Annotated in this window: 445 protein-coding genes, 1 tRNA gene and 2 pseudogenes (1 of these 448 cut by a window edge); 225 read left to right on the top strand and 223 right to left on the bottom strand. The window is 66.9% G+C overall.

The features are described from left to right. Together B5X90_RS00005 and B5X90_RS00010 are read left to right on the top strand one after the other, a co-directional pair. A partial coding sequence (locus B5X90_RS00005) for an aa3-type cytochrome oxidase subunit I (RefSeq protein WP_079549495.1) occupies positions 1 to 1,566 on the top strand: 1,566 nt, incomplete at its 5' end. Further along, positions 1,563 to 1,964, top strand: a complete 402-nt coding sequence (locus tag B5X90_RS00010) for a cytochrome c oxidase subunit 4 (protein WP_018773077.1) — start codon at positions 1,563 to 1,565, stop codon at positions 1,962 to 1,964. The genes B5X90_RS00005 and B5X90_RS00010, both read left to right, overlap by 4 nt. Positions 1,965 to 2,159: 195 nt before the next feature. On the opposite strand, the gene B5X90_RS00015 is transcribed toward B5X90_RS00010, so the two are convergent. Further along, positions 2,160 to 2,453: an HPr family phosphocarrier protein gene (locus B5X90_RS00015; protein WP_028276727.1), complete on the bottom strand. Its 294-nt coding sequence runs from the start codon at positions 2,451 to 2,453 to the stop codon at positions 2,160 to 2,162. Between the two features lie 296 nt (positions 2,454 to 2,749). Between B5X90_RS00015 and B5X90_RS00020 the strand changes: the two genes are divergently transcribed. Beyond that, positions 2,750 to 3,517 carry a GntR family transcriptional regulator gene (locus B5X90_RS00020; protein WP_079549496.1) on the top strand — a complete coding sequence of 256 codons (768 nt, stop codon included), beginning with the start codon at positions 2,750 to 2,752 and terminating at the stop codon, positions 3,515 to 3,517. A gap of 151 nt (positions 3,518 to 3,668) precedes the next feature. Here B5X90_RS00020 and B5X90_RS00025 read toward each other — a convergent pair whose 3' ends face one another. The 4 genes from B5X90_RS00025 to B5X90_RS00040 form a co-directional block, all read right to left on the bottom strand. Further along, positions 3,669 to 5,345, bottom strand: coding sequence for a cytochrome bc1 complex cytochrome b subunit (locus B5X90_RS00025; RefSeq protein WP_079549497.1), 1,677 nt, complete (start codon positions 5,343 to 5,345; stop codon positions 3,669 to 3,671). Further along, entirely contained in the window at positions 5,323 to 6,393 is a 1,071-nt protein-coding gene (locus B5X90_RS00030; protein ID WP_079549498.1) for a cytochrome bc1 complex Rieske iron-sulfur subunit, read from the bottom strand. Before B5X90_RS00030 ends, B5X90_RS00025 begins: the two co-directional genes overlap by 23 nt. A gap of 100 nt (positions 6,394 to 6,493) precedes the next feature. Then, entirely contained in the window at positions 6,494 to 7,282 is a 789-nt protein-coding gene (locus tag B5X90_RS00035) for a cytochrome bc1 complex diheme cytochrome c subunit (protein ID WP_079549499.1), read from the bottom strand. Between the two features lie 86 nt (positions 7,283 to 7,368). Then, entirely contained in the window at positions 7,369 to 8,043 is a 675-nt protein-coding gene (locus B5X90_RS00040; protein WP_256859971.1) for an aa3-type cytochrome oxidase subunit III, read from the bottom strand. A 112-nt stretch (positions 8,044 to 8,155) separates the two neighbouring features. Between B5X90_RS00040 and trpD the strand changes: the two genes are divergently transcribed. Continuing rightward, positions 8,156 to 9,217 (top strand): anthranilate phosphoribosyltransferase, encoded by a 1,062-nt coding sequence (gene trpD, locus B5X90_RS00045; protein ID WP_079549501.1) that lies wholly within the window; start codon positions 8,156 to 8,158, stop codon positions 9,215 to 9,217. Between the two features lie 72 nt (positions 9,218 to 9,289). Here trpD and B5X90_RS00050 read toward each other — a convergent pair whose 3' ends face one another. Beyond that, the gene (locus B5X90_RS00050) at positions 9,290 to 9,571 is read right to left on the bottom strand and encodes an Lrp/AsnC family transcriptional regulator (RefSeq protein WP_018773069.1); all 282 of its coding nucleotides are present in this window, start codon (positions 9,569 to 9,571) and stop codon (positions 9,290 to 9,292) included. Between the two features lie 88 nt (positions 9,572 to 9,659). Next, positions 9,660 to 10,103: a DUF3054 domain-containing protein gene (locus B5X90_RS00055; protein ID WP_079549502.1), complete on the bottom strand. Its 444-nt coding sequence runs from the start codon at positions 10,101 to 10,103 to the stop codon at positions 9,660 to 9,662. Positions 10,104 to 10,242: 139 nt separating this feature from the next. Between B5X90_RS00055 and B5X90_RS00060 the strand changes: the two genes are divergently transcribed. The 3 genes from B5X90_RS00060 to B5X90_RS00065 all read left to right on the top strand — a co-directional run bounded on the left by B5X90_RS00060 (position 10,243) and on the right by B5X90_RS00065 (position 11,530). Continuing rightward, entirely contained in the window at positions 10,243 to 10,719 is a 477-nt protein-coding gene (locus B5X90_RS00060) for a VOC family protein (RefSeq protein ID WP_143264602.1), read from the top strand. A 93-nt stretch (positions 10,720 to 10,812) separates the two neighbouring features. Beyond that, the gene (locus tag B5X90_RS21135; protein WP_179128987.1) at positions 10,813 to 10,968 is read left to right on the top strand and encodes a hypothetical protein; all 156 of its coding nucleotides are present in this window, start codon (positions 10,813 to 10,815) and stop codon (positions 10,966 to 10,968) included. Positions 10,969 to 11,137: 169 nt separating this feature from the next. After that, the gene (locus B5X90_RS00065; protein ID WP_079549504.1) at positions 11,138 to 11,530 is read left to right on the top strand and encodes an SHOCT domain-containing protein; all 393 of its coding nucleotides are present in this window, start codon (positions 11,138 to 11,140) and stop codon (positions 11,528 to 11,530) included. Positions 11,531 to 11,982: 452 nt separating this feature from the next. Here B5X90_RS00065 and B5X90_RS00070 read toward each other — a convergent pair whose 3' ends face one another. Both B5X90_RS00070 and B5X90_RS00075 read right to left on the bottom strand, forming a co-directional pair. Next, entirely contained in the window at positions 11,983 to 12,444 is a 462-nt protein-coding gene (locus tag B5X90_RS00070) for a hypothetical protein (RefSeq protein ID WP_256859972.1), read from the bottom strand. Positions 12,445 to 12,550: 106 nt separating this feature from the next. After that, positions 12,551 to 13,852, bottom strand: a complete 1,302-nt coding sequence (locus B5X90_RS00075; protein ID WP_079549505.1) for a DJ-1/PfpI family protein — start codon at positions 13,850 to 13,852, stop codon at positions 12,551 to 12,553. A gap of 110 nt (positions 13,853 to 13,962) precedes the next feature. Here B5X90_RS00075 and B5X90_RS00080 point away from each other — a divergent pair, with 110 nt between their 5' ends. The 5 genes from B5X90_RS00080 to B5X90_RS00100 all read left to right on the top strand — a co-directional run bounded on the left by B5X90_RS00080 (position 13,963) and on the right by B5X90_RS00100 (position 18,515). After that, on the top strand, positions 13,963 to 14,352 hold the full coding sequence (locus B5X90_RS00080; RefSeq protein ID WP_079549506.1) for a VOC family protein: 390 nt from the start codon (positions 13,963 to 13,965) through the stop codon (positions 14,350 to 14,352). 122 nt (positions 14,353 to 14,474) lie between these two features. Then, positions 14,475 to 15,665, top strand: coding sequence for a Fic family protein (locus B5X90_RS00085; protein WP_079549507.1), 1,191 nt, complete (start codon positions 14,475 to 14,477; stop codon positions 15,663 to 15,665). Positions 15,666 to 15,757: 92 nt separating this feature from the next. Then, entirely contained in the window at positions 15,758 to 16,519 is a 762-nt protein-coding gene (locus tag B5X90_RS00090) for a MerR family transcriptional regulator (RefSeq protein WP_079549508.1), read from the top strand. 115 nt (positions 16,520 to 16,634) lie between these two features. Then, positions 16,635 to 17,081: a cupredoxin domain-containing protein gene (locus B5X90_RS00095; RefSeq protein ID WP_079549509.1), complete on the top strand. Its 447-nt coding sequence runs from the start codon at positions 16,635 to 16,637 to the stop codon at positions 17,079 to 17,081. 60 nt (positions 17,082 to 17,141) lie between these two features. Continuing rightward, positions 17,142 to 18,515, top strand: coding sequence for an FAD-binding oxidoreductase (locus B5X90_RS00100; protein ID WP_079549510.1), 1,374 nt, complete (start codon positions 17,142 to 17,144; stop codon positions 18,513 to 18,515). A gap of 48 nt (positions 18,516 to 18,563) precedes the next feature. Here B5X90_RS00100 and B5X90_RS00105 read toward each other — a convergent pair whose 3' ends face one another. The 3 genes from B5X90_RS00105 to B5X90_RS00115 form a co-directional block, all read right to left on the bottom strand. Continuing rightward, a complete protein-coding gene (locus B5X90_RS00105) occupies positions 18,564 to 19,454 on the bottom strand; it encodes an aminoglycoside phosphotransferase family protein (RefSeq protein ID WP_079549511.1) in 891 nt (296 codons plus the stop codon). 75 nt (positions 19,455 to 19,529) lie between these two features. Then, positions 19,530 to 19,913: a hypothetical protein gene (locus B5X90_RS00110; protein ID WP_256859973.1), complete on the bottom strand. Its 384-nt coding sequence runs from the start codon at positions 19,911 to 19,913 to the stop codon at positions 19,530 to 19,532. Positions 19,914 to 19,957: 44 nt separating this feature from the next. Further along, positions 19,958 to 20,359, bottom strand: a complete 402-nt coding sequence (locus B5X90_RS00115; RefSeq protein ID WP_079549513.1) for a cupredoxin domain-containing protein — start codon at positions 20,357 to 20,359, stop codon at positions 19,958 to 19,960. Between the two features lie 170 nt (positions 20,360 to 20,529). Here B5X90_RS00115 and B5X90_RS00120 point away from each other — a divergent pair, with 170 nt between their 5' ends. Beyond that, positions 20,530 to 21,477: a cation diffusion facilitator family transporter gene (locus B5X90_RS00120; protein ID WP_079549514.1), complete on the top strand. Its 948-nt coding sequence runs from the start codon at positions 20,530 to 20,532 to the stop codon at positions 21,475 to 21,477. A 37-nt stretch (positions 21,478 to 21,514) separates the two neighbouring features. Here B5X90_RS00120 and B5X90_RS00125 read toward each other — a convergent pair whose 3' ends face one another. Together B5X90_RS00125 and B5X90_RS00130 are read right to left on the bottom strand one after the other, a co-directional pair. After that, a complete protein-coding gene (locus tag B5X90_RS00125; protein ID WP_256859974.1) occupies positions 21,515 to 23,707 on the bottom strand; it encodes a putative bifunctional diguanylate cyclase/phosphodiesterase in 2,193 nt (730 codons plus the stop codon). Positions 23,708 to 24,029: 322 nt separating this feature from the next. Continuing rightward, positions 24,030 to 24,332, bottom strand: coding sequence for a DUF4193 domain-containing protein (locus B5X90_RS00130; RefSeq protein WP_028276793.1), 303 nt, complete (start codon positions 24,330 to 24,332; stop codon positions 24,030 to 24,032). Positions 24,333 to 24,655: 323 nt separating this feature from the next. On the opposite strand from B5X90_RS00130, the gene B5X90_RS00135 reads away from it, so the two are divergent. Together B5X90_RS00135 and B5X90_RS00140 are read left to right on the top strand one after the other, a co-directional pair. Next, entirely contained in the window at positions 24,656 to 24,901 is a 246-nt protein-coding gene (locus B5X90_RS00135; protein WP_079549515.1) for a hypothetical protein, read from the top strand. A 96-nt stretch (positions 24,902 to 24,997) separates the two neighbouring features. Continuing rightward, complete coding sequence (locus B5X90_RS00140) at positions 24,998 to 25,708, top strand: response regulator transcription factor (RefSeq protein WP_079549516.1); 711 nt, start codon at positions 24,998 to 25,000, stop codon at positions 25,706 to 25,708. Here the strand turns inward: B5X90_RS00140 and B5X90_RS00145 are convergent. Both B5X90_RS00145 and B5X90_RS00150 read right to left on the bottom strand, forming a co-directional pair. Next, the gene (locus tag B5X90_RS00145; protein WP_256859975.1) at positions 25,656 to 27,128 is read right to left on the bottom strand and encodes a sensor histidine kinase; all 1,473 of its coding nucleotides are present in this window, start codon (positions 27,126 to 27,128) and stop codon (positions 25,656 to 25,658) included. The genes B5X90_RS00140 and B5X90_RS00145 overlap by 53 nt on opposite strands. Before the next feature lie 334 nt (positions 27,129 to 27,462). Then, the gene (locus B5X90_RS00150; protein ID WP_079549517.1) at positions 27,463 to 29,388 is read right to left on the bottom strand and encodes an alpha-amylase family protein; all 1,926 of its coding nucleotides are present in this window, start codon (positions 29,386 to 29,388) and stop codon (positions 27,463 to 27,465) included. A 164-nt stretch (positions 29,389 to 29,552) separates the two neighbouring features. Between B5X90_RS00150 and B5X90_RS00155 the strand changes: the two genes are divergently transcribed. After that, positions 29,553 to 30,302 carry an ABC transporter permease gene (locus tag B5X90_RS00155; RefSeq protein WP_079549518.1) on the top strand — a complete coding sequence of 250 codons (750 nt, stop codon included), beginning with the start codon at positions 29,553 to 29,555 and terminating at the stop codon, positions 30,300 to 30,302. Positions 30,303 to 30,326: 24 nt separating this feature from the next. Here B5X90_RS00155 and B5X90_RS00160 read toward each other — a convergent pair whose 3' ends face one another. After that, a complete protein-coding gene (locus B5X90_RS00160; protein WP_179128989.1) occupies positions 30,327 to 30,830 on the bottom strand; it encodes an HtaA domain-containing protein in 504 nt (167 codons plus the stop codon). A 184-nt stretch (positions 30,831 to 31,014) separates the two neighbouring features. Here B5X90_RS00160 and B5X90_RS00165 point away from each other — a divergent pair, with 184 nt between their 5' ends. The 3 genes from B5X90_RS00165 (at position 31,015) to B5X90_RS00175 (ending at position 33,737) form a co-directional block, all read left to right on the top strand. Beyond that, entirely contained in the window at positions 31,015 to 31,998 is a 984-nt protein-coding gene (locus B5X90_RS00165; RefSeq protein ID WP_079549520.1) for a S1C family serine protease, read from the top strand. A gap of 355 nt (positions 31,999 to 32,353) precedes the next feature. Further along, complete coding sequence (locus B5X90_RS00170) at positions 32,354 to 33,292, top strand: AfsR/SARP family transcriptional regulator (protein ID WP_256859976.1); 939 nt, start codon at positions 32,354 to 32,356, stop codon at positions 33,290 to 33,292. Positions 33,293 to 33,473: 181 nt separating this feature from the next. Next, positions 33,474 to 33,737 carry a hypothetical protein gene (locus tag B5X90_RS00175; protein ID WP_079549521.1) on the top strand — a complete coding sequence of 88 codons (264 nt, stop codon included), beginning with the start codon at positions 33,474 to 33,476 and terminating at the stop codon, positions 33,735 to 33,737. Positions 33,738 to 33,816: 79 nt separating this feature from the next. Here B5X90_RS00175 and B5X90_RS00180 read toward each other — a convergent pair whose 3' ends face one another. Then, positions 33,817 to 34,437 (bottom strand): L-threonylcarbamoyladenylate synthase, encoded by a 621-nt coding sequence (locus B5X90_RS00180; RefSeq protein ID WP_079549522.1) that lies wholly within the window; start codon positions 34,435 to 34,437, stop codon positions 33,817 to 33,819. Between the two features lie 208 nt (positions 34,438 to 34,645). On the opposite strand from B5X90_RS00180, the gene B5X90_RS00185 reads away from it, so the two are divergent. After that, entirely contained in the window at positions 34,646 to 35,482 is an 837-nt protein-coding gene (locus B5X90_RS00185; protein ID WP_256859977.1) for an SDR family NAD(P)-dependent oxidoreductase, read from the top strand. Positions 35,483 to 35,511: 29 nt separating this feature from the next. Beyond that, positions 35,512 to 36,057: an NAD(P)H-dependent oxidoreductase gene (locus tag B5X90_RS00190; RefSeq protein ID WP_079549524.1), complete on the top strand. Its 546-nt coding sequence runs from the start codon at positions 35,512 to 35,514 to the stop codon at positions 36,055 to 36,057. A gap of 131 nt (positions 36,058 to 36,188) precedes the next feature. Here B5X90_RS00190 and B5X90_RS21455 read toward each other — a convergent pair whose 3' ends face one another. From B5X90_RS21455 to B5X90_RS00235, 10 genes are read right to left on the bottom strand one after another with little or no spacing between them, the layout of a single operon-like run. Further along, positions 36,189 to 36,317 (bottom strand): hypothetical protein, encoded by a 129-nt coding sequence (locus B5X90_RS21455; RefSeq protein WP_256859978.1) that lies wholly within the window; start codon positions 36,315 to 36,317, stop codon positions 36,189 to 36,191. A 10-nt stretch (positions 36,318 to 36,327) separates the two neighbouring features. Further along, positions 36,328 to 37,455: an XdhC family protein gene (locus tag B5X90_RS00195; RefSeq protein WP_079549525.1), complete on the bottom strand. Its 1,128-nt coding sequence runs from the start codon at positions 37,453 to 37,455 to the stop codon at positions 36,328 to 36,330. A 9-nt stretch (positions 37,456 to 37,464) separates the two neighbouring features. Continuing rightward, positions 37,465 to 38,223 carry an SRPBCC domain-containing protein gene (locus B5X90_RS00200; protein WP_079549526.1) on the bottom strand — a complete coding sequence of 253 codons (759 nt, stop codon included), beginning with the start codon at positions 38,221 to 38,223 and terminating at the stop codon, positions 37,465 to 37,467. Further along, positions 38,213 to 39,496 carry a vWA domain-containing protein gene (locus tag B5X90_RS00205; protein ID WP_079549527.1) on the bottom strand — a complete coding sequence of 428 codons (1,284 nt, stop codon included), beginning with the start codon at positions 39,494 to 39,496 and terminating at the stop codon, positions 38,213 to 38,215. The genes B5X90_RS00200 and B5X90_RS00205 overlap by 11 nt, the downstream gene beginning before the upstream one ends. Beyond that, the gene (locus B5X90_RS00210; protein WP_079549528.1) at positions 39,489 to 40,412 is read right to left on the bottom strand and encodes an AAA family ATPase; all 924 of its coding nucleotides are present in this window, start codon (positions 40,410 to 40,412) and stop codon (positions 39,489 to 39,491) included. The genes B5X90_RS00205 and B5X90_RS00210 overlap by 8 nt, the downstream gene beginning before the upstream one ends. Then, positions 40,409 to 41,059, bottom strand: coding sequence for a nucleotidyltransferase family protein (locus tag B5X90_RS00215; RefSeq protein ID WP_079549529.1), 651 nt, complete (start codon positions 41,057 to 41,059; stop codon positions 40,409 to 40,411). Before B5X90_RS00215 ends, B5X90_RS00210 begins: the two co-directional genes overlap by 4 nt. Next, positions 41,043 to 41,996 (bottom strand): XdhC family protein, encoded by a 954-nt coding sequence (locus B5X90_RS00220; RefSeq protein WP_079549530.1) that lies wholly within the window; start codon positions 41,994 to 41,996, stop codon positions 41,043 to 41,045. The genes B5X90_RS00215 and B5X90_RS00220 overlap by 17 nt, the downstream gene beginning before the upstream one ends. After that, positions 41,996 to 44,389, bottom strand: coding sequence for an aerobic carbon-monoxide dehydrogenase large subunit (locus tag B5X90_RS00225; protein ID WP_079549531.1), 2,394 nt, complete (start codon positions 44,387 to 44,389; stop codon positions 41,996 to 41,998). The genes B5X90_RS00220 and B5X90_RS00225 overlap by 1 nt, the downstream gene beginning before the upstream one ends. Beyond that, positions 44,386 to 44,922, bottom strand: coding sequence for a (2Fe-2S)-binding protein (locus B5X90_RS00230; protein WP_079549532.1), 537 nt, complete (start codon positions 44,920 to 44,922; stop codon positions 44,386 to 44,388). Before B5X90_RS00230 ends, B5X90_RS00225 begins: the two co-directional genes overlap by 4 nt. Before the next feature lie 5 nt (positions 44,923 to 44,927). Further along, positions 44,928 to 45,911 carry an FAD binding domain-containing protein gene (locus B5X90_RS00235; protein ID WP_256859979.1) on the bottom strand — a complete coding sequence of 328 codons (984 nt, stop codon included), beginning with the start codon at positions 45,909 to 45,911 and terminating at the stop codon, positions 44,928 to 44,930. A 26-nt stretch (positions 45,912 to 45,937) separates the two neighbouring features. Here B5X90_RS00235 and B5X90_RS00240 point away from each other — a divergent pair, with 26 nt between their 5' ends. Next, positions 45,938 to 46,927 carry a LysR family transcriptional regulator gene (locus B5X90_RS00240; RefSeq protein WP_079549534.1) on the top strand — a complete coding sequence of 330 codons (990 nt, stop codon included), beginning with the start codon at positions 45,938 to 45,940 and terminating at the stop codon, positions 46,925 to 46,927. A 125-nt stretch (positions 46,928 to 47,052) separates the two neighbouring features. Continuing rightward, positions 47,053 to 47,370, top strand: coding sequence for a DUF6457 domain-containing protein (locus tag B5X90_RS00245; protein ID WP_079549535.1), 318 nt, complete (start codon positions 47,053 to 47,055; stop codon positions 47,368 to 47,370). Positions 47,371 to 47,590: 220 nt separating this feature from the next. Here the strand turns inward: B5X90_RS00245 and B5X90_RS00250 are convergent, their stop codons facing one another. Next, on the bottom strand, positions 47,591 to 49,939 hold the full coding sequence (locus tag B5X90_RS00250; RefSeq protein ID WP_079549536.1) for an FdhF/YdeP family oxidoreductase: 2,349 nt from the start codon (positions 49,937 to 49,939) through the stop codon (positions 47,591 to 47,593). A 570-nt stretch (positions 49,940 to 50,509) separates the two neighbouring features. Between B5X90_RS00250 and B5X90_RS00255 the strand changes: the two genes are divergently transcribed. From B5X90_RS00255 to B5X90_RS00265, 3 genes are all read left to right on the top strand, one after another. Continuing rightward, the gene (locus B5X90_RS00255; RefSeq protein ID WP_079549537.1) at positions 50,510 to 55,888 is read left to right on the top strand and encodes a peroxidase family protein; all 5,379 of its coding nucleotides are present in this window, start codon (positions 50,510 to 50,512) and stop codon (positions 55,886 to 55,888) included. A gap of 117 nt (positions 55,889 to 56,005) precedes the next feature. Next, a complete protein-coding gene (locus B5X90_RS00260) occupies positions 56,006 to 57,706 on the top strand; it encodes a multicopper oxidase family protein (protein ID WP_256859980.1) in 1,701 nt (566 codons plus the stop codon). Between the two features lies 1 nt (position 57,707). Next, positions 57,708 to 58,571, top strand: a complete 864-nt coding sequence (locus tag B5X90_RS00265; protein WP_079549539.1) for a hypothetical protein — start codon at positions 57,708 to 57,710, stop codon at positions 58,569 to 58,571. 26 nt (positions 58,572 to 58,597) lie between these two features. Here the strand turns inward: B5X90_RS00265 and B5X90_RS00270 are convergent, their stop codons facing one another. After that, entirely contained in the window at positions 58,598 to 60,337 is a 1,740-nt protein-coding gene (locus B5X90_RS00270; RefSeq protein WP_079549540.1) for a long-chain-fatty-acid--CoA ligase, read from the bottom strand. Positions 60,338 to 60,716: 379 nt separating this feature from the next. On the opposite strand from B5X90_RS00270, the gene B5X90_RS00275 reads away from it, so the two are divergent. The 6 genes from B5X90_RS00275 (at position 60,717) to B5X90_RS00300 (ending at position 66,062) form a co-directional block, all read left to right on the top strand. Continuing rightward, positions 60,717 to 62,033 carry an erythromycin esterase family protein gene (locus B5X90_RS00275; RefSeq protein ID WP_079549541.1) on the top strand — a complete coding sequence of 439 codons (1,317 nt, stop codon included), beginning with the start codon at positions 60,717 to 60,719 and terminating at the stop codon, positions 62,031 to 62,033. Positions 62,034 to 62,066: 33 nt separating this feature from the next. Then, positions 62,067 to 62,936, top strand: a complete 870-nt coding sequence (locus B5X90_RS00280; RefSeq protein ID WP_079549542.1) for a universal stress protein — start codon at positions 62,067 to 62,069, stop codon at positions 62,934 to 62,936. 104 nt (positions 62,937 to 63,040) lie between these two features. Then, complete coding sequence (locus tag B5X90_RS00285; RefSeq protein WP_079549967.1) at positions 63,041 to 63,727, top strand: hypothetical protein; 687 nt, start codon at positions 63,041 to 63,043, stop codon at positions 63,725 to 63,727. Between the two features lie 265 nt (positions 63,728 to 63,992). Continuing rightward, positions 63,993 to 65,198, top strand: coding sequence for an inorganic phosphate transporter (locus tag B5X90_RS00290; RefSeq protein WP_079549543.1), 1,206 nt, complete (start codon positions 63,993 to 63,995; stop codon positions 65,196 to 65,198). Next, on the top strand, positions 65,195 to 65,416 hold the full coding sequence (locus B5X90_RS00295) for a hypothetical protein (RefSeq protein ID WP_079549544.1): 222 nt from the start codon (positions 65,195 to 65,197) through the stop codon (positions 65,414 to 65,416). Before B5X90_RS00290 ends, B5X90_RS00295 begins: the two co-directional genes overlap by 4 nt. A gap of 97 nt (positions 65,417 to 65,513) precedes the next feature. Beyond that, positions 65,514 to 66,062: a dihydrofolate reductase family protein gene (locus B5X90_RS00300; protein ID WP_079549545.1), complete on the top strand. Its 549-nt coding sequence runs from the start codon at positions 65,514 to 65,516 to the stop codon at positions 66,060 to 66,062. A 47-nt stretch (positions 66,063 to 66,109) separates the two neighbouring features. Here the strand turns inward: B5X90_RS00300 and B5X90_RS00305 are convergent, their stop codons facing one another. Further along, positions 66,110 to 66,574, bottom strand: coding sequence for a hotdog fold thioesterase (locus B5X90_RS00305; protein ID WP_079549546.1), 465 nt, complete (start codon positions 66,572 to 66,574; stop codon positions 66,110 to 66,112). A 220-nt stretch (positions 66,575 to 66,794) separates the two neighbouring features. On the opposite strand from B5X90_RS00305, the gene polA reads away from it, so the two are divergent. The 3 genes from polA (at position 66,795) to rpsA (ending at position 72,550) form a co-directional block, all read left to right on the top strand. Continuing rightward, the gene (gene polA, locus B5X90_RS00310; protein ID WP_256859981.1) at positions 66,795 to 69,485 is read left to right on the top strand and encodes a DNA polymerase I; all 2,691 of its coding nucleotides are present in this window, start codon (positions 66,795 to 66,797) and stop codon (positions 69,483 to 69,485) included. Positions 69,486 to 69,549: 64 nt separating this feature from the next. Further along, positions 69,550 to 70,836, top strand: coding sequence for a GNAT family N-acetyltransferase (locus B5X90_RS00315; RefSeq protein ID WP_079549548.1), 1,287 nt, complete (start codon positions 69,550 to 69,552; stop codon positions 70,834 to 70,836). A 238-nt stretch (positions 70,837 to 71,074) separates the two neighbouring features. Beyond that, positions 71,075 to 72,550, top strand: a complete 1,476-nt coding sequence (rpsA, locus tag B5X90_RS00320; RefSeq protein ID WP_018773018.1) for a 30S ribosomal protein S1 — start codon at positions 71,075 to 71,077, stop codon at positions 72,548 to 72,550. Positions 72,551 to 73,247: 697 nt separating this feature from the next. On the opposite strand, the gene B5X90_RS00325 is transcribed toward rpsA, so the two are convergent. Beyond that, the gene (locus tag B5X90_RS00325) at positions 73,248 to 73,949 is read right to left on the bottom strand and encodes a GNAT family N-acetyltransferase (protein ID WP_079549549.1); all 702 of its coding nucleotides are present in this window, start codon (positions 73,947 to 73,949) and stop codon (positions 73,248 to 73,250) included. Continuing rightward, positions 73,933 to 74,634: an IMPACT family protein gene (locus B5X90_RS00330; protein WP_079549550.1), complete on the bottom strand. Its 702-nt coding sequence runs from the start codon at positions 74,632 to 74,634 to the stop codon at positions 73,933 to 73,935. Before B5X90_RS00330 ends, B5X90_RS00325 begins: the two co-directional genes overlap by 17 nt. A 22-nt stretch (positions 74,635 to 74,656) precedes the next feature. Here B5X90_RS00330 and coaE point away from each other — a divergent pair, with 22 nt between their 5' ends. From coaE to B5X90_RS00345, 3 genes are all read left to right on the top strand, one after another. Beyond that, complete coding sequence (coaE, locus tag B5X90_RS00335; RefSeq protein ID WP_179128990.1) at positions 74,657 to 75,943, top strand: dephospho-CoA kinase; 1,287 nt, start codon at positions 74,657 to 74,659, stop codon at positions 75,941 to 75,943. A gap of 40 nt (positions 75,944 to 75,983) precedes the next feature. After that, positions 75,984 to 78,065 (top strand): excinuclease ABC subunit UvrB, encoded by a 2,082-nt coding sequence (uvrB, locus tag B5X90_RS00340; RefSeq protein WP_079549552.1) that lies wholly within the window; start codon positions 75,984 to 75,986, stop codon positions 78,063 to 78,065. 163 nt (positions 78,066 to 78,228) lie between these two features. Next, positions 78,229 to 79,257 carry a TerC family protein gene (locus B5X90_RS00345; protein ID WP_028276830.1) on the top strand — a complete coding sequence of 343 codons (1,029 nt, stop codon included), beginning with the start codon at positions 78,229 to 78,231 and terminating at the stop codon, positions 79,255 to 79,257. 175 nt (positions 79,258 to 79,432) lie between these two features. On the opposite strand, the gene B5X90_RS00350 is transcribed toward B5X90_RS00345, so the two are convergent. From B5X90_RS00350 to B5X90_RS00360, 3 genes are all read right to left on the bottom strand, one after another. Further along, entirely contained in the window at positions 79,433 to 80,791 is a 1,359-nt protein-coding gene (locus tag B5X90_RS00350; protein ID WP_079549553.1) for an alpha/beta fold hydrolase, read from the bottom strand. A gap of 19 nt (positions 80,792 to 80,810) precedes the next feature. Next, positions 80,811 to 81,347: a GNAT family N-acetyltransferase gene (locus B5X90_RS00355; protein WP_079549554.1), complete on the bottom strand. Its 537-nt coding sequence runs from the start codon at positions 81,345 to 81,347 to the stop codon at positions 80,811 to 80,813. 127 nt (positions 81,348 to 81,474) lie between these two features. After that, positions 81,475 to 84,021 (bottom strand): DEAD/DEAH box helicase, encoded by a 2,547-nt coding sequence (locus B5X90_RS00360; protein WP_079549555.1) that lies wholly within the window; start codon positions 84,019 to 84,021, stop codon positions 81,475 to 81,477. Between the two features lie 133 nt (positions 84,022 to 84,154). On the opposite strand from B5X90_RS00360, the gene B5X90_RS00365 reads away from it, so the two are divergent. From B5X90_RS00365 to B5X90_RS00445, 17 genes are all read left to right on the top strand, one after another. Next, a complete protein-coding gene (locus tag B5X90_RS00365; RefSeq protein WP_079549556.1) occupies positions 84,155 to 84,934 on the top strand; it encodes a trans-aconitate 2-methyltransferase in 780 nt (259 codons plus the stop codon). Positions 84,935 to 85,068: 134 nt separating this feature from the next. After that, the gene (locus B5X90_RS00370; RefSeq protein ID WP_179129020.1) at positions 85,069 to 86,814 is read left to right on the top strand and encodes an ABC transporter ATP-binding protein; all 1,746 of its coding nucleotides are present in this window, start codon (positions 85,069 to 85,071) and stop codon (positions 86,812 to 86,814) included. A 113-nt stretch (positions 86,815 to 86,927) separates the two neighbouring features. Then, complete coding sequence (locus B5X90_RS00375) at positions 86,928 to 88,769, top strand: ABC transporter ATP-binding protein (RefSeq protein WP_306292811.1); 1,842 nt, start codon at positions 86,928 to 86,930, stop codon at positions 88,767 to 88,769. Beyond that, positions 88,766 to 89,158, top strand: a complete 393-nt coding sequence (locus B5X90_RS00380; RefSeq protein ID WP_079549558.1) for a GntR family transcriptional regulator — start codon at positions 88,766 to 88,768, stop codon at positions 89,156 to 89,158. The genes B5X90_RS00375 and B5X90_RS00380 overlap by 4 nt, the downstream gene beginning before the upstream one ends. A 67-nt stretch (positions 89,159 to 89,225) precedes the next feature. Further along, positions 89,226 to 92,174: an excinuclease ABC subunit UvrA gene (gene uvrA / locus B5X90_RS00385; RefSeq protein ID WP_079549559.1), complete on the top strand. Its 2,949-nt coding sequence runs from the start codon at positions 89,226 to 89,228 to the stop codon at positions 92,172 to 92,174. Between the two features lie 213 nt (positions 92,175 to 92,387). Then, positions 92,388 to 93,179, top strand: coding sequence for an HAD hydrolase-like protein (locus tag B5X90_RS00390; RefSeq protein ID WP_256859983.1), 792 nt, complete (start codon positions 92,388 to 92,390; stop codon positions 93,177 to 93,179). Beyond that, on the top strand, positions 93,166 to 93,834 hold the full coding sequence (locus B5X90_RS00395) for a lysophospholipid acyltransferase family protein (protein ID WP_026266350.1): 669 nt from the start codon (positions 93,166 to 93,168) through the stop codon (positions 93,832 to 93,834). Before B5X90_RS00390 ends, B5X90_RS00395 begins: the two co-directional genes overlap by 14 nt. Before the next feature lie 86 nt (positions 93,835 to 93,920). After that, positions 93,921 to 95,927 (top strand): excinuclease ABC subunit UvrC, encoded by a 2,007-nt coding sequence (uvrC, locus tag B5X90_RS00400; protein ID WP_079549561.1) that lies wholly within the window; start codon positions 93,921 to 93,923, stop codon positions 95,925 to 95,927. 118 nt (positions 95,928 to 96,045) lie between these two features. Next, positions 96,046 to 96,969 carry an RNase adapter RapZ gene (gene rapZ, locus B5X90_RS00405; protein ID WP_018773001.1) on the top strand — a complete coding sequence of 308 codons (924 nt, stop codon included), beginning with the start codon at positions 96,046 to 96,048 and terminating at the stop codon, positions 96,967 to 96,969. After that, positions 96,969 to 97,988: a gluconeogenesis factor YvcK family protein gene (gene yvcK, locus B5X90_RS00410; RefSeq protein ID WP_079549562.1), complete on the top strand. Its 1,020-nt coding sequence runs from the start codon at positions 96,969 to 96,971 to the stop codon at positions 97,986 to 97,988. The genes rapZ and yvcK overlap by 1 nt, the downstream gene beginning before the upstream one ends. Before the next feature lie 10 nt (positions 97,989 to 97,998). Further along, positions 97,999 to 98,979 carry a DNA-binding protein WhiA gene (whiA, locus tag B5X90_RS00415; protein ID WP_079549563.1) on the top strand — a complete coding sequence of 327 codons (981 nt, stop codon included), beginning with the start codon at positions 97,999 to 98,001 and terminating at the stop codon, positions 98,977 to 98,979. A gap of 168 nt (positions 98,980 to 99,147) precedes the next feature. Beyond that, complete coding sequence (locus B5X90_RS00420; RefSeq protein WP_079549969.1) at positions 99,148 to 99,771, top strand: superoxide dismutase; 624 nt, start codon at positions 99,148 to 99,150, stop codon at positions 99,769 to 99,771. Positions 99,772 to 100,058: 287 nt separating this feature from the next. Beyond that, complete coding sequence (gene gap / locus B5X90_RS00425; protein WP_079549564.1) at positions 100,059 to 101,069, top strand: type I glyceraldehyde-3-phosphate dehydrogenase; 1,011 nt, start codon at positions 100,059 to 100,061, stop codon at positions 101,067 to 101,069. A 10-nt stretch (positions 101,070 to 101,079) separates the two neighbouring features. After that, positions 101,080 to 102,306 carry a phosphoglycerate kinase gene (gene pgk, locus B5X90_RS00430; RefSeq protein ID WP_079549565.1) on the top strand — a complete coding sequence of 409 codons (1,227 nt, stop codon included), beginning with the start codon at positions 101,080 to 101,082 and terminating at the stop codon, positions 102,304 to 102,306. A 108-nt stretch (positions 102,307 to 102,414) separates the two neighbouring features. After that, positions 102,415 to 103,230, top strand: a complete 816-nt coding sequence (tpiA, locus tag B5X90_RS00435) for a triose-phosphate isomerase (protein ID WP_079549566.1) — start codon at positions 102,415 to 102,417, stop codon at positions 103,228 to 103,230. Between the two features lie 48 nt (positions 103,231 to 103,278). Continuing rightward, positions 103,279 to 103,536 carry a preprotein translocase subunit SecG gene (gene secG, locus B5X90_RS00440; protein WP_018772994.1) on the top strand — a complete coding sequence of 86 codons (258 nt, stop codon included), beginning with the start codon at positions 103,279 to 103,281 and terminating at the stop codon, positions 103,534 to 103,536. A gap of 118 nt (positions 103,537 to 103,654) precedes the next feature. Continuing rightward, a complete protein-coding gene (locus B5X90_RS00445) occupies positions 103,655 to 104,050 on the top strand; it encodes an RNA polymerase-binding protein RbpA (protein ID WP_079549567.1) in 396 nt (131 codons plus the stop codon). Here the strand turns inward: B5X90_RS00445 and pgl are convergent. The 6 genes from pgl to tkt all read right to left on the bottom strand — a co-directional run bounded on the left by pgl (position 104,003) and on the right by tkt (position 112,264). After that, positions 104,003 to 104,821, bottom strand: coding sequence for a 6-phosphogluconolactonase (pgl, locus tag B5X90_RS00450; RefSeq protein WP_079549568.1), 819 nt, complete (start codon positions 104,819 to 104,821; stop codon positions 104,003 to 104,005). The genes B5X90_RS00445 and pgl overlap by 48 nt on opposite strands. Continuing rightward, positions 104,811 to 105,752: a glucose-6-phosphate dehydrogenase assembly protein OpcA gene (locus tag B5X90_RS00455; RefSeq protein ID WP_018772991.1), complete on the bottom strand. Its 942-nt coding sequence runs from the start codon at positions 105,750 to 105,752 to the stop codon at positions 104,811 to 104,813. The genes pgl and B5X90_RS00455 overlap by 11 nt, the downstream gene beginning before the upstream one ends. Then, positions 105,749 to 107,311: a glucose-6-phosphate dehydrogenase gene (zwf, locus tag B5X90_RS00460; protein ID WP_079549569.1), complete on the bottom strand. Its 1,563-nt coding sequence runs from the start codon at positions 107,309 to 107,311 to the stop codon at positions 105,749 to 105,751. Before zwf ends, B5X90_RS00455 begins: the two co-directional genes overlap by 4 nt. Positions 107,312 to 107,326: 15 nt before the next feature. Next, positions 107,327 to 108,961: a glucose-6-phosphate isomerase gene (locus B5X90_RS00465; protein ID WP_079549570.1), complete on the bottom strand. Its 1,635-nt coding sequence runs from the start codon at positions 108,959 to 108,961 to the stop codon at positions 107,327 to 107,329. A 6-nt stretch (positions 108,962 to 108,967) separates the two neighbouring features. Beyond that, positions 108,968 to 110,083, bottom strand: coding sequence for a transaldolase (tal, locus tag B5X90_RS00470; RefSeq protein ID WP_079549571.1), 1,116 nt, complete (start codon positions 110,081 to 110,083; stop codon positions 108,968 to 108,970). A gap of 63 nt (positions 110,084 to 110,146) precedes the next feature. Beyond that, positions 110,147 to 112,264, bottom strand: coding sequence for a transketolase (tkt, locus tag B5X90_RS00475; protein WP_079549572.1), 2,118 nt, complete (start codon positions 112,262 to 112,264; stop codon positions 110,147 to 110,149). A 497-nt stretch (positions 112,265 to 112,761) separates the two neighbouring features. Between tkt and B5X90_RS00480 the strand changes: the two genes are divergently transcribed. Both B5X90_RS00480 and B5X90_RS00485 read left to right on the top strand, forming a co-directional pair. Then, positions 112,762 to 113,724, top strand: a complete 963-nt coding sequence (locus tag B5X90_RS00480; RefSeq protein ID WP_079549573.1) for a heme o synthase — start codon at positions 112,762 to 112,764, stop codon at positions 113,722 to 113,724. A 132-nt stretch (positions 113,725 to 113,856) separates the two neighbouring features. Continuing rightward, positions 113,857 to 114,804: a threonine/serine dehydratase gene (locus B5X90_RS00485; protein ID WP_079549574.1), complete on the top strand. Its 948-nt coding sequence runs from the start codon at positions 113,857 to 113,859 to the stop codon at positions 114,802 to 114,804. A gap of 94 nt (positions 114,805 to 114,898) precedes the next feature. On the opposite strand, the gene B5X90_RS00490 is transcribed toward B5X90_RS00485, so the two are convergent. The 5 genes from B5X90_RS00490 to B5X90_RS00510 all read right to left on the bottom strand — a co-directional run bounded on the left by B5X90_RS00490 (position 114,899) and on the right by B5X90_RS00510 (position 119,854). Next, positions 114,899 to 116,059 (bottom strand): acyltransferase family protein, encoded by a 1,161-nt coding sequence (locus B5X90_RS00490; protein ID WP_256859984.1) that lies wholly within the window; start codon positions 116,057 to 116,059, stop codon positions 114,899 to 114,901. A 280-nt stretch (positions 116,060 to 116,339) separates the two neighbouring features. Beyond that, positions 116,340 to 116,843, bottom strand: a complete 504-nt coding sequence (locus B5X90_RS00495; protein WP_256859985.1) for a hypothetical protein — start codon at positions 116,841 to 116,843, stop codon at positions 116,340 to 116,342. Positions 116,844 to 117,124: 281 nt separating this feature from the next. Then, complete coding sequence (locus B5X90_RS00500) at positions 117,125 to 118,069, bottom strand: COX15/CtaA family protein (protein ID WP_079549576.1); 945 nt, start codon at positions 118,067 to 118,069, stop codon at positions 117,125 to 117,127. A gap of 7 nt (positions 118,070 to 118,076) precedes the next feature. Beyond that, the gene (locus tag B5X90_RS00505) at positions 118,077 to 118,889 is read right to left on the bottom strand and encodes an ABC transporter permease (protein WP_256859986.1); all 813 of its coding nucleotides are present in this window, start codon (positions 118,887 to 118,889) and stop codon (positions 118,077 to 118,079) included. Next, positions 118,886 to 119,854, bottom strand: a complete 969-nt coding sequence (locus B5X90_RS00510) for an ABC transporter ATP-binding protein (protein WP_079549577.1) — start codon at positions 119,852 to 119,854, stop codon at positions 118,886 to 118,888. The genes B5X90_RS00505 and B5X90_RS00510 overlap by 4 nt, the downstream gene beginning before the upstream one ends. A 105-nt stretch (positions 119,855 to 119,959) precedes the next feature. Here B5X90_RS00510 and B5X90_RS00515 point away from each other — a divergent pair, with 105 nt between their 5' ends. The 7 genes from B5X90_RS00515 (at position 119,960) to B5X90_RS00545 (ending at position 126,045) form a co-directional block, all read left to right on the top strand. Further along, positions 119,960 to 120,844 (top strand): helix-turn-helix transcriptional regulator, encoded by an 885-nt coding sequence (locus B5X90_RS00515; protein ID WP_256859987.1) that lies wholly within the window; start codon positions 119,960 to 119,962, stop codon positions 120,842 to 120,844. Beyond that, positions 120,844 to 122,307 (top strand): Fe-S cluster assembly protein SufB, encoded by a 1,464-nt coding sequence (gene sufB, locus B5X90_RS00520; protein ID WP_026537378.1) that lies wholly within the window; start codon positions 120,844 to 120,846, stop codon positions 122,305 to 122,307. The genes B5X90_RS00515 and sufB overlap by 1 nt, the downstream gene beginning before the upstream one ends. Then, positions 122,307 to 123,593 (top strand): Fe-S cluster assembly protein SufD, encoded by a 1,287-nt coding sequence (gene sufD / locus B5X90_RS00525; RefSeq protein WP_079549579.1) that lies wholly within the window; start codon positions 122,307 to 122,309, stop codon positions 123,591 to 123,593. The genes sufB and sufD overlap by 1 nt, the downstream gene beginning before the upstream one ends. Before the next feature lie 31 nt (positions 123,594 to 123,624). Then, on the top strand, positions 123,625 to 123,984 hold the full coding sequence (locus B5X90_RS00530) for a non-heme iron oxygenase ferredoxin subunit (RefSeq protein ID WP_028275514.1): 360 nt from the start codon (positions 123,625 to 123,627) through the stop codon (positions 123,982 to 123,984). Positions 123,985 to 124,072: 88 nt separating this feature from the next. Beyond that, positions 124,073 to 124,870: a Fe-S cluster assembly ATPase SufC gene (gene sufC / locus B5X90_RS00535; protein ID WP_079549580.1), complete on the top strand. Its 798-nt coding sequence runs from the start codon at positions 124,073 to 124,075 to the stop codon at positions 124,868 to 124,870. 13 nt (positions 124,871 to 124,883) lie between these two features. Continuing rightward, positions 124,884 to 125,216, top strand: coding sequence for a metal-sulfur cluster assembly factor (locus tag B5X90_RS00540; protein ID WP_018772973.1), 333 nt, complete (start codon positions 124,884 to 124,886; stop codon positions 125,214 to 125,216). A gap of 232 nt (positions 125,217 to 125,448) precedes the next feature. Beyond that, positions 125,449 to 126,045 carry a hypothetical protein gene (locus B5X90_RS00545; protein ID WP_079549581.1) on the top strand — a complete coding sequence of 199 codons (597 nt, stop codon included), beginning with the start codon at positions 125,449 to 125,451 and terminating at the stop codon, positions 126,043 to 126,045. A gap of 67 nt (positions 126,046 to 126,112) precedes the next feature. Here the strand turns inward: B5X90_RS00545 and B5X90_RS00550 are convergent, their stop codons facing one another. Next, a complete protein-coding gene (locus tag B5X90_RS00550) occupies positions 126,113 to 127,000 on the bottom strand; it encodes a KPN_02809 family neutral zinc metallopeptidase (RefSeq protein ID WP_079549582.1) in 888 nt (295 codons plus the stop codon). A gap of 58 nt (positions 127,001 to 127,058) precedes the next feature. Here B5X90_RS00550 and B5X90_RS00555 point away from each other — a divergent pair, with 58 nt between their 5' ends. Both B5X90_RS00555 and B5X90_RS00560 read left to right on the top strand, forming a co-directional pair. Further along, entirely contained in the window at positions 127,059 to 128,471 is a 1,413-nt protein-coding gene (locus tag B5X90_RS00555; protein WP_079549583.1) for an AMP-binding protein, read from the top strand. Positions 128,472 to 128,520: 49 nt separating this feature from the next. Next, complete coding sequence (locus tag B5X90_RS00560) at positions 128,521 to 129,729, top strand: thiolase family protein (RefSeq protein WP_079549972.1); 1,209 nt, start codon at positions 128,521 to 128,523, stop codon at positions 129,727 to 129,729. Between the two features lie 196 nt (positions 129,730 to 129,925). Here the strand turns inward: B5X90_RS00560 and B5X90_RS00565 are convergent, their stop codons facing one another. Further along, entirely contained in the window at positions 129,926 to 130,729 is an 804-nt protein-coding gene (locus B5X90_RS00565) for an IclR family transcriptional regulator (RefSeq protein WP_079549584.1), read from the bottom strand. A gap of 134 nt (positions 130,730 to 130,863) precedes the next feature. On the opposite strand from B5X90_RS00565, the gene B5X90_RS00570 reads away from it, so the two are divergent. From B5X90_RS00570 to B5X90_RS00605, 8 genes are all read left to right on the top strand, one after another. Next, positions 130,864 to 131,367, top strand: a complete 504-nt coding sequence (locus tag B5X90_RS00570; RefSeq protein WP_079549585.1) for a tripartite tricarboxylate transporter TctB family protein — start codon at positions 130,864 to 130,866, stop codon at positions 131,365 to 131,367. Between the two features lie 2 nt (positions 131,368 to 131,369). Next, a complete protein-coding gene (locus B5X90_RS00575; RefSeq protein ID WP_079549586.1) occupies positions 131,370 to 132,872 on the top strand; it encodes a tripartite tricarboxylate transporter permease in 1,503 nt (500 codons plus the stop codon). 63 nt (positions 132,873 to 132,935) lie between these two features. Next, complete coding sequence (locus tag B5X90_RS00580; protein ID WP_079549587.1) at positions 132,936 to 133,940, top strand: tripartite tricarboxylate transporter substrate binding protein; 1,005 nt, start codon at positions 132,936 to 132,938, stop codon at positions 133,938 to 133,940. 37 nt (positions 133,941 to 133,977) lie between these two features. Then, positions 133,978 to 134,607: an RraA family protein gene (locus tag B5X90_RS00585; RefSeq protein WP_079549588.1), complete on the top strand. Its 630-nt coding sequence runs from the start codon at positions 133,978 to 133,980 to the stop codon at positions 134,605 to 134,607. Positions 134,608 to 134,626: 19 nt separating this feature from the next. After that, positions 134,627 to 135,415: an NAD(P)-dependent oxidoreductase gene (locus B5X90_RS00590; RefSeq protein WP_079549589.1), complete on the top strand. Its 789-nt coding sequence runs from the start codon at positions 134,627 to 134,629 to the stop codon at positions 135,413 to 135,415. A 75-nt stretch (positions 135,416 to 135,490) separates the two neighbouring features. Further along, positions 135,491 to 136,828 carry a TRAP transporter large permease subunit gene (locus tag B5X90_RS00595; protein WP_079549590.1) on the top strand — a complete coding sequence of 446 codons (1,338 nt, stop codon included), beginning with the start codon at positions 135,491 to 135,493 and terminating at the stop codon, positions 136,826 to 136,828. An 11-nt stretch (positions 136,829 to 136,839) separates the two neighbouring features. Further along, entirely contained in the window at positions 136,840 to 137,097 is a 258-nt protein-coding gene (locus B5X90_RS00600; RefSeq protein WP_079549591.1) for a hypothetical protein, read from the top strand. Next, a complete protein-coding gene (locus B5X90_RS00605; RefSeq protein WP_079549592.1) occupies positions 137,094 to 138,083 on the top strand; it encodes a cyclase family protein in 990 nt (329 codons plus the stop codon). The genes B5X90_RS00600 and B5X90_RS00605 overlap by 4 nt, the downstream gene beginning before the upstream one ends. Before the next feature lie 228 nt (positions 138,084 to 138,311). On the opposite strand, the gene B5X90_RS00610 is transcribed toward B5X90_RS00605, so the two are convergent. Genes B5X90_RS00610 through B5X90_RS00620 form a run of 3 tightly spaced genes read right to left on the bottom strand, consistent with a single transcriptional unit; the run spans position 138,312 to position 140,331 of the window. Further along, positions 138,312 to 138,944, bottom strand: coding sequence for an energy-coupling factor transporter transmembrane component T family protein (locus B5X90_RS00610; RefSeq protein WP_079549593.1), 633 nt, complete (start codon positions 138,942 to 138,944; stop codon positions 138,312 to 138,314). Next, positions 138,941 to 139,687, bottom strand: coding sequence for an energy-coupling factor ABC transporter ATP-binding protein (locus B5X90_RS00615; RefSeq protein ID WP_079549594.1), 747 nt, complete (start codon positions 139,685 to 139,687; stop codon positions 138,941 to 138,943). The genes B5X90_RS00610 and B5X90_RS00615 overlap by 4 nt, the downstream gene beginning before the upstream one ends. After that, positions 139,684 to 140,331 carry a biotin transporter BioY gene (locus tag B5X90_RS00620; protein WP_079549595.1) on the bottom strand — a complete coding sequence of 216 codons (648 nt, stop codon included), beginning with the start codon at positions 140,329 to 140,331 and terminating at the stop codon, positions 139,684 to 139,686. The genes B5X90_RS00615 and B5X90_RS00620 overlap by 4 nt, the downstream gene beginning before the upstream one ends. Before the next feature lie 315 nt (positions 140,332 to 140,646). On the opposite strand from B5X90_RS00620, the gene B5X90_RS00625 reads away from it, so the two are divergent. Further along, complete coding sequence (locus B5X90_RS00625; protein WP_079549596.1) at positions 140,647 to 142,245, top strand: ABC-F family ATP-binding cassette domain-containing protein; 1,599 nt, start codon at positions 140,647 to 140,649, stop codon at positions 142,243 to 142,245. Positions 142,246 to 142,316: 71 nt separating this feature from the next. Here B5X90_RS00625 and B5X90_RS00630 read toward each other — a convergent pair whose 3' ends face one another. Genes B5X90_RS00630 through B5X90_RS00645 form a run of 4 tightly spaced genes read right to left on the bottom strand, consistent with a single transcriptional unit; the run spans position 142,317 to position 144,436 of the window. After that, positions 142,317 to 142,796, bottom strand: a complete 480-nt coding sequence (locus B5X90_RS00630) for a YbaK/EbsC family protein (protein ID WP_079549597.1) — start codon at positions 142,794 to 142,796, stop codon at positions 142,317 to 142,319. Positions 142,797 to 142,799: 3 nt separating this feature from the next. After that, a complete protein-coding gene (locus B5X90_RS00635) occupies positions 142,800 to 143,678 on the bottom strand; it encodes an SURF1 family cytochrome oxidase biogenesis protein (RefSeq protein WP_079549598.1) in 879 nt (292 codons plus the stop codon). Continuing rightward, positions 143,679 to 143,972 carry a hypothetical protein gene (locus B5X90_RS00640; RefSeq protein ID WP_079549599.1) on the bottom strand — a complete coding sequence of 98 codons (294 nt, stop codon included), beginning with the start codon at positions 143,970 to 143,972 and terminating at the stop codon, positions 143,679 to 143,681. It abuts the gene before it with no gap. Beyond that, positions 143,969 to 144,436, bottom strand: a complete 468-nt coding sequence (locus tag B5X90_RS00645; protein ID WP_079549600.1) for a DUF3099 domain-containing protein — start codon at positions 144,434 to 144,436, stop codon at positions 143,969 to 143,971. Before B5X90_RS00645 ends, B5X90_RS00640 begins: the two co-directional genes overlap by 4 nt. A gap of 150 nt (positions 144,437 to 144,586) precedes the next feature. On the opposite strand from B5X90_RS00645, the gene B5X90_RS00650 reads away from it, so the two are divergent. The 3 genes from B5X90_RS00650 to B5X90_RS00660 all read left to right on the top strand — a co-directional run bounded on the left by B5X90_RS00650 (position 144,587) and on the right by B5X90_RS00660 (position 146,867). Then, on the top strand, positions 144,587 to 145,312 hold the full coding sequence (locus tag B5X90_RS00650; RefSeq protein WP_079549601.1) for a beta-ketoacyl-ACP reductase: 726 nt from the start codon (positions 144,587 to 144,589) through the stop codon (positions 145,310 to 145,312). A gap of 210 nt (positions 145,313 to 145,522) precedes the next feature. Beyond that, a complete protein-coding gene (locus B5X90_RS00655) occupies positions 145,523 to 145,942 on the top strand; it encodes an Hsp20/alpha crystallin family protein (protein ID WP_079549602.1) in 420 nt (139 codons plus the stop codon). A 148-nt stretch (positions 145,943 to 146,090) separates the two neighbouring features. Further along, positions 146,091 to 146,867 (top strand): SDR family oxidoreductase, encoded by a 777-nt coding sequence (locus B5X90_RS00660; RefSeq protein ID WP_079549603.1) that lies wholly within the window; start codon positions 146,091 to 146,093, stop codon positions 146,865 to 146,867. 99 nt (positions 146,868 to 146,966) lie between these two features. On the opposite strand, the gene serB is transcribed toward B5X90_RS00660, so the two are convergent. After that, positions 146,967 to 147,899 carry a phosphoserine phosphatase SerB gene (gene serB, locus B5X90_RS00665; protein ID WP_079549604.1) on the bottom strand — a complete coding sequence of 311 codons (933 nt, stop codon included), beginning with the start codon at positions 147,897 to 147,899 and terminating at the stop codon, positions 146,967 to 146,969. 132 nt (positions 147,900 to 148,031) lie between these two features. On the opposite strand from serB, the gene B5X90_RS00670 reads away from it, so the two are divergent. The 5 genes from B5X90_RS00670 (at position 148,032) to B5X90_RS00690 (ending at position 152,130) form a co-directional block, all read left to right on the top strand. Continuing rightward, positions 148,032 to 148,817, top strand: a complete 786-nt coding sequence (locus tag B5X90_RS00670) for an ABC transporter ATP-binding protein (protein WP_026266341.1) — start codon at positions 148,032 to 148,034, stop codon at positions 148,815 to 148,817. 18 nt (positions 148,818 to 148,835) lie between these two features. Beyond that, positions 148,836 to 149,621: a sulfite exporter TauE/SafE family protein gene (locus tag B5X90_RS00675; RefSeq protein WP_028275541.1), complete on the top strand. Its 786-nt coding sequence runs from the start codon at positions 148,836 to 148,838 to the stop codon at positions 149,619 to 149,621. Between the two features lie 34 nt (positions 149,622 to 149,655). Then, the gene (locus tag B5X90_RS00680; protein WP_079549605.1) at positions 149,656 to 150,465 is read left to right on the top strand and encodes a TrmH family RNA methyltransferase; all 810 of its coding nucleotides are present in this window, start codon (positions 149,656 to 149,658) and stop codon (positions 150,463 to 150,465) included. 169 nt (positions 150,466 to 150,634) lie between these two features. Beyond that, positions 150,635 to 150,892 (top strand): type B 50S ribosomal protein L31, encoded by a 258-nt coding sequence (locus B5X90_RS00685; protein ID WP_018772953.1) that lies wholly within the window; start codon positions 150,635 to 150,637, stop codon positions 150,890 to 150,892. A 131-nt stretch (positions 150,893 to 151,023) separates the two neighbouring features. Continuing rightward, positions 151,024 to 152,130 (top strand): lipoate--protein ligase family protein, encoded by a 1,107-nt coding sequence (locus B5X90_RS00690; RefSeq protein WP_079549606.1) that lies wholly within the window; start codon positions 151,024 to 151,026, stop codon positions 152,128 to 152,130. Between the two features lie 113 nt (positions 152,131 to 152,243). Here B5X90_RS00690 and pepN read toward each other — a convergent pair whose 3' ends face one another. Both pepN and B5X90_RS00700 read right to left on the bottom strand, forming a co-directional pair. Then, positions 152,244 to 154,883 carry an aminopeptidase N gene (pepN, locus tag B5X90_RS00695; RefSeq protein ID WP_079549607.1) on the bottom strand — a complete coding sequence of 880 codons (2,640 nt, stop codon included), beginning with the start codon at positions 154,881 to 154,883 and terminating at the stop codon, positions 152,244 to 152,246. 34 nt (positions 154,884 to 154,917) lie between these two features. After that, positions 154,918 to 155,943: a YeiH family protein gene (locus tag B5X90_RS00700; RefSeq protein WP_079549608.1), complete on the bottom strand. Its 1,026-nt coding sequence runs from the start codon at positions 155,941 to 155,943 to the stop codon at positions 154,918 to 154,920. Between the two features lie 142 nt (positions 155,944 to 156,085). On the opposite strand from B5X90_RS00700, the gene B5X90_RS00705 reads away from it, so the two are divergent. From B5X90_RS00705 to B5X90_RS00715, 3 genes are read left to right on the top strand one after another with little or no spacing between them, the layout of a single operon-like run. Beyond that, the gene (locus B5X90_RS00705) at positions 156,086 to 157,684 is read left to right on the top strand and encodes a circularly permuted type 2 ATP-grasp protein (RefSeq protein ID WP_079549609.1); all 1,599 of its coding nucleotides are present in this window, start codon (positions 156,086 to 156,088) and stop codon (positions 157,682 to 157,684) included. Then, complete coding sequence (locus tag B5X90_RS00710) at positions 157,677 to 158,603, top strand: alpha-E domain-containing protein (protein WP_026266338.1); 927 nt, start codon at positions 157,677 to 157,679, stop codon at positions 158,601 to 158,603. Before B5X90_RS00705 ends, B5X90_RS00710 begins: the two co-directional genes overlap by 8 nt. Continuing rightward, positions 158,600 to 159,451 carry a transglutaminase family protein gene (locus B5X90_RS00715; RefSeq protein ID WP_079549610.1) on the top strand — a complete coding sequence of 284 codons (852 nt, stop codon included), beginning with the start codon at positions 158,600 to 158,602 and terminating at the stop codon, positions 159,449 to 159,451. Before B5X90_RS00710 ends, B5X90_RS00715 begins: the two co-directional genes overlap by 4 nt. An 85-nt stretch (positions 159,452 to 159,536) precedes the next feature. Here B5X90_RS00715 and B5X90_RS00720 read toward each other — a convergent pair whose 3' ends face one another. Next, positions 159,537 to 160,034, bottom strand: a complete 498-nt coding sequence (locus B5X90_RS00720) for a pyridoxamine 5'-phosphate oxidase family protein (RefSeq protein ID WP_079549611.1) — start codon at positions 160,032 to 160,034, stop codon at positions 159,537 to 159,539. A 157-nt stretch (positions 160,035 to 160,191) separates the two neighbouring features. On the opposite strand from B5X90_RS00720, the gene B5X90_RS00725 reads away from it, so the two are divergent. Then, entirely contained in the window at positions 160,192 to 161,892 is a 1,701-nt protein-coding gene (locus B5X90_RS00725; RefSeq protein ID WP_256859988.1) for a GAF domain-containing sensor histidine kinase, read from the top strand. 24 nt (positions 161,893 to 161,916) lie between these two features. Here B5X90_RS00725 and B5X90_RS00730 read toward each other — a convergent pair whose 3' ends face one another. Then, positions 161,917 to 162,648, bottom strand: a complete 732-nt coding sequence (locus tag B5X90_RS00730; protein ID WP_079549612.1) for a response regulator — start codon at positions 162,646 to 162,648, stop codon at positions 161,917 to 161,919. 308 nt (positions 162,649 to 162,956) lie between these two features. On the opposite strand from B5X90_RS00730, the gene B5X90_RS00735 reads away from it, so the two are divergent. Further along, a complete protein-coding gene (locus tag B5X90_RS00735; protein WP_079549613.1) occupies positions 162,957 to 163,400 on the top strand; it encodes a universal stress protein in 444 nt (147 codons plus the stop codon). A gap of 91 nt (positions 163,401 to 163,491) precedes the next feature. Here B5X90_RS00735 and B5X90_RS00740 read toward each other — a convergent pair whose 3' ends face one another. The 3 genes from B5X90_RS00740 to glgC form a co-directional block, all read right to left on the bottom strand. After that, a complete protein-coding gene (locus tag B5X90_RS00740; RefSeq protein WP_079549614.1) occupies positions 163,492 to 163,959 on the bottom strand; it encodes a pyridoxamine 5'-phosphate oxidase family protein in 468 nt (155 codons plus the stop codon). Between the two features lie 96 nt (positions 163,960 to 164,055). Beyond that, positions 164,056 to 165,564, bottom strand: a complete 1,509-nt coding sequence (locus B5X90_RS00745) for an SDR family NAD(P)-dependent oxidoreductase (RefSeq protein WP_256859989.1) — start codon at positions 165,562 to 165,564, stop codon at positions 164,056 to 164,058. Between the two features lie 61 nt (positions 165,565 to 165,625). Beyond that, positions 165,626 to 167,041 (bottom strand): glucose-1-phosphate adenylyltransferase, encoded by a 1,416-nt coding sequence (gene glgC / locus B5X90_RS00750; protein ID WP_079549615.1) that lies wholly within the window; start codon positions 167,039 to 167,041, stop codon positions 165,626 to 165,628. A 102-nt stretch (positions 167,042 to 167,143) separates the two neighbouring features. Between glgC and glgA the strand changes: the two genes are divergently transcribed. Then, positions 167,144 to 168,349, top strand: coding sequence for a glycogen synthase (glgA, locus tag B5X90_RS00755; protein ID WP_079549616.1), 1,206 nt, complete (start codon positions 167,144 to 167,146; stop codon positions 168,347 to 168,349). 93 nt (positions 168,350 to 168,442) lie between these two features. On the opposite strand, the gene B5X90_RS00760 is transcribed toward glgA, so the two are convergent. Together B5X90_RS00760 and B5X90_RS00765 are read right to left on the bottom strand one after the other, a co-directional pair. Then, entirely contained in the window at positions 168,443 to 170,623 is a 2,181-nt protein-coding gene (locus tag B5X90_RS00760) for an acyl-CoA dehydrogenase family protein (protein WP_079549617.1), read from the bottom strand. Positions 170,624 to 170,698: 75 nt separating this feature from the next. Then, the gene (locus B5X90_RS00765; RefSeq protein WP_079549618.1) at positions 170,699 to 171,439 is read right to left on the bottom strand and encodes a TetR/AcrR family transcriptional regulator; all 741 of its coding nucleotides are present in this window, start codon (positions 171,437 to 171,439) and stop codon (positions 170,699 to 170,701) included. 61 nt (positions 171,440 to 171,500) lie between these two features. On the opposite strand from B5X90_RS00765, the gene B5X90_RS00770 reads away from it, so the two are divergent. The 3 genes from B5X90_RS00770 to B5X90_RS00780 are packed head-to-tail and all read left to right on the top strand — an operon-like array spanning position 171,501 to position 175,178. Continuing rightward, positions 171,501 to 172,916, top strand: coding sequence for an acetyl-CoA C-acetyltransferase (locus B5X90_RS00770; RefSeq protein ID WP_079549619.1), 1,416 nt, complete (start codon positions 171,501 to 171,503; stop codon positions 172,914 to 172,916). Positions 172,917 to 172,926: 10 nt separating this feature from the next. Then, positions 172,927 to 174,267, top strand: coding sequence for a 3-oxoacyl-ACP reductase (locus B5X90_RS00775; protein WP_079549620.1), 1,341 nt, complete (start codon positions 172,927 to 172,929; stop codon positions 174,265 to 174,267). Beyond that, on the top strand, positions 174,264 to 175,178 hold the full coding sequence (locus B5X90_RS00780; protein ID WP_079549621.1) for a MaoC/PaaZ C-terminal domain-containing protein: 915 nt from the start codon (positions 174,264 to 174,266) through the stop codon (positions 175,176 to 175,178). The genes B5X90_RS00775 and B5X90_RS00780 overlap by 4 nt, the downstream gene beginning before the upstream one ends. A gap of 91 nt (positions 175,179 to 175,269) precedes the next feature. Here the strand turns inward: B5X90_RS00780 and B5X90_RS00785 are convergent, their stop codons facing one another. From B5X90_RS00785 to B5X90_RS00805, 5 genes are all read right to left on the bottom strand, one after another. After that, entirely contained in the window at positions 175,270 to 176,430 is a 1,161-nt protein-coding gene (locus tag B5X90_RS00785) for an FUSC family protein (protein ID WP_372702861.1), read from the bottom strand. 72 nt (positions 176,431 to 176,502) lie between these two features. Then, positions 176,503 to 177,621 carry a serine hydrolase domain-containing protein gene (locus B5X90_RS00790; protein ID WP_079549622.1) on the bottom strand — a complete coding sequence of 373 codons (1,119 nt, stop codon included), beginning with the start codon at positions 177,619 to 177,621 and terminating at the stop codon, positions 176,503 to 176,505. Next, a complete protein-coding gene (locus tag B5X90_RS00795; RefSeq protein ID WP_079549623.1) occupies positions 177,621 to 178,688 on the bottom strand; it encodes a glutathione S-transferase family protein in 1,068 nt (355 codons plus the stop codon). Before B5X90_RS00795 ends, B5X90_RS00790 begins: the two co-directional genes overlap by 1 nt. Before the next feature lie 9 nt (positions 178,689 to 178,697). After that, positions 178,698 to 179,486: a M50 family metallopeptidase gene (locus B5X90_RS00800; RefSeq protein WP_079549624.1), complete on the bottom strand. Its 789-nt coding sequence runs from the start codon at positions 179,484 to 179,486 to the stop codon at positions 178,698 to 178,700. Then, positions 179,483 to 179,836 (bottom strand): TraR/DksA family transcriptional regulator, encoded by a 354-nt coding sequence (locus B5X90_RS00805; protein ID WP_079549625.1) that lies wholly within the window; start codon positions 179,834 to 179,836, stop codon positions 179,483 to 179,485. Before B5X90_RS00805 ends, B5X90_RS00800 begins: the two co-directional genes overlap by 4 nt. Positions 179,837 to 179,991: 155 nt before the next feature. On the opposite strand from B5X90_RS00805, the gene malQ reads away from it, so the two are divergent. The 5 genes from malQ (at position 179,992) to B5X90_RS00830 (ending at position 188,444) form a co-directional block, all read left to right on the top strand. Continuing rightward, positions 179,992 to 182,232, top strand: a complete 2,241-nt coding sequence (gene malQ / locus B5X90_RS00810; RefSeq protein WP_079549626.1) for a 4-alpha-glucanotransferase — start codon at positions 179,992 to 179,994, stop codon at positions 182,230 to 182,232. A gap of 127 nt (positions 182,233 to 182,359) precedes the next feature. After that, the gene (locus B5X90_RS00815) at positions 182,360 to 183,418 is read left to right on the top strand and encodes an alkaline phosphatase family protein (protein ID WP_079549627.1); all 1,059 of its coding nucleotides are present in this window, start codon (positions 182,360 to 182,362) and stop codon (positions 183,416 to 183,418) included. Positions 183,419 to 183,673: 255 nt separating this feature from the next. After that, positions 183,674 to 185,188 (top strand): CYTH and CHAD domain-containing protein, encoded by a 1,515-nt coding sequence (locus B5X90_RS00820; protein WP_079549628.1) that lies wholly within the window; start codon positions 183,674 to 183,676, stop codon positions 185,186 to 185,188. A 30-nt stretch (positions 185,189 to 185,218) separates the two neighbouring features. Beyond that, entirely contained in the window at positions 185,219 to 186,343 is a 1,125-nt protein-coding gene (locus B5X90_RS00825; protein WP_179128993.1) for an AI-2E family transporter, read from the top strand. A gap of 121 nt (positions 186,344 to 186,464) precedes the next feature. Further along, complete coding sequence (locus B5X90_RS00830; protein WP_079549629.1) at positions 186,465 to 188,444, top strand: APC family permease; 1,980 nt, start codon at positions 186,465 to 186,467, stop codon at positions 188,442 to 188,444. Positions 188,445 to 188,618: 174 nt separating this feature from the next. Here the strand turns inward: B5X90_RS00830 and B5X90_RS00835 are convergent, their stop codons facing one another. From B5X90_RS00835 to B5X90_RS00875, 9 genes are all read right to left on the bottom strand, one after another. Then, positions 188,619 to 189,476, bottom strand: coding sequence for an oxygenase MpaB family protein (locus tag B5X90_RS00835; protein ID WP_079549630.1), 858 nt, complete (start codon positions 189,474 to 189,476; stop codon positions 188,619 to 188,621). 28 nt (positions 189,477 to 189,504) lie between these two features. After that, positions 189,505 to 190,470, bottom strand: a complete 966-nt coding sequence (locus B5X90_RS00840) for a hypothetical protein (protein ID WP_143264604.1) — start codon at positions 190,468 to 190,470, stop codon at positions 189,505 to 189,507. Next, positions 190,467 to 190,952: a hypothetical protein gene (locus B5X90_RS00845; protein ID WP_079549632.1), complete on the bottom strand. Its 486-nt coding sequence runs from the start codon at positions 190,950 to 190,952 to the stop codon at positions 190,467 to 190,469. Before B5X90_RS00845 ends, B5X90_RS00840 begins: the two co-directional genes overlap by 4 nt. A gap of 65 nt (positions 190,953 to 191,017) precedes the next feature. Continuing rightward, on the bottom strand, positions 191,018 to 191,491 hold the full coding sequence (locus B5X90_RS00850) for a hypothetical protein (RefSeq protein ID WP_179128994.1): 474 nt from the start codon (positions 191,489 to 191,491) through the stop codon (positions 191,018 to 191,020). Positions 191,492 to 192,280: 789 nt separating this feature from the next. Next, the gene (locus tag B5X90_RS00855; RefSeq protein WP_306292810.1) at positions 192,281 to 192,577 is read right to left on the bottom strand and encodes an SRPBCC family protein; all 297 of its coding nucleotides are present in this window, start codon (positions 192,575 to 192,577) and stop codon (positions 192,281 to 192,283) included. 262 nt (positions 192,578 to 192,839) lie between these two features. After that, positions 192,840 to 193,157: a hypothetical protein gene (locus B5X90_RS00860; RefSeq protein WP_079549634.1), complete on the bottom strand. Its 318-nt coding sequence runs from the start codon at positions 193,155 to 193,157 to the stop codon at positions 192,840 to 192,842. Next, positions 193,157 to 193,717 (bottom strand): hypothetical protein, encoded by a 561-nt coding sequence (locus B5X90_RS00865; protein WP_079549635.1) that lies wholly within the window; start codon positions 193,715 to 193,717, stop codon positions 193,157 to 193,159. The genes B5X90_RS00860 and B5X90_RS00865 overlap by 1 nt, the downstream gene beginning before the upstream one ends. After that, a complete protein-coding gene (locus B5X90_RS00870) occupies positions 193,714 to 193,956 on the bottom strand; it encodes a hypothetical protein (protein ID WP_079549636.1) in 243 nt (80 codons plus the stop codon). The genes B5X90_RS00865 and B5X90_RS00870 overlap by 4 nt, the downstream gene beginning before the upstream one ends. Next, complete coding sequence (locus B5X90_RS00875; protein WP_256859991.1) at positions 193,953 to 194,243, bottom strand: hypothetical protein; 291 nt, start codon at positions 194,241 to 194,243, stop codon at positions 193,953 to 193,955. Before B5X90_RS00875 ends, B5X90_RS00870 begins: the two co-directional genes overlap by 4 nt. A gap of 187 nt (positions 194,244 to 194,430) precedes the next feature. On the opposite strand from B5X90_RS00875, the gene B5X90_RS00880 reads away from it, so the two are divergent. Beyond that, a complete protein-coding gene (locus B5X90_RS00880) occupies positions 194,431 to 194,931 on the top strand; it encodes a hypothetical protein (RefSeq protein ID WP_079549638.1) in 501 nt (166 codons plus the stop codon). Between the two features lie 341 nt (positions 194,932 to 195,272). On the opposite strand, the gene B5X90_RS21140 is transcribed toward B5X90_RS00880, so the two are convergent. Continuing rightward, positions 195,273 to 195,791: a hypothetical protein gene (locus B5X90_RS21140; protein WP_079549639.1), complete on the bottom strand. Its 519-nt coding sequence runs from the start codon at positions 195,789 to 195,791 to the stop codon at positions 195,273 to 195,275. 70 nt (positions 195,792 to 195,861) lie between these two features. After that, the gene (locus tag B5X90_RS00890; RefSeq protein WP_079549640.1) at positions 195,862 to 196,068 is read right to left on the bottom strand and encodes a hypothetical protein; all 207 of its coding nucleotides are present in this window, start codon (positions 196,066 to 196,068) and stop codon (positions 195,862 to 195,864) included. 793 nt (positions 196,069 to 196,861) lie between these two features. Between B5X90_RS00890 and B5X90_RS00895 the strand changes: the two genes are divergently transcribed. Continuing rightward, positions 196,862 to 197,428, top strand: a complete 567-nt coding sequence (locus B5X90_RS00895) for a DUF805 domain-containing protein (RefSeq protein ID WP_079549641.1) — start codon at positions 196,862 to 196,864, stop codon at positions 197,426 to 197,428. A 67-nt stretch (positions 197,429 to 197,495) separates the two neighbouring features. On the opposite strand, the gene B5X90_RS00900 is transcribed toward B5X90_RS00895, so the two are convergent. The 3 genes from B5X90_RS00900 to B5X90_RS00910 all read right to left on the bottom strand — a co-directional run bounded on the left by B5X90_RS00900 (position 197,496) and on the right by B5X90_RS00910 (position 199,453). Continuing rightward, the gene (locus tag B5X90_RS00900) at positions 197,496 to 198,464 is read right to left on the bottom strand and encodes a neutral zinc metallopeptidase (RefSeq protein WP_079549642.1); all 969 of its coding nucleotides are present in this window, start codon (positions 198,462 to 198,464) and stop codon (positions 197,496 to 197,498) included. 517 nt (positions 198,465 to 198,981) lie between these two features. Next, complete coding sequence (locus B5X90_RS00905) at positions 198,982 to 199,191, bottom strand: hypothetical protein (protein WP_079549643.1); 210 nt, start codon at positions 199,189 to 199,191, stop codon at positions 198,982 to 198,984. 31 nt (positions 199,192 to 199,222) lie between these two features. Further along, the gene (locus tag B5X90_RS00910) at positions 199,223 to 199,453 is read right to left on the bottom strand and encodes a hypothetical protein (protein WP_079549644.1); all 231 of its coding nucleotides are present in this window, start codon (positions 199,451 to 199,453) and stop codon (positions 199,223 to 199,225) included. Between the two features lie 649 nt (positions 199,454 to 200,102). On the opposite strand from B5X90_RS00910, the gene B5X90_RS00915 reads away from it, so the two are divergent. After that, a complete protein-coding gene (locus B5X90_RS00915; protein ID WP_179128995.1) occupies positions 200,103 to 200,966 on the top strand; it encodes a LysM peptidoglycan-binding domain-containing protein in 864 nt (287 codons plus the stop codon). 528 nt (positions 200,967 to 201,494) lie between these two features. Here the strand turns inward: B5X90_RS00915 and B5X90_RS00925 are convergent. After that, complete coding sequence (locus B5X90_RS00925) at positions 201,495 to 201,779, bottom strand: hypothetical protein (RefSeq protein ID WP_256859992.1); 285 nt, start codon at positions 201,777 to 201,779, stop codon at positions 201,495 to 201,497. 662 nt (positions 201,780 to 202,441) lie between these two features. On the opposite strand from B5X90_RS00925, the gene B5X90_RS00930 reads away from it, so the two are divergent. The 4 genes from B5X90_RS00930 to B5X90_RS00945 all read left to right on the top strand — a co-directional run bounded on the left by B5X90_RS00930 (position 202,442) and on the right by B5X90_RS00945 (position 204,106). Continuing rightward, positions 202,442 to 202,846, top strand: a complete 405-nt coding sequence (locus tag B5X90_RS00930; protein WP_143264605.1) for a hypothetical protein — start codon at positions 202,442 to 202,444, stop codon at positions 202,844 to 202,846. A gap of 84 nt (positions 202,847 to 202,930) precedes the next feature. Further along, positions 202,931 to 203,479, top strand: coding sequence for a hypothetical protein (locus B5X90_RS00935; protein WP_079549648.1), 549 nt, complete (start codon positions 202,931 to 202,933; stop codon positions 203,477 to 203,479). A gap of 115 nt (positions 203,480 to 203,594) precedes the next feature. After that, entirely contained in the window at positions 203,595 to 203,810 is a 216-nt protein-coding gene (locus tag B5X90_RS00940) for a hypothetical protein (protein WP_079549649.1), read from the top strand. Between the two features lie 41 nt (positions 203,811 to 203,851). Beyond that, positions 203,852 to 204,106: a hypothetical protein gene (locus B5X90_RS00945; protein WP_256859993.1), complete on the top strand. Its 255-nt coding sequence runs from the start codon at positions 203,852 to 203,854 to the stop codon at positions 204,104 to 204,106. Positions 204,107 to 204,137: 31 nt separating this feature from the next. Here B5X90_RS00945 and B5X90_RS00950 read toward each other — a convergent pair whose 3' ends face one another. From B5X90_RS00950 to B5X90_RS00970, 6 genes are all read right to left on the bottom strand, one after another. After that, the gene (locus tag B5X90_RS00950) at positions 204,138 to 204,593 is read right to left on the bottom strand and encodes a hypothetical protein (protein WP_143264606.1); all 456 of its coding nucleotides are present in this window, start codon (positions 204,591 to 204,593) and stop codon (positions 204,138 to 204,140) included. A gap of 106 nt (positions 204,594 to 204,699) precedes the next feature. Then, positions 204,700 to 204,825: a hypothetical protein gene (locus B5X90_RS21460; protein ID WP_256859994.1), complete on the bottom strand. Its 126-nt coding sequence runs from the start codon at positions 204,823 to 204,825 to the stop codon at positions 204,700 to 204,702. A 16-nt stretch (positions 204,826 to 204,841) separates the two neighbouring features. After that, positions 204,842 to 205,048 carry a hypothetical protein gene (locus B5X90_RS00955; RefSeq protein ID WP_143264607.1) on the bottom strand — a complete coding sequence of 69 codons (207 nt, stop codon included), beginning with the start codon at positions 205,046 to 205,048 and terminating at the stop codon, positions 204,842 to 204,844. Between the two features lie 113 nt (positions 205,049 to 205,161). Then, positions 205,162 to 205,533, bottom strand: coding sequence for a hypothetical protein (locus tag B5X90_RS00960; protein WP_256859995.1), 372 nt, complete (start codon positions 205,531 to 205,533; stop codon positions 205,162 to 205,164). 315 nt (positions 205,534 to 205,848) lie between these two features. Then, positions 205,849 to 206,232, bottom strand: a complete 384-nt coding sequence (locus tag B5X90_RS00965; RefSeq protein WP_079549654.1) for a hypothetical protein — start codon at positions 206,230 to 206,232, stop codon at positions 205,849 to 205,851. A gap of 129 nt (positions 206,233 to 206,361) precedes the next feature. After that, positions 206,362 to 206,444, bottom strand: a tRNA-Leu gene (locus B5X90_RS00970). Positions 206,445 to 206,608: 164 nt separating this feature from the next. Between B5X90_RS00970 and B5X90_RS00975 the strand changes: the two genes are divergently transcribed. Then, positions 206,609 to 207,925: a M20/M25/M40 family metallo-hydrolase gene (locus B5X90_RS00975; protein ID WP_079549655.1), complete on the top strand. Its 1,317-nt coding sequence runs from the start codon at positions 206,609 to 206,611 to the stop codon at positions 207,923 to 207,925. Between the two features lie 16 nt (positions 207,926 to 207,941). After that, on the top strand, positions 207,942 to 209,105 hold the full coding sequence (locus B5X90_RS00980) for an acyl-CoA dehydrogenase family protein (protein ID WP_079549656.1): 1,164 nt from the start codon (positions 207,942 to 207,944) through the stop codon (positions 209,103 to 209,105). A gap of 72 nt (positions 209,106 to 209,177) precedes the next feature. Here the strand turns inward: B5X90_RS00980 and B5X90_RS00985 are convergent, their stop codons facing one another. Further along, positions 209,178 to 209,411, bottom strand: coding sequence for a DUF5703 family protein (locus B5X90_RS00985; protein WP_018772920.1), 234 nt, complete (start codon positions 209,409 to 209,411; stop codon positions 209,178 to 209,180). A gap of 39 nt (positions 209,412 to 209,450) precedes the next feature. Here B5X90_RS00985 and B5X90_RS00990 point away from each other — a divergent pair, with 39 nt between their 5' ends. Beyond that, on the top strand, positions 209,451 to 209,723 hold the full coding sequence (locus tag B5X90_RS00990; protein WP_079549657.1) for a hypothetical protein: 273 nt from the start codon (positions 209,451 to 209,453) through the stop codon (positions 209,721 to 209,723). A gap of 29 nt (positions 209,724 to 209,752) precedes the next feature. Here the strand turns inward: B5X90_RS00990 and B5X90_RS00995 are convergent, their stop codons facing one another. Then, a complete protein-coding gene (locus B5X90_RS00995; protein ID WP_079549658.1) occupies positions 209,753 to 210,688 on the bottom strand; it encodes an aldo/keto reductase in 936 nt (311 codons plus the stop codon). A gap of 50 nt (positions 210,689 to 210,738) precedes the next feature. Here B5X90_RS00995 and B5X90_RS01000 point away from each other — a divergent pair, with 50 nt between their 5' ends. Continuing rightward, a complete protein-coding gene (locus B5X90_RS01000) occupies positions 210,739 to 211,572 on the top strand; it encodes an undecaprenyl-diphosphate phosphatase (RefSeq protein WP_079549659.1) in 834 nt (277 codons plus the stop codon). A gap of 15 nt (positions 211,573 to 211,587) precedes the next feature. Then, a complete protein-coding gene (gene mshC, locus B5X90_RS01005) occupies positions 211,588 to 212,868 on the top strand; it encodes a cysteine--1-D-myo-inosityl 2-amino-2-deoxy-alpha-D-glucopyranoside ligase (RefSeq protein WP_079549660.1) in 1,281 nt (426 codons plus the stop codon). 75 nt (positions 212,869 to 212,943) lie between these two features. On the opposite strand, the gene B5X90_RS01010 is transcribed toward mshC, so the two are convergent. After that, positions 212,944 to 213,462 carry a DUF1269 domain-containing protein gene (locus tag B5X90_RS01010; RefSeq protein ID WP_079549661.1) on the bottom strand — a complete coding sequence of 173 codons (519 nt, stop codon included), beginning with the start codon at positions 213,460 to 213,462 and terminating at the stop codon, positions 212,944 to 212,946. A gap of 148 nt (positions 213,463 to 213,610) precedes the next feature. Next, on the bottom strand, positions 213,611 to 214,516 hold the full coding sequence (locus B5X90_RS01015) for a PAC2 family protein (RefSeq protein WP_018772914.1): 906 nt from the start codon (positions 214,514 to 214,516) through the stop codon (positions 213,611 to 213,613). 153 nt (positions 214,517 to 214,669) lie between these two features. On the opposite strand from B5X90_RS01015, the gene B5X90_RS01020 reads away from it, so the two are divergent. The 19 genes from B5X90_RS01020 (at position 214,670) to B5X90_RS01110 (ending at position 236,723) form a co-directional block, all read left to right on the top strand. After that, a complete protein-coding gene (locus B5X90_RS01020) occupies positions 214,670 to 215,431 on the top strand; it encodes an HAD family hydrolase (RefSeq protein ID WP_079549662.1) in 762 nt (253 codons plus the stop codon). Next, on the top strand, positions 215,424 to 216,611 hold the full coding sequence (locus B5X90_RS01025; protein WP_079549663.1) for a site-2 protease family protein: 1,188 nt from the start codon (positions 215,424 to 215,426) through the stop codon (positions 216,609 to 216,611). Before B5X90_RS01020 ends, B5X90_RS01025 begins: the two co-directional genes overlap by 8 nt. 101 nt (positions 216,612 to 216,712) lie before the next feature. Further along, positions 216,713 to 217,831: a tRNA (adenine-N1)-methyltransferase gene (locus tag B5X90_RS01030; RefSeq protein WP_079549664.1), complete on the top strand. Its 1,119-nt coding sequence runs from the start codon at positions 216,713 to 216,715 to the stop codon at positions 217,829 to 217,831. Positions 217,832 to 217,915: 84 nt separating this feature from the next. After that, a complete protein-coding gene (gene arc, locus B5X90_RS01035; RefSeq protein ID WP_079549665.1) occupies positions 217,916 to 219,727 on the top strand; it encodes a proteasome ATPase in 1,812 nt (603 codons plus the stop codon). Next, positions 219,724 to 221,397, top strand: a complete 1,674-nt coding sequence (gene dop / locus B5X90_RS01040; protein ID WP_372702862.1) for a depupylase/deamidase Dop — start codon at positions 219,724 to 219,726, stop codon at positions 221,395 to 221,397. The genes arc and dop overlap by 4 nt, the downstream gene beginning before the upstream one ends. Positions 221,398 to 221,487: 90 nt before the next feature. Then, entirely contained in the window at positions 221,488 to 221,691 is a 204-nt protein-coding gene (locus tag B5X90_RS01045) for a ubiquitin-like protein Pup (protein ID WP_026266331.1), read from the top strand. 86 nt (positions 221,692 to 221,777) lie between these two features. Continuing rightward, on the top strand, positions 221,778 to 222,620 hold the full coding sequence (prcB, locus tag B5X90_RS01050) for a proteasome subunit beta (RefSeq protein WP_079549666.1): 843 nt from the start codon (positions 221,778 to 221,780) through the stop codon (positions 222,618 to 222,620). A 1-nt stretch (position 222,621) separates the two neighbouring features. Then, positions 222,622 to 223,329, top strand: a complete 708-nt coding sequence (prcA, locus tag B5X90_RS01055) for a proteasome subunit alpha (protein ID WP_028275580.1) — start codon at positions 222,622 to 222,624, stop codon at positions 223,327 to 223,329. A gap of 1 nt (position 223,330) precedes the next feature. Beyond that, complete coding sequence (gene pafA / locus B5X90_RS01060; protein ID WP_079549667.1) at positions 223,331 to 224,695, top strand: Pup--protein ligase; 1,365 nt, start codon at positions 223,331 to 223,333, stop codon at positions 224,693 to 224,695. A gap of 111 nt (positions 224,696 to 224,806) precedes the next feature. Next, positions 224,807 to 225,742 (top strand): FKBP-type peptidyl-prolyl cis-trans isomerase, encoded by a 936-nt coding sequence (locus tag B5X90_RS01065; protein WP_079549668.1) that lies wholly within the window; start codon positions 224,807 to 224,809, stop codon positions 225,740 to 225,742. Between the two features lie 57 nt (positions 225,743 to 225,799). Continuing rightward, a complete protein-coding gene (locus tag B5X90_RS01070) occupies positions 225,800 to 226,195 on the top strand; it encodes an FKBP-type peptidyl-prolyl cis-trans isomerase (protein ID WP_079549669.1) in 396 nt (131 codons plus the stop codon). A gap of 208 nt (positions 226,196 to 226,403) precedes the next feature. Beyond that, on the top strand, positions 226,404 to 228,422 hold the full coding sequence (locus B5X90_RS01075; RefSeq protein WP_079549670.1) for a helix-turn-helix transcriptional regulator: 2,019 nt from the start codon (positions 226,404 to 226,406) through the stop codon (positions 228,420 to 228,422). 5 nt (positions 228,423 to 228,427) lie between these two features. Beyond that, entirely contained in the window at positions 228,428 to 228,829 is a 402-nt protein-coding gene (locus tag B5X90_RS01080) for a hypothetical protein (protein ID WP_079549671.1), read from the top strand. A gap of 29 nt (positions 228,830 to 228,858) precedes the next feature. Then, positions 228,859 to 229,128 (top strand): Sec-independent protein translocase subunit TatA, encoded by a 270-nt coding sequence (gene tatA, locus B5X90_RS01085; RefSeq protein ID WP_079549672.1) that lies wholly within the window; start codon positions 228,859 to 228,861, stop codon positions 229,126 to 229,128. Positions 229,129 to 229,176: 48 nt separating this feature from the next. Then, complete coding sequence (gene tatC / locus B5X90_RS01090) at positions 229,177 to 229,971, top strand: twin-arginine translocase subunit TatC (RefSeq protein WP_028275586.1); 795 nt, start codon at positions 229,177 to 229,179, stop codon at positions 229,969 to 229,971. Between the two features lie 24 nt (positions 229,972 to 229,995). Beyond that, a complete protein-coding gene (locus tag B5X90_RS01095; RefSeq protein ID WP_079549673.1) occupies positions 229,996 to 232,926 on the top strand; it encodes a DEAD/DEAH box helicase in 2,931 nt (976 codons plus the stop codon). A 117-nt stretch (positions 232,927 to 233,043) separates the two neighbouring features. Beyond that, positions 233,044 to 234,726, top strand: coding sequence for an amidohydrolase (locus tag B5X90_RS01100; protein ID WP_079549674.1), 1,683 nt, complete (start codon positions 233,044 to 233,046; stop codon positions 234,724 to 234,726). Between the two features lie 465 nt (positions 234,727 to 235,191). Then, on the top strand, positions 235,192 to 235,938 hold the full coding sequence (locus tag B5X90_RS01105) for a polyprenol monophosphomannose synthase (protein ID WP_079549675.1): 747 nt from the start codon (positions 235,192 to 235,194) through the stop codon (positions 235,936 to 235,938). Between the two features lie 47 nt (positions 235,939 to 235,985). After that, a complete protein-coding gene (locus B5X90_RS01110) occupies positions 235,986 to 236,723 on the top strand; it encodes a VOC family protein (protein ID WP_079549676.1) in 738 nt (245 codons plus the stop codon). A gap of 103 nt (positions 236,724 to 236,826) precedes the next feature. On the opposite strand, the gene B5X90_RS01115 is transcribed toward B5X90_RS01110, so the two are convergent. The 4 genes from B5X90_RS01115 to B5X90_RS01130 all read right to left on the bottom strand — a co-directional run bounded on the left by B5X90_RS01115 (position 236,827) and on the right by B5X90_RS01130 (position 240,172). Next, positions 236,827 to 237,174 carry an RNA polymerase-binding protein RbpA gene (locus tag B5X90_RS01115; RefSeq protein ID WP_026266329.1) on the bottom strand — a complete coding sequence of 116 codons (348 nt, stop codon included), beginning with the start codon at positions 237,172 to 237,174 and terminating at the stop codon, positions 236,827 to 236,829. A gap of 397 nt (positions 237,175 to 237,571) precedes the next feature. Further along, positions 237,572 to 238,528: an SPFH domain-containing protein gene (locus tag B5X90_RS01120; RefSeq protein WP_079549677.1), complete on the bottom strand. Its 957-nt coding sequence runs from the start codon at positions 238,526 to 238,528 to the stop codon at positions 237,572 to 237,574. A gap of 88 nt (positions 238,529 to 238,616) precedes the next feature. Next, positions 238,617 to 239,078, bottom strand: a complete 462-nt coding sequence (locus tag B5X90_RS01125) for an NfeD family protein (protein ID WP_079549678.1) — start codon at positions 239,076 to 239,078, stop codon at positions 238,617 to 238,619. Between the two features lie 230 nt (positions 239,079 to 239,308). Next, positions 239,309 to 240,172 (bottom strand): methyltransferase domain-containing protein, encoded by an 864-nt coding sequence (locus B5X90_RS01130; RefSeq protein WP_079549679.1) that lies wholly within the window; start codon positions 240,170 to 240,172, stop codon positions 239,309 to 239,311. A gap of 154 nt (positions 240,173 to 240,326) precedes the next feature. Between B5X90_RS01130 and B5X90_RS01135 the strand changes: the two genes are divergently transcribed. After that, on the top strand, positions 240,327 to 242,396 hold the full coding sequence (locus B5X90_RS01135; RefSeq protein ID WP_079549680.1) for a S9 family peptidase: 2,070 nt from the start codon (positions 240,327 to 240,329) through the stop codon (positions 242,394 to 242,396). 9 nt (positions 242,397 to 242,405) lie between these two features. On the opposite strand, the gene B5X90_RS01140 is transcribed toward B5X90_RS01135, so the two are convergent. The 5 genes from B5X90_RS01140 to B5X90_RS01160 are packed head-to-tail and all read right to left on the bottom strand — an operon-like array spanning position 242,406 to position 247,283. Beyond that, positions 242,406 to 243,077 carry a peptide deformylase gene (locus B5X90_RS01140; protein ID WP_079549681.1) on the bottom strand — a complete coding sequence of 224 codons (672 nt, stop codon included), beginning with the start codon at positions 243,075 to 243,077 and terminating at the stop codon, positions 242,406 to 242,408. Positions 243,078 to 243,086: 9 nt separating this feature from the next. Then, positions 243,087 to 244,046 carry a hypothetical protein gene (locus B5X90_RS01145; RefSeq protein WP_079549979.1) on the bottom strand — a complete coding sequence of 320 codons (960 nt, stop codon included), beginning with the start codon at positions 244,044 to 244,046 and terminating at the stop codon, positions 243,087 to 243,089. A gap of 42 nt (positions 244,047 to 244,088) precedes the next feature. Further along, positions 244,089 to 245,267, bottom strand: coding sequence for an FAD-dependent oxidoreductase (locus tag B5X90_RS01150; protein WP_079549682.1), 1,179 nt, complete (start codon positions 245,265 to 245,267; stop codon positions 244,089 to 244,091). Beyond that, positions 245,260 to 246,003 carry a class I SAM-dependent methyltransferase gene (locus B5X90_RS01155; protein ID WP_079549683.1) on the bottom strand — a complete coding sequence of 248 codons (744 nt, stop codon included), beginning with the start codon at positions 246,001 to 246,003 and terminating at the stop codon, positions 245,260 to 245,262. The genes B5X90_RS01150 and B5X90_RS01155 overlap by 8 nt, the downstream gene beginning before the upstream one ends. 29 nt (positions 246,004 to 246,032) lie before the next feature. Further along, on the bottom strand, positions 246,033 to 247,283 hold the full coding sequence (locus tag B5X90_RS01160; protein WP_079549684.1) for a type III polyketide synthase: 1,251 nt from the start codon (positions 247,281 to 247,283) through the stop codon (positions 246,033 to 246,035). 104 nt (positions 247,284 to 247,387) lie between these two features. Here B5X90_RS01160 and B5X90_RS01165 point away from each other — a divergent pair, with 104 nt between their 5' ends. The 7 genes from B5X90_RS01165 (at position 247,388) to B5X90_RS01195 (ending at position 253,512) form a co-directional block, all read left to right on the top strand. Continuing rightward, on the top strand, positions 247,388 to 247,837 hold the full coding sequence (locus tag B5X90_RS01165; RefSeq protein ID WP_079549685.1) for a helix-turn-helix transcriptional regulator: 450 nt from the start codon (positions 247,388 to 247,390) through the stop codon (positions 247,835 to 247,837). Next, positions 247,834 to 248,253, top strand: coding sequence for a VOC family protein (locus tag B5X90_RS01170; protein ID WP_079549686.1), 420 nt, complete (start codon positions 247,834 to 247,836; stop codon positions 248,251 to 248,253). Before B5X90_RS01165 ends, B5X90_RS01170 begins: the two co-directional genes overlap by 4 nt. A gap of 104 nt (positions 248,254 to 248,357) precedes the next feature. After that, a complete protein-coding gene (locus tag B5X90_RS01175; protein WP_079549687.1) occupies positions 248,358 to 250,772 on the top strand; it encodes an ATP-binding cassette domain-containing protein in 2,415 nt (804 codons plus the stop codon). A 35-nt stretch (positions 250,773 to 250,807) separates the two neighbouring features. Next, positions 250,808 to 251,395, top strand: coding sequence for a TetR/AcrR family transcriptional regulator (locus B5X90_RS01180; protein WP_079549688.1), 588 nt, complete (start codon positions 250,808 to 250,810; stop codon positions 251,393 to 251,395). Next, a complete protein-coding gene (locus B5X90_RS21465; protein WP_256859996.1) occupies positions 251,392 to 251,625 on the top strand; it encodes a ferredoxin in 234 nt (77 codons plus the stop codon). The genes B5X90_RS01180 and B5X90_RS21465 overlap by 4 nt, the downstream gene beginning before the upstream one ends. Beyond that, positions 251,622 to 252,869, top strand: coding sequence for an NAD(P)/FAD-dependent oxidoreductase (locus B5X90_RS01190; RefSeq protein WP_079549689.1), 1,248 nt, complete (start codon positions 251,622 to 251,624; stop codon positions 252,867 to 252,869). The genes B5X90_RS21465 and B5X90_RS01190 overlap by 4 nt, the downstream gene beginning before the upstream one ends. Before the next feature lie 28 nt (positions 252,870 to 252,897). Then, positions 252,898 to 253,512 carry a TetR/AcrR family transcriptional regulator gene (locus tag B5X90_RS01195; protein ID WP_079549690.1) on the top strand — a complete coding sequence of 205 codons (615 nt, stop codon included), beginning with the start codon at positions 252,898 to 252,900 and terminating at the stop codon, positions 253,510 to 253,512. Positions 253,513 to 253,744: 232 nt separating this feature from the next. Here the strand turns inward: B5X90_RS01195 and B5X90_RS01200 are convergent, their stop codons facing one another. The 4 genes from B5X90_RS01200 to B5X90_RS01215 form a co-directional block, all read right to left on the bottom strand. Then, complete coding sequence (locus B5X90_RS01200) at positions 253,745 to 254,503, bottom strand: maleylpyruvate isomerase family mycothiol-dependent enzyme (RefSeq protein WP_079549691.1); 759 nt, start codon at positions 254,501 to 254,503, stop codon at positions 253,745 to 253,747. After that, on the bottom strand, positions 254,503 to 255,336 hold the full coding sequence (locus tag B5X90_RS01205; protein WP_079549692.1) for a fumarylacetoacetate hydrolase family protein: 834 nt from the start codon (positions 255,334 to 255,336) through the stop codon (positions 254,503 to 254,505). The genes B5X90_RS01200 and B5X90_RS01205 overlap by 1 nt, the downstream gene beginning before the upstream one ends. Next, positions 255,336 to 256,466: a cupin domain-containing protein gene (locus B5X90_RS01210; RefSeq protein WP_079549693.1), complete on the bottom strand. Its 1,131-nt coding sequence runs from the start codon at positions 256,464 to 256,466 to the stop codon at positions 255,336 to 255,338. The genes B5X90_RS01205 and B5X90_RS01210 overlap by 1 nt, the downstream gene beginning before the upstream one ends. 118 nt (positions 256,467 to 256,584) lie before the next feature. After that, positions 256,585 to 257,406, bottom strand: coding sequence for an IclR family transcriptional regulator (locus B5X90_RS01215; protein ID WP_079549694.1), 822 nt, complete (start codon positions 257,404 to 257,406; stop codon positions 256,585 to 256,587). A gap of 48 nt (positions 257,407 to 257,454) precedes the next feature. Here B5X90_RS01215 and B5X90_RS01220 point away from each other — a divergent pair, with 48 nt between their 5' ends. Beyond that, complete coding sequence (locus tag B5X90_RS01220; RefSeq protein WP_079549695.1) at positions 257,455 to 258,780, top strand: MFS transporter; 1,326 nt, start codon at positions 257,455 to 257,457, stop codon at positions 258,778 to 258,780. Continuing rightward, positions 258,773 to 260,059 (top strand): FAD-dependent oxidoreductase, encoded by a 1,287-nt coding sequence (locus tag B5X90_RS01225; RefSeq protein ID WP_079549696.1) that lies wholly within the window; start codon positions 258,773 to 258,775, stop codon positions 260,057 to 260,059. The genes B5X90_RS01220 and B5X90_RS01225 overlap by 8 nt, the downstream gene beginning before the upstream one ends. Positions 260,060 to 260,156: 97 nt before the next feature. Here B5X90_RS01225 and B5X90_RS01230 read toward each other — a convergent pair whose 3' ends face one another. After that, on the bottom strand, positions 260,157 to 261,254 hold the full coding sequence (locus B5X90_RS01230) for an ATP-binding protein (protein ID WP_079549697.1): 1,098 nt from the start codon (positions 261,252 to 261,254) through the stop codon (positions 260,157 to 260,159). 223 nt (positions 261,255 to 261,477) lie between these two features. On the opposite strand from B5X90_RS01230, the gene B5X90_RS01235 reads away from it, so the two are divergent. Further along, positions 261,478 to 261,876, top strand: coding sequence for a hypothetical protein (locus tag B5X90_RS01235; protein ID WP_079549698.1), 399 nt, complete (start codon positions 261,478 to 261,480; stop codon positions 261,874 to 261,876). Between the two features lie 560 nt (positions 261,877 to 262,436). On the opposite strand, the gene B5X90_RS01240 is transcribed toward B5X90_RS01235, so the two are convergent. Both B5X90_RS01240 and B5X90_RS01245 read right to left on the bottom strand, forming a co-directional pair. Then, positions 262,437 to 262,874, bottom strand: a complete 438-nt coding sequence (locus B5X90_RS01240; RefSeq protein WP_079549699.1) for a DUF5956 family protein — start codon at positions 262,872 to 262,874, stop codon at positions 262,437 to 262,439. Positions 262,875 to 263,179: 305 nt separating this feature from the next. Further along, entirely contained in the window at positions 263,180 to 265,114 is a 1,935-nt protein-coding gene (locus B5X90_RS01245) for a glycoside hydrolase family 15 protein (RefSeq protein ID WP_079549700.1), read from the bottom strand. Positions 265,115 to 265,462: 348 nt separating this feature from the next. Here B5X90_RS01245 and B5X90_RS01250 point away from each other — a divergent pair, with 348 nt between their 5' ends. Continuing rightward, entirely contained in the window at positions 265,463 to 266,053 is a 591-nt protein-coding gene (locus B5X90_RS01250) for a dihydrofolate reductase family protein (RefSeq protein WP_079549701.1), read from the top strand. Between the two features lie 11 nt (positions 266,054 to 266,064). Here the strand turns inward: B5X90_RS01250 and B5X90_RS01255 are convergent, their stop codons facing one another. Further along, on the bottom strand, positions 266,065 to 266,484 hold the full coding sequence (locus B5X90_RS01255; protein ID WP_079549702.1) for a hypothetical protein: 420 nt from the start codon (positions 266,482 to 266,484) through the stop codon (positions 266,065 to 266,067). Positions 266,485 to 266,613: 129 nt separating this feature from the next. On the opposite strand from B5X90_RS01255, the gene B5X90_RS01260 reads away from it, so the two are divergent. From B5X90_RS01260 to B5X90_RS01285, 6 genes are all read left to right on the top strand, one after another. Continuing rightward, on the top strand, positions 266,614 to 267,045 hold the full coding sequence (locus B5X90_RS01260) for a LexA family protein (protein ID WP_079549703.1): 432 nt from the start codon (positions 266,614 to 266,616) through the stop codon (positions 267,043 to 267,045). Positions 267,046 to 267,071: 26 nt separating this feature from the next. Next, positions 267,072 to 268,352: a Y-family DNA polymerase gene (locus B5X90_RS01265; RefSeq protein WP_179128996.1), complete on the top strand. Its 1,281-nt coding sequence runs from the start codon at positions 267,072 to 267,074 to the stop codon at positions 268,350 to 268,352. A gap of 41 nt (positions 268,353 to 268,393) precedes the next feature. Further along, complete coding sequence (locus tag B5X90_RS01270) at positions 268,394 to 268,711, top strand: hypothetical protein (protein WP_079549705.1); 318 nt, start codon at positions 268,394 to 268,396, stop codon at positions 268,709 to 268,711. 6 nt (positions 268,712 to 268,717) lie between these two features. Next, a complete protein-coding gene (locus tag B5X90_RS01275) occupies positions 268,718 to 269,098 on the top strand; it encodes a hypothetical protein (protein WP_079549706.1) in 381 nt (126 codons plus the stop codon). A 145-nt stretch (positions 269,099 to 269,243) separates the two neighbouring features. Next, complete coding sequence (locus B5X90_RS01280) at positions 269,244 to 270,182, top strand: NmrA family NAD(P)-binding protein (RefSeq protein WP_079549707.1); 939 nt, start codon at positions 269,244 to 269,246, stop codon at positions 270,180 to 270,182. A 464-nt stretch (positions 270,183 to 270,646) separates the two neighbouring features. Next, positions 270,647 to 270,892, top strand: a complete 246-nt coding sequence (locus B5X90_RS01285; protein WP_079549708.1) for a hypothetical protein — start codon at positions 270,647 to 270,649, stop codon at positions 270,890 to 270,892. A gap of 174 nt (positions 270,893 to 271,066) precedes the next feature. On the opposite strand, the gene B5X90_RS01290 is transcribed toward B5X90_RS01285, so the two are convergent. The 5 genes from B5X90_RS01290 to B5X90_RS01310 all read right to left on the bottom strand — a co-directional run bounded on the left by B5X90_RS01290 (position 271,067) and on the right by B5X90_RS01310 (position 275,056). Further along, positions 271,067 to 271,903, bottom strand: coding sequence for an ABC transporter permease (locus tag B5X90_RS01290; protein ID WP_079549709.1), 837 nt, complete (start codon positions 271,901 to 271,903; stop codon positions 271,067 to 271,069). After that, entirely contained in the window at positions 271,900 to 272,844 is a 945-nt protein-coding gene (locus tag B5X90_RS01295; protein WP_079549710.1) for an ATP-binding cassette domain-containing protein, read from the bottom strand. The genes B5X90_RS01290 and B5X90_RS01295 overlap by 4 nt, the downstream gene beginning before the upstream one ends. Positions 272,845 to 272,876: 32 nt before the next feature. Further along, positions 272,877 to 273,722 (bottom strand): DUF4097 family beta strand repeat-containing protein, encoded by an 846-nt coding sequence (locus B5X90_RS01300; RefSeq protein ID WP_079549711.1) that lies wholly within the window; start codon positions 273,720 to 273,722, stop codon positions 272,877 to 272,879. 79 nt (positions 273,723 to 273,801) lie between these two features. Beyond that, positions 273,802 to 274,290, bottom strand: coding sequence for a histidine kinase (locus B5X90_RS01305; RefSeq protein ID WP_079549712.1), 489 nt, complete (start codon positions 274,288 to 274,290; stop codon positions 273,802 to 273,804). 121 nt (positions 274,291 to 274,411) lie between these two features. Beyond that, entirely contained in the window at positions 274,412 to 275,056 is a 645-nt protein-coding gene (locus B5X90_RS01310; RefSeq protein ID WP_256860023.1) for a DNA alkylation repair protein, read from the bottom strand. A gap of 351 nt (positions 275,057 to 275,407) precedes the next feature. On the opposite strand from B5X90_RS01310, the gene B5X90_RS01315 reads away from it, so the two are divergent. Further along, on the top strand, positions 275,408 to 276,310 hold the full coding sequence (locus B5X90_RS01315) for a C2 family cysteine protease (RefSeq protein ID WP_079549714.1): 903 nt from the start codon (positions 275,408 to 275,410) through the stop codon (positions 276,308 to 276,310). Positions 276,311 to 276,319: 9 nt separating this feature from the next. Here the strand turns inward: B5X90_RS01315 and B5X90_RS01320 are convergent, their stop codons facing one another. The 14 genes from B5X90_RS01320 to B5X90_RS21470 all read right to left on the bottom strand — a co-directional run bounded on the left by B5X90_RS01320 (position 276,320) and on the right by B5X90_RS21470 (position 288,671). Next, the gene (locus B5X90_RS01320; RefSeq protein WP_079549715.1) at positions 276,320 to 276,898 is read right to left on the bottom strand and encodes a histidine phosphatase family protein; all 579 of its coding nucleotides are present in this window, start codon (positions 276,896 to 276,898) and stop codon (positions 276,320 to 276,322) included. A 145-nt stretch (positions 276,899 to 277,043) separates the two neighbouring features. Next, positions 277,044 to 277,898, bottom strand: a complete 855-nt coding sequence (locus B5X90_RS01325; RefSeq protein ID WP_079549716.1) for a Rieske 2Fe-2S domain-containing protein — start codon at positions 277,896 to 277,898, stop codon at positions 277,044 to 277,046. Between the two features lie 203 nt (positions 277,899 to 278,101). Then, positions 278,102 to 278,854, bottom strand: coding sequence for a lytic transglycosylase domain-containing protein (locus tag B5X90_RS01330; protein ID WP_079549717.1), 753 nt, complete (start codon positions 278,852 to 278,854; stop codon positions 278,102 to 278,104). Positions 278,855 to 278,947: 93 nt separating this feature from the next. Next, on the bottom strand, positions 278,948 to 279,250 hold the full coding sequence (locus tag B5X90_RS01335; protein ID WP_018772836.1) for a DUF4193 domain-containing protein: 303 nt from the start codon (positions 279,248 to 279,250) through the stop codon (positions 278,948 to 278,950). An 88-nt stretch (positions 279,251 to 279,338) separates the two neighbouring features. Next, positions 279,339 to 280,757, bottom strand: a complete 1,419-nt coding sequence (locus tag B5X90_RS01340; protein WP_256859998.1) for an LLM class flavin-dependent oxidoreductase — start codon at positions 280,755 to 280,757, stop codon at positions 279,339 to 279,341. Beyond that, positions 280,754 to 281,701: a TauD/TfdA dioxygenase family protein gene (locus tag B5X90_RS01345; RefSeq protein WP_079549718.1), complete on the bottom strand. Its 948-nt coding sequence runs from the start codon at positions 281,699 to 281,701 to the stop codon at positions 280,754 to 280,756. The genes B5X90_RS01340 and B5X90_RS01345 overlap by 4 nt, the downstream gene beginning before the upstream one ends. Before the next feature lie 25 nt (positions 281,702 to 281,726). Next, on the bottom strand, positions 281,727 to 282,617 hold the full coding sequence (locus B5X90_RS01350; RefSeq protein WP_079549719.1) for an ABC transporter permease: 891 nt from the start codon (positions 282,615 to 282,617) through the stop codon (positions 281,727 to 281,729). Continuing rightward, positions 282,617 to 283,540, bottom strand: a complete 924-nt coding sequence (locus tag B5X90_RS01355) for an ABC transporter ATP-binding protein (protein WP_079549720.1) — start codon at positions 283,538 to 283,540, stop codon at positions 282,617 to 282,619. The genes B5X90_RS01350 and B5X90_RS01355 overlap by 1 nt, the downstream gene beginning before the upstream one ends. Beyond that, positions 283,537 to 284,592, bottom strand: a complete 1,056-nt coding sequence (locus B5X90_RS01360) for an ABC transporter substrate-binding protein (protein ID WP_079549721.1) — start codon at positions 284,590 to 284,592, stop codon at positions 283,537 to 283,539. The genes B5X90_RS01355 and B5X90_RS01360 overlap by 4 nt, the downstream gene beginning before the upstream one ends. Before the next feature lie 562 nt (positions 284,593 to 285,154). Continuing rightward, positions 285,155 to 286,135 (bottom strand): TIGR03086 family metal-binding protein, encoded by a 981-nt coding sequence (locus B5X90_RS01365; protein WP_079549722.1) that lies wholly within the window; start codon positions 286,133 to 286,135, stop codon positions 285,155 to 285,157. After that, positions 286,132 to 286,524, bottom strand: coding sequence for an ArsR/SmtB family transcription factor (locus B5X90_RS01370; RefSeq protein WP_256859999.1), 393 nt, complete (start codon positions 286,522 to 286,524; stop codon positions 286,132 to 286,134). Before B5X90_RS01370 ends, B5X90_RS01365 begins: the two co-directional genes overlap by 4 nt. A gap of 187 nt (positions 286,525 to 286,711) precedes the next feature. Continuing rightward, positions 286,712 to 287,329: a TetR/AcrR family transcriptional regulator gene (locus tag B5X90_RS01375; RefSeq protein ID WP_256860000.1), complete on the bottom strand. Its 618-nt coding sequence runs from the start codon at positions 287,327 to 287,329 to the stop codon at positions 286,712 to 286,714. 147 nt (positions 287,330 to 287,476) lie between these two features. Further along, on the bottom strand, positions 287,477 to 288,154 hold the full coding sequence (locus B5X90_RS01380) for a PAS and ANTAR domain-containing protein (RefSeq protein ID WP_079549723.1): 678 nt from the start codon (positions 288,152 to 288,154) through the stop codon (positions 287,477 to 287,479). A 52-nt stretch (positions 288,155 to 288,206) separates the two neighbouring features. After that, positions 288,207 to 288,671: a YegP family protein gene (locus B5X90_RS21470; RefSeq protein ID WP_079549724.1), complete on the bottom strand. Its 465-nt coding sequence runs from the start codon at positions 288,669 to 288,671 to the stop codon at positions 288,207 to 288,209. Positions 288,672 to 289,013: 342 nt separating this feature from the next. Between B5X90_RS21470 and B5X90_RS01390 the strand changes: the two genes are divergently transcribed. The 6 genes and pseudogenes from B5X90_RS01390 to B5X90_RS01415 all read left to right on the top strand — a co-directional run bounded on the left by B5X90_RS01390 (position 289,014) and on the right by B5X90_RS01415 (position 293,675). Then, positions 289,014 to 289,376 (top strand): ArsR/SmtB family transcription factor, encoded by a 363-nt coding sequence (locus B5X90_RS01390; protein ID WP_079549725.1) that lies wholly within the window; start codon positions 289,014 to 289,016, stop codon positions 289,374 to 289,376. Positions 289,377 to 289,457: 81 nt separating this feature from the next. Continuing rightward, complete coding sequence (locus tag B5X90_RS01395; RefSeq protein ID WP_079549726.1) at positions 289,458 to 289,892, top strand: SRPBCC family protein; 435 nt, start codon at positions 289,458 to 289,460, stop codon at positions 289,890 to 289,892. A 121-nt stretch (positions 289,893 to 290,013) separates the two neighbouring features. After that, a complete protein-coding gene (locus B5X90_RS01400; protein WP_079549727.1) occupies positions 290,014 to 290,781 on the top strand; it encodes an SDR family NAD(P)-dependent oxidoreductase in 768 nt (255 codons plus the stop codon). 211 nt (positions 290,782 to 290,992) lie between these two features. Further along, the gene (gene ppk2, locus B5X90_RS01405) at positions 290,993 to 291,928 is read left to right on the top strand and encodes a polyphosphate kinase 2 (protein ID WP_028276283.1); all 936 of its coding nucleotides are present in this window, start codon (positions 290,993 to 290,995) and stop codon (positions 291,926 to 291,928) included. A 127-nt stretch (positions 291,929 to 292,055) separates the two neighbouring features. After that, positions 292,056 to 292,582 (top strand): annotated as a pseudogene (locus B5X90_RS01410) (DUF427 domain-containing protein). Positions 292,583 to 292,772: 190 nt separating this feature from the next. Continuing rightward, a complete protein-coding gene (locus B5X90_RS01415) occupies positions 292,773 to 293,675 on the top strand; it encodes a patatin-like phospholipase family protein (protein WP_079549728.1) in 903 nt (300 codons plus the stop codon). 27 nt (positions 293,676 to 293,702) lie between these two features. Here B5X90_RS01415 and B5X90_RS01420 read toward each other — a convergent pair whose 3' ends face one another. Beyond that, positions 293,703 to 294,770: a hypothetical protein gene (locus B5X90_RS01420; RefSeq protein ID WP_079549729.1), complete on the bottom strand. Its 1,068-nt coding sequence runs from the start codon at positions 294,768 to 294,770 to the stop codon at positions 293,703 to 293,705. A 97-nt stretch (positions 294,771 to 294,867) separates the two neighbouring features. Between B5X90_RS01420 and B5X90_RS01425 the strand changes: the two genes are divergently transcribed. Together B5X90_RS01425 and B5X90_RS01430 are read left to right on the top strand one after the other, a co-directional pair. Then, positions 294,868 to 295,686, top strand: a complete 819-nt coding sequence (locus B5X90_RS01425) for an alpha/beta fold hydrolase (protein ID WP_179128997.1) — start codon at positions 294,868 to 294,870, stop codon at positions 295,684 to 295,686. A gap of 173 nt (positions 295,687 to 295,859) precedes the next feature. Continuing rightward, positions 295,860 to 296,495 (top strand): LysE family translocator, encoded by a 636-nt coding sequence (locus tag B5X90_RS01430; RefSeq protein WP_079549730.1) that lies wholly within the window; start codon positions 295,860 to 295,862, stop codon positions 296,493 to 296,495. A 59-nt stretch (positions 296,496 to 296,554) separates the two neighbouring features. Here the strand turns inward: B5X90_RS01430 and B5X90_RS01435 are convergent, their stop codons facing one another. The 8 genes from B5X90_RS01435 to B5X90_RS01465 form a co-directional block, all read right to left on the bottom strand. After that, the gene (locus B5X90_RS01435; RefSeq protein WP_079549731.1) at positions 296,555 to 298,411 is read right to left on the bottom strand and encodes a glycoside hydrolase family 15 protein; all 1,857 of its coding nucleotides are present in this window, start codon (positions 298,409 to 298,411) and stop codon (positions 296,555 to 296,557) included. Between the two features lie 165 nt (positions 298,412 to 298,576). Then, entirely contained in the window at positions 298,577 to 298,729 is a 153-nt protein-coding gene (locus tag B5X90_RS20910) for an LPXTG cell wall anchor domain-containing protein (protein WP_028276278.1), read from the bottom strand. A 40-nt stretch (positions 298,730 to 298,769) separates the two neighbouring features. After that, a complete protein-coding gene (locus B5X90_RS01440) occupies positions 298,770 to 299,375 on the bottom strand; it encodes a cation transporter (RefSeq protein WP_079549732.1) in 606 nt (201 codons plus the stop codon). Further along, complete coding sequence (locus tag B5X90_RS01445) at positions 299,365 to 299,829, bottom strand: DUF1232 domain-containing protein (protein ID WP_079549733.1); 465 nt, start codon at positions 299,827 to 299,829, stop codon at positions 299,365 to 299,367. Before B5X90_RS01445 ends, B5X90_RS01440 begins: the two co-directional genes overlap by 11 nt. Positions 299,830 to 299,834: 5 nt before the next feature. Beyond that, entirely contained in the window at positions 299,835 to 300,395 is a 561-nt protein-coding gene (locus B5X90_RS01450; protein WP_079549734.1) for a Chromate resistance protein ChrB, read from the bottom strand. 118 nt (positions 300,396 to 300,513) lie between these two features. Further along, the gene (locus tag B5X90_RS01455) at positions 300,514 to 301,914 is read right to left on the bottom strand and encodes an MFS transporter (protein WP_079549735.1); all 1,401 of its coding nucleotides are present in this window, start codon (positions 301,912 to 301,914) and stop codon (positions 300,514 to 300,516) included. Positions 301,915 to 302,023: 109 nt separating this feature from the next. Further along, on the bottom strand, positions 302,024 to 302,371 hold the full coding sequence (locus tag B5X90_RS01460) for a UBP-type zinc finger domain-containing protein (protein WP_079549985.1): 348 nt from the start codon (positions 302,369 to 302,371) through the stop codon (positions 302,024 to 302,026). 118 nt (positions 302,372 to 302,489) lie between these two features. Beyond that, positions 302,490 to 303,431: a DUF5996 family protein gene (locus tag B5X90_RS01465; RefSeq protein ID WP_079549736.1), complete on the bottom strand. Its 942-nt coding sequence runs from the start codon at positions 303,429 to 303,431 to the stop codon at positions 302,490 to 302,492. A gap of 417 nt (positions 303,432 to 303,848) precedes the next feature. Here B5X90_RS01465 and B5X90_RS01470 point away from each other — a divergent pair, with 417 nt between their 5' ends. Continuing rightward, entirely contained in the window at positions 303,849 to 304,481 is a 633-nt protein-coding gene (locus B5X90_RS01470; protein ID WP_079549737.1) for a CG0192-related protein, read from the top strand. Between the two features lie 12 nt (positions 304,482 to 304,493). Here the strand turns inward: B5X90_RS01470 and B5X90_RS01475 are convergent, their stop codons facing one another. From B5X90_RS01475 to B5X90_RS01490, 4 genes are all read right to left on the bottom strand, one after another. Further along, positions 304,494 to 305,651, bottom strand: coding sequence for a YihY/virulence factor BrkB family protein (locus B5X90_RS01475; protein ID WP_143264609.1), 1,158 nt, complete (start codon positions 305,649 to 305,651; stop codon positions 304,494 to 304,496). An 82-nt stretch (positions 305,652 to 305,733) separates the two neighbouring features. After that, entirely contained in the window at positions 305,734 to 306,342 is a 609-nt protein-coding gene (locus B5X90_RS01480; protein WP_079549738.1) for a DUF3618 domain-containing protein, read from the bottom strand. A gap of 18 nt (positions 306,343 to 306,360) precedes the next feature. Beyond that, positions 306,361 to 306,762 (bottom strand): phage holin family protein, encoded by a 402-nt coding sequence (locus B5X90_RS01485; protein WP_079549987.1) that lies wholly within the window; start codon positions 306,760 to 306,762, stop codon positions 306,361 to 306,363. Positions 306,763 to 306,770: 8 nt separating this feature from the next. Next, positions 306,771 to 307,610, bottom strand: a complete 840-nt coding sequence (locus B5X90_RS01490) for a hypothetical protein (RefSeq protein ID WP_079549739.1) — start codon at positions 307,608 to 307,610, stop codon at positions 306,771 to 306,773. A 315-nt stretch (positions 307,611 to 307,925) separates the two neighbouring features. On the opposite strand from B5X90_RS01490, the gene B5X90_RS01495 reads away from it, so the two are divergent. The 3 genes from B5X90_RS01495 (at position 307,926) to B5X90_RS01505 (ending at position 309,665) form a co-directional block, all read left to right on the top strand. Continuing rightward, positions 307,926 to 308,408, top strand: coding sequence for a MarR family winged helix-turn-helix transcriptional regulator (locus B5X90_RS01495; RefSeq protein WP_079549740.1), 483 nt, complete (start codon positions 307,926 to 307,928; stop codon positions 308,406 to 308,408). 201 nt (positions 308,409 to 308,609) lie between these two features. Beyond that, on the top strand, positions 308,610 to 308,876 hold the full coding sequence (locus B5X90_RS01500; RefSeq protein ID WP_079549741.1) for a GlsB/YeaQ/YmgE family stress response membrane protein: 267 nt from the start codon (positions 308,610 to 308,612) through the stop codon (positions 308,874 to 308,876). 342 nt (positions 308,877 to 309,218) lie between these two features. Continuing rightward, positions 309,219 to 309,665, top strand: coding sequence for an Hsp20/alpha crystallin family protein (locus B5X90_RS01505; protein WP_079549742.1), 447 nt, complete (start codon positions 309,219 to 309,221; stop codon positions 309,663 to 309,665). A 159-nt stretch (positions 309,666 to 309,824) separates the two neighbouring features. Here B5X90_RS01505 and B5X90_RS21145 read toward each other — a convergent pair whose 3' ends face one another. Next, positions 309,825 to 310,181 (bottom strand): hypothetical protein, encoded by a 357-nt coding sequence (locus B5X90_RS21145; protein ID WP_179128999.1) that lies wholly within the window; start codon positions 310,179 to 310,181, stop codon positions 309,825 to 309,827. A 576-nt stretch (positions 310,182 to 310,757) separates the two neighbouring features. Between B5X90_RS21145 and B5X90_RS01515 the strand changes: the two genes are divergently transcribed. The 6 genes from B5X90_RS01515 to B5X90_RS01545 all read left to right on the top strand — a co-directional run bounded on the left by B5X90_RS01515 (position 310,758) and on the right by B5X90_RS01545 (position 316,965). Next, positions 310,758 to 311,987 (top strand): PRC and DUF2382 domain-containing protein, encoded by a 1,230-nt coding sequence (locus B5X90_RS01515; RefSeq protein WP_079549743.1) that lies wholly within the window; start codon positions 310,758 to 310,760, stop codon positions 311,985 to 311,987. Between the two features lie 248 nt (positions 311,988 to 312,235). After that, positions 312,236 to 314,881, top strand: coding sequence for a PEP/pyruvate-binding domain-containing protein (locus tag B5X90_RS01520; RefSeq protein WP_079549744.1), 2,646 nt, complete (start codon positions 312,236 to 312,238; stop codon positions 314,879 to 314,881). A gap of 324 nt (positions 314,882 to 315,205) precedes the next feature. Continuing rightward, positions 315,206 to 315,499 (top strand): hypothetical protein, encoded by a 294-nt coding sequence (locus B5X90_RS01530; protein ID WP_179129000.1) that lies wholly within the window; start codon positions 315,206 to 315,208, stop codon positions 315,497 to 315,499. Between the two features lie 92 nt (positions 315,500 to 315,591). Further along, positions 315,592 to 316,098 (top strand): hypothetical protein, encoded by a 507-nt coding sequence (locus B5X90_RS01535; protein ID WP_143264610.1) that lies wholly within the window; start codon positions 315,592 to 315,594, stop codon positions 316,096 to 316,098. A gap of 33 nt (positions 316,099 to 316,131) precedes the next feature. Beyond that, positions 316,132 to 316,671 carry a dihydrofolate reductase family protein gene (locus tag B5X90_RS01540; protein WP_079549746.1) on the top strand — a complete coding sequence of 180 codons (540 nt, stop codon included), beginning with the start codon at positions 316,132 to 316,134 and terminating at the stop codon, positions 316,669 to 316,671. A 36-nt stretch (positions 316,672 to 316,707) separates the two neighbouring features. After that, the gene (locus B5X90_RS01545) at positions 316,708 to 316,965 is read left to right on the top strand and encodes a hypothetical protein (protein ID WP_179129001.1); all 258 of its coding nucleotides are present in this window, start codon (positions 316,708 to 316,710) and stop codon (positions 316,963 to 316,965) included. Between the two features lie 37 nt (positions 316,966 to 317,002). Here the strand turns inward: B5X90_RS01545 and B5X90_RS01550 are convergent, their stop codons facing one another. Genes B5X90_RS01550 through B5X90_RS01560 form a run of 3 tightly spaced genes read right to left on the bottom strand, consistent with a single transcriptional unit; the run spans position 317,003 to position 319,356 of the window. Further along, complete coding sequence (locus tag B5X90_RS01550; protein ID WP_079549747.1) at positions 317,003 to 317,332, bottom strand: hypothetical protein; 330 nt, start codon at positions 317,330 to 317,332, stop codon at positions 317,003 to 317,005. 51 nt (positions 317,333 to 317,383) lie between these two features. Continuing rightward, positions 317,384 to 319,078 carry a monocarboxylate uptake permease MctP gene (mctP, locus tag B5X90_RS01555; RefSeq protein WP_079549748.1) on the bottom strand — a complete coding sequence of 565 codons (1,695 nt, stop codon included), beginning with the start codon at positions 319,076 to 319,078 and terminating at the stop codon, positions 317,384 to 317,386. Continuing rightward, positions 319,075 to 319,356: a DUF3311 domain-containing protein gene (locus B5X90_RS01560; RefSeq protein WP_079549749.1), complete on the bottom strand. Its 282-nt coding sequence runs from the start codon at positions 319,354 to 319,356 to the stop codon at positions 319,075 to 319,077. Before B5X90_RS01560 ends, mctP begins: the two co-directional genes overlap by 4 nt. A gap of 248 nt (positions 319,357 to 319,604) precedes the next feature. On the opposite strand from B5X90_RS01560, the gene B5X90_RS01565 reads away from it, so the two are divergent. From B5X90_RS01565 to B5X90_RS01575, 3 genes are all read left to right on the top strand, one after another. Further along, positions 319,605 to 320,429, top strand: a complete 825-nt coding sequence (locus B5X90_RS01565) for an SDR family NAD(P)-dependent oxidoreductase (protein ID WP_079549750.1) — start codon at positions 319,605 to 319,607, stop codon at positions 320,427 to 320,429. Between the two features lie 89 nt (positions 320,430 to 320,518). Then, the gene (locus B5X90_RS21150) at positions 320,519 to 320,815 is read left to right on the top strand and encodes a hypothetical protein (protein ID WP_179129002.1); all 297 of its coding nucleotides are present in this window, start codon (positions 320,519 to 320,521) and stop codon (positions 320,813 to 320,815) included. Between the two features lie 286 nt (positions 320,816 to 321,101). Next, entirely contained in the window at positions 321,102 to 322,034 is a 933-nt protein-coding gene (locus B5X90_RS01575) for a CDP-alcohol phosphatidyltransferase family protein (protein WP_179129003.1), read from the top strand. Here the strand turns inward: B5X90_RS01575 and B5X90_RS01580 are convergent. Together B5X90_RS01580 and B5X90_RS01585 are read right to left on the bottom strand one after the other, a co-directional pair. Next, the gene (locus B5X90_RS01580) at positions 322,031 to 323,524 is read right to left on the bottom strand and encodes an FAD-dependent oxidoreductase (RefSeq protein ID WP_079549751.1); all 1,494 of its coding nucleotides are present in this window, start codon (positions 323,522 to 323,524) and stop codon (positions 322,031 to 322,033) included. The two genes, B5X90_RS01575 and B5X90_RS01580, sit on opposite strands and share 4 nt — an antisense overlap. 6 nt (positions 323,525 to 323,530) lie before the next feature. Beyond that, on the bottom strand, positions 323,531 to 324,967 hold the full coding sequence (locus B5X90_RS01585) for a DUF2252 domain-containing protein (protein WP_079549752.1): 1,437 nt from the start codon (positions 324,965 to 324,967) through the stop codon (positions 323,531 to 323,533). 324 nt (positions 324,968 to 325,291) lie between these two features. Between B5X90_RS01585 and B5X90_RS01590 the strand changes: the two genes are divergently transcribed. Both B5X90_RS01590 and B5X90_RS01595 read left to right on the top strand, forming a co-directional pair. After that, positions 325,292 to 325,627 (top strand): carboxymuconolactone decarboxylase family protein, encoded by a 336-nt coding sequence (locus tag B5X90_RS01590; protein ID WP_256860002.1) that lies wholly within the window; start codon positions 325,292 to 325,294, stop codon positions 325,625 to 325,627. 81 nt (positions 325,628 to 325,708) lie between these two features. Further along, entirely contained in the window at positions 325,709 to 326,287 is a 579-nt protein-coding gene (locus B5X90_RS01595; protein ID WP_028276784.1) for a TMEM175 family protein, read from the top strand. 30 nt (positions 326,288 to 326,317) lie between these two features. Here B5X90_RS01595 and B5X90_RS01600 read toward each other — a convergent pair whose 3' ends face one another. The 3 genes from B5X90_RS01600 to B5X90_RS01610 all read right to left on the bottom strand — a co-directional run bounded on the left by B5X90_RS01600 (position 326,318) and on the right by B5X90_RS01610 (position 329,198). After that, complete coding sequence (locus B5X90_RS01600; RefSeq protein WP_079549753.1) at positions 326,318 to 326,665, bottom strand: GNAT family N-acetyltransferase; 348 nt, start codon at positions 326,663 to 326,665, stop codon at positions 326,318 to 326,320. A 92-nt stretch (positions 326,666 to 326,757) separates the two neighbouring features. Then, positions 326,758 to 327,843 (bottom strand): pirin family protein, encoded by a 1,086-nt coding sequence (locus B5X90_RS01605; RefSeq protein ID WP_079549754.1) that lies wholly within the window; start codon positions 327,841 to 327,843, stop codon positions 326,758 to 326,760. Between the two features lie 71 nt (positions 327,844 to 327,914). Then, on the bottom strand, positions 327,915 to 329,198 hold the full coding sequence (locus tag B5X90_RS01610; RefSeq protein ID WP_079549755.1) for an SAM-dependent methyltransferase: 1,284 nt from the start codon (positions 329,196 to 329,198) through the stop codon (positions 327,915 to 327,917). 211 nt (positions 329,199 to 329,409) lie between these two features. Between B5X90_RS01610 and B5X90_RS01615 the strand changes: the two genes are divergently transcribed. Then, complete coding sequence (locus tag B5X90_RS01615; RefSeq protein ID WP_079549756.1) at positions 329,410 to 329,757, top strand: hypothetical protein; 348 nt, start codon at positions 329,410 to 329,412, stop codon at positions 329,755 to 329,757. A gap of 210 nt (positions 329,758 to 329,967) precedes the next feature. Beyond that, positions 329,968 to 330,234: a hypothetical protein gene (locus B5X90_RS01620; RefSeq protein WP_079549757.1), complete on the top strand. Its 267-nt coding sequence runs from the start codon at positions 329,968 to 329,970 to the stop codon at positions 330,232 to 330,234. Here the strand turns inward: B5X90_RS01620 and B5X90_RS21155 are convergent. Then, complete coding sequence (locus B5X90_RS21155) at positions 330,224 to 330,361, bottom strand: hypothetical protein (RefSeq protein WP_176803199.1); 138 nt, start codon at positions 330,359 to 330,361, stop codon at positions 330,224 to 330,226. The genes B5X90_RS01620 and B5X90_RS21155 overlap by 11 nt on opposite strands. A gap of 67 nt (positions 330,362 to 330,428) precedes the next feature. Beyond that, on the bottom strand, positions 330,429 to 331,454 hold the full coding sequence (ligD, locus tag B5X90_RS01625) for a non-homologous end-joining DNA ligase (protein WP_079549758.1): 1,026 nt from the start codon (positions 331,452 to 331,454) through the stop codon (positions 330,429 to 330,431). 104 nt (positions 331,455 to 331,558) lie between these two features. On the opposite strand from ligD (B5X90_RS01625), the gene B5X90_RS01630 reads away from it, so the two are divergent. Then, positions 331,559 to 332,248, top strand: a complete 690-nt coding sequence (locus B5X90_RS01630) for an alpha/beta hydrolase family protein (protein ID WP_079549759.1) — start codon at positions 331,559 to 331,561, stop codon at positions 332,246 to 332,248. A 23-nt stretch (positions 332,249 to 332,271) separates the two neighbouring features. Here the strand turns inward: B5X90_RS01630 and B5X90_RS01635 are convergent, their stop codons facing one another. The 4 genes from B5X90_RS01635 to B5X90_RS01650 all read right to left on the bottom strand — a co-directional run bounded on the left by B5X90_RS01635 (position 332,272) and on the right by B5X90_RS01650 (position 337,667). Beyond that, the gene (locus tag B5X90_RS01635) at positions 332,272 to 333,495 is read right to left on the bottom strand and encodes a macrolide family glycosyltransferase (RefSeq protein WP_218670156.1); all 1,224 of its coding nucleotides are present in this window, start codon (positions 333,493 to 333,495) and stop codon (positions 332,272 to 332,274) included. 140 nt (positions 333,496 to 333,635) lie between these two features. Beyond that, positions 333,636 to 336,305, bottom strand: a complete 2,670-nt coding sequence (gene hrpB, locus B5X90_RS01640; protein WP_079549761.1) for an ATP-dependent helicase HrpB — start codon at positions 336,303 to 336,305, stop codon at positions 333,636 to 333,638. A gap of 142 nt (positions 336,306 to 336,447) precedes the next feature. Further along, positions 336,448 to 337,164: an anti-sigma factor family protein gene (locus B5X90_RS01645; RefSeq protein WP_079549762.1), complete on the bottom strand. Its 717-nt coding sequence runs from the start codon at positions 337,162 to 337,164 to the stop codon at positions 336,448 to 336,450. Then, positions 337,161 to 337,667, bottom strand: a complete 507-nt coding sequence (locus B5X90_RS01650; RefSeq protein ID WP_143264611.1) for a sigma-70 family RNA polymerase sigma factor — start codon at positions 337,665 to 337,667, stop codon at positions 337,161 to 337,163. Before B5X90_RS01650 ends, B5X90_RS01645 begins: the two co-directional genes overlap by 4 nt. A gap of 611 nt (positions 337,668 to 338,278) precedes the next feature. Between B5X90_RS01650 and B5X90_RS01660 the strand changes: the two genes are divergently transcribed. From B5X90_RS01660 to B5X90_RS01665, 3 genes are all read left to right on the top strand, one after another. Next, complete coding sequence (locus B5X90_RS01660; RefSeq protein ID WP_143264612.1) at positions 338,279 to 338,677, top strand: hypothetical protein; 399 nt, start codon at positions 338,279 to 338,281, stop codon at positions 338,675 to 338,677. Between the two features lie 102 nt (positions 338,678 to 338,779). Then, positions 338,780 to 338,950, top strand: coding sequence for a hypothetical protein (locus B5X90_RS21160; RefSeq protein ID WP_179129004.1), 171 nt, complete (start codon positions 338,780 to 338,782; stop codon positions 338,948 to 338,950). A 157-nt stretch (positions 338,951 to 339,107) separates the two neighbouring features. Continuing rightward, entirely contained in the window at positions 339,108 to 339,374 is a 267-nt protein-coding gene (locus B5X90_RS01665; RefSeq protein ID WP_079549765.1) for a hypothetical protein, read from the top strand. 72 nt (positions 339,375 to 339,446) lie between these two features. On the opposite strand, the gene B5X90_RS01670 is transcribed toward B5X90_RS01665, so the two are convergent. Together B5X90_RS01670 and B5X90_RS21165 are read right to left on the bottom strand one after the other, a co-directional pair. Further along, positions 339,447 to 339,779, bottom strand: a complete 333-nt coding sequence (locus tag B5X90_RS01670) for a YegP family protein (RefSeq protein ID WP_079549766.1) — start codon at positions 339,777 to 339,779, stop codon at positions 339,447 to 339,449. A gap of 262 nt (positions 339,780 to 340,041) precedes the next feature. Next, complete coding sequence (locus B5X90_RS21165; RefSeq protein ID WP_179129005.1) at positions 340,042 to 340,197, bottom strand: hypothetical protein; 156 nt, start codon at positions 340,195 to 340,197, stop codon at positions 340,042 to 340,044. A 317-nt stretch (positions 340,198 to 340,514) separates the two neighbouring features. Here B5X90_RS21165 and B5X90_RS21475 point away from each other — a divergent pair, with 317 nt between their 5' ends. Together B5X90_RS21475 and B5X90_RS01680 are read left to right on the top strand one after the other, a co-directional pair. Next, positions 340,515 to 340,808 carry a hypothetical protein gene (locus B5X90_RS21475; protein WP_256860003.1) on the top strand — a complete coding sequence of 98 codons (294 nt, stop codon included), beginning with the start codon at positions 340,515 to 340,517 and terminating at the stop codon, positions 340,806 to 340,808. A gap of 375 nt (positions 340,809 to 341,183) precedes the next feature. Next, positions 341,184 to 341,480, top strand: coding sequence for a hypothetical protein (locus tag B5X90_RS01680; protein WP_079549767.1), 297 nt, complete (start codon positions 341,184 to 341,186; stop codon positions 341,478 to 341,480). A 24-nt stretch (positions 341,481 to 341,504) separates the two neighbouring features. Here B5X90_RS01680 and B5X90_RS01685 read toward each other — a convergent pair. The 3 genes and pseudogenes from B5X90_RS01685 to B5X90_RS01695 form a co-directional block, all read right to left on the bottom strand. Further along, positions 341,505 to 342,532 (bottom strand): annotated as a pseudogene (locus B5X90_RS01685) (hypothetical protein). Positions 342,533 to 342,631: 99 nt separating this feature from the next. Next, positions 342,632 to 343,084 carry a universal stress protein gene (locus tag B5X90_RS01690; protein ID WP_079549768.1) on the bottom strand — a complete coding sequence of 151 codons (453 nt, stop codon included), beginning with the start codon at positions 343,082 to 343,084 and terminating at the stop codon, positions 342,632 to 342,634. Between the two features lie 99 nt (positions 343,085 to 343,183). Beyond that, on the bottom strand, positions 343,184 to 345,826 hold the full coding sequence (locus B5X90_RS01695) for a helix-turn-helix transcriptional regulator (RefSeq protein WP_179129006.1): 2,643 nt from the start codon (positions 345,824 to 345,826) through the stop codon (positions 343,184 to 343,186). 149 nt (positions 345,827 to 345,975) lie between these two features. On the opposite strand from B5X90_RS01695, the gene B5X90_RS01700 reads away from it, so the two are divergent. Next, complete coding sequence (locus B5X90_RS01700) at positions 345,976 to 346,536, top strand: potassium channel family protein (protein WP_079549770.1); 561 nt, start codon at positions 345,976 to 345,978, stop codon at positions 346,534 to 346,536. Between the two features lie 286 nt (positions 346,537 to 346,822). Continuing rightward, positions 346,823 to 348,328, top strand: a complete 1,506-nt coding sequence (locus B5X90_RS01705) for a hypothetical protein (protein ID WP_079549771.1) — start codon at positions 346,823 to 346,825, stop codon at positions 348,326 to 348,328. A 131-nt stretch (positions 348,329 to 348,459) separates the two neighbouring features. Here B5X90_RS01705 and B5X90_RS01710 read toward each other — a convergent pair whose 3' ends face one another. Then, on the bottom strand, positions 348,460 to 349,290 hold the full coding sequence (locus B5X90_RS01710; protein WP_079549772.1) for a class II glutamine amidotransferase: 831 nt from the start codon (positions 349,288 to 349,290) through the stop codon (positions 348,460 to 348,462). 282 nt (positions 349,291 to 349,572) lie between these two features. Here B5X90_RS01710 and B5X90_RS01715 point away from each other — a divergent pair, with 282 nt between their 5' ends. The 4 genes from B5X90_RS01715 (at position 349,573) to B5X90_RS01730 (ending at position 352,456) form a co-directional block, all read left to right on the top strand. Then, positions 349,573 to 350,016: a hypothetical protein gene (locus B5X90_RS01715; protein ID WP_256860004.1), complete on the top strand. Its 444-nt coding sequence runs from the start codon at positions 349,573 to 349,575 to the stop codon at positions 350,014 to 350,016. A 94-nt stretch (positions 350,017 to 350,110) separates the two neighbouring features. After that, on the top strand, positions 350,111 to 350,497 hold the full coding sequence (locus B5X90_RS01720) for an SHOCT domain-containing protein (RefSeq protein ID WP_079549774.1): 387 nt from the start codon (positions 350,111 to 350,113) through the stop codon (positions 350,495 to 350,497). A gap of 96 nt (positions 350,498 to 350,593) precedes the next feature. Further along, positions 350,594 to 351,748, top strand: coding sequence for an AI-2E family transporter (locus B5X90_RS01725; protein WP_079549775.1), 1,155 nt, complete (start codon positions 350,594 to 350,596; stop codon positions 351,746 to 351,748). A 39-nt stretch (positions 351,749 to 351,787) separates the two neighbouring features. Further along, the gene (locus tag B5X90_RS01730) at positions 351,788 to 352,456 is read left to right on the top strand and encodes a GAP family protein (protein ID WP_143264613.1); all 669 of its coding nucleotides are present in this window, start codon (positions 351,788 to 351,790) and stop codon (positions 352,454 to 352,456) included. 37 nt (positions 352,457 to 352,493) lie between these two features. Here the strand turns inward: B5X90_RS01730 and B5X90_RS01735 are convergent, their stop codons facing one another. Then, positions 352,494 to 354,089, bottom strand: a complete 1,596-nt coding sequence (locus B5X90_RS01735; protein WP_079549777.1) for an MFS transporter — start codon at positions 354,087 to 354,089, stop codon at positions 352,494 to 352,496. Positions 354,090 to 354,429: 340 nt separating this feature from the next. On the opposite strand from B5X90_RS01735, the gene B5X90_RS01740 reads away from it, so the two are divergent. Together B5X90_RS01740 and trxB are read left to right on the top strand one after the other, a co-directional pair. Continuing rightward, positions 354,430 to 355,068 carry a LysE family translocator gene (locus tag B5X90_RS01740; protein ID WP_079549778.1) on the top strand — a complete coding sequence of 213 codons (639 nt, stop codon included), beginning with the start codon at positions 354,430 to 354,432 and terminating at the stop codon, positions 355,066 to 355,068. Positions 355,069 to 355,200: 132 nt separating this feature from the next. Beyond that, on the top strand, positions 355,201 to 356,193 hold the full coding sequence (gene trxB / locus B5X90_RS01745) for a thioredoxin-disulfide reductase (protein ID WP_372702863.1): 993 nt from the start codon (positions 355,201 to 355,203) through the stop codon (positions 356,191 to 356,193). A 77-nt stretch (positions 356,194 to 356,270) separates the two neighbouring features. Here trxB and B5X90_RS01750 read toward each other — a convergent pair whose 3' ends face one another. From B5X90_RS01750 to ribA, 5 genes are all read right to left on the bottom strand, one after another. After that, positions 356,271 to 357,401: a hypothetical protein gene (locus B5X90_RS01750; protein ID WP_079549780.1), complete on the bottom strand. Its 1,131-nt coding sequence runs from the start codon at positions 357,399 to 357,401 to the stop codon at positions 356,271 to 356,273. Positions 357,402 to 357,676: 275 nt separating this feature from the next. Then, positions 357,677 to 358,183, bottom strand: a complete 507-nt coding sequence (locus tag B5X90_RS01755; RefSeq protein ID WP_079549781.1) for a universal stress protein — start codon at positions 358,181 to 358,183, stop codon at positions 357,677 to 357,679. 122 nt (positions 358,184 to 358,305) lie between these two features. Beyond that, positions 358,306 to 359,163: an SDR family oxidoreductase gene (locus tag B5X90_RS01760; protein ID WP_079549782.1), complete on the bottom strand. Its 858-nt coding sequence runs from the start codon at positions 359,161 to 359,163 to the stop codon at positions 358,306 to 358,308. A gap of 117 nt (positions 359,164 to 359,280) precedes the next feature. Next, positions 359,281 to 360,078, bottom strand: coding sequence for a dioxygenase family protein (locus B5X90_RS01765; RefSeq protein WP_079549783.1), 798 nt, complete (start codon positions 360,076 to 360,078; stop codon positions 359,281 to 359,283). A 43-nt stretch (positions 360,079 to 360,121) separates the two neighbouring features. After that, the gene (gene ribA, locus B5X90_RS21775) at positions 360,122 to 362,101 is read right to left on the bottom strand and encodes a GTP cyclohydrolase II RibA (protein ID WP_079549784.1); all 1,980 of its coding nucleotides are present in this window, start codon (positions 362,099 to 362,101) and stop codon (positions 360,122 to 360,124) included. Positions 362,102 to 362,323: 222 nt separating this feature from the next. Here ribA and B5X90_RS01775 point away from each other — a divergent pair, with 222 nt between their 5' ends. Together B5X90_RS01775 and B5X90_RS01780 are read left to right on the top strand one after the other, a co-directional pair. Next, positions 362,324 to 362,662, top strand: coding sequence for a YnfA family protein (locus B5X90_RS01775; protein ID WP_079549991.1), 339 nt, complete (start codon positions 362,324 to 362,326; stop codon positions 362,660 to 362,662). Between the two features lie 33 nt (positions 362,663 to 362,695). Continuing rightward, the gene (locus B5X90_RS01780) at positions 362,696 to 363,100 is read left to right on the top strand and encodes a type II toxin-antitoxin system VapC family toxin (protein ID WP_079549785.1); all 405 of its coding nucleotides are present in this window, start codon (positions 362,696 to 362,698) and stop codon (positions 363,098 to 363,100) included. 15 nt (positions 363,101 to 363,115) lie between these two features. Here B5X90_RS01780 and B5X90_RS01785 read toward each other — a convergent pair whose 3' ends face one another. Further along, positions 363,116 to 364,531, bottom strand: coding sequence for an aminotransferase-like domain-containing protein (locus B5X90_RS01785; protein ID WP_079549786.1), 1,416 nt, complete (start codon positions 364,529 to 364,531; stop codon positions 363,116 to 363,118). Here B5X90_RS01785 and B5X90_RS01790 point away from each other — a divergent pair. Both B5X90_RS01790 and B5X90_RS01795 read left to right on the top strand, forming a co-directional pair. After that, positions 364,530 to 365,543 carry a DMT family transporter gene (locus tag B5X90_RS01790; RefSeq protein WP_079549787.1) on the top strand — a complete coding sequence of 338 codons (1,014 nt, stop codon included), beginning with the start codon at positions 364,530 to 364,532 and terminating at the stop codon, positions 365,541 to 365,543. The genes B5X90_RS01785 and B5X90_RS01790 overlap by 2 nt on opposite strands. A gap of 61 nt (positions 365,544 to 365,604) precedes the next feature. Then, positions 365,605 to 366,285, top strand: a complete 681-nt coding sequence (locus B5X90_RS01795; protein ID WP_079549788.1) for an FMN-binding negative transcriptional regulator — start codon at positions 365,605 to 365,607, stop codon at positions 366,283 to 366,285. A 186-nt stretch (positions 366,286 to 366,471) separates the two neighbouring features. On the opposite strand, the gene B5X90_RS01800 is transcribed toward B5X90_RS01795, so the two are convergent. The 6 genes from B5X90_RS01800 to B5X90_RS01825 form a co-directional block, all read right to left on the bottom strand. Then, positions 366,472 to 366,813 (bottom strand): hypothetical protein, encoded by a 342-nt coding sequence (locus B5X90_RS01800; RefSeq protein WP_143264614.1) that lies wholly within the window; start codon positions 366,811 to 366,813, stop codon positions 366,472 to 366,474. A 40-nt stretch (positions 366,814 to 366,853) separates the two neighbouring features. Continuing rightward, the gene (locus B5X90_RS01805) at positions 366,854 to 367,576 is read right to left on the bottom strand and encodes an SDR family NAD(P)-dependent oxidoreductase (protein ID WP_079549790.1); all 723 of its coding nucleotides are present in this window, start codon (positions 367,574 to 367,576) and stop codon (positions 366,854 to 366,856) included. A gap of 20 nt (positions 367,577 to 367,596) precedes the next feature. Beyond that, positions 367,597 to 368,364 (bottom strand): SDR family NAD(P)-dependent oxidoreductase, encoded by a 768-nt coding sequence (locus tag B5X90_RS01810; protein WP_079549791.1) that lies wholly within the window; start codon positions 368,362 to 368,364, stop codon positions 367,597 to 367,599. Further along, positions 368,354 to 369,742, bottom strand: coding sequence for an MFS transporter (locus tag B5X90_RS01815; protein WP_079549792.1), 1,389 nt, complete (start codon positions 369,740 to 369,742; stop codon positions 368,354 to 368,356). Before B5X90_RS01815 ends, B5X90_RS01810 begins: the two co-directional genes overlap by 11 nt. Continuing rightward, complete coding sequence (locus B5X90_RS01820; protein ID WP_079549793.1) at positions 369,742 to 370,629, bottom strand: polysaccharide deacetylase family protein; 888 nt, start codon at positions 370,627 to 370,629, stop codon at positions 369,742 to 369,744. The genes B5X90_RS01815 and B5X90_RS01820 overlap by 1 nt, the downstream gene beginning before the upstream one ends. A 74-nt stretch (positions 370,630 to 370,703) precedes the next feature. Continuing rightward, a complete protein-coding gene (locus B5X90_RS01825) occupies positions 370,704 to 371,723 on the bottom strand; it encodes an asparaginase (RefSeq protein WP_179129007.1) in 1,020 nt (339 codons plus the stop codon). 287 nt (positions 371,724 to 372,010) lie between these two features. Between B5X90_RS01825 and B5X90_RS01830 the strand changes: the two genes are divergently transcribed. After that, positions 372,011 to 373,051, top strand: a complete 1,041-nt coding sequence (locus B5X90_RS01830) for a LacI family DNA-binding transcriptional regulator (protein ID WP_079549794.1) — start codon at positions 372,011 to 372,013, stop codon at positions 373,049 to 373,051. 208 nt (positions 373,052 to 373,259) lie between these two features. On the opposite strand, the gene B5X90_RS01835 is transcribed toward B5X90_RS01830, so the two are convergent. After that, positions 373,260 to 374,705, bottom strand: a complete 1,446-nt coding sequence (locus tag B5X90_RS01835) for a PucR family transcriptional regulator (RefSeq protein ID WP_079549795.1) — start codon at positions 374,703 to 374,705, stop codon at positions 373,260 to 373,262. Between the two features lie 120 nt (positions 374,706 to 374,825). Between B5X90_RS01835 and pxpA the strand changes: the two genes are divergently transcribed. The 6 genes from pxpA (at position 374,826) to B5X90_RS01865 (ending at position 379,600) form a co-directional block, all read left to right on the top strand. Then, a complete protein-coding gene (gene pxpA / locus B5X90_RS01840) occupies positions 374,826 to 375,602 on the top strand; it encodes a 5-oxoprolinase subunit PxpA (RefSeq protein WP_079549796.1) in 777 nt (258 codons plus the stop codon). Positions 375,603 to 375,638: 36 nt separating this feature from the next. Beyond that, positions 375,639 to 375,878: an acetyl-CoA carboxylase gene (locus B5X90_RS01845; RefSeq protein ID WP_028276237.1), complete on the top strand. Its 240-nt coding sequence runs from the start codon at positions 375,639 to 375,641 to the stop codon at positions 375,876 to 375,878. Positions 375,879 to 375,880: 2 nt separating this feature from the next. Continuing rightward, entirely contained in the window at positions 375,881 to 377,233 is a 1,353-nt protein-coding gene (locus tag B5X90_RS01850; protein WP_079549797.1) for an acetyl-CoA carboxylase biotin carboxylase subunit, read from the top strand. After that, positions 377,230 to 378,138: a 5-oxoprolinase subunit B family protein gene (locus B5X90_RS01855; RefSeq protein WP_079549798.1), complete on the top strand. Its 909-nt coding sequence runs from the start codon at positions 377,230 to 377,232 to the stop codon at positions 378,136 to 378,138. Before B5X90_RS01850 ends, B5X90_RS01855 begins: the two co-directional genes overlap by 4 nt. Beyond that, positions 378,128 to 379,114, top strand: coding sequence for a 5-oxoprolinase subunit C family protein (locus B5X90_RS01860; protein WP_079549799.1), 987 nt, complete (start codon positions 378,128 to 378,130; stop codon positions 379,112 to 379,114). The genes B5X90_RS01855 and B5X90_RS01860 overlap by 11 nt, the downstream gene beginning before the upstream one ends. A 201-nt stretch (positions 379,115 to 379,315) precedes the next feature. Then, positions 379,316 to 379,600 carry a hypothetical protein gene (locus B5X90_RS01865; protein ID WP_079549800.1) on the top strand — a complete coding sequence of 95 codons (285 nt, stop codon included), beginning with the start codon at positions 379,316 to 379,318 and terminating at the stop codon, positions 379,598 to 379,600. A 3-nt stretch (positions 379,601 to 379,603) separates the two neighbouring features. Here B5X90_RS01865 and B5X90_RS01870 read toward each other — a convergent pair whose 3' ends face one another. The 3 genes from B5X90_RS01870 to B5X90_RS01880 form a co-directional block, all read right to left on the bottom strand. After that, positions 379,604 to 380,815 (bottom strand): alanine racemase, encoded by a 1,212-nt coding sequence (locus B5X90_RS01870; protein WP_079549801.1) that lies wholly within the window; start codon positions 380,813 to 380,815, stop codon positions 379,604 to 379,606. A gap of 98 nt (positions 380,816 to 380,913) precedes the next feature. Then, positions 380,914 to 382,815 (bottom strand): primary-amine oxidase, encoded by a 1,902-nt coding sequence (locus B5X90_RS01875; protein ID WP_079549802.1) that lies wholly within the window; start codon positions 382,813 to 382,815, stop codon positions 380,914 to 380,916. A 35-nt stretch (positions 382,816 to 382,850) separates the two neighbouring features. Continuing rightward, complete coding sequence (locus tag B5X90_RS01880) at positions 382,851 to 383,702, bottom strand: MIP/aquaporin family protein (protein ID WP_079549803.1); 852 nt, start codon at positions 383,700 to 383,702, stop codon at positions 382,851 to 382,853. Between the two features lie 198 nt (positions 383,703 to 383,900). On the opposite strand from B5X90_RS01880, the gene B5X90_RS01885 reads away from it, so the two are divergent. Together B5X90_RS01885 and B5X90_RS01890 are read left to right on the top strand one after the other, a co-directional pair. After that, positions 383,901 to 384,680, top strand: a complete 780-nt coding sequence (locus B5X90_RS01885; RefSeq protein ID WP_079549804.1) for an ion transporter — start codon at positions 383,901 to 383,903, stop codon at positions 384,678 to 384,680. Positions 384,681 to 384,751: 71 nt separating this feature from the next. After that, positions 384,752 to 386,449, top strand: coding sequence for an alkaline phosphatase D family protein (locus B5X90_RS01890; protein WP_079549805.1), 1,698 nt, complete (start codon positions 384,752 to 384,754; stop codon positions 386,447 to 386,449). A 38-nt stretch (positions 386,450 to 386,487) separates the two neighbouring features. Here B5X90_RS01890 and B5X90_RS01895 read toward each other — a convergent pair whose 3' ends face one another. The 4 genes from B5X90_RS01895 to B5X90_RS01910 all read right to left on the bottom strand — a co-directional run bounded on the left by B5X90_RS01895 (position 386,488) and on the right by B5X90_RS01910 (position 389,202). Further along, positions 386,488 to 386,805, bottom strand: coding sequence for a hypothetical protein (locus tag B5X90_RS01895; RefSeq protein ID WP_079549806.1), 318 nt, complete (start codon positions 386,803 to 386,805; stop codon positions 386,488 to 386,490). Between the two features lie 96 nt (positions 386,806 to 386,901). Further along, entirely contained in the window at positions 386,902 to 388,173 is a 1,272-nt protein-coding gene (locus B5X90_RS01900) for an MFS transporter (protein ID WP_179129025.1), read from the bottom strand. 127 nt (positions 388,174 to 388,300) lie between these two features. Then, positions 388,301 to 388,822: a hypothetical protein gene (locus B5X90_RS01905; protein WP_079549808.1), complete on the bottom strand. Its 522-nt coding sequence runs from the start codon at positions 388,820 to 388,822 to the stop codon at positions 388,301 to 388,303. A gap of 71 nt (positions 388,823 to 388,893) precedes the next feature. Continuing rightward, positions 388,894 to 389,202, bottom strand: a complete 309-nt coding sequence (locus tag B5X90_RS01910) for a hypothetical protein (protein ID WP_256860005.1) — start codon at positions 389,200 to 389,202, stop codon at positions 388,894 to 388,896. A gap of 179 nt (positions 389,203 to 389,381) precedes the next feature. On the opposite strand from B5X90_RS01910, the gene B5X90_RS01915 reads away from it, so the two are divergent. Further along, on the top strand, positions 389,382 to 390,233 hold the full coding sequence (locus tag B5X90_RS01915) for an alpha/beta fold hydrolase (RefSeq protein WP_079549993.1): 852 nt from the start codon (positions 389,382 to 389,384) through the stop codon (positions 390,231 to 390,233). Positions 390,234 to 390,267: 34 nt separating this feature from the next. Here the strand turns inward: B5X90_RS01915 and B5X90_RS01920 are convergent, their stop codons facing one another. From B5X90_RS01920 to hxlB, 8 genes are all read right to left on the bottom strand, one after another. After that, the gene (locus B5X90_RS01920; protein ID WP_179129008.1) at positions 390,268 to 391,353 is read right to left on the bottom strand and encodes a DUF3616 domain-containing protein; all 1,086 of its coding nucleotides are present in this window, start codon (positions 391,351 to 391,353) and stop codon (positions 390,268 to 390,270) included. A gap of 37 nt (positions 391,354 to 391,390) precedes the next feature. Further along, positions 391,391 to 393,355, bottom strand: coding sequence for an aconitate hydratase (locus B5X90_RS01925; RefSeq protein WP_079549810.1), 1,965 nt, complete (start codon positions 393,353 to 393,355; stop codon positions 391,391 to 391,393). Between the two features lie 123 nt (positions 393,356 to 393,478). Next, positions 393,479 to 394,540: a hypothetical protein gene (locus B5X90_RS01930; protein WP_256860006.1), complete on the bottom strand. Its 1,062-nt coding sequence runs from the start codon at positions 394,538 to 394,540 to the stop codon at positions 393,479 to 393,481. 159 nt (positions 394,541 to 394,699) lie between these two features. After that, positions 394,700 to 395,362 carry a DUF2182 domain-containing protein gene (locus B5X90_RS01935; RefSeq protein ID WP_256860007.1) on the bottom strand — a complete coding sequence of 221 codons (663 nt, stop codon included), beginning with the start codon at positions 395,360 to 395,362 and terminating at the stop codon, positions 394,700 to 394,702. A gap of 105 nt (positions 395,363 to 395,467) precedes the next feature. Beyond that, positions 395,468 to 396,073: a DUF1326 domain-containing protein gene (locus B5X90_RS01940; RefSeq protein WP_079549812.1), complete on the bottom strand. Its 606-nt coding sequence runs from the start codon at positions 396,071 to 396,073 to the stop codon at positions 395,468 to 395,470. Between the two features lie 126 nt (positions 396,074 to 396,199). Then, positions 396,200 to 396,403 (bottom strand): hypothetical protein, encoded by a 204-nt coding sequence (locus B5X90_RS01945; RefSeq protein ID WP_043435465.1) that lies wholly within the window; start codon positions 396,401 to 396,403, stop codon positions 396,200 to 396,202. Positions 396,404 to 396,593: 190 nt separating this feature from the next. Next, the gene (hxlA, locus tag B5X90_RS01950) at positions 396,594 to 397,217 is read right to left on the bottom strand and encodes a 3-hexulose-6-phosphate synthase (RefSeq protein ID WP_079549813.1); all 624 of its coding nucleotides are present in this window, start codon (positions 397,215 to 397,217) and stop codon (positions 396,594 to 396,596) included. A gap of 59 nt (positions 397,218 to 397,276) precedes the next feature. Next, complete coding sequence (gene hxlB / locus B5X90_RS01955; protein WP_079549814.1) at positions 397,277 to 397,879, bottom strand: 6-phospho-3-hexuloisomerase; 603 nt, start codon at positions 397,877 to 397,879, stop codon at positions 397,277 to 397,279. A gap of 136 nt (positions 397,880 to 398,015) precedes the next feature. Between hxlB and B5X90_RS01960 the strand changes: the two genes are divergently transcribed. Both B5X90_RS01960 and B5X90_RS01965 read left to right on the top strand, forming a co-directional pair. Continuing rightward, positions 398,016 to 399,371: a helix-turn-helix transcriptional regulator gene (locus tag B5X90_RS01960; RefSeq protein ID WP_079549815.1), complete on the top strand. Its 1,356-nt coding sequence runs from the start codon at positions 398,016 to 398,018 to the stop codon at positions 399,369 to 399,371. 179 nt (positions 399,372 to 399,550) lie between these two features. Continuing rightward, entirely contained in the window at positions 399,551 to 400,360 is an 810-nt protein-coding gene (locus B5X90_RS01965; protein WP_079549816.1) for an IclR family transcriptional regulator, read from the top strand. 57 nt (positions 400,361 to 400,417) lie between these two features. Here B5X90_RS01965 and B5X90_RS01970 read toward each other — a convergent pair whose 3' ends face one another. Beyond that, a complete protein-coding gene (locus B5X90_RS01970) occupies positions 400,418 to 401,554 on the bottom strand; it encodes an aromatic ring-hydroxylating oxygenase subunit alpha (RefSeq protein WP_079549817.1) in 1,137 nt (378 codons plus the stop codon). Positions 401,555 to 401,636: 82 nt separating this feature from the next. Beyond that, positions 401,637 to 402,872 carry an NAD(P)/FAD-dependent oxidoreductase gene (locus B5X90_RS01975; protein ID WP_079549818.1) on the bottom strand — a complete coding sequence of 412 codons (1,236 nt, stop codon included), beginning with the start codon at positions 402,870 to 402,872 and terminating at the stop codon, positions 401,637 to 401,639. Between the two features lie 249 nt (positions 402,873 to 403,121). Here B5X90_RS01975 and B5X90_RS01980 point away from each other — a divergent pair, with 249 nt between their 5' ends. The 4 genes from B5X90_RS01980 to B5X90_RS01995 are packed head-to-tail and all read left to right on the top strand — an operon-like array spanning position 403,122 to position 408,993. Next, positions 403,122 to 403,472 (top strand): bifunctional 3-phenylpropionate/cinnamic acid dioxygenase ferredoxin subunit, encoded by a 351-nt coding sequence (locus B5X90_RS01980; protein ID WP_018772696.1) that lies wholly within the window; start codon positions 403,122 to 403,124, stop codon positions 403,470 to 403,472. A 34-nt stretch (positions 403,473 to 403,506) separates the two neighbouring features. Continuing rightward, positions 403,507 to 405,447, top strand: coding sequence for a BCCT family transporter (locus tag B5X90_RS01985; protein WP_079549819.1), 1,941 nt, complete (start codon positions 403,507 to 403,509; stop codon positions 405,445 to 405,447). A 23-nt stretch (positions 405,448 to 405,470) separates the two neighbouring features. Further along, a complete protein-coding gene (purU, locus tag B5X90_RS01990) occupies positions 405,471 to 406,463 on the top strand; it encodes a formyltetrahydrofolate deformylase (RefSeq protein ID WP_372702864.1) in 993 nt (330 codons plus the stop codon). 22 nt (positions 406,464 to 406,485) lie between these two features. Then, the gene (locus B5X90_RS01995; protein ID WP_079549820.1) at positions 406,486 to 408,993 is read left to right on the top strand and encodes a GcvT family protein; all 2,508 of its coding nucleotides are present in this window, start codon (positions 406,486 to 406,488) and stop codon (positions 408,991 to 408,993) included. A 192-nt stretch (positions 408,994 to 409,185) separates the two neighbouring features. Here the strand turns inward: B5X90_RS01995 and B5X90_RS02000 are convergent, their stop codons facing one another. The 3 genes from B5X90_RS02000 to B5X90_RS02010 are packed head-to-tail and all read right to left on the bottom strand — an operon-like array spanning position 409,186 to position 413,272. Continuing rightward, on the bottom strand, positions 409,186 to 411,498 hold the full coding sequence (locus B5X90_RS02000) for an FdhF/YdeP family oxidoreductase (protein ID WP_079549821.1): 2,313 nt from the start codon (positions 411,496 to 411,498) through the stop codon (positions 409,186 to 409,188). 26 nt (positions 411,499 to 411,524) lie between these two features. After that, positions 411,525 to 412,151, bottom strand: a complete 627-nt coding sequence (locus tag B5X90_RS02005; RefSeq protein WP_079549822.1) for an MBL fold metallo-hydrolase — start codon at positions 412,149 to 412,151, stop codon at positions 411,525 to 411,527. Further along, positions 412,148 to 413,272 carry an S-(hydroxymethyl)mycothiol dehydrogenase gene (locus tag B5X90_RS02010; RefSeq protein ID WP_079549823.1) on the bottom strand — a complete coding sequence of 375 codons (1,125 nt, stop codon included), beginning with the start codon at positions 413,270 to 413,272 and terminating at the stop codon, positions 412,148 to 412,150. The genes B5X90_RS02005 and B5X90_RS02010 overlap by 4 nt, the downstream gene beginning before the upstream one ends. A gap of 395 nt (positions 413,273 to 413,667) precedes the next feature. Between B5X90_RS02010 and B5X90_RS02015 the strand changes: the two genes are divergently transcribed. Beyond that, positions 413,668 to 414,447 (top strand): ion transporter, encoded by a 780-nt coding sequence (locus B5X90_RS02015; RefSeq protein WP_079549824.1) that lies wholly within the window; start codon positions 413,668 to 413,670, stop codon positions 414,445 to 414,447. Positions 414,448 to 414,501: 54 nt separating this feature from the next. Here the strand turns inward: B5X90_RS02015 and B5X90_RS02020 are convergent, their stop codons facing one another. After that, the gene (locus B5X90_RS02020) at positions 414,502 to 415,326 is read right to left on the bottom strand and encodes a VOC family protein (RefSeq protein WP_079549825.1); all 825 of its coding nucleotides are present in this window, start codon (positions 415,324 to 415,326) and stop codon (positions 414,502 to 414,504) included. 290 nt (positions 415,327 to 415,616) lie between these two features. Here B5X90_RS02020 and B5X90_RS02025 point away from each other — a divergent pair, with 290 nt between their 5' ends. Beyond that, complete coding sequence (locus tag B5X90_RS02025; protein WP_079549826.1) at positions 415,617 to 416,306, top strand: HAD family hydrolase; 690 nt, start codon at positions 415,617 to 415,619, stop codon at positions 416,304 to 416,306. A 52-nt stretch (positions 416,307 to 416,358) separates the two neighbouring features. Here the strand turns inward: B5X90_RS02025 and B5X90_RS02030 are convergent, their stop codons facing one another. Further along, positions 416,359 to 416,655: a MerR family transcriptional regulator gene (locus tag B5X90_RS02030; RefSeq protein ID WP_079549827.1), complete on the bottom strand. Its 297-nt coding sequence runs from the start codon at positions 416,653 to 416,655 to the stop codon at positions 416,359 to 416,361. A gap of 128 nt (positions 416,656 to 416,783) precedes the next feature. Between B5X90_RS02030 and B5X90_RS02035 the strand changes: the two genes are divergently transcribed. After that, positions 416,784 to 417,209 carry an Hsp20/alpha crystallin family protein gene (locus tag B5X90_RS02035; RefSeq protein ID WP_079549828.1) on the top strand — a complete coding sequence of 142 codons (426 nt, stop codon included), beginning with the start codon at positions 416,784 to 416,786 and terminating at the stop codon, positions 417,207 to 417,209. Between the two features lie 187 nt (positions 417,210 to 417,396). Next, complete coding sequence (locus tag B5X90_RS02040; RefSeq protein WP_079549829.1) at positions 417,397 to 417,654, top strand: hypothetical protein; 258 nt, start codon at positions 417,397 to 417,399, stop codon at positions 417,652 to 417,654. A 104-nt stretch (positions 417,655 to 417,758) separates the two neighbouring features. On the opposite strand, the gene B5X90_RS02045 is transcribed toward B5X90_RS02040, so the two are convergent. The 3 genes from B5X90_RS02045 to rfaE2 form a co-directional block, all read right to left on the bottom strand. After that, positions 417,759 to 417,932: a CsbD family protein gene (locus tag B5X90_RS02045; protein WP_079549830.1), complete on the bottom strand. Its 174-nt coding sequence runs from the start codon at positions 417,930 to 417,932 to the stop codon at positions 417,759 to 417,761. Between the two features lie 152 nt (positions 417,933 to 418,084). Next, positions 418,085 to 418,564: a hypothetical protein gene (locus B5X90_RS02050; protein WP_143264615.1), complete on the bottom strand. Its 480-nt coding sequence runs from the start codon at positions 418,562 to 418,564 to the stop codon at positions 418,085 to 418,087. A 41-nt stretch (positions 418,565 to 418,605) separates the two neighbouring features. Continuing rightward, entirely contained in the window at positions 418,606 to 420,216 is a 1,611-nt protein-coding gene (rfaE2, locus tag B5X90_RS02055) for a D-glycero-beta-D-manno-heptose 1-phosphate adenylyltransferase (RefSeq protein WP_256860008.1), read from the bottom strand. Positions 420,217 to 420,517: 301 nt separating this feature from the next. On the opposite strand from rfaE2, the gene B5X90_RS02060 reads away from it, so the two are divergent. After that, on the top strand, positions 420,518 to 421,675 hold the full coding sequence (locus tag B5X90_RS02060) for a glycosyltransferase family 9 protein (protein WP_143264616.1): 1,158 nt from the start codon (positions 420,518 to 420,520) through the stop codon (positions 421,673 to 421,675). Here the strand turns inward: B5X90_RS02060 and B5X90_RS02065 are convergent. From B5X90_RS02065 to B5X90_RS02095, 7 genes are all read right to left on the bottom strand, one after another. After that, entirely contained in the window at positions 421,641 to 422,354 is a 714-nt protein-coding gene (locus tag B5X90_RS02065; RefSeq protein WP_079549832.1) for an SDR family oxidoreductase, read from the bottom strand. The genes B5X90_RS02060 and B5X90_RS02065 overlap by 35 nt on opposite strands. Positions 422,355 to 422,439: 85 nt before the next feature. Beyond that, positions 422,440 to 423,843 carry a PfkB family carbohydrate kinase gene (locus B5X90_RS02070; RefSeq protein ID WP_079549998.1) on the bottom strand — a complete coding sequence of 468 codons (1,404 nt, stop codon included), beginning with the start codon at positions 423,841 to 423,843 and terminating at the stop codon, positions 422,440 to 422,442. Continuing rightward, a complete protein-coding gene (locus B5X90_RS02075; protein ID WP_256860009.1) occupies positions 423,840 to 424,559 on the bottom strand; it encodes a D-sedoheptulose-7-phosphate isomerase in 720 nt (239 codons plus the stop codon). Before B5X90_RS02075 ends, B5X90_RS02070 begins: the two co-directional genes overlap by 4 nt. Continuing rightward, positions 424,556 to 425,836: a glycosyltransferase gene (locus B5X90_RS02080; protein WP_079549833.1), complete on the bottom strand. Its 1,281-nt coding sequence runs from the start codon at positions 425,834 to 425,836 to the stop codon at positions 424,556 to 424,558. The genes B5X90_RS02075 and B5X90_RS02080 overlap by 4 nt, the downstream gene beginning before the upstream one ends. Beyond that, positions 425,833 to 426,849, bottom strand: a complete 1,017-nt coding sequence (locus B5X90_RS02085; protein ID WP_079549834.1) for a glycosyltransferase — start codon at positions 426,847 to 426,849, stop codon at positions 425,833 to 425,835. The genes B5X90_RS02080 and B5X90_RS02085 overlap by 4 nt, the downstream gene beginning before the upstream one ends. Then, a complete protein-coding gene (locus tag B5X90_RS02090; protein ID WP_079549835.1) occupies positions 426,846 to 427,922 on the bottom strand; it encodes a glycosyltransferase family 9 protein in 1,077 nt (358 codons plus the stop codon). Before B5X90_RS02090 ends, B5X90_RS02085 begins: the two co-directional genes overlap by 4 nt. Continuing rightward, on the bottom strand, positions 427,919 to 428,473 hold the full coding sequence (locus B5X90_RS02095) for a D-glycero-alpha-D-manno-heptose-1,7-bisphosphate 7-phosphatase (RefSeq protein WP_079549836.1): 555 nt from the start codon (positions 428,471 to 428,473) through the stop codon (positions 427,919 to 427,921). The genes B5X90_RS02090 and B5X90_RS02095 overlap by 4 nt, the downstream gene beginning before the upstream one ends. A gap of 97 nt (positions 428,474 to 428,570) precedes the next feature. Here B5X90_RS02095 and B5X90_RS02100 point away from each other — a divergent pair, with 97 nt between their 5' ends. After that, positions 428,571 to 429,518: a glycosyltransferase family 9 protein gene (locus B5X90_RS02100; protein ID WP_079549837.1), complete on the top strand. Its 948-nt coding sequence runs from the start codon at positions 428,571 to 428,573 to the stop codon at positions 429,516 to 429,518. Here B5X90_RS02100 and B5X90_RS02105 read toward each other — a convergent pair. Beyond that, positions 429,476 to 430,246, bottom strand: coding sequence for a sigma-70 family RNA polymerase sigma factor (locus tag B5X90_RS02105; RefSeq protein WP_079550000.1), 771 nt, complete (start codon positions 430,244 to 430,246; stop codon positions 429,476 to 429,478). The genes B5X90_RS02100 and B5X90_RS02105 overlap by 43 nt on opposite strands. Before the next feature lie 330 nt (positions 430,247 to 430,576). Between B5X90_RS02105 and B5X90_RS02110 the strand changes: the two genes are divergently transcribed. Beyond that, complete coding sequence (locus B5X90_RS02110; RefSeq protein WP_256860010.1) at positions 430,577 to 433,084, top strand: molybdopterin oxidoreductase family protein; 2,508 nt, start codon at positions 430,577 to 430,579, stop codon at positions 433,082 to 433,084. Beyond that, positions 433,081 to 433,542 (top strand): hypothetical protein, encoded by a 462-nt coding sequence (locus tag B5X90_RS02115; RefSeq protein ID WP_079549838.1) that lies wholly within the window; start codon positions 433,081 to 433,083, stop codon positions 433,540 to 433,542. Before B5X90_RS02110 ends, B5X90_RS02115 begins: the two co-directional genes overlap by 4 nt. Positions 433,543 to 433,663: 121 nt before the next feature. Here B5X90_RS02115 and ppsA read toward each other — a convergent pair whose 3' ends face one another. Together ppsA and B5X90_RS02125 are read right to left on the bottom strand one after the other, a co-directional pair. Beyond that, positions 433,664 to 436,078, bottom strand: a complete 2,415-nt coding sequence (gene ppsA / locus B5X90_RS02120) for a phosphoenolpyruvate synthase (protein WP_079549839.1) — start codon at positions 436,076 to 436,078, stop codon at positions 433,664 to 433,666. A 151-nt stretch (positions 436,079 to 436,229) separates the two neighbouring features. Continuing rightward, a complete protein-coding gene (locus B5X90_RS02125) occupies positions 436,230 to 437,048 on the bottom strand; it encodes a pyruvate, water dikinase regulatory protein (RefSeq protein ID WP_079549840.1) in 819 nt (272 codons plus the stop codon). 123 nt (positions 437,049 to 437,171) lie between these two features. Here B5X90_RS02125 and B5X90_RS02130 point away from each other — a divergent pair, with 123 nt between their 5' ends. Next, a complete protein-coding gene (locus B5X90_RS02130; RefSeq protein ID WP_079549841.1) occupies positions 437,172 to 437,510 on the top strand; it encodes a hypothetical protein in 339 nt (112 codons plus the stop codon). Positions 437,511 to 437,540: 30 nt separating this feature from the next. On the opposite strand, the gene B5X90_RS02135 is transcribed toward B5X90_RS02130, so the two are convergent. Further along, complete coding sequence (locus B5X90_RS02135; RefSeq protein ID WP_079549842.1) at positions 437,541 to 437,864, bottom strand: hypothetical protein; 324 nt, start codon at positions 437,862 to 437,864, stop codon at positions 437,541 to 437,543. Positions 437,865 to 437,876: 12 nt separating this feature from the next. Beyond that, entirely contained in the window at positions 437,877 to 439,340 is a 1,464-nt protein-coding gene (locus tag B5X90_RS02140; protein ID WP_079549843.1) for a protein adenylyltransferase SelO, read from the bottom strand. A gap of 104 nt (positions 439,341 to 439,444) precedes the next feature. Here B5X90_RS02140 and B5X90_RS02145 point away from each other — a divergent pair, with 104 nt between their 5' ends. The 3 genes from B5X90_RS02145 to B5X90_RS02155 all read left to right on the top strand — a co-directional run bounded on the left by B5X90_RS02145 (position 439,445) and on the right by B5X90_RS02155 (position 442,178). Continuing rightward, positions 439,445 to 440,029 carry an HhH-GPD-type base excision DNA repair protein gene (locus B5X90_RS02145; RefSeq protein WP_079549844.1) on the top strand — a complete coding sequence of 195 codons (585 nt, stop codon included), beginning with the start codon at positions 439,445 to 439,447 and terminating at the stop codon, positions 440,027 to 440,029. 319 nt (positions 440,030 to 440,348) lie between these two features. Further along, a complete protein-coding gene (locus B5X90_RS02150; protein ID WP_079549845.1) occupies positions 440,349 to 441,263 on the top strand; it encodes a LacI family DNA-binding transcriptional regulator in 915 nt (304 codons plus the stop codon). A 90-nt stretch (positions 441,264 to 441,353) separates the two neighbouring features. Next, positions 441,354 to 442,178 (top strand): hypothetical protein, encoded by an 825-nt coding sequence (locus tag B5X90_RS02155; RefSeq protein ID WP_079549846.1) that lies wholly within the window; start codon positions 441,354 to 441,356, stop codon positions 442,176 to 442,178. A 30-nt stretch (positions 442,179 to 442,208) separates the two neighbouring features. Here B5X90_RS02155 and B5X90_RS02160 read toward each other — a convergent pair whose 3' ends face one another. After that, on the bottom strand, positions 442,209 to 442,601 hold the full coding sequence (locus tag B5X90_RS02160) for a VOC family protein (RefSeq protein ID WP_079549847.1): 393 nt from the start codon (positions 442,599 to 442,601) through the stop codon (positions 442,209 to 442,211). 48 nt (positions 442,602 to 442,649) lie between these two features. Here B5X90_RS02160 and ligD (B5X90_RS02165) point away from each other — a divergent pair, with 48 nt between their 5' ends. Further along, the gene (gene ligD / locus B5X90_RS02165) at positions 442,650 to 443,894 is read left to right on the top strand and encodes a non-homologous end-joining DNA ligase (protein ID WP_079549848.1); all 1,245 of its coding nucleotides are present in this window, start codon (positions 442,650 to 442,652) and stop codon (positions 443,892 to 443,894) included. Between the two features lie 29 nt (positions 443,895 to 443,923). Here the strand turns inward: ligD (B5X90_RS02165) and B5X90_RS02170 are convergent, their stop codons facing one another. From B5X90_RS02170 to B5X90_RS02180, 4 genes are all read right to left on the bottom strand, one after another. Further along, positions 443,924 to 444,343, bottom strand: a complete 420-nt coding sequence (locus tag B5X90_RS02170; RefSeq protein ID WP_079549849.1) for a nuclear transport factor 2 family protein — start codon at positions 444,341 to 444,343, stop codon at positions 443,924 to 443,926. A 131-nt stretch (positions 444,344 to 444,474) separates the two neighbouring features. After that, positions 444,475 to 444,633, bottom strand: a complete 159-nt coding sequence (locus tag B5X90_RS21170) for a PDZ domain-containing protein (RefSeq protein ID WP_179129009.1) — start codon at positions 444,631 to 444,633, stop codon at positions 444,475 to 444,477. An 11-nt stretch (positions 444,634 to 444,644) separates the two neighbouring features. Continuing rightward, complete coding sequence (locus tag B5X90_RS21780; protein WP_179129026.1) at positions 444,645 to 445,112, bottom strand: S1C family serine protease; 468 nt, start codon at positions 445,110 to 445,112, stop codon at positions 444,645 to 444,647. After that, on the bottom strand, positions 445,084 to 445,359 hold the full coding sequence (locus tag B5X90_RS02180) for a hypothetical protein (RefSeq protein WP_079549850.1): 276 nt from the start codon (positions 445,357 to 445,359) through the stop codon (positions 445,084 to 445,086). The genes B5X90_RS21780 and B5X90_RS02180 overlap by 29 nt, the downstream gene beginning before the upstream one ends. A 576-nt stretch (positions 445,360 to 445,935) precedes the next feature. Here B5X90_RS02180 and B5X90_RS02185 point away from each other — a divergent pair. Both B5X90_RS02185 and B5X90_RS02190 read left to right on the top strand, forming a co-directional pair. Continuing rightward, the gene (locus B5X90_RS02185) at positions 445,936 to 446,748 is read left to right on the top strand and encodes an MBL fold metallo-hydrolase (RefSeq protein WP_079549851.1); all 813 of its coding nucleotides are present in this window, start codon (positions 445,936 to 445,938) and stop codon (positions 446,746 to 446,748) included. Positions 446,749 to 446,895: 147 nt separating this feature from the next. Next, positions 446,896 to 447,921, top strand: a complete 1,026-nt coding sequence (locus B5X90_RS02190) for an NADPH:quinone reductase (RefSeq protein ID WP_079549852.1) — start codon at positions 446,896 to 446,898, stop codon at positions 447,919 to 447,921. A gap of 51 nt (positions 447,922 to 447,972) precedes the next feature. Here the strand turns inward: B5X90_RS02190 and B5X90_RS02195 are convergent, their stop codons facing one another. Continuing rightward, positions 447,973 to 448,284 (bottom strand): MmcQ/YjbR family DNA-binding protein, encoded by a 312-nt coding sequence (locus B5X90_RS02195; RefSeq protein WP_079549853.1) that lies wholly within the window; start codon positions 448,282 to 448,284, stop codon positions 447,973 to 447,975. Positions 448,285 to 448,340: 56 nt separating this feature from the next. Between B5X90_RS02195 and B5X90_RS02200 the strand changes: the two genes are divergently transcribed. The 4 genes from B5X90_RS02200 to B5X90_RS02215 form a co-directional block, all read left to right on the top strand. Further along, on the top strand, positions 448,341 to 448,895 hold the full coding sequence (locus tag B5X90_RS02200) for a TOPRIM nucleotidyl transferase/hydrolase domain-containing protein (RefSeq protein ID WP_079549854.1): 555 nt from the start codon (positions 448,341 to 448,343) through the stop codon (positions 448,893 to 448,895). A gap of 169 nt (positions 448,896 to 449,064) precedes the next feature. Beyond that, positions 449,065 to 449,538 carry a MarR family winged helix-turn-helix transcriptional regulator gene (locus B5X90_RS02205; RefSeq protein ID WP_079549855.1) on the top strand — a complete coding sequence of 158 codons (474 nt, stop codon included), beginning with the start codon at positions 449,065 to 449,067 and terminating at the stop codon, positions 449,536 to 449,538. Next, positions 449,535 to 450,518, top strand: a complete 984-nt coding sequence (locus B5X90_RS02210) for a zinc-binding alcohol dehydrogenase family protein (protein ID WP_256860011.1) — start codon at positions 449,535 to 449,537, stop codon at positions 450,516 to 450,518. Before B5X90_RS02205 ends, B5X90_RS02210 begins: the two co-directional genes overlap by 4 nt. Positions 450,519 to 450,792: 274 nt before the next feature. Further along, positions 450,793 to 451,924, top strand: partial view of a luciferase domain-containing protein gene (locus B5X90_RS02215; RefSeq protein WP_079549857.1) — the 5' portion only. Its footprint extends 65 nt past the window's final position; the window shows 1,132 of its 1,197 coding nt (coding positions 1-1,132); its start codon is at positions 450,793 to 450,795; its stop codon lies off the right edge, out of view.

Here is a 451,924-nt window from a genome sequence, read left to right on the forward strand (position 1 = left end):
ATCATGGCGCTGCTGATCCGTGCCGAGCTCTTCGAGCCCGGCATGCAGATCCTGCAGACCAAAGAGCAGTACAACCAGCTCTTCACCATGCACGGCACCGTCATGCTGCTGATGTTCGCGACGCCGCTGTTCGCCGGCTTCACCAACGTCATCATGCCGCTGCAGATCGGTGCCCCCGACGTCGCCTTCCCGCGACTGAACGCACTGGCCTTCTGGTTCTTCCTCTTCGGCTCCACGATCGCCGTCTCCGGCTTCATCACCCCGCAGGGTGCCGCGTCGTTCGGCTGGTTCGCGTACGCGCCGCTGTCCAACACCACATTCACCCCCGGACTGGGCGGTGACCTCTGGGTCTTCGGCCTGGCGCTCTCCGGCTTCGGCACCATCCTCGGCGCCGTCAACTTCATCACCACCATCATCTGCATGCGCGCCCCGGGCATGACCATGTGGCGGATGCCGATCTTCACCTGGAACGCCCTCGTGACCTCCATCCTGGTCCTGATGGCCTTCCCGCCGCTGGCCGCGGCGCTGTTTGCCCTCGGCGCCGACCGCAACTTCGGGGCGCACATCTTCGACCCCGACAACGGCGGTGCCATCCTCTGGCAGCACCTGTTCTGGTTCTTCGGCCACCCCGAGGTCTACATCATCGCGCTGCCGTTCTTCGGCATCGTCTCCGAGATCTTCCCGGTCTTCAGCCGCAAGCCGATCTTCGGCTACAGGGGCCTGGTCTACGCGACCATCTCCATCGCCGCCCTGTCCGCGACCGTGTGGGCCCACCACATGTACGTCACCGGCGCGGTCCTGCTGCCGTTCTTCTCCTTCATGACGATGCTCATCGCCGTTCCGACCGGCGTGAAGTTCTTCAACTGGATCGGCACCATGTGGCGCGGTTCCATCACGTTCGAGACCCCCATGCTGTGGAGCATCGGCTTCCTGGCGACGTTCCTCTTCGGCGGCCTCACCGGCATCATCCTGGCCTCGCCGCCGCTGGACTTCCACGTCTCGGACTCCTACTTCGTGGTGGCGCACTTCCACTACGTGGTCTTCGGCACCGTCGTGTTCGCCATGTTCGCCGGGTTCTACTTCTGGTGGCCCAAGTGGACCGGCAAGATGCTCAACGAGCGCCTCGGCAAGATCCACTTCTGGATGCTGTTCCTCGGCTTCCACGGCACCTTCCTGATCCAGCACTGGCTCGGCGTCGAGGGCATGCCCCGCCGCTACGCGGACTACATGCCGCAGGACAACTTCACGTGGATGAACCAGTTCTCCACCATCTCATCGTTCGTCCTTGGCGCCTCGCTGATTCCGTTCTTCTGGAACGTCTATATCACTTGGCGCAGCAACGAGCGTGTGGAAGTTGATGACCCGTGGGGCTTCGGTGCCTCGCTGGAATGGGCCACGTCCTGCCCGCCGCCGCGCCACAACTTCACCTCCCTGCCCCGCATCCGCTCCGAGCGTCCTGCCCTGGACCTGCACCACCCGGAGCTCTCCCAGTCCTACACCGTGGATTCGCCTGCTCCGGCAGCATCGGCTCTCGGTAACGCCGACCAGAAGGACACCGCCAAGTGAAAATCGAATCAAGGATCTTTGGCTTCGGCGTGTTCTTCTTCGTGCCCGTTGCATTCATCTACGGATACCTGACTAACTGGACTGAATGGGTGGGCGCACTGGCCATCCTGCTGGTTGGCGGCCTCGCCGGCATGATCGGCGCCTACCTCGGCTTCACCGGCCGCCGCGTGGGCATGCGCCCCGAGGACCGCAACGACGCCGAGATCCATGAAGGCGCCGGCGAGCAGGGACACTTCAGCCCCTGGAGCTGGTGGCCGCTGATGCTGGGACTGTCCTGCGCCGCCGGGTTCCTCGGCCTGGCCGTGGGCTGGTGGATCGTCTTCATCGCCGGCGGCATGGCAGTGGTCGCACTGGTCGGCTGGGTTTACGAGTACAGCCGCGGTGACCACGCGCACTAGCGCCCACCCGGACTAAAAGTTTAGAACGCACGACGGCGGGCCCCACCATTGGTGGGGCCCGCCGTCGTTGTGTCCTGCTTCTTGCGTTCCTGCCGGCCGGGTGCGGCGCGTCCCCGCACGCCCAGCCCGCCTGCGCAGCGCCCCTCCCGGCGGACGAGACAGCACTGCGGGCCGCCGAATGGGAGCGGGAGGCCCTCAGGCGGCCGCTGCCGATTCCAAGAGGATCCGGAGTTCCTCCAGCGCACCCTCGGCCTCAGCGGGGCTGCAGGAGGCCGGGAGGGCGTCCGCAGCGACGGCCAGCTCCACCTCACAGCCGCACTCGAAGTCCTCGGTCATGACCTCGAGCAACGAGCGGGCGTCGACGCCGGGCCTGCCGTCCTTGCTGATGGTGACCGGGAGGCCGGTCGCCGTGACCGCCCGGACGAATACTGCGGCCGGACGGGCGTGGAGGCCGATGGCGGCGGTGACGATTGCCTTGCGAACTGGCAACGGGACTCCCTCATGCTGGTGTGGTTCTGTACGTGTTGCTGCTGCACGGGCTGGCCCGCGGCCGGCGACCCGGGTGGAGGGCGTCCGGCAGGCAGTCCGTCAGGCCGGGCGGGCGGCATTGCCCCGGCCACGGCCTGCACCTACAAGGGTAGCTGCGGGGGAGTGCCCGGCACGACTTGAGTCGGCGGCGTGGTCTAGACCTGCCAGGTTACGGGCTTACCCTTGAGATATGAGTGTTTTTCCCGCGCCGGGCCGCAACCGGAGGCTGAACCGTGGCGTCCACTAACGCGTCCAAGATGATTGGCGAGATCGACCGTCAGTGCGGGGTGCCGATCTACGTGCAGTTGCGCGAAATCCTCCGGGCGCACATCGCCGCCGCCTGCCCGCCCGGATCTGCGCTGCCCTCCGAACGGGACCTCGCCCAGCGCTTCGGCCTCGCCCGGATGACCGTGCGCCAGGCCATCGATGCCCTCGTGGGTGAGGAAGTGATTGAACGCGTCGTGGGCCTGGGCACGTTTGTGCGCAAACCCAAACTGGATCTCCAGGTAAAGCTGACCTCCTACAGCGAAGAGATGCAGCGCCGCGGCATGGTCCCGGCCGCCAAGGTCCTGAGCTTCGAGCAGATTGGCGCCAGCGCGTTCCTGGCCCGTGAACTGCAGTTGGAGGAGGGGACGCCCCTGGTCCGGTTCCGGCGCCTCCTGCTGGCCGACAACGAACCGATGAGCGTGGACGAAAACTTCATCCCGGCCCACCGGGTCCCCGGCCTGCTGGACGGCGAACCGCCCACATCCCTCTACAACGTGCTGAGCGAACGCTACGGGCTGGTGATGGAATGGGGCGAGGACATGATCGAGGCGACGGCCGCGTCGCCGTCCACGGCCCGTCTCCTGAACGTCGAGGTCGGAACCCCGCTGTTGAAGATCCAGCGCCACGCGTTCGTGGCCCGCGCCATGGTGGACTACTCCGTGTCCTACTACCGGGCTGACCGCTACAAGCTCTGGGTGCCCCTGCAGCGCCCCGGCGTCCGGCCCACCCGGAACTACGCCTCGGGGTACCGCCCGTAGCACCAACAACGCGGGGTCACTTCGCGCCCATCCCGAGGGGGGTTAGGGGCGCGAAGTGACCCCGCGTTGTTGTTGTTTCCGTGTTTCCGGCGAAACAGGAAGGCCCGGTCCCCAAGGGGACCGGGCCTTCCTGTGTGGTGCTTAGTGCCGCCTAGTGGCTCAGCGACTTCGACGCAGCGGTTTCGATCGCTTCGTGGGCGCCGTGGTGGCCGTGTGCGGCCTCCAGCTCTGCCGGAGTGGCCGGGGCAACCCGGTCCTCGAAGAACCAGCGGGACAGCTTCGCGCGGCGCTTTTCCTTGCGGTCAACGACGCCGTGCTCGTTCGGCACCGCGGGCAGCGGGGCAGGTGACTCGAAGCCGACCAGCTTGTAGCGCTTGTATTCATCCAGCGGGGCGTGGACCTCGATGAACTCGCCGTGCGGCAGGCGCACGATGCGGCCGGTTTCACGGCCGTGCAAGGCAATCTCGCGGTCCTTGCGCTGGAGCGCCAGGGCAACTCGCTTGGTGACGATGAACGCGATGACCGGGCCGATGAAGAACAGTGCGCGCAGCCAGTAGGTGACATCGTTCAGGGCCACGTGGAAGTGGGTGGCGATGAGGTCTGAGCCGGCCGCTGCCCACATCACGCAGTACCAGACGAAACCGGCCATGCCGATTGCCGTACGGGTAGGAGCGTTGCGGGGGCGGTCCAGGACGTGGTGCTCGCGGTTGTCCTTGGTGATCCAGCGTTCAATCCACGGGTAGGTGAACATGACCGTGAAGAGGATGCCCGCCGGGACAAGCGCCGGCAGCAGCACGTTGAACGTGAACATGTGGCCGAACCAGATCTGCTCGACCTTCCAGTCACCGACCGTGCCAGGCATCAGGCGCAGGGCGCCGTCAACGAAGCCGATGTACCAGTCAGGCTGGGTACCAGCAGAAACCGGGGAGGGGTCGTACGGGCCGTAGTTCCAGATCGGGTTGATGGTGAAGAACGCCGCCATGACGGCAACGACACCGAACACGATGAAGAAGAAGCCGCCGGCCTTCGCCGCGTATACCGGTCCCAGGGGGTAGCCGACGACGTTGCCGTCGTTCCGGCCGGGGCCGGGGTACTGCGTGTGCTTGTGCACAACCACCATGAAGAGGTGCATGACGATCATCAGCAGGATGAGCGCGGGAACCAGGAGGATGTGGAGCATGTACAGGCGGCTGATGATCATGGTGCCCGGGAACTCGCCGCCGAAGAGGAAGAACGAGGTGTAGGTGCCGATGACCGGGATGGACTTGATGACGCCGTCGATGATGCGCAGGCCGTTGCCGGAGAGCAGGTCATCGGGGAGTGAGTAGCCGGTGAAGCCTGCGGCCATGGAGAGGATGAGCAGCACGCTGCCCACCACCCAGTTCAGTTCGCGGGGCTTGCGGAATGCGCCGGTGAAGAACACGCGGAGCATGTGCACGGACACCGAGGCGACAAACAGCAGGGCTGACCAGTGGTGCACCTGGCGCATGAACAAGCCGCCGCGGACATCGAAGGAGATGTTCAGGGAGGAGCTGTACGCCACGGACATTTCTACGTTCTTCAGCGGCGTGTACGAGCCCGCGTAATGGGTTTCCGCCATGGACGGATCGAAGAAGAACGTCAGGAACGTGCCCGAGAGCAGCAGGATGACGAAGGAGTAGAGCGCCACTTCGCCGAACATGAATGACCAGTGGTCCGGGAAGACCTTCCGGCCGAATTCGCGGAGGATTCCGGATCCGCCAACACGCTGGTCGACGAAGTCGGTGATGCGGCCGCCCTTGGTCTTGGCGACGAAGACGGGGGCATCAGGAGTTAGGGATGAGGACATGCTGCTCACGCTCCCAGTAGCTCGGTCCAACAGGTTCATGGAAGTCGCTCGTGGCGACGAGGTAACCCTCAGAGTCGACGGAAATCGGCAGCTGTGGGAGGGGGCGGCTGGCGGGGCCGAAGATAACCTTGCACTGCTGGGTCAGGTCGAAGGTTGACTGGTGGCACGGGCACAGCAGGTGGTGCGTCTGCTGTTCGTAAAGGGCAACAGGGCAGCCAACGTGGGTGCAGATCTTGGAGTATGCAACGATTCCGTTGTAGGCCCAGTCTTCGCGCCCGGGGGAGGGGTTGAGCAGTGCGGGATCCAGGCGCATGAGCAGAACGACCGACTTGGCCTTCTCGTTCAGCTTGCCTTCGCTCAGTTCGTTCAGGCCTTCGGGGATGGCGTGGAACGCCGAACCCAAAGTGACGTCCGAGGCCTTGATGGGGGTGCCATCGGGGTCGCGGGTGACCCGCTTGAGCTTGCCGTTCTCCGGTGCCCACATGGTGTGGGCCAGCTTGTCGTCCGGCCGGGGACCGAGGTCACCGAAAATGGCCAGAGCAGGCAGGGGGGCGAGGGCGACGGCGCCGAGCAGGGTGTTGCGGATCAGCGGCCGGCGCTTGATGCCGGTTTCCTCGACGATGTCATCGACGATGCGGACGGCAGCCTGGCGGTCTTCCTCGGTGCGGATCGCGTGGCGCTCTTCCGAGACCTCGTGGTCCGGCATGAGGGCCTTGGCCCAGTGGACGATACCGGTGCCGATGCCCAGCATCGCGAATGCGGTGCCGATGCCCAGCAGTGCATTCTGGAGGCGGATCGTCGCGATCGCGGAGTCCTGCCCCAGATCGATCGCAAAGTACGCCACCAGGAATATCAAGGTGCCAACGACCGAGATGCCGAACAGAAGGGCTACCTGCCGTTCTGCCTTTTTTGCGGCCTTCGGGTCCGTGTCAGCCAGGCGCAAACGGTGCGGGGGAATTCCAGGATCCTGGAATTTCTCCACCTCATTCTGACCAGCCGTAGCTACGGTGCCCGAGTCGTTCGGACCGCCGTCACTATGGTTGCCCATAATTCGCCTCATCCTTCTCTCGTCTCGGCGAGTGCCGAGTTAGGTTTCAATTCAAACTGCTGACGGGTCAGCAGAAAATTCTTACAGGTGCAAGGTCCGCTTAGGACGTGCGGGACGTGAGCCAGATGGTGAACGCGATGATGACGCCCAGCCCGGCAATCCAGACAAAGAGACCTTCGGAAACCGGCCCCAACGCCCCAAGATCGGCGCCGCCGGGTGAACCGTTGGCCTCAATCTGCTTCAGGAAGGTGATGATGTCGCGCTTGCCCTCCGGGGAGATGTTCGCGTCACTGAAGACCGGCATGTTCTGCGGGCCGGTGACCATGGCCTCGTAGATGTGCTGACCGGAGACTCCGGCCAGGGCCGGGGCAAACTTGCCCCGGGTCAGTGCGCCGCCGGCAGCGGCAGCGTTGTGGCACATGGCGCAGTTGGTGCGGAACAGCTCTCCACCGTTGGCGGCGTCGCCCTTTTCATCGAGCACACCTGCCTCGGGGATGGCCGGGCCGGGGCCGAGGGAAGCAACATAAGCAGCCAGCTGCTTGGTCTGTTCCTCGTTGAACTGGGCGGGCTTCTTGTAGGCCTGCGGGCCGTTCATCTGCATGGGCATGCGGCCGGTGCCGACCTGGAAGTCAACAGCGGCGGCGCCGACGCCCACGAGGGACGGTCCGGCCTGCGACCCGCTGGCACCCATGCCGTGGCAGGTGGCGCAGTTGGCGGCAAAGAGCTTGCCGCCTTCCTCTACGTCGCTCGCGCTGTAGGTGGTGGTGTCGGCCTTGGCCTGGTTGACGGTGGTGGCAACGGCGTACAGCCCACCCGTGACCAAGAGGCCCATCAGCAGCAGTGCAATTGCTGCCAGTGGGTGACGTCGCTTCTGCGAGAGTGCCTTCACGTGGTGGTTCCTTTATTCGATCCTGCGGTGGCTCCGGGAGCCGCTTCTTGAAATTCTGCCTCTTGTAGAAAAAGAGTCAAGTCTGACTACTTGAGGACGTAGATGACCAGGAAGAGGCCAATCCAGACGACGTCCACGAAGTGCCAGTAGTACGAGGTGACAATCGCCGAAGTTGCTTCAAAGTGTCCGAACTTCTTCGCGGCGAAGGAGCGGCCCATGATGAGCAGGAAGGCAATCAGGCCGCCGATGACGTGCAGGCCGTGGAAGCCCGTCGTGATGTAGAAGGCTGAACCGTAGGCGTTGGTGGCCAGCGTTACATTCTCGGAAACGAGCATGGCGTACTCGGTCGTCTGGCCGGCGACGAAGAAGGCACCCATGAGGAACGTCAGGATGAACCATCCGTTCATCCCCCACTGGGTGAAGCTGAAGCGTCCGCCGGTCCGGCGCGGCTGGAGCCGTTCGGCAGCGAAGACGCCCATCTGGCAAGTAAAGGAACTTGCCACGAGGACGATCGTATTAACGAGCGCAAACGGGAAGTTGAGCTTGGCTGTCTCTTCGGCCCACATCAGTCCGGAAGTCGAACGGAGTGTGAAGTACATGGCGAAGAGACCGGCGAAGAACATCAACTCACTGGACAGCCACACAACGGTTCCTACAGAAACCATGTTCGGGCGGTTCAGCGTCGGGTGCGCCGGGGTACTGGGGGCATGGGTCGCAGATGTCACATAGACATTATGTCTATAAAACTCCGTCCTGCCCAACGCAAACCGCGTTTTCGGAGGACTTTTTCTACAAAGACGCGAATTCGCGCGGAAAAGTTCCCGGCGGGGTTCACATTGGTCTTTGCGGGGCCGACCTCGATAGCATCGGGAGGTGACTTCACAGGCATCTGCACAGGCGGCAGGCAACACCTGGCCGCGGCTCATCAACGCCCTCATCAGCGGCGCCGACCTGACGGCCGGGAGCACTGAGTGGGCCATGAACTCCATCATGTCCGGTGAGGCGACGCCGGCCCAGGTGGCGGGATTCCTGGTGGCGCTGCGATCCAAGGGCGAGACCGTGGATGAGCTTGCCGGCCTGGTGGAGGCGATGATCGCCAACGCCAACCCCATTGACATTGCCGGTGAGAAGCTGGACATCGTCGGCACTGGTGGGGACCAGCAGAACACCGTCAACATCTCCACGATGGCCGCCCTCATCGCCGCCGGAGCGGGGGCCAGGGTGGTCAAGCACGGCAACCGTGCGTCGTCGTCCTCGTCAGGATCGGCCGATGTCCTGGAGGCCCTCGGCGTCCGGCTGGATCTTCCCATTCCCCGCGTGGCACTCAACGCCGAAGAGGCGGGAATCACGTTTTGCTTCGCCCAGGTTTTCCACCCCTCCATGCGGCATGCCGCCGTCGCCCGCCGCGAACTCGGCGTTCCAACGGCCTTTAACTTCCTGGGCCCCATGATCAACCCGGCACATGTCCAGGCGTCGGCGGTGGGAGTCGCCAATGAGCAGATGGCCCCGCTGGTGGCCGGGGTGCTGGCCAAGCGAGGCAGCCGCGGCCTGGTTTTCCGCGGCAATGACGGCCTGGACGAGCTCACCACCACCGGACCGTCGCGGGTGTGGGAGATCCGCAACGGAGAGGTAACTGAAGAGATGTTTGATCCGCGCGATCTCGGCATCCGGACGGCCACGCTGGAGGAACTGCGCGGCGGGGACGCGGTGGCCAATGCCGCCGTCGTCCGGGCCGTCCTCGGCGGGGCGCCGGGGCCGGCCCGCGATGCGGCGCTGCTGAACGCCGCGGCCGGGCTGGTGGCGTTCGACCTCGACGCCGTGGGTCCGCTGGCGGAGCGCATGGCCGCCGCGTTCAACCGCGCCGAGCAGTCCGTTGAATCCGGAGCCGCGGCCGCGGTGCTGGACAAGTGGGTCGCCCTGTCGCAGACCGCCTAAAGAGCAAACAGGACGGGCCCGGCAGATTCTGCCGGGCCCGTCCTGTTTTGCTGCTGGTGCTTCGGTTGTTCGCTACTGCTCGAATCCGAGGGCAAAGGCTGCATCGAGGTCGTGCTGGGAATAGGCGCGGAACGCGATCTGCGTAGTGGTGTGCGCGACGCCGGGAACCTTCGAGAGCTTGTCCGCGATGACGTCCGCCAGGTCCTCGTGCTTGGCGACCCGGGCGATGGCGATCAGGTCCCACTCGCCCGTTACGGAATAGACCTCGCTGATGCCCGGGATGGCGGAGATTTCCTCGGCGGTCTCCGGGATGCGTGAAGCGTTTGTCTTGATCAGGACGAATGCGGTGACCACGTGTGAACCTTTCCGGATCGGTTGCGCCGTTTGCGGGCCTGTCGGCGGCCCTTGCGCGGGCGCTGCCATCTTCGGCAAGCCTAGTGCATTAGGCCTGGCGGCGGCGTGAACGCAGCCGCCGAACGCCTGCGACCACAAGGCGGTAACCCAGGAGGAAAACGGCCAGGCTCAGCAGGGCCACGATGATGAAGGGCAGCACCACCGTCTGCCCGGTGAGGGCCCGCAGGATCATCCCGACGCCGACGGTTCCCAGCCAGACAGCGACGCCGGCGGGCCACACCCGCAACGGGTCATGCCACAGCCGCAGGACCAGCCATGCCAGTGCCGCGCCCACGAGGAACGGCCACGCCGTCGCAAAGACGCCCGTGATGATTTCCCCGCGCTGGTGCGCGTCGCGCCCGATCGCCGCGAAGAGCAGAATCAGGAGTGCATCCGCGCATGCTGCGAGGGCTGCTGTCTGCGCGGGCCGGAGGCCGGAATGGGGAGCGTCCTGGGCGGACGGGCGGGGGAGTCTGGGGGTTGGAGAAGGCATACATCCAAGCCTAGTCCCGTCAGGATGGGCTCCGGGCGGGGACCGTTGTGTCTGAAGTCACCTCCGGGCTAGGCTCGGCCCCATGCCGCTGATCGCCGCCGGAGCCTGCCGGCGGCACGGCAAACGCAAGGGGAGCGCTGTGAGCGAAAAGATCACCACCTGCCTGTGGTTCGACAGCCAGGCCGAGGAAGCCGCCGAGTACTACGTCTCCATCTTCGACGGCGGCAAAATCCTCGATGTTTCGCGGTATGGCGACGGCGGTCCCGGGCCCGCCGGCCAGGCCATCACCGTTCAGTTCCAGCTTGACGGGCGCACCTTCACGGCATTGAACGGGGGTCCGGCCTTCACTTTCAACGAGGCGGTGTCTTTTGTGATCGACTGCGCGTCGCAGGAAGAAGTGGACCGGTACTGGTCGGCCCTGACCGACGGCGGCCAGGAAAGCCAGTGCGGCTGGCTCAAGGACCGGTACGGGGTCTCGTGGCAGGTTGTGCCGGCCATGCTGGGACAACTGATCGCCGGCCCCGACCCCGACGGTGCCCAGCGTGCCATGCAGGCGATGCTCGGTATGCGCAAGCTGGACATCGCCGCCCTCCAGGAGGCCTACGACGGCGCATGACGCACCTGGTCCGCGTGGATCCCGGGGGCCCGTCCCTGACCCCGGTCGGCGTGGCCCCCCGGCCCAGGGACTGTCCGAACATATGATCGTGGCATGAGTAGCGACGCCGTTCCGGAGGCAGGTGTCCCGGTGCAGCTGGAGCCGCAGCTGGACGGCCAGCTGAGCATTAACGACATCCTGCTCGAACTTGGCCAGGCTCCCGTGGTTCACCCCTCGCCGGATGCGGCCAGTGAGCTGCACTTCTTTTAGGTCCGCCGCTTCCAGGCCGCCAGCCCGCATCTGCTCCACAGTCCCTTCTGCTGACCCCGCATAGTGGCGCTCCCGCGCTGAATTTGGGCCCTTTGGTCCTAACGGCGCACGGCCCGGGGGGCTAGTTTGGCGCTTAAGGATGCCAGCAGGGTCTCCTCAGAACGGAAGGATGGCTCCCGTGGAGCAATTCTGGAACTTCATTTGGCTGTTCTTTTGGTCATTCGCGTTCATCGCGTATCTTTTCGCGCTGTTTGCAGTTATCTCGGATATTTTCCGGGACCACGAACTCAGCGGTTGGCTCAAGGCTGTGTGGATCATCTTCCTGGTCTTTGTGCCGTTCCTCACGGTTCTCGTGTACCTGATCGCGCGGGGCCGCAGCATGGCCGAGCGCCAGGCCCGCAGTGCCCAGCAGGCCGAAGCCGCAACAACGGAATACATCCGCTCCGTGGCCAAGGCGTCCCCCTCCCAGGAAATCGCAAAGGCCAAGGAACTCCTCGACGCCGGCACCCTGACCCAGAGCGAATTCGACGCCGTTAAGGCCAAGGCGCTGAGCCAGGCCTGACCGCCCCGCTGCGGCCGTCCTGGATATACAGCCAGCTGGATCCCGGGGTCGGCCGGAGCAACTCCGGCCGACTGCAGAACCACCGGAAGCCCCGCCGAGCGGGAACGTGATGAGCATGATGCCGGCCGTGGCGGCCAAAGAAGACATCGGGGCCTGCCGGCGGAACAACAATGCAGAGCCGGAAACCGCTGCCGCCGTCAACGGCAGAACCAGCGCCAGTCCGTCGGCCGTGGGACCGGCAACGGCTGCTGCCAGGGCCGGCCCTGTGTATGCGACGGCGGCCAGGACGTCTGTCATACGCGGACCAAGGCGCCATCCGCCCAGCCGAAGCCCCTCGTCCGACGAAACCGGCGACGTCAAAACCGCACCCGGCAGTCTTGCGAGGTGTGCAGTGTTCCTGTGTCGGTCATGGTCCGGACTGTACCGGTCGTGGAATGCATGAGGTCCTAGAGTCATGGAGATGGTGGCGTTCTTGGCGCGTACGGCCAGGACTGCCAGGCTGCCGCTCCTAAAACTGCTGCACGGGATCGGTGGAGTGCCAGGACCAGGTAGAGCGCTGCAAGGGCCATCGTGGTGGGGGTCATGAGGAGGCGTTCGGGTTTGCTCCGGGAGATCCCGTTCATCAGGATTCCGAGCACGAAGTATGCCGTCAGCACCCACACGGTGATCGCAGTAAATGATTCGCTGACCAGCACCGGGACAAAACCGGCCTTGGCCAGTGCCGCATAAGCGAAGAGGGCATACAGGAGTATGGATACCGCGCTCCCGATTCTGAGTTTGGCCGGAAGGACGCGGTGTTGCCCGCCCCATGCCATTCTCCCCAGCGGTGCTCCCGCGATCAGCGCAACCTGGAAAACAGCCAGGCCGGCCAAGAGCGCGCAGGCGAGAATTGCGGAAAGCTGGTCCAACAGCATCTGGATCCATCGCCTTGTCGAGTCCCAGGCAGCAGCGCGTGTTGCGCCGTGCGACGCACGCCGTGTTGTGGTGGCTGTGGAGAGCATATTCGTGAAAACGGTGCAATCACGGGACCCGCAATCCGCGCCCTTCCCTACGGCGCCGGATTGCGCTTCGAAAGACCGCCGGGATTGAACCGATCAAAGTGGCGAGCAGGAGGCCGAGCGCGATCAGTCCGGGAACCCGGCCAGAAGCGTCTCCGGCCGGAAGTTTGAGGTGCGCCGTCGGGCAGTCGATCATCTTTGCTGCCGATACAGCGGTTGTACGGTCGGTGTGTTGCGCCAGGTACGTGATGGCGCCGTCGAACCCGAGCACCCCGCCAGCGCCAGCAAAAGCATCCACGGGGATATTGCGGGATGCGGCCCAGCCGCGCAATTGCGGATCAATGTCCGCGTCTCCAGCCACGCCAGGGGCAATGATGTTGTCCACCGGAGGTGCCTCGTGTTCCGGGACGGTCAGGAGAACCATACCGTGTTTGGTGGTGACCGTGTCCGTGGCGGCAACCGCCACCGTCCGGGCAGCGAATGACATGTTGTAAACCTCAAATGCGCTGGCGACGTCGATTTCACCTACCCCGTTGAAGAGGCCGACGGCGATCGTCGGCCGGAACCAGGGGAGGACGGCGTCGAGTCCGACGGGAATATCCGAGGTGGCGAAGGACTGGACGGGTATCTGGGCTGCCGCCGCCACCGTCCAACCCGGGTAATTCATCAGCCTTCCGACCCGCTCGGCTTCGGCCGCGCCGGCCAGGTCCTCCAAGACTTTCAGGGCGCCGGGGATGCCGGAGGACACACCGGCCGTGGTGGTGATCCTGCCGTCCTGAACGAATCGAAGGCCTCCCATAAATTGGACCTGGGGATGGTTCCGCTGGAGCGTACCCAGGCGGGACCAGTGGCTCGTAGCCTTACGCCCGTCCAGCAAACCGGCTTCGGCCAGGACCATTGATCCGCTGCACACCCCAAGGATGCGGGCGCCGCGCCCCGCTTGTGCCGCGGTCCAGTCCCGCATGGGGGCTTCTTGTGCGCCCTCCGGGGCGCCGACGGCCGGGACCACCACCAGGTCAGGCTGCCGCGCCCTGCCCGAACGGGCGTCCTCGAACGTGTACGTGGGCACGATCGCCGGACCCCCGTCAACGGCGGCGGGCACGGCCCGCGCTGCGATTGTGTAGACCGAAAAATCCGGGGAACTGGCAAACACTTCGTAGGGGGCCAGAACGTCACTTCCCACGGTGCCCGATGTTCCCAGGACTACGGCGACAACTATCGCGCCGGAAGAGGAAGGCCGGTTCGTGGGCAGATCGGTCAGCTCTTGAGCGGCGGGGCGGACATGACTTTGGGCGTCCGCCACCACCGCGCCCGCGAAAGCCATCGCGGTCACAGCTAAGAGGGACAGGCCAACCGAGAGAGCGGCAATAACTGCAGGGCGCGCCTTTGATCCACTGCCTGTGCGCAGCAGGAAACAGGGGTACTGTGAGCCGCATGGAGATGCGCCTCGAGGTAGTACAAGTACCCGTCAGTGACGTGGACAAGGCCAAGACGTTCTATACGGACCGACTCGGGTTCGTACTGGACCACGACGTCGAATACATTCCGGGAATGAGGGTCGTGCAACTCACGCCACCGGGCTCCGCCGCCTCCATCGTCGTCGGCACCGGAATGACCAGCATGCCGCCGGGCAGCCTGGAGGGCCTGCAACTGGTGGTCCCCGATATGGCGTCCACGCGGGCTGAGCTGCTTCGGCGGGGCGCGGAAATCAGCGAAGTCCAGGACATGGGTGGAATCGCCTTCGCCTACTTCAGCGACCCGGACGGCAACCGCTGGGTCCTACAGGAAGCCACGCGGCCGGCCGTGAAAGAAGCCGGTTCCTAGGGCCGGACGATCGGGGCAGCACGCCCCGTCCAGGCAGGTTCTCCTAAGCACGCGATGTGTTATTCATGTTTAGTGCCTAAAATCTAAATAGTTAGGTGACTATTTAGACTTCCGGAGGATCCATGACCCGCTGGCCCGCACACGACAGCAAGACGATGCCGTGGAAGTCGTCCGGCCGGCCGCCACGCGAAGACCGGGAATTCACCGAAGTCGTGGTCTCGCTGCCGCCCCTGATCGCCGGGAGCTGGTTCGATCCGGGGCGTGAGACCATCGTCGCCCTGGAAGAGGCCGCCGTCGCCATCGCGTCCTTGGACGTCACCGCCGGCACGCGGATGGCCGCCATTAGCGGGTTCCTGCTCCGCAGCGAGGCGGTCTCCTCGTCCAAAATCGAACACGTCAACGCCAACCGCGACGACTACGCCCGGGCTATGATCGGGCTCAAGGCCAGTGACGGCGCCCGCTCCATGGTGGCTGCCGCCGACGCCGTACAAGGGATGATCGACGACGCCGGCCGGACCGGCGAGATCCGGCTGGAAGCAATGCTGGCTGCCCATCACACGCTCATGAAGGACGACCCGATGGACGGCCCACACGCTGGCCGGTTCAGGGAGGTCCAGAACTGGATCGGCGGCAGTGACCATTCACCGCGCGGCGCCATCCACGTCCCGCCCCCGCCGGAGCTCGTGCCGGACCTGATGGAAGACCTTCTGGTGTTCTGCAACCGCCGCGACGTGCCGATCATGGCGCAGGCGGCTATCGCGCATGCCCACTTCGAGTCCATCCACCCGTTCACCGACGGCAACGGCTGGATCGGGAGGGCACTCATCGGGGCGATTTCCCGGCGTCGAGGGCTCACCAGGAACACCGTCACCCCGATCGCGTCGGCGATGGTCGCCGATGTCGACACCTATTTCAGCCTCGTCAACAACTATCGCTCCGGTGATGCCGATCCGTTCGTGCTCTACCTGGCCCGTTCCGCTGTCCGCGCCTCGGATGCCGCCCGGGAATCGGTCGCCGCCCTCGATGAGCTGCCGGCGATATGGCTGGAGCTGGCCAGGCCGCGCAGAGGATCCGCGGACGAGAAGATCATTCCGTGGCTGCTGGAGCGGCCCGTGTTCGAGGCCCACAGCGCTGCCCACATTGCCGGCGTCGCCGAAAGTTCCGTGTACGCCGCGCTGCAGCGGCTCACCAATGCCGGAGTCATCACTCCGGTCACCCAGTCCAAGCGCAGCCGTGCCTGGGCGGCTACCGAAGTCCTCGACGAGGTGGACCGGCTCAACAACCGGCTGGCCGACGTCGGGAAGGCTGGCTGACCGGTTGGGACGGAACCGGCGCCGGCGGACGGCCCCCTGGCCCGGCGGAGGGTCTTGATCCTCACGCGGGGTGAGGATCTACGGTTGTTCTTATGACAGAGACGAGCGGTGCCGCAAGTCAATGGAGCATCGGCGAACTTGCCAAAGCGTATGGCGTCACGGTCAGGGCGCTCCATCACTACGACGAGATTGGGTTGCTGTCGGCAGGCCAGCGGACGGCTTCCGGCCACCGCCGCTACACCGAGGAAGACGTCCGGCGGCTGTACCGGATCCGGTCGCTGCAGATGCTCGGTCTCCCGCTGGCCGAAATCGGCGCCGTACTGGGAACCCCCGCCGATGACATGGGCTCGCTGCGCGCGCTCCTGGAACGGCAATTGCTGCACCTTCGCCAGCATGCCGAGCAGGTCCAGGCGGTCCAGGACCGGATACGCGACCTGCTTTCACGCATCGACGGGGCCGCCATGCCGGCGCCGGAACAGTTCATGGCAACTTTGGAGATGATCACCATGCTCGAAAACTACTTCACACCAGAACAGCGCCAGGAACTGGCCGGCCGCAGGGCCGAACTTGGCAGTGACAGCATCGACGCCGCCAAAGTCCGGTGGGCCGCATTGGTCGAGGAGGGTCTCAGGCACGTCGAAAACGGGACACCGGTAACTGATCCGTCCATTCGGGAATGGGCCAGGGTATGGGACGAAATCGGATCCATGTTCCACCGAGGCGAAGAGACCAAAGCCGCTGCCCGTTCCATGTGGCAGGACAATAAGACTGCCCTCAGCGCCGATCTGCCCTGGACGCCGGAGCAACTGGCCGGACTCGTGGCCTACCTGCAAAAGGCCAGGACACAGCCCTGATGGTGCGTGCTCTCTGTCGGAGCCTTTCAGCGGTGCTTTTTGATGGTGGCGGATGCAGAATGGAAGGAAGCCGGGCTGATTCCGCAGCCCCCTCCAGCGTCGAGGACGGCACATCATGACGAGCAACAAGACACGGACTGCACTTGTGTTGGCAACGGTACTGGTCGGGCTGAGCGGCTGTGCCGGAGGCGGCGGAACGCAGACGTCGGCCCCGGCCACGAGCGCCGGGGCCTCTCCCAGCATGTCGATGGAACCGTCTGCCCCCGCCGGCTCCACTTCAGGGCAGGGAAGCGGGACGGCAAACGCCGCCGCCGCCACGATCACGATCAGCAACTTCGCCTACGAGATCCCGGGTGCTGTGGCTCCCGGCGCGGAGGTGAAGGTGATCAACATGGACACCGCGGAGCACACGGTAACCGCAGACCAGAATGCGACCCTCTTTGACGTCGAGGTCAAGGAGAACGGCGGTACAGCCACATTCAAGGCACCTTCCGAACCGGGGACTTACGCCTTTCACTGCACCTACCACCCCAACATGCACGGCTCACTGACGGTCAAATGAGCGCGACGCCGCGGGCCGGCGCGCGTCCTCGACGATCTCGAACGAGAAAGGTGCCGTGGCGTGGATTTCCGGACCCCCGCACCGTCGCTTGACCCATCCGTCGTCGAGGGCTTGAGCTCGGCGCTCCGGGGCCGGCTGTTCCGGCCCGGAGACGCGGGCTACGACGAATCCCGGAAGGTCTTCAACGCGATGATTGACCGCCGTCCGGACGTCATTGTCCGCCCTGCCGATGCAGGGGATATTCGCCGCGCGGTGACCTTCGCCCGGGAAAACGATCTCCCTGTCTCCATCAAGGGCGGCGGCCACAACGTGGCAGGGAACGCCGTCGGCGCCCAGGGGCTCATGCTGGATTGCTCCGGCATGAAGAACGTTCAGGTCGACGCCGAACGGCGCGTCGCCGTGGCTGGGGCGGGTGCGCTCCTGGCCGACCTTGACTCCGCCACACAGGCGCACGGCCTGGCCACGCCGCTCGGAGTCGTGTCGGTTACCGGCATCGCTGGTTTGACCCTCGGCGGCGGCATCGGCTGGCTCAACGGCAAACACGGGCTCGCTTGCGACAACGTGCTGGCCGCCGACATCGTGACTTCAGATGGCAGGCTGCTGACGGCGAGCCCCGACCAACACACAGACCTCTACTGGGCCATCCGCGGAGGCGGTGGCAACTTTGGCGTTGTCACGTCTTTCACCTACCGTCTGCATCCCGTCGGACAGGTTCTCGCCGGAGCACTCTCTTTCCCGGCCGAACGTACCAGGGAGGTCCTGGGGCTTTACCCCGAATTCGCCGCTTCGTGCCCCGACGAGCTCTCGATGTCGGCCAGTCTGGGGTGTGACACCTCAGGACGCCCTGTCTTCGGCGTCGGCATCTGCTGGAGCGGCGGGCATGATGAGGCAGAGCTGGCGCTCCGGCCCCTGCGCGACCTCGGCCCTGATGTGGACGTGGTGGTGCCCGCCGACTACGGCGTTTGGCAGAGCGCCCACGACGGCGGCTTTCCGTCGGGCCGGCACCACTATTGGAAATCGAGCTTCTTCACTGACCTCACCGCGGGAGCCATCGATGTCCTGCTTCAGTTTGCGGCCGAGATGCCTTCAGCGGCGAGCGGCATCGGAATGCAGCAACTGCACGGCGTGGCCGCTCGGGTTCCCCCGGCGGCCACGGCATTTCCCCATCGACGGTCCCAGAGCGAACTCCTCATCCTGGCCCAGTGGGCCAAGCCGGCAGAAACGGAGCGCCACGTCGGCTGGGCCCGCGCCTTCTTCGAAGCGATGCAGCCCTTTGCCGCGAGCGGGGTGTACGTCAATGATCTTGGCCAGGAAGGGGAGGAGCGGGTGAGGGCAGCCTACGGCGCCAACTACGACCGGCTGGCCGCCGTCAAAGCCGCATACGACCCCATCAACCTCTTCCGATCCAACCAGAACGTCCGCCCGACCGCATAGGAAAATGATGTCGACCCGGCGCGTGCTCCCTGTCACCGCAGGGAGGGCTCAGCGCGTGTTGGCCAGGTTGCGCATGAGGATGATGTTTGCGGTCCCCGCAGCTCGGCGGGCGAGTGAGACAGCCATGATCGGGGCGAAGTTGCGGCACCAGAGCCATAGCCGGTCTGGGTCGATTGGATCAGCAATATCAGCGAGCTGACTGCACCGGCGGCGGATGGCCGCTTCGCTGGCCGCTCCAGTCATGGCCAGGTCGGCGAGGTCCATGGCCGGATCACCAATGCACGGCCGTGGGTCGATTGCGACAATTCTGCCGCCGTTACCCGGCCGCAGAATGTTGCCCCTGTGAAGATCGCCGTGAAGAAGCCAATCCCCGCCATTTGCCATATCCATCGCAGCAGCGTGGCATCGACGCCAGACTGCATCGTCGATCGGTGAGTTTGGGAGAGCGCGCCGTCGGCGATCCCACAACTCGAACACGAATTCCACGCGTTCACGGGCGGGGGGAACATTCGGTGGCGGTGTCCTGGTTGGCATGTAGAGGTCGCTGATGAGACTGCTAACCTCCGCGATGCTGTACGCCTCGGACAGTTCGGTGGCGTCGGGAAGCCAATGGAGCAAGATCGCGCCACGGGTGGCGTCCGCGTCCACCAGGTCGACGACAGTGTGCGCGTTTGCCCAATACGTTAGCGCAGCCGCCTCTTGCTCCGTGACCGTGCTGTCAGGTGAGAGCTTGAGCGCGTACCGCGTTCCGTCTGCGGTCGACACGCACTCGACGACTGCGCCCGTGCCACCCGCGCAGACAGAGCGAGGCTCCAGTCCCCACTTCCTACAGAGCTCTCCAACAATCGTGCCGAAGTCGTCGATCCAGGCCGCAGCCGCGGGGCCGAATCGTTCGAGCAGCCGATCGCCGGCAGCAATGGGCATCGCCACCTGTGTCATGTAGCGATGCTATGCGTTGCGGTGCCACACTCACGAAACTCAAGGTGGTCAGTGCTTGGACTGGGCGCCCTGCCCTTAAGTCCGCCGTCCCGCCCGGACGAAACCGATGGCTGCCAGGACGGCTCCGGCGCCTTCGGCCACGGCGCTGACTGACTTCTCGAAGAACCAGATGGGCTCGTACATGGCCGGGAAAGGCCCGAACGCGGGAATATTCACGTAACGGTAAGTGACCACGGCCATGAAGGCGCTCAGGGCGACGACGAATGCGACGGCGAAGGCCGCCCTGCTCCCGCGCAGCAGCACGTAGAACCCGGCCAGCACCGCGGCAGCCGATTCGAGCAGGAAAAGGGTCCCTTGGCCGATCCCCGCGGAGTTCCCCGCCTGGTAGCCCGGGGCCAGATGGATGTGGACGGCGGCGTCAATGAACAGGGCAACGGCCGTGAGGATTCGCAGCGTCATGCCGGCTGTATGGACCTGCGCGGACCGTCCGGGGCTCTGGGCGCTCATTTGACCACCAGTGTCCCGTGCATGCCCGGATGGTAGGTGCAGTGATACGCGTAGGATCCGGGCTTTGTCGGCGCGGTGAAGGTGGCAGTGCCGCCGCCCTTGACCTGGGCATCGAACGCTGAGCCCTCGTCAGCCGTGACCGTATGCGCCGCGGCATCCATGTTGGTTACGGTGACCGCCGCGCCGGGGGCCACTGTGAGCGGGTCGCCGTAGGCGAAGTCCTTGATGGTGATGGTGGCGGTGGCGGCGGCGGTGGCCGCCGTCGGGCCGACCCCGTAGGCAGGGCCGGGTGGGGGCGCCGACGTCGGTGCCGGCGATCCGCTGCCGCCGGCGCACCCGCCCGTGCCCAGCAAGATCAGGAGCACCCATAGCGGCGACAGCTTCCGACGAGCATTCATTGCGCACCACCCCGAGCGGCTTGTGGAAACGAGCGGATGAACGTACTAGCTATATTGTGCGCCTGACCGGCACGAATGGAACCAGTCTGCGTCGAACGCCGGTCCGGGAGAGCCCGGGGGGATAGCGTAGTCACTGGCATGCATTCTGCAGCCGAGGGAGGGAAGAGTGCGTGAAGCGTAAGAAGTCCTGGTCCGCGTCGCTTACAGTGCTGATTGCCTTTGCGGCGAACGTCCTCGTCGCGGCAGCCAAAACAGTGGCCGCACTCATTTCCGGCTCGGCGTCCATGACTGCCGAGGCGGCCCACTCCTGGGCCGACACCGGCAACCAGGTCTTCCTGCTCATCGCCGAACGTAAAGCCGCGCGGAAACGCGACAAAGCCCACCCCATGGGTTACGGACGCGAGGCCTACGTATGGTCAATGATCGCCGCCTTTGGTCTGTTCACGGCCGGGGCAGTGGTGTCGGTAATGCACGGCATCCAGCAGCTGATCACCCCGGAACCGCCAGGTGACTACGGCATCGCCTACCTGGTGCTGGCCATCGCGTTCGTCCTTGAAGGCGTGTCCTTCATCCAGGCGTTCCGGCAAAACCGGAAGGCGGCGCGGGAGCTGGACCGGAAAACCCTCGAGCAGGTCCTCAAAGGCTCCGACCCCACCCTGCGCGCGGTCTTCGCAGAGGACGGGGCCGCGCTGATTGGCCTGCTCATCGCCTTCGCGGGGATATTCCTGCACCAGGTCACGGGGTCCTCCGTGCCGGACGCCGTGGGGTCCATTCTGGTGGGCATCCTCCTGGCGGGGGTTGCCGTCGTGCTGATCGACCGTAACCGGCGCTTCCTGGTGGGGCAAGCCGTGACCGGCGACATCGAGGGCACCATGGCCCGCCGCCTCCTCGAGCACCCTGAGATCGAGCGCATCACGTACCTGCATCTCGAATACGTCGGCCCGCGCAAGCTTTACGTCGTGGCGGCCGTGGACATACAGGGGGACCTCCGGGAACACGACGTCGCCGTGGCCCTACGCCGCGTTGAACGCGAACTTGAGGACCACGAAACGGTGGAAGAGGCCGTCCTGACACTCGCCACCGCGGACGAGCCCTCGTTGGACTTCCCGGCCGTTTGAGCGCAACGCCGCCCCCCGGTCCGGTCCCGCGGCTGGCTCAGGCGCCGGCCGCCGCCGCGTCCATGCCGGCCGGTGGCTGCAGGCGCGCCCCGGAGGCCAGCAGCGCCTCAAGAACGGGGGACGGGCTGGGACTGGCCAGAAGGAAGCCCTGGCCCATGTCGCAGCCGAGCGAGCGCAGGAGATCCAGCTGTCCGGTGTGCTCGATGCCCTCGGCGATGACGGCCAGGTCCAGTTTCCGGGCCACTTCCAGAATGCCCTCGAGCATCGCCGCGGCGGGGGCGTCCCCAGGCAGCCCGGACAGGAAGGCACGGTCGATCTTGAGAATGTCCGCGGGCAGCGCAGCGAGCGTGCTGAGCGAGGAGAAGCCGGTCCCGAAGTCGTCGATTGCGATGCGGACACCGAAGCTCTTCAGCCGGTTCAGGGCAGCGACGCCGCCGTCGGCGCTCGTGGCCAGGGCCGATTCGGTGACCTCGAGGATCACTTTGTCGGCCTGCGAGGCGGGGTGGGCCAGGATGCGCTCCAGGGCTGCCAGGTTCCGGTCGCTCGATAGCTGAAGGGTGGAGAGATTGACCGAGACCCAGAAGTCTTCGGCAGTGCCGGGGGACCGGCGCCAGCCGGCGACGTGACGGCTTGCGGTATCCAGCACCCAGCAGCCGATGGGGCCGATCTCGCCGGTTTCCTCGGCCAAGGGGATGAAGTCGGCCGGTCCCAGCCGGCCAAGGGTCGGGTGCTCCCAGCGGACCAGGGCCTCCACACCGGCGATCTCGCCGGTGCCAAGATTCACCACGGGCTGGTAGTCGAGGCGCAACTGCCCGGCCTGCACAGCCGTGGCGAGGTCCGCCCGGAGAGCGGCCCGGTAAGTCATTTCGTCGTATCCCCGGGCATCGAAGAGCTGGTAGCGGCCCTTGCCGCCGTGCTTGGCCATGTACATGGCGAAGTCCGCCTGCCGCATCAACTCCGCCGGATCCGCAGTGCCGGCGCTGCGCTGGGCGGCGCCCATGCTGACGGTCACCTTAAGCCGGACGTCATCGATGCAGAAAGGGTCCCGCAGCGTGTCCTGGATGCGCCGTGCGACGTCGTCCGTCGCCGTGCCGCCCTCATCCGTCACGACGATCGCGAATTCATCGCCGCCCAGCCGGGCGACGAGGTCATGCGCGCGGACGCAGCCCCGCAGGCGTTGGGCCAGCTGGATGAGCAACGCGTCGCCGCCCTCATGGCCCAGCGAGTCGTTGACGTCTTTGAAGTCGTCGACGTCGATGATCAGCAGGCCTTCACGCCCGTCGCAGACCTCGGTGCCGGCTGTTTCCGGGTTCTTTGCCCCGGGGTCGAACGCGGCGGTGAGGCGTTCGGTGAGCACTGCCCGGTTGGCCAGTCCCGTGAGCGGGTCGTGGGTGGCGCGGAAGGTCAGTTCCAGGTGGTTGTCGTGCACGGTGGCGGCCATGGAATTGAAGGCCTCGGCCAGCTGGCCCAGTTCGTCGTTGCGGACAACGCTGATCCGGTGGCTGTAATCACCGGACTGCAGCTTCACGACCCCGCGGTAAAGCCCCTCCACGGGGCGCATCAGGTACTTGGTCATCCGCCGGCGGAAAAAGAACACCCCGCCCGCGGCCAGCGCAAACAGGGCCGTGCGGACGGTCGAAACCATCTGCTGAAGCCCGGCCCCGTGGGCGACGCCGGCGTCCAGCGCGTCGAGCGACGCGCGACGGACGTCGGCGAGCAGGGCACGGGCCTTGGCGCTGGACGCCGCGAACGCCGGCGCCTCCGCCACTCGGTTGCCACGGAGAGTGGCCACCTGGCTTCCCCACAGATTGTGCGCGGACAGTCCCTCCTGCCACGCGGCCCGGGCCTCGCGGACCGTCGCCCGCATGCCGTACGCCTCCGGCAGGATCGCGGCGGTGGCATCGAACTGGGCGGAGATGTCCTTTTGGTGCAGCAAAAACGCGGCCGGATCTGCGGGTCCTGCGGACAACAGCTGGAGTCCGGCTTGTTCGTGGGTCTCCATGCCGGTCCGGAGCTCGGCGATGGCCTCCGACTCGACGCGGTGCTGTGCGGCGGCGTGCTGGATCTGGTCCGTGACAAAACGGACGCCGACCAGGGTTACCGCGGCCCCGGCGAGCAGGGCAAGGAGCACCAGGACGAAGGCCCTGGACCATTCGCGCTGCAGGCTCCCTGCGCGGGCGGGTTTGCCGGTGCGGGGGGTATGGGTGCCCGCCGGCCCTTCAGCCGGCATGGCCGAACCGTCGGATCGTTCGGGTCCATTGGCGTCATTAGCGGCAGTCAACGGCGGCGCAGCAGCAGGGGCAGCCAAGCTGCTGGTGGATTTACGCATGATCAGCCTCCGGCCGTGTGCCGGCAATCGCCGCATCGTCAAACAGGAGCGTAGCCGAACGTGCCCCGGCTGGTCGTGTCCGGCCGCTTCCCGACACTATTGTGAAGCATGTGACAGAAGTGTATTCGACGGGCGGCCCGGCGGGTAGCGTCCAGGGCCGCCCGGAAGCACACCAGCCGGGCTGAACGTCTCCGGGCCGGCTGAGCCGGTCCTGCCGGGGGCTCTAGCTGAGGCAGTCTGCGCAGTAGGCGTGGCCGGCCTTCTCCTTGGCCAGCTGGGACCGGTGCCGCACCAGGAAACAGGAATAGCAGGTGAATTCGTCCTCTTTTTGCGGGATGACCGTGACGGTCAGTTCCTCGCCGGACAGATCTGCCCCCGGCAGCTCCACGCCTTCGGAGGTATCGGCCTCGTCGAGTTCGCGGACAACGCTTCGCGCGTCAGGCGCATTCGCCGAACGGAGCGCCTCCAGGGAAGCGTTGCGGGATTCCGCGACGTCGGAGCGTACTTCGTCATAATCGGTTGCCACCTGGTGATACTCATTTCAGTTGCTGGGCGTGTGATTCGGAGTCTCTCCGGATCTACGTGTCGCCGGATCTAGAGATCTCTGTATCTCCGGAACTCCGGGATTGAACCGTACAGCATGACGCCGTGTAAATGCTGGGGACCGGGGCAGTCGCGGCAGTGACGCTCATGACACCCGGAGGCGGCCGCCCGCGACGCCGGCCTTCCTGCTTTGTTCGCCGCTGGTCACCGGGGCGTCACGTGCCGTTAATTTGGGTGCCCTAGCCTGATTGTTTAGGCACCATCCACCTTGGGCATCATCCGCACCATCCGTCGGGAGGATTCACCATGGCAGATATTGCTGCAGTGTTGGGACGGCTCACGCCGGACGAACTCAATGAACTGCGGGCCTTGGGCCCAAGCGGGCACCTGACCCGGCACCTGACCGACGCCATCGACCGCGCGGCCGGCGGCCCCGGAGCGGGGCGTGGCTACTACGTCGCCAACGGGAGCGTCAGTTCCACCGGCGGACCGCACGTGGTCCTGCGCAGCGACGTTTCGGGGTGGCTGTTCGGCCCTCCCCAACAGGCCTGACCGAACAGCGACCGGCACCCCCTCGCACTGGACCCGCCAGGTTGCTTCCAGCCCGGCTCCGGAAGGGCCATACTGGCCCAAAGGGAGGGGACTGGATTGCGGATCCTGATGGTGGAGGATGAGCACGCCCTGGCGGAAACAGTCCGTCGCGGGCTGAAGAACGAGGGGTTCGTCGTCGACGTCGCCCACGACGGCGTGCGGGGACTCTCGGCGGCGTTGGAGAACGCGTACGATGCCATCCTGCTGGACCTCATGCTGCCGCGGATGAACGGCTACGACGTCTTGAAGGAATTGCGGCAACGCAAGGTGTGGACTCCGGTGCTGATGCTCACGGCGAAGGACGGCGAATACGACCAGACCGATGCCTTCGACCTGGGCGCTGATGACTACCTCACCAAGCCGTTCAGCTTCCTGGTGCTGGTGGCCCGGATCAGGGCGTTGATCCGGCGCGGGGCGCCCGCCAGGCCTGTCGTCATGACGCTTGGCACGCTGTCCCTGGACCCCGTCAGCCACAGCGTGCGCCGCGGCGACACCCTCATCAGCCTCACGGCCAGGGAGTACGGGCTCCTGCATTACCTGATGCGCCGGCATGACCAAATCGTCTCAAAGGCGGAAATCCTGCAAAACGTCTGGGATCCGGCTTTCGAGGGCGCGCACAATGTGGTGGAGGTGTACATCGGCTACCTTCGGCGCAAGATTGATGTCCCGTTCGGGATCCACAGCCTGACCACGGTGCGCGGCATGGGCTATCTGCTCAGCGCCGACCCGACCCCTGAACCCCCTGCCGCCGGGAGTCTCGAGGAGTGACATCGGCCGGCTCCACAGGCTCCGGAAGGGGAAAAGTGATCTCAAAGCGGCAGTAACCCGCTGGTCCGTCCGTCGGACGGATGCTCCCATGATGGGCAGCCACAATTCCCGCCGCGATGGCCAGGCCCAGTCCGCTGCCGCCGCCCTCCCGGGAACGGCTGCCATCGAGCCGGACAAACCGTTCGAAGATCCGTTCACGGTCCGCCTCCGGGATGGGGTCGCCGTCGTTGTCGACAGTGAGAATGACCCGGTCCCCGGCGGTGTGCAGGTCCACGGCGATCCGGGACAGGGCGTGGCGGTCGGCGTTGTCCAGAACGTTCCGCAGGACCTGCGCCAGCCGCCTGGCGTCGCCGCGGATCCGGGTCGGAACGAGCTCCACCGAGACCTGGTGCCGGCTGGTGGACCGCAGCCGGCGGATCTCCTGTTCCACCACGTCGTCGAGATCGACGTCCTTCTGCTCCACGCGCAGGCCGCCGTCATTGGCTTTGGCCAGTGTCAGCAGGTCCTCCACGAGGAAGCTCATGCGGGCCGTCTCCTCGGAGAGGACATCCTTCATCTGAAGCCACATCGCCCCGGTCGGGTCCGCCGCCGCGATTTCGATTCCGGCCCTCAGCGTGGCCAGCGGGCTGCGCAACTCGTGGCTGGCGTCCGAGACGAATCTGCGCTGTTCGGTGTCCGAGGCCTGCAGCCGGTCCAGCATGGTGTTCATGGTCAGCGCCAGGGCGTGGATTTCGTCGTTGGTCGGCGGGACGTCGACGCGCCCGTCCAGCCGCTCGGCGTTGATCCGGGCCACCTGGCCACGGATCCGCTCAACCTGGCGGAGGGAACGCCCCACCAGGAGCCATACGGACACGGCCACAGTCCCCAGCAGCAGCGGCGTGGCACCCAGCATGAACCAGGCGACGGTGGAAATGGTATCCGCCTGTATCTGTGATGCCTGGGCCACCACCACGGTATAGCTCAACGTGCCGGTCCGTGCTCCCACGGTGACGATGTGGTAATCGTCGGTGTCCCCGATGCTCGGAAGGCTCGAGACGTCCTGGGTCATGGTCTGGCCCGGGCTGGGCCGCTGGGCTGACAGAGGGGCGTTGGCGACCTCGGGGTCCGAGCTGGCCAGGACGTATCCTTCGGCATCCAGCACTTGGACGAACTGGCCCGCATGCGCGGTGTCAATGATGTAGGCGCGGGCATCCTCGATGTCCATGTCCTCCATCTCGGCGATCACGTCCAGGGCCTTCTGCTGGGCCGCGGCGTCGCTCGACCGCGCCAGGGAGGCCTGCAGCAGGACCAGGAGGATGACGCCGCCGAGCAGCAGCGCCACGGCTACGACGCCGACGGCGACCGCCGTCGAGCGCTTCCGCACGCCCCATCGAACCTCGCCCGTGCCGGGGCCGGAGGGGCCCCGTTTGCCCAGTGCCATGCTCCAAGAATGCGTCAATGCGCGGTTCGGGACAACCACCGCGGCCGCATTGCCGACGCCGCCCGCCCGGCCGACACCCCGGCGGTGGCCGGAGCGATCCCGCCTGCGCGCACGGCCCCACGGAGAGAGGCTGCTCTCAGTCTCTTCTCAGCGGGATGGGGGAGAGTGGAAACAGGCCGCAGAAGACCGGCCGCCGGCCACCACGGGGCCGTTCGTCCACAGATTCCGGCCGCACGCTCTCCTCAACCAGTGTGCGGCCGGACACGGCACCCGGGCGACGCGGCGCAGCGGGCAACAGCTACTACTCCATCTCGCTGAGCCGCGGGTCAGGGCCTCATGGGCGGGGCGTCACCCGGAGCCAGAGGAACTGCCGGGCCTCCAGGACCAGTCCCGCATCGAGGCGCACGTGGGCGCCGGTCTGGACGTCGACGGCGTCGGCCGCGAAGCCGGAGAGCGTCACCGCCGTCACCTCCTGGGGTCCGTCGCTGAAGTTGGCCAGGGCGAGGACCACCGTTCCATTTCCCGGACGCTGGTACCCCAGGACTCCCGGGTTGTTCGTGACGAACCCGACCAGCCGGGTCCCGGCCAGTTCCGGCGTCGCGGACCGTACGGACACCATCCGGCGCAGCCCGGCAAAGACCGCCCCGGCGGTGGTTTCCGGCTCCGCGCGCCGCGCGTACCCTGCGGCCGGGTAGTGCGGCCGGTGCACCCAGCGGCTGTCCGTGCCGTGGCCTTCCTCGGCGGCGTACTCGTAGTCGTTGAACTGGCCGACCTCGTCACCGAGATACAGCAGCGGGATGCCCCCGGTGCTGAAGGCCACCGAGTGGGCCAGCAGGATCCGCTCCACTGCCGCAGCTGTTCCGCCCTCCAGACCGCAGAGCGACGCCGTTGTGCCGGAAATCCGGCAGTCGCCGGTGCGGGGGTTGTCCTGAAATGGCACGCCGCGGGCGAAGCTGCCAGGGAAACGGTTGACATAGAAGGAATTGAGGAACCGCCGGTGCTCGAAGGCATTGATGCCAAGCTCGGCAGCGTCCTCATCCGCAAACGTCCAGCCGATGTCATCATGGCTGCGGACATAGTTCACCCACGCCGTGCCGTCCGGAATATTGTGGCGCCGCTCCAGGGCCTGGGTGAGCAGCGACACGTCGCGGGTGGCCAGGGCTTCCCAGATCAGCGCCATCTGCAGGGGGTTGTAGGAGAGCTGGCACTCGGCGGGGTCAATGTAGCGGGCCACCTCGTCGGGGTGCACGATCGCCTCGGACTTGAACAGCAGCGACGGCGCCGCCAGCCGGCATACGGCATTGAACGCCTGGAGGAGCGTGTGGGCTTCGGGAAGGTTCTCACAGGGCGTGCCGAGCTGCTTCCAAATGAAGGCGACGGCGTCCATCCGGAGAATGTCCACGCCCTGGTTGGCCAGGAACAGCATCTCGCCCGCCATGGCCCGGAAGACGTCCGGGTTCGAGTAGTTCAGGTCCCACTGGAAGGTGTGGAACGTGGTCCAGACCCACCGCCCGTCCGGCAAATCGACAAATGAGCCGGGGTGGTCGTCCGGGAAGATTTCGCGCACGGTTTGTTCGAACGCGTCGGGCATGGACCGGTCCGGGAAGATCCAGTAGTAGTCGCTGTAGGCCGGCTCGCCCGCGGCCGCCTTCCGGGCCCATTCGTGCTCGTCGGAGGTGTGGTTGAAGATGAAGTCGACCACGAGGCTGATGCCGTTCGCCCGCAGCTCGGCGGCGAGGTCACGCAGCTGCTGCATGGTGCCCAGCCTGGGGTTGACGTCGCGGTAACTGGAGACGGCGTAGCCGCCGTCGGAGTGCGGTTCGGGGGCCAGGAACAGCGGCATCAGGTGCAGATAGGTCAGGCCCAGTTCCTTGAAATAGGGGATCCGGGCGCGGATGCCTTCGAGGTCCGTGGCGTATCTGTCGACGTAGCAAACGCCGCCGAGCATGGTGTTGGACTGGAACCAGCCGCTGTTGTGTTCCCGTTCGGCGTCGAGGCCCTTGAGCGCCGCAGGCCGCTCGGCCCACGACCGGGCAGACTGCAGCACAAGGTCCGTGAGCTGATCCAGCCAATCCTGCCGTACACCGTAGAGCTCGTGGAACAGCCGGAACAAGGCCGGGAAATGACGGTCGAAGCGCTCTTCGAAGACGGCCCGGTCCGCGCCGTCCCACCCGATGCCCGTGCCCGCAGCCAAGGCCCGGAGCACATGCCGGCGGGCCTCGCTGTCGACGCCGTCAGCGACAAGGGCGGGTTCAATCATGGAGCGTCTCCTTTGACCAGTTTCAGTCCCCGACGGCGCGACGACAGTTCACATCCTTGCAGACGGGCGCGCGGGTGCCCAGCACGGCAGCCGTGCCCGGTGGGGAGGGCAGCCGACAGCCGATGCCGCCGATGGTGCTGTCGGAAGGTCTATAGGCTGGCGTGATGACCGCACTGACTGATCTCCTGCCCACGCTGCTGGGCGTCGGGCTCCTGATGCTGGTCACTGTCGGATTGCTTGCGGTTTTCCGGATCCCGCACCGGAGCGCGCCGGCGCTGGCCATCCTGCGCGGGGCCGCGCAGCTGGCTGTCATCAGCCTCATACTGGGCACTGTCATCACCAGTCCGGTATGGGTCGGCGCCGCACTTCTCGTGATGTTTTCGGTGGCCGCAGTGACGGCCGCGCGACGCCTGGGCTGGAGTTGGGGCCGCCTGGCGGTGGTGGGCGGCTCGATGGCGGCCGGGATCCTGGTGACCCTGGCGATCGTTTTCGGCACGGGCGCGATTGCCCTTACGCCCCGCTACGCGCTGGCAATCGGAGGGATCGTGATCGGCAATGCGATGACCATCGCCACCCTTGCCGGCCGGCACTTTGCCGAATCGGTGAATGAACGTTGGGATGAGGTTGAAGCGTGGCTTGCTTTGGGGGCGACGCGGCGTCAGTCGACGTTGGAGCTGGCCCGGCGCGCCGTCTATTCAGCCCTCATTCCTTCGACCGACCAGACCAAGACGACGGGACTTGTCACCCTGCCAGGGGCGTTTGTGGGGGCGATCTTCGGCGGCCTTTCACCCTTGGAAGCGGGCCGCTTCCAGATCGTCGTGCTCGCCTCGATCATGGCGGCAGGTTCAATGACCGCCGTGGCCCTGATCTGGGTCATCGCGCCGGTCAGGGTGCGTCCGGCCCGTCCACGCTAGCGTCCGCACTGTGGACCGTCGTGTCTACGCCGGCACCCGGATGACGAGGGGGTCCATCGCCTGGCCGTCGGCGTACTGGCCGTCGAACAGTTCCGAACCGGCCTGGGAGACGGCGACTTCGACGCGCTCCCAGACGAGAAACCCTTCCATGTTGCGGGGCGCGGCAGTGCGCAGGGTGCCGACATCCGAGCGGTCCGTCCCGCCGCCGTCGCCCGTGCTGATGGACAGGACCCCGTGCCCGGCCGCGAATTCGACCCAGGGATCCAGCAGCCGGACGAACATCATTCCGTGGTGACCGGCGACGCGGACGTCGCCGCGGAACCGCAGCACCCCGGTGCCACTGGCGGGATCGTACTCGGAGCCGGCGGGAGCGAAACAGAACTCTCCGGACGCCGTGACCGTGGCGCCGTCGGCCGCGGAAACAGCACCGTCAGGGAGTCCCGAAATGTAGTCCATAAAGCTGCGTTTGATGCCCCAGGTCAGACCCGGCAGGGGCGGCGGGGCGGGGGAGGCGGACGTTGGTGTCACGTAGGTTCTCCTGGGCTGTCGGGCGGATCTATGTCCGAGCCTAGCCGCGGATCCGTGCCGGGCTGAACTGTTGCACCGCCGGCGCTTCATCCTGCGTATTTCTCTGACGGCGTAGGCCCGCCAGGACTACTCCCGGGACGGCGGTGGTTGACTTGGATGAGTACCGTTTAGCAGGAGGTGCACAGTGGCCGCGTCCATCAGCAGGGTATCCGGATCCGATGTGTTCGAAGACCCGCTGGATTCCTATTCCGCAACGGTCATCCGCGTGGCCGAGGCTGTCACCCAGCACGTCGCGGCGCTCGAGATGACCGGCAACGGGCGCAACGGCAGGGTCAGGGTCGGTGCGGGGTCGGCCGTGCTGTTCACCACGGACGGATACCTGCTGACGAACGCCCACGTGGTGGGCGGCGCCCCGTCCGGCCACGCAGTCTTCGCCGACGGCACCACCACGGCTGTTGCCGTGGTGGGCGCCGACCCGCTCTCCGATCTTGCCGTGGTCCACGGCAGGGCACCCACCGCGGCACCGGCTGAACTCGGCGATGCCGAATCCCTCCGGGTCGGCCAGCTGGTCATCGCCGTGGGCAATCCGCTCGGGCTCGCCGGCTCGGTCACCGCCGGGGTGGTCAGCGGGCTGGGCCGTTCAATCCCGGTCTGGTCCGGACGGAGCCGCCGCGTGATCGAAGACGTCATCCAGACCGACGCGGCCCTCAACCCCGGCAGCTCCGGCGGGGCGCTGGCAGACGCCCGCGGGCGGATCGTCGGCATCAATACGGCCGTGGCCGGTGTTGGGCTCGGCCTGGCCGTTCCCATCAACGCGACATCCCGGCGGATCATCGCTTCGCTGCTCAAGGACGGCCGCGTCCGCCGGGCCTACCTGGGCCTGGTCAACACACCGATCCAGTTGCAGCCAAGCGCCGTCGTCCGGACGGGCCGCAGGGAGGGCCTGCTCGTGGTCGAAGTCCTCCCGGATTCCCCCGCCGAGCGGGCCGGGCTACGGGCCGGCGACATCCTCCTGAAGGTCGGAGAGATGTATGTGTCCAACGCGGAGAGCCTGCAGAAACTGCTGTTCGCCGAAGCGATCGGGGAGCCACTGGACCTTGCCGTGCTCCGGGACGGCATGGACCTGCGACTGGTGGCTGTGCCCGCCGAGATGACCGATAACCAGTAGGGAAACCCGGCCCGGACCGGCGGTTTTAGCCGCAGGAATTTGGCCGCCGGGGGCCAAATGCTTGCCCGGCAAAACTACTTGGGTCCGCATGGCGGCGGCCCGCGGAATTACTTGGTTGGCGCCGCAATCACCTGCCCTCCGCTCCGCGCGCTTACTCAGCGGTACTGACCCCTGTACGTGTCTTTCTTTGGGCGAAAGATCGGGTAGCGGCATGCCTTGTTGCGCCCCGCCGGGCGTGTCACGGTGTCATTGGAAAGCCGGAGGGAACAGAGTCTCAGTACGGCCTGGCTCCGATGTTGATCCGGCTCTCCATAGACGATTGAGTTCGTTTTACCTGGGGAAATCGGAGAACATCGTGGATAGCCCAAAGGAAACAGCACCCTCCATTTCGGTCCGCCTCTTCGGATCATTCGAAGTGCGCCGGGACGGCGTGGCGCTCACCGCCTCCGACATGGGCGGATGCAAGCCCCGGCACATACTGGAAATCCTTCTCCTGAACCTTGGCACGCCCGTGTCCAAGACCCGCCTGATCGATCTTCTCTGGGGCGCCGGAGCCAGTGACGGCTCCGTAGCGACCCTCGAGAGCTATATCAGCGGTATCCGCCGTGCCATTCAGCCGGGGCAGACCAAGACGGGCCCGCTCCGCACGGCCAACAGCGGCTACGTCCTGGACCCTACGCTTGTGGACCTCGATCTGTTCCGGTTCCGTGCCCTGGTCCGCGACGCGGGTGAGCTGCCTCCGGAGGAGGCCTACCCCCTCATGCTCGAGGCCCTGGAGATTTCCGCCGAGCCGCTGCTCGGGTTCGAACTTGCCTCCGACTGGGCCGAAGAGGCGCGAGCACGCCATGCAGCGGAGAAGGTGGCGCTGCAGATCCTCGCGGCAGAAACGGCGGCTCTGCTGGACAATCCAGACGATGCCGTCAACCTGGTTCAGGCTGCCATTCGCGCGGAGCCCCTGAACGAGCGGGCCTGGACCGTGCTGGTGACGGCCTATGAACAGGCGGGCCTGCCGGCGGAGGGCCTCGCGGCGTATGACCGCTGCCGGCGGCTCTTCGACCGCGACCTTGGCTGCAGCCCCGGTCCGGCCCTGCAGGAAGCTCATCTGCGGCTCCTGCGGCAGCGTGCGGAAAGCAACTCCGAACTCTCCGAGGTACTGGCGGCACTGCTCTATCTGGGCGAGAGGTTGAACGGGCCCAAGAGCCGGCAGCTGCCGGCGGCGGAGTCCCGGCGCATGCATGAGAACGCCGGGCGGGTGCTTGATTCCTTCCTCCAGCGCGTCCGGGCCGCGGTCTGACCCCCGGGGGTCGCCACCGGCGGACCGGCGGCGCCCAATTGACGACCAGCAAGGGCCGCCATCGGGACGCGGACGTTAGCTTCGTCACGTGCCCCGGATTCTCGGGGAAATCCGCCGCGCCGGGCCCCATACTGGGAATACCCCCGGCGGGCAGTCCCACCGCCAGGTGTGAGGAGGGCCCATGGAAACCTTGAAAAAAGTCGTCACGAACGAGTACTTCCCCGCAGCCGCTGTGCTGTCCGGGGTCATCCTGTTCTGGGTCCTGGGACTCTTCGGCGGACTGTCCCTCCTGAGCACCCGCCAAAGCCCGGTGACCACCCTGACGTGGATGATGTTCGTCTACGCCGCAGCGGTGCTCTCGCCCCTGGCCGGGCTTGTCGCCGCCATCGACCTCGTGCGCCGGTGGCTGCGGAACCGGCAGGCGGCCCCGGCGGAATCCGCCTAGTCCGCCCCACTGGACCGCCCGGCGCCGGCCAGCCGGCCGCGCTGCGTTGGCGGCGTCGTCTGTAAACGAAGCGTGACTGTTACTCGAAGCGCGACGGATCACCCATGCCGCGCCGGACGATTTCCGCGACGCCGCTGGAGTAGTCGATCACCGTGGTTGGCTCGGCACCACAGTCGCCGGAATCGATCACGGCGTCCACCACGTGGTCCAGGCGTTCCTTGATCTCCCACCCCTGAGTGAGTGGCTCTTCCTCATCCGGAAGCAGCAACGTGCTCGACAGAAGGGGCTCGCCAAGCTCAGCGAGCAGCGCCTGCACCACGTGGTTGTCCGGGATGCGCACGCCAACGGTCTTTTTCTTCGGGTGCAGCAGCCGTTTGGGGACCTCCCTGGTCGCGGGCAGGATGAAGGTATAGCTGCCGGGCGTGACGGCCTTGATGCTGCGGAACACATCGTTGTCAATCTGCACGAACTGGCCCAACTGGGCGAAGTCCTTGCAGACGAGGGTGAAATGATGTTTGCCGTCCAACTGCCGGATCGTCCGGATCCGGTCCAGGGCCTCCCGGTTACCCAGCTGAGCGCCCAGCGCGTAGCAGGAATCTGTCGGGTAAGCGATCAGGCCGCCTGAACGCACGATGTCCACCGCCTGGAGGATCGAACGGTGCTGGGGGTTCTCGGGGTGCACATCGAAGTATCTCGCCATGCCACGAGCATACGCCCGGCAGCCGCCCGGACAGCCACCGCGGAGCCGTCAGCCCCCACATGTCCCGCAACGGAGCAGGGCCGGCCGCTCCTTGTGCACAGACAGTTCTGTCTGATACTTTCAATCCCGGTGTAGACAAACCTGTCTACACCCTACTCATGCAGCTTTGCGGCCAACGAACACCGAGAGCGAGAACCGAATGCTGTCAATGGCAGGAAAGACAGTTCTGATCACCGGAGGCACCGGCGGGATCGGCAAGGCCACGGCTCTGGGTCTGGCCGCCCTGGGTGCGCGGGTTGCCATTACTGGCCGCAATGCTGACAGGGCATCGCGCGCAGCTGAGGAGATCCGCGCTGTGGCCTCGGCCCCCGTCGAGGTGTTCATCGCCGATCTCTCCTCCCAGCGGGAAGTCCGCAGGCTGGCCGGCGAGGTGCTGAATACCTTGGACCGCCTCGATGTGCTGGTCAACAACGTGGGCGGATTCTGGAACACCCGCCGCCTCACCGTGGATGGACTTGAGTACACCTTCGCCCTCAACCACCTTGCTCCCTTCCTGCTCACCAACCTGCTCCTTGAACGGTTGAAGAAGAGCGGACCGGCGCGGATTGTAACGGTCTCGTCCGGCGCCCAGGCCATGGCCCGGATGGACTTCGCGGACCTGCTGGCCGAACGTTCCTACTCGGGCCAACGGGCGTACAACCAATCGAAATTGGCCAACGTCTTGTTCACTTACGGACTCGCCGCACGTCTCTCCGGCACCCACGTCACCGCAAATGCGCTCCACCCCGGAGTCGTGGCGACGGCGTTCGGAGCCGAAGATCCGGGCCGGCTGCAAGAGTTCCTGACACCGCTGGTTCAGCGGTGGATGAAGACCCCGGAGCAGGGCGCCCGGACCTCCATCCACCTTGCCTCGGCGCCGGAGCTCGACAACGTCACCGGCCAGTACTTTGCCAACAGCACTCCTAAGAAATCATCAAAACGCAGCTACAGCCAGTCCGATATTGACCGCCTCTGGCAGGCCAGCTCGGCTCTGGTCGGCCTCTAATCCGACTCTGAAAGAAGCACGAACCTTCCATGACCCCACAGCGCACGCTCGTCCTTGTTGCCCACCCCGACCTGGAAAGCTCGCGGATCACCGCGCACCTCACCTCAGCCATCATGGACTTGGAGCACGTGACGGTGCATGAGCTCTCCGCCGCCCACCCGGACCGGCGGTTCGACACCGCCCGGGAACAGGAGTTGCTGCGCGGGCACGACACCATCGTCTGGCAGTTCCCGTGGCACTGGTACTCCGTCCCGGGGGTCCTAAAGGAGTGGATGGACCAGGTGCTCACCTATGGCTTCGCGTACGGCGCAGGCGGCGGCGCCCTCCACGGAAAGCGGCTCCAGCTGGTGCTGTCGACCGGAGGCCCTGAATCGTCCTACGCGCCGGCAGGACACAACCGCTTCACGATGGAGGAACTCCTGCGCCCCCTCGACGCTACCGCGCACTTGTGCGGCCTGGAGATGGCCGAGCCACTCATCCTGCATTCGGCACCCCGGGTGGACGCCGACGAACTCGGCCGGCACGCCGCCCGGTACCGTGAACTGCTGGCTCCCGCTTCCGTCGCCGCGCGGTAGCCGGAATCCGGTGCGTCGGATCCGACGCACCGGGGGCAGAGGCGGTCAGGCGGCCTGGGCGGCGAACAGGAGGAGCTGCGGCAGGACCGGCCACTGGCCGCCCGGCACCAGCATGGAGGCTATGGCCGCCGTCACGACCGCATGCAGCGCGGAGCCGACCCGACCCGGCCCGGCTCCGCGCAGCCTTGTCCGGCCGAGTAGCCCGTTGCCGCCGGCAGCAGCACCGCCAGCGTCCAGCGCAGGGCCTCGACTGCCGTCATGGCCACACAATCACAACTGCTCGTCGTGGTGGATCCGTTCGCCGAGCTGCCGCAACGGCTCACCGCTGCCGCTCCACTGCTGGGCGATGAACTCTGCCGCGATGGACACCGCCGTTTCTTCCGGGGTGCGGGCGCCCAGGTCCAGGCCGACAGGACTGTGGAGCCGGGACAACTCGGCCTCAGTCAGTCCCGTCTGCCGAAGCCGTGCCATCCTGTCCTCGTGCGTGCGCCGGGATCCCATGGCGCCGATAAAGGCCACGGGGCTGCCGCGCAGGGCCACCTCAAGGACGGGGATGTCGAACTTCGGGTCGTGGGTCAGGACGCAGAGCACTGCCCTGGAATCCAGCAGCCCTTGGGCGAACTGCTCGCCCAGGTACCGGTGTGGCCACGCGTTGACCACCTCGGCGGCGTCGGGGAATCGCGCCGGCGTCGCGAATACGGACCGCGCATCACAGACGGTCACCCGGTAACCCAGGAACGCCCCCATCCGCGCCAGCGCCGCCGCGAAGTCAATGGCGCCGAAGACGAGCATGCGGGGCGGCGGTGCATAGCTGGCAAAGAAGACGCGCATGCCGGTGTCCAGCCGCTCGCCGTCCACGCCGTAGTTCAGGATGCCCGTCCGGCCGGCGGCGAGGAGACCCTGGGTGTCGTCGCCAACGGCACGGTTGGTCCGGTCCGAGCCCAGGTCACCCTCGCAACCGTCCGGCCTGACAACCAGGTGCCGTCCCACGCGGCCGGCATCCGGGTGTTCGATGATCGTGGCGACGCCCACGCGGCGTCCGGCGGTGATGTCCTGCGCGACGGCGTCGAGTTCGGCAAAGCGGCGCCGGGAAACGGGTTCGACGAAGATATCGATGATTCCACCGCAGGTCAGGCCCACGGCAAAGGCATCGTCATCGCTGATCCCGTAGCGCACCAGGGCCGGCTCGCCGTCGTCCTTGACTTGGGTGGCGAGCTCATACACGGCCCCCTCGACGCAGCCCCCGGAGACGGAGCCCACGACCTCGCCGCCGGCCGTCACCAGCATCGCCGCCCCCGGGAGCCGGGGCGCAGATTTGAAAGTGCTCACGACGGTGGCCAGGCCTGCCGTGGCACCGCTTCGCCAGTCAGGCAACATGGCCGCCAGGACATCACGCATCGGCGCTCCTCAGAGCCTGCCGCACAGCCGGAGCAGCCGGAACGCCGAGCGCCGGCCGGCCCAGTACGCGATGCACGCCACGACGGCGATAACGCCGAGGACCTTCACCGGGCTGGCTAATTGCTCCGCCGCGATTCCCTTGGCGAGGCTCAGCGCGTCCAGGCTGCCGTCCGGTGCAGCCGCCTCCACCGGTCCCGGCGCGGCCGCCGCCGAGACCGGCACGGGGATCGGTTCCGCCGCCGACGCCGGGACCGGAGCCGGGGTGGGTTCGGGGACCGCCGCAGGGGTTGGTCCCGCAGGGGCCTCCTGTGCAGGGGGTGCTGCCTCCGTGAGCATGGTCTGCAGATTTTTCGCGAATAGCGACATCATCTGCTCCGTGACGCTGCCGATCACGCCCTTGCCCATGGCCGCGGCCTTGCCGGACAGCGCGAGGTCTGCGCTGACGGAACCCCGGGTGGCCGCTCCGTCTTCGGCCAGCACCAGGGTGACGGTGGCCTCCGCTGTGCCTTGTCCACGCGTCTCCTGGGCCTTGCCGCCAAGGACCGCACGATGTTCCGGGGCGTTGCGTTCAATGACGTTCAGCAGGCCCTTGTATTGCATCGTGACCGGGCCGAGCTTTACCGTCATGCCCACTTGGTAGGCGTCGTCCGAGAGCTTGTTCAGGATCCTGGCCCCCGGAAGGCAACCCGCCACCCTCTCAAAGTCCATCAGCGTGTCCCACACCTGGCTTATTGGTGCGACCACCGAGAATGTGCTGTCAATGTGCATGGGCTGGTTCCTTACCTCTCGCTCGCTCGTGCGTGTCCTGTGAAAGCGGCCTCTCGCCGCGAATGGCGGCCGCCACCTGCGCCAGGGCCCGGTAGCTGTGGCCGCTGACGAAGGCGTCGCAGTAGGGCAGGGCCGCCGCCATGCCGCCCACGAGGGGCCGGTACTGCGGGGCTGCCTTGCGCGGATTCACCCAGATGATCCGGTGGGCGAGCCGGCGCAGGCGGGCCATCTGCGCCGCGACCTGTTCCGGATCCTCGTAGGCCCAGCCGTCCGAAAACACCACCACCACAGCGCCCCGCGCCAGGCCGCGGCGGCCGTGCTCGTCGACGAAGCGCCGGAGGCATTCGGCGATCCGGGTTCCGCCGGCCCAGTCCGGCGCGGAGACGGCGGCGCTGGCCAGGGCCTGGTCCGGATCACGAAGGGCCAGTTGCCGTGTCAGCCTGGTCAGCCTGGTGGAGAAGACAAAGGCTTCCGCCCCGGCCCGGGTCACGGCGCCCTGCAGGAAGGATACGAAGACTTGGGAGTAGGGTTCCATCGATCCCGAAACATCGCAGAGCAACACCAGTTTGCGGCGCTGCTCGCGCCGGCGGGCATACAGCAGCAACGGGGCGTCGGTCCCGGACCGCCGGGCAGCGCGCACTGTAGCCCGGACGTCCAGGCTCGCCGTGCTGTGGGCCGACGTGCGCGTGCGTCGGCTCAGGCGCAACGGCGTCGCCAGCTGCAGCGCCGCCGCCAGCCGCCGTACCTCCGCTACTTCATCGGCGGAAAGCTCGGCGAAGGATGTCCCCTGCAGATGTTCGTCCGCGGAAACCATGGCAAGGACGGCCTCCCGGTCAGTGCGGCCGTCCTCCGCGGAGCCGTCCCGGCCGGGGAAGGCCAGGCGCGGCCGCTGCGGCGTGCCGGGGGCCGGGCCCGGCGTCTGGCTCCCTGGCGCTGAGGGGCTGGTCGGGAGGGCCGGTGCGGGCGGCGCCGCTGCCGCGCCGGGCACGCTGCCCGGCTGGGCGGGGGCGGCGTTCCCGCGGAACACGGCCGCGAAGACGGCATCGAACACGGGCACCTCTTCGCGGGCGGACACGAGCACCACGCGGCAGGTCCAGTACAGCTGCTCAACCCGGGCCGGGGGGATCAGGTGGAGCGCCTCGGCCAGACGCGCCGCCCGGTCCGGCGAGGTTGCCAGGCCGGCCCTCCGGATTGCCGTGACGAACGCGGCGGACAAGGCGGCCGCCTCGACCCGTGGCGGCTGTGCGGGCGCGGCGCTGTTGTCCTCAGTCATCGGTGCCGTCCACGAGCCAGGCCGCACCGCGGGAGCCGACGAGTTCGAGGTCATCGCGGTTCTTGACGATGGAGCCCCACGTCTGCTCCGTGGTGCCGGGGTCGATCCGCTCCACCCCCAGCACGGCCAGGGCCGAGACCCAGTCGATTGCCTCGGAGATCCCGGGCGGCTTGGCCAGGTCCAGGGTGCGCAGCCGGGTGATGACGGCCGCGGCCTGGAGGGCCAGCGGGCCGCTGCTGGCAGGAACCCGACGCCGCACGATCTCGGCGATCCGGGCGGGTCCCGGGTAGTCGATCCAGTGGTACAGGCAGCGGCGGGTCAGGGCGTCGTGAAGGTCCCGGGTCCGGTTGGAGGACAGGATCACGATGGGGGGATGGGTGGCGCGGATTGTGCCCAGCTCCGGGATGGTGACGGCGGATTCGGCCAGCAGTTCAAAGGTGAAGGCCTCGAATTCGGCGTCGGCGCGGTCGATCTCGTCCAGGAGCAGCACGGCAGGCCGCGGACCGGGATGTTCCAGCGCCTGCAGGAGCGGGCGCCGCAAAAGGTACTGGGAGGCAAACAGGTCGGTTTCCGTGACCTCGGTGTCGCGGACTTCGGCCAGCCGGATGCCGAGCAGCTGGCGCTGGTGGTTCCACTCGTAGAGGGCCTCACCGGCGTCGATTCCCTCGTAGCACTGCAGCCGGTACAGCGGGGTCTCGAGGAGCTCGGCCAGCGCCTTCGCGGCCTCCGTCTTCCCGACCCCCGCCTCGCCCTCAAGCAGGATGGGCTGTGGCAGGCGGACAGCCAGGAACAGGGCCGTCGCCAGTCCGACATCGGCCAGGTAGTTGGTCCGGTCCAGCGCGGCCATCAGCGATCCGACATCCGGGACCCGGCGCCGCACGTCCTCCTCCGCGCCGGCCCGCGCCGCCGCCGTCATAGGGCCCCCTGCAGCCGGGCAAGGACGCGCCGGTAGTCGTCTTCGGTGTCGACGTCCGGGGGGACGGGCCCGGGTATACGGACCTCGACGACGTCGTCCGCCCGCTGCGCCAGGAGCTTCCAGACGGCTTTGTCCCCGTGCAGGGCGGCCAGGTCCGGCAGCAGGCGCCGGGCAAACGCCATCGGGTGGCCCACACCGTCGTCGTAGCGGCACACCGCGATGCCGGCGGCGCCCGCAGGAGTGGGCAGCAGGGCGCCAAGCACTGCCCGGACACTCGCGGCCCGGACGCCGGGCTGATCGCCGAGCAACAGGACGACGGCGCTGGTCTCCGGATGGAGGGCGGCGAGCGCCGTGGCGATCGAGGACGCGCAGCCTTCGCCGAAGTCCGGGTTGAGCACCACATCGCAGCCGCTGGTGTCCACGGTGCGCTCCACCTCGGCCGCTGCGCCGCCCAGGGCCAGCACCGTCTGGCCGAAGGCGCAGCCCCGGGCAGTCGCCAGGACGGCATCGAGCAGCACTCCCGCGCCGTAGGGCAGCAGCTGCTTCGGCCGTCCCAGGCGCCGCGAACCGCCCGCGGCCAGGATGATGCCGGCGGTCCGGGGTCCGGGGCTTCGGGCCGCCCGCAACGGGTCAGGTCGCAACGGCATAGCGTTCCGGATCTTTGCGGAAGGCGGCCCGGCAGCCCGGCGAGCAGAAGTAGACGGCGACCCCTTCGTGAACCAGGTGCAGGGACGACTCGAGGGCCGGGACGGACATGCCGCACACCGGGTCGACCGCGTTCGCCGGCCCCGGTTCCGGTGGTGCCACCATGCCTGTGGGCGTCCCCGCAGGGGACGCCGCAAGTGGCGGGGCGACGCGCCGCGCCCTGGACCGTTCACCGACCAGCTGGGCGAGGATGGACAGGGCGATCTCCCCGGGGGTCCGGGCGCCGAGCTGCAGCCCGGCTGGTGTGAAGACCCGACGCCGCAGGGCGTCCTCGACGTCGAGGGATTCCAGGACGGCGGCGCCGCGCGTTCTACTGGCCACGAGGGCAACGTAGGGGACACCGGCCCGCAGGGCCGCTTCCAGGGCACGCTCTTCCGCTTTCCCGTGCGAGGCGACAATCAATGCCGCGTCATCCCCGCGGGGATCGGCGGATTCGCCGTCCGTGAGTTCGACTTCGAGGCCGACGCCGGAGCCGAGCGTTTCCAGGGCCTGCGCCACCGGGGTCGTGCCCACCACCACGACCCGGGGCGCCGGAATCCGCGGCTGGAGGAAGATCTCGATCGCCCCGCCGCTCAGGCACGGGTTGGTGACCTCGACGGCGCCTTCCTCCGCGGTGCGGGACGGCTCCCCGGGCAGCACCCGCAGCAGGAGGGGTTCCTGGCTGGCCAGGACCTGCCGGGAGTACTCGCGCACCGATTCCTCCACACAGTTCCCGCCCACAAAGCCGAGGATCTCCCCGCCGGGCAGCACCAGGGCGGTGTCCCCGGCGTGGGCGCTCGTCGGATGCTGGGCGCGGACCACCGTGGCATGGACGAACGGCCCGCGCCGGCTGGCGAGTTCTTCAGCCCTGGCGGCCAGGGTCTCTGCGGCGGTGGGCATCAGATCGGCGGCCTCGCCCGGCCCTGCATGGCAGCCCAGACACGGGCCGGGGTGCAGGGCATGTCCATGTGCGTGACGCCGAACGGCGCCAGGGCGTCCACGACGGCGTTCACGATCGCCGGCGGTGAGCCGACAGTGGCGGACTCGCCGATGCCCTTCGCCCCGATCGGGTGGTGCGGGGAGGGCGTGACAGTGAATCCGGTTTCCCAGTCCGGCACCTCCATGGCCGTGGGGATCAGGTAGTCCATGAAGGACCCGGCGAGGCAGTTGCCGTCCTCGTCGAACTCGATGATCTCCATCAGGGCCATGCCCACACCGTCCGTCAGCCCGCCATGCACCTGGCCTTCGATGATCATCGGGTTGATCCTGGTGCCGCAGTCATCCACCGCGATGAAGCGCCGCACTTTGACCTGCCCGGTGCCGGGATCGATGTCGACGACGCAGATGTAGGCGCCGAACGGGAAGGTCAGGTTCGGCGGGTCGTAGGTGACCTCGGCGTCGAGGTTGCCGTCCACGCCCTCGGGCAAGGCCACGGTGCCGTGGGCGCCCATGGCGATCTCGGCCATGGTCTTGCCGACGCTCGGATCGCCTTTGACGAACCAGCGGCCCTTTTCCCATTCGAGGTCCTCGGGGCGGGTCTCCAGCATCGCGCCGGCGATCAGTTTCGCTTTCTCGCGCACCTTCCGGGCCACAAGGGCCACGGCGCCGCCGCTGACTGGCGTCGAACGGCTGCCGTACGTGCCCAATCCGAACGGGGTCTGGTCGGTGTCCCCGTGCACCACCTCGATGTCCTCCGGGGGGATGCCGAGTTCCTCCGCCACGATCTGGGCGAAAGTGGTCTCGTGGCCCTGGCCCTGGCTCTGCACTGAGATGCGCACTACGGCCTTGCCCGTGGGGTGCACGCGCAGCTCGGCGCCGTCGGCCATGCCGAGGCCCACAATGTCGAAGTGCTTCCTCGGCCCGGCTCCGACGACTTCCGTGAAGAAGGAAACCCCGATGCCCATGAGTTCCCCGCGTTCGCGCTTTTCGGCCTGCTCGCGGCGGAGGTCCTCGTACCCGGCGAGCTGCATCGAGAGGCGCATGGCGGCCTCGTAGTTGCCCGAGTCGTAGACCCAGCCGGTCTTGTTGGCATAGGGGAACTGTTCCGGCTTGATGAAGTTCTTGAGCCGCAGCTCCGCCGGGTCCATGTCCAGCTTGCGGGCCAGGATGTCGACCATCCGCTCCACGAGATACACGGCCTCGGTGACCCGGAACGAGCACGCGTAGGCGACCCCGCCGGGTGCCTTGTTGGTATACACGCCGGTGACGGAGCAGTGGGCCGCCGCGAGGTCGTAGCTGCCGGTGAAGATGGAGAAGAATCCGGCCGGGTTCTTGGTGGGCTGGGCGGTGGCGTTGAACGCGCCGTGGTCGGCCAGCACGTGGGTGCGGAGGGCGAGGATCTTGCCGTCCCTGGTCGCAGCGATTTCGCCCTGCATGATGTAGTCCCGGGCGAACGAGGTCGACATCAGGTTTTCGGAGCGGTCCTCCACCCATTTGACCGGGCGGCCGGAGACGATCGAACCGACGACGGCGAGGATGTAGCCGGGATAGATCCCGACCTTGTTGCCGAAACCGCCGCCGATATCGGGGGAGACGATCCGGATCTTGTGCTCGGGGATGCCGGCGACGATCGCGAACAGGGTCCGGTGCGCGTGCGGTGCCTGGGTGGTCTCGTAGAGCGTCAGCTTGCCGTTGACGGCGTCGAAATCGGCGACGGCGCCACACGTCTCCATCGGCGCGGGATGGACCCGCGGATAGACGACCTCCTGGCTGACCACAACATCCGCGGAGGCGAACACCGCATCCGTTTCGGCCTTGTCGCCCATCTCCCAGTCGAAGATCCGGTTGTCCGTCCGGCCCTCGATCTCATCGCGGATCACCGGGGCGTCCGCGTCCAGCGCCTTGCGGGCGTCCACCAGCGGGGGAAGGACATCGTATTCGACGTCGATCAGCTCCAGGGCGTCCCGTGCGGCGTAACGGTCCTCGGCCACGACAAACGCGACCTCCTGCCCCTGGAACCGGACTTTGTCGGTCACCAGCACGGCCTGGACATCCGCCGACAGCGTCGGCGCCCACGCGAGCTTCAGGCCCAGCAGGTCCTTGCCGGTGATGACTGCGACCACTTTCGGATGCGCGAGGGCGTTAGTGGTGTCAATGGACACGAGCCGGGCGTGCGCCACCGGAGCCCGCAGGATGGCGCCGTGCAGCATCCCCGGCAACACGATGTCATCCAGGTAGTGGCCTTTGCCGCGCACGAAGCGCGGGTCTTCCTTGCGCTGGATGCGGCCATAGCCGATCGGGCGGTCCTCGTCGCCGGCGGCCGGGTTTGGCTGCCGGTCATGGATGACGGTCATGCCTTCACCTCTGTGTCTTCTGTCTCCGCCGTGGCATCCGGGACGGCGGTGTCCGCGTCGGCCACGCCGGGGCCGGCCGGATGGGCGGCGGCCCACTGCACCGAGCGGACAATCGTGGCGTAGCCCGTGCACCGGCAGATCTGCCCGGAAATGGCCTGCCGGATCTCGGCGTCGTCCGGGTGCGGATTCTTATCCAGCAGCGCGCGGGCCGTGAGCATCATCCCCGGGGTGCAGAAGCCACACTGCAGCCCGTGCTCTTCCATGAAGCCCTGCTGGACGGGGTCGAGGGTGCCTCCGCTGGCCAGCCCCTCGACGGTGCGGATGTCGTGCCCCGCGGCCATGGCGGCCAGGACGGTGCAGGACTTCACGGGCTGTCCGTCCATCAGGACCACGCACGTCCCGCAGTTGCTTGTGTCGCATCCCCAGTGCGTACCGGTGAGGCCCAGGACCTCGCGGATGTAGTGGACCAGGAGCACCCGGGGCTCAATCTCGCTCGTCACGTCGGTGCCGTTCACGGTCATGCTGATCTGCATCGGCTTCAGCCTTCCTGCATCTGGGCGGCACGGGCACAGGCCCGCCGCAGTACCCGTTGGGTGAGCTCATCGGCGAGATGCCGCTTGTAGTCGACAGGGCCGCGCTGGTCAGCCACCGGATCGCAGGCCTCCGCTGCCAGCCGGCCGGCCTCGGCGAACAGCTCCTCGTCCGGATGCCGGCCGCGGAGCACCACGGCGGCCCCGGCCAGGGGGTGGTCAAGGCCCAGGGCGGTGAGCCCGACGGCGGCGTCGTCGACAGTGCCGTCAGCGGCAAGGGCGACGGCGGCACCGGCGGCACCGACTGCCCAGTCTCCGACCCGGCGTTCGACCTTTTCATAGGCGCTGCCCGACCGGGGGCGGATGCCGAACCTGAGTTCGCAGAGCAGTTCATCCTGTCCGACCGCGGTTTCATAGGGTCCGCGGTGGAACTCGGACATGGACAGGATGCGCTCGCCGCCGGGTCCGCGGATCACCGCCTCGGCGCCCAGGACCCCGCAAACCGTGGAGAGGTCCTCGGCGGGGTCGGCCTGGCAGAGCGAGCCGCCAATGGTGCCGCGGTTGCGGACCACGGGGTCGGCGATCACCCGCTCGGCGTCCCGCACGATGGGGAACAGCCCGGCGACCTCGTCCGACTCCAGCAGGGTGGTATGGCGCGTAAGGGCGCCGACCCGTAGTTGGTTGCCGTCACGGAGGATGAAATCGAGCTCGTACAAGTCATTGATGTCGATCAGCCATTCGGGCCGGGACAGGCGGAGCTTCATCATCGGCAGGAGGCTATGGCCGCCGGCCACCACCCGCGATTCGGGTCCGTACCGGGCAAGGAGTTCCAGGGCGTTCTCCACCGTAGTGGCGCGCACGTAGTCAAATGGAGCCGGAATCTGCATAGTCCCTACCTCACTCCGAAGGGCCGGCGGCGTGGAGTAGCGGCTGCCTGGCGCCGGTTTGAGGTCAGTCTTGCCGCGGCCTGACTGGGCTGTCAATATCGTCATAAGCGAAAGGTTATGACGCCGTGGCGATGACATTAGGACAGTTGCGGACGTTCGCCCTGGTGGCCAAGCTGGGTTCCCTCCATGCGGCCGCCGTCCACCTCGGAGTCAGCGAACCGGCAGTATCGACGGCGCTCGCCGCACTCAGGCAGGATCTGGGCGACCCGCTCTTCGTGCGCGCCCATGGCGGGATTGCGCTGACCCCCGGCGGCCGGGCGCTCGCCGAGCATGCCCAGGACATCGTGGGCCTGGCGGACCGGGCCCGGTGGGAGGTGGCGCATGCCCAGACCGAGACCGGGCGGCTGAAAATCGTGGCGACGGCGCCGTTTGCCGAGCACGCGGCGGGGCGCCTGCTGGACCTTTTCACCCGCCGGGTTCCCGGGGCCTCCGTCGATGTGGTGGTGGAGGAGGCCGAGGACATCGCCTCGCTGATGCTGGAGCGCGTCTACGACATCGCTTTGGGGGCCAGACCCGCCGTCCGCAACGGCTCCCTGGCCACCGGGACTGGCGACGTCGGCATCGACTCCGTCCCGTTCCTGCGGTACCAGCGGATCGTCGTGGCGGCCGCCGGACATCCGATCGCTGCCCTCCACGGGCCGGTCGCGCCGGCCGAACTGGTGCGCAGACCCTGGTTTGCCGGGCCCGCCGGCATCCAGGCGGCCAGCGAGGAGGGCCGCTGGCTGGCCGCCCAGTCAGTGGCGCCGGAGATCGTCCGGTTGAGCAGCGAAACAGAGGCCCTGGCCGCCGTCAGGGCCGGCGAGGGAACCATGCTGGCGCTGGGGCATATTGTCCGGGCTGAAATCCGCAGCGGTTCCCTGGTCCGTGTGCCTGTGGCCGGAACGCCGATCTCCGGACTCTGGTGGGCCAGTACCCTGGACCGCGGCCGGGCCACCACCATGGCGCGGACCCTCCAGCGGTTTGCCGGCACCGCCGACGCCACCGCGGCCATGGTCGCCCCCGGCGGTTCGCGAGGGCTGGAACGGCGGGGGTCCAAGTTCCACGTGGCGCTCTGGAGCTGAGGGGCCCGCCGCCATACCGCCGTGCCGCCTTACCGCTGTGCCGCTGTGTCGCGTTGCGCAACGCCGGGGCGGGTGCTACCCCTTGAGGGTTAGACGATCCATTCACCCTGCGAGAAGGAGTAGCAATGACGTTGTCCCGAGACGAAGACAGCTCGCTGCGGCATTGGAGCAGCCGGCTGATCCAGGCGCTGCAGATTCTTGACCTGGAAGTCGACCACGAAAAGATCGTCCAGGTGGCAGACGAATCGGTCGAGGCCGTCGGGCCGCATGCGGACGCCATCAGTGCGTTCATCGTGGGCTATGCGGCGGGTACCGCGTCAACCAAGGGCCGCAAGGGCACGCAGGAGGCCGTGCACGCCGCGTCGAACAAGGTCATCGAGCTCTGCGAACATGGCGAGTCGGGCGGCCCGGACGAGAAAGGCTGGGCCAAGAGGGCCCAGTAGCCCGCTCCGCGAGCACCCCGGAAGCACGCGGGACCTGGTGCACAGGGATCTCGATGCGCAGGGACCAGGCCATGCGCGGCCCGCAGTCACTGGACATGCTCCGCGGTGCGGCGCAGGGGTGGGCATGTTGGTGTTATGTCCATCCGCCGGGGCCGGGGCGGGGCATGTCCGGTGGTTCGGACTGGCCCGGCCCCGGCTGGCGGGTGCCGCTGGCGGGTGCCTAGGGTGAGGCCACCCGGGCAGGGGCTGTTGCCGCGCCGTCGGGCGTCTGGTCCAGGCTCGGCTCGAGCCGGACGATGACTGCCTTCGAGACTGGCGTGTTGCTGCCTTCGGCCGTGTGGTTCAGCGGCACCAGCACGTTGGCTTCGGGGTAATAGGCAGCAGCGCAACCGCGTGCCGTGGGGTACGACACCACACGGAACTTGCGCACCACGCGTTCCTCACCGTCGTCGTATACGCCGCGGACGTCCACGTACTGCCCGTCCGCAAGGCCGAGTTCGGCGAGGTCGTCAGGGTTCACGAACACCACATGGCGGCCCTTCTTGATGCCACGGTAGCGGTCGTTGTGCGAGTAGATGGTGGTGTTGAACTGGTCGTGGGAGCGCATGCTCTGCAGGATCAGGGTCCCCTCCGGCCGTTCGACAAGTATGAGATCATTGGCTGTCAGCACGGCCTTGCCGGTGGGCGTGGGGAAGGTGCGGGAGTCGCGGGGACCGTGGGCGAGGACAAACCCGCCTTCCTGCCGGATCCGCTGGTTGTAGTCCTTGCAGCCGCCCACCACGCGCGAAATGTGGTCCCGGATGAGGTCGTAGTTCTTCTCATAGCCGTCCCAGTCGGCCCTGATCTTGTCGCCCACCAGGAGTTTGCCCAGCCGGCTCACGATGGCCGGCTCCGAGAGCAGATGGTGGGACACGGGCTCGACACTGCCCCAGGACGGGTGCACGGCGCAGACGGTGTCCTCCACCGACACGAACTGGGGACCGGATTCCTGGATATCGATCTCGGTCCGGCCCATCGTGGGGAGGATCAGGGCCTCGCGGCCCGTCACAGTGTGCGAGCGGTTCAGCTTGGTCGAGATCTGGACCGTCATCTCCGTGTTTTGCATGGCAGCCTCGGCGGCGTTCGTGTCCGAGATGGCACCCACCAGGTTGCCGCCCAGGGCGACGAACACCTTGATCTCGCCCGCGCGCATCTTGTTGATAGTCTCGACGGCGTCCGCGCCGTGTTCGCGGGGCGGCTCGAAGTCGAACTCCTCGCCGAGGGCCTCCATGAAGGACTGCGGCATCTGCTCCCAGATGCCCATGGTCCGGTCGCCCTGCACATTGCTGTGCCCGCGGATGGGGGAGGCGCCCGCGCCTGGCTTGCCGATATTGCCGCGCAGCAGCAGGAGGTTGATGATCTCCTTGATGGTGGCGACACCCTTCTTCTGCTGCGTGATGCCCATGGCCCAGGTGATGATGACTTTCTCGGCCTTGAGGTAGCGGGCGGCCAGCTCATCGATGTCCTCGCTGCGCAGGCCCGTGGCCTCGAGCACTGTGCCTTCATCCAGCCAGGCGAGGTGTTCCTTGAGCTCCTCGAGACCCTCGCAGTGTTCGGCCAGGAAGGCGTGGTCCAGGACTGTCCCGGGGTTCTTGGCTTCGGCGTCGAGCACGCGCTTGGACACGGCCTGCAGCAGCGCCATGTCACCGCCGATCCGGATCTGGAGGAACTGGTCCGCGATCTGGACGCCGTGACCGATAACCCCGTTGACCTGCTGCGGGTTCTTGTACCGGCGCAGGCCTGCCTCGGGTAGGGGGTTGACGGCCACGATCTCGCCGCCGTTGCGCTTGCACGCCTCAAGTTCGGTCATCATCCGGGGGTGGTTGGTGCCGGGGTTCTGGCCCATGATGATGATCAGGTCTGCTTTGGCATAGTCGTCGAAGCTGACCGTCGCCTTGCCGATGCCGATGGTCTGGCCCATGGCCCAGCCGGAGGATTCGTGGCACATATTGGAGCAGTCCGGCAGGTTGTTGGTGCCGTAGCCGCGGACCATGAGCTGGTAGAGGAAGGCGGCCTCGTTCGAGGTCCGGCCGCTCGTATAGAACGCCGCCTGGTCGGGGGAGTCCAGGCCCTTGAGCTTGTCGGCCACGAGCCGGAGCGCCTCGTCCCAGCTGACCGGCCTGTAGTGGTCCTCGCCCGCGGCCTTGTACACCGGTTCGGTCAGGCGGCCCTGCATGCCAAGCCAGTACTCGGTTTGGCTGCGCAGGTCGCTGACGGCATTCTCGGCCCAGAAGGTTTCGGGAACCACCACCGGGGTCGCTTCCCAGGTCACCGCCTTGGCCCCGTTCTCGCAGAACTCGAATGCCTTGCGGTGGTGGGGATCCGGCCACGCGCAGCTCGGGCAGTCGAAGCCGTCCTTCTGGTTCATCGCCATGACGGTCTTGCGGGTCCGGTTCAGTCCCATCTGTTCGATGGCCGGCTTCATGGAGTGGTACACGCCCGGGACGCCGGCGGCCCAGCTTTTCGGCCCGTCCGCGACGACGAGATCCTTTTCGGACGGTTCCTCGATATGAGGGGTCTTGCGAGTCACGTGAACTTTCCCTTCTGCAACCACCACCCGGATGGGGCGGCGTGCTGATCTGCCACTCTGCACCTTACCGTCAGGCCTATCAGCTTGATCGGAGCGCCGCAAGCAATTGCCCGGCACCCGTCCGTGGACTGTGCGAACCCGCGTACCAGCACCACCTTGGGACAAGCTGGGGGTCTGCTGTGCGCCGGCCTCAAGTAGCGGAGGCCAAAAATTCGGGTCTTAGAGAGGTATCCGTTACTCGGCTGTGATCCGTCGGCAGCACGCCCGTGGAGTAGTTCCCGCGTAGGCCGCGGCAGCGCCGTCGAGCACAGGGAGAGTAGCGCAAAGCGTCCGCGCACGTAGCCCCAGAGCGTGGTCCGGGTAGCCAGAGGCCACGGAAATCGCCGGACTGCGGTCCGGGTCCGACGTTGCTGACCGGTCCCAGTTTTCTCCAAGGAATTGCCCAGCACTCTTGCACCATCACTCACTCTAAGAGGCAGGTGTGCAATGAATTTGTTCGCATGCAGGAAGGTCGAAGGCCAAAGACGTGCCTTTAGCCGGCCAACCCGCGCAGTAGCCGCAGGGACAGCGATGACCTTGCTCAGCTTTGTCGGACTCACCACAACGGCGCTTGGCGCCAGCGCCGCGCCGGCTCCCGTCGGCGCAGGTTTCACCGTCACCCCGGCCGACCTGGCCTATATCCTCAAGCAGATCAAGATCGCCGAGACGCACGTCGCGAATACGACGTCGGCCACCGGCCCTTGCGGGGCGCTGGTCGGGCCGGGCCCCAACCAGATCCCGGACGCCCTCACCTCCTACGGCCTGCGTACGGTTGACGGCTCCTGCAACAACCTGATCAAAGGCCGCGAAACGTATGGGGCCGCCGATCAGCTTTTCCCGCGTCACGCGACGCCGTCGTTCAACACCGCCGACGCCGTCCCCGCCGGATTCGGCCCTGCCGGCACGTCCTCCTACGCACAGAAGTCGGGCAACGTGTTCGACTCCCAGCCCCGCCAGATCAGCAATCTGATCGTGGACCAGACCTCCACCAATCCAGCCGCCGTGGCTGCTGCCGGGTTCCCGGTCCGGACCCAGGGCAACCCCGGGCTGTTCCCCTGCACCACTGATCCTGACCCCTTGGCGACTCCGCCGGTCGAGGCTGTGCCGGCCGGCTGCGTCCCCACGGGTGACACGCTGTTCATCCCCAACGTCACCACCGACGTCGGCCTCTCCCCGCCGTACAACTCCCTGTTCACCCTGTTCGGTCAGTTCTTCGACCACGGTGTGGACCAGACGGTCAAGGGCGGCGGAACGGTGTTCGTGCCGCTCAAGGCCGATGACCCGCTGATTACCGTGGGCCCTGATGGCAAGGCCGGTACGGGTGACGAAGTGGCCCCCAACAGCCCGAACGCGTTCATGGTCCTCACCCGGGCCCAGAACCAGCCCGGCAACGACGGCCTCCTCGGTACCGCGGATGACGTCCAGGAAGCCGCCAACACGGACTCGCCCTACGTGGACCAGTCCCAGACCTACACGTCCCACCCCTCGCACCAGGTGTTCCTGCGGGAGTACATCAACAACGCCGCCGGCAGGCCGGTTTCAACCGGCAAGCTCCTGGGCGGTCCTGCCGGCCCCACCGCCGGTGGCATGGCCACGTGGGCGGACGTCAAGTCGCAAGCAGCGATCTTCCTTGGCCTCAAGCTCGAGGACAAGGACGTCACCAACATTCCGATGATCGCAGCTGACCCGTACGGCAAGTTCATCCCCGGCCCCGCCCGGGGACTGCCGCAATACGTCACGCTGACCGGACTCGTTGAGGGCAACACGGCAAATCCTGTCCCGGTGCCGGCAAACGTGCGGTACTTCGACACCCCGTTCCTGACCGACATCGCGCACAACGCCGACCCGTCGCCGCAGGACACGGACCACAACCCTGCCACCCCGCCCGTCGCGCCCACCCCGGACACAGACAACACGGCCTCGGCAGATTTTGCGAACCAGCCCGCCGGGACTTACGACGACGAAATGCTCAACGCGCACTTCTGCGCCGGTGACGGCCGCGTCAACGAAAACATCGGCCTGACCACCATCCACCAGGTGTTCCACTCCGAGCATGACCGGCTCGTCGCGGACATCGAGAACACCCTGACCAACGACACTTCGGCCACGGGCGTCGCCGCGCTGGCGGAGTGGAAGCTGGCCGCCGGTGCCAACGGCTGGAACGGCGAACGCCTGTTCCAGGCGGCACGGTTCGTCACGGAAATGGAATACCAGCACCTGGTCTTCGAGGAGTTCGCCCGGAAGGTCCAGCCTGCGGTCCAGCCGTTCCACGTCTACCACACGGACCTCAACGCGGCCGTGAGGGCTGAGTTCGCCCACGCGGTCTACCGGTTCGGGCACTCGATGCTCACGGAGACGATCGCACGGACCAACGCGGACGGCACCGACAACTCGATCTCCCTGCTGCATGGCTTCCTGAACCCGCCCGAGTACACCAACGGCGGATCGGCGGGGTCCCTGACCTCGGAAGAGGCCGCCGGCAGCATCGTCATGGGCATGAGCGACCAGGTCGGCAACGAACTCGACGAGTTCGTCACGGGCACCCTGCGCAACAACCTGCTGGGTCTTCCCCTGGACCTGGCGACGATCAACATGACGCGTGCACGTTCCGAAGGCGTTCCGCCGCTCAACGAGCTGCGGCGCCAGATCAACGACGCCACGGGCGACGCTCAATTGGCTCCATACACGAGCTGGGCGGACTTCGGGCAGAACCTCAAGCACCCGGAATCCTTGATCAACTTTGTCGCCGCGTACGGCACCTACCCGACCATCACCAGCGAAACCACGCTGGCGGGCAAGCGGGCAGCGGCCAAGGCGATCGTTGATCCGGGCACCCTGGCGACCCCTCCCACGGCTGACATGACGGACTTCATGAACAGTGCCGGTCCGTGGGCGACGCAGGAGACCGGCCTGAACAAGGTCGACCTCTGGGTTGGCGGCCTGGCGGAGAAGACCAACCTCTTCGGCGGGCTCCTGGGCAGCACGTTCAACTACGTGTTCGAGAACCAGCTGACCGACCTGCAGAACGGTGACCGCCTGTACTACCTGGCGCGCACGCCGGGCATGAACCTGCGGTCGCAGCTGGAGAGCAACTCCTTCGCCGAGATGATCATGCGCAACACCAACGCGCACTCGCTTAAGGCGGATGCTTTCGGAACCGCGGACTGCAAGTTCCAGCTGGGCAACCTGGCCGGCACACCGGCGGGCTACACGGCGTCGGGGGCCACGGTCGCCGACGACCCGACCAGCGAGTGCAAGGAGAACCTGCTGCTCCTGCGCAAGCCCGACGGCACCATCCAGTACATGGAGAAGAACACGGTCGATCCGAGCGGCATCAACGGCCAGTCGGTGTACAACGGCACCGCCAACGCTGACCGGGTCACCGGTGGCAACGACAACGACACGTTCCTCGGCAACGAAGGCAACGACGTCATTGAAGGCAACGGCGGCGACGACATCGCACTCGGCGGCACGGGCAACGACCGGATCACCGATCTCTCGGGGGCCGACGTCCTCAAGGGCGGTCCGGGCAACGACTACCTCAACTCCGGTATCGGCGACGACATCAACATGGGCGGCGACGGCCAGGACTTCACCAACGGCGGCGCCAACGACAACGAAACCTTTGCCGGTGAAGGAAACGACTTCGTGCAGTCCGGTGACGGTGCCGATGCCACGTTCGGTGACGGCGGCGACGACTGGATCCAAGGCGGATCCGGCCAGGACCTGCTGATCGGCGACCACGGCGCACCGTTCTTCGATGACCCGGCCCAGACGAAGCCCGGAAACGACATCTTCGTCGGGCAGGTTGGAGAGAACGACTACGACGCCGAGGGTGGCGACGACATCATGACGAGCAACGCCGCGGTCGACCGCTACGCCGGTGCCGCGGGCTTCGACTGGGCCTCGCACCAGTACGACACCGTGGCCGCCGACGATGACATGAAGATCAACAACAACCTCGTTGGCGTTCCGCTGCCCGTCGTGGTCAACCGCGACCGGTGGCAGGAAGTGGAGGCCAACTCGGGCTCCAAGTTCGACGACGTGATCCGAGGTGACGACGCAGTGCCCAGCACCGTAGGTGGTGCAGGCTTTAGCGGCTGCGACGTCCTCGACCAGACGGGCATCAACCGGATCGCCGGCCTGGGGGCCATCCTCCCGGCGCCGACAACCCCGCTTGCCCCCGTGGCAGCACTCTCACCGATGGGCGTCTGCCCGCTGAGTGGTCCCGTCTGGGGTGATGGCAACATCATCATCGGCGGTCTTGGCAGTGACAAGCTCGAAGGCCGCGGCGGCAACGACGTCCTCGATGGTGACCGGTACATGAAGATCCGCATCAGCGTGCGGGACGACGCAGGTGCGGAGATCGGCACGACCGATCTTATGGAGCGCCAGTACCAGACAGGTAACCCGATGACCCTGGCGGCCGCCGTAGCGGCCGGCGTCGTCAACCCGGGCAACCTGGTGGCCGTCCGTGAAATCGTGACCCCCACCGCCCTCGAAACCGCGGGCAACCGGGACGTTGCGATCTTCACCGGGCCGCGGGCCAACTACACCGTCACCACCACCGGCGGGAACGGCACAGTAGGCTCGGCAGGCTCGACCACCACGGTGGTGGACAACGTCGGCGCCGATGGCACGGACACGATCCGCAACATCGAGTTCCTGCAGTTCTCCGACACCGTACTGCCAGGCGCTCCGGTCATCGGCACGGCAACCGCCGGCCCCGGGCAGGCAACGGTTCGCTGGACGGCCCCGACGGTCGGCCCTGCCGACGCCTTCGCCGTGAAGGTGCTCGACGTGACGACCGACCCGGCCGGCGTCCAGGTCGGTGCCCTGCGCGCCGCCCCGGCTGGCGCCACCAGCCTGGTGGTGACTGGCCTGACCAACGGATCGCAGTACCGGTTCCAGGTGCTGGCCAGCAACGCCCTCGGTGACAGCCCGTTCTCGGCATTGTCCAACACGGTGAGCCCGACGACGGCCACCGTACCGGGAGCGCCGACCATCGGAACGGTCACGGCAGGGAATGCTTCGGCGACCGTGAGGTGGACCGCACCGGCGAACACCGGCGGTTCGGCCATCGCCGGCTACTCGGTGCGGGCCTTCGCCGGAACTGCCCTGATCAGGACGCAGGCAGTCACCGGAAACGTCGGACAAGTCGTCGTGACGGGTCTGACCAACGGGACGGCGTACACGTTCGACGTCGCGGCCGTCAACGCGGTGGGTACGGGCGGCTTCTCGGCCCGCACCGCAGCGGTGACGCCACGGACTGAATTCGTGGCTCCCACCCTGACGGCACGGGTCCCTGCACCGGGGGCATTCTCGGTCAGCCAGGGCGCCAACGTGACGGCAACGTTCAGTGAAGCGGTAACGGGGGTGACGGGGGCCAACTTCCAACTGCGGCAGGGGACCACGGCGATCGCCGCCGTCGTCTCCTACAATTCGCTGACCCGCGTCGCGACGCTCAACCCGGTGGCAACGCTGCCGGCAGACCGCCTCTACACCGTGACCGTCTCCGGCGTCCGTGACCTTGCGGGCAACACGATGGCGACGAGCACGTGGACGTTCACCACGGGCCCGAACCCGACCATCACCGCCACGACTCCCCCAACGGGAGCCACTGGCGTGCTGCGCAACACCAATGTGACAGCCACGTTCAGTGAGGCCATTACCGGCTTCGCGGTTGCCGGCAAGGTCCGGATTGAGCGGGTCTCCACCGGGGCCGTGGTCACCTCGGCGGTCACGTTCAACACCACCGCCAGGGTGTTGACGATCAACCCCGGAACCAGCCTCGTCGCGAACACCCAGTATCGGGTCACCATCACCGGTGGCACGACAGGCGTCCGCGACCTGGCCGGCAACCCGCTGACAAGCCGTGTCTGGACATTCACCACGGGCGCAGCACTCTAACAGCAGTCTGAGTACGCCGGCTGGCGGGGCCGCTACGGTCCGCCAGCCGGCTTCCTCACTTGTTGGAAAGCCACTTTCCGACACGGTATACAGCTCTATTGCCCACTTGGAGGGGCCATGACTACACGACGAGAGATCTTTAAACTGGGTGCCGTCAGCGCCCTCGGCCTTGCAGGACTCAGTGGCGGCGATGACGACGTCCCCGCTACTGGGCCGAGCACACCGGTCGTCATCGCCAGCCAACTTTCACCCCAGAACATGCCTGTTCCGTACGCGGGCGTCTTCCGCCGCCCGCCCGAACTTGTCCCCTTTCAGACGGGTTTCGACGGCGGCGACCCCGCCCGTCCCTTCGCCCGCTATGCCCTCACCCAGAAGCTCGGCCAGGCCCGGTTCGTGCCCGGTCTGGACACCACCGTCGCCGGCTACAACGGCATCTTTCCCGGTCCCACCATCCGGGCCACCCAGGGCACCCGGATCGAGGTACGGATACGCAACGCGCTGCCCGCGCTGGGACTGCTCCAGCCCGGGGCCTTCAATACTGTCACCCACCTGCACGGCTCGGCCTCGCTGCCGCAGTACGACGGCTACGCCAACGACTTCACGGTCCCGGGCAACGTCAAGAACTACCGTTACCCGAACTTCCAGACGGCACGGACCCTGTGGTACCACGACCACAAGCACCACATCACCGCCCAGAACGTATATTCGGGGCTCGCGGGTTTCTATCCGCTGTCCGACAAGTACGACCGGGCGCAGCTGCCGCAGGGGGAATTCGACGTGCCGCTCATGATCTCGGACGCGATGTTCAACGCCGACGGATCCCTCGCCTACAACGACAACGACCAGAAGGGCCTCTGGGGCGACATCATCATGGTCAACGGCGTGCCGTGGCCCACCATGAAGGTCAAGCCGCGGATTTACCGGTTCCGTGTGCTCGACGCCTCGATTTCGCGGTCGTACCGGCCCACGCTGTCCACCGGGGATCCCATCTATGTGGTGGGCACCGACGCGGGCATGGTTCCCAGCGTGCAGGCCGTGAAGTCCTGGCGGCAAGGGACGGCCGAGCGCTATGAGGTCCTGATCGACTTCCGCAAATACCGGACCGGCCAGCTGATCGAGCTGCGGAACCTCAGCAACAAGAACAACATCGACTTCGCGAACACCAACAAGATCATGCGCTTCCAGGTCGTAGCTGACTCCGGCTCGGGGGCCGGTTCCATTGCGAGCATCCCGACCACGCTGGACGACGGCGGTTCCGTCAACGCGGCCCGGGGCGGCATCCCCACCATGAGCCTGACGCCGGCGATGGCCAAGGCGAAGCGCGAGCTGAAATTCTTCCGCGCAAACGGGCAGTGGACTGTCAACGGCGTCACATGGGCCGATGTGGAGAAATCCGGGTTCACCAAGCTGTTCGGCAACCCCCAGCCCTTCGACGTCGAGCAATGGACCATCATCAACGCGTCCGGGGGCTGGTTCCATCCGGTCCACATCCACCTCATTGACGCCAAGATCATCGCCCGGAACACGAACGGCGGCCAGCCGTTTGCCTGGGAAAAGGGACCCAAGGACGTCTTCTACGCGGGCGAGAACGAGTCCATCACGGCCCTCATGCAGTTCGACACAGGTACCGGCGGGGGCGGGCGCTACATGATCCACTGCCACAACCTGGTCCATGAGGACCACGACATGATGGTTCAGTTCTCGGTGGGCGACCTTCGCGTCAACGACCCCATCACCTCCGATCCGCCGGTGCTTGACACCACCGGCCCGGACGAGTTCCCGCCGGTGTACCGGCCCGGACTGCCCGCGGGGACCTGAGATGGGCCGCGTTGCGGCAGGGGGCGTGGCCGCCCTGCTGGTGCTGGCCCTGAGCGCCTGCACGGGCGGACCGCCGGCCCCGGCCCAACCGTCGCCGACGGCGGCGCCGAGCGCCGCGCCCGTCTCGCTCGAGACGGGGACCGACGTCGGCAACGGCCGTCCCGCCGTAAGCCACGACGGGCTGATGGTGCGGCGCCGCGCCGTGATCGCCGTCCACCCCGCCCCGGACGCCGACCTCGGCGCGCTGCGCGTCCGGCTCGAGCAGGCCGCCACCGGCGGCGGCATCGTCCTGTCCGGCATCTCCCCGGATGTGCTCGAACCAGGGATCCTTGAGCATCTCTCACCGGACCTCATCCTGGCGCTTCCGCCCGGAAGCACCAGCGACGATGCGCAGAAGCTGGCCGACCTGGCCTTCGGCCCGGAGGGGAGCAACCCCGGCGTGGAGCATGTCCACGTCGCCTCTGTCCTGGTGCACGATCTCCGGTTCAGCGTTGCCGCCGCCGATCCGGCGGCCCTGGCCCGTGCCGTCGCCGAGGAAGGGATTCTCTCGGATGCGCTCGGGAACTACGGCACGTCGGTGGATGGCGGAGCCCTGACGGTCACGTACACGGGACCGCTGCTCAGCGACTCGCTGGTGGAATCCGTACGGAACGGCATCGCCCGCGGCGCAGGCGTGGAGCCGGCTGCCGTTGCGCTGGCTCCCCGCTCGGCCACCGGGGAGGGAGTGGACATGTCCCTTGAACCGGAACCGGAGCCTGAACCGTCCGCGGAGGACGGCGGGACGCACTCACATGATGAAGGTGGCGATGATCCGGGCAGCGGCACAACAGCGACGACCCCGGGCCCGGAGCAGTCCGGACACTGACCGCACCAGTGGCCGGCCGGAACATGCTACCGGCCGGCCACGAGGGTGTCCCGGATCTCGCGGCGCAGGACCTTGCCGATCAGCGAACGCGGCAGCTCATCCAGCACGGCAACGCGGCGCGGCACCTTGTAGGCGGCCAGATTCTCCCGGGCAAACGCCAGCAGCGCCTCCGGGTCCGCGCTGGAGCCCGCGGACGGGACGACGGCGGCAACCACGTCTTCGCCGCCGCCAGGGCGGGGCAGTCCCACCACGCACACGTCGCGGACACCGGGGTACCCGGAGAGGACATCCTCAACTTCCGTGGGGGAGACGTTGAAGCCTCCCGTGATGATCAGTTCCTTGATCCGGTCCCGGACGGTCACGAAATCATCCTTATCTACCGAGACGATGTCACCGGTCCGGAACCAGCCGCCCTCCAGCAGCGCCTCCTCCGTCTCCTTCGGCCGGTTCCAGTAGCCGGCAAAGACCTGCGGGCCGCGGACCAGGAGCTCGCCTTCCTCTCCCGGGGCACGGTCCAGGAGGACGTTCCGCGGGTCCACCACACGAATGTCCGTCAGGGGAAACGGGACCCCCACGGTTCCCGGTTTCCGGCTGGGGCCGAAGGGGTTGCCCAGGGCGATGGGCGAGGTTTCCGTCAGCCCGTAGCCCTCGATCAGGTAGCCCCCGGTCGCCTTCTCCCACGTGTCCACCGTCGCCGTCGGCAGGTTCATCGCCCCCGAGATGGAAAAACGGATGCTGTCCAGTGCGATACCGCGCTCGGCGGCTGCGGCGGCGATGCGGTCGTAGATCGGCGGCACCGCCGGCAGGAACGTGGCAGGCGACTTCTTGTGCGCCTTCAGCAGAAGGTCGACGTCGAACTTAGGGAACAGCACCAGCCTCGCGCCGATGCTCAGGGCAAACGTCATGCACAGCGTCAGGCCGTAGGCGTGGAACATCGGCAGCACCGCGTACACGGTTTCCCGGCCGTCCTTGAGCCCGGGCACCCAGGCGCGGCCCTGGGCGGCATTGGCCTGCAGATTGGCATGGGTCAGCATGGCGCCTTTGGGCCGGCCCGTGGTGCCGCTCGTGTATTGGATGACAGCCAGGTCAGTGGCGGCCGGGCGCGGATGCCTCTTCTTCAGGTCGCCTGCGCCAAGAAGGTCTTTCCACGCCAGCACGGTCCGGCGCGCCGGCTGCGCCACGGGCCGGGACGTGTGCCTGCCGGTGGTCAAGGCGGCGCGGGCGGCGCGGGCCGCCGGCACGGGGAGCCGCAGCGCGACCCGTTGCAGCAGCGGCATCGCCGGAATCAGCTCAACGGAGACGATGCTCTGCAGCCCGACGTCGGCCGGCAGTTGGCGGACCTTGTCCACGGCCTTGTCCCAGACAATGGCGACGGTGGCGCCGTGGTCCTCGAACTGGTGGCGCAGCTCGCGGTCCGTATATAAGGGGTTGTGTTCAACGACCACGGCGCCCAGGCGCAGTGCCGCGTGGAACGCGATGATGTGTTGCGGGCAGTTCGGCAGGACCAGCGCCACCCGGTCCCCGGCCCCGACGCCGAGCTTCCTCAGGCCCGCGGCCGCCTTGTTGATGGCGACGCCGAGGTCCCGGTAGCTGGTACGCGCTCCGAAGAATTCCAGTGCGGTCTTCTTCCCGTAGCGCCGGACGGACGAGTCCAGCAGGTCGACGAGGGACCCTTCCGGGAGCTTGAGGCTGGCGGGAACCCCGGGGCTGTAGTGGCGGGTCCAGGGGCGGTCTGGACGCTTGGGCCCTGCGGATTTGGTGCTCATGGTGTGTCCTTGCCACTGGGCTGCGCTGTGCTGGGCGGTGCCGGGCTCCCGGCCTCGGGCCCGGCCGGGCCCGTCCGAAAATCCTACCGGGGACGGCACCGCGCGGACGCGTGCCGCGGAGGCCCCGGGGCGGCCGGCGCCGGCCCGGAGGTGTCTTTTGGCCCTTGGCACCCGGCAGGGCCGGGCGGAAGCTGGGGCGTACACCGCGAGCCGCGGGTCCGCGCACTTCTCTGGGGTCGTTCAGGACGCAGATTCGCGCTGGTCACAGGTTTGCGCAGGTCACAGGTTCGCGCGCGCAATTAACGCGCGATTTACGCAAGAAGAAGGTCCACGGGGGCGCCATGAAGCACCAGCAACCGAGCGACATCGAGGATCCGCGATGAACCCCGAGCCCGTCACCAGGACCACCGTGTTGAAAGAGGTCCACGATCTTGCCCGGCCGCTGAAAACCGATCGGGACCTCAACGACCTCGTGCGGCGCGCGGCCGACTGCCGTTTTGTAGCCATCGGCGAGGCCTCCCACGGCACCCACGAGTTCTATACCTGGCGCGACACCCTCAGCAGGCGGCTCATCGCGGAGGAAGGCTACAACTGGATTGGGGTGGAAGGGGACTGGCCGGACTGCTCGCGCATCAACCGCTGGGTCCGCGGCCAGGACGGGAAGGACCAGGGCGTCCACGCGCTGCTGGCCGGCTTCGAACGCTGGCCAACCTGGATGTGGGCCAACGAGGAAGTCGCGGCGTTCCTGGACTGGCTGCGCAGCTGGAACCTGGCCAGGCCGGTGAACAAACGTGTCGGCTTCTACGGACTGGATGTCTACTCGCTCTGGGATTCGCTGCGCGAAATCATGGGCTGGCTGCAGGCGAACGTTCCCGACGCCGTCCCCGCGGCGGAGCGCGCCTGGCAGTGCTTCCTGCCCCACCACGAGGACCCGCATCAGTATGCCTGGAGCACGCGGCTGGTGCCGCAGTCCTGCGAGCCCGACGTCGTTGCCCTCCTGACCGAGGTCAGGAACCGGGCCTTCAGCCCCGGCCGGCATGGGGAGGACGCCTTCGACGCCGTCCAGAACGCTGAAGTCGCGGCCAACGCCGAGCACTACTACCGCAGCATGGTCCGCGGCGACCGGCAGTCCTGGAACGTCCGCGACCACCATATGGCCGACACCATCGACCGGGTCAGCAGGCACCTCGGGCCGGCGTCGAAGGGACTGATCTGGGAACACAACACACACATCGGCGATGCCCGGGCCACCGACATGGCGCAGGACGGCCTGGTCAACGTCGGGCAGCTGCTGCGCGAACGCCACGCGGGCGAAGGCGTGTTGCTGGTCGGCTTCGCAGCCCACCGCGGCTCCGTGCTCGCCTCCGACGGGTGGGGCCGGCCCGAACGCATCCTGACGGTGCCGGAAGCGCGCCCGGGCAGCCACGAAGACTTCCTGCATCAGGCCCTGGGGGTGCCCTCAGTGCTGGTGTTCGGCGACGACCGGACCGGGCCATGGCTTTCCGCACGGCTCGGGCACCGGGCGATCGGCGTCGTCTACCACCCGGAACGGGACGCCGGAAACTACGTTCCGACCCGGATGGGGGAGCGCTACGACGCCCTCATCTGGCTGGAACACACCGCAGCGCTGCGTCCGGTACACCATGAAGGCCCGCCCCGTGAACCGGAGTTCGAGACCGAGCCCACCGGATTCTAGGCCGGTGTGCCTTCCAGGAAAGCAGGAATCAGCATGAGCAAAGCAATCATCGTCGGCATCAACGGGTCCGCAGGCAGCAACGCCGCCCTGGCCTGGGCCCTTGACCGGGCCGCCCGGGAAAAGCTCCCGGTCACGGTCGTCCACGCGGTGGACGACCGCTGGATGTCACCGGATTTTCAGTACCACGAGATCATCCGGGAATCGGGGATGGAACTGCTTCGGGACGCTGAGACGGCCGCCCGCGAACAGGCCCCGGACGTCACTGTGGACATCCAGCTCCGTCATGGCAGCGGCGGCTCGGTGCTCCGGGAAGTCTCCAAGCAGGCCGCCATGATCGTGGTTGGCGGCCATGACAAGCACTGGATGGGCGGCGGCCCGATGACGGACCGGGCCCTGCAGGTTGTCTCGGCCTCGGAATGCCCGGTAGCCGTCGTGCCGGCGAAACCGGCCACCGCGGAAAAGGGCGTCGTGGTCGGCGTGGACGGCTCCGAGGAGTCGCTGCAGGCCGTCGCCTTCGCCGCCGCGGAAGCTGACCGGGGTGGAGACGAGCTCACCGTGGTCCTCGCGTTCAAGAGCCCTGCCCGGTGGGTCGAGAAGCAGCTGCCGACCAGTGGTCTCGCCGAGAGCATCGTCGAAGAGGACCGGATTGTTCTCGCCGAGTCGGTCGCCGGGCTCGGCGACAAGTACCCCGACCTGGTGGTCCATCAGCGCCTTGAGACGAACACCGAACCGGCGAAGGCTCTCGTGGATATCGCCGCCGACGCCAGGGAGTTGGTGATCGGAAGTCGCGGTCGTGGCGGGTTCTCCCGGACGGTGCTCGGCTCCACGGCGCACGCTGTGCTCCTGAATGTGCCGTGCCCCACCATCGTCACGAAGGTGCATAAGGTCAAGCACGGGGACTGACCGCCCGAACAGCAACCCGTTGCCGGCAAGGTCCCGGAACGGGCCGGAGAGCCCCCTTGTGGAGGGGGCTTTTCGGCGCCGCCAACGGATGGGAGGATGATGCCGTGGACCCCTTCTTCAATTTCATCACTCACTTTTGGTGGCTCGTCTTTCCCCTGAGCGGACTGGCCGGCGGGTGGGCGCGGTCCTGGTCCAAAGCCGCCGAACGCCGGCACCGCCGCCGCGTGGAGCTATACACGCTCAAGAACCAGGCGGCGCAGGCGGAACAGGCCAGCCAGGCCGATGTGCTGGCCCTCATGAAGGCGCACGACACCGTCAACAAGCGCTGGCTGGACTACGAACTCGACGTGGGGAAGCTGATCGACTACCCGGTCATGACCGATGTCCGGGAGCCGCTCACCGTGGCCTTCCTGCGGGCCAAACGCGAGGCCGACGGGCTGCGCCCCGCCGCCCCTGCGGAAGTCAGGACCGCCGCGCGGCTTGCGGAGTACCGGGCGGCCGTGACCAGCTTTGAGCTCGCGTTCGACGTCGCCGAACGCGAAGCCAAACGGATCAGGGACAGCAAGTTCACTGGCCCGGAACGCCAGCGGCTGGAGACAGCCCGGAAACTTCTGCGGATCGCATCGGACGCGGCCGCGACTCCCGCCGAGCGGCAGACGGCCTACCGCCGCGCCCGCCGGGAACTCGACGGGCTCATCGTGCTGCCCGAGGCGACGCTCGCGGCACTGGAGGACAGGATCGCTTCGATGCTCGGCGCAGGCCCGGCGCCGGACGTCCGCAGGGCCGTCTGAGCTGGGCCGCAGCCGGCGGAGCCGGGCGGTGCCCGCTGTGACCGGTATCGCACCGCCTCCGTGAAGGCCCGTGCCGCACGTGAGGACTGAATTTAGGGACTTCTGGCATGTTTTGCCCAGCCGTGTTTCCCACGTACCATCGATAAGGTTTCAAATCGCGTTAGCGCCGCCGAATTCGTCTGATCAAGCATCGAATGGACGTGGTGGCCATGCAGCAACGGGGATGTGGAACTGCCGACCGTGAATACTTCAGATTGGGCAACAGGTGGAAATCACCGTAATGGTGGCGCTAGTGATATCGCTGGCGCTGTTCTTCGACTTCACCAACGGATTTCATGACACCGCGAACGCCATGGCTACCCCCATCGCGACCGGCGCCATCAAACCGAAAACAGCAGTTGCCCTCGCGGCGGTGCTGAACCTCGTGGGAGCGTTCCTCTCCACGGAAGTCGCCAAGACCGTCTCGGGCGGCATCATCAAGGAAGGCTCGGACGGGGTCCAGATCACCCCGGACATCATCTTCGCCGGGCTGATGGGCGCCATCCTCTGGAACATGATCACCTGGCTCAAGGGCCTGCCGTCCAGTTCCTCCCACGCGCTCTTCGGCGGCCTGATCGGGGCCGCGATCGCAGGTATCGGCATCCACGCGATCAACTTCGAGTCAATCCTCCAAAAGATCATTCTTCCCGCGGTGTTCGCCCCGATCATCGCGGGCGGCGTAGCCTACTTGTGCACGCGGCTGGCGTACGCCCTGACCGCACGCCATGACCCCGAAACCGGGGACAAGCTCACGCAGAAGCGCGGCGGATTCCGGACCGGTCAAGTCTTCACGTCCAGCCTCGTGGCGTTGGCCCACGGCACCAACGACGCCCAGAAGACGATGGGCATCATCACCCTGGTCCTGATCTCCGCCGGCCTCCAGCCTGCCGGCTCCGGTCCGGAGTGGTGGGTTATCACCGCCTGCGCCTTCGCCATCGCGATCGGCACGTATTCCGGCGGGTGGCGGATCATCCGCACCATGGGCTCGGGACTCACCGAAGTGAAGCCCGCCCAAGGCTTTGCCGCCGAGACCAGCACCGCCACAGCCATTCTGGCGTCCTCGCACCTGGGCTTTGCCCTGTCCACCACGCAGGTGGCCTCCGGCTCGGTCGTGGGCTCCGGCATGGGACGCCGCGGCACTACGGTGCGGTGGGGAACCGCCGGCCGGATTGCGATCGGCTGGCTGTTCACACTGCCGGCCGCTGGAATCATGGGCGCGCTGACGGCTCTGCTCGTACAGACCGGGGTCGTGGGCGTGATCATCGCGGCGACTGCCGGCACCGCCGCCGTGGCCTATATGTTTGTGCGCTCACGGAAGTCGCCTGTGGGCAGCAACAACGCCGTCGAGATCGAGGAAGTCGGCCAGGCCGTGCAGTTCCGCAAGAAAAAGTCCGCCACCAAGTCGATCAAGAACGGCGGTGCCCAGCGATGAAATGGCTGGAACTGTTCAGCGTGGCGAGTGCCACGCTTGTGTCCGCTGTAACCGTGGTAGTTCTCTACTCCCTCGGCGTCCGGCTCACGGCCATCGCAGGGGACACCCGGACCGCCCCGGCGGCCTGGACTCGACCGCTCGCTTACACGTGCTTCGCTTTGTGCGGCGCCGCCATTCTCTTCGGGCTCTACCTGATCATTCCTTACTTCCACAAGTAAGCCGCTGCCCGCATCCGGTCCGGCTGCCGCGTGGGGTTCGGCTGTCCGAGCGTTCGGGGGATGGGACACCGGCCACCGCAGTGGCTAGGCTGGGGCCATGGTGAGCTTCCAGTACTTCGTGGCGTCCTCACTCGACGGGTTCATCGCCACAGCCGATGACAATCTGGCGTGGCTGCTGCAGTTCGACGGCTTTGAGGGCGGACAGGACAGCTATGAGGCGTTCATGGCAGACGTCGGCTGCATCGTCATGGGCGGCGAGACTTACGCGTGGCTTCGGGAGCATGAACCGGACACCTGGCCGTATCCGGGCACACCCTCCTGGGTCTTCACCCGCCACGAGCACGCCGCTCCGAAGGGTGCGGATGTGACGTTCGTGCGCGGGGACGTAGGTGAGTTCGTGGACGACCTCAAAGAAGCGGCCGGCGGCCGGAACGTCTGGGTTGTGGGTGGAGGCGTGCTCGCGGCGCAGTTCGCTGACGCCGGGCTGCTGGACGAAATGATTGTCTCGGTCATTCCGGTGGTCCTGGGCGGCGGCAAGCCGTTGCTGCCCATGGCGGGCCCGACGCCGCCGCTCGAGTTGACGTCCTCCCGCACCTTGGGCCGGGGCATCGTGGAGCTGCGCTACCGCTTCCCGGCCCGGCCCTAGCCGGATCCGGCGCCGCCGGGCCGGCCGCCTGGCGCTATATCGCGGATCTAGCGGGCGTTATCACGGATCAGGTTTGTGATCCGCGCGGTGGAGAGCCGCTGGCCGCGCTCGTCGGTCATCACGATTTCGTGGGTGGCCAGCGTCCGGCCGAGGTGGATGGCCGTGCAGGTGCCGGTGACGATGCCCTCGGAGATTGCCCGGTGGTGCGTCGCCCCGACCTCGATCCCGAGCGCCTGCCGTTCGGGTCCGGCGTGCAGGCCCGCGGCGAACGAACCCAGGGTTTCGGCCAGGACCACGTGGGCCCCGCCGTGCAAAATGCCGGCCACCTGGGTATTCCCCTCCACCGGCATGGTGGCCACAGTGAGCTCCGGGCTCATCTCGAGGAAGCGGATCCCCATCTTCACCACGAGTGCTCCGACGCCGTACTGGCCCAGCCAATCGTGCATCTCCTCGGGAACCCCGGCCGCCGTGAGCTCGGCCGCGTAGGGGCCGGGCGTGAAATTGTCCATCATGGGAACTAGGCTGGCACCTGTGAGTGAAACTACCAAACCGGCCCTTGCCTCCAAAAGTGCTGCTTCCAAAAGTGCTGCCTCCCAAAATGCTGTCCCTCTTTCCGCTGCGCCCCTTTCCGCAGACCAACTCCTGGCAACTGAGCCGGACTCTGTGGGTGCGGGCAGGGCCGCCGGAAAATCCAGCCGGGCCGGGGCGTCGGTTTCCGCGACCGAGGCCCCCGTGATTCCGATCACCGACCAGCCGCGGCTGCTCGTTCTCGATGGGCACTCCATGGCGTTCCGGGCGTTCTTCGCCCTGCCCGCGGACAAGTTCTCCACCGCCACGGGCCAGCACACGAACGCCGTCCACGGCTTCACATCCATGCTGATCAATCTGATCAAGGAGCAAAAGCCCACCCACGTGGCGGTCGCCTTCGACGTCTCCGATGACACGACGCACCGCAAGGCCGAGTACAGCGAGTACAAGGGCGGACGCAACGAGACCCCGCGGGAGATGAGCGGCCAGATCGACCTCATCGACAAGGTGATGGGCGCCTGGGGCATCAAGACCATCAAAATGCCCGGGTGGGAAGCTGACGACGTCCTGGCCACTCTCGCCGCAATGGGGGAAAAGGCCGGTTACGAAGTGCTGCTGGTCTCCGGCGACCGCGACGCCTTCCAGCTCATCACCGACAACGTTTTCGTCCTGTACCCCAGGAAGGGTGTCAGCGATATTCCCCGCATGGACGCGGACGCCATCCAGGAGAAGTACTTCGTCAGCCCGGCCCAGTACTCGGACCTCGCCGCCCTGGTGGGGGAATCGGCGGACAACCTCCCCGGCGTTCCCGGCGTCGGCCCCAAGACGGCAGCGAAATGGATCAACCTTTACGGCGGTCTGGAGGGGGTCCTGGAGAACCTCGACGCGATCGGCGGGAAGGTGGGCGACTCCCTGCGCGAATACGTTGACGACGTCAAGCGCAACCGGCGCCTCAACAGGCTGCACACCGACCTGGACCTTCCCGTGACGCTGGACGAGCTCGCGGACCCGCGGCCGGACCAGGCCGCCCTCGAGGAGCTGTTCGACGCCCTGGAATTCAAGACCATCCGGACCCGGCTCTTTGCCCTCTACGGCAGTGAAGTTGCCGAAGCCGAGCGGGAAAGCCTCGAAACGCCCGACTTCGTGGTCCCGTCGGACGCGGCCGAGCTCGACGCGTTCCTCGCGGCCGGTGCCGGCAGGCGCTCCGCCGTGGCGGTCGATGTTGTTCCCGGCCGGATCGGCGAGGACGACGCCGCGGTGGCGATCGTCCGCGACGGGGCCGCCGTCTATATCGACCTGGCCAGCCAGGACGCCGCCGCCGAGAACGTCCTGGCCGCGTGGTTGCGTGACGCCCAGGCGCCGAAGGTGATGCACGGGTTCAAGGCTGCCCTGAAGGCGCTGAGCGCCCGCGGATTGGAACTGGAGGGCGTGGTGGATGACACCTCCATCTCCGGCTACCTCATCCAGCCCGACCGCCGCAGCTATGAACTCGCCGAGCTGGCGCAGCACCACCTGAACATCTCGGTGTCCACCGAGGCGGCCAAGGCAGGCCAGCTCGAGCTGGCGTTCGACGGCGACGACGCCGCCACCGCCGGCGCCCTGGTCCACGTGGCCGCCGTTGTTCAGGCCCTGAGCCGCTTCTTCGAATCAGAGCTGAAGGAACGCAAGGCCCAGGATCTGCTCACCACGCTGGAACTGCCCGTCAGCCGTGTGCTCGCCGACATGGAACTCGCGGGAATCGCCATCGACATGGCCCGCATGGACGAGCAGCTGTCGGATCTCGCCAAGGTGATCGACAACGCCCAGGAGCTGGCGTTCGCCGCGATCGGCCACGAGGTCAACCTTGGTTCGCCGAAGCAGCTCCAGACCGTCTTGTTCGACGAACTCCAGTTGCCGAAGACCAAGAAAATCAAGTCCGGCTACACCACCGACGCCGCGTCACTGAAAAACCTGCTGGAAAAAACCGGGCACGAATTCCTGGTCCAGCTCATGGCGCACCGGGAGTCGTCGAAGCTGCGCCAGATGCTGGAGTCGCTGAAGAAGTCCGTCGCGGAAGACGGCCGGATCCACACCACGTACGCGCAGAACGTCGCAGCCACGGGCAGGATCTCCTCCAACAATCCCAACCTGCAGAACATCCCCATCCGCAGCGAGGAAGGCCGGCGCGTCCGCGGCATCTTTGTGGTCAGCGACGGCTACGAGTGCCTGCTCTCCGCCGACTACTCGCAGATCGAAATGCGCATCATGGCGCACCTCTCGGGCGACGCCGGCCTGATCCAGGCCTACAAGGACGGCGAGGACCTCCACCGGTTCGTGGGCTCGAACATCTTCCATGTGCCCACCGACCAGGTGACCAGCGCCATGCGGTCCAAGGTCAAGGCGATGTCCTATGGCCTCGCGTACGGGCTGACCTCGTTCGGGCTGTCCAAGCAGCTGGAGATCTCCGTTGATGAGGCACGGACCCTCATGAAGGACTACTTCGACCGGTTCGGCGCCGTCCGCGACTACCTCCGCGGCGTGGTGGACCAGGCCCGGATCGACGGCTATACCGCCACCATCGAGGGGCGCCGGCGCTACCTCCCGGACCTGACCAGCACCGACCGCCAGCTGCGTGAGAATGCGGAGCGCATCGCGCTGAATTCGCCCATCCAGGGATCGGCCGCTGACATCATCAAGCGCGCCATGCTGGGCGTGCACGCGGAACTGGCGGCACGGGGCCTGAAATCGCGCATGCTCCTGCAGGTCCATGATGAACTTGTCCTCGAAGTCGCCGAGGGTGAGCGCGAGGCCGTGGAGAAGCTGGTGACCGAGCAAATGGGCTCTGCCGCGGACCTCAGCGTTCCGCTGGACGTGCAGATCGGCATCGGCTCCAGCTGGTACGAGGCGGGGCACTAACGGTTTGACGGTTCCGGCGCCGCCGGCACCGCAGGATTGGCAGGATTCTCAGGGGGAGAAACACTTGGCAGAAAAGTACGAGCTCAGGCGGTTCCGCGCGGTTGCGAAGGACTCGACGGACTACGCGCTGGGCACGGCGTGGCTGCGCGGGGTCGGGATCGGCTTCTACGAAGAGACTCGCAAAGACGATTTCGTGGACAAGATCATGGCCATGTATCTCGTGGACAACCGTGAAATGACCGGCGTTTACCAGGCCGACGGCGTCGCGGCCCACTCGCTGGCGGCCGACGTTCCGGTGGCGACCTTCGCCACCCTGCGCAAGGAGCTGAACATCGGCTACGGCCGTCAGCTCGAAGCCCAGCTGGTCACGGCCGTCACCGTGCGCGGGACCCACCGCCGGCAGGGACTGCTGCGGCGGATGATGACCGAGGACCTTGCTGCGGCGAAGGCGGACGGCGTCGCACTGGCGGCGCTGACCGCCTCGGAGGCCTCGATCTACGGGCGGTTCGGTTATGGAGTGGCCACCTTCGAGCGCAGCATCAAGGTCGACACCGGGCCGCGCTTCCGGCTGCGCCATGCGCCCGCCGGCACCGTGGAGATTGCGGACCGCAAGGTCCTGCTGGAACTGGCCCCGGAGGTTTTTGGCCGGGTCCACACTTCCATGCCCGGATCAATCTCGCGGCAGGAAGCGTACCGGCTTCGGTCTTCGGGCATGCTCGGCCGGGACGGCAGCGAGGACGAGGCAATCCGCTGCGCCCTGCACTACGACGCCGCCGGAACCGTGGACGGCTACGTGTCCTATAAGTTCGCCGGGTGGGACGCCAAGCCGTACACCATGGAGGTTGTGGACCTCGTGGCCGCGAATGACGCCGCTTACCTGGAACTCTGGCAGTTCCTGGGCAGCATCGACCTCGTGGACCGGATCAGCTGGCAGGATGCACCGGTGGACGACCCCCTGACCTGGGCGCTTGAGGACCCGCGTTGCGTCGAGGCCTCGGACCACCGCGACATGCTGTGGCTGCGCGTCCTGGACCCGGTCCGGGTGCTGGGGGCCCGGCGCTACTCGGCCGACGGGACGGTCGTTCTCGCGATCCGGGACGGTCTCGGCTTCGCGGCCGGCACCTTCGCGCTCACGGTCAGCGGGGGAGAGGCCACCGTGAGCCCTGCTCCGGAGGCTGAGCCGGACCTGTCCCTTGATGTCGCGGACCTCGGCTCCATCTATCTGGGCGCCGTCTGTCCTGTGACCCTGAGAGCCGCCGGCCGGATCACCGAGCACACCGCCGGGGCAGCGCTGACAGCGCGGCTCATGTTCGCCGTCGAACGTTCACCGCACTGCCTCACGCACTTCTAGGCCTCCGGCCCGATTTCGGCGCCGAAGGCGACACGGAAGGCCCCGTGCGCTTTGACCGGCGTTCGCGTAAACGACTAGACTAAACAGGCGCGTACTACGTGCGCGCATCTACAATCCACAAAATCAGGATGACCCGGCGGAACGCTTGCTGTGACGCCGTGCTCTTGGCCTGCATTCCATAATGCCGGCAAAGCGGTTTGCCTGACCGACTCACTATCCACAACGGAGCCCCTACTACATGACCATCACCTCCACCGAGAAGCCCGGTACACCCGTAGTCGCCATTAACGACATCGGTACCGCTGAGGACTTCCTCGCAGCTGTCGACGCCACCATCAAGTACTTCAACGACGGAGACCTCGTCGAAGGTACCGTCGTCAAGGTCGACCGCGACGAAGTCCTGCTCGACATCGGTTACAAGACCGAAGGTGTCATTCCCTCCCGCGAGCTTTCCATCAAGCACGACGTTGACCCCGGAGACGTCGTCTCCGTTGGCGATCAGGTCGAAGCCCTGGTGCTCACCAAGGAAGACAAAGAAGGCCGCCTGATCCTCTCCAAGAAGCGCGCTCAGTACGAGCGTGCCTGGGGCGACATCGAGAAGGTCAAGGAAGAAGACGGTGTTGTCACCGGTACCGTCATCGAGGTTGTCAAGGGTGGTCTTATCCTCGACATCGGTCTGCGCGGCTTCCTGCCCGCATCCCTCGTCGAGATGCGCCGTGTGCGCGACCTCGCTCCGTACATCGGTCAGCAGATCGAAGCCAAGATCATCGAGCTGGACAAGAATCGCAACAACGTTGTGCTGTCCCGCCGTGCATGGCTCGAGCAGACCCAGTCCGAGGTCCGCTCCACGTTCCTCAACAAGCTGGAAAAGGGCCAGGTCCGTCCCGGCGTCGTTTCCTCCATCGTCAACTTCGGTGCCTTCGTGGACCTGGGCGGCGTAGACGGCCTGGTTCACGTTTCCGAGCTGTCCTGGAAGCACATCGACCACCCGTCCGAGGTTGTCGAAGTTGGCCAGGAAGTCACCGTCGAGGTTCTCGAGGTCGACCTGGACCGCGAGCGTGTCTCCCTGTCGCTCAAGGCTACGCAGGAAGATCCGTGGCAGACCTTCGCCCGCACCCACGCCCTCGGCCAGGTTGTTCCGGGTAAGGTCACCAAGCTGGTTCCGTTCGGCGCGTTCGTTCGCGTTGAAGACGGCATCGAAGGCCTGGTCCACATCTCCGAGCTCGCCGTGCGCCACGTTGAGCTGGCCGAGCAGGTTGTCTCCGTAGGGGATGAGCTGTTCGTCAAGGTCATCGACATCGACCTCGAGCGCCGCCGCATCTCGCTCTCCCTCAAGCAGGCCAACGAGGGCGTCGACGCCGACAGCACCGAATTCGATCCGGCTCTCTACGGCATGGCCGCAGAGTACGACGAAGAGGGCAACTACAAGTACCCGGAGGGCTTCGACCCGGAGTCCAACGAGTGGCTTGAAGGCTACGAGAACCAGCGCGCAGCCTGGGAGCAGCAGTACGCTGACGCCCAGACCCGCTGGGAAGCACACAAGAAGCAGGTTGCCCAGCACGCTGCCGACGACGCTGCAGCTGCAACGTCCGGCGAGAGCGATTCCGGCACCACCAGCTACTCCTCCGAGCCGGCTGCAGCCGAGACCGGTGCAGGCACGCTTGCTTCGGACGAGGCTCTTGCCGCTCTGCGCGAGAAGCTGACCGGCAACTAATTGCCCGTGTTCCTCAAGGAGTCCGCTCCCTGAGGCCAGGCAGTTTGTAGCTTGAAGGTGGCCGTCCCCTCGGGGGCGGCCACCTTTCTTTGTGCCCCGGGGGACATGCCCATTTTTGGATCCCTCTCCCGGAGGACATGCCCGTTTTTCGAGCTGGCCCGTGGACATTTGGGGATTGTGCCCAGCCCTGGCCCTGGGCGTGGGACATGTCCAGTGCTGGCAGGCACGCGCCATGGCCTGGCGCTGAACATGCCCTGCGGGCGCCCGGACTACCGGACATGCCCATTTTTGAAGCCCTTCCTACAGGGACATGCCCATTTTTCGAGCCGGCCCGTGGACATTTGTGGATTGTGCCCAGCCCTGGCCCTGGGCGTGGGACATGTCCAGTGCTGGCAGGCACGCGCCATGGCCTGGCGCTGAACATGCCCTGCAAGCGCCCGGACTACCGGACATGCCCATTTGTGAAGCCTCCCGCCGGACATGCCCATTCCTCGCAATGGGCAATGGGCAATGGGCAATGGGCAATGGGCACTGGGCACTGGACACTGGGCTGCCGCTGCCCCGCGTTTCCTGCTCGTCAGGACAAGCGCGGGGTCGCCCCTGGAATGTAGGCTCCTTGACGGCAGCCAGGCGCTGCCGGCGGAGGGCATGTCCAATGGTGGCAGCGAGCCCGGACCCGGGCCCCGATGCCGTGCCTTCAGCGCAGCGGGATCTTCGCTATGACCGGCACCGTCTGCGTCTCCGAGGCGGCACCGGTCAGCAGCTCGGCGCCCGCGTACTTCAGCAACGCGAGGGCTCCCACGTTGCCGGCCGTCGTCTCGGCCACCAAGACGGCTGCCCCGGCCGACGCGGCGCGGGCCTTTACGAGGCGCAGCGCCTCGCGGCCCACACCCCGGCCGCGGAAGCTCCGGGCGAGCCAGATTCCGGTTTCCAGCGCCCCGCCGCCACCCCGCGCAACGGCCCAGCCGCCAGCCGCGCCGCCATCAGCAGACCAGCCGCCACCACCAGCCTCAGATCCACCTCCACCCCCGGCCAAGCCGCCATCAGCAGACCGGCCGCCACCACCACCAGCCCCGCTACTAACCCCGGCCAAGCCCTCACCCGCTGCTGCCGGCTCCGTGTCCATCCGCTTGAGCCGGACGGACCCTGCCAGCTGCCCGTCGCAGCTGATGGCCCACGTCTTCTGCCCCGCGGGACCGTCCAGGCCGGCTGCGGCGGCGCGGTGGAATTCGCGGAACCAGCTGATCCGGTCGGTGTTCCAGCCGGCGGTCGTGCCCAGCGGCGGGGTGACCTCGTCGGCGTCGGCGTCCCGGAGCGCAAGTTCCAGGAGCTGTTCGAGAACATCCTCGCTGACGTCGAGCAGCGCGACTGCCGGCGCGGGCTCAGCTGATGGGCACATCGATCCACTCCGTTTCTCCGGGCAGCAGCGACGCGCCGCCGGCCGACAGGGCGGCCACGCGGTCCGCGGCCCGGGCCAGTTCTTCCGGATCATCCGGCAGCGCCAGCCTCAGGACAGTAGTCTGCGCCTCGTAACGGGTTTCGGCCATGACATACCCCGCGGCGCGCAGATCGTTCTCGAGCCGCCCGGCCACGGCGTGCTGTACGGGCACCGAGCAAATGCGCAGGCGGCGGCGCCGCACGAGGGGAGCGAGCTCCAGCGCGCCGGACACCGATTCGGAATAGGCCCGCACCAGGCCGCCGGCACCCAGGAGAATGCCGCCGAAATAGCGCACGACGACGGCGGCGACGTCGCTGAGATCGGCGACGCCGGGTGCGGTCTCCCGCTTCAGCAACGCTTCGAGCATGGGGATGCCCGCGGTGCCGGAGGGTTCGCCGTCGTCGTTGGACCGCTGGATGTCCCGGTCAGGGCCGAGGACGAAGGCGAAGCAGTGATGCCGGGCGTCATGGAATTCCCGGCGCAACCGGCTCAGGACGGCCCGGGCGGCGTCCTCGTCCGCCGTCCGGGCCAGCACGGTGATGAAACGGGACCGCTTGACCTCGATTTCGTGCCGGAACCCGGGCCCCGCCGCGAGGGTGGTGTAAACGGCCGTCCTGCTCTCGGGGGATTCCGCCGCATCTGCCACCGGTTCAGTTTAGTCTGGTGAGGTGTTGAAGATCGGGTTGACCGGCGGAATCGCCTCGGGGAAGTCCATGGTTGCCGCGCGCCTGCGCGACCTTGGAGCGGTGCTTGTTGACGCCGACGCGCTGGCCCGCGAGGTCGTTGAACCGGGTAAGCCCGGGCTGGCCAGTGTGGTGGAGGCCTTCGGTGCCGCCGTTCTGACCCCGGAAGGCCGGCTGGACCGGGCCCGCCTCGGTGCCCTGGTCTTCGGTGATCCGGAGCGCCTGGCCGCGCTGAACGGCATCGTCCACCCCTTGGTGCGGGAGCGCGCCGCGGCGATGGTCGCCGCGGCCCCGGCCGGCGCCGTCGTGGTCCAGGACATCCCGCTCCTGGTCGAAACAGGGCAAGGGAAGAACTTCCATCTGGTGGTCGTGGTGGATGCCCCCGACGGCGTCCGGGTCCAGCGCATGGCCGAACACCGCAACATGACCGCCGACGAGGCGCGCGCCCGGATGGCAGCCCAGGCGGGCCGCGAGGACCGGCTGGCCGCGGCGGACGTCGTGCTGGATAACTCGGGCACCCCGGAGGACCTCCGGCGCGCGGTCGACGCGCTGTGGGAGGAGCGGGTGAGGCCCTTCGCCCTGAACCTCAAGGAGCAGAGGATCGCCCCGCGGACGGCGGGGCCGGTCCTCGCCCCGGCAGATCCGGCCTGGGCCGCGCAGGCCGCCCGGCTGATCGCCCGGCTGCGGGCAGCGGTCCCGCAGGATGTCCTGGCCGTCGACCACATCGGGTCCACGGCCGTCCCCGGCCTCGATGCCAAAGATGTGATCGACCTCCAGCTCAGCGTCAGGGACCTCGACGCCGCGGACCGGATCGCGCCGCTGTTGGCCGACGCAGGATTCCCGCGCTGGCCCGGCATCATCGCCGACAACCCGAAGCCCTCGCACCCGGACCCTGCCGACTGGGGCAAGAGGCTGCACGGCAACGCCGACCCCGGCCGGCCGGTGAATCTCCACCTCCGTGCGGCCGGCTCGCCGGGCTGGCGGTACGCGCTGTGCTTCCGCGACTGGCTGTGCGCCGATCCCGAAGCCCGGGCGGACTATGTCGACGAAAAGCAACGGGTCGCCGGGCTGCACGACGTCGACAAGTCCACCGCCGGCTACGCGGCCGACAAAGAGGGCTGGTTCACCGAGTATGCCTGGCCCCGGATGGAAGCCTGGGTGCAGCGCACGGGATGGCAGCCGCCGTCGTACGTGGACGACGGCGGTGCGGACGACGCTGGTGCCGCCACCGCGACGGCGCCTGCCGCCGGCCCCGGTACTGCCCAAAGCTGAATCAGGGCATCCTGTCACAGCCCGGCTGTAGATTAGGTACATGAGTCTTGCCCAGGAAATCAACCGCGTCGTGGCGCCCTTCGAGGTCATCAGTGAGTTCCAGCCGGCAGGTGACCAGCCGGCTGCCATCGCAGAGCTGACCGAGCGCATCAAGAACGGCGAAAAAGACGTCGTGCTGCTTGGCGCCACCGGTACCGGTAAGAGCGCGACCACGGCCTGGCTGATCGAGCAGGTCCAGCGGCCCACCCTGGTGATGGTGCAGAACAAAACCCTCGCCGCGCAGCTGGCCAACGAATTCCGCGAACTGCTGCCGAACAACGCGGTGGAGTACTTCGTGTCCTATTACGACTACTACCAGCCGGAGGCTTACGTCGCCCAGACGGACACCTTCATCGAGAAGGACTCCTCCGTCAACGAGGAAGTCGAACGGCTCCGCCACTCTGCCACCAACGCGCTGCTGACCCGCCGCGACGTGATCGTGGTCGCCACCGTCTCCTGCATCTACGGCCTCGGCACCCCGGAAGAATACATCGCCGGCATGGTGACCCTCCGCAAGGGCGCCGAGATGAACCGTGACGACCTGCTCCGGAAGTTCGTTTCCATGCAGTACACCCGCAACGACATGGACTTCCATCGCGGCACGTTCCGGGTGCGCGGGGACACCGTGGAAATCATCCCGATGTACGAGGAACTGGCGATCCGGATCGAGTTTTTCGGTGATGAGATCGAAAACATCCAGACCCTGCACCCTCTGACCGGCGAGGTGCTCCGGGACGAGAACGAAATGTACGTCTTCCCCGCCTCGCACTACGTCGCCGGTCCGGAACGGATGGGCCGGGCGATCAAGCGGATCGAAGACGAACTGGCCGAGCGCCTCGCCGTGCTGGAAAGCCAGAACAAGCTGGTCGAGGCCCAACGGCTCCGGATGCGCACCACCTATGACCTGGAAATGATGCAGCAGATGGGGTTCTGCAACGGCATCGAGAACTATTCCTCGCACATCGACGGCCGGGCCCGCGGGACCGCGCCGCACTGCCTGATCGACTACTTCCCGGACGACTTCCTCCTGGTGATCGATGAATCCCACGTCACCGTGCCGCAGATCGGCGCCATGTACGAGGGCGACATGTCCCGCAAACGGAACCTCGTGGACCACGGCTTCCGGCTGCCCTCCGCGATGGACAACCGCCCGCTCAAATGGGACGAGTTCCAGGACCGCGTGGGCCAGACGGTCTACCTCTCCGCGACGCCGGGCAAGTACGAGCTCGGCAAGTCCGACGGCTTCGTCCAGCAGATCATCCGCCCCACCGGCCTGATCGACCCCGAGGTCGTCGTCAAGCCCACGAAGGGGCAGATCGATGACCTGCTGGGCGAAATCCGGACCCGCACCGCGAAGAACGAGCGGGTCCTGGTCACCACCCTGACCAAGCGGATGGCCGAGGACCTGACGGACTACCTGCTGGGCCACGGCGTGAAGGTGGAATACCTGCACTCCGACGTCGACACCCTCCGCCGCGTCGAACTCCTGCGCGAACTGCGGATGGGTGTCTTCGACGTCCTCGTCGGCATCAACCTGCTCCGTGAAGGCCTGGACCTCCCGGAGGTGTCGCTGGTCAGCATCCTGGACGCGGACAAGGAAGGCTTCCTGCGCTCCTCGACCTCCCTGATCCAGACCATCGGGCGTGCCGCCCGAAACGTTTCCGGCCAGGTGCACATGTACGCGGACCGGATCACCGACTCGATGGCCCATGCCATCGACGAGACAAACCGCCGCCGCGCCATCCAGGTGGCCTACAACACGGAAAACGGGATCGACCCCCAGCCGCTCCGGAAGAAGATCGCGGACATCACCGACCAGCTGGCCAAGGAAGACGCGGACACCCGCGAGCTGCTGGCCGCGGCCGGGAAGAACCGCGGCAAGGGCAAGGGAAGTTCGCATATCCGTGCGGACGGCCTCGCCGCCGCGCCGGCAGAGGACCTCGTCGGGCTGATCGAGCAGTTGACCGAACAGATGCACGCCGCCGCCGGGGAGCTGCAGTTCGAACTCGCAGCCCGGCTGCGCGACGAGGTGGGGGAATTAAAGAAGGAACTGCGGCAAATGCAATCCGCGGGGCACGCCTAGGGTAAACTCGGTCAAACGTAGGGGAGTATCCCAAACGCTACGATCGTCAACACGCACGGCTACGATGCCGCGCCGGGCGTAGCGGGCAGCCAGGCAGCGTCATGCGCCGGCGGTCGGAGAGACTTACACCGCTGAGCTGTACCCTACGAAAGGTATTTCCCCCGTGCCCGAGCTTCCCCTGTGGTTCGAGATCGGCTCGTTTGTCGTCCTCGGCGTCATTCTGGCCATTGACCTGCTGATGGTCCTCAAACGCCCGCATGAGCCCTCCATGAAAGAAGCCGGACTGTGGGTCGCGTTCTACGTGGCCCTGGCCCTGGTCTTCGCCGGCGCCATGTTCGCCTTCACCGGCCCGGAATTCGGCGGCCAGTTCATCGCCGGCTGGGTGACCGAATACAGCCTGAGCATCGACAACCTGTTCGTCTTCATCATCATCATGGCGCGCTTCTCGGTACCGAGAAAGTATCAGCAGGAAGTGCTCATGGTGGGCATCATCATCGCCCTGATCCTCCGCGGCATATTCATCATGCTCGGCGCGATCGTGATCGAGCAGTTCAGCTGGGTCTTCTACATCTTCGGCGCCTTCCTGCTCTGGACCGCCTGGAAGCAGGCCCAGGACGAGGGCGAGGACGAGGAAGACAAGGAAAACCCGCTGATCGCCCGGATCCGCCGGGTCCTGCCGATGTCCGAGAAGTTCGACGGCGGAAAGCTCCGCACCGTCGTCGACGGCAAGAAGGTCTTCACCCCGATGCTGATCGTCTTCGTGACCATCGGCATGACGGACCTGCTCTTCGCGGTCGACTCCATCCCGGCCATCTTCGGCCTCACCCAAAGCGCCTTCATCGTCTTCACCGCCAACATCTTTGCCCTCATGGGGCTGCGCCAGCTGTACTTCCTGCTCGGCGGCCTCATGAACCGGCTCATCTACCTCAAGCACGCCCTGTCCGTGATCCTGGCGTTCATCGGTGTGAAGCTGGTCCTGCACGCCATGCACGTCAACGAGCTGCCCTTCATCAACGGCGGCCAGCACATCGAATGGGCCCCTGAGATCCCCACCTACGTCTCGCTCGGTGTGATCATCGGCACCATCGTCGTCGCGGTGGTCGCCAGCCTGATGAGCTCCAAGGCGTCCAAGTCGAAGCTGGACGCCCGGCTGGAAGAGGACTCCCGCAAGAGCCTGAGCGACGTCGACTAGTTCCGCACCGCCGGGTGACAGTGCAGCACACACCTCGCGGCGCATAGCAGTACGGCGCTGGACCCTCACGGGTCCGGCGCCGTACCTGTCTAAGCCGTACCTGTCTAAGCCGTACCTGTTTAAGCCGCGCCTGCGAATCAGGGGCCCCATCGGCCAGTGCCCCGCCGCGCCCGCGTTACCGTCGGGCGGAACGGGCCATCCCCAGCAGGCGCCCGAAGATCGCCTCGCCGTCGTCCGCGATGCCGTCGTGGTGGAAGTCGCCGGTTTCCCAGACCTGCAGGCCCCGGACCGCGGCCGCCGTCTCCAGGGACAGCTCCCGGTCCACGTAGATGTCGTCGGTGTAGACGGCCGCGGCGACGGGCACGGTGTTCAGCGCCAGTCTCTCCGGATCGTAGAGGGGTGCCCAGTCATCCTTTTCGGCCAGGAGCCGGGCCACGTCCTGCAGCGGGCGCAGGGCCGGGTCCTGCTCGAAATACCAGGGGTACACCATTTCCCCGGTCAGAAGCGGTTCGCCGGCGTCGGGGCGGAACGCGGGGAATTCCTCCAGCACCCGCCAGGCAGCCCAGTTGGTGGCACCGTCCTGGGCGTAAATGGATTCGTGCATCAACGCGTACAGCGGGTTCGCGGCCCGGGACACGAGGCCGCGGACCTGCTCCAGGAAGGCGTCCGAGAGACGGTCGCCGCCCGGTGTGGCCACGAAGGCGCCCTCGAGCAGGTGGTGCAGCGCGTCCACCCGGGTGTTGCCGCCCAGGAACGAGCCCACCATCTGGAACCGTTCCACCGTGAGCCGGCCGCCGTCGGGCAGGACCTCCTCCGTTTCCCGCAGGTGACGGGCGATCCGGGTGATGGCGGCCCGGTCCTCGGGATACCAGTCAAAGTATTCAGCGTTCCGGGCAGCGACCCGCTGGAACGTGGCCCGGTACACACGGTCCGCGGAGCCGCCCAGCGGGGCGAGGCCGCCCGTGACGAGAACCTCGCGCAGCCCCTCGGGGGCGAAGGAAAGGTAGCTGAGCGCGCAGAATCCGCCGTAGCTCTGGCCGTAGATGGTCCATGGGGCGGAGCCCAGGGCCGCCCTGATGGCCTCGGCGTCGGCGACGATAGAGTCGGCGCGGAAGTGCGTCAGGTAGTCAGCCTGCTCCGCGCCGGTGCCGCGCAGCGGCAGCGTGTTGCGGTCGACGGGCGAGGACAGGCCGGTGCCGCGCTGGTCCAGCATGAGGATCCGGAAGTCCTTCGCGGCGGCCTTGCTCCAGCCACCCAGCGACGGGAACCGGTTTCCACGCCCGCCGGGACCGCCCTGAAGGAAAAGCAGCCAGGGCAGCCCGGCCGCCTCTGCCTCGCTGTGTTCGGTGGACACGTACTCGCGGGCGAACACGGTGATGGTTTCGCCGCGGCGTCCCGCCTCGCTGAAGTGGTTCAGGGGGACCTGGAAGTAGTGTTCCGCGGTCCGCATTCCCCGGTAGGTGTGGCGCGCCCGGACGCTGTGCGGAACTTTGCGCCCGTCGCTGGAGGCAGTTTCCAGCAGGGAGGCTCCCATGAGCCCCGTCATTGGGAGATCAGCCACGGGTTGCCGCCTCACGGGAACCGGAGCCGGCGCCGGCGCCGGCAGCCACCGGGCGGCTGCCGAAGGCCGTCAACGCCGCTCCGGTGAGGCGGAAGGTGGACCATTCCTCCATCGGCAGGGCGCCGAGCTTCTTGTAGAAGTTGATGGACGGCTCGTTCCAGTCCAGGACACTCCATTCGACGCGCGCGTAGCCCCGGTCGACGGCGGTCGCTGCCAGATGCTGCAGCAGTGCCTTGCCGTGGCCCTCGCCGCGGGCCTCCGGCCGGACGTAGAGGTCCTCGAGGTAGATCCCGTGGACGCCCTCCCACGTGGAGTAGTTCAGGAACCAGAGGGCGAAGCCGCGGACCTCGCCCGCGGCGTTCTCCGCCATGGTGGCGAAGACCTTGGGATGCTCGCCAAAAAGGACCTCCGTGAGCATCTCGGGGGTGTTCCGGACGGCGTCCGGTTCCTTCTCGTAGACGGCGAGGTCGTGGATCATCTGCAGGATGGCAGGGACGTCATGCGCTGTGGCAGGCCGGATTACACTCATTGTCCGAGTTTACCCGCGGCGCGAAGGCCCCGGCTGGTGCGACGGCGACTGCCCGGCGCCGTCCCGCCCCGTGCCGTCCCGCCCCGTGCCGGCCCGCCCCCTGCCTCCTGCCCCCGTGCCGCCCCGCCTAGAGCCGGTTGACGTCCGTGACGCGGACGACGGCGGTCCCGGACTCGTCCGAGGCCGCCAGGTCCACCTCGGCGGAAATGCCCCAGTCGTGGTTGCGGGCGGGGTCATCGAAGATCTGCCGCACCTTCCACACCCCGGGTTCCTCGGTGATGATCAGCAGCCCGGGTCCGCGGGCGTCCGGTCCGGTGCCGATGTCGTTGTGCTCATCGAAGTAGTCATCGAGGGCATCTTCCCAGCGTTCGGCGTCCCAGCCCGAGCCGGCGTCGAGCTCGCCCAGGGCGGTGGCGGCCTCATCGGCGAACAGCTCCACGCGGCGGAACATCTCGTTGCGCACCATCACCCGGAAGGCCCGGATGTTGGAGGTCAGCGACGGCGGCGGGGGCGGGGGAGCGTCATGCGGGGTGGGCGCCGCGCCGGATGTGAGCTCTTCCCATTCGTCCAGCAGGCTGGAGTCCACCTGCCGGACCAGTTCGCCCAGCCAGGCGATGAGGTCCTCGAGGTCCTCACGGAGGGCATCCTGCGGCACCGTCTGGCGGAGCGCCTTGAAACCGTCGGCGAGGTAGCGCAGCACGATCCCCTCCGAGCGGGCGAGGCCGTAGAACTGGACGAACTCGCCGAAGTTCATGGCGCGCTCGTACATGTCCCGGACCACGGACTTGGGCGCGAGCTCGAAGTCGCCGACCCAGGGCGCGGCCTTGCGGTAGACCTCGAAGGCCTCGCCGAGGATCTCGGCGAGCGGCTGCGGGTAGGTGACCTCCTCGAGCATCGCCATCCGCTGGTCGTACTCGATGCCGTCGGCCTTCATCGCCGCGATCGCCTCGCCGCGCGCCTTCTTCTGCTGTGCCGAGAGGATCTGCCGCGGCTTCTCCAGGGTGGCCTCGATCACCGACACCACGTCCAGGGCGTACGACGGCGACTCCGGATCCAGCAGTTCCAGTGCGGCCAGCGCAAACGGGGACAGCGGCTGGTTGAGGGCAAAGTTTGCCTGCAGATGGACCGTGAGCCGGACCGTGCGGCCGTCGGCACCCTGCTCCCCGGCCGGGATCCGCTCCACGACGCCGGCGGCGAGCAGCTCGCGGTAGATTCCCAGGGCCTTCTTCATGAGCCGCAGCTGGGCCGGACGGGTCTCGTGGTTTTCGGTGAGCAGGCGGCGGGCGGCCTGGAACGGGTCGCCGGGGCGTTCCATCAGGTTCATCAGCATCGCATGCGTCACGGTGAAACTCGACGTCAGCGGATCCGGAACGGACTCGACCAGCCGCTTGTACGTCGGTTCGCCCCAGGACACGAAGCCTTCCGGGGGCTTCTTCTTGACCACCTGGCGCAGCTTCTTCTGGTCGTCGCCGAACTTGGCCGTGGCCTTGGCCATCGCCTTCACGTTTTCCGTCACGTGCTCCGGGGCCTGGACCACCACGGTTCCGGCGGTGTCATAGCCGGCGCGGCCGGCGCGCCCGGCGATCTGGTGGAACTCACGGGAGTTCAGCAGCCGGGTGCGGACGCCGTCGTATTTGCTCAGGGCCGTGAGCAGCACGGTGCGGATGGGCACGTTGATGCCCACGCCGAGCGTATCCGTGCCGCAGATGACTTTCAGCAGGCCGGCCTGGGCAAGCTGTTCGACCAGCCGGCGGTACTTCGGCAGCATGCCGGCGTGGTGAACGCCGATCCCGTGCCGGACCAGACGGTTGAGGGTCTTGCCGAAGCCTGCGGCGAAGCGGAACCCGGCAATGAGTTCGGCAATCTTGTCTTTCTCCTCGCGGGTGCAGACGTTGATGCTCATCAGGTTCTGGGCCCGGTCGATCGCCTCGACCTGGCTGAAGTGGACCACGTAGACCGGGACCTGCTTGGTGGCGAGCAGCTCCTCGAGGGTCTCGTGGACCGGGGTCTGCTCGTAGTAGTAGTGCAGCGGGATGGGGCGTTCCGCGGAACTGACGGTCGTCGTCGGGCGGCCGGTCAGGTCGCTGAGGCCGTCCTCGAACCGGCTGACATCGCCGAGCGTCGCCGACATCAGCAGGAACTGCGCCTGGGGCAGTTCAAGCAGCGGCACCTGCCACGCCCAACCGCGCTGCGGGTCCGAATAGAAGTGGAACTCGTCCATGATCACGGCGCCGAGCTGCGCCGCAGAACCTTCACGCAGGGCGATGTTGGCCAGGATCTCAGCCGTGCAGCAGATAATCGGGGCGTCCTGGTTCACGCCGGAGTCGCCGGTGATCATGCCGACGTTGTCGGCGCCGAAGATCTCACAGAGGGCGAAGAACTTTTCCGAGACGAGTGCCTTGATCGGGGCGGTGTAGTAGCTCCGCTGCCCGCGGGCCATGGCCTGGAAGTGCGCGGCGATGGCCACGAGGGATTTCCCGGACCCTGTCGGGGTGGCCAGGATGACGTTTGAGCCGGCGGCCAGCTCCATGATGGCCTCGTCCTGGGCGGTGTACAGGGCAAGGCCGCGGGTCTCGGTCCACTCGACAAACCGGGTGTACAGCTCGTCCGGGTCCAGGCCCGTCCTGCCGGGGATACGGGCGGCCGGGGCGGGGAGCTGATCAACGAGTTTCATTGCTGTCCAGCTTAGTGCCCGAGTGGTAACCGCGGGACCGGGGGCCGCCCGCACGCAGGCGTGCTTCCTTGGCTGGCCCACGGGCCGGGACTAGGCTTCGGTTAGGACAACGTGCCGGGAACTGGAGGCAGCCATGAAGTGGGATCCGGAGAAATATGTGCAGTTCGGGGACTACCGGGACAGACCATTTTTTGATCTGACCGGTCGGATTCACGCCGAAGCCCCGCGGCACGTGGTGGACCTCGGCTGCGGTCCCGGCAACCTGACCGCGACGCTCGCGGACCGCTGGCCGGGCGCGCAGGTGGTGGGGCTGGATTCGTCGCCGGAAATGCTGGCCACTTCCAAGGACCACGCAGCCGCGGCGGCCAATCTTTCCTACGAGCTGGCCGACATTGAGCACTGGCTGCCGTCCGGGGACACAGACGTGGTGGTCACCAACGCGGCCCTGCAGTGGGTGCCCGGCCACCGAAAGCTGCTGCCCCTATGGCTCGATGCCCTCAAACCGGGCGCCTGGTTCGCGCTGCAAGTGCCGGGGAACTTCAACGCCCCGTCGCACACCCTGATGCGGGAGCTGGCCGATTCCCCGGCCTGGGCGGGACGGCTCGCTGGGGTGCTCCGCCACGACGACGTGGTGGGGGAGGCAGCGGAATATCTGGAGATCATGCTCGACGCCGGTTGTGCCGCCGACGCCTGGGAGACCACATACCTTCAGCTGCTGCCGGGCGCCAACCCTGTTTTGGAGTGGGTCCGCGGCACCGGACTCAGGCCGGTCCTGGCGGCCCTCCCGGACGACGAGGCCAGGGAGTTCGAGGCCGAGTATTCGGCACGGCTGGACGACGCATATCCGGCAGGCCGGCACGGGACGGTCTTCCCGTTCCGCCGCACGTTCGCGGTGGCGCAGAAAACCGGGTAGGCGGCGTGTGTGCCGCATGACACAAAGCACTCCGGAATGGGGCTTACAATGACGTGGCGGTGTGGGGCGGCCGTTAGGCTGATCACCATTCCGGGCCCTGGGCTAGTAATGGAGGTTCAGTGCTTATAGGCCTGATGTCGCGGCTGTTGTCCGCGCATAAGGGGACCGTGCTGGCCATCGTTGTGCTGCAGCTCGTTCAAGCCACTGCCAACCTGCTCCTGCCCACCCTGAATGCCGCGATCATCGACGACGGCATCATCGGCGGGGACACCGGGGAGATCCTCCACCTCGGCGCCTGGATGGCCGGAATCGCCGCCGTGCAGGTGATCACGGCCGTCGCGGCCGGATACTTAGGCGCCGTGGTCGCCATGGAGATTGGCGGCCAGCTGCGCGGGGAGCTCTTCGCGAAGGTGCAGTCCTTCTCCTCCCAGGAGGTGGGCCGTTTCGGTGCGCCCAGCCTCGTGACCCGGGCCACCAACGACGTCGCCCAGATCCAGAACCTCGCCGTCCTGGTATTCATCATGCTGATAGCCGCACCTGCGATCTTCATCGGCGGCATCGTGCTGGCCGTGCACCAGGACGTCGTGCTGTCCTGGATTGTGGTCGTGGTAATCCCGGTCCTGACGGTGATCATGACGGTGATAGTCCGCCGCCTGATTCCCCTGTACCGCCAGGGCCAGGGCCTCCTGGACCGGATCGGCCGGGTGCTGCGGGAGCAGATCATCGGCGCGAATGTCATCCGCGGCTTTGTCCGGCAGGACCACGAGGCCCGCCGGTTCGATGAAGCCAACAAGGACCTCACCCGGAACAATCTGCAATCCGCCCTCCTGGTGGCGGCGATGATGCCGATGATCATGTTCGTGGTCAACATCTCCTCCGTGTTCGTGGTGTGGTTCGGCGGCCATCGCATCGACGCCGGCGAAATGCGGCTGGGGGCGCTGACGGCGTTCATCGCCTACATCCTGCAGATCCTGATTGCCATCATGATGGCGATGTACGTCTTCATGACCGCCCCCCGGGCGGCGGCCTGCGCGGAACGGATCCGCGAGGTGCTGGACACGGAACCGGCCGTTGCGGATCCGGCCGTTCCCGCCGGCACTGCCGCCACTCCAGCCGATGCGGGCGCTCCGGGCCACTCCGGCGCTGTCGAGTTCCGGAACGTGTCCTTCGCCTACCCCGGCGCCGAAGCGCCCGTGCTGGACGGAGTCACCTTCACCGCCAGGGCCGGCACCACGACGGCGATCATCGGCGCGACCGGCAGCGGCAAGACGACACTCCTGAACCTGCTGCCCCGTTTCCTCGACGCGACAGCCGGAGAGATCAGCATCGGCGGCGAGAACGTGCGGGCGATGCCCCTGGACGTCCTGCGCGGCCTGATCGCGATAGTCCCGCAGCAGTCCTACCTGTTCGCGGACACGGTCGCGGGGAACCTCCGGTACGGGGCGCCCGCCGCCAGCGAGCCCGAACTATGGCAGGCGCTCGAAACTGCCCAGGCCGCCGACTTTGTCCGCGCCCTGCCGCTCGGGCTCGACACGCCCGTCAGCCAGGGCGGCACCAACTTCTCCGGCGGCGAACGGCAGCGCCTGTGCATCGCTCGGGCCCTGCTCAAGCGGGCCCCCGCCTACCTCTTCGACGACAGTTTCTCGGCTCTGGACTACGGCACCGACGTCAGGCTCCGGGCGTCGATCGAGCCGCTGCTGCGCGCCGCGACCGTGCTGATCGTGGCCGAGCGGGTGTCAACAATCGTGGACGCCGGGCTGATCCTCGTACTGGAGGGCGGCCGGGTGGTCGCGCAGGGCACGCACAGCGAACTCATGGAGTCCTCGCCGAGCTACCAGGAAATTGCCGCGTCCCAGCTGGTGCTGGAGGAAGCCCCGTGAGCCGCGCGCGGGCACACCGCGCCGGGACCGTTGCGGGACCCGGCCTGCCGGAGCGCATCAAATGGCACACCGCCGCCCGGCTGCTGGGACTGCTGCTGCCGCTGAAGTGGCGGATGGCCGGCGTCATCGCCGCGACCTGTGCGTTCGTGACACTCAACGTGGCGGCGCCCAAGGTGCTGGGCGACGCCACCGACGTCGTCGTCGATGGCTTCCTGGGCGGCTCCCTCGACGAGCAACAGCTGGCCGAGCGGCTGCTGGCCGTTGCGGCCATGTACGTCGGGGCGTCGCTGTTCAGCTGGATCCAGGGCAGCCTCACCGCCACCGCGGTGCAGCGCCTCAGCTACGGCCTCCGCGGCTCCGTCGAACAAAAACTCCATGTGCTGCCGTCCAGCCATTTCGAGGAGCAGCGCCGCGGCGACGTGCTCAGTCGGGCTACGAACGACGTCGACAATATCTCCCAGGCGCTCAACCAGCTCCTCAACCAGCTGATCATGTCCGTCCTGATGCTCTCGGCCGCTCTCGCCATGATGCTGTGGCTCTCGCCGCTGCTGGCGCTGATCGCGGTCCTCTCGGTGCCCGTGTCCACGGTGATCACCGTGCTCGTGGCCCGGCACTCCCAGGCGCACTTCAAGGAGCAGTGGAGCAGCACGGGGGCACTGCACGCCCAACTCGAGGAATTCTTCACCGGGCATGAAGTCGTCAAGGCCTTCGGCCGGCAGGAAGAGTCGGCGGCGAGCTTCCGGGAGCGCAACGAGAAGCTCACACGGTCGAGCACCCGCGCGCAGTATTTGTCCGGCATCGTGCAGCCGCTGCTGGTGTTTGTCGCCAACCTCAACTACATCGCGATTGCTGTTGTAGGGGCGCTGCAGGTCACCGCGGGGCTCTTGACGATCGGCGGCATCCAGGCCTTTGTCCAGTTCTCCCGTCTCTTTAGCCAGCCGGTAAGCCAGATCGGCGGCATGCTGACCCTCGTCCAGTCCTGCCTGGCCTCGGCGGAGCGGGTTTTTGAGCTGCTGGACGCCCCGGAGATCCCTGCGGACAGCGCCGTGCTGGCCGTGGCCGCCAACGGCGCCGGCAAGCTGCGCGGCGCCACGGCCGCGCGAAAGTTCCATGTCCCGCGCAAATCCTCCAACGGACGCAAATCCGCTGCCCCGGGCACGCCCGGCGAACTGCTGGATCCCGGCGCAGTAGCAGGCCGGGTCACGTTCGAGCACGTCAGCTTCAGCTACAGCCCCGGCACGCCCGTGGTGAAGGACCTCTCCTTTACGGTGAACCCGGGACAGACCGTGGCGATCGTGGGACAAACCGGGGCCGGCAAGACCACCGTGGTCAACCTCCTGATGCGCTTCTACGAACTCGACTCCGGCCGGATCCTGGTGGACTCGACGGACATCGCCACGATCCCGCGGGACGAGCTGCGGCGCGCCTTCGGAATCGTCCTGCAGGATGCCTGGCTGTTTACCGGCAGCATCCGGGAGAACATTGAATACGGCCGGCCCGGCGCGACCGAAGCCGATATCGTCGCGGCGGCCCGCGCCAGCCACGTGGACCAGTTTGTCCGGTCCCTTCCGGCCGGCTACGCCACGATGCTCGGCAACGACGGCGACTCCCTGAGCCGGGGCCAGCGCCAGCTCGTCTCGATCGCGCGGGCGCAGCTCGCGGGGCGCAGCATCATGGTGCTGGATGAGGCGACGAGCTCCGTCGACAGCCGCACCGAGGTGCAGATCCGCCATGCCATGGAGCAGCTGCGGCACGGTCACACGAGCTTCGTGATCGCGCACCGTTTGTCCACGGTCCGGGACGCTGATCTAATTCTCGTCATGGACCACGGACGAATCGTTGAACACGGAACCCATCAGCAGCTGGTGGCCCGGCAAGGGCTCTACAAGGATTTGTACGAGGCCCAGTTCGCCGGCCGCGAACAGGTCCCGGCCGTCCGGGAGGCCGAACAGTGAGCCCCGCGGACGCCGCGGGGGAGCGTTTTCCCGGATCGTGGCGGACCAATCCGGCCAGCTCCGTCCCGCTCTTCGAACAGCTGCGGCTCTACGTGATCGAACGCGCCGACAACGGCACACTCGCGCCGGGCACCAGGCTTCCGGCCGTGCGGAGCCTCGCCGGCGAACTGGGCGTGGCCCCGCACACCGTGGCGCGGGCCTACAAGGAACTTGAGGCCGCCGGCGTCGTTGTGACGAAGGGCCGCAACGGGACCGTTGTGTGTGCCCGCGATGCCGCCTGGAGTTCGCTGTCCGCCGCGGCCGCCGAGTTCGCCGCAGCCGCCAAAGCCCAGGGCGCCAGTTTCGCCGAGGCCGTGCAGCTGCTGGCCGCCGCTTACGACCGCCACTAGCACATCCGGCGCCGCCCTCAGCGCGCGGAATAGTTTTTCGAAGAAGTTTTCGATTAGCATTAGATTCGTGCCTAAAGCTGTAGCTGAAGATCCAGCCGTTGAAGTCCATTCCGCCGTCGAGCCGCTGGCAGTCCGGGATGCGGGCCCGTCCCGCCCCGTCCTGAAGCGTCCGGACATGACGCGCCTCGTCGTTAAGGGCGCCCGCGAGCACAACCTGCGCAACGTCGACCTGGACCTGCCGCGCGATGCCATGATCGTGTTCACCGGCTTGTCCGGCTCCGGGAAGTCCTCCCTCGCGTTCGACACCATCTTCGCCGAGGGCCAGCGCCGCTACGTCGAATCGCTCTCCGCCTACGCCCGGCAGTTCCTGGGCCAGGTGGACAAGCCCGACGTCGACTTCATTGAGGGCCTCTCGCCGGCGGTGTCCATCGACCAGAAGTCCACGTCCAAGAACCCGCGCTCGACCGTGGGCACCATCACCGAGATTTACGACTACATGCGCCTGCTCTGGGCCCGTGTTGGCCGGCCGCACTGCCCCGTCTGCGGGGAGCCCGTGACCAAGCAGACCCCGCAGCAGATCGTCGACCAGCTGCTCGAGCTCCCGGACGGCACCCGCTTCCAGGTGCTGGCACCCGTGGTCCGCGGCCGCAAGGGCGAATTCGTGGACCTCTTCAAGGAACTCACCGCCAAGGGCTACTCGCGGGCCCGGGTGGACGGCGAACTCGTCCACCTGAGTGATCCACCGAAGCTGGGCAAGCAGTTCAAGCACACCATCGAAGTGGTGGTGGACCGCCTCGTGGTCAAGGAAGGCATCAGCCAGCGCCTGACCGACTCGGTCGAAACCGCCCTCGGACTGGCGGAGGGCCGCATATTGGCCGAATTCGTCGACCTCGAGGCAGACGATCCCGAGCGGATCAGGGCGTTCTCCGAACACCTCGCCTGCCCCAACGAGCACCCCCTGGCGATCGACGAGATCGAGCCCCGCTCCTTCTCATTCAACAATCCTTTCGGCGCCTGCAGCGCGTGCAGCGGCATCGGCACCAAGCTGGAGGTCGACGAGGAACTCCTCATCCCCAACCCGGAGCTCTCGCTCTCCGAGGGGGCCATTGCGCCGTGGTCCCTGGGCACTGCCACGACGGAGTACTGGAACCGGCTGCTGGCCGGCCTCGCCGAGGAACTCGGGTTCTCCATGACCACGGCGTGGGAGAAGCTCGACGCCGACGTCCGGCAGACCGTCCTGCACGGCAAGGACCACAAGGTGGTGGTGCAATACCGCAACCGCTTCGGCCGGGAACGCAAGTACAGCACCGGATTTGAGGGCGTCGTACAGTACGTCCACCGCAAGCATGGCGAGACCGATTCCGACTATGCGCGCGACCGCTACGAGGAATACATGCGCCAGGTCCCGTGCCCGGCCTGCAACGGTGCACGGCTGAACCCTGCATCGCTGTCGGTGCTGATCAATGGCAAGTCAATCGCCGAGGTCGCCGCGCTGCCCATGCGGGAATGCGCCGGCTTCCTCGAAAACCTCGTCCTCACCGGCCGCGAGGCCCAGATCGCCCACCAGGTCCTCAAGGAAATCCAGGCCCGCCTGACCTTCCTCCTCGACGTCGGACTTGAGTACCTGAACCTGGAACGGCCCTCCGGCACCCTGTCCGGCGGCGAAGCCCAACGCATCCGTTTGGCCACCCAGATCGGCTCCGGCCTCGTGGGCGTGCTGTACGTCCTCGACGAGCCCTCGATCGGCCTGCACCAGCGGGACAACCGCCGCCTGATCGAGACACTCACCCGGCTCCGGGACCTCGGCAACACCCTGATCGTCGTGGAGCATGACGAGGACACCATCCACGAGGCCGACTGGGTGGTGGACATCGGACCGGGCGCCGGCGAGCACGGCGGCATGGTGGTCCATTCCGGGTCCTATAAGGAGCTGCTGGAAAACAGGGATTCGCTCACCGGCGATTACCTCTCCGGCCGGCGGAAAATCGAGATCCCGAAAAAGCGGCGCAAATACGACAAAAAGCGCGAGCTCAAGGTGGTCGGGGCGAAGGAGAACAACCTCCTGAACATCGACGCCAGTTTCCCGCTGGGCCTCTTCACCGCCGTCACCGGCGTCAGCGGCTCGGGCAAGTCCACCCTGGTCAACGAGATCCTCTACAAAGTGCTCGCCAACAAGCTCAACGGCGCCAAGCAGGTGGCCGGCCGGCACAAGTCCGTCCAGGGCCTCGAACACCTGGACAAGGTGGTGCACGTCGACCAGAGCCCCATCGGCCGCACCCCGCGCTCGAACCCGGCCACCTACACCGGAGTGTTCGACAACATCCGCAAGCTTTTCGCCGAGACCACCGAGGCCAAGGTCCGCGGCTACCTGCCGGGCCGGTTCTCCTTCAACGTCAAGGGCGGCCGCTGCGAGGCCTGCTCCGGCGACGGCACCCTGAAGATCGAGATGAACTTCCTGCCGGACGTCTACGTCCCCTGCGAGGTTTGCCATGGCGCGCGGTACAACCGCGAAACCCTGGAGGTCCACTACAAGGGCAAGACCATCGCGGACGTGCTGAACATGCCCATCGAGGAAGGGGCCGAGTTCTTCGCGGCCTTCTCGCCGATCGCACGTCACCTCAACACGCTCGTCGACGTCGGCCTGGGCTACGTCCGGCTGGGCCAGCCCGCCACCACGCTCTCCGGTGGCGAGGCCCAGCGCGTGAAGCTCGCAGCCGAGCTCCAGAAGCGATCCAACGGCCGCAGCGTCTATGTCCTGGACGAGCCCACCACGGGACTGCACTTCGAGGACATCCGCAAGCTCCTCATGGTGCTGCAGGGCCTCGTGGAGAAGGGCAACACGGTGATCACGATCGAGCACAACCTCGACGTCATCAAGAGCGCCGACTGGATCGTGGACCTTGGCCCCGACGGCGGCTCCGGTGGCGGGCGTGTGGTCGCCTCCGGCACCCCCGAGCAGGTGGCCAAGTCGAGCGAGAGCCACACGGCCGCTTTCCTTGCCGAGCTCCTCGCCTGAACACCGGCCGCCGGGGACCGTGCGGCGGCCGAGGCAAGCTTCCGCCGCACGGTCCCCGCTCCGCAGGGGCGTCCCCAGTGGATGTATCCGCTGATGCATCGCCAGATGTATCCGCTGATGTATCGCCAGATGTATTCCTGATGTATTCCCTGATGTATTCCTGAAGGAGTATGCGAATTTCTGGCAACCGCACACTCGTGAGAAACTAAGCCGGTGACGCATACAACAGTGCCCGTGATCTTCGACCTTGACGGCACTCTTGTCGATCCCGCCGGGGGTATTACCGACGGAATCGCCGCGGCTCTCATGGAGCTTGGCCTGCCGGTTCCGGACAAGTCCCGGATGGACGCCATGATTGGGCCCAAGCTCAGCCATTCCCTGACGGAAATCGCCGGCGTTCCGGCCGCACAGCTGGAAGACGCCATCCGCATCTACCGCGCGCACTACGCATCCACGGGAATCGCGCAGCGCAGGCTGTACCCGGGAATCCGCGGCCTTCTCGAGGACTTCGTCGCCGCGGGTCGGCCCATCGCGGTCGCGACCCAGAAGCCGGAAGGGCTCGCCCGCACTGTCCTGGCGCACCACGGCATCGCCGGACTCTTCCACAGCATCCGCGGCTCTGCCGCCGACGAGGCCGCCAGCCCGGGGGCGGGCTCTGTCCCCGAAGGCTCCGTCCCCGAAGGCTCCGTGCCCGACGGCTCTGCCCCCGAAGGCAAGGCCGGCATCGTCGCCGCCGCGCTCTCGGACCTCGCTGCCGCGGACCCTGCGGCCGCCGGCCGGGCCGTGATGGTGGGGGACCGGGCACAGGACGTCGCCGGGGCCGCTGCGAACGGACTGGACTGCATCGGCGTAGGCTGGGGGTTTGCGCCCGACGGCGAACTGCACGCGGCCGGTGCCGTCGAGATCGTGCACACCACCACGGCGCTTCACGCGACGATCAACCGACTCTCCGAACGCCCGGGGACCACAGCCCTGAACGAGGTGCACACCGATGGCAATGTTTGATGCAATCCGCTGGACCACGCGGGGGCTGGTAACCACCACGTGCCGTCCCACGGTCATCGGCCTGGAAAACGTGCCCAAGGACGGCCCGTTCATCGTGGCACCGAACCATCTCTCGTTCCTGGACAGCGTGATCGTCCAGGCCCTGATGCCGCGGCCCGTGGCCTTCTTCGCGAAGGCTGAGTACTTCACCACCGGCGGCATCAAAGGCAAGGCCATGAAGTCCTTCTTCGAGGCCGTGGGCTCCATTCCCGTGGAACGCGGCGAGCAGGCGGCTAGCGTTCAGGCGCTGAAAACGCTGCTGGACATCCTCGACTCCGGCAAGGGCGTGGGCATCTATCCCGAAGGTACCCGCTCCCGCGACGGCATCCTGTACCGCGGCCGCACCGGCGTCGGCTGGCTGGCCCTCACCACCGGCGCGCCCGTAATCCCGGTCGGCCTGATCGGCACCGAACACCTGCAGCCCGCGGACAGCAAGTCCGTCAAGCCGCAGCACTTCACCATGAAGGTCGGCGAGCCGCTGTATTTCGAGAAAACCGGACCGGACCATTCCCTGCCGGCCCGCCGCCAGGTCACGGACCGCATCATGGACGCAATCGCAGATCTGAGCGGCCAGGAACGCTCCACCAGCTACAACCAGAGCAAGTCGGCCGAATAGCGCGGGGCTTCCTGCTCCCGGCGTCCGCCGGGCATGCGGCGGAGGCACGTGCAACGGCACCGCCAGCGGCTCAGTAGACTTGATGTGTGGCAGATCCAGCGAGTTACCGACCCCAGACGGGTGAAATTCCGACCAATCCGGGCGTGTACCGCTTCCGCGATCCGCACGGCAGGGTCATCTATGTCGGCAAGGCCAAGAACCTCCGTGCCCGGCTGAACACCTACTTCGCCAACCCCGCCGGGCTCATGCCCAAAACCTATGCGATGGTCCACACGGCCAGCAGCGTCGAGTGGACCGTGGTGGGCAGCGAACTCGAGTCGCTGCAGCTGGAATACACCTGGATCAAAGAATTCAAGCCCCGCTTCAACGTGATGTTCAGGGACGACAAGAGCTACCCGTACCTCGCCGTGACGATGGGGGAGAAGTACCCGCGCGTCCAGGTGCTGCGCGGCGACCGGCGCAAAGGGACCCGGTACTTCGGCCCCTACACCGCCGGCGCGATCCGGGACACCATGGACACCCTGCTGCGCGTGTTCCCGGTCCGCAGCTGCAGCGCCGGGGTGCTCAAGCGCGCCGAAGCCAGCGGCCGGCCCTGCCTGCTCGGCTACATCGACAAATGTTCCGCGCCGTGCGTCGGCCGGATCTCCGCCGCGGACCACCGCGCCCTCGCCGAGGATTTCTGCACGTTCATGGGCGGCGAAGCCAAGCCCTTCGTCAACCGGCTGGAACGGGAGATGGCCGCGGCAGTCGCGGAGCTCGACTACGAACGCGCGGCCCGGCTCCGGGACGACATCGTGGCGCTGAAGAAGGTCTTCGAACGTAACGCCGTCGTCCTGGCCGAGGGCACGGACGCCGACGTCTTCGCCCTGCACGAAGACGAGCTGGAGGCCGCCGTGCAGGTCTTCCACGTCCGGGGCGGACGGATCCGCGGCCAGCGCGGCTGGGTGGTGGAAAAAGTCGAGGACTCCACCACCCCGGAACTGGTCGAACACCTGCTCCAGCAGGTCTACGGCGAGGAAGCCGGGCTCCAGGGCAGGTTGCCCCGGGAAGTACTGGTGCCTGCCGAACCCAGCAACGCCCCAGAGCTCGCGCAATGGCTCAGCGGTCTGCGCGGGGCCCGGGTGGACATCCGCGTTCCCCAGCGCGGAGACAAGGCCGCCCTCCTGTCCACGGTCCGTGAAAACGCCGAGCACGCCCTCAAACTCCATAAGTCCCGGCGCGCCGGCGACCTCACCATGCGCTCCCAGGCCCTGCAGGAAATCCAGGAAGCGCTCGAGCTTCCCGTGGCGCTGCTGCGGATTGAGTGCTTCGACATCTCGCACGTCCAGGGCACCAACGTGGTCGGCTCCATGGTGGTGGTCGAGGACGGCCTGCCGAAAAAGTCCGACTACCGGAAGTTCGCCGTGACCGGCGCCGCGGCCACCGACGATACGGCGGCCATGCATGATGTGCTGACCCGCCGGTTCCGGCACTATCTCCAGGAAAAAGACGAGCAGGCGGCGGCTGCGGCCAAACCGGCGCACCAGGCCGCCCTGGACGCGGCAACCGCCGCGGCGGTCGCGGACTCCACGACGCCGGCACCGCGGAGCAAATTCGCCTACCCGCCCAACCTCGTTGTCGTCGACGGCGGCAAACCGCAGGTCAATGCCGCCGCCCGGGCGCTCGAAGAGCTCGGCATCGAGGACGTGTACGTGGTCGGCCTGGCCAAACGGCTCGAAGAGGTGTGGCTGCCGGACAGCGATTTCCCGGTGATCCTGCCGCGCGCCTCCGCCGGCCTGTATCTGCTGCAGCGGATCCGCGATGAGGCCCACCGCTTCGCCATCAGCTTCCACCGGCAAAAGCGCGGCAAGGCCATGACGGCCTCGGCCCTGGACAGCGTGCCCGGACTGGGCGAATCCAAGCGCAAGGCTCTCCTGGCGGAGTTCGGCTCCGTCAAGGGGATCAAAGCCGCGACGCAGGAGGAACTCACCGGTGCAAAGGGGATCGGCCCCTCCCTGGCCGCCGCAATCGTCCGGCACTTCGCTGGCGGTGCCGAGGAAGCCGCCACGGTTCCTGCCGTCAACATGACCACAGGCGAAATCCTCGACGCTTAGCTAGCGCCGCCAAACTTAGCTAGGGTAAAGACTTGGGTACGGCACGGCAGCGGCAGCACCGCGGCCCGCGCGAACCTGACAAACAGCAAATCGCACAGGCAGAGATGGGGCTTCACTGATGGCAGAGTCGACGGCAGGATCCGAGACGGATGCGGACGGCATGACACCCGTCAAACCCGTCGAGGCTGAACTGCTCGTGGTGACCGGAATGTCGGGAGCCGGCCGCAGCACCGCCTCGGACGCCCTTGAGGACCATGGCTGGTACGTCGTGGAAAACCTGCCGCCGCAGATGCTCGGCACGCTCGCCGAACTGGTGTCCCGGACGCCGCACTCCATGTCCAAGCTCGCCGTCGTGATGGACGTCCGGAGCAAGGAATTGTTCGTCGACATGCGCGCGGCGCTCCGCGCGCTGGAAGCCACCGGCGTGAGCTTCCGCGTGCTGTTCCTCGACGCCAACGATGACGTCCTGGTGCGCCGCTTCGAGCAGGGCCGCAGGCCCCACCCGCTCCAGGGCGGCGGCCGGATCCTCGACGGCATCGCCGCCGAACGCGAGCTGGTGCGTGAATTGAAGGACACCGCCGACATCGTCCTGGACACGTCCTCCCTCAACGTCCATGGCCTCGCCACCGCCATCACCGAACTCTTCAGCGAAACCGGGCCGGTGGCGCTGCGGCTGAACGTCATGAGCTTTGGCTTTAAGTACGGGCTGCCGGTGGATGCCAACTTCGTGGCCGACGCCCGCTTCATCCCCAACCCGCACTGGGTGCCGCAGTTGCGCCCGCACACCGGCCTGGACAAGGACGTCAGCGACTACGTGCTGGAGGCCCAGGGCGTCAGCGACTTCGTGGAACGCTACGTCCTGGCCCTTGAACCTGTCCTGGACGGGTACCGGCGGGAGAACAAGCACTACGCCACCATCGCCGTGGGCTGCACCGGCGGCAAGCACCGCTCCGTCGCGGTCGCCGTCGAGCTCTCACGGAGGCTGGCGCAGTACCCGCGCGTCACGGTGACCACGACGCACCGGGACCTGGGCCGCGAGTAATGGCGCTGCTGACCGGCCCGCTGCCCCTTGTCCCGCCCGCCAGCGCGGCCTTCGCCAGCCAGCAGGACAAAGGCCCCTCCGTCGTCGCGCTCGGCGGCGGCCATGGCCTCTCCGCCTCGCTCTCGGCTCTGCGCCTGCTGACCTCCGAACTCACCGCGGTCGTCACGGTCGCGGACGACGGCGGATCCTCCGGCCGGCTCCGCGAAGAGTACGGCGTCCTGCCGCCGGGCGATCTCCGGATGGCCCTGTCCGCGCTGTGCGACGACACCGACTGGGGCCGCACGTGGCGCGACGTCATGCAGCACCGCTTCGCCCCCGGTAAAGGCCGCGGCGGCTCCCTCGATGAGCACGCGATGGGCAACCTCCTGATCGTCACGCTCTGGGAGCTCCTGGGCGACACCGTCGCCGGCCTGAAGTGGGCCGGCGCCCTGCTCGGCGCGCGCGGCGAAGTCCTGCCGATGTCCAGCGTCCCGCTGACCATCGAGGGCCAGGTCCGGGTCACCGCCCCGGACGGCGTGACGGCACTGCAGACCCTCACCGGCCAAGCCAAGTGCGCGGTGGCCGGGTCCCTGGAGCACGTCCGGCTCTTGCCTGAAAACGCTCCGGCCTGCACCGAGGCGCTCACGGCGATCGAGCTGGCCGACTGGGTGATCCTCGGGCCGGGCTCCTGGTACACGTCCGTGCTGCCGCACCTGTTGCTGCCCGAAATGCGCGAGGCCCTCGCCAACACGGCTGCCCGCCGGTGCCTGACCATGAACCTGGCCACAGACACCAAGGAGACGGCCGGCATGTCCGCCGCCGACCACCTCCGGGTGCTGCGCGAATACGCGCCGGAGTTCACGATCGACGTCATCCTGGCCGACCCGGCGTCGGTGCAGAACCTGCCCGACTTCGAGGCGGCGGCAGGAATGCTCGGTGCCGAGGTGGTCTTGGGTAAAGTGGGGGCGTCTGGTCGCCGTCCGGTCCACGATCCGTTGCGGCTGGCGACGGCGTATCACGACATTTTCGGGAATAGTTAGGAAAGGTGCCATGGCACTGACAGCATCAGTCAAGGAAGAACTTTCCCGTCTGGATATCAAGAAGTCCTCAGTCCGCAAGGCCGAGGTATCGGCGATGCTCCGCTTCGCCGGCGGGCTGCACATCATCTCGGGCCGGATTGTGATCGAGGCCGAAGTCGACCTCGCATCGACCGCCCGGCGGCTGCGCGCCGCCATCGCCGAGGTGTACGGCCACCAGAGCGAGATCATCGTCGTCTCCGGCGGCGGACTGCGCCGCGGCAGCCGCTACGTGGTGCGGGTGGTCCGCGACGGGGAGGCCCTCGCCCGCCAGACCGGACTCCTGGACGCGCGGGGGCGCCCCGTGCGCGGCCTTCCGTCGGTAGTGGTGAACGGATCCGCCGCGGACGCCGAAGCTGTCTGGCGCGGCGCGTTCCTGGTCCACGGCTCACTCACAGAGCCCGGCCGCTCCTCGGCCATGGAAGTCACCTGCCCCGGCCCCGAATCGGCCCTGGCCCTCGTCGGCGCCGCCCGCCGCCTGGGCATCCAGGCCAAGGCCCGCGAGGTCAGGGGAGTGGACCGCGTGGTGATCCGCGACGGCGACACGATCGCCGCGCTGCTGACGCGCATGGGCGCCCACGACGCGCTGATGGTCTGGGAGGAACGCCGCATGCGCAAGGAAGTCCGCGCCACTGCCAACCGGCTCGCCAACTTCGATGACGCGAACCTGCGCCGTTCCGCGCAGGCCGCCGTGGCCGCCGGTGCCCGGGTGGACCGCGCCCTGGAAATCCTCGGCGACGACGTTCCGGACCACCTGAAGTATGCCGGCGAGCTCCGGGTCGCGCACAAGCAGGCCAGCCTGGACGAGCTGGGCCGGCTCGCCGAGCCCGTCATGACCAAGGACGCCATCGCCGGCCGGATCCGCCGGCTGCTGGCCATGGCGGACAAACGAGCCCAGGACCTCGGCATCCCGGGCACGGAAGCCAATGTGACGCCGGAAATGCTCGACGACTAGCCCGCCCCTAGAATCAACAGCAGGAATATCCCGGGGAATGAAATATCCGGGAGCCGCGGCAGGTTGTCGCCGTTGGATCCCACCGCAATTTTCCGGATGCCCCGCATCCGGATGCACAATCCGAGAGTTACCGAACCGGACAACCCGTCCACGACATTGGAGGAATTTGTGACCGAGTACGTACTGCCCGATCTCGACTATGACTACGCAGCGCTGGAACCGCACATCTCCGCGAAGATCATGGAGCTGCACCACAGCAAGCACCACGCCGCCTATGTGGCCGGCGCAAACAACGCCCTGGCCCAGCTGGCCGAGGCGCGCGACAAGGGCGACTTCGCCAACATCAACCGCCTCTCCAAGGACCTCGCGTTCCACACCGGCGGCCACATCAACCACTCCGTCTTCTGGAAGAACCTCTCCCCGGACGGTGGCGACAAGCCCGAGGGCGAGCTCGCGGCGGCCATTGACGACGCCTTCGGCTCGTTCGACGCGTTCCGTGCGCAGTTCAGCGCCGCGGCACTGGGCCTGCAGGGCTCCGGCTGGGGCTTCCTGGCCTACGAGCCCATCGGCGGCAACCTTGTCATCGAGCAGCTCTACGATCAGCAGGGAAACGTCGCACTCGGCACCACCCCGCTGCTGATGCTGGACATGTGGGAGCACGCCTTCTACCTGGACTACGTCAACGTCAAGGCTGACTACGTCAAGGCCTTCTGGAACATCGTGAACTGGGCCGACGTCGCCAAGCGCTTCGAAGCCGCCCGCAAGAACGCCACGGGTCTCATCACCCTCTAGGCAGGTCCCTTTACCCTGCACAGGGTGACGGAATCGACTTCCGCTTGTAACAAACCTCACATTACGGGCCCTTCGGCCCGAAATGTGGACGGACTGCCCCTGCACTTGCGGGGGCAGTCCGTGTTAAACGTAAGATGGATCACGGAAGGCGGTTAGCCTTCAGCAATGTGGCTGGTCGCCCTCCGATCTGGTAATTATCTCTGCCCAATGGCGTGCGGGATCTGTTAGTTGGCTTGAACGCCTTCTCAACTAGTCGTGCTCGCAAGAGCACCAAGGAGACTGAAAACGTGACGACCCGTATTGGCATCAACGGCTTTGGCCGTATCGGCCGCAACTACTTCCGCGCCGCCCTCGCACAGGGCGCAGACCTCGAGATCGTTGCGGTCAACGACCTCACCAGCCCGGAAGCCCTCGCTCACCTCTTCAAGTACGACTCCGTGGGCGGCCGCCTGGCCGAAACCATCGAGGTCAAAGACGGCAACATCGTCGTCGACGGCAACATCATCAAGGTCCTCGCCGAACGCGATCCCGCGAAGCTGCCCTGGGGCGAGCTCGGCGTCGACATCGTCATCGAGTCCACCGGCTTCTTCACCAAGGCCGCCGATGCGCAGAAGCACATCGACGCCGGCGCCAAGAAGGTCCTGATCTCCGCCCCCGCGTCGGATGAGGACATCACGATCGTGATGGGCGTCAATGACGGCCTGTACGACAACGCCGCGCACCACATCATCTCCAACGCCTCCTGCACCACCAACTGCCTCGGCCCGCTGGCCAAGGTCATCAATGACGCCTTCGGCATCGAGCGCGGCCTGATGACCACCATCCACGCCTACACCGCCGACCAGAACCTGCAGGACGGCCCGCACAAGGACCTCCGCCGCGCCCGCGCCGCCGCCATCAACATGGTGCCCACCTCCACCGGTGCCGCCAAGGCAATCGGCCTGGTCCTGCCGGAGCTCAAGGGCAAGCTCGACGGCTACGCCATCCGCGTGCCCGTTCCCACCGGCTCCGCCACGGACCTGACCGTCACGGTTTCCCGCGAGACCACGGTCGCCGAAGTCAACGCCGCCCTCAAGGCAGCGTCGGAGACCGAAGAGCTCAAGGGCCTGCTGACCTACACCGACGAGCCGATCGTCTCCTCCGACATCGTCGGCGACCCGGCATCGTCCATCTTCGATTCCGGCCTGACCAAGGTGATCGGCGACCAGGTCAAGGTTGTGTCCTGGTATGACAACGAGTGGGGTTACTCCAACCGCCTCGTGGACCTCACGGAGCTTGTCGCGTCCAAGCTGGGCTAGGGTAAGACTCATGACATTTCACACCCTCAACGAACTGATCGCTGATGGTGTCCGCGGGCGGTACGTTCTGGTCAGAAGTGACCTGAACGTGCCGCTCGACGGCTCTACAGTGACTGACGACGGCCGTATCAAGGCCTCCCTGCCAGTGCTGGCGAAGCTCACGGACGCCGGTGCCCGCGTGCTGGTCACAGCACACCTCGGCCGCCCCAAGGGCGCCCCGGAGGAGAAGTACTCCCTCAAGCCAGCAGCCGCACGGCTGGCCGAGCTTGCCGGGTTCAAGGTTTCACTTGCCACTGACACCGTCGGCGAGTCGGCCAAGGAGCTCTCCGCGGCGCTGCAGGACGGCGAAGTGCTGGTCCTGGAAAATGTGCGCTTCGATGCGCGCGAGACCTCCAAGGACGACGCCGAGCGCGGCGCCTTCGCTGACCAGCTCGTCGCCCTCACCGGGGACAACGGCGCCTTCGTCGATGATGCCTTCGGTGCGGTGCACCGCAAGCACGCCAGCGTCTACGACGTCGCAACGCGGCTGCCGTCCTACCAGGGCGACCTCGTCCGCACCGAGGTCGAGGTGCTGCGCAAGCTCACCACCGACACCCAGCGGCCCTACGTCGTTGTCCTCGGCGGCTCCAAAGTCTCCGACAAGCTCGCTGTGATCGACAACCTCCTGGGCAAGGCGGACACGATCCTGGTGGGCGGCGGCATGCTGTTCACCTTCCTCGCCGCCGAGGGCCACAAGGTCGCGGGCAGCCTGCTCGAAGAGGACCAGATCCCGGTCGTCCAGGACTACCTGAAGCGGGCCGCCGACGCCGGTACCGAGTTCGTCGTGCCCACCGATGTTGTGGTGGCGGCCAAGTTCGCGGCCGACGCCGAGCATGAGACCGTTGCCGCCGACGCCATCGAGTCGGGCAGCTTCGGAGCCCAGGGCATCGGGCTGGACATCGGGCCGGTGTCGGCAGCGGCGTTCGCGGAACGGATCAAGGGCGCCAAGACGGTGTTCTGGAACGGACCCATGGGCGTGTTCGAATTCGCTGCCTTCGCCGGCGGTACCCGGGCCATCGCCCAGGCCCTGACCGAGGCAGACGCGTTCACCGTGGTTGGCGGCGGCGACTCGGCGGCAGCGGTCCGGACACTCGGCTTCGCCGATGAGGCATTCGGCCACATTTCCACCGGCGGCGGCGCAAGCCTGGAGTACCTTGAAGGCAAGGAACTCCCAGGCCTGAGCGTCCTCGACCGTTAGAAGCACTGACCGCTAAAAGCACCGGCATTTGAGCCGGCAGGGTGCCCTCCGCAGGGAACCGGGCGCCCTGCCGGCTGCTCCCACACACCAAGAACTCCTGGAGATCACGTGACCACGTCAACCAACGGTAAATTCGACCGCAAGCCCTTCATCGCCGGCAACTGGAAGATGAACATGGACCACGTCCAGGGCATCACCCTCCTGCAGAAGCTCGCGTGGACCCTGTCCGACGCCAAGCACGACTACAGCCGGGTGGAGGTCGCCGTCTTCCCGCCGTTCACGGATCTCCGCGGCGTCCAGACCCTGGTCCAGGGCGACGAGCTCGCCGTCGTCTACGGCGGCCAGGACCTTTCCCAGTTCGACTCCGGCGCCTACACGGGCGACATTTCCGGCCAGTTCCTCGCCAAGCTTGCCTGCAGCTACGTCCTGGTCGGCCACAGCGAACGCCGCACCATCCACAACGAGTCCGACGCCGTGCTCAACGCCAAGACCAAGGCCGCCTTCCGGCACGGCATCACCCCGGTCCTCTGCGTCGGTGAAGGCCTGGAGATCCGGCAGGCCGGCACCCACGTGGACCACACCCTCGCCCAGCTGCGCGCAGGCGTCGAAGGCCTCACCCCCGAGCAGGTCTCAGAGGTCGTAGTTGCCTACGAGCCCGTGTGGGCCATCGGCACCGGCGAGGTTGCAGGTCCGGAGGACGCGCAGGAAATGTGCGCCGCCATCCGTGCCGAACTGTCCACCCTCTTCGGAGCAGACGTCGCAGCCAAGACCCGTCTGCTGTACGGCGGCTCGGTCAAGGCCAATAACGCGGCCTCGATCCTGAAGGAGCGCGACGTCGACGGCTTGCTGGTCGGCGGTGCCAGCCTGGACGCTGCCGAGTTTGCTAATATTGTCAGGTTCGAGAGTCACCTGTTGACGGATTAGTCCGGACACAGCCTGACCCCCGCAATCCAATCCTTCTGAAAGGCCGTCGTGGACGTTCTTCATGTCATTCTGCAGGTCCTCCTGGGCATCACCAGCCTCCTGCTGACGTTGCTCATCCTGCTCCATAAGGGACGCGGAGGCGGCCTGTCCGACATGTTCGGCGGCGGCATGAGCTCGGGCCTGAGCTCCTCTGGCGTGGCGGAACGGAACCTCAACCGCTTCACGGTCATCCTGGGAATCACCTGGGGCGTGGTGATCATCGCCCTCGGTCTGCTCATGCGGTTCAGCACAGGCGCTGATTCCTAGGACGCCTGTCCGAAAACTTCATATGGGGTCCTTATGGCCCTCCCGGCATCGGGAACTCTCGACTTACACTGTGGCTGTCGTCTTGCACTTCCACCAGCTAAGTAGCCAGGAGTTCCCGATGCTGCATTCTGCTTCCGGATTCAAAGGAATCCGTGTGGGCGCCACCGAGGGGGCAACTCCCCGCCACGAACCACTGAACGGGGCCGGCGTACGCCAGCCCCGTATTCGTGTATCTTTCCGGTGCGCCAAGGGCCATGAAACCTCGCTCGTGTTCGCACAGCTTCCGGAAGAACAGATCCCCGGAGTTTGGGACTGCCGGCGCTGCGGCGGCACCGCAACCCGCGACGAATCAAAGTTTGCCCTGGAGGAAACGCCGACAGAGGGCTTCAAGACGCATCTGGAATACGTTAAAGAGCGGCGCTCCAGCCAGGACGCCGAAGACGTACTGGCTGGAGCGCTGGAACGTCTACGCTCCGGACGGACCCTTCCGGACGAGCTGCTCCGGGACCCGTGAGGCCGCGTTCTCGTCAATCAGCCACAGCGTTTCCCGGCGGCCGCGCGGCCCTGCGGCGGGCACCTGCACGGGATTAGCGCCGGCCAGGGCCAGCCCTACGGCGCCGGCCTTGTCGTCGCCGGCCACCACCATCCACACCTCCGATGCCGTGTTGATCGCGGGCAACGTCAGCGACACCCGCGCCGGCGGCGGCTTGGGGGAGTTGTGGACGCCCACGACAGTCAGCTCCTTCTCCCGGATGCCGGCCTGCTCCGGGAAGAGCGAGGCGACGTGTGCGTCCGGTCCTACGCCGAGGAGGACGATGTCCAGGCGGGGCAGCCGCGCCGGCTGTTCCGGCCTGTCGTCGGACATGTCCGCGGCGTGCTCGGCGGCCGCCGCCTCGGCGAGCCGCCGGGCATAGTCGGCCGCGGCGTCGTCCGGGCTATCGAAGTCATCGGTGGAACCGGGCACATGGACGCGCGCCGGGTCAACGTTGATGTGGGACAGCAGGGCGTCCTGGGCCTGGCGGGCGTTGCGTTCGGCGTCGCCGGCCGCCACGAAGCGCTCGTCACCCCACCAGAAGTTCACCTTGGACCAGTCGACGGCCCGCGCCGCGGGCGATTCGGCCACGGCCTTCAGCGAGCCGATGCCCATCGTTCCCCCGGTAAGCACCACCGTGGCCTCGCCGTGCCGGTCCTGGATATCCACCAGCTTGGTAATCAGGCGGGCCGCGATCGCCGCCATCAGAACGGTCGAGTCAGGATGGATGCTTACTCTCGGGTCAGCGCTCACTGGGACGGACACTCCTTAGATTGGTACGCGGCAGTCCCATAGTAATCACTTCACCGAAGACTTCGTCCGGATCCAGGCGGCGGAGTTCTTCGGCCAGGCAGTCCTTGAGGCTGCGGCGGGGCAGTGAGATCCGCTGCGCGGGCTGGCCGGGCTGGGTTAGTTCCGCAATGGTGAGCCCGGGCCGGAAGAGCTGGATGTCGCCGCCGGGCCGGGTCAGCCGGACGCGCCGGATGCCGGTTCCGGCCGGGTCCGCCACGATCGTCACGGGAACGTCCAGGGCCAAGGTGAGCCAGGCCGCGAGGAGCACGGTGCTGGGGGAGTCCGATGCACCCTCGACGGCGACGGCCGTGACCGGTGAGTCATCCACCTGGTCCAGGACCGCGGCCAGCTGGATGCGCCAGTTGGTCAGCCGCGTCCAGGCCAGGTCGGTGTCGCCGGCCTTGTAGGTGCGGCGGATGTTCTCCAGCGCCGCGACCGGGTCTGCTTCGTTGGCCGAGTCGGTGATCCGGCGGTGCGCGATGCCCCCGATCGAGGTCTGGCACGCGTTCCTGGGCGCGCCGTGCGGCCACCACGCCACGATCGGGGCGTCGGGGAGCAGCAGGGCCGCGACGAGGGATTCGCTTTCCTCGGCGAGTTCGCCGTAGCCGCGCAGCAGGATCACCTCGGAGGCTCCGGCGTCGCCGCCGACGCGGATCTGGGCGTCCAGCCGGGTCGGGGCCGAGGCTCCGGCGTCGGCGAGGACGATGATCCGGCACGGGTGTTCGCGGCTGGCCTCGTTGGCGGCCTCGATGGCCTCCTCTTCCAGACCGGAGCGGGTGACGACCACAAGGGTCAGGACCCGGCCCAGGGCGATCACGCCGCCCTGCTCGCGCAGGGCCATGATCTTCTTGGAAATCTTGGAGGTGGTGGTGTCGGGAAGATCTACGATCATGGCCTTCTCCAGGTTCGTCCGTCGCGGGCAAGGAGCTCGTCGGCCGAGGCGGGGCCCCAGCTGCCGGGAGCGTAGGGCTGGGGCTGTTCGTCAAGGCCGGCCCAGTATTCCTCGAAGGGATCCAGGATCTTCCAGGACAGCTCAACTTCCTGGTGCCGGGGGAACAGCGGCGGCTCGCCCAGCAGCACGTCCAGGATGAGGCGTTCGTAGGCTTCGGGACTGGACTCGGTGAAGGAGTGGCCGTAGCCGAAGTCCATGGTGACGTCGCGGACCTCCATCTGGGTGCCCGGGACCTTGGAACCGAACCGGATCGTGGCGCCCTCGTCAGGCTGGACCCGGATCACCACGGCGTTCTGGCCGAAGTCGTCCTCGCCGTGGTCCGTGAAGAGCAGGTTCGGGGCGCGCTTGAACACGACGGCGATCTCCGTCACCCGGCGCCCCAGCCGCTTGCCGGCGCGCAGGTAGAACGGCGCGCCGGACCAGCGGCGGGTGTTGATGTCCACCCGGATCGCGGCGAACGTCTCGGTCTTGGAATCGGCCGGGATGCCCTCCTCCTCCAGGTACCCGAGGACTTCTTCGCCGCCCTGCCAGCCGCCGGTGAACTGCCCGCGGGCGGAGTGGGAGGAGAGGTCCTCGGGGAGCCGGACGGCGGCGAGGACCTTTTCCTTCTCGGCACGCAGGTCGTCCGCGTTGAAGGAGATCGGTTCTTCCATGGCCGTCAGGGCCAGCAGCTGCAGCAGGTGGTTCTGGATGACGTCGCGGGCCGCGCCCACGCCGTCGTAGTAGCCTGCCCGGCCGCCGGTCCCGATGTCCTCGGCCATGGTGATCTGGACGTGGTCCACATAGTTGGCGTTCCAGAGCGGCTCGAAGAGCTGGTTGGCGAAGCGCAGTGCCAGGATGTTCTGCACCGTCTCCTTGCCCAGGTAGTGGTCGATCCGGAACACCGCGTCCGGCGGGAACACAGACTCGACGATATCGTTGAGCTGGCGGGCCGATTCGAGGTCGTGTCCGAACGGCTTTTCGATCACCACGCGGCGCCAGTTGTCGCCCGCGGCCTGGGCCAGGCCGTGCTTGGAGAGCTGACGGCAGACCTGCTCGAAGGCCTTCGGCGGGATCGAGAGGTAGAACGCGTGGTTTCCCCGCGTCCCGCGCTGTTCGTCGAGCTCATCGATCGTGTCGGAGAGCCGCTTGAACGCCTCGTCGTCGTCGAACTCGCCCTGCACGAAGCGGATGCCCTCGGAGAGCTGCTTCCAGACCGTTTCATCGAACGGCGTGCGGGCGTACGCCTTGACGGACTCCTTGACCTCCGCGGCGAAGTCCTCGTTCTCCCACTCCCGGCGGGCAAAGCCCACCAGCGCGAAGCTCGGCGGCAGCAGCCCGCGGTTGGCGAGGTCATACACGGCGGGCATGAGCTTCTTGCGGGCGAGGTCCCCGGTCACCCCGAACAGGACCAGCGAGGCCGGTCCGGCAATACGGTTCAGACGGCGGTCACGGGGGTCCCGGAGCGGATTGCGCCCCCGGCCGGCCGTGGTCCTGCCGCCGTTGTAGGTTTCTGGCATGGTTGCGTGGGTGCCTTAGCTTTGAGTGGAGGATGCTGCCTGGCCGGCGAGGGAGGTGACGAGCTCCTGGAGCTGCTTCACACCCGCGGCGCGGTCGGTCAGGTGCAGCCGGAGGACCGGACGGCCGTGCTCGGACAGGACCTGGGCATCGCCCGCAGCCTGCGCCGAGATCAGCTCGCCGAACGTGAACGGCCGGTCCGGGATGGCCAGGTCAGCCGCGGATGCGGCCGTGACCTGCAGGAAGACGCCGATCGCGGGTCCGCCCTTGTGGAACTGGCCGGTGGAGTGCAGGAACCGCGGGCCCCAGCCAAAGGTGACCGGGCGTCCGCTGATCGCGGCCAGTTCGTCCCGGACGCCTTCGAGGCTGGCATAGGCCAGCCGGTCGAAGTACGCCTGGACGCTGAGGTAGTTGTCCGGGCCGAGCTCGCCGAGCAGGGCGTTCACGGCTTCTGCCGCGGTGCCGGCGTCGCCGAGCCACTCCCCGCCGCGGACCTCGATCGCGCCGTCGGTGAAATTCGCCGGCGTCGGTGCGGGCTGTGCGTCCAGCAGGCCACGGGCGGCGATCTTCGCTGCCTCGACGTCCGGCTGGTCGAACGGGTTGATGCCGAGCAGGCGGCCGGCCACGGCGGTGGCGAATTCCCACACCATCATCTGCGTGGCCAGGCCGCCGGCGATGGCGACCTCGTTCTCGCCGAGTTGGACGTCGTCATCCGCCGCGACCAGCCGGATGACCAGGACATCGGGGGCGCCCAGGGTGGCTTCCGGGGAGGCAGGACCCGCTACGACCGGCAGCACGCCGGTGCCGAGCTTGCCCGTGGATTCGGCGATGAGCTGTTCGGCCCAGTCGGCGAAGCCCACGATCCCGGATCCGTCCTCCGCGATGACGATCTTGTTGCGCAGCGGGGTGGTGCCGCCCAGGGCGGTGCCGAGGGCGAGGCCGATGTTGTCCTCCGAGTCCTCATTGAGGATCTCGGCGGCTTCTTCGGCCTCATCCAGGAAAGCCTGGATGTCGACACCGGCAAGCCCGCAGGGGACCAGCCCGAAGGCGGTCAGGGCCGAGAAACGGCCGCCGACGTTCGGATCTGCGTTGAAGACGGCGCGGTAGCCGGCCTCCCGGGAGGCCTTGTCCAGCGGCGACCCCGGGTCGGTAACGATGATGATGCGGCTCTTCGCATCGATCCCGGCGTCGGTGAACGCCTGCTCGAAGATCCGGCGCTGGGAATCGGTTTCCACAGTGGAGCCGGACTTGGACGAAACCACGATCGCGGTTTCGTCCAGCCGGTCCGCGACTGCGGCACTGACCTGTTCGGGGTCGGTGCTGTCCAGAACAGTCAGCTCGACGCCAGCGGTGCCCGCGATGACTTCAGGCGCCAGCGAGGAGCCGCCCATGCCGCAGAGGACGATCCGCGTTACGCCCTCGGCCTTCAGCGCGTCGCGGAGTTCGAGAATGTCGCCGACCAGCGGCTGGGAGACGGAAGCCGCCTCGACCCAGCCCAGCCGGACAGCGGATTCCTGCTCTGCGTCCGGACCCCACAGGGTGTGGTCCTTCGCGAAGATCCGGGTGGCAATGCGGTCTTCCAGCAGTGCCGGGAGGTGCTGCTCATGTGCCTGGCGGGCTGCGCCGGTGGCGTCGTAGCTGAGTGTGCTCATGGTGGGTTAGGAAGCCTTCCGTGCAGAGGCCAGGGCGCCTTCGACGTCGCCCAGCAGTTCCTTCCAGCTGGCCACGAACTTGTCCAGGCCTTCGGATTCGAGCAGGGCGACGACGTCGTTGTAGGAAATCCCCAGCGCGTCGAGGGAGTTCAGCGTGGCGTTGGCGTCGTCGTAGCCGCGGGTGACGGTGTCGCCCGTGACGGTGCCGTGGTCGAACGTCGCGTCGAGCGTCTTCTCCGGCATGGTGTTGACGACGCCGGGGGCGACGAGTTCGGTGACGTAGAGGGTGTCCGGGTAGGCCGGGTCCTTCACGCCGGTGGAGGCCCACAGCGGACGCTGCGGCAGGGCGCCGGCCTCGGCCAGGAGGGCCCAGCGTTCGGTGGAGAAGAGCTCCTCGTAGACCTGGTAGGCCAGGCGGGCGTTGGCCAGGCCGGCCTTGCCCTTGAGTGCCTTGGCTTCCTCGGTGCCGATGGCGTTGAGGCGCTTGTCGATTTCGGCATCGACGCGGGAGACGAAGAAGGACGCGACCGAGTGGATCTTGGACAGATCGTGGCCGTTGTCCTTGGCCTGCTCGAGCCCGGACTGGAAGGCGTTGATCACGGCGCGGTAGCGTTCCAGCGAGAAGATCAGGGTCACGTTGACGCTGATGCCCTCGGCCAGGGTGGCGGTGATGGCCTCGAGGCCTTCAAGGGTTGCCGGGATCTTGATCAGGACGTTGTCCTTGTTGACCTTCTTGTACAGGTGCTTCGCTTCGGCGATGGTGCCGGCGGTGTCCCAGGCCAGGCGCGGGTCGACCTCGATGGAGACACGGCCGTCGACGCCCTTGGTTGCCGCGGCGACGGGGGCGAACAGGTCGCAGGCGTCGGCGACGTCGGTGGTGGTGATTTCGAAGACGGTCTCTTCGACGGTGGCGCCGGAGGCGGCCTGGGCGGCGATCACGGAGTCGTAGTCGTGGCCGGCGGTGATGGCGGCGTGGAAGATCGACGGGTTGGTGGTGACGCCAACGACGTTCTTCTCTTCGATGAGCTTGCGCAGGGTGCCGGTCTGCAGGCGGCCGCGGGAGAGGTCGTCGAGCCAGATCGAGACGCCGGCGTCGGAGAGCTGCTGGGTGGGGGTAGTCATTTCATAACTCCTGGAAATCATGGGTTCCGGGGGCACAGCGTCCCCCGGAACCGTGGTGGTGGATCAGTTGGTGAGGCCGGCGAGGGATTCCTTCGCGGCGGCGGCGACTGCTTCCGCCGTGATGCCGAATTCCTGGAAGAGGCGCTTGTAGTCCGCGGACGCTCCGAAGTGCTCCAGGGAGATGGAACGGCCGGCGTCGCCGACGAATTCCTTCCAGCCCAGGGCCAGTCCGGCCTCGACCGAGACGCGTGCTTTCACGGCCGGGGGCAGCACGGCGTCGCGGTACGCGGCGTCCTGCTTGTTGAACCATTCCACGCAGGGCATGGACACCACGCGGGTGGGGATGCCCTCGGCCTGCAGCGCTTCGCGGGCGTTGACGGCGAGCTGGACCTCGGAGCCGGTGCCGATCAGGATGACCTGGGCTTCGACGGTGGAGCCGTCCTTTGACGCCTCGGCCAGGACGTAGCCGCCCTTCTCGACGCCGGCGGTGGAGCCGAAGGTGTCGCCGTCGGCCACGCCGGTGCCGCGGGCGTAGGTGGGGATGTTCTGCCGGGTCAGGACGATGCCGGCCGGGTTTTCGTGGTTTTCCAGCATGGCCTTCCAGGCCGCGGCGACCTCGTTCGCATCTCCGGGGCGAACGACGTCCAGGCCCGGGATGGCGCGGAGGGAGGCGAGCTGCTCAACGGGCTGGTGCGTGGGGCCGTCCTCGCCCAGGCCGATCGAGTCGTGCGTCCAGACATACAGCGACGGGACGCCCATGAGGGCGCCGAGCCGGATCGCGGGGCGCTGGTAGTCGGAGAAGATCAGGAACGTTCCGGAGAACGCCCGGGTGCGCCCGTGCAGCGAGATGCCGTTCACGATCGACGCCGCGGCGTGCTCGCGGATGCCGAAGTGCAGGACCCGGCCGTAGGGGTTGCCCTTCCACGCCGCGGTGGACCGGGACGTGGGGATGAACGAGGGCGAGCCCTCGATCGTGGTGTTGTTCGACTCCGCGAGGTCGGCGGAGCCGCCCCAGAGTTCGGGCATGACCGGGCCGATCGCGTTCAGGACCTTCCCGGAGGCGGCCCGGGTGGAGACGTCCTTGCCGGCTTCGAAGACCGGCAGGGCGGCTTCGAAGTCGCCCGGGAGCTTCTTCGCCTCAACGCGTTCCAGCAGTGCAGCGGACTCGGGGTTGCCGGCCTGCCACGCCTCGAACGAGGCCTGCCAGTCGGCGCGGGCGGCCGCGCCGCGGTCCTGGACGGCACGGGCGTGGGCCAGGACGTCCTCGTCGACCTGGAAGGCACGTTCCGGGTCAAAGCCCAGGACCTGTTTCAGGGCCGCGACTTCCTCGGCGCCGAGGGCGGAGCCGTGGATCTTGCCGGTGTTCTGCTTCTTCGGCGCCGGGTACCCGATGATGGTCCGCAGGGAGATGATGGAGGGCTTGCCGGTTTCGGCCTTCGCGGCGAGCAGTGCCGCGTGCAGTTCCTGCACGTCTTCGACGTATTCGCCGGTCCGGGTCCAGTCGACCCGCTGGGTGTGCCAGCCGTAGGCCTCGTAGCGGGCCAGGACGTCCTCGGTGAACGCCACCTCGGTGTCGTCCTCGATCGAGATGTGGTTCTCGTCGTAGATCACCACGAGGTTGCCCAGTTCCTGGTGCCCGGCGAGTGAGGACGCCTCGGAGGTGACGCCTTCCTGCAGGTCACCGTCGGAGGCGATAACCCAGACGGTGTGGTCGAACGGGCTCGTGCCGGCGGGAGCGTCGGCGTCGAACAGGCCGCGCATCCGGCGCTGGGAATAGGCGAAGCCGACCGCGGACGCCAGGCCCTGGCCGAGCGGGCCGGTGGTGATCTCCACACCCTTGGTGTGCTTGTACTCCGGGTGGCCCGGGGTCAGCGAGCCCCAGGTCCGCAGCGCCTCCAGGTCCTTCAGTTCCAGGCCGTAGCCGGAGAGGAACAGCTGGATGTACAGGGTCAGGGACGTGTGCCCGGGGGACAGGATGAACCGGTCGCGGCCCAGCCAGTCCGGGTTCGCCGGGTCGTGGCGCATCAGCTTCTGGAACAACAAATAGGCGGCGGGAGCCAGGCTCATCGCCGTTCCCGGGTGGCCGTTTCCGACCTTCTCCACCGCATCCGCGGCCAGCACCCGGACGGTGTCCACCGCGCGCTGGTCCAAGTCAGTCCATGACAGTTCTTGCTCTTCCAAATGTGGCACGAAAACCGGGCCCCTCTCTGTGCTGACGGCCGGCGGTACGCTCTTTTCCCGCCCGGGCACAGTTCGGTGCCCGCTGCGGTTCGTACCAGCCGTTCACCATCGAAACGTTGATCTATCATTCAGACGCAGATGCAGAGCCGCGTGTTCCGGCAAGTGCCTAAATGCGTGCCCGTGTGCGCTGATCTAATGACAGCCTAGTCCCATTCCACTTTGTGGTCAGCGTATATCTCACCAATTGGACCTGATTTCGCTTATATGAATCACCGTCCGCCGCGGGGCCGGTGAGCCGGCGTTAACGCGCCGGAATCATGGCGTGGCATTCGGCGCACCCCCGGCCCGGAGCTCCACGGTATGATGGGTGGTGGCCTTCGACTGAGGCAAGGACACGGGCGTGCGCCGAGCGCGCCGCCCGGTCTGCAGCACAGTGCGTTGCGAAATCCACCCGGGGCTGCCCAGCCAGACAGAACTGCACAGCCAGACAGAACAGAGTGACTGCCACCGTGAGCACAACTAATACGCCGCTGAACGCCGCCCCGGCCTCGGGAAGGATGGGCTTCGGCCGCAAAGCCAAGGCCTACCTGGCGCTCACGAAACCCCGTGTGATCGAGCTCCTGCTCGTCAGCACGCTCCCCACCATGATCTATGCCGAACGCGGCTTCCCGTCGATCGGTCTGATCCTGGCGACGCTGGTGGGCGGCGCGTTCGCGGCGGGTTCCGCAGGCGCCTTCAACTGTTACATCGACCGCGACATCGACAAGCTCATGCACCGCACGGAGAACCGGCCCCTGGTCACCGGCGAGGTCACACCCCGCGAAGCGCTCATTTTCTCCTGGCTGCTGGGCGCGGCGGCCATCGCCATCCTCTGGTTCGGAGCCAACCCGCTCGCCGCGTGGCTCGGACTCGGCGCCATCGTCTTCTACGTGGTCATTTACACCATGATCCTGAAGCGGCGCACGGCCCAGAACATTGTCTGGGGCGGCGCCGCCGGGTGCTTCCCGGTTTTGATTGCCTGGGCCGCCGTCACCAACACCGTCGAGTGGCCCGCGGTCGTGCTGTTCATGGTGATTTTCCTCTGGACCCCGCCGCACTACTGGCCGCTGTCGATGCGCTACGGCGAGGACTACCGCAACGCCAACGTGCCGATGCTGGGCGCCATCGCCGGGGCGAAGGTGGTTTCGGTGCAGGTGGTCCTCTACGCATGGGCCATGGTGGCATGTTCGCTGCTGCTGATCCCGGCCGGTGGTGCCGGCTGGGTCTACACGGTGACTGCCGTCGGCGCCGGTGCCTGGTTCCTGTACGAGTCGCACGCCCTGTACAACCGCGCCCAGGCCGGCGACGTTTCCAACAAGGGAGCCATGAAGGTCTTCCACGGCTCCATCAGCTACCTGACCCTGCTCTTCATTGCCCTGGCCGTCGACCCGTTCGTCGGCTCGGCCATCATGGGCGGCTGATCCCCCGCTCGCCTGCCTGACGCTCCCTCACCACTGGTGGGGGAGCGTCAGCTGTATCAGGGGAGGGACGGTCCTTTTCGGTCCCGGGGTATCCTTACGAACCGGCCAAGCGACACAACCCCAGGGGAGCCCGTGATCAACCGCAGCGATGTACTTCAGGCACAGAACCGCATCAGTGGCCACGTGCGGCGCACACCGTTGCTCCGCGGGGGCACCGCTGCCGCCCCGCTCTGGTTCAAATGTGAGTTCCTGCAGCACACGGGCGTCTTCAAGGCCCGGGGTGCCTTCAACCGCCAGCTCGCCGCCCGGGAACGCGGGGAGCTTGACCCGGCCGTCGGTGTGGTGGCGGCGTCGGGCGGCAACGCGGGTTTGGCGAACGCATACGCCGCCGCGGCCCTCGGCGTGCCGGCGACGGTGTTCGTCCCGAAGAACGCCCCGCGGGTAAAGGTCGCACGACTCCTCGCGTACAACGCCACGGTCCGGCAGGTCGGCACCGAATACGCGGAGGCTTTCGCGGCCGCAATGGACTACGTGGAAGATACCGGTGCCTTGTTCTGCCATGCATACGACCAGCTGGAAATCGCGGCAGGCGCAGGCACCCTGGCCGAGGAAATTCTCGAGGACGAACCCGGCATCGACACGATCGTAGTCGCCGTCGGCGGCGGCGGACTCTATGCGGGCGTGGCGGCAGCTGCCGAGGGGCGGGCCCGCGTCGTCGCGGTTGAGCCCTTCGCCATCCCCACGCTGCACGCGGCCCTCGACGCCGGCCGCCCGGTCGATGTGGCCGTTTCGGGTGTCGCCGCGGATTCCCTCGGAGCCAGGCGGGTGGGTGGGATCGCCTTCAGCATCGCCTCACGCGTCCCGCCGGCCTCTGTGCTGGTGGACGACGCCGCCATCGTCGCCGCCCGCTCACAGTTGTGGAGCGATTACCGGATCCCCGCCGAATACGGGGCCGCGGCTGCGTTCGCGGCGCTCACGTCAGGGGCGTACACACCCGCCGCAGGGGAACGCGTCGCGGTCATCGTCTGCGGGGCCAACACCGATGCCTGCACGCTGGAGAACGACCCCGGCAGCGATTGACCAGGGCCGACTGAATTCTGCCGGCTGAAGGGTGTCGGCTGAACAGTGCCGACTGAACAGTGCCGCGTGAATCCTGCCGCCTGAACAGTCCCGCCTAACCGTGCCGGGAAGCGGCGCTGCCGGCCGGCTGCCGGTCCGGATGGTAGCGGGCCGAAAAGTGCTGGTCGAAGCGGGCCCGCGCGATCCGCCCGAGCCGTTCGACGGTGTGCCAGCTGATGACCGCAATGAGCAGGGTCACCACGATGGCCGACACCGCGATGAGCGGCGGCAGATCGGCCGTGGAGCCGCCGTTCAGCCAGAGAATGACCGCGTAGTTCCACAGGTACGCGGCGTAGGAAACGGTGCCCAGCAGCTGCACCGGGCGCGTCCACTTCGGCATCACTGCGGTGCGGGAGGCGGCCAGTGCGACCAGGACGGCCGCGGCGGCCATGGCCAGCGGACCGCCAATGAACATGAACGCCGGCGTTTCGTTGGCCTTCGGGAAGTAGATCAGCGCGGCCAGGACGGCGACGGAGACCAGCAGGGCCGCGCGCCTGAGCCAGCGGCCGGTGAACCAGTTGAACACATGGACCCTGTACAACCGCAGGGCCGAACCGACGATCAGGCCCAGGCCCCACGTGGTCGGCAGCGCGTAAACCAGCGAGTGAAGTTGCGGGGCCAGAGTCACCATTGCCAGCACACTGGCCGACATGAGGAACAGCGCGACGGCGGCGGACCAGCCAATCAGCCGGCCCTGGCGGTTGCGCCGCAGGGCGAGCACCAGCAGCGCGGGCCAGATCAGGTAGAACTGCTCTTCCACCGCCAGCGTCCAGAGCGGTCCGATCGCCATGCTGACGTCGAACGGCAGGGGGAGGTCTTTGAGGTAGCCAAGACCGGCGAGGACCGTGTACCCCACGATTCCCTTGGACCGGTCACCAAGGACATCGGTGGCCAATTCGACGATCGCGTAAACGCCCAGGAGAGAAACGAGTGCCGGCACCAGCCGGAACGCCCTGTGCGCATAGAAGCGTCCATAACGAATCTTTCGGTGCCGTTCGATATCGCCGACCAGCACGTCGGTGATCAAGTATCCGCTCAACACGAAGAAGGCGATGACACCCACGATGCCGGCGCCCTGAAATATGCCGGGCCAGGAATGTCCGAGCAGGACGGCGCCCACGGCGGCACCGCGAAGAACGTCCAGGCCGTCCAGCCGTGGGCGCTTTGCAGTATGTTGGACCGTCTGTGCGGGCCTTTCGCCGACTAGTAACGCCACATATCCTCCGGTGCCTCTATCTGGCCGGTTCCGATTCCAGCTGCATCAAGGCAAAACCGCGCCGTCCGTCTATCCATGGATGCGATTGCGGCGCCAGTCCTGCGCCCTGTCCAAGTATTCCCGCCTTGGCTGGACGAAACCTGACGCCGGCTCTGCGGCTGCCCGGCCATAAGGCGGGCCCAAAGAAAGGGGCCACACCATCCAGTATTCCGAAATCTTTCCCGTTTGGACAAGTGACCGGCCAGTAACCGGGCGCCAAGGGGGAAGTCTTCAGGCTCCCTTAGAGATTGTGGGCCACCAGCTCCAGCCCGATGACCAGCAGGCTCAACACGACTTCGGCGAGCATGATGGCGGCCTTGTGACGGACCGGAATCTCGAGGCGCCGGATCGCGAGGAACCCGACGACGCCGAGCGAGACAACCAGAACAGCGACTGCCCACCCGAGGGCAACGGCCGTCGACCACAGACCGAGGCCGGCTGCCGTGAGGAGGAGCAGCGGAGTGACCAGAACGCCGAGGCCGTCCGCGCTGACCGCGATCATGTGGTGCAGCTCGTCACCGGTGGGAAGCTTCGAATGAACAGTCAGGTGGCTCAGGAGATCGGCGACGAAAATCCCCAGCAGGGAGCCGATCACCACGATGCTGAGCGTCGCCGCTGCTGCCAGCGGCGTGGTCTCGTCCGCGTGACTCCGAAGCGCCAACACCACGGCCAGGCTCGTGAAGATGATGTAGACGCGTTCTTTGAGGCTCGCCGCGCGTTGGCGGGCTGACGGTGAAGGAGGCACGGGCGATTCTGTCGCTTGCATCAGAGAAGGCCTTCCGGTCAGCGTCACGGGAACGACAAAAGCCCAGGGCCGCGACGATCCATGTCCATGCCATCCCATAGTCCACCCGGAAATCCCGTCAAGGCCAGCCCCGGGAGGTGAATGCGGTACTCGTCATTGTTGCCGCAGTGCCCGGACAGCAAATGCGGGGCCACTTACGGGCCGTCCGGACGTGCCGGAGGGGCGGTAAGTGACCCCGCGATGCTTTAGTCAGGGAGTCTGCGGCTGATTAGTCCACCGGGTTAGTCCACCGGGCTGTAGCGGGCGAGGTCCGCGGCGTTGGTCGCCGCACTCATCAGCAGCGCCGCCGCCAGCATGTGAGCGCCAACGAGCAGCGCCGGGATGCCATTGTAGTACTGCGTGAAGCCGATTGCGGCCTGCAGCACCGTGACGCCCAAGAGCATGAACACCGCGGAGCGGAACGGCCCCTGGATCCGCCCGCGGACCACAAGGAAGACCGCGAACAGCGCGCCGGCGGTCACCAGGTAGGCGGGTACGGCGTGGATGTGCGCGAAGAGGTCCCAGTCGAGGTCGTTGCGCGCGGCGTTCGCGTCGCCGGCATGCGGACCGGCGCCGGTCACCACCACACCGAGGCAGACCGCGACGGCGGAGAGGACCGCGACGGCGGTCATCACCGGGCGGGCAACGCCCGGCAGGGCGGGAAGCTGCACGGTCCGGGCCTTGCCCGTGCGGTCGTACGCCCGGTTCACTAGAAGGGTCGCGAGGACCACGAGGGCCATGGACACGAGGAAGTGCAGGCCCACGACCCACGGGTTCAGCTGGGTCAGCACCGTGATGCCGCCGATGACGGCCTGGGCCGGGATGCTGGCGAGCAGGCCGAGGGCGAGCAGGAAGAGGTCGCGGCGCTCCTTGCGGAGGTTCCACAGATAGACCAGCATCATCACCGCGACTGCCGCCAGCGCAAATGTCAGGAGCCGGTTGCCGAATTCGATGATTCCGTGGATCCCCATTTCGGGGGTGGTGGCCAGGGATCCCTCGGTGCAGCGCGGCCACGTGGGGCAGCCAAGGCCCGATGCTGTCAGGCGGACGGCGCCGCCGGTCACCACCAGGACGATCTGGCCAATGAGGGACAGCACGGCCAGCCGCCTGACCGTCTTATCGACGCGGACTGGCAGCCGGGAGGTGATTCCGGAGACAATCCGGGGAGTTCGTGACGCCGTGCTCACAGTTTTCTCAATTCCACTTAAACCAACGGGTTGCTGCGCCGCCGGCGATCGCCGTCCAAAGCAGCAGGACAAGAACGGCGGCACCATTGACGCTGCCGTACAGGAAAGCATCCCTCAGCGCCTGGCCCAGCGCGCCGGAGGGGAGGAAGTGCACCACAGCCTGGGCCAGCGCCGGGAGCCGTTCGGCCGGAATCACGATTCCGCCCAGCGCGCCGAGCAGGATCCAGAGCAGGTTGGTGATGGCCAGGGTCGCCTCCGGCCGGACCGTCCCGGCGACCAGCAGCCCGAGTGCTGTGAAGGCGGCGGCGCCGAGGACCAGGATGGCCAGCCCGGGCAGCCAGCCCGCGGGATTGGGCTGCCAGCCCAGCAGCAGGGCCACCGCGGTCACGATGAGCACCTGCAGGAACAGCACAGCCAGGACGGCCAGGACCTTTCCCGCAATCAGGCCGGTGCGGCCCAGGGGTGTGGTGGAAAGAAAGCGCAGGACGCCGTAGCGGCGGTCGAAGCCGGTGGAGATGCCCTGCCCGGTGAAGGCCGTGGACATGGCGCACAGGGCCAGGATGCCGGGGACGGCGACATTGATGCGGCTCGAACCGAGTCCGTCCAGCAGCGGCGTCACGGTCAGGCCGACCATGGCCAGCAGCGGCAGCACGATCGCGAGGATCAGCTGCTCGCCGTTCCTGAGCATGGTGACGGTCTCGTACTGCCCCTGCAGCAGGATGCGGCGCAGCAGGGAAGCGGGGGCACTCCCATGCACGGCAGGAGGCACGCCGGCACGGCGTGCGCTCTCCAGCGGGGCGCCACCTGTTACGCGGGTCATCGGATCTCCCTTCCGGAGATGTCCAGGAAGACGTCCTCGAGGCTGCGCGCTTCAAGGCTCAGCGAGCTGGGCATGATCCCGCGCTGGGCCCACCACGCGGTGATCGCGGCGAGGTCGGCGGGGGTCAGGGCTCCGGTCACGGCGTAACTGCCGGCCCGCGCTTCGGTGACGTCGACGCCGTCGGGCAGCACGCCGGCGAAGTCCAGGCCGGGTTCGGTTTCGAACAACAAGGTGCGGATGTGCTGCGACGTGTCGCCGGCCGGGAGCTGGTGGCGCAGGAGCTGGGCGACGGTGCCCTCGGCGACGTTGCGGCCGGCGTCGATGATGTAGACGTAATCCGCCAGGCGTTGGGCGTCGTCCATCAGGTGCGTAGTCAGGATGATCCCCATGCCGCTGTTCCGCAGTTCGGAGATGAGATCGAAGACCATTTGGCGCGATTGCGGGTCGAGGCCCGCGCTGGGCTCGTCGAGGAACAGGACCTCCGGATTGCCCACCAGCGCCGCGGCCAGGGCGAGGCGCTGTTTCTGGCCGCCGGACAGGCGCCGCACGTTGGTGCGGCTGAAGGTGTCGATGCCCAGGCGGCCGATGAGTTCATCCACAGGCCACGGGTCCTGGTACATGCCGGCGATGTGCCGCAGCAGGGGGATGGGCCGGGCCGACGGCGGCAGGCCGCCGTCCTGCAGCATCACGCCCACCCGGGCGCGGAGGCCTGCGCCGGCCGAATCCGGGTCGTGGCCGAGTAGGCTGATGTCGCCGGCGGTGCGCTTTTGCAGCCCCTGGGCGCATTCGATGGTGGTGGTCTTGCCCGCGCCATTGGCGCCGAGCAGGGCCGTGACTTGGCCGCGTTCGGCGATGAGGGAAAGGCCGCTGACCACGCGCAGCATCTTGCCGTCGAGGGTGGGCAGTGGACCAACATCCTTGACAAGCCCGCTGATGGTCAGAACGGGGGATTCGGGAGATCGCACCACAGCATTCTACGCGATGTAGTACGTCGGCTTCCCGGAGGGGCGGTCCCGCAGGCAAGCCATGCCTTACTGGAATGCCGGACTAAATTACGACATGATTGTGTTGTGTATTCCATGAGCCCCTCTGCGTCCGGAACCGCTGCGTCTGCAGTCCCGTCCGGGCGCGGCACCGCGCGCGTCAGGCCTGCCCGGGCACACGTGGCGGTTGTTCCGGACGCCGTTCCCGCGGCCGCCGGCACCCACACGCACGACGCCGAAGAGCGTACGCGCGACCGCGTCCTGAACGCGGTCCTGGAACACGGACCCATCAGCGCAGCCGAACTCGGCGACCTCCTGGGTTTCACTCCGGCCGCCGTGCGCCGCCACCTGGACCACCTCGCCCGCAGCGGAGTGATTGAGGTCAAGCGGGTTGCCCGCGCGGGTGCCGGCGCCGGACGTCCCGCCCGCCGCTACGTTCTGAGCTCCCAGGGCCAGTCGAACCTGGGCAACGACTACCTCGACATCGCCTCCGTGGCGCTGCGCCGCCTCGGCGAGGCGGCCGGCCCCGAGGCCGTGCGGCAGTTCGCCGTCGAGCGTTTCGCCGACATGGAGCGCCGCTACGCACCGGAGATCGAGCAGGCCGGACCGGACATCACGGCCCGCGCCCAGGCTCTCTCCGCGGCGTTGAGCCGCGACGGTTTCGTCGCCTCGGCGCAGTCGATCGAAGCCAGGGCCCCGCTCCCGGCGGCGCTCTCCAGCGTCCAGCTCTGCCAGGGGCACTGCCCCATCCAGCACCTGGCTGCCCAGTTCCCCGTGTTCTGCGACGTGGAGACCGAAGTGTTCTCCCGGCTGGTCGGCGTCGATGTGCGCCGGCTGTCCACCCTGGCGCGCGGCGGGCACGTCTGCACCACCCATATACCTACGGGCCGTCCAGCCGCCGTCGGGACCCCCAGTCCCGCTGCACCGGTCAACCCGGACGAAGTATCCAACCATCTCCAAGAAAGGCCGTGATGACGGACCAACTATCAGAGAAGAAGGTTGCTGACTCTACTGTGATTTCGGAGATTCTGGAAAAGAATCCCGAGCTCCACGGAATTGGCACCTATGAGTACGGCTGGGCCGACAAGAACGACGTCGGGGCCAACGCCCGCCGCGGCATCGACGAAGACGTTGTTCGCGATATTTCGGCCAAGAAGAACGAGCCGGAATGGATGCTCGACCTTCGCCTCAAGGGCCTGAAGTACTTCGACCGCAAGCCCATGCCCACCTGGGGCGCGGACCTGTCCGGCATCGACTTCGACAACATCAAGTACTTTGTGCGCTCCACCGAGAAGCAGGCCGCAACCTGGGAAGACCTGCCCGAGGACATCCGGAACACCTACGAGAAGCTGGGCATCCCGGAAGCCGAGCGCAGCCGCCTCGTCTCCGGCGTCGCCGCCCAGTACGAGTCTGAAGTGGTCTACCACCAGATCCGCGAGGACCTGGAAGCCCAGGGCGTCATCTTCCTCGACACCGACACCGCGCTGCGCGAACACCCGGAGATCTTCCAGGAGTACTTCGGCACCATCATCCCGGTGGGCGATAACAAGTTCGCGTCGCTGAACACGGCCGTCTGGTCCGGCGGTTCCTTCGTGTACGTGCCCAAGGGCGTCCACGTGGACATCCCGCTGCAGGCCTACTTCCGCATCAACACGGAAAACATGGGCCAGTTCGAGCGCACGCTGATCATCGCGGACGAGGACTCCTACGTCCACTACATCGAAGGCTGCACCGCGCCGATCTACACCTCGGACTCGCTGCACTCCGCCGTCGTGGAAATCATCGTGAAGAAGGGCGCCCGCGTCCGCTACACGACCATCCAGAACTGGTCCACCAACGTGTACAACCTGGTCACCAAGCGCGCCATCTGCGAAGAGGGCGCCACCATGGAGTGGATCGATGGCAACATCGGCTCCAAGGTCACCATGAAGTACCCGGCCGTCTACCTCGTGGGCGAAGGCGCCAAGGGCGAGACCTTGTCCATCGCGTTCGCCGGCGAAGGCCAGCACCAGGACACCGGCTCCAAGATGGTCCACATCGCGCCCAACACCAAGAGCTCGATCATCTCCAAGTCCGTGGCCCGCGGCGGCGGCCGTGCTGCCTACCGCGGCCTGGTCCAGGTCCGCGAAGGCGCCAAGCACTCGGCCAACACGGTCCGCTGCGACGCCCTCCTGGTGGACACCATCAGCCGGTCGGATACCTACCCGTACATCGACATCCGCGAGGACGACGTCACGATGGGTCACGAGGCCACGGTCTCGCGGGTCAGCGAAGAGCAGCTGTTCTACCTGATGTCCCGCGGCATGCGCGAAGACGAGGCCATGGCGATGATCGTCCGCGGCTTCATCGAACCGATTGCCCGCGAACTGCCGATGGAATACGCCCTCGAGCTGAACCGACTGATTGAACTGCAGATGGAAGGATCGGTCGGTTAATGACTGACATCACTACTGAAAAGGCCCGCATCGGCGCGCCCTCAGCCCAGCCGTTCATCAACGGCTTCACCGAGGAAGGCGAAAGCCTCTCACCGCTGAACGCCGCGGAGTCCAAGGCGCCGCTGGCCGGCGAAGCCGTCAAGCGCCACTCGCACGGCGGCGGCGTCGGCGTACCGGACAGCTCACGCGCCGGCCGCCTGACCTCTTACAAGCTGGCGGACTTCAAGCCGCTGACCGGCATGGAGGAGGACTGGCGCTTCACCCCGCTCAAGCGCCTCCGCGGCCTGCACACCGAGGTCCTCGCCGGTGCGGCGCCGGCCGTGAGCGTCACCGCTCCGGACAGCGTCAGGGTCGAGACCGTCGGCCGTGACGACCGCCGGATCGGCTCCGCCGCCATCCCCGAGGACCGCGTCTCCGCGAACGCCTGGGAGAACTTCACCGGGGCCACCGTCATCACGGTCCCGTCCGAGGTACAGGTGGAAGGCGAGGTCAGCGTGCTGCTGACCGGCCAGGGCACCGAAGCCTCCGCGCAGCACGTCGTGATCGTCGCGGAAAAGTTCTCCAAGTCCGTCGTCGTCCTGGACCACCAGGGCACCGCCGTCGTCTCGGAAAACATCGAAATCCTCGTTGAGGACGGCGCGCAGCTGACCGTCATCTCGCTCCAGGAATGGAACGACGACGCCGTCCACGCCTCCTCCCAGCAGGCGAAGCTCGGCCGCGACGCGAAGCTCAAGCACATCGTGGTCAGCCTCGGCGGGGACCTCGTGCGCGTCACGCCCTCGGCACGCTTCACCGCCCCGGGCGCCGAAGTGGAACTGTTCGGCCTGTACTTCGCCGACGCCGGCCAGCACCTCGAGCAGCGCCTGTTCGTGGACCACGCCGTGGCCAACTGCAAGTCCAACGTCCTGTACAAGGGCGCCCTGCAGGGCCGCAACGCGCACACCGTCTGGGTCGGTGACGTTCTGATCCGCAAGGAAGCAGAAGGCACCGACACCTACGAGGCCAACCGCAACCTGGTCCTGACCGACGGCGCCCGCGCCGATTCCGTGCCGAACCTTGAGATCGAGACCGGCCTGATCGCCGGCGCCGGCCACGCCAGCGCCACCGGACGATTCGATGATCAGCACCTGTTCTACCTGATGGCCCGTGGCATCCCGGAAGAGGTGGCCCGCCGCCTGGTGGTCCGCGGGTTCCTGAACGAGATCATCCAGAAGATCAACGTTCCGGCCATCGAAGAGCGCCTCACGGAAGCCGTCGAGCGCGAACTCGCGGCGACCAACCACTAGTGCGCAGCACGAGAGAACACGGACGACATCAATGACTGAACAGCCAAAAGGCGAGCTAGTCTGCAACGCCAGCGAGATCCAACTCAAGCAGGCGCTGCGGATCCTGATCGACGACTACCCGGTAGCGATCGTGAAGGACTCGATGGGGGAGATCCACGCCATCGGCGACACCTGCTCGCACGCGGACATCTCCCTCTCCGAAGGAGAAGTCGAAGGCTGCAAGATCGAGTGCTGGGGCCACGGCTCCCAGTTCGACCTGCGCAGCGGCGAGCCGCTCCAGCTGCCGGCCTATGATCCCGTTCCCGTGTTCGCCGTGACCGTCCTGGATGACGAGGTCTACGTGGACTTCACCAACGTCCTGAACGGCGCCGAGGCTCCCACCTTCAGCTAGCTGCCTGCAGCCGGCAACCCGCACAAGAAAACTTATCGCCAAGAAAACGCACAGTGCCGAGGGCACGGTGCAGAGGAGAACAAGACACATGTCGACTCTTGAGATCAAGGACCTGCACGTCAGCATTGACACCGAGCAGGGCACCAAGGAAATCCTGAAGGGCGTCAGCCTGACCATCAGGACCGGCGAGACGCACGCCATCATGGGCCCCAACGGCTCCGGCAAGTCCACGCTGGCGTCCACCATCGCCGGGCACCCGCGCTACAACGTCACCTCCGGCACGATCACCCTCGACGGTGAAGACGTCCTCGCCATGAGCGTTGACGAGCGCGCCCGCGCCGGCCTGTTCCTCGCCATGCAGTACCCCGTCGAGGTCCCGGGCGTGAGCATGACCAACTTCCTGCGCACCGCCAAGACCGCGATCGACGGCGAAGCCCCCAAGCTGCGCACGTGGACCAAGGACGTCAAGGCGGCCATGGCGCAGCTGCGCATCGACGCCGACTTCACCCAGCGCAACGTCAACGAAGGCTTCTCCGGCGGCGAGAAGAAGCGCGTCGAGATCCTCCAGCTCGAGCTCTTCAAGCCGAAGTTCGCCATCCTCGACGAGACCGACTCCGGCCTGGACGTCGACGCGCTCAAGGTTGTCTCCGAGGGCGTCAACCGCGCCCACGGCGAAGGCAACATGGGCACCCTGCTCATCACGCACTACACCCGGATCCTGCGCTACATCAAGCCTGACTACGTGCACGTGTTCGTCGATGGCCAGGTTGTGGAAGAGGGCGGCCCGGAGCTCGCCGACCGCCTCGAAGACGAAGGCTACGACCGCTACGCCACCGGCGCAGGGGCGGCCACCATCGCTGCCGCCTCGGCTGCAGCCCAGGCGTAGTTAGGACCCCCCAATGACCGAACTCAATGTGGCCCGCACGGGCCTCGAGGATGTCGAAGAGGCGCTCAAGGATGTGATCGACCCGGAACTCGGGGTGAACATCGTTGATCTGGGCCTGCTGTACGGTCTGAAGTACTCGGACGACGACGGCGCCCTGCTCATCGACATGACACTCACCACCGCTGCCTGCCCCCTCACCGACGTGATCGAGGAGCAGGTCGGCAAGGCCCTGGACGGGATCGTCGACGATTGGCGGCTCAACTGGGTGTGGATGCCGCCATGGGGTCCGGAACGGATCACCGAGGACGGCCGCGACCAGATGCGCGCCCTGGGCTTCAACATCTAGATCCCCACCGCCTCCCTAGCCTCGCTTCGCTCGGCCAGGGAACCCTCGGCGGCGGAGGCCCCTAGTTACGACGACGGCGGCCCCACCTCATTGAGGCGGGGCCGCCGTCGTCATTTCCTTCCGGCGTTCCCGCCGGTGTTTGCGCCGCCGTTCCCATATCGTCCCGGCGGTGGTCTGATAAAGACAACGGATCCACACCCTTCGGACCGCGTCGAACAGGAGGCACACGGGAATGGATGCCACGCCACCGCCGCGGCCCTCCGATGCCGGCAAGGACTTTGTGGTCGTCGAGGACAGCGGCGACTTCTCGTACTACCGGTCCCGGGAAGCCCTGCTGGCCGACTTCGAATATGTCGGCGAAGCTCCATGCATCATTGACCGCAGCGCCACTACGTACCGGCTGGAGCTGGACGAGAACCGCCACCTGCGCCTGGGACCGCCCCTGGGATCAGTAGAGTTCCACTGGCTGCGCCAGGCCCTCGCCGAGGCCCGCGACGTGCATCCCGAGTCCCACCGGCTGCAACGGGTTGACCCCGCCGGGCTCGCCGGGCTCGTGGCCGGACTGTTCGAGACGCTGCAGCTGGAACGCGGAACCGATGCCGAGCTGGGGCTATGGAGCCTGGACATCGACGGCCTGGCCACGCGGCGCAATGCGCTGGCCGACGTCGACCGCCTCCTGGCCGGAAACGACCGGCTGGAGTCGGTCCTGGTGACCGACCCCTTCGGGCACCAGTACCGGCCCGTGTGGCATCCGAAGCACCGGCACCTGGGCCACGCCGGCTTCCTCAGCTACGTCGAGGTCCCGGTCCGGCGCTGGCCGCGCGGGTGAACCCGCGGGCTTGGACCAGGGTTGGACCAGAGGGTTGGTCCAGAGAGCTGGGACCAGAGGGCTGGAGCTAGGGCGTGGCCACCGCGAACGTGTCGCACTTGTTGATGTCCCCGGTGGTGTACCCCTGGTAGAACCACTTCTGCCGCTGGGCACTTGATCCGTGGGTCCATGCCTCCGGTGAGACGCGGCCCGTGGCGGCCTTCTGGATGCGGTCATCACCGACGGCCGAGGCCGCCGACAGGGCGTCCTTCACGTCCTGGTCAGTGAAGGGCTCGAGATAGGGCTGGCCGGTCTTGGGATCCGCCTGCGTCGTTGCATAGTGGGCCCACAGCCCCGCGTAGCAGTCGGCCTGGAGCTCAACCCGGACACCCCCGGAACCGGGGCCCTGCGGGTCCTGTTGCGCCCGGTCGAGGTCGCCGAGCAGGTTCTGGACGTGGTGGCCGAATTCGTGGGCCACCACATATTCCTGCGCCAGGGGGCCGCCGGAGGAGCCAAACCGGTCCACCAGCTCCTGGAAGAAGCCGGGATCGAAGTACGCCGTGGTGTCGACCGGGCAGTAGAACGGCCCCACCTCGGAGGTGGCGGCGCCGCAGCCGGTGTTGGTTCCGCCGGTGAAGATCACCGCCTTCGGCCGCGGGTACTTGGTGTTGTACTGCGACAGATAGGCCGGCCAGAAGGCGTTCAGGCTGTTGACCGTGCCGGTGATCCGGCAATCGAGGCGGGCGTCGGCGTCGGCGCCGGTCTGGCAGGCGGGGGCAGAGCCCTGGCTCTGCGTCTGGGGTTCCTGGACGGTGCCGGCCAGACCCTCGAGAAGCTGGGGATTGATGCCAAAGAGGGCTGCCAGCAGCAGGATGATGCCGCCGCCGATCCCGCCGCCGATCATCGGGCCGCGGCCCATCCCGCGGCGGTCCTGGACTTGTGACGGGTCCAGCGGGGCGTTGTCGTTAAAGCTCATGGAGTCACAATATCCCGCACACGCAGCCGGGGCGCCCGGCAACGCTAAAGTTGGTTCGATGCCTTTTCTCGACAGACTCCAGCGCTGGGCCGATGACCGTCCCGACGAGACAGCCGTCGTCGTGGCCGGAGAGCACCTCAGCTGGTCCCGCCTGCGGGACAAAGCGGCGGCCCTGGTGCCCGCGGCGCCGGCCATCACTGTGTTGTCCGAACAAAATTCAACCCACTTCGCCGTTGCCTTCGCCGCGGCCGTCGCTGGTGAGCGGCAGTGCGCCGTGTTGGACCCGGCCTGGCCCCAGCAACTCCAGGACGGCATCACCGCACGCATCGCCGGGACGGAAACAGGTCCGGCGCATGCGGTTCCCGGTGTGGGGACCGAGCTGGTCGACGGGCCGCCGGAGACCTCGTTCCTGGTCGGCCTGACGTCCGGCACCACCTCGGTCCCCAAGGCGTTCACCCGCTCGCGGCGGTCCTGGCAGGAATCCTTCGAAGCCTCGATTGAATTTTTCGCACTGACGCAGGACGACAAGTCCCTGGCTCCCGGACCGCTCGCGGCAAGCCTGAACCTGTACGCTCTCGCCGAATGCCTGTACGCCGGCGCCGAGTTCCACAGCCTGGACCATTTCGACGTCGGCGCCGCCCACACGGCCGTCAGCCACGACGGCATCACCCGACTGGTCCTGGTGCCCACCATGCTCCGGCTGCTCAGCGAGCGGGGCCTGACCGGCGGTGTCGATGCCTCCGGCATCCGCAGTATCATCTGCGCCGGTTCCAAGCTGGACGCCCGGACGCTGGAGGCGGCCCGGCGCTGGGCCCCCAACGCGACCATTTTCGAGTACTACGGCGCCTCCGAGCTCAGTTTCGTCTCGGGCGCCGGGTTGCGTCCGGGCGAGCCTGTCGAGCCGGGCGGGACCGGCATCGGGAAGCCCTTTCCCGGCGTCGATATCCGCATCCTCGACGACGACGGCGCCGAACTCCCGGACGGCAGCGACGGCAACATCTGCGTCCGCAGCGGCATGGTCAGCAACGGCTACCTGTGGGGTGACGACGGCCAGGCGCTGCGCTGTTTTGACGGCTGGTACACCGTGGGGGACCAGGGCTACCTCTCCGACGGGACCCTGCACATGCTGGGCCGCCGCTCCGACATGATCATCACCGCCGGCACCAACGTCTACCCGCATGAGGTCGAGATGGCGCTGGCCTCCGTCCCGGGCGTCGCGGCGGCCGTGGCGGCCGGCATGCCGGACGATCTTCGCGGCAAACGCGTCGTGGCCGGCGTCGTTCCCTCGCACGGGGCGGTCACCGCGACCCAGCTGCGGTCCGGGATCGACGATGTGCTGGCGCGGAACAAGCGCCCGCTGGAGTACTTCGTGCTGACGGAGCTGCCCCTGACGGACCGCGGCAAGATCAGCCGGCAGCTGCTGCTGGAGTGGATAGCGCGGAACGATCCCAGGATCCGGCGTCTTGGCTGAGCCGCTCGCCGGCAGCGGGCCGGCAGCACCGGGGCCGGCTGTTCCCGGGCTGTCTTTCCCAGGGCTGTCGTTCCCCGGGCTGGTGCCCGAGGACAGGCAGCCGGTGATCATCGCCGCGCGCCGGACGCCGCTGTGCCGCGCCAACGGGGCGCTGAAAAAGCTTCGCGCCCACGAACTCCTGGCTCCGGTGCTCCGGAGCCTGCTCGCCGATGCCGGCGACGGCCCCGCCCGGGGGTCCGTGACCGACGTCGTGATCGGCAACGCCGTGGGCGGCGGCGGAAACGTGGCCCGGCTCGCCGCGCTGGAGGCAGGCCTGCCGGTCACCGTCCCCGGCGTCACCGTGGACCGGCAATGCGGCTCCGGTCTGGACGCGATCGTCCTGGCCTCCCGGCTGGTCGCGGCGGGCGGCGGCGGCCTGTACCTCGCGGGCGGCGTGGAGAGCATCAGCACGGCTCCGCTCCGGGCGCACCGCAACGACGACGGCAGCCCCGACTTTTACAGCCGGGCCCAGTTCGCGCCGCTGAGCTTCGGCGATCCCGATATGGGGGTGGCGGCCGAGAACGTGGCCGCCCGCTTCGGCATCAGCCGGGAACGCCAGGATGCCTTCGCGCTCCGCAGCCACCGGCGCGCCCTGGCAGCCGCGGCTGCCGGGACGTTCGACGCCGAAATCGTGCCCCTCACCGCCGGTTCCGGGGCGTCCGCGGCAGCCGACGACGGTCCGCGGCTGAGTCTTGGCCCGGCCCTGATGGCCCGTTTCCCGCCCGTTTTTGCCAGCGGCGGCACGGTCACGGCCGGTAACTCCTGCTTCGACGCCGACGGTGCCGCCGCCGTCGTCGTCACATCCGTGGAGCGGGCCCGGCAGCTGGGCGCCGCCGACGGGCTGCTGGTCCTGGGAACCGACACCGCCGGGGTGGCGCCGCAGCTGCTGGGCATCGGAGCGGCCGTGGCGGCCGAACGGCTCCTCGCGGCACACGGACTGACGGCCGCGGACGTGGGCCTGGTGGAATTCAACGAGGCCTTCGCGGCCCAGACGCTCGCGTGCTTTGACCAGCTGGGAATCGACCCGGACCGGGCCAACCTCGACGGCGGCGCTTTGGCCCTCGGTCACGCCTATGGAGCCTCGGGCGCGGTCCTGGTCACCCGGCTGCTGGCCCAGGCCCGCAGGTCCCCGGAGCCGGGCCAGCTTGCCCTGGCGATGATCAGCATCGCAGGCGGCATGGGCACGGCCGCGCTGCTGGGCTACGCACGCATCACCTGACCGCGAACGGGGGACATGTCCATTCTTCGCCGCGGAGCGTGGACATATGGGCCACATGTCCACTGGCCGGGGGCAGGGGAGGGCATGCCCATGCACCCGGGGCGGACATGCCCTGTCCTGACAGTGAGGAAGGGGCATGTCCATTTTTTGGCCGAGGAGCCGGCAATGCGGTCAGGCGGTAGTAGTGAGATCCCGCCTAGTAAACGGATCCTTCCAACAGCTCTGAGAGTCGGCCGGCGGCGCGACGGAGTTCAGGAACGCCGGCCTCGAGGCTGGCTTCGGTGGCGGACTCGACGGGGCTGGTCAGCGCCATGGATTCACTCGGACGACGGGATCCGTTCGGCACAGCGACGGCGACCGACAGCACACCGGTGGCGCGCTCATCCGCGGAATACGCGTAATCCACGCCGGGTTCGGGCAGGCGTGCGCGGAGCTCGTCGGCAGTAAATGCACTGTCCTCATGGCCCGCCGCGATGGCCGCAGCCACCACTTGCCGGAGTTCCACGTCGGAAACCGAGGCCAGAAGGATCTTCCCGGCCGCTCCAACTGTGAGGGGGAGGCGCTTACCCAGCGGAAGGTCATAGCGGAGGGGCGAGTCGCCGTCGACACGTGCTACGAGGATCCTTTCAAAGCCCAGCCTGGTGTACAGCGATGCCGTGAGTCCCGTTTGCGAGGCCACCTGCTGGAGGATCGGCCGCGCGGCAACAACGAGTGGGTCGTTCTCCAGGTAGCTTCGGGCCGCCGGCAGGACTGCCGGCCCTATCCGGTAGGACTTGTCCGTCTGGCTGACCATGCCGAAATCCTGCAGCACACGCAAGATCCGCAGTGTGGTCGGCAGGCTCATCCCGCAAGTCCTGGCCAAGTCACTGAGGCGCTGTGGCCGCTCCGCACGCTGGAGTTCGGCGAAAACCTCCATCGACCTGGACAGGGAGCGCATGTTCCCGGCTTTGGGGCCGCCCTCTTCAGCGGAGCCGGCCGAATGTGTCGAAGTCACTGTCATTGTTTCATTCTATGTAACTTCACTGCGCTTGACAGGCGTTGTGTCCCCTGTCACTATTTCTTCAGGCGAAATATTCTTTCATTCTATGAAAGAGACTATCGCGGAACGTAAGCACGGAACATAAGAAGGAAACGATGACAACGGAGTCACTACTGACTAAACCCGAGCGCGCCATCCGCGTCGCTCCGTCGGTGCTTATCGGCATCGGCATGTTCACGGCCGTCGGCGTGTATGTCCTGGTCAGTTCGGTGGGCCTTGGCCTGTGGACGTCGCTGGGCCCTGGCCCCGGCCTCTTCCCGTTCGCCATGGGCGGGGTGCTGGTCGCGATGTCGGCCCTCTGGCTGCTCCAGGAACTGCGCCGGCCCAGCGAGCGGGCCGAGGGGATCGACCGGGGTGTGGTCATCTCAGTCGTCCTCAGCCTCGTTGTGCTGGCGTCAGTCATGGACCTGCTGGGCTTTCAGCTGAGCATGTTCCTGTTCCTGCTCTATCACCTGAAACTGCGCGGCCGCCGGACTTGGGTGTCCTCGCTGATCATCGCCCTCGCCGGAAGCGTCGGCGCGTTCTATGCCTTCAACTACGGGCTGAACGTCGCGCTTCCCGTATCGGCCTTCGCCCCGCTGAACCTGATCGGACTCTAGACGTGGACACAATCAACGAACTGCTGGGCGGTTTCGCCACCGCCATGACCTGGCAAAACCTGCTCTTTGCCTTCCTGGGCTGCCTGCTCGGCACCATCATCGGCGTCCTTCCCGGTGTCGGCCCCGTGGCCGGCGTGGCCCTGCTCATCCCGCTCACCCTGAACCTGGATCCCGCCGGCTCGATCATCATGCTGTGCGCCATCTTCTACGGCACCCAGTACGGCGGAACCATCACCAGCGTCCTTTTGAACACCCCGGGTGAGGCGTCATCCGCGATCACCACCATCGACGGCTATCAAATGACCAAACTCGGCAGGGCCGGTGCGGCACTGACCTTGGCCGCCGTCGGATCCTTCATCGGCGGAACCGTCGCCACCATCGGCCTGGTCGCCGCCGCCAAACCCCTGGGTGAACTTGGCCTGCTCGTCGGGCCGCCCGAGTTCTTCGCGCTTATGGTCGTCGGTATATCCCTGCTTGTTGCCCTGGCCGGAAAGTCCATGGTCAAGGCCATCATCTCCGGGGCCCTGGGCCTGCTGATCTCCATGGTCGGCATCGACCCTGTCGCCGGCGCCCCGCGCTTCACCTTCGGGATGGACAGGCTCCTGGACGGCGTCAGCTTCGTCGCCGTCATCGTCGGCGTCTTCGGGCTCTCCGAAGTCCTGTCCTACCGCAAAAACGCGGAGAGTCCCTTGGTTCATGCCCCCGGCATGCGCTCACTGCTCCCGACGCGGACAGAATGGCGGCGCAGCGCCCCCGCCATGGCCCGGGGCACCGGCGTCGGCTTCGGACTCGGCCTTATTCCCGGCATGACCGGATCAGTCTCGTCCCTGCTGTCCTACGCCGCGGAAAAGAAGTTCTCCCGCTTCCGCCACCAACTCGGCAAGGGCGCAGTCGAAGGCGTCGCCGGTCCCGAAACGGCCAACAACGCCCACGCCAATGCCGCCCTGATCCCGCTCTTCACCCTCGGCATCCCGGCATCTCCGACCATCGCCGTGCTGATGGGCGCGTTCCTCCAGCAGGGCCTGACGCCCGGACCCGCCCTGTTCACCGACCACTCCGAGATCGCCTGGGCCATCATCGCCAGCCTCTTCATCGGCAACGTGCTGCTGCTGCTGCTCAACGTCCCCCTCGTCGGCCTCTGGACCTCCATCCTGCGCGTTCCCACCCCCATCCTGACCGCCCTGATCCTGCTCTTCATGGTCATCGGCGCCTACACCATCAACTTCAGCGTCTTCGACGTTTTCGTGATGATCGGCTTCGGCCTCCTCGGGCTGGCCCTGAGGAACCTGGACATCCCGCTGGCACCGATGGTCCTCACCCTGGTGCTGGGCCCGCTGATGGAACGCTCACTGCGCGAATCCCTGGAAATCTCCCAAGGCGACTTCAGCGTCTTCACCAGCCGCCCCATCTCCGCCGTGCTGATCGGCGTCGGCGTGCTGATCATCTGCAGCCCGCTGCTCAAGTTCCGTAAACCCAAGGCCCTCACCGAGGACCCCGAAGCCTAAACCGAGCTCACGTCCGACTACCTATCAACCCTCTAGTTCCCACCTCTTCAAAGGAGAAGACCCTTGTCACGCAAGAAAATCACCGCAGCCATCGCCGCAGCAGCCCTCATCGCCCTCACCGGCTGCGGCGCCAACGCCAGCGCCAACAACGCAGCATCCGGGGACGACTTCCCGAAAAAGGGCAAGTCCATCGACCTGATCGTGGCCTTCTCCTCCGGCGGGGCCGTGGACACCGCAGCACGCCTCGTCCAGCCGATCCTGGAGAAGGAACTCGGCACCAACGTCGAGGTCATCAACAAGCCCGGCGCCGGCGGACAGATCGGCTACACAGCACTGACCAGCGCCAAGCCCGACGGCTACACCATCGGCGCAACCGGCTCACCGTCCGTCGTCGTCTCACCCCTGGATCCCGCACGCGGCGCCAAATACACCCGGGCCAGCTTCCAGCCCCTCGGCCGCCAGGTCATCGACCCCACCGTCATCGCAGTCCAGCCTGACAGCCCCTTCAAGACGCTGAAGGAACTCCTCGACGCCGCCAGGGCAAACCCGAAGTCACTCACCGCCAGCACCACCGGGCTGCAGACCGGCGAACACTTTGCCCTGGCGCAGATCCAGGAGGCCACCGGCTCCGAGTTCGCCCCGGTGCACTTCTCCGAAGGCGCCTCCCAGGCCACCACCGCGTTCCTCGGCAAGCACGTGGATGTCCTGGTCGCCAACGTCAGTGACGTGACCGACCTGACCAAACAGGGCAAAGCACGCGTCCTGGGCGTCATGACCGCCGAGCGCGCACCCTCGCTGCCGGATGCTCCCACCTTCAAGGAATCCGGCTATGACCTTACGGCCGGCACCGTCCGCGGCTACTCGGCCCCGGCCGGCCTGCCTGACGGCGTTGCCAAGAAACTCGAAGCCGCCATGCAGAAGGCCATCGAGGACCCGACCGTCAAGGAAAAGATGAGCGCTCTCGGCCTGCAGACCAGCTACCTCTCCGGCAGCGACTACGAGAAGTTCTGGGCCGGCCAGGAGGAGGACTTCAAGAAGGTACTCCCGCTGGTTCAGAAAAAAGACTAGCCCTCGTAACCAACCCCTCTCCACGGAAGAAACCATCATGACAACGCCCGTCCTTGAGGACATCGACGCAGACTTCGCCCGCCCCGACAAGGAAGTGATCGACCGCCTCGCCAAACTGCCCGCCGCCAACATCGGCGACGCCATGGACCGCCTCGGAATCGCAGACTCAGCCATCCAGGCCATCTGGCCCGGTGCCCGCCTCGCCGGACCGGCCTTCACCGTCTGGACACGCCCAGGGGACAACCAAGGCATCCACCGCGCCCTGCAGTTCGCCCACCCCGGAGACGTGATAGTCGTCTCCGGCGGCGCGGACGAATCCCGGGCACTGCTGGGCGAACTCATCGGCGAACGCGCCATCAACCTCGGCATCGCAGGCTTCGCACTGGACGGCGCAGCCCGCGACGCCGAGGCCCTCAGTGAGATCGGAATGCCCGTCTTCGCCCGCGCCATCACCCCGGCAGGCCCGTACAAGAACGGCCCCTCCCGTCTGGGCACGCCAATTTCCTTCGGCGGGGTCCCCGTTTTGCCAGGAGATGTCATCATCGGCGATTCCGACGGCGTCGTCGTCATCCCCAGGGCGCAGGCATTGACGGTGGCAGAGGCCGCCGAGGCCGTCTTCGCCGAGGAAACCAGCCGCCGGGCCGCCATCATCGCCGACCGCCACTAGACAGAAAAGACACAAGACAATGACAACGTGCACCGTCATCGGCCTCGGTGAGGCCGGAGCCACTTACGCGGCCGCCCTCGTCGCCGCGGGCCACAGCGTGAAAGGATTCGATCCCGTCGCACCCTCCACGCCGGCCGGCGTCATCCGGGCCGCCACCGCAGCACAAGCCTGTGCCGGCGCGGATATCGTTCTCGTCCTCACCGGCGCGGCCGCCGCGCGAAGCGTGGCCCAGGAATGCCTGCCGGTCCTGCCGGCCGGCAGCTGCTATGCGGACTTCACCTCCTCTTCACCGCGGGTCATGCAGGAACTGGGGCAGCTGCCCGGCGAGGCGCTTTTCGCCGACGTCGCCATTCTGGGGCCCGTCCCCACCCAGGGAGTAAAGACACCCCTGATGGTGAGCGGACCCGGATCCCGGGCAGTGGCCGGCCTCCTGTCGCCGCTGGGCGCCGACGTCGAAATGGCCGACGGGGAACCGGGGGCGGCGATGGCCCACAAACTGCTCCGCAGCGTCCTGATGAAAGGCATGGCCTCAGTCGTCGTCGAAGCGGTCACCGCCGGACGGGCAGCCGGCCTGGAGGACTGGATCCGGGCGCAGATCGCCGGGCAACTCGCCGGCGACGGCCACGCCGTCATTGACAGGTTCCTGACCGGCACCGCCAAACACGCCCTGCGCCGCTCCAAGGAAATGCAGGACACCGCCAGCTATCTCTCCGATCTCGGGGTACCTGCCGACATGACGGCAGCCTCGGCCACCGCCCTGACGCGCATGGCCCAGGAAACGGCGTCGGTGACGCCGTCCTTGCACTGACCCCGGCATCAGGCAGAATCATTTACAGGAACCAACGATGAACCTTTCAGTACGAGATTCCCTGTCAGGAGAAGCATGAACGGCATCTGGGCCCTTGGGGCCTACCTCGCCGTCATCCTGCTCTGGACGACACTGATCAAACGCAGCGTCGGAGAAGCCATGATCCTCGGCTTCCTGGCAGTGCTCCCGTTTACGGGGGCCGCTGCGGCACAGGTCGGCTGGTCCTCCCTGTACTCGGCCGCCACGGACGAAATCGTCTACGCCACTATGGCCTTCGTGTTCATGGGCTACCTGCTGGACAAGACCGGCGTGCTGGACCGGCTCATCGACCTGCTTAACTCCATGATCGGCGGCGTCAAGGGGGGCCCGGCCTGGGTGTCCACCGTGGCGTCCGCCGGTCTGGGCGGTGTCGTGCACAACCAGGCTGCCATCGCCGCGACCGTCGGCTCGGTGACCATCCCGTGGATGGAGAAGTCCAGGCTCGACAAGCCCTCGGCCGCGACGCTCGTGGCCGGAAATGCCGGCATGGGCATCACCTTCCCGTTCAGCGCCTCCATGTTTGTCCTCGTCGGATCCGCCACCGTCGGCCCCCTGCTAAACGTCAATTCGCTCGTTCTTCCCCTGCTCATCGGCGGCCTCTGGTGCTTCCTGCACCGGCTCATCGTTACCTGGCTGCTGATCCGCAAGAGCGGGATGTCCCCGCTGGACCCCGCACACCGGCTGACTGCCCGCGTAGCCTTCGGGCGCGGCTGGGCCACCCTGCTGCTCTTCATTGTGGTGGCCGTCCCGCTGATCATCACCTCCGGCGCCGTCGCCACGGCCCTGTCCGATTGGACCGGAGGAGACGTCACCAAGACCGTCAGCGTCATCGTCTGGATTCCGGTCGTCCTCCTCATCACCGGCGCCCTGCTGGGCAGGAAAAAGCTTCCGGGCAGCGGCCGCGCCTGGTGGACCCTGCTGCAGGACTCTGCCCCGAGGTTCGGCATCGTCGGCATCACCGTGGTCTTCGCCTTCGCCGGCGCCAACGCCCTCGCCGCCACCGGCCTGCCCCAGCAGATGACCGCCCTGCTCAACCAGCTGAACCTGCCCCTGTGGCTCCTCGCCATCCTTATCGGGCTGATCGTCATCGCCGTCGCCGCGCCCCTCTCCGCCACGGCCACGATGGCCGCCGTCGGAACCGTCGGCGTCGCCACACTCGTGGCCGCCGGCGTCCCAGCCACCACCGCCGCCGTCGCCGTGCTGATCTTCTCCTCCTGCGAAGCAGCCGTTCCCCCCGGAGGCGCACCGCTCTACGTCGCCTGCGGCATCGCCGACGTGAACCCGGTCAAGACCTTCTCCCGCCTGCTCACCCACTACGCCCTGCCACTGCTGGGAATCGGCGTGCTGATCATCGTCGGCATCCTGCCGATCTAAAGGAACAAGCCATGCAGCAAACCAGACGAGCCATCCAGGCCATCTTTGTACTAACACTCGCCCTGCTCCTCCTTGGGGGCGTCTTGTTCGTGGCAGGCCAAGCCATCGCCCTCATCGCCGGGCAAGGTGACTGGCTGCGATTCTTCAATGATGTGTTCAAGCCCCTTCTGTGCATCGCTGCCTCGGTGTGTGCGGTCGCCGGCTTCCTCCTCAGCTACAACAGTCACCAGAAACAGGAACAGACACGGCAGGAAGCGGCGACGCGATGACATTCCTTGCCGGGGACGGAACATACCCGACGTTTGCCCGACTGCTTGAAAGGGAGGGTGGGCTAGCCGCGACGTCCTGGGGATTGTTTCCCGAACCTGGGCGCGGAACGCCGTCCTTCATCACGCAGGACACCATCCTGGAAGCAACGAAGTGCATCAGAACCGGCACGGTCTTCGGCCTGGACTACCCTGCCGACGCCTTCGATCCCGGAATGTCACTCAAACGCAGCGCACCGCGCCACACCATCTACTCCTCCCACCCTGCCCACCGCGACGACTATCTGGACGGCTACTACCTCCAGGGCTCCACACAGATCGACGGACTCCGGCACCGCCGGGCGGACGACATCGGCTTCTATAACGGCACACCGGATGACCGGATTCGGGAAGGCACCCCGGACCTAGGCATCCAGCAATGGGCCGACAAGCCCATCGTTGGCAGGGGAGTGCTTGTCGACCTCGACGGGCACCGCAACGCCCTCGGCGAACCGATCGACCACGCGGGCGGCGAACCCCTCAGCCTCGACTTGATCCAAACAGCCGTCCGAGCCCAAAACCTCACCATCCGCCCGGGTGATGTCCTCATGCTCCACACCGGATGGTGCGAATGGTTCCTGGCCCTGAGCCTTGAAGAGAAACAGCGGACCCGCGACGGCCGGCGGGCCACAGGCATCGCCCAGTCACAGGAGTTCGTCGCCTGGGCCTGGGACAACCGGCTTGCACTCATCGCGGCCGATAACTTCGCCCTCGAATGCCTGCCCGCCGTGCCCGGAAGTCCCTTCAGAGATTCAGCCCCAAACGATCATGGCATGATGCACCAGCAACTTCTGGCCAAACTCGGCATGCCCCTCGGGGAACTGTGGCGGCTTGGACCCCTCAGCCGGCACATGACCACTACCGGTCGCTGGGACGCACTCATCAGCATCAAACCGCTGAACATCACCGGAGGAACCGGGTCGCCAGCCAACGCCACCGCAGTGATGTGAACCGGGCGAGGCCGCCGGCCGGGCCGGGGGCGTCTGATGCGGCCAAAGTTGCCGGCCTGCGAACGGGCACCGGACATGTCTGTTCCTGTCCGGGGAAGGACATGCCCATTCTCGGGTGCCCGGACTGGGCATTGCGGCCATATGTCCAGCGGCTCAGTCCGCGGGAGGGCATGTCCAGTTACCTACCCCCCGTGGGACCACGACCGCGGGCACCCGGGGCCAGTCTTCCTAGCCTTCCCGGTCCTCCGCCTCGCCCAGTCCGCGGGCGGCGAGGGCTTCGCCGGTCTGCCGGGCGAAGGCCACCGTGCTGATAAAAACGGGCAACACGAGGGCCCGCGGGTTGCGTTCGAGTCCGCGGGCCCGGGCCGAGTCGCGCACGTCCGTGTAAGCCCCGGCAACGAACGGGATGCTGCGGAGCATGATGGCGATGGTCAGGGCGAAGCGTTCCGGGTCCGCGCCGAAGCGCCGGAACGGCCGGGCCAGCGACGCCACACCGTCGAGGAGTGCCTGCACGGGAGTGGTGGCGGTCAGGATTGACGCCGCGACGACGCAGACCAGGACGTTCAGCACGATCCGGGCGGCGGTCGGTGCGCCCAGCTGCCACCACTGGAAAAGCCCGATCGCCACGAGGACCGGAAGAACCGGGCGCACCGCGCGAAACAGCCGGCCCGGGCCGGCCCCGCTGAGCAGGAACAGACCGCAGAGCAGCACCAACATGGCGGCCGACACGGCCCAGTCCGCGATCAGGAACGACGTCATTCCACACCCAACGACCAGCAGGAACTTCAGCCACAGCGGCGCACGGTGGACCAGGGACGCGCCCGGCACATATGCCGCCAGCAGGAAGCCGTGGCCTCTCACGCCTGCTCCCGCAGGGCCTGCTCCGGCACCGCGTGCTCCAGGCCTGCCGCGCTCAGGGCACGGTAACGCGCGACGGCGGCCGCCGGTTCGCCGTCGAACACCACCTTCCCGGCGTCCACCACCAGGACGCGGTCCATGTCCAGGGCCAGCTCGAGGTCGTGGGTGGACAGGATCACCTGCTGCCGGAGCCCGGCGAGGGTGCGCCGCAGGAGTTCACGGTTGCGCAGGTCCAGCAGCGTGGACGGCTCGTCCAGGACCAGCACCTCCGGATCGACGGCCAGGACCGCGGCGAGTGCCAGGAGCTGGCGTTCGCCGCCGGAGAGCTCGTAGATGCTCTGGTCCGCCAGCGGCAGGAGGCCGAACCGGTCCAGCACTGACTCCGCGTGGGCCCGGCGCTCGGCGGCGTTACGGATGGAGCGGCGCAGGGACAGTTCCACATCCTCGCGTCCGGTGGGCATAACGAGCTGGGAGAGCGGATCGGTGAAGACAAAGCCCACGCGGCGGCGTACCTCCCGGACGGCCCGGACGGTATCGGCACCGGCGACCCGCACGGTGCCGTCGCTGGGTGCCACGAGCCCGTTCAGGAGACGCAGGAGGGTTGACTTGCCCGAGCCGTTGGCCCCGATAACCCCGATCCGGCGTTCCGTGAGGTCGAGCGAAAGCTCCTGGAGCAGTGTCTTGGGCTCGGGGCGGCCATCAACCGGCACCCACACCGAAACCCGGTCCAGGACAATGATGCTCACGGGCGGGTGTCCACCGTCCGGACGCGGCGCAGCAGCAGGTCCGGGAAGGCCTTGTGCAGGGATAACGCGATGCTGACGGCCAGGACGTTCTTGATGATGTCGCCGGGGTAGAACGCGAGATCGGCGAGGAAGGCCTTGGAGAAGTCCAGCTTGGCGTTGACCATCATGCCCAGGATGCCCAGGCCGTGGATGAAGATGATGCTGCTCACCATGGCGGCGGCGAACAGGAGGACGGCGCGCAGCTTGCCGGTGCGGTTGGCGGTCCGCTTGAGCACGACGACGGTCAGCCAGCCAACGGCCGTGGCGGCCAGCAGGAATCCGATGATGTAGCCGGCGGAGGGGCCGGCGAGCACGCCGAGGCCGCTGCGGCCGCCGCTGAAGATTGGCAGGCCCGCGAAGCCCAGAAGCAGGTAGAGGCCGACGGCGGCGAAGGCCCGGCCCGGCCCGAGGGCCAGCCCCGTCAGCATGACGGCAAGGGTCTGCAGCGTGATGGGCACGCCGAGCCCGCCGACGGGGATGGCTGCGATCAGGGCAGAAGCGGCCACAAGGGCGGCGAAGACGGCGATGAGGCCAAGGTCGGTGGCATTCCAGCGGTCCCGGCGGCGCGGGGTCTTGGCTGCGGCGGGATGGTGGGTTTGCGTCATGATGTTCCTGTCGGGGTGCTGCGGCGGAAATATGGACTGTGATATTGACTGTACGGTCGCGGCGGGGACGGTTTTTTGTAGGCGCCCCACTAACGGGCGGCCCGGAAGCTGGAGGGCGCCGCCAATGAACACCGCCGGCAGGCGGGACCGGCAGGGCGACGGCGGCTGGCCACTGCCACAGGTGCCCATGTCATGGAGCCGGGGCAGTGCCGGTAGACTTGTGGAGGCCGTGCTCTCGCATCGCCCCGCCCCGGCCCCGCCCAGACTCCACCCGTTGTGCCGCGGCATTCCCTGTTGTGAAAGGCCTTAGCTGCATTGATTACCGTCCAGGATCTCGAACTGCGCGCCGGCGCCCGCCTCCTCATGGACCAGGTGAGCTTCCGGATCGACAAGGGAGACAAGATCGGTCTGGTCGGCCGTAACGGTGCAGGCAAGACAACGCTGACCCGGGTGCTCGCGGGCGAGGGCCTGCCCGCCGCCGGCAAGGTTACCCGCAGCGGCGAAATTGGTTACCTGCCGCAGGATCCGCGCACCCCGGACATGGAGCAGCTCGCGCGGGACCGGATCCTGTCCGTCCGCGGCCTGGACATTGCCGTCGGCAAGCTCCGTGTGGCGCACGAAGAGATGGCCAGCGAGGACCCCGCGGTCCAGCGCAAGGCGATGAACCGCTACGACCGGCTGGAATCCGAGTTCCTGGCCGCCGGCGGCTACGCCGCCGAAGCCGAGGCGGCAGCGATCTGCTCGAACCTCGCCCTGCCGGACCGGCTGCTGAACCAGCCGCTCAAGACCCTGTCCGGTGGACAGCGGCGGCGTGTGGAGCTTGCTCGCATCCTCTACTCGGACGCCGAAACCATGCTCCTCGATGAGCCCACCAACCACCTCGACGCCGATTCCATCTCCTGGCTCCGTGAGTTCCTCAAGAACCACCAGGGCGGGCTGATCGTCATCAGCCACGACACCGAGCTGCTCGAAGCGACCGTCAACAAGGTCTTCCTCCTCGATCCCAACCGCGCCCAGATCGACTACTACAACATGGACTGGAAGCGCTACCTCACGCAGCGCGAAACTGACGAGCGCGCCCGCAAGCGTGAGCGGGCCAATGCGGAGAAGAAGGCCCAGGTCCTCATCGACCAGGCCAACAAAATGCGCGCCAAGGCCACCAAGGCCGTCGCCGCCCAGAACATGGCCAAGCGCGCCGAGCGCCTGCTCGGCGGCCTCGAAGCCGTCCGCGCAACGGACCGCGTGGCGGCACTGCGCTTCCCGGATCCGTCCCCCTGCGGCAAGACCCCGCTCACCGCGGACGGCCTCAGCAAGTCCTACGGTTCGCTGGAGATCTTCACCGACGTCGACCTTGCCATCGACCGCGGGTCCAAGGTGGTCATCCTGGGCCTCAACGGCGCCGGCAAGACCACGCTGCTGCGGATGCTGGCCGGCGTCGACAAGCCGGACACCGGGGAAGTCGTTGCGGGCCACGGCCTGAAGGTGGGCTACTACGCGCAGGAGCACGAGACGCTCGACGTGGACCGCACCGTTCTGCAGAACATGCGCTCCTCCGCCCCGGACATGAACGACGCGGAAGTTCGCAACATCCTGGGCTCGTTCCTGTTCTCCGGCGACGACGTCGACAAGCCCGCCGGTGTGCTCTCGGGCGGCGAGAAGACCCGTCTGGCGCTGGCGACCATCGTGGCCTCGAGCGCGAACGTGCTGCTCCTCGATGAGCCCACCAACAACCTGGACCCCGCCAGCCGCGCCGAAATCCTCGGGGCCCTGAGCAACTACACCGGCGCCGTCGTCCTCGTGAGCCACGATGAGGGCGCCGTCGAGGCGCTCAACCCGGAGCGTGTCGTCCTGCTTCCCGACGGCATCGAGGACCATTGGAACGAAGACTACCTGGACCTCATCACGCTGGCATAAGCCACCTAGCTGACTCGCAGCAAAGGCCGTCGTGAGCGCTCACGACGGCCTTTGCTGCGAGTCAATTGGGGTCAGCGGACCGACATCTCTTCCGCGCCCGTGATCCGGTGCAGGTCCGCGTAGCTGATGGAGAACATCGAGTTGTGGTCTCCCGCTCCCGCCCAGAGCACGCGGTGGGCCGACAACGACTCGTCCAGCAGGGTCCGGATTTTCTCCGGGTGGCCCACCGGGGCGACGCCGCCGACCTCCTGGCCGGTGTGGGCCAGGACGAACTCGGGGGAGGCGCGGCGGATCTTGCCCGTGCCCAGCCGGTCCGCGACCTTGCGGACGTCCACCTTGGCCGCGCCGCTGGCCAGGATGAGCAGCGGGGTGCCCTCGAGTTCGAACACCAGGCTGTTGGTGATCGCCGCGACATCGCAGCCCAGCGCGGCGGCGGCCGCTGCCGCCGTCGGGACCTTCGCATCGAACACCGTCACGGTGTCCTGGGCGCCCAGGGCGGTGAGGGCACGCTTGACGTTGGCCACCGGGCCGGGAAAGGCGTCAGAGCTCATCGCTTAGAACCCCTGGGCGTCGAGGATGGCGTCTTCCTCTTCTTCCGCCGTCGCGTTCTTTCGCTTCCGCGGGGCAGGACGACGGCGGGCCACGGGGCCGCTGGAGTGCAGGAACACGCCCTCCGCGGCCTCGGCTTCGGCGTCTTCCGCGTCGATCGCGGCGTTGCGCGCCTGCTGCCTGGCCGCGTAGCCGAACCCGACGAACATCAGCACGCCGAACGCGAACCACTGCAGGGAGTAGGACAGGTGGGTGCCTTCATCCGTGGTCGGCTTGGGGAACGGGAACGGCATGTCCTGCACCGACGGCGACTCGGAGGCCAGCTGCCCGTAGGCGCCCGTCAGCAGCGGATAGCCCAGCTGCGCGGAATAGGCGGAGAGGTCGATCGAGGCCAGCTGTCCGTCAGGGGCGCCGCGCTGCAGCTCGGGCTCGGCTGGCTTGAGGCGGGCAACCACCGTCACCGGCCCCTGCGGCGGGGCCGGCACTGAGTCGGGCCGTCCCGGCGTGTTGTTGCCGATGGGCAGCCAGCCACGGTCGATCACCACGGTCTCGCCGGACTGGAGCTTGAAGGGGACCACCACCTCGTAGCCGGGCTGGCCGTTGAGCGGGCGGTTGCGCACGATGCGCTGGCCGGCGGCGTCGTAGCTGCCCTTTAGCTCCACCTGGGTCCACTCGCGCTCCGGATTGAGCCGGCTGAACTGGTCCCGGACGTCGGCGAACGGCACAGGGGTGGCCGAGTAGTTGGAGACCACCCGGTTGATTTCGGTCAGGGTCTCGGCGCGGCGGTCCATCTGCCACCTGCCCAGCCCAACGCAGCCGGCGGCGAAGATCGCGGCCAGCAACAAGTACCCCAGCCATTTACTGGAGAAGAGAAAGCGGTACATTCAGCCGATCCTGCCTGACGGGTCGAGAGGGGCGGTCGCTGCGGGGAGGGGGACGGCCTCTGGGCCGAGGACCAGAGTCTCTTTCCACAGTCCGCGCGTCTGCAGGTAGTCCTCAAGCCAGGCTCGGTGCTCCCCGCATGCCAGCCAGATCTTGCGCCGCTCCGGGGTGTGGATCTTGGGATTGTTCCACAGCAGCTTCCATTCCGCCGCCGCGCGGCAGGCTTTCCGTGAGCAGACGGTGCCCGGGGCAGCGGCCGTGTCCCCACCGGTCCCGGCCAGGTCAAAGAGGTTCATGAAGCTGCCCGTCCGTGGTCGTCGTCGTCGTTCTCATCTTCGATCAGCTCGCCCTGCAGCAGCGTCCCTGAGCCGTCTGCGCCGTCGTTTGCATCCTGCCCGTTTGGATACTGCCCGGCGGGGCCCGCGGTATCCGGTGCGTCCAGCTCTGCGAGCGGAGCATAGTCCAGGAGCGAATCACTGTGGATTTCGGCCTTGTCGCTGCCATTGGCGATCACCACGGCCACCCAGGGCAGGAAGACGGCGCCGGCAATCGGCAGGAGCTTGAACCAGCCATCCACGACAAAGATCAGGATCAGGCAGACCATGCGGATGCCCATGGCGATGGCATACTTCACCATCCGCTGGTGCATCTCATCCGAGTGCGCAGCAGCGGCGTCCGTGATGCTGTGCACCTCGGTCCCGCCGGACTCGGAGTCCGGCCTCCCGGGCACATGCGCACCGGGTCGGTTTTTGAGTGTCACGGCTGTCAGATCACGCTCCCAAGGCTTACTTCGATTCTCTCACCATCGGCGGAGCCGCCCAAACGGAAGCGAACCGGGCGCTAAGATCGGAGGCAGGAAAATTCCAGCCCCCAGCGCGGCCCTCCCTGCCGCAGAATCCCGGAGCCCCATATGACTGACACACCCACCACCGGCCGCAGCGTTCTGATCACCGGCGGAAACCGCGGGATCGGCCTGGCCATCGCCGAGTCCTTCCTGGCCAACGGCGACAAGGTGGCCGTGACCTTCCGCAGCGAATCGGCGCTGCCCGAGGGCATCCTCGGCGTCAAGGCGGACGTCACGGACGAAGCGTCGGTCGACGCCGCGTTCGCGGAAGTCGAAGCCGCCCACGGCCCGGTGGAAGTCCTCGTGGCCAATGCCGGCATCACCAAGGACACGCTCCTGATGCGCATGAGCGAAGACGACTTCACCTCGGTGATCGACACGAACCTCACGGGCGCCTTCCGGGTGATCAAGCGCGCATCCAAGGGAATGATCCGGGCGCGCAAGGGCCGCGTGGTGCTGATTTCCTCCGTCTCCGGCCTCTACGGCGCGCCGGGCCAGATCAACTACTCTGCCTCCAAGGCGGGCCTGGTGGGCATCGCCCGGTCGCTCACCCGCGAGCTCGGCGCGCGCGGGATCACCGCGAATGTGGTCGCACCCGGCTTCATCAACACCGACATGACGGCCGAACTGCCCGAGGCCACGCAGAAGGACTACCTGACCAAGGTTCCCGCCGGCCGCTTCGCCGAGGCCTCCGAGGTCGCCAACGTCGTGCGCTGGATCGCCAGCGACGAGGCGTCCTACATTTCCGGTGCGGTCATTCCGGTCGACGGCGGTCTGGGAATGGGCCACTAGCCCTGACGCAGCAGGACGGCGCAGGACTCCTGCGGAGAACAGCGGACGACGGCGGATTCCGCCGTCGTCCGCTGTGGTGTGTCAGCCGTAGAGGCTCTCGGTTTCTCCGTGCCGGGCCTTATTGCCCTTGGCTCCGGGGCTCCTGGAGCGTGTAATGGGCTCACAGCCCCTGACCATGCCGCGGCAGGGGCGTGGACGCAGGAGGAAATCATGAGTGATCTCAGCAAATGGACGCCCTCGGACATGCTGGAACCGGTCCGCCGCTTCCTTGACGGTGATCTGTCCATAGCGCCAGGGATCAAGATCGAACAGTTCCAAGAGGGCACCACCCTGGTGGTGCGGGCGGAAGTGCCGGGCATCGACCCGGACCGGGACGTCGACGTCTCGGTCGGCGAGGGCGTGCTTAATATCGCGGTGGAGCGGCGCGAGTCGTCCGAGCACAAGAGCAAGGACGGTTACCGCTCGGAGTTCCGCTACGGCCGGGCCGCCCGGACCATTGCGCTGCCCGCGGGGGTAAGGGACGAAGACATCACCGCCACGTACAAGGACGGCGTCCTGGAAGTCCGCGCACCGGCGCCCAAGGTTGTGACCGGCGAAGCCACGACGAAGATCCGGATCGACCGCGGCTGACCCACCCCCGGCACGCTCAAGCCACGTGACGACGGAACTACGCCGCCGGGGCTTCTTTGTGGATGCTGAACAACTGTAATGGCGCGGTCCGCTGGCATGATGGATTGCAGACCCACAGTATTTGGACGTTTGGAACAAAGGAGCTCGTATGGGACTGCTGGAGAACAAGACTGCGATCGTGACCGGTTCGTCGCGCGGAATCGGCGCCGAAGTGGCCAAAATCCTCGCCGCCGAGGGTGCGGCCGTCGTCGTCAACTACCGCCAGAAGGCGCCGCGCGCCAACAAGGTTGTCGCCGAGATCGAAGCCGACGGCGGCCGTGCCGCGGCCGTCGGGGCGGACCTCACCACCCAGGAAGGCGTCCAGGCCCTCGCCAGCGCCGCGATGGAGAACTTCGGCTCGCTCGACCTCCTGGTCCTCAACGCCTCCGGCGGCATGGAGACCGGCATGGAAGAGGGCTACGCGCTGAAGCTGAACCGCGACGCCCAGGTGAACATGCTCAACGCCGCCGTCGCGCTCATGCCCGAAGGCTCGCGGGTGGTCTTCGTGACCAGCCACCAGGCCCACTTCATCGACACGGTGCCCACCATGCCCGAGTACGAGCCCGTGGCCCGCAGCAAGCGCGCCGGCGAGGACGCACTCCGGGCCCTGGTCCCGAACCTGGCCGAGAAGGGGATCACGCTCGTGGTCGTCTCCGGCGACATGATCGAGGGCACCGTCACGGCCACCCTGCTTGACCGGTCCAACCCCGGCGCCATCGAGGCCCGCCGTGCGGAAGCCGGCAAGCTGTACTCGGTCAAGGAGTTTGCCGCCGAGGTCGCCAAGATAGCCTCGGCCGACGTCGAGACCGGCCACACCGAATACGTCGGCGGTGCGGATTATTTCGGTAAGACCGCAGACCAGGCGGCGGAGAAGAGCACCAGCTAGGCGCAGCCCGCCACGCGCGCCGGGCTGGCGCGTCAAGAAGGCACGTCCCGGCAATGTTTTGGCTCAACATTGCCGGGACGTGCCTTCCCGGTTAATGCATCAGACTCCGGCGATGTACCGCACGGCGTCCAGATAAGGAAGGTTGACGGCGGCGTCCGCGGCAGCGCGGACGGCCGGCTTCGCGTTGAAGGCGACGCCGATCCCGGCCGCGCCGAGCATGTCGAGGTCGTTGGCGCCGTCGCCCACGGCGATCGTGTGTTCCATGGGAATGCCCTCGGCCGCAGCCCATTCGCGCAGGTACTTCTCCTTGGCCGCCCGGTCAATCACGTCGCCGAGCACCTTGCCGGTCAGTGCGCCGTCGACGATTTCGAGTTCGTTCGCTATCCAGTAGTGCAGCCCCAGGTCTTCGGCGATCGGCCGGAGGATCTGGTTGAAGCCGCCGGACACGACGGCCACGGCATGGCCGGCGGCCTGGAATGCCGCCACCAGCTCGGCGGCGCCCTCGGTCAGCCTGACCTCGGCGCGGACCGATTCGACGACGTCCGCGGGCAGCCCCGCGAGGACCGCCACCCGGGCGTGCAGGCTCTGGGCGAAATCCAGCTCGCCGCGCATGGCCGCCTCGGTCACCGCCGTCACTTCCTCGCGCTTGCCGGCGTAGGCGGCCAGGAGCTCGATCACTTCCTGCTGGATGAGGGTGGAGTCCACGTCCATGATGAGGAATTTTCGGGGCGCGCTGCGCAGTGCTGCCGGAACCAGCGCCGTGTCGACGCCCTCGATGCCGGCGGCCGCCAGCGCACGGCGCGCACCGTCCAGGCGGGTTTCCGAAACCGCGGCAGCTGTGGCGGCGTCCAGCGAGCCTGCCTCTGAGCCGTCCAGCGCGCAGTCGACGGCGTACACCTCGAAGCGGGCGTCGCCGGTCCGGGTTTCCGCCCCGACGCCCAGCCCGGCGGCCCCCAGGAGCAAACGCAGCCGCTGGATGTCGGGAAGGGACAGTTTCAGGCCGTAGCTCACTGCGGTCACGTTCGAACTCATGGCCTCAATCCTAGCGAGCGGGCGGCGGGCGGCCCGAATTCGTTGCGCCCGGGCAGGCTCCGCGTGACGCTCCACGGCAGGGCGCGGCGCCGGTTATCAGTCGCCCGCTTTTTTGTCCTAGTGTCTACTCCTATGAGTGATGTTCTTGAAATGGCCGGGGTCAGTGTTGTACGTGGGGCGAAGACGCTCCTGGACAAGGTCGACTGGCAGGTCAAAGAGGGCGAACGCTGGGTGATCCTGGGCCCCAACGGCGCCGGCAAGACCACACTCCTCCAGCTGGCCGCGGCCCGCATCCACCCGACCTCCGGAATGGCGGGCATCCTCGAGGAAGTCCTCGGTGCCGTCGACGTCTTCGAGCTCCGCCCCCGGATCGGGCTGTCCTCCGCTGCTCTGGCCAGCCAGATCCCCGAGCACGAGAAGGTCCTGAACGTGGTGGTCACCGCCGCGTACGGCGTGACCGGCCGCTGGCGCGAGGGCTACGAGAAGGACGACGAGCGGCGCGCCTTCGGGCTGCTGAACGAGTGGGGGATGGGCCCGCTGCTCAACCGCCCCTTCGCCTCGCTGTCCGAGGGGGAGCGCAAACGCGTCCAGATTGCCCGCGCCCTCATGACCGATCCCGAGCTCCTGCTCCTGGACGAGCCGGCCGCGGGGCTCGACCTCGGCGGCCGCGAGGACCTGGTCCAGCGCCTGAGCGAACTCGCCCGCGACGACGCCGCCCCGGCGATCGTCCTGGTCACCCACCACCTCGAAGAAGTGCCGCCGGGCTTCACGCACGCGATGCTCATGCGCGACGGCGGCGTCGTGGCTTCCGGCCCGCTGCCGGAGGTCCTCACGGCGGAAAACCTGAGCGAAACGTTCGGTCTGCCGCTGGACGTCAGCGTCAACGCGGGCCGGTACACCGCGACCGCCAGCCGCTGACGGGGCCGCTGACCGCGCGTGGAGCTCCTCAATAGCGCCCTCATATTCTTCGCCGGGCTGTGGGCGGGCACCATCAACAGCGTCGTCGGATCCGGCACCCTGGTCACGTTCCCGGTGCTGATCGCCCTGGGCTACGCCCCCGTCACGGCCTCCATCAGCAACGCCATGGGGCTCGTGGCCGGCAACGCCACCGGCGCCTGGGGCTACCGGAAAGAACTCGAGGGCCGCGGCAAGCAGCTGCTCCGGCTCCTGCCGGCCTCGCTCCTGGGCGCCGTCACCGGCGCCTATCTGCTGTTGCACCTGCCCGAGAAAGTCTTCTACTACGCCGCCCCCGTCCTGATCGTGCTGGCCCTGCTGATGGTGGTCTTCCAGCCGCGGCTGCAGCGGTGGGTGAGGAACCGCGAGGAGAACCCCGAGCACGCGATCAGGGACCGCCGCCACGGTGTCCTGCTCGTGGTGCTGGTCTACCTCGCCGGCGTCTACGGCGGCTACTTCGTCGCGGCCCAGGGCATCCTGCTGGTCGGCATCCTGGGCGTGTTCATGACCGGGACCATCCAGAACGCCAACGCGATGAAGAACTTCCTGGTCCTGGGCGTGAATGTGGTGGCCGCCGCCTCCTACCTTCTGTTCGCCTTCGACCGGATCGACTGGGGTGTGGTCGGGCTGATCGCCGTGAGCTCCCTGATCGGCGGCGTGATTGGCTCCAGGGTGGGGCGCCGGCTCTCCCCGGCGGTCCTGCGCGGGGTCATCTTCACCCTGGGCCTGGTGGCACTGGGGTTCATGATCGCCAACCTGTTCAAATAGCCCCTTCCAACAGCCTCACAGGAATGACCTGCCCGTGACCTTTCACCTTCTTGAATCCGCCGACGACCCGCGGGTTGCGGACTACACGCAGCTCACGGACGTGCACCTGCGCAAAATCCGGGAACCCGCCGAGGGCCTGTACATCGCCGAGTCCTCCCGCGTCCTGCGCCGGGCCCTGGCCGCAGGGCACCGGCCGCGGTCCTTCTTCCTGGCCGAGAAGTGGGCCGCGGACCTCGCCGATGTGTTTGAGCAGTACCCTGAGGTCCCCGCCTACATCGGCCCCGCGGCTCTGCTGGAGCAAATCACCGGCTTCCACCTGCACCGCGGCGCCATGGCCGCCATGCACCGGCCCGCCCCGGTGCCGCTGGCGGACCTCCTCGCCGGAGCCCGCCGGGTCGCGGTGCTGGAGGACATTGTGGACCACACGAACGTCGGGGCCATTTTCCGCTCGGCCGCGGCCCTGGGCGTGGACGCCGTGCTGGTCTCGCCGCGCTGCGGGGATCCGCTCTACCGCCGCAGCGTGCGGGTCAGCATGGGCACCGTGTTCCAGGTGCCGTGGGCGCGGCTGGAGGACTGGGCGGAAGGCCTGGCCGCGCTGCAGGAGCAAGGCTTCACCGTGGCGGCCATGGAGCTCACCGAGGACGCGGTGGACCTCGACGTGCTCGCGGCGCGCCGCCCGGAGCGGCTGGCCCTGGTGCTGGGCACGGAAGGCGCGGGCATGAGCGAAGGAACCCTGGCCGCCGTCGACCTCGCCGTGAAAATCCCGATGCGCCCGGGCGTCGACTCGCTCAACGTCGCCGCGGCGTCGGCGGTGGCGTTCTGGGAGCTCCGCCCCAAGGACTGAGGGCACTGCATCGTGCGGCGGCTGCGCCGCGCTGACGTGCGCCAATGGTGTTCGTCAGCGGTCCGGGGATCGGCTATCATTGATAGCTGGCCGTCCGGTGCTTTCCGCCGGCCATCCCATTCATACCTGGCAACTGGCAAAATCCAGTTGTGCGAACAAAGGTCCAATTATGAAGTCTAATACTCACCCGAAGTACGAAGCTGTTGTTTTCAACGACCTGGCTTCCGGCGTCAAGTTCCTGACCAAGTCCACCGTGTCTTCTTCGAAGACCATCGAGTGGGAAGACGGCAACACCTACCCGGTCATCGACGTCGAAATCTCCTCAGAGTCCCACCCGTTCTACACGGGCAAGCAGCGCATCATGGACTCCGCAGGCCGCGTCGAGCGCTTCAACGCTCGCTTCAAGGGCTTCGGCGGCAAGAAGTAACTTTCTTCCCCAAGGTCTTATGGAAAGCCCGCACCGGCAACGGTGCGGGCTTTCTGCGTCTCTGCTGCCGTTCCGGCTAACCGGGTGACCCGGTTCCCGGGTTTCCGGACGCATGCGGCAGGATGGAGGTCATGACATCCCATCCCGCGGCCACCGCTCCCAGCACCGACGACGACGGCGGCGGCCGTCACCACGGCGAGTACAAGGTCCCGGGCGGCAAGCTCGTGGTCGCCGACTTCGACGTCGTCGACGGCGTCCTGGCCCACGTCTCGCTGAGCGGGGACTTCTTCCTCGAACCCGACGAGGCGCTGCCGGAGATCAACCGGGCGCTCACCGGGCTGCCCGTCGAGGCCAGCGCCGCGGATATCGCGGACGCAGTGACGGCGGCGCTGCCCGAAGGCACCGTGCTGTTTGGCTTTTCCGCCGACGCCGTCGCCGTCACCGTCCGCCGCGCCCTGGCGAAGGCCACCGGCTGGGCGGACCACCACTGGAACATCATCGCCCCGTCGGTCCTGCCCACGCACGTCAACGTCGCCCTGGATGAGGTCCTCACCGAGGAAGTCGGCGCCGGGCGGCGCAATCCCACCCTGCGGTTCTGGGACTGGGAAGAGCCCTCCGTGGTGATCGGCAGCTTCCAGTCCGTCCGCAACGAACTCCATCCCGAGGGCGTGGCCCGGCACGGCATCAGCGTGGTCCGGCGGATCAGCGGCGGGGGAGCGATGTTCATGGAGGCCGGGAACTGCATCACCTACTCGCTGTACCTTCCGCAGACCCTTGTGGACGGCATCAGCTTCGCGGACTCCTACCGCTTCCTCGACGCCTGGGTGATGGCGGCCCTGGAAAAGGTCGGCATCAGCGCCTTCTACGTGCCGCTCAATGACATCGCCACCGAGCACGGCAAGATCGGCGGCGCCGCGCAGAAGCGGCTCGCCAACGGCGGCATGCTGCACCACGTCACCATGAGCTACGATATCGACGCCGAGAAGATGGTGGAGGTCCTGCGGATCGGCAAGGAAAAACTTTCCGACAAGGGCACCAGGAGCGCCAAAAAGCGCGTGGATCCGCTCCGCCGCCAGACCGGCCTGGCCCGCGCCGAAATCGTCACAGCGATGATGGACGTCTTCGCCGAACGCTACGACGCGACACCGTCCGTCCTCACCGACGCCGAGCTGGAGGCCGCCCGCCGCCGCGTGGAGACCAAATTTGGCACCGCGGAGTGGCTGCACCGGGTCCCGTAAGGACCCGCTCCCTAGCGGCCCGGTCCGCAACCACCCGTTCCACCACATCGATTGCTCCCCAACTGCCGTTATGGGCCGCCAGAAGGGCGGCTACGGAGCAGTCGATCGTGGGTTTAACGCGGGATCGCCGCCTGGGCCGGTGCCGCCAGCGCCTGCGCCCTGAGGGAACGGTGCAGCTGGCTGCGCTGTTCGATGATGATCCGGCGCAGGGCGCGCGGCGCATCAGGGTGGGCGGCCAGCCACTGGTCGGTGCGGACAATCACGGCGTGGGTTTCGGGCGCTCCGCCGTCCAGGTCCTGAGCCGCGGGGTAGAAGCCGCGGACAATCCGGCTGGCGATCTCGATGCTCCGGTCCGCCCAGACGTCCTCAAGGGATTCGAAGTACGGGTCGATGAACCCGGCCAGCAGGGAGGCCGCGCCGGTGTTGAACCCGGCAATCGTGGCGCCGAGGAGCTGGTTGGACAGACCGGTGCCGTGGACGGCGGCCTCCCAGGCGGCCGCCTTGACGGACGCCTCGGGGCGCGCGGCGAGGGCCGTGGCGTGCCCGGACTTGCCGGCCGCCGTGTTGTCCCGGGCGAGTTCCCGGTCGAGCTGCTCCTGCGAAGCCTGGCCGTTGGCCGCCAGGGCATGCCAGAGATTCCAGCGCAGTTCGGCGTCCACCGCGAGGCCTTCGATCACGGCGCTGCCGTCCAGGATGCCCCGGAGCAGATCCAGCAGGCCGGCGTCATAGCGGCTGGTTGCGGCAAGGGTGCGGGCCCAGGCCAATTGCTGGTCGGAACCCGGGACCGCCGCGTGCAGCTGTTCGGCGGCCGTGGTCAGGAAGCCGTGGCGCACGGCGTCGCGCTGGCCCCGGGGCACGTAGCGTTCCACCGCCGTCGAGGCATTCCCCAGCACATTGAGGAGGACGCCGATGCCCGGCTCGGCGGGCCCGAAGCGCTCGACGGCGTCGACATAGAGTGCCGCCGGAGTGACGGCATCCCGGGCCGAGTCCCACAGCGCCGTCCAGCACAGCGCCCGCGCCATGGGGTCCTCCAGCTTGTCCAGGGAGCCGCGGACAGTGGCCTCGGAATGCGGGTCCAGCCGGACCTTGGCGTAGCTGAGGTCCTCGTCATTGACCAGCAGCAGCGCAGGCCGCGGTTTGCCGGCCAGCGCGGTCACGTCGGTCCGGGCGCCGCGGACATCGGTCTCGACGCTGTCCGTGCGGGCCAGGGCGCCGGCGGCGTCAAAATCGTAGAGGCCGATCCGCAGCCGGTGCGGACGGGGCTCCTGCCGGCCGGTGGTGGGATCCACGGCGTCCTGCAGGACGGCGACGGAGCTGAACGCGCTGTCGTCCCCGGTGGACGTGGTGATCTCGCTGGACAGGGTGGAGATGCCGGAGGTCTGGAGCCATTGGCGGGCCCATTCGCTGAGGTCGCGGCCGGACGCCGCGCTCAGGGCGGCCAGCAGTTCGGCGAGGGTGGTGTTGCCGTAGGCGTGGTCCCGGAAGTACCGGCGGGACCCGGCGATGAAAGCCTCGAACCCGACGTAGGCCACCAGCTGCTTGAGCACCGAAGCGCCCTTGGCGTAGGTGATGCCGTCGAAGTTCTGCTTCGCGGCTTCCAGGTCCGGGATGTCGGCGACGATCGGGTGCGTGGTGGGCAGCTGGTCCTGGACGTACGCCCACGCCTTGCGGTTGTTGGCGAAGTTCACCCAGGCCGTGTCCCAGTCCGTGGTCCGGTCCACGCCGAGGGTGCCCATGTAATCCGCGAAGGATTCCTTGAGCCACAAATCATCCCACCACTTCATGGTGACGAGGTCCCCGAACCACATGTGCGCCATCTCGTGCAGGAGCGTGTTGGCGCGCGCCTGGTACTGCGAATCGGCGGCCCGGGAGGTGAAGACGTAGCTTTCGGTGAAGGTCACCAGGCCCGGGTTTTCCATGGCGCCGAGGTTGTACTCGGGGACGAACGCCTGCTCGTATTTGCCCCACGGGTAGGGGAAATCGAAGAGCTCGTTGAAGAACGACAGCCCGTTCCTGGTGAGGCGGAACAAGGCGTCTGTGTCGAAGGACGCGGCCATGGAGGCGCGGCAGTAGAGCGCCAGCGGTACGTCCAGGACGGTGCCGTCGGCGAGCGTGCCGCGCCAGGCGTCCTCGGCCTTGAAGTACGGTCCGGCGAGAACGGTGGTGATGTAGGTGGACATCGCCTTCGTGGGCGCGAAGTCCCAGCGGCTCGTGGCGGGATCGCTCGTCAGCTGGGTGCGCAGCACCTCGGCGCCGTTGGAGGACACCTGCCAGTCGGAGGGGGCCATGACGTGGAAGGTGAACTCGGCCTTCAAGTCCGGCTGTTCGAAGTTCGCGAACACCCGGCGGGCGTCGGCGGGCTCATACTGCGTGTAGAGGTAGCACTGACCGTCGGCGGGATCGACGAAGCGGTGCATGCCTTCACCGGAGGTGCTGTACAGGGCCGTCCCCGTGATGGTGACCTGGTTCTCCGGCTGCAGGTTCTCGAGCCGGATCCGGGAACCGTCCACGACGTCGGCGACGGCGAGTCCCTTGCCGTTGAGGAAGACGCTGTGGACGCTGCCGGCGATGAAATCCACGAACGTCGTCGCCCCGGGTTCGCTGGCCGAGAAGGAGATGATGCTGCGGCTCGTGTAGCCGGCGACGTTCGGGTCGGCCGCCTGCCGGACGTCGAGGGAGACATCGTAGCTGTGAGTGGTGATGAGGGCGGCGCGGTCCGCGGCCTCGTCGCGGCTCAGATTCTGGTTTGACACCCCGCTATCTAATCACGGGAGCGTGTGTGCCCCATCACGCCGGCGGGAACATCAGGAAGGCGGCTGCCAGGCCCAGCAGGGCGATCAGCAGCCAGGACGCCAGCGCGGCCAGCAGCGCGCGTGCTCCGGTGTGCAGCAGCTGCCCCACCCGGACGGCGGAGCCGAGTCCGAACAACGCCATGCCGAGCAGCAGGTCCTGGAGTGTGGCGGCCGCGTCGAGGGCCGCGGGGGAGAGCCACCCGGTGGTGCGCACGGCCGCAAGGGCCACGAATCCGATGACGAACAGCGGGACCACCGGGGGGCGCTTGGCGCCGTCGGCTGCGGTTCCCAGCCGGTGGTGGAAACCCGCGGCGGCGACCATCGGCGCCAGAAGGATCACCCGGGTGAGTTTGACGACGACGGCGACGGCCAGCGCCGCGGTGCCCGCGGTCTGGGCGGTCGCGACCACCTGACCGACGTCGTGCACGGAGGCGCCGGTCCACGCCCCAAATATCTCCGGGCCCAGGCCCAGCGGCCGCGCGAGCAACGGCAACACACCGATCGCCAGCGTGCCGCACAGTGTCACGAGCGCCACCGGCAGCACGGTTTCCTCCTGGCGGATTCTGCGCACGGCGGCCATCGCCCCGATCGCGGACGCCCCGCAGATGGCGAATCCCGTGGCCACCAGCAGCGCCACGCGGGGAGGGAGCCGGAAGAGCCTGCTGATCCCGTACGTCCCGGCGAAAGCGGCCAGCACCACGGCGGTCACGAGCAGCAGCGCGGCCCAGCCCAGGCCCAGCACATCGCCGAGGCTGACTTTCAGGCCCAGCAGCACGATCCCGGCCCGCATGAGGTGCTTGCCGGCGAAGTCCAGCCCGGGCCGCGCCGGACCGGCGGTCCAGCCAGACACGCCCGGCAGGTTGGCCGCCAGCAGCCCGAGGAGCACGGCCATTGTCATCGCCGGCAGCGCGGGAAGGAGCAGGTGGGCGGCGATGGCGACGGCGACGGCCGCCGCGGCGCCGGCCAGGCCTGGCACGGCAGCTCTCAGGCCTGAGGCGGTGGCGGATCTCTTGGGGGGCACGCCCCTACATTGCCGTACCCGGCCGGAAAACCCGTAACCGCGGCCGTCGCGGCAGGCGGCCCGGACTGCGCGGCCTGCACTGAGCACCACGCCGCGGGCCGCCGAAATGATTTCAGAACAAAAAAGTGGTTGGCTAGTGACCATGTCTGACCTATTCCAGGAATACTCCGAGGCCGCCGGCCGCACCGGCGCCTACGACGAGATGTTTGCCCCCGGCCAGCAGGCCCGGAGATCCTACGGGCAGGTGGCCCTGGCCCTGCGCGAACTCTCGTTGGCTGACGTCAGCGCCCGCGCCGATTCCATGGCCCGGACCTTCCTGGACCGCGGCGTGACCTTCGACTTCGCGGGTGAGGAACGGCCCTTCCCCCTGGACATCGTCCCCCGCGTGATCCCCGCGGATGAGTGGAGCGTCCTGGAACGCGGCGTGGCCCAGCGCGTCCGCGCCCTTGAAGCCTTCCTCAATGACGTCTACGACAAGATGACCGTGGTGTCCGACGGCGTCATCCCGCGCCAGCTCGTCACGACGAGCGCGCACTTCCACCGCCAGGTGCACGGCTTCGAGCCGGCCGGCGGCGTCCGGGTCCACATCTCCGGAATCGACGTCGTCCGCGACGCCGAGGGCACGTTCCGGGTCCTGGAGGACAACGTGCGCGTGCCCTCGGGCGTCAGCTATGTTCTCGAGAACCGCCGGGCCATGGCTAAGGGCCTGCCCGAGGCTTTCGGCCAGCAGCTTATCCGCCCGGTCGAGGAGTACCCCCGCCGGCTCCTGTCCGCCCTGCGGAAGACGGCGCCCTCCGGCGTCGACGATCCCACCGTGGTGGTCCTGACCCCCGGCGTGTTCAACAGCGCCTACTTCGAGCACACCCTGCTCGCCGGACTCATGGGTGTCGAGCTTGTCGAGGGCCGCGACCTCATCTGCCGCGGCAACCGGGTCTACATGCGCACCACGGCCGGCGAGCAGCGTGTGGACGTCATCTACAAACGCATCGACGACGAATTCCTGGACCCGCTGCAGTTCCGTGCCGACTCCATGCTCGGCTGCCCCGGCCTGGTCAACGCCGCCCGCGCCGGCGGCGTCACGATCGCCAACGCCGTGGGCAACGGCGTCGCCGATGACAAGCTGGTCTACAGCTATGTGCCCGACCTCATCCGGTACTACCTGAACGAAGAGCCCGTGATCGCCAACGTGGACACGTTCCGGCTCGAAGAGAAGGAGGCCCGGGAGCACGTCCTGGACCGCCTGGACGAGCTCGTGGTCAAACCGGTGGACGGCTCAGGCGGCAAGGGCCTGGTGATCGGCCCGGACGCGTCCAGGGACGAACTCGACGCCCTGCGCAAGCGGATCATCGCCGACCCCCGCGGATGGATCGCCCAGCCGGTGCTGCAGCTGTCCACGGTGCCGACGCTCAGCGGCGACAAGTTCGGCCCCCGGCACGTGGACCTGCGCCCGTTCGCCGTCAACGACGGCGAGGACGTCTGGGTTCTCCCCGGCGGACTGACCCGCGTGGCGCTCAAGGAGGGCTCGCTGATCGTCAATTCCAGCCAGGGCGGCGGCTCCAAGGACACCTGGGTCCTGGCCGATTCCCCGCAGGTCCCCGTCGAAGTGATCCCGCGGCCCACCATCGCAGTACTCGAGCGGGTTTCGGTCTGGCCGGTGGAGAGCAACTGGCGCGACAGCCAGAAAGAGCAGCAACAGCAGCAGCAGATTTCTGACGCGCAGGAGGTACCCGCGAATGCTTAGCCGTATTGCCGAGTCACTGTTTTGGATCGGCCGTTACGTGGAACGGGCCGACGGCACCGCCCGGATCCTCGACGTCCACCTCGAACGGCTCAACCACTTGCCCATGGAGGAACAGCGCAGCGTGGCGCAGGAACTCCTCGCCGTCATGGGTGCCCGCGCACAAAGTGACGATTTCGGCCTGCCCGAACTGCTCAATGCCCTCGCGTACGACAAGCAGAGTGCCACGTCCATTGCCGGTTCCCTCGGAGCTGCCCGGGAAAACGCCCGCCGCGCCCGCGAGACCGTCTCCTCCGGGCTCTGGGAAAGCCTCAACACGACCTACTACGGGCTCAACCAGCACCGCAAGGACGTGGTGGGCACCTACCGGTTCTGCAACTGGGTCCTGGAGCGGACCGCGATGGTCAGCGGCCTGGCCGACACCACCGTCAGCCACGACGAGAGCTGGCAGTTCCTGGTCCTGGGCCGGTCGCTGGAGCGTGCGGACATGACAGCGCGCATGCTCTCCACCCGCGACGTCCTCTCGGCCGGCATGTCCTGGGTGAACATGCTCCGCTGCGCCGGGGCCTACGAGTCCTTCCTGCGGACCCGCCGGGCGGCCTTCGGGGACCAGCACGCGGCCGAATTCCTGCTGCTGGACCGGCTGTTCCCGCGGTCCATCGTCTACGCGCTGCGCGACGCCGACGAGTGCCTGGCGAAGCTCGACCCCTCGGCCCAGCGCGTCGGGTTCATCAACGACGCCCGCCGGATCGTCGGGCAGGCCCGCACCTTCCTGGAGTTCCACCGCACCGATGACCTCATGTCGGAGCTGCCGGAGCACATGGAGCGTGTGCAAAAGGCCGTGTCGCAGGCCTCGGACGCCATTTCCCGTAAGTACTTCAATCAGGCAGACGAACTGGCCTGGGTGGGAGAAGTTTCATGACCCGGCTGAACATCGTCCACAAGACGGCCTACAAGTACAACAAGCGCGTCACCCTCTCCTACAACGAGGCCCGGATGACCCCGCTGACGGACCCGCAGCAGGTGGTCCTGGAGTCCTCCATGAAGGTTTCGCCATCGCAGGCGGCCCTGAGCAGCTACCGCGACTACTGGGGCACCCGGGTGACCGCCTTCGACATGCAGATGCCGCACGAGCACCTCGAGGTCCTGTCCACCACCACCGTCGAGGTGCACCGGGTCGAGAAGATCGCGGCCGAGGCCGACATCGTCGGTTGGGACGTCCTGGCCGCACCGGAAACCCTGAACCAGTTCAGCGACTGGATTCCCCAGTCCCAGCTGACAGGTCCCGGCTCCGAAGTGCTCGCCATCATTCCCGGGGTTGTCGAGGGGAAATCGCCGCACGAGGCCGCCATGGCGGTCTTTGCCTGGATGCGCGGTGAAATGACCTACATGAAGGGCTCCACCGGCGTCACCACCAACGCCGAACAGGCCTGGAACCAGCGGCAGGGCGTCTGCCAGGACCTGGCGCACCTCGCCATCGGGTCACTGCGCAGCTGCGGTATCCCGGCCCGCTACGTGTCCGGTTACCTTCACCCGCGTTCGACGGCGGAGCTCGGCGAGACAGTCGCCGGCCAGTCGCATGCGTGGCTCGAGTGGTGGGACGGCGAATGGCGCAGCTGGGACCCGACCAACCACAAGCCGGCGGGGGACTTCCACGTCACGGTGGCCCGGGGCCGCGACTACCGCGACGTGCCGCCGCTCAAGGGCATCCTGTCCGGCGGCGGGGGATCGGCCCTCAGCGTCAGCGTGGAGATCACCCGCGTCGCCTGACCGCACGCCGCCAAGTGCCGCTATCGTATCGGGCTGCCCTGAAGCAGGTCAGCCCGATAGGATAGCGCAAGTGGTGTTTTGCGGGTTACTCGAGGCCGGAACGCGTGGAGTCGTCCAACGAAGTCCACCACGTCTGCGGCGGCACCACCTTGAAGCGCCGGCCCGTGACAGTGTCCGGCGTGATCCGGACGAAGTGTTCCTTCTTTCCGGCCTGCCACGGAAACAGCAACAGGCCCACCGTGTCCATGACTTCCTGGGGGTTCTGCACCGGCGCGGCCTGGCCCTTGATGACCACGCTCCAGGCGACTCCGGTGTCCGCGTTGATGCCGTCGGCTTCCAACGCCACCGGCGTGCCACCGGTGGCCGCCTGCAGCTTGGTGCCCTCCGCGGTCCGGAACACCAGCGTGCCGTGGTCCACTTTGTAGTTAATGGGGAAAATGTCGGGATGATCCTCCACCCAGACCGCCAGCCGGCCCACCGAGACGCTGCGCAATAGCTGCCAGCATGTGTGGTGGTCGAGGTCTTCGACGGCGTGGGTCTGGTCCTCTGGCTCGTGACGGCCCGGGCTCGATTCAGTGCTCATGCCGGCGAGCGTACGCGGCCCGGCTGGCGGCGGCTAGGGCAAATGGACCCGGCCGCCGGGTTATTCTCCGAATTCTGAGGTTTTCCTGAGACGTTCGCGCTATTCTGGCATAGGGCCGTCAGCGTCTACATTGGCCGGAGCGATTGGGGGCAATGACATGCAGTCAACGGGTGAGGGCTCCGGCCATACCGTGTCCGAGCCAAATCCCGTAGTTGAGGAACTGCTGAAGGGGTTCGGCGCCCGGGCGGAAGAACTGCTCCAATCCAAGGAACGCATCACCGGGCTGCTCGAAGCCGTCGTCGCCCTGGCCGAGGACCTGAGCCTGGATGCCGTCCTGGAGCGCGTGGTCGGATCGGCCTGCCGGTTGTTGCACGCCCGGTTCGGCGCCCTTGGCGTGATCGGTGATGACCACGCGCTCAGCCACTTCATCACCGTCGGCATCGATGGAAAACTGGCGCGGCAGATCGGTCCGCTGCCGACCGGCCACGGCGTCCTCGGCCTCCTGATCACAGACCCGCGGCCGCTCCGGCTGCATGAACTGAGCAAGCACCCCGAGGCCTACGGGTTCCCCTCGCACCACCCTCCCATGAGGTCGTTCCTCGGGGTACCGGTCCGCGTCCGGGACGTGGTGTTCGGAAACCTCTACCTCACGGAGAAAGAAGACGGCGAGGACTTTTCCGCAGAGGACGAGGCCTTGGCCGTCGCCCTGGCGGCGGCTGCCGGTGTCGCCATCGAAAATGCCCGGCTCTACGACGACGCCCGCCGCCGGGCCCGCTGGCTGGAGGCCTGCATGGATGTCTCCGGGCTGATGCTGAGCACGGACCGCGACTACACCTCGGGCGGCCTGGACCCGATCGCCGGCCGCGCGCTTCAGGAATCCGCGTCCTCACTCGCCCTGCTGGTGGCCCCCGCCGCCAACGGTGTGGCCCACGTGGTGATCGGTGTTGCCGGTGAGCGCGGCACGGCGTTTTCGGGGCGGTCACTGCACTTGGAGTCAGAGCTCCTGGAAGGTGTCCTCGAAGGCGGCGAACCGGTGCTGTTCGACGACGCGTCCGAAGTGTTGGGGGAGGTCGACGGCGCAGTCACCGGCCCGCTGCTTGCAGTGGCGCTGAGTACCCAGGGCGCCCACCATGGCCTCCTGTTGCTGGCACGGGACAAGGGTTCGGTGCGCTATGCCCGGACCGATATCGAGATGGGTGCCGTCTTCGGCTCCCACGTTGCCCTCGCCTTGGAACTGGCCAGGGTTCACCGGCTGCGCGAGGAACTCCTGGTCTTCACCGACCGCGACAGGATCGCCCGGGACCTGCACGACCTCGTCATCCAGCGGCTGTTCGCCGCCGGGCTGAGCGTGCAGAGCCTGACCCGCTTCACGAAGGAGGAACTGGCGCTGGAGCGCATCCGCAACATCACCGGCGAACTCGACGAGGCGATCCGCAGCCTGCGCGACACCATTTACTCGCTGAAGAGCAACACCGGTGAGATCGAACTGCTCAGCGGCCGGATCCGCCGGGTTACGCGCAGTTCGTCGAAGTCCATGCCGTTCCCACCGCGCCTGACTATTACGGGCCCCGTGGATGCCGTGACGTCGGACAAGGCCGACAACGTCGTGGCCGTGGTGTCCGAAGGGCTCAGCAACGCCATCCGGCACTCCGGGGCGGACACCATCTCAGTCTCGGTCGCCGTCGTCAAGGGCCGGGTAACGGTGGTGATCAGCGACAACGGCGCCGGTTTCACCCAACCCGAAAAGCGCAACGGGCTAAGCAATCTCGAAGACCGGGCGCGCATGCTCGACGGCAACTGCACCATCACGAGCGCGCCCGACTCCGGTACCAGCCTGGAATGGTCGGTTCCCCTTTAGCCGGCGCGCCCGGAGGTCCGGGCCCTACCCGACGCTGTGCGGCCGGATGACTTCTCCGGTTCTCCCGGCGGAGGCCCCCGGAAACGCCGGGCTCGCGATGAAGACGGCTGCCTGCGTGCGGCGCTCGAATCCGAGCTTGGCCAGCAGGGACGACACATAGTTCTTCACGGTCTTCTCCGCCAGGAACATTTCCGCGGCAATCTGCCGGTTGGTCAGTCCGCCCCCCACCAGCTCCAGGACCTTGCGTTCCTGGGGCGTGAGCGAGGACGTGCGCGGGTCGACCTCTTCGGCCTCCACCAGGCTGTCCACGACGCCGGCGGCCACGCCTTCCTCGAAGAGGGACTCGCCCGCTGCTGCCCGCCGCAGGGCGCCGATCAGGTCGGTGCCGCCGATCTCCTTCAGCACGTATCCGCGTGCCCCGGCCAGGACGGCGCCGCGCAGGGCCTGTTCGTCGTCGAAACTCGTCAGGATGATGCAGTTCAAGGACGGGTCCACCGATCTCACGTCCCGGCAGACCTCGATGCCGGTCCCGTCCGGCAGACGGGCGTCCAGCACACAGACGTCGGGATGCAGTGCGGGAATCCGCCGGGTCGCCTCGACCGCGGATCCGGAACTGCCGACGACGGCAAACCCCTCGCCTTCGAGCAGTTCCTGCAGCCCGCGCCTGACAAGTTCGTGGTCATCAAGGATAAAGACGCGGATCACCGCCTGCCCGCCATCAGGTGCAGTGAGACCTGCGTCTGCCCAGGCAATCATGATTCTCCCGTCCGGCCGCTCGCACGACCGCTCGATGCTGTATGTAACACGATGCTTTTTGTAACGCGATGCTGTAATGCATTTGCTGACCCCAGCCTCTGCCATTCTTCTGCACCGGGGCGGCGCGGACAAGGGTCATAGTGCCCAACGGACCGCCTCCGGCCAGTTGCCGGAGCGCTTCCGGCCTGTCCGCCGGCCGGGAGGCGTGCATGCCCTTTGGCCCTAGGCGCCTGGCCGGGTGGAGGAAATCATGGGAGCGTCGCCATCTGGCGCGGGAAGCTCGGCCGGTACGAGGGCAAAGGATTGCGATGAACGAAGTCAGGGACGTCCGGATGATCGTGGTAGGCGTTGACGGCTCGGACGCTTCGGTGTCCGCGTTGCGGCATGCGCAGGCCCTCGCGGTGCCCCTGGCCGCCAAGGTCGTCGCGCTGGCATGCTGGGACTATCCGCCGGTGTACGACGGCTATGTCGCCGTCGGCATCGGCGACTTCGACGTCCGGGCCGCCGAAATCCTGGCCGAGGCGGTGGCGAAGGCCTTCGGCCCGGACACCCCGGACAACGTCGAGACCCGTCTCGTCCAGGGACACCCCCGCCGCGTACTGATCGAGGAAAGCAAAGCCGCGGACATGCTCGTGCTGGGCCGCCGCGGCCACGGGGGATTCGGTGGACTGCTATTGGGATCGGTGAGTTCCGCCTGTGTGGCACATGCGCATTGCCCGGTGCTGGTGATCCACGCGCCAGAACACGGCTGACGCCGCAATCCTGCCCGGAGCCGGTGCTGGTGATCCACGCGCCAGAACACGGCTGACGCCGCAATCCTGCCCGGAGGGTGCCCGGAGGATCCTATTCGAACGTGGCCCGGCGCGGATCCGCGAGCCGGGTGGTCCACACGTCGGGGCGGTTGACCTTGAAGCGTCGTCCCGTCAGGGCTTTGGGAGCCACACGGACGTAGTAGGCCTTCTCGCCGGGCTGCCAGGGCTCCAGGAGCAGGGAGTCAATTTCGTCCTTCTCCTCCTGGCTCTCGATGACCTCGGCTTCCCCGCGCGCCATCACGCTCCAGGCCGTCTCATCGCGGGCGTCGTAGCCGTCGATCTCGAATGCAACCGGCTTGCCCGTGATCGCGCCCCAGAGCTTCGTGCCGCCTGCGGTGCGGAAGGCAATCGCCCGCCGCTCAAGGACGAAATTCACCGGGAAGATCTCCGGATGGTTGTCTACGATCAGCGCTACGCGCCCTACAACTTCGGTGTCGAGCAGCGCCCAGCACTGGTCCATAGTCAGCGAGTATTCCGGCGAGGGCGTGGTTGAGTCCATGTCGAGCCACGATACGGCCCGGCCCGGGCCCCGATTAGGGCCATAGGTCCCGCAGCGCGCACTGGATTGACGCCCGCAGTGGCCCGCCGGCGCCGGTCACCAGGGACTGGGCTTGTAGTCCTTCAGGAAGACGCCGTACTGGTCCTCGCCGGATTCGCCCATCACGATGGGGTCGTACACGCGGGCGGCGCCGTCAACGAGGTCCAGGGGCGCGTGGAAGCCCTCTTCCATGAGGCGGACTTTGGTGTAGTGCGGCCGCTCGTCCGTGATCCAGCCGGTGTCCACGGCCGTCATGAGGATGCCGTCGGCGTCGAGCATTTCCTGGGCGCTGGTTCGCGTCATCATATTCAGCGCAGCCTTGGCCATATTCGTGTGCGGGTGCCCGGGGCCCTTGTAGGCGCGGGAGAACTGGCCTTCCATGGCGCTGACATTGACGATGTACTTCCGCCGCGCGGTGGAGCGCTTCATGGCCCCCCGCAGCCGGCTGACCAGCAGGAACGGAGCCGTCACGTTGCACAGCTGCACTTCGAGCATCTCCAGCGGGTCCACTTCGTCCAGCACCTGGGTCCAGCTGTTGATGGTGGCGAGGTCCGGGACCAGCCCGCCCGCGTCAATCGCGGTGCCGGAGGCAATACGCTCCAGCGACGCCGACCCGGTGGACAGGGCCAGGGACGTGATCGCGTCCCCGGCCAGCACGGGATGGTCGAGCACGCTGCTGGCCAGGGCAAGCGGGTGCTTGTCGTGGGCGTGGCCGAACGTGACCAGCTCCGGGCCCCCGTTGGCAGCCTGGAGGGCGGCGGGCAGCGGCTCGTCCTCGGCGTCGACGAGCGGCTTGTAGGCGTTGCCGGAGCGCCGCACCGTCTGGGCCGCGTTGTTGATGATGATGTCCAGCGGTCCTGCGGCGTCCAGGGAATCCGTCAGGGCCATCACCTGGGACGGGTCGCGGAGGTCGATGCCCACGATCCGGAGCCGGTGCAGCCAGTCGGCGCTGTCCTCCATCGCAGCGAAGCGGCGGGCGGCGTCCTTCGGGAACCGGGTGGTGATGGTGGTGTGCGCGCCGTCCCGCAGGAGCCGGAGCGCGATGTACATACCGATCTTTGCCCGGCCGCCGGTCAGCAAGGCCCTGCGGCCGGTCAGATCGGTGCGGGCGTCGCGCTTGCTGTGGCTGAACAGGGCACACTCGGGGCACAGCTGGTGGTAGAAGGCATCCACCTGGGTGTAGTGCTGCTTGCAGATGTAGCACGGCCGGGACCTGATCAGGTGGCCGGCGATTTCCCCGGTCGCGGACGTGGCGAGCTTGTTGCCGCGGGTCTCGTCGTCAATCCTGTCAGGGGCCGCCGTCGCCGTCTGCGCGATCACGGCGCGGTCCGCCTCGGCGATCTCGTCGCGCTTGCTGACCCGCCGGTGGCGCTTGACGGCCTTGAACATCTTTCCGGTGGCGCGGCGCACCGAGACGTAGTCCGGGTGCTCCTCGTCATAGGCGTGGATCGTGTTCAGGACCTTCAGGCAGGCCTGGATTTCCTCCGGGGTCAGCTCGGCAAGACCGGACCCGGCAACACCAGGCTCGGCAGAGGGAAAGTCGGAGGACAGATCGGGGGAGCTCATTGCCCTAATTTTACAGGGTGCGGGGAGCCCGGCCGGACGTGCCAGCCGGGCCCCCGCCTGCCTATGCCGTGGGTGACTGCTTGACCGGTCCGTCCGTTCCGACAGCGGCTGCCTGGACGTCGGCCACCTTGTCCACGGAGTCCCGCAGTTCGGGCCAGTTCTCGGTTGCGGTGCGGACCGCGTCGGGCACCAGGCGCAGGTTGGCCGCGGACAGCGCCCGTTCCGCATCGCTGGGGTCCGGGACGTGCTGGCCCTTGGACAGGACCGTGATTCCGGAGTCGGTGACCTTGAAGCCGCGGGCGCGGTCCAGTTCGGCGTCGAGCCCGATCGCGGCCCCGGCCGGAACCTTGACGTTCTTGTCGATGATGGCGCGCTTGATCACGGCGCCTTCACCGACGTTGACCTTGTCCATCAGGACCGAGTCCAGGACCCGGCTCGAGGTGCCGACGTAGACGTCGTTGGAGAGCACGGAGCCTTCCACGATGCCGCCGGAGACGACGACGCCGCTGGCCACGATCGAATCCAATGCCGTGCCCACCGTGTTGGACTTGCCGCGGACAAACTTGGCTGGCGGGGAGATGGTCTGGCGGGTGTAGATCGGCCACTCGGAGTTGTAGAGGTTGAAGACCGGAACGGGGGAGATCAGGTCCATGTGGGCGTCGTAGAACGAATCGATGGTGCCGACGTCGCGCCAGTACGTGCGGTCCCGTTCGGTGGATCCGGGGATGTCGTTGAGGGTGAAGTCGTAAACGCCGGCCTCACCCTGGTTCACGAAGTAGGGAATGATGTCCCCGCCCATGTCGTGCTTGGTGTCGAGGCGCTCGGCGTCAACGTGGAGGGCTTCAATCAGAGCGTCGGCGTCGAAGACGTAATTGCCCATGGAGGCCAGGAATTGGCTGGGGTCGGCCGCGAGGCCGGGCGTCGAGGACGGCTTCTCCACGAACGCGGCAATCTTCTCCGGGTTGTCCGCATCGGTTTCGATCACGCCGAACTGGTCCGCCATGTGCAGCGGCTGGCGGACCGCGGCGACCGTGGCCTTGGCCCCGCTCGCGACATGCTGCGCCACCATCTGGGAGAAGTCCATCCGGTAGACGTGGTCCGCGCCGACCACGACCACGATGTCGGGGTTGGCGTCGTGAATGAGATTCAGCGACTGATAGATGGCGTTGGCGCTGCCGAGGAACCAGCTCTTGCCGACGCGCTGCTGGGCCGGAACAGAAGCCACATAGTTGCCCAACTGGGTGGACATCCGCCACGTTTCGGAAATGTGCCGGTCAAGGCTGTGCGACTTGTATTGCGTCAGCACCACAATTTGCAGATAGCGGGAATTCACAAGATTTGAAAGGGCAAAGTCAATGAGCCGGTAGCTTCCGGCAAACGGGACACCAGGCTTGGCCCGGTCCGCCGTCAACGGCATGAGCCGGTTTCCCTCGCCACCTGCGAGGACAATTGCCAAAACTCTCTTTTGATGCGGCATGGTGATCGCTCCTGAACGCCTTCGTTACTCCCCAATACAGTCCGGCATGCCCGAACGTCTTCACACTAGATCAGTTCCACCGTAACGACTACCTTGGTGCATGTGCGAATAGATATTGTGACCAAAGAATTCCCGCCGGAAATTTACGGCGGCGCCGGGGTCCATGTGGCCGAGCTCAGCCGAGTGCTGGCCCAACGCGTGGACCTTCAGGTGCGTGCCTTCGGCGCGCCCCGCGAGCCCGGGTATCACGGAGCGGCTGTCACGTCGTATTCCGTGCCCGAAGACCTGGGCTCCGCAAACGCCGCCATCCAGACCCTTGGGGTGGACCTGAGGATCGTCCCGGACATCGCCGGCGCGGACCTGGTCCACTCCCACACCTGGTACGCCAACATGGCCGGACACATCGCGTCGTTGCTTCACGGCATCCCGCATGTACTGAGCGCCCACAGCCTGGAGCCGCTGCGCCCGTGGAAGGCCGAGCAGCTTGGTGGCGGCTACGCAGTGTCCTCCTGGGTGGAAAAGACCGCCTACGAGGCCGCCGCCGCCATCATCGCCGTCTCCGAAGGCATGCGCCAGGACATCCTGCGCAGCTATCCGGACGTTGACCCGGCCAAGGTCAAGGTGGTCCACAACGGCATTGATGTCAGCCAGTGGACCCGGGACGAGGCTGATGACATCATCCGGCCGCTCGGGATCGACCCGGAGCGCCCCAGCGTTGTTTTTGTGGGCCGGAACACCCGGCAGAAGGGCGTACCGTACCTGCTGCGGGCCGCCGCCAAGCTCCCGGCTGACGTTCAGCTGGTGCTGTGCCTCGGCGCCGCGGACACGCCGGAACTGGCCGCCGAGACGGCACGCCTGATCGAGGAACTCCAGAGCCAGCGCAGCGGCGTGATCCTGATCGAACGGATGCTGCCCCGCAACGAGGTCATCCAGGTGCTCAGCCACGCGACGGCGTTCGCGTGCCCGTCCATCTACGAGCCCCTGGGCATCGTCAACCTCGAGGCGATGGCCTGCGGCGCCGCCGTGGTGGCCAGCGCCACGGGCGGCATTCCGGAGGTCGTCGAGCACGGCAAGACCGGGCTGCTTGTTCCGATCGAGCAGGTCACCGACGGCACCGGCATCCCGCTGGACCCGGAGAAGTTCGTCACCGACTTTGCCGAGGCCCTCATCGAAGTGGTGTCCGATCCCGCCCGGGCACGAGCCATGGGTGAAGCGGGCCGGCGCAGGGCCGAGGAACACTTCTCTTGGGAATCCATCACGGAGACCACGCTCGAGGTCTACCGCTCGGTGCTCAACAAGGACTCCTGACCCCGCGACGGAACAGCAGTCCGTCGACAGGGCAGAACGACGACGGCGCCGCCCCGGCTGAGGGGGCGGTGCCGTCGTCGCATTTCGGCTGGGTCAGCCGCGGGCTTTGGTGCCCTGGGCCTTTGTGCCGTGAGCCTTCGTGCCGTGAACGGCGCGGGCAAGCAGGATCTTTTCGTCCAGGGGCGCCTGGCCGCTGGCCCGCTGCTTGCGGAAGTAGTCCCGGGCCTCGTCCTGGCGGACCTTCTCCGCGCCGGTGGAGATCTCAGCGCGGAGGTGCTCCGGGCCGTACCCAAACGCGTCCACCAGGTCCAGGGCGTGCGGGCGGATCTTCACGAGCAGGCGGTTGATGTATTCGCCCACAGTGCGGCCGCGCTGCATCGACAGCCTGCCGTTCATGAGGTACCAGGACAGGTTCTTCTCGATCAGGGACAGGCCGAAGAGATCGCGCAGCCACGTCAGGACTTTGTGCGTGCCCGGGTCTGTCACCTGGCCGAGGGCCTCGGTAAAGGCCTCCCACTGCAGCAGCTCGGCATGGGCCTGGGCGGCTTCGATGAGTTCGTGCTGGTGGGCGTTGAACAAGGCGGCGCCCTGCTGCTGGGGGAGCTTGTTCGCGCCCTTAAGGGCCGTGGCCACCTCCGCGACCATGGTCTGGACGCGGTCCGTGAGCAGGGTCCGCTGGCTTGCCTCGTCCTTAATCGCCAGCGCCGCCTTCTGCACTGATCCGGTGTCCGCCACGAACTGGGCGACGCCGCGCAGCCCGGTGCGGTGGATCGCCGCACCGGTGGCCTGGCCCACGACGTAGCGGGCCAGCACGCCGACGTTGACGGTGCGGAATTCTTTGGCGTAGTCCGCCAGCAGGCGCTTGGCGACCAGCTGCAGCAGGACCGTGTTGTCGCCTTCGAACGTGGCGTAGACGTCCAGGTCGGCGCGGAGCGAGGCGAACCGGTTCTCGATCAGGAAGCCGGCACCACCGCAGGCCTCGCGGCATTCCTGCAGCGTATCCAGGGCGTGCCAGGTGCTCAGCGGCTTCAGGGCCGCGGCCAGGGTTTCGAGGTCCTGGCGGTCCTGGTCGGTGTCGTGACGGCCGGAGAAGACGTCGTCGAATTTCTGCAGCAGTTGCTCGCTGGCGAAGCTGGCGGCGTACGTGGTGGCCAGCCGGGTGAAGAGCCGGCGCTGGTGCCGCTGGTAGTCCAGCAGCACTTCCTCGTCGGTCTGGGAGGAGGCATTGAACTGCCGGCGTTCGGTGGCGTACTGGATGGCGGTTTTCAGGGCCAGCTTCGACGCCGTCACGGCGGCGCCGTCGAGCGAGACCCGGCCCTGGACCAGCGTGCCGAGCATGGTGAAGAAGCGGCGGCCCGGGCTGGCGATGGAGGACGTGTAGTTGCCCTCGGGGTCGACGTCGCCGTAGCGGTTCAGGAGGTTGGTGCGGGGGATCCGGACGTTCGTGAAGTGAAGCCGGCCGTTGTCGATGCCGTTCAGGCCGCCCTTGACCCCATCGTCCTCGCCGCCGATGCCCGGCAGGAACTCCTTGGTCCCGGGGTCCCGGAGGTCCATGTAGAACGCGTGCACGCCGTGGTTGACGCCCTTTGTCACCAGTTGGGCGAACACGACGGCGGCCAGGCCATCGGTGGCGGCGTTGCCGATGTAGTCCTTCCACGCTGCCCGGAACGGTGTGTGGACCACGAACTCCCCGGTGGCGGGGTCATAGGTGGCGGTGGTGGCAATGCTGGCCACGTCAGAGCCGTGCCCGGTCTCCGTCATGGCGAAGCAGCCCGGGATCTCCAGGCTCATGATGCCCGGCAGCCATTTCTCGTGGTGTTCCGCGGTGCCGAGGTGGTTCACCGCGGAGCCGAACAGGCCCCACTGAACGCCGGCCTTGATCTGCAGCGACGGGTCAGCGATGACCAGTTCCTGGAAGCCGGCCACGTTACCGCCGTGGTCATCCGAGCCGCCCACGGACTCCGGGAAGGCACGGTGGACTGCCCCGTTGTCCACCAGGATCCTGAGCTGCCCGAAGACGCGCCGGCGGTGTTCTGTGTGGGTCTGGCCCTCGATCTTGTGCAGTTCCGGGCGGCCGGCGAGGCCCCTGGACTTCAGCCGGATGTCGGCCCACTTACCCAGCAGCTGTTCACCAAGGGCCGCGACGTCGACGGCGGGCACCTCAGGGGTACCGGGCTGGCCCGAACGGCCGGCAGCCGTGGTTGCGGCCGGCTGCTGTGGCTGGGGCCGGCGGCGGGGTGCGTTGCCGGTGATGCGGTCGGCTAGTTCAGTCATGTCGTTTCCTTCTGTGGTTCTGACAATCTTTAGTGCTGACAATTCAGTCCGCGGGCGTGGGCCGGTGTGCCGCTGCTACGGCGTGCCCTGACCTGCCGGGCCGGTTCGTTCCGTTCGGGCTGCTTCTTCGGGAGGAGGTGCCTGCAGCTCGGGGGCGATGCCGAAGCAGAGCCAATCCGTGATCTGCCGGGCCATGGCCTCCTGGCCGGGCTTGGCCGGTCCGGGTGGGCTGGCGAGCCACTGTTCGCCAGCATTCCGGACCAGGCCGATCGCGGCATTGGGCCAGTAGCCGATCACGGCTTCCTTGTCCGGGCCGCCGCCCAGATGGCTGCGCATCGGCCGGGCAATCATGTCGCTGATGGCGGCGAAGAAGTGGCTCAAGGCTCCCGCCGTGGACATGGACGGGCCGGCCGTTTCGGGCTCGCCGGAAGCATGGCGCGTGACGAACGTGTAGACATTCGGGCTGGTCTCGGCCATTTGCAGGTACGCGGACACCATGGCGAACAGGCCTTCGCGGGGCGTCTGGGCGCTCTGGGCCGCCTCCTGGATGCGCCGCTGCATCTGGCTCAGGACCACCTCGCCCACGGCCCGTTGGAGTCCGGCCTTGTCGCCGAAATAGCGGTAGAACACGGACTTCGACGTTCCCGCGGCTGCGGCAATGTCCTCCATGGACGCGTCGCTGCCGAGGGCATGCACCGCCCTCCGGGCCGACTTGATCAGCTCCCGCCGCCGTTCCTCGCGGTGGGAGTGCCAGCGGGAAGCGCGGCCGTCGACGGCGGCCTGCCCGGCGGGCACGGTGGCTTTGGGGATGTTCACGATACCCAGCGTATCAGGTACGCTGGGTATCGGTAATCGCTTTGATCGAAGGAGACAGCCCATGTCCGTCAACGGACAGTCAGTGCCCCGCCCCCAGCCAGCCGCCGCACCCGCCGTCGGAGGGACCGCTGCCGGGACCGCCGCCGCCGGAACGAATCAGCACGCCGGCGCTGGCCCGGCGCAACTCCGCAAAGCCGTGGTCGTTGGCGGCAACCGCATCCCGTTCGCCCGGACCGGAGGCGCGTATACGAAGTCTTCCAACCAGGACATGCTCACGGCCGCCCTGGATGGCCTGATCGCCCGCTTCGGCCTGCAGGACGAGCGGATCGGGGAAGTGGCCGCGGGGGCGGTCCTCAAGCACTCCCGGGATTTCAACCTCACCCGGGAAGCCGTGCTCGGCTCGGCCCTGTCCGCCGAGACCCCGGCGTATGACCTCCAGCAGGCCTGCGCCACCGGCCTGGAAACCGTGCTCGGCCTGGCGAATAAGATCAAGCTGGGCCAGATCGATTCCGCGATCGCCGGCGGCGTCGACTCCGCCTCAGATGCTCCCATCGCCGTCAGCGAGGGACTGCGCGAGGTGCTCCTTGACCTCAACCGCGCCAAGACGATGTCCCGGAAGCTGCAGGTCCTCAGCCGGCTCCGTCCCAAGGATCTGGCTCCCGATGCCCCGAACACGGGGGAGCCGCGCACCGGCCTGTCGATGGGCGAGCACCAGGCGCTGACCACGGCGCAGTGGAAGATCACCCGGGAGGCCCAGGACGAGCTGGCCTTCAACAGCCACCGGAACCTGGCCGCGGCCTACGATGCCGGCTTCTTCGATGACCTCCTGACCCCCTACCGGGGACTGAGCCGCGACTCCAACCTGCGCGCTGACACGAGCCCGGAGAAGCTGGCCACCCTCAAGCCCGTTTTCGGCAAGAACCTGGGCGCCGCGGCGACCATGACGGCCGGCAATTCCACCCCGCTGACCGATGGCGCCTCCACTGTTCTGCTGGCGTCCGAGGAATGGGCCGACGCCCACGACCTTCCCAAGCTCGCCGCGGTGATCGACGGCGAGGCTGCCGCCGTCGACTTTGTCCACGGCAAAGACGGGCTGCTCATGGCCCCGGCCTTCGCGGTGCCCCGGCTGCTCGCACGCCACAATCTCAGCCTCGCGGACATGGACTTCTTCGAGATCCACGAGGCCTTCGCCGGCACGGTGCTGAGCACCCTTGCCGCGTGGGAGGACGAGGAATTCGGCCGCACCCGCCTGGGCCTGGACGGCGCCTTCGGCAGCATCGACCGGGCCAAGCTGAACGTCAACGGCTCCTCGCTCGCCGCCGGACACCCGTTTGCGGCCACGGGCGGCAGGATCGTGGCCTCGTTGGCCAAAATGCTGCACGAAAAGGGCGACGTCAACGGGCGCCCGGCCCGCGGCCTCGTGTCCATCTGCGCCGCCGGCGGCCAGGGCGTCGTCGCAATCCTCGAAGCACTCTAGGGAGAACCGGATGAGCGACAAGTACACCCGGCTGGTCAGCCACGGACTCGGCAAGGACCTCGCCAAACGGCTGGGCCTCCCGCAGCCAGTAGTCCTCCGGCGGCACGAGCCCGGCCGCCCCCTCATCGAGGGACCGGTCCTGGTCCAGGGATCAACCGGCGGGGCCGACGAGCTCGCCGCCACCCTGCTGGACTGGAACCTTGACGTCCGCCGCCACGCGATACCCAAGGAGAAGCTCGGCGCCATCATCCTGGTGCTGGACGAGCTGGCCCACCCCGGCGACCTTGAGAAGCCGGTCCTTACCGCTGCCGCGTCGCTTCGTGACCTCGCCCCGAGCGCCCGCGTCATCACCGTGTCCCGCACGGCGGGCTCGGCCACGGAACCGGCAACGGCGGCTGCCAGGCAGGGCGTGGACGGTCTCCTGCGGTCTTTGGCGAAGGAACTCCGCGCCGGCGCCACCGGCAACGGCATCCTGCTCGCCGACGACGTCCGCGCCACGAGCCCGGCAACACTGGGCGCGTTGAGGTTCTTCCTCTCGGGCCGCTCTGCGTTCGTGGACGGGCAGTTCCTGACCGTCAGCTCCGGTGCCGGTCAGCTGCCCGACGACGTCGAGAAGCCGCTGGCCGGCAAGGTGGCCGTGGTGACCGGCGCCGCGCGCGGAATCGGGGCCGCGATTGCCCGCACCCTGTACCGCGACGGCGCCACGCTCATCCTCGTCGACATTCCGGCGGCGGGAGAGCACCTGGCGGCGGTGGCCAACGAGGTTCACGGGACGGCCCTGCAGCTGGACATCAGCCGCGACGACGCCGGCCAGCGGATCATTGACCACGCCGCGGCACGGCATGGCCGGCTGGACATCATGATCCACAACGCGGGGATCACCCGGGACAAGCTCCTGGCCAACATGGACGCCGGCCGCTGGAACGCCGTTCTCGCCGTCAACATCGCCGCGCAGCTGCGGATCAACGAGGCCCTGCTGGCCTCGGAGCACTTCCATGACTCGCCCCGGATCGTCTCAGTGGCCTCTACCAGCGGGATCGCCGGAAACCGCGGCCAGACCAACTACGCCGCGTCCAAGGCCGGCGTGATCGGCATGGTCCGCGCCACGGCGGCGCTGATCGGCGAGCGCGGCGGGTCCATCAACGCCGTCGCGCCGGGCTTCATTGAAACGGAGATGACCGCCAGAATCCCGTTCGCCACCCGCGAAGTGGCGCGCCGGCTCAACTCCCTGCAGCAGGGCGGCCGGCCGGGCGACGTCGCCGAGGCCATCGCGTTCCTGGCCAGCGACGCCGCGGGTGGGATTTCCGGGGAGGTGCTGCGCGTCTGCGGGCAGAACCTGGTCGGCGCATGAGCGGATCCCAGACCGTCATCCTGGGCGAGATGCCCGCACTGTCCAAGCTCTACGTCAACGCGGCGGCCGCCGCGGCTCGGCGCCGGGTCCTGGGCACCCATGGCGGCACCGAACTGCCGGCCCACACCCACGAGGTCCGTGGCGTGAAGGCCGACGTCGCCAACCTGACGGCCTTCCAGCACCTGATCGGCGAGAGCGCGAGCGATGTCCTCCCTGCCGGCTTCATCCATGCCCTGGCGTTTCCGCTGGCCATGAGCGTGATGAACCGGGACGATTTTCCGCTGCCCCTGCTGGGCATGATCCATCTGACGAACACCGTGGTGCAGTCCGCGCCGGTCCTGTTCACCCAGGCCCTGGATATCCGCGCCCGGGTGGAGAACCTGCGCGGGCACCGCGCCGGCACACAGCTCGATGTCGTCGCGGAGGTCCGCGCCGCCGGGCAGGAAGAGGTCCTCTGGCGCGGGGTGTCGACCTACTTGGCCAAGGGGGTGTTCCTTCCGGGGATCGACAAGGCCTCGGTGGCCGTGCCGCCGTCGCCATTCACCGTGCCGGATCCCACGGCCCTGTGGCAGCTCGGCGTCGATACCGGGCGTGCCTATGCGGCTGTCTCCGGAGACTTCAACCCCATCCACCTGAGCGTCCTGACCGCCAAGGCCCTCGGGCAGCGGCGGTCGCTTGCCCACGGCATGTACCTGGCGTCCCGGGCGCTGGCCGACGTCGGTGCCGTCCGGGGGGATTCGTTCACTTGGGAGGTGGCCTTCGAGGCGCCCGTGTTCCTGCCGGGCCGCGTGGCGCTCGACATCAGCACTGTGCAGGCCGACGGCGGCGCATGGCAGCGCTCGGATTACGTGGCGTGGAACCCGCTGTCCGGGCGCCGGCACTTCAGCGGCTCGGTCGCGGCGCTGCCATAGCCGGCGCTGCCTTGGCTGGTCCGGTCCGGCTCTGTCCGGACAGACCGGACAAAGCCGGACAGCCCGACCCGCTGTCAGGCGGAGCGTTTTCCTAGTCTGCCGGCGCCGTGGCCGGTTTGGCCTCCGGCCGCCCAGGCGTGGCCACGCGCAGCATGCGGTGCAGGCTCAAGAGGATGGATTCGACCGCGCTCGGGGCGTCCGTGCTGTGCTGTTCGGAGCCAAGCCGGGCCGTCAGGTCGCTGATCGCCGCATCGGCGGCGGCGGCCAGCTCGGCTTGGCGTTCGGGCTGTTCCTCTTCCAGGGCGCGCAGCACGTCGCCGACGGAAGCCATGGCGTCCCCGAGGGGCACTGCGTATTCGTCGGGCACCACAAAGGGGGTGTCCTCGGCCCAGATGACATCCGAGAGCACCTGGGTCACGTCCTGGACGTGGAAGGTCAGGCGCTCGAGGTCCCGCAGGTTCCGGTAGTCGAGGTTCAGGTCGCGCGGATGCAGGTGGCGTCGGGGATTGGCCTGGCGGCTGGCGTCGGCTTTCTCGACGGCGAGCCGCACGGAGCGGGCGTGGGCTGCGAGCGCTTCCGAACGGCGGGACCAGTCAACATGCTCCGGCGGCCAGCTTTCCTTCAGTGCCTTGCCCATGTCCCAGAGTTGCTGGGCGAGGGCCTGGCGCAGTTCCGCGATGCTCAGGGCCGCCGCACGGAAGTGCAGCGGCGGGAAGACCAGCAGATTCACGGCTATGCCCACCGTGACGCCGACGCCCATCTGGAACAGGTATCCGAAGGAGAACGTGTCCGGATTATGGCCGCCGACCAACAGCACCAGGAGCGCCGCCGTCGGGATCCAGTCCCGGCCCGAACCGATCTTGGGCAGGCCGGCGAGGATCACGCCCAGTCCCATGACCACCGCGACCGTCCACGGCGACGGCGAGCCGAGGCTGAACAGCATGAATGCGAGGCCCACCCCGATCGCCAGTCCGACGAGCGTCTGGACGCCCTGGCGCATGGAACCGGCAACGTTCTCGTACATGGCCACCAAGGCACCCAGCGGGGCGTAGTACGGATAGTCGGCCGCTGAACCCGGCATGAAGGGTGCGATCGCGAAGGCGACGCCCGCGGCCAGCCCGGCTTTCAGGGCCAGCTGCAGCCGGGGCCACAGCACCGCCGCGGCGACCGCGCTGCCCGCGGTGCGGGTCCATCGGCGCAGCAGGGAGGGCGGGCTGCCGGCTTGATTTTCTGGAATGGCCATTCGGCTCACCCTAGGGCCGGGAGGCTCCTGCGACAACTGGACGAACCCCGGAGCGGGCCGCTCAAGCCGAAACGGGGCAGGTCAGGACGCCGCGTGGGCGGCCCGGCGCACCGCCGCGGCCAGCCGCTGGGCCCGCCCCTCGGTCCGGCCTTCCTCGCTGCGGCGGGGGACATATCCGAACCCGAGGCCGTAGCCGGGATCCGCGAAGCCGAGGGCCGCGTTCGCGCCCTCGTGCCCGAACGCCAGATGGCTGCCAAAGTTCCGCCCCGGCTGGGGCTTCATGAACACGACGGCAAAGGCGTTGTCCTGCCCGGAGCACCGATCCAGTCCCCAGACCTGCTCCGCGGCCATGAGATCGATGGTGGCGGTGTCCAGGAAAGCAGGAACGCCGTACACCCCGGTGGTGGCGGCGGCGTAGAGCCTGGCGAGCCCCTCGGCTGACCCCACACCACCAGCGCTGCTCATGCCCGACGCGCGCACCACGCGATGGTTGGGCAGTTCCATGATGGTGCTGACCGGCGCGTTGCTGTTCAGCCCGTCGAGGCTGAGCGGGTCCAGCCACGGCTGCGCCGGATCAGGGTCGTAGAGCACCTCGCGGTACCGCGGTTCCTGGTCCTCGGGCAGGCCCAGGAAGAAGTCGATGCCCCACGGGCGGCGGAGGCGTTCGTCGTAGAGCCCCTGCAGCGGCAGCCCCGAGACGCGGCGGCAGAGCTCCTCCATCAGGATCCCTATGGTCAGGGCGTGGTAGCCGAAGGCCGTGCCCGGGCGCCACAGCGGCGCCGAGGCCGCGAGACGCCGCGCCGCGGCCGGGGTGGCGAACTCCGCCAGGGGAAAACCGCCGGCGACGCCGGGCAGCCCCGCCTGATGGGAAAGTGCCTGCCGCACCGTGAGCCGGTCCTTGCCGTGGACGCCGAACTCGGGCCAGTAGGACGCGACGGTCCGGTCGAGGTCGAGCCGGCCGTCCTGGACGAGGAGGGCGATGACGAAGGCGGCGACTCCCTTGGAACAGGAATAGGTGCCCGTGATGTCGCCGGGGACGAATCCCGGTCCGCCGCAGAGGTCCAGCACCTTTGTGCCGTGGTGGTAGGCCGACAGTTGCGCACTGTAGCCCGGATCCTCGGACAGGAAGGAGTCGAAGAGCTCACGCACCCCCGCAAATCCGGGCGCGGCAAAGCCAGCCGCGCCGGCCGCCGTCGGCATCAGGCTGCGCCGTGACCCGGGGCGACCTCTTCGCCGGCCCGGACCGGTCCGGGCGGCGTGCCGTCGCCGAACGGCCGGCCGCCGAGCGCTTCGCGGCCGTGCTCCGAGAGCCAGTTGCCCAGCTCCGGTCCGCGCGGGACCACCCCGGTGGGATTGATGTCCTCATGCACCATGTAGTAGTGCTGCTTGATCTGCACAAAGTCGGTGGTGTCACCGAACCCTGGCGTCTGGAACAAGTCGCGCGCGTAGGCCCACAGCACCGGCATCTCGCTGAGCTTTTGCCGGTTGCATTTGAAATGGCCGTGGTACACGGCGTCGAAGCGGGCCAGCGTGGTGAACAGGCGGACGTCGGCCTCCGTGATCGTGTCGCCCACCAGGTACCGCTGGCCCGCCAGGCGTTCCTCGAGCCAGTCCAGGGCGGTCCAGAGCCGATCGTAGGCGGAGTTGTAGGCCTCCTGGGAGCCGGCAAAGCCGCAGCGGTAGACGCCGTTGTTCACCTCGGTGAAGACGCGCTTGTTGACGGTGTCGATTTCTTCCCTGAGGTGCTCCGGGTACAGCTCCGGCGCGCCGGCCCGGTGGTACTGGGTCCACTCCGTGGAAAAGTCGAGGGTGATCTGGGGGAAGTTGTTGGTGACTACCTGCCCGCTGGGGACGTCGACGATCGCCGGGACGGTAATCCCGCGGGGGTAGTCGGGGAAGCGGCGGAAGTAGGCGTCCTGGATGCGTTCGATTCCGAGGACGGGATCCCTGCCGTCCGGGTCGAGATCGAACGTCCAAGACCGGGCGTCGTGGGTGGGGCCGGGCTGGCCGAGCGAGATGACCGCTTCCAGGCCGAGGAGCCGGCGCACGATCACCGTGCGGTTGGCCCACGGGCAGGCGCGCGCTGCGATGAGGCGGTAGCGGCCAGGTTCCACGGGCCAGCCGGGCTCGCCGTGGGCGCCCGCGGCACCGTCCCTGGTGATCCGGTCCTCAATGTAGTTGGTATCCCGGGTGAATTCCTCGCCGCCGGTCACGTACGCGCCCTTGGTGCTGAATCCCGGATCGTCGGTGTGGGTACTCTGGCTCATGGTCCCAGCCTAAGGCCGGGAAGAGAACGGCCCGAACGCGGCCGTGAACACGGGCGCCATGGGCTGCCAGGCCAACCACCAGGCGCCGGCCACAACCGCGGCGAAGAGCGTAATCCACACTGCGGCGGGAATGGAAGTGGCCCGGGCCAGCAGGTAGGCGTCCGACGTCGGGAGTCTGTCCCGGTGCCGCAAATGGACGTTGGCCAGTTTGCCGAGGTCCCTGACGGCAGCGACCAGTAGCGCCAGGCCCAGCACGATCATGACGTGGCCGTTGAATACAGGCGGCACGAAAAGCACCAGGAGCGCCGAGGCCAGTACGGCGGCGGCGGTGATGAGGAGGCCGACGCCGTTGCGGAGGAACAGGAAGGACGCCAGGAGGATGAGCGTGCCCACCGACATCGCGGCCGGCCCCCAGCCGGTGAAACCGCACCAGACCATCGCCGCCCCGACGACGGCGGGCACGGGGTAGCCCCAGAACGTTGACCAGGCGGCAGAGAGGCGGCTCCTGCTGTACGTCGTGGTGGTGCCGGAGTGGTCCAGGCCCAGCCGGATGCCCCCGAGCCGCTGGCCGGTGGTGAGGGCGGCAAACGCGTGGCCGAGTTCGTGGGTCACCGTGGCGAGCAGGCCAAAGTAGCGCCAGGACAGGCGGGGCAGGGAGACTGCCACTGCCAGCAGGATCACCGCAACGAGCTCCATACCGCTCACGTGAGGGCTGGGGGCGTGGGTGAATCCGGCAACGATCCGCTCCCACCAGGTCAGGGCGAGGTTCGGTTCCCCCAGCAGGCCGGGCGGGGTCATGCCTTGCCCGAGGCATGCGCGATGCAGTACGCGGTCCAGGGCCGGGCCTCCAGCCGGTCCTCGGGAATCGTGGTGGCGCATACAGCGCAGATTCCGTAGGTGCCCTCGTCCATCCGCGCAAGGGCGGCATCGATCTGCAGCAGCGTAGCCCTGCTCTGTTCCAGGAGCGCAGAGGCCTGGGACAGTTCGAAGGCGATCGTTGTGCCCTCGGGGTCGTGTTCGTCGTCGACATTGGAGTCGAGGCGGGCGGCATTGACCGAGGTGATGTCCCGGCGGAGGGCGGGCAGGAGGGCAAGCTTCCGGTCACGTTCCTCGCGCAGGAGAATCCGGAACCGTTCGACGTCAACCATAGGCTTCAAGGCTAGCGCGGCCGCTGTGGCGGCGCCTAAACGGGCCGAAGGGGCCGTCCGCGCCGGGCGCAGGCCAAGGACTCAACGAACTGGGAGATGATTCCCACATCCACGGAAAGGGCGCGGGCTGTGGGGGCAGCGTCTAGAGTGGGCGCATGGTGGACCAGACGCACCCCGAGACCCCCGCAAACCCCGAGGACCGTCCAAACCCCGATCACCCTGCAGAGGCCGGCGCCGCGGCCCCCGGAAGTCCCGGACAGGCCGGGGACACTCATACGGCCGACGCGCTCCTGCGCGAACTCGCCGCAGCCTATGGCGTCGACACCAGCTACTGGGGCTGGGACGGAGTGCAGCGTTCCGTGGCCGCCGGGACGCTGCAGGACGTGCTGGCGGCCCTCGGGGTCCCCGCCAACGGGCCCCAGGAGCAGCAACGCTCCCTGGCCGAGTCCCGGCTGGCACCCTGGCGGCGCATCCTGCCCCCGGTCCTTGTAGTGAGGGAGGGGCAGGAGTCCCGCGTCGACGTCCACGTCCCGCACGGAGGCGAGGTCCGCGTCTGGATCGACGCCGAGGACGGCAGCAGCCATGAGGCCGCCCAGCGGGAGAACTGGGACCAGCCGGTCGACGTCGACGGCGTACTCACCGGACGTGCCACCTTCGCCGTACCCGGCGGCCTCGGTCTCGGCTGGCACACCTTGAGAGCCGACGCCGCGGGCACCACGGCGCAGTGTCCGCTGGTTGTTACGCCCGACCGGCTCCGGGCCTCTGCCCTGCTCAAGGAACGCCGCACCTGGGGACTGACCGCCCAGCTGTACTCCGTGCGGTCCTCCCGGTCTTGGGGGATTGGCGACTTCGCCGATCTCGGCGACCTCGCCGAGGTTGCCGGGGAGCAGGGGGCCGGCTTTGTGCTGGTCAATCCGCTGCATGCCGCCGAACCAGTGCCGCCGGTCGAGGACTCCCCGTACCTGCCCACCACCCGGCGCTTTTTCAACCCGCTCTACCTGCGGGTGGAGGAAATCCCGGAATACGGTTACCTGGACGCAGCCGGCCGGGCCGAGGTGGCACGCCTGGCTGAAGGCCTGCACGCGGCCAACCGTTCCCGGGACCTCCTGGACCGCAACGCCAGCTACGCTGCGAAGCTCGCGGCCCTGGAACTCGTGTTCGCGGTCCGCCGCGGGCCGGCCCGCAGCCGGCAGTTCGCCGACTTCTGCGCCGAGCAGGGGCAGGGGCTCGAAGACTTTGCGCTGTGGTCTGCGCTCGCCGAAGAGCTGCCGCCGTCTGCGCCGGAGTGGACCGGAGCGGCGGCAACCCCGGCGTCGCCCTACTGTGGGGAGCAGCGGCCGAGGCTGGCAGCCCGGATCGAATTCCACTGCTGGCTGCAGTGGCTCTGCGACCAGCAGCTCGAGGCGGCACAGCGTTCGGCGCGCCAGGCGGGGATGGGCATCGGCGTCGTCCATGACCTTGCCGTCGGGGTAAAACCCGGCGGTGCCGACGCCTGGACCCTCTCCGGTGTTCTTGCCCGGGGCGTGAGCGTTGGTGCGCCTCCGGACATGTTCAACCAGCTGGGCCAGAACTGGTCGCAGCCGCCGTGGCATCCGGGCCGGCTCGCCGAATCCGGCTATGCCGCCTACCGGGACATGCTCCGTACCGTGCTGCGGCACGCCGGCGGCATCCGGGTGGACCATATCCTCGGCCTGTTCCGGTTGTGGTGGATCCCCGAGGGTGCGGGGCCGGAGAGCGGCACGTATGTGCACTACGACTACGAGGCGCTCATCGGCATCCTTGCCCTCGAGGCGCAACGGGCCGGGGCGATCGTGATCGGCGAAGACCTGGGCGTGTTCGAGCCGTGGGTCCGCGGCTACCTGGCCGAGCGCGGGATATTCGGCACGTCGATCCTCTGGTTCGAACATAACGCCGATGGCCCGATTCCGCCGGAGCACTACCGCGAGCAGTGCCTGACCAGCGTCAACACCCACGATCTGCCCCCGACGGCGGGCTACCTTGCCGGTGAACACGTCACTTTGCGCGAATCGCTTGGGCTGTTGCGGCGGCCCGTGGCGGAAGAACGCGCCGAGGCCGCGGCCGAGCAGGAGGCCGTGCTGGCCCGGGTCCGGGCACGCGGCCTGCTGGCGGAGAACGGCACGGACGTCCGGACCACGGTGGAGGCGCTGTACGCCTACACGGCGCTGGCCCCGTCAGCCCTGATGGGGGTGGCGCTGGTCGACGCCGTGGGGGAGACCCGGACCCAGAACCAGCCGGGCACCAGCACCGAATACCCGAACTGGCGCATTCCGCTGGCCGCTCCTGAGGGGGTGGTGCTGATCGATGACCTGCCGGACAACGAGCGGTTCCTGTCTCTGCTGGGCACCGTCCGCGGCGCGCTGCAGCCCGGCGGGTGACGGGACGGGGGTGCCGGGCCCTGGACGTTGAACCCGGGTGCGGGCAGGTGCTTTGACCTGAGCCTGGCCTGAGACCGGGAATGGGGACAGCATTGGCCGTACCAATACCGGCCGCTAGCATGGACCGATGACGCGGATCGGCCGACTCTCCCTGGCCGGCGGATGGGCGTTGGCGATGCTGCTGGCGGGGTGCACGTCGGTGCAGCCCTTCCAGGCCGGCCCGCCCTCGCAGTCTCCATCTGCCGAGTCCCCGCCGGCCGGGTCCCTGCCTGCCGGGCCGCCGTCGACCGAATCGCCGCCCACGCCCCCCGGCCAGGACACGCCCGCCGCGACCCCACCACCATCCCCGTATTTCGCGCAGCCGGCCCCGCACCCCGCCCCGGGCGGGCAGGCCGGCGGCGGAATCGCGCACATTGTGGTCATCGTCCAGGAGAACAAGTCGGCCTCGCAGATCATGGGCGCCAGCGAAGCGGGCTACTTCAACAGGCTTGCGGCGGAATTCTCAGTGGCCGCCAACTACCGGGCCATCACCCACCCGAGCCTGCCCAACTATCTCGCCCTCACGAGCGGTACCAGCGCGGGGATCACCAGCGACTGCAAACCGGACTCGTGCACCGCCGATGTGCGCTCCATCGCCGATGAGATCATCCAGTCCGGACGGACCTGGAAAATGTACGCCGAGGGCATGCCCGCGCCCTGCACCGCCCATGACTCCCGCCGGTATGCGGTGAAGCATAATCCGTTCATGTACTACCCTGCCGTGACAGACGACGCGGCCTCCTGCTCGGACCATGTTGTTCCGTATGGCCGGCTGGGGCAGGACCTGCAGTCGGCGTCGACGCTGCCGGATTACTCCTTCATCAGCCCGGACATGTGCAACGACACCCACGACTGCTCCATCGGCACTGGAGACGACTGGCTCGCCCGCGAAGTGCCCAGGATCCTGGGATCCCCGGCTTTCACGACGCAGAACTCCCTGCTGGTGGTTACGTGGGATGAAGGCAGCAAAGACGACAACCAGGTCGCTACGGTTTTTGCCGGCCCGGCCGCGCGGAAGCACTTCACCTCCAATGCCGCCTACTCGCACTACTCCTTGCTGCACACCATCGAAGACGTGTGGGGGCTGAGCCCCCTGACCGACGATGTCCGCAATGCGCCCCTGATGGGTGAATTGCTGAACCACTAGCGGTCAGCCTATTCCCGGCCAATACACAGGAACCACTGCCCATAATGGACCCGAAGCTCCGGTCAACCGCTATTTGACCGGAGCTTCGCCACTTCCGCCTCGCCGCCGCATGTGTCCGTTCGGGTGAAGCTAGGGCTTGGCCTCGACGAGGATGACCAGGCCGGCCGTCTCCAGCACCCGGTTTCCGTGACAATCTGCTCCGATAGGGGCCTTTGGGCACACGCCGGGAGCGTGCGGGAGTTCCTAAAATGAAGCATGGCCGCCGACGCGATCGAGGTGGAACGCAAGTACAGCCCTTCGGAATCCGACGCCCTCCCGCCACTGGCATCAATCCCAGGGGTAGATCGCGCCGGGCAGCCCGTGAACGAAATGCTGGACGCCGTCTACTTTGATACCAAAGCACTGGCATTGGCCAGGCAACGGATCACCCTGCGCCGCCGGTCCGGCGGTCCGGATGCAGGATGGCACCTGAAACTGCCGGTCGCCGTGGGGGAGCGCCGGGAGATACGGGAGCCGCTTTGCGGCGATCAGGATGCCGTGCCGGAAAATTTGCGGCAGCTGGTGCTCGTCCACACCCGCTGTCACGAGCTGGTGCCGGTTGCACACATACGGACCAGCCGGAGGTTGACGCCGTTGTACGCCGCCGACGGCGCCGTCCTTGCCAAGTTCAGTGACGACCGTGTCGAGGCCCAATCCTTGCTGAGCCGAGCGGGTCCGTCGCGATGGCGGGAATGGGAACTGGAACTCGCCGACGGCCCCCGTCGGCTGCTCCAGGACGCTGACGCCCTGTGCGCCGCAGAGGGGGTCACCATCGCCACCCACCCGTTCAAGCTCGCCCGGGCGCTCGGACCGGACTATCCGGAGAATCCCGGCGCGGCTCCGAAACCGGATCCGAGCGGGCCGGCCTCGGACGTCATGCTCTCGTATGTATCCCAACAGGTACGCGCCGTGAAGCTGAATGATCCTCGCGTCAGGGTCGATGCGCCCGATGCCGTGCATCAATTCCGGGTCGCCGCCCGCCGGTTGCGGTCGGCACTGGCAACCTTTCGAACGCTCACAGATACGACGTCGGCAAGGTTCCTTCGGGGCGAGCTCCAGTGGCTCGCCGGCAACGTAGGCCAGGCTCGGGACGCCGAGGTCATCCGCGCCCGGCTGAAGGACATGATCAGTGCCGAACCTCCGGAGCTTTTGATCGGGCCGGTCGCGCGGCAGATCCAGGAGCACCTCGGCACCGTCCAGCAACAAGGCCGTGCCGCCGGCCTCGCGGCGCTGGACAGCACCCGCTACTTCCGCCTGCTCGATGCCCTCGACGCATTCCTCGCGGTACCTCCGCTGAGTGGCTGGGCAGGCAATGATGCGCTGGGGACGGTTGGCCGGCTCGTCTCCGCGGAACGCAACCGCCTCAAGGCGGCGGTCCGGTCCCTTGATGGCGCAGGCGGGACCCCGCCGGATGCCGCATTGCATGAAGTTCGGAAGGCTGCCAAGCGGCTGCGCTATGCCGCAGAAGCCGCTACCCCCATTTTCGGCACCCAAGCAACGAACGTTGCCCGGGCCGCGGAGGGCATCCAGGAGATCCTCGGCGACTTCCAGGACAGCGTCGTCACCCGGGAAACCCTACTGGTGCTGGCGGGGCAGGCGGCGGATGGCCCCGGCAGCGGATTTACCTTCGGGCGCTTGCACGCCCTTGAGCAACAGCGCGGCAACGAAGCCCGCTTGCGTTTCTACGATGCGTGGCAACAGTCCAGGCCGAAGCCCCTGCGCTGGGCCTAGTCACCGCGTCCGAACGCCGGGAGAGCCCCTATGATCGAACCCCGCAGCGGAATGCCGGCCATCTGGTCGGACGGACTGGGCCGCGCCAGCATCCGCTCCGTACAGGTCCTCGCCGTGTCCGCCCTCGCATGGGCGATCATCTGGGCCGCCAGCCGCATCCCGCTCGTCATCATCCCGGTCCTCATCGCCGTTATCCTGGCCGCAGCGATCTCCCCGCTCGTCCGCTGGCTCACCGGGCACGCCTGGCCGCGCGCCCTCGCGGTGGTTGCCTCGTTCGTGGCCATTCTCGCCGTTTTCGGCAGCGTCATCGCCGGCATCGTCATCCTGGTCTCTAACCAGTGGGGCGAGCTCACGGCCCGGGCCGCTGCGGGGGTCGAGCAACTGCACTCATTCCTGAACCACGGACCTGTCCCTGTCAGCGACCAACAGATCACCGCCGTCATGGACTCGGTGCGGGAGTTCTTTACCTCGAGCACGTTCAGTGCAGAAGCCCTCACGGGTGCCCGCACCGCGGTGGAAATCTTCACCGGCGCGGTGCTGATGGCCGTCACCCTGTTCTTCTTCCTCAAGGATGGGCCCGAAATCCGGGCCTTTCTCATTGGCATGCTGCCGGCCGACCACCGCGCCAGGGCACGGCTGGCGGCGGATCGCAGTACCGTCGTCCTGGGCGGGTACGTCCGCGGCACGGCCATGGTGGCCGCGGTTGACGGCCTCGTCGTCGGGATCACCCTCGCCATCATGGGAGTGCCCCTGGCCCTGCCGCTGGGAGTGTTCATCTTCATCGGCGGATTTATCCCGATTGTCGGCGCCACTGTCGCAGGCACTCTCGCCATTGTGGTCGCACTGGTCTCCAACGGGCTGGTCCAGGCGCTCATTGTCGTGGCCGTGGTCATCGGCGTGAACCAGCTCGAACACCACTTCCTGCAGCCGGTCCTGATGGGCAGGGTCCTCAGCATCCACGGCCTGGCGATACTGCTCGTCCTGGCTGCCGGCACCATACTCGCCGGCATTGTCGGCGCGCTGCTGGCCGTGCCGATCACCGCCGTCACGTGGACGGTCGTGAAGACATGGACCGGCAAGGACCCGCTGCCCGGACTTGAGCCGCCCGGACCAGAGCTGCCCGGACCGGAGCCGCGCGGACCGGAGCTGCGGTAGGTCCGCCGCTCCGGGCGCTGCCTGCCGCTGACCGCGGCAACGTGGGCCCGGCACTACAATTGACCGGTTCCTACGACTTGCTCCTGCCCGGCACACGCCCGGCCACCGACAGAAAGATCCGATGCAGACCACTTCTGACCACGCCGTCCCGGCCCAAGTTGACCTGAAGCAGGCCAACCGCCCGGACCACAAGCCCCTGGTCCGCTGGCTTCTGGCCAACCAGGTCGCACCCGCCGGCCCCGAAGCCGAGGAAGACCACAAGCCCAACGCCTGGTGGAAAGTCATGTGCCTGACCGGCGTCGACTATTTCTCGACCCTGTCCTACCTTCCCGGTATCGCCGCCCTGGCCGCCGGTGCCCTGTCGCCGCTGGCCACCCTGCTCATTGTGGCCCTGACCCTGCTGGGCATGCTGCCCATGTACCGCCGGGTCGCGCAGGAGAGCCCGCACGGGCAGGGCTCGGTTGCCATGCTGGAGAAGCTGCTCCCGTTCTGGCGCGGCAAGTTCTTCGTGCTGCTGCTGCTCGGGTTCGTTGCGACCTCCTGGATCATCACCATCACCCTCTCCGGGGCCGACGCGACGGTGCACCTGCTGGAGAACCCGATGATCCCGGAAGGCCTCAAAGGCAGTGCCGTGATCATCACAGTGATCCTGCTGCTGATCCTGGGCGGGGTGTTCCTGCTCGGCTTTAACGAGGCCGTCGGCGTCGCCATTCCCCTTGTGGCCGTCTACCTGCTCCTGAACGCCGCCGTCGTCGCCGCAGGATTCGCGCATGTTCTCTCCGAACCGTCCCTTATCACCGGCTGGACCGACCGGCTGCTCGCCAGCGCCGGCGGCGGCCCCATGGACCTGATCGGCCCGGCCGTCATTGCGTTCCCGCTGCTGGTCCTGGGCCTCTCCGGATTCGAAACCGGCGTTTCCATGATGCCGCTGATCAAGGCCACCGGGGACAGCCCCGAGGAGGTCATGGCGTCCCGGGTCAGGAACACCCGCAAGCTGCTTACCACGGCGGCGGCCATCATGAGCGTCTACCTGATGTCCACCAGCTTCCTCACCACGGTCATGATCCCGGCCAAGGAGTTCGAGGAGGGCGGCCAGGCCAACGGCCGCGCCCTGGCGTTCCTCGCCCACGACCTGTTCGGCGCCGGGTTCGGCACCGTTTACGACATTTCCAGCGCCCTGATCCTCTGGTTCGCCGGGGCCTCCGCCATGGCCGGGCTCATCAACATCGTTCCCCGGTATCTGCCGGCCTACGGCATGGCGCCGGAATGGGGCCGGGCGGTCCGCCCGGTCGTGATCGTCTACACCGTGCTCAGCGTCGGCATCACTATCGCCTTCAACGCCGACGTCAACGCGCAGGCAGGTGCCTACGCCACCGGCATCCTGGCCATGATGGTCTCCGGAGCCGTCGCCGTGACGGTCTCCGCGATCCGCCGGCACAGCCGTGCCGGCACCATCGGCTTCGGTGCGCTGACCCTGGTCCTGCTGTACGCGCTGGGCGCCAATGTCATCGAAAAGCCCGACGGCATTGCGATCTCGGCGTTCTTCATCGCCGGCATCATCGTGGTCTCACTCATCTCCCGGGTCCAGCGCACCACCGAATTGCGTCTGGAAACCATCGAGTTCGACGAGGCAGCCCGGCAGTTCATCACGGATTCGATTGCCTTCGACGGGCAACTGAATGTCATCGCCAACAAACGCCAGGCCGGTGACAAGGCTGAGTACGCGGACAAGGAGTACGAACAGCGCGGGCTGAACCCGGTCCCGGGCCCGGCGGATGTCATCTTCCTGGAGGTGGAAATCTCGGATCCTTCGGCGTTCAGCCACACGCTCCGGGTCGAAGGCGTCGAAGTGGACGGCTACCGGGTCCTGCGGGTGAAGTCCCCGGCCGTGCCGAACGCGATAGCGGCGGTCCTGCTGGCCATGCGCGACTCGACCGGCACGAAGCCCCAGTGCTATTTCGAGTGGTCCGAGGGCAACCCCGTCGGCCACCTCATGCGCTACCTGTTCCTCGGCGAGGGCGACACCGCACCGCTGGTGCGCGAAATCCTCCGCGAGACCGAGCCCGACCAGGCACTCCGACCCGCCATCCACGTGGGCTAGGCAGAGCGCACTTTAGCCACAACGAACAGCCCCGCCGGGATTCAGATTCCGGCGGGGCTGTTCGCGCGTTGTCGGAGTCCGCGTCGTCGACTTCGGTCAGCACGCAGGCCTGTCACGGCTGCGGCCGGTCCACCCAGGGTCGACGGCGGCCAGCCGCTCGGCCACCCCCGGGCCTCAAACGTTGGCGGATTTCCCCCAAGGGCCGATCTGGTCCAGCGTGTATCCGTCCGGGTAGGCCACGACGTTCATCCGTCCCGGCACAAATATGGGCTCGGTCGGCAAGGGACGCCGCCTGGCCTTGAGGGAGCGGAACCGCAGCACCGCGTTGAACGGTACGCGCAGCACTGCCGGGGCAGGTCTCAGGCCCAGCGCCACAGCGACCTGGGGTTTGTCCATCATCAGCGCCAGGATGGTCGGGGTGAACCTGCGAAGCAGGGTGGGGATACGGCTGGCGAAGGCCGCGACGGTCGCATTGAACAGCATCGAGCCCTCGGGGCTCGGGCCCATGTTCCGGTCCTCGTATTCGTCCAGGAACCGTTCCGCCTCCGCGAAGGTGCCCGGGATGCCCTCGAGCCCCATCTGCCGGCCCAGTTCTGCGTGGAAGTCCGTGGCGGCCCGCTTCTCCAGCTCCGTCAGCCGGCGCCAGCCATGACGCTCGGTCCAGCGCAGCGGCAGGACAAGCAAGGTCATGAGGACGTAGACGAAATCGTCCGGCGTGCCGGGCACCCCCTTGTGAACCCGGCGGAGCAGTTTGATCATTTCCTGGCTGCGTTCGTGCTCGAACCCGTTGGCGATGATCTCGTGGAGGACGATGCCGGTGTCGTAGGAGCGCTTCATCGGCCGGGATTCCATCTCCCCGGTCGCCGCTAGGGTCCTCGCTGTGGAGGGGATGGCGAAGTTGCGGTAATAGGCGACGAAGAAGCCCGAGTGGATTTCACTCTTGAAATCGAAGAGGACCATGTTCCGGTAGATCCCGTACATGTCCGTACCGCTCGGGCGTGTTCGGCGGGTCGGGTGAGTCAGGAGGTGCATGGGGGCTTTCCGTAGCTGTTGTCGCAGGTTATGCAGGGGCAGGGGAGTTATGGAGCTTTGCTTCAACAGAGAGCAGGTAGCTGCGCTCCTCCGCGGTCAGGAAGGACACCGAAGTGCCCGCAACGAGTTCAGCGTCCCGGATTTCGACAACCATCCGGTGCAGCCTGTCCTGGACCGGTGCCTGCGGGTCGGCCTCAAGGGTCCGGTCAAGCGACGTGCTCTGCAGCGCCTTGGCCCAGATGGCCTCGACGCGTGCAAGGCTTTCGGCGTTGCGGCGGTGCAGGTTCTTGCGGGCCGCCCTGCCGGCAACCGCGGGGATCGTGAGTCCGGCGCCGGCCAGGACGGTCGCGACCAGTTCCAGCTGATGGTAGGGGAAGCCGGGCCTGACCAGTATGGCCAGGAATGTCAGGTGTCGGGCCAGCAGGGACAGACACATCTCGGCCATCACCAGGAAGCCCATGATGCAGCCGGCGCCCAGCATGGAGAAACCGACGCGGAACGAGCGGCTCATCCGCGGGACGTAGCGGAAACAGATCACGGCAATCTCCGCGCTCATCGAACAAATGAAGAGGGTGAGCATCAGTGAGAACAGGAGAGCCGGGAAACGGTCCTCGTAGATGCCCCAGGCGGGGGTCGTGACGGTGGGTCCTGTGAGGAGGAAGAACGCTGTCTGCAGGGTCAGCGTGAGTGTCAAAGGCAGCGTGCGTGTCCACCAGGACCGGCGGCCGCCGGCCTCCGGGGCGATGGCGGCGTATGCGGCGAGGCGCAGATACCAGAGAGAGATGATCATCAGGGAGTTCAGGACCAGTTTGACCAGGTTCATGCCGCCCAGAGCCGTATCGACGGGGACGTAGACAATCGGGGACATGAGCAAAGAGCCCACGCCTCCGTACACGGCACAGGAGAACACCAGGTCGCTCCTGCTGCGCAGCAGGGCGGGAATGCGGGCCCCCGCCAACAGGAACAGTGCCGCGGCCATGAGGAACTGCATCATCCGAAGACCGCCCCGAAGTTGCCCGGCTCCGCGTCCGGCTGCCGGTAGGAGCGGCGGATGCGGGAGGCCAGCCGGTCGGCAAGGAGTTCGGCCGTTACTTCGAGTTCGTCGGCGAAGTAGGTGCGTTTCAGGGCCGAGACGACGCGCTCCGGATCGAGGTCCGGGAAGAAGACCTTGGCGTCGTTGTGCGAGAGGACTTCCTGCTCGTGGCGGAGGATCATGTGGGCGAACTCGTGCAGGACGATCTGCTGGCGGTGCACCTCTGACGCCGCCTTGGCGTGGAGGATGAGGTCCAGGTCGTCCAGGCCGAACCACAGGCCGCAGACCTTGTCGGTGGGGGTGTTGTCGATGGGCTTGATGACAATCGGACGCCCGCTGGCGGTCTCCAGGTGGGTCTGGATGGAGCGCATGGAGACCGGCTCCTGCAGCCGCAGGCTTTCTTCCGCAGTCCGGGCCCGCGCTCGGGCGACGCTGTAGTCCATGGGTGCTGATCCTTGGGGTGGTCCGATAAGGGGCCGGAGTGCCTCTGACTCCAAGGAGGAGCGTATCAGCCCTGTTCAGGGGCCTTTCCGGCGCCCGGTGTGTCGGAAGAAGTGACGTTCGTCTCTGCCAGCTGCTCGTCGATGAGGTCCCGGATCTGAAGGAGCGTCTCGGGCGACAGGCCGCCGAGTTGCCGGGCAGCGAAATTGCGGACCTTGGTGGCCCGCATGCTGGCCAGAAGGTCGAGCTGGGCCTCGACTTTCTGGGGGAGTCCGTCCTGGTCGTGCAGCAGGTAGTCGCGGTTCACGCCGAAAAACTTTGCGAGGTTCTGCAGGAGCTCGGTCTTCTTCACCTCGGGCCCGGACCCGGTGCGCATGTAGTGCCAGCGGGCGCGGGAGATCGGTGTGCCGGCCGCCTTCATGGCGGCGCTGACGTCGTTGAAGGTGATCTTGTTCCCGGCCGCTTCAGAGGAATCAAGGAGCAGGTTCAGCTTCCTTGCGAGTGACGCGCCCGGCTCGGAATCGACTGACGCGTCGTTCATCGCGCGGCTCCTTTTCTGCGGTCGAAAGGGTGGATGCAGAAGACGGTATCATCCGATTGGACATGTCTAACAATTTTGCATTACTCTCTGAAAACAGAATTGGACATGTCTATTTCTGCGCCTGGGGCTACCGGTCCACACCTCCGGTACCCCCTCCATCGTGGAGGCACGCAGCCTGAGGGCTGCCCGTCAGGGGAGCCGCGCTCCGGCTGACGCCACGACGGCCGCATTCCTGCAGGAGCTTTTGGGGGGCCGGCAGGGATGCGGTCTTTTGGTTGGCCCGGCCGCGGCGTGAGCTGCCGGTGTTCCTGTCGACGGCGGCCGTCGAGGGAGAGGCGCGCTCCGCGGTCTGCGGGTTGTAGCCGCACCGGCTCAACACCTTGTACCGGCAAGCGCGCAGAGGCTCAGCGGGTCGTCAGCCCTTGGACTTCCGGCCCCGCGCTCGTCGCGCTGCCCAAACCACGAAGACGACGATGAACGCGACGGGCAAAAGCACCAGCGGGTTCCAGCCCTTAACTGTCATTTGTCATCCCTCGATCCGCTTGCAAGTCTCTTGCGCAGACTCTACGCCGGCGACCACGGGGCGACGACGCTGTGTGGCCATTCTTTGGCCAGCGTGTCTGTGAGCCCCTGGTCGGGATAGCGGGTTTGGCCATTCAGCGGGGAGAAGCTGTAGCCCGCTGCGGGGCGGGGAAAGCTCCCCGGTCAGGCTCGGGCGTCGTACTGCTCCAGCATCAGTGCCCGAAGCTGGACCGTTTGGCCCGGTAAAGGTTCGGCTACCGAGACGATCTACTCGACAGTCAAGTCACCTGAAAGGTGTCGGTTGCGCGTCTCGATCAGCCTTTGGAGGTATCGGGCCAACACCAGTTTCTCGACCAGACGTCCGATGGGTCCGAATGGGGCCGCGAACTCGATCCGGTCCACCGTCGTGGTTCCCGCCGCGTCCTCGCTGAACTCGTGAACGTGCCGGAACCGTCGGAACGGACCCTTGACCTGCTCATCGACGAAATAGTCCGGCGCCTCCATCTGGGTGATGCGGCTCGTCATGCGGATCGGGATCCCGAAGTGCCAAGCGCGCCAGGTCACCTCTTCTCCCAAGGAGATGAGACCGGACCTGACGCCGGCTACGGCTTCTTCACGAGACTGCGCCATTGAGTCTTTGTGGACGTCGATGCTCCGGGAAAGGTCAAATAGCTCGGATTTGGGTGTATTTGTCCGCGTTGTGCACTCAAAGTAGACAGCCATTGTCAGAGTATTACAGCTCCTTCAGCCTCGACTCGAAAATCTGTCCACATCTGCCTCCGCCAGCGACCGCCGAACGTCCCACAACCAGCACGCACGAGGTCACTCAAAACCGCCGGGTGCCTTGTTCCCTGACGGCCCGGTAGTCCAGTGCCGCCACGGTGATGTTCCGTGTGGCGGCGGTATCCGTGGCTGGCTCGGACGCCACTTCGACGGCTTTCCATACCCGGCGCAGGCGGCAGGACCGGGCCTGCATAGTCGCGGCGAAGGCCCGGGCTTCTTCCAGGAGTTCGGCGGTCTCGCCGGCGGCGTCGTGAAGTCCGCGTTCCCGAAGACTGTCGACCACGGAGGCCAGGGCGTCGAGGCGGGGGAAGATTTCGGCGGGTGCCGTGACATCGCCGATCAGGTCGTGGGCGCGCGGCATCAGACGGTGGGCCTTGCGTTGAAGGCTTCGACCTCGCGGGTGATGGATCCCGGTCCCCAGTCGCTGGAGTGCGTCCATTCCACCGCTTTCCAGACACCGCGCAGAGCCTCACCCCTGGCCAGGATGGATTCTTCGAAGGCCTTGATGTCCGCGAGGATGGATTCCGTGGCCGCAGCGGCTTCGACGTGGCCGGCGTTGCGGAGCGTCCGGCCCATCGTGTCGATGTCGCTTGTCTGCTCCAGCAGCTCGGTCAGGGAGTACCGGCTGCAGAGGTAGTTGAATGATCCTCCGCTCACGGCTTGACCACCAGACCGGTCTTCGGGTCGATGACCGCGATGTGCGGGCTCGACCGGGCGCAGGGCCAGGTTCAGGCGGTGACGGGCGGTGTTGGCGACGGTGGTGTTCGGGTCGTCGATGAGCTGCCAGAGCTCCTGGGTTTCGGTGTCCGGGTTCTGGGCCAGGGCGAGCCGGTCGATGACGTGCGCGGCTGCGATCGGTGCCTCGGAGGGCTGGGAGGTTTCCATGCCGCTCATGTGTGCGGACGACTGGGCTTCAGTCACTGGGCCGCCGGAGTGAAGCGGTCCTTGAATTCGTCCGCGGGCAGAACCGCGAACGACCCGGCAGGGCAGCCGTCCCGGCCGAGCTGCTGGACGAAGACGGCGCCGCGGGTGAAGACGCCCAGGAAGCTGATCGTGGTGAATTCGGGGTCGGTGGTGGAGGCCAGGAGTCGGCCAATGTATTCGGCGTCGTCGAGGTCTTCAGCCAGCGCCTGCCGGCCCTCCATCATCTGGACGCTCATCGGCTCATCCGTCCGGTTCTCGGGTCGAAGTGCGGGACCCCGGGGATACGGAGTCCCGGGCCGGGGCGCCGCGGCATCCCGGGGCGTTCCCGGGCGGCGTTGGCGATGAAGTCGAGACGGTCTTCGGCGAGCAGGCGCAGGGTGCCGACATCCAGGGATGGGTTGCGGGCCGCATTGAACCGGGCCATGGTGTCCTGGGCGCCGCGGTCACCGGCGAGGTGGATGAGTTCGTGGAGGCGTTCGGGCGCGGTGGCCGGGTCCTGGGCTTCCTGGCGAAGTGTCGTCATGGACCTGATGTGTGCGGCCGGCCTCGCCGGGCTCATCACCGGGCCGCCGCAGCGGCCGGCCGCGTTACGGCGAGTAGGCTCTACGCTTGTCGGGTCCGCGCCGCGAGCCTATGATGCGCGGACATTCGTCAGGGACTTTCCCGTGCCCATGGGGGGACTTTTTCGCAAGCTACGAAGGAGCAACCTCATGAAGCGCGCACTTATACCCATCGCCCTCGCAGTCGGAGTCGGACTTTTCGCCGGGACGGGCGCCGCCGTCGCCGCGCCACCAACCCCACTCGACCCGACAGCGGAGACGCTTGACTGCCCCGGCTTTACGGTCGAAGCCGTGACTACGGGCAAGACCAAAGTGATCGACCAGTTTCCCCACCACCTTGTGGACCCCTCCAAGGACTTACGGTTCTATACCAACGTGGGTGCCGACGTCACCATCACGCTGACGGGCCCGACCTCAAAAATGGTCCGCTACCCCTTGAACGGGACAATACAGGTGGCGCTTGGCCCCACCGACTTTGTCTATAAAGGGACCGGCAAGAACCTGATCTCCCTCCCAGCTGGTTCCGGCGCCCCTGGCATCTTCTACACATCAGGGCAGGTGACCTGGACTCTGAACGGGCCGGTTTCCCCGAATGGGGGACTCACTGGCCCCGGCAAAGTAACAGATGTCTGCGCGCTGCTGGCGCCTTAGCCGCGGCATTCCGATGCCACCGCGCCGCCGGTAGGCTGTGGCTCAGCGGCATTCCGGCCCGATGGACCACCAGACACGAAGGTGTGCTCATGGCAGGCAAGTTCGAGCTCTACGAGGACAAGTCCGGCGGATACCGGTTCAGGCACAGGCAGGCAACGGCGAAACCACCGCCTCCTCGGAGAGCTACAAGACCAAGGCCAGCGCTTGGGCGGTGTCGAATCCGTGAACAAGAACGCCGGCTCCGACGTCATGGACCTCACGGAAGAGTCCTGACCGGAGCCCGGTATGAAGAAGCCCGGCCGCCTCGAGGGGTGACCGGGCTTCTGTGCGGGTATGGGGGACTATTTGCCGAACGCGGCGGTGTACTGGGCGTTCACGCTCGGGGACAGCTTGCCGTTGACGCGCAGCAGGGTTGCGCCGTCCAGGTGATGCCATTCGGTGCCGGCGGCCGGGCCCATCGCCTTGAGCACCTTCTGGATGTACTCCGAACGGGCCTTGGCGTCCTCCGCGTTGGCGAACATTTCGACGACCGCGCCGCCGTCGCTTCCGGTCTTGCCGGCCGTCGCACCCTTGTCGGTGATCCACGCAAGGGAGGTGTACTGGCCGTTCCGGCCCAGGAGCTGGTTCTCGTCCATTGCCTCGGTGACGGTCGTGACCTTGGTGATGGACTTGACCTTGGCTTTCAGCGCGGTGGCCACGGAGGTGGCGTCGGCCGCGGCAGTCGGCGTGGGTGTCGGGCTGGGCGTTGCAACGGCCGGAGCCGTGCTGACCGGGGCCGGAGCTGACGAGGTGGTGGCCTGGGCTGAACAGCCGGTCAGGAGGGCTGCCGCAACCCCAAAGGCGGCAAGATATTTACGCATGCTTGCGATCCTATCCGCCAGTCAGTGCGCACCTTGGATCGGCCTCGACTGTGACGTTCCGGTGCCCGGGTCAGTGCCCGCCGCGGGCGAAGAACACGGTGACGGCGGCCCGGATGCCGGGCACGAACCAGATGACCGCGGCGGCACCCATCATGGTGCCGATGATGACCAGCAGAGGTACCGGGTTGAACGGGGTCGTCTCGGACGCCGGCGTCGAGGCCACGGCCTCCGCGGCGGCCGTGGTCGGCGCCGCGGTCCGCACCGCCCGTTCCGTCATCGTCGGGACGGGGCGTGGCCGCTTCCGAGGCAGCCGGCGACGGGGAAGCCGTCGGGGAGTCGGTGCCCGCCCCGGAACCGGAATCTCCGTCGGAGCCTGCCGCGCTGCCGGCGCCGTCGGTGCCTGAGCCGGTCCCTGCAGACCCGGCGGCCGGCGGCAGCTCAACCGTAGGCGCCGGTGGGGTGTAGCCGGGGGTGGTCACGGGCGGCGGCGCCACGTGGTTGGCCGGGCCGTCGGGGTTCGGGGCGGGTGGCGGAGCCGCCGGCGGGACATAGCCCGGGATTGTCCAGGGCTGCGGGGGAGCAGGAGCCAATGGCTGTCCGTCCGGGCCGATCATTCCGACCGTGCCGTCGTGAATACCGGTGTTGCCGGTGTACGATCCCGGGCCGCTGGTCGGTAGGGTTCGGGACATGCCGCAGACCCGGTTGCCCTTGTCATCGCTCATGCAGGTGTCGGCGTGAGCGGCGGCGGGCACGAGTAGCAGGGCCCCGGAGGCGAGCAAGGCAGCGGCGGTAGCACGAGGGGTCAGTCGTTCGGCAGCGCCGGCTTTCCCTGGTGCAGGTCAAGTAGAGCCCCGCAGGGAGCTGGCCCTCGCCGGCCCCCTCTTTCATGCCCTGACCTGCAAAAACGAACCTCGCAGGCCCTGCCCACTGCGCAACATGGCCGGTACCATGACACCCGGGGACCCGCTGGGGTGCCCCGAATTTGGCACCACGGCACAGCGTTCCAGCGGCATGACTTCCAGCTCGTCGCGGCACGCCGGACCCACCCACCACAGCAGTGAAGGAGCAGCATGTCAGATCCTTATCAGTCACCTCAGGGCACCGGCCAGCAGCAGTGGCCGAGCGACCAGCCCCGGCAGAACACAGGGTGGGCGACCAACCCGTACGCTGCGCCGGCATACCCGGGCATTACGGCGGGGCCGGTGCCGCTCTGGGCCCCGCTCTACGGAGCCTCACTGCCGGAGGCCATCGCGAGGTACTTCAGGAAGTACGCGACGTTCTCCGGCCGGGCCAGCCGGAGTGAATTCTGGTGGTGGGCGCTCGTCAACGGCATCGCCTCGTTTGTCCTGAACGCCTTCACCCTGGTCGGCGGGGCCGCCGGCGCGACACTGCGCCCCGACGGCACCAGCGTCCCGGGCCCCGTCTATTGGATCGGGCTCATCCTGTCCATCATCATTTCCCTGGGCATAATCGTCCCGAACATCGCGTTGTCCGTCCGGCGGCTCCACGACACGAACATGAGCGGCTGGACGGTCCTGCTCGCGCTGATCCCGTTCGTCGGCCCGATCCTGATCCTCATTTTCATGGCGCAGCCCTCCAAGCCGGAAGGCCAGCGGTTCGACCAGCCGACCTGGTAGGCGGGCAACCCGACAGGCCACCGGGGCAAAACGCTCCGGTGGCCTGTCTGCGTCCGGGCTCCGAAGCTCAGTAGGAATCGAGCAGCCAGGAGTCGCAACTGGCCGGGATCCCGGAGTTGTACCCGGCGATGAAGGCGGCGTGCCGTTGCATCGGAGTGCCATGGTGCCCTGGGTCGTTGAGTTCGTTGTCTCCCAGCAGCATGGTCGCCTGAATACCTTCTTCGATGTCTCCGGCCTCGAGAATGCCCTCGTAATAGGCCGAGTTGGCCCAGACGCCCGCCCAGCAGTCGGCATGGAGTTCGGTCTTGTAGACGGGGTATAGCTCAGCCGCCGGAGGCGCCGGAATAATCCCGAGTTCGGTCTGCAGGTTGTGGGCGTATTCGTGCGCGACGGCCAGGGCAACCGAGAAGTCACCGGACAGGTTACCGGTCGCCGGGTCGGTGTTCGCCTTGACCTCGCCGTTCCAGATCTTGGTGGCAACGACCTGGGAAATGACGATGGTGTCGTTGGTGCCACAGTAGAACGCATCATCATCCGTGGTCATCCTGTTTGCGCAAGGGGTGAACACCGCCTCGCCAGGGCCGGGATAGATCACGTTCACGTACGGTTCGGTGTAGCCGGCTCCTTGCCAGACCTTGGTCCAGTATTTGTCGACGTCGGTCATCACCGTGGTCATGAATGAGGCCATGGTGGCCGTCGAACCCGCCGAACCGCCCGTGGAGCGAAGCTGCTGTCCCTGGCCGGCGGCAGGCTGCTGCGGCAGCTGGGTCGTGGTCGGCGACGGCGCCGCCGTCGCGGGTGCCGAGGTGTCTGGCGGCGGCACGACGGCCTTGTAGGACGGGGTTGCGGTGGCCGTCTCAGGCGCGGTGGAAGACGTGGCTTGGGAGGACGTCGGTGTTGATACCGGATCGGTCGCACTGGCGCTGGCCGACGGGCTCGGCGTCGAACCCGGGCCCTGTCCGGCCGGCACGGAGCACGCCGAGCTGGCCAGGAGGAAGGATAAGGCAACTGCAAAGGCAACACGCGGTGTTTTCATGGTGGCTCGTTTCTCATGCAGAAACTGCTGGATTCGAGGCGACCCCACCCATAGTCGTCGTTGCCGGCGCCGTAAACGTCGGATTTATGGAGTGATTCTCCCGAATATACGCCTGCCGATTTCGGATTGCACCAGCACGGGCATTCATCGTCGACAATTTTCGCCGAAAATGCTGGATTCGTGCACCCGGCGAATGGCGCAGAAACGGCAAAATCCCTGCCCGCACCAGCGGGCAGGGCACCGGGCCGCTACTTAGCGGTCAGGGCCTGACGAACCTTTCGTCCCTTCCCGGCTTCGTCCGGGTCGATGTCCGGGTCCATCAGGGCCAGCTCCCATCCGCCGTCGCTGACCCATGTCAGGTGCGTCATGTGACGGCACGCCATGACGCACAGCCGTCCGGGGGAGAGCTGATGGGTCGTCGCCGTGGTGTAGCCGACAAACGGGTCCAGCGCGACGACTGCGTGCCACTGGCCGCCCTGCAGGGAGTCGGCGGTGCCGACCGTAATGGTTTCGGCTTTCAGGGTTTCAGGATGGCCCGGAGGCCGGATGTCTGGGCGTTGTGGGCGACGACGACGCAGATGTCGGAGGCGCCGAGCGTGCGCGCTTCCAGCTGGCCGTCGACGGTTTCGACCAGCCCGGCCCCGATCAGGTCTGCGGCGTAGTTCGCGACGATTTTCAGGATGGGGAGCGCCTCGGGGAACGGCTGGCTCGGAACGTTCAGGGGCACGATTTCGGAGACCGGTTGCCGTCCGCGTCGGTCAGGTACCTGTGAACGCACCGGCCAGCACCGCGGCAGCCTCGCCGAGCGCCACGGCCGCGGCAAAGGCCACCGCCACCGCGGCGGCCACCGTCGCACCGGCACCGGCCCCGATTGCAGCCCCGGCTGCCAGCAAGAAGGTGACGGCACCGGTGCAGTCCTGGCCCGCGTGTACAGCGGCAAGTACGGCGACGGCGCCTCTGGCCCGGTCAAGCGGAAAGTCCGGGATCACAGCCCCGTCTCCGGTATCAGGGACAAGTCAGGGGAAGCCACGCAGTTCGGCTTCGCCTACGGCCAGTTGGTCAACGGCAGCCGCTACTACTTCATGGATGTCCGGCGCGCGCACGGTTCCTGGCACCCGACGGCAGCTCCGGATCCAACCAGATCATGCTGACGAACCGGATCATGAACGCCTACGTGGTGCTGAGCGATTCGCCGTCCCCCTGGCGTTCGCTGCGCCGGCTGCAGCGAAGGCCCGGATGGGGACCGGACGGTACGCGCAGCTCAAAACGATGCTGCTCAGCCTGAGCTACAAGTAAAGGCGCCCGGCCCGGAGGCTCAACCACCTCCGGGCGCTGGGTCGGCCAGCCGCTCGACTGGCTCACCGCACGACTCGACGCCCTCGCGCCAGCGAACGGGCCTATGATCAGTTCCATGCGCCGCCCTGCGCCTCGACTTGGGGGAGTTGAACCACAATGCACAAGATCCACAGCAGCGGTCCGCAAGGACCCGCACTGAATCGGGGCTGGAAGTTCGCGGCCATCACCGTCCTGCTATCTGGAGTGTTGGCCGCGTGCGCCTATGATCCGTCTCCGGAGCCGGTCCCCTCAGAGCTCGGCACCCCAACCGGGACAGCGACCGCCGCCGAGGCCGACTTCGCAATGCTTTCAGCACGCGGGCCGGTGGTGTCCGATTCGTTCGGGAACGCTGACTACTACACGACTGTCGCGGGGGACACGGCGGACATGGTGGCCCGGGCCTTCGGGCTCTCCGAGGCAAAGCTCGCTGAGTTCAACGGGCTGCAGCCCGGGGCGCCCCTGACGTCGGGCACCAAGCTTCGCCTCATCCCCGCCCCGGGTCCGATCACCGGCGCGAAGGGGACGGCCGTCTTCGACGCCAAAGGCATCCCCATCAGCTACGTGGTTGCACCCACCGACACCCTGGGCGGGATCACGTACCGGTTCGGGCTGACCGACGAGCAGTTGGCGGAAGCGAACAAGACGAGTGACGTCGGCGAGAGGGGCGGCGTGTATTTTCTCCTTGCTGGGAAGCACCTGAGGCTGCAGAAGGACCCGGTGGACAGCAAGGCAGGCACAGGAGCCTCCGTCAATAATTCGTTCGGCCGGACCATCTTCTACACCACCGTGGACGGCGACTCCCTCGACAGCCTGGGCTACACGTTCCGCCGCAGCACGTCCCAGCTGCTGCAGTACAACCCGTCCCTGCCCGCGGGCAAGCACATCCCGGCGGGCACCAGGGTGAGGCTGATCCCGGGTGAACTCAAGATTGACGGCGCCCGGGGCTCCTTCACCGCCGACGCGGCCGGGATCCCCCTGACCTACACCACAGTTCCCGGTGACACGGAGCGTCAGGTGGAGTTCCGTTTCGGTGCCACGGACCTGAGATCAGCGAACCGCCCGCTCACCGGCGGCGCGGGAGCCTGGTACGACCTCGCCCCGTCGCGGGATGAGTTCGCCCCCGGACAGACCATCAGCCTCGACCTGAACAGGCCCATCAACAAATAGGTCCTCCCGGCACAGGCAACTATTCAACAGACAGGACGGAGCGATGGCGAAGAGCAGCACCGGGCCGGGGTGGTGGCGCACCGGAAACGTATCGGTCAGGCTGCTCTGCCTCGGCGTCGTCCTCGGGTTCATCGGCGCATGGGCTCCCAGTCCATCTTTAGGCGGCCGGCGTCAAATTCACGCAGAACCGTCTCCGCCTCGAAGGACCCGACGCCGTCCGATCTTGCAAGTATTACCAGATAGGCCCGCGCTTCGATTTCAGCCCAGAAGAGAGAATGAGCAGCGGACCACTGGGCCACGGTCTGCATGGGATGAGCGATCATCGCCGTAATCGCCGCTCGCCCGTCGGCAGTCTTCCCCAGCTCGAGCTGGGCACGTTGCATCCGATGGACGTGCTTGTTTTATTGTCTGCCGCGCGCGTCGCTTGCCAACCTGATCGAGTCCATTGCCTCCAACTCGATCAGATAAGCATTGGTCCACTTCCTGAGGTCCTCAGGGGTCATGCCGTTCAGCTACCGGTAACAACTGTCATCTGTTGCTGGCAAAGTAGATCGTGAGGACCATGATGCCGCCGATGACATCGAGGACGCCCAGAACTTTCCCGGCGGTGGCCTTGACCCCGTTCGCCTCAGCCCGTCCGGCAAGGATAAACGCCACGACCCCCGCTGCGATGCCGAACAGGAACAGCCCGATGACGCCGATGATGATGGAATTGCGGCGGTACTTCCGTCCTTCGTGGAAGGCGACTACTTCCGACTCTATCGGGCCGTTCAGTGACACGGTTTCGTTGCGCAGGTCGTTCGATTCGCTCATGGTTCCCCCAATTTTGTCAGCCACAGTCGGCCCAATCGAGAGGCTACTACTGTTCGGCAGGATGGATAGGTGGGCAAGGCATCAACTTTTCGACCCTGGCGACCGTGACAAGAGATACAAATTTTTGTCACGAAAATGACACGCGACTTCTCTAGTCATTGGACAAAACCCATGCCTAGAGTGAGCGCCATCACTCACTTCCAAGTCTGGGGGCACAATGCTTGTTGGGGGAAGGCGGCCTGCGCCGCAACGTTCAAATCGATCTGCCGGTGGCCATAGGCCGCCGGCTTTGTTGTTCCGCTTTCGGGGCATCGCTGAACTTCTATGAAGCATGCCTGGCAGGAGTAGACGAGCGGGGAACCAATGCCTACTACGTCGGAAGGTGGGGTGACTGATGGAACCGCGTAACCGACGCAAAGCATATATGGTGGCCACCGTGCTCCTCCTATTGGGAGTCCTTGCGTGCCTATTCGACGGCCACTCGCAGTGGATTGGCGCTGGCGCAGCAATACTGGCTGCTTACAACGCCTACAACTGGGGCCGCCTCGCGGCGCGACCCACCACCCAGCAGTCGTCACGCCCCTAAGAGAGTCGGCTGGGCAGTAGGAGACGCAGAGATGCGGATAGTACAGACATTGACGACTGCGAAAGGGGGAAGCTCGATGGAGGAACAGGGCCGAGGAGGAATCGGCAATCCGATTTTCCACCGCTCGGAGACATGGTTTACGCCATTGAGCCCTGAAGACCTGAAAGCCCAGTTCCTAGAAGCCTTCAGTGATAGGCGATACGCGGTCAAAACGACAGGCGATGAAATCCAGGTCGCAACAGGCTCAAAAGCCCTGTACAAGATCTGGGGAAACCTCATTTCCTGGGGGCAGAACAACGCCCCCGTCGGCCTCACGCTGTCCGTGCGGCCTTCGCTCGAAGGGGGATCGGAAGTCACGGCGGCGGTCTTCGACCGATTTGGGTGGAGGCTGACGGATAAGACGTTCTTCGGCGCGGAGGAGAACTTCACTTCCAGGATGGACGGCCTGATGCAGACGGCTCGCACGGCGTCGGAGCTGTAGCGACCACAACTGGTCGTTGCCGCACCGCCCACGGCTCGTGTCAGCGGTGCGGCAACGAACGATCGTAGAGGAGGAGATGCGGAAATGGCTGTTGAGATGCTGAAGCCCTCGCCGCGGGGCAGGTGGGAAAAGGCAGCTGTCTCCTCATATTTCTGGCTGATCTTCGTCGGAACCTTCGCCTCAAGCGTCGTCCGCGATGACCTGGGCTTGTGGGGATCCACGGCATTAACTGGTGTGATCATCGGCCTCGGATCGTTCCTGCTCGTCCGCAAGGCCGTTCCCGAACGGAAAGAGCGGTTGGCTCGCGACGCCGAGCGCGGCGTGATCGAATGCGCACTCCGGTATGCGGACTCGCATCCCGATTCGCTCCGGGGCCGGTGGTTGCCGGGCTTCGCCGAGATCGGCACCGGCACGTTCAAGTTCCAGCCCGACTACATCGAGAAGGGCGGGCCCGAAGGCAAGATCACGGTGTTCTCCGACGTCGCGAGCCAGGGCCAGGTCGAGCCGCCACCGAAGCGGCCTCGCGAGTTGAAGAAAAACTGGGGGATCGTGTCGCTTACGACCGATAAGGGACGGCTGCACTTCGCCACCGGCGAGCTTGGCCTGAAGCTCATCGAAGAGTGTCTGGGGTAAGCATGGCATTCGCTAGCGATAGCCGACGGGGCGGCCCTAATCGTGCCACGAATAATCGGTATGGTGGGCCATGAGCACTCCGCAGCGACGGCGAACCCCGCTCCCTCCACCTGTCATGGTCGCCTTGATCGTGGGGGCTGCCGTTTCCCTGATACGCGGGCTGATTCCGGCGTTACGCACTGAACAGTGGGAGTGGCTCACGTGGGTCCTATTGGCCTTTCAGGTCATCGTGCTGGTGACTGCGATGGTGTACTTCGTGAGGTTTCTGCGGGAGCAGAAAGCCGACTATTGGCGAGAACGGGGCAAGGACCCGAAGCATCCGGAGGTCTGATCATGCCGACCAGTGAGGGGCGCAAGCGACTGGAGCCGCGGATGACTCGCGGCTCCTGGAAGTTCGGAGCCTGGTCCGCCGCTGGGCAGATTGCGGTCAGTGCATTGCTCGCCCTCAACAAGCTCTGGTCCGAACAGGGATTCGACGCCGTCTCCTTCTGGATCTACGCCGCCTGGTTCGCGGTTAGCGTGGCGCAATTCCTGTATCTGCTCCGGGTCCGGAGAAAGGACGCACCGTTCTGGGACGAGGAAGATGACCGCCGGGCCGACTGGGACCGTCGGGGAAGACAGCTGTAGCCACTGCCCCGGCCGCAAAGCGGACCTGGTATCAACGCGGCAGGGACCTCCACTGCCGGGCCTGGAAAGCCAGCACGAGAGTCCACGCGATCGGCACCAGCGGGAAGGCGAACGCGCCGAAGAAGGTCAGAGCAGCAAAGACGACCCAGAGCGCACCGGTGAAGACGGCCAGGACGATCACTGCCTTGCGGGTGATCACGAAGGCCGGCATATCGACACCCTCGGCACGAAGGGCACGGGTCTCAGCGATTGCTCCCCGGACCAGGGGAACGAAGACGGCCGCCAGGGCGGCGGCGAGCAGCACGGGCCGCCACAGCTCGGGTACCCCAAGTGCCTCGAGAATGCTGTCCAGCAGACTGCTCAGGAAGAGCCACAGCAGCCCCCAGACGACGAGCCGGCGCCGCTTGGGCGGCATCCCCTCCAGGGAATCGGACGGCCACGATTGCCACTCGTACCGTTTGCCGCCAGCACCGCTTCCCGAGGTCATGGCGACAGACTACGCGCACCCGTCCCGAAGCTCGTAGGGCCAGCGGCCGGGCGCAGGCCATGCAGACGGACAATGCAGTGATCCTCACCGCAGGGCCGCCAGCCCGCTAGTTCGGCGGAAGGCCGGGCACGTCACCGTCGTCCTTCCGGCGGGCCCGGAGCCCTTTCCAGAGAACGATGACCATCACGACCGCGACGACGATGACGGCGATCACCAGCATCGCCAGAAACACGACTACGTGCCAACCTTCAAGCCTCTTCTAGGGGCTGATCCTCCAGCTCAACCCCCTCGCCCCCGTAACGAATTCCGCCCGTTTCGTCGACTACCGCTTCGATGTCAAAAACGTTGAGGACCGCGGCCACGCGAAACTGATACTCGGTGGCCGTCATTTGGCGAGAGGCCCGGACTGGAATTTTGCTGAGTGCGCGCGCGACCACGGCGTCGGATTCAATCATGGGCGCACTCTGGCATGACTGTCGCCCTTGCACAAGGGGCACCAGGTCGACCTTCAGGCGATGATCTCGGCTCGCGATCATCAATCGGTCGACGCCGCGTCTGTTCTAGGTTCTTAGGGAGCCGTGATTTTGATCCCCGCAACGGCGCCTGTCCAGGCACCGTTGTAATCATGGCGGATGAGGTGGATACCGACGTATCCCTCTTGCAGTTGCACGGCGCGAGTCTGGATCGCCGAGCAGTCGATTTCGAAGTTCTTGTCGTCTACTCCGCCCACGATTCGCTGGGTAAGGAAGATCTGGGCGTGAGGGATGCCGACGCAAGCCAGGGTGACGGCGTACGGGCCGGCTGTCTTCACGGTTGCGGCTTTTTGGAAGCCGATGCTCGGACCGTCTGCGGGGCCGGAGTCGGTCAGCAATACTTTGCCCGGCACCTTTGACAACCTCTGCCCCAGCTCAGCATAGTTGCGGGCTTCCACTGCCATCACTGCCGGATCCTTCGGGGGAATGGTGTGCACGGGCCGTGCGCTGGCCCCTGCTGTCGTTGGCAGTGGATCTCCCTGGTCCTCATAGGCGCAGCCGGCCAGGCTACCGGCCAAAAGTGTGCTGATGATGAGTGTCGCAACGCCGTGGACTGTTCTTGTCCCCCCAGAACCAAACATTGGCCGAGTCTACGGGGCGTCCGCTGGAAGGCACGTCATCACACGGTGGGAACGGGTCTCACGAACTCTAGTTAACGGGGATGGTCGCCAGACCCCGGAATTACGCCGTTTCGGTGTCGGTACTCTCTCATACAATCTGTCTCACGGGGATACCGCAAGATCCCAAGCGTCCCAGGCCCGATTGTGCGGGAGATGGGTGCCAGCGGTGTTTACAAACACGAACGATTTGCTCGTTGCGGCGTCGTGAAGCAGCGGCTGCAGGTTTGAGAACACACTATCGGTCAAAGCGACAGTTCTCTTCGACTGCTTCGTCTTGGGTGGGCCGACGTACGGCACGTTGTTTTTGTCCCTGGTCCATGCCCGGACCACTTTGACAACGTGCTGCCCAGAAGGCGTAGTTTCGAAGTTGGCGCTGTCCGCTGAGTCCATCTTCTGCCACATGCGCTGTCTGGTGTCCGGATCGATCCACCGTACGTAGTAGGTGACGGATCCGTCTTTGCGTTCTCTGTCCTCGATGTAAGCCACAAAACCACTATGCGGAGGTCGGTCCGGCGGGTGTCGCTTTTCAGCGTCCGCGTGGGTGAAACTGGAACTCGCGTGGTCGGAGACAGAAAAAAACCCCTGGAATCCTTGGATTCCAGGGGTTTTCCCTTGTGCGCGGAGGGGGACTTGAACCCCCACCCCCTTTCGAGGACTAGCACCTCAAGCTAGCGCGTCTGCCATTCCGCCACCCGCGCAGGTGGTAATTCCGAGTTCGTTTCGCCTTTCAGCGTTTTGCTTTTCTCGGAAGCAGCGAGAAAGACTCTAGCACGACTTTTCCGGAAACAAATAATCGGGGTCCGCGGGGGTGGTGTGGGTAGGCTGAAGCAAGCAATTGAGCCACCCGCCACGAGGAGCCGCTATGACTGAGAACCGGACCGAAACCAGGCCAGAGGATGAGGTCGTCAGGATCTGCCAGGAACTGATCCGGATCGACACGTCCAACTACGGCGACGGCTCCGGCCCCGGTGAACGCGCGGCCGCCGAATACACCGCCGGGCTCATGGCCGAAGTCGGGCTGGACGCCGAAATCTTCGAAGCAGCCCCCGGGCGCGCGAGCGTGGTCACCAGGCTGGCGGGGGAGGACCCCTCCGCCAGCGCCCTGGTGGTCCACGGCCACCTGGACGTGGTCCCGGCCCTGCGCGAACAGTGGTCGGTTGACCCCTTCGGCGCCGAACTGAAGGACGGCCTGATCTGGGGACGCGGCGCCGTGGACATGAAGGACATGGACGCCATGATCCTGTCCGTCCTGCGCAACTTCGCCCGCACGGGACGCAAACCCAAGCGCGACCTCATCTTCGCGTTCTTCGCCGACGAGGAAGCCGGCGGCACCTACGGCGCCCGCTACGCCGTCGAGAAGCGGCCCGAACTCTTTGAGGGCGCCACGGAGGCGATCTCCGAAGTCGGCGGATTCTCCGCCACCATCGGCGGCCAGCGCACCTATCTGCTCCAGACGGCGGAGAAGGGCCTCTCCTGGCTCCGCCTTGTGGCCCACGGACGCGCGGGCCATGGCTCCCAGATCAACACCGACAACGCCGTGACCAGGCTTGCCGGCGCGGTCTCCCGGATTGGTGCGTACAACTGGCCGATCGAGCTCACGCCGACCACCCGGCAGTTCCTCGACGGCGTCACCGAACTGACCGGCGTCGAATTCGATCCCGATGACCCGGAGAAGATCCTCAAGGAACTCGGCACGGTGGCCCGCTTTGTCGGAGCCACCCTGCAGAACACCACCAATCCCACCCTGCTCAAAGGCGGCTACAAGCACAACGTCATTCCGGAATCGGCCGAAGCCCTCATCGACTGCCGCACGCTGCCCGGGCAGGAACAGCAGGTGCTGGAAATCGTGCGCGAACTCGCCGGCACCGGAGTGGACATCAGCTACGTGCACAACGACGTCTCGCTGGAGGTGCCGTTCGCCGGCAACCTCGTCGATTCGATGATCGATGCCCTGCATTCCGAGGATCCGGGCGCCAAGGTGCTGCCGTACACACTCTCCGGCGGGACCGACAACAAGTCCCTGAGCCGGCTCGGCATCACCGGCTATGGCTTCGCACCCCTGATGCTGCCGGACGAGCTCGACTTCACCGGCATGTTCCACGGCGTCGACGAACGGGTCCCGGCGGATTCCCTGAAATTCGGTGCACGGGTGCTGGACACCCTGCTCACCAACTACTGAGCGGACACCGCCTGCCATGACCCCCGAGGACATCCTGAACGGTCCGCTGCTGGAACGGATCCGCGGCCGCGCCGCCGGCTACGACCGCGACAACGCCTTCTTCCACGAAGACCTGGCGGATCTCACGGCGGCCGGCTACCTGAAAATTTTCGTCCCGGTAATCGACGGCGGACTCGGCCTCGGGCTGGCGGAGGCGGCGCAGTTGCAACGCCGGCTGGCGACCGCGGCGCCCGCCACGGCACTGGCGGTCAACATGCACCTGGTGTGGACCGGCGTCGCCCACGTCCTTGCCGCCCGCGGTGACTCCTCGCTGGATTTTATCCTCCAGGAGGCGGCGCAGGGTGAGGTCTTCGCCTTCGGCAATTCGGAAGCAGGCAACGACTCCGTGCTGTTCGATTCCCGCACGGAGGCCGTCCCGCTGCCCGGCGGCGGCTACAGCTTCACGGGCCGCAAGATCTTCACCAGCCTGTCCCCGGCGTGGACGCGGCTGGGGATCTTCGGGAAAGACGCCGACGCCGCGGACGGCGCCGGGGAACTGGTCCACGGGTTCATCACCCGGGAAACCCCCGGCTACGAGATTCTGCCCGACTGGGACACGCTCGGCATGCGGGCCAGCCAGTCCAACACAACCCTCCTGGACGGCGCCGTCGTCCCGGCCGAACGGATTTTCCGGAAACTGCCGGTGGGACCGAACGCCGACCCCCTGATCTTCGCGATCTTCGCCTGCTTCGAAACCCTCCTCGCCGCGGTGTACACCGGAATTGGCGAACGGGCCCTCACGCTCGGGGTGGAAGCGGTGCAGCGCCGGACATCGTTCAAGAACGGCGGCCGCAGCTACGCCCAGGACCCGGACATCCGCTGGAAGGTGGCGGAGGCGGCGATGGCCATGGACGCGCTCTACCCGCAGCTGTCCTCCGTGGCGGCCGACGTCGACGCCCTCGCGGACCACGGCAGCCAATGGTTCCCCCGGCTCGTGGGGCTCAAGGTCCGGGCTACGGAAACGGCGCGCACCGTGGTGGATCTCGCCATCCGGGTATCCGGCGGCTCCAGCTACTTCCGCGGCTCCGAGCTGGAGCGGCTGTACCGGGACGTGCTCGCAGGCATGTTCCACCCATCCGATGACGAGTCGGCCCACAACACCGTGGCGAACGCCTGGCTGGGCCCGCTGGAGACACCCTAGAGAACCCAGGACTCCCCGCGGCGTTCGCGGCTGCCGAACCCGGCCAATGCGCGGCCGCGATCGGTGTGCGGCCTAGACGGTGCGCTGGACCTGGATGACTTTCCGGCGCAGCCAGAAACGCCGCCCGCCGCCCACGTAGAGGCGGCTGCGTTCCAGTTCCCATTTGCCGTACTCGGAGTGCTCCACGAGCCGGCGGCGGGCCTCGGGGAGCGAATCCTCAGGACCGACCGTCAGGACGAGGTACTCGTACTGCTTCACATAGTCCCGTTCCCGCCGGACCGAGCTGCTCAGAAAATGTTCTTTCATTGCTCTCCATTTTCGTCTTTTTCCGACTAACGTGAAGTCATGAGCATCGATCCGCGTGTCGCGCTTCAGTCCCTGACCTCTGCACTGGAAGAACACCTGGCGGCGGCCTCCGCCCGCAGAAGTGACGGGGATCCCGCGGTCGAGGCGGCGTTCTTCGCCGTTGCCGATGCCTTTGAAGTCTACGACGACGCCCTGTACGAGGCGTACGGGGAAGTGACGCCGCTCGAAGTGATCGACGGCGACGAAGAGGGCGACGAAGACGATGTCGACGACGAAGAGGACCTCGAGATCCTCGAAAATTCTGAGAACTAAGGGGACCTGCGGATCTCCGTAGACCGTCCTCAGCCGGGGTCGGACACGTCTTCGAGCGCCTGCGCGATCTCCGGCGGCAGCGGCGCGAGCGCCGAATCCAGGATCTCCTTGAGCTGAACCGGTGTACGGGGGCCGACGACGGCGGTTGCCACACCCTGTTGGGACAACAGCCAGCTCAGCGACACATCCAGGGCAGTCCGGCCGAGGCCCTTCGCCGCCATGGCGACGGCCTCCACCACGCTGGACGCCGGTCCCTCGAGATAGGGTTCCACGTACGTCGCCAACCGCTGGTTGGCGGCCCGGGAATCAGCCGGGATGTGGCCGCGGTATTTGCCGCTGAGGACGCCGCGTCCCATCGGAGCCCAGGCCATCAGGCCCAGCCCCGCATCCTCGATGGCCGGAATAAGCTCAATCTCGGCACAGCGCTGCAGGAGCGAGTATTCGGACTGGTTGGCCACGAGGGGGAAGCCCGCGATTGCGGCGGCCTTTGCCGTCTGCCAGCCGTTGAAATTGGAGACACCGGCGTATCGCGCCCGGCCGGACCGCACCGCGTGGTCCAGCGCCGACAGGGTTTCCTCCAGCGGAACGTTCGGATCCCAGGCGTGCGCGAACCAGAGATCCACGTAATCGGTTCCCATCCGGGCCAGGCTCGCGTCCAGCCCGGACAGCATGCCGTTGCGGGACGTGTCGACGCTCCGGCGCCCGTCCGCCGTCGTCAGCCCGGCCTTTGTGGAGATCACCACTTCGGACCGCGCCACGACGTCGCCCAGTATCCCGCCGAGCATCGCCTCGGCCTGCCCGTCGGCGTAGGACGCCGCCGTATCGATCAGGGTTCCGCCGGCATCGACGAAGGAGCGCACCAGGGCGGCGGCATCCTGTTCCTCGGTTTCCCTGGCCCAGGACATGGTGCCGAGGGATAGGGCGGACACGCGCAACCCACTGTTGCCGACATAACGCTGCTGCATGTCAGCTAGCTTACGGGGTCGGGCTGCTTCGTAACGTAGGGTCTATAAACGTGAACTGGATACAAGCGGCTCTGTTGGGCCTGGTACAGGGGCTGACCGAGTTCCTCCCGATTTCCTCGAGCGCCCATCTGCGGATTGTCGGCGCCTTCCTCCCGGAAGCGTCCGATCCCGGCGCGGCCTTCACGGCCATCACGCAGCTGGGCACCGAGACGGCGGTGATCGTTTATTTCTGGCGCGACATCCTGCGGATCATCCGCGCCTGGGCCGGTTCGCTGACCGGCAAAGTGTCCCGGCAGGACCCGGATGCTCGCATGGGCTGGCTGGTGATCCTGGGCAGCATCCCGATCATCGTCCTGGGCCTGCTGTTCCAGGACCAGATCGAATCGGTACTCCGGAGCCTGTGGGGCGTCGCGACCATGCTGATTATCTTCGGCATGGTCCTCGCGGTTGCCGACACCATCGGCCGGCAGGACCGTGAACTGACGCAGCTGACCTACAAACATGGCCTCTATTACGGACTGGCGCAGGCCCTGGCCCTGTTCCCCGGCGTGTCCCGCTCCGGCGGCACGATCAGCGCCGGGCTCCTGATGGGCTACACCCGCGAGGCGGCGGCCCGCTACTCCTTCCTGCTGGCCATCCCCGCCGTGTTCGGCAGTGGCCTGTACCAGTTGTACAAGGTGGTCTCCAAGGAAGGCATCACCGGCCCGTACGGCCTCCCGGAAACTGCCCTGGCCACCGTGATTGCCTTCATTGTGGGATACGTCATTATTGGCTGGTTCCTGAAATACGTCTCCACCCGCGGCTACCGGCTCTTCGTCTGGTACCGGATCATCCTGGGAATGTCCCTGTTCCTGCTGCTCGGTTTCAATGTCATCAGCGCCTAGCACTAGGCTTGGTCTGTGAAATCCTGGACCTCCCGCCCTGTTGCCCAGCTCCCCGGCAGCATGCCCGCCCTGCGCCTCTTCGATACCGCCAAGGGCGGAATTGTCACCCTGGAGGCCACGGGTGAGCAGTCCATGTATGTCTGCGGCATCACCCCTTATGACGCCACGCACATGGGCCACGCGGCCAGCTATGTCGCCTTCGACCTCCTCAACCGCGCGTGGCGGGACGGCGGGCAGCACGTCGCCTACGTCCAGAACGTGACCGACGTCGACGACCCCCTCCTGGAGCGCGCCACGGCCACCGGCGTCGACTGGCGCGATCTCGCCGCGAGCCAAATCGAGCTCTTCCAGACCGACATGGAGGCCCTCAACGTCCTCGCCCCGGACCACTACATCGGTGCCGTCGAGGCCGTTCCCCTGATCGTTCCCGCCATCGAGCGCCTGCTGCGCAACGGACTCGCGTACCGCGTCCCCGGCACCGGCAGCGAGCCCGACGGCGACGTCTACTACGACGTCGAAGCCGCCGGGAAGCACTCGACGGACGACGTCGACGCCTGGACCCTGGGATCCATTTCCGGACTCTCCGACGCCGAAATGCTGGAGCTCTTCGCCGAACGCGGCGGCGACCCTGGCCGGGCGGGGAAGCGCCAGGCGCTGGATCCGCTGCTCTGGCGGGTTGCCCGCGAGGGCGAGCCCAGCTGGCCCGGCGGCGAGCTGGGGGAGGGCCGGCCCGGCTGGCACGTCGAATGCACCGTGATCGCCCAGGAGTACCTGCCCAGGCCGTTCACCGTCCAGGGCGGCGGCTCGGACCTTATCTTCCCGCACCACGAAATGGGCGCCGGCCACGCCTACTCGCTGGCGGGCGTGCCGCTGGCCCGCCACTTCGCGCACGCGGGCATGGTGGGACTCGACGGGGAGAAGATGAGCAAGTCCAAGGGCAACCTGGTCCTGGTTTCCAGGCTCCGGGCTGACGGGGAAGAGCCTGCCGCGATCCGCCTCGCGATCCTGGCCCATCACTACCGCTCGGACTGGTCCTGGACCGACGCCGGATTCGCCGAGGCCAAAGACCGGCTCCGCACCTGGCGCGAGGCCCTCGCCGTGGCGCCGGAAGGCTCCGCCGCGGCCCTGCTTGGCAGGCTGCGGACCGAACTCGCCAACGACCTGAACGCGCCCGGCGCACTCGCCGCGATCGACGCCTGGGCCAAGACCGCCCTGGCCGCCCCGGGGGAGGCCTCGGCCACGGACGCCGCGCTGGTGGGCGACGCCGTCAACGCCCTGCTCGGCGTCGAACTCTAACCGGTTTTCGACCGGCCTCGACCGGAGGAAGATCCCAAACCCGGCGGCCGTCTCCAGGGCGGCTGCGTCGGCCGGTCAGGAGGAGGCGGCCTCAATGATCTTCTCGTCGCCCTCGTTCACGGCTTTGACGACGGCGTCGTAGTCACCACTTTCGACAGCTTTGCTGACCTTCTTGGTGGCCTTGCTGATCGCCTTGTCGACGCGGTCAAGGTAGAGGTCGTCGACGATGGCGACGATCGCCGAGGAGCCCGGCGGCAGAAACTCCTCCGCGTTGACGCCGATGGACTTCTCCTCGTGCCGCTTCCTGATGGCACCGACACCGGCGCCGATCCCGGCCCCGATCACGCCGGACAGCAGCAGTGGCGGAGCGAACAGTCCGACCACGAGGCCGCCGACTGCGCCGGCCGTGGTGCCGCCGGCGACCAGTCCGCCGCCGTGCTCCTTGACCTCGGTCTTGCCCGAGGAGTCACGCGACAGGACTACGGCGGCCGCGACGGCCGCGTCGTCCATGCCCTTGATCGCCTTGAAATCCTCTGCCGCCGATCCCTCGTCGGCGTACGACGACACGAACAAGATGTAGTTGTGATCTGTCATGGGGTGCCCTCCACTCGGTATTGGCCGGCGTCGCGGCCAGGTCCAACTCTCGCCGCGGCAGGCGCCCGCCGGCAGGGTCATAAGACTCTGGTCCGCGGAAGGCACGGGCAGGCAGCCGGTCCGGATGCCGCCATGAGGGGGACGCTGGCTAGGGCTTGTCCTTGCCGCGGCGCTTGAGGTAGCGCTCAAATTCGCGGGCTATGGATTCGCCGCTGGCCTCCGGGAGGTCGGCGGTGTCCTTGGCCTCTTCCAGCTGGCGCACATAGGCCGCAATTTCCGGATCCTCCGTAGCGAGCTCGTCCACGCCGCGCTCCCACGCGTCGGCCTCCTCCACGAGTTCCGTGGTGTCCAGCGGGACCTGGAGCAGCTCTTCGACCCGGTGCAGCAGGGCCAGCTGCGCCTTCGGCGACGGCGCCTGGGCCACATAGTGCGGCACGGCCGCCCAAAGCGACACGGTCGGGAGCCCGGCCAGCAACGCCACTTCGCCGAGCACGCCCACGATTCCCACCGGGCCCTCGTACTGCGAGGCCTCCAGGTCCATTCGCTCACGCAGTGCGGCGTCGTCCGTGGAGGTGCTGACCGGAATGGGCCGGCTGTGCGGCACGTCAGCCAGCAGCGCACCGACCAGGATGACGTAGTCGACATGCAGGGCCTCGGCATGCACCAGCAGTTCCGCCGTGTAGGCCCGCCACTTGTAGGACGGCTCGGTGCCCTGGACGAAGATCACGTCCACGTTCGAGTCCGGGACGCTGGCCTTGAAGATCCGCGTCGAAGGCCACTTGATCTTCCGTTCACCGGCCGCCGTGCGGCGGATCGTGGGCCGGGTGAACTGGAAGTCGTAGTACTCGTCGGCGTCGATCGCCCCGACCTTCTTGCCGCCCCAGAGCTTGTTCAGGTAGCGCAGGGCATCGCTGGCGGCCTCTCCGGCGTCGTTCCAGCCTTCGAAGGCCGCGAGCATGACGGTGATGCGCCGGCCCTCGGGGACTGGCTGCAGCAGCCGCTCCGGCTCGGAGACGGCGCCTGGTTCGGTGGGGTCTGCCTCGAAGCTGTTCATGCCATCACCCTACGTCCAAGAACCCGCCGCGCGCAGGCAATCGCGCGCCAAGGAACCGCAATTTCCGCCCGGAATCCCAAGGTCGGGGGCGCGGAATTCGCCGTAGGCGTAGCGCGGGCGCCCGGCCGCGGGCTTCCCCGTAGACTGGAAGGCATGCGATCCTCAGCTTCCCGGCCCCTCCTTAAAGCAGCGCTCTGGGACATGGATGGCACCATTGTCGACACCGAGCCCTACTGGATCGCAGCCGAACACGCACTCGTCGAAGCCCACGGCGGACAATGGTCCCACGAACAGGCCATGCAGCTCGTGGGACAGTCCCTGATGTTTTCCGCGGGAATCCTGCAGGAAGCTGGGGTGGCCCTGGAACGGCGGGAAATCATCGACACCCTCACCGGCCACGTGATCAGCCAGGTCCGGACCTCCATTCCCTGGCGGCCCGGGGCCCGCGAACTGCTCGACGAACTCTACAACGCCGGCGTCCGTTGCGCCCTTGTCACCATGTCCGAGGCCCCGCTGGCCCGGGAGATCGTTGCGAGCCTGCCCGAGCCCTACTTCGAATTCCTCGTCACGGGAGACACTGTCACCCAGGGCAAGCCGCACCCGGAGGCTTACCTCACGGCCGTCGAGCTCCTGCAGCAGCAGGATCCCGAACTCGGCCTGCACCACTGCGTAGCCCTGGAAGATTCCGTGCCGGGTGTCGCCGCCGCCGTGGCCTCCGGCGTCGTCACGGTCGCCATCCCGCACATCCTGCCCCTCCCGCACGATCCCCGCCGCGCCACCTGGAGCACCCTGGAAGGCCGGACAGTCGCGGACCTGGAAGAGCTCGTGGCCCTGCGGCACGAATTCCCGGACGCCACCTTCGGCGCCGCCGCGGACTCGACCACACTCTCGACCGCGGGCCAAGCCCGTGGCTGACACCGGCAGCCAGGGGCAGCCCGGCAAGACCCCGGCTACCCGCCGGGAGGGAATCCCGCTGGGCCGGATTGCCGGTATCCCGGTATTTCTGGCGTATTCCTGGTTCATCATCGCGGCCTTCACGGTGATCGCCTACGGGCCGGTCCTGCAGAGCAACAATCCGCGCCTCGGCGTCACCGCCTTCTTCGTCGCATTCGCCTACGCGCTGCTGCTCCTGATTTCCGTGTTGGCCCACGAACTCGCGCACGCGCTGACCGCGAAGCTGTTCCACTGGCCCACGGAGAAAATTGTCCTCAACCTCTGGGGCGGCCACACCCAGTTCCAGAGCTTCACGGCCTCACCCGGCCGCTCCGTGCTGGTGGCAATGGCCGGCCCGGCCGCGAACTTCGTCCTTGCCGGCGCAGGCTGGCTCCCGCTTGCCTTCGGCGACCTGAACGGCGTGGCCGACATCCTGGCCAACATCTTCGTCTGGGCCAACCTGCTGATCGGCATCTTCAACGTCCTTCCCGGCCTTCCGCTGGACGGCGGCCGGCTGGTCGAATCCGCCGTGTGGAAAGCCACCGGCAGCCAGGAAAAGGGCACAATTGCGGCAGGCTGGGCGGGCCGCATCATCGTGATCGCCCTCGCCCTGTGGTTTATTGTCCTGCCGCTGGTCAGCGGCGCACGGCCGGATATTTCCTTCACCCTCATCACCGCCCTGGTGGGCAGCTTCCTGTGGATGGGGGCGTCGGCCTCGATCCAGCAGGCCCGCCTGCGGGGCCGGCTGCACCTCGTCGACGCGGCTGCCCTCGCCGAACCCGCCCTTGGCCTTCCGGAAACCGCCACGGTCGCGGACCTCCTGGACCGGGCGCCGGCTGGAAAGCCCGCCGTGGTGCTGTGCGACCGGGACGGCCGTCCCGTGGCCATCGTCGACGCCGGCGCCGCAGCCAGCGTCCCTGCCGGACTGGCCGCAGCGACCGCCCTGACCGCGGTCTCCTACCCCCTTGGCGCGGGCGCCTATGTTCCCGAATGGTCCAAGGGCCAAGAGCTGGTCCAGTACCTGGCCCAGCTCGAGGGCCAGGAGTACGCGGTGGTGAACCGCGAGGGCGCCGTCACCGGGCTGCTGCGCCAGTCCGCCGTCGTCCGGGCCATAACGGGCAAGTACCGGAACGAACGCCAGAACCAGGGGCAGAACCGGTAGAGTTACTGGGCGGTCGTGAATTTCCGGCCCCCACGCGCAAGGACCGGTGCCCGCCGGCATGTCCGCGGCCACACAGCTTTACAGGAGCGAGGAACATCTTCATGAGCAGCGACACCGCCGCAGGCACTAACACCGCCACCACCGCCGCAGGAGGCACCGCCACCACCGCCGCAGGAGGCACCGCCACCACCGCCGCCGCAGGCAGCACTGCCTCCGGCGTTAATGGTGCCACCGGCGCCGCGCGCCGCCGCGGACCGTTCCGCGAAGGCGAGCGTGTCCAGCTCACGGACGAGCGCGGCCGCATGAACACGATCACCCTCGAAGTCGGCGGTGCCTTCCACACCCACCGGGGCTTCCTGAACCATGACGAGATCATCGGCAAGCCCGACGGCTCAGTGGTGGTCAACAACGTCGGACAGCAGTACCAGACCCTGCGCCCGCTGCTCTCGGACTTCGTGCTCTCGATGCCGCGCGGCGCGGCCGTGGTCTACCCCAAGGACGCCGGCCAGATCGTGACCATGGCGGACATCTTCCCCGGCGCACGCGTCGTCGAAGCCGGCGTCGGCTCGGGCGCCCTGTCCATCTCCCTGCTGCGCGCGGTGGGGGACAACGGCTACCTGCATTCCTTCGAACGCCGCCAGGAGTTCGCGGACATCGCCCGCGGCAACGTCGAGACCATCTTCGGCGGCCCGCACCCGGCCTGGAAGATCTCGCTTGGCGACTTCCAGGAGGAAGTGGTGCGCACCGAGGAGCCCGGCTCCGTGGACCGCGTGGTCCTGGACATGCTCGCGCCGTGGGAATGCCTCGACGCCGTCGCCACCGTCCTCGCCCCCGGCGGCGTGTGGATCAATTATGTCGCGACTGTGACGCAGCTTTCGCGGACAGCCGAAGCTATCCGCGCGGACGGACGCTTCACCGAACCCGACGCCTGGGAATCCATGGTCCGCGGCTGGCATCTCGAAGGCCTGGCCGTCCGCCCGGACCACCGCATGGTCGCCCACACGGGCTTCCTGCTGGTAACCCGCCGGCTCGCCGACGGCGTCACGGGCATTTCGGTAAAGCGCCGCCCCTCCAAGACCGACTTTAACGAAGAAGACGTCAACGCCTGGACCCCGGGCGCTGTGGGCGAGCGTGCGGTCTCGGACAAGAAGCTGCGCCGCGCCGCCCGCGACGCAATCGCCGGAACGAACGTCGTCGACGCCCCGGAGATAACGAACTAGGCAGCATATTTCGGATGTCTCCAGCGGCACCCGCCTTCTTAGGGCTATGGTCTTAACAGAAGAGCAGGAAGGGGCTGATGCACGATGGAGACTCCGAATACTGACCCGGGCCGCACACCGGCCGAGGACGCGGCGGATGCTGCCTCCCGCACGGATGCGGCCCGCGCCGCAGCCGGCGAGGGTGACCGGTATGCCGCCAACGAGCTGTCTGTCGCCGAGCGGCAGGTCAACATCCTCCGGGACAAGCTCCGCCACATTGACCGCCAGCTCGCCGCCGCGACGCAGAACAACTCCAAACTGGTCAGCATGCTGGAAACGGCCAAGGCCGAGATCCTGCGGCTGAAAAACGCCCTCGACCAGGAGGGACAGCCGCCGTACAGCTTCGGCACCATCCTCCAGCTCAACCCGAAACGGCAGCCGACGGCCGGCAACAGCGGCCAGGCGGCCACGGAGGAATCCGTGGACATCTTCAACGCCGGCCGCAAGATGCGGGTTGGCATCAGCCCGCTGGTCAACATCAACCAGCTCACCGTCGGGCAGGAAGTCCTGCTCAACGAGGCCCTGATGGTGGTCGCCGGGCTCGGCTACGAGCGGGCCGGTGACCTGGTCACGCTCAAGGAAATGCTGGGGCCCGACCGTGCCCTGGTGGTGGGCCGCGCCGACGAGGAGCGGGTCATCCGGCTCTCCGGCGCCCTGCTCGCCCAGCGGCTCCGGGTCGGCGACGCGCTCTCCATTGATTCCCGCACCGGGTACGCGCTGGAGAAGATCCCGCGCTCCGAGGTGGAGAACCTCGTGCTCGAGGAAGTCCCTGACATCACCTACCAGGACATCGGCGGGCTGGGCCCGCAGATCGAACAGATCCGTGACGCCGTCGAACTTCCGTTCCTGCACCCGGACCTGTACCGGGAGCACGGGCTCAAGGCGCCCAAGGGCATCCTGCTGTACGGGCCGCCCGGCTGCGGCAAGACCCTGATCGCCAAGGCCGTGGCCAACTCGCTGGCCGCCCGGGCCGCCGAGCGCGCCGGCAAGACGGACATGAAGAGCTACTTCCTGAACATCAAGGGACCCGAGCTGCTCGACAAGTACGTCGGCGAGACCGAACGCCACATCCGCCTGATCTTCGCGCGCGCCCGGGAAAAGGCGTCCGAGGGCAGCCCGGTGGTGGTGTTCTTCGACGAAATGGACTCGCTGTTCCGCACCCGCGGCACCGGCATTTCCTCCGACGTCGAAACCACCATCGTCCCCCAGCTCCTCAGCGAGATCGACGGCGTCGAACGGCTGGACAACGTGATCGTGATCGGCGCCTCGAACCGGGAAGACATGATCGACCCGGCGATCCTGCGCCCGGGCCGCCTGGACGTGAAGGTGAAGATCCAGCGCCCCGACGCCGAGGCCGCGGCCGACATCTTCAACAAGTACATCACCACGGACCTGCCCTTCCACGAGTCGGACCTCGCCGAGCACAACGGCGACGTCCAGGCGACCGTGGACGCCATGGTCCAGCGCACCGTCGAGGCGATGTACTCCACCGAGAAGTCCAACGAATACCTCGAGGTCACTTACGCCAACGGCGACACCGAAATGCTCTACTTCAAGGACTTCAACTCCGGCGCCGTGGTGCAGAACGTCGTGGACCGGGCCAAGAAGTACGCCATCAAGGACCTGTTGACCATCGGCCAGAAGGGCCTGCGGATCGACCACCTGCTCAGGGCGGTCGTGGACGAGTTCCGTGAACACGAGGACATGCCCAACACCACCAACCCGGACGACTGGGCACGCATCTCCGGCAAGAAGGGCGAGCGCATCACGTACATCCGCACCATCGTCCAGGGCAAGGCCGGCCAGGAGCCCGGGAAGTCCATCGAGACGATGCCCAGCACAGGGCAGTACCTGTGACGGCTGTTGTCCCTGGCAAGCCGGCCGACACTGCGGGCGGGCTGCCGGTCGGCGGGGCGATGCGGGTCATGGGATCGGAGACCGAATATGGCATCCACGCGCCCTCGGCCCCGGGAGCCAACGCCACGATGATGTCAGCCCGGGTCATTCAGGCGTACGCCCAGGTGACCCGGCAGCGGGCCGCCGGCGGCGCCGAGACCCGGTGGGACTACACGGACGAGGAACCGCTGCACGACGCCCGCGGCTGGACCTTGGAGCGCAGCAGCGCGGAACCGGAACAACTCACCGACCAGCCTCCCGTCCTCGACGCCGAGGCGATCGCCCTCGCCTACGGGCGGCAGGAACTCGAGGCCGACGGCGAGGACGAGTCCGGCACGCTGCTGATGAACATGGTGCTGGGCAACGGCGCACGGTTGTACGTGGACCACGCCCATCCGGAGTATTCCAGCCCCGAGGTGACCAACCCGCGCGCCGCCGTGACGTGGGACGCCGCCGGCGACCTCGTGGCCCTGGCCGCGGTCCGGCGCCTCGCCGCGGATCCCGAACTGCCGCCGATCAACCTTTACAAGAACAACACGGACAACAAGTCGGTCTCCTACGGCTCGCACGAGAACTACCTGATGCCCCGCTCGGTGCCGTTCGGCGAAATCGTGCGCGGCCTCACACCGTTTTTCGTCACCCGGCAGATCATTTGCGGTGCCGGCCGGGTGGGCCTCGGGCAGGACAGCGCACGGGCCGGCTACCAGATCAGCCAGCGCGCCGACTTCTTCGAAACCGAAGTGGGCCTGGAAACCACCATCCGCCGCCCCATCATCAACACCCGGGACGAACCCCACGCCACAGCGGACAAATACCGCAGGCTGCACGTCATCATCGGCGACGCCAACCTCAGCCAGGCGTCCAACTTCCTCAAGTTCGGCACCACCGCGATGGTCTTGAGCCTGATCGAGGCCGGGCTGGCGCCGCGGATCGAAGTCCATGAGCCCGTCGCCGCGCTGCAGGCCGTCAGCCACGACACCTCGCTCACAGGGCTGCTGCGCCTGGCCGACGGCCGGCGGATCAGCGCCCTAGACCTCCAGTGGATCTATTTCGAGGCCGCCTCCAAGCACGCGCAGGACACCGGCGTTGCGGACGCCGTGGACGGTGACGGCCACACCCACGATGTCCTGGAGCGGTGGTCCGCCACGCTGAGCGAACTCGGCGGTGACCGGGCCGCCGCCGCTTCCTCAGTCGAGTGGCTCGCCAAGCTGTCCCTGCTCGAGGGCTACCGCCAGCGTGACGGCCTGGGCTGGGACAACGCCCGGCTGGGCCTCGTGGACCTGCAGTGGGCCGACATCCGCCCCGAAAAAGGGCTCTACTACCGGCTGCTGGCCCGCGACCGGATGCACCGGATCGTCGACGACGCCGCGATCGCGCGTGCGGTGACCGAACCGCCGTCGGACACGCGGGCGTACTTCCGCGGACGCTGCGTCAGCAGGTTCGGTGCGGACCTCGCAGGGGCCAGCTGGGACTCGGTGATCTTCGATGTCCCCGGCCGCGGAAGGCTCCAGCGGGTCCCTACCCGCGAGCCGCTGCGCGGAACCGAAGCCCTCACCGGCGGCCTGTTTGCCCGGCACCGGGAGGCCGGGACGTTCCTGGCAGAACTGCTCGGGCTCAGCCCCGGTTCCTGAAAACAAAGCCCCCCGCGGGCGCCCCGGGCGTGGCACTATTGCTACAGGATGTCCCTTACGAGAAAAGGGACGGACATGAAGGAGAAAACAATGGCAGGCCAGGAGCAGCAGCAGCCGCAGTCGCGGGACACCGAGGTTGACGAGGACGTCCCCGCCGCGCCGCCGGCCCCGGCGGACGCCCAGGCCTCGGCAGCCACCCAGGGCGTCGATGATCTCCTCGACGAGATCGACGGCGTGCTGGAGTCCAACGCCGAGGAGTTCGTCCGCGCATTCGTCCAAAAGGGCGGCCAGTAGGAGCGCCGCCGGCCGCCGGATGAGGGCGGCGGGAGGGGCTAAGGGCCGGAAGAGTCGTTGATCCACCACGTTGAGGGAGAGCGTTAGTGCAGGAAACAACAGCCAACCGAGTAGCAGCCAACGCGACGTCCTCATTCACCGAGCATCTGCAGCGCGAACGGCCCGATTTGATGCCCTTCGGCCAAATGCCCTTCAACCAGTTGCCCGCCGCCGGGCACACCGGACAGACGGGAGCACCGCTGCAGGCCCCGCACGGGACCACGATCGTGGCGATGACCTATGCCGGGGGAGTGCTGATGGCCGGGGACCGCCGCGCCACCATGGGCAACGTGATCGCGAGCCGGCACATCGAGAAGGTCTTTCCGGCCGACCAGTATTCGGTGCTGGGCATTGCCGGGACCGCCGGCATCGCCCTGGACATCACCAGGCTGTTCCAGGTTGAACTCGAACACTACGAGAAGATCGAGGGCACGCTCCTGAGCCTGGACGGCAAGGCGAACCGGCTCGGCGCCATGGTCCGCGGCAACCTTCCCATGGCCATGCAGGGCCTCGCCGTCGTGCCCCTGTTCGCGGGATTCGACCGGCCCGCAGGTTTCGGCCGGCTCTTCTCCTACGACGTCACGGGCGGCCGCTACGAGGAACAGGAGCACCACGCGGTGGGATCCGGCTCGATGTTCGCCCGCGGCGCGCTGAAGAAACTCTGGCGTCCCGGCCTCTCGGAGCAGGACGCCGTGGCGGTCGCCGTCGAGGCCCTGTACGACGCCGCCGACGACGACTCCGCCACGGGCGGCCCGGACCCCGTCCGGCAGCTATGGCCGGTCGTGTACATCGTGAACCGGACAGGCGCCTTCCGGGTCCCGGACCGCGACCTTGCCGCCGTGGCCGGCCTCATCATCGAATCCCGCGCCGTCGCCCAGCGGGAGGCCTGAGATGACCCAGCAGTTCTATGTATCTCCCGAACAACTGATGAAGGACCGTGCGGACTTCGCACGGAAGGGCATCGCCCGCGGACGTTCGGTGGTGGTCATCAGTTGCCGGGACGGGATTGCCCTCGTGGCGGAGAACGCGTCCCCGTCGCTGCACAAGATCGGCGAGATCTACGACAAAATCGCGTTCGCGGCCGTCGGGAAGTACAACGAGTTTGAAAGCCTGCGGCAAGCCGGGGTGCGGTACGCCGATGTCCGCGGCTATTCCTACGACCGCGAGGACGTCACGGCCCGCGGCCTCGCCAGCGTGTACGCCCAGAGCCTCGGCGCGGTGTTTACGGCCGAACAGAAACCCTTCGAGGTCGAACTGGCCGTGGCCGAAGTCGGTCAGGCCCAGGAGGCGGACCATCTGTACCGGCTGACCTTTGACGGGTCCATCGCCGACGAGCACGGCTTTATCGTGATGGGCGGCCAGGCGGACAAGGTCTCCGAGGCTGTCGCGGCGGGCTGGCAGGGCGAGCTCGACTTCGCGGGCGCCATCCGGCTGGCCCTCGCCGGGCTCGTGGCGGACAAGGAAACCACCACCCTGCCCGTATCCGCACTGGAAGTTGCGGTACTGGACCGGGGATCGGAAAGCGGCCGCGGCACCCGCCGGGCGTTCCGCCGGCTCGAGGACCCGGACATCGTGGCATTGCTGGCTGAGGAGAAGTGAGATGGACAAGCGCATATTCGGCATCGAAACCGAATTCGGAATTTCCTATTCAAGCCCGGAGTCCCGGCCGCTGGCACCGGAGGAAGTAGCCCGCTACCTCTTCCGCAAGGTGGTCAGCTGGGGACGGTCCTCCAACGTCTTCCTGACCAACGGCTCGCGGCTCTACCTGGACGTCGGGTCGCACCCGGAATACGCCACCGCCGAGTGCGACGACCTCGCCCAGCTGATCGCCCATGACCGTGCCGGGGAACTGATCCTGTGCGACCTCGTGGACGAAGCCCAGGAACGGCTGGCGGCGGAGGGATTCAACGGCACCGTATACCTGTTCAAGAACAACACGGACTCGGCCGGTAACTCCTACGGCAGCCACGAAAACTACCTCATCCCGCGGCGCGGGGAATTTTCCCGGCTCGCGGAAATCCTCATCCCGTTCCTCGTGACCCGCCAGTTGATCGCCGGTGCCGGCAAGATCCTCAAGACCCCGCACGGGGCGACCTTCGCGTTCTCCCAGCGCGCCGACCACATCTGGGAAGGCGTCTCCTCCGCCACCACCCGCTCCAGGCCCATCATCAACACCCGGGACGAGCCGCACGCGGACGCCGAGTTCTACCGGCGCCTCCACGTGATCGTGGGCGACTCCAACATGTCCGAAACGACGGCGCTGCTTAAGATCGGCACGGTGGACCTGATCCTGCGGATGATCGAGGCCGGGGTGATCATGCGCGACATGCGGATGGAGAACCCGATCCGCAGCATCCGGGAAATCTCCCACGACCTCAGCGGCCGCGCCCTGGTCCGGCTCGCCAACGGCCGGCAGCTCACGGCCCTGGAAATCCAGCGCGAATACCTGGGCAAGGTGACCGCGTTCGTGGCCGAACAGGGCGCGCACAACCCCCACGTGCCGCTGATCCTGGACCTCTGGGAGCGCACGCTGGACGCCATCGAAAGCGGCGACACGAGCACGATCGATACCGAAGTGGACTGGGCCATCAAGAAAAAGCTCATGGACAACTACCGGGAACGGCACGGGCTCGGCCTTGACGCTCCCAGGGTTGCGCAGCTGGACCTGACCTACCACGACATTTCCCGTGGCCGCGGCCTCTTCTATCTGCTTCAGGCCCGCGGGGCCGTGCGCCGGGTGGTGGACGACACCGCGGTCAAGGACGCGGTGGATGCCCCGCCACAGACCACGCGCGCCAAACTCCGCGGCGACTTCGTCCGGCGCGCCCAGGAACTCGGCCGCGACTACACCGTGGACTGGGTTCATCTGAAGCTGAACGACCGCGCCCACCAGACCATTCTGTGCAAGGATCCCTTCCGGAGCGTGGACGACCGGGTGGATGCGCTGCTGGACTCGATGGGCTGATACCCAGCTTCGCACGTTATTCTGGGGTGGGGCCGCCCTGCGGCTGCCGCTTTCTTTGCCGCGGGAAACCGAACGGCACTGAGTCCACCCTGCCTCGACGAAAGTTTCCAATTGCGCCGACTACTAGCAATTCTTCTTCCCGGACTGCTGCTGCTGACCGCCTGCGGCGGCAGCGAAGCGCCTCCGGCTCCGGAACCCACCAGCCAGTCCGCGGGTGAGACCGCCAAGCTGGACTCGGTCAAATTGACCGAGAACGGTGACAAGAAGGCCCCCGGCGTCGACTTCACCAAGCCGCTCGACGTCAAGGAACCCACTGTCAAGGTGGTCACCGAGGGCGGTGGCGAGCGGGTCAAGGCCAACCAGATCGCCAACATTTCGATCGTGGCCTTCAACGGCACCGACGGTTCCACCCTCGAAGACACGTTCCCGAACGATCCCGAGCCGCTGGAGCTGAACGACGAGCTCAAGACCAGCAGCCCCGTCATCTACAACGCGTTCGTGGGCGCCAAGATCGGCTCGCACCTCGCCCTGGCCGTTCCCGGCCAGGCCGCAGCCGAGGGTACCGCGGCCAAGCCGACCCAGCTCCTGATCGTCAAGGTGCTCTCCGCCAAGGACGCTCCGCCGGTCCTGGACAAGCCTGAGGGCGACGCCGTCACCCCGCCGGCCGGACTGCCGACCGTCAAGGACAACGACAAGGGCGTCCCGGAAATCTCCGTCGCCGGCGTCAAGGCGCCGACCGCGCTGGTCTCCCAGGACCTCATCACCGGCAAGGGCCAGGCCCTCAAGTCGACCGACACCATCACTGTGAACTACGTAGGCGTCGCCCTCGCCACCGGCAAGGTCTTCGACTCCAGCTTCGAGAGTGGCAAGAAGGCCTCCTTCCCGCTGACCGGCGTCATCAAGGGCTGGACCCAGGGCCTGACCGGCAAGACGGTCGGCTCCCGTGTCCTTCTGGTCGTCCCGAAGGACCTGGCCTACGGAGATCAGGGCCAGGGCGACGCGAAGGGCGACCTCGTCTTCGTCGTCGATATCCTCGGCGTCAAGTAATCCACCGCAACAACTGCAACCACCACAGTCACTACACGTCACCTCAAAGGAGTAACCATGTCATTTGGACAGCGCAACCTCGACCGCGAGAAGCCGGAAATTGACTTCCCCGAAGGAGACGTCCCCACCGAACTGGTCATCACCGACCTGATCGAAGGGGACGGCGCCGAGGCCAAGGCCGGCGACACCGTATCCACCCACTACGTGGGCGTCGCCTGGTCCACCGGTGAAGAATTCGACGCCTCCTGGGGCCGCGGCGCGCCGCTGGACTTCAGGGTCGGCGTCGGCCAGGTTATCCAGGGCTGGGACCAGGGCCTGCTGGGCATGAAGGTCGGCGGCCGCCGCCGGCTCGAGATCCCGTCCGAGCTGGCCTACGGCTCCCGGGGCGCCGGCGGGGCGATCGGCCCCAACGAGGCCCTGATCTTCGTCGTGGACCTCGTCGCCGTCCGCTAGCGGACGCCACACAGACCCTGCCGGTCCGGCTGAATCAGGTGGCTGAACCGGTCGGCTGGTTCAGCCTGCTGGATCAGCACGCTGATCTGCCGCTGATTTTCCCCTGATTTTCCCCTTGGGGAGAGAGCGCGGTAACAATCGGAAAAGTTCTTCCGGCTGTTGCCGCGCTTTCGTCATTTTCCGGGACCGGCTTTAGTACCCTTGCGAGGTGTCCGCCTCACGTACAGAACGCCTCCTGAACCTGCTCATCGCCCTGCTCAACACCAAGTACGGCCTGCGCCGCAGCGAGCTGCGCGAGAAGGTCTACCACGACACCACGAGCAGTGACGTCGCCTTCGGCCGCATGTTCGAACGCGACAAAGGCGAGCTGCGCCAGTTTGGGTTCGACGTCGAGGCCGTGACGGACACGGGCTGGGGCTCCGACGACCCGGCAACCACCCGCTACCGGATCGGCAAGGAATCGAACCGGCTGCCCGACGTCAGCCTCACCCCCGAAGAGTGCACGGTCCTGATCCTCGCGGCCCAGCTCTGGGAGCACGCCGCCCTCGGCTCCGCCGCCGTCGACGCGGTCCGGAAGCTGCAGGCCGCCGGCGGCCTCGTGGACGCCGAACTCCCCACCGGCGTCCAGCCGCGCATCCGCCCCGCCGGCCAGGCTTTCGAGGACCTGGTCGCCGCGATACACGCCCAGCACCCGGTGCGGTTCAGCTACCTCGCCGGCAGCACCGGCCAGGAGCAGGAGCGGCTGGTGGAGCCCTGGGGCCTGGGCAGCCGCTTCGGCCAGTGGTACCTCGTGGGCCACGACCGGGGCCGGGGGGACAAACGGTTCTTCCGCCTGTCCCGCCTGACCTCCGCCGTGACCGTCCTGGAGAAGGACACTTTCACGCCGCCGGCCGGGTTCAACGTCCGCGCCGAGCTGGCCGGCCTGGCCGAGCTGCCGGTGCAGAGCGCCGTGCTCGACGTCGAACACGGGCGGCTCCTGGGCCTCCGCAAACGCGCCCAGCCGCTTCCGGACGCAGCGCCGGGAGCCGCTGCGCCGGGGCGCCCGGCCGGGACGGACCGCCTCGCGGTGCCCTTCCGCGATGCCGAGACCCTGGGCGAGGAGCTGGCCTCCTACGGTCCCCGTGTCACCGTGATTTCACCCCCCGAACTCGCCGCCGCCGTCCGCCGCCGCCTCACGGCGGCCGCCGAGTTCGCCGACAGGCCCCTGCCGGACGTGGCTTTCCCGGCGGCGGGCCGCGCCGTCCGCACCCGCAAACGAACCTCGGAGGACCAGCTCAAGCGGATGCTGCAGCTCGTCCCGTTCCTGGTCCACAACCAGGGACTGCACATCAGTGAGGTCGCCGCCAGGTTTGGCATCACCCGCAAAGCACTCGAGGACGACCTGCGGATCCTGATCTGTTCGGGCCTGCCGGAGGGCTACCCCGACGATCTGCTGGACATCCAGTGGGACGATGACCACGTCTTCATCACCCAGGCCCTGGACCTGACCCGCCCCGTACGGTTCACCGTGGACGAGGCCTGTGCGCTCCTGACCGGCCTGGAGACCCTCAACAGCCTGCCCGAGCTCGCCGAGGGCGGCGCCCTGGAGTCGGTGACGCTCAAACTCATGGCCGCGGCGGGGGAGGAAGGCGTCAAAGCGGCCGCGCTCTCCGGCCCAGAGGTGGCACCCGGCGATTCCGCCATCCTCGACACCGCCCGCGCCGCCCTCGAATCGGGCGCGCAGCTGCACCTGAGATACTTCTCGGCGCAGCGCGACGCCGTGTCCGAACGTGACGTGGACCCCCTGCGGCTCTATTCGCTGGACAACACGTGGTACCTCGAGGCGTACTGCCATTCCGCCCAGGGCCTCCGCAACTTCCGGCTGGACAGGATCGAAGCCCTTGAACCCAACGGCCGTCCGGTGGCCGCGACGGCAAAGCCGGCTGACAGCTTTCCGGTGAAACTGTTCACCCCAAACGACGACGACACGGTGGTCGTGGTGGAACTTGCGCCCCGCGGCACCGGCCTCGCTGACGACTATTACGCCGAGCGGACCGCAGCCTTGCCCGGCGGCGGCATGCTCGCCGAAATCCGGTTTGGCAGCACGGACTGGCTGCCGATGTTCGTTGCCCAGCACGGCGGGATGGTGCGGATCCTGCAGCCAGAGGCCCTCGCGGCCGCGTCGCGGGAGTGGCTCGCCGCAGCCCTGACGCAATACGAAGCCTTCCCGGATCGCCCGATAGACTGATCAGCATGCCTTGGTGGTCCTGGATCGTTATCTGGATAGCGCTCGTCGCGTTGTCGCTGTTGTTCTTCGGCGTGCTCGGCTTCCGGCTGTTCCGGCAAGCCACGACGACGCTCAGCGAATTAGGTGAAGCCGCGGACCGGTTTTCCACCCTGCCCTCACCGGCGGGCACCGGCACCGGTTCAGCGGCCGGTTCGACACCGACCGACGCCGGTGACCCGGGTAGCGCGGACGAAGCCCTTCGGCCGGCGCCCGGCGATGCCATTTTTGCCTCGCCCGCGCGGATGCGACATGATTACCACGCATCCAAGCTCGCCCGGCAGAACGCCCGCCGGCTGCGCCGCATCCAACGCAAGAAGGACCGCGGGCAACCCCAGGCGCTGCGCGACATCGAAACGCGTTCGACATAGGATGTATTCAAACGAAAGGACCTCTCCACATGAGGCTTGAAGGCTGGCATCTCATCATCATCATCGTTCTGGCACTGGTGCTGTTCGCTGCGCCGAAGCTGCCGGGCATGGCCCGCAGCCTGGGCCAGTCGATGCGCATTTTCAAGTCGGAAGTCCGGGAAATGAAGAAGGACGGCACCACCGATGCCAAGGATGGCTCCGAGCCGGTTGAAGGACGGGTCATCAACCACCCGCAACCCGGCGCACCGGAAAGCCGCACGGGCGACGGAACCGACGTTCCGCCGTCGACCCGCGCCTAAGACCGCATGGCAGTAACCATGAGCCGTCGATCGAACCCCGAGGGGAGGATGGCGCTCCTCGACCACCTCAAAGAGCTGCGCAATCGGCTCTTCAAGGCGGCAATCGCCGTCGTCCTTGGGACGGTAGTGGGTTTCCTCGTCTACCAGCCAATGCTGGCGGCGCTGATCAAGCCGATCCGCGACCTGAATGAACACGAAGGCCGCCAGGCCACCCTGAATTTCGACGGCGTCGCGAGCTCGTTCGACCTCATGATCCAGGTCTCCGTGTTCCTGGGCCTGATTATCGCCAGCCCCGTCTGGCTCTACCAGCTCTGGGCCTTCATCGTGCCCGGGCTGCACAAGAAGGAACGCCGCCTGGCCCTGTCCTTCGTGGCGGCGGCCGTGCCGCTCTTCGTCGGCGGCGTCCTGCTGGCCTGGCTCGTGCTGCCCAACGCGGTCCGCGTCCTGACCGACTTCACGCCGTCCGGCGGCTCCAATTTCATCAGCGCCCAGGTGTACCTGTCCTTCGTGCTGCGGCTGCTGCTCGCCTTCGGCATCGCCTTCCTCCTCCCGGTGGTCCTGTTCGGGCTGAACCTGGCCGGGCTCATCAAGGGCCAGCAGCTGCTCAAGAGCTGGCGGATCACAGTCTTCCTGGTCTGCCTGTTCGCCGCGATGGCCGCTCCCGGCGCCGACGCCATGAGCATGTTCTACCTGGCTGGACCCATGCTGGCGCTGTTCTTCGCCGCGATCGGGCTGTGCCTGCTCAACGACCGCCGGCGCGAGCGGCGCGCCGTCAAACGCGACGCCGAGACCGAAGCCACCGCCGACCACGCCACCCCCAGCTCCGAGCTGGAGAATCTCTAGCCTTTCTCGCACTAGGCTGGAAACATGTCCTCACACCCCGGGCCGGAATCACCGTCCGAACGTTACCGCGCCAGCGTCGAGCGGGCTGCTGAAGCCAAGACCTATCTGGGCGGTTTCATCCGCTCGCTCGAATTTGAACTCGATGACTTCCAGCGCGAAGCATGCCTGTCCCTGCAGGCCGGCCGGGGCGTGCTGGTGGCCGCCCCCACCGGCGCCGGGAAGACGATCGTGGGGGAGTTCGCCATCTATCTGGCCCTCCAGCGTGGGCTCAAGGCGTTCTACACCACCCCCATCAAAGCCCTGAGCAACCAGAAGTACTCCGAACTGGCTGCCAAGTACGGCGCCGCCCAGGTGGGCCTGCTCACCGGCGATACCAGCATCAACGGCGACGCCCCGGTGGTGGTCATGACCACCGAAGTGCTCCGCAACATGCTCTACGCGGATTCGGACACCCTGGATGATCTCGGCTTCGTGGTCATGGACGAAGTCCACTACCTCGCCGACCGCTTCCGCGGCGCGGTGTGGGAGGAGGTCATCATCCATCTGCCCAGCGAGGTCCAGGTGGCGTCCCTGAGTGCCACGGTCTCCAACGCCGAAGAGTTCGGTGCGTGGCTCGACACCGTCCGCGGGCAGACCGACGTGATCGTCTCCGAGCACCGCCCGGTGCCGCTGTGGCAGCACGTCATGGTGGGCCGGAAGATCGTGGACCTGTTTGCCGGCGACACCAGCTTTGACGAGATCGCGCTGCCCGGTTCGGCAACTGCCGGGGAGGCAACCGCCGACGCCGTAGCCGCTGCTGCTGTCGGGGGCCCGGCGGCTGCCGTCACCTCAGAAGTGCCCGGGCGGGCCGGCTTCGAGGTCAACCCGGAACTGCTGTCCATGGCCCGGGCCGAGAGCCAGATGAATTTCCGTGGCCGCTTCGGCCACGGCGGCCGGAACCAGCGCCGGCAGCAACGCAGCCAGCGGGACGAACCGCAGGGCGCCCAGCGCAGCCCGGTGCGGAAGGCCAGCCGGCCGCAGGTCATCGCCAGCCTGGACCGGCAGGACCTCCTGCCGGCCATCACATTCATCTTCTCGCGCGCCGGCTGCGACGCCGCCGTGGCCCAGTGCGTCGCGGCCGGACTCTGGCTCACCAGCGAGGCCGAACAGCAGATCATCGCCCGGCGCGTCGACGAGGCCGCCCAGGACATCCCCTCGGATGACCTCGATGTGCTCGGCTTCTGGAGCTGGCGGGACGGCCTGCTCCGCGGGCTCGCCGCGCACCACGCCGGCATGCTGCCCACCTTCAAGGAGGTTGTGGAGAAGCTGTTCGTCGACGGTCTGGTCAAGGCCGTCTTCGCCACCGAAACACTGGCCCTGGGCGTGAATATGCCGGCCCGCTGCGTCGTGCTCGAAAAGCTGGACAAGTTCAACGGCGAGGCCCACGTCAACATCACGGCGGGGGAGTACACCCAGCTGACGGGCCGCGCCGGCCGCCGCGGCATCGACGTCGAGGGCCACGCCGTCGTGCTGTGGCAGCCCGGCACGGATCCGGCCGCCGTCGCCGGCCTGGCCTCACGGCGGACCTACCCGCTGAACTCCAGCTTCCGGCCCACGTACAACATGTCGATCAACCTGTTGGCGCAGTTCGGCCGGCCGCGCGCCCGGGAGATCCTCGAATCCTCCTTTGCCCAGTTCCAGGCGGACCGTTCCGTGGTGGGACTGGCCCGGCAGGTCAGGAGCCGGGAAGAATCCATTGCCGGGTTCAGCAAGGCCATGACCTGCCACCTCGGCGACTTCACCGAATACGCACGGTTGCGGCGGGCCCTGGGCGATGCCGAAACCATGGCCTCCCGGAGCACGTCCCGGGCCAGGAAGTCCTTGACCGAGGACTCCCTGAGCAGGCTGCTCCCGGGCGACGTGGTGGATGTTCCGGCCGGGAAGTCGCCGGGGCTGGCGGTGGTGCTCAGCTCCGACCACGAATCCCGCGAGCCCCGCCCCGCCGTCATGACTCTGGACAACCAGCTCCGCCGGATTGGCCTGCACGACGTCGAAGGGCCGTTGTCGCCGATCACGCGGATCAGGATTCCCAAGACCTTCAACGCCAAGGTTCCCAAGTCCCGCCGCGACTTGGCGTCCTCTGTGCGCAACGCCATCCGCGAGCACCGGCCGCCGGCGCCGCCGCGCCGCGACGACGACTTCGGCCGGGCCTCCGCGGCGCCCAACCAGGAGAAGCGGATCGCCGAGTTGCGCCGGGAGCTCCGCGCCCATCCTTGCCACGGCTGCAGCGAACGCGAGGACCATGCCCGGTGGTCCGAACGCTGGTGGAAACTCCGCCAGGAAACGGACGGGCTCATCCGCCAGATCCAGGGCCGGACCAACACCATCGCCAAGACGTTCGACCGTGTCTGCGGCGTCCTGACGGGCTACGGCTACCTGGAAACCTCGGACACGGGCGCGCTGTCCATCAGCCCGGACGGGCAACGCCTGCGGCGGATCTACGGCGAGAAGGACCTGCTGATTTCGCAGTCGTTGCGGATGGGGGCCTTCAACGACCTCGACGCCGCCGAGATCGCCGCGCTGGCCAGTGTGCTCGTCTACCAGGCCAAGCGTGAGGACCGCGGCCTGCGGCCCAAGATGCCGAGCGTGTCCCTGGAATCCGCGGTGGACACCGTGGTCCGCGAATGGTCCGCGCTGGAGGACGTCGAGGAAGCCAACAAGCTGCCCCTCACTGGCGAGCCTGAGCTCGGCCTCGTCTGGCCGATCTTCAAATGGGCCAAGGGCCGGCACCTCCAGGACGTGCTGAGCGGCACCGACCTGGCCGCGGGCGACTTTGTCCGCTGGGTCAAACAGGTGATCGACCTCCTGGACCAGCTCGCCGACATCCCGAATCTCGACCCCCGGATTGCGCGGCTGTGCGCGGAGGCCATCAAGCTCATCAAACGCGGCGTCGTCGCCTATTCCTCCGTGGCGTAGGGAGCGGGCCGGACCGGCCCTCTCCCTACGCCACGGACTGGCCCGCTACCGCGGCCGCCCAGATTTTCGAACCCGCCGGCGCCCGGCCGGCCCCCAGCAACAAGGAGTCCCCGCCCCATGACCGATTCGCCGGCCGCCCCCGCCCCCCGCAACGTCACGCTGTACCGCAACGGCTCGGTCTACACAGCTGCCGATCCCTTTGCGACCGCGATGCTGGTCGACGGCGACACCGTCGCCTGGGTTGGTTCCGAGCAGGCCGCCACGTCCATCGCCGATTCGTCCATGGAGGTGGTCGATCTGCAGGGCGCGCTGCTGGCACCCGGCTTCGTCGACTCCCACATCCACCTGACGGAAACCGGAATCGCGCTGGAGGGCCTCCAGCTGGCCGGGATGCGCTCCGCCGCTGACCTGCTCGACGCCGTCGCCGCCTCCGCCGCCTCTGCTTCCAGCACGGACGGTCCCATCCTGGGCCACGGCTGGGACGAGACCACCTGGGCCGATCCCACCCTGCCCTCCCGGGACGAAATCGAACGCGCGGCCGGCGGCCGCCAGGTCTACCTGTCCCGCGTGGATGTCCACTCGGCCCTGGTATCGAACTCCCTGGCCGCATCGGCCGGACTGGACGGGCTCGACGGCGGCGCCGGAAGCCAGGTCAAACGCGATGCCCACACGGCGGCCCGCCTGGCGGCCCGCCGGCTGCCGGCGGACGCCCTGCGCGCGTACCAGCAGCGCGCCCTCGCCGAGGCTGCGGCCAACGGCTACGTGGCCCTCGCCGAGATGGCCGCGCCGCATATCGGCAGCATCGAGGACCTGCGGCTCGCGGTGGCCTGGAACAGCACCTCCGGCGGCGGACCGAACGGGGTCGGCGGCGTCGCAGTGCCGGAGATCCTGCCGTACTGGGGCGAGCTCGCCGGATCCGCCGAACATGCCCAGTCCATCCTGGACGAATTGGGCCTGCCCGTGCTCGGCCTGGCCGGTGACCTCAACATCGACGGCTCGATCGGCTCACGGACCGCCGCCCTGCGGGAGGACTACACCGACGCGCCCGGAGAGCGTGGCAACCTGTACCTCTCCGTTGCCGAGGCAGCCGCCCACCTCGCGGCGTGCTCCCTCCTGGGGATCCAGGCGGGTTTCCACGTGATCGGCGACGCCGGCCTGGACACGGCCCTCGACGCCCTCGACCTCGCCGCGGCTGAGGTGGGGGAGCAGCGCGTCCGTGCCGCGGGGCACCGGTTCGAGCACGTCGAGCTGGCGGATGCCGCGGCCATCAGCCGGCTGGCCCGCTATTCGATCAGCGTCAGCGCGCAGCCGGTCTTCGACGCCCTGTGGGGTGGCGGGGACCGCCTTTACCAGCAGCGCCTCGGCTCCCGCCGGCTGGGAATGAATGCCTTTGGCAGCCTCTACGCGGCCGGTGTGCCGATCTGCTTCGGCAGCGACAGCCCGGTGACGCCGCTCCGGCCGTGGTCCAGCGTGCGCGCGTGCCTGCAGCACACCAATCCCGCCGAACAGATCTCCGCCCGCGCCGCGTTCCTCGGCCACACGCGGGCCGGCTGGCGGGCAGCCCGCTACCCCAACCCCATGGCCGGGCAACTGGTGCCGGGGGCTCCGGCCAGCTTTGCGGTCTGGGAGGTCGAGGAGCTCATGGTCCAGGTGGCCGACGGGCGCGTGCAGTCGTGGAGCACCGACCCGCGCGCCCGCACCCCGCTGCTGCCGGCGCTGGACACCGGCAGCGATCCCGCCTGCCTCCTGACGGTACGGGACGGCCAGGAACTCTATGCCAGCGGCGCCCTCCAGGGCTGAACACCTGGCGCCCGATCCGGCCCGTCATCCAGCGGACGGAGCGGAAACATTTCCATCCGCGACCCAGCCCTGACCTGCACCGACAGACGAATCGGCAGGTCACGGCTCGGTTGACAGATCGGCCCGCCCCCGTAGCATTGAGGGGCAACGGAGGGTTGCGTACCGCGCAGACTCCGCCAGTCCCCGGTCCTTCCCAGGTTCCCGCACCCGCGGGAGCTCTACTTGGTCATGACCACGGGCACCCCCAGGGGGCGGGTCTACTTCGCAGCAGAAAACGGTTCCGGCGCCGCAATTCGTGGCCTGCCGGAACTGGCCCGAAGCGGGTGGACCTGCCCGGGTGGCCGCTCGGCCGCTTCGCGGGCGCCCCACGGGCGCACAACTCCCTATAATGGGAAGTTGCGCCTGAATATCCGGAACAATTGACTTTCGGCGCACCGACCGCTCCCTTCAAGGAAAGGCCTCGCTGTGCGTGTCCTCACCATCATCCCGACCTATAACGAGCTGGAATCGTTGCCCAAGACCCTCGGTCGCCTGCGCACAGCCGTGCCCGCCTCCGACGTGCTGGTTGTCGACGACAACAGCCCTGACGGCACGGGGCAGCTGGCGGACCGCATGGCCGCAGAAGACGGCCAGGTCCACGTCCTGCACCGCGCCGGAAAGGCCGGCCTGGGTGCGGCGTACATCGCGGGCTTCAAGTGGGGCCTGGACGCCGGCTACGACATCCTCGTGGAGATGGACGCCGACGGCTCGCACCAGCCCGAGCAGCTGCCGCAGCTGATCGAGGCCGTGGAGCAGGGCGCCGACCTCGCCATGGGCTCCCGCTGGGTTCCCGGCGGCCGTGTGGTCAACTGGCCGCTGTACCGCCAGGCCATCAGCCGCGTCGGCAGCACGTACGCGCGGATCATGCTCGGAGTGAAGATCAAGGACGTCACCGGCGGCTTCCGCGCCTTCCGGCGGACCACGCTGGAGAAGCTGAACCTGGATGCGGTGGACTCGGTTGGCTATGGCTTCCAGGTGGATCTGGCCTGGCGGGTGGCCAAGCTCGGCCTGACCATCGTGGAACGGCCCATTACCTTCGTGGAGCGCGAGCTCGGCGCTTCGAAGATGAGCGGCAACATCGTCGTCGAAGCCATGATCAACGTCACCAAATGGGGACTCACGGCCCGCTGGAACAAGCTCCGGGGCAAGCAGGACGCCAGGCAGGACGCCTAAGGCGTGTCTCCCGGTCCGGGCATCACCTGGGTATAGGGTCGTGCGGTATGGCGCTGCGACTTGTTCAGGTGAATTTCAAGGCTCGGGATGACTCAACGCTCGGCCGGTTTTGGGCGGAGGCACTCGGCTGGGGTGTTTCCAGCGAGGGGCCCGGTGTGACCAACGTTGAACCCCTGGGTTTTGTCTGGCCGGACCCCGCGGCCGTCTGCGTCGATGTCGTCACCGTCCCGGACCCCGAGACGGTGAGGTACCGGGCGCGCCTCGATCTCGCCACCACCTCTGCGGCCCACCAGGCGGAGCTGGTGGCGCATCTCCTGGGGCTCGGCGCGACGCCCGCCGACGTCGGCCAGGGTGCTGTGCCGTGGATGGTCCTGGCCGACCCGGAGGGCAACCTGTTCCGCGTGCTGGAGCCCCACCCGATCTACCAGGACACCGGGCCGATCGCCGCGGTGGTGGTCAGCTGTGCCGACCCGCGGGCCATGGCCGGGTTCTGGGGCGAGGCGATGGACTGGACCCTGCACGAGGTGGACGACGATCATGCGAGGCTGCGTTCGGCCAAGGGCGTCGGGCCGTACCTGGAGTTCCGTCGCACGCCCGCCGCGCAGACCGTGTGGGGCCGTGTCCATCTCGACCTGATGCCGTACCCGGGTGATGATCAAGCGGCGGAGGTGGCCCGGCTGCGGGCTCTGGGCGCCACTGACGCCGACGTCGGCCAAGGCGATGTGCCCTGGGTCTGCCTCGCCGACTCGGAGGGCAACGAGTTCTGCGTCCTCACCCCCGGCTGACGCGGGGGAGGCGCAATGCATGTCGGCGCATGAACAGAAAAGGGCCGGGCCCGCATCGGATGATGCGGGCCCGGCCCTTGCCGTAGCCGGTGCGCCGGGGGGTCTAGGCCGAGCGGCGTTCGCCGCGGCGTTCGCGCAGGATGGTGAGGCGATCTTCGAGGATCTGCTCAAGTTCGGGAAGCGAGCGGCGCTCCAGCAGCATGTCCCAGTGCGTGCGCACCGCCTTCTCGTTGCTGTTGACGGGGCGTTCGCCGTCCACCAGCAACGCCTCCTTGCCCGTCTTCGAAACCCAGACCGGGGGAATTTCGGCTTCCGAGGAGAATGTCACGAACACCTGTTCGCCATCCTCGCAACGGTATTCAACCCGCTGGCGCGGAGCCGGTTCGACGCCGGATTCGGTCTCCATGCTCTGTGCGCCAAGGCGCATACCCCGCAGGCTGCGATCGCTCATCTTTTCTCCCTCTATTCGGTTCGCAGGGTCAAGCCCTGCGTTGTCCGGGGACCGTCAGGCGCCGGACTTCTGGTTGCACCGCGTTGTACCGTACCTGGCCCGGTGTGGGCCGGCCAGATGACAGTCTCCAGTGGACAAAACTCTTTGGAACGTCATTGGAATCAACGCTGTGCGGAGCGTTTTTGTTCCGGACGGCTGAACTGACCGGACAAATATTCAAGTATACGGGAGTGGTGCGGGCGCGGTAAAGCGAGTAGCCCCGCGGCGCGAACTGCGTATCCTGTACCCGACCGGGTCGGCCTTAAGCTGGCAGGCCCCCGCAGCCGGGCCGATACGGCCGGTCTGCGGGGGCCAGGACGGAGCTATCCGATCCGGGAGGTCCAGTGCGGGAGCCGGCTCAGGGCCGGCTCCCTTGGCCGTCGGCTGCGGCGGGCGGTGAGTACGGTGCCACGTCCGGCGTTGAGGCCGTCTGCTCCTGCACCGCGCCTGCACCCAGTACGCTGCCGATCCCCTTGAGCGCCTCGCCAACCTCGCTGGGAATGATCCACAGCTTGTTCGAGGATCCCTCGGCAATCTTCGGGAGGGTCTGGAGGTACTGGTAGGCCAGCAGCTTCTGGTCGGGGTTGCCCTTGTGGATCGCGTCGAACACCTTCTGGATGGCCTGGGCCTCGCCGTCGGCCCGCAGGATGGCCGCCTTCGCGTCGCCTTCGGCCTTCAGGATGGAGGACTGGCGCTGGCCTTCAGCGGTGAGGATCGCGGACTGCTTGGTGCCCTCAGCCGTCAGGATGGCGGCGCGGCGGTCACGTTCGGCCCGCATCTGCTTTTCCATCGAGTCCTGGATCGAGTGGGGCGGATCGATCGCCTTGAGCTCGACCCGGGAGACCCGGATGCCCCAGCGACCAGTCGCCTCGTCCAGGACGCCGCGGAGCTGGCCGTTGATCTGGTCGCGCGAGGTCAGCGCTTCCTCCAGGTTGAGGCCGCCAACCACGTTGCGCAGAGTGGTGGTGGTCAGCTGTTCCACTGCCTGGATGTAGTTGGCGATCTCGTAGGTGGCGGCCCGGGCGTCCGTGACCTGGAAATAGACCACGGTGTCGATCGAGACCACCAGGTTGTCCTCGGTGATGACCGGCTGCGGCGGGAAGGACACCACCTGCTCCCGCAGGTCGAGCAACGGCAGCAAGCGGTCCACAAACGGGATCAGCAGGGTAAGTCCGGGATTCAGGGTGCGTTGGTATTTACCCAGCCGTTCAACGACGCCGGCACGGGCCTGTGGAATGATCCGGACCGACCGGACCAGCACAATAATTACGAACACAATTAGTACCAGCAGCACAATTGCGACTGCGATATTCATACATCACCTATTCCCCAGTTGTTTTGTTTTAGTCTCGCGCCGGCAGCGCCGCACCGGCTGGGCAGCGGTGCCCGCCGGACAGCGGCCCCTATTGGATGGCGGATTCCGGTTGCGGGGCCACGATCGCGGTGGCCCCTTCGATGGCGCTGACCACAGCCTGCTGTCCGGGCGCCAGCACTCCCGATTCGGACCGCGCACTCCAGACGTCCCCGCCAATCTTGACGAGCCCGCCGTTTTCGCTCACGGCCTCCATGACGACGGCGGATTCGCCGATGAGGCGTTCAATGTTGGTGCGCTGATCCGCCGGGCCCCGGTGGAGATGTTTGAGTGCCACCGGCCGGACGAAGCCGATCATGAGCAGGGACACCACGCAGAAGGCGATAATCTGCAGCCACGGATCGGCGCCGGCGAAGTCCGCCACCAGCCCGGCGAGGGCGCCGCCGCCGAGCATGATGAAGAACAGGTCGAGTGTGATCATCTCGACCACGGCAAACAGGAGAAAGAGTGTGAGCCACAACGCCCACCAATTCTCGATCAGCCATTCAGACATCAATTCCCCCTTGAGTTCCGGGAGCTGCAGGCACAGGGCCCCAGTACTGTGATTCCATCCTAAGCGGAAGGGCAATAGCTGGGACCGGCGGCAGGGAATTGATGGCCAAAGTGGCCAAGTCGTTATTTCGCGGGCCGATTCCCCGGCCTGGTCTTCCGCCCCGGTTCGCCACCCGCGGTGGTTTCGGGGCGTCCCTGACGGCCCCCGCGATGCGGTGGGGACGGGAATAGTCAGCGGATGGGTTGGAAAACGCTGATCCGGAAGCGGGCCGAGACGGAGGTCCGCTCCGGAAGCGCGGCCTCGAGTGCCGCCAGTGCGGCGCGGTCGAGGTGGTGGCCTGCCGGTCCCATGTAGGCCAGGTTGGCGACGTCGCGCGGGCCAAGGCTCAATGCCAGGTCCAGGTCGGTTGCTGCGACGGCAGCGAAGTGCTGGCCCAGGGAGGCGGCGAGCCGTTCGTCTTTGGCCGGCTCGATCCCCAGCATCCCGGCCGGCCCGGCAACCTCCGCCAAGTGGCCGGGCCGGGGTGTGACCACGACCAGGCGGCCGCCGGGGCGGAGGACCCGGGCGAACTCGGGCGCGTTGCGCGGCGCAAAAACCACGGTGACGACGTCGACCGCGTTCTCCGCGACCGGCAGCGGCTGCCAGACGTCCCCGACCACGTTCAAAGCCTCGGGGTTCAGCCTCGCTGCGCGGCGCAGCGCGAACTTGGAAATGTCCAGGCCGATTGCCGCGGCCGGACCGCTGTCAGCGGCCCGGTCCAGCACAGCCCTTAGGTAGTGACCGGTGCCTGTGCCGGCGTCGAGCACGAGGGGCCGGCCGGCGGGGGCTTCCCGGAGCGCCGGTGCGGCGAGCCCGGCCACGGCATCGGCCAGCGGCTCGTAATGCCCCGCTGAGAGGAATTCGAAGCGGGCCGCCACCATATCGGCGCTGTCGGCTTCAAAAACCGTCCCCTTGCCGACCAGGAAGTTGAAGTAGCCCTGCCTGGCCGCGTCAAAGCTGTGGCCGGCTCCGCACTCCAGGGTGCGGGCGCCGCCAGTGAAGCGGAGGCCCTGGCGGCACACCGGGCACAGGAGGGGGAGATCGGCGGCGGGCATAGCTTTCATCCTATGCGCGGATCGCCGGCCCGCCGCGCGGACGGGGCTTTGCCTACAGGGGCATCTGGTACCGGGAACGCCGCGGCGTGACTCGCCGCACCGGCGCAACGTGAGGTGTTTCACAGGGGGCACGTCACGGGCTAGGCTCGCAATCGTGAAATCTGAACATCTTCCGCTGCTCAATTCCGTGTCCGCCCCTGCCGTGCACCCCGACGGTTCCCGCGCCGTGGTCTCCGTGATCCGCCCGGACTTCGATGCCGATGCCTACGTGGGCCAGCTGTGGACCGTGCCCCTGGGGCTGGACCCTACCCACCCGGACTTCAACGACCCGGACCAGAGGCCACGACGGCTGACCCGGGGCTTCCGCGATACGGCACCGGACTTTTCACCTGACGGCCGTGCCCTTGGGTTCCTGCGTGCGGCAGCGGACGGAAAGCCGCAGCTGTTCGTGGTGGAAGCCACCGGCGGCGAACCCCAGCTGTTGACGGCAGCCCCACTGGGGGTCAGTTCCTTCACGTGGTCGCCTGATTCCCGCAGCATTCTCTTCAGCGCCAGGACACCTGACGAGGGCCGGTATGGCAGCGTCGACGGCGTGGGTGCGGGCAGCGAGGACGCCCGGCTGATCAAGGATTTCCAGTACCGGATGAACGGTCTTGGCTACACCGGCGACAAGCCGCTTCAGCTGTTCATCCTCGAGGTGCCGCAGCTTGACGCCGAACCGAAGGTGGCCCCGGCCGGACGCGCCCTGAAGGCCCTCGGCACCGCGGCCGATCCGGCGGAGAATGCTGCCGGGCTGCTGCCGGCCGCCAAACAACTCACCACCGCACCAGCGGACCACAACGGCGCCAGCTTCAGCACCGACGCCGGCACCATCTACTTCACCGCAGCCCTGCACGATGGGCGGGACACTGACCTTGTCAGCGGAATCTACGCGCTTCCTGTTACCGGAGGGGAGCCGCAGGCTGTGGTGCCGGCCAACGCCGGACGGCAGAGCATCAGCGCCGTTCGCCAATCCGCCGATGGGCAGTGGCTCTTCTTCCTGGCCGAGGACCTGGGCGCATCGGGGCGGGACTTCGTGGCCAGGAACACGGCGCTCTATGCAATGCCTGCCGCCGGCGGGCACGCCACGGCGCTCAGCGATGCCGAGGCGCTGGACCTGTCCGCCAGCAACCGGCTGGAGCTGCGCGGCGGCGCGGGCGCCCTGGTGCTGAATAACGCGCGGGGAACCGTGGAGCTGCACGAATTCGTCGCGACGGGCGGCCACACGGTCCTCCTGGAAGGCAACCGGGTGGTAACCGGCGCCGCGGAGGGTGGCGGAACGCTCGTGGTGAGTTTCAGCGATTCGACGACGGCCGGTGATGTTGCCGTGCTCGACGGCGGGCAGGTGCGCCGCCTGACGGACTTCTCCGCCCAGCTGCGGAGCGTGGCGGGAATCAGCGAGCCGCAGGAACTGACTTTGCCCTCGGCCGACGGGTACCCGGTCCATGGCTGGCTCGTGAAGCCGGCGGGCCCGGGCCCGCACCCGGTGCTGCTGAACATCCATGGCGGCCCGTTTGCCCAGTTCGGGGTGGCGTTGTTCGACGAAGCGCAGGTCTATGCCGGGGCCGGTTACGCCGTGCTCATGTGCAATCCGCGGGGTTCGGCCGGCTACGGCCAGGCACATGGCCGGTCCATCAAGGAGCGGATGGGAACCGTGGACATGCAGGACGTCCTGGCGTTCCTGGACGGGGCAGTGGAGAAGTTCGAGGATCTGGACGCCGCCAATGTCGGCATCATGGGCGGATCTTACGGCGGCTACCTGACGGCGTGGACCATCAGCCACGACCACCGTTTCCGGGCGGCCATAGTTGAGCGTGGGTTCCTGGACCCGGTGAGCTTCACCGGTTCTTCCGACATCGGCTGGTTCTTCGGCGGCGAATACACCGGCCCGACGGCGGAGCAAATGGCGGCCCAGAGTCCCATGGCGCGCGTGCGGCACGTGCGGACGCCGTCCCTGGTGATCCACAGCGAGGAGGACCTCCGGTGCCCTGTGGAGCAGGGCCAGCGGTACTTCACCGCCCTCAAGCAACAGGGCGTCGAGACCGGATTCCTGGTCTTCCCCGGCGAGAACCATGAGCTGTCCCGTTCCGGCACGCCGCACCACCGGAAGCAGCGGTTCGATGAAATCCTGAAGTGGTGGGCCCGCTACCTGCCGTCCGCATCGAATACGGCGCCGCTGCCCTAGCCCGCAGGCTTACTCCGTGTCCGGGTCCGGCAGGAACCCGAGTTCCTGCCGGGCGCGGCTGATGTCCGGCTGGGCCCAGCGGGCGGAGTATTCGGCATTGTTGCTGATGGAGCGCAGCTCGGCCCGGTCCAGGAAGAGGATCCCGTGGAGGTGGTCGGTCTCATGCTGGACAATCCGGGCTTGCCAGCCGGAGAAAGTCTGCTGGAGTTTCGTGCCGTCCGGCGCCGTGAAATCGAGCTGGACTGATTCCGGCCGCACGACCGCCGCTTGCAGGCCTCCAATGGAGAGGCAGCCTTCGTAGAACGCCGCGGACTTCGCGTCCAGGGGACGAAAGCTCGGGTTCAGCATCGCAAAGAACGGCAGCGGCTCCCGCCCGCGGACGGCAGCGACGTCGGGATCGACGTCGAACTGGTCCTCCAGGACAGCGATCTGCAGCGGAATCCCCAGCTGCGGGGCCGCCAGGCCCACGCCCGGGGCCTTGTGCATCACGCTGCGCATGAGGTCGATGAGGTGGCCGAGATCGGCATCAGTCAACTGGCCATCGTACGGCGCCGCCACGTGCCGGAGCACCGGATGTCCGGCCTGGACAATCGGCGGAAGGATGCCTGCGCTCAGGATCTCCTGGACGGTCTCGCTTATGCGGGCGGCGCTGTAGTCGGTGGGCCTGGCGTCATAGGGCATGCCCCCAGACTACTGGCGCCCGCACGCCTTTGTAACAAAGTCGTAGATGCGGGCGCGAAGTTGGCTGCCGGCGTCGATCTTCAGTACTCCCTCGCGGCCCGCCACCCTGACCTGCAGGGGCAGGAGAGTGCCCACCTTGTCTTCTGCCACTGCATGGGGATCGCAGCGGGAGGGCCTGATGCCGAGCCGCACTTGGGCCGGGGCCCCGCCGGCGCGGACCGTCACCGGCCGGGGCCACGGGGCTTGTCCGGCCTCCGCCAGCAGCGTGGTTTCCTCGATCCGGTCAATCACCAGTTCACCGGCGCCGGCGGGGCGCGGTTGCAGCAGCAGACGCACGACGGCGGTCCGACCGTCCGCGGCAACCTCAAGCTCCGGATCGAGCGTGATCGTGGCGACGGCCGAGGCTTCCCGGGCCAGGCACAGCTCCGAATTGTTCCGCGCCAGGACGCCGAACGGGTCTGCCGCCGGGGACATGGCCGGGACCGGCACGGCGCCTTCCGACGTGGCCAGCCGCAGGGATACACGGGCGACGCCGGCAGCCCCGGTGGCGCCCGGCCCGGCGCCCGGCCCGGCCGGACTGCCGCAGTCCGGGACGGGCAGCGGCGCCGGCAGGCTCTTGGGCTGTCCAGGCGGAAGCTCGATCCCGCCGGGGCGTGCGGACCATGTGATCGGGGCGGCGAAGAGTGGGCTGGCCAGTTCCGCGCCGAGGACCGTCAGGGCGTGTCCTGTGGTGTTCGTGAGCTGGATTTCGATGATCTGCTTGCTGTAGTTGTCGCGGAACTGGCTGATCTCCGCGGTCACAGGGCCTGCGGGGATCGGGGTCGCCGACGCCGTCGCGCTTGCTGGGGAGGCGGTGCCGCCGGCCGTTCCGGAGCTGCATGACGCCGCCGCGCCGAGCACCACAGTGGCAGCCGCTACCCGCAACCCCCAATACCATGCGGCGCCGCGCGTCACGTGAAGTCCGTCCATGCGCACAGTCTATTCCGGGACCATCCCGTAACACCGCGCAGACTAGTGCATCGTGAAGCGGCGGGCGATCAGTGAATTCACCGGCGGAACTGCGGCGACGCCTGCGATGCCGCGGTTCCGCAGCGCCAGGAGTCGGTCCGTGAGGGGCCGGCCCAGGGCCATGTTGATTTCCGCCTGGCGTGCGGCCCGCGCCGCCGCCCGCAACCGGGTCCCTTCAAAGGTCCGGAGGCGATCCGCGACATCCTGGCCGCGCACGGCCGCCGAGACGATCGGTGCCAGCGCCGCCGCATCCAGCCAGCCGAGGTTCATGCCCTGCCCGCCGATGGGGCTCACCTCGTGGGCCGCATCCCCGATCATTACTACCCGGCCGGCCACCATCCGGGGGACCAGGCGCGTGCGGACGCCGAAGCGGCTGAGCATGCTGTTGGTCCCGGCATCAATGGCGAGCCCCGTCCGTTCGCGCACGCAGCCCATGAGCCACCGGGCGTCCGCACCGGGACCGCCGGCTGCAGGTCCGCCGGCATCGGGGCCGCCGAAAGTGGCGTCGCCGGGTCCCAGCCGGACCACCCACCGGCGGAGCTGGCCGGGCAAGGGGAACGACTCCACGATGCCGGCGCCGGAGAGGAACAGTGCGGCGTCCGGACCAAACCCGGTCCCGTCTGCGAAGTCACCCATCAGGTAACTGTCCGGGTACTCTTTCACGCGCACGTCGATGCCCTGCAGCGCCCGCACCGTGGAACGCACGCCGTCGGCGGCAATGACCAGCGGCGCCGAATTGCGCACGGTGCCACTCGCGGTGTCGGCTTCCACGCTGACCCGGGTGCCGTCGTCGGACAGCCCGGTGAGGCGGACGCCGCGGTGCAGGGCGCCGGCGCCGAGCTCATTGACCCGGCGTTCCAGGTGCGCCTCAGTACGGGCCTGGGGCAGGGACAGGACGAACGGAAAGCGGTCCGAGACGCTGGCGAAGGACATCCGGGCGAGGCATTTTCCGCCGGCCAGGGCCATGCCGCGGCGGATCTGGACCCCCTCGGCAATCATGGTCTCGGCAACTCCGGTTCCGGCGAGCGCGGCAAGCGCCGGCGGATGGATGCCGATGGCGCGCGACTGCAGCTCCGGTGCGCCCCGCTGTTCCAGGACCTGCACATCCACGCCGTCCTGCAGCAGCAGCGCGGCCATGAACAGCCCCACCGGACCGGCACCGATGATCAGCACCTCAGCCACTGGCGCCGGGCCCTGACTGGTGGACGTCGTCGGGAGTCTCGTGCAGCAGCAGGCTCCGGAAGGGGGCGTGGCGGGCGACCGTCCAGCCCGGGGGAGCGGCGGCGGCCAGCTCCGCGGAGGTGTAGCTTCGCCGGATCGAGGTCAGCCCGTCCTGCCGGATGTAGGAGCCGGTGAGCACCCAGGAGCCGGCAGAGAACAGCGCGTAGGCGGTGGGGCTGCGGCGGATGTCGTTGTGGAACACTGTGCCGCGGGATAATCGGGCCGACTCGTCGAGAAACGCTTCCAGCCGGTCAAGGTGGTGCAGGACATGGTTGGACACCACGAGGTCGTACCGGTTGCCCTCGTCGAGCAGCTCCGCGCTGGCCGCCTGGCGGAACGTCACGTCCGCCGTCGCGTGGCGGGCGCGGGCGAACAGGATCGCCCGCGGATCCGGGTCAATGGCGGTGACCTTTAGGCGCAGTCCGTCCCGGGCCGCCCACCGGGCCAACAGCACGGAAACGTCGCCCCCGCCGCACCCGATATCCAGCAGGGATGTAGCCGAGCCGGTGGACAGCCGGGGCCGGATCCGGGACCGGTAGATGCCGCGCCACCCGGCGACGGCACGGTTGACGAGCGCAAACTGGGCATACGTTCGCTCCAGGCGGCCGGGGTCGCAGCCCGGCAGGTCCATTTCCTCAACGGCGTCGGATGCGCGGTCCCGCAGGAGGGCCGCCCGAAGGTGTTCCGTGCCCCGCATCGCGCTGAACGGTTTCAGCGTGGCCGCTTTCAGACCCGCACCGCTACGGACGGCGCCGGTTTCGCTGATTCCGCCGCCGGCTCCTGCCGGCGAACCGCGGCGCTCCGCGGGGCAGCCAGCCGGGTGAAGAGCGCCGTCTCGACCGTCAGGCCCGGGCCGAAGGCCATGGAACAGATCCGTTCCGCGCCCGGGCCGGCCCAGGCGTCGTCTGCGGCGTCGTTGGCGGCGTCGTCCGCTGCCGGCAACTCGAGGATGTGCTTGAGGACGAACAGGACGGTGGCGCTGCTCATGTTGCCGAAGTTCCGGAGGGTTTCGCGGGCCGGGATGAGTTGCTCGTCGCTGAGCTCCAGCCTGGACTGGACCTTGTCCAGAATGCTCCGGCCGCCCGGGTGGATGCCCCAGTGCTCGATCTCCCGGTAGGGGAGCCCCTGCAGCGAGCTGTCGCGCGACAGAAGCGGTTCCAGCGCGCCAATGATGTGGTCGTCGATGATGTGCGGGACATAGTTGCCCAGCACCATCTCGAAGCCCTCGTCGCCGATGTTCCAGGCCATCGAGTCCTCCCCGACGGGCGTCAGGACGGTTTCGAAGTAGTCCAGCCGCAGCAAGGGCGCTTCCCCGGGGATGTCCCGCGCCGTGATGATCGCCGCGGCAGCGCCGTCGGCGAACAGGGCCGACCCCATGATGGTGTCCGGATCATTGGAGGTCCGGACGTGAAGGGAACAGAGTTCGGCGCAGACCACCAGCACCGTCGCCTCCGGATCCGCCTCGCAAAAGGACTTCGCCGCCCGCAGCGCCGGGAAGGCCGCATAGCAGCCCATGAAGCCGAGGTGGTACCGCTGGACAGCCGGATTCAGGCCGAGGGCCCGGACAATCTTGTAGTCCGGGCCGGGATTGAAGAATCCGGTGCAGGAAACCGTGATCAGGTGGGTGATGTCCCGGGCCTCGACGCCCGGGCAGGCATCAAGGGCTTTTTGGGCTGCTTCAATGAAAAGTTTGGTCGCTTCCGTGGCGAAAATGCCGTTTCGAATCTTGGTGCTGGGGCTGAGCACCAGGCCGGTGGCGGGGTCGAAGAACTGGGGGTTTTCCGCCTGCCTGTCCGTGGTGAGTTCCTCCACCGCCGTGTGCCTGGTGTCGATGGCTGCGGAGTCGAAGCACGTGTTGACCAGCCGGGAGCCGAGCCGGGTGAGGCCCGGCTGGGCGGCGAACACGGCCCTGGCCTCGGGCTGGACCAGGATGGTTGGCGGGACTGCAGTTTCCAGAGACCTCAGGTAGACCGTCATGGTTCATTCTCAGTGAGCCTGCCGCCAAAGACAATGGAATGGCCGGAGATTCAGGAACACCTCCGGGCTGGACAACTCCGGCACGACGTTGCACGATCGCACTTGTGACCAGCAAACCCGACCGGGCGCAGCACTTGCGCGACCTCGCGCTGTTACGCCGCGTCCGCGACCGAATGGACCGGGAATACGCGCAGCCGCTGGATGTCGAGGCCCTCGCGCGCGGCGTCCACATGTCCGCCGGGCACCTCAGCCGCGAGTTCCGCCTGGCGTACGGCGAGTCGCCGTACAGCTATCTCATGACACGGCGCATAGAACGCGCGATGGCCCTGTTGCGCCGCGGCGACCTGAGCGTCACCGAGGTCTGCTTCACGGTCGGCTGCTCGTCGCTGGGCACGTTCAGCACCCGCTTTACCGAACTGGTTGGCGTGCCGCCCAGCGTCTACCGGCGCGAAGCCGCCCGGGTAACCGCAGGGATGCCTTCCTGCGTCGCGAAACAGGTCACCAGACCGGTCAGGAATCGAGAAGTGCCGGCCCCCGAACCGCAACTAGCATGAAGCCCATGGACATCAACATTCACGCGAGTTTCCTCCCACACAACGATCCCGACGCGGCCCTGGCCTTCTACCGGGACACCCTCGGCTTCGAGGTCCGCAACGACGTCGGCTACGGCGGGATGCGCTGGATCACGGTCGGCCCGGCCGGCCAGCCGGACACATCCATCGTCCTGGAACCGCCGGCCGCCGATCCCGGCGTCACCGACGAAGAGCGCGGCACCATCGACGAAATGATGGCCAAGGGCACCTATGCGCGCATCCTCCTGGCCACCAAGGACCTCGACGCCACCTTCGAGCGGCTGCAGGCCAGCGGTGCCGAGGTGGTCCAGGAACCGACAGAGCAGGCCTACGGGGTGCGCGACTGTGCCTTCCGCGATCCCGCGGGCAACCTGATCCGTATCCAGCAGCCGCTTTAAGGTGCCCGCCGGCCACCGCCGGACCGGTCGCCAGCTGGTTAGATAGAGCCAGTCGACGACGACGGGGACGCCTGTGGCTGCCCCGCCCAACAGATGGAGACACGATGAGCATTGCCACGAGCACGGACACGCAGCCGCCGGAGCTGCATGAAGCGGACAGCCACGATCTGATCCGCGTGCAGGGCGCACGGGAAAACAACCTCAAGGACATCAGCGTCGAGATCCCGAAGCGCCGCTTGACGGTGTTCACCGGCGTGTCCGGCTCGGGCAAGAGTTCGCTGGTGTTCGCCACCATCGCCGCCGAGTCGCAGCGGATGATCAACGAGACCTACAGTGCCTTTGTGCAGGGCTTCATGCCCAACCTGGCGCGGCCCGAGGTGGACCACCTCGAGGGGCTGACGACGGCGATCATCGTTGACCAGGAGCGGATGGGCGCCAACCCCCGGTCCACGGTCGGCACCGCCACCGACGCGAACGCCATGCTCCGGATCCTCTTCAGCCGCCTGGGCATGCCCCGAATCGGGCCACCCACCGCTTTCTCCTTCAACGTCCCGACGCGCAAGGCGAGCGGGGTGATGAGTACCGAGAAAGCCGGCGGCCGCGTCGAGCGGAGCGTGGTGCGCGATGTGGTCTATCTGGGCGGCATGTGCGCACGCTGCGAGGGCATGGGCTCGGTTTCGGACTTCGACCTCACCGCGTTGTACGACGACAGCAAGTCGCTCAGCGAGGGTGCCCTGACGATCCCCGGCTACAGCATGGACGGCTGGTACGGCCGGATCTTCAGCGGCGCCGGTTTCGACATGGACAAGCCGATCGCGAAGTTCACCAAGAAGGAAATGCACGACCTCCTCTACAAGGAGCCCACCAAGATCAAGGTCGAGGGCATCAATCTGACCTACGAGGGCCTGATCCCGAAGATCCAAAAGTCGATGCTCTCCAAGGACGTCGACGCAATGCAGCCCCACATCCGGGCCTTCGTGGAACGTGCCATCACGTTCCAGACCTGCCCCGAGTGCGACGGCACCCGGCTGAGCCCGGAGGCCAGGTCCGCGAAGATCCAGGGCAGGAACATCGCAGACCTCTGCGAGATGCAGATCAGCGACCTCGCCGCATGGATCCGCGAGCTTGATGAGCCTTCCGTCGCACCCCTGCTGAAAGGCCTGCAGCACCTGCTCGACTCGTTCGCCGAAATCGGGCTGGGTTACCTCTCGCTGGACCGGCCGGCGGGCACCCTGTCCGGCGGCGAGGCCCAGCGCACCAAAATGATCCGGCACCTGGGCTCGTCCCTTACCGACATCACCTACGTCTTTGACGAGCCGACGATCGGCCTGCACCCGCATGACATCGAGCGGATGAACCAGCTGCTGCTGCAGCTGCGGGACAAGGGCAACACCGTGCTCGTCGTCGAGCACAAGCCGGAGACCATCGCCATCGCCGACCATGTCATTGACCTTGGCCCCGGCGCGGGTACCGCGGGCGGCAGCGTGTGCTTCGAGGGAACCGTGGAGGGCCTGCGGGCGAGCGACACCATCACCGGGCGGCACCTCGACGACCGGGCCAGGTTGAAGGAATCCGTGCGCACCCCGTCCGGCACGCTCGAGGTGCGGGGCGCCTCGACGCACAACCTCAAGGACGTGGACGTCGACGTCCCGCTCGGCGTTCTCTGCGTCGTCACAGGTGTTGCAGGTTCGGGCAAGAGCTCGCTGATCCACGGGTCAGTGGACGGCCGGGACGGTGTGGTGGTGATCGACCAGGGTGCCATCAAGGGCTCGCGGCGCAGCAACCCTGCGACCTACACGGGCCTCCTCGAGCCGATCCGCAAGGCGTTCGCGAAGGCCAACGGCGTGAAGCCGGCGCTGTTCAGCTCCAATTCGGAAGGTGCCTGCCCCACCTGCAACGGCGCGGGCGTCATCTTCACCGAACTCGGTGTCATGGCCACCGTCGAATCCACCTGCGAGGACTGCGAGGGACGGCGGTTCCAGGCAGCAGTTCTGGAGTACACGCTGGGTGGACGGAATATTGCCGAGGTGCTGGCCATGTCGATGACCGAGGCCGAGGTGTTCTTCAGCGAAGGGGAAGCCCGCACCCCGGCGGCCCACAAGATCCTCGACCGGCTGGTCGACGTCGGGCTCGGCTACCTCACCCTGGGCCAGCCGCTCACCACCCTGTCCGGTGGCGAGCGGCAGCGCGTCAAGCTCGCCACCCAGATGGCAGAGAAGGGTGATGTCTACGTCCTCGACGAGCCCACCACCGGCCTGCACCTCGCCGACGTCCAGAACCTGCTGGGCCTCCTGGACCGGCTCGTCGACTCCGGCAAATCGGTCATCGTCATCGAGCACCACCAGGCGGTCATGGCGCACGCCGACTGGATCATCGACCTTGGTCCCGGCGCCGGGCACGACGGCGGCCGGATCGTTTTTGAGGGCACGCCCGGCAGCCTTGTCGCCGCCCGCTCCACCCTCACCGGCGAGCACCTGGCGGCCTACGTCGGTTCGGTCGCTGAACACAGCATCAAGTGAACGAAACTGGTGAATCAGCGGACTAATCTGGGGGCGTGGCAAGCATTCGAGACGCTCAAAAGCAGATGACCCGCCGGCTTTTCCTCGACAAGGGGCTGAAGCTTTTCGAGGAGAAGGGGTTCGCCGCCACCACGGTGGATGACATTTCCGCTGCCGTAGGCACCACCCGGGCAACGTTCTATTCGCATTTTCCGTCCAAGGCCCTGCTCATGCGTTCGCTCGTCGAGCGGTCCAACGAGATGCTGACGGAGGCTGATGTCCCGCCGCTGCATTCGGTGGTGGAGTCCGGAGACCGCGAGCTGATCAGGGCCTGGCTGGCCCGGAAATTCGACCAGTGGGCCGACATCCGCCCCTATGTGGTGGCGGCGCACCAGGCCGCGGCCAGCGAACCGGACATCCAGGCGGCTTTGGACCAGTGGTTCGACACGGCGATCGACGACATGGTGGCGGGCCTCGACAGCGCCGGGCGCTTTGACCCGGCCAGCCGCCGGGTCCGGTGCGCGCTGGCCTTCGGCGAGCTGGAGTTCTTTTCCCGGCGCTGGATGCGGCTCGGATGGACCGTGGACCGCGATACTTCACTGGACCTGATGGTCGAGAACTGGTGCTTCCTGCTGGCTGAATGAGCGGACAACGCCAGGGCGCAGCCTGTTGGCTGCGCCCTGGCGTTGTCAGCTACCGCACGGCATCAGCGCGCCTGGACGTCCGCCGTCTGGCCCTCCGCCGGCTGATGCACCTCGACGATGACGGCGAGCTGGTACTCGACGTGCCGGACGTGGAAGGGGCTGACCTGGACGCCGCGAAGGCGGCGGTAAGGGTCTGCCCGGTTGCCGCACTGCGATTGGCCGCGGCATGACGATGCGAAAGATCGTGGTGGTCGGCAACGGCATCGCCGGGCTCACGGCCTGCGACTCGCTGCGCTCGGCCGGTTTCGACGGCGAGCTCACTGTTGTGGGCGCGGAGCGCCACCAGCCCTACAGCCGGCCGGCCCTCTCCAAGGCGCTGCTGCACGCCGTCGATGGCAACTCTGTCGACGGGAACAGCGACGGCGGCCTCCAACCCCATGTGCTCCCCGAGCCGACCCACGAAGCAAGGGAGCTGCTCGGAGTCAGCGCCACGGGCCTGGACGTCGAGGCCCGGCTAGTGCGCCTGGACGGGGGAGGGGAGCTGCCCTATGACGGCCTCGTCATCGCTTCGGGTTCCCGGGCCAAGCGACTCGATGCGGGTACGCAAAAAATGCAAAACAATGGAACAGCCGAACCACAACGCGACGGCTCCCACCGGGAACTCACCCTGCGCACCATCGAGGATGCGATCCTTCTTAAGGAACGCGTCGCATCGCGCCCCTCGGTTATCGTGATCGGCGGCGGAGCACTGGGCATGGAGGTCGCATCCGGTTGCGTGCACGTGGGCTGCGAGGTCACCCTCGTCTCCGACGTCAAGCCCCTGGCGCGTCAGCTCGGCGACCATCTGGCGGACATCTTCACCGCCGCCGCCAACCGGCGCGGACTGCGCGTGGTTGGCGGCGGGAAGGCCCGGCTTGCCGATCACGGTGCCGGGGCAAAGGCGGTCCTGGCCAACGGCACCGTGCTGGAGGCTGATCTGGTGGTCACCGCCATCGGCGATGAGCCGAACACCGGCTGGCTCGCCGGCACGGACCTCCTCGTCGACGGACAGCTGCGGGTCGATTCGCGCGGCAGGCTCCGGCCGGACATTGTCGCCGCCGGGGACGTGGCGTCCTTCCCGACCCGCCGCGGGGTGGAACGGGTGCCCCTGTGGACCAGCGCCATCGACCAGGCCAGGATCGCCGGCGTCGGCCTGCTCAGGGGTGACGCGGCGCCCGAGTTCGATTTCCAGCCGTACTTCTGGACGGAGGGCTTCGGCCTGACGCTCAAGGCGGCGGGCTTCGCGCCGGTCCTCGGGGCTCCCGATTACTGCGAGCCCGGCGGGGGTGCGGACTCGATGCTGCTTCGCTGGGAGAACGCGGACGGTTCCGGCACTGCCGCCGCGCTCAACTACCGGATCCCCATCCCCAAGCTGCGCCGGTTCGCCGTCGCCGGTCCGGCCGCGCTGCGTGCGGCGTCGCCCGCTCGAACCTGACGCCGCACAACACCGTTAGGATTGATGCATGTCGTCGTTGCGAGAAGCCCAGAAGCAGCTGACCCGCGACGTGATCGTCGAACGGGCGCTGGAGCTCTTCACCGAGAAGGGCTACGCCGCGACGACGATCGATGAGATCGCCGCTGCGGCCGGCACCACCCGGGTGACTTTTTACGCCTATTACCCCACGCGCAGCGACCTGATGCGGGACTTCATGGCCCGCGTCAATGCCGTCCTGGACCGCGCGGCCGGCCCCGACCGGAGGTCGACCGCGGCCGAGCTCGTCGACGTCGTGCGGGCGGGCGAGCTGGCGGGCATCCTGGCCTGGCTGGAGTCGCGGGCGGCGCTCTGGCCGGTCTTCCGCCCGTACCTCGACGTGCTCGAGGAGGCCGCCGCCATCGACCGCGAAGTGCGCGCCTTGGTCGAGGGATGGCATGAGGAGGTCATCTCCGACCTTGTGCGCGGAATGGAGCTGGCGGGGCGCTTCCCGGAGGAGACGCACCACATTCGCGGCACCCTTGCCTTCACCTCGCTCGACTACGTGGCCACCCTCTGGACCCGACGGAAGTTTGAACCGAACCGGGAACACGCCCTCGAGGTGCTCGCGGATAACTGGTATCACCTGCTCTGCGACGAAGGCTAAGCCTGCCCTCGCAGACGGACGCCTATGCCAGGCGTCGCGATCCTGATCGGCCCTGGCCACAGCCGGGGGTCCGGCTGCGGTCCCGGGGCACTTTGGCGCGGACACGCCGTCAACCAGGGCTCCGGCGTCGAACATTGCCCGCAAAGGGCCCCCGGGCGCAGGCAACCAGACACAAAAGCGGAAGGCCCCCTCGCCGAGGGGCCTTCCGCTTTTACGGCCGTTTAGCCAGTGCTCAAATCCACTTCGGGGCGGCTGGAACCGTCCCGTCTTTCGATTCAGTGCCGGGCCCGGTGGCGGTGACGCCGCCGTTGCCGCGGCCGGCGGCCCATTCGACGACGGCGGCCAGCGGTCCGGAGACCACGGTCGGAGACTCCAGCGTCGTGTCCCTGAACGTCAGATCGCGGTCGGTGACCTTGACCACGAGGCCCGCATCGGTGCCGCGGGTCTTCCACGCGCCGGTGATGTCCTTGAGCAGGCGCTCCAGGACAGGAACCGGAAGGTCGGCGAAGCTGGCGCCGTTGTCCAGGTCCACGGCGTGCATCCAGACTTCGCGGCTGCGCATCCAGACTGTTTCGGTGGCGGGGACTTCCCGGCCCTGGATCGTGCGTACTTTGTGGTGCCAGGCGTCCTCGGGCAGGTCCCGCCATTCGACGTTCAGGTGCACCGCGGAGTGGTCGAACAGGTGCCGCAGCGCGATCGGGCTCAGCGTGGCGCCGAAGTCGATCTCGTGGTCCCGGACCTTTGTGGAGGCATACATCGGGGTCTCGATCCCGGTGGCGGCCCACTCGACGAGCCGGGCGATGGCCCGGGCGTTGTAGCCGATGTGCGCCGTGATGTGGCGGCGGGTCCAGCCCGGCAGCAGCGAGTCGCCGTCGAGGTCCGCGTCAGAGAGCTCGTTGAGCTTGCGGGCGAAGAACGCCGTGCCCCGGCGCGCCTGCAGCAGCGCCGCCAGCAGGTCCGGGTCCGTCGTCTGGTCCTGGCGGGCCACCATCAGGCTTCCTTGACCACGCGGTTCTTCAGCTGCCCCAGGCCCTCAATGGTGGTGACCAGGAGCTGGCCCTCCTGCAGGTACCGTTTCGGGTCCTGGGCGTGGCCCACGCCGCCCGGGGTGCCGGTGGCGATCACATCTCCCGGGTTCAGCGTGATGATGGTGGAGATGTAGGAGACCAGGAACTCCGGTGTGAAGACGACGTCGTTGGTGGGAGTCTGCTGCTGGATCTCGCCATCGACCGCGGTGGTCATCAGGCCGCCGCTGAACTCGTCCCTGGTCACCAGGGCAGGGCCGAACGGGGTCGACTTTTCCCAGGTCTTGCCCTGCAGCCACTGGATGGTGCGGAACTGGTAGTCGCGCATGGACACATCGTTGAGCACGGCGTAGCCGGCGATGTGGTCCGCGGCGTCGGCCTCGGCGATCCGGCGGCCCTTCTTGCCGATCACGACGGCGAGTTCGGCTTCCCAGTCAACGGTGTCGGATTCCTGCGGCAGGGCCAGATCGTCGTTGGGTCCGATCAGGGATTCGGCGTACTTCGCGAACAGGGTGGGGAACTCGGGGACGTCCCGGCCCATTTCCTTGATGTGGTTGCGGTAGTTGTGGCCCACGCAGATGATCTTGCCGGGGGAGGGGACCACCGGGGCGAGGTCCGCGCCCTCGGCCGGGTGCGTCGCGCCGTTGGCTGCTGCGGCGATGGACTCCCAGGCGGAGTCCTTCAGCAGGGCCCCGACGTCGGCGAAGCCGTCGATCTCGGTCAGGGTCTCGCCGTCCTGGCGGACGGCCACGGTCCCGGTTTCAGCGCCGTTTTTGGTGCGGAGGGTGAGCAGTCTCATTACTTGGTGCGTCCTTCGATGTAGGTGCGGCTGAAGTTCAGCCGTTCAAAAATGGGGGCGTCGTTGAAGCGGAACAGATCAAACTCAGACTCCGCCTGCAGCGACCATTCGGCCCAGGAGGGCACCACGAACAGGTCGCCCTTGGCCAGGGTCCTGGCCTCGCCGTTCAGGACCACGGAGCCGGAGCCTTCGAAGACCTGCCAGACGCTCGAGCCCACCTCGCGGACCGCGTCGGTGGTGGCGCCGGCGCGGAGCCGGTGGAATTCGGCCCGGATGGTCGGCATCACGTCCCCGCCCGTGGTCGGGTTCGAATACCGGACCGCGGCGTGGCCCTGGGACACGGTGGCCGGGTGGCCCTCGTCCTCGAGCAGCAACTGCTCCGCCAGCGCCCGGTCCGTGTACTCCCACCGGTACGCGGCGATCGGGGAGCTCGTGGTGTCATGCAGGCCCGAGAGCGGGCGAAGGCCGGGGTGGGCCCAGAGCCGTTCGGAGCGGGAGATGTCCGGGGTGGCCTCGTCGGTGACGCGTTCGGTGCCGAACTCGAAGAACCCGGCGTCGGCGTAGTGCACGAACGGGATGTCCAGTCCGTCGATCCAGGCCATCGGCTGATCGGTGTCGTTGTGGTGGCCGTGGAAGTTCCAGCCCGGGGTCAGCAGGAAGTCCCCGCGGGACATCCGTACCGGGTCCCCGTTCACGACCGTCCAGACGCCCTCGCCCTCGACCACGAAGCGGAAGGCGTTCTGCGAGTGCCGGTGCTCCGGCGCGGTTTCGCGGGCGCCGAGGTACTGGATGGCGGCCCAGAGCGTGGGGGTCGCGTACGGGGTGCCGGCCAGGCCCGGGTTGGCCAGGGCTATCGCCCGGCGTTCCCCGCCCCGGCCCACCGGAACCAGATCCCCGGCACGGGCCGCCAGCGGATACAGGTCGCTCCACCGCCAGACGTGGGGGACCGCCTTCGGGGACGGGACCATCGGCATCAGGTCCGCGATCTCGGTCCACAGCGGGATCAGGTTCTCTCGGTCAAAATCCCGGTACAGCTCCTGCAGCTGGGCCGTCTCTTCCGGCGTCGGCTCCGGCAACGCGTGGCTGGCAGCCACGGATTCGTGGGTCGTGTTCTCGGCGCTGATGGACACGTGGGCCTCCTCGATAGGTCAGAACAGTTCGTTGGCGTGTTTCGACTCTACGGATGCCGGCGTGTGATCCCGAGCATATTCTGCTGAACAGAATTCCTGGCACAGGGCTCCGGTGCACTCAGTCCGGTTCGGCCGGGTTTGCGGCGATGTCGATCTCCAGCTGCCGGCAGGTTTCCCGCAGGGCGGGGACGAGCCCGGAGTCGAACACCCGGCGAAACCGGGTCGCGGGAGTGGCGACGCTGAGCGCGCCGACCACGTGGCCGTGCCGGTTGTGCAGGGCCATCCCAAGAGCACTTACGCCCTCCTCGGTGCCTTCGAAATTGGCTGCGAACCCGTTGCCGCGGATGGACTCCAGCTCGCGCAGAAATGCCGGAAATTCTTGATCCGGGATGGTGTCGCCGCCGATTTCCGCGTTGTGGCTGCGGAACAACTGCTCAATCATCGGCGGTTCCAGTTCGGCGAGCATGGCCTTGCCGCCGGATGTTCTGTTGGCGGGCATTACCGTGCCCTGCCGGTCACCCACCCGCAACACGTTGCCGCCTTCCACGGTGGCCAGGAACCGCACCTTGGTCCCCACCCGCACCATGAGATTCACGGTCTCGTTGAGCCGTGCCGAGAGCAGTTCCATGTGCGGCTGCGCGAGGGTGCGGAGCATCCGGGTCCAGCTCAGCCCGGCGGGTCCGACGCCCATGGCCGGGCCGGGGACATAGCGGCGGGTTTCGTCCTGGACGGCGAAGCCCCGGTAAACCAGCATCGCCAACAGGCGGTGGGCGGTGGAGGGGGCAACGCCCAGCTCGACGGCGGCATCCTTGAGCCGCAGCGCGCCGCCGTCGCGGAGGAGCTGGAGGAGCTGCAACGCGTTGTCCACCGCCTCGATGGAGTAGGTGGGCCGCTTTTGCGCGGGTCTGCGGGCCGACTTGGGCGCTGGGTTGTTCTGCACATCAGAATTGTATTGTGGTTCACCTGCCCTGACGAGGACGGTAGTGGGATGAATCACATACCTTCCGCTGCAGTGACGCAGCGGCCCACACCCGGGGCTCCGGGCCCCGCTGTCGCTGCTGGGGCCGCATCGCGGTTTTCCAAGGGCTCGGCGGCGGCCGTCCTCGTCTGCTGGCTCCTGGTGGTCTTCGATGGCTACGACCTGATCGTCTACGGCACCGTCCAGTCCTCCCTGATCTCCGAGACCGGCTGGGGCCTGAGCAAGGCCACCGCCGGCACCATCGGTTCCATGGCCTTCGTCGGCATGATGGTCGGGGCGATTTTCGCCGGCCGGATGGCAGACTCCTGGGGGCGCCGGCGCACCATCCTCGGCTGTGCCATCGTCTTCTCGATATTCACCATCCTCTGCGCCTTCGCCCCCAGCGCCGCCGTCTTCGGGGGGCTGAGGCTCCTCGCCGGCATTGGCCTTGGCGGGCTGGTGCCCTCCGCCAACGCCCTCGTTGCCGAACTGGTCCCGGCCAAATGGCGTTCCACGATCGCCACCCTGATGATGTCCGGCGTCCCGATCGGCGGGTCGATCGCGGCCCTCGTCGGCATCCAGCTGATCCCCGCCTTCGGCTGGCAGTCGATGTTCCTCGTGGCCGTGCTGGCCCTGCTGGTCGTGGTGCCGCTCGGGCTGAAATACCTTCCGGAGACCCTGGCCCCGGCCGGTGGCGGGGTCATGGGGAAGCGCAAGGTCGAGGAGCCCTCCGGCTTCTCCTCCCTGCTCCGCGCCCCGTACCTGGGCGTCAGCGTGCTGTTCGCCCTGGCGACGATCGCCACCCTGTTTGCCTGGTACGGGCTGGGAACCTGGCTGCCCAACCTCATGCAGCTGGCTGGCTACAACCTCGGGTCCGCCCTGACCTTCGCCCTGGCCCTGAACCTGGGTGCGGTGGCCGGCTCGGTCATCACGGCTTGGGCCGGGACCCGCTTCGGTCCCATTCCGACGGCGATCGCCGCGGCCGCCGTCGCCGCCGGAGCGCTTGTGGTCCTGGTTACGGGCCCGCCGGTCACCGTCGTGTACCTCATGCTGGTCCTCGCTGGCGTCGGCACCCACGGCACGCAGTGCCTCATCATCGCCGCCGTCGCGGGCCACTATCCCGGGCACCTGCGGGGGACCGCGCTGGGCTGGGCGCTGGGGACGGGCCGCATTGGCGCCGTCGCCGCACCGCAGGTAGGCGGCCTGCTGCTGGCCGCCGGGCTGGGCGTCAATTCCAATTTCCTCGCCTTCGCCGGCGCGGCCGCCATCGCGGCGGTCCTGCTGGCCGCCGTCGGCCTCAAACTCAAATCCAAAACCTCAACCTCCCCTTCACTAACAGGAGCAAGCAATGTCTGAGCACGTCCCGTCCACCAGTTTCCTGACCACCGACGGCTCGTCCACCGATGTCCTCGTCATCGGAGGGGGAATGGCCGGATTGGCCGGAGCCCTCGCGCTGCGGGAAAGCGGCGCCAACGTCACCCTCGTGGAGCGGGCCCCCGAATTCGGCGAGGTCGGCGCCGGGCTGCAGATGGCGCCGAACGCCTCCCGCGTCCTGAAGCGCTGGGGCCTGCTGGAGAAGGCCCTGGAGATCGGCGTCCAGCCCAAGCACCTGGTCTTCCGCGACGCCGTCACCGGCGAGGAGCTCACGCGCCAGAGCCTCGGCGGGGAATTCGAGGAACGCTACGGTGCGCCCTACGTGGTGATCCACCGCAGCGACCTGCACCGGGTCCTGCTCGAGGGCTGTGAAGCGGCGGGCGTGAAGCTGGTCAACGATGTCATGGTTCAGAGCGTGGAGACCGTGAACGGCAGGGGAGTGGCCCACACGGCAGCAGGCGTGGACTACGAGGCCGACGTCGTGATCGGCGCCGACGGGCTCAAGTCCAGCCTGCGCCCGCTCGTGGCTGGCGACGAGCCGGTCCCCTCGGCCTACGTCGCCTACCGCGGCACCGTGCCCATTACCGAACACACACCCAAAGCGGACCTCGAGGACGTCATTGTCTACCTCGGACCGGACTGCCACCTGGTGCAGTACCCGCTGCGCAAGGGCGAGCTGCTGAACACCGTGGCCGTTTTCAAGTCCGCCTCATTCGAACGCGGCGAGGAGCAGTACGGCGGAGTCGACGAGCTGGAGGCCGCGTACAAGGACTGCGTCCCCGCTGTCCAGGCTGCGCTGAAAAACCTGGGCACCAGCATGCGCTGGCCCATGTACGACCGCGATCCGATCGAAAACTGGGTGGCCGGCCGGATGGTGCTGATGGGCGACGCCGCGCACCCGATGCTGCAGTACCTGGCCCAGGGCGCCTGCCAGGCGCTCGAGGACGCAGCGGTGCTGCAGGACGTCACCAGCGGCACCGTGTTCACCGCGGACGGCGTCAACCCCGAAGCCTGGGACGGCGCGATCAAGGAATTCAACAACCTCCGCGCCGGCCGCACCGCCAAGGTCCAGCGCACCGCCCGCGTCTGGGGCGAATCCTGGCACGTCTCCGGGCTGGCCCGGACGCTGCGCAACCTGCTCTTCAAGAGCCGGATGGACAACGATTTCCGGTACAACGACTGGCTGTACGGCCAGGACGGCGACGGCGTGCCGGCGGCCAGCGCGGCACACTCCGGCGTGGCGGACAAAGTTTCTGCCTGATCCGGACTCCGGGCCGGGCGCCATCATAGGGGGACCCGTTACGCGCTCCGGGCCGGCTTCCTCAAGGAGCCGGCCCGGAGCTTCTTCCGTCGCTGCTTCAGGCCGACGCTGTTTCACGGAGGTATTGGCGGAGTCCTGGGATTGCGAAGTCCACCTTGCCGTAGCCTGCTGACTCGATCAGGCCTGCGGCGATGAGTCTCTTTCTGTACTTGGATACCACGTTGGGCTTGGCTGTCATGATGTTTCCGATCAGGCCCGCTGCGGATGGACCGTCCTGAAGGGCCATGGCGTCGAGGAACTCGCGGTCCTTGTCCGAAATATCCGATAGTGCTGACTCGACGACAACTAAGGTGTTTCGTCTTTGAGCGGCGTTGATGGCGCTGTGCACGCTGCTGGCATCCAGTTTCCAGCTGGCCTTTCCCGCCTCGAGCCAGAGGTAGTAGCCCACAAGCTGAATGAGGAAGGGGTAGCCCTCGGTAGCCTCCGCCGCCTCGCTGACGAGGCCGGGGGAGACGCCTATTCCTCCCTCACTGAAGAGCTCGCTGTAGGACGCAGTGACTTCGGCGATGGCTGCCTCGTGGAGATTGATCCTGTCGGCGCGTCGGAGGAAGGTCGCCGCTCCCTCGTTGAGGAGGTCGGAGACGGCGGATGGCAGGCCGGCGAAGATCAGGCCGATGGGCAGTCCGTCGCGGATGAAGTGCTGCACTTCAGCGGCCAGTTGGGATATCTCTGTGCGGTCGACCGCATGTATCTCGTCGATGGTGATAACGAGGCCTGTACCTTTTGCGTCCAACAGCCGTAGAAGTTCGTTCCCGGTCCGTCGCCAATCGGCACTCCGTTCCTGGGGGAGCTGGGTTGTTAGCCCGAACCCTGCCGCCGAGAATGCTGTGATTTTCCGCGTTGGGGGCCCTTCTCCGAGCTCCTCGACAAGCCGGAGCATGTCGTCGCCGATTCCGGCGAGGAAACCGGGGTTTGCTGTGCGGGAGATTACCGCCCAGCCGTGAGTCCTCGCGATCCGTTCTGCCGCGCTCAGCATGACTGTCTTGCCGATGCCTCTGGATCCGGTGATGATGGTCAAAAGCCCGGGTGCTCCCGAGCCTTGCTGCAGGCCGTACTCGAATTCGTCCAAGAGCCCGGCGCGCCCAATCAAGTCCGGCGGCGTGGCTCCGGCTGTGGGCTTGAAGGGGTTCCGCACGGGGACCTCCAGGGTGAGAGTAGGTGAAAGTGGTGAAAGTGGTGAAACTTGGCCAGCCTACCACCCTTGACGCCCGGCCAGTGGCTGCGGCGAAGCGGCCTGAGTGAGAGCCGGCGGGGGAGCAGGGGCGTAAGTTACGTCAACCTGTGAACGGGCATATCCTGCACGGCCAAACACAACGACTGATCGCGAGCACTGACCCCGCGGCAATTAGGCTGACCTCATGCATGAGAGAAAGTGGCCCTTACTGATCGGCCGGATCTGCCTCGGAATCGTCAGTGCGGGCCTCCTGGTATTCGGCGCGATTGTCGCTGCCGTTCCAATGGGCGCAGACGTGGGGCTGTATCGGGCGGACGGTCTCGCCACGTTCGGGTTGGGACTTTTTGGCGGACTTCTCGCGCTCGTGCCATATTGGCGAGTCGAACGGTGGGCCTGGTACGCGCTTCCGTTCTACCCGCTGTTCTGGGCCGCCCACCTGATTGGTCAGCTTCCGCCGGGTACTGACCATATCCACCAGGTCGTCTTCATCGCCCTTTCGTTGGCCGGGCTCTTACTGCCGGTCCGGACATTCTTCCCTCGCGCAAAGAGTTCAGAGCACGGTGACGAAGGTGCCGCTACCTAGAGCAGCATTTCGACCGGCTTTCCTCAGTCTCAAGGCCCTGTCCAAGGCCTCTCACCGCACATGTTCTAAACGCCGATAATCAACATTATGTCAAGTTAACTAGTGATTATCGCTTCTGATGCAATATCACCGCCTCCCCCTTCATGGCGCATCATTGTCGCCGCACCCCGTGGTCCTGGACGCCCGGGAAAGTACAAATTTCCTTTGACTGGTTTGTGGGTGTGAATTGGGGTCGTCAAATTCATCGGCAGAAGCCAAGGGCAAACCCGGTCTGGAAGACTATGCTCGGTTTGACCTGGACAAGCGGGACAAACACGCTCAGCTTCCAAGCCGAGTAACCACAGTTCGAAAACTTTGCGGACGTCCCAGGGCGGTCCGCTTCCCGGTCCGGCCCCGACGGCGACCAACGGGCTGCAGGGTTCAGGCGCCGATTCCACGGGACGCTCCCCGCACGGCTGCCCTGGGCTGCAGGGTTCACGACCGGGCGGACTCCCCCAGACCGCTCCAGGTCCTGTCAGCCCCAGCTCCCCCGCCTGTACTCAGGGCTCCGTATTGATTGATCAAATGTCCCTCGCATAGAAATCGCGGAGAATAGTCGCGACGATCGGCCGCAGCTGCTTCGGATTGACGGTGCCTTCGGCGGTTCGAATGATTGCGGTGTCCACCTCAGCCAGGAAGGCCTCGGATGATGCATGCCCTTCCGGGACACGGATCATCCAGACGTAGCCCCTCGGCCGCGGCGGGAGGCCGGCATCCCGGGGGTAGCGGTCGATGTCATCGTCAATTCCCGGCCGGTCGGCAGCTGTGAACGGTTCCTCGAAGGGTTGTTGCTTGCCCCCGCGCTCGATGTAACCGGTGATCATCCTGCCTGCGTCCGAGGACTGGCGGCGGCGCAAGTTGTCCAGGCCGGCTGCCCAGCCGATGAGCGCCCCCCAGCCATTCTCGGGCAGGTCCACCCAGGAAGCCGAGATCTCGGCTTCCTTCACGTCAGTCCACATGGGTACTCCTTGTTGGCGATACGGGTTGTTCCCCTAACTCCTGCCCAGCTGGTACCTGCTCACCACGGAAGACCGGATGATCCCCCCGGCCGCGCAACAGGCGATGTCGGCCCGGGCCGGGTCATCGGTAACCGAGGTCGCCGCTGCGCACCGCGGTTATGGCTGCTCCTTGCCGTACCGAATGGGTCACCTCTCCGCATGGCTGCGGTGGGGCAGAACATCCGGTTCCGGCACCCGCGTAGGGCGGCTTCCCGTGGAAGCTTGAGCCCCGCGTTGCAATCCGTACGTTGACCGTCGCCTGCGTCTCAAGGCGTGCGGTGGGCCGGGGCGAACTGTGCCGCGCGGTTGGTTTCTTCGGCGCGGATGAGGTGCACGAGCGCGTTGATGAGGGCCAGGTGGGTGAACGCCTGCGGGAAGTTGCCGAGGTGACGGCCGCTCACCGGATCCAGCTCCTCAGCGTAGAGGCCCAAGGGACTGGCAAGGGACAGCAGACGTTCGCACAGTGCCTTGGCGCGTACCACCTCTCCGATCTCGACCAGGGCTGAGACGAGCCAGAACGAGCAGGTCGTGAAGGTCCCTTCGTCGCCGGTAAGACCGTCGTCGGTCTGCTCGGGGCGGTACCGCAGGACGAGTCCGTCCCGGGTGAGTTCATCGGCGATGGCCAACACAGTGGCGCGCACGCGTGGATCGTTGGCGGGCAGGAATCGGACGAGCGGAACAAGGAGAAGCGAGGCATCGAGGTTCGTCGTGCCGTAGGACTGGACAAACACGCCCCGGTCGTCGACGCCATTGCGGCAGATGTCCTCATGAATCTCCGTGGCGATGGCGTCCCACTTTCGGGCGTAATCAGCCTGACCGTGCAGGCGCGCCAGCCGGGCACCACGATCCAGGGCGACCCAGCACATGAGCTTTGAGGAGGTGAAGGGCTTCGGTTCGCCACGGACCTCCCAGATGCCGTGGTCGGGGTCCCGCCAGTGGGCCGCGGCTTGCTCGACCTGGCGGAGCAGGACGGGCCAGAGCGGCTCGGGAAGCTGGTCACGGGATTTGGCGTGGAGGTAGACGGAGTCCAGCATCGTGCCCCAGACGTCGAGCTGGCGCTGGTGGGCGGCAGCGTTGCCGATCCGGACGGGGCGGGCGCCGTCGTAGCCGCCGAGTCCCTCGACTGTAACTTCGGGAAGGTCCCGTTCGCCGTCGATGCCGTACATGATCTGCAGGTCGTCTTCGGCAGCGACGTCGCGGATGAAAGCGAAGAAGTCGTCGGCTTCCCGGTCCAGGCCGAGGGTGTAGAGGGCCCAGAGAGCGAACGTGGAATCGCGCACCCAGGTGTACCGGTAGTCCCAGTTCCGCTCTCCCCCGGGCGTCTCGGGCAGCGAGGTGGTGGGCGCCGCGACCAGAGCCCCAGTCGGTGCGTAGGTGAGGCCCTTCAACGTCAGCGCGCTGCGCTGCAGCTGCTCCCGCCACGGGTGGTCGGGGAACTCGCCCCCGGTGATCCATTGCCTCCAGAAGTCAGTGGTCTGCCACTGCTTGCGCGTGGCTTCTTCCCACGTCCGCGGCGGGGGCAGCGACCCCCAGGAGAGCGCGATAAAAGCTTGCTCGCCCTCGGTCATCCGGCTGCGGATGGCCACGATGGAGTCCTCGATGCCCAGCCGGCGGTCGGTAGTCAGACGCAGCACTGGATCCCCCTCGTCGCCGCTGACGGTCACGGCCTCTCCGTATCCGGGGCTGGAGAACTCCCACCGTGCCCGGCGCTGGCCGTAGCCGAAGACCGGCTCGCACAGCACGGACAGCTCAACCGCACCGTTGACGCACCGGACGGTGCGCAGCAGGCAATGCTCGGCCTCGTAGTTCGTCGGCGGGCGGCGGTACCGGCGGGCCCTCAACTCGGTGTGGTGCCATGGACCCATCACCAGGGCATCCCTCACGATCAGCCAGCCCGTCCTGGTCTGCCAGGTGGTCTCCAGGATCAAGCTGCCGGGGAGATAGCGGCGCGCAGTGGGCTCCCGGACGCCGTACGGCGCCACCTTGAAGCCACCCGCGGCGCGGTCGAGGATAGTCGAGAACACACTCGGTGAGTCGTGGCGCGGCACGCACATCCACTCGACCTGCCCGCTCGATGCAATCAAGCAGTTGGCCTCACAGTCAGACAAAAACCCATAGTCGGCGATCGGCGGATACGGGCTCGTGCCGGCCCCGGGCCGCCGCCTCCCCTCTGCCCCTGACCGGGCGTCGATCCTCACCACCCCAGTATGTTCCCCTCAGGGCGGAAACGGGACCCCTGCTACCTGGACGATCTCCTCCCCAACAGCCAGTGTCGCATCGCAGGCGACGACGGCGATGCGGCGGCGAAGATCTCGAACGTCCGCCGGCCAACGAGGCGCTGGACCTGAATTCCCCCCATGATCGAAGGCCCCCTCGACCCGGGAGAGCGTCTACCCGCTCTGCCAATCCTTGGGATTGCCGATGGATCGAGAAGATGAACGACGGAGGATGGATCTCGTGTCACAGGTACTGCGTTTCGATCAGACCGGCCAGCACGCCTGCGCCATAGGCCTTGTCAGGGCCCCGCCGAGTGGTGACATGATGGGCGCATGAGCCGAGTCACGTGCGATCTGACCATCTCCCTCGACGGATTCCTCGCCGGCCGGAACCAAAGCCTGACGGAACCCCTGGGCGAGAACGGAGAACTCCTCCACAGGTGGATGTTCGAAGAAGCCGAGTCCAACGCAGCCGAACTCGAAGGCATCCTCGCCGCCGGCGCCTACATCATGGGCCGGAACATGTACGCCGGTCCCGGGGCATGGGATGAGCAGTGGCGGGGATGGTGGGGTGAGGAACCGCCCTATCACGCACCCGTCTACGTTCTCACCCATCACCCCCGCGAGCCTCTGGAAATGGAGGGCGGCACAACGTTCAACTTCGTAGCCGATGGGATCGAATCGGCGCTGGCCCAGGCGCGGAAGGCCGCTGGCAACAAGGACGTGGCCATAGCCGGAGGAGCGCAGACCGCCCGACAATTCCTTTCGGCGGGGCTGATCGACGAGCTGCGGCTCCACATTGCGCCCATAGTCCTGGGCGCGGGCGAGCGGCTGCTGGACGGCATGACGGACCTCAAGCTTGAGCCGACGGACGTGAGCGGTTCCAGCCTCGTCACCCACGTGCGCTATCAGGTAATCCGCTGACGGGCTGACCCTTAGTCCTCGGACGTCACTCGGTGGACGGAGAGTCTCCACCCAACCCGAACCGTCGCGGGACCATCAGCGCGTGGTCTTCGCGACCAGCCCCCGGCGGCCTTAGCGGCCCGGATCTCGTGGTTGGCCAGGAAGAAGCAGGCGTACCAGACGCCCTCGAGCGTCAGTACCGACAGCGGAAGCAGCAACGCTTCACCGGTCACACCATAGACGACGCCCCCGACCACGGCAGCGGCGATCCCGCTTGAGAGCACCCGCCGTCGGTAGATACGGATCTGGCTGGCTACCGTCGGGTCGTCGGCACACTGCGCCGGCACCCGGACTCCGAACGGCTCGGTCGGACTGGTGATGGAGGGAAGCACGAGGGCAAGAGCGAGCAGCAGCCCCGACAACAAGCAGCTCACGGCGACGGCAGCGGTCATGGCCTTCCCCCGGGCTGTCTGGTGTCGAATGAATCGAGCACGGACCGGCAGGTCTGGAGGACATCGTCTTTTGTCGGTCCATCCGGCTACACTGAACCTATCGAACATATATTCGAATAAGGGTGTGTTGTGGGCGTTGTTGTCGGTCCCCGCGTGATAGACGCGGGCATGTCGTTGCTGTCGGTGCTGATCTCTCCGGTCCCCGTCGCGGCCGGGTACCCCTCGCCGGCGCAGGACTACTTTGACGGGCGAATTGACCTGAACGAGCATCTGATCAAGGACATCACCAGCACCTACGTCGTGCGGGTCTCCGGAGACTCGATGGAACGCGCCGGCATCAGCGACGGTGATGAACTGATCGTCAACCGGGCCCTGGAACCCAAGGACGGGTCCGTGGTCATCGCCGTCCTGGACGGGGAGTTGACCATCAAGCGGCTGCGGATCACGGCCGCCGGCGTCGTGCTGCAGGCGGAGAATCCGGCCTACCCGGACATTCGGGTTCCGTCCATGTCGGATCTGGTCATCTGGGGCGTCGCGACCCGCTGCCTGCACCATGTTTGAGGCACGCCATTTCTAAGCCCTCCCCGATGCGGCGGATGCCGCAGATCGCGCACGTGGATGTGAACTGCTTCTACGCCTCGGCCGAGCGGGCATTCGACCCGTCCCTCGAAGGCCGGCCCGTCGTCGTCCTGTCCAACAACGACGGCTGCGCCGTCACCCGGTCCCCGGAAGCCAAGGCTCTCGGGATCGGCCTCGGTGAACCATGGTTCAAACTCGCCCCGCGGGCCAAGGAGTGGGGACTTGTTGCCCTCTCGAGCAATTACGAGCTTTACGGGGACATCAGCGCCCGGGTGATGGAACTGCTAGGCCGCTACAGCGCCTGGTTGGAGGTTTACAGCATCGACGAGGCCTTCCTGGGCGTCAAAGGCGCGCCGGAGGACCTGCTGGTTCTGGGCCAGACCATGAAGGCAGCCGTGCGGCGCAACGTCGGGGTGCCGGTCTGCGTCGGAATCGCCGGGACCAAGACCCTGGCGAAACTGGCCAACAAATGGGCCAAGCACAACCCGGCCTTCGACGGTATCTGCCACTGGGACTCTGTGCCCGCGGCCGCCCGGGAAGCGCTCATGGGCCGGCTTTCCGTGATCGAAATCTGGGGCGTCGCGACGCGGCTGACCAAACGCCTCAACGCCTTAGGGCTCCAGTCCATCCTTGACCTGTCCCGGGCGGACCCGGTGATGATCCGGGACCGCTTCTCCGTGGTCATGATGCGCACCGTCCTGGAACTGCAGGGCACCCCGTGCATCCCGATGGAGGAAGAACGGATCGGCCGGGACCAGCTCATCTTCTCGCGCTCCTTCGCCACACCTATCACCACCGCCGCCGGCATGCGGCAGGTCCTGTCCGTCTACGGCCAGCAGGCTTCAGCGCGGCTGGCCAAACACAGCCTCCAGGCCAAGGTCCTCACCGCCTTCGCCGGCACCTCACACTTCAACCCGGAAGACACCTCCTACCCCTCGGTGTGCGTGCCGCTGCCGATGCCCACCGCGGACCCGGTGATCCTGACCAAGGCTGCCCACGCCCTGTTGCCCCACATCCAGGAAGGCGTCAAGTACGCCCGGGCCGGCATCATGGTCACCGACCTGCGGCCCACCGGCAACCAGGCACCGCTGGCCCTGTTCGAGAACCCGCACGAGGAACGCCGCATCGGGACCCTCCTGGAAGACGTGACCCGCCGATACGGGCGCGGCTCCATCGGCCTCGGCCACGCCGGCATACGCGGCGGGCCGGACTGGACCATGAAACGGGACATGCTCTCCCCCCGCTACACCACCCACTGGGACGAACTACCCCTCGTCAAAGCCGCCTAAGACAACCACACCCCGCAGCACCGCACCACGAGAGACCCCCCATGACCCTCAGCACCGAAAACCCCACGCAAACCCTTGAGCTTCAAGTCCGGCTCGACCCGGCAGGCACGCCCCTCGCCATCCGGCACGACGGACGGATCTGGCTTGTCGATCCCGCCATCGAATCCCGGCACTGGATCGGCGGTGACCCCGGGCTAGGCCCCCGATGCTCTGCCGCCGCCGGCGCCAACCCGGCCGGTACCGAATACTGGCGCGTCGGGGCCCGGCTGGGGTCGACTTCAGCGCTGCGCACCTTCACGCTGCGCCGGAATCCACGCTCCGTCCAGTGGCTCCTGGACGACATCAGCGACGGCAGCTAGGCAACGGTGACGCTGAACCGCCCGCCGATCAACGACAAGACCTGGGCGGGGATCAGGGCAGAGTTCACGCTGCCCGCCCTGGAACAGGTCCGCCGCCGCCTCGCCGAACTGATGGACGACCCCGACCCTGTAATGCAGCAGCTCGTCCGGGTGTTTATCGACGACGGCACCTTCTGCCCCGGATTCCAATTCGTCGCCGGGGGCCACCTCCACCCGACCGTCGTCGACCTTTTCCAGCGCGCCATAGAACTGAAGGTTCCGCACAACTACTTCACGGCCTGGATGGTCACACCCTCGCGGGAACTCGGCGGGTCCCGCCCCGTTGACCACCTGAAAGGCGGCCGCGCTCCCCTGTTTCGCGCGCTGGAATCCCACCGCTGGAGTTAGGGCCGGCCCGCGACCGACGTGCAACGGTTCCGCTGATCATTCCGGCCCGGGGATGGGTTGAGTCACATCCGGGAATCGCAGCTGCCCTGCCGTTGGTAGTCTTTAGCCCACTATCCTTTTCCGCCCGACACTTGAGGTGCGAACCATGATCCCGACGACTCCCACTCCGGGCACTGTCCTTCTTGCCGGAGCCACCGGCGATCTCGGCGGGCGCATCCTGCGGAATTTGGTCGCCCTGGGGGCCACCGTCCGGGTCCTGACACGGCCAGGGACCAGCACGGAGCGCATCGCGCAGCTCCGCGCCCAGGGCGTCGAGGTGATCCAGGCAGGCTACGACGACCCGGCGGCCCTCCGAAGGGCCTGCGCGGATGTTGACTGCGTAGTCTCCGCGATCAACGGCGTGGACAGCGTAATTTTCGACGCCCAGTCGCGCTTGCTGGAGGCGGCGGCCGCGGTGGGCGTACCGCGTTTCATCCCTTCCGATTACTCCATCGATTACCGTGGAATCCGCCCCCGAAGCAACCGGAACTTGCAGTTCCGCCGAGACTTCGCACAGCGGCTGGATGCCACCGAAATCCGGGCCACGTCCATCCTCAACGGCGCCTTCACCGACATGCTCTCCGGGCAGGCACCCATGATCCTCTTCTCCCGGCGCCGTGTACTCTTCTGGTCCGACCCCGACCAGGTGCTCGATTTCACCACGAAAGACGACACTGCCACCTACACCGCGGCCGCCGCCCTCGACGAGCGGGCGCCCCGCGTCCTCCAGATCGCCGGAGACCAGGTCACGGCAAGGACCCTGGCAGCCACCATGTCCGCCCTCACCGGAACGCAATTCCGGCTCCTCTACGCAGGCAGCGTCGGTTCCTTGACTGCTATGAGCCGCGCCATCAAAGCCCTCATGCCGGCCTCTGACGAGCCGTTCCCGCCGTGGCAGGGCATGCAGTACTTCGCCAACATGTTCAGCGGCGACGCGACTCTGAACTATGTCAGCAATGACCGGTACGGGAGCCGGACATGGACCACCGCCCGGGATGTCCTGGACCAGCACGTGCGGCAGAGCTCACCGGCCCCGGTCGCCTAGCCTGGGGGTTGTTGCACGGATAAGCCCGAACCCCTAGGGTTCGGATCATGGCCGCGCCTGGGGGACCCGCTCAATACGGAATGCACACGACGCCGATACTGTTGTCCCTAGCGTGCCTCGCCGTCGTCGCGTTCATCACGGCCTGTGCGTCTACTCCCCCACCAACTACCTCGGCCGGCGAGCAAACGGTCACCAAACCGCCCGCCGCCACGGCCGCACCGTCGACGGGCGCCGGTCTGTCGCCCGGCATGACCCTCGCCCCGGTTCCGCCGATTCCGCCAGCCCCCGGGCACGGTGTAGATGAATGTCTGGCACAGCAGGCTGAGAACGCCGTAGCCAACGGAGCGCTGGAGTGCCAGTACTTCACATCGGGTTCCATGGTGCCGGCTTCTGTGCCCCGTGGTCCGGGCGCGAGCTCCGGCGATTACGCGATACGGTTCGCCAGCGTTGGCGGCCGTCCGTTGATGACCGTGCGCATCCCCTGTGCTTCGTATGCGGTCAGGGTCAGCATTGCCGGCGAAACGATCACGCCGGATCCGCGGACACTGGAAAGTTCTCTGGGCACGTGCAACTTCCCGTGGGACCAGGAAGAGGCGCGGATGCAACGATACCTTCAGGCTCCACTTCAGTTCGCACAGCGGGAGAATGAAATCGTGCTGCACAACCCGGAATGGGGAATCACCCTCTTCCGGACCCCCTACGAGGCCTAAGGGAGCGGGGCTGATGTGCTGATCCCGCATCATCCCGAAGCGCCCTGCGCCGTCGACACTTGCGTGATCCAGCAGCGCACAGCCTTGACGCCGAACACCATATCGGCTGAGGCACAGGGACGGGCGGCCGCGATGCGCTCGCGACCGCCCGCCGGTATCGGGTGCACCCTGGGCTCAGCGCACCGACTTGCGCTCGTAGATCGCCATCGACCAGGCGTACCCGGCGACCACGATCACGACGCACCACCCGATTGCGAGCACCGGGCTCCAGCCGAGCGGGGTGCCGAGCAGCAGCCCGCGGATGGCCTCGATGAACGCTGTGAACGGCTGGTACTGCGCGAACCACTGCAGCCACTCCGGCATCGACTCGGTCGGCACAAAGCCACTGCTGAGGAAGGGCAGGAAGGTCAGCACGAGGGGCAGGTTGCTGGCGGTCTCGGCTGACTTCGCCTGCATACCCATGGCCACCCCAAGCCAGCTGATCGCGTACGCGATGAGCACGATCAGACCTGCGGCGGAGATCCATTCGACAAACCCGGCCGTCGGGCGGAAGCCAATCAGGAGGCCGACGCCGAGCACGAGCGCGACGGCGATAATCGCCTGGATGGTATTGCCGAGCACGTGCCCGGCGAGCACCGCGGCCCGCGAGATCGCCATCGTCCGGAACCGCGCGGTGATGCCCTCGGTCATGTCCATCGACACGGTCGTCGCGATGCCGCCGGCGCTGCCTGCGATGGTCAACAGCAGGATGCCCGGCATGACGTACGCGACATACGCCTCCCGCCCGCCGGCCGGGTCCGCGCCGGGCAGGCCGGCCCCAAGCGTGCCGCCGAACACGAACACGAAAAACAGCAGCAGGACTACCGGCCCCACAATGGTGAACACCGACAGGCCCGGATAGCGCAGCATGTGCAGCAGGTTGCGGCGCAGCATCGTCACCGAGTCGGCAAGGACGTGTGATTGCTGGCGTGTGCCCGGCGCCGTCTGGCGCTTGGCGGTGATGGTGGTCATGATTCGGTTCCCTTCGTCTCGACCCGGCCGGTGAGTGCGAAGAACACGTCATCGAGGTCCGGGGTGTGGATGCTGAGGTCGTCGACCTCCAGGTTGGCCGTGTCGAGGCGGTCCAGCACGGTGCGCAGCGCGCCGACACCGCCGTCGCTCGGCACGGTGAGCGAGAGCCCGGCGTCATCGCGGACTGACTCGCCGAGCAGGCGGGACGCGGCGTCGAGCCGCGCGGCATCGGCGAACCGGAGCCGGATGTGTCCGCCGGGCACCAGACGCTTGAGCTCTTCCGGCGTCCCCTCGGCGACGAGGCGGCCGCCGTCGAGCACCGCGATGCGGTCCGCGAGCTCGTCCGCCTCGTCCAGGTACTGCGTGGTGAGGAGCACGGTGGTGCCGTCCGCCACCAGGCTGCGGACGATGTCCCACATGGTGTGGCGGCTGCGCGGGTCCAGGCCCGTGGTGGGCTCGTCCAGGAAGATGACGCTGGGCGCCGAGACGAGGGTCATGGCGAGGTCGAGGCGGCGCTGCATCCCGCCCGAGTATGTGGCGAGCGGCTTGCGGGCGGCCTCGACGAGGTCGAACTGCTCAAGCAGCTCGGCCACCCGGGTCTTGGAGCGCTTGGCCCCGAGATGGCGCAGCCGGGCCATCAACAGGAGGTTCTCCTCGCCGGTGAGCAGCTTATCGACGGCGGAGAACTGGCCGGTCAGGCCGATTGCGGCGCGGACGCCGTCGGAGTCGCGGACGACGTCGCGCCCGTTCACGAGTGCCGTGCCGCCGTCGGGCCGCACCAGGGTGGACAGGATGTGCACGGTTGTCGTCTTGCCGGCGCCGTTCGGGCCGAGCAGCGCGGTGACGGTGCCCGCGCCCACGGTGAGGTCGACGTCGTCGAGCACGGCCTTCGCGCCGTAGGACTTCCGCAGCCCGCGGACTTCGATTGCTGGCGTGTTCATGTGCCTCGTTCCCTTCTGTTGGTGGCCCGGAGTCATTGGGCGCGCTGGATGCTGATGTCGCCGTGCTGGGTGCGTGCGCGCACTGCGACGGTCTGTTCGGACGCGTCGGGAGCGCGGTCGCTGCCCAGCTGGTTGCGGACGTGCCCCTCTTTCGAGGACAGATCGAGCCAGGCGGGAACGCCGGGCCGCACGCCGATGGTGACCTGGCCGAAGCCGCTCTCGACCTGGATGGAACCGCTCGAGACTTCCGCGAGCTGGATGCTGCCGTAGGCGGTCTTCGCCGCGACGGAGCCGAGTGCCTTCGTGATTTCGAGGTCGCCGTAGGACAGCTTCGCCTCCAGGTCGCCGCCGGACTCTCCGATCAGGATGGTGCCGTGCGACGCCTTGAGGATCGCGTCGCCGGTGACTTTGCCGATCCGGATCTGACCGTGGTCGGCCGTGATTTCGGCCCCGCCCTCGGCGGTGCCCAGGGTGGCGTTGCCGTGCGAGGCGCGTAGCCACAGGTCGCCGGTGGAGTCGAGGTCCACACGGCCCATCGAACTCTTGATCCGGGTTGCGCCGAGGCGTCCGACGGTGCGCACGCCGCCGACCCCGATCTCGGCAGTGAGCCGCGACCCGGGCGGCAGTTCGACCTTCACATCGACCGACTCGGTGGGGCCGATCCAGCTGATGCGGGGCCGCGGGCCGGTGATGACGAGCCGCTGGCCGTCGACGTCGATCCTGGTTTCTTCCGCGCCCCGGCGGTCGACCGCCTTCGCGGGGTTCGTCGGCGAGACGGTCACGACCGTGTCGTCGCGGTCGGTGGCGATGATTTCGATCGCGCCGACCTGCAGTTTGATGGCGAGGTCGATGGGGGTGGGGGTGTCGTAGGTGGGCATGCTGGCGCCTTCCTTTTGGGTGTGTTTGATCGACCCCGCGGGTCCGCGTGGTTGGTGGTGTCGTGTGGTGGTGGGCGGTTTAGCGCGCCCAGCCGGCGAAGTTGTCGCCGGTGCGCAGCGTGCGCTGCGCGGATCGTCGCTGCTTGGGCTGGAGAGCGGCCGCGACCGCACGGACCAGCCAGGTGTTGACGGACAGGCCGTCAGCGGCCGCGGCCTCGTCCACCCGCGTCTTAAGGGCATCCGGCAGGCGGAGCGTCGTGCGCGAGGTGCTCGCGTCGTCGAGGTCGAGGGGTGCGGCCGGCCGCTCGTCGGTGTCAGGTTCGGGGTTCGGCTGGGTCACCACGAACTCGACGTCGCGTCCGCGCAGCCGCATGTCGACTGACCCGGGTGCGAGGTCGCGGGTGATCTCGCCGACAGCGGCCGACAGAACGTCGAGAAGCACGAGCCGGGTCGCGGCGTCCAGTCCGGCGGCGAGCCGCTCGGCCGCGGCGCGGGTTTCCTCCGAACCGTTCTCCGCGGCATCCACTAGCTGCCGCTGTAGGTCGGTGACGTATTGTCCGAGTTCCATGCCACCATAGTGACACCACGGTGGTGTCACGTCAAGCCTTCGTGGTGTCACGGGTGATCCGCAGGTTGGTGCGGCGGCCCGATGAGGATGAAGACGGGGAAAGGGCCCCCAGCCCTGACTCCTAGTTGCCGCCCTGTCGGTTCACCATTTCGGCGATCCAGACAGGCGCGAACGGAGAGGTGCAGTTCGGGGGCGTCGGGTAATCCTTGAGCACCTCCAGGCGCTCGCCGATGCCGATCGCGCGGGCGCGGTGTTCGGAGTGCTCAATTCCGATCTGGGCCAGGCAGTGGTTCATCGCCCACTGCAGGCGGTCCGGGGCGTCCTTCATCTGCGCCTCGATGGTGTCGAGCAGTCCTGGCAGGTCGAGGCCCTCCGGCTTCTTCGCAACGCGGTCGGTGGTCAGCGCCCAGCCGGCACTTGCCACAACCGGGTCCGGATCGGCGAACCAGGCCACGCGCAGTTCCTCGGCATGCGGGTTCTTCTTCACCACGTAGTTGACGAGCCAGTCCTGCACCTTGGGAGTGTCCGCCTGGCGCAACATGCCGTCCAACTCGTCACGATCGAACGCCTTCGGCCGGCAGATCAGGAGCGCCAGGAGCCGCGCCGCGGTGTCACCGCTCCCCCACAGCTCACGTGCAAGCTCCTGCTGCGTCTTGAGCCGCTTGGCTACCGCCCGCAGCTTGCCGAGGTTCACCCCGTGGTCGTCACCGTGCCTGGCATTCACGTCCCGGATCCTCGGGTCCTCGAGGTCGGCCAGCTCGGCCATCACCTCGGCCGCCGTCGTTCCGGTTTCCGTCGTCTGGGCCACGTTAGCCTCCTGTCCGTTGCTTGTGCGATTCAGCATACGACGGCGGTTCGGCCCCCCGTGGCTACAACCCGGATGCAGCTGACTTCAGAAAGCCACACTCCCGGACTCCGCCCGCGCTCCCTGTTAAGTGCCCGGTGCCTGCCTGTGAATCGCCCGGTGCCCCTTGCCCCAGACTGTTGCCTGCGGCAAGCTGTTGATCAGCTGATGAATTGATCAACTGGGAGAGACCCGACGGCGGCGACGCCCGGAAGGTTGCCGCGGCGGTGCCGTTGCGGGGCACGAACCCCGCAGGACGGGAGGGCTCGGACTATGGAACGTGCAGTATCCAGGCCGGCAAGATTTCGCGCCGCCGTCATCTTCTCAGTGATAGCGGTGGTGGTAATTCTTGGAATTGCGTGGATCGTCAATACCCGGTCAACGGTGCCGCCGCCGCCTCCAGGAGCATCCGGGGCTCCGGTGAGCAATCCTTCGGTGTCGGGGCGTGCGACTTTCCAGAAGGTCCCGAACCAGGTTCTGTTTGCGCTTGATGATTCCGGAAAACCGGATCTCTCCGGAGACCTGACGAATATCAAGCAAGGTGACGCCGGCGATTGCTATTTCCTCGCGGCGTTGATGACAGTGGCCTCCCGGGCCCCTGCGACTGTCTTGAACATGGTTCATGACAACGGCGACGGCACCTACACCATTTCTTTCCACAGCAAGTACGACGGGGTGTCCGATCCCGTGACGGTCACGGTCAACGGTGATCTTCCGTACCGCCGCGGCAAGCCCTTCGAAAACGGCATCGAGAATATCGATGGCAAGAACGTGTCATGGGCCGCGATTATCGAGAAAGGATGGGCGGCCGCGAACGGCAACAGCTACAAAGGCATTGATGGCACCGACCTCAGCAACGCCCAGGATCATGATGTGCACAACGCCCTCTACGCCATCACCGGCGAAGTGGGCGTCGACCGCAACCCCGGCGGCCCCATGACGGGGGTGAGCTTTGAGCAGATGCAGCAGGATTTCACGAACGGCCTCGTGACCTTTGGGACGTCCAACTCCGACGGCGAGCTGGTCTCCGACCATTCCTACGCATTGCTGGGTCTGAATCCCTCCGACAAAACGGTCGTGGTGGGTGATCCTGAGGGTGGCCACACAACACTGGCCTTTGCGACCTTCCAGTCAACGAACATCAACCAGTACATCGCGATCCCGACATATCCTTGAGCGGCGGCCCTAAACGGCAGCCATAACCCGCTCGCCGTTGAAGTATTCGAGTTCCCAGCCGTCGACGGCATGGTGGTGGGCCAGGTTGAGCACGGCGTTGTCGATGCTTTCCAGAGTGCGGCCGATGGCACGGCTGAGACTCACGCGCAGGAGCGTGCCGTGGGCGACGGCCAGGACGCGGCGGCCGCGGAATTCCTCGGCCAGTGCCTCCAGCGCGGCCAACCCGCGGCCGGCGGCCTCGTCCTCGCTTTCTGCGCCGCGGAACCCATTGGGGATGCGCAGCGCGTCCAGTTCAGGGCCGGCCTGCAGCCCCTCCGCGGGTCCGAAGCTGCGTTCGGCGAGCTCCGGCACGCGCCGGGCCACGCTGAGCCCGAGCCCGGCGGCAATGAGGTCGGCGGTTTCCACGGCACGGCTCAGCGGTGAGGACACGATGGCGTCCCATTCATAGGCGGACAGGACGGCGACGGCGTCGCGCGCCTGGCCGCGGCCGACGTCGTTCAGCGGAATGTCGGTGGCTCCCTGCAGCCGGCGCTGCGCGTTCCAGTCCGTCTGGCCATGGCGGACGAGGGCAAACGTCGTTGAGGTCATGCCCTCCATTCTGCCCTGACGGCTCCCATTCCCGAGATTCGACGTCGCGCTCGGGCCCGACGCCGGATCGCGCCGAGTCCCGCAGGGGCCCGGTGGGCAGGTCCGGGCGGGTCCGGTTCGGCCCGGCCGGTGACACGGGGGCAAGCTAGGGACGGCGCCGACGGACCTCGATCTGGCCGTCGTTGACCCGGGTTTCGTAGGCAGGCTGCGGGTGCGATGCCGGTCCACGGACAATGCTTCCGTCCTCGAGCCGGAAGGTGCTTCCGTGCCACGGGCACGTGACGCAGCCATCGGAGATTCTGCCTTGGTCAAGAGGGCCGCCCATGTGGCTGCACACGCTGTCCAGGGCGTAGAGCTTCGCACCCGAGCGGTGCAGCAGCAGGGACACGCTGCCGACGTCCACCCTGAGCTGCTTGCCGTCGGGCAAATCGCCCTCGCCGGCTACCCGACGCCATTCCGAAGGACCGTTCCTGCCCGCGGTTTTGTTGACGTTTACCGCGTTTGCATAGGCGAGGTGTCCGCCCAAAAAGCCGCCGAACATCAGGACGCCAAAACCCGTTTTCCCCAGCGCCTTACCAAGGCCGCGGTGTCCGCTGGCACGCGCCACCGCAGACCCGGTGTAGAGGCAAAGGGCTGTGGCGTTGGCGGCGGCGTGAACCAGGCCCGTCCGCCTCGTCTTCCCTTGTGTGTCGGACCAGTCGTTCAGCCCGGCGGCGGCAGTGGGGACTGCCGTGGCGATCCCAACGGAGACCAGCAGGTCTGCCGCCGCCTCGGACTGCTTACCGCCGAAAGTGTCCAGAAGCGCTGCCATGCTCCAGGCCCCGATGGGCAGATCGGTGAGTATCGGGTGAAGCGGATGGCCCAGGTAGGTACCGCTGAGGAAGTTCCGGATCGGGCGCGCCTGGACTGCCTGTCCTACGATCTTGGCCAGGGATGCGGCCACGCCGTCCAGCCGGTCGAAGCGTTCTATGGCGTTGACTACGGAATTCTGCAGGTTCACAGCTCCTCCTGTAACTGGTCGAGATGTTTGTCTGGACGGTTCAGGAGTCAGCGATGTGGGTTCTCGTGGAGAAACCCTGTGGTGCCGGGCTGCTCCGCAAAGGGCCGCTCCCTCGGCTCACTGTAGGCCGACGAAGTCTGATCATAAAGACCTAATTCTTTGAACTGGTCTCACCCGCAGCCGACGGCGGGAGACGCGGTGGGTTACCCCGTGGCGCCGGACTGTGCGGCGTAGGCAGTGGCCCGGTCGCGTACGTGGGCAACGTATGGATCAGACTGGTTGTAGGAGTAGATGGCGTCAGCCCAGCCTCCGGCGGTGGTCAGGTCACCGCCGTGTGCGCACAGGTACGAGGCGGCACTTAGTGCGGCGTCATCGATGTTAAACGGGTCGGCTGTTCCGTCGCCGTTTCCGTCCCGCCCTGCAAGCTGCCATGTAGCGGGAATGAACTGCATGGGTCCGACGGCGTGGTCCCAGCGGGCGTCACCGTCCAGGGCGCCGGCGTCCGTATCTGGAATCGCGGCGAAGCCGTCGCCATTGAGGCTCGGGCCGACAATTGGCCCGCTCACTTGGCCGGTGGCGGTGAGGCTTCCGCCACCGTACGTTCCGTGGCCGGATTCGACGAAGCCCACCGCTGCCACCGTATTCCAGCCGATTCCGCACGTCGGAGCCGATGTGTTGGCCGCAGCGGCCGCAGCCACGTAGGCCTGGAGCGCCCGGGCAGGGATGCCGGTCTGCGCGGCGGCATGGGTGAGCCACTCGGCGTCCGCGCTCCGGGTGATGTTGACGGCGGAGGTGATGCCGGCCGACAGCGATTCGAGCTTCGCCTCTGCCCGCGGCGGCGCGGGCAGGGCCACGCGGGTCTCCGCGCCGGAGAACCGCGTGGCCCAAAACAAGAACCCTGTGATGACGCAAAATACGAACAGGCCGAGCACGGCAAGGCGTTTCAGACGGAGCATGGACTAAGCGGGCAGGCCGTGGACGGTGCTGACCCGCCGGCCCGGCGCGGCGCGGGAAACCGCGCCGCGCCGGACACGCGGGAGGCCATGGCCCTAGCCTTCACATTCGACGCAGTAAGCGTGGCCGTTCTTTTCGCGTGCAACCTGGGACCGGTGCCGGACCAGGAAGCACGAGTAGCAGGTGAATTCGTCCTGCGCCTGCGGGATGACCTGCACGACGAGTTCCTCGGCGACAATCTCCCCGCCCGGGCTGATCGCATCGTCAAAAGCGTCAGCTTCATCCAGTTCACGGACAACGCTGCGGGCATCCGGGGCGTTGGCGGATTGCAGCGCCTGCAGGGAATTATCCTGCGACTCCTTGACGTCGGATCGGACTTCGTCGTAATCGGTTGCCACGGGGGTGACTCTCATTCCTGTGTTTAGTTCTGACGGGAAGCCAACGTACACCATTGCGCGCGTCGCTGCCTCATGTGAACCAAGTCCTTCAGGCCGAGCGGAGTGGCGGGGCCGCATCGACGGGCACCGGCGCGGGGTCCTGGGAGCCCGAGGGGCCCGCGTCCGCCGGACTGCTGCGGGCAGCCGCGACGAAGGTGTTGGCCGGTCGGGGCAGCCCGTAGTGTTCGCGGAGCGTCCGTCCACTGTATTCGCGCCGGAAGAGTCCGCGGTCCCGCAGGATCGGGATGACGTGGTCCACGAAGGCGTCCAGGCCGGACGGGAGCACGGGCGGCATGATGTTGAAGCCGTCTGCCGCTCCGGCCTCGAACCATTCCTGGATCGCGTCGGCCACCTGCTCAGGGGTGCCGGAGAAGGTACGGTGGCCGCGGCCGCCGCCGAGCCTGCCGATGAGCTGGCGCACGGTCAGCCGTTCCCGCCGTGCGAGGTCCACGATCAACGTGTACCTGCTCTTGGCCCCTTCGATCTCGTCCTCGGAGGGCAGGTCCTCCGGCAGCTCGGCGTCGAGGTCCAGGGATGCTGCGGGGACCCGCAGCACCCCGGCGAGCTGCCTTCTGGCGTGCTCCGGGTGGATAAGCTCGTCGAGTTCTTGCTCGAGCCGCCGCGCCTCGGCCCCGGTGGAGCCGATGACGGGAACGATGCCCGGGAGCACCTTGATCGTTTCCGGGTCACGGCCGGCGGCGGCGGTTCGCCGCTTCAGGTCGGCATAGAAGCGCTGCGCATCGGGCAGCGTCTGCTGGGCCGTGAACACCGCTTCGGCGTAGCGGGCGGCGAATTCCTTGCCGTCCTCCGAGGAGCCGGCCTGGACAATCACCGGGTGGCCCTGGACGGAGCGTGGCACGTCCAGCGGGCCCTGGACGCTGAAGTACGTGCCGGCGTGGTTGACCGGGTGGACCCGGGTGTTGTCTCCCCAGGTCCCGGCTTCCTTGTCGCCGAGAGCAGCGTCGTCCTCCCAGCTGTCCCAGAGCTTGCGGGCCACGTCGAGGAATTCCGCGGCCCGCTCGTACCGCAACGCGTGGGCCGGCTGGTCCCGCAGGGAGAAGTTCCTCGCGGCGGCGTCTCCGGCGGTGGTGACCACGTTCCACCCGGTCCTGCCGCCGCTGATGTGGTCCACGGAAGCAAACCTGCGGGCCAGGTTGTAGGGGTCGTTGTAGGTGGTGGATGCCGTGGCGATCAACCCGATGCGGTCGGTGACGGCGGCGATGGCGGCGAGCAGGACGGTCGGCTCGAGTGTGCCGTAGGGGCGCTGGCCGACGTCGCCGTGCAGTACCGGTGAGTCAGCGAAGAAGATCGAATCGAATGTGCCGCGTTCGGCCGTCCGGGCCAGCCGCTGGAAATGCGCGACGTCCGTCCCGGCGAAACTGTCGCTTTCCGGCAGCCGCCACGAGGCCTCGTGGTGCCCGGTGCTCATGAGGAACGCGTTCAGGTGCAGCTGCCGTGCCCCGCTCACAGCTGCGCTCCGGGAACGTCGGCGCGCAGTTCGACCGTCTCGGAATAGGTGGACGAATCGCCCTGGATGGACGTGCTGCTGCGTCCGTCGACACCGCGGGGTACGTCGCCGGCCACCGTGACCCGGTTCAGCTGCCGGGGCTGGCCATCATAGTTGTCCGGGGCGTAGTGCTGGGTGATGCGGTTGTCGAACAGCACCAGCTGGTCCGGTTCCCAGTTGACGCGGACCACGTTCTCGGGACGGGTGACGTAGGCCTGGAGCAGCCGCAGGATGTCCTTGGATTCGGTGTTGGACAGTCCCACGATGCGCAGCCTTTGGGCGAAGCCGCCGATAAAGAGGCCGCGCTCCCCGGTCAGTGGGTGGACCCGGACCACGGGGTGGGCGGTTTCGAAGTGGATCCTGGTGAATTCCTTCCGCCGCTCATCGGCGTTGGCGTGCTCGAGGTTTTTCGGCACGGAGTAGTCGTAATCATTGGTGTGGATGGCCCACAGGGTGTCGGCGAAGTTCCGCAGCTCCTCCGGCAGGTCGGCGTAGGCTCCGGCGGCCGAGGCGATCAGGGTCTCCCCGCCGTAGGCCGGCAAGGTGATGCTGCGCAGGGTGGAGGCCTGCGGCGGGTTCACGACGAAGGTGACGTCGGTGTGCCAGTTGTTCGCGCTGCCGTTTTCGCTGTCCACCGGCAGGACCGCAGGTTTGCCCTCGACGGAGGCCACCGTGGGGTGGGCCTGGGTGAGGGGGCCGAAGCGGGCGGCGAAGCGGACCTGGGCTTCGTCGTCGTGGACGTTGGCTTCGCGGAAGACCAGGGCCTTGTGGGTGTTCAGGGCCGCCCGGATCTGGGCGATCGTGGCGTCGCTGAGGTCGCCGCTGAGGTCCAGGCCGCGGATCTCGGCACCGATGCGGGCGCTGAGTTTCCGGAATTCGAGGCGGGTTTCGGTGATTGTTGACATGGTTGGCTCCTTTGGTCTGCGGGGGTTAGTTCGACTGGGATCCGACGGCGGTCCGCCACCGGGAGAAGTGCCGTTCGACGGCGACCAGCAGGTAGTTGACCAGCAGGCCGAGCAGCGAGACGGTGAGGATTCCGGCATACATGTCCGGGATCAGGAAACTGGACTGGGCGTTGACGATCAGGTACCCGAGCCCCGCCTTGGCACCGACCATTTCCGCGGCGATGAGCACCAGGATCGAGGACGTTCCGGCCATTCGGATTCCGGTGAAAATGGTCGGCACCGCCGAGGGAAGGATGACCTTCAGGAACAGCCGGAAATTGGAGAGTCCCAGCGAGCGGGCGGCACGGATGAGCAGCGGGTCTACGGTCCTGACGCCGGCGATGGTGTTCAGCAGCACGGGGAAGAACGCGGCGTAAGCCACGATGCTGATCTTGGAGGTCTCCCCGATCCCCAGCAGGAGGGTGAAGACCGGGAGCAGCGCCAGCGCCGCCGTGTTCCGGAAGACCTCCAGCAGTGGGTTGAGGAACCGGTCAAGGGACCGGTACCAGGCGACCAGCAGGCCAAGGGCCACGGCGAAGACGACGGCGATGCCGAAGCCGCTGGCGGAGCGGGTCAGGCTGGCTGCCAGATGGTTCTGCAGTTGGCCCCTGGCGATGAGTGATCCCAGTGCCCGCAGGACCTCGTGCAGCGGCGGGAGGAAGACCCTGGTCGAGGCCGAGGCGAGGTAGGTGGGGCCAAATTCCCAGAGCAGGATGAACAGCACAATCGCGCCCGAGGCCCAGATCCCGCGTGCAGCCCTGCTGGCTCCGGAACGGGCCAGGGCGGGAAGGCGCTGGGTCGCGGCCGGCCGTGGGGGCCGCCCGGCAGGGGCTGCAGCGGGCACGGTCAGGTCTTTGGTCAGTGTTGGTGCGGTCATCAGGCTGCCCTTCCCTTGCTGAGTTGTCTCTTGCTGAGTTTGGGTGCCTCGTCGGGCGCGGACCCGTCGGGCCGGATCTTGGCGTGCCCGGCTTCCTGGGCTTTCCGGACCTCGTCGTGCAGCAGCGACCACACTTTGTGGCGGTGTTCAATGAAGACGCCGTCGGAGCGGACGTCCCGGTCAGCTGTCCGCTCCCCCAAGTCAATGTCCACAATCTGCTTGAGCCGGCCGGGTCGGGAGCTGAGCACGGCGACCCGCTGGCCCAGGTACACGGCCTCGTCGATGCCGTGGGTGATGAAGATGATGGTCTTGCCCGTGGAGCGCCAGATGCGCAGGAGTTCCTCCTGAAGCTGCTCCCGGGTCTGGGCATCCAGCGCCGCGAACGGTTCATCCATGAGCAGGACGTCCGGCTCGTACGCGAGGCTCCGTGCGATGGCAACCCGCTGCTTCATGCCGCCGGAAAGCTCATGTGGATACCGGTCCTCGAAACCGGAGAGGCCGACGAGCTCAAGGTAGTGGCGGGCCCTATCGGCACGTTCGCTCCGGCTCAGGCGGCGCCCGTTGCTGCCGGTTCCTTCGAGGCCGAAGGCGACGTTGGCGGCCGCGGTGCGCCACGGGAAAAGGGCATACTGCTGGAAGACGACGGCACGGTCGCGGCCGGGCCCGGTCACCTCCTTGCCGTCCACGAGCACCTGGCCGGCATCCGGCCGGGTGAGACCGGCGAGGAGGTCCAGGAGGGTGGTCTTGCCGGAGCCGCTCGGCCCGACCAAAGTAATGAACTCGCCCGCGGCGACGTCCAGGGTAATGCCCTCCAGCGCCGTCAGGGTGGAGCCCGCGGGCTCGTCCTTGCTGGGCCGGACGGTGAACTGTTTCCCGACGTTGCGGAGGCTGATTTTCGGCGTCGGTCCGGTACCGCGGGTCATGATGCCGCCCCGCTCAGCAGTCCGTTGAAATCGTTGGTGTAGTACTTGGACGGGGTGATCCCGCCGCTGACGATGCCGGTGTCGTTCAGCCATGCTGACCAGCGGGTGAAGTCCTGGTCGCTGACGGCCCCCTTGGACGGGACTCCGACGCTCTTCCAGTACTTCAACGCCGCCGTGCTTTCGGAGCGCTGACGCTTGTTGATGATGCTCGTAAACCGCGCGATCACCTCGTCGCGGGGGGTAGTGCGTTCCCATTCAATGGCCTTCGCCACACCGGTGGTGAAGATCTTCGTGGTTTCCGGGTTCTTCTCGATGAAGTCCTTGCGCAGGACGTACTGGCCGCCGGCGAAGGTTCCAAAGAGTTCGAAGTCGCTGAACAGGGACCGCAGGCCGCCCGTGGCCACAGCGTTGTCCTGCAGCACTCCGCCGAGCGCCCCGACGTCGACCTGGCCGCGGCGGATGGCCTCCTCGGTGTCGTTGGGCGGAACGACGACGAGCTGTACCTGCCTGATTTCCTCCTGCGACAGACCGTTCTTCTTCAGGTAGCTGTTGATCACGGCGTCCGCATGGGCTCCCAGGGTGTTGACGGCGATTTTCTTGCCGATCAGATCCCTCGGCGTCCGGATCGGGCTGTCCTGGGTGACGTAGAAGCCGTTGAACGTCTTCTCGTCCTCGCCGTAGTAGTTGATCACCGCAGTGACCGGCGCGCCGGCTTCGATGAGCTTGACCACGGCGCCGGAGAAGGCACCCCCGAAGTCGGTGGCTCCGGTGGCGGCTGATTGGATGCTCGCCGGCCCGCTGATGGTGTTGCCTACCCAGTTCAGCTTGACGTCGCCGAGGTAACCGAGGTCCTCGGCCAGCTCCGGCAGGCTCACGTTGTTGGCCGAGCCCTCATAGCGGAGTTCGGTCACTTCGGGCGCCCCGGGGGTATTTCCGGCCGGGGACTGGGCGCTCGCAGGGCCGCCGCAACCGGAGACCACCAGCGAGACCGCCACGGCGGCAGCAACGCCCAAGGTGGAGAAAAGTCCTGCGGGTAAGTGTCGGTTTTTCATAGCGGATTCTTTCTGGATTCGATGGTGCGGACCGGGGCTGCCGGACCGTGCCCACCATCAGAGCAGAGTCGAATCCGTTCCGCAGGCGCCTCGACACCCGAGGAAACCGTGCGTAATCCGACGACGAAATGAGCCGCGGAGCACAATCGCTACCCGGGAGGTCGCATTGGGAAGCAGTCCGCAACAGGGCAGACTCAGGCCGTCATCTGCGGCCATTCCGGGACATGTCCGCGCCCCGCCGGACGCTCAATGTGAAGTCATGCTGACGCCCGACGACGGCGCGTGACCACGCAGCCGTCGCGCCAGCGTCGCACTACCGTCGCGCCCGGCACGAAAAAGATTCCTCAGAAGAAGCCGAATGTTGCGTTTCCTGAATCGCAAAAGATGGGGTCCGGTTGAGCGATGGATTCACCGCTCGACCGGACACCCTCTCCCCCGGCCTCTCCAGCAGGGCGAACAAAGGCGTGTCCGCCGCTGCCGTGAAGCAGTGGCGAACACGCCTAGAACATCGGGTCGGGCGCGGCCTCCCATGTCTTGTTGACGGGTGCCGGCCAGGAAAATCTCAGACGGTGACGGTCCGGCCGGTGAACGCGATCAGGCGCTCCAGGCTGCTCGCAGTCTCCGCGACCGGCTGGACAGCGGCGAAGCTGCCGCTGGCGCGGACCTGATCCGAGATGGTCACCAGGGCCAGGGCCTCAACGTGATCCGTGACGACGTCGGAGACGACGAGTTCCTGGCCGGTGGCCTTCGCGAAGTCCCACGCGTGGACGAGCAGCTCGAGGTTGACGATCCCGGCGACGACGGTCGCGGGAAGCTCGGCGAAGCCCATGTCGATGGTGCCTTCGAAGCCGCGGCGGCTGAACGCCTCAAGGGTGGCCTGCGCGAGTCCGGCGATGCGAACTTCCGGGCCTGCCCCGGCGTCATCGCTTACGTCCGCGCCCAGCGCGCCGCCGACATGCTTCAGCGAACCGGCCAGGTGCTCCAGCAATTCGTGGGCCGTGAAATTTTCGCAGGGCGTGGCTTTCTCACGGTCCTCCGGGGTGAGCTTGCGCAGCACGCCCAGGAGCACGGCGAGCGAGGCCTCGGCCGAGCTGAGGCGATCGATCGGGTCCGGGGCAGCCGACCATTCGTCCGGACCGGCACCGTCCGGGGAGGAGGTCTCGGCGATCAGGCGGTCCAGGTAGTGGTTCCAGCCTTCGGCGTGTGCTGCTGCCTGTTCGGCGTTGAGGCCGGCATGGACCAGGCGGAGCGTGGTGCCCCCGGCGTCGGGCTCCAGTGTGATCGTCACGGTGGAGGCGCCTGGCGCCAGGTCCATTCCGGACTCCCAGCCCCAAGTGAAGACGATGCGCTTGCCCGGTTCGATCTCCTGGAATGTGCCGGCGGCGTGGTGGCCTGGAGTGACGGTCCAGCGGTAGTCGCCGCCTATCCGAAGGTCAACGCGGGCCGCCACGGTTTGCCAGCGGCGCAGACGTTCCGGTTCGGTGATGAGCGCAAAGGCCTCGTCGGCGCTGACGGGCAGGTGAATGGTTTTGTCGAACGTCATGAGAGTGGTCCCTTGTCTTGAGGCGGAGTATCGGAATTGGTCGGGTGATGTTGCGGGGGCCGGTGACGCTGGGCGGCGAGTGCGGCCGCATCTGATGCCAGCAGATCCAGTTCGTAGGTCCAGAACTGTTCGACAAGGTCACGCAGCCGGCCCATGCCCCCTGGGTCGAGTCGGTAGTACCTGTTCCGGCCCTCTTTGCGGGCAGATACCAGGCCGGCCTGCTCCAGTAGCAGCAGGTGCTGGGATACCGCGGAGCGGCTGACCGTGAAATGCGCGGCCAGCTCCCCGACAGTCTGTTCGTGGCTGGCGAGAAGATGCAGCAGGCGTCTCCGGTTCGGCTCCGCAGCAATCTCCAAGGCATCCAACACCAGAAATACGTTAGTGCTCACTAACGTATTCCGCAAGTGCCCGGCAGGCAGAGGGGTCAGGGAACGCAGGCCGGCGCCCTTGCGGATCGCCGCGGACCGCAGCCCGGGCATGGCGCGGCTGTTTCGGGAAGGGTTTGTCAGGGCGCTATGGCGCCTGCCGGGTTACAGAGATGCCGGTCGAAAAGGCGAGGAATCCCTGGCGCGGCGGCTAAAGGCCCCGGTGGTGCTCGATGAGCCACCGCGCCATCTGCTGGGCGCGCTTGGAAGCCAGCGCGTCCCCTTCGGTGGCGGAAATGATGGAGCCTTTCATCAGGATGTGCCAGGAGCGGGCAAATTCCTCGGGGCGGTCCAGCCCGGCTTCCTCGGCCAGTGCCTGGATATGCCCGCGGATGCGGCTGAGGTAATCGATGCTCGCCTTGCCCAGCGGGTGCCCGGCGCCCATTTCCAGCAGCACGTTGATGAACGAGCACGCCTCGAAATCCTCGCGCTGGAACCAGTCGCCGAACACGTCAAAGACGGCAAGCAGCCTCTCCTCGGGGGTGTTGCCCCGCCGGCTGGCCTCGGCCACGATCAGGTCAACGGTCCACACCTGGTCCCGGAGTTCCAGGAAGGCCAGCACGAGTGCGTCCTTGGACGGAAAGTGCCGGTAGAAGGTTGCTTTGGAGACCCCTGAACTGCTGATCAGCTCATTGACCCCTACTCCGCGGATGCCGCGGCGGGAGAACAACTCGTAGGCGGTGGCGAGAATGCGGTCCACCGGCTCGTCGCGTCCGGCCATGGCTGTGGCGGGCAGCAGCGTAGAACCCTCGGCGTCGTTGACAATCATGATAAAAAAATTTTACACCGGGCCGAGGCGTACAGACCGGTCTGCCTCGGAGTGTGCTATCAGTCTCGGCAGATTTCCCCCCCAGGCTTTCGGCCGGCACGACGCCGGCGGGCCGGCCAGAGGCCGCCCCCGGCGCCTTGCCGCCATCTAGGGATGCAGAACCCGGTCGCCATCCCGGCGTTGCGAGAAACGACTGTCCAGTGCGTGGACGAAGCTGCGGAGGGTCGCGGATTCGTGCGTGCTGTTGGCCAGCCGGACGATGGCCGAAGCCGTGTGCGCCAACTTGATGTTGTGATGCTGGCTGTAGGCGGAAAGCCGCTCGAAGGCGTCGTCGGACCCGATATGGAGTATTCCCATCAGGATGCCCTTGGCCTGTTCGATCAGGCCTCGGGTGCCAATGGCTCCGGCGACGGCCTCGCGGGCGGACCGGTCCGTTTCAAGTTGAACTGTTCTGGTGAGGTCCAGGATGAACCCGTCGACGAACAACAGCTTCCCGTCACTGTCCAGCACACCCTCCCCCGCCGTCAGGACGCGGCGTTCGCGCCGGCGTGCGTCGAAGAGACGGTGATAATTGGCGAAAAACCCTCCGCCACGGCACACATCCTCAAAGATTTCCCTGCACGGCTTCCGGTCTTCAGGATGCACGTGCTGCATAAGAACACCCACCGTGGGCACCACCTCGCCCCGGCGATAGCCGTGGATCTGGTAAATCTGCTCGGACCACTGCAGCTCCCCCGAGGCCACATCGTAGCGAAAAGTCCCGGCGAGGCAGTCCTCGGTGGCCAGCGCGCTGGAATAGGCCTGCAACGCCTTCAACGCCGTCATGGCCGGGCCTGCCTGCCCCGCCTGCCGGCGGTAGGCCGGTCCCGGGACACGGTCAGCACGAGCTGAGCCCAACCTGCGCAGTCCGCGTCTCCAGCGCCTGCCGCCACCGCACGATCAGCTGCTGGTTCCGGGTCCCTGCGAGTCGGCCCAAGAAGCGCGCTGCGGACGGGATGCGGAGGCGCGGCGGCCCTTCAGGAGACCGGGGCGCCCCGCCACGGGCCGGTCTCGCCCGGGCGCGCTGGCCCTTCACGTGCGTATCGTGGACTCCACGCCTCTGCGCTCTGGGTTCCACGGGAATGCCCTCGGCCACGGACTGGAGCAGCGCATCATCTTGCGGCGCCGAAATTTCCGAGACCAGCCCCATGCCGGCGTACTCCCGTACTGCTGCGATCCCGGCGACCGCCGTCGGCAGGTCTGGAAAGGGCCTGGAGAGGGCCATGACGGTCCCGTCCGGGGCCGTAAGTCGGAATCGGTAGGACGTGTCGGAATCGGTGAACAGTTCGAACATGCCTGTCATAGAACCCTCCTGGAAGCCGGGACCCGATTGTTCCCGGCGACGCCGTTGTCACCGGGAACAGCCTGAATCCACCCGAACGATGCCAGTCACTCGGACCGGCCGGATCGAATTGATGAATTCATGAAAGTCTGAACTATGCAACTGACCTGCGCAAGGGGTAACACCCTGTCTGGCGGCGGCGACGACACTGCATCGGTCCGGCGCTAGGATATGTAAGCGGGCTGACCAAATCAGGGGTGTGCAAGACAGACTTTTCTGTCTTGCACATGCTAGTTTTCCTGTCGGCGGGGCCCGCACAGACGCGCGGTTCAGAATATTTGAATGTGAAGGAGGGAGGCCCCGATGCCGGATGATCTTCCCGCAAGTCCGGTCCAGACCGATGTGAAGGCAGAACTGTTCAAGGCCATGGGTCACCCTGCCCGAATCCAGTTGCTGGAAATGCTCGCCGACGGACCAGTCGCCGTCAGCCGGCTACGCGACAACACGGGCCTTGAGCCGTCGAACCTCTCCCAACATTTGAGCCTGCTCCGCCGCCAGCGCCTGATTGTCCCCTCACGGCGCGAAGGCAGGTTGTTCTATGAACTGGCCAGCCCTGAGGTTAATGTGCTGCTCGCGGCCGCCCGATCCCTGCTCGGATCTCTCTTGGTCACCACCCGGATGCCCCTGAGCCCCATGGCTGAGGACCCTGAAGAAGCAATCCGCTAAGTTGCGGCGCACGCCGGACCATATGGACAACATCGATCGACCGGCCCGGCGGCGTCCGGACCAAAACCAGTAGGGGTATTAATGGCTCACGCCGAGAACGAGACCACCATCAACCGATCACCGGAGGACGTCTATGCGTTCCTCGCCGATGGGCTGAATAACCGCGCATGGCGCTCGGGGGTTCAGGACATAACACTGAAGAGCGGAACACCGGGGGACCTCGGTGCCGTGTACAGCCAGACCCTTTCGGGCCCCGGCGGCCGGCCGATCGTCGGGGACTACGAAATCACGGCGGCGGACCCCGGAAAGCTCCTGGGCTTCCAGGTGGTGGCCGGTCCGGCCCGTCCGGCCGGTGCGTACCGGCTCAGTGAAGCGCCGGGCGGAACGACTGTTCGGTTCACCCTGGACCTGGAGCCCAAGGGACTCATGAAGCTCGTGGGCCCGGTGATTGTCCGGACCATGAATGCCGAGGTCGCACAGTTGACCAACCTCAAAAACGTTCTCGAATCCGCCTAGATGAAGGCGCAGGGCGTTCATTTTTGAGTGTGACCCGCCCGTAGCTGAGGCGATCAGGTGGTAGGCGCCAACCTACATGTCCGGGGGAACATCGCGTCCTTCTGAAGAAGGGACAATCCTTATGGCTCGCATTTTCATCACCGGCTCCACCGACGGGCTCGGCCTCGCCACCGCCCGGACCCTCCTGAACGCCGGCGACGAGGTCCTGCTGCACGCCCGCTCCAGGGAACGCGCCGCCTCCCTCGAAGAACTCGCGCCGCGTGCCATCGGCATCGTGATCGGTGACCTCAGCGCTGCCTCCGAAACCCGGGAACTGGCCGCGCAGGTGAACGCTCACGGGCGGATGGACGCCGTCATCCATAACGCCGGCGTCTATCTCTCGCCGGGGCGCGTCGCGACCCCGGAGGGACACTCCCGCACCCTGGCCGTCAATGTTCTGGCCCCTTACATTCTCACCGCCCTGATCGAGCGGCCCCACCGCCTGATCTACCTCAGCAGCGGGATGCACCACGCGGCCAGCGGAAACCTCCAGGACATCGATTGGACCCGGCGGCGCTGGAACGCCAGCGCGGCCTACTCCGAGAGCAAGCTCTACGTTTCCGCGCTCTCCGCCTCCGTCGCCCGGCACTGGGCCAACGTGCTCAGCAACTCCGTTGACCCCGGCTGGGTGCCCACCAAGATGGGCGGCGCCGGCGCGCCAGACGACCTCGCCATGGGCCAGGACACCCAGGGCTGGCTCGCCGTCAGCCCTGACCCCGCCGCCCAGGTCTCCGGAATGTATTGGCACCACCGCCGGCCGCGGACACCGGCTCCGGAGGTCACCGACGCCGACTTCCAGGACAAGCTCACCGACAAACTCGCCGAACTCACCGGCATCACGCTCTTCTGAAGCGAAGCATCGACCCGGCCCCGCCGGCTCGCGTGGGTAGGTAGTCCCTGCCGGCGGGACAGGTGACGCAAAGTATCCCCCAGCCCGTCCCTATCGTGAGCTCCACCTGTCGGCTTAGGCTGGTCGCATTCTATGAGTGCAGTTGAGCATCGAACACCGCCGGCATCTGGAAGGCCGGCAGCTGGTTCGAGGGGGCCGGAAGGAGGCCGGGATGACGCCGGCGGACAGGACATGGACACCCGAGGACCAGGGCTGGCTCCGGGAAAACCTGCGTGAGGCCATCGACCATCTGGTGGAGATGGGATACACGGTGCGCGGGGGGCAAGGCGAAGATCCTGAACTGATCCACCCCGGCGGCTCGGCCGTGCAGACGTGGCGGGAGGACTACCCCTACGAGCAACGGATGTCCCGCGAAGAGTACGAGCTGGAGAAATACCGGCTGCAGGTCGAACTGCTGAAGTTCCAGTACTGGGGCCAGGACCAGGAGCTCAGGCACGTGATCGTGTTCGAGGGACGGGATGCGGCCGGCAAGGGCGGAACGATCAAGCGCTTCACCGAGCACCTGAATCCCCGCTCGGCCCGGGCAGTGGCATTGAGTAAACCCTCTGACCGTGAACTGGGCCAGTGGTATTTCCAGCGCTACATCCAGCACCTTCCCACGGCCGGGGAGATCGTGATGTTCGACCGTTCCTGGTACAACCGGGCAAATGTGGAGCGCGTCATGGGTTTCTGCACGGAGCAGGAGTTCGACACCTTTATGGTTCAGGCCCCGCTCTTCGAGCGGATGCTGGTGGACTCGGGGATCCACCTGACCAAGTTCTGGTTCTCGGTGACCCGCCACGAGCAGCGCACCCGCTTCGCGATCCGGCAGATCGACCCGGTGCGGCGCTGGAAACTCTCGCCCATCGATCTCGCCTCCCTTGACCGGTGGGAGGAGTACACGGCCGCCAAGGAGGAGACGTTCCTGCGAACCGACACGGACCATGCGCCGTGGATCACCATCAAGTTCAATGACAAGAAGCGGGGTCGGATCAACGCCATGCGCTACTTCCTCAACCAGTTCGACTACGAGGACAAGGACACATCAGTGGTCCACAGCCCCGACCGGCTGATCGTGCGCCGCGGCCGCGAAGCCGCCGGCGACTAGCGGCCACGGGGCCGCCACGATCGCGGCCGCCTGCCGTTGGCCGCAGGCTCGCCGTCGGCGGATGCGCGATCGCCCGGATTCATCGCGCTCACGGTGGGATCCCAGCAGAAGATGACAACATGGGGACATGACTCCTGTACACGGTGCTTCCGGCCTTTTCCGGCGTCCCCAGCCCATCAAACCCAAGGCGGGCCAAGAATCGGTGTGGGACTACCCGCGCCCGCCACGGGTCGAGCCCCGGTCCGAACGGGTTACCGTGCGGCTTGGCGGGCAGGTGATCGCCGACACCACCGACGCGGTGCGCGTCCTGGAGACTAGTCACCCGCCTGTCTACTATTTGCCGTTGGACTCCTTCCCTGCCGGTGTACTCGTCCCGGTCGGGGGCACGAGCTTTTGCGAGTTCAAAGGAGAGGCGCACTACTTCGACGTCGTTGCCGGCGGCGTCGTCGTTCCCCGTGCCGGCTGGACCTGCCCCGAACCCGCCCGGGGGTTCGAGGCGCTCAGAACCCGAGTGGCCCTCTACCGGCTCTCATGGGCTCCTGCCAAGTCAACGGCGAGCAGGTGACCTTCCAGGAAGGTGACTTCTACGGCGGTTGGATCACCACGCAGATCGTTGGTCCGTTCAAGGGCGGCCCGGGCACGGCCGGGTGGTGAGCACAACGCGATGTCCGTTGTGCCCCGCCTTGCCGGCGTGATAGCTTTCCGGTGATCGTGATCAATCTTCAGGAGGTGAGACCCATGAATGCAGTATCCGTAATGGGCGCTCCCCCGAAGTCCACGGTCGCGCGACTGAAGTAGTCGTCTCCGGGAGTGCCGCAAGGCAATTTCGCGAAAGGCGACTCCCATGAACACAACACCCTCTTCAACTCCGCGCAATAAGCGCGCCCTGGTGCTCGCCGGCGCCGGCGCGGCAGGCAACGCGTGGGAGCTCGGTCTCATCGCCGGCCTGTCCGATGCCGGCATCGATGTCACCGAGGCCGATCTCATCATCGGGACGTCGGCAGGATCGACAGTGGCTGCCCAGATCACCAGCGGGACACGGCCGGCGGAACTGTATGCCGCCATCCTCGCCGAGGTGCCTCAGCCACATGCCGGCCACTCCGGACCGAACAGGGGACGCGTTCCGAATTTCTCGGGGAAAACTTACCTGGAGTGGTCCAACGGAATCGTTGGTTCTGCTGTGGATGCCTCCGACATGCGCCGCAGGATGGGCGCCGCGGCACTCGAGATGGATGCTTCCGACGGCTCTGCCCAGACGCGCTGGCGCGACATCGTCGCTGCCCGGTTTCCCAGCCGGCAGTGGCCGAAACAACCCGTGCTGATCACGGCTGTTGATGCGGATACCGGGGAACCGGTCGTGTTCGACCGCCACAGCGGAATCGATCTGGTGGACGCCGTCGCCGCCAGCACCAGCAACGGCTACCGCATCGGCGCGAGCCGGTACATCAACGGCGGCTATCGACGCAGTGAGAACGCCGACCTGGCGGCCGGGTACGGGCGGGTGCTGGTGCTCTCACCCTTCGGCGGCAGGTCGCGGATGCCGCTCGAGTGGGGCATGGATCTCGCCGCCCAAGTCGACGAACTGCGCGCCGGGGGCAGCCGGGTCCAAACAATCTTCCCGGATAGCGCCGCAAAGCACATGTTCGGCGCCAATGCGATGGATCTGTCCCTGCGTCCGGCTGCGGCTCGAGCCGGTTACAGCCAGGGCAGAGCCCTCGCGGAGCGGGTCGCCGAAATCTGGCGGTGATGCCCGAAGCCTGTCGGTATTCAACTGCTACGGCACGAGAGTCCAGGGGTCGCCTTGCGAGGCGCGGTGCCAGGCCTGCCGCGGGCCACCCGATTCGTGCGCCACATCTGTCAGCCAGATCGTGCTGTCCGGGGCCCATCCGGCGATGACCGTCGCCGTTTCGGCGTCGACGTTTAGTTGGCGCGTCGCGCCGTTGAGGTAACCCAGGACGGAGAGGTGCGCGGCGTCCCACTCGCCTGCCACTTGTTCCCAATCCGGGATGACCCATCGGCCATCGCGCCCAGTCACGCGGAACCAGTCGTGACGCCGGGATGCAGTGACCTCCAGTGGGAACCTGCGGCACAGCGCTATCCAATCCTCTGCTGTGCCGATCTCAAGAGTCCGGCCCGCTCCCCGAACGGGCACCGTGGTCGCCTGCTCCCACCCCAGGGAATCTTCCGCGAGGCTCAGTGCGGCCGGGACCTGCCCAACGGTGTGGAGCAGCCCGTGCGGGATCGACCACCAAGTTCCTGACCAGTTGGCGCTAGGGTCGCCCGGGCGTTCTCTTAAGGCCCGCAGTTCCCCGGCCCGTTCGTCCCGGCCCCACCCAGCCAGTGTCTGTCGCGGATTCTTCGGCGGCGGTGCCTGGCCGTTTGACGATCGCCAGTCGATTGACCACTGCTCCGTCCGGCGAGGCTGCCAAAACCACTGGATGTCGGGCAGCGCCATCACCTGTTCCGCGACGGGCGACAAGGCCGCCGTCACGCCCGGCAGATCCGCGAGCACGTCCTCTCCATCGGGCGCCTGCCAGTACCTTGCCGCGTCCACTGACCGCTCGAGGGCCGCCTGCACCAGGTCGCTGTCCAGTTCAGCGAAGTCCAGGGAGTCGAGCCTGGCAGCCAGCTGTTCTGGTGACACGGCAAAGGCCGGCGTCGCGGTCTCCTCCCCGGAGGCATCGGCGCTCAGCGGGACCCGCGAGGTCCCCGGTCCACTATCAAGTTCGTATCCCAACCAGAAGGCCGCCGTTTTGACCTCCGAATCCAGCTGCATCGCCAGTTCGAGGCACAGCCGGCGCCCCCGGGGCCCCCGCAAAAACACGTCCACAGTTGGCGTCATCAGACCATCCTGCCACCAGAGCGAGGCATTATCTGGAGCGGTCTCGGGCGCCGTCGATGATGGCGGATATCGTCGCGACGCGTCTTACCATAGCGAGATGGAGACCACGGTCAGCGGAGTGCCTCTGCACTACGCCGAGCACGGCAGCGGCACGCCTGTTCTCGCTCTGCACGGCGCAGGTGTGGATCATCGCGAGATCGCCGGTGCCCTTGAACCGATTTTCGATGACGTTCCCGGATACCGGCGCCTCTATCCGGACCTGCCCGGGATGGGCCGGACCCCGGCGCCCGAGACGATCACGAGCAATGACGACGTCGTGGACCTTCTGCTCGGCCTTATCGCCAGCACCATTGGGGATGAACCGTTTCTTGTCATGGGTCAGTCCTACGGCGGCTACCTGGCCCGCGCGATTGCGCATCTGCGCCCTGATCAGGCCGTCGGGCTGGCGCTAATCTGCCCTGTTGGCCCGCAGACGCGCGACGTGCCTGAGCACGAGGTCCTTGTTTCGTCGGTCGATCTGACCGGCGCACTCGACTCGGATCTGGAGGCTACCTACCGCAGCTACTTCGTTGTCCAGACGCCTGAAACGCTTCGTCGGTTCCAGGAGTATGTGGCTCCCGCAACCTCCCTGGCTGACGAGTCGAGCCTGATGCGGATCTTTTCGCACTGGGTGTTGCGGGACCGGCCGGAAGCCGCGAAAGCCTATCCTCATCCGGTGTTGGTCGTTGCCGGGCGACAGGATGCCACCGCCGGGCACACAGGACCGTCGGAGCTGATCCTGCACTACCCACGCGCGACGTTGGCCGTACTCGACCGCGCCGGCCACGCCTTGATCCATGAGCACCCCAATATCGCGCAAGCCCTTGTCACCGACTGGCTCATGCGCGTGCGTGAGACGTCGGACGGCAAAAGCTAGCGGGCCGTGGCGCCCGCTGGCGGGCGGAATCCCTGTCTCATGGCTCCGCCGAACAAAGGCAAGGCGATCCGTCCGCGGCTCCGGCGGCCAACCGCCGTCATGTTAGGCGCGGTAAGCAGCAAACCATCGCGACGGATTGCAGCCGGGCGGCCAGCGAAAGGACAATGGTGCCCATGACCGCCGTAACCCTCCTTGCCTTTGCCGGGCTGTGCCTGCTGCTTTCCGTGACCCCCGGCCCGGACACGTTCCTGGTGCTGAGGATCTCGCTGCAGAGCGCCGGAGCCGGGCTGGCGGCGGCGCTGGGCTCGGCACTGGCATCCCTGGTCTGGGCCGCGCTGGTGGGAGTGGGGCTCGCCGCTGTGCTGGAGGACTCGGCGGAAGTGTTCCGTTGGCTGAAGATCGCGGGCGGGCTGTACTTGCTGTATCTGGGAATCTCGTCGCTGATCCGGGCGCGACGCACAACTGCCTCCCCGGCGGCCGGGCACGCTCCCCGCCCGAGCTACAGCCGAAGGACCGGCTTCGGCGCCGGCGCGTTCTCCACACTGCTCAACCCCAAGGTCGGCCTGTTCTACCTCGCCGTCGTGCCGCAGTTCATTCCGCACGGCGGCAACACACTGGACACCGCCATGGTGCTCGGTGCCATCGAAAGCGCCATTGGATTCCTTTACCTGGCGGCTGTAGCCGTCGCGGCAGCGAAGGCAATGGCCTGGTTGCAGCGCCCCCGGGTCAGCAGTTGGCTCGAACGCGGCAGCAGCGGCATCATCGGCGCCCTCGGCCTGGGCGTACTGGCATCCAGCACCAGCTCATAGCGGCGCGCCGGACCTCAACGGACAGGTGCAATTCCCTATCCGGCAGAGAGCCAGCCCGCTCAAGAGCCGAGCCGGTTGTCCGTCTCCCTCCGCTGCGCCTTCAGCAGCCGCAGTCCGCTGGCCAACACGCCCACATGGCTGAACGCCTGGGGAAAATTCCCGAGGAACTCCCCGGTATCGGGGTGGATCTCTTCAGGAAGCAATCCCAGCGGATTGGCCCGGCTGCACAAGGACTCGTAAAGTTCATGTGCCTCCTCGACCCGTCCCTGTCCCGCCAGATTGTCCACTAGCCAGAAGCTGCAGAGCAGAAACGCCCCTTCGCTGCCAGGGAGCCCGTCAGGGGAAACGTGTGGCAGGTAGCGGAACAGCAGACCGTTTCCGGCGTCGAGCTCGGCGGCAACGGCGGCCGTGGTGGCTACCATTCGAGGGTCCCCGAAATCGATCACATTTCGGATGGGAAGCGTGAGCAAGGAGGCATCCAGGCCTCCGCTGCCGCCCAGATGCTCTGTCAATGTACGCCGCTCGTCGTCCCAGGACTGGGTCAACGCCGCTTGCCGGATCTCCCGGGCTGTCCTCTCCCAGCGGAGCTTGGGGTACGGAAGGCCGTCCCGGCGGGCGATCCGGATCGCGCGGTCAATGGCCACATAGCAAAGGGCAGCCGAGTACGTGAACGTACGGCCCGGGGTCCGGATTTCCCAAGGACCGGAGTCCGGGATCCGCCATCGCCGGATCGCCATCTCCACGATCGGCGTCAGCGCCGCCCAGAGCTGTTTGTCCACCCGTTTGCCGCTGTTCGACCACTGATAGGCGATGTCAATGATTTCGCCGTAGACATCGTGCTGGAGCTGATGGCTGGCCCCGTTTCCCCAGCGGACCGGGGCTGAGCCACGGTAGCCCCGCAGCTGGGAATCCAGCCGTTCCTCGGGTGGCTGCGAGCCGTCGAGGGCATACATCACCTGCGGTGTGCCATCGCGTTCGACATTTGTCAGGACCCACGCGAGGAACACATCGGCATCGCTGGGATCACCGATCCGCCTGAACACATAGTTGGAGAACGACGCGTCACGCACCCACGTGTATCGGTAGTCCCAGTTCCGCGGCGTGCCGGGCCATTCCGGCAACGACGACGTCGCGGCAGCCAGTATGGCGCCTGTCTCCGCATGATCCAGCAACTTGAGCGTGAGAGCGGAACGCTTCATCAGCTCGGCTTGGGATCCTTCGCAGTCCAGGCCTGTTGCCCAGCGGCGCCAAGCGTAAACGGTTTGGTCGATCAGCTTCTTGCTCTCCGGATGCTGACGGAGCCGGAACCGACCCGACCAGTGCAGGACCATGGTCAGGGTCTCTCCGGCCCGGAGCGTGATGGCCGCGGAGAGCCCGCGCCCGTCAAGGCGGAGTTCAACGGACGACCAAAGATAGACTTCCTGCATTCCGTCCTGCTGCCAGTCGAACCGCCAGCCGGTGGCCAGAGCGTCGAAGGTCACCCCCGCCTTCGGTCTCAGGCTGATGCGCAGCGGGACGTCTCCGCCCACTGCCCGCGCCTGGCGAAGCAGCTCCGAGCGGCCGGCGGGCACCGGCTCGGACAGGTCGGCGCCCGAGCGCAGGGTCAGGGCATCAGTGACCTGGAGCATGCCCCGGTCAGAAATGAAGGAAGTGACCAGCACGCAGGAATCTTCCACGTAGCGCTGGAACGACGCCAGTGTATTCGTCGGAGCGATTTCAAAGCGGCCGCCGTACTCAGCGTCGAGAATTCCGGCCAAAAAGGGAGGGCTGTCGAACTCGGGAAGACAGAGCCACGTAATCGCTCCGTCACGTCCCACCAGGGCGCAGGTGGAGCCGTCCCCGATAAGACCGTGATCCTCAATGGGCAGATACCCGTCACGGCTAACCACCGGGCGCGCCTGCGCCGCAGTGATCATGGCCGATCACTCCTTCTGGTCAGTTTGAGCCTTCCATCTGGATTCTCTCTCGCTTCCGCCGAGGATGCCACCCCCGAGTTGGCACGTTGACTCCGCGACTTTTCACGACAACGGCGGCCGGTCCTGAAGAGGACCGGCCGCCGCCGAATGAAGATCAGGGTTGCATCAGGCCTTGGCCTTGCGCTTCACCCAGCCCCATACAGCTGTAGCCACCAGGAGCACGAGGCCGATGATGGCCAACCAGAGCAGGCCCTTCACGGCGAAGCCCAGGATCGAAAGAATAAGCCAAATAATAAGTAGTGTGATTATTAGTCCCATACGGAAAGCCTAAGCCACCCAGGTGGCTGTTCCCGAACGATCAGTGATCGTGGCGGAAGATGGCCACGGCTTCGCGGACCGCGTAGTAGACGATGACCATGCCGGCCACGGGGTCGGCCCACCACCAACCGGCAAAGGTGTCCAGCAAGATCCCGGCCAGCACGGCGGCTGCCAGAAGACCGTCGATAAACGTCACTTTGCCCTCTGCTATCAGAACGGGATTGCCCAGTGCCTTGCCCGTGCGGGCTTTTCCGGCTGAGAGGGCGAACATGACCACGGCCGTGAAGGCCGTCCAGACAATTCCGGTGGGGCTCGGCCGTGCGTGGTGCCCGGCTGCCAAGGCAAGTCCGGACTGGATGAGCAGATAGAGAGCCAGGGCAACGAACGCCCCGGCGATCAGCCTCAACGCGAACCGTTGACGCCGTTCCCCGGCCCCGGAGAGTTCCCAGATCACCACGATGCTGGCACCTATCTCGATCAGGCTGTCCAGGCCGAAGCCGGCCAGCGCCACCGATCCGGCCGTGGTGGAAGCGACGGCAAGAACTCCAACGCCGACGACGTTCCAGCCCAGCGTGATGCCCTCAAGGATGAACCCGCGATGTTTCCGGCGCGCGATCTCGGGGCGCTTCACAATTTCAGGCAGCATCCGTGCTCTCTTTCCCGGCGCCTCCGGCCTTTCCGGCGACGGGGGCCGGCAGGCCGGCCAGCCGCTCGATGACGGCAAGCCCGGCCGGGGTGCCCGGCCAATGCCGCCGCAAAGACTCCGGACCCGCAGAGCGGATCACGGAACGAAGAACCAGGGCCATGACGATCACGTCATCGGCATAGCCAATCAGCGGGAGGAAGTCCGGGACAAGATCCAGCGGCAAGAGCAGATATCCCAACAAAAGGAACAGCTTGATCCGAGCGCCGCGGGATACCGCCGGGTCGGTCGCCAATCGCCTCAGCACGCGCAGAACATCTGGCAGCAGCCGCAACGCTTCCCGCATACCCACCGTCTCAGGATGGGACCTCGCATAGACCCACAACGCCAGCAGAAGAACCGCGTAGACACCAGCCAGCCCGGCCAGGATCCCCAGCGCCGCCTGCCACCACTGCACGGCCCCTACTCCCCGGCCTCAGGCAGGCCATGGCCTGACGGGGCATGCAGAGTCGCGTAGACCTTCTCGGCGTACTCGTCGAAGACAGCGGAGCACTTGCGCAACCGCTCCTCGGCTGCCTGGGCTTCCGGCAGTTCCAGAACGTCACGGCTTTTCAGACCGCGAAACCAACGCCGCAAGCGGTCCAGCCTTTGTTCTTCCTCTTCCAGCTCCGCCAGCGTGAACTTGCCCGTTCGGGTTTCCTTGGCGATTTCGCCCTCGAACGCCCCGCAATCGCCGGTGAATTCCTTCCACTCATCCAACCTGAGCTCCTTGAATGCCGAGCGCAGGCCTTCCACTCCCGGATCTCCGCTACCCGGCGTGGGCAGGACGAGGACGCTGCCGGTTCCGCGGCCGGCCAGCTCCACGACCCTCGGCACTGCCTCCGAGAAAAACGGCGTGTCCGGAACGGTCCACACCCCTGAGGCCACTGGCGCAGCACCGACCCTCCGGAGCTCCCGCCACACACCGACCCTTGTCCGTGAGGCCTCACCCGTCAACCGGACAATAAGAACTAACCAATCCATGCGTCAATCATATACTGCTACAACAAGGGGAGTAACAGCTGTTACATCAACCGTTGCTCTGGACGGCACGGATGCTTGAGGGCCTCGGCTGGTACGGTCGGTCGGTCCGATGGCAGCCCTATCGGTGAGGTCTGAAAATACGGTAGCTCCGGGTGCCTTGGGATGGGACTTTCTGCCTCGCCCGAAGTGCAGGCCGCCTAGGCGGGTTCTGGATACCGACGGCGGAAACTATGCCCCCGAGGATCAACAACACCGCAGTCACCCCCACCATTCGGTGAAATCCGTCGAGCCCAAGTTTGCCGCCCACGACCAGGCCCACGAGGGCGATGCCGATCAGACCGGCTACCCTGCTGACGGCGTTGTTCACTGCCGAGCCGATGCCTGCCTGCTCTTCCGAAACCGAACCGAGAATGGCCGCGGTCAGCGGTGCGACTGTCGCCGAGAGCCCGACTGCGAACAGGAGGATCCCAGGCATCAGCTCGGTCCAGTAGTCGACCGGGATTTCCGACGCGAGCATCAGGAGATAGCCGCCCCCGGCGAGAGCAGGTCCGAGGGCCATGAACCACCTCGGTCCGAACCGCCCTGCCAGTGCACCGAACCATGACGCCAGGAGGATGTTGACGATGCTGACCGGAAGTAACGCCAGCGCGGCCATCGTCGCCGGAAACCCTGCGACCTGCTGCAGGAAAAGCACGATGATGAATCCGCCGATCGACAAGGCGGCGTAGATGAAAGCCGTAGCCACGTTGCCGACGGCAAAGTTTCTGACGGAAAAGAGGCTGAGGGGCAAGAGCGGCTGATGCGCCGTCCTCTCCCGCCAAATGAATCCGGCGAGGCACAGGATGCCGAGGGTGAGGGGCGTCAGAATGAGCGGACTCCCCCAGCCATAGTTGCCCTGTTCGATCAACGCGTAGACCGGTCCCGCCAACCCGAGCACGCAGAGCACGGCACCCGCGTAGTCGATCCGCACGCCCTTCTTGCGAACATCCTTGGCCGGCAGCACGGCTAACAAGTACAAGGTCACGGCAATGGGCAGGACGTTGATTCCGAAGATCCAGCGCCAGCCCACCGAATCCACGAGCACTCCGCCGAGCAGGGGTCCCGCAATGAAAGCCACGGTTGTACCAGCAGTCCACTGGCCGATTGCCTTCGCCCGGGGCGCTTCGTCGAAATTTGATGTGATCAGGGCCAGGGAACTGGGCACCAGCAAGGCGCCCGCGACGCCTTGAAGCGCCCTGGCCAGGACCAGCCAGTCCGCTGTGGGTGCCAGCGCACACATCACTGACGTCGCCCCGAACCCGATCAGGCCTGCCCGGAGAACGAGAACCCGGCCCAGCACATCAGAGAGCGAACCGGCGACCAGGATCAGTGAACCCAGGGTGATCAGGTACGCATCGACAACCCACTGCTGCGTCGTCAGTCCGCCACCCAGTTCACGGGAAATGGCCGGCAGCGCTACGTTGATGACGCTGCCGTCGAGAAACGACACAAAGGATGCGAGAATCGCGATCCAAAGCACAAGCCTCTGCGTACGCGCCGACGGTAGGGAACTCACCCCTCAAGCTAACACCCGCACCCGAGGTCGGCGGACTCTCACACGAACTCAGTCCCCCGCAACTGGCCCGTCTTCAGTGCAGGCGTTGCTGCCAGTCCTTGGGGACACGCGAGGCCGGGCCGGGGACGGTCTGGTCAAGAGGATGGTGGTCCGGCGGTTCAAGATCCGGTCCGTCGATAAAGGAGGAGCTTGGATAGTGGAAGAACCAGTTTTCGCCAGGTTCGAAGCTACGGATGACCGGGTGGCCGGTGGCGTGCGCATGCGCCGTGGCGTGCTGGGCCGGCGAGGCATCGCAGCACCCGATGTGACCGCACTGGGCGCAACGGCGTAGATGCAGCCACCACCCTCCGCCGGCCAGGCACTCAACGCAACCGGTCCCACTTGGTGGAACCGACTCCGCAATTCCAGGTATGGCGTTCATGTGGTTTGCCTCTTGGATCTGGGTGTCCGTCGACTCACCCACAACCCTACTCCGGGGGACAATCCCAGCGAAGGAATAGCAGCGCGTGCGAATCGCCGCTCCTGAAATGTTTCTGGCGTCAACGCCGCCAGCGGTCCGGATCCACCTCAAGGCCCGCGCGGTCCCAGTGTCCCGTTTCGGCTGCCGCCTCGTACGTGGAATGGAGGAACCGCAACACCGTGCCGTCTGGGTTCGGCGCGGAACGGACGCTTTCGTACGGGAGAAGGTACAGCCTGTCGCTTTGGCGATATGCGGCTGCGTCGACGTCGCTGACATACCCGGCGTAGCCACCTGGTTCGGGGTAGGCGTAGGCATAGAAGGCCCCTTCCTCCCCTACCCCGGGCCAGAACCCGCAACTGCTCAGCTCGTGGGAGTAGCCCTCCACCATTACCCAGTCCGCGCAGTTCGGGACCCCGCCCGGGTGGGTAGGCGCCACGCGTCCAGAGAAGCGCGCGTACGCCAGGTCCATGCCTCCCCAGAAGAAATGGACGGGACTGGCTTTGCCTCTGAAGTTGGAGCTGAATTCTTTCAGCACGCGGTCCGCCTGGACTAGCTGCTGCCAGAACAGCCGGACGGCAGGCGGGTCGTAGGAGGCGTGCAGGTGGTCTTCGGCGAAGGGAATGGCCGGTTCAACCTCGTTCGGAACTGCACGGATGGAAGCCTGAATGCCGAGCCGGGCAAGGGTCTCGAACACCTCCGCATGGAATTGCGCTACCGGCTTGGGTTCGAGGACGATGCTTGCGGCATTTCCGTCGCTGGAGCGGACATCTAACCGGTGGTCACAGAAATCGAATTCGATGTCGAAGGCCCCTCGCCCGTAAGGAATTGCCGACGTCGTCAGTCCGCGCGGCGTGACGTACAGCGTCACGTGCCACCAGTGGTTCAGCATCGGGGTGAGCGCCATGCGGATCTTGCCGATAATTTGCGTCCATAAGTGCAGAGTGTCCCTGGTCTGGATCCAATCCTCGACCCGAAGTTGGGGCCATCCGCTATAAGTGCCGGGACCTTCAGCCGCGTCCATCGCAGCTCCTTCCGTGCTGCACACCGCCTCGACGATTTACCTCCGGCCGTGCCCGCTGGTTCCATCCGTGGTGGATGACCGCAGGGCAACAGGTGCCAGCACTGGACTGGGACCGCCGCTTCTGCGGGCGAGCCTACGCCGACGCCGGAAGGCCAGCAAGGTTCCGCCGCGGAGGGCGGCGGCTCGCAATACGGCGCCGCCTGCGGCACGCCGTCCACTGTGGTCAGCCCAGTTCCTTTCGCCACGCGCCTTCCACGCCGCCCGCAGGAGTGAAGCCAACCGCTTCGTTGACTGCCTGCATCGGGCGGTTCTCCTCGGCCTTGAACGTGTAGATGAGCTCCGCCGCACCCCCAGTTGCCGAAGGTTCGCCACCTTGAGCAGCATGCCGAGTCGATGACCCCGGTTAGGCTTGCAGTCATGGCGATCATCCACCAGGCAGAACTGCAGCCGACGAAACTTGAACTTCTCGCAGCGTGGCTGCCCCGCCAGCCATGGTTTACGGAACCCGACACGGCAGCGCTGCACAAAGTCGGCTCTTACCGATTCGACGACCCCGCCGGCGAGGTCGGCATAGAAACCATCATCGTGTCTGTGGGCAGCTCCACTTTTCAAGTCCCACTCACGTACAGGGCCCAGCCCCTGGCCGGCGCGGAATCGTGCTTAGTCGGAACTATGCAGCATTCGGTTCTCGGCCCGAGGTGGGTTTACGATGCGTGCGCCGATCCCGTCTACGTGGCAGCGCTGGCGGCGATCATCATGCTGGGCCGGCCACAGGCAGAGCAATACCTCCAAAAAGGGGAAAACCTGGAACTTCTGGCCCAGACGGTCTACGTGCGAAGCTCGGGGCCGAAACGCGATGTAGTTCCTGACCTCTCTTCGGCGGCACCGCGCGCCACCGACGCGGGTACCGCCATCGAGACGGCCGACCTCCGCTTGCTCGTTATCCGGCGGCTGGACCTGGATGAGCAACCGGTCGGCCCGCTGGCGCTTACTGGCACCTGGGAAGGGCAGAAGGACAACGTCAAACTCGCCGCCATCAGTGGTGCCTGACGTCTTCGCGGGTTAGGGGCGCTCGTCTCCGCCGGTGTCCCGAAGACGGTTCTTGTCTTCCTGCTGTTCAGGCTGGTTTCCGTGCTGTTCCCGCAACTCGCGCCCGCGGCGAATGTCCTCTTCTTCGCGGGCCTGGAGCTTGTCGCTCTGTTTCGTATCCCGTGGCGGCAATTGGATGGTCTCTTCGGCCTCAATGCCAGCCTGGAGTTGGCGTCCTCGCTCCATCTCGGCGTCGAACTCGGCACCGAACAGCAGCGACATGTTCAGGATCCACAGCCACAGCAGCGAGATGATGACGCCGCCGATCGCACCATAGGTCTTTTCGTAGCTATTGAAGTTGGCCACATAAAAAGCGAAGGCCAGTGACGCCAGCAGGAAGATGACCAAAGCGATAGCGGAACCCAGGCTCATCCAGCGGAACTTGGGCTGCTTTACGTTCGGCGTGGCGTAGTAGAGGATCGCGATCGCGAGAATCACGAGCAACAAGATCACGGGCCACTTGAGAATGTTCCACGCCGTCAGGACGGCCCCGCCCAGGCCGATCGCGTTGCCGACGGCCTCGGCCACCGGCCCGCTCAGCACCAGCATGGCCGAAAGGACAAGAACGATCAGCACGGTGGCAATGGTGACGGCGAGCATCGTGCCCCGAAGTTTGATGAACGGCCGGCCCTCGTCGATTTCGTAGATCCGGTTCATGGCACGGCCAAAGGCTCCGACATAGCCGGAGGCGGACCAGAGGGCGGTGAGGATGCCGAGCACCAGGGTGAGCCCGGCAGCGGAGGAATTGCTGAGCTGCTCGACTGGTTGTTTGATCGCCTGCACAGTTTCAGCAGGCGCGAAACCCTGGACGATCTCCAGCAGCGCGGACGTGGTCTTCTCTGTCTGCCCGAAGATGCCCAGCAAAGACACGAGGGCCAACAGCGCCGGGAAAATTGAGAGGACCGAGTAGTAGGTCAGGGCTGCGGCAAGATCCGGGCACTGGTCCTTCGTGAATTCACGCAGGGTTTTCTTGGCGATGTACTTCCACGAGGGCTTGGTGACGTCGGCCGGGCTGTCCGGTTTACGGGCGTCGTCCGGGGCAGGTGCCGTGCGGGCCTTGGCGGTGCTGCTCTCGTCCGTTTCGGCATCGGTCATGGATTCATCTTCTGCCTTGGTTGGGTTCTTGGCCATGGAAATTCCTTCGTGGGGTTAAGGGAAATGGCCGGCCGCCCAGCGCATCAGCGAGGGCAGCCGGCCTTATTCAGACGCGGCCTTAGGCCTGCTGAACGTTGTCCTTGGCTTCGGCAGTCCGGTCCTTGACGTCCTCCACAGCGGCCTGCCCGTCTGCCTTGAGGTGATCGGTAGCGTCCGCGGCAGTGGCTTTGACGTTCTCCATGGCTTCCTGAGCGGGCTCCTTGAGCCCTTCGGCCACGTGCTTGGCGGCTTCCGTCAGTTCCGTGGTGAGTGGCTCGGCTGCCGTTTTGAGGGCATCAGCTGCTTCACGCTCCTTCTGGCTGGCCGGGATCAGGGAGGAAACGAGCAGCCCGGCACCGAAAGCGATCAGCCCGGCAGCCAGCGGGTTCCCTTGTGTCCTGTACTTCAGCTGGCCGGGGGCGCCCGCAACTGCGGAGCCCGCATCACTCATGTGCGCACCGACGCTTCCGGTAGTTGAGTGGACGTGGTCGGCGGTGTGGTCTGCGGCTCCCATGACTTTATCCTTCACTCCGAAGACGGCGTCTTTGACGTTCTCTTTGACTCTGTCCGTCTGCCGCTGGACGATATGCGACGGCGTGACTTTGTCAGCGACGGCGTCCACGTTGGTGCCCAGGCGGGCACGGGTTGCTTCAATATCTGCTCGGATGACATCCGGGTTTTCACTCATCGTGTTTCCTCGCTGAATCTAGGAGTTGGGTTTTAGGGTGGGCGGGATTTCCTGGAGGGTTTCAGCCGTCCTCGGCATGCCCTTGATCGCGTTCAGTTCCTTGCGGCCCATGGCTGCCAGAACGGCGGCGACAATTGCCCAGATGACGGCGACAACAACAGCGGACCAGCCCAGTCCCATCACGGTCCCCAGCGCCCACCAGAGCGCCAAAGACAGGAACAGAAGCACGAAATGGCCAGCGACGCCGGCGCCGGCGAGCATGCCGGCGCCTTTGCCTGCCCGCGTGGCCGACTGCTTGAGTTCGACCTTGGCCAGTTCCACTTCCTGTCGCATCAGGGTGGACATGTCCCGTGTGACCTCACCGAGAAGGTCACCCAGGGAAGTCGATTCAGCCTTTGCCTGCGCGGCTGTGGGAGGCATTTCGCTGCTCATCGACGGCCACCGTTAAAGGGGTCATCGCGCAGCGGATCAGCCTGCTGCATTGGCTCACCGGCCACGGACTCTGATGCCCGGCGGCCCTGCCCGGCGTCGCGGAGCGGATCGGGGGCTCCCAAATCGGAGTCCAGCGGATTCGGCGGGTAAGTGTCCGCGAGGCCCGCCGTCGTGGTTTGCGGAGCGGGCATCTGCACCGGCGGCGGCGGAACCGCCACCCCGTTATCAGGGATCCGGCCGGCAGCGGACGTGCCGGTAGCGGCAGCGCCCGTCGCTTCGGGGGCGCCGGCGCTCAAGCTGCGGCTGAGACGTCCGGCCAGTACACCGGCTCCGGCCGCGAGCAGGAGGAAAGTCCCCGGGCGCTGGCGGGCAAAGGACTTGACCTCGGTCAGCAGCGAACCCGGGTCCCGGCCATCGAGCCAGGACGCAACAGCGGAGGACCGCTCGGCGGCCTGGCGCACGAGGTCCGTGGCCACGCCGGGCTGTTCGGAGGCTGCCGCCATGGAATGCAGTTCCCCGGCGACGGATCGCAGACCTTCGGCGACCTTCTGCTGCTGGGTTCCTGCCTGCTCGGTGAGATCGGACTTTGCCTGGTGCAGCAGGTCCCGCGCGTTGGTCTTGACCTCGGAGGCAACGTTGGCTGCCTCCGTCTTGGCCGTCTCGGCGACGTTCTGGGCGGCGTCTGCCGCGTGCCGCGTTACGTCTGCAGCTTCGTCTTTGGCGGCTTCCTGTTTGGAGTCAGCTCGTCCCGCGCCTTGCGGGGGCACGACTCCAACGCCGGCGTACCGGTCCGGGGAAGCTTCGGGTGCTGCCTGGGCCCATGGATTCTGTGTCATCGTTGCTCTCTTTCAGGAATGGTCCGCTTGGGATCGTGACTAGCGCTACCGGATGAAATTAGTAAGCACGGTTACTAACTAGATAGTAAGCACACTTGCTATATGTTGCGCAAGGCCCGGTCGAAAATTGGGCGGGCCACCTCCCGCTCATCAGGAGGCGCGCCGTGCGCCATGCTGGCCGCGTGCGAAAAATAGTAAGCATACTTGCCAAAAGGGTGTCCGGCGTGCGTAGGGTGGGGGTCCAGCGTCGGCGCTTAGTGCCGCCGTCGCAGGCAGCGTGACTTTCGTTGCCACCCAATCAGGAAGGTCTTCTTCGTGATCCTCGCCCGTGAGCCCGACGCCCGGAACAGCTACCGGCTTCTCACCACAGCGGCCCGCCTGGTGCAACGCCTCCACGACGACGCCCTGGCGCCACTGGGATTGACGCGTGCCGCCGTCATCGCGCTGGAAGCCGTGGCACCCTGCCCCATGTACCAGGAACAGCTGGCCGCCAGAGTTCATGTTCAAAGCCAAACCCTCGGCCGCGTCCTTGCCCGGCTCGAGGACGCGGGCCTGGTCACGAGGACACGAAACCCGGAGGATCGGCGCCAATTTCAGGTGGAGATCACCGAGGCCGGCCACGCGGCACTGCAGGCCGCCTCCAGGGCTGAGCGTGCAGCCGTTCCTGCCGACTTCGACGGGTGGGAGGCCCTGTCTGAGCAACTCGCCCGGTTTGTGGACTTCTTCCAGACTCCACGGCCCGGCACCCCCGGCTCCACGTGTCCTCCCCCGTCCAAAGACGGCCCCCGGCGCCCATGAACTAGCCTCCCGCGCCTGGTTGCGTCGGGGGCCTCCCCGCTGGCACCCACGGCCGGTCGCCGCTTTTCGAGCAGTTCGGACCGGCAAAAGGCGAGCAAGACGGAAGGCCGCCGAGCCGGGTATTGCGCGTTACTACGCATGCTGATTAAATCGCCGTTACGGCCGCATTCCACGACCGGACTACCGAAAGGAAGTACAAAGATGGGAATTCTCGCTTTTCTCATTCTCGGCCTTATCGCCGGCGCCATCGCCAAGGCGCTCCTTCCCGGCCGGCAGGGAGGCGGCTGGCTGATCACACTCGTTGTTGGCGTCGTCGGCGCAATCCTCGGGGGTTGGATCGGCTCGCTGATCTTCGGCGGAGGGCTCGCTGACTTCTTTGACCTGCGGACCTGGCTGCTCTCCATCCTCGGGGCCGTTATTGTGCTCCTGATCTATGGGGCTCTTGCTGGTCGCAGGACCAGGGCGTAGCAGCCTCGATCCTTCGGATGCAGGACTGCCCTTGAGGGCGCCCTGCGTTCTGTCAGACGGTTGCGGGCCGGTTCTGGAACACCCGGAGGAAACTCCCTGAGTTTCTCGGCCCGCGCCGCCGAGTCAACCTCATGACGGTTCACCTCACGCCGGGCCCCTGCCGCACTGCCCCTGCTGCGCGATGATTCGTCGAGCGCAGGCTTTGAAGGCGCTCGAGCGCAGTTCCGACGGCCGGTTCCGCCGTCGCCATCGTAGGGAGCAGCCCGCCAAAGCGGCAGAAGTCGTTGCTCCGCGCGCATCCGACATCATGCGACCAGAGATGCAAACAGCAAGGAGATAGCCATGGACAATCTATTCCGCCGCACAGGCATCGACGTGCCTGAACCGGTCCGGCGCTTCCTGCAAGGCGAGACGGAAACCTGGCTCAGGGTCGAGGAATATCGGGACGGAAACACGTTGGTGGTCAGAACCGACATCCCCGGCATCGACCCGGACAAGGACATCGATATCACGGTCACCGACGGCAACTTGAATATCGTTGCAAGACGCCCGGAACCCGCGCACAAGGATCAACCGGGATACCGAAGCGAGGTGCGGTACGGCGAGTATTCGCGAAGTGTCCCGCTGCCCCGCGGCGCGGATGCAGACACCGTCGAGGCCAGCTACATCGACGGCGTCTTGGAAATCCGTGCCCAGATCCCGGAGCAGTCCGGACCGTCCGCCACAAAAGTCCACGTCTCCCGCGGTGGAAGCCAGTCACCGGAAGCACCAGAAAACTTCGTGACCTGACGGGCCATTCCGGCCCTCGACTCGCCCGCACCCACCACCGACCGCCCCGCGCCACATGGTATGGCGAAGGGGGCGGCGGTCTTGGTCCGCCGGCGCCCAGCCGTGGCACTTCCTACGCAGCCCTCGCGACAGAGCGGAAACACCTCATGACTATCAAGATCAACGACGCTGCATCATGCCCGGCAGCTCATCAAGGACTCGAGGATTGCCCGGGATTCCCGCGACGACTGGAGTGAGCATGCGCCCGGCGCCGAGGAAGAAAACGCATTCATCGACAAGCACGGGTACACGGAGTACGGAACGTGGCATCTGGGAGAAGATGCCGAGAAGACGCACGACACCAAGGGGCGCTACAGCTTTCCCTTCGGTGATTTCCGCCGGCTGCATCGTTGCGCGATTCTCGCTATCGAGAGCCGGGCCGCCCAGAACAACCACGACGACATCGCCGCAGCTGCGAAGTCCCTGCTCGACGAACTCGACCAGGACTAGACCCGGCCGTACACCGTTCTCTGTCAACTGTCGCCGCACGCAAGGACCCCACCGGGAGGGCCCGGCATGCCCGCCACGGGTGTTCTCGCCGGGCCGTCTCCTGGGCGCCGGGCTCCCCCGCGTGCCCTCCGGCGGAGCCCACCCGCCGGGAGCCCAGCTATTCATAAGGGGACTTCCTAATCTAACCGCGCTCGTGATATAACACGGAAAACGGCGCGGGAGAAGTCCCTGCGCAACGGGACCGGTCCCAGCCTCCTGATCGAATGGCGGCGCATTCCAATGGACAATTCCCACCGGCTCCAAGCCGGACTGGCGGTGGCGACAACGTTCATCCCCAGTCTCTACCCGCCTTCGTCTTCAGGCCGCCGCTCGCGAAAGTCACGCGCCGGACCCTGGCCGTACCTGAACGGCGGGTCGGCTCGGAAGATCTCAGCTGAGCGCACTGCCCGTCTAATCGTCGCCCTCTCCCGGAGTTCGTAGCTCCGCGGACGCTTCCCAAGCACCGGACAGCACCAAAGTTTCCTGTCCGGTACCGGTCAGGCGGTCCATCAAGGGCTCCCGATCGGACCAACTATTTCAATCTACGAGATCCAAGGAGACGTCATGCTCACCACCGAACAAATTGACCGTCTGCTCAGCCAAGGCGCAAATGTCCTGTCGGGAGACGGAGAAAAAATCGGCTCCATCGGCCAGGTCTTCGTGGACAACGAAGCCGGACAGCCCAGCTGGGTAACCGTCCGTACGGGCTTGTTCGGGATGTCCGAATCATTTGTGCCCCTCGAGGGTGCTCGACTAGAGGGCAATGACATCGTCGTTCCATACAACAAGAATCAGGTCAAGGACGCGCCAAGGATCGACGCCGATCGGCCTCTGGAGCCTGCCGAGGAAGACCGGCTCTACCAGCATTACCGGATGGACACCGGAGGCACCTACACCGACGCGGATATAGCTGACGCATCATCCACCACGCGGCAGGACACCACCGGAACAGACCGCACGGAAACCCGCGACGCCACCGACGCGGACCGCGCCCAAACCCGTGACACCACCGGCACAGCCGGTTACGACGCCACCGACGCGGACCGCGCCCAAACCCGTGACACCACCGGCACAGCCGGTTACGACGCCGCCGATGCGGACCGCGCCCAAACCCGTGACGCCACCGGCACAGCCGGTTACGACGCCACCGACGCGGACCGCGCCCAAACCCGTGACACCACCGGCACAGCCGGTTATGACGCCACCGATGCGGACCGCGCCCAAACCCGTGACGCCACCGGCACAGCCGGATACGGCACAGCGACATCCACGACCGACGCCGCCACGCCACCCACGACACGGCAGGACGCCGCCGGAACCGACCGTAGCGGAACCCACGATGCCACCGGCACAGCCGGATACGGCACCACCGCGCCGGCCGCCGACGCCGCCCGGGCCGCCAGCACACCCCAGGACACGGGTACGGACCGTACCGAAACCCGCGATACCACGGGCCGGGGGCGCCTGCGGAAGTACGTCACGACGGAAACTGTCACCAGGACGGTTCCAGTGCAGCGCGAAGAGGTTCGTATCGAGCGGGAACCGATTACCGAGGAAGACCGCGGCGAGGTCTCGAACCGTCCGGACAGCGACGACGAGGTAATCCTTCACGAAGAGCGGGTCATAGTGACCAAGGAGACCGTCCCGGTTGAACGGGTCCGCATCGTTACTGAAACGGTCGCAGATGAAGTCACCATCCGTGAGAAGGTCCACAAGGAACACCTCGACGGCGAGGACAGCGACGGATCCGACGGATCCGAGGGATCCGAGGGATCCGACGCCAGCCGCGCCTGAACATGCGGATTCTTTAGATGCCCGGGGCGAGGGCTGCGACCCAAACCCCGGGCATTTGGTTGTCGGAATTGGGGTCCGAATGGGGGTGGGAGCGATTGGCGGCCCGGGCCAAACCCCTCGGCCGGCGGGGTGAACGGGATCTTCTGTCCGCCGGTACGGCTATGGCCTCTCGCCTGCGGCAGTGCCAGTATGTTGGGAATCAGGCTGAACCACGGAGCCCCGGCTCCGGGCGGAAAGGACTCGAGGCCATGACCTACATCAACAACTTCGACGATGTGGGGCGTGGCGACGTCGCCTTGGCAGGCGGCAAGGGCGTGGGACTGGGCGGCCTCAGCCAGGGAGGACTGCCGGTCCCGCCCGGGTTCGTGCTGAACACCGCAGCCTACGCGGATTATGTGGCTGCCAACCAACTCGAGGCCGGCATCCATGAACTGGCCGCACTGTCGCCCCACGCTGCGCCACAGGACTACGCGGAAGCCTCGAAACGGATCCGGGCCCTCTTCACCGGCGGCACCTTGCCGCACGCCATCGCAGCGGAACTCGGCGCCGCCTACGGGAGGCTCGGCGACGGAAACACAGCCGTGGCGGTGCGCTCCTCCGCCACGGCCGAGGACCTCGCCTCAGCCAGCTTCGCCGGGCAACAGGAAACCTACCTCAACGTCCGGGGGACGGAGGCTGTGGCCGCGGCCGTGATTGAGTGCTGGGCCTCCCTGTGGACGGCGCGTGCCATGGCCTACCGCGCCCGTGAAGGCATCGAACCGGACACGGTGCGCCTCGCCGTCGTGGTCCAGCAGATGGTCGACGCCGAGGCGGCCGGGGTGATGTTCACCGCCAATCCGTCCAACGGGCGCCGCGACCAGACGGTGATCAGTGCCGCGTGGGGCCTCGGCGAGTCCGTTGTCAGCGGATCGGTCACCACGGACGACGTCGTCGTGGAAGCAGGGTCCGGCCGTGTGCTGTCGCGCCGGACAGCTGACAAGGAGGTCATGACCGTCTACGCGGAGCGCGGCACCCGGGAGCAGCCGGTGCCGGCCACACGCCGCCGGCAGGCCGTATTGGACGACCGGGCGGCGGCCGAGCTGGCCGGCTACGGAACACTGATTGCGGAGCATTTCGGGACGCCGCAGGACATCGAGTGGGCACGCGCCGGTGGCGAGTTCTTCATCCTGCAATCCCGGCCCATCACCGCACTGCCCGAACCGGCAGCCGACATCCCGGACACCTGGCCGGTGCCCTACCGGCACGGGCTCTACTTCCGGGCAAGCATCGTTGAACAGCTGCCCGACCCGCTCTCGCCGCTGTTCGCGGACCTCATTGACGGCTCGGTGTCACGGTCGCTGAGGGCCCTGATGGCCGGCGCCGTCGGCAAGGAGGTCATCCGCGAGGACGACGTCGGGCTGCCCACTATCAACGGCTACGCCTATTACTACTACCGCAACTCGGGAATGTGGCGTGTGATGGGCAAGTCGCTGACGGCGATGCGCGCGCTGGCCCGCGGCAAGGCGCATATGGGAGTGGCCGGCTGGCGGGAATTCTCGCATCCCCGCTATGAGCAGGTGATCAAGGACTGGTCCGCGAAGCCCGTCGGGGAGCTGTCCGGAGAGGAACTGCTGGCGGGTGTGCAGACGCTGCTTGACGCCGGAACGGTGTACTACACGGCCGTGCAGTCCATCATTCCGATCGCAGCAACAAGCGAAATCTCCTTCCGGGCCTACTACGACAAGTTCGTTCGGCGCGACGGCGATCCCCCTGCCCAGACCTTCCTCCTCGGTTACGACAGCGAACCCATCCGCGCAGAGAAGTCGCTGTACGACCTCGCAGCCTGGGCACGGGACGTCCCGGGGCTGGCCGCGGCGATCCTCAACGCGCCAACCGCTGCGCTGGCCGGGCCGCAACGCACCGGGTTCCCGCCTGCCGGAGTGGACCCGGCACACTGGCAGCAATGGCACGCCCGCTTCCAGGAGCACCTCGGCCGGTTCGGCCATGCGGTCTATAACCTCGACTTCGTCAGCCCGGTGGCCGCCGACGATCCCGCGCCGCTGCTGGAGACCGTGAAGTTTTACCTGCGGGGACAGGGCAATGACCCGTACGAGCGCCAGCGGCTCTCAGCCGCCCGCCGCGAAGATGAAACCAGCCAAATCGTCGCCCGGCTCGGGCCGAGGCGCCGGGCCGCGTTCCTCCGGCTGCTCCGGTGGGCGCAAAATGCAGCCCCGATCCGCGAGGACGCCCTGGCCGATGTCGGGCTGGCGTGGCCGCTGCTGCGGCGGATGCTGTTCGAACTGGGACGACGGCTCGTCGGCTCCGCTGTCATCGCCGAGCCCGCCGACGTCTTCTGGCTGCGCCTCCGGGAGTTGCGCAGCGCCGTCGAGTTCGGCCTTGCCGGGTCGGGCACCCCGGCAGCCGTGGCGATTACCGGGGCAGACCGGCCCGTCCGCGCCGGTGCCGTCGAGGAGCGCAAGATGCTGTGGCGGGGCCAGGCCAAGGCCGCTGCCCCGCAACTGCTGCCGGAGAGCCGGTGGATGGAGCGGGCCTTCGGCTCAATGATGCCGGCAGGCCCACAGGACCAGCTCGGCGACGTCATCAAGGGCGTCGGCGCCAGCGCCGGCCGGGTCTCAGCTCCGGCCCGCGTCCTGAGGGGCCCGCAGGATTTCGGCCTGATGGAGCCCGGGGACGTCCTGGTAGCCCGCATCACAACCCCGGCCTGGACCTCGCTGTTCGCGATGGCCTCCGGTGTGGTCACCGACGTCGGCGGACCGTTGAGCCACAGCTCGATCGTGGCCCGCGAGTACGGCATCCCGGCCGTGCTCGGCACCGGTGTTGCCACCCAGCGGCTCACCAGCGGCCAACGGATCCGCGTTGACGGCGACGCCGGCACCGTCACGGTCGCAGACTGATCGCCTCATCGGGCCAGTTCCCCGAGTTCCGCCGACCACGGAGGGTTGGCGCCCTTCCGGGAGCAGGTGATCGCCGCTGCACGGTTCGCGTAGGAGGCGACTGAGTGGAGCTGATCCAGGGTCAGGGTCTGCAGTTGTCGTCTTCCCTCCGCCCCGAGCGCTCCAAGTCTGGCGAGTCCGGAAATAAGCCCCGCCATTAAGGAGTCCCCCGGCGCGGCGAGGGCCGGCAGGGACGCCCCACTGATTGCTCAGGTCATCGAGGAGGCGTATTCGACGGCACCGTCAGGACCCCGGGTGGAGAGGGCCGCCTCGATTCTGCCGGAAATGACCGAGGTTAAACCCTTGCTGGAGCAGTCCTCGCGTGGGATCGAGTTCCTCGGACGATCGGCCCGGGCCGCCGCCGTTTCCCTGGAGGCGATGGGGAGCTCCACCGGAGTGCAGCGGCATCAGCACCTCTTTGACGTGTTGGCGATTCTTTCGCGTGCCCCGGAGTCCGAACGGCGTTACCTCGCCGACGAATACGAAGTGGGTTTCACGAACCTGTCCAACTTCAACCGGCATTTCCGCAATGACGCAGGCGAAACCCCCCGGGACAATCGTCAGCGGGCGCAGAACTGACGGCAGAAGCGCGGGTTCTGCACTCTCCCGCCCCCGAAGCATCCGGCTGGACACCATGGGCCGGCGATGGGCATCGGCGGTAGATTGTGGGCATGGGACAGACTTCCTCGGGCCGCCGGGATTTCCTCGCTGATCGGATCTTGGGCGTTGCCGAGTTCAGCCACGCGCATTGGTTTTTCGGCAACCTTTATGAGGTCCTCGTCAAAATCCCGCACCGCGTCGCGGCGGCGGAAGCAAGCCGTGAACTGCCCCGCTCGCCCTTTGGAGCGGGAAGCCCGGGCCGTTATTACGCACCGATCGCACCGATAAATGCTCCGGCGGCGATCGCTGCCCTCGTGGCAGGCTGGAACCATGCCGACAGCAGGCCATGGCTGCTAGTCGCTGCGGCCAGCTCGACGACGGGTGCGGCCGCCACCGCCTATCTGCTCCGGTCCATCAATCCCGACCTGTTCTTCAGCCCACAACCGCTCAGTGAGACCCGCCGTAACCCCCTGCTGAAGCGGTGGTACCGGGTCCACGCCCTCAGGCTCGCCGCCAGCGCAGTTGCCCTGGCCGCCATCCACGAGGCGCGAACACTCCGGCTCCGAAGCCGCGGATAACAGCCAGGCGCCACCGACCTGAAGGAGATCTTCATGGGCAAGCTGACAGTGACAGGTTTTTCCACTCTGGACAACGTCGCCGAGGATCCCCAGCTCTGGTTGGGCCCGTTCTTCAGCGCCGCGACCGTGGCCTATAACGAACAAGTTCTGGCCGGCGCGGATTCGATGCTGCTCGGCCGGGTCACCTATGACGGCTTCGCCGCCTCCTGGCCGGCGAGGTCGGGCGATTTCACCGCCGACACATTCAATGCCATGCCGAAGTATGTCGTGTCGACCACGCTGGACCACGCCGGCTGGAACAACAGCACGATTATCGCCGATGACATACCCGGCCAGGTCCGCGAGCTTCGCGAGCGGGAGAACGTGCTCGTATGGGGAAGCCCGACGCTGACCAAGACGCTCATGGAGGAGAACCTCGTGGACGAGTACGTCCTGCTGGTCTCCCCCATCGTGCTCGGGCGTGGCAAGAAAATGCTGCCGGAGGACGGAACCCGGCACACACTGCGGATCGTCGAACTTGAACTCCTCGAAGGCGGGATGCTGGCCCTCCGAATGGCGCCGGCAGGGTCCTAAGGAGAGCCCATCGGAGGATGCGCCTGGCTGTCGCGTTTGGGTGCCGCCCGGACGTGGGTAGCCCCCGGCGGCACGCTGTTGATCGTCGGGCACCTGCACGCTCCCGCGTCCCCGGGGCACGGGCACCGCCCACCCCGGGAAGCGACTGTCACCCTCGCGGACCTTGCCGGGGCTCTCGACACTGCCGTCTGGAGCATCACGAGTGCCGACGAGATCACGCGGACACTCCCCGTGCCCGCTGACCTTGCGCTGCCGCTGCACGACGTCGTCGTGCGTGCCACGCGGCGCAGGTGACCTGACCGTGTCCGCCGCACTGCACCCCCGGTCCCGCTCAGTCCGGCAGGCTGGCATCGACCGGGTAGGTCATGAACGCCGGCGTCTCGTACGGATGAACGGACAGTGCCGCCTTGACGACGGCGTTACGCCGGGAGCGGGGGAAGATCGCCTCGATCCGGGTTTCCGGCACCTCCTCGGAGGAACCGACGACGCCGACGGCCGGGTTCGCGCCGGGCAGCGGGGTAAAGCGCCCGGTGCCGTCGAGGCTGAACGAGCAGTGGGAGTAATTGCCCAGCCTGCCCGCCCCGGCGTCGCCAATGGCCTGCCGGACCGCGGGCGCAGCGTCGGTGGGGACGTAGATGACCAGACAATCCATGGGCTCCATGGCAGAAAGTCTGCCATGGAGCGCCTTTTCGGGGCCGCGGATTCCATCGAATTAGAATGTGGATGCTCCGGACTCGCCGAGCGGGTGCTCGCGCTCGATCTGGGCGACCTTCGGATCGTTCTCGTCGGCGCCGTAGTCGGAGTTGCGTGTGATGTCCTTCCCATCGGGGAGCTTCATTGCGCGGAAGAGAAGAGACAGGCCGGCGGCGACGATCAGGTTGATCGCAAACGCTGTGACGGCGATGTAGACCTGCGTGTCCGTGCCGGGAATGGCCGCGATGGAGCCGCCAAAGTGGGCTTTCGTGACGGGGTTGACCACGTTGTAGGCCGCGATGGTGCCGTAGGTGATTCCGGCTGCCCAGCCGCCGAAAAGCGCCCACCGGTGGAACCAGCGCGTGTAGAGCCCGGCCACGATCGCCGGAAAAGTCTGCAGGATCCAGATACCGCCGAGGAGCTGCATGTTGATTGCCGCCGACTGGTCCATGGCAATGACGAATACAAGGGCACCAAACTTCACCACGAGCGACGCGATCTTGGAGACGTGTGCCTCCTGCCGGGGTGTGGCGTCCGGCCTGATCAGATCCACGTAAATGTTGCGGGTGAACAGGTTTGCCGCTGCTATTGACATGATCGCGGCCGGGACAAGAGCACCGATGGCGATGGCGGCCAGTGCGATGCCTGCAAACCACGCCGGGAACTGATCCAAAAACAGCTGCGGCACCACCAGTTGCGGGTTGATGGCACCGTTCAGGTCGACCGGCACGGTACCGGCAAATATGGCCGCGTAGCCCAGGAGTGCCAGGAGCCCCAGCATCAACGAGTACAGCGGCAGCACGGCGGCATTCTTGCGGATCGTGTTCCTGCTCTTGGTCGCCAGGACGCCGGTGATGGAGTGCGGGTACATAAACAGCGCCAAGGCAGAGCCCAGGGCCAATGTCCAGTAGGCGGAGTAGCTGGCGGCGCCGGGGATGAACACGCCGGTGGGTTTGCCGGTAGCCGGGTTGGTTGCACCCAGTTTCGCCTCGGCGGAGTTGAAGATGGGGTCCCAGCCGCCGAACTTGATGGGCAGGTAGATGACCGCAACGATCACTGCCAGGTAGATCAAGAGATCCTTCACGACGGCGATCAGGGCCGGAGCCCGCAGGCCCGACGTATAGGTGTAGGCGGCCAGGACCACGAACGCGATGATCAGCGGCAGGTCCGTCAGCAGAACGTTCTCCGAACTGCCCAAGCCCAGCACGGTGAGGACAGCCTTGATGCCGACCAACTGCAGAGCGATGTACGGCATGGTCGCGACGATGCCGGTGATGGCGACGGCAAGGGTCAGGGACCTGCTGCCATAGCGGCCGCCAACGAAGTCGGCCGGCGTGACGAACCCGTGTCGATGCGAAACGGACCACAACCGGCTCATCAGGAGGAACACGATCGGGTACAGAACGATTGTGTACGGCACCGCGAAGAAGCCGGTCACGGCCCCGGTGGCCCACATCGCAGCGGGAACGGCAACGAAGGTATAGGCCGTATACAGGTCACCGCCAAGAAGGAACCAGGTCACCCAGGTTCCAAACCCGCGGCCACCGAGGCCCCACTCATCGAGGCTGTGCAGCCCCGTCTCCTCGCCCCGGCGCCACCGCGCGGCCACAAACCCCAAAACGGCCACCAGGACGAACAAAATAATCACAATAGTGAGGGCCACGACGTTGACGGGCCGGTCCGGAGCGGCCAGCGGAAGGGCCATCCCGCTCATCGCTCCTCCCCGGGACTGGTCACACCGCGCACCGATTCGCGCCGGCGGCGATCTTCCTTGATGACTAGCCAGTAGGAGACCCCGACCAGGGCCGAGGTGATCGGAATCCACATCATCTGGTACCAGTAGAAGAACGGCATCCCCGCCCAGCGCGGCTCATCGACCGAATACGCGGGCACAAACAGCGGAACCACAATGGCGATGGTCAACAGGATTCCGGTGATGACATATGGACCGGATCTGGCCGGCCCGCGTGTCGGCACATCGGGACTGGACATCGACGCCTCCTCATCGAGACGGCCCCGGAGCGGGAAGGCTTCCCGGAAGGTGCCGGGACCTGCAGACCGCATGTCGTAACGGTCTTTACAGAACAGAATAGACACCGGCCTTCGTCTCCGACAGGGCCGGAGCGCCTCGGCGGAACGCCGAGCGGCACGAACGGGGATGCGTGCGCCGGGTCCCGGGTGCAGGCACTGGCCTATCATGGGGATCACTGGAACGGAACCTAAGCGGGAGGCCGCTTGGCATGATCAGCGAACGCGAACGCAACGGGGCGCCGACGGAGAATGTTGCGCTGGTGACCGGTGCGAGCCGGGGTGTCGGCCGGGGCATCGCCCTTGGCCTCCTGGCCGCCGGGTTCCGGGTTTACGGCTCAGGCCGCTCGATCGATCAGGCGGACCTGCCGCGGGGAATACGGCGGCTGCGCTGCGACCATCTCAAAGACGATCAGACGGCGCGCGTTTTTGAAACGATCCGGTCCGAATGCGGCCGCCTCGATCTGCTCGTAAATTGCGCCTGGGGCGGCTACGAGAAAATGGTTGAAGGTGGCGTGTTCACGTGGCCAGCGCCGTTCTGGGATCAGCCGCCGCATCGCTGGACCGGCATGATGGACGCAGGAGTACGCGCGGCCTTTGTGTGCTCGGCGCACGCGGCGCGCATGATGACCCCGCGGGGCCGCGGCGTCATCGTCCACATCAGCTTCTGGTCGGCGCAGCGCCACCTCGGCAACACGATCTACGGCGTCGCCAAAGCCGCCACAGACAAGATGACCTCCGACATGGCTGTGGAGCTAAAGCAGTTCGCCGTCCCGGTAATCTCGCTTTACCCCGGCTTGGTTCGAACAGAGGCGGTCCTCGCCGCCGCCAAAAGTGGCGGCTTCGACCTCTCGACCAGCGAAAGCCCCGAGTTCATCGGCCGCGTGATCAATGCGCTGTTCCACGACGCGAACCTGATGGCACGGACAGGCCAGGTGCTTGTCGCCGCCGCAGTTGCCAAGGAGCTCGGTGTACTGGACATCGACGGAAGTTCGCCGCCCGCGCTTACCCTCGCGGACCTCGGTTTAGAGGGGTAAGCCCGGGGGCAGCTAGCTACCTCCGCCGGCTCATCGAGGCACGCAACCGACACCTGACCGCGGGTCCGCAACCCAGATAGGGATAGCGGATGGATTTCGCGGACCTGGTGATCCGTCCCGCTCCTGCGGCCCAGGGTGTCCATGAACAAATTGCAATGCCATGCAACACTGGTCGCATGCTGGCGTTCACCATGTTCACCTCAAACGAGTTTTCCGACGCCGAGGTTCTCTCGTTGTACGAATCTGTGGGGTGGGCCGCCTATACCCGGGATCCAGAACTGCTCACCAGGGCGATCCGGAGTTCCTCGTTTGTCGTGACGGCCCGGAATGCGGATGGTGAGCTTGTCGGCCTCGCGCGACGTCAGCGGTCCTGGTCGCTTCGATAAGCCCTGAGTGCGTCTTCTCTGATCCACTTTCGGGTCAGGAAAGCGTCCAGAACGCAAGAAACACCGAGGATCGCCCAGGAGGTCCAAACTGGCGCAAGGCCGGCAATCACCAAGACCCCGACAGCAACAACGAGGCCGACGGAAACGTAGCCATAAAACCGGCGTGTAAGCGTTGCGAATCGTGCCTCTTGCGTTTCGCGAAAGTAGTTCAGCATCAGTGCCCCAAGGTTCGAATTGGAGCCTACAGCACTGGCTGCGCCAATCCCCCGGCCGCGGACTTGCTAGCATGTGGGCGGGGTGGTTCAGGCTGAAATCGTTTGCACAAGACACGAAACAAGGGGACACCGCGTCTACCGGCACGGGATCAGCAAACCTGCCCGGAAACCGGCCTGCAGAACCGACGACGACGAGCCCCGCTGCCCCGGCGGCCCGGCGGACCGGGCCGGGATCGGCAGCCGCCCGCCGTGCCGCGGCGGATGCCGGCACCGCCGTCGGCGCCTATCTTGTGGCCTGGGCCTGGCTCGGCGCTGCGGTCTTCTCGGATCCTGTCCCCTGGCTCCTTGCCCTGGCGGCCGGGGCCGCGGTGATCACCCGGGCCGCCGGCTCCGTTCTGCGACGGAAACCCCGTTTTTCCACCCCCGCGGACCGCGTCACCCTCGGCAGGGCCGGCATCGTGGCCTGCTGTGCCGCCGTAACGGTGCTGGGGTTGATCGCCGGAGCCGGAACCGGAGCCGGACCAAGCCTTCTGGTGGTGGTCCTGGGCACGGCCGCGCTCCTGCTCGATGCCGTGGACGGACGGGTGGCCCGGCACACGGGTTGTGCCACGGCCGAGGGTTCGCGTCTGGATTCGGATACGGACGCCGCGCTGGTCCTGGTCCTGTCCTGCGCGGCCGCGGGAAAGTGCGGCCTGTGGCCCCTGGGCATCGGCCTGATGTACTACGCGTTCCTCGCAGCGGCCTGGTTCCGGCCGTCCCTGAAGAACCCGCTGCCGTCCAGCACCGTCCGCAGGGTCATCGGAGCCACCCAGCCGGCGGCCCTGCTGTTCGCCCTGCTGCCGGTGGTGCCTCCGCCGCTGGGAGGCATGGTGCTTGGCCCGGCGCTTGGGCTGCTGGCCTTTTCATTCGGGCGGGACGTGGTCAAGCTGGAACACCTCCGGGCAAGCCGCGCTTCGGCCGCCGGCTCCCCCACCACACGCGCCGGTTCTCCCGCGGAAACCTAACGCGGTGCGGGTCTCGGCGCCAGGTCCATCGTCGCCGGGCCCTGGATGACGGTGCCGTTGGCAGCAAACCGCGAGCCGTGGCAGGGGCAGTCCCACGTCGAATCGTCCGCATTGAACGCGACCGTGCAGCCCAGATGCGTGCAGATGGCCGAGACGGCGAGGAGGTCCCCGGCAGCGTCAGCGTAGACGGCGGTCATTTCGCCGTCGATCTCAACGACGGTGCCTTCACCGGGCCGCAGCCCGGCGACAGCCGGTTGGTCCGGCAGCTGGGATTTTGGCGGCTGGTCCGGTTGCTGCCGCACGCCGCCGGCGTGGCCGGCGGAAGGGCGGTTGGTATCGAATACCGCCGACCACGGGTTGTGACGGCCCGACAGGATGTCGGCCAGGATCAGGGCGGCAGCGGTGCCGTTGGTCAGGCCCCATTTGCGCAGGCCGGTGATCACATGAAGGTGCGCCGCCGTCGGAGTCAAAGTCCCGGCATAGGGCAACCCGTCGACGGGCATGTTGTCCTGCGTGGACCAGCGGAAGCTGGTCTCCCCGGTGCCGAGGCGTTCCCGGGAGAAAGCCGCGAGGCGGCGGTACCGCTCGGCGGCATCGCCGGCCTCGGCGGCACGGTGCCCCTCGCCGCCGGCGAGAACGAAACGGGAGCCCCCGATATCGATCGCCAGGATGGAGCGCATCGGCTCGTCGACGCTGATGAAGGTCCCGTCCAGGGGCACTGCAGGCGCCAGGCTGGCAACCACGTAGGAACGGTGCAGGTAGCAGCGTTCGGCAAACAGGCCGGCGTCACCAACGGGGACGTTGGTGGCAATGATCACCTCGCGTGCCCGGATGGTGCCGCTCCCGGTCCCGACGACGGCGGGCACCCCGTCGCGGACCGAGGTGACGCGCGAGTCCTCGAATACGTGGCTTCCGTTCCCGTCCACGGCGCGGGCGAGGCCCTGGAGGTACCTCACCGCGTGAAGCTGTGCCTGCCCGTCGAATCGGACTGCGCCCCGGACGTCGAACGGCAGCGGCACGTCGGAGGTAAAGACGGCTGGCAGTCCGAGCCGCCCAGCCAGGGCCGCCTCGTCGCGGACCCGGGCGAGGGCGTCCTCGGATTCTGCGTAGGTGTAGTTGGATACCCTGCGGAAGTCGCAGTCGATGCCTTCCTCCGCCACAACACGCGCGACGTGTTCGATGGCGGCCTGGTTGGCCTGCCCGTACGCGCGTGCGACGTCTGGTCCGTGCCGGTCCGCGAGTTCGGTGCAGGCCAGCCGGTGCAGGGAGGTGACCTTGCCGGTGGTGTGCCCAGTGACGCCGGTGCCAATGCGGGCTGCCTCCAGAACCGCGACGGTGCTGCCGGCGCGTTTGAGGGCCAGCGCCGCCGTCAGGCCAGCGATCCCTCCCCCGACGACGGCGACGTCGGCCTCAAGATCCGAGTCCAGGGAGGGATAGCGGGTGGTACCGGTTGTGGCGATCCAGAGCGAAACCTGCCGTCCTTCGAGCATCCGCGATCAGAGGCCCTCAGTCGCTTCCAGCCGGCCCGTGCGAACCGCATCGGCGAAGGCCTGGTAGTCCTTTTCATTCTGGTCCGCGTAGCGCTCGGAGAAATCGCTGATGGAGCGTTCGAACTTGTCGCTCTTGCCGAGGTAGGACGCGATCGCGATAGGGTCCCCGGACCGGGCGTGCGCCCGCGCCAGCGTCCAGCCGCAGGCGTCGGCATAGAAGGTCATGCCGAGCGGTTTCATTCCTTCCACCACGGCGGAGCCCTTCATGTCACGCAGCTGGCGCCAGTAGAGGTACCGGTTGTCCTGCACGCCTTTGGTCCAGCCCAGGAAGATGTCGCTCGCGGCCTGCATCATCCGCTGCCCCCGCACCACGCGCTCGCCCGGCTGCTTGAACTTGCTCTTGGGCAGGTGGTCCTCGAGCACGGACCTCGTGGCCTCCTTGACCTGGAGGAACAAAGGGTCCTCTTGATCGCGTCCCTGGAGCAGGACGATGAAGGCCCGGGTGCCGACGCTGCCGACGCCCACCACCTTGCGGGCGACGTCGATGACTTCGAATCGCTCCAGCAGGTGTCGCCGGTCATCCGGCAGTGTGGCCCGGTAGGACCGGAGCTGGTCACGAACAGCCTTCTCAGCCTCCTCGCCTGACATACCGTACGTATCTGCCAGTTCCCGGACGGGGATGACGATCGGCGGCTGACTGACAATCCGGTACTGCCCGTCGACCCGCTCGGCGAGCTTGGACAGTGCCTGAAGGCTGTCCCGGGTGTGGGCCTTCGCGACATTCGCCTTTGCCGCTTTTTCCATGCCCTGGGCAGTCTTCTTGAGGGCCTTACCCTTCTGGGTTGCGACGGCCAGGTCGATGGTCTCCATCAGCTGTTCCTCGGACAGCCGGGCGTACCAGATGTCCAGGGTGCGCATTTGCGCGAACTCGGCCATCGCCTCCCGGTAGGCCCGAACCGCCCCGAGTGTCACATCGCGCGTTTCGTCCGTGGTGTAGCCGTTGTTGCGCGCCGCGATCGTGAAGCTCGCGGCCATCCGCTTGACGTCATATTCGAACGGCCCCGGAAGGGTCTCGTCAAAATCGTTCAGGTCGAACAGCAACGTCCGCTCCGGCGAGGCGAACACGCCGAAGTTGGACAGGTGGGCGTCTCCGCACAGCTGGACGCGCAGGCCGGCCCGCGGCGTGTCCTTCAAGTCGGCGGCCATGATCTTGGCCGCGCCGCGGTAGAACGTGAAGGGTGAGGCCAGCATCCGGCCGTGGCGCACCGGCACGAGGTCCTGTTCACGGGTGAGGTTTTGTTCCTCGAGCAGTGCCACCGGATCGGGACGGTCGGACGCGGGTTTCCACCCCGTGTGGCCGGAGACCGGCGCCTCCTCCCGGTATTTCTTGCCCTTCGATTTCCGCTCCTCGACGCTTGGATGCTTGACTTTGGTCTCGGCCATGATCGGCGACCTCCCTTGAATGTCAGGAACCGCCACCGGCACTCGTTGCCTGGGTCAGTCCTGCTGAACGCGCGGACGCGCCTTGGGTCGAACTAATGCGATTCTGGCCCCGGCGCGGACAATCGTCAACGCGCTGGTGATGACTTGCCGAACCCCGCCGCCGCACCCTGAAGGCAGGTTCGCAGCGCAGTCCCATGGCTGGCCACCGGTTCATCCCGTTCGGGTGATGCCTCCCCTCACCGTGGCGGGTTACGTTGCAAGACGAGTGGGGTAAACCGCGCTCATCGCCAATTCGGCATACGACACCGAAAATCAGATGGAGACATGACCATGGCCGAAGAAGAAGCTCCCGTCCTCGCCGCCCTCGCCGACATCACCGCCGTTTCGCTCGAACGCTCCACGCTCGCTCCCCGCGAGTTGATGCTGGCCCGGATTGCGGCACTTGCGGCGGTCGACGCCCCGGGCGCCTCCTACCTGCTTAACGCCGGAACCGCCGTGGACGTCGGCATCACCCTGGAGGATATCCGCGGCGTCCTGATCGCCGTTGCACCCATCGTCGGCACTCCCCGGATCGTGGCGGCGACCACCAATCTCGTCCAGGCGCTGGGCTTTGCCCTCGAAATGGCGGAGGAAGAACTCGAAGCAGGGACCGGGGACTAGTACCCTTACCTACGAACCGCCCGTCACGGCGTCGGCAGTTCCTCGCTGCATCTGCCACGATGCCCTGATTAAAGGCGGCCCATGAACAAGAACCGGCTGGAGGCTTTCAGCGACGGTGTGCTGGCGATCGTCATCACCATCATGGTGCTGGAGCTTCACGTCCCCGCCGAACCGACCTGGCCGGCCCTGCTTCACGAGCTTCCAACGCTGCTCAGCTACCTGCTGAGCTTCATCTACGTCGGGATCTACTGGAACAACCACCACCACATGCTGCATCTGGCCGGGCGGATCAACGGTGGGGTGCTCTGGGCAAACCTGCATTTGCTGTTTTGGCTCTCCCTCATCCCCTTCACCACCCGGTGGATCAACGACACGGGCCTGGCGGAGGTACCCGTCCTCGTCTATGGGCTGGACCTGCTGTTCGCCGCCATTGCCTACTACATCCTGAAAACAACCCTGATCCGCCAGCAGGGACGCGGCGGCGCGCTGGACCGGGCCATGGGGCAGGACTGGAAGGGCAAGGGATCGCCCGCGCTCTACATCGCCGGGATGGGGCTCAGCCTCGTGAACCCGCTCCTGGGGATCGCCGCCTATTCGGTGGTCGCCGCGATCTGGCTCATCCCGGACCGGCGTGTGGAGCGGTTCATCGCGCACACCTGAATCCAGGGGCGCATGTGTGTCGCGGGGCGGCTACTGCCGGACGCGTTGAGCCAGCGAGGCGCTCACGAGCCGCAGATGCGCCGGGGCCGACGGTACGACGTGGGCCGCGTAGCCGGGGTGCTTGCCCAAGTATTTCTTGATGTAGGGACACACCGGAACGATCGTGAGTCCCGCGGCGATGGTCTCATCGAGTGCCTGTGCAGCCAGCACCCCGGCCAGCCCGCGGCCGCCATATTCCTCGTTGATCTCCGTGTGGTAGAAAATCCGCTGGCCCGCTCCGACGTCGTCCACGTAAGCGGCCTGGCCGATCACGGTGCCGGCGTCGAGCACCTCGAAACGCCTGCGCTGCGGGTTGTTGCTGATGGTGATCGTGGTCAATATGGTCTCCTTGAGCGGGCCGGATTGGCCCGGCGATCGGGCCTACGGGTGCGGGGTCGGCAGGGCTGGATGGGCTTGCCGGAATGGACAGGTCAGCCGCGGGGCCGGATGCGGGCATTCGGCAGTGCCGGGGCCGGGAGAGCGGCAGGGCCCCCGGGCGGAAACGGGCCGAACCGGAGGCCGGATGCTTCGCCGCCGGTGTCCTCAGTGCCAGCGTCCTCAGTGCCGGCGTCAGCGCCGGCGTCCTCAGGGCCGGCGTCCTCAGGGCCGGCGTCCTCAGGGCCGGCGTCCTCAGGGCCGGCGTCAGCGCCGATCTCGGACTGCCACTGGTCCCTGTACGCGACGATCTCCTCATGGCTGCGGCCGACGAAGTTCCACCACATCACGATTTTTTCGCCCAGCGGCTCTCCGCCAATGAGGAGAACGCGGGCTCCCTCGCTGCCCGCGGCCAGGGTCAGGGACTCGTGGCCGACCGGCAGGTACGCGAGGTTGTCCTTCGGGACCGGCTGCCCGTCCAGGGCAAGGTCGCCCGAGTCCACGAGCAGGCCGTGTTCGAAGGACGCATCTGTTGCCAGCGTCAGTTCCGTCCCCGCTTCGAGCAGGAGCTCGGCACCGAGCAGGGGTGTGTGGGTGGTGACGGGCGAGACGGACCCGGAGAGCGCGCCCAAGAAGACGCGCATGGTCCAGCCGTTTCCGCTGACCGGCTCCGGACGGTAATGCTCAAAGGTGGGCGCCATGTGGCGTGCCGTGTCCGGCAGCGCCACCCACAGCTGCGCGCCGTGCAGGACGGTGGTGTCCGGGGTGGAAAATTCCGAGTGGCTGATGCCGCGGCCGGCGGTCATGAGATTCACTTCACCGGGCCGCACCGCAGCGTGGAAGCCGGCCGAATCCCGGTGTTCGATCTCGCCTGTGAACAGCCAGCTGACGGTTTGAAGCCCGGTGTGCGGGTGGCGCGGGACTTTCATGCCGCCGGAATCGCCGACCTGGTCCGGGCCGTAGTGGTCCAGGAAGCACCACGCCCCAATGAGGCTGCGCTGGCGCTGCGGAAGGGTGCGCCGGACATCCATTGCGCGCGGGCCGCCCAGCGGAACCTGCCGGGGAACCAGGAGTTCGACGCCGGCGCAGGTCCCGTCCGTTTCGCAGAGGATTTCCTGGGGCGCGACTTCGGTATTGCTCATGATGACAGCCTAGCTTCGCGCGGTCCGCGGGTCAGCCTTCGGCGCACGGCCTGAACGTCCAGGACCGCGCCTCACATCCAGGCCGAACGGCGCAATGGGGGTTCTGCGCCGCCCGGGCGCTGGACCAGGACCTGGTTCACGCCCGTGATGCCAGCCTCGAAGCCGAGTGCGCTCGCGGCCATATAGAGCCGCCACACCCGGGCCCTTCCCAGCCCGGCCAAGCGCACGGCCTCGTCCCAGTGCTCCTCCAGGTTCCGCACCCACGCCCTGAGCGTCAGGGCATAGTGGGGCCGCAACGCCTCGACGTCCATGATCTCCAGTCTCGCGGATTCGAGTGCCGCGACCATTTCCGAGAGGCTGAGCATCTCGCCGTCCGGGAAAACATAGCGGGGAATGAAGGAGTCCGGGTCCGGAGGGGTGGCGCCGGCGTTCCAGGAAATCGCGTGGTTGAGCAGCCGACCCCCCGGGCGGAGCAGGCCCTGCAGGTGGGAAGAATAGTGCTGGATCTGCTCGCGCCCCACATGCTCTGACATGCCGATGGAGCTGATCGCATCGAACGGCCCGTCGTCCACGTCGCGGTAGTCCTGCACCCGGATGTCCACCCGGTCCGTGAGGCCGGCGTCCGCCGCCCGCTTGCGGGCCAGGGCCGCCTGTTCGACCGAGAGCGTCACGCCGACGACGTCGGCCCCATAGTTTTGCGCGGCATGCAGCGCCAGGCTGCCCCAACCGCATCCCACGTCCAGCACCCGCATGCCCGGCTGGAGCCCCAACTTGCGGCAGACCAGATCGAGCTTGGCTGTCTGGGCGGCATCAAGCCCGGTCTCCTCCGACTCCCAGACCGCGCACGAGTACACCATGGAGGGGCCCAGGACGAGGGCGTAAAAGTCGTTCCCGACGTCGTAATGGTGGGAGATGGCCGCGGCGTCGCGCCCCTTGGAATGCCGCCGGCCGTGCCGGCTCACGCGCGCTTCCTCCGGCGGCGGCGCCGGGTTCGTTCCGAGCGCGCCGAGCCGGACGGCTGTTTTGACCAGCGCGAACACCTCGCCGGGTGTCGGCGGCCGGAACGGGCCCGGCTCGGCGAACTTTCCCGCGGCGCTGATGGCGGCGAAGGCGGCGAAGATGTCTCCGGGGGCCTCGATATCGCCGGCCACGTAGGCGCGGCTCAGTCCAAGCTGCCCTGGGGACCACAGCATCCGTCGAAGTGCCCGCCGGGACCGGAAAACGACGACTGGAGCGTCTTCCGGGCCCGCTTCCGAGCCGTCCCATGCCTTCAGCCGCAGGGGGATGCCGTCGGTGCCAAGGATGATCGCCAGCGCGTCGGCCAGCCGTGAAGCCGCATTCGTGGATGCCGTCATGTCCAGTGCCTCAATTCCAGTGCCTCGTCTCCGGTGCTGCGGGCTGAGCCCCGCCAGTTCCAAATCTAAGGGCATGACGCGCCCGGCAACCAGAGCTTTTGTTCTGTTTCCTTGCCCATTCCCTCCCCTCTTCCCTGCCCACCGCGCCTTCCAAGGCATCGGGGGCGGGCGGCTCTGGCGCTTGGGGGTGCTGTTGCCTATGGTGTGTCCTATGTCTGAGTCTTTCTCGTCCCTCGTGGACACGTTCAAGAATGTCGGTGTGTCCCGGGCCTACGGTCCCGCCGTGAACATCGCAGGAGAAGAGATCGTCCCGGTAGCGGTGGTGTCCTTCGGCTTCGGCGGAGGCAGCAGCCCGGAAGACGGCCAGCCCGGCAGCGGCGGAAGTGGAGGCGGGGGCGGCGGCTTCGTCTTGCCCCTGGGCGTCTACGCCAAGGGCTCCTCGGGCGGCATGACGTTCCGGCCCAACACGGTCGTCGTTCTGGTGGCGCTGGCCCCTCTGGTGTGCGCCGTCGGCATGTCGATCCGCGGCATCCTTCGCACCGTCCGTTCCCACCGCTAGCACCGCGGCCGCAGGGCCAAGGATTCCCCAAGTCCGTCCGGGCATCGTTGGGTCTGGCAGCCTGGGTCTCGGGCAGCCCAGTGGTCGGGCGTCGGACGGACTTGATCGACGATGAACTTATTCAGAACTGCATGTGCAGCAAGCTTGGGTGCGGCGCTCCTGATGACGGGTTGCGGCGCTCCCCCGGCCATACCGGGCCCGACAACCACGGTGACGGCGACGGCCCCGCCGTCGGTGGTGGTCTTCGATCCGCAGACCAGCGGCAAGGTTCTGGCCGAGCGGATCAAGGCCCGCGCCAAACCCACGGACCCCGGGGTCACGATTTCCGAAGTGGAGTGCAAGAACTTCCCGGACATCAGGGTCAACACGCACACGGATTGCCAGATGGTGGTTAACGGGGTCAAACGCGGGTACCGGGCCACGTTCACCGAGCGGGACGGCCACTACGAAATTAAGGCCCAGGAGCTTACCTGGTAGGGGGCGCGGCGTAGGACATGGCGGGTTCCCGGTCGTCGTCGGCGTCGACCCAGGCCGCGAAGTCCTTCAGCGACATGAAGCAGTAGTAGTCGCAATACCGCAGGTTTTTCTTCTCCGACTTGCTCATGCAGGTAATTCGATGCGGGCGCGGCTACGGATGGGCCGGCGGCTGTTGCCCGTCCGCGCGGGCTGCCTCAGCCGCTGTTGCGCGCCCGGCTGGGCTGCACCCGCGGCGGTTCCCCCGGCATCTTCGGGAAGTCCGGCGGGAACGGCAGCTCCCCCAGCCCGGCCTCGAGGTCCCTGTTCCACCATTCCAGCAGAAGATCGACGGAACCCGCGACGCCCGCGTGCATCTCCTCCCAGGGGTCGCCGGAGGCTTTGAGCCGCTCCGGCACGGTGGCGATCGTGAAGTCGGCCGGATCGACGGACGCGAGCTCCTCCCAGCGGATCGGGCACGACACCGTCGCGTTGGCGAGGGCGCGCGGGCTGTACGCCCCCGCGATCGTGCGGTCGCGGTTCGCCTGGTTGAAGTCGACGAAGATGCGGGCGCCGCGTTCCTCTTTCCACCACGCGGTGGTGACCTGCGCGGGCATCCGACGCTCGAGTTCGCGGGCTGCCGCGATGACGGCGTGGCGCACGTCCAGGAACTCCCGGGTCGGCTCGATCGGGGCAAAGACGTGAAGCCCGCGGTTGCCCGAGGTCTTGATGAAGGCCTCCAGCCCGGCCTCCGCGAGGACGCGCCGCAACTCCCGTGCAACCGGAACGGCCTCGGCGAACCCGATCCCGGGCTGCGGGTCGAGGTCGATCCGCACCTCGTCCGGATAATCCGGTTTGCCGGCCCGGGAGGCCCAGGGGTGGAAGACCACCGTATTCATCTGCACCGCCCACACCGCGGCGGCGATTTCGTCAATGACCAGCTGGGGATGCGTGCGTCCGCTGGGATAGACGACGTCGACGGCGCGGATGAAGTCCGGGGCACCCTTGGGCGGGTTCTTGGAGAAGAACTGCTCGCCGTCCACCGTGTCCTTGAACCGCTGGAGCGTTACCGGCCGGTCCCCGTTCGCGGCCAGGAAGGCGTCCCCGACGTCGACCATGTACCGGGCCAGGTCCAGCTTGGTCAGTCCCGGGCCGGGCCAGACGACCCTCGCCGGGCTGGACACCCGCAATTCCCGGTCGCCGTGCGGACCGCTGACGGTGAGGTGGACTTCTTCCTTGGCCATGGGGACAACCTACCCCGGCGGCGTGGACAGTTGAAGAGCGCAGCCGACGCAGTGCAGTGTGCAGAGCGCAGCGGAACAGCCGTTCCACCCGGCATGATGGACACATGACAACGCCCGAGTTCCCGATCACCCTCGAAGTCGGCGACGCCGCAATTTCGGGCGTCTTTGCCGGCCCCGAGGACTCCTTCGCAACCCTGGTTGTTGCCCACGGCGCCGGGGCGGGAATGGACCATCCGTTCCTTGTGGGCTTCACCCGCGCCCTGAACGAACTCGGCGTGGCCACCCTGCGCTTCAACTTCCCCTACCGCGAGGCAGGACGAAAATTCCCGGACCGGCCGCCGGCTGCCATCGCTACCTGGCGGGCGGCCATGGACGCCGCCGCATCCCGTTCCGCAGGCCGGCCGTTGTGGGCCGCCGGGAAGTCGTTCGGCGGACGCATGGCCTCAATGGCCGTCGCGGAAGGCATGCCTGCCGCCGGGTTGGTCTATCTGGGCTACCCGCTGCACCCGCCGGGGAAACCGGAAAAGCTCCGCGACGAGCACCTCTACGGGCTGACGCTGCCGATGCTCTTCCTGCAGGGCACGCGGGACACGTTCGCCACCCCGGAACTGCTGGAGGCCGTGGCGGCCAAAATTGGACCGTCCGCGACCGTGGAGTGGCGCGAGGGCGGCGACCACTCCTTTGCCGTTGCCGGGGTGAAGCGCAGCGCCGACGAGGCGGGGGCGTCACTGGCGGCGACGGTCGCCGGCTTCCTGAAGACCCACGGCGATAAGACAGGGGCCGCGCTGCCCTGACCGGTCTGGCGTCACGGCCCGGCCTAACCGACGTCGCCGAACCGGCCCGCCCCGTGCTGCACATGCGCCTCGATGGCGTCTGCGGCAGCCACGGCCCCTCCTGCGTTGCGGACAACATCGTGCATCGCGGCCAGGTTGCGCCGGACCCGCGCGTCCGTATGGACCGCGGTCACCGCGGCCCGGAGCGCGTCGGACCCGACGTCCTCCGGCGAAAGGCGCATGCCAAGACCCAGTTCTTCCAGCCGGCGGGCGGTGGCCGCCTGTTCCGGCTGCTGGGGCACGGCCACCATCGGGACGGCGTAATACAGCGCTTCCATGGTCGAATTCATGCCGGCGTGGGTGATGAAGACGGCGGTCTGGCGCAGTACCTGCACCTGCGGGAAGAACGGCCGGGCCCGGACGTTCGGCGCAATCGTTCCGAGATCGGCCAGGCTGGTCTGGTCCCCGACGGCCATCGCGACGTCCCACTCGCTTCCACCGAAGGCATCATGGCACATCCGGAAGAAGTCCGGCCGGCGGTTCAGCGGGGTGGTGCCCAGCGAAATGAACAACAGCGGTCCCGTTCCCTCACGCTCCCAGTCGCCGTCGCTGTCCCGGCCGCCGACGCTGGGACCCACAAACCGGAACCGGTCATCGAAGGTCGCCCCCATGGGCTGGAATTCGCGGGGTAGGAACACAATGTTGAACGGCGCAGGCGGACCATCGAACATCCGCGGTGTCCGCACGCCCTGCCCGGCCGCGAACTCCGCCAGCAATCGGCCCATGGCCAGCGCAACCTTGGCCATCTCATCGGCGCCCTCCGGTGGCGGGGCAGGCATCAGCGATCTCAGCGAGAAGTGCTCGTTGGTGGCATAGGTGGGCATGAGGGCAATGGCCGGGGCACCGATCTTTTCCGCCGCCATGCTGCCGCTGAGCGTCATCGCGTCAAAGCAGATGGCGTCCGGCGGGTCCTGGCGGAGTTGATCCACCAGCGCCGGAAAGCTGGTTCTGAGGTCGTCGAACACGCGGTTCATTATCGGCAGCATCAGGTGCGCCTGTGCCCGCTGCCCGGGCCCCAGGGCGGGCATCGATGCCATCCAGTTCCCGCCGGACGCGTGAAAGTCCGCGCCGGTCTTGCGGATCAGCGGTCCGAAGTCTTCGGACGTGAAGTATGTGACCCTGTGCCCCCGGGCCACGAGCTCTGCCACGAGCGGCAGGGTCGGGTTCACGTGTCCGTAGGCGGGAATGGAGACGAACGCAAGGTGCATGGCCATCACTCTTCATCGCGTGGCTGAGTTCCTGTTTGCCCGGCGTCCCGCGGGCCAGGAGGGCCGCCGGCGTCGTGCTCCTTCATCATGCCCCTGTTGCCCGGGCGGCGCGAGTGCTCACCCGGCTGCGGAGTCCGGCGTCAGTTCCGCGGCTTGGTCCGGGCCGTCGCGGGCGCCGTCCACGGGTCTTCAGGCCACGGATGCCGCGGATAGCGACCGCGCATTTCGGCCCGGACCTGGGCGTAGGGCCCGGACCAGAAGGATGCGAGATCATCTGTCACGGCCAAGGGCCGGCGGGCCGGCGAGAGCAGGTGGAACAGCACCGGCACGCGCCCGTCGGCCAGCCGCGGCGTCTCGGCCCAGCCAAAGCACTCCTGCAGCTTGACGGCCACCACGGGCCGGCCGGTGGCGTCGGCCGCGTCCGGGTAGTCGATCCGGATGCGGGATCCGCTGGGGACTGCCAGCGACTCGGGTGCCAGTTCGCCCAGCCGTGCCGCCTCGGGCCACGGCAGCAGCCGGCTCAGCGGGCCTGCGAGGTCGATCCCGCCGGTGGATGCCCCGCCCGCCAACGCAGCGAGCTCCGGGGCCAGCCAGTCCTCCAGCCGGGCCAGCAGCGCCGGCTCGGAAACGTCGGGCCATGCCCCGCCCAGCTCCCGGTGCAGCAGGGCAAGACGGCGACGCAGGCCGTCCGCCGCTTTCGACCAGCCGATGGTGGCCAGCCCCTCACTGGCCAGGGCGCGGGCCACAGCTGCGCGGCCCTCCTCCGCGGGAGGCCGTACCGGGGAGGACGAGAGCACGATCGCGCCCAGACGGCGCTCCCGCCGGGCCGAGACCCGGCCCTGGCTAAAGCGCGCCTGCAGCGTGTCGCTCAGGAGATTGCCGGCGGCGGCCTCTGCGGTGTCGGCGGTCAGCGGCGCCGCCGAGCGGATGACGGCACCGGTCCCCGCGGCGTCGCGTCCTTGTGCGCGGGTCACTTCGGCCACTCCCAGCCATTCGTATCCGGACAGGGGGCTGCCGGCCGGCAACCCGGCCCGGGTTCCGGACGTGAGCAGGTACTGTGCCGGCCCCTCGCCCGGAACTCGTCGCGCCACCCGGTCCGGGAAGGCCAGGGCGACGACGAACCCGACCGCCTCAGCCGCACCAACGGTCCCAGCAGGCGCGGCGCCGGCTGGCTCCTCGTGCCCGGCACCGGTGGATTCCTGGCGGGCGATTGACTCCATCCGCCGGACGTCCTCCGCCCAGCGCCGGGATCCGGGATCACGGCCCGTCCGCAGCGCGGCAAGCAGCCTGGTGAGGTCTGCGCCCGGTGCGCGCTGGTCCCCCGAGACCAGGGCGACGGCCTCGGCCGCCGTGCGGTGGCCCACCGTGGCGGCGCCGTCCAGCAGGGCGCGGGCCAGCCGGGGGTCAGTCGGGACCCGGGCAAGGGTCTTGCCCACCTCGGTTGCGTGACCGTCCTGGGTGACGGCGCCGAGTTCCCGCAGCACTTCGACGGCCTCGTCCATCGCGGCCCGGGGCGGCGCGTCAGGCAGCGCCAGTCCACGGCCCCCGGGGGCTCCCCAGCAGGCCAGGACCAGGGCGGCGCCGGTCAGGTCAGCAGCCGCGATCTCCGGCGTAGGGTGCGCCGGGGCGGCGCCAAAGGCCCGCTGGTCATAGCAGCGGATCACCGTGCCCGGGCCCTGGCGTGCGGCGCGGCCGGCACGCTGGTCCGCGGACGCCCGGGAGCAGGACACCGTCACGAGGCCGGACATTCCGCGGCCGGCGTCGCGCCGCGGCTCACGGGACAGCCCGGAATCGATGACCAGCCGGACGCCCGGAACAGTGAGGGAGGACTCGGCGAGTGCGGTGGAAACGATGATCCGGGCAGTCCCGCCGGGCTCACGCCCGGAGACGGCGCGGTCCTGCTCCGCCGGCGGGGCCTGGCCGTGGAGTTCCAGAATCTCAGCGCGGCTCCGCCCGCGGAGCCGCGCGGCCACGTAGGAAACCTCCCACGCGCCGGGAACGAACACCAGGGCGTCCAGGTCCCGTCCGCCCGCCAGCGCGGCCGCGTGCCCGGCCGCTGCCGTGTCGGCCACGTGGTCCAGGAAGGCCCGGGCCACGCCCCGCTCATCCAGCCGCGGCGCCGACGCGGGTGCCCACTCCACGTCCAGCGGAAACAGCGCGGACGGACAGTCGATGACCGGTGCCGGGCGGCCGCCGTCGTCGTTTCCGTCCGCTGCCTCGCCGATCAGGGCGGCGAAGCGGGGGGCATCGAGGGTGGCCGACATGGCGACGAAGGCGAGGTCGCCGCGCAACTGTCGGACTTCGGCGAGCATGCCAATGAGGAGGTCGGTCTCCAGCCCCCGTTCGTGGACCTCATCGAGGATCACGGCGTCCGTGCCTTCGAGCCCCGGGTCCGCGAGGAGGCGGCGCAGCAGGATGCCGGGGGTCACGAACTCGATCACAGTACCCGGGCCCGTCTGGCGTTCCCCGCGGACCGTGTAGCCCACACGGTCGCCGAGCCGGGTGCCGTCCAGGGCGGCCAGGCGCCGGGCGGCCGCACGGGCAGCGACGCGGCGCGGCTGGGTGACCACGATCCGCGGGCGCCCGCCCCTCGCGCCGGAGACGATGTTGGCGAGCAGCGGCGGCACCAGTGTCGTCTTGCCCGTACCCGGAGGCGCCTGCACCACTGCGGACGCCCCCGCACCACGGGCCTGCAATGCCGCTGCGAGGGCTCCCAGCGATTCCGCAAAAGCCAGGGCCGCCCCTATGGCGACGAGGTCGAAGAGCCCCTTCGAGCAGGCTGGGTCCAGGGGTGCGGTCGCGGAAGTCACGCCTCCATTGTCCCTGCAATGGAGTCCTGGCCCTCCATCCGGGGCCGCGCCGCCAATCCGGCCGCCGGCGCGTGCACGGGGGCGGCCGCCGGCGCGTGCACGGGTGCGGCCGCCGGCGCGTGCACGGGTGCGGCCGCCGGCGCTACGGGTGCGCGGCCAGCAGCGTCCTGCCGCTCGCGACGGCACGGATTTCAATGCTGCGGATATCGGCTCTCGGGACAACCGTGGTTGCCGTCGGCGTCGCGACTGTCCCCGGCGTTGCCGTCCAGGTGGCCACCTGGGTCGTGGCACCGCGGGAGTCGACAACCACCAATCCGTACTCCTCCGGCGTGTGGAGACGGCCCGGCAGAGCGTAGTCGGCCGGGGACGGCGTGTACGTGCACTTCCAGTCGATCTGCGTTCCCCACGGCTGCGTGGTCAGGGTTCCGGTGGCCGCCAGGGCACTGTCGGCGACCGGCGTGAAGTTCAGGGCCGTCGCGGATACGGCGTGGATCTGGGCGGCCTGTGGCGGGGACGGCGTGACCGCAACGTAAACCGCGCCTGCGGCGGCAGCGGCGCCCAGCATGAGCCCGGCGACGGCCAGGCGGGTGCGCCGGCGTGCGCGCTGGACCTTATTCGCCAGCCCGGGCTGCAACTTCGGCGTCGGCCGTTCGCCGTCGGGCCGCCCGAGGGACTGGGCTTCCTCGGGTGAGAGTGCTGCCAGCAGCGACGGCAGTCCGGCAAGTTCGGCGACGGCGGCCCTGCAACCCACGCATCCGGACAGGTGCTCCTCGAACTCGCGCCGCTCGGAAGAGACGAGGGATCCCAGCACGTACGCGGCATCCCAGCGCCGGTACTCATCGGTTCCGTTCTGGTTCATGGCGTCACGCCTCCCTCCTGCAGGGCCAGCCGCATCGCCCTCAGCGCGTAGTGCAGGCGCGACTTCACCGTTCCCTCGGCCACTTGAAGATTTTGCGCGATCTCGGCGGTCGTCTCGCGCAAATAGTACGAATGAATGACGACGGCCCGGTGCTCGGCGGACAGCCCGGCGAGCGCATCTGAGACAAGCCACCCGTCCAGGATCCTGTCGACCCGGTCCGTCTCCGGAATCTCAGGGAGCTGGTCTGTTCCCGTTTCGTGCCGGCGGCGGGCGCTGCGCCGGTCATCGATGACGAGGTTGCGGGCGACCGTGTACAGCCAGGCCTGCAACGCCGTCTCCGGGCGCTGCAGAATCGCCGGGTGTTTCCATGCCCGGATCAGCGTTTCCTGCACGATGTCGTCTGCCAGGGCGCTGTCACAGGTCATTCCCATGACGAACCGCCATAGCGCCGGGGCGTAAGCCTCCTGCAACGAACGCAGTAACTCTGCCTCCTGATCGGACATTTTCAGCCTCCTTGGAGGTAGGACGACGCCGGGCGGCAAACAGTTCACTTGCGCCTGGCTGCGGTCAATGGCCGCAGCCCGCGTTGAACCTGCAGGCTGCCGGAACCGTTGTAGGGACAGGTCCGGCTGCCCCTGGCCGGCCATCCCCGAGGAGAGCACAATGAAGATTCGTCGCTCGGCGAGTGCCGCCGCGGCGTTGGGCGCCATCCTGCTGCTGGGGGCCCGCTACGCCGGGCACACAGCAACGCCGGCACCGGCCCCCTACACAGTCCCGTCAGTTCCTGCGACAGGGAACCCCCTGCCATCGCCCAAGGACCCCGCCAACAACGCGGCCCCGCCGTCAACTGTCGCCCCGCCCGTCGTGCCGGCCCCGCCGTCAACTGTCGCCCCGCCCGTCGTGCCGGCCCCGCCGTCAACTGTCGCCCCGCCCGTCGGGCCGGCCCCGCCGTCAACTGTCGCCCCGCCCGTCGGGCCGGCCCCGCCGGCGACCGTGGTCCCGGCGGCCCCGGTCCAAATGATCCGGCCGCCGGCGCCCGCCCCGCGGCGCGTCCTTCCACCGGCTCCGCGGCCCATGGTTCCGCCGCCCGCCCGGATGCCGGGCGGAAATGATCATGACGCCGACAACAACGGAGGACCGGACGACGGTGACGGCAACAGGTAACGGCCACGGGGCGCTTGGGCAGCGCCCCGGCAGGGGGCTCCTGCTCGGAGTGCCGGCGGCGCTGGCGGCCTTGGCCCTCAGCGCGTGCGGCAGTCCGGCCGGGAACCAGACGGCGGCGCCCACCTCCGGCCCCACCCCGTTCGCCTGGTTCCGTTCCGGACCGGCCCCGGCAGGATGGCAGCCACTGGAGCTTCCTGACACTACAGCCGTGCTGGCCATCCCACCTGACGCCGCTCCCGTGCCGGGCGACCCCGGCAGCGTGTCCGCGACCGTCACCGCCCCCGACGGGGTCCTTCAGATCTATCTCAATGCCACGCCGCAACAGGGTGACGAGTCCCTGGCCAATTGACTCGAATTCCGGCTGGCCCATCTCACGGGCGAGAACGCCGCCTCCGCGAGCCGGCTGCAGTACCGCGCCGGAATGGGGTTCCGGGGAGGCACCGGTTCCTGCGTGGAAGACACCTATGTGACGCGGATCGGTGCCCACAAATACCGTGAAATAGCCTGCCTCGTTGCAGGAACCCGGGGAAGCAGCGTCCTGGTCGTGGCCACCCCGGCCGATTCCTGGGACCGCTTCAGCACCGTGCTGCAGCAAGCGGTGGACGCGTATGCCCCCGAATAGGGGCACGCCCCCCGTCGGGCAGGGTGGCCTGGACCGTTGGATGGGGCCAGTTGGTCTTGGCCGGTTGGTTTAGTCGCCGGTTGGTTTAGTCGCCGGTTGGTTTAGTCACAGCGAAGGCGGGAGACTGGATCAACTCGATCACGAAAGTGGGAACCACATGATCAATCTCAAGCAGGACGCCGAGGGGTTCATCCGTATGAACCGGCATTTCCCGGAAAAGTCGCTCATCAGCATCACGTTCACGGATGGCTCACAACACGTCTATTCCGGGCACCGGCTCAACGGCATCTACGACGAGGCCCTGGCAGAGTACCGGGCGCAGAACCACCTGGATGCCAAGGGGTTCTCGCGGGCGCCCAAGAAGACGGTCCAGCCCGCGAACAAGATCGAGTTCGTTCCGGTGTACGCCGGAATGGAGCCGTAGCGGCGGCCCCTGGCCACCCAACGTCCGCCTGGGCCGGTCGGCCGCGGCCGGGTCGCCGTGCGCCCTGCCGGATCAGCCGACGCCTACCGCGCCCGGCCCGTGCGCCGGGCGACGGAGGGCCCGGGCGCGGATCCGCAGGTCGTTGTCGTGCACCCGCCGGTCGACGCCGGGCACCGGCGTCGGAGTGCTTCTCGGCCGCGGTGCTGCCGGAGTTGCCGGCGACTCCGGGCACAGATCACTTATCAGCCCCATGCCGGCATACTCGCGCACCGCGGTGATGCCGGCAACCGCTGCGGGCTTGTCCGCGAAGCCCTTTGACACGGCCAGTACTGCCCCGTCCGGTGCCCGGAGCCGAAACCTGAAGCAGGCATCGGCGTCAACGAAGAGTTCAAATGTGCCGGCCATGACGATCCTCCCGATTCGCGGGCTCCCCGTCCGGGCATCATTGCCACAGGTGAAGAGGAAGGCGTCGCTGTGCCCGCTGGTTTGGTTTGTCCCTGCGGCTGAACGGATGATGTCAGCCCGTCATTAAAGTCTCGCCGCGGACGTGGAACGCCCACAAGGCAAGTCACGTAAATACCAGGTAAATAGAAGCCAACAGCCGTGCGCGCGCAACCGCCGTCGGGTCCGCCGCGGGCAGGAACACTGCCGCCCACCGCGGTTCCCCTTACAGGGGCGGCCAATGGTCGCGGCAGTAGTCACCGTGGCTGGCGCCGGGAGACCCTTGCGGGATGACGCGGTCCCAGGAGGGGGCGACGGCGTCGCTCCGCTCGGAAGGCTCGGCTGCCGCGCTGCGGCCTGCGTCGCCGGGAAGCCAGGTCATGACTGAATCGTTGGACAACGTACCCCCCATTGTTTCTTGGCTGGAGGCGCACCGGCTCGCATTACGGACCGCCATGCGCCTCACGCAAGACTAGCCGGGAGCACTGACACCAAAACAGGGACTTTGGACCGTATCGGCGAAAGCCCACGGGCGCCTAGCCGTGACCGCCCGCAGGCCGCCGCCAACGGCTTTTGGCGCCGGACACCCCGGAGCGACGGGCAGAAATGTTTTATCCATTGGAAATGGAGGTCGCCGCGGCGGAGAATCGGGGGCAGTCTTGGGCAGCCCGCGCTCCACAGACAGGAAAGAAGGATGCGATGTCCCTCAGCGTTGAGGAAATGAACAAAGAGCTCCCGTTGGCGAATGTGCTGCCGGGCGACGCCGTCCCGTACTACATGGCATCGGGCGAATGCGCCCGCTATGAAATCAACGGCCAGCTGGTCACGGTGATCGACCGGGCGGCGGACACCGGCGGCACTTTCAGCGCCGCCTACATCTCCGGCGGCATGGGGGCCGAATCGCCGTTTGTGAGCCACGCGGTGGAACACAAAACGCTGTATGTCTTCGACGGCATCCTGCACGTCTGGCTGCCGGGCGAAGCCGCATCCTGACTCCCGGGGATTCCGTGGTGATCCCGCCGGGAACCCCGCACGCGTACCGGATGGCAAGCTACACCCGGTTCCTGAACTGGATGACCCCCGGCGGCGCCGAGGCCTACTACGAACGCGTCGGCACACCCATCGATTCGCACGTCCCGCCTGTCACCCCCGGCCGCAAGCCCAGCCTGCAGGAGTACACGGCGGTGGGCGCCGAATTCGGCATGACGTTCCCGGACGTCGAACGGGTGGCACCGTCTTTCCGGCAGGACGCCGGGCTGCCCTCGGCTCCCCGGACCCCCGCCTGCTTCCGCGAGCCCTTGACATGCCCGGTGGCGGCGTCTAGGACTGGCCTTGTCCAGTCCAATCCACCACCCTTAGGAGTTTGTTATGGCCACCACGCCCTACGGAATCGTGCACTTCTTCCCGGGAGGCACCAAGGAACAATACGAGGCGTCGCTTGCAGCCGTCCATCCAGGCGCGGGGCTCCTGCCAGAGGGGCAGATCTTCCATGCCGGCGGGGCATCCGAGGGTGGCTGGACGATCATGGCAGTCCACGAATCGAAAGAAAGCTGGGAAAAATTCCGGGACACGATCCTCATGCCCCGGATGCAGGCGGGTATTGAGGGCGGCTTCGCCGCTCCGCCCGAAGAGACGGTGATCGACCTCTACACGGTTCTGCCCTAGCAGCACGTACCCCGCACAGCCACGTCAGACGGCGCGCCCGTACCAGTCGAGTACACGCAACGCGCGGAGGGTGTTCCACCGGCTGGGCCGGCCGTCACCGTCATCAACCGGGAAATGGACGATCCCGGGATGCGTGTTTTCGAGCAACCACGTCCCGTCGGGCTGCTGCTTTGACCGGAGCAACTCCACGGCTTCGGCCACGCGCGGGTCCGGAGGCTCCCCCGTCGAACGGAAGTAGTCCAGGGCACGGAGCACGTCGTAGTGCCAGCGGGTCGGGAAGGAGAACGTCAGCCAAGCCGGCTCTATGACCGCGCCCGTGCTCTTGCGTCGGAACAGGCCCCGCTCCAGCAGATACTCCTCGCCCCGGCGCCGCGCGTCCACAGACTGCGCCGAGCCGCCCGTGGCCCGTTCGTGGGCCAGGAGGCCTTCGAGGACGTTGATCGTCGTGGCGGCCGAGGACACCACGGCGCCGGACTCCGCCCAACAGTTCCACCCGCCGTCGCCCAGTTGCTCGCCGACAAGCCGGGAGACGACGCCGTCGACATCCTGACCAAAGTAGGCGCCGAGCGCCACCGTCATACCATTGATGCACGGCTCCACCTCGCCGTGGAAATACGGCTGACCGCCCTCCTCCCAGCGGCAGTTGGCCCTGACCAGCGCTATGGTCTGGCGCATCTGCTCACTTCGCGGGTCGATCCCGAAGTCACGCAGCAGGAGCAAGCTGTACGTTGTGGCGGTCCACGGCTGGGGGACGCGGTCCCAACGTGTGTCACCGCCGGCATCATCCGCACCGCTGCCCTCTGGCCGGTCGCCGTCGGGGTGGTCGCCGTCGGGGCCGTCGCTCTCGGGGCCGTCGCTCTGGGCGGGGAAATATGCGCCATGCGCCCATTGGCCGTCTTCGTCCCGCAATGCCAGCAGGCGCGCACCCCAGCCTTCGGTCGCTACCCGCGCGCGCTCTGCGGTAACGACCCCGGGCGCGGCGCTGCTGAGATCCTGCAAACCTGCCAACGAAGGGAAGGATCCGAATCCATCAGCCAGTCCACGACGCTCATACGCCGATAGTAGCGCTCCCGGCTCGCCGGCATCGGGTGCTCACAGCCGGGCCCCACCAGGCATTGCCGGCGGATGTCCGTGGCCATCGGCCCGGACGCTCAGAAAGTCTTCGGCCGGATCACCAGGACAGGGCACGGAGAGTGGCTGGCCACCTGGGCGGAAACCGATCCGATGTGCAGCCCGGCGAAACCGCCGTGGCCGCGGGAGCCGACGATCACCAGGTCCGCTTCCCGTGCGGCCTCAAGTATTGCCGACGCCGCTGAGTCGTTCTTGATGGTCCGCGTCACGACATTGACGCCCACGGCGGATTTCGCCGCCTCGGCGCTCAGCGCTTCAGCCTGCTGCTCCGGGGAGTCCTCCGCCACGATTTCGCCTGCCGCCGTTTCCAGCATCGCCGGATACCACGCCATTGGCGCCTTGTTCCAGACAGTCAGGACCCGGAGCTCCGCACTGCGGTACCGGGCCTCTTCAACACCCCACGCCAGGGCCTCATGTGATTGTTTCGAGCCGTCAAATCCGATCACGATCACAAAGGGATCAACTTTTTTCATGGTTCCAGACTTTCACTGCCGGTTTGCGGCGCCTAGGGGCCTCTGACCCCATCCGGGGCCGGTGCCTCGCCGCGAAGGCCAGCAAGGCCGCCGCGGGGTTCAGACGATGCCACGCTTGGCGGCCGTCTTGAGCGCGTCGCGCCGGCTTACCGCCCCGAGTTTGCGGTAAATGGACCGTTCGTGGGTCTTGACCGTGTTCACGGAAATGTACAGCGCCTCGGCAATTTCAGCCGCGGTCATGATTGAGCGCATGTAGGAAAGGACTTCGCGTTCGCGTTCGGTCAGGTTCCAGTAGGACTGCGCACGAAGGCGGGTCTCACCCTGTGTCTCGCGTGCCATCAGCGCTGCGATGAACGACTCGTGCGCGGTGCCCCATACAGCGTGCTCCACGAGCAGATCCGCCAGTTCCTCTCTGCGTTCGGCGAAAGGACGCAAGACGGTTTCAGGCTCGGCACGGAGGACCGCATGTTCAATCCGCTCGTGTGCCGCCGCAGCGTCTCCGGACCCATGGGCCATGATCGCCTCGGTCAGGCTCAGGCAGGTGTCGATATATGAGCTGCCGCGGCGGTCGGCCAGTGACTCGGCACAGCGTTGGGAAGCGGCGGTGTCCCCTTCGCGGCGCAGCAACTCCGCCAGCAGCGTATCCGCCAATGCGCCGTGCCCCCCGGCACCCAGTGGTTGGACGGTCCGCAAAGCTCCGTCCCGGTCGCCCCTCGCTTCGGCAATTTTCGCCACCGCGATGGTGTCCAGGGCATTCCATGACACGGCGTACCGTCCCCGCCCGTGAAAGGACTCCAGCGCCGCACTGGAGTCGGCCAAGCGGGCCAGGTCGCCAGCGGCGCAATCAACCAAAACCCGATAGATGGCGCTGAGCGGACCCGTCGGGAACAGCTCGCTGCCCAATCGCTGCGCCTTGGTCAGACACGTCCGCGCAGCCTTCAGATCGTCATTCCAGTAGCACGCGATGCCACGGGCCAGCCAGGCCGGAGCCATCCGTTGCCGCGAATTCCAACCCAGCGCCTCTCCCCGTTCCAACGCCGCCGTGCCAAGTTCGTCGGCGCTCACGAGGTCACCGGCGATGGAGTGAGCCAACGCGAGTTCGGCCTGGGCGCAGATTTCCACGGCTTCCAGCTGTTCCGGGTTGGCCGTGGCCCCCGTTGCCTGGAGCAGCGCCGTCGCAAGTTCGCCGGTGCGGTGCAGCCGGAACTCCGCCTGCGCCAGCAGGAAGAGTCCTGTCGAGAAGGAACTGGAGCGGCCATCTCCTGAAATGTCCGTCGTCGACCGGCCGTCGACCGTCTCGGTGTGCAAGTCCAGGCGGCCGTCGGCAGGCAGCGGCTCATAGAGCGCCCGGTAACTGTCCAGTCTCCGGCGTCGAATTGCGTCCAGCGCGAAGGTCCGCGACAGCGCCCGGTCGGTGAGCTCGGCCGCGGCGGTGCCGTCGCCGGAAAGGGCACGGCAGACCGATCGGATCATCAGGATCTCTGGATCCTCGCCCCACGGTGCTGGGAGGTCCAGGCACAGCCGTTCAAGGGTCTGCACGTCGTTTCCGAGCAGGAATTCGAGCCAATGGGCGCCGAGGGAAATCACGGCCTGCCGGGGTGCGCGTCCTTGCAGCGCCTGGGCGACGCACTCGACGACGTCGACGTCCTGGTAGTACCGTGCCGCCACGCGGTGCAGGCGCTCGGCGAGCAAAGGGTCGCGCCGCTGCAGGATGCGCCGGCACTGCGCCGCGAAGAGGGAATGCCACCGGAACATCGATTCGCCCGCACGGTATTCGTGCTCCTCGATGAAGAGCCCGTTACGGAGGCATTCCTCAAGCAGCACGCCGCCGTGGGGACGGCCTTCGAGTTCGACGGCGAGCCGGCGGCCCAGCCAGTCGCTGGTAGTGGCCCTGAGAATGAATTCGGCCAGCGACGGTTCGATCTGGTCGAGGATCTCTTCTGCGACGTAGTCGGCGAGCGGGACATGCGTCGGGGCGGAGCCTGGCGTTGCAAGCGGCACGTTGCGCGCCTGCGCCAACGAGACGAGGCTGGCGTGGACGGCCACCGGCCAGCCGGCAGTCATCTTCCACAGCGACCCGGCGTCGAACGTTTGATCTTGTCCCAGCGCACTGGCGAACTGGGCAACTTCCTCCAGCGTGAAGGCCAGTTCGGCGGCGCGAAGTTCACCCAGTCCCTCGCCGTACCGGAATCTTTCGAGCTGGATGGACGTATGGCCGCGTCCCGAGAGAACCAGCCTCAGTGAGGGGGGTGCCGATGCGGCGAGCACCCCGACGATTCCGTTCGCCAGCCCCGGTCCGGCCAAATGGACGTCATCGATCACCAGGACAATCGGTTCGGTGAGGTGCTCGAGTGCCCCGAGGAGAAGGTCGTAGGAGGCCGCCCTGTCGTGGGCAAGGCTCGGGTCAAGAGCAAGGAGGGCGTCGGTTCCGGGCAACGGCAGTTTGCTCGCCGCGGACTGGATCGCCCCAACGACGCCGTGAAACAGCCGCGCGGGCTGCGTGTCGAACCGGTCCAGCGACAGCCATGCGCACGGCAGATCGCACTTGCGGACCCAATCACCCAGGAACGTGGACTTGCCGTAGCCGGCCGGGGCCGCGACGAGGGTCAGGCGGTGCGAATCTGCGGCCGCGGACAGGGCGCTTTCCAGACGTGGGCGCTCCAACGCTCCGAGACCACGCACAGGCGGGCGGATCTTGAACTGCGGACCCGGTACCCATTCGACTTCTAGCCTATCTCTCACATTCCACATGCTAGGTGGGGGCAAAAGGGCACCAACAGGGCGCAAAGACCCCTTGTGCGCCGCTCCATAGCGCGAAAACACGGCGATTAGGGCGACCCGATTGTGGCGCGGCTCGAATTGCATCCCCGGCTGTATCATCAGTCATGCCTATGAAGCACGGCAGCCCGACAGACCCGATTTTCCTTCATGACCTCGACAAGGCCGACCGCAGGCGGGTCATTATTTTCGCGATTGCACGGCTCATCGCATTTTCGGTTGTGGTCCTCGCCCTGTATTTCCTTATTCCCGTCGGGGGATTCAACGACGCCGATCCCGCGGGCGCCTGGGTCCGCCTGGCGGGTGTCGTGCTGGTCTTTTTCGCAGTCCTGGCGATTCAATTGCGGCTGATACTCGTGGCGCATATTCCGAGGGTTCGGGCGGCCGCGGCTGTCGCCGAAACCCTGTTGATGTTTCTGTGTCTCTTCGCGCTGCTTTACACATCAATGTCAATCACATCTGCGGCGGCGTTTAGCGAGCCCCTGAGCCGAACCGATGCCCTTTACTTCACCACTTCCACGTTTGCCACCGTCGGGTTCGGGGACATTACGCCGGTAAGCCAGCTGGCGAGGGGAGTCGTGTCCGTCCAAATGATTGCCGATTTGGGCGCACTCCTATTGATCGCAAAAGTGGCGTTCTTCGCGGCCGGGCGGCGTCTGGGCGGCGAATCCTGAAACCCGCCGCCGTCATCACCCAAAACGGATGACAGCAGACCGGCCGGCTGAAATTTCGCGGGATATGAAAGGGCCTTTACCCGCACACCGTTGGCAGCGCCGGGGTTCGGTGCGCCGATCCGCACGTCCGACGCGCGGCGTCCGCCCCGTAGGGACGGCCATAGCGGGCGTTTCCCCGGCGTGACAGATCACCCTGTGTGGGTGGGGCTGGACCGGCACGCCGAGTGAACAATGAAAATAGCCGTGAATGCCCAGCCGCGGAACACAAGCTAAGGCGGATCCCCTCATGTCGCTGAACGATCAGCCCGCTGGCCCCGCTAGCCCGGAACAGGAAGAAATTCTGCGGTTACGGGCCGAAGTCGCCCGCCTCCAGCAGGAACGGGACGTTGCCCGCAAGGCACCCCCTAGGCCGTCCGTGCGGCATCCGGGGCTGGCCCGGCGCATTGTGGCAATCGTGCTGGTGGTTCTCACTGGCCTGTTGGCCTTCGCGACAGTTCCGGCCCTTTACCTGCGCAGCGAAGTCATCGACACCGATCGCTACGTGGCCACTGTCGCACCGTTGGCCTCGGATCCGGCGATCCAGGCCGAAATCACCGACAAGGTCACCCAACAGATCACCGACGCCGCGGACTTCCAGACCATCACGCGGGATGCCCTGAACGAGCTCGCCAAAACGGCGCCCCGCGTGGCGGCCGTGCTCACCGGGCTGGCCCCGATGCTTGCGGAGCAGACCAAATCGCTCATCCATACCGCCGTTGCCAGATTTGTGGCGACACCGCAGTTCCAGGACCTTTGGATCCAGGTGAACCGGGTCGCGCACCAGGGGCTGGTCAACCTTGCCACGGGAAGCACGGGAGGCACGGTCAGTATTGATGAGAACGGCACGGTGTCGATTTCCACGAAAGAGATCATCGCCCGGGTCAAGACCCTCCTTGTCCAGCAAGGGGTGGACATCGCCTCAAGGATCCCGGAAGTTGATGCGCAGATCGCCCTGTTCCAGTCTCCTGAACTGGTCCGTGCCACGGAAACTATCCGGACCCTGGACCGGCTCGGCCCCATCTTGGCCTGGCTGACGGTGCTCAGCGCCGTGGGCGCCATTGCCGTTGCCCCCCGCGGCCGGAGACGGAGCACGACGAGCGGAGTGGGGTTGGCCGTGGCGGTGTCGATGGCGGTGCTGGCGCTGGCCCTGGTGATCGGGCGGAGTTACGTCCTGAACTCGATTCCGTCCAGTGCCGTCTCCCCCGACGCGGCCGAAAGCCTGGTCGGGGCACTACTGGTACCGCTGCGCACCAGCCTGCGCCTTGTCTTCGTCGTGGGACTGCTGATCGCCCTGGCAGCTTTCCTGGGCGGCCACTCGCGTCCCGCGGAATATGTCCGGCACGGCCTGGCGACTGCGGGCGACTATATCACCGGCAAGATCGGTGGCGGCCAGGCCAAGCCATGGCAGGTCTGGTTGGCCCGCTACCGGCGGATCATCGAAGCCACCGTCGTCGGCATCGCCGTGCTGGTGCTGATCTTTTGGCAGGACCCGACGGCGGCCGTCGCCATCTGGACGGCCGTCCTGGCCGTGCTGGTCATTCTCGTAGTCGAACTGCTGTGCCGGCCGGCCGTAGCCGGCGTGCCGGGCGCCGAACCCGGAAGCGAGCCCGGCGTCGAGCCCGGCGGTGAGACCAGAGTCGAGTCCGGCGGCGAGCCAGGCGGTGAGTCGGTCACCGCGGGCGGCCCTCCCGATGACACGTATCCCACGACACCCATCCCCCGGGCGCCCGAAGCCGGAGGAACCGGCGCGTGAAGGACCGGCGGGACCGGACCACCAGTTAGCGCCGCGCCAGCCGGCGCAGCGCGGCAGCGGCACCCGCCGCCGACACTGAGCGGGCCGCAGCCGCCGGCGCCAGGGGGCGGTCGGCGAGACCAGGGGCGGGACTAAGGGGCGGTCGGCGAGAACGGGAACAGGTCCTCGCCGGCGCCGTGCACCACCACGCAGGTAGCCTCGGGCACTTCCCGCCACGCCCCGCGGAGATCCCCCAGCGGTTCGGAGACGACCAGGCGCGCGTTGTCCGCCAGGTCATGAAGCAACGGGTTGTCCGGGTACTGGACGCGAAGGGTCGCGACGTCGGTGCTGTGGAACAGCGACCGGGACTGCCGTTCACTTGAGTAGCGGAACGCCCAGGTGGTGTCGCCGTCGGTCGTGGCCACTGTCATCTGGATCGGCTGCTCGATCCCGTGGCGCCGGCCGACGTCTTCAATCAGTCCAACCGCGGCAGCCACGGCCGCCCTCGGGTCCTGCTCCAGCCCGAAGGTCAGGGCGAGGAAAAAGAACAGCTCTGAGTCCGTGGCTCCCTCGATCAGCGGGAAGAGCGATGGCTCAACGGCCATGGCCAAGTCGCGCTTCACGGTCGGGAACTCCCGGATAAGTCCGTTGTGCATCCACAGCCAGCTGCCGTGGCGGAAGGGATGGCAGTTGGTCTGTTGGACAGCCGAGCCGGTCGAGGCCCGAATATGCGCGAAGACCCGGCCGGCCGACGCCTGGGCAGACAACTCGCGGAGGTTGCGGTCATTCCAGGCCGGCTCTGTGCTGTGGAACAACCCGGGATACGGCGCGGACCCGTACCAGCCAACGCCGAAGCCGTCCCCGTTGGTGGTTTCAACGCCCATTCGAGCGTGCTTGCTCTGCATCACGAGCGAGTTGGTGGGTTTGTACAACAGCTCCTCCAGTTGCACCGGCGAACCCGAATACGCTAGCCAACGACACATGGCATCCTCCCTCTGTTGTGGACAGCAGTCCATCACGGCGACGGAGCGGGCACATCATCACCCCGGGGTGATTCGGGCCGACGGGTGGGAGGTAATGGGTCCCAGCCGTGTTCGACAGTTCCCGGCGTCGCGTCCCCGCTGGTCAGCGGCGCACCCGGCACGGAGAGCGGCGCGAAAGGATCACCCCCGGCGGGTGACGCGCATGCGGGCCCATCACCCAACACTGGTGGTACCTGCCAGTGATTGGGCTGCCAGGCGAAAGCCCATGGAGGGGTGAGTCCAATGTCGAGACCAAGATCAGTCCTCGCGCGAGTGTTCGCGCTCGGGGCGGCGGTCGCCCTGCTCGCCGGCTGCGCCACCTCGGGACCCAGCAGCAGCCCCAGCGCGAGCCCGGCGGCGAGCGTTTCACCGGTTTGCGCTGCTGCCACCGACCTTTCAGCAGCCCTGACGAATTTCAAGGACACCCTCAAGTCAGGCGCTACGATCGGCCAGATCCAGGCGGCCCGGGATCAAGTTAAGAAGAGCTACGACGATCTGGTCAACGCGGCCAGCGACGCCGCCAAGGATCGGGTGGACGCCGTCAAAGCTGCCCAGCAGAAGTTCACAGCCGCCGTGAACTCCGTTCCAAACGACGCCACCCTGTCACAGGCGGCGAACTCGCTCAAGGACGAAGCGGCGAACGTGCAGGCCGCCATCAGCGATCTCTCGAATGACGCCAAGTGCTAGTCCGGGTCTTCCGGGATATCCGCGGTGAAACCCGTTCCCATCCAAGGCTGCGTTCGTAGGCGACGCCGCTTCAAGTGAAAGTAGGGAAGCCGAAATGAATTTCTTCGAGAACTTTTGGGATGTCCTCTGGTGGTTGTTTGTCTTCTATGCGATCGTCGCTTTCCTGTATGCAGTGTTCATGGTGATCGGCGACCTCTTCCGCGACAACGAGCTCAGCGGCTGGTGGAAGGCCGTCTGGATCGTCCTTCTGGTCTTCATTCCATTCCTGACTGTGCTGGCATACATGATTGCCCGCGGCAAGGGCATGGCGGAGCGGTCCATGGCGCGGGCCCGCAAGTCCCAGCAGGAAACAGATGCCTATATCCGCAGTGTCGCCACCGAGAGCCCCACCGAGGAGATCGCCAAAGCCAAGGCGCTCATGGACGCGGGAACCATCAGCGCGGAGGAGTTTGCCCAGATCAAGAGCAAGATCGTCGTCTGACTCCGGGCTGACGCGCGAGGAGCAGGCCTGGCCAACTCGCTATTCACGAGGCCATCAGGCTTCTAAGATATGGCTAGGCTGAACCAAGGAGGGCTCATGGAGCCGGAACCATCGGAATCCAATCCACGTTCGGCCCTCCCCCGCACCGTCATAATCCTGCTCGCCCTGGCCAGCGCGACGATTGCAGCGTTTGGCCTCGGCGCGATCCAGGGAATAGTCACCCCGGTCTTTTTTGCCTTCGTGCTGACGCTTTGTGTCCATCCGCTGCGCCGCTGGATGCAGGCACGAGGAATTTCCCGGGGCATCGCCACCGGGACCACAATCGCGGCTGTCTTCGGATTGTTGACCGCCTTCGCCGCAGTCCTGATCGCCTCGCTCGCCCAGTTCTCCGCGTTGCTGCCGCAATACGCCCCCCAAATGGCCGAGATCGGCGCCAGGATCTCCACGCTGCTGGAATCTGTTGGATTTGGCCCGGAGCAAGCCCAGGAAGTCCTGAGCGGGTTTACGCCGGGCCGCATCATCGGGTTCCTGGGCGGCCTCCTGGGAAACGTCGCGAGCCTGGTGACCAGCCTCGTGATCATCCTGACGATGCTCATTCTCATGGCGGTGGACGGCTCCCGCGTGCCGGCACTGTTGATCCATCTGAACTACCACCGGCCGGCACTGGTTTCAGCGCTCAACGGTTTCGGCACCAGCGTACGCCGCTACATGGTCGCCACCACGGTCCTCGGAATAGCGCAGGGCTTGTTCAACTGGCTGGTCCTGGTCATCTTGCAGATCCCCGGCGCCCTGCTCTGGGGGCTGCTGTCTTTCATCTGCAGCTTCATTCCCAACATCGGGTATTTCATCGCCATCATCCCGCCCTTGTTCTTCGGCTACCTCACCGGCAGCTGGCCGACCGTCGTGGCCGTCATCATCATCTATGGCGGGATCAACAGCATCATCCAGTCGATCATCCAGCCGAAATACGTGGGCAACGCCGTGTCGCTGAGTGAGACATTGACCTTCTTCTCCGTCCTCTTCTGGGCGGTGGTCCTGGGCCCTGTCGGCGCCGTCCTCGCTGTCCCCCTGACGCTCCTGTTCCGGACCATCCTGCTCGATTCCGACCCCTCGCTCTCATGGTGGCGGCCGTTGACGGGCGACAAGAGGGACCTCGAACTGCTCATTAAGGAAGAAGACAAGGCGATCCGCGCCCGCCGCGGACGACTGAAAACGGGCCGCCCGGACACCGGAAGCGGGCCGAAGGCATGACATGCCGTCGGGGTGCTGCCGGGGGCCGGTGAGGGCCACATGCTGAGCACGTTCAGCAGCCTGGCTTTCTTCGCCCTGGCCGGGGCGATCAGTACCGTGCCTGTCAGCGTGACTATCATGATCCTGCTCTCGCCAGATCCACGCCGCGGCGCCCTTCCCTTCCTGATCGGCAGCCTTGCGGGTTCGATCGTGGTCGTGGGCCTGTCGGCGGTCGGGCTGCAATTCTTGCCCGTCAGTCCACCGCGCCTGCATAAGGATGAATGGGTGGCCCAGATTGCCATTGTGACCGGCGCACTTTTGATTGCGTACTCCCTGTACCTCTTCGTGAGCAAGGGCGGCCGGGACAACGCCATGCTTGGCAAGATGAAGTCGAGGTTCCGCTCCGCCCGGCCCTGGGAATTCGTCGTCCTGGGGCTTGGCTTGAACCTTCGTCCAAAGGCAATCCTGCTGGCCGTCACGGCCGGTGCCGTGATCAGTGTCCAGGAACTGCAGCCGCTGCCAAGTAGCCTGCTTATCCTCGCCTACGCCGCCGTCGTCCAGTCAGCAATCATCATTCCGGTCGCTGTGTGGCTGCGCTCCCCCGAACGGGCCCAGGTGCCGTTGACCGCCCTTTTCAACTGGCTGCAGCGCAATGGCCGCAGGATTGCCGCGATCGCGACGCTGACGATTGGGATTTTCCTCGTGGGCTACAGCATTCTCCAGCTCTGATCACCACCCCGAAACCACGTTCGCAGCGGTGAGCCCCTCAATCCAGGAACGCGCCGTCACCGGCGCCGGCGGGCTTGGGATCGGGGATCCGCACCATCCGGAAAGAGATGATGAGGCCGGCAAGGCTGGCGAGAATCGGAATGAGCAAACCAATCTGGAGGGCGATGGGCCGGGCCTCCGTGTTGATCCGGATGATCTCGTCCTGGATCGCCGGCGGCTGGCCGGCGAGGAGTTCAGCAAGCGCGGTGTTGCTGAGGACCTGCGCGTCTTCTTCAAGCACCTGTGCGACCTGCTGCTGTTCCGCGGGCGGCAGCACGGTGCTGGACTCCGCCATGGAAGTGAAGATCATGGAGAGGGACGCCAGCATGATGGCCCCGGCGAAGGCGAGTCCGAACGACAGGCCGAACGAGCCCGCAGCCGAGTTCACGCCGGCGGCCTCACTGACGCGTTCGTCCGAGATCGGGGACAACGTGTAGTTGTTCAGCTGCGATACCAGCAGCCCCAGACCGCAGCCCGCGATGACCAGCGGGATCAGGAGCCACCAGCCGGAGTCCGCGCGGGGCACCACCGGAAGGATTGTGATCAGCCCAAGCATCAGGAGGATGAAGCCCCACCTGATGATGCTTGCCGGGCGGCGGGACCCCGCTCTCTTGCCGGCGAGCACAGCGACCGCGAACATGCTGAGCGACAGGGGTGATATGGACAATCCAGCCTGCATCGCGTTGTATTCCAGGACCATCTGGAGGTAGATCGGCAGCACGATCATGGTGCCGCCAAGGGCCACCTGCTGCATCATTTGCTCCGTGGCGCCAAGCCGGAAGGCATTCAGACGGAACAGCCCCGGGTCCAGGAGAGTCGCTTTCTTGAGGCGTTCGCGCCGTACGAGCCAGAAGAACAGGCCGCACAGTCCAGCCACGCCGATGATGATGAGGGCGGCCACGGACTCGCCGCCCTCCTGCCAGACCAGGATGCCGAGGACGACGCCGCCCATGCCGACGACGGACAGAACCGATCCAACGACGTCGAACTCCCGGGGTCCCGTATACGGCACGTCGTGGACGAGTTTGATGCCCGACAATACGATCGCGATGATGATGGCTTCGAGCAGGAAGGCGACACGCCAGGAGAGAAAAGTGGTGATGAACCCGCCGAGCAGGGGGCCGACGGCGGCGGCGATCGCCGCAGATGCCCCGACGAAGGCATAGACCCGCTTCCGGTCGTCTCCGTCGAAGTTGCCGTGGATCAGGGACTGCATCGCCGGCAGGAGGAGCGATGCGCCCAGGCCGCCGATCAATGCCCAGAAAATGAGGATCGGCACAATGCTTTGGGCCAGCGTCATCGCGATGGCGCCGAGGGCGTACGCGCAAAGGCCCAGGATATAGGCGCGTTTGCGCCCGATCAGGTCGCCCACTTTGCCGCCGATCAGGATGAACGCGGCGGACACCAGCGCTTCGAGCGCGATGGTTGCTTGAAGGTCGCTGACGGTGCTGTTGATGTCCTTGACCACCGCGGAGATCGAGACGTTCATGATCGACGTGTCGACAACCAGCACGAACATCGCCATCGCCAGCAGCAGCGCCAGCCTTTGGTTGAATTGCACCGGCGCGGTCCCGGCGTCCTGCGGAGAGTTCATCGCGGTCCACCTCCCACACTCGTTGGCTCGCTCGGGTCCACCACACAACCGGACATGTCGCCTCCTCTGGAGCAGACCGGGCAGTTCACGCATGAGCATGGTCCTGCAGGCACATCCCACCAGCGCCCCCGCAATGCGATGCTGATGCAAAGCTAGCTGTCCGGCGTCGGGACCGAATCATGCCCAGCGGGTGAGGTTGTTCCCCCCTTCTGCCGACAACGGGACGGGGCTGCGCTCCAGTGGTGCCGTGATGGCCTAACGTAGGAGGCTGTCCGGGTTTCGTTCGCGGACAGAATTTCACCACCCACAGCCACAGCCTGACGCCCGGAGGAAATCCCCGATGCTGGAACAACTGGCAGCCTTCGTGCTGACCTGCCTGGTCGTGGTGGTGGTGCCGGGCCCTGACTTTGCGCTTGTCCTCAGGGATGCGCCCCGCGGCACACGGGCGGCAACCACAGCCGCCGCCGGCATCATGGTCGGCAATACGGTCCTTGCCGCACTGGCGGTGCTCGGTGTCACGGCGCTGCTGGGCGCCTCGGAAGTTGTCGGGACCGGGATCAGAATTGCCGGGGCCGCCTACCTGCTCTACCTGGGCGTGCGCGCCTTCGCTGAGGCGTTCGCCAAACCCAAATCCGGCCAACCCCCGGCACCGGCAGCGGAACGCCAACCCGGCGGGGCCTCGCCCTTCGTGCAAGGGATGGTGAGCAATTTGCTCAACCCGAAGGTCGCTGTCTTCTACTTGTCGCTGTTCCCGCAATTCAATGTCGCCCCGCTGCCGCCCCTCGCCCAGCACGCCTTGATGGCGGGCATCTTCCTGCTGATCGCGTTGGCCTGGTATGTGTTGCTGCTCAGCGCGCTCAAGAAAGTGACCGGAGTCCTCGCCCGGCCCCGGACCGGCCGGATCGTCGTCGGGAGTTCAGGCGCGGTCCTGGTCGGAGTTGGCGGCACCATTCTGACGCAGACGCTGGTCTCCGCCTAACTGCCCGGGCAAGCTCCCGCGCCGCGTTCCCGGGTGTCCAAACTCCGGATCAGCCCCGGGGGCGTTGATAAGCGCCCCACAGGGCGGGATGATCAGCACATGCCCGGTAACCGTCACCGAAGGAGCCCGACCGTGAGCGCCGCAATCAAGACAACCGAGAAGCTGATCATCATCGGGTCCGGCCCCGCGGGCTACACCGCGGCGATCTATGCCGCCCGGGCCGGGCTCAAACCGCTCGTCATCGCCGGTGCGGTCACCGCCGGCGGCGCCCTGATGAACACCACCGAGGTGGAAAACTTTCCCGGTTTCCCGGGCGGCATCCAGGGCCCCGAACTGATGGACGGCCTGCAGCAGCAGGCCGAAAAGTTCGGCGCGCAGGTGTTGTTCGACGACGTCACCGAGGTGCAGCTAGCCGGGCACCTGAAGCGTGTGGTCACCGGCACCGGGGAGACCCATGAAGCGCCCGCCGTCATCCTCGCCACGGGCTCGGCGTATAAGGAACTGGGCCTGCCGGAGGAGAAGAAGTTCAGCGGCCACGGACTGTCCTGGTGCGCCACCTGCGACGGCTTCTTCTTCCGCGACCAGGACATCATCGTGGTCGGCGGCGGCGACTCGGCGATGGAGGAGGCCACTTTCCTGACCCGCTTCGGCAAATCGGTGACCGTGGTGGTCCGCAAGGGCGAACTGCGCGCCTCCCGGATCATGGCCCAGCGGGCCAAGGACAACCCCAAGATCAGGTTCGCATGGAATTCCGCCGTCACCGCGATCCACGGCAACGGCAAGGTCACCGGAGTCACCTTGACCGACACCCGCACCGGCGACACCCGGCAGCAGGCCGCGACGGGCATCTTCGTCGCGATCGGGCACGTGCCCCGGACCGAGCTTTTGGCCGGCCAGATAGACCTCGATGCCGAGGGCTACATCCAGGTCGACTCCCCCACGACGGTCACCAATCTGACTGGAGTCTTCGCCTGCGGCGACGCCGTGGACCACCGCTACCGCCAGGCCATCACCGCCGCCGGCACCGGCTGCGCCGCGGCCCTGGACGCCGAACGCTTCCTGTCCGCGCTCGAGGACGCCGACAGCATCGCCACCGCGTTGGTGGAAGAACCCACACACTCCTAGTCGACCCTGGAAGCGGTCCTTCCCTGCGGCACTCCCCGGCACGGGCTGGCCCCCGGCACGGGCTGGCCCCGCGGCACCTACGGTTCGGTCGCCGCGCTGTCAGCTGCGGACACTGGCCGGTGCGCAGGCTCAGCCGGCGATGGCAGCGGCCGGGCCGGCAGGTTCGCCTCAAGCTGGTCGGCATCGACGGCTGCGAGGTTGCGGATCAGGATGATGAGCCAGGCGAAGATCAGCGACGCGGCGATCAGCTCCACCGCGGTGAGGTTGTAGTAGCCGACCGGGAACCACAGCACCGCGGCGACGACGATGACCGCCAGGAAGAGCCACCCCAGCGCGGCGAAGGTGGCCGAGACGGACGGGACCAGCGTGCGGAGGCGGACAATGAGCGACGCGTAGACCACCACCATGCCGGACGCGACCAGGGTATGGAGCCCGAAGCGCTCATCGACGGGGAACAATCCCACGCAGGCGAGGAAGACGCCTATCAGGGCGATCCCGCCTTCGAGCAGCCGCACCCGATGCAGCGCGGACGGGGACTTCGCGGTCGCCGCGAGGGTCGCCGTCGCATATCCCGCCAGTGTGGAGATGACGACGCCGGCGACGATCAGGGTGAAGTTGAACGCCACTCCGGAGACGTCGGAGCTCATGCCGAGGGCACTGAGGTTCTCCTGCCACCAGAGCGGATTCTGTGCGGTGAGCATGCTGGTGAGCAGGCCGGTGACGAGGAAACCGGCGAGGAGGGCGGCGAGCCGGTAGGCGGTCATGCTGAGCGCGGACAGGTAGGCGATGTAGGCGCTGATGGCTCCCGTGGTCCCGACCAGGACAGCGGCCGCGAAGGGGTAGACAACTGCACCGATGAACGCCTGCTGGAACAGCGAAAAAAGCGCCAGCCAGCCGAGCAGGAAGATGCAGGCGTGCGCCAGCGCGAGTGCGGCGATATCGATGGACGTGCGGATCCGGCCTCCCCCGCGGGCCTCCGGCGCCACAGCCGGACGGCGTTGCAGGCAACCGGCCACCACCGCCCCGGCGCCGACCACTGCCGTGCCGATCGAGGCAATGTCACCGACTGAACCCCGTCCGGACAACGGGACCGGCTCCCGCCCGATCAGCAGAAAAGCGATGCCGCCCAGGACGAGGAAGGCGGCGCTGCCGACAAAAAGCGCCCGCGACTCTGACGTGACTGCTGCTGGCTTGTTCGGGTCTACCATCACTCACTTCGATTCGCTGGCGTCGACGGCTCGTGCAGTTCCGCCGTCAGCGTCAGCCCCTTCTGCTCCAGCAATCCTTCGCATCCGGGCGCTCGCACACCGGCGGTACTCCAACGCTATGGCCGCAGCGGTCCGGGGCCGTCACCCGGAACGGATGAACCCGCGCCGCCGGCGCCCGGCTTGATGGCCCGCTGCTGGACCGATGTTGGCCCGCCGTTGGCCCGCCGTCCTTCGACGGACGCACGGCCGGCGCGTGCCTCACTGACCCGCGTGCCTCACTGACCCGAATGCGGAACGACCAGGACGGGCCGGCCCTGCAGACGGGTCAGGGAAACGCTGACCGAGCCCTCCAGGAGCCGGCCCATCTGGGCAATCCGCCCGGGCCGCTGCCCGCCGACAATCAGCGCAGCCGCGTCCGCGCTCTGAGCCAGCCGGCCCAGGGCGTGGGCAACTTCGCCGTTCAGCACCCGGAAGGACCATGCCCCGCCGGGAGGACCGAGAATGCCCTCAAGGCCGCTGAGCAGCTGTGAGGCCGGGTATTCGGCTTCGACATTCGGGGCAGGATCCAATGAGGTGCCGTCCAGGACTCCGGCCGGCTCCCACTCCGTGAGGTAGCTCGCCGGGTCCACGAACGCGCAGATCAGGTGCACTCCCATGATCGTGGCCAGCCCGGCGGCGGCCCGGATGAGACGCTCGTCGAATTCCCACGGCACACCGAGAACCAGCGGGCCGTCCGACCATTCACCGGCCCCGGCCTGCTCAAAATCACCGGGAGTTTCCATGGGTCCTGTCAGTCGAGGCGCGCACCCGCAGGGTGACTATGGCCTGCGGGTGCAGCGGGAATCCACGCCTTCATTATGCCCACCCCAGGCCTCCCGGTCTCGCTGCCTCCTGGGAGTGCTGATTAGCTCGCGGCGGCGGACGTCAGTGCTTGCAACAGCGGCGTCGTCGGCCGCCCGATCAGCCGGGACAGCTCGCCCGTGACGGTGGCCAGCAGGCCCGCCTCGGTGTCCGCGTCCAGGGCGGCGAGGAATCCCGCGGTGCCCGCGTCGAGGCCGGCTGTGGTCAGGACCTCAACCAGTTCCGGGGCGGAGACGGGCTGGTAGACAACTTCCCGGCCTGTGATCCGGGTGAGCGCCGTCGCAAGTTCCTTGAAGTCCCAGGCGTAGTCGCCGGAGAGTTCGTACGTGCGGCCCTCGTGCCCGGCGGAGCTGAGCACCGCCGCGGCCGCGGCCGCGTAGTCGGCCCGCGTCGCGCTGGCCACCCGGCCGTCACCGGCAGCGGCCACGACGGCGCCCGTCTGCTTGGCCGTTGCCACGGTCTGGGCGTAGTTTTCGGTGTACCAGCCGTTGCGCAGGAAGGTGAAACCAAGTCCCGACGCGCGGATGAGCTCCTCTGTTGCCTTGTGCTCTGGCGCCAGGATCAGCTCGGTGGTGTCCGCAGCCAGGACGGAGGTGTAGGCGATGAACCCGACGCCGGCGGCCTTGGCTGCGTCGATGACGTTGCCGTGCTGCGCCACCCGGGCGCCCACCTCGCTTCCGGAAACCAGCAGGAGCCTGTCAACACCCGTGAGCGCAGCCTCAAGAGCCGCGGGATCGGAATAGTCGGCGACGCGCACCTGGACACCTCGTGCAGCCAGTTCCCCGGCTTTCGCGGCGTCGCGAACGATGGCCACCAGCGAATCCGGTTCCTGGCTGGTGAGCAGTTCATCGAGGACCAGCCTGCCCAGTTGTCCTGTCGCACCCGTTACTGCAGTCGTCATGTTGCTCTCCTCATCAGTGGTCAAGCCACGTTACGTTCTGGTTCGCCGGCGATCCGGCGCTGGCGGGCATAACCGGACCCCGGTCCGGTTCATTCCCTTTCTTACGTTGTGCGACCGCTACGTCAGGGTCCACGACCGCTTGGACAACCCGAACCAGAACCCGTCGATTGCTGTCCGGGCCTGGATGTCTCCCGAGCCGTACGCAGCCCCGAGGGCGACATAGAGCGGAGCCCAGTGCTCGCTGCGGGGGTGCGCTTCCCGGGCGGGGGGCGCCTTGTTCAGGAAGTCGAGGATGGCGTCGACGTCGCCGCGGGCCATGGCCTCCTCCGCCCAGTGGTCGAATTCACTCGAGGCCGCGGGAGGAGCGGAGTCCGGTCCCCCGGCGGGATTGAACCAGCGCAGGTTGTGCGTCGTGAATCCCGATCCGACAATCAGCGTGCCCCGCTCCCGCAAGGGCCCCAGCGACACGCCGAGGTCGAACAACCCCTGCGGATCCAACGTCGGCATGGACATCTGCACGACCGGCACATCGGCGTCGGGGTACATCTCCTTCAGCGGAACGTAGGCGCCGTGGTCCAGTCCACGGCTTTCATCGCGCTCCACGTGGTGGCCGTGGCCGGCGACGAGCTTCTCGACTTCGGCAGCCAGCTCGGGCGCCTGCGGGGCGTCGTAGGCCACCTCGTAGTACTTCTGCGGGAAGCCGCCGAAGTCGTAAACCAGGCCGGGATCCCGCCCGGTAGCGCTGAGCGTGACGGGGGCGTTTTCCCAGTGGGCGGAGACCATGAGGATATCCCGGGGCTTGCCGAAGGTGCCGGACCAGTCGTGGAGTTCACGGGTCCACGTGGAGTCGTCGGCCAGCGGCGGGGCGCCATGGCTGAGGAAGAGGACCGGGGGGCGGTCAGTGGTCTGAGTCATAGGATCAGCCTAATCCATTTTGATTGAAGCTTCAAGTTTCTGGTCAGAACGAGGGCACGCTGAACCCGAGACCCAGAAGGCCCCGGCCCGCCTGCTCGAGAACCGGATCCCTCGTCAGCGCCGCATGGTTCATCAGGACATTGACGTCGCGCTGGATCCGCTGGAGTGGATGCGAGAGCCGGTGCACGCTCCCGCCGGATCCCAGCATGATCACCCGGACGGCCTCGGCCGACGCCTCGCCGCTCAGGGCGAGGGACAGCCGGTACTGCCCGCGGTCCGGCTCCGTCATGGTCGAAGGCCTGCGCGCATGGGCGCCAGAGACCACCCGGACCGCTTCGTGCCAGTGCAGCCGCGCGGTGGCCGCCAGCCCGAAGGCGTGCGCATACCGGACTTGCGCGAGCGGCGAGTCCGCCTGGCGGCTCTCCACGGTGTGCTTGACCTTCCGGACCATGATCAGCTCGCGGAACAGGTCGAGCGCGTATTCGGCAGACCCCAGGGCAGCGGCCGGGGCCACCATGTTCAGCAGCGCGCCCATGGGGGTGTGGATCAGCGGATCAGCGTGGAGCAGGCTCCCCGGATTGGTTTCCGCGCCCAGGAGTTCCCAGTCCAGCGTTCGATGCTCGGGGACAAACAGGTTCCCTGCCCGAATGTCGTTGCTCCCGGTACCCCGCAGGCCGGCCGTCTGCCACACGTCGAGGAGCTCGACGTCGGCCAGCGGCACCAGGCACTGCAGGCGCACGTCGCCGTGCTGCGCGGCGAGCAGTGCCCATTGGGCATGCATGACGCCGGAGGCAAAGGTCCACCGGCCCGAGATGGAGTAGCCTCCGGGCACTTTCCTGGCCACTCCTGCCGGCGCCCCGGTAGCGGCCGCCAAGGGAGCCGGCCCGTTCGCGAAGACCTCGTCCTGCGCCTCCCGCGGCCACCGCGCAAGCATCCAGACATGTTCGATCAGATGGCCGGCGCTCCACGCCGTGGAGGCGCACCCCCGGGCAAGCCGGCGCACCACCTCCACGTAGGTCTCCAGTCCCATGCCGAATCCTCCGCCCCCCTTCGGGGAGAGCACGTGAAAGACTTCGGCCGCGTGCAGCTCCGCCATGGTGGCGTCCGGAATGCGCCGGAGCTCCTCAGTTTCCGCGGCCCGCTCGCGCAGGCCGGGCACGAGCCCCTGGACCCGGTCGAGCATCTCGTCATGGGTCGGGACGGCCACCGCCGCCCGGGCCCCGGCCCGGGACGCAGTCCCGACGTCGATACGGGCGTCGCCAGCGGCAGCGCCGGGCGCACCGGCGACACGTCCGGCGTCGGGGCCGGCGACGGGTCCGGCGACAGGTCCGGCGACAGGTCCGCCGACGGACGGGAGCACGAGCGTGTGCCCGGTATGGTCGCGTTTTGCGGCCAGGTACCGAAGGTTGGCCGCCGAGGCATGGACGCCGGTGGCGACCTGCCCGGACACTTCAAGGCCGAGGCCGGTCAGCTGGGCCGCCTTGTCCGGGTTGTTGCTGAGCAGCCGCAGCGTGCCGGCACCCATTGCCTCCAGCATCTGGGCCGCCGCCGTATAGTCCCGCTCGTCGTCGCCGTGGCCCAGTGCCCGATTTGCGGCGTAGGTATCCAGGCCGCCATCCTGCAGTGCGTAGGCGTCAAGCTTCGAATACAGCCCGATGCCGCGGCCCTCCTGGCGAAGGTAGAGCAGGAAGCCTCCCTCGGCGGCAATCCGCTCCACGGCCTCCCGCAACTGCGGGCCGCAATCGCACCTCTGGCTCCCGAATACGTCGCCGGTGAGGCACTCGCTGTGCAGCCGCACCAGGGGTCCGGCACCGCCTAGCGCCGCACCCTGCAGTGCCTCCTGCCACTCGCCGAGGGCCAGCAGCAGGTGCTCCTTGCCGTCGGCGAGCCCGCTGAAGGTCAGCACTTCGGCAACGGCTTCGAACCCGTCCGGGAAGCGCAGCGGCACGAAGACGCGGCTGCGCACGGCGGCCGAAGGTGCTGCGACCTTCGGCATTGCAGTGGCTTCTGGCGCAAGGGTCATCTCAGGTCCTCGGGTATTGGGCAACAGGTGCCGACGCTGGCGGGGCGGAGCCGTCAAGCCGGTCGGCTTCGGGTTGCGCGGCCTTTCCGGCCAAGTTTACTTGAACCTTAAAGTTATAGGACCGGGTGGCAGTGGATGCAGGCGATGACCCCGCATGACGGCGGCGGGCGCGTCGGCGCGCACCCGCCCGGCCAGGCCGCCGGCCAGTGCCATCATGAGGGCGTGACTATCCCGAAAACCATCCTGTTGTTCGCCATCGCCGCCGTTGCCGAAATAGGTGGGGCCTGGCTCGTCTGGCAGTCCGTCCGCGAGGGCCGGGCCTGGTGGTGGGCCGGGCTGGGTGTCGTGGCGCTGGGCCTCTACGGCTTCGCCGCGACGCTGCAGCCGGACGCACACTTCGGGCGTATTCTGGCCGCGTACGGCGGCGTGTTCGTGGCCGGTTCACTGGCCTGGGGCATGATCTTCGACGGCTTCCGGCCCGACCGGTGGGACGTCCTGGGGTCAGTGATCTGCCTGTTCGGGGTCGCCATCATCATGTTCGCGCCCCGCGAGGCGGGATGACAGCTGCTGTACCCAGGAAAGGATCCAGTAACCATGACCCGATTCGTGATTGGCCCGGATGTGGCCCTTCACCTTGCCCTCGACAGGCCGGCGGTTTCCGATGATCACCAGCTGGTGGCGCCGACACTCCTCCGCTCGCAGGTGCTCTCGCTCCTGTACCAGTCAGTCCGGCGCGGCGACGTGACGCAGGCCGATGCCAACCGCCGGCTCGACTACGTCCGGGGCCTTCGCATCCGGCTCCTCGGCGACCGCGTCCTGCAACGCGCCGCGTGGAGCCTCGCCGAGGAACTGGGCTGGGATGACACCTTTGACGCCGAATACGTGGCCCTGGCCCGGCTTCAGGCAGACGCCTTTGTGACGCTCGACGCCGGGCTCGCCCGGTCCGTGCAGGGCCTCGTGACGCTCGCTGCACCTGAGGCGCTGCTCACGACGGCATAGGGCGGGGGCGGCCGCCTACCGCCCGGCAGTGCGTTCGAGCACCTGGCCGAGAATCCGCGCGCCCTCCCGGAAAGCACCCGGATTGGGTCCGGCGAAGTTCAGCCGGATGAACGGTCCGGCGGGTTCGGCCGGGAACCACTCGGTGCCGGCCGCGATGATGACCCCCGCGGCCTCGCAGTCCCCGACGAACTGGTCGACGTCGGTCCCGTCGGGAAGGCGGGCCCAGAGGTTGAGTCCGCCCGTGGGCACGTGCTCCACGTGGGCCAGCGGGGCAAGTTCCCGCAGGCTGCTGAGCATGAGATCACGGCGGGACTGGAGCTGAAGCCGCAGTCCGCGCAGGTGCGCCTGCCATCCCGGCTGCGTCACGACGTCGAGGGCGGCCGCCTGGAGAACACCGCTGACATACATGGACTCGGCGCCCCGGTCGGCCAGGATGCGATCACGTGCCGGGCCGCGGGCAATCACCGCGGCAATGCGTATGGCCGGGGACACGCTCTTGGTCAGTGAACGCAGATAGACGACATGGCCGGAATCGTCGAGGCTGGCAATGGGCACGGAATCCGTGGTGATGCCGAAGTCATGGGCCCAGTCATCCTCCACCAGGAACGCACCGTGTTCGCGCACCACGTCGAGCACCTGCTCGCGCAGGCGGGCGGGCCATTGCGCGCCGGTGGGATTCGCATAGTTCGGCTGTGCGTAGAACAGCCGCGCGCCGGTCTCGTCAAAGGCGCGGGCCAGGTCCTCGGGGTCCGGGCCTTCGGGGCCGCTGGGTACCGGAACAACCCGGACACCGGACTGCGCGGCGGCCTGGATCGCCCCCCAGTAGGTCGGGGATTCCACCAGGAGCGGCTGCCCGCTGCCGACGAGCGCCCGGAACACGGAACTGAGCCCGCCCTGGCTCCCCGGGAGTACGATCACGTCGCGCGGCGTTGGCGGTGCGACGCCGGCCGGGGTGGCAGCCCGGAGCTCGTGCGCGAACCAGGACTGCAGGTCAGGCAGGCCCGCGGCAGGCGGACGTGACAGGGCAGCCTCACCCCGGGCAGCCCGGGTCAGGGCCGCCCTGACCAGCCGCTCAGGCAGCAGTTCCCGGTCCGGATAGCCTGAATGGAAGGCGATGACGTCGTTTGGGGCGCTGCGCATCGCAGTGGAGACGGGGCGGAGCGGCGCCCGGGGCGATCCCAGCACCGTCGTCTGCCAGCCGTAGTCCGCGGGCCGGGCTGTACGAACGGCCCGCACGAACGTCCCGACGCCGGGGCGGCTCTCGATCAGGCCCTGCGCGGAGAGGGTCCGCAGGACCTTTTGCACAGTCACGGGGCTGGCCTGGTACTCGGCAACCAGGGAACGCGTGGAAGGCAGCCGGGCGCCTGGGGCGGCGGCCGCAATCCATTCCCGGAGCCGCGCCGCCATCCGCGAGGTGCTATCGTAAGACATGAAAGATAATAGTAGCGCTACACTTGTAATCGATCAACCGTTATCGTCCCGGCCGGCAACCGGACTGTGGTGGGGATTCGTCGGCGTCGCCGCATTCTCCTTCACTCTGCCGTTCACACGCGTGGCGGTTGCGGGGTTGTCTCCGCTATTCATCGGATCGGGCCGGGCTGTTGTTGCCACCGTGCTCGCCGCGTTCGCCCTCGCATTGACCCGGCAGCGCCTGCCCCGGGGCGCCCAGTGGGTGCATATTGCGGTGGTCGCCGGCGGGGTGGTGGTCGGATTCCCGCTGCTGACCTCGTTCGCCCTCACCTCGGTTCCCGCCAGCCACGGCGCGGTTGTTATTGCGCTACTCCCTGCGGCGACCGCAACCATGGCGGTGATCCGCGGCCACGAACGGCCGCCCACGTCTTTCTGGATGATCACCGGCGCGGGCGCAGTGGCGGCGATTGGTTTCGCCTCTGCGCAGTCCGGCGGCATCGGGCAACTGCAATTGGCCGACCTGCTGCTGTTCGGCGCCGTCCTCTCGGCGGCCATCGGCTACGCCGAAGGCGGCCTGCTGGCCCGCGAACTCGGCTCATGGCAGACCGTTTCCTGGGCCCTCGTTCTCGCCTCTCCCCTCATGGCCGGCATAGCGGCGTTCTCTATGGCCAGCCAGCCTCCCTCCGCTACTCCCGTGCAGTGGGCGGCCTTCGCATACCTGGGCGTCGTGAGCATGTTCTTCGGCTTCTTCGCCTGGTACCGCGGCCTGGCCATCGGACCGATGGCGCGGGTCAGCCAGATCCAGCTCGTCCAGCCGGTATTGAGCATCTGCTGGGCCGGGCTCCTACTGGGCGAAGACTTGACCTGGGCGACCATCATCGGCGGCACGGCGGTCATTCTCTGCGCCGGCCTGGCCGTCCGCTCCCGGCCGAGTGCGTCAAGGGCCGCGGGAGCGGCGGGAAGCAAAACGAAGGTGCTGGACAGCGCCAAGGACAACGCGAGGGACACTGTGACAGTGAAACAATCCGGCTGATCTGATCACCTGCCCCGCCCCGAAGCCGCCCAGCCCCAGACCGATCCGAAGGGAAGTTTCCGTGTACATCCCCGCACATTTCGCCGCCGGCCCCGATGCAGTCCGGCATCTGCTCACGCGCCCGTCCGCGGCCAACCTGGTCACCGCCACCGCGAAGGGCATGCTTGCCACGCTGCTGCCCTTCGTTTTCGACCCCTCGGCCGGTGAGCACGGTGCCCTGCACGCGCATCTGGCCCGCAACAACCCCCAATGGTCTGAACCAGCCCTCGGCGAATCGCTCGCCATTATCCAGGGCGCGGACGCCTACATCTCGCCGCGGTGGTACGCGTCGAAGGCGGAGCACAGACGGGTGGTTCCGACCTGGAACTACTCCACGGCCCACCTGTACGGCACCCTGGTCATCCACGACGATCCCGCCTGGCTCGCCAGCCATGTGAGGCGGCTGAGCAACCACAACGAGGCCGGCTCCGAGCGGCCCTGGACCGTCGAGGACGCCCCGGAACGCTACATTGCCGGCCAGTTGCGCGCGATCGTCGGCGTCGAGCTTCTCATCACGCGGATCGAGGCGAAGCACAAACTCAGCCAAAACCGGCCCGACGCCGATGTTGACGGTGTGGTGGCCGGGCTGCGGGCCCGCGGTGACCTGGAAAGCGCCGCGGACGTCGAAAGCGCGCGAGCACAGGCAGCGGAACAGATACAGTGCCCGCACTCCGGCAACGCCCCGGCCGGTCCTGCTTCCTGATCCTGGCACCGGACTGACCTGTACCTTGATGGCTGCTGGCTGACCCCGGCATCTGAGCCCGGCTCCGGCTGGACGCCGCCGGAACACAGAGTGCCCCCGGCTGCCCGTTTTCGCCGCGTTTTCGGACCGGTGCCTCGCAAAAGGTCCGGCGCTACGGGTTACCCGCAGCGCCGGACCTTTTGCGCGTCACGCGTCCGGTTCCGTAGCGGAATCCCGTGCCATCTCGTGGCCGAGGGTCAGCACCTGGAGCGCCAGGTCCCGCGAGTCCAGTTCCCCCGCTTCCAGATCCGCAGCGGCACGCAGGCCGCGCCATTGCACGACCGAGGTGCCCCGCAGGACAGTCGACCACAACGCTTCCACCGTCGACACGGCTTCTGTGGCGCCCTTGGGTCCCGAGACCAGCCAGCCGCTGCTGGTCGCGGCCACCTTCGGGGCTCCCGGCCAGGATTGGCTGGCGTCGTTGATCGTTTGGGCGACAATCAGGTGCTGCCGCAGCGTTCTGATCGGACCCAGGACAGGATCGCTCACCACTTTTCGTCCACAGGCACCGCACATATGAGCCTCCCTCCTAGGGCATGACGTCACCGGAGTTTGGCCCGAGTGTCTGTCCGACGTACAAGTTGCCGCCCGGATCGCTGGCCAAAAGCAGCGCCGTCGGCGCCACCTCGTCCGCCAGCCCGAAGCGCAGCAGCGGCAGCCCGGCACGCTTCGCCGCTTTCCACTCCTCCGAGATGCCGTCAACAAGGGGCGTCTCGATGGGGCCGGGGGCAATGTTGTTGACCAGCACGTTGTCGGCGGCCGTTTCCAGGGCCAGGGCCTTGGTCAGCCCCACGACTCCGGCTTTGGCGGCACTGTAGTGGCTGAGCCCGGTGCCCCCCTTGATGGCCAGCTGGGACGCGATATTGATGATCCTGCCCCACTTCTGCTGCCGCATCTCCCCCACCACCTCCCGGCAGCAGAGGAAGACACCGGTCAGGTCAACGGCAATCGTCTCGTTCCACATGGCAAGTGTCATGTCTTCCAGCGGCGATTCCGTCAGAAGACCGGCGCTGTTCACAAGAATGTCGATGCTGCCGAGCCGGGACCGTGCTGTGGCAAAGGCCGCCTTCACGCTCGCCTCGTCCGAGACGTCGACGGCGATGCTTCCCGCCGCGCCCGACCGGTCCAGGACGGCGACTCTGTCGCCGTTGGCGGTGAAGGCCTCGGCGATGGCCTTGCCGATCCCGCTGGCCCCGCCCGTGACCACTACAGCGCGGCCCTCCGTGTTTCGGGAGGCGTCAGGGTTGTTCATGGTTGTCCTTCCGGGGCCTTTCAGGCACGCATCTTGATGGTGAGACCGCCGTCGACAATCAGGGACTGGCCCGTGACGTAGACGGCATCATCCGAGGTCAGGAAACCGATCACGCTGGCAACTTCCTGGGGCCGTCCGACGCGGCCCCAGGGGATCTCCAGACCGGCGCGCTGCAGTCCCTCGGGGCCCAGAGAGTTCACCGGATCCAGGGACTGGGGAGTTTCGATCAGCCCGGGGATTACGGCGTTGGCGCGGATGCCGCGCGGCCCTAATTCGGCCGCCACACTGCGGATCAGCCCGAGCACGCCAGCCTTGGCGGCCGCGTAGTGGGCATGTTCCTCCCAGCCGTAGACGCCGCCGGCAATGGAAGATACGGCAACCAGCGCTCCGCCGTCGGTCATCTTCGCGGAACCGGCGCGCAGGGTCCGCATCACGCCGGTGAGGTCGACGTCGAGCATGTCGTGCCAGCGCTCATCGGTCATTTCCTCCAGCGGTGAGTTGCGCAGGATTCCGGCGTTGGCCACTGCGTAGTCCAGGCGGCCGTATTCCTGGACGGCGCGGTCGGCGAAAGCATCAACTGACGGGGTACTGCGGACGTCTACTTCGTGGATGACCCCCTGGCCGCCGGCGTCCTTCACCAAGCGAAGGGTTTCCTCCGGGTCATGCGGGTCACCGGGAAAGGTCCCAATCACGGTGTGCACGCCCCGCTGGGCGTAGTGGACCGCGAGGGCCCGTCCAATGCCGCTGGCCGCTCCTGTGATCACGGCCACCCTGTTCTCAGGCGTCATGGGGGTGGTCCTCAATAAGGGCTTCGGCCGGCGGCTTCGCGGCGATCATCAGCAGGCCGGAGAACAGCGTTCCGGCCGCGCCGACCCACAGGGCTGCAGCGCCGGTCCCCATGCTGGCGGCGGCAAGCGTGAACAGGAACCCGCCGAGAATGGTGCCCGGCTGGCTCATTGCACCGATGAAGGCTGTGCCGGTGGCACGGCAGCTGACCGGGTAGCACTCGGCCATGAAGTACTGGATCGCGGCGTACGGTCCCACCAGGAAGAACAGTCCGGCACCGTAGGTCAGGATAATCATGAAGGGGCTCTCGGCGAGGGGGCTGAGCATGATGGTGAATGAAATGCCGGAGAGAATCCAACCGCCAATGATGGTCCGCTTCCGGCCAATCTTGTCACCGAGCCACCCGTGGAAGACGTAGCCGAAGTACGCCAGCATGTTGATGACGATCAACATCCAGAAGGCATCGGAAAGTTCCACACCCTTGGCGTTCTTCAGGACGGAGCTGCCGAGAATGCTGAAGATCAGGATGCCGAAGAAGTTGAAGATCCAGGCCAGCGAGAAGACGATCGTGTTCCGGCGCAGATGCGGCTCCCAGATGCGCTTGAGCGGGGCCGCGGAGGAGTGCTCAACGCCGAAGGCATGGGCCAGAGCGTGGGCTTCCTCGGTCTTGCCGTGCTTCTCAAGCTGGGTCAGCTTGTGGTGCAGTTCGAACTGCGGCGTTTCTTTGAGCTTCTTGGAAATGAGCCGCACGATGATCACTGCAGGAACTGTCGCCATCAGGTACAGGGCGCGCCAGCCAAGGGACGGGAGGAAGACGAGTGCGAGGGCGCTGGCAAGCAGGAAGCCCAGCGGCCAGCCGCCTTGGATGAAGGAGTAGTGGAAGCCGGGGCGCTTGCGTTTGTCCGCGACTTCGGTGACCTGGTAGACCTCGTTCATGTAGGTCGCGTTGACGGCCTGCTCGGAGAATCCGAGCCCACCGAAGGAACGAACCAGAATCAACAGGCCGTTACTGAGGAACGGGATTCCGGTCGGGATCAGGGCTGTCAGGCCGGAGACAATGGCGGTTCCGCCGATAGTGGTCATCATGCCCTTGCGCCGGCCGAGCCGGTCAATGACGGGGCCGATTCCGAAGCAGACGATCGCGGTGCCGACGGCGATCCAGGTGTTGATTGCGTAGGCTTCGGTGGCGGTCCAGCCGAATTCCTGCTGCATGGCCGGCAAGAGGGTGCCGAAGAGTCCGAAGTCGAACACGGCGACGGTCCAGGCACATAGCGCCAAGACGGTGGCGACGGTTGTGTGGTGCTTGGAGAATACGGGGAAGCGGCGTTTTTCGTCCGGTCCGGGTTGCGTCAGATCGACGGCGGGCTGCTGGATGGTCATTACTGGTTTTCCTTTCGGGGGCTGCGGGCGAGGAAGGAGTCCGCGATCTGGTCGAACGTCAGCCAGCTGACGCCTTCATGGGAGTTGATGTGTTCGATGAGGCGCTCAAGCATGAGGAGCACCTGGGGGCGGCCCGAGACGTCCGGGTGGATGGTCATGGTGAAGACGGCCTGGTCCATTTCCCGGTACACCCAGTCGAACTGGTCGCGCCACATTTGTTCGATGTCCCGGGGGCTGACGAATCCGTGGGAGTTCGGGGCCGCCTTGATGAACATCATGGGAGGGAGGTCATCCAGATACCAGTTGGCGGGGATCTCCACGAGGTCGGTTTCGGTGCCCCTGACCAGAGGCTCCATCCAGGTTTCGGCGGCCTTGGTGTAGTCGATCTTTTTCCAGCTGTCGCCGACCCGGACGTAGTAGGGCTCAAAGTCCTTGTGCATCAGGGAGTGGTCGTACTTGATCCCGCGTTCGAGCAGGATCTCGTTGGTGACCGGGGAAAATTCCCACCAGGGAGCGACGTAGCCGGTGGGCCGTCGGCCGGAGACCTTCTCGATGAGTTCGATCGAGCGGTCCAGGATGGCGGTCTCCTGCTCGCGGGTCATGGCGATGGGGTTTTCATGCGAGTACCCGTGAACGCCGATTTCGTGCCCGGCATCGACGATCATCCGCGTCAGTTCCGGGAAAGTCTCGATCGAGTGGCCTGGCACGAACCAGGTGGCGGGCAGGCTGTACTTCTCGAAGAGCCGGATGATCCGGGGGCCGCCGACCTCGCCGCTGAACAGGCCGCGGGAGATATCGCAGGGCGAGTCCTCGCCCCCGTAGGAGCCGAGCATTCCGGCAACTGCGTCCACGTCGACACCGAACGCGACTTGGATGTCCTTAGTCATGAGATCAACCTTTCACTGCGCTTTTTGTTGAGGTTTGGCTTTTGTTGAGGTTTGGCTTTAGGGCGGGAATGAACCTAGTCAGGGGGCGTCCCCCGTTGGGCGAAGGTCTCCGCAATCCCGGCGGCGGGGGTACCGAGCCTCAGCAGGAGGCTCAGCAGGACCAGCGATTGGGATGGCCTGAGCAGCCCGGCGGGGATGGCACCGGCGGCGCGCAGATCCTCGCCGCCGCCGTCGCCGTACCGGGGCACCACGGCACCGGCTTCCACCCGGGTGCTGGTCACAACCACCACGCCGGCAGCGGTGGCCTGCGCGACTTCCTGGCACAGCACGCGGTTGGCGTTGCCCGTTCCAGTCCCCTGGAGCACGATCCCTGCCGCCCCGGCCTGGAGGGCAGCCCGCAGGAGCGTGGCGTCCGCTCCGGGATAGGCAGCAACGAGGTCCACGCGCGGCGCACCTGCGTTCGCGCCCGGCAGCGGCAACGGGGAAAGGCCGCGCCGTGCCGCCTGGATCTCGACCTCGCCGGAGTCGGACACCGATCCGACGGTACCGAAGTCCGGGTTGGCGAAGGCATCGAGGCTGGTTGTGTGGCGCTTGCGGACGCCGGCCGCGGGGAAGATGGTCCCGGCAAAGGCCAGCAGCACACCTGTTCCCCGCGCCCGCGGAGAACCGGCGACGGCGATGGCGCGGGAAAGATTGCCGGGTCCGTCCGGGGAGTCGGCGTCGGCGGCCTGCTGCGCTCCGGTGAACACGACCGGGCGGGGATCATCGTGGGTGAGGTCGACGAGATAGGCCGTTTCCTCCATCGTGTCCGTACCGTGGGTGACCACGACGCCCAGAACCTGCGGGTCGGCCAAGGCCTCCCGGATCGTGGCGCAGATGGCGATCATGTCGTCGACGGTCAGCAGGTACGAGCCTTTCCGGAAAACGTCGATCACGCGGACCGGATGGGCCGCTGGCACCCCCATGCTGGCGAACACCTGCTCCCCCGTGTCGGAGGCCACGGCGGCTCCCCCGGCCTCGGACGCACGGGAGGAAATGGTTCCTCCCGTGGCCAGCAGTACCACGTGCGGCCCGGCCAAATCTTTGACTGTCATTTCCACTCCGCTTGTTCTGCATCCGCTTCCGGGTGCCTACCCAATCGATTGGGTTGTTGACTAAAAGTTATCCTTGCCATGTTTCCCGCATGTGCTCCCGGAAGTTTCAAGGGGGTAAATACTTCACCGCCGAGTGCCGGGATTCCGCCTACCCAATCGATTGGGTATGCCGTGCGAATGACTATAGAATGTGATGTGCAACACGTCAAGGGTGCCTGGGCCGGAGATCCAGTCATCATCAGGCACTCTTGGTGATGACGACCTTTTGAGCTGAGGCAGGGGAATGAATGGAAGAGAGTACGGCCGGCGGCCGCACAGTGACGCTGAAGGATCTCGCGAGCGAGCTCGGCATCCACCCTTCGACCGTGTCCAGGATCCTGCATTCGGGCTCCGACGTGGCGCGAGGGGCAGCTTCCGTGGCTACGGCCGAACGTGTGCGCGAGCTGGCGCGGAAGCGCGGCTACTCCCCCGACCCGCAGGCCGCCGGGCTGCGGACGCGGCGCACGCACCTCATGGGCGTGATCGTGCCCCGGCTTTCGGACCTCGTTCTGGCGATCATGTACGAGGGCATTGACGAGGCAGCGGCGGAACTGGGCTACTCCACGTTTGTCATGAACTCCCGCGACGATCCGGAGGAACAACGGCGCAAGACGGACTCCATGCTGGCCCGACGCGTGGACGGGCTGATCATCGGCGACGCACACCTGGACAGCGGCCTGCTGCGGGAGCTGGCCGCCCGGAAGGTGCCGTTTGTGCTCATGAACCGCCGCGTCCCGGGCTTCCCGTCGGCCACCTGCGACGACGTCCTTGGCGGTGAGCTTGTGGCGGAGCACCTGTGGAGCACGGGGCACCGGAACGTCGCCGTGATCGCCGGCGAGCCCTATGCCAGCACGGCCGTCGACCGGACGGCCGGCTTCGTGGACCGCTGGCGTGCGCTGGGCGGGAAGATTCCCCGGAATGCCGTGGTTTGGTCCCGGTTTGATACCGCCGGCGGACGGGAAGCGGCCGAGACCATTCTGGCTCACTGCAACCCCCGCCCGACGGCACTGTTCGCCGTCAACGACTTCGCGGCCATAGGCGCGATGGGAGCCTTGAGGTCCCATGGACTCGGCGTCGGCCGCGACGTGGCCGTGGTGGGCTTCAACGACACCTCCCTGGCCGCGGAACTTCCCATCCCACTCTCTTCGGTCCGCTCGCCCATGTTGGATATCGGGCGGACTGCGGTGCAGCTCCTCAAAGGCGTGCTGGACGGCCGGAAGGTCGAACCGGTCAGGCTGAAGCCGGTCCTGTGCGTGCGGGAAAGCAGCGCCTTCGGCATCGCGGTGTGACACTGCAAGAGAATCCTCCTGTCAGTCGAATCAGTGAGTGGAATCGGAGGCCATACCGGCCCGCGCCATCCATCCATAGTCCAACCGTGCAGGCTCCAAGACCATGAGTTGAGGAGCCCATGAGTTGAGATTAGTGATCCGACTCACAGCGTCATATCGGAGGTTTGCCCAAGATTGGGACTACTTTTCGTGCAAACTGCCCAGTTGCTTAGCGGGCGGCCGCAACGATGCCGAGGGCGAGCATGCACGTGGCGCGGACTTCGCCATCGGACAGGTCCAGTTTCAGCAGCTCCTCGATTTTCCGCAGCCGGTAGCTCAGCGTGTTCCGGTGGATGAAGAGTTCATCGCAGATCTTCGCGGAGTTCCCGCTGTGGCGCAGGTACGCGCCGAAGGTCTCCCGCAGCGAGCTGCCGCCGTCGGAGGCCAGCGGCGCCAGCAGTCGCTGGCACATCGCCACCAGCCCCGGGCTGGGCAGTCCCTGCACAATGCCGGCGAGATCGGCCAGCGGCGCCTGGTGCACCCCGGGCCGTCCCACATGACGGCGGGCAAGCTGAAGCGCCAGCGGCAGTTCGCTGAGGCCAGCAGCTTCCGAGACGATGACGGACAGTTCCGGGGCGTCCGTAAAGAATCCCCGTGCCGCATCCAGCAGGTCGGCCGCCGAGTGCCGGTGCTGCAGCAAGAGAGTCGTGAGTCCGGCCTCTTCCATGAACCGCACCGTGCCGAACCCGGCCTGCAGACCCACCCGGGCGCGCCATGCTATGGCGCGCAGCTTTGCTGAGGCCACCTTTTCTGAGCCGCCGATCAGCACCGCACCCCAGTCGCTGTCAGGATCGAAGCCGGACTCGAGGGCGTAGCGGCGCAGCGGCGTGGACGGCTCGCCGCGGTCCTCATAAAGCGCCTCCATGAAACGTGCGGCTTCCCGGGAATGCAGGGGCGAATGGGACCCGAGGGTATAGCTAAGCTGCATAGCGATGACGGCGGCCACGGGGCCCAGAATGGGCTGCAGCACAATATTGCTCCCGATCCCCTCGATGGCAAGCCTGAACTGCTCGGACTCACCGCTGGGAAGGCGCAACGCGGTCCGCGTGGTCCCGCCATGGGCCGCTCCCGCGGAAACAAGCTCGAAGCCGTTCTGGTCGATCACGGCCACCCTCGCATCGATGGCATCCGCCACCCTCTCCAGCACCTCCGCCAGGGAATGCCCGTCGGCCGCCAACCGGGTGCATTGGTCCGCCAGTTCCCAGCCCTTCCGCAACTCCTCATAACGCTCGGCGGCGATGACCCGCTCCACGTGCCGCATGACCAACACAAAGGGCACCTCCGGCGCGAGCTCCAGCAGGGGCAGGCCGTGTATCTCGCAGGCACGGAGCAGGCCGGCCGGCAGCTCGCTGTGCGCCGCGCCCAGGCCGAACGCCAGCCCAGAGACGGGGACGGAAACCAGCCGTTCTACGTAGGCGTCCCAGGTCCTGAAGTCCTTGATGTTCAGGCCCATCCCGTTGGTCAGCACCAGGGCGTTCACGCTGAGGAAGGGCGTGGGGTCCATGTGTTCGGTGGGAGCGCACCAGGTGATGGGCCGGGCCAGTCGGCCCTCGCCGCCCGCAACCCGGAGCCGGATGTTGAGATCGGCGTCGTCTGCTAAATCTGAAATTCGCACGGGACCCTCCCACTACGGCGGGCGTCCCCCACCGGACAGTGCAATAACCATAATTGATGCCCGCAGATTCAGCGACCTGCACAATATCGGGCACGTGAATTGCTGAGTAGCGTTGCACCCATGCAAACCAATGTGACTCCCGACACCTCCCCTGACGCCTCGTCCAACGGCGCGCCTGCACAACGGAAAGTCCTCTTGAACTCCGATATGGGCGAAGGCCTCGGCCTCCACGAGTTCGGCAACGACGAAGAACTCATGCGCATCATCGACGTCGCCAACGTGGCCTGTGGGTATCACGCCGGCGATCCCGACGTCATGGAACGGACCGTGGCGCTGGCTGCAGAGCACGGCGTGGCAGTCGGAGCGCACCCCGGCCTGCCCGACTTTGTGGGGTTTGGACGCCGCCGAATGGTGCTCACCCCGGCGGAGGTCGAGTCGATCATCCTGTACCAGACCGGGGCCCTGACGGCGTTCCTCGCGAAGCACGGGCTGGCACTGAACCACATCAAGCCGCACGGCGCCCTCTACGGCATGCTGGCCGGCGACGAGGAACTAATGCAGGCCGCCGCCGGCACAGCCTTGCAGTTCGGCGTTCCGTTCTTCGGGCTCGCGGGGACCGCCCACGAGAGCGTGTGCCGCGCCATGGGGGTGGACTTCGTGCCCGAACTCTACGTTGACCTCAACTACGGCCCGGCCGGTGAGCTGCTGATCCAGCGCCGCCCGGCGCCCACCGACCCCGACGCCGCCGCCGAGCGTGTCAGCAGGGCGCTGGCCGGCAAACCAGTCCTCGCTGTTGACGGCACCGAACTGGACATCCAGTTCCAAAGCATCTGCGTCCACTCCGACGCACCCAATTCTGTCGCAGTGGCCACAGCAGTGCGTGCGGTCCTGGGCTGAACCGATCTATCCAAACCATCTGAAAGAGAGCATCCCGTGGCAACCATCGTTTCCCCGCTCCCCGGCGTCTTTTACCGCAAGCCCGGCCCTGGCAAGCCGCCTTTCGCCAATGAAGGCGACGCCATCGAGGTCGGACAGACCCTCGGCATTATCGAAATCATGAAGCAGTTCACCGAAATCCAGTCCGATGTGGCCGGCACGCTGGAGTCGTTTGAGGTCAACGAGGGCGACATGGTCAACCCAGGCGACGCAATCGTCGTCGTCCGGGAAGGATAGCCATGAAGAGACTGCTCATCGCCAACCGCGGCGAGATCGCCGTTCGCATCGCCCGGACCGCCCGTGAAATGGGCGTCGAAACATTCGTGGTGGCCAGCGAGGCCGACGTCGAATCCTTGGCTGCCCGGTCCGCTGACCACGTCGTCGTCGTGGGTCCGGCGCCTGCCACCGCCAGCTACCTGAACCAGGACGCCATCGTCGCCGCTGCCGTGGACAACGGCTGCGATGCCGTCCATCCGGGTTACGGGTTCCTCTCCGAGAATGCTGACTTCGCCCGGAAGGTCGCTGATGCGGGCCTGATCTGGGTGGGGCCGCGTGCGGACGCCATCGCGATGATGGGCAATAAGTCCTTGGCGCGGGAATCGGCCCGGAAGGCTGGCGTCCCCGTGCTCCGTGGCTCGGACGGCCCCCTCGATCCGGCGGCCGATGCCGTAGCAATCGCCCGCGGCATCGGCTACCCGCTCGTGATCAAGGCCTCCGCCGGCGGCGGCGGCCGGGGCATCCGCTTTGTGCACAGCGAGGGCAAGCTCCTGGAATCCATTGAGCAGACGCGCGGCGAAGCGGCTGCTGTCTTCGGCGATCCGACGGTCTACCTGGAACGCTTTGTCCAGCATGCCCGTCACGTGGAGGTACAGGTCCTCGGCGATGGAACAAACTTCATCCATCTTGGGGACCGCGACTGCTCCATGCAACGGCGCTCCCAGAAGGTCATTGAAGAAGCACCGGCGCCGGACCTCCCCGACCACGTCCGCCAGAAAATCCGGGAATCCTCCGTGGAACTCGCCCGCGAGTGCGGCTACAGCGGCGCCGGAACGGTCGAATTCCTCTATGACCCAGTCAACCATGAAGCGGCGTTCATTGAAATGAACACCCGTATCCAGGTTGAGCACCCGATCACCGAGCAAATCACGGGCGTCGATCTGATCCGCGAACAGCTGCAGATCGCGTTCACCGGGGAGATGTCACTCCGCCAGGACGGCATCGCATTCAATGGCCACTCCATCGAATGCCGTATCAATGCCGAGGACCCCGACCACCACTTCTTCCCCAGCCCCGGCCTCATCACGGCCATGGACTGGCCCGCGGGCACTGGCATCAGGGTGGACACCGGGGTGGAGGCCGGTTCCACGGTCACTCCGTACTACGACTCCCTGCTGGCCAAGCTGATTGTGCACGCAGACACGCGCGAGGCGGCCATTGAGGCGATGCTGACGGCCCTGGATGAGACCCACATCGAAGGCGTCAAAACCACGGTCCCGGTGCACAAGAAGCTGCTGAGCCGGCCCGAATTTGCGGCCGTCACCCATCACTCGAAATTCCTTGAAACCGTCCCCGATCTGATGGAGGCACAATGAGCAGCAGCCCGGAACCCGCCGTGTTGGAGGCCCGCTACACCTGGGGCGGAGACGAATTCCTGTTCGTTGAGGTCGCGGAGGCCATGAGCCTGGCCGCCAATTTCAGGGTGATGTCCATAGCAGCGAAGCTTTCGGCCATGCAGCTGCCCGGCATCGTGGACGTCTGTCCCGCCAACGCCTCGCTGCTGGTGCGGTTCGACCCCGATGTCCTGCCGCCGTCGACCCTTGAAGAGACCGTCCGGAGCATTGAAGGGGATCTGGCGCACCATCACGACCATTCGCTGGAAACCCGGATCGTCGAGGTCCCGGTCTGGTACGAAGACCCGTTCACGGCGGAAGTGGCCGAGCGATTCCGCGAAGGATTCCATCAGGAGCCCGGCGGCACCGACATTGACTACGCAGCCAAGGTCAACAACCTCAAGGATGCCGCCGAATTCATTCAGCGCCACCATGAGCAACCATGGCTTGTCTCCATGGTTGGCTTCGTCGCAGGCCTCCCGTTCCTCTTCCAGCTGGTGGAACAGGAAAAGCAACTCGAGGTACCCAAGTATCTGAGTCCGCGCACCGATACCCCGAAACTGACCGTGGGCCACGGCGGCTGCTTCGGCTGCATCTACTCCGTGCGCGGTGCCGGCGGCTACCAGATGTTCGGGGTCGCTGCCGCGCCCATCTTCGATCCCGCCCAGTCCCTGGCCGATTTCAAGGACTTCATGGTGTTCTTCAAGCCAGGCGACATCGTGAAGTTCAAGCCCGTCACCGAGGCCGAATACAACACCATCCAGGCTGAGATCTCCGCCGGGACGTTCCGCTACCGGCAGGTGCCCGTGACATTTGATCTGTCCAAGGCGCTGGCGGATCCCGATGGCTACAACCAGGAACTCATGGAGGCCCTCAATGGCGTTTGACATAAAGAACCCCGGCCTGGCCACCACGGTCCAGGACCAGGGACGCACCGGCCACTACAACGTGGGCATCCCGCAGAGCGGTTCCCTGGACCAATACTCGGCCGAACTCGGCAATGCCCTGGTGGGCAACACCGCCAAGGAAGCCGTCCTCGAATGCACGTACCTGGGCCCGGTGCTGACCACCGACCAGGATGCCGTCGTCGCCGTCACCGGTGCACCGGTTGAGGTCAAGGTCAACGGCGACGCCCGGCCCCAGTGGACCCGGCTGCAGCTGAAGGCCGGCGACGAACTCAGCTTCGGGGTCATCCGGGGAGGCACGCGCTACTACATCGCGGTCCAGGGCGGCATCGATGTTCCCGAGGTGCTCGGCAGCCGGTCCACCTACAGCCTCGGCGCGATCGGCGGGTTCCAGGGCCGCAAGCTGGAGGCCGGTGACCACGTTCCGGTGGGCGCCCCGGTCAACGCCGGAGCCCTGCCCGACGCCGATACAGTTCCGGAGGAATTCCGTCCCCTCTTCGCCAAGGAACAGGCCGTCCGGATCGTCCTGGGCCTGTACGACCACCGGCTCACCGAGGAAGGATTGGACAATCTCCTCCACAGCGAGTGGAAGGTGACCCCGGTGGCTGACCGGATGGGGCTGAGGTACTCAGGTCCCGGGGTGCAGTGGAAGGAGCGGGAGCAGCCATTCGGCGCCGGCTCCGATCCGTCCAACATCGTGGATGCCGGCTATGCCGTCGGGTCCATCCAGATTCCCGGCGGCACCCAGCCGATCATCCTGCACCGCGATGCCGTCTCCGGCGGCGGTTACGCCATGGTGGGCACGGTCATCAGCGCCGACATGGATCTGGTGGCCCGCGCCGCCCCCGGTACGTCCACCAGGTTCGTGGCCATCAGCCTGGACGAGGCCCTTGTGGCACGCAAGGAACTCGCCGAGCTCAAGCGGAACGCCCGGGCGGCCATCGGCGCCGGTGGCTGAGTAGCGGCCGGCGGACAGGCAGACTATGGCCGATGGCTCCGGCACAGGAGCCTTGTGCTTCTGCGCCTGCGGGTCCTTACTGGTGGGAGGAGACCCGGCCGCCCGCCATCAGGGCGCGACATCGCAAGGATCCAGCTCCCGGTTCGACGGTTTGGGGCGGCAGGTGCTCCAACCGTCGAACCTGGATCTAGGAGGACAGTCATGTTCGCTCGCGTCAGCACGTACCAGCCCGGCCCGGACAGCTCCGGGGCACCCACAGACGACACCGTCAGCCGGGTGCTCCAGCTGCCGGGATGCCTGGGCATCTATTACCTCCTGGGGAAGGACAGCAAGTCACTGTCAATCACGCTGTGGGAGGACGAGGCGGCTCTCGCCGGCAGCCAGGAGGCCGCAGCCAAGATCCGCACCGAGACCAGTGCGGAGCAGCACATGCAGATCCTGGGCGTGGAGGAATTCGAAGTGCTGACCAGGCAGCTCAAGGATTGAGCGTCAGGACGGGCCGTAGCCAAGGGTTAAGGACGACCGGCGGAAGTCGGTCTGCCACACATCCGTGTCCTGCCCGTCGGCGTCGGTGAGGACGTATTCGGGCCAGCGGTCAAACGCGGAGCAGGGATGGGATATCCCGAAATCCACGGTGTCGGTGACATCCACTCCGGACACCCCGGTAAGCACCGCGTGATGGTCGAAGAGACTGTGCACCTCTGCGGTTGCGGCGGGCTTGAGGGCCCCCTCCGCGGTCCGGACCGAGAGGACGCTGGGCAGTCCGGCGTCGTAGGGAAGGTCCCGTTTGCCGGCACCGACGACGGCCATCCCGTCTTCGGGGGTGGACAGGACAATCGCGCGAACGGACAGCGCCGGAATGAGTCCCGGAACGGGGCTGACCGCGGCATAGGTGCCGTGGTCGTGGGTGACGTAGCACCCTGACCGCAGAATAGTTCGCGTTCCGGGCACCTGGCCGCGGCCGGGAAGGAACTCAACCACGCGGTCCGGGAACGCGGAGCCACCCATGGAGTAGATGGGAGTGGCGGTCTGAAATAAGTTCGCCGCTTCCAGATAGATGTCCCGCACCAGCCGGCAGTGCCGGTCAACCGCTGTGACGTTATCCTCGGCCCGGCTGTTAGGCACGACGCCTTCATACCCGGCAACACCCACCAGCCTCAGTCCCGGCGTGGCACGGACCAGCCCGGCCAGCCGCAGACCCTCGGTCAGGCTGCGGATGCCGGTGCGCCCGCCGGGAGTTCCGACGTCGATCAGCACCTCCAGGTCGGCCGCCGCGCCCTCGAAGATCTCGGAGGCCATGTGCACGCCGGCTGCCGAATCGACGAAGCAGCGGATTTCCCGGGCGGGATCTTCCTCCAGCCAGGCGCGGACACGTGTTAGTCCGAACCTGTCGACGATCTCGTTGGCGACGAGGACGTGCTGATGACCCCAGCGCAGTGCCGAGGCGACTTGATCCACGGTGGCGACGGTGACGCCGACAGCGCCGGCAGCCAGCTGCCGCTCGATGATCGGTGCCGACATCGTCGTCTTCACATGGGGAGCGAGTTCGACGCCCCGCTCCAGGCACCACGCCGCCATGATGCCGATGTTGTTCTCGAGGGCTGCGCTGTTGAGCCGCAGTTGCGGATACGCCGGGGCCGTGGGGGACGTTGCCGCGAAGTCCGCATCGGTTCCGTCCGATCGTCCGGTCAGCCTGCTCACACGTATCCCCTGTTCTTCGGTCCCAAAAAATGCTGCTTTGACTCCGACAAATCTACTGGAGTGATGTGCTTCCGGCGGCACGCCCTGGCACGGGCCGCCTAGACGTCCAGCGCCGGGTTCCGGTCGAAGAAGCCGGCCGGCTTGAGCCAAAACGCGACAGTGTCCACCGGCATGACCGGCCACTCCTCCGGCCGCGGGATGTGGTGGATGCCGAAGACGTACCAAAGGACGACGTCGGTGTTTTCCACGGACCGCCCCTGCCGCACCCATTCGGGCATTCCCAGCCCGCCCGTGCCCTGGTTCACGAACTCGCCGGCCGGCCAGCGTTCCGCGGCGTCGTTGGGCGTCACCCATACCGTATGCCCAATGACCTCCGCACGCTGGAAAACCGGGGATGCCGGGTCGAAGAACGACGGGAAAGCTGCGCCGGGCACCAGTTTGTACGACACGGGGGTCCCGAGCCCGTTGACGGAGTTGTCGTTCGTCACCGTCCAGGCCCGCTGGGTCTCCCAGGAATAGTCGTCGTGCCCCTCGGTCGTGATGGGGGTCTTGTTCTGATGCAGGGCGAGCCCGTACGGATTGTCCGGACCCATCGGGACCATTGCGGTTTCCGAACGGTACACCGTGTTGGCGGTGCCATCGATGTCCAGGTCCAGCCGGGCCACGAGGAAGTGCTGGTGGAAGGGTGCGTAGGTCCGGTTGTCCACCAGCGTTCCGCTCGGATGCTGCTGGCCCTCGCCGAAATGGCTGACCACCATGATGCCGGTGGCCCTCACCTCGCACTCAATGTTCCCGTCCTGGTAGAAGCGCCAGTACACTAGGTATTCGTAGTTGGCCACGGTGACATGGAAAGAAATCACCAGTCGACGTATACGGCGCACTTCCACGCCGCCGTCGTGGTCGATGTGCTTCCACAAAACCGCCCCATCCTCTTCGTGGATGCAGATGGCGTTCCTGATGGTGTAGGGCTCCCCCGCGGAATTGTGCATGACAGCATCCAAATACCGGATTTCCCCGAGGCAGTCACAGCCCAGTTCCAGCGACGTCGTCATGAATCCCAGTCCCCATTCGCCGACGTCGAACGCGGTGCGCCGGTAGTGGTCATCGCTGGGATCCCGATAGGGAACGGCCATTTCGGCGAAGGACAGGCGGTTCGCGATCGGCCGTTCGCGGCCGCCGTCGCGATAGCTGACCCGGTGGATGGTCAGCCCTTCGCGGTAGTTGAACCCGATGCGCATGGACCAGTTCTGCCAGCTGATCCTGTTGCCGTCCACCTGAAAGGAAACGCCTTCGGGCTGCACAATGTCCAGCGGCCTGAGCGGTTCGCGGGTGCTTGCGTCGCGGAGCCGGTCCGGGATCAGTGCCGGGACATATTCGCCCATGATCTCGGGACGGTCCACCGCAAATGTGTCCTCGATGTCCAGCAGTTCCATGGAAGCCAGGTCAATCACGCAGTGGAACCCGTTGACCGGCCCCGCATAGGGGTTGGCGCCCGCACGGGCACGGACCCACGTATCGGACCAGCCGATCCGGCGCCCCTGGTGTTTTTCCGGGATCATTGACAGGCCATAGGTCCACACGTCCATGAAGACCAGGGACAGATCGGTGATGCCGCGCTGGGCAAGCGCAGCGATCACCGACGGGTGGCTGCGCAGCGCTGCGTCAGCTTCTTCCCACTCGTCGACGGTCATGTTCGCCTGTACGCCAGGGATATGGGTGAAGGAGACGACAAGCCCGTGGGTCAGCGATAGCCGCGCCTGGTAGGTCTTGTTGGAGGACCGTTCGAAGCAGTTCACGCCGACGATCCGTTCCGGAGCCGGCGCGTCGGCATCGGCTTCGAAGGCGGCGACCGCAGCCTTTTCCGGTTCGATCAGCTCGATTGCGGCCAGCCGCCACGCCGGAAACGTGACGTCCTGTGCGCTGGCGAGCAAGGACGCAGCGGCCCGGAACTCGTCCTCGCTCAGCGGATCCAGCGGATGAGACCGGGCGGACCTTGTCACGGCGCTCTCCTCTGCGAGATCACGTTCACTGCCTGCTACGGCTTATCTTCCTCGGCGGCCTCGGTGAAGAGGGCCCCCTGGGCGGCTCCCGAGCCCGACCTCCCGCCGCCCGCTCCGCGCAGGATGAATGCGATACCGACGGCGGCCGCCGCGCCCACCAGCGGCCCGGCGACATACACCCAGTAGTCGCTGAAATTTCCGCTGGCGAGATCCGGCCCGAACGTTCGTGCCGGATTCATCGACGTGCCGGAGATGGGGCTGCCCCACAGGCCCGCCAAGGCAATGTACGCGCCGACCCCGAACGCCCCAAACAGCCCGACGTTCTGGGCCCCGGAGGCGGTTCCCAGGATGACGCTGACCAGCACCATCGTCAGCAGTGCCTCCATCAGGAACGCGGCGCCGGCCGTATAACCCGCCGCCGGATAGTTTGAACCGTAGGTGGCGGAGACGCCGATCACGCCCTGCAGCAGCAGACAGGCGAGCGTCGCTCCGATGAGCTGAACGACGATGTAGCCCGGCACCCGGCGCCACGGGAAGTCACCGCGGAGCGCGAACGCAATGCTGACCGCAGGGTTCAGATGCGCGCCGGAGATCTTGCCCATGAACAAGATGATGCCCATGACCATCAGGCCCGGAGCCACCACTGCCGCCGTGCGGCTGATGACACCGGGGAACGCCTGGCCCATCATGCCGCCGCCGGCCGCGACGACCACGAGCAGGAACGTGCCGTACAACTCAGAGAACAGGCGCCGCCATTCCTGGCGCGGATCATTAAAATCCTCAATCCGCTGCAGGACGCTTTGCTCGACTGTTCCCAGCACGTTGGGGATGACGTGGTGATGCGCGTGGTCCTGGCCAGCGCCGTCTTTGTCCTGATTTGCCGCCATGGCTGTCCGCCTCCGCAGGTTCTGGCCATGTGGTCTGCCGTGCCCAGCCTCGGTCTGCCACCTCAGAAGGCCAATGTACCGCTGACGGCCACGGTTGTCAGCGCTGCCCGGGTGGCTGGCCGCCGGCTGGTGGCTGGCTTGGGGACAGCGTGGCAATTTCGTAAGGACATCCGCGGGACAAAGTCCTAGCATTCAGCCATGAGGCAAGAAACCTGGCAAAAGTATTCCGAGTGGCCCCTCGTCGGTGCGGCTTTTGTTTTTCTGGCGGCCTACTCCATCCTCGTGATTGCCGAACCGCCGCAGCCCTACGCCGACCTTCTCGGAATCGTCGTGGGGTCAACGTGGGTGGCCTTCGGCGTCGACTACATTGTGAAGTTGCTCCTGGCGCCCCAACGGGGCCGGTGGTTCGTCCGCCACCCCTTGGACCTGCTCATGGTGGTGCTCCCGGTTGCGCGGCCACTGCGGCTCCTGCGTCCGTTCACCTTGCGCCGGGTCATGGAACGGGCCCCGGGCACCGCCATCAGGACCCGTGTCCTGGCCTACGTCATTGTCTCCGCGGTCCTCCTGCTCTACACGGTCGCCCTGAGCGTCTTCAATTTCGAAAAGGGCGCACCGAACGCGAATATCACCTCGATGGGCGACTCGTTGTGGTGGGCAATTGTCACCATCACAACGATCGGCTACGGCGACTACTACCCCGTAACCGTTCCGGGCCGCTGGGCTGCGGCCACGCTGATGGTCGGGGGGTTTGCAGTCCTGAGCATGGTCACGGCGGTGGTGTCCTCCTGGCTCGTTGAAAGTGTGACCGCGGCAACCAATCTGCGGAAGCGGTCGGATGAAGATATCGGCAGCGAGGAACGTGCCCGCCTCGTGGCCCAGATCAGCAGGCTCCATGACCAGCTGGCCCAGGGACCGGGCGAATCCGGCAGTACTCCGGCCCTCGGAGGGGCACCCAAGGAACCGCGCCAGGGGCATTGACGCTGCCTCCGCTGCGCTTGGACTTTCCTGACGCCATGGCCGCAGCCCGCCGGAGCGGGTACAACTGACTCATGACCAACCCTGCCTTGGTGCTCGGCCCTATGGTGCGGTACGTGGATGAGACGTCGGCGAGTGTCTGGGTGGAGACCCAAACCGCTGCCCGGGTTTCCATCCGTGCCGGCGGCCGGGACTGGGACGCCCGCACATTCGCAGTTCACGGCCACCACTACGCGCTGGTGGAATTGGACGGGCTGGAGCCCGGCACGGTCACGCCGTACGCCCTCGATATCAACGGAACACAGGTCTGGCCCGACCCCTCATCCGGGTTTCCGCCGTCCATGATCGCCACACTGTCCACCGGCAAGCCGCTGCGGATGGCCTACGGCTCCTGCAGGACCAGCGTCCCGCACGATGCATCCGGCAACCGGACCCACGGCGTCGACTCACTGCGCGCCTACGCGCTGAAGATGGCCTCCGGAGGAGACCTTCCATGGCCGGATCTGCTGGCCTTCCTCGGAGACCAGGTGTACGCCGACCTGACCAGCGAACAGATGCAGGAGTTCATCCGCGGCCGGCGCAACATCAAGGAACCCCCCGGCGAAGAGCTCAAGGACTACGAGGAGTACGCCCACCTGTACTTTCTGGCCTGGTCAGACCCCGCGAACCGGTGGCTGCTGTCCACCCTGCCCAGCGCCATGATCTTCGATGACCACGACATCAGGGACGACTGGAATACCTCGCTGAGCTGGAAGAAGAAGATGGAGGCGACCTCGTGGTGGCATGGGCGGATCGTCGCGGGACTGGCCTCGTACTGGGTCTACCAGCATCTGGGGAATCTGTCACCACAAGAACGGGCGGAGGATGCCGTTTGGCAGCGGATTATCGGGCACACCGGCGGGGATGAGCTCGATGTGGGCGCCGAGCTGGACAGCTTCGCGGAGCGGGCTGATCGGGACCCGAAATCCTACCGGTGGAGCTACTGCCGCGACTTCGGCGACAGCCGGCTGATCGTGGTTGACTCCCGCGCGGCCCGGGACCTGACGCCGGACGACCGGGCGCTGGTTGACGCCGTGGAAATGGCCTGGCTGGACGACCGGATGCAAGGCGGGTTCCGCCACCTGCTCGTGGCGACGTCACTGCCTTTCCTGTTGCCGATGGGACTGCACTACGTCGAGTCGTGGAATGAGGCCGTCTCTGAAGGTGCGTGGGGGAACCGTGCCGCCAGGGCCGGCGAGAAGCTGCGCCAGGCGCTGGACCTGGAGCACTGGGGCGCATTCCAGAACAGCTTCCGGGAACTGGCGGCCATGGCCACCGAAGTAGCCGACGGCAAGCGCGGCCCGGCACCGGAAACAATTACCTTCCTCTCCGGGGACGTCCACTACTCCTACGTTGCGGAGGTGGAGCGTGCCTCGGGCAGCCGGATCCTGCAGGCCGTCTGCTCCCCCATCCGCAACCCGTTGCCCCGCCTGATGAGATCCTTCGCGGCCATCATGTCCTACGGCCTGGCCACCCCGGTGGGCGCCTTGGTCGCGCGCTCGGCCAAGGTGCCGGACCCGCCGTTCCACTGGTCCGGCATCCGGGGGCCCTGGTTCCAAAACAACGTGGCCTATCTGGAGGTGGTACCGGAAGGCCTGAAATTGTGGTGGCAGACCGGGGTGGTGGACGACGGCGACCACCTGCATCCGAGGCTGGAACGCGTCGCTACCGTCACGGTGTCTCCGCGGAACGCGCCGGACCCCGTCCGGGGACAGCAGCAGCGAAACGCCTGACGTGAGCTTCGTGTGATCCCGGCGCCGGAGCAGGCGTTCTACCGAAGGTCGCGGTCAGCGGCTGCCACGTTCTCGATGGCGACCGTTTCGATGATTCTGGTCGATGGCTCACCGACCAGCGCCGGCGCCGTCACACCCGTTTTCCACGTATCGTTCTGCAGCCGGCCCAGGAAGTCCACCGCCGCCGCCTGCGTATCGAAGTCCATCTCCAGCATCACGTAATCCTGCTGGTCAAGCGGGCGCGAGATCCGGAAGGACCGCACGCCCGACGCGGCGCGGCCCAGCGGATCGCTGTCGAAAGCCCTCCGCCACATGTCAAAATCCCGGACCTGGTGTTCGATCTGCAGGGTTATCACTGGGGCGCTCCTGTCGACGGTTCTACACGCCCACTGTAGGCCCGGAAGGCCCCGCCAAGTAAGGAGCGAGGCCGAAGTGTTATTCCGGCTGGCGTCTTACGCCGGCTGGGTTCCGGTGTTGGTGCTGGTCGGGGCGTTGGACTGATCGGCCTGGTGGCGTTGCCGGCGGCTCGCCATCAGGAACGGCACCGCGATCAACTCGATCACGCCGCCGATCGCCAGCGACGCCGCGTAGCCGTAAACATCTGCCGCCCGGCCGAGCAGCGGCTGTACCACCACGCCACCGCTTGAGCCCATGAGTGAATCGAAGCTGAGCACTGTGGCGCGCTGCTTCGAGGCGATCATGTCGTTCAGGTACGCCTGGCGCACCGGGATGCCCGCCGATGACACCACTGCCCAGAGGGCCAACAGCACCAGAGCCACCCAGAACACGTGGGTGAACCCGAGCACCACCAGGATCAGCATGTCCACGACGCTGCTCAGGATCAACACGGTGGTGCGCCGGCGGACAAGTCGCCGGACGCGGGGAGCCATCCAGCCACCGAGCACCTGCGCCCCGGCCACGATGGCCGCCGCCAGGCCCGCGACGGAATACGCGTGGGGGTCCCCATAGAGCTCGAGCAGGTACGGCTGCAGGGCGTAAAACACATAGATCCCGACGCCGAAGGTGAACGGCGCGGCCAGCATCACGTAACGTACGGGCGGATTCTTCAAGCCGTTCTCGATCGAGGCGGCAAGTACAGCCCGGGTCGCCTGGAGGGGATGGGTCGAACGTTCGGGGGTGAACCCGACGTCGCGCATGAGCCCAAAGGCCACCGCGAACATGGCCAGCAGCACGCCCACGCGCATCAGGAACGGCACGCCCAGATTGGTGGCCTGCGCAATCACGCCGCCCGCAACAGAGCCGGCCAGCATCGCGACTCCGGCGACCATCTGTCCCCGCCCGAGCACCGCTTCCATTCCGCCCTCGAACCCCGAGAAGCGCAGTGCATCAACGAGCCAGGCCTCCACCGCTCCGGAGAAGAAGGTGAAGCCGAGTCCGAGCAGGACCGACACTACCGCCCACCACCAGAACGGGGCGGAGAACTGCCAGAGCAGGTAGTAGAAGTAAGTCGAGACGGCGAGGGTCACGGTTCCGAGCAGGAACGAGACGCGCCGGCCCCAACCGTCGGCAACCACCCCGGTGGGCACCTCGAACAGCACCATGCCGGCCGTGAAGAAAGCATTCGCGGCAAACGCCTCGAAGTTGCTGAGTCCGGCGTCGAGGAGGAAGAGGGTGTTGATCCCCCAGATGAACGAGGCCGCAAGGGTATTGCCCAGCGTCAACGTCAGATAGATGCGCTGAATCTTTCGGGCGGCGGCGTTCATCGCGTCGCCGTCCCCGCCGGGGCGAGGGGGGAGCACGAGCCCATTCTCGTCCCCGCTGCCGGCGCGCGCCAGTGCCCGTCAGGGCAGGGCAGGACGCGACCGGTCAAGCCGAAGATGACCGGCCGGCTCAGCTGCCCTGGTTGGTGTAGAACGACCGCCGGCGGGCGTACTCATGGACCCGGTCCAGGGTGGCGATCTGGTCGCGTGCCGTGGCGGCCAGTCCGTCAAACCTGGAACCGTCCAGTCCCAGTCCCAGTTCCCCGGAGAGGTCCTGCAGCGTCTGCCACAGCCCCAGCTTTCCCATCACTGCTGAGCGCATGACCTCAGACTCCAGCACCAGCGTCAGCGGTGAGCGGCGTACCACCCGCCCGTTGAGCTTGAGCCGGCCGGCTCGCTCCGCGACCCACGCCGCCGCCTGCCGGGGAGTTCGCCGTGGCAGGCCCAAATCCCCCACCAGTCCGTTCAGGTACTCCCGTTCCTCCCGGATCTGGGTGGCGAGCGCTTCAAGTTCGGAGCGGAAGGGGGTGTCCGTGAAGTCGCGCGCCATGCGCTCGATGCGGCCCCGCCCCGCTGTGGCGCCCGCGAGGTGGTCCGAGAGGTAGAGCCCAAACAGTTTGTTATCGATTTTGCCGGATATCTGCGGTGCCATGAAAGCTCCACTCTGGTCGAAGGGTTGCTTCGGGAACACCATCCTGCCGGAGCGCAAGCGGGCCCGAAGCACTATCGGGGCGCGGAGTCGTCGCGCGCCGGCCGCACTGACCCGGCGTCGGGGTCCATCGCCACCAGTCCGGAGTCGTCCGTCACCTCCGTCATCTCCTGCGCGACGTCAGGCTTAAGCCAGGACGCCACCACGCTGACCCCGCCTCCGTCGTCGCGGTCGATCACGACGTCGATCTCGGAGGCGGCCGCCCCCATGCGCGAGAGCTGCTCGCGATAAGACGCGACCAGCATCTCCAGGCTTTCCTCGGTCCACTCCCCCGGCCGCATCCTCGTTGAAATTTCGACCGGTTCAGGCTGATACAGCGACATGAAAGTCCTTCCCTTGGGTTCGATCAGGGGTGAGCACGACCCCATTCTCGCCCCCAGCGCCGGTGTGCGCCAGAGCACGGCCCGGCCGCCATGGCTCCGGGACGTTCCGGAGCGAACGCACCGGTGGCAGACTTTTGTCCACCGGAGCAGTACCGATAAGGAGGATCCCGGTGTCCGAGATGGTTGAGGCCCTTTTGCACGACGGCACGGCAATACCCGTCCGGGTGAACGGTGACGGCCGGGCGCTGCTCATCCCTGCCGACGTGAGGCCGCGGTCCGGGCCGGAAGCCCAGACGATGCGGGAGTGGGGCGCGGACCCGGATCTCGGGCCCAATCTGGTGTCGGGCCTCTCGCACTCCTATCGGGTAATCGCGGCCGACTACGAGGGGCACCGGATGGCGCACCCTGCGCCCGATACCCTCACCCCGGAGAACGTCGCCGCCGACTTCCTGGCTATCGCTGATGCGGCCAGCGCGGAGACCTTCGGATACTACGGCTATTCGTGGCTGGGCCTGTGCGGCTTGCAGTTGGCCATCCGCACAAACCGGCTCTGGGCGCTCGTCATGGGCGGATTCCCGCCGCGCGAGGGCCCGTACAAGAGCATGTTGGCGGTGACGCGGGCGGCCCACTCGGCGGCGGCCAGGGCCCCGGAACAATCGCCGGAGGCGAACCTCCCGGTCGAACCGGGCGACTGGGATGCCGCCACGATACAGACCAACGAAGCACAAACCCGCCAGTTCGTCACGCTGTACGAAGCGCTCCAGGACTTCGACGATTCAACTATTGGCGTGGCGCCGGATCTGCCCCGGCTGGCGTTCGCCGGCTCCGCCGATCACATCGTGTACGGACCCCGCTGGGGAGACGTGACGGTACGGATCGGCGAACCGCTTGCCGCCCACGAGCATGAGCTCATCGAGGCCGGGTGGGATGTGCAAGTACTCCCCGCTCTCGATCACCTGGGCGCGATGCACAGCGACGTCGTCGTTCCTCTCCTGCAGGCCTGGCTGGGAAAAGTGGACCGGCAGCAATAGGAGCACCTCCCCGGGACCGCCGCAGCGCCGGTTCCTATGTGCTGAGGCGGAAGACGTCGGCCTTGATCGCGTGGCGTCCGGTCTTGCGCTTGCCCGACGGCGTCCCATACAACACCAGCGCCGACCGGCCGTCGTCGAGAACGGTGATCCCCTCGGCATGGTCCTCGTCCTCACCGAACGGCGCGTCAAATTCGCAATGCAGATTGTCCTTCGGCAGGACGGCCTCGGCCTGCGACGTCAGCGCGCCCCGCCAGCGAAACACGGCCGCGCGCCCGTCGAGTTCCATGGTGGGTCCGGCCAGGACGAGCAGGTCCTGTCCGTGACGGCACAGATCCCGCACGCCCAAACCATGCAGGCGAAGGAAGTGCTTGCGGTAGCGACGATTCCCGGGTCCGATCGGCTGCGGTTCCAGGCCGGGCCCGTCCCCAACCTGGAGCTCGATGATCATCGCCCACCCACGCAGCACCGGCCCGCGCAGACCGATGAAGACCCGGTCGCCCGCTACGGCGAGGCCCTCGCAGTCAATGCCGTTGTCCTTGCCCGGGATCGGACGACCGGTCGTGGAGGACTGGATGAAGCTTCCAACATGTGGGTCATCGGCCAGCAGGTCCACCAGGTCCATGCCCCGGCCGAGGCCCAGCACGGCGGGGCGCTGCTGCTGATCCGTCCGCCCGCCGCCCGGATCGAGGAGGGTCTTGGTCGAAAGCCGGGCCAACACCCGACGGCGCTCGCTGACCTCCACCGTCGCCAGGGATGTCTGCGCTTCTGCGGGCGTGGCGTTGTTCTTGACCTGTTTGCGGGCCGAGCTGTGCGATCCGAGCAGCCACAGCGTGTCATTCTCGACATCGAGTCCCTCGATGTCCATCTCACCCCTGTCCCCGGGGAGCTCAAGGATGTGGGTGAGATCGAAGCTGCGGTGGGTGCGGGCCTGGCCGCCGGATTCCAGGGTGAGCCGTTCGAGGCTGGTCGTCTCGTCATTGGCGACCCAAAGGTGGGAACCCTGCCGGGCGACCGCAGACAACCCGTCGCGCAGGTCAGCCTTCGGATCCAGGGTGCTGCGCTGGTCGAGGACGAGGCTGATTTCGCCGGAGGGCTCGTCCGGCCGCGGCCATCCGCTCACTGCGGCACACCCATCCTCGTCAGCGGTGATCGGCAGCTCATTCCTGCGCTCTCCGTTCGCGCAGCCAAGGGATCAGGCCACCCGCCAGGAGCATGTCCACCTGACGGCTGGAGAGACTGTGCCGCACAGGGTAGACCTCGCCGCGGGTCTGGTTCTCCACGAGGATCTCCTTGCCTGTCAGGAGGGCGTCGTGTATCCCTGTCAGCGCGAGCACATCGCCCTGTTCGATGCGGTCGTGATCGGCCGCATTTGTGAACTCGACGGCGAAGACGCCGAAATTGGCCAGGTTCTGCCAGTGGATCCGCGCGAACGAGACGGCCACCACTGCGCGCAGCCCGAGGAAGCGCGGGGTGATAGCTGCGTGTTCCCGTGAGGATCCCTGGCCGTAGTTCGTGCCGCCGACCAGGATGTGCCCGGTCGAGTCGCGGGTTTGGGCGGCGCGGGCGGCGTAGGTGGGGTCGAGCTGGTCGAAGGTGAATTCGGCGAGTTTGGGGATGTTGCTGCGGTAGGGCAGAACGCGGGCTCCGGCTGGAAGAATCTCGTCCGTCGAGACATCGTTGCCCACCACCAAGGCCACTGGTGCCTCGATGCTGTCGGCGAGTGGGCCGAAGACGGGAAGCGAGGAGATGTTTTCGCCCTTGACCAGCGCCACTTTGCCGGCCTCCTCCGGCGCCAACGGCTCCTCCAGCATTGCCACGTTCACGCTCGACACCGCGGGAAGTTCGATCTCGGGGTACTCAAGGTCGAAGAGCTCCGTCAGGTCCCGCGGGTCGGTGATGATTCCGGTGAGCGCAGCGGCTGCGGCCGTCTCCGGTGAGCACAGATAGACCGAGTCCTCCTTCGTGCCCGAACGGCCGGGAAAGTTGCGGGGCATCGTACGCAGGCTGTTGCTTCCGTTCGCGGGGGCCTGTCCCATCCCGATGCAGCCCATGCATCCGGTCTGATGCAGCCGTGCTCCGGCGCTTATCAGATCAAACGTGGCCCCCAACCTGGTGAGGTCCTGCAGGATTTGCCGGGAACTCGGGTTGACGTCGAAAGACAGTCCCGGGTGGCACTGCCGCCCCTTCGTGATGGCGGCGACAATTGCGAAGTCGCGCAGGCCCGGGTTCGCTGAGGACCCAATCACGACCTGCGCCACCGGCCTGCCAGTGACCTCCCGCACCGGAACGACGTTGCCGGGCGAGCTGGGCAGGGCGATGAGCGGCTCGATCGTGGCCAGGTCGATCTCGTCGGTTACGTCGTAAGTGGCCCCGGAATCGGCGAGGAGTTCGGTGAAGTCGCCCTCGCGCTGTTCGGACCGCAGGAAGGCCCGGACCTGTTCGTCGGCCGGGAAGACCGTGCTCGTCGCACCGAGTTCGGCGCCCATATTGGCAATCACGTGCCGGTCCATCGCGCTCAGCGTGGCGAGGCCGGGACCGTAGTACTCGATGATCCGGTCCTTGCCGCCCTTCACGCCGTGCCGGCGAAGCATTTCGAGAATGACGTCCTTGGCGCTGGTCCACGGTGGCAGCTTGCCGGTAAGCCGCACGCCCCAGATCTCCGGCATCTTCAGGTAGAGCGGCTCGCCCGCGATGGCTAGGGCTACCTCGGTGCCGCCGACCCCGATTGCCAGCATCCCCAGCGACCCAGCGGCCGGGGTATGACTGTCGGAACCGACCATGGTCGTGCCCGGACGGCCAAACCGCTGCATGTGGGTCGGATGCGACACCCCGTTTCCGGCCTTCGAGAACCACAGACCAAACCGGCGGCAGGCCGAGCGGAGAAAATCATGGTCCTCAGCGTTCCTGCTGTCGGCCTGCAACAAGTTGTGGTCCACGTACTGCACGGACACTTCAGTTTGTGCCCGGTCGAGCCCGATGGCCTCCAGTTCCAGCATGACCAGCGTCCCCGTCGCGTCCTGGGTGAGGGTCTGATCGATACGCAGGCCAATCTCTCGGCCGGGAATCATCTCCCCGGCCACCAGATGGGATGCGATGAGCTTTTGGGCCACGTTGTAGGCCACGGTGGGTTCCTTACTCGATGGCGAGGCCGGATGCCTCCGCCGTCAACCAACCGGGCACCGGGCGCTCCCCTTTATCCCCAAATTAGCCCAGTCCGGGCGCCGGGAACAGTGGGGATTTGGCGCTCATCGTGGCGCTGCCGGAACCGGGACGCTCCTGGTGTTCAACGAGCTGAGTAAGGCCAGCGCCGCGGCCAAACCCGCACTCAGCACGACGGCCCCCAGCCACATCGACACCGGCCATTGAATCGATGACGCCAGGGCGATGCCAACCAGTTGGCCGGTCCAGATGAGTGCCGCCAGCACGGCGGTGACCGCCGGCAACCGGCGCCTGAGCCACGGGCCCGGCCGTCGGGCAAGCAGCAGATCCGCCGCTGCCGAGATTATCGTGGCTCCGGCAGCACCGGCGACCGCGACCGGGCGCAGCCCCGACATGGCCAGCGGCAGCCACGCCACCACGGCGACCAGGATGGTGGCAATGCCGAAAGGCGGCCTTCGGGCCCCGGAGAAGGTGTAGAGGAAGGGGGCGATAATCAGCGCTGTGGTCACCAAATAGCTGGCCAGTCCGAGGGCCGGGGGAAGCTCCGCCTGGGTGTGCCCGGGGCTCCCGATCGGCGTCTGTAGATATGGGACGGCCGGCGGGGTCCGGACGAACGCCGAGCAGTAAATGAGGAAGAAGGCTCCCAGGCCGGTCATCAGGGCGAGAGACAACAATGCAGCCGGCGTCCGTGTGAAAACCTCTGCGCCGCCGGCGGCCCGTGCGCTGCGGATACCGGTGCCGAGGATGAGGAAGAGGCTGAACCCCAGCAGCAAGTGGGTGGGGCTCACCAGCGCATCGAGGGAGACTTCGATGCCCAGGATCTCGTGCCAGGCCAGGTCCAGGACGCCCGCGACGGCGAACAGGACCAGTCCGATGACCGTGCCCGTGTAGCCGGCCGGCACCGACCGGGTCAATGGCCGCCCGGGCTGGCGCTGCCTCCAAATCACGCTTGCCGTCCACGCGGCCATGGCCACGAGGCCCGAATAGAGTGCCGCGTGCCAGGGGGTGAAGAAGGTTTCAAGCCCGGGAACGTGCAGGTGGGCCCAGCCGTCGAGGAACACAGCCAGGAGGAGCCAGATGCCCAGCAGTTGCGTCACCAGGTCGTTCCGCGCCCCGGCCCGAAGCGTCTGCGCTGCCGTGTCAACCATCGTCACTCTCCTCGCCCCCGCCGTGGCGTCACCCTCGCCGTGCCCTCCCGGGAAGCCCGGACGGCCACACTTGGCCCGCGTCGAATGGTTAAAGCTTGGACCTCCCCGTGTTTGACCGCCAGGGCTGCATTTCCATTCGAAGACGGCGGTCAGCGTCCCCTACATGGGCGCGGGCATGTAAAGCCCGGGCAGCAGCTCCGGGTGTGCCGGGACGAAGAACGCGAAAACGATCAGCGAGACACCAGTTATCCGGCTGAAGACGGGCCCGTATTTCCATGTCTTCTCCAGGAAGATGACTACTGTGAGCACGGCCATCCACGCCAGGTTCATCACGCCGACGGCAATCAGCACCACCATGAGCCCCCAACAGCAGCCGACGCAGTAGACGCCGTGGTACATGCCGACCCGGACGTCCCGCAAGCGGCCCTTGTATCCGGAGACGTGCAACAGGAAGGCTATGGGCGACCGGCAGTGCCTGAGGCAGAAATCCTTCAGCGGGGTCAGCTGGTAGGCTCCGGCCGCCACGAGGACTCCGGCACCCACCCAGGGTGCGATGTCTGCCGCGTTCTCAGCCAGCAGCGCTGACAGGGCCGCGGCCGCGTAGGCCACGACGCCGAATCCGATCCATGTCAGAAGGTAGCCGCCTACCAGGGCCGTTGTCCGGAGGGCCCTGACCCGGCTGCTGCGCACGGCGCGGATGGATCTGAGATACGTCGAAGTCAGGGGCGCCAGCGCCGGCAGCATCATGGCTGCCATCATCAGCGTCCACACCGCCAGGAAACCCCCGAGCCGCAATCCCATCGTTCCCGGGCCCGTGGACATGTCGGAAAGGCCTAAGAAAGTCAGATACCAGGCCAGCGCGGCGCACCCGATCAGCGCCAGCTCTCCGGCATGGTGGCCAGCTGTCAGGCGGCTCCTGCCCGGCACCTAAGCGGACCAGGCGAAGGGGGCCGAGAATGAGTTCTTCCCGGCGTTATCCCAGGTCATCCCGAACACGTCGACGCGGGCGGTGCTGGATGTGCCGGCTGCCAGAGTGTCGGCCGGGAATCCGACCCCGCTGATTTTCACTCCCCGCCCTGTGGAATCAAATGGATTCATGAAGTCCTCGACCACCATGTCGACGGCACTGCCTATTCGCACCTGGTGGACTCGCCCGTCGTCGGCGTAGGCCATGTCCAGGGACTCCATGCCCGCCATTTCACCGATCAAGGGGGCGAGGCCCTCCATCGGTCCGCCGAGCTGGCCGCCGAAGACTGCACCGAGTGCCTCGGCTTGCTCAGCTGAGGCGGCGGCGTCCATCAGAACACCGACTTTCCAGCCCCCGTCGCTCATCAGGGCGGGGGTGTCGGCCACGACGCAGACTGTCAGACCGCCGACGTCGACACCGTTCACTTCGCCGGTTTCCACGTGGAAGGCCAAAGCCACGTTGCAACGGTCATTGTCCGCCGGTGCGGTCTGCCCTGTTGCCGTACACGGGCAGACCATGTCGCAGTTGCAGTTCTCAAAATAGGTACCTTCGAGATGCCACGGCATTTAGGGCTCCTTTCGAAGAGGCCCCCCAAAAATAAAGTCTCCTCGCGGCCCTGAGCAGTGTCAACGCCATGCGGACACCCATGCCCAGTGCGGCTTTTACGTCTGCCCGGCGGTGTAATACCGCCGCTAGCTGGCCGGCGTCACGACGTCCTCCAGCATTGACCTGTCGAAGAATCGGACCTCACCCGTTGCCTGGAAGAACACCGGGACGACCGACGTGCTCGGATCCTTCGAGGTTTCGTAGATCTCGGGCGCGCCCCCGTGTTTGCGCGCGATGGTTCCAACCAGGTCAGTGCCGCGAACCCGGACGGTTCGATATTTGTAGCTCATTTGGACCCCTTCGTCTGCCGACCCCTTCGTCTGCCAAGGCAAACCCTACTCCTGATAGGCGCTCCGGGACCGGATCCGGGCGTCGCTGACCGCAAGGCACTGAATGCTTGCCGGTTGGCGGACGACGGCGCCCCGCACCAGAGGTGCAGGGCGCCGTCGTAGGTTCCCGGCTGCTGCCGGGCGCTTCCGCCTAGATGATCGCTGCCCGCAACTCCTTGGCAGCAAGCGCGGGATCGTCAGCGCTGTAGATGGACCCACCGACGACGGCGACGTCCGCTCCGGCGCGCTGCACGGCGTTGATGGTGGAGAGGTTCACTCCGCCGGCCACGGAGAACGGAACGCGGGCCTTCTGACCTGCGCTGAGCAGGACTTCCAGGTTGTAGCCCGGCTTGGCCTGTTCATCGAGGCCGGCGTGGAACTCGACGAACTTGGCCCCCAAGGCACGGACTTCCTTGGCGCGGGTCACTTTGTCCGCAACGCCGATCAGGTCAACAACCACACCCTTGTTGTGGGCCTTCGCCGCCTTGACCGCCCCGGCGATCGTGGAATCGTCGGCGCTGCCGAGGACGGAGACCAGGTCCGCGCCGGCGCTGAAGGCGATCCCGGCTTCGAGCTCGCCCGCGTCCATGGTCTTCATGTCCGCGAACACGATTTTGTCCGGGTGGGCGGTCTTGACGGCGGTCACGGCTGACAGGCCGGCGTTCTTCACCAGCGGCGTGCCAAGTTCGATGATGTCCACGTATTCGGCAACCTTGCCGGCCAGCTCGAGGGCGGCGTCGACGGTCAGGACATCCATGGCGACTTGCAGTTTCATGCGGGGTCTCATTTCGGGGTGGGTCAGGGATGGGGGGCGGTTTGGTTGGTGCGGCTGCTCTATTCGAGGTTCGCGTGTCGCTGCCAGAGGTCCTCAGCCGCCGCCGCGTCCTCGTCCCAGAGGCTTTGGAACACCGCTTCGGTGGTGGCGAACAGCACTTGTTCGAAGAGACTGCCCGAATACTGCCGGGACACGGCCGAGCCGTGGTCCGTCTTTTGGGCAGCCGGGATGAGGACGACGGCGGCAGCAACAGCCGCGAGCGGGGAGCCGGCGTTGGTGGTGTAGGCAGCGACCCGCGCATCCAGGCCGGCCGCGGTTTCCGCCGCCTTCACGACGCCGGCGGTGGTCCCGGAACCGGAGGCTGCGAGCAACAGGTCGCCGGCGCGGATGGCCGGCGCCGTCGTCTCCCCGACGACGTGCACGGTCAGCCCCAGGTGCATGAGCCGCATGGCCGCCATTTTCAGGACAAGGCCGCTGCGTCCGGCGCCGGTCACGAAGATCCTGTCGGCCAGCCTGAGCTCGGTCACCAGGGCCGCAACCTGCGCCGGGTCAACGCGCTGGAACACGTCGGTGAGTTCGTCCTTGACAAGGCCGCGGTTGCGCCTGAAAGCGCTGGACGTCTTGGCCAGGGCGGCCGGGCCGGTCTCTGCGTTGACGCTCATTTGCGGGGTTCCTCCTTCACGAAAGTCGTTACACATTCATCCTCCCCCACCCGTTGAGTGGGCCTAACGCCATGATCGAACGGTCTTTACTACCCAAAGGGATAGTAGGATTCCCGAAACGTCGTAAACTGGGCAGGTGGCAGTCCTCACCGATGCATCCAACACCGACTCTCTTCCGCGGCCCGACCTACCTCGGCTTGTCGACGAGGCGCAGCCCCTGCTCGAGGCCGTCGCCGCCGTGTCCACCGCGCCGCTGGCCGCCATTGCCCGGCGGCTGTGGGAAGCCACACTCCCCTACCTGGGCAGTACCGCGCTGGTCATCTTCACTGAGGACTGCACGGGCCGGCCGCAGAAGAAGGCCGGCGACGAATCGGTCATCAGCCGCGTATCCATCGCCGAACTCGACCACATCCGGGCGTCACTTTCCAACGGCGGACGCTCCGGCGGCGAGGATGCCGGCCCTGAATCCTGGCAGGGCGAAGCGGTGCTTGGTGGCGAGCCGCACCCGGTCCTGGCCCTGTCTTCACCGAGCAATGCCCTGCTCGTGGTCGCCGATCCGCAGCCCCTGCAGGACCCCACCCAGCACGCGGCGGCAGGGCGGTTGCTCCGCTACCTCTGGATGCTGGCAGCCGAGCGGATCCGGGAGAAGGTGGCCGATGCACCGCCGTCGTACCTCATTGAATCCCGCGCGGCCTCGGCCGAGCGCGTCAGGGTGACCGCCGAACTGGTGGACCGCCATTCCACCACCCTCGAAACCCTGCTCGCCGCATTGCGGTCGCCCGCGCTGGGCGACGACGCGGCACGGAAGTCCGCCACCGACGTCGCCGCCAAGGCCCTGGTCAGTCTCCGCACGCTCAACGACCGCACCACGGAACTGGTCGAGGAACCCGTCGCCACAGCCTTCCAACGCCTCCGCGAGGACCTGAAACCGCTCATGACCTTCAGCGGCATCGACGTCCAGTTCATCGAACCTCCCGTCACCGGCCGGGCATTGCCCGGCGAAGTGGCCCACGCGGCCCGGGCGATTGTCCGGGGGCTGGTGCTTGCCATGGTGGACCAGTCCGGCGTCCGCCGGATCCGTACGCAGTGGGACTGCGACGGAGAGAACCTCCTGGTCAACGTCCGCGACGACGGTCCCGGCGACCTGTCCGCCGCGGCACCGACCATGGCCCGCCTCGCCCAACGCGTAGAAGCACTTGACGGCAGAATGTCGGTGGATGTGATGCCCGGCTGGGGTGCCGACGTCGCCGTCTCACTCCCCCTCGATCCGCCGGCCCGCCACCTGGCGGACGTCTCCGGCTGGAAGCTTGGCGAGCGCGAACTCCAGGTGCTGCAGCTGCTTGCCGCCGGACAGCGGAACCGGGCCATCGCGGCGGAACTGCACATCAGCGAGAACACCGTGAAGTTCCATCTCCGGAACATCTACCGGAAGGTTGGCGCCACCTCACGCACCGAAGCCATCGCGATGGCCCACAGCAACGGACTGCGATAGACCCGGACCGGGGATCTGGAGGACTCCACGAAATGGACCTGCGTCAATCCACTTAACCCAATGTCGGCCCCATCACACCTCACGGCATAGGATCGAAACTGTGGAACTAACCGAGAGGACGCTACTGGCGGCCTTGTGGCGGGCAAGCAGGCCGCAGAAACTACTTGAGAGTATGGATCATGGCTTCCAAAAATGACCCCGAGTCCGACGTCGATGCGGAGTCGGGCCAGCACGGCGGTGTCCAGTCAGTGGACCGGGCGCTCATGGTCCTGGAAATCCTGGCGCGGGACGGCCACGCGGGCGTGAGCGAAATCGCCGACGAGATGGGCATCCACAAGTCCACAGTCTCCCGGCTGCTGGGTTCGCTGGTGAGCCGGGAAATGGTCCACCAGAACAGTGAGCGCGGAAAGTACCAGCTGGGCTTCGGCATCCTGAGGCTGGCCAGCTCCATCCCCGGGCGGCTCAGCCTGGTCCGCGAGGCCCGGCCCGTACTCGAAAGCCTGGCAGAGGAGTTCAAGGAGACGGTGAACCTGGCCGTCCTGCGCTCCAACTACGCCGTCAACGTGGACCAGGCCATGGGCCCGTCAACGCTGGCCACCTACGACTGGGTGGGCAGCCTGACACCGCTCCACGCGACCTCCAGCGGAAAAGTGCTGCTGGCTGCACTGTCCGCCGACGAGCGGGACCGCGTCCTGAAGGAGACCGGGCTTCCGGCCCGGACGCCGCGGACCATCACCAACAGGAACAAGCTCGAAAGCCAGCTGATCGACGTCGCCCGTGACGGCTACGGCGTTGTCCGGGAGGAGTTCGAAATCGGGCTCAATTCGATGTCCGTGCCGGTGTACAACCATGTGGGAGCCGTGATCGGTGCGGTCAGCATTTCCGGGCCGGCCTTCCGTTTTGATCCGGAGACGGCGCCGGGACTCCTCGATGCGCTGAAACAGGCGGGGCTGCAGATCAGCGCGAAGATGGGCTACACCGGGCGTTAACAGCGGAGGACCCGCCGAAACCAACGGTTCCGGCGGGTCCTCCATCGGAAGCAGGCCTCAATGGCCGGGGGTAACGTCCCCGACCTTTTCCTGGACCCAGTCATGGAAGGCGCCGATGTGGTGTTCGCTCGGCACCAGCACGCCGCCCTTGGCGTAGACCTTCGAGCCCATGGCCGGCTGGCACCGTTCGCAGGCGTCGAAGTCCTGCTGGTTGACGCGGTGGAACAGCTCCACGGACGCGCTGACGTCCTTGCCGCTCTCCACGACGCTGGGCACGTAAAGCCAGTCGCACTCCACGATCGTGTGGTCCGCGGCCATGGGGAACATGCGGTGGATGATCACGTGGTCCGGGACCAGGTTCACGAACACTGTGGGCTTGATGGTGATGGCGTAGTACCTGCGGTCCTGGTCCTCCCCCACCCCCGGAATCAGGTCCAGCCCTTCCGAGCCGTCGATGGTGAAACCCTTGACGTCCTCGCCAAACTCGGCGCCGTGGCCCACGAAGTACTGCGCAGCCAGGCCGTCGGCGAATTCCGGCAGGACCTCGGTCAGCTCCGGGTGGATGGTGGCGCAGTGGTAGCACTCCATGAAGTTCTCGATAATGAGCTTCCAGTTCGCCTTCACGTCATAGCGGATGCGGCGGCCCAGGCTGAGGTTGGCCACGTCGTAGCCTTCGATCGCCTTGAGGTCGCCGAGCCGTTCCTCGATGGCACCCATTACTTCTTCTTCGAACGACGGCGGCTCGTCAGCCAGGCACACCCAGACGTAGCCCAGGTATTCGCGGATATGGACCTTCACCAGGCCGTACTCGTCCCGGTCGATGTCCGGCATTTTGGTCAGGTTGGGCGCCGCGATGAGTTTTCCCTCAAAGTCATAGGTCCAGGCGTGGTAAGGGCACTGGAACGAGCGTGCGGCTTCGCCCTGCTCTTCCATGCACAGCTTGACGCCCCGGTGCCGGCAGATGTTGTAGAAGGCACGGATTCCGCCCTTGCGGGTGCGGCTGATCAGCACGCTTTCCCGCCCGACCTGGACCGTCCGCCATGCGCCGGCCTTGTCCAGGTCGGCGGAGCGGACGGCGCAGAACCACATCTGCTCAAAGATCCGCTCCTGCTCGGCCCGGAATACGGCCTCATCCACGTAGGTGTAACCGGGCAGGGTGGGGATCAGGCTCGGGGCGCTTACCTCAAGAGACAATTTGTCCTCCTAACGAACAAAGATCAACGAAGCTGGAACTTGAAGGGACGGGATATTTGGGGACACGTTTCAGGCACGGTTGTCAGGACACGGCGGCTGCGCCCACCAGTGCGGAGGCGTCCGCGCAGGCAGCCTGCCCGCTGGGTGGGCCCAGCGGCCGGGCGGGTGCAGCGAGCAGGCGCCGCCACTTGGTGAACAGCCGCGGCTGGTTCATCCCGAGGACCGCCACCGGGACGTCCTCGCGGTAGTACACGGCAAGACAGCTGTGCGTCAGGGCGTCGCCGACTTCGATCTCCAGCCGGTCGTAGCCGGCGCAGTGGCCTGCGAACTGCAGCTTGACGCCGTGCTGGTCGGACCAGAAATAGTGCGGTTTGGCCGGCCTCGGCGCGGCATCAGAGTCCAGCAGCACCTCTACGGCCAGTGCGGCACGCTCCAGGGCGCCGGTCCAGTGCTCCACCCGGCGGTGCGTGCCCGCTGCATGGTCGAACCAGGCGGCGCAGTCCCCCACGGCGGTGATGCCGGGGACCCCGGTGCGGCCCATGCCGTCGCACAGGACGCCGCCGCGAAGCTCCAGCCCGGAACCCTCCAGCCACTCCGTGTTTGGCTCGGCTCCAATGCCGACCACCACGACGTCGGCGCCCACGTAGCGTCCGCCGGCCAGCCGGAGTCCCGTGACGTTGCCTTCGCCGCTGTAGAAGTCCTCGATTACGGCGGAGGAAATGAGTTCCACGCCGTTGGCGGCGTGAAGCCCCGCCACCACGCCTCCCATCTCCGCACCGAGCTGGGCGGCGAACGGGACCGGCTTGGTGTCGATCATGGTGACTTCCATGCCTCGCGATGCGGCAGCCGAGGCAACCTCCGCGCCGATGAAACCGGCACCTATCACGGCCATCCTGCTCCCGGGCACCAGCTCGGGCGCCAGGCTCTGCGCGTCCGCGAGGGTGCGCAGGGTGAAAACGTTGCTTAGTCCAGCCAGGATGGGCAGCTGCCTGGCCCTCGCGCCGGTGGCAATGACAACGCCGTCCGCCTGCACGGTGCGGCCGTTGTTAAGGAGGATGGTCCGCGAGGAACCTTCCAGGGACACGGCCTCGGTGCCCAGCACCCATTCAGCCTGGAGCTCGTCGGCGTCGGCCTCCAGGAACAAGTCCTCCGCCGTGACACTACCGAGCAGGAAGTCCTTGGACAGCGGCGGCCGGTCATACGGACGGTGCGGCTCATCGCCAATGATGACCAACCGTCCGCCGAAGCCTTGGGCGCGGGCTGCCCGGGCGGCCGAAAGACCTGCCAGGGAAGCTCCCACAATCGCAAGTGTCTGCACTTCGGCGCCTCCTTTCAATTGCTTGTGACGCAACAACAATCGCTATATGCAACAGCGTGAGCTATGCCATGGGCACTGTCAAGGGTGTTCCTGCTGAGAAGACGCGGGTCCGCAATAGACAGGAAAAGTCTTGACAAGCATTGTGAGCTATCGCACTCTGTTGCTTATTGCGATTGCTGTTGTTCACTACGGAACTCCACCAGTAGCAGTTGCACAGCCAAGGATCCCGACCGAAGAAGAGGTCCCTCCATGCACAAGGCATGCCCGCTCAGCGAACTGGCACCCGGGGAAGCGCTCCGCCTGAACACGTCACCGCCCATCGCGGTGTTCCACACGGAAGACGGCGAGCTTTTTGCCCTCGACGACACGTGCACGCACCAGGACGCCTCCCTGGCCGACGGCTGGGTGGAGGACTGCTGGGTTGAATGCCCGCTGCACGCCTCCAGGTTCAATTTGCGCACGGGCGGCGTGGACGCCCCGCCGGCCAAGCTGCCAGTCCGCCGACACGAGGTCAGCGTGATTGACGGCGACATCATGATCACCGAATCCGACGAGGTTCCCAACCTCCCTCCAGGCCTGACAGTGGATGGCCACATCTAGCACCAGCCCATGAATCCGAGCAAAGGACTTCCTCATGGCATTGAACAGTGATATCGGCATAGACAGTGACATCGACGCGGACACCGGCACCAACGCTCCGGACCGTCCCCCAACCGCCCCCCGCCCTTCCGCATCCGTCCCGGACTCTGAAAACTATGACGAGCTCCTGCAGGAACTGCGTCAGAGCAAGACAGAGCGGGCCGTGACGGAACGCCGCAACCGCAAGCTCACCCTGGACAAGGTCACCTTCGGGATCACGGGAGCATGCGCCATCGCCTTCGTGATGTGGGGATTCCTCGGGAGGGACAGCCTCTCTGCCACGTCACAGGGCGTTCTTGACTGGGTCATGGAATACACCGGCTGGCTCTTCATGGTGTTGGCTTCTCTCTTCGTGGTCTTCGTCCTGTGGCTGGCGCTCGGCAAGTTCGGCAACATCCCGCTGGGCAAGGACGGCGAAAAACCCGAATTCCGCACCATCTCCTGGGTGGCCATGATGTTTGCCGCCGGCATGGGCATCGGGCTCATGTTCTATGGCGTGGCTGAGCCGCTCTACCACTACATTTCGCCGCCGCCCGGAACCGTGGACGGACGAACCCCCGCAGCCATCCAGACCGCCATGGCCACCTCTATCTTCCATTGGACCCTGCACCCGTGGGCGATGTACGCAGTGGTGGGCATCGCCATGGCCTACGGCACCTACCGCCTGGGCCGCAGGCAACTCATCTCCGCGGCCTTCACCTCACTCTTTGGCATCAGGATGGTTGAAGGGCCAGTCGGCAAGTTCATCAACATCCTGGCCATCTTCGCCACGCTGTTCGGTACCGCTGCCTCGTTGGGCCTCGGCGCCCTCCAGATCGGCAGCGGACTGACATCCAACGGCTGGGTCGGGGAAATCGGTACCCCCGTGCTCGTGGTGATCGTCGCCATCCTGACTTCCTGCTTCGTGGCCTCCGCGGTATCCGGCATCAGCCGCGGCATCCAGTGGCTTTCCAACATCAACATGGTCCTGGCCGTCGTCCTGGCACTCATCGTCTTTGTTGCTGGCCCCACCCTCTTCATCCTCAACCTGATTCCCGCCGCGGTGGGAGACTACGCCAGGGACCTGGCGGAAATGTCCTCCCGGACCGAAGCCGTGGGAGACGAGGCACTGCGGAGCTGGATGTCCAGCTGGACCATCTTCTACTGGGCCTGGTGGCTGTCCTGGACGCCGTTCGTGGGCATGTTCATCGCCCGCATCAGCCGGGGCCGCACCATCCGGCAGTTTGTCACCGGGGTACTGCTGGTACCGAGCATTGTCAGCGTGATCTGGTTCGGCATCTTCGGCGGCACCGCCTTTGGCATCCAGCAGCAGGCCGACAAGACGCAGGACCCCACCGACGGCCTCGTCAAAATGGTCGACGGCGCACCCTCCATATCCTTCGACGGCGCCCTGTTCGACTTGATCAAGAACCTGAACATGCCCGCCTGGGCCACCACTGCAGTCATCGTCCTGGCCATGGTCCTGGTGGCAATCTTCTTCATCACCGGAGCAGACTCAGCCTCCATCATCATGGCCTCCCTGAGTTCCAACGGATCCAGCGAACCGCGCCGCGGGCTCGTGATCTTCTGGGGTTTGCTGACCGGCGGAGTGGCCGCCGTGATGCTCCTTGCCGGCGGAGACGAACCGTCCGAGGCGTTGTCCGGCCTGCAACGCATCACGATCGTAGCCGCCCTGCCCTTCGTAGTGGTCATGTTGCTGCTATGCGTCGCGCTGGCCCGGGACCTGCGCCGCGATCCGCTGGCCTTGCGGCAGCGGCTCGCCACCACCGTCGTCGAACGCGCCATCCGTACCGGCGTGGAACAGCACGGAGGCGTGCAGTTCGAGCTGGTGACCAAACATGAATGCGACGGACGCTGTGCCGAGGGCACGCGCTGCCCGGGCGACGCCAAAGACAACGAGGCCAAGAGCAGCAACCCCACCGGCGCCACCAACTAGTCGACACCAACCAGGAGTCAATCGTGACCTCAATTCTTGAAAGCCGCCACGCCGGCGCCATTGACCCCGTGACATCCGAGGCCGCTGCCGCTCGCCCGGCACCCGGGACGCGCACGGCAGAATTTGTCCTCACCCTGGCCTGTCCGGAAAGGCCAGGCATCGTCCGGGCGGTCACCTGCTTCCTGGCCGACCGCGGCTTCGACATCGTGGAGCATCAGCAGTTCGATGACCACGTCAGCGGGAACCTCTTCCTGCGCACGGCCTTTAGCGGCGGCGGTTCCGGTCACGGAGATCGTGCCCGGCGGGACCCCGGTTTCGACGGTCTCGACCACCGGGTTTCCACCGCGGAGAGGCTCACGGACGGCTTCGCGGCAACGGCCGCCGAGTTTGGCATGGATTTCACCTTCCACGACGGCCGGCCGCAGCGCCTCCTGGTCATGGTCTCCAAATTCGGCCACTGCCTGAACGACCTGATCTACCGGTGGCGCGCGGGCAGCCTGGGTGCGGAGATCGCCGTCGTGGTTTCCAACCATGAGGACCTTCGCGCTATGGCCGAAAACGCCGGGCTCCCGTTCATCCATGTTCCGGTGACCCCCGGCACCAAACCGGAAGCCGAGGCGCGGCTGCTGGAACTCGTAGCCGGGTACGACGCCGACCTGGTGGTACTGGCGCGCTACATGCAGGTGCTGTCCAACGATCTGTGCGCAAACCTGCGCGGCCGGGCCATCAACATCCACCATTCCTTCCTGCCCGGCTTCAAGGGCGCGAAGCCGTACCACCAGGCCTATGACCGCGGCGTGAAACTCATCGGGGCCACGGCGCACTACGTGACGCCTGACCTGGATGAGGGACCCATCATCGAGCAGGAGGTCTTCCGGGTGGACCACAGCCTGGATGCGGACGCCCTGGTGACGATTGGCCGGGACGCCGAATCACAGGCCCTGTCCCGGGCTGTGAAGTGGCATTGCCAGCACCGCGTCCTGCTCAACAACACCCGCACTGTCGTATTCCGCTAACGCGAAACCAGGAGAACACCTTATGAGCGCATCACCACGCGTTGTCATCATCGGCGCCGGCATTGTCGGCACCAACCTCGCGGACGAACTCGCCAGCCGGGGCTGGAACAACATCACGGTCGTCGAACAGGGCCCGCTGGAACTGGCCGGCGGTTCCACCTCGCACGCCCCCGGCCTGGTCTTCCAGACCAACCCGTCCAAGACCATGACGGAATTTGCCAGCTACACGGTGGACAAGCTGCTCTCCCTCAGCGCCGACGGGGTGTCTTGCTTCAACCAGCTCGGCGGCCTTGAGCTTGCCACCACCGGGGCGCGGCTACAGGACCTCAGGCGCAAGCTGGGGTACGCCACCTCCTGGGGCATCGAAGGCCGGATCATCGACCCCGACGAGTGCGGGAAACACTACCCGCTCCTGACCACCGGGGCGCTGGCGAACGGCAACGAGGTCCTCGGCGGCCTCTACGTCCCCACGGACGGCCTGGCCTCCGCGGCCCGCGCCGTCCAGCTGCTGATCAGCCGCACCCGGCAAGCCGGCGTGACCTACCTCGGCTCCGCCACCGTGACGGGCATCCATCAGACCTCGGGCAGGGTCACCGGCGTCGAAACGGCCGACGGCATGATCCCTGCGGACCTTGTGGTGTCCTGCGCCGGGTTCTGGGGCCGCGAGATCGGCAAGATGGTTGGCCTGAAGGTGCCTCTGCTGCCGCTGGCGCACCAGTACGTGAAGACCACGCCACTTCCGGAGCTGAAGGGCCGGAACGAACTTCCCAACGGCGCCCGCCTGCCCATCCTGCGCTTCCAGGACAAGGACCTCTACTACCGCGAGCACGGCGACCGGATCGGCATCGGCAGCTACGCGCACCGGCCGATGCCCGTGGACATGGCACAGCTGCCCAGCGTTGGCGCGGAGGAGATGTCCGATCACCGCATGCCCTCCCGCCTGGACTTCACGATGGAGGATTTCCTGCCCGCCTGGGAAGACAGCAAGGAACTCCTCCCGGCCCTGCACGGGGCCCAGATCGACGACGGCTTCAACGGGATCTTCTCTTTCACTCCCGACGGCGGCCCGCTGATGGGCGAGTCCCCCGACGTCGACGGCTTCTTCGTGGCCGAGGCAGTCTGGGTCACCCACTCAGCCGGCGTGGCCAGGGCCATGGCGGAGCTGCTCATCGAGGGCCAGTCCCGCACCGACCTGCACGGCTGCGAGCTCACGCGCTTCGAGAAGGTCCAGACCAGTGACCACTACGTCAGCGAAACGTCCCAGCAGAACTTCGTGGAAATTTACGACGTCCTGCACCCGCTGCAGCCCAAGGAATCCCCGCGTGACCTGCGCGTCAGCCCTTTCAACGTCCGTCAGAAGGAGCTCGGCGCGTTCTTCCTAGAGTCCGCTGGCTGGGAGCGCCCGCATTGGTTCGAGGCCAACCGCGGCCTGCTCGAAGAGCTGCCGCCGCAGTGGCAGGCACCAGAGCGGGACGAGTGGTCCGCCATGTTCCACTCCCCCATCTCGGCGGCCGAAGCGTGGAAGACGCGTACCGCCGTCGGCCTTTATGACATGACGCCGCTGAAGCGGCTGGCGGTCACTGGGCCCGGGGCGCTGCCACTGCTGCAGCGGCTGAGCACCGGCAACATCGCGAAGAAGCCGGGTGCCGTGACGTACTGCCTCCTGCTGGCGGACGACGGCGGCATCCGCAGCGACGTGACGGTCGCCCGGCTCGCGGAGGAAGAGTTCCAGCTGGGCGTGAACAGCAACGTGGACTTCGACTACCTCCGCGTCGAGGCCAGGAAGCAGTCGGCCGCGGATCCCGCCCGGTGGGTGCACGTTTCCGACGTCACCGGCAGCACCTGCTGCATCGGGCTCTGGGGGCCGCTGGCCCGTGAAGTCATCGGCAAGCTCAGCGGGGACGACCTCAGCAACGACGGCCTGAAATACTTCCGGACCAAGGACATCTCGGTGGGCGGCATTCCTGTCACGGCCCTGCGGCTCTCCTACGTGGGCGAGCTCGGCTGGGAGCTCTACACCACAGCGGACTACGGGCTGAAGCTCTGGGACCTCCTCTTCGAGGCCGGACAGGAACACGGCATCATCGCCGCCGGGCGGGGGGCATTCAACAGCATGCGGCTCGAGAAGGGCTACCGGCTGTGGGGCACGGACATGACCTCCCAGCACCACCCCTACGAGGCCGGACTGGGCTTCTCGATCGCCAAGGACAAGGAAGGCTTTGTGGGCTGCGAGGCGCTGGCCGCACGCAGGGAACAGCCGGCCACCAGGGCGCTGCGGTGCCTGACCGTGGACGACGGCACGTCAGTGGTCCTGGGCAAGGAACCGGTGTACGTCAACGGCCAGGCCGCCGGCTATGTCACCAGCGCCGCCTACGGCTACTCGGTCCGCAAGCCCCTCGCCTATGCCTGGCTGCCTGCCTCGGTGACCGAGGGCGACGCCGTGGAGGTCGAGTACTTCGGCAAGCGCATCGCCGCGACTGTCACGGCCGAGCCGCTGTTCGATCCCGGCATGGAGCGGCTGCGCGGCTGACGCGAACCGGGGGTTGCCGGCTGGAGACCGGCAATCCCCGGCTTTTCACGCGTGCTCGCTCGTTCCTCGGTTAGACACACGCCGAGGTCAGCAACCCGGCGGCCTGGCGCTTTCGAAAGAGAGGGCCTAAAAGAATGGCCCCGCTTCCTGGCTGGATTCCAACCAGGAAGCGGGGCCACTCCGTCGTGGTGCCTAGCTCGCTGTGGCCGCCCCAAGCACGCCGGCCGCCTCGGAATGCTCCGCAGGGTGCGGAACGAGCCGGACGAACATGGCCTTGAAGCCGGGGGTGTTGGATTCGCGGGCCACGTTTTCCTTGTGGACCAGGGCATTGGCCTCCGGGAAGTACGCCGCGGCGCAGCCCTTGGCCGTCGGGTAGGCCACGAGCCGGAACTTGTCCGCCTGCCGGTCGTGACCCCGGAACGTGCTCACCACGTCCACCAGGTCCCGGTCCTGGAAGCCAAGTTCGGCCAGGTCCCCGGGATGGACCAGGATCACCCTGCGTCCGTCCGAGATTCCGCGGTACCGGTCATCCAGGCCGTAGAACGTGGTGTTGTACTGGTCGTGGCTGCGGATGGTCTGCAAGACCAGGTGGCCGTCCGGCGGAGTCAGGTACTCCAGCGGGCTGACCGTGAACCGGCCACGGCCGATGTCCGTCTTGAAGGACCGGGTGTCCCGCGGCGGGTTGGGCAGCACGAAGCCGTTCCTGGTCCGGATCCGGGCGTTGAAGTCCTCGAAGCCCGGAATGACACGGGAGATGTGGTCCCGGACCACGTCGTAGTCCCCGGCCATGGCCTTCCAGTTGACCGGATGGCCCTCGCCGAACGTGGCGTCGGCCATCCGGGCGATGATCACCGGCTCGGCGAGGAGGTGCTCGGAGACGGGCGTCAGCCGGCCCTGCGTCGAGTGGACCACGGACATGGAGTCCTCCACGGAGAGGAACTGGGCGCCCTTGGGGTGTTTGTCGTCCTTGTCCGTCCGGCCCAGTGTGGGCAGGACGAGCGAGGTGCGCCCGTGCACCACATGGGAACGATTCGGCTTGGTAGAGATGTGCACCGTCAGGCCGATCCGCTGCATCCCGGCCTCCAGCGTCTCTGTGTCCGAGCAGGCGAGGGAGAAGTTGCCGCCCATGGACACAAACACATCCACCTCGTTCCGCTCAAAAGCCTCCATGGCCTCCACTGCATCAAAGCCGTGAGCGCGCGGAGACGTGATCCCGAATTCCTTGTCCAGGGCTTCGAGCAGCCACTCCTTGGGCTTCTCCCAGATGCCCATGGTCCGGTCGCCCTGGACGTTGGAGTGCCCGCGGACCGGGCAGGCGCCGGCGCCGGGCTTGCCGAAGTTGCCCTGCAGGAGCAGGACGTTGACCATTTCCTTGATGGTGTCCACGGGGTGCGGCTGCTGCGTGACCCCGAGGGCCCAGCAGAAGATCGTGGCCTTGGACCGGATGAGCATGCCGGCGACCTCCTCGATCTGGGCCCGGGCCAGGCCGGTGGCTTTCTCGGTCTCGTCCCAGTCCAGCTCCCGGCGGGCGTCGCGGTAGGCGTCGAAGCCGTCCGTCTGCGCCTCGACGAAAGTCCGGTCGACGACGGTGCCGGGTGCCCGCTCTTCTTCGGCCAGCAGCAGGTGGCCCAGGGCCTGGAACAGCGCCAGGTCCCCGCCCACCTTGATCTGCAGGTACTCGTCGGCCAGCGGCGTGCCGCCGCCCACCACTCCGGAGAAGGTCTGGGGGTCTTTGAAGTTGAACAGCCCGGCCTCGGGCAGCGGATTCACCGCCACCACCTTCCCGCCGTTGTCCTTGCATTCCTTCAGCGCCGACAGCATCCGGGGATGGTTGGTGCCGGGGTTCTGCCCGACGACGAAGATGAGCTCCGCGTCATGGATGTCGTCCAGGGACACGGTGCCCTTGCCGATGCCGATGGTGGGGTTAAGCGCCGAGCCCGAGGACTCATGGCACATGTTGGAGCAGTCCGGCAGGTTGTTGGTACCCAGGGCCCGGGCAAAGAGCTGGTACATGAACGCGGTCTCGTTGGCCGTGCGGCCGGAGGTGTAGAAGACACAGCGGTCAGGCGTGCTGGCCCGGACGTGTTCGCCGATCAGGTCGAAGGCCTCGGCCCAGGAGATCGGCGAATAGTGCGTCTCCCCAGCGCGGATCACCACCGGTTCGCTGAGCCGGCCCTGGTTACCCAGCCAGTACTCGGTCTTCCCCGCCAGCTCGGCGATGGAATGCCGGGCCCAGAACTCCGCCCCGACCGTGCGCAGGGTGTTCTCCTCCGCCACCGCCTTGGCCCCGTTCTCGCAGAACTCGGCTGTTTTGCGCTTCTTGTCCGATTCCGGCCACGCGCAACCCGGGCAGTCGAACCCGCCGCGTTGGTTCAGCCGCAGCAGCGAGTGGGCCGTCCGGGCTACCCCGGCCTGGGCCACGGCGCGCTCCAGCGCTACCATCACCGCCTTGACGCCGGCTGCTTGCTTCTTCGGTTTGTGGACCTCCAGCTCGTCCTCGTTGATGTCCGCGACGGGCGCCGGCTGCCTGCCTAATTTCGCAGCGTCACCTTGGCCAGCGTCTCCCGCTCCGCCCCGATCGTGGTGCTGTCGCCGTGCCCGGTGCGGACCACGGTTTCGGGAGGGAGCGTCAGCAGCCGTTCCCGGATCGAGGCGAGGATGGTCGGGTAGTCGCTGTAGGACCTGCCGGTCGCCCCCGGGCCCCGGTTGAACAGCGTGTCGCCGGTGAACACCGTTCCCTCCCCCGCCAGCAGGAAGCAGGTGGATCCGGGTGAGTGGCCGGGGGTGTGGATGGCCCTCAGTGTCGCGCCTCCGACCCGGAAGACCTCGCCATCGGCAAGCTCCCGGTCCGGCGTGGTGCCGGGATAAACCTGTTCCCAGAGCATCAGGTCATCGGGGTGCAGGTGGATGGGGGCATTCACCGCCGCTGCCACCTCGCGGGCCGCGCCGATGTGGTCGTTGTGCGCATGGGTAAGCAGGATGGCGAGGACCTTCCGGCCGCGGACCTGGTCGATGATTGCGGCTGCGTCGTGCGGGGAGTCGATAATCACGCATTCTTCGCGGTCACCGACGATCCAGACGTTGTTGTCCACGTCCCAGGTTCCGCCGTCGAGCGAAAACGTTCCCGACGTCACCAGGTTCTCGATGGTGACGCTCATGCGGACTCCGCCGCTGCCGCGAGATCCGCGGCCGGCCGGATTTCAACCACGGAGCGCAGGACCTTGCCCTCGTGCATCTTGCCGAAGGCCTCTTCCACCTGGTCGATGGTGATGCGTTCGGTGACGAAGGCGTCCAGGTCCAGATTGCCGAGCTTGTAGTGCGCCACCAGCATCGGGAAGTCCCGGGACGGCAGGCAATCTCCGTACCAGGACGACTTCAGGGACCCGCCGCGGCCAAAGACGTCCAGCAGCGGCAGCTCGAGCAACATGTCCGGCGTCGGCACGCCCACCAGCACCACGCGGCCGGCGAGGTCCCGGGCGTAGAACGCCTGCTTGTACGTTTCGGGGCGTCCCACCGCCTCGATCACGACGTCGGCACCATTGCCTCCGGTCAGCGCCCGGATGGCCTCGATCGGGTCCTCCCTGCTGGAGTCCACGCCGTGGGTGGCGCCGAGGGACCTGGCCATTTCCACCTTGTTGGCGTCGATGTCCACCGCGATGATCGTCGTGGCACCGGCCAGCTTCGCGCCGGCGATCGCGGCAATGCCCACGCCGCCGCAGCCGATCACGGCGACGGATTCGCCGCGTCTGACCTCACCGGTGTTGATGGCGGCGCCGATGCCCGCCATCACACCACAGCCGAGCAGCCCGACGGCGGCGGGATCGGCGTCCTCGTCAACTTTGGTGCACTGCCCGGCCGCGACCAACGTCTTCTCGGCGAAGGCGCCGATGCCGAGCGCCGGCGAGAGCTCCGTGCCGTCCTCGAGAGTCATCTTCTGCGTGGCATTGTGAGTGTTGAAGCAGTACTGCGGCTGGCCCTTGGCACACGCCCGGCACTCGCCACACACCGCGCGCCAGTTCAGGATCACGCGATCCCCGGGCGCCACCTCGGTGACGTCCGGGCCGACGGCGCTGACCACGCCGGTGGCCTCATGGCCCAACAGGATGGGGAAATCATCGGTGATTCCGCCCTGCTTATAGTGCAGGTCAGTGTGGCAGACGCCGCAGGTCAGGATGTCCACGAGCGCCTCACCGGGTCCAGGATCCGGCACGAGGATATTCTCCACCGAGACCCGGGCATTCTTTTCCTTGGCGATGACCGCCTTTACCTTGTGAACCATGATTCCTGTGTTCCTTTCCTGAGTCCGCGAGGGACTCTTTGGCGGGACTCTTTGGCGACGGACACGGCGCCAATTTTGGCCCACCCGTTGCGGCTCGAAGTTGTCTGCCCGTCCCCCCAAGCTCTTGTTCTGTGCTTGACGGTGAGGGCACGCCCCAGACCTGCTGTTGAATTGCGTATTACACAACACGATGCACATAGCGCGTACTTTGAAAATATGGCAGTCATCACACCGGGGTGTCAATAGATTTCCGCAGTGCGACCTCCGCGTACCAGGCGTGACCTCACTGGGGCCCGCGGCACCGTACGGAACTCCACGCAGATCCCTTCTGTTCGCTCCAGCACCCTGGGCAAAAGGTGTCGGCCACATCGCTGCCCGCGTGCCAGAATCCTCACATGAGCAAGGAACGCAATGAACTGAAGAGCATCGGATACGAAATCTTCATCGGTATCCTTTCGATCCTGTCGATCGTCAATCTCGTACTCTTGTATGCGGCGCAGGACGAGTCGCTCGACACTGTATTGAGGGCGATGAACGCCCTGTTCAGCATGATCTTCGTCGCCGACTTCCTCTTCCGGATCTTCACTGCGCCATCGGCGGGCGCCTATTTCTTCAAGCACTTCGGCTGGGCCGACCTGTTGGCCAGCGTGCCTTTGGCGCAGTTCAAGATCCTGCGCGTCTTCCGGCTTGCCCGGGTGTACCGCCTGCTCCGCGATGTCGGCATCCAGACGGTCGGCCGCGCGCTGATCAAAGATCGGGCCGGCAGCTCCCTGTACATTCTGCTGATCATGGGCATTTTCGTGCTGGAATTCGGGAGCCTCGCGGTTCTCGGCGTCGAGCAGAACGCGCCGGGGGCCAATATCACGTCGGCCTCGGACTCCCTCTGGTACACGATCGTCACGATCTCGACAGTCGGATACGGTGACCAATATCCGGTCACCGATGCGGGCCGCATGATCGGGACAGGCATCATCGTCGTCGGTGTCGGCATCTTCGGCACGTTCACCGGCTACCTGGCCAACTTCTTCCTCGCTCCCAAGAAGAAGGACTCCGAACCACCGGTCAAAGCGGCTGACACGGGTACCGCAACGGTCGAAGGGCTCCGCCTGAGCCTGGAAGAGTCCGAGGCAAAGCTCGCCGAGATCAGAAAGCTCCTCGCAGGGCCAACCCAGTGAACGTTTGTGCCACAGCCGACGCCATGGAACCCGGCGCCGCTGTTGAACGTTCGCTCATCCCGACGGGGGCGTGAACTCGCTGGCGGTAAACTCCGCTCCCTGGGGGTCCCGGATCAGTGCCGTGCGCGTCCACTCGGTGTCGTTTTGGCGAAGGACTTGGGCGCCGAGTCGCTTCGCATCAACCACCGTCTGGTCCCGGTCGGCGACAGTGAACGAGACGTGCCAGCGCGGCAGCTCATCGGGGGCGGTGGTCGCGATCCAGGCGATCGCATCCTCGAAACCAGGAGGGGCGGCCAGCACTGACTGCCTCGCCCTGATGCCCGGATCGACTGTCGCCTCAAGGTGGTCACCGTAACCGGGCCGGCGGATCATCATCGCGAAGCCGAGGTCGTCGACCTGCCAGCCGAACGCGTCCTCGTAGAACCTGATAGCCGCGCCGGGGTCGGGCGTGTGGAGATCGCTGAAATTCCAGGTCCCCGGCTGATTGGCCACCTGTGCCCCTAAGCGTCGCTTGGCTTGCCAGATGCGGATCCCGGCGCCCCCTGGATCGGTCAGCTCAGCACCGCGGCCGCCCTCGCCCGCGTCGGCGGGTGCCGACCGCACCGTAGCGCCGGCAGCGACCAGACGCTGCACGGCCGTATCCGCGTCCTCGACGGATACGTAGGTATTCCACGCCGCGGCACCCCGGGTGCCCGCCATCCCAGCCACGTCTTGGCCGTCGAGCTTGGCAATCAAGTATCGGTCCGGCGCGCCCGCCGGCACAGCGTCCTCGAATGTCCAGCCGAAGAGGCCGGCATAGAATTCGGCGGCCGCCTCGATGTCGGGCTGCTCGGTGTCGATCCAACACGGTACGCCCTGAGGGTAGGTTCGCTGGGTCATGTCTGGCTCCCGTCCATGGACATAGCCTAGCGAGCAGGGGGCCCGGCCGGGCGCACAGCTTCTCTATTAAGTAGTCTTACTATGCACGCTTCCAGCAGAGACGAGGAGGTCATAGTGGCCGGGCACTTGGAGTTGGTGCACTCCCTGGCGAGTGGTGGCGGCGTACTGATCGTGGACGCTGAGGACTCCGTTAAGGGTCCTTCGGACCCCGGTCGGGAAAGATCCGTTATGGGCCGAGCCCTTGCCTGGTCAGGCATATGCGGCCGCCCTCAACTTAAGGTGGGGTAGCAATGGTGCCAGGTTCAAAATCCGAAAAGAAACGCGGCGTCCTTTTCGACGTCGACGGGACCTTGATTGACTCCAGTTATTTCCACGCCCTTGCCTGGTGGCAGGCGTTCCGGCGGGAGGGGCTGGACATCCAGATCTCCGCCATCCACCGCTGCGTCGGCATGGGCGGCGACAAGCTGATCGAACACTTGGTTCCCGGGTGCACCACGGACATGCAGGACGACCTCAAATCCGCGCACGGCGCCGTGTTCTCCACGTTTTGGCCCTCCCTGCGCCCCTTCGACTCGGCCCGCGACCTCCTGGCCGCATGCTCTGACGCAGGGCTGGCCGTGGGTTTGGCCTCATCGGCTCAGGAGCGGGACCTGGACGTCACCCGGCGTCTCCTGGACGCCGGCACGTCCATCGATGCGTGGACCAGTTCCAACGACGCCGAAGAGAGCAAGCCCGCTCCCGACATTCTGCTGGCGTGCCTGGACAAGCTTGAACTCAGCCCCGCGGACGTCGTGTTTGTGGGCGACGCCGTCTGGGACGTGCTTGCCGCCGCGGCAATCGGAGTTCCCGCCATTGCCCTGACCTGTGGCGGAATCAGCGAAGCCGAACTGCGGGAGGCCGGTGCCGCCGAGGTATACGACAATCCGCGGCACCTGTTGGAGAACCTCAAAAGCAGCGCAATTGGAAGGCTGAGCGCCTGATCACGGCACGCCTCACAGCGTGGTGCGCTGAGCTGTGACGTGACGGCCCGGCTCAGGGATAACTTCGTCGTGTGGCCGCAGCGAGTTCGCGTTCCAAGTGCCGGCTGGCCGCCTCCAGCTCGAGGACCCGGATCCCGGCAAGGTTGAGCCCGTCCTGAAAGAGCGCGCTGGTCCTGCGGAGCGCTACCAAATCCTGCTCGCTGTACAGGCGGGTACCGCCGTCGCTACGTCCCGGCTGCAGCAGCCCCTTGCGTTCGTAGAGACGCAAATTCCGCTGTCCCATTCCCACGAGTTCGGCCGCCACAGAGATGGCATAGACGCCCTCGGTTTTGCCGGTGCCCGACCCCATAGGATCCTCCTAAAACCTGTGAACTAACCTCTTGCACCAGTGTGGCACCGGTGTTATAAAAAATCTATCGCAGTCACGATAGATAATCTGGCTGGGCACATACGAGATCTGTAAGGAGTGAGATAGCCATGCTGATGCGTACCGACCCGTTTCGCGAGCTCGACCGGCTCACCCAGCAGGTCCTTGGCACGGCGGCCAGGCCCGCCGCGATGCTCATGGACGCTTGGCGGGAAGGGGAAGAATTCGTCGTCGCATTCGATCTGCCGGGTGTGGACGTCGACTCGGTGGACATCGACGTCGAACGCAACGTTCTGACGGTCCGGGCCGAACGGAAGAACCTGACAGACGACACCACGGAGCTGGTCGCGTCCGAGCGTCCCCGCGGCGTTTTCAGCCGCCAGATCATCCTCGGCGATACCCTGGACACCGAGGCGGTGAAGGCCAGCTACGACGCGGGCGTGCTGATGCTACGGATCCCCATCGCCGAAAAGGCAAAACCCCGCCGGATCCCCATCGAGAGCAGCAGCGACCAGACCCGGCAGATCAGCGCTTGACTGCCCCGCACTGACGCCTTCCGGGAAGCCGTCGGCCGTGTGAAGCAACCCACCGACGGCGCCCGGAACCAGGTGAGCATCTCCCCGGGCAGAATTCACACCACATCCAGGCCGGGCCCGCAATATTCTGTCAGCCCACGCAGCAACCGAGGGGCCGGCCACGAGCAACTGCAGAAAAGGAACTGACATGACCACCACCCACTTTGACCGGTTCCTTAGCGAAGCTCTCGCCACTGGGCGCGAGTCCGACACCGGATTGGGCAAGGACGAACTCTACGGCCTTTACACCAGTTGGTGCCTGATAAACCAGGACCGGCCACAGCCCGCCCGGTCCCTCTGGGCGGCGCTCAAGGAACACCGGATCAATCCTGCGGACAACCGCCTGACTATGACCGGACCGGCCGCCATGGACTATATTCTGGCCAGCGCGCCCAACCTGGCCTGATCCCGGCACATCTCCCGGCGGGCGCAGGACCTCGCACCCATCCAACTTTCGGGAGCAGGTCACAAGGGCGAAAGCCCTTGTGACCTGTGTCGTTCCCGGGATGATTACTTCTTGAAGGCGTCCTTGACCTTTTCGCCGGCCTGCTTCAGGTCAGCTTTGACCTGGTCGCCTTTGCCTTCGGCTTCCAGCGCCGGGTCGTTGGTAGCCTTGCCGGCTGCTTCTTTGCCCTTGCCACCGAGATTCTCGGCGGCGTTCTGGATCTTGTCTCCCGCTCCCATGATGGTCCTCCGATGGTTCCGCCGCGGGCCGGTCGCCAGCGGCGATACTACAAGTTTAAGCACCCCTGGTTCGCATCGCGGATACTGGGCATCGCTGGGGCTGATCACCGCGGGGGCTGCCGGCCCTTTGAATGCCCGCGCTTCCTGAATGCTCACGGCTTCGGGGCAGGCGCGAGTCTGGTCCGGCAGGTGTCCAGCAGCAATGTCTCCAAGGTCAGAATTTGGGCCGCCGCGCGGCTACTTAGCCGTTCCATGCGTTCCGGGTCGATGCGCTTGTCTTCACTCGACAGGACCTGGAGTGTCTTCCAGAGCAGCAGTTTTCCGGTCACGGCTGAGATCAGCGACTCAACCTCAAGTTGGCCTTTGGCTCCTTCGATGGAATGCAGCGGGTTGAGCGGATCGAGGGCGGCAATCTGCGCCCCGGCCCAGGCGATGGGCTTCTTGTAGGCGGGCATGCTCGAATGAAGTTGTTCGCAGACTTCTTCCAGCGCCCGTTTGTCTTCACTCACCTCGGCTGCCAGCCTGCCGACCTCGCCGGCATGGGCCGTGTCCCGCCAGGACTTGGCGGCCTGCTCGAAGAGCCGCTCCCCCGCGCTGGCGGCGGTCAGATGGCTGTGCAAGTATGCGGACAAGGAATTTCCGGCAGCTGTATCTTCGGTATCCGCGCTCTTCATCATCGCGATTTCCCCTCTGTGATCGAACTGATGGTCTTCTGCGGGCCGGCTGTGTCCCCGGCGTGGTCGGGGGATTTGCTGCGGGGTGTGGCATCGAAGCTGCGGATCCGGTCCACCACCGCAGTGGTGGACTGTTCAGGAACGTAGTCCAGGATCGCCACCCGGCCACCATAGCGTTCCACGACGGAGGTTTCTGCCAGCATTTCGGGGCTGTAGTCGCCGCCTTTTGCGTAGATCTCCGGACGGATCCTCTGGAGCAGGGGAATGGGCGTGGGAGTGTCGAAAACGGTGACATAGTCCACGCAGCTAAGGGCGGCAATCACGGCGGCACGGTCTGTGATGGTGTTAATGGGCCGCCCTGGCCCTTTCAACCGGCTGACGGATTCGTCGCTGTTCAGAGCCACCACCAGGACATCGCCCAACTGTTTGGCTTGATGGAGGTAACGGGTGTGGCCGCGGTGCAGGACGTCGAAGCACCCGTTGGTGAGAACCACGCGGCGTCCCTCCTCACGGTGTCGGCGCACCTGCCGGGCGAGCTCGTCGGCGTCGAGGGCGGACCCGGTGAACCCCTCAAGATGACGGCTGAGATCCTCCGTGCTGCACACCGACGTTCCTTGACGATGCACTGCAACGTCGGCGGCGGCCTGGGCAAGATCAACGCTGGTGGTCAGCGGCAGCGACGCCGTCCGGGCAACTGTCAGCGCCGCAACGAAAGTGTCGCCTGCGCCGGATGCTTGAGCCTCCTGGACGGGACGTGCCCAGGTCCGGTGGACTTCCCCGGATTTGGGCAGCAGAACCGTCCCCTCGCGGTCCAGTGTCACAACGACCGCCTCCGCGCCGGCCGCTTCCAGCAGCTCGTTGCGGTGATCGACGACGGCGGCCGCGCGCTCGGGTCCGGCGGGGAGCTTAATGCCGAGCATGCCGGCAGCTTCCAGGGCGTTCGGGGTGGCCAGGTCCGGTTTAAGTCCGGCCCAGGCATGTGGCTGATGCGCGTCCACGACCAGCAGAAGATCCGAGCGTCGCGGCAGGACGTCAAACAGGGCGCTCCGTACCGCGCCGCTGAGCGCCCCGGTTCCGTAGTCACACAGGACCACTGCATCCTGATCCTGCAGCAATTGGGGAATGCATCCTGCCAGTCGACTCAAGGCCTCCGCCGGGGCCTCACCGGCGACATCGTCGAGCCGGAGCAGAATTTGGCCGCCGCTGCTGATCCGGATTTTCGTGGTTGTGGTCAGACCGGCGACCTGGTCGACGTAGGTGGCGTCCACGCCACCGTCCCTTAATTGGCGGAGCAGTTCGGCCGAAGCATCATCGCACCCCGTTACCCCTGCCAGTCGCACTTTGGCACCGAGGGCGGTCAGGTTCATGGCAGTATTGGCGGCGCCGCCCGGAGAGAATCTCCGCTGGCCGATTTCCAGGACCGGGGCCGGCGCCTCACGACAGAGCCTGTCAATGGATCCCGACCACCAGCCGTCGAGCATCACATCGCCGATGACGGTGATGGCGGGCTCAGCCGCCGCGAGCCGTCGGGGCAGCCAGCCGGTCAGGCCGCGCTGGTCCGAGAGGCCTGCCCGGCGCGCGTCGCCATCCTGCGGGAACGGGCTGGTCACGGCTTCGCCCCGCAGCGGCTGATCTGCACGATTCCTGGCATGTTGTTCCTTTCCGGCGGCCCATGGGTTTGAACGCGAACTGCCCTGTCAACGACCGGGCGGGAGAACACTCCTACGTAGACCCATACCCTCGCGCCGAGGCATCTACACCCCGCAGCCACGGACAGTTTCGTCCCCGACGTCCGGTGCCGGGGCGTGGAAACCCGGACAATTGCTCGCGCCGCGAAAGTAGCCAAAGGTTGCGTCCGGGATTTATGGTGGCCCCACACATGAGAACCGGACGGACAGGACGGGACGGGTGGTGGCGGACCTCAGAGCGGAATTCGGCGGAGCGGACATAGCAGGTTGGGGAGTCGGGCCGGTGCTGGAAAAATTCCGGAAAGTCTCTCGGATCGCGGTCCTGCGGGGCGGCGGCCTGGGTGACCTGCTGTTTGCCCTGCCGGCAGTGTCGGCGCTCGTCGCGGCTTACCCCGGGGCCACTGTCACGATGCTGGGTACCCCCGTCCACGCTGACCTGCTGGGAGGCACCCTGGGGCCGGTCAGGGATGTCCGGGTGCTGCCCATAGCGGAAGGCCTGAGGCCCGGCAGGGAAGACCCCGCAGCGATCGACGCCTTCCTGGCCTCGATGCGGGACGAGGAATTCGACCTCGCGGTTCAGCTCCATGGCGGCGGCCGCTACTCCAATCCGTTCCTGCTGCGCTTGGGTGCCCGCCACACCGTGGGAACGCGGACGGCCGACGCTGCGCCACTGGAGCGTAGCGTCCCGTACGCCTATTACCAGCACGAGCCGCTTCGAGGGCTGGAGGTGGCGGGACTGGCCGGCGCTCCCCCGGTTGGCCTGGAAGCCAAGCTGCGGCCACAGGACCGGCACCAGTCCAAGGTCAGGGAATTCCTCCGCCGCCTCCGCGACGGCCCGGCAACCCCTGTTGTGGCTGTCCATCCCGGCGCCATGGATCCCCGCCGTCGCTGGCCGGCGGTGAAGTTTGGCGAGGTGGCGGCGGCCTGCGCCGCCGACGGCTGCCGTGTGGTGGTACTGGGCACCGCGGACGAACGGCAACTCGCCGACGAGGTCGTGACGGCGGCCGGCTCAGACCGGGTCATTTCGCTGGCCGGCACACTGAGCCTGGGGGCCCTGGCGGCGTTGTTGGACAGCTGCGCTGTGTTGCTGGGCAATGACAGCGGCCCCCGTCACTTGGCCCAAGCCGTCGGGACTCCGACTGTGGGCTTGTACTGGGTGGGCAACCTGATCAATGCAGGCCCGCTCGGCCGAAGCCTGCACCGCGTCCATTTGTCATGGGTGACGCGGTGCCCGCAATGCGGCGCCGACCTCACCCAGGTGGGTTGGACGGCGCCGCGCTGCGAGCACGATTCCTCCCTCCTGGCGGGAATCAGTCCGGCGGACGTTTACGCGGACGTCCGGTTGTTCACGGCCAGGACCCCTCTTGCGCATGGCAGATGAGCAACTCGCGGACTTCACAGCCCGGAGGCTGGGAAAGTGCAAACATCACTGCCTGCGCCACCCTGGCCGGATCGTTCAGGCGCGAACCGTCCTGGGGCTTGTACTTCTCGGCCCGCTCGTCGAAGAACCGGGTATTCATCCCGCCCGGAATCAGCGTGGTCACGCCGATCTCTGCACCCGTCTCCGCGGCAAGCGCCTGGCTGAATCCGATGACGCCGAACTTGGATGCGCAGTATGCCGAAGCCTCCGGCAGCGCCCGCAGCCCCAACGTCGAGGCCACAGTGACAACCCGGCCGTGCGAGGATTTCAGGTACGGCAGGGCAGCCCGCACCACCGAGACTGTACCGAGGAGATTGACGAAGATGACCTGTTCCCAGTCGTCTGCCGGGACGTCTTCGAGCTTTCCGCACCGGTCAATTCCTGCCGCCGTCACCACCGCGTCCAAACCGCCCAAGGCCTCCGCGGCCTGGGCGATGGCGGCCGTCACCGCTGCCCGGTCAGCAACATCCACTTCGAGGGCCTTCGCCGCGGACACGTTCCGGACATCGCGGTCGAGGACGAACGGCGTCCCGCCGGCGTCGAGCACTGCGTTGACGACGGCGGCACCAAGTCCTGATCCTCCTCCGCTCACCACCACCCTGCCGGGCGTGGATGGGGCAGGTGGGCTAAACCTCTTCATGGTGTTCCTTTCATTGGCGGCCAATACCTGGCCGGTATGGATTCACGGGAATTGGGTTCCGCGATCTGGCGATTTCCAGCCTGCGTCAGCCCACGCGGGCCAGCGCCGCGGCGAGCAGGGTCGTGGAGCGGGCAGGGTGGTAGGGAACGGTTAGGCAACGGCCTCCCCAGCTCTCCACCAAGGCGGACTCGGGCAGTTGTGCGGCCTCGTAGTCTCCGCCCTTCACCCAGATGTCCGGGCGCAACCGTTCAAGGCACCGTTCCGGGGTGTCCTCGTCAAACACCACTACGGCGTCGACGCTTTCGAGGGAAAGCAGCAGCTCAGACCTGTCCTGTTCGCCCATGATGGGACGGCTTGCCCCCTTGATGCGGCGGGACGAGGCATCTGAGTTCAGGCAGACAACGAGGCAGTCACCCAGGGCTCTGGCTGCTGCGAGGGTGCGGGCGTGTCCGGCGTGCAGGAGATCGAAGCACCCGCCGGTCGCAACCACGATTCCACCGTTTTGCCGCACCTGGCGGATGCATTCCAGCGCGTCGGTTTCCTGTCCGGGGAACGGAAGTGGCGGAGGCGCCGCGGGCAGGGCGGCAACGCCGCCTGTTGCCAGGAATGAAGAGGCCTCCCGGACCGCTTGGCGGCAGGATTCTTCGAGACCCCGTCCGGCCATAAGGTGGACCGCAAGACTGGCCGCGAGCTTGTCGCCCGCACCGCAAGCATCAGCCACAGCGGTCCTCGGCGCCGGGAGCTGAACAGGCGCGGGTGACGACTCCCGCACGAGAATTGCTCCCTGTCCGCCCTGTGTCACGAGGACGGCCCTGCTGCGCCAATGCCGCAGCAGCTTGCCCGCGAGTTCACCGGCCCACGCCATCGAGTCCGCCCCTGCCTCCGGGAACGGAGCGGCCGGCTCCCTGGCCCTGAGGGCGGCCGCGATGTTGGAGGCCTCGGAGTGGTTTGGCGTGACGACGGCGACGCCTGGCACGGGATCGGCTCCGGCCGGGTGCGGGTCCCAGATGACGGGGATGTCCCGGGCAAGGCGCTCGAGTGCAGTGCGCAGGGCACGGTTCGACGTCAACCCGCGGCCGTAATCCGCCACGACCACGGCCCCGGCTCCCTCCAGTGCCTGGAGCATGTCTGGCGTCACTTCCGGCAGGGGCCGGCACTGGCAACCTTCATCAAACCGGGCCACCGGGTGCCCTCCTGCCCGCAGGCGGGTCTTGACCGGCGTCGGTGCTCCTGACGGGCCGGCGACCACGGTGATGCCGCTCAGCTGTTCCAGGAGCCGATGGCTTGGCTCGTCCCGGCCAAGTGCGGTCACGAGGCACACCTGGTGGCCGTCGTTCCTCAGCATCCGGGCCACGAGCCCGGCGCCCCCGGCTCTCGCCCTGACGGCCGTGACGTCCACGACGGGCACTGGCCCGTCCGGGCAGAGCCGGGTCGCCGAACCGTCAAGGTCAACGTCGAGCAGCACGTCACCCACAACCGCGATCGTCATGGCCGCCCCCATTGCTGCTGTTCCTGCCGGTCCAGTCGATGGATCTCGGCGTCGAACGCCCGACACATTGCGTGCAAGGCGATCAGATGGCACTCCTGGACGTTGGCCGCGGGCCCATCGATGGCAATCGCTTCATCGCAACAGAGCGACAGGGGGTTCGGCCCCGGGCCGGTCATAGCCCACGTCGTGACGCCCACCCGGGCAGCAGCCTCGGCCGCGCGGAGGAGGTTGGGGCTTTTTCCGCTTGTGGACAGCAGCATCAGGATGTCCCGGGGGCGGCCGTGCGCCCGCACTTGCCGGGCGTAAAGCTCCTCGAAGCCGTAATCATTGGCGATGGCTGTCACCGCGGAGGTCTCGGCGTGCAATGAAATGGCGGAGAACGGCGCCCTTTCGGCGTCGAAACGCCCCACCAGTTCGGCCGTGAGATGCTGGGCCTCTGCCGCGGAACCGCCGTTCCCGGCGGCAAGCAGGCGGTTTCCCCCAAACAGCCGCCGGGCAAGTTCCTCGCCCCAGGCTGCCAACGTTGGGGACTGGCTCAGCAACGATTCCAGGGACGGCACCACACATCGCAGGTGCGCCTGGACAGCTGCGACCGAATCAGGACGAGGCTTGGTGTCCGCACTTTCGCCACCATGAACCGCTGACGACACCAGGCCGGTCCACGGGACCGATCGGGGTGTGATTTGTGCCTGCGTAAGCGGCGGCTCGATAGTCACAGCACTGCTCCTTCCACGGCGTGCACTTGGCCGGCGGCGCCGAGCCGCCTGGCCGTCGCGTTTGCGGTGACGGTCTGCAAATAAGCCTTCTCCGTCTCGGCCGCGACCCGGTCCCAGCTGTAGCGGGCCCGTGCACGCTGCTGGCCTGCGCGGCCCAGTTCCTCCCGCAGCCCCTTATCGGACAGCAGACGGGCGAGAGCTGCAGCGGTGGCCCTGGGGTCCAAAGGCGGAACGTGCAGGCCCGTGCTGCCGTCCACTACGGTGTCCCTGAGGCCGCCCACGGCGGAGGCGACCACCGGGACGCCGCAAGCCATGGCTTCGAGGGGCACGATGCCGAACGGTTCATACCACGGGGTACACGCGACGGCGTCTGCGCTGCGGAAGATCTCCGGCATGGCCTCCCGGGGCAATTGTCCACGGAAGATGACGTGCTCCCGGACACCGAGTTCCGCAGCGATGGCCAGCAGGCGACGGCCTTCGGCGTCTGACTCGGTCGCTGTGGCATCGCCTCCGCCGCCGACGATCAGGAGCTCGACGTCGCCAAATCCGGCGTCCCTTAGCAGCGGCAGCGCCCGGATGACCACCTCGACGCCCTTTCGGGGCACGAGACGTCCGACAGACAGGATTCGGTGGGTCCTGTTGCGTTTGTCGGCCCGTCCGGAGCCGGTAAAGAGATCCAAATCGACCCCGCATGGGGCTATCGAGATCTTCTCCGGAGGGATCCCCATCGCCTTGAGCTCAAAGACTTCGTCGGAGCACGTGGCGATGATCCGGTCCGCACCTTGGCCGACAGACGGCTCCAGCCATTGCCTCTCAACGGGGCTGGTGTCCGCCAGGCCCTGATGTCGGCGTTTGACTGTGCCGAGGGCGTGGAAGGTCTGGACCACCGGGAGGTGGACGCTGCCGCCCGGCTTGCGCCGCGCCGCGTCAAGCGCCGCCACGCCGGACATCCAGAAGTGCCCATGCACCAGATCAGGTGGCCGTCGCGCCCAATCGTGTGCCAATCCGTTCGCCAGTTCCCCCATGAATGGAAGGAGTTCGTCCTTGGGAACCGGCGCTGTTGGGCCGGCCTGGACGTGGACCACTTCCAGACGCGGCGAGATCCGGACCCTGCCCGGCAGGTCCTCTGCGTCCCGCCTGGTGTACACCGTGACGTCGTGGCCGCGCCTCGCCAGGGCGGCCGACAGGGCTGCCACGTGGACGTTCTGCCCCCCGGCATCGACTCCGCCGAGGGCGGCCAGCGGGCTGGCGTGCTCGGAAACCATTGAAATTTTCACTGGCTCTTCCCTTCTCGAGTTGGACTGAGGAGCCGGCCGGTGCGGAAGCGCGGGTCGGTCACATCCCCCAGCAGGACATCCCAGGCAGCGAGGAAGGGCTGGAGGCCATACCGTTCCAGGGCCACCTCGCGGGCAATGTCACCGCGCCGTCTTGCTTCCTGCGGGTCGTCGATGAGCACCCTCGCGGTGCGCACGAGTTCGTCGACGTCGGTGGAGATCGCTCCCGCTTCGGGCGGCAGTGCGCGTATCGCCTCCGTGGTCGCCAGCGCTACTGCGGGCATGCCGAGGTGCATGGCCTCGAGAAGTGCCAGGCCAAGCGAGGTCCAGCGGAAGGGGTGGAGGTAGACGCGGCAGCGGGACATTTCCCGGTGCAGTTCGTGCGTGGGCAGGTCTCCGCAGATTGTGAGCCTTTGGGGCGGCAATGCGACGGCGGCCCGCAACCCGTGGGTGCCCATGCCGAATATCCGCAACGGCGCCGCCGCAGTAAACCGGTCCAGGAGGTCCGAGCCGGTCACCCGCCACCGCCGGACGGGCTCGTTGATGACGGCTGCCAGCTCCGGGAACTCCCCGGTGTAGGTATGCCCGGGATCAGGGATGCCGTGCTCAATCACGAGCGTGGGCGCGGCGCCGTTATCCCAGAACAGTTCATTGAAATGCGTGACGTGGACGATGGGTATGAACTGCTGGTCTGCCAGCGGATGCACCGAATTCGGCACGTTCCCCTTGGGGGTGTTGTGCTCTACATAGGCTGCCGGCAGGTCTTTTCCGGGCCGTCGGCCCAAGACCCGGGTCACCTCGCCCAGTTCCTCCGGCCGTTGCAGCACCACGGCATCCACGCTGTCGGCATCAAGGTCGTCGAGCCGGACTTCGCGGACAGAGGCAGGCCATGGCCGACCAGCCCGGCCCAGACCCCATGGCCCACGTTCGGGCAGGAATGGCAGGAGGTACTCATGGGCACCGCGGACGAACGCGTCCGTCCAGGATCCATGTACGTGCCACAGCAGGATTCTCATGGGTGTCGCACCTTTCGCCGGGTGGAGAGCGAGGACACCCCTCCGATGAGCCGTTCCACTGCATCCACGAGCTGTTCGGGAGCCACAGTCGACAGGCAAGGATGGCCCGGGACCGGGCACTCTGTGGCACGGCTGAGTTTGCAGGGCGCGTTCTGGTCACCGAGGATTTCCAGGGGCGCGCCGTAGGGAGCCCATCGGATCGCGGGCACCACGGGCGAGAACAGGCATGCCACCGGCGTACCCAGTGCGGCGGCGAGGTGGGCGGGCCCTGTGTTTCCGGTTACCAGAGCTTCGGCTCCGGCAAGGACACCGGCCAGGGCCTTCAGGTCCGTGCGGCCGCCCAGGTCCAAAGCGGATGGGCCGGCGACTGTTGCCGTGAGGGCTGTTTCGCCGGGCCCCCCTGTCACCACTACCCGGTGTCCTGCCCCTTCGAGCAGTTCAACGGCCGCGGCGTGATGCAACGGAGGCCACGCTCGTGACGGGGCGGACGCCCCGGGGTGGACCACGACGTACGGCTCCTCCCCCACCAGATCCCGGACATCGGGATAATCCTGCACCCTGAGCTTCCCGGAATCTCCGCGTGGCAAGGTAAACCCGGCTGCCTGGGCGATGCCGAGTGCACGTTCGGCTTCAGGCTGGTCTTCCGGAAAATCCTCACCGGGCCTGAGTCGAACGTCCATCAGACTGCCGGCATAATCCACTGAAGCTCCCGTGATCCGTCCGACCCCGGCAAGCCGCAACAACAAGGCCAGCGGCAACGGAGACTGGTGGAAGGACGTCAGAATGACGGCCTCAGTGACCCTCGAGTCCCTCACGAACGATGTCAGGGTGTCCAGATGGGGCGCGTCGACCTGTGGAGCAGGCTTCACGATCCACGGGCAACTCCAGCTGTAGACCTCGGATACGCCAGGCAGGAGGGACGCAGCTGGTTCTCCTTGGGGGCCGCACAACACGATGACATCGTTCGGCGTCCCGCCGTCCGGATGCCGCCCGTGCGCGACTGCCCGGATCGCGGGCCCGGCAAGCAGGACATCGCCGACTCCGTCCAGCCGAGCCACCAGGACGCGGCTCACGGAGAGGTCCGTCCGGACGGTGCCTTCATCAAAAGGCAGAGCGCGGAACGAAGATCGTCAGCGACCTCTGGAGCAGCGTCAACTTCCGCCGGTAGTGTCAGGGGCGTGGGGACCATGATGCCGCGGGCGCCCGCCGCGCGGGCCGCCTCAACGTCAGCTCCGATGTCGCCGACGTAGGCGGCCTCGGCGGTAGTGATGCCCAACCGGCGGCACGCCCCGCAAATCATGGAGGGTGCCGGTTTCCGGCAGTTGCAGCCGTCCTCGGGCCGGTGCGGACACAGTTCCCAGACATCGAATCGCCCCAGGAACTGCTCAACCCGAAGATTGACCGCCGCAACCTGCTCTGAGGTCAGGATCCCGCGGCCTATCCCCGATTGGTTGCTCACGACGCCTACGGCAATTCCCATGGACCTAAGGGTTTGCAGCACGTCCCTGGCGTGAGGCATCGGTTTCACCAAGGTGGGATCGCCGTTGTACGGCACGTCACGGATCAGGGTGCCGTCGCGGTCGAACAGTACGGCCCTCAGCTTTGGTCCGGCAAAAAGTCCCATAAGTGCCTTGTTCCCCGATATCAGTCCAGCTAAACGCCCGACGGGTCCATCTCCGGACTAAAATCCGAAATCAGGCGAACTCGGAGGGGCGGCCACGATGGGCGGATTTCGAGAAGATGGAAGGCCGGTACTGCTGGTCCTACGGGCGCTGCAGCTCGGCGATCTGCTGGTTGCCGTCCCGGCCCTGCACGCCCTGCGCCGCGCGTACCCCAACCACCGCCGGCTGTACGCGGCACCAAGCTGGCTCGGCGAGGCGGTAGAGCTGGTCGGGGGTTTCGAACTGCTGCAGGCTCAAGGGCTAAATGAACCACTGGCGCTGAAACCCGGGATTGTGGATGTTGCGGTGAACCTCCACGGCCGCGGCCCCGAGAGCCAATCCCGAATCGAAGCGCTCCGGGCAACCCGGGTGATCGCCCACGACGGGGGCGCTGGTCACGGTTCCGGGCCGGCTTGGGTGGAGGGCATCCACCAGCGTGAGCGCTGGACGCGGCTACTGCAATGGCATGGAATCGCCGCCGACGCCGAGGATCTGCGCCTGGCCGTCCCGGCCGCCCCGACGCCGCAGCCGGGGGCCACCGTGGTCCATGTGGGTGCTGCCTACGGCAGCCGATTGTGGCCTGCCGGACGGTTCACCGAGGTTGCTGGACTCTTGCGGGACGCCGGGCACAGCGTGCTCTTCACCGGCAGCGCTGCGGAGCGGGGCCGCGCCGCGGAAGTGGCCAGCGGCGCCGGGTTCCGGGCCGATGCCGTCCTTGCAGGCCGCCAGCCGCTAGGGGAATTCGCGGCTCTGATCGCCGACGCCCGCCTGGTCATCTCGGCTGACACGGGCGCGGCCCACCTCGCGTCGGCCTACGGGCGGCCCTCCGTTGTGCTCTTCGGGCCAGCCACGCCGGCGGAATGGGGTCCTCCTCCAGGGCCGCACATCGCCTTGACCAAAGCCGAGCTGCGCCGCGGCGACCCCTTTGCCGGGGACCCGGATCCTGCGCTTTTGGGTGTCTCTGTTCACGATGTGCTCGAAGCGGTTCGCGAGCTTGGGTTGCTCTGAGATTCCGTTTCCGAGAGCCGCCGCTGCAGTTGCACGAGCACCCGTGAAAGCCGGCGCGAGATTTGCATCTGCGACACCCCAAACCGCGCGCCCAACTCCGCCTGGCTCTCCCCGCAAAAATAGCGCCGATACAACAGTGCCCTCTCCGGGGCGGAGAGCTCGCCGATGACCCGGGTCAGGCACATCACTTCCTCAAGCCGCTCAAATCCCGGCTCCTGCACCGCTGGCTCTTCCGCGGCCGGCGCCCCGTCACCGCGGCTGTCGGAACTATCGAGCGAATCGGGGCGCATGCTGGAAACAGCTGCCGCTGCCTCCAGGACGGACCCGACCGTTGCGTCCAGTTCCCGCGCCAGCTCCGCAGGAGTGGGGGTGCGGCCGAGCCTCTGTGCCAGGGCCGGCTCAGTGCGCAGGAGTTCGGCACGGAGGAGCTGTATGCGGCGCGGAGGGCGGACGACCCAGCAACGGTCGCGCAGATAGCGTTTCAATTCCCCGGTGATAGTGGGGGCGGCAAAGCCCGGGAAGGTGGTGCCTCTGGATTCGTCGAACGCTCTAGCCGCCTTGACGAGTCCCAGATAGGCCACCTGGATCAGGTCTTCCCGCTCGTAGCCCCGGCCAGCGAAACGTACCGCCAGGGACTCAGCAAGATCCAAGTAATCAAGGACAAGCCGGTTCTCGAATGCCTGGCGGATCTGCCCGTGCGGGGCCGGAATTTTCCTGGAGTCAGCCATGTCAGTGGTCCCTTTGAACATGGATTCTGGTCTAGCCCGTGGCAGGACTTAGAAGCAGGAAAACATAAGTCTACTTATAATTCAATCCCCTTTCTTCTCGGAAACTCCGTGGCGCGGAGCCCATCGGCGCGATGCCGCGACGGGACTCTTCGGAAAATACTGGACTGCTGCTAAGCCTGCTGATAAATCTTGTGATTGGGCCGATGTTTCAACAACGGGCCCCGCACTTCAATGGCCCCATCGGTCTCTCCAACAGCCGGGGCCGCCCGATGTGCCGGATCCGGGAACTGCGGGGGCCGCTCCTAACGTGCAGGGCAGCTGAACAGGAGGATGACAGTGGTTGACCGGATCGCCGAGATTTGGGGCACACGAACCCCCTACGCGAAGGACGGCGCGTGGCCGGTTCGGGTGGACCAGGCTCTGGATGCGACCGTCACCGATGGCGACGTGGATCAATGGGTTCAGTCGGCCTGTGTGCTCTGCAGCAACGGCTGCGCGTGCGACATCGCGGTAAAAAACGGGGCCATGGTCGGGATCCGCGGCCGCGCAGGGGATCTGGTCAACCATGGCCGGCTTGGACCCAAGGGCCTCTTTGCAAGCTGGCAGGGGATCTCCGGGAAGGACCGGCTCAAGCGGCCCCTGATCCGCGAGAACGGCCGGCTGGTCGAATGCGACTGGGATACCGCAATGGACCGGATCACACAGCGAAGCCGGCAGCTGCTGGAGGAACGGGGGCCCCTCAGCCATGGTTTCTACACCAGCGGCCAGCTGTTCCTCGAGGAGTATTACGCCCTTGCCGTCCTCGGCAAGGCCGGCATTGGCACTCCCCACATGGACGGAAATACCCGCCTCTGCACGGCGACGGCCGCTGCAGCGTTGAAGGAGTCTTTCGGGGCGGATGGCCAGCCCGGAACATACGCCGACATCGACAGTTGCGAAGCGATCTTCCTTTACGGGCACAACATGGCCGAAACTCAGACCGTGCTGTGGTCGCGTGTTCTTGACCGCCTGGCGGGACCGGACCGCCCAAAGCTCGTCTGCGTTGATCCGCGCGACACGGAAGTCGCGCGCTGCGCGGACGTTCATCTCGCTGTCCGGCCCGGAACGAATCTCGCACTGATGAACGCCCTGGTCCATGAAGTCCTGGCGAACCGCTGGTTCGATGAGGAGTACGTGAAGGCGCATACGCTGGGCCTGGACGAACTCAAGGCCACGGTCGGGCCGTGGACGGCTGAGGCGGCCGCTGGAGTCTGCGATGTGAGCGCCGCCGACATCCGGGAAGCTGCCCGGATTTTCGGGACTTCGCCCCGGGTACTCTCGACAGTCCTTCAGGGCTTCTACCAGTCGGCCCAGGCTACCGCGGCATCCTGCCAGGTCAACAACCTGCACCTGCTTCGGGGGCTGCTGGGCCGGCCAGGGTGCGGGATTCTGCAGATGAACGGCCAGCCGACGGCGCAAAACAACCGCGAATGCGGGGCAGACGGCGACCTCCCCGGCTTCCGGAACTGGGAAAACCCGGAGCACGTCGCGGAACTCGCGCGGCTGTGGGACGTGGACCCCCTGACCATCCCGCACTGGGCTCCGCCGACCCATGCGATGCAGATCTTCCGCTACGCCGAACAGGGGTCGATCGAGTTCCTGTGGATTTCGGCAACCAACCCGGCCGTGTCCATGCCCGACCTGCCGCGGATCCGCGACGTCCTGGCCAAGCCCGGGCTGTTCCTGGTAGTTCAGGACCTCTACCTGACCGAGACGGCTCAGGTCGCCGACGTCGTACTTCCCGCAGCGGGCTGGGGCGAAAAGACCGGGACCTTCACGAACGTGAACCGGACTGTCCACCTCTCGGACAAGGCCGTGGAGCCGCCCGGGGAGGCCCGCAGCGATCTGGACATCTTTCTCGACTACGCCCGCCGCATGGGCTTCACCACCGTGCATGGCGAACCCCTGCTCCCTTGGTCCGGTCCCGAGGACGCCTTTGAGGCATGGAAGGCCTGTTCCCGCGGCCGGCCCTGCGACTACACCGGGATCAGCTACGACAGGCTCCGCGGCGGCAGCGGCATCCAGTGGCCCTGCAACGAAGAAAACCCGGACGGCAGGGAACGCCTCTACGGGGATGGCCTCTTCCCCACCGACCCGGACTATTGCGAAAGCTACGGCCACGACCTGCTGACCGGCGCCACGGCGGGTTCTGATTCCTTCAGGGCCCAAGCTCCCGGGGGCCGCGCCATCCTGAAAGCCGCGGACTACCATCCCCCGCACGAGGAGCCCGACGGCCGCTTCCCGTTCCGGTATACGACCGGCCGCACCGCGTACCACTTCCACACGAGGACCAAGACCGGAAGATCCCGGGTACTGACAAGCGCGGCCCCAACGGCGTGGGTGGAAATCAGCCCGGACGACGCCGGCCGGCTGGGAATCCGGGAAGGCGACCTCGTCAAGGTGACGTCCCGGCGGGGCCGGATCGAGGTCCCGGTCCGCGTCAGCGACATCCGAAACGGCACCGTCTTCGCACCTTTTCACTACGGCTATTGGGACCAGGATGGTGCCCCCGGAGAACACCCGACAGCCGCCAATGAACTCACGCTCACGGAGTGGGATCCCGTGTCCAAACAGCCCGTCTTCAAGAATGCCGCCGTGAGCGTCGAGAAGGCCGGCGACGCCGTGGGCCCCTCCCCTGCGCCCACTACAACCGCATCGCGCCCCGCTGCTGCCGCTGGGCCGCGGTCCGTACGGCCGACCGCTGGAGGCAAAGACGCCGAAGCCACAGAACAGATCGGTGGCTCGCCGCCCCGCTTTCCCGAAGCGGTCCGGCGCGGCCGGCAGGGAGGAACGCCATGAACCTGAAGATCTATCTGGGCATGCTTAACAAAGCCGAACAGACGCTGTCGGAGTCATTCCGCCAAGTGGCAGAAGGCCACGCCGCTGAGCCTGACGTGCACTTCCTGTGCCACACGCTGGCAACGCAGTGCGAGGAACACTGCCGGCTGCTGCTCCCCGTCGTTCAGCGCTACGGCGAGGACCGCTCAGATAACGAACCCGAACGACTTCATGCCGAAGGGCTGTCCGCCACGCGGGAGGGTCCGGTGGGCCTGCTGCGGGACCTCCAGGACCTCTATCTTCTGGCGAGCCTCGTCGACGTCACCTGGGCCATGGTCAAACAGGCAGGCTCGGCGCTCCGCGACAGGGAACTCCTTGACGTCGTGTCCCGCTGTGACAGCGAAACAGCCGTCCAGCTGCGCTGGTTGCAGACACGGATGAAGCAGGCAGCCCCGCAGGCGCTGGTTGTGGCGCGCTAAAAGCCCGGCATCCAACGCCTGAACCGCCGGCCAGGCAGCACGGTCCGGAATTCCCAGTCCGTGCTGCCTGGCCGGTATCTGTCTGTCTTGACCCGGGCTCTTTACCCGGGTGCGGCGGCGGTCAGTTCGCCCCGGCGACTGCCACAGCGGCGACGGCGCCGCCTGCCGGGCCGGCGAGCCGGAGCCAGGTGTCCACCACAGTGTCGGGGTTTAAGGAGACCGAATCGATGCCTTCCTCGACCAGCCATTCGGCGAAGTCCGCATGGTCGCTGGGACCCTGTCCGCAGATGCCGACATATTTGCCGCGCGCCTTGCAGGCCTTGATGGCCATGCTCAGGAGCTTTTTGACGGCCGGATCGCGTTCATCGAAGCCGCCCGAGACAATCGCGGAGTCCCGGTCCAGGCCGAGGGCCAGCTGGGTCATGTCGTTGGAGCCAATGGAGAACCCGTCGAAGTAGTCCAGGAACTCGTCGGCGAGCAGCGCGTTGGACGGGATCTCACACATCATGATCACCTCGAGGCCGTTCTCGCCGCGGGTGAGGCCGTTCTCCCCCAGCAGTTCAATGACGCCGCGGGCCTCGTCCAGGGTCCGCACGAACGGGATCATCAGCTTGACGTTTGTCAGCCCCATCTCGTTGCGGACGAAGGACAAGGCCTCGCACTCGAGGTCGAAGCAGTCCCGGAAGGACGGCTCCAGGTAGCGGGAGGCGCCGCGGAAGCCGATCATCGGGTTCTCTTCGTGCGGCTCGTAGGCGGGTCCGCCGATCAGGTTGGCGTACTCGTTGGACTTGAAGTCGGACATGCGCACAATCACGGGTTCCGGGGCGAAGGCCGCCGCGATGGTGGACACGCCTTCGGCCAGGCGCTTGATGTAGTAGTCGCGCGGACTCTCGTACGCGGCGATGCGCTCACGGATTTCCGCTGCGACATCCGCCGGCTGCTCGTCCAGGTTCAGCAGGGCCTTGGGGTGGATGCCGATCTGGCGGTTGATGATGAATTCGAGCCGGGCCAGGCCAACTCCGTGGTTGGGCAGCTGCGCGAACGTGAAGGCCTGCTCCGGGGTGCCGACATTCATCATGACCTTGACGGGAGCCTCGGGCAGCTGGGTGATCTCGGTTTGCTCGACGCTGAAGTCCAGGAGCCCTTCGTAGATCACGCCGGTTTCGCCGTCGGCGCAGGACACGGTCACGTCGAGGCCGTCGGAGAGGGCATCGGTGGCGTCCCCGGTGCCGACGACGGCGGGAATCCCCAGTTCCCGGGCGATGATGGCGGCGTGGCATGTGCGGCCGCCGCGGTTGGTCACGATGGCGGAGGCACGCTTCATGATCGGTTCCCAGTCCGGGTCGGTCATGTCGGCGACGAGGACATCACCGGTTTTGAAGGCGGCCATCTGATCGATCGCCGTGAGGATGCGGACGCTGCCGGCGCCAATGCGCTGGCCAATGGCGCGGCCCTCGACCAGCACGCGGCCGGTCCCGTTGAGCCGGAACCGGCTCAAGCTGCCGGAAGCACGGCGGGACTGCACGGTCTCCGGGCGCGCCTGCAGGATGTACAGGCCGCCGTCGATCCCGTCTTTGCCCCATTCGATGTCCATGGGGCGGCCGTAGTGGTTCTCGATGGCGACGGCGTGCCGGGCGAGCTGCTCGACGTCGTCGTCAGTGAGGCTGAACTGGTTCCGCAGGGACGCCTCGACCGGCACGAAGTCGATGGTGCGGCCGATTTCGCGGCTGCTCGTGTAGGTCATCTGCAGGGCTTTCTCGCCCAGTCCGCGTTTGAGGATGGCGGGCCGGCCGGCCTGCAGTGCGGGCTTGTAGACGTAAAACTCGTCGGGGTTGACGGCGCCCTGGACGACCGCCTCACCGAGGCCGTAGGAGGACGTGACGAACACGGCGTCCTGGAACCCGGACTCTGTGTCCATGGTGAACATGACGCCGGAGGCGCCGACGTCGGAGCGCACCATGCGCTGGATCCCGGCCGAGAGCGCCACCTCGGCGTGCTCGAACTTGTGGTGCACCCGGTAGGCGATCGCCCGGTCGTTGTAGAGGGACGCGAACACGTCCTTGATGGCGAGCAGGATGTTCTCGATGCCGCGGACGTTCAGGAAGGTTTCCTGCTGCCCGGCGAAGGAGGCATCGGGGAGGTCTTCCGCGGTCGCGCTGGAACGGACGGCCCAGGACAGGTCCTCCGAGCCGCCGTGCTTGTCCACCAGCTGCTGGTAGGAGTTCCGGATCTGCGCTTCGAAGTCAGGCAGGAAGGGCGTCTCGCGCATGAGGGCCCGGATCTCCTGCCCGGCGGCTGCCAGGGCGGTGACGTCATCGGTGTCCAGGCCGACCAGCCGGTCGGCGATCTTCTGGTCCAGGCCCGACTCCGCCAGGAAGTTGCGGTAGGCATCCGCGGTGGTGGCGAAGCCGTCGGGGACCTGGACGCCGGCGGAGGTCAGGTTCTGCACCATCTCACCGAGGGAGGCGTTCTTTCCGCCCACCCGGTCCAGGTCCTTGAGTCCGAGTTCTGAGAACCACAGGATGTCTGTCGTCATAGTTACTGCTCCTTTGCAGATGATGGCATGCAAGTGCGACGCCCCGCTTGCGGCGATGGCCGGTTGATGGGCGCAAGTCCTGTCCACAGTGACAGGTCTCCAGCACACTTTCCACATGACGTGCGCCACACTGAGTTTGTGAAATTTTTCCCTAATGCTTGAGGTTCATCCGCTGCAGGATGGTTGCCGCCATCTCCTCGACGGACACCGTGGCCGAATTCAGGTACGGAATCCTATGGGAGACGTACAGCTGCTCGGCGCTGCGCAGCTCGAAGCCGCACTGCCGCAGCGACGCGTAGGGTGAACCCCGGCGCCGTTCGGTGCGGATTTGGCTCAGGCGCAAGGGGTTGGAGGAGAGCCCGAAACACTTCTCAACGAAAGGCCTCAGCGGCTTGGGGAGCCCTTCCCGTTCAAAGTCTTCGTCCACCAGCGGGAAGTTCGCGGCGAAGATGCCGTGCTGCAGGGCCAAGTACATGGTGGTTGGCGTCTTTCCGCAGCGGGACGGCGCCACCAGGATGACTTGGGCCTTTTCGAGCGCCCGCAGGCTTTGGCCGTCGTCGTGTTCCATGGCGTATTCGACGGCGGCCATCCGGGATTGATACCGCTCCGCATTGCCCAGGCCGTGGGCCCTGCCGGGTTCGCCGCTGGCCGGGGAACCGAGGGCCTGCTCCAGCTGTCCGACATGAGTTCCGATGAGATCCACGATGATCCCCTGGCATGTACCCAGGACCTGACGGATCTCGCTGCTCACCGCGGTGGAAAAGACAATTGGCTGCAGGCCCGTGGCGGCCAGTTTATCGATCGTGCCGACCACCGTCCTGGCCTGTTCGACCGTGGTGATGAACGGGACGGTGATGCGGTCAAAGTGGTTGGCGGGGAACTGCGTCAGCAAGGTGTTGCCGAGCGTTTCGGCGGTGATGCCGGTGCTGTCCGAAAGGAAGTAGACAGGCCGAAGATCGTCTTTGGTCATGAACGCATTCTCCCCCACGCCCGGACCGGTCCGGTATCGGGCCTCCGGCGGGTCCCTACCCGGTCGCCGGTCACAGACGTAGACTGCTCGATTACAACGCCACCAACTATCCGGGAGATCGACATGAACTATGCAGGGACCGGGAACGAGAAGGCCGTCGCCGCAAGTGACCTCAACCGGACTCACGTCGGACTGACCGTGAGCTTCCAGCCGGACGAATTTACCGTGGTCTTCGGCCGGATTGGCGCCATTGCGCGCAAGGAGGGTGGCGTGACCATCGCGCTGGCAGGGGTGGACGGTACGGCCGGCCTGGCGTCCCACTACAGCCTGCCTCCCGCCCAACTGGTCTACGTCCAGCCGGACATGCTCACCAATACGGAGACGACCATCAAGGATTTGTTCGGCAAGGTGCAGGAGAATCTGCGGAGCCACAAGGGAGATCAGCGGCCGGACACCGTGTAGGGCCCACTGATCCCGGACACAGCCACGGTGCTACGTGTTGAGGTCCCAGTGGACCCGGATCGCCTCTGCAACCGGTCCGGCGGTGACATCGATCCGGAAAGCAACGGGCGCGGTCCCCGTCTCTTCGATGACCGCGTCATGGTAAACACGGCCGCAAGAGGAACACAAGGTGTAGAGATCCTCGTCCTCAGGCCACGTAGCCAGCCCCGCGGGCACGGGAACGTTTCCGCCAATGTGGACGGGCATGCCCTGTGAGTTGGCCTGAATCAATCCCTCGCTGCTGACGGTATTGCCGCATACGCAGGTGATGGTGGTGACGTCATGGTCGACGACCTCGGCGAATTCAGTATCCATGCTCAGCTCCCCTCAGGTTCCGCAGAAGGTCCGGTACGGGCCGAAGCTCTCCGGGGCGGGTTCGGCGTAGCGCTCGAGGCCGGACCGCTCGTCGAAAGGGGAGGTGACGGCCTCCAGCAGCCGTGCCAGCTCATCCAGGTTTCCGACGGTAGCGGCCGCCAGGGCCTCCTCCACCAGGTGGTTCCGCGGAATGTAGACCGGGTTGACCCGGTCCATGGCGTCAGCATCCGGCGCCAGGGCACGCCAGCGCCCTACCCAGGCATCGAAAGATGCAGTGTCCAGGACCTGGCCCCGCGCGGCTTCGGCACGGCCGCGGGCGGCCTGGCCGAGGTGCCGGAAAAACGATGTGTAGTCGGCCTGTGACTCCTGCATCAAAGCCACAATTTCGTCCACAAGAGGCGAGGTCACGTCGTCGTCGAGCCCGTCACGGAACCCCAGCTTGGCCTTCATGCCTGCCGACCAGGCTTCACTGTACTGCCGGCGGAATTCGCCGAGTGCCCCCACCGCGAGCTCCACCGCCTGCTCCTCGTCCTCGTGGAGCAGGGGCAGGAGCGACTCCGCGAGCCGGGCAAGATTCCACTCCGCCACCACCGGCTGATTGCGGTAGGCGTAGCGCCCGCTCTCGTCGATCGAACTGTAGACGGCGGCCGGATCGAAGCCTTCCATGAAGGCACACGGGCCGTAGTCGATCGTTTCGCCCGAGATCGTCATGTTGTCGGTGTTCATGACCCCGTGAACGAATCCCACGAGCATCCACCGGGCCACCAGCGAAGCCTGGGCGGCTATGACCCCTTGGAAGAGTGCGAGATATCGGTTCCCGGCCTGCGCGGCGTCGTGGTGGTGACGGGTCAGTGCGTAGTCGGCGAGGCGGCGAAGGAGGCCGATGTCGCCCGTAGACCGGGCGTACTGGAAGCTGCCCACGCGCAGGTGGCTGCTGGCAACCCGGGTCAGAATGGCGCCGGGCAGGAGCGTCTCGCGCTGCACCGACCGTCCCGTCGCGACGACGGCGAGGGAACGGGTCGTGGGGATCTGCAGCGCGTGCATCGATTCGCTCACGATGTATTCGCGCAGCATGGGACCGACCGCCGCCTGGCCGTCCCCGTTGCGGGCAAACGGCGTGCGGCCTGATCCCTTGAGGTGGATGTCGCGGGGCTGCCCGTCCGCGTGCCCGATCTCGCCCAGCAGGAGTGCGCGACCGTCGCCGAGGCGGGGCGCGTACCAGCCAAACTGGTGGCCGGCGTAGGCCTGCGCCACCGGACTGGCTTGGGCAGGGATGGCGTTGCCGGTCAGCAGACGCAGACCCTCAGGACTCCGGAGAAAGGCCGGGTCGAGGCCCAGCTCGGTGGCGAGGTGCTCGTTGAGCACCAAGAGGTTCGGGTCGGGCGCTTCCTCCGCGCGCCAGGGAATGGACATCTCCTGGAAGTCCCGGGCGAAGCGGTCATCAAAGGTGACGGTTGAATGCGCTGTGCCGCTCATCTTTCAAGGATACCGGCCACAGCGTCAGCAATGCCGCCGGTCGCGGCACGGCAGATTCGGGCCGGTGCCATGACGCGGCACGGAGCTGGTGGGAGGATGGGCGCATGGAACTGCACATCACGGGCGACCCCGCCGCCGACCAACTGCTCAGCAATGACGCGTTCGCACTCCTCGTTGGCATGCTGCTTGACCAGCAGGTGACCATGGAGTCTGCGTTTGCCGGCCCCGAAAAGATCCGGACGCGCATCGGGTCAATGGACCCTGCCGCAATCGCCGAATATGACCAGGCAGGCTTCGTTGAGATCTTCAAGGAGCGTCCATCCATCCACCGCTTCCCTAGCTCCATGGCCGGCCGTGTCCAGGACCTCGCCGCGACCGTCCAGCGCGATTGGGATGGGGACGCAACTGCCATCTGGAACCAGGACGACCCGGACGGCCAGGAGGTGCTGCGCAGATTGAAGGGTTTGCCGGGTTTCGGAGAGCAAAAAGCAAAGATCTTCCTTGCACTGCTCGGCAAGCAGTGCGGACTGCAGGCGCCAGGCTGGCGTGAGGCTGCTGGCCCCTATGGCCAGGAGAGCGCCTTTCTTTCCGTCGCTGACATCGTGGACCCCGAGTCGCTGAAGAAAGTGCGTGCCAGCAAGCAGGCCGCCAAGGCCGCCATCAAAGCCGCGAAGGCACCCGAACTCTGATTCGGAGGCCCTGGATCAGGGGCTTCCAATGGCTTCGCCGGGGAAAAGATTCCGAGCTGGTTCCTGACGGCGTCGGCGACGGCCATGGTCCGGATGGATTCGGCGAGCGGCACCTGGACGGATTCCGTGAAGCGCTCCGCGATCCAGCCGGGACCCATAATCCCCCAGCGGAGCGGGGATGCGGCCCGGCAATCCGGGACCCGTGACAACGGGAGTGAGGAGTCCCCGGTCATCGCCCCGGGGCGCCCGTGGATACTTTGAGCGTATGTCAATACAAACTATTGACGCCACTGTTAGAGCGCTCTAACGTTGAAGGCGCGTGATCCAGCACACTCCCGGGAACGCTCCCAATTCTGCCGCACTCGACTACAGGCCCAGCAATGCGGCCCGCTCGCTCGCCAGCGGACGCACGCAAACAGTGGGAGTCCTGCTGGACGACCTCGCCAATCCCTGGTTCGTGGAGCTCCTCGACGGCATGCAGAACATCTTCCGGGAGCAGAACCTTTGGATGGTCCTCGGCGATCCCCGCTATCTGGCCCGCCCGGGGGAAAGCCCGGTGTCCGCCTTCATGGAACTGCGCGTCGACGGCCTCGTCATCGCCGGAGACTTCAACGCCGATGACGACCTCATACGCGCCACACTGCACACGCCATCCGTCGTCGCCGGCACGCGCGCCTTCGACCTTCCGGCAGCGGACCGCGTCACCAACGACGACGCCGCCGGCGCCCGGATGGCCGTAGAACACCTGATTGGTCTTGGCCACAGCGACATTGCGTTCCTCACCGCTCCCACCGGGTCCGCTGCCGTGCGGGCCGACGCCTACAGGGACACGATGACCCGCCACGGCTTGCAGGACTACATCCGGGTGATAGCCACGGACTTGAGTGAACATTCCGGCTTTGAGGCAATGAGCCGCCTTATCGACAGCGGACTACCCCCCTCAGCGGTCTTCGCCGCTAATGACATCCTCGCCGTCGGGGCGCTCTCGGCCGCCGACGAGCATGGCTTCAGCGTCCCGGCGCAACTCTCACTGGTCGGATACGACAACACCTATCTCGCCGGGATCCGTCACGTCTCCCTGACCACCGTCGACCCCGTCAGCCGGGACGTAGGCATCCGCGCCGCGGAGTTTCTCCTCGCCCGCATCGCCGACCCCTCTCTGCCGCCACGCACCGAAGTGCTGGCCCCGCGCCTCGTCGTTCGGAGCACCACCGCTCCCGCTGCCCACACCTGACCCCCTGGCTACCCCAGGCGGACGGCCGCCACTGCCCTCTGTCGCGGTGCAGCAGCCCTGACTAGACTTGAATTGCGCCGGATTCGACGCATGGATTCGTCTCTGGAGGGCAGGATCATGACAGACCGCAGCGACTCCGAATTGCCCGCGGATCACGCGCCCGCGGACAGGAAACCAGAAGATCAGGAGCTCCGGGGCCGGTACGTCAAGGGGACCTATGGCAAGGCTGGTGTGCAGAGAGGTCGGCACGCGGAGGACGAGGAAGGCCAATACGTCCAGGGCGATTACGGGGCGGCCGGCAGGGAGGGCGGCCTGCCCGAACCTTTGGGCGAGCACGCCAAAGAATCCGGGCGCTACGTAGCGGCCGACTATGGCGGCGCTGGTACGGCTCCTGGACGCACTGCAGGGTCGGAAATCGGTCAGTACGCTGCGGGCGACTACGGTACGGGCGGTACTGTAGATCCCCTGCGCGAGGCCAAGACAGGTGTGCGCGACGACAAGCCGCTGGCTGAGCCGCGAGGTGGCCACGACGCTGAATCGGAGGCCACTGGTGCCTCGCCAGGTGCCACCGCCCAGACCGATGACTCCCGCAGCGGCGCAGATGTGGGAGAGGCTGTCGACGTCGCGGAGTCGGGCACCCAGGCGCAGGGGGATCACTCGCATCCGGAACGGGCAAAGACAGGCGAGGCGCCCGTGGAACAGGTGTTCAACGACCCCGCCATGACCGAGGGCCAGCGGACCGTGACGGACTCCGTACAGACATCCGGCTCTGTGCCGCCGGGACCCTCACCCGCCGAAGCCGGATCAGGTGGCGCCCAGTCCGTTGTTGGCGCCCGGGAGTCGGACCGGCTCGCGGCGGGCGAGCCGCCGGCCGCGGGCAAACCCTTCGACACCGGGACCGAGGAGGGCACTTAAAGCCCCTGCCTTGGGCAAGCAAAGGACGTATCACGAGACGATTCCGGGCTCGTAGGTGCTGGCGCTCCACTCCTGTCCTTGGGGGTCGAGCACCCGGCAGCGCCGGGCGCCCCATTGGGTGTCTTCGGGCTCGATCACTGAGGTTCCGCCCGCCGCGAGGGCCCTCTGATGAAATGCGTCGACGTCGTCGACCAGAAGATACAGTCCCTGGCCGGTCGACTGACCGATAAGTGGCGGCCGCTGGTAGGCGGCATCGCTGCTTGCCACCATCAGCACCGCCTCCCCCATGGAAATCTCGGCGTGCAGCACTGTCCCTGCGGGGCCGTCCTGCCGCTGAACAACGTCAAATCCCACTGCCTGAAGCCAGTCCAGGGCTGCGGGCGCGTCACCGTAGCTGAGATAAGCGAATAACTTGGCGTCCATGCCGGAATGCTATTCCCAAGCGCAGCCGTCCGGAACTAGCGTGGCGGAATGAACTCGTCGAAGACCCCCGCCGAGATCCTGAACATCGCCGGCAACGAGGTTCGCATCTCGAGTCCGGACAAGGTCGTGTTCCCTGAACCCGGGCTGACCAAGCTCGACCTGGTCCGCTACTACCTCACAGTCGCCGACGGTGCACTGCGGGGCGCAGGCGGCCGTCCCATGGTGCTCAAGCGCTTCCCGAAGGGGATCGGCGCTGAGCCGTTCTTCCAGAAGCGCGTGCCTGAAAACCACCCCGACTTTATCGGCACGGCAACGCTGCACTACGCGTCCGGCACATCAGCTGAAGAGGCCGTCATCCGGGATGCTGCGGGCCTGGCGTGGGTGGTGAATCTTGGATGCTTGGACCTCAACCCGCACCCCGTGCGTGCCGAAGACCTCGAGCACCCCGACGAGCTCCGGGTCGACCTCGACCCGATGCCGGGGGTCGACTGGGCGCAGATCGTCGACGTCGCCTATGTCGCGCGGGAGGTGCTCGACGACGTCGGACTGGTGGGGTGGCCGAAGACGAGCGGTTCGCGGGGACTCCACATCCTCGTGCGCATCGCGCCCCGGTGGTCGTACCGCGACGTGCGGCTCGCCGCCGAGACCCTCGCCCGCGAGGTCGAGAACCGCGCTCCGGGCCTCGCCACCGCGCGGTGGTGGAAGGAGGAGCGCGGCGAGAGCGTTTTCGTCGACTTCAACCAGAACGCCAAGGACCGCACCGTGGCATCGGCGTACTCGATCCGGCCCCTGCCCGACGCCCGGGTCTCGACTCCGCTGACGTGGGACGAGGTTACCTCCACCCGGCCGGAGCAATTCACGGTGCCCACGGTGCTTGAGCGCTTCACGGCGGTGGGCGACCCCCACGCCGGGATCGACGACGCGGTAGGGACACTCGACAGGCTCATCACCCTGGCTGCCGAGCTCGGCCCCGCCGAAAAGCCGCCGCGGGGCGGCGACGGACTGGGCCGCCGGCAGTCGGTCATGCCGCTCATCGAGGTGGCGCGGACCAAGACCAAGCCCGAGGCGCTCGCGGCGCTCGAGGAATGGAAGGCCCGGTATCCGGGCCTCGTCTCAACCCTGCACCCCGCCGACATACTCGTCGATGGAATGCGGGGATCGAGTTCGCTCTGGTACCGGGTCCGGGTGAATCTTCAGCATGTCCCGGACAAGGAGCGTCCGCCCCAGGAAGAGCTCATCGCCGACTACGACCCCTGGGCCGGCAAAGAGTGGCCGGGACGCACTGGCTCCTGACCACCGGGTCCTGACGTCAAGGACGGGGCTCAGGCGTCCTGCGGTTTGTCCGGCTGCGCCAGGGTGTCTGCGTGGCGATGGGCGACCTTCCATTCGCCATCCTCGCGACGGTAGACCTGGGTCACACGCAGTGTGTAGTCTCTGGGCTCCCCGTTCACCGAGGCGCTCGTATGCTCGTAACCAACGGTGTAGGCCATGTCCCCGATCACGTCGGCAGCAATCACTTCGTGCGTGTATGACGTGCATTCCGAGAAGGATGCTTCCAGCTGACGGAAGATGTTCCCCACGTCCTCGGTACCGCTCCCGGACATCCACGCGCCGAGCACGGTAACGGGCTCTCTTCGTGACCAGATGGCGAACCGCGGCGCGGCGTCTCCGTTATGCAGGGCAGTCTCGGCGTCCTTGAGGCGCGACCCAACCCAGGCCATGAAGTCTTCCCGCTCGCTCACGTCGGACCTCCAAGGGGATCTCTGTCCATTAGCGGCCGGATAGGTCTATCGCCGTCCAGGCCGCCCCGGCCCCGCCATCCTAAGCGTGCCTCGTGGTGGCTGCAAGGGCGTGAGGCCGGTGGCCTTCTTCGTCAGCCAGCCGTGGCCGCGCCGAGGGTGACGTCGGTGCTTTGCTCCTGGCTGCCGCGGACATAGGTGATCTTGACTGTGGCCCCCGCAGCCTGTTCCCGCGCAGCCGCCGTGAGCTCGGAGGCATCGGTGACACTACGCCCGCCCAGTCCGGTGATCACGTCGCCGGCCTTCAACCGGACTTGTCCGCTGCGGAGCCCGGGGTCACGGAGAATACCTCTGCTCCGGCCGCGAACTCTGAAGAGGCTGCCGAGGCATTGTCCCGGACCGAGACGCCCAGCTGTCCGTGCGTGGCCGTGCCGGCAGCGATGATCTCCTGGGCGACTCGTTTCGCGTCGTTGACCGGAATGGAGAAGCCGACCCCGATGTTGCCTGCCTGGGCTGAGGAGGAAGACGTGGTTCCGGCGGAGGCGATGGCCACATTGACTCCGATGATCTCTCCCTTCGCGTTCACCAGGGGGGCGCCGGAGTTTCCCGGGTTTATGGCCGCATCCGTTTGGATGACGTTAGTGCTGATGGTGTCCTGCGCTGCGCTGGCGGAGCCGTTCGGCACGGCGGACGTGTCCGAGGACGCTGTCTCAATGGTGCGGTTCGCCGCGGAAACGATGCCGTTAGTGACAGTTCCCCTTCTGCGCGGCAGCCGTCACCGCACTGATGCTCCCGGTATTGTTGACGATCACCGGCGTGACTTGGGTCGATTGCACAGTTCCGGATGCCGTCGCGGCGGTTTTCCACATCGACGTCGCTCCGGCCGCCACTCCCCCACCGAGACCGCCCGCAGCCACCAGGCAGGCAACATAGACCCCGGCGCCCACGCGCTTCCGGGGCTTCAAGCCGGCACCGGTTCCGTTGTTTTCGCCGAGGGTGGGCAGTTTGTGCTCGTTCATGGGTCATCCTGATCTCTTCGATATTGCCTGTGGTGACCTCACGCCTCATGATCGCGCTCCGCAGGGGTTGCCGCCCCGCGGATTACGAAGCCGTGTCCCCATCCTCAAACCCCGGACTGTCGACGCTCTGTCGTGCCGCTGTGAACGGACTGTGAGCACTCCGGGCAGCGTTGCCCACGGACGGGCGGCTGGGGTGACCTCTGCCCCGGGCCAGCTGCCCGCTGGAGGCCTCGTCCCGAATCCAAGCTTTCCGCAAGGGGGTTCAGGCAGGATTCGGTCCGAAGGTGTCCCAATTGAATGCGGGGTGGTTGTTATGGATGAAAACCCGAGGCCGAAACTCTCTGCCCTGTTTTGGGTAGTTTCCATTGCCGTGCTGGGAGCACTTGGGGCATTGGGCTGGTATGCGGTGAACGTCATAGCCGCCCTGTTGTCCCCGGCGGTGCGTTGAATATGTCCCGACACTCCTGACACCCAATTCGACGCATACTCGAATTGCGGCATCGGCTTCCCGACGACGTACGGCACCCTTACGGTGGGCAAGAGGAGCAGGACACCAGACCGTAGAAGGGACCCACCATGCTGATCTGCGCAACCTGCGCCGTCGAACGCGACGAACCTACGCCGGGGGTCTGCCCGATCTGCACCGACGAGCGGCAGTATGTACCCGAGGACGGACAAAAGTGGCTCACACTGGACGGGCTGCCGCAGGAGGGCCAACAAACGGTGTTGGAGGAGAATGAGCCGGGACTTGTCGGGATCCGGACAGAGCCAAGAGTCGGGATCGGCCAGACCGCTCAGCTTGTGGCGACACGCGAGGGTTCGCTGTTGTGGGATCCGGTCGGTTATGTCGACGACAGTGCTGTGAAGGCAGTGCTCGAGCGAGGCCCGGTCCTGGCGGTCGCCGCCAGCCATCCACACATGTTTGGTGTGCAGGTCGAATGGTCGCGTCGGCTCGGCGGCGTCCCCGTACTCGTGGCGGAGGCAGACCGGCGATGGCTGGGGCGCAAAGATCCGATCATCGAATACTGGTCCGGCATTCGAACCATCGCCGGAGGGCTGACCCTGCATCAGACCGGAGGCCATTTCCCGGGCAGCGCGGTGGTGCACTGGGCTGCAGGGTCCGGCGGCAAAGGTGTTCTGCTGACCGGTGACAGCGTGTATCCGAATCCCGACCGTCGCTCCATCGCCTTCATGCGCAGCTACCCGAACCACGTACCGTTATCCGGCGCGGTGGCGTTGCGAATCGCCGCGCAACTGGGAGAGCTCACGTTCGACCGAATCTACGGCAACTTCAACAATGTAATCGCGTCCGGAGCCAAGGCGATCCTGCACGATTCCGCACAACGGCACGCTGCTTGGGCGCGCGGCGACTTCGACCATTTGACCTGATCCGCCCATTTCCCTTTAGCGTTAGCTTGGGATCAAGCGCCGCAATAGACGCCAGAGGTATCCGGGCCGTCATGGCGACAGGAGAACCACAGGTTCTCACGGCGCTCTCATCCCTCCCCCTATGAAAGCCGAAGAAGCGGAGTAACTGTGAAGGCCATCGTGTACGAAATGACAGGTCCCTCGTCCGTGATGACCCTCCGGGACAGGCCACTGCCGGCACCGGGACCGGGCCAGGTCAGAGTCCGGGTGGTGGTCTCCGGCGTCAATCCCACCGACTGGAAGGCCAGGGCCGCCAGCGGAACCGGAAGCATGCTGGAGGCACCAAAAGTACCCAACCAGGATGGCGCCGGTGTTATCGACGAGCTTGGATCCGGCGTGACGGGGCTGACCGCCGGCGATCGCGTGTGGCTCTGGGACGTCGCTTGGGGCGGCACCGAGGGCACGGCCCAGGAGTACGTGGTGGTGCCGGCCGCGCAGGCCGTTGCCCTTCCAGCCACGGAATCCTTCGACACGGGTGCATCCCTGGGGATCCCGGCACTGACAGCACATCGCGCACTGACCTCCAGCCAGGACGGCCCGGCCAGGCTTTCGCCGGGCGCCTTGGAAGGGCGGGTGGTGCTGGTCACCGGGGGCGCGGGTGCGGTCGGGCACGCGGCCATCCAGCTCGCCCGCTGGGCGGGGGCAACCGTCATCGCGACCGTGAGCGGGGAGCGGAAAGGTGAACTCGCGCGCCGGGCCGGTGCGCACAGTGTGATCAACTATCGCACTGCAGACGTCCCGCAGGCCGTGCATGAGGCAGCCGCCGGAGGCGTTGATGTGATCGTCGACGTCAACGCTCCGGCGAACATCGGCAATGACCTCAAAGTGGTGAAGCCGGGGGGAACGATTTCCATTTATGCTGCCAACCCCGGGGAATCCTTGGCCATTCCCATTCGCGAGAGCATGGGCAAGAACGTCCAGTACCAGTTCATCCTCACCTACACCGTTACGGAGCAGCAGAAGGCGGCGGCCGTTGCCGCCGTCGCCGATGCGCTGAAAGCGGGGGCATTGCGTGTCGGCGATGAGCACGGACTTCCCCTCACCCGCTTTCGCCTCGAGGAAACCGCGGCAGCGCACGACGCCGTAGAACAAGGCTTCGTCGGGAAGGTCCTGGTCGACGTGTCCGAGTCCTGACCCCTTCTGAACGCGGCGGCCGGAGTCCCTTGGTTGCGAAGTAGGCGGCGCTTACCGGCCCGCTCCCCCGCCAGCCAAGCGATACGACTCCCGCAGCAGCTCGTCCAGTTCCTCGACGTCGATCCTTTCCAAGCGGACCAGCACCAGTTCCGGGGACCGTTCGTGGTGGGGCGTCCAATAGTAGGTACCGGGGCTGGTCCCTGCGAGCGCTTCCCGTTCCTCGGTTTTCACCGTGAGGACGCCAACTTCCCAGATGCGAGCCATCAGCGTTTTCCCGAACCACGCCGGCTGGCCCCAGCTGGTCCGCTCGCTAACCCCCGGCAGTCCACGGCAGATCTGCCGGACATCTTCCTCTGTGGCCACGGTTCACTGTGGCACCGGAGCCCATAACCAGACAAGGCGTTCGGCATACTAGTTCTATGCAGGCGACGACGGTGTTGGTCGAAGGTGAGAGCGACCGGCTTGCGGTTGAGACGATGGCCTTTCGCCTTGGCTATGACCTGGCAGCCTTGCGGGTGTCGGTCGTACCGATGGGAGGCGCGACCAGCATCGTCCACTTCCTCGACCGCTACGGACCGAATGGGGCAGGCCACCGGTTGTTGGGCCTGTGTGATGCAGGGGAATCCCGTGGCATCGCCCGCGCGCTCGGCCGGGCAGGTATCGGGTCCGGGTCGCTGGCCGAGCTTGGGTTCCACGTCTGTCACGCCGACCTGGAGGACGAATTCATCCGCTGTCTGGGGATCGAGGCCGTGCTCAAAGTCATCGCGGCTCAAGGTGAACTCGCATCGTTCCGCCTCCTCCAACGCCAGCCGTCACTGCGGGAGCGGCCAACAACGGCGCAGTTGCGACGGTTCTTCGGGGGACGCAGCGGCAACAAGATCCGATACGCGCCACTGCTGGTCGAAGCGTTGCCGGCCGGACATGCGCCTCCGCCGCTCGCCCGCCTCGTTGCATCATTTCCGGCCCACCCGTAATGTCACCCCCTACCGATTCCTACCGCCAAGCTCACCATCCCCCATTCAGCCAATCGGGTGCGATGGCCCATCCAATGAATAGAAACTGCGGCGATCCCGCAAGGCGATCGCATGAAGAGTAGAATCCAGGGAAGTATCTTCCATGGAAGCTAAATGCTAATCTTGATCCATGGACACCAGGGCTGACCAGACTCACTTCTATCCTCTCTTCAGCACGCTGACCCGGCTTGAAACAGAGCTATGGGATGCGGTTGACGCCCGCCTGCGCCAGGAGTGCGGGCTTCCCCTCGGGAGGTTCGAGGCGATGGTCGTCGTTTCGTCCCTTGGCACGTGCAGGGTGTTCGACATCGCCTCGGCGCTGGCCATCACGGTGGGCGGCGCCAGCAAGCTGGTTGACCGTGTTGAGGCGGCGGGGTACTGCTCGAGGAAGATGAACCCGGGCGACCGGCGCTCCTCCCTCCTTGACCTTACGGAAGAAGGGAAGGCGGTGGTCGCCCGGGGCCGCGCAGTGATCGAGGCCGAACTCGACAGCTGGTTCACCCCGGCCCTGAGTCCGACGGAGACCACCACCCTGCTCGAGCTCCTGGCCCGGCTTCGCAGCGCCCAGCGTCCCGCCCTGGAATCCAAGGCGGCTGGCCAGTGAGCGGGCGCACGATGCGGGCCATTGTTCTGGACGGCCCGGGGCCGGCCGAGGCGCTGGTCATCCGGGAACGGCCCATCCCCACGCCCCAGCCCGGGCAGGTGCTCATCCGGGTCCGGGCGTTCGGACTCAACCGCTCCGAACTGCACACGCGCCTGGGCCTGGCCGAGGGCGTCACATTTCCGCGCGTGCCCGGAATCGAAGCCGTCGGCGAGGTGGCGGACTCCCCCGGCAGAGAATTCCGCACCGGGCAGAAGGTCGCCACCCTGATGGGCGGCATGGGCCGCACCTTCGACGGCGGCTACGCCGAGTACACCAGCGTGCCGGCCCGGCAGGTCATACCGTTCGACTCAGACCTGCCGTGGTCCGTCATCGGCGCCATCCCGGAGATGCTCCAGACCGCCCACGGCTCCCTCACCATCGGCCTCGACATCCAGCCCGGCCAAAGCCTGCTCATCCGCGGCGGAACCTCCTCCGTCGGCATGGCCGCCGCAATTCTGGCCAAGCGCCACGGGCTCACCGTCCTGGCATCAACCCGGGACGAAACCAAGCGGGAAGCGCTGGCCTCGATCGGCGTCGACCATGTCCTGATCGACGACGCCGACCTCGCCGCCGCCGTGCGCCGCATTGTTCCCGACGGCGTGGACGCCGCGCTCGAGCTCGTCGGCACCCCGACCCTGCCCGACACGCTGCGGGCCACCCGCGTCCACGGCGTCGTCTGCTTCACCGGCATGCTCTCAAACCAGTGGACAGTCCCCGATTTCTATCCCATCGACTACATTCCGCGGGGTGTCCGGCTCACCTCCTACACCGGCGGCGCCGCCGACCTTCCCGGCAGCGTGCTCCAGGAATTCCTGCAGGCAGTCAGCGACGGCACGGCAACCGCACCCATCGGCAAGGTCTACGCCCTCGATGACATCGTCCAGGCCCACACCGACATGGAGGAAAACCGCGTCAGCGGAAAACTCGTCGTCACCACGTAAGTCCCACCGCTTAAGGAACCCGAATCGGCGGGGGCCAACCCCGTGAGGCCGGCTACCCACGCCTCCAACTCTGGACTCAACCCGTGCCGCTACCCAGCCGCCTTCCCTCAGAGATCGAGTCGGCACTCTGCAACCACAGCGAATCCCGCCCCTCCAACCCTGATGTGACGCCCCGCTGATTCGCAACAGTCGACGGGGGAATACTCAACGCGCAATAATAGTTGAAGCTTCAAGAGAGTCCTATTGCGTCCAACACCCACGAGCAGGAGCATTCATGCGCATCTCCGAGAAGTCCACCGATCTCGACGACCGACAGCCGGGCACTTCGGCAGTGGCGGCGACAGCCGGGTCGTCCGACCCCGCGGCTCCCCTGGTGGTGCTGTTGCACGGCCGGGGTTCGAGCGAGCGCGAGATCATTGCCCTCGCCGACCATTTGCCGCCCGGCCCCGCCTACGCCGCCGTCCGGGCACCGATCGCAGAGGGCGGCGGCTATGCATGGTTTGCCAACCGTGGCATCGGCCGTCCGGTTGCCGAGTCGCTGACGGCATCCATGGAATGGTTCCGAACCTGGCTCGATACAGTCGCCCCGGCAGGCCGGCCGGTCGTGCTCGTCGGTTTCAGCGGGGGTGCAGCATTCGCTGGCGGGCTGGTCCTTGCGGATCCGCAGCGATTCTCCGGAGCGGCTATTCTGTACGGCACCTTGCCGTTCGACGCCGGTGTCCCGGTCACGCCCGCCCGGCTGGCGGGTCTTCCGGTTTTCGTCGCTCAGGGCGACCAGGACCAAGTCATCCCGCCGGAGCTGCTGGACCGCACCTGGAACTACTTGCTGACGGACTCCGCCGCCCCCGCCTACGCCCGCCGCGACCCCGGAGGGCACCAGATCAGCGGACAGACGCTCCGAGAACTCTGGGGCTGGATCCACGAGCGGCTGTCGTTCCTGACTCGCTCCGGAGCAGACGAAGGCACCACCGGCGGACGCTGGTCGGCCCTGCCAGACGGCACCCTTCCCAGCAGGGCCGGTCAGCGCCCCACCGTGTCATGGACAATCCCGCAGGAACAGCGCAGTGACAATGCGCCATTGGACCTTCAGGAAAAATTGTTCGCCAGGATCAGTTCGCTCCCCGGAGTCTCGACTTCGCAGTCCGTTATCTCCGTTCCAGGCGCGCGGGGCCTGATGATAGAGCCGGACCCTGGTGCTCCCGTGGATGCTTTCCTGGTCCCCTCGGCTGGGGAGTTTGCCCACCAGCACCCGTCCCATGACGGCTCCCTCCACCTGGCCCTGCCGCCCCAACTGGCCGCGGACGCAGTCGCCAAGGGCTGGGCAGTTGCCCACCCGCTGGCCGGCATCCGGCTGGCTCGAGGCATGGTCATGGTCTACGGGCCCCGCGACGAGAATGAACTGCACG

The sequence above is a fragment of the Arthrobacter sp. 49Tsu3.1M3 genome (assembly GCF_900168135.1).
GTDB lineage: Bacteria > Actinomycetota > Actinomycetes > Actinomycetales > Micrococcaceae > Arthrobacter.

Coding starts and splice junctions, on each gene's coding strand:
- B5X90_RS00020 (WP_079549496.1), top strand. CDS start 2,750: ATGATTGGCGAGATCGACCGTCAGTGCGGGGTGCCGATCTACGTGCAG.
- B5X90_RS00025 (WP_079549497.1), bottom strand. CDS start 5,345: ATGTCCTCATCCCTAACTCCTGATGCCCCCGTCTTCGTCGCCAAGACC.
- B5X90_RS00030 (WP_079549498.1), bottom strand. CDS start 6,393: ATGGGCAACCATAGTGACGGCGGTCCGAACGACTCGGGCACCGTAGCT.
- B5X90_RS00055 (WP_079549502.1), bottom strand. CDS start 10,103: ATGCCTTCTCCAACCCCCAGACTCCCCCGCCCGTCCGCCCAGGACGCT.
- B5X90_RS21135 (WP_179128987.1), top strand. CDS start 10,813: ATGAGTAGCGACGCCGTTCCGGAGGCAGGTGTCCCGGTGCAGCTGGAG.
- B5X90_RS00065 (WP_079549504.1), top strand. CDS start 11,138: ATGGCTCCCGTGGAGCAATTCTGGAACTTCATTTGGCTGTTCTTTTGG.
- B5X90_RS00070 (WP_256859972.1), bottom strand. CDS start 12,444: ATGCTGTTGGACCAGCTTTCCGCAATTCTCGCCTGCGCGCTCTTGGCC.
- B5X90_RS00075 (WP_079549505.1), bottom strand. CDS start 13,852: ATGGCTTTCGCGGGCGCGGTGGTGGCGGACGCCCAAAGTCATGTCCGC.
- B5X90_RS00080 (WP_079549506.1), top strand. CDS start 13,963: ATGGAGATGCGCCTCGAGGTAGTACAAGTACCCGTCAGTGACGTGGAC.
- B5X90_RS00085 (WP_079549507.1), top strand. CDS start 14,475: ATGACCCGCTGGCCCGCACACGACAGCAAGACGATGCCGTGGAAGTCG.
- B5X90_RS00090 (WP_079549508.1), top strand. CDS start 15,758: ATGACAGAGACGAGCGGTGCCGCAAGTCAATGGAGCATCGGCGAACTT.
- B5X90_RS00095 (WP_079549509.1), top strand. CDS start 16,635: ATGACGAGCAACAAGACACGGACTGCACTTGTGTTGGCAACGGTACTG.
- B5X90_RS00105 (WP_079549511.1), bottom strand. CDS start 19,454: ATGACACAGGTGGCGATGCCCATTGCTGCCGGCGATCGGCTGCTCGAA.
- B5X90_RS00110 (WP_256859973.1), bottom strand. CDS start 19,913: ATGACGCTGCGAATCCTCACGGCCGTTGCCCTGTTCATTGACGCCGCC.
- B5X90_RS00115 (WP_079549513.1), bottom strand. CDS start 20,359: ATGAATGCTCGTCGGAAGCTGTCGCCGCTATGGGTGCTCCTGATCTTG.
- B5X90_RS00125 (WP_256859974.1), bottom strand. CDS start 23,707: ATGCCGGCTGAAGGGCCGGCGGGCACCCATACCCCCCGCACCGGCAAA.
- B5X90_RS00135 (WP_079549515.1), top strand. CDS start 24,656: ATGGCAGATATTGCTGCAGTGTTGGGACGGCTCACGCCGGACGAACTC.
- B5X90_RS00145 (WP_256859975.1), bottom strand. CDS start 27,128: ATGGCACTGGGCAAACGGGGCCCCTCCGGCCCCGGCACGGGCGAGGTT.
- B5X90_RS00150 (WP_079549517.1), bottom strand. CDS start 29,388: ATGATTGAACCCGCCCTTGTCGCTGACGGCGTCGACAGCGAGGCCCGC.
- B5X90_RS00155 (WP_079549518.1), top strand. CDS start 29,553: ATGACCGCACTGACTGATCTCCTGCCCACGCTGCTGGGCGTCGGGCTC.
- B5X90_RS00175 (WP_079549521.1), top strand. CDS start 33,474: ATGGAAACCTTGAAAAAAGTCGTCACGAACGAGTACTTCCCCGCAGCC.
- B5X90_RS00180 (WP_079549522.1), bottom strand. CDS start 34,437: ATGGCGAGATACTTCGATGTGCACCCCGAGAACCCCCAGCACCGTTCG.
- B5X90_RS00185 (WP_256859977.1), top strand. CDS start 34,646: ATGGCAGGAAAGACAGTTCTGATCACCGGAGGCACCGGCGGGATCGGC.
- B5X90_RS00190 (WP_079549524.1), top strand. CDS start 35,512: ATGACCCCACAGCGCACGCTCGTCCTTGTTGCCCACCCCGACCTGGAA.
- B5X90_RS21455 (WP_256859978.1), bottom strand. CDS start 36,317: ATGACGGCAGTCGAGGCCCTGCGCTGGACGCTGGCGGTGCTGCTGCCG.
- B5X90_RS00195 (WP_079549525.1), bottom strand. CDS start 37,455: ATGCGTGATGTCCTGGCGGCCATGTTGCCTGACTGGCGAAGCGGTGCC.
- B5X90_RS00200 (WP_079549526.1), bottom strand. CDS start 38,223: ATGCACATTGACAGCACATTCTCGGTGGTCGCACCAATAAGCCAGGTG.
- B5X90_RS00205 (WP_079549527.1), bottom strand. CDS start 39,496: ATGACTGAGGACAACAGCGCCGCGCCCGCACAGCCGCCACGGGTCGAG.
- B5X90_RS00210 (WP_079549528.1), bottom strand. CDS start 40,412: ATGACGGCGGCGGCGCGGGCCGGCGCGGAGGAGGACGTGCGGCGCCGG.
- B5X90_RS00215 (WP_079549529.1), bottom strand. CDS start 41,059: ATGCCGTTGCGACCTGACCCGTTGCGGGCGGCCCGAAGCCCCGGACCC.
- B5X90_RS00220 (WP_079549530.1), bottom strand. CDS start 41,996: ATGCCCACCGCCGCAGAGACCCTGGCCGCCAGGGCTGAAGAACTCGCC.
- B5X90_RS00225 (WP_079549531.1), bottom strand. CDS start 44,389: ATGACCGTCATCCATGACCGGCAGCCAAACCCGGCCGCCGGCGACGAG.
- B5X90_RS00230 (WP_079549532.1), bottom strand. CDS start 44,922: ATGCAGATCAGCATGACCGTGAACGGCACCGACGTGACGAGCGAGATT.
- B5X90_RS00235 (WP_256859979.1), bottom strand. CDS start 45,911: ATGACGATATTGACAGCCCAGTCAGGCCGCGGCAAGACTGACCTCAAA.
- B5X90_RS00240 (WP_079549534.1), top strand. CDS start 45,938: ATGACATTAGGACAGTTGCGGACGTTCGCCCTGGTGGCCAAGCTGGGT.
- B5X90_RS00245 (WP_079549535.1), top strand. CDS start 47,053: ATGACGTTGTCCCGAGACGAAGACAGCTCGCTGCGGCATTGGAGCAGC.
- B5X90_RS00255 (WP_079549537.1), top strand. CDS start 50,510: ATGACCTTGCTCAGCTTTGTCGGACTCACCACAACGGCGCTTGGCGCC.
- B5X90_RS00260 (WP_256859980.1), top strand. CDS start 56,006: ATGACTACACGACGAGAGATCTTTAAACTGGGTGCCGTCAGCGCCCTC.
- B5X90_RS00265 (WP_079549539.1), top strand. CDS start 57,708: ATGGGCCGCGTTGCGGCAGGGGGCGTGGCCGCCCTGCTGGTGCTGGCC.
- B5X90_RS00270 (WP_079549540.1), bottom strand. CDS start 60,337: ATGAGCACCAAATCCGCAGGGCCCAAGCGTCCAGACCGCCCCTGGACC.
- B5X90_RS00275 (WP_079549541.1), top strand. CDS start 60,717: ATGAACCCCGAGCCCGTCACCAGGACCACCGTGTTGAAAGAGGTCCAC.
- B5X90_RS00280 (WP_079549542.1), top strand. CDS start 62,067: ATGAGCAAAGCAATCATCGTCGGCATCAACGGGTCCGCAGGCAGCAAC.
- B5X90_RS00295 (WP_079549544.1), top strand. CDS start 65,195: ATGAAATGGCTGGAACTGTTCAGCGTGGCGAGTGCCACGCTTGTGTCC.
- B5X90_RS00300 (WP_079549545.1), top strand. CDS start 65,514: ATGGTGAGCTTCCAGTACTTCGTGGCGTCCTCACTCGACGGGTTCATC.
- B5X90_RS00305 (WP_079549546.1), bottom strand. CDS start 66,574: ATGATGGACAATTTCACGCCCGGCCCCTACGCGGCCGAGCTCACGGCG.
- rpsA (WP_018773018.1), top strand. CDS start 71,075: ATGACCATCACCTCCACCGAGAAGCCCGGTACACCCGTAGTCGCCATT.
- B5X90_RS00325 (WP_079549549.1), bottom strand. CDS start 73,949: ATGTGCCCATCAGCTGAGCCCGCGCCGGCAGTCGCGCTGCTCGACGTC.
- uvrB (WP_079549552.1), top strand. CDS start 75,984: ATGAGTCTTGCCCAGGAAATCAACCGCGTCGTGGCGCCCTTCGAGGTC.
- B5X90_RS00350 (WP_079549553.1), bottom strand. CDS start 80,791: ATGGGAGCCTCCCTGCTGGAAACTGCCTCCAGCGACGGGCGCAAAGTT.
- B5X90_RS00355 (WP_079549554.1), bottom strand. CDS start 81,347: ATGAGTGTAATCCGGCCTGCCACAGCGCATGACGTCCCTGCCATCCTG.
- B5X90_RS00360 (WP_079549555.1), bottom strand. CDS start 84,021: ATGAAACTCGTTGATCAGCTCCCCGCCCCGGCCGCCCGTATCCCCGGC.
- B5X90_RS00365 (WP_079549556.1), top strand. CDS start 84,155: ATGAAGTGGGATCCGGAGAAATATGTGCAGTTCGGGGACTACCGGGAC.
- B5X90_RS00370 (WP_179129020.1), top strand. CDS start 85,069: ATGTCGCGGCTGTTGTCCGCGCATAAGGGGACCGTGCTGGCCATCGTT.
- B5X90_RS00375 (WP_306292811.1), top strand. CDS start 86,928: ATGGCCGGCGTCATCGCCGCGACCTGTGCGTTCGTGACACTCAACGTG.
- B5X90_RS00395 (WP_026266350.1), top strand. CDS start 93,166: ATGGCAATGTTTGATGCAATCCGCTGGACCACGCGGGGGCTGGTAACC.
- rapZ (WP_018773001.1), top strand. CDS start 96,046: ATGGCAGAGTCGACGGCAGGATCCGAGACGGATGCGGACGGCATGACA.
- yvcK (WP_079549562.1), top strand. CDS start 96,969: ATGGCGCTGCTGACCGGCCCGCTGCCCCTTGTCCCGCCCGCCAGCGCG.
- whiA (WP_079549563.1), top strand. CDS start 97,999: ATGGCACTGACAGCATCAGTCAAGGAAGAACTTTCCCGTCTGGATATC.
- pgk (WP_079549565.1), top strand. CDS start 101,080: ATGACATTTCACACCCTCAACGAACTGATCGCTGATGGTGTCCGCGGG.
- B5X90_RS00445 (WP_079549567.1), top strand. CDS start 103,655: ATGCTGCATTCTGCTTCCGGATTCAAAGGAATCCGTGTGGGCGCCACC.
- B5X90_RS00455 (WP_018772991.1), bottom strand. CDS start 105,752: ATGATCGTAGATCTTCCCGACACCACCACCTCCAAGATTTCCAAGAAG.
- zwf (WP_079549569.1), bottom strand. CDS start 107,311: ATGCCAGAAACCTACAACGGCGGCAGGACCACGGCCGGCCGGGGGCGC.
- B5X90_RS00465 (WP_079549570.1), bottom strand. CDS start 108,961: ATGAGCACACTCAGCTACGACGCCACCGGCGCAGCCCGCCAGGCACAT.
- tal (WP_079549571.1), bottom strand. CDS start 110,083: ATGACTACCCCCACCCAGCAGCTCTCCGACGCCGGCGTCTCGATCTGG.
- B5X90_RS00505 (WP_256859986.1), bottom strand. CDS start 118,889: ATGACCCGCGTAACAGGTGGCGCCCCGCTGGAGAGCGCACGCCGTGCC.
- sufB (WP_026537378.1), top strand. CDS start 120,844: ATGACGGACCAACTATCAGAGAAGAAGGTTGCTGACTCTACTGTGATT.
- sufD (WP_079549579.1), top strand. CDS start 122,307: ATGACTGACATCACTACTGAAAAGGCCCGCATCGGCGCGCCCTCAGCC.
- B5X90_RS00530 (WP_028275514.1), top strand. CDS start 123,625: ATGACTGAACAGCCAAAAGGCGAGCTAGTCTGCAACGCCAGCGAGATC.
- sufC (WP_079549580.1), top strand. CDS start 124,073: ATGTCGACTCTTGAGATCAAGGACCTGCACGTCAGCATTGACACCGAG.
- B5X90_RS00540 (WP_018772973.1), top strand. CDS start 124,884: ATGACCGAACTCAATGTGGCCCGCACGGGCCTCGAGGATGTCGAAGAG.
- B5X90_RS00545 (WP_079549581.1), top strand. CDS start 125,449: ATGGATGCCACGCCACCGCCGCGGCCCTCCGATGCCGGCAAGGACTTT.
- B5X90_RS00550 (WP_079549582.1), bottom strand. CDS start 127,000: ATGAGCTTTAACGACAACGCCCCGCTGGACCCGTCACAAGTCCAGGAC.
- B5X90_RS00555 (WP_079549583.1), top strand. CDS start 127,059: ATGCCTTTTCTCGACAGACTCCAGCGCTGGGCCGATGACCGTCCCGAC.
- B5X90_RS00565 (WP_079549584.1), bottom strand. CDS start 130,729: ATGACAGTGACTTCGACACATTCGGCCGGCTCCGCTGAAGAGGGCGGC.
- B5X90_RS00570 (WP_079549585.1), top strand. CDS start 130,864: ATGACAACGGAGTCACTACTGACTAAACCCGAGCGCGCCATCCGCGTC.
- B5X90_RS00585 (WP_079549588.1), top strand. CDS start 133,978: ATGACAACGCCCGTCCTTGAGGACATCGACGCAGACTTCGCCCGCCCC.
- B5X90_RS00590 (WP_079549589.1), top strand. CDS start 134,627: ATGACAACGTGCACCGTCATCGGCCTCGGTGAGGCCGGAGCCACTTAC.
- B5X90_RS00595 (WP_079549590.1), top strand. CDS start 135,491: ATGAACGGCATCTGGGCCCTTGGGGCCTACCTCGCCGTCATCCTGCTC.
- B5X90_RS00600 (WP_079549591.1), top strand. CDS start 136,840: ATGCAGCAAACCAGACGAGCCATCCAGGCCATCTTTGTACTAACACTC.
- B5X90_RS00605 (WP_079549592.1), top strand. CDS start 137,094: ATGACATTCCTTGCCGGGGACGGAACATACCCGACGTTTGCCCGACTG.
- B5X90_RS00620 (WP_079549595.1), bottom strand. CDS start 140,331: ATGACGCAAACCCACCATCCCGCCGCAGCCAAGACCCCGCGCCGCCGG.
- B5X90_RS00630 (WP_079549597.1), bottom strand. CDS start 142,796: ATGAGCTCTGACGCCTTTCCCGGCCCGGTGGCCAACGTCAAGCGTGCC.
- B5X90_RS00635 (WP_079549598.1), bottom strand. CDS start 143,678: ATGTACCGCTTTCTCTTCTCCAGTAAATGGCTGGGGTACTTGTTGCTG.
- B5X90_RS00640 (WP_079549599.1), bottom strand. CDS start 143,972: ATGAACCTCTTTGACCTGGCCGGGACCGGTGGGGACACGGCCGCTGCC.
- B5X90_RS00650 (WP_079549601.1), top strand. CDS start 144,587: ATGACTGACACACCCACCACCGGCCGCAGCGTTCTGATCACCGGCGGA.
- B5X90_RS00655 (WP_079549602.1), top strand. CDS start 145,523: ATGAGTGATCTCAGCAAATGGACGCCCTCGGACATGCTGGAACCGGTC.
- B5X90_RS00660 (WP_079549603.1), top strand. CDS start 146,091: ATGGGACTGCTGGAGAACAAGACTGCGATCGTGACCGGTTCGTCGCGC.
- serB (WP_079549604.1), bottom strand. CDS start 147,899: ATGAGTTCGAACGTGACCGCAGTGAGCTACGGCCTGAAACTGTCCCTT.
- B5X90_RS00670 (WP_026266341.1), top strand. CDS start 148,032: ATGAGTGATGTTCTTGAAATGGCCGGGGTCAGTGTTGTACGTGGGGCG.
- B5X90_RS00685 (WP_018772953.1), top strand. CDS start 150,635: ATGAAGTCTAATACTCACCCGAAGTACGAAGCTGTTGTTTTCAACGAC.
- B5X90_RS00690 (WP_079549606.1), top strand. CDS start 151,024: ATGACATCCCATCCCGCGGCCACCGCTCCCAGCACCGACGACGACGGC.
- B5X90_RS00705 (WP_079549609.1), top strand. CDS start 156,086: ATGTCTGACCTATTCCAGGAATACTCCGAGGCCGCCGGCCGCACCGGC.
- B5X90_RS00710 (WP_026266338.1), top strand. CDS start 157,677: ATGCTTAGCCGTATTGCCGAGTCACTGTTTTGGATCGGCCGTTACGTG.
- B5X90_RS00715 (WP_079549610.1), top strand. CDS start 158,600: ATGACCCGGCTGAACATCGTCCACAAGACGGCCTACAAGTACAACAAG.
- B5X90_RS00720 (WP_079549611.1), bottom strand. CDS start 160,034: ATGAGCACTGAATCGAGCCCGGGCCGTCACGAGCCAGAGGACCAGACC.
- B5X90_RS00725 (WP_256859988.1), top strand. CDS start 160,192: ATGCAGTCAACGGGTGAGGGCTCCGGCCATACCGTGTCCGAGCCAAAT.
- B5X90_RS00730 (WP_079549612.1), bottom strand. CDS start 162,648: ATGATTGCCTGGGCAGACGCAGGTCTCACTGCACCTGATGGCGGGCAG.
- B5X90_RS00735 (WP_079549613.1), top strand. CDS start 162,957: ATGAACGAAGTCAGGGACGTCCGGATGATCGTGGTAGGCGTTGACGGC.
- B5X90_RS00740 (WP_079549614.1), bottom strand. CDS start 163,959: ATGGACTCAACCACGCCCTCGCCGGAATACTCGCTGACTATGGACCAG.
- B5X90_RS00745 (WP_256859989.1), bottom strand. CDS start 165,564: ATGAGCTCCCCCGATCTGTCCTCCGACTTTCCCTCTGCCGAGCCTGGT.
- glgC (WP_079549615.1), bottom strand. CDS start 167,041: ATGCCGCATCAAAAGAGAGTTTTGGCAATTGTCCTCGCAGGTGGCGAG.
- B5X90_RS00760 (WP_079549617.1), bottom strand. CDS start 170,623: ATGACTGAACTAGCCGACCGCATCACCGGCAACGCACCCCGCCGCCGG.
- B5X90_RS00770 (WP_079549619.1), top strand. CDS start 171,501: ATGTCCGTCAACGGACAGTCAGTGCCCCGCCCCCAGCCAGCCGCCGCA.
- B5X90_RS00775 (WP_079549620.1), top strand. CDS start 172,927: ATGAGCGACAAGTACACCCGGCTGGTCAGCCACGGACTCGGCAAGGAC.
- B5X90_RS00780 (WP_079549621.1), top strand. CDS start 174,264: ATGAGCGGATCCCAGACCGTCATCCTGGGCGAGATGCCCGCACTGTCC.
- B5X90_RS00790 (WP_079549622.1), bottom strand. CDS start 177,621: ATGCCGACGGCGGCCGGCGCGGCTGGCTTTGCCGCGCCCGGATTTGCG.
- B5X90_RS00795 (WP_079549623.1), bottom strand. CDS start 178,688: ATGAGCCAGAGTACCCACACCGACGATCCGGGATTCAGCACCAAGGGC.
- B5X90_RS00800 (WP_079549624.1), bottom strand. CDS start 179,486: ATGACCCCGCCCGGCCTGCTGGGGGAACCGAACCTCGCCCTGACCTGG.
- B5X90_RS00805 (WP_079549625.1), bottom strand. CDS start 179,836: ATGGTTGACGTCGAACGGTTCCGGATTCTCCTGCGCGAGGAACGTGAC.
- malQ (WP_079549626.1), top strand. CDS start 179,992: ATGGTGGACCAGACGCACCCCGAGACCCCCGCAAACCCCGAGGACCGT.
- B5X90_RS00815 (WP_079549627.1), top strand. CDS start 182,360: ATGACGCGGATCGGCCGACTCTCCCTGGCCGGCGGATGGGCGTTGGCG.
- B5X90_RS00820 (WP_079549628.1), top strand. CDS start 183,674: ATGGCCGCCGACGCGATCGAGGTGGAACGCAAGTACAGCCCTTCGGAA.
- B5X90_RS00825 (WP_179128993.1), top strand. CDS start 185,219: ATGATCGAACCCCGCAGCGGAATGCCGGCCATCTGGTCGGACGGACTG.
- B5X90_RS00830 (WP_079549629.1), top strand. CDS start 186,465: ATGCAGACCACTTCTGACCACGCCGTCCCGGCCCAAGTTGACCTGAAG.
- B5X90_RS00835 (WP_079549630.1), bottom strand. CDS start 189,476: ATGCACCTCCTGACTCACCCGACCCGCCGAACACGCCCGAGCGGTACG.
- B5X90_RS00840 (WP_143264604.1), bottom strand. CDS start 190,470: ATGATGCAGTTCCTCATGGCCGCGGCACTGTTCCTGTTGGCGGGGGCC.
- B5X90_RS00845 (WP_079549632.1), bottom strand. CDS start 190,952: ATGGACTACAGCGTCGCCCGAGCGCGGGCCCGGACTGCGGAAGAAAGC.
- B5X90_RS00850 (WP_179128994.1), bottom strand. CDS start 191,491: ATGAACGACGCGTCAGTCGATTCCGAGCCGGGCGCGTCACTCGCAAGG.
- B5X90_RS00860 (WP_079549634.1), bottom strand. CDS start 193,157: ATGCCGCGCGCCCACGACCTGATCGGCGATGTCACGGCACCCGCCGAA.
- B5X90_RS00870 (WP_079549636.1), bottom strand. CDS start 193,956: ATGAGCGTCCAGATGATGGAGGGCCGGCAGGCGCTGGCTGAAGACCTC.
- B5X90_RS00875 (WP_256859991.1), bottom strand. CDS start 194,243: ATGACGACACTTCGCCAGGAAGCCCAGGACCCGGCCACCGCGCCCGAA.
- B5X90_RS00880 (WP_079549638.1), top strand. CDS start 194,431: ATGAAGCGCGCACTTATACCCATCGCCCTCGCAGTCGGAGTCGGACTT.
- B5X90_RS21140 (WP_079549639.1), bottom strand. CDS start 195,791: ATGCGTAAATATCTTGCCGCCTTTGGGGTTGCGGCAGCCCTCCTGACC.
- B5X90_RS00890 (WP_079549640.1), bottom strand. CDS start 196,068: ATGACGGAACGGGCGGTGCGGACCGCGGCGCCGACCACGGCCGCCGCG.
- B5X90_RS00895 (WP_079549641.1), top strand. CDS start 196,862: ATGTCAGATCCTTATCAGTCACCTCAGGGCACCGGCCAGCAGCAGTGG.
- B5X90_RS00900 (WP_079549642.1), bottom strand. CDS start 198,464: ATGAAAACACCGCGTGTTGCCTTTGCAGTTGCCTTATCCTTCCTCCTG.
- B5X90_RS00915 (WP_179128995.1), top strand. CDS start 200,103: ATGCTTTCAGCACGCGGGCCGGTGGTGTCCGATTCGTTCGGGAACGCT.
- B5X90_RS00925 (WP_256859992.1), bottom strand. CDS start 201,779: ATGAGCGAATCGAACGACCTGCGCAACGAAACCGTGTCACTGAACGGC.
- B5X90_RS00930 (WP_143264605.1), top strand. CDS start 202,442: ATGGAGGAACAGGGCCGAGGAGGAATCGGCAATCCGATTTTCCACCGC.
- B5X90_RS00935 (WP_079549648.1), top strand. CDS start 202,931: ATGGCTGTTGAGATGCTGAAGCCCTCGCCGCGGGGCAGGTGGGAAAAG.
- B5X90_RS00940 (WP_079549649.1), top strand. CDS start 203,595: ATGGTCGCCTTGATCGTGGGGGCTGCCGTTTCCCTGATACGCGGGCTG.
- B5X90_RS00945 (WP_256859993.1), top strand. CDS start 203,852: ATGACTCGCGGCTCCTGGAAGTTCGGAGCCTGGTCCGCCGCTGGGCAG.
- B5X90_RS00950 (WP_143264606.1), bottom strand. CDS start 204,593: ATGACCTCGGGAAGCGGTGCTGGCGGCAAACGGTACGAGTGGCAATCG.
- B5X90_RS00955 (WP_143264607.1), bottom strand. CDS start 205,048: ATGATTGAATCCGACGCCGTGGTCGCGCGCGCACTCAGCAAAATTCCA.
- B5X90_RS00975 (WP_079549655.1), top strand. CDS start 206,609: ATGACTGAGAACCGGACCGAAACCAGGCCAGAGGATGAGGTCGTCAGG.
- B5X90_RS00980 (WP_079549656.1), top strand. CDS start 207,942: ATGACCCCCGAGGACATCCTGAACGGTCCGCTGCTGGAACGGATCCGC.
- B5X90_RS00985 (WP_018772920.1), bottom strand. CDS start 209,411: ATGAAAGAACATTTTCTGAGCAGCTCGGTCCGGCGGGAACGGGACTAT.
- B5X90_RS00990 (WP_079549657.1), top strand. CDS start 209,451: ATGAGCATCGATCCGCGTGTCGCGCTTCAGTCCCTGACCTCTGCACTG.
- B5X90_RS00995 (WP_079549658.1), bottom strand. CDS start 210,688: ATGCAGCAGCGTTATGTCGGCAACAGTGGGTTGCGCGTGTCCGCCCTA.
- B5X90_RS01010 (WP_079549661.1), bottom strand. CDS start 213,462: ATGACAGATCACAACTACATCTTGTTCGTGTCGTCGTACGCCGACGAG.
- B5X90_RS01015 (WP_018772914.1), bottom strand. CDS start 214,516: ATGAACAGCTTCGAGGCAGACCCCACCGAACCAGGCGCCGTCTCCGAG.
- B5X90_RS01020 (WP_079549662.1), top strand. CDS start 214,670: ATGCGATCCTCAGCTTCCCGGCCCCTCCTTAAAGCAGCGCTCTGGGAC.
- B5X90_RS01030 (WP_079549664.1), top strand. CDS start 216,713: ATGAGCAGCGACACCGCCGCAGGCACTAACACCGCCACCACCGCCGCA.
- arc (WP_079549665.1), top strand. CDS start 217,916: ATGGAGACTCCGAATACTGACCCGGGCCGCACACCGGCCGAGGACGCG.
- B5X90_RS01045 (WP_026266331.1), top strand. CDS start 221,488: ATGGCAGGCCAGGAGCAGCAGCAGCCGCAGTCGCGGGACACCGAGGTT.
- prcA (WP_028275580.1), top strand. CDS start 222,622: ATGACCCAGCAGTTCTATGTATCTCCCGAACAACTGATGAAGGACCGT.
- pafA (WP_079549667.1), top strand. CDS start 223,331: ATGGACAAGCGCATATTCGGCATCGAAACCGAATTCGGAATTTCCTAT.
- B5X90_RS01070 (WP_079549669.1), top strand. CDS start 225,800: ATGTCATTTGGACAGCGCAACCTCGACCGCGAGAAGCCGGAAATTGAC.
- B5X90_RS01080 (WP_079549671.1), top strand. CDS start 228,428: ATGCCTTGGTGGTCCTGGATCGTTATCTGGATAGCGCTCGTCGCGTTG.
- tatA (WP_079549672.1), top strand. CDS start 228,859: ATGAGGCTTGAAGGCTGGCATCTCATCATCATCATCGTTCTGGCACTG.
- tatC (WP_028275586.1), top strand. CDS start 229,177: ATGGCGCTCCTCGACCACCTCAAAGAGCTGCGCAATCGGCTCTTCAAG.
- B5X90_RS01095 (WP_079549673.1), top strand. CDS start 229,996: ATGTCCTCACACCCCGGGCCGGAATCACCGTCCGAACGTTACCGCGCC.
- B5X90_RS01100 (WP_079549674.1), top strand. CDS start 233,044: ATGACCGATTCGCCGGCCGCCCCCGCCCCCCGCAACGTCACGCTGTAC.
- B5X90_RS01110 (WP_079549676.1), top strand. CDS start 235,986: ATGGCGCTGCGACTTGTTCAGGTGAATTTCAAGGCTCGGGATGACTCA.
- B5X90_RS01115 (WP_026266329.1), bottom strand. CDS start 237,174: ATGAGCGATCGCAGCCTGCGGGGTATGCGCCTTGGCGCACAGAGCATG.
- B5X90_RS01120 (WP_079549677.1), bottom strand. CDS start 238,528: ATGAATATCGCAGTCGCAATTGTGCTGCTGGTACTAATTGTGTTCGTA.
- B5X90_RS01125 (WP_079549678.1), bottom strand. CDS start 239,078: ATGTCTGAATGGCTGATCGAGAATTGGTGGGCGTTGTGGCTCACACTC.
- B5X90_RS01130 (WP_079549679.1), bottom strand. CDS start 240,172: ATGCCCGCCGCCGATCTCCCCCTCCTGTGCCCGGTGTGCCGCCAGGGC.
- B5X90_RS01140 (WP_079549681.1), bottom strand. CDS start 243,077: ATGCCCTATGACGCCAGGCCCACCGACTACAGCGCCGCCCGCATAAGC.
- B5X90_RS01145 (WP_079549979.1), bottom strand. CDS start 244,046: ATGGACGGACTTCACGTGACGCGCGGCGCCGCATGGTATTGGGGGTTG.
- B5X90_RS01155 (WP_079549683.1), bottom strand. CDS start 246,003: ATGCGGGGCACGGAACACCTTCGGGCGGCCCTCCTGCGGGACCGCGCA.
- B5X90_RS01160 (WP_079549684.1), bottom strand. CDS start 247,283: ATGACGGTCTACCTGAGGTCTCTGGAAACTGCAGTCCCGCCAACCATC.
- B5X90_RS01170 (WP_079549686.1), top strand. CDS start 247,834: ATGAAGCCCATGGACATCAACATTCACGCGAGTTTCCTCCCACACAAC.
- B5X90_RS01175 (WP_079549687.1), top strand. CDS start 248,358: ATGAGCATTGCCACGAGCACGGACACGCAGCCGCCGGAGCTGCATGAA.
- B5X90_RS21465 (WP_256859996.1), top strand. CDS start 251,392: ATGAGCGGACAACGCCAGGGCGCAGCCTGTTGGCTGCGCCCTGGCGTT.
- B5X90_RS01190 (WP_079549689.1), top strand. CDS start 251,622: ATGACGATGCGAAAGATCGTGGTGGTCGGCAACGGCATCGCCGGGCTC.
- B5X90_RS01195 (WP_079549690.1), top strand. CDS start 252,898: ATGTCGTCGTTGCGAGAAGCCCAGAAGCAGCTGACCCGCGACGTGATC.
- B5X90_RS01200 (WP_079549691.1), bottom strand. CDS start 254,503: ATGGTGGCCCGCCAGGACCAGACGACGGACCCGGACCTGCTGGCGGCG.
- B5X90_RS01205 (WP_079549692.1), bottom strand. CDS start 255,336: ATGAGACTGCTCACCCTCCGCACCAAAAACGGCGCTGAAACCGGGACC.
- B5X90_RS01220 (WP_079549695.1), top strand. CDS start 257,455: ATGAATCACATACCTTCCGCTGCAGTGACGCAGCGGCCCACACCCGGG.
- B5X90_RS01225 (WP_079549696.1), top strand. CDS start 258,773: ATGTCTGAGCACGTCCCGTCCACCAGTTTCCTGACCACCGACGGCTCG.
- B5X90_RS01235 (WP_079549698.1), top strand. CDS start 261,478: ATGCATGAGAGAAAGTGGCCCTTACTGATCGGCCGGATCTGCCTCGGA.
- B5X90_RS01240 (WP_079549699.1), bottom strand. CDS start 262,874: ATGTGGACTGACGTGAAGGAAGCCGAGATCTCGGCTTCCTGGGTGGAC.
- B5X90_RS01250 (WP_079549701.1), top strand. CDS start 265,463: ATGAGCCGAGTCACGTGCGATCTGACCATCTCCCTCGACGGATTCCTC.
- B5X90_RS01255 (WP_079549702.1), bottom strand. CDS start 266,484: ATGACCGCTGCCGTCGCCGTGAGCTGCTTGTTGTCGGGGCTGCTGCTC.
- B5X90_RS01265 (WP_179128996.1), top strand. CDS start 267,072: ATGCGGCGGATGCCGCAGATCGCGCACGTGGATGTGAACTGCTTCTAC.
- B5X90_RS01270 (WP_079549705.1), top strand. CDS start 268,394: ATGACCCTCAGCACCGAAAACCCCACGCAAACCCTTGAGCTTCAAGTC.
- B5X90_RS01280 (WP_079549707.1), top strand. CDS start 269,244: ATGATCCCGACGACTCCCACTCCGGGCACTGTCCTTCTTGCCGGAGCC.
- B5X90_RS01285 (WP_079549708.1), top strand. CDS start 270,647: ATGACCGTGCGCATCCCCTGTGCTTCGTATGCGGTCAGGGTCAGCATT.
- B5X90_RS01290 (WP_079549709.1), bottom strand. CDS start 271,903: ATGACCACCATCACCGCCAAGCGCCAGACGGCGCCGGGCACACGCCAG.
- B5X90_RS01295 (WP_079549710.1), bottom strand. CDS start 272,844: ATGAACACGCCAGCAATCGAAGTCCGCGGGCTGCGGAAGTCCTACGGC.
- B5X90_RS01300 (WP_079549711.1), bottom strand. CDS start 273,722: ATGCCCACCTACGACACCCCCACCCCCATCGACCTCGCCATCAAACTG.
- B5X90_RS01305 (WP_079549712.1), bottom strand. CDS start 274,290: ATGGAACTCGGACAATACGTCACCGACCTACAGCGGCAGCTAGTGGAT.
- B5X90_RS01310 (WP_256860023.1), bottom strand. CDS start 275,056: ATGGCCGAGCTGGCCGACCTCGAGGACCCGAGGATCCGGGACGTGAAT.
- B5X90_RS01315 (WP_079549714.1), top strand. CDS start 275,408: ATGGAACGTGCAGTATCCAGGCCGGCAAGATTTCGCGCCGCCGTCATC.
- B5X90_RS01320 (WP_079549715.1), bottom strand. CDS start 276,898: ATGACCTCAACGACGTTTGCCCTCGTCCGCCATGGCCAGACGGACTGG.
- B5X90_RS01330 (WP_079549717.1), bottom strand. CDS start 278,854: ATGCTCCGTCTGAAACGCCTTGCCGTGCTCGGCCTGTTCGTATTTTGC.
- B5X90_RS01345 (WP_079549718.1), bottom strand. CDS start 281,701: ATGTCAACAATCACCGAAACCCGCCTCGAATTCCGGAAACTCAGCGCC.
- B5X90_RS01350 (WP_079549719.1), bottom strand. CDS start 282,617: ATGACCGCACCAACACTGACCAAAGACCTGACCGTGCCCGCTGCAGCC.
- B5X90_RS01355 (WP_079549720.1), bottom strand. CDS start 283,540: ATGACCCGCGGTACCGGACCGACGCCGAAAATCAGCCTCCGCAACGTC.
- B5X90_RS01360 (WP_079549721.1), bottom strand. CDS start 284,592: ATGAAAAACCGACACTTACCCGCAGGACTTTTCTCCACCTTGGGCGTT.
- B5X90_RS01365 (WP_079549722.1), bottom strand. CDS start 286,135: ATGACGTTCGACAAAACCATTCACCTGCCCGTCAGCGCCGACGAGGCC.
- B5X90_RS01375 (WP_256860000.1), bottom strand. CDS start 287,329: ATGATTGTCAACGACGCCGAGGGTTCTACGCTGCTGCCCGCCACAGCC.
- B5X90_RS01380 (WP_079549723.1), bottom strand. CDS start 288,154: ATGACGGCGTTGAAGGCGTTGCAGGCCTATTCCAGCGCGCTGGCCACC.
- B5X90_RS21470 (WP_079549724.1), bottom strand. CDS start 288,671: ATGACAGGCATGTTCGAACTGTTCACCGATTCCGACACGTCCTACCGA.
- B5X90_RS01390 (WP_079549725.1), top strand. CDS start 289,014: ATGCCGGATGATCTTCCCGCAAGTCCGGTCCAGACCGATGTGAAGGCA.
- B5X90_RS01395 (WP_079549726.1), top strand. CDS start 289,458: ATGGCTCACGCCGAGAACGAGACCACCATCAACCGATCACCGGAGGAC.
- B5X90_RS01400 (WP_079549727.1), top strand. CDS start 290,014: ATGGCTCGCATTTTCATCACCGGCTCCACCGACGGGCTCGGCCTCGCC.
- ppk2 (WP_028276283.1), top strand. CDS start 290,993: ATGACGCCGGCGGACAGGACATGGACACCCGAGGACCAGGGCTGGCTC.
- B5X90_RS01415 (WP_079549728.1), top strand. CDS start 292,773: ATGAACACAACACCCTCTTCAACTCCGCGCAATAAGCGCGCCCTGGTG.
- B5X90_RS01420 (WP_079549729.1), bottom strand. CDS start 294,770: ATGACGCCAACTGTGGACGTGTTTTTGCGGGGGCCCCGGGGGCGCCGG.
- B5X90_RS01425 (WP_179128997.1), top strand. CDS start 294,868: ATGGAGACCACGGTCAGCGGAGTGCCTCTGCACTACGCCGAGCACGGC.
- B5X90_RS01430 (WP_079549730.1), top strand. CDS start 295,860: ATGACCGCCGTAACCCTCCTTGCCTTTGCCGGGCTGTGCCTGCTGCTT.
- B5X90_RS01435 (WP_079549731.1), bottom strand. CDS start 298,411: ATGATCACTGCGGCGCAGGCGCGCCCGGTGGTTAGCCGTGACGGGTAT.
- B5X90_RS20910 (WP_028276278.1), bottom strand. CDS start 298,729: ATGGGACTAATAATCACACTACTTATTATTTGGCTTATTCTTTCGATC.
- B5X90_RS01440 (WP_079549732.1), bottom strand. CDS start 299,375: ATGCTGCCTGAAATTGTGAAGCGCCCCGAGATCGCGCGCCGGAAACAT.
- B5X90_RS01450 (WP_079549734.1), bottom strand. CDS start 300,395: ATGGATTGGTTAGTTCTTATTGTCCGGTTGACGGGTGAGGCCTCACGG.
- B5X90_RS01460 (WP_079549985.1), bottom strand. CDS start 302,371: ATGAACGCCATACCTGGAATTGCGGAGTCGGTTCCACCAAGTGGGACC.
- B5X90_RS01465 (WP_079549736.1), bottom strand. CDS start 303,431: ATGGACGCGGCTGAAGGTCCCGGCACTTATAGCGGATGGCCCCAACTT.
- B5X90_RS01470 (WP_079549737.1), top strand. CDS start 303,849: ATGGCGATCATCCACCAGGCAGAACTGCAGCCGACGAAACTTGAACTT.
- B5X90_RS01475 (WP_143264609.1), bottom strand. CDS start 305,651: ATGGCCAAGAACCCAACCAAGGCAGAAGATGAATCCATGACCGATGCC.
- B5X90_RS01480 (WP_079549738.1), bottom strand. CDS start 306,342: ATGAGTGAAAACCCGGATGTCATCCGAGCAGATATTGAAGCAACCCGT.
- B5X90_RS01485 (WP_079549987.1), bottom strand. CDS start 306,762: ATGCCTCCCACAGCCGCGCAGGCAAAGGCTGAATCGACTTCCCTGGGT.
- B5X90_RS01490 (WP_079549739.1), bottom strand. CDS start 307,610: ATGACACAGAATCCATGGGCCCAGGCAGCACCCGAAGCTTCCCCGGAC.
- B5X90_RS01500 (WP_079549741.1), top strand. CDS start 308,610: ATGGGAATTCTCGCTTTTCTCATTCTCGGCCTTATCGCCGGCGCCATC.
- B5X90_RS01505 (WP_079549742.1), top strand. CDS start 309,219: ATGGACAATCTATTCCGCCGCACAGGCATCGACGTGCCTGAACCGGTC.
- B5X90_RS01515 (WP_079549743.1), top strand. CDS start 310,758: ATGCTCACCACCGAACAAATTGACCGTCTGCTCAGCCAAGGCGCAAAT.
- B5X90_RS01520 (WP_079549744.1), top strand. CDS start 312,236: ATGACCTACATCAACAACTTCGACGATGTGGGGCGTGGCGACGTCGCC.
- B5X90_RS01530 (WP_179129000.1), top strand. CDS start 315,206: ATGACCGAGGTTAAACCCTTGCTGGAGCAGTCCTCGCGTGGGATCGAG.
- B5X90_RS01535 (WP_143264610.1), top strand. CDS start 315,592: ATGGGACAGACTTCCTCGGGCCGCCGGGATTTCCTCGCTGATCGGATC.
- B5X90_RS01540 (WP_079549746.1), top strand. CDS start 316,132: ATGGGCAAGCTGACAGTGACAGGTTTTTCCACTCTGGACAACGTCGCC.
- B5X90_RS01550 (WP_079549747.1), bottom strand. CDS start 317,332: ATGGAGCCCATGGATTGTCTGGTCATCTACGTCCCCACCGACGCTGCG.
- mctP (WP_079549748.1), bottom strand. CDS start 319,078: ATGAGCGGGATGGCCCTTCCGCTGGCCGCTCCGGACCGGCCCGTCAAC.
- B5X90_RS01560 (WP_079549749.1), bottom strand. CDS start 319,356: ATGTCCAGTCCCGATGTGCCGACACGCGGGCCGGCCAGATCCGGTCCA.
- B5X90_RS01565 (WP_079549750.1), top strand. CDS start 319,605: ATGATCAGCGAACGCGAACGCAACGGGGCGCCGACGGAGAATGTTGCG.
- B5X90_RS21150 (WP_179129002.1), top strand. CDS start 320,519: ATGGATTTCGCGGACCTGGTGATCCGTCCCGCTCCTGCGGCCCAGGGT.
- B5X90_RS01575 (WP_179129003.1), top strand. CDS start 321,102: ATGTGGGCGGGGTGGTTCAGGCTGAAATCGTTTGCACAAGACACGAAA.
- B5X90_RS01580 (WP_079549751.1), bottom strand. CDS start 323,524: ATGCTCGAAGGACGGCAGGTTTCGCTCTGGATCGCCACAACCGGTACC.
- B5X90_RS01585 (WP_079549752.1), bottom strand. CDS start 324,967: ATGGCCGAGACCAAAGTCAAGCATCCAAGCGTCGAGGAGCGGAAATCG.
- B5X90_RS01590 (WP_256860002.1), top strand. CDS start 325,292: ATGACCATGGCCGAAGAAGAAGCTCCCGTCCTCGCCGCCCTCGCCGAC.
- B5X90_RS01595 (WP_028276784.1), top strand. CDS start 325,709: ATGAACAAGAACCGGCTGGAGGCTTTCAGCGACGGTGTGCTGGCGATC.
- B5X90_RS01605 (WP_079549754.1), bottom strand. CDS start 327,843: ATGAGCAATACCGAAGTCGCGCCCCAGGAAATCCTCTGCGAAACGGAC.
- B5X90_RS01610 (WP_079549755.1), bottom strand. CDS start 329,198: ATGACGGCATCCACGAATGCGGCTTCACGGCTGGCCGACGCGCTGGCG.
- B5X90_RS01615 (WP_079549756.1), top strand. CDS start 329,410: ATGTCTGAGTCTTTCTCGTCCCTCGTGGACACGTTCAAGAATGTCGGT.
- B5X90_RS21155 (WP_176803199.1), bottom strand. CDS start 330,361: ATGAGCAAGTCGGAGAAGAAAAACCTGCGGTATTGCGACTACTACTGC.
- ligD (WP_079549758.1), bottom strand. CDS start 331,454: ATGGCCAAGGAAGAAGTCCACCTCACCGTCAGCGGTCCGCACGGCGAC.
- B5X90_RS01630 (WP_079549759.1), top strand. CDS start 331,559: ATGACAACGCCCGAGTTCCCGATCACCCTCGAAGTCGGCGACGCCGCA.
- B5X90_RS01635 (WP_218670156.1), bottom strand. CDS start 333,495: ATGCACCTTGCGTTCGTCTCCATTCCCGCCTACGGACACGTGAACCCG.
- B5X90_RS01645 (WP_079549762.1), bottom strand. CDS start 337,164: ATGAACCAGAACGGAACCGATGAGTACCGGCGCTGGGATGCCGCGTAC.
- B5X90_RS01650 (WP_143264611.1), bottom strand. CDS start 337,667: ATGTCCGATCAGGAGGCAGAGTTACTGCGTTCGTTGCAGGAGGCTTAC.
- B5X90_RS01660 (WP_143264612.1), top strand. CDS start 338,279: ATGACGCCGACAACAACGGAGGACCGGACGACGGTGACGGCAACAGGT.
- B5X90_RS01665 (WP_079549765.1), top strand. CDS start 339,108: ATGATCAATCTCAAGCAGGACGCCGAGGGGTTCATCCGTATGAACCGG.
- B5X90_RS01670 (WP_079549766.1), bottom strand. CDS start 339,779: ATGGCCGGCACATTTGAACTCTTCGTTGACGCCGATGCCTGCTTCAGG.
- B5X90_RS21165 (WP_179129005.1), bottom strand. CDS start 340,197: ATGACCTGGCTTCCCGGCGACGCAGGCCGCAGCGCGGCAGCCGAGCCT.
- B5X90_RS21475 (WP_256860003.1), top strand. CDS start 340,515: ATGTCCCTCAGCGTTGAGGAAATGAACAAAGAGCTCCCGTTGGCGAAT.
- B5X90_RS01680 (WP_079549767.1), top strand. CDS start 341,184: ATGGCCACCACGCCCTACGGAATCGTGCACTTCTTCCCGGGAGGCACC.
- B5X90_RS01690 (WP_079549768.1), bottom strand. CDS start 343,084: ATGAAAAAAGTTGATCCCTTTGTGATCGTGATCGGATTTGACGGCTCG.
- B5X90_RS01700 (WP_079549770.1), top strand. CDS start 345,976: ATGAAGCACGGCAGCCCGACAGACCCGATTTTCCTTCATGACCTCGAC.
- B5X90_RS01705 (WP_079549771.1), top strand. CDS start 346,823: ATGTCGCTGAACGATCAGCCCGCTGGCCCCGCTAGCCCGGAACAGGAA.
- B5X90_RS01710 (WP_079549772.1), bottom strand. CDS start 349,290: ATGTGTCGTTGGCTAGCGTATTCGGGTTCGCCGGTGCAACTGGAGGAG.
- B5X90_RS01715 (WP_256860004.1), top strand. CDS start 349,573: ATGTCGAGACCAAGATCAGTCCTCGCGCGAGTGTTCGCGCTCGGGGCG.
- B5X90_RS01720 (WP_079549774.1), top strand. CDS start 350,111: ATGAATTTCTTCGAGAACTTTTGGGATGTCCTCTGGTGGTTGTTTGTC.
- B5X90_RS01725 (WP_079549775.1), top strand. CDS start 350,594: ATGGAGCCGGAACCATCGGAATCCAATCCACGTTCGGCCCTCCCCCGC.
- B5X90_RS01730 (WP_143264613.1), top strand. CDS start 351,788: ATGCTGAGCACGTTCAGCAGCCTGGCTTTCTTCGCCCTGGCCGGGGCG.
- B5X90_RS01735 (WP_079549777.1), bottom strand. CDS start 354,089: ATGAACTCTCCGCAGGACGCCGGGACCGCGCCGGTGCAATTCAACCAA.
- B5X90_RS01740 (WP_079549778.1), top strand. CDS start 354,430: ATGCTGGAACAACTGGCAGCCTTCGTGCTGACCTGCCTGGTCGTGGTG.
- B5X90_RS01750 (WP_079549780.1), bottom strand. CDS start 357,401: ATGGTAGACCCGAACAAGCCAGCAGCAGTCACGTCAGAGTCGCGGGCG.
- B5X90_RS01755 (WP_079549781.1), bottom strand. CDS start 358,183: ATGGAAACTCCCGGTGATTTTGAGCAGGCCGGGGCCGGTGAATGGTCG.
- B5X90_RS01760 (WP_079549782.1), bottom strand. CDS start 359,163: ATGACGACTGCAGTAACGGGTGCGACAGGACAACTGGGCAGGCTGGTC.
- B5X90_RS01765 (WP_079549783.1), bottom strand. CDS start 360,078: ATGACTCAGACCACTGACCGCCCCCCGGTCCTCTTCCTCAGCCATGGC.
- ribA (WP_079549784.1), bottom strand. CDS start 362,101: ATGACCCTTGCGCCAGAAGCCACTGCAATGCCGAAGGTCGCAGCACCT.
- B5X90_RS01780 (WP_079549785.1), top strand. CDS start 362,696: ATGACCCGATTCGTGATTGGCCCGGATGTGGCCCTTCACCTTGCCCTC.
- B5X90_RS01790 (WP_079549787.1), top strand. CDS start 364,530: ATGAAAGATAATAGTAGCGCTACACTTGTAATCGATCAACCGTTATCG.
- B5X90_RS01785 (WP_079549786.1), bottom strand. CDS start 364,531: ATGTCTTACGATAGCACCTCGCGGATGGCGGCGCGGCTCCGGGAATGG.
- B5X90_RS01805 (WP_079549790.1), bottom strand. CDS start 367,576: ATGAACAACCCTGACGCCTCCCGAAACACGGAGGGCCGCGCTGTAGTG.
- B5X90_RS01810 (WP_079549791.1), bottom strand. CDS start 368,364: ATGACGCCTGAGAACAGGGTGGCCGTGATCACAGGAGCGGCCAGCGGC.
- B5X90_RS01815 (WP_079549792.1), bottom strand. CDS start 369,742: ATGACCATCCAGCAGCCCGCCGTCGATCTGACGCAACCCGGACCGGAC.
- B5X90_RS01820 (WP_079549793.1), bottom strand. CDS start 370,629: ATGACTAAGGACATCCAAGTCGCGTTCGGTGTCGACGTGGACGCAGTT.
- B5X90_RS01825 (WP_179129007.1), bottom strand. CDS start 371,723: ATGACAGTCAAAGATTTGGCCGGGCCGCACGTGGTACTGCTGGCCACG.
- B5X90_RS01830 (WP_079549794.1), top strand. CDS start 372,011: ATGGAAGAGAGTACGGCCGGCGGCCGCACAGTGACGCTGAAGGATCTC.
- pxpA (WP_079549796.1), top strand. CDS start 374,826: ATGCAAACCAATGTGACTCCCGACACCTCCCCTGACGCCTCGTCCAAC.
- B5X90_RS01850 (WP_079549797.1), top strand. CDS start 375,881: ATGAAGAGACTGCTCATCGCCAACCGCGGCGAGATCGCCGTTCGCATC.
- B5X90_RS01855 (WP_079549798.1), top strand. CDS start 377,230: ATGAGCAGCAGCCCGGAACCCGCCGTGTTGGAGGCCCGCTACACCTGG.
- B5X90_RS01860 (WP_079549799.1), top strand. CDS start 378,128: ATGGCGTTTGACATAAAGAACCCCGGCCTGGCCACCACGGTCCAGGAC.
- B5X90_RS01865 (WP_079549800.1), top strand. CDS start 379,316: ATGTTCGCTCGCGTCAGCACGTACCAGCCCGGCCCGGACAGCTCCGGG.
- B5X90_RS01880 (WP_079549803.1), bottom strand. CDS start 383,702: ATGGCGGCAAATCAGGACAAAGACGGCGCTGGCCAGGACCACGCGCAT.
- B5X90_RS01885 (WP_079549804.1), top strand. CDS start 383,901: ATGAGGCAAGAAACCTGGCAAAAGTATTCCGAGTGGCCCCTCGTCGGT.
- B5X90_RS01890 (WP_079549805.1), top strand. CDS start 384,752: ATGACCAACCCTGCCTTGGTGCTCGGCCCTATGGTGCGGTACGTGGAT.
- B5X90_RS01900 (WP_179129025.1), bottom strand. CDS start 388,173: ATGAACGCCGCCGCCCGAAAGATTCAGCGCATCTATCTGACGTTGACG.
- B5X90_RS01905 (WP_079549808.1), bottom strand. CDS start 388,822: ATGGCACCGCAGATATCCGGCAAAATCGATAACAAACTGTTTGGGCTC.
- B5X90_RS01910 (WP_256860005.1), bottom strand. CDS start 389,202: ATGTCGCTGTATCAGCCTGAACCGGTCGAAATTTCAACGAGGATGCGG.
- B5X90_RS01915 (WP_079549993.1), top strand. CDS start 389,382: ATGGTTGAGGCCCTTTTGCACGACGGCACGGCAATACCCGTCCGGGTG.
- B5X90_RS01930 (WP_256860006.1), bottom strand. CDS start 394,540: ATGGTTGACACGGCAGCGCAGACGCTTCGGGCCGGGGCGCGGAACGAC.
- B5X90_RS01935 (WP_256860007.1), bottom strand. CDS start 395,362: ATGTCCACGGGCCCGGGAACGATGGGATTGCGGCTCGGGGGTTTCCTG.
- B5X90_RS01940 (WP_079549812.1), bottom strand. CDS start 396,073: ATGCCGTGGCATCTCGAAGGTACCTATTTTGAGAACTGCAACTGCGAC.
- B5X90_RS01945 (WP_043435465.1), bottom strand. CDS start 396,403: ATGAGCTACAAATATCGAACCGTCCGGGTTCGCGGCACTGACCTGGTT.
- hxlA (WP_079549813.1), bottom strand. CDS start 397,217: ATGAAACTGCAAGTCGCCATGGATGTCCTGACCGTCGACGCCGCCCTC.
- hxlB (WP_079549814.1), bottom strand. CDS start 397,879: ATGAGCGTCAACGCAGAGACCGGCCCGGCCGCCCTGGCCAAGACGTCC.
- B5X90_RS01965 (WP_079549816.1), top strand. CDS start 399,551: ATGGCTTCCAAAAATGACCCCGAGTCCGACGTCGATGCGGAGTCGGGC.
- B5X90_RS01980 (WP_018772696.1), top strand. CDS start 403,122: ATGCACAAGGCATGCCCGCTCAGCGAACTGGCACCCGGGGAAGCGCTC.
- B5X90_RS01985 (WP_079549819.1), top strand. CDS start 403,507: ATGGCATTGAACAGTGATATCGGCATAGACAGTGACATCGACGCGGAC.
- B5X90_RS01995 (WP_079549820.1), top strand. CDS start 406,486: ATGAGCGCATCACCACGCGTTGTCATCATCGGCGCCGGCATTGTCGGC.
- B5X90_RS02005 (WP_079549822.1), bottom strand. CDS start 412,151: ATGAGCGTCACCATCGAGAACCTGGTGACGTCGGGAACGTTTTCGCTC.
- B5X90_RS02010 (WP_079549823.1), bottom strand. CDS start 413,272: ATGGTTCACAAGGTAAAGGCGGTCATCGCCAAGGAAAAGAATGCCCGG.
- B5X90_RS02015 (WP_079549824.1), top strand. CDS start 413,668: ATGAGCAAGGAACGCAATGAACTGAAGAGCATCGGATACGAAATCTTC.
- B5X90_RS02020 (WP_079549825.1), bottom strand. CDS start 415,326: ATGACCCAGCGAACCTACCCTCAGGGCGTACCGTGTTGGATCGACACC.
- B5X90_RS02025 (WP_079549826.1), top strand. CDS start 415,617: ATGGTGCCAGGTTCAAAATCCGAAAAGAAACGCGGCGTCCTTTTCGAC.
- B5X90_RS02030 (WP_079549827.1), bottom strand. CDS start 416,655: ATGGGGTCGGGCACCGGCAAAACCGAGGGCGTCTATGCCATCTCTGTG.
- B5X90_RS02035 (WP_079549828.1), top strand. CDS start 416,784: ATGCTGATGCGTACCGACCCGTTTCGCGAGCTCGACCGGCTCACCCAG.
- B5X90_RS02040 (WP_079549829.1), top strand. CDS start 417,397: ATGACCACCACCCACTTTGACCGGTTCCTTAGCGAAGCTCTCGCCACT.
- B5X90_RS02045 (WP_079549830.1), bottom strand. CDS start 417,932: ATGGGAGCGGGAGACAAGATCCAGAACGCCGCCGAGAATCTCGGTGGC.
- B5X90_RS02065 (WP_079549832.1), bottom strand. CDS start 422,354: ATGAAGAGGTTTAGCCCACCTGCCCCATCCACGCCCGGCAGGGTGGTG.
- B5X90_RS02070 (WP_079549998.1), bottom strand. CDS start 423,843: ATGACGATCGCGGTTGTGGGTGACGTGCTGCTCGACGTTGACCTTGAC.
- B5X90_RS02085 (WP_079549834.1), bottom strand. CDS start 426,849: ATGAGAATCCTGCTGTGGCACGTACATGGATCCTGGACGGACGCGTTC.
- B5X90_RS02095 (WP_079549836.1), bottom strand. CDS start 428,473: ATGGGACTTTTTGCCGGACCAAAGCTGAGGGCCGTACTGTTCGACCGC.
- B5X90_RS02100 (WP_079549837.1), top strand. CDS start 428,571: ATGGGCGGATTTCGAGAAGATGGAAGGCCGGTACTGCTGGTCCTACGG.
- B5X90_RS02105 (WP_079550000.1), bottom strand. CDS start 430,246: ATGGCTGACTCCAGGAAAATTCCGGCCCCGCACGGGCAGATCCGCCAG.
- B5X90_RS02110 (WP_256860010.1), top strand. CDS start 430,577: ATGACAGTGGTTGACCGGATCGCCGAGATTTGGGGCACACGAACCCCC.
- B5X90_RS02115 (WP_079549838.1), top strand. CDS start 433,081: ATGAACCTGAAGATCTATCTGGGCATGCTTAACAAAGCCGAACAGACG.
- ppsA (WP_079549839.1), bottom strand. CDS start 436,078: ATGACGACAGACATCCTGTGGTTCTCAGAACTCGGACTCAAGGACCTG.
- B5X90_RS02125 (WP_079549840.1), bottom strand. CDS start 437,048: ATGACCAAAGACGATCTTCGGCCTGTCTACTTCCTTTCGGACAGCACC.
- B5X90_RS02130 (WP_079549841.1), top strand. CDS start 437,172: ATGAACTATGCAGGGACCGGGAACGAGAAGGCCGTCGCCGCAAGTGAC.
- B5X90_RS02135 (WP_079549842.1), bottom strand. CDS start 437,864: ATGGATACTGAATTCGCCGAGGTCGTCGACCATGACGTCACCACCATC.
- B5X90_RS02140 (WP_079549843.1), bottom strand. CDS start 439,340: ATGAGCGGCACAGCGCATTCAACCGTCACCTTTGATGACCGCTTCGCC.
- B5X90_RS02145 (WP_079549844.1), top strand. CDS start 439,445: ATGGAACTGCACATCACGGGCGACCCCGCCGCCGACCAACTGCTCAGC.
- B5X90_RS02155 (WP_079549846.1), top strand. CDS start 441,354: ATGGATTCGTCTCTGGAGGGCAGGATCATGACAGACCGCAGCGACTCC.
- B5X90_RS02160 (WP_079549847.1), bottom strand. CDS start 442,601: ATGGACGCCAAGTTATTCGCTTATCTCAGCTACGGTGACGCGCCCGCA.
- ligD (WP_079549848.1), top strand. CDS start 442,650: ATGAACTCGTCGAAGACCCCCGCCGAGATCCTGAACATCGCCGGCAAC.
- B5X90_RS02180 (WP_079549850.1), bottom strand. CDS start 445,359: ATGAACGAGCACAAACTGCCCACCCTCGGCGAAAACAACGGAACCGGT.
- B5X90_RS02185 (WP_079549851.1), top strand. CDS start 445,936: ATGCTGATCTGCGCAACCTGCGCCGTCGAACGCGACGAACCTACGCCG.
- B5X90_RS02200 (WP_079549854.1), top strand. CDS start 448,341: ATGCAGGCGACGACGGTGTTGGTCGAAGGTGAGAGCGACCGGCTTGCG.
- B5X90_RS02205 (WP_079549855.1), top strand. CDS start 449,065: ATGGACACCAGGGCTGACCAGACTCACTTCTATCCTCTCTTCAGCACG.